General features: G+C 67.8%; 328 protein-coding genes, 2 tRNA genes, 3 rRNA genes, 3 pseudogenes and 2 riboswitches. Of the genes and pseudogenes, 156 read left to right on the top strand and 180 right to left on the bottom strand.

The features are described 5' to 3' along the window. Nucleotides 1-162: 162 nt before the first annotated feature. The 6 genes from rrf to tyrS all read right to left on the bottom strand — a co-directional run bounded on the left by rrf (nt 163) and on the right by tyrS (nt 6985). Nucleotides 163-277 (bottom strand): 5S ribosomal RNA (gene rrf, locus AC23D6_RS01680). Between the two features lie 126 nt (nt 278-403). Continuing rightward, a 23S ribosomal RNA gene (locus AC23D6_RS01675) occupies nt 404-3282 on the bottom strand. Nucleotides 3283-3535: 253 nt separating this feature from the next. Next, nucleotides 3536-3612, bottom strand: a tRNA-Ile gene (locus AC23D6_RS01670). Nucleotides 3613-3627: 15 nt separating this feature from the next. Beyond that, nucleotides 3628-3703: transfer RNA gene (locus AC23D6_RS01665), tRNA-Ala, on the bottom strand. Nucleotides 3704-3775: 72 nt separating this feature from the next. Next, nucleotides 3776-5320, bottom strand: a 16S ribosomal RNA gene (locus AC23D6_RS01660). Together the 16S, 23S and 5S rRNA genes with 2 tRNA genes alongside form the textbook arrangement of a ribosomal RNA operon. Nucleotides 5321-5776: 456 nt before the next feature. Then, nucleotides 5777-6985, bottom strand: a complete 1209-nt coding sequence (gene tyrS / locus AC23D6_RS01655) for a tyrosine--tRNA ligase (protein WP_487751117.1) — start codon at nt 6983-6985, stop codon at nt 5777-5779. A gap of 183 nt (nt 6986-7168) precedes the next feature. Between tyrS and AC23D6_RS01650 the strand changes: the two genes are divergently transcribed. Continuing rightward, nucleotides 7169-8632 (top strand): peptidoglycan DD-metalloendopeptidase family protein, encoded by a 1464-nt coding sequence (locus AC23D6_RS01650; RefSeq protein WP_487751116.1) that lies wholly within the window; start codon nt 7169-7171, stop codon nt 8630-8632. A 73-nt stretch (nt 8633-8705) separates the two neighbouring features. Further along, complete coding sequence (locus AC23D6_RS01645) at nt 8706-9836, top strand: anhydro-N-acetylmuramic acid kinase (RefSeq protein ID WP_487751115.1); 1131 nt, start codon at nt 8706-8708, stop codon at nt 9834-9836. On the opposite strand, the gene AC23D6_RS01640 is transcribed toward AC23D6_RS01645, so the two are convergent. From AC23D6_RS01640 to AC23D6_RS01630, 3 genes are read right to left on the bottom strand one after another with little or no spacing between them, the layout of a single operon-like run. After that, on the bottom strand, nt 9833-10060 hold the full coding sequence (locus AC23D6_RS01640; RefSeq protein ID WP_055937736.1) for a hypothetical protein: 228 nt from the start codon (nt 10058-10060) through the stop codon (nt 9833-9835). The genes AC23D6_RS01645 and AC23D6_RS01640 overlap by 4 nt on opposite strands. A gap of 46 nt (nt 10061-10106) precedes the next feature. Further along, the gene (locus tag AC23D6_RS01635) at nt 10107-11441 is read right to left on the bottom strand and encodes an AmpG family muropeptide MFS transporter (protein WP_487751114.1); all 1335 of its coding nucleotides are present in this window, start codon (nt 11439-11441) and stop codon (nt 10107-10109) included. Beyond that, nucleotides 11441-12211 (bottom strand): exodeoxyribonuclease III, encoded by a 771-nt coding sequence (locus AC23D6_RS01630; protein WP_487751113.1) that lies wholly within the window; start codon nt 12209-12211, stop codon nt 11441-11443. The genes AC23D6_RS01635 and AC23D6_RS01630 overlap by 1 nt, the downstream gene beginning before the upstream one ends. Before the next feature lie 131 nt (nt 12212-12342). On the opposite strand from AC23D6_RS01630, the gene pyrE reads away from it, so the two are divergent. Both pyrE and AC23D6_RS01620 read left to right on the top strand, forming a co-directional pair. Then, a complete protein-coding gene (gene pyrE / locus AC23D6_RS01625; protein ID WP_487751112.1) occupies nt 12343-13014 on the top strand; it encodes an orotate phosphoribosyltransferase in 672 nt (223 codons plus the stop codon). A gap of 17 nt (nt 13015-13031) precedes the next feature. Beyond that, nucleotides 13032-13736, top strand: coding sequence for a hypothetical protein (locus AC23D6_RS01620; RefSeq protein WP_487751111.1), 705 nt, complete (start codon nt 13032-13034; stop codon nt 13734-13736). A gap of 61 nt (nt 13737-13797) precedes the next feature. Here AC23D6_RS01620 and AC23D6_RS01615 read toward each other — a convergent pair whose 3' ends face one another. The 3 genes from AC23D6_RS01615 to coaBC are packed head-to-tail and all read right to left on the bottom strand — an operon-like array spanning nt 13798 to nt 17833. After that, complete coding sequence (locus AC23D6_RS01615) at nt 13798-16128, bottom strand: phosphomannomutase/phosphoglucomutase (RefSeq protein ID WP_487751110.1); 2331 nt, start codon at nt 16126-16128, stop codon at nt 13798-13800. A gap of 14 nt (nt 16129-16142) precedes the next feature. Then, nucleotides 16143-16607, bottom strand: coding sequence for a dUTP diphosphatase (dut, locus tag AC23D6_RS01610; protein ID WP_487751109.1), 465 nt, complete (start codon nt 16605-16607; stop codon nt 16143-16145). Continuing rightward, nucleotides 16604-17833, bottom strand: a complete 1230-nt coding sequence (coaBC, locus tag AC23D6_RS01605; RefSeq protein ID WP_487751108.1) for a bifunctional phosphopantothenoylcysteine decarboxylase/phosphopantothenate--cysteine ligase CoaBC — start codon at nt 17831-17833, stop codon at nt 16604-16606. The genes dut and coaBC overlap by 4 nt, the downstream gene beginning before the upstream one ends. 96 nt (nt 17834-17929) lie before the next feature. On the opposite strand from coaBC, the gene radC reads away from it, so the two are divergent. The 5 genes from radC (at nt 17930) to AC23D6_RS01580 (ending at nt 22393) form a co-directional block, all read left to right on the top strand. Next, nucleotides 17930-18604: a RadC family protein gene (radC, locus tag AC23D6_RS01600; protein ID WP_487751107.1), complete on the top strand. Its 675-nt coding sequence runs from the start codon at nt 17930-17932 to the stop codon at nt 18602-18604. Nucleotides 18605-18706: 102 nt separating this feature from the next. Further along, complete coding sequence (gene argS / locus AC23D6_RS01595; RefSeq protein WP_487751106.1) at nt 18707-20395, top strand: arginine--tRNA ligase; 1689 nt, start codon at nt 18707-18709, stop codon at nt 20393-20395. Nucleotides 20396-20410: 15 nt separating this feature from the next. After that, nucleotides 20411-21196 carry an SPOR domain-containing protein gene (locus AC23D6_RS01590; RefSeq protein WP_487751105.1) on the top strand — a complete coding sequence of 262 codons (786 nt, stop codon included), beginning with the start codon at nt 20411-20413 and terminating at the stop codon, nt 21194-21196. Then, entirely contained in the window at nt 21193-21609 is a 417-nt protein-coding gene (locus AC23D6_RS01585; RefSeq protein ID WP_487751104.1) for a hypothetical protein, read from the top strand. Before AC23D6_RS01590 ends, AC23D6_RS01585 begins: the two co-directional genes overlap by 4 nt. A gap of 34 nt (nt 21610-21643) precedes the next feature. Then, entirely contained in the window at nt 21644-22393 is a 750-nt protein-coding gene (locus AC23D6_RS01580; protein ID WP_487751103.1) for an SDR family NAD(P)-dependent oxidoreductase, read from the top strand. 20 nt (nt 22394-22413) lie between these two features. Here the strand turns inward: AC23D6_RS01580 and AC23D6_RS01575 are convergent, their stop codons facing one another. Continuing rightward, nucleotides 22414-22971, bottom strand: coding sequence for a hypothetical protein (locus tag AC23D6_RS01575; RefSeq protein WP_487751102.1), 558 nt, complete (start codon nt 22969-22971; stop codon nt 22414-22416). Nucleotides 22972-22988: 17 nt separating this feature from the next. Continuing rightward, nucleotides 22989-24878: an arginine decarboxylase gene (gene speA / locus AC23D6_RS01570; protein ID WP_487751101.1), complete on the bottom strand. Its 1890-nt coding sequence runs from the start codon at nt 24876-24878 to the stop codon at nt 22989-22991. A gap of 243 nt (nt 24879-25121) precedes the next feature. Here speA and speE point away from each other — a divergent pair, with 243 nt between their 5' ends. Further along, the gene (gene speE, locus AC23D6_RS01565; RefSeq protein ID WP_487751100.1) at nt 25122-25979 is read left to right on the top strand and encodes a polyamine aminopropyltransferase; all 858 of its coding nucleotides are present in this window, start codon (nt 25122-25124) and stop codon (nt 25977-25979) included. Nucleotides 25980-26043: 64 nt separating this feature from the next. On the opposite strand, the gene AC23D6_RS01560 is transcribed toward speE, so the two are convergent. Further along, a complete protein-coding gene (locus AC23D6_RS01560) occupies nt 26044-26412 on the bottom strand; it encodes a DUF6404 family protein (RefSeq protein ID WP_487751099.1) in 369 nt (122 codons plus the stop codon). A 16-nt stretch (nt 26413-26428) separates the two neighbouring features. Further along, nucleotides 26429-26767: a P-II family nitrogen regulator gene (locus AC23D6_RS01555; protein WP_192199869.1), complete on the bottom strand. Its 339-nt coding sequence runs from the start codon at nt 26765-26767 to the stop codon at nt 26429-26431. Nucleotides 26768-26953: 186 nt separating this feature from the next. Between AC23D6_RS01555 and ubiK the strand changes: the two genes are divergently transcribed. The 3 genes and pseudogenes from ubiK (at nt 26954) to AC23D6_RS01540 (ending at nt 30901) form a co-directional block, all read left to right on the top strand. Further along, entirely contained in the window at nt 26954-27217 is a 264-nt protein-coding gene (gene ubiK, locus AC23D6_RS01550; RefSeq protein WP_487751098.1) for a ubiquinone biosynthesis accessory factor UbiK, read from the top strand. Between the two features lie 11 nt (nt 27218-27228). Continuing rightward, on the top strand, nt 27229-28734 hold the full coding sequence (locus AC23D6_RS01545; RefSeq protein ID WP_487751097.1) for a YifB family Mg chelatase-like AAA ATPase: 1506 nt from the start codon (nt 27229-27231) through the stop codon (nt 28732-28734). A 106-nt stretch (nt 28735-28840) separates the two neighbouring features. Continuing rightward, nucleotides 28841-30901 (top strand): annotated as a pseudogene (locus tag AC23D6_RS01540) (S9 family peptidase). 85 nt (nt 30902-30986) lie between these two features. On the opposite strand, the gene aceA reads toward AC23D6_RS01540, so the two are convergent. Further along, nucleotides 30987-32321: an isocitrate lyase gene (gene aceA, locus AC23D6_RS01535; RefSeq protein ID WP_487751096.1), complete on the bottom strand. Its 1335-nt coding sequence runs from the start codon at nt 32319-32321 to the stop codon at nt 30987-30989. Between the two features lie 105 nt (nt 32322-32426). Beyond that, on the bottom strand, nt 32427-34058 hold the full coding sequence (gene aceB / locus AC23D6_RS01530; protein ID WP_487751095.1) for a malate synthase A: 1632 nt from the start codon (nt 34056-34058) through the stop codon (nt 32427-32429). A 109-nt stretch (nt 34059-34167) separates the two neighbouring features. Between aceB and AC23D6_RS01525 the strand changes: the two genes are divergently transcribed. Continuing rightward, a complete protein-coding gene (locus AC23D6_RS01525) occupies nt 34168-35136 on the top strand; it encodes a LysR family transcriptional regulator (protein WP_487751094.1) in 969 nt (322 codons plus the stop codon). 16 nt (nt 35137-35152) lie between these two features. Then, nucleotides 35153-35503, top strand: a complete 351-nt coding sequence (locus AC23D6_RS01520) for a VOC family protein (RefSeq protein ID WP_487751093.1) — start codon at nt 35153-35155, stop codon at nt 35501-35503. A gap of 1 nt (nt 35504) precedes the next feature. Here the strand turns inward: AC23D6_RS01520 and AC23D6_RS01515 are convergent, their stop codons facing one another. Both AC23D6_RS01515 and AC23D6_RS01510 read right to left on the bottom strand, forming a co-directional pair. Beyond that, nucleotides 35505-36500, bottom strand: coding sequence for an alpha/beta hydrolase family protein (locus AC23D6_RS01515; protein ID WP_487751092.1), 996 nt, complete (start codon nt 36498-36500; stop codon nt 35505-35507). A gap of 84 nt (nt 36501-36584) precedes the next feature. After that, the gene (locus tag AC23D6_RS01510) at nt 36585-36857 is read right to left on the bottom strand and encodes a hypothetical protein (RefSeq protein ID WP_487751091.1); all 273 of its coding nucleotides are present in this window, start codon (nt 36855-36857) and stop codon (nt 36585-36587) included. 154 nt (nt 36858-37011) lie between these two features. Between AC23D6_RS01510 and AC23D6_RS01505 the strand changes: the two genes are divergently transcribed. Together AC23D6_RS01505 and AC23D6_RS01500 are read left to right on the top strand one after the other, a co-directional pair. Continuing rightward, nucleotides 37012-37824, top strand: coding sequence for a CHAD domain-containing protein (locus AC23D6_RS01505; RefSeq protein WP_487751090.1), 813 nt, complete (start codon nt 37012-37014; stop codon nt 37822-37824). Between the two features lie 161 nt (nt 37825-37985). Beyond that, nucleotides 37986-40751 (top strand): bifunctional diguanylate cyclase/phosphodiesterase, encoded by a 2766-nt coding sequence (locus AC23D6_RS01500; protein ID WP_487751089.1) that lies wholly within the window; start codon nt 37986-37988, stop codon nt 40749-40751. 6 nt (nt 40752-40757) lie between these two features. On the opposite strand, the gene AC23D6_RS01495 is transcribed toward AC23D6_RS01500, so the two are convergent. Continuing rightward, entirely contained in the window at nt 40758-41150 is a 393-nt protein-coding gene (locus AC23D6_RS01495) for a hypothetical protein (RefSeq protein ID WP_487751088.1), read from the bottom strand. A gap of 203 nt (nt 41151-41353) precedes the next feature. Here AC23D6_RS01495 and AC23D6_RS01490 point away from each other — a divergent pair, with 203 nt between their 5' ends. Beyond that, entirely contained in the window at nt 41354-42460 is a 1107-nt protein-coding gene (locus tag AC23D6_RS01490; RefSeq protein ID WP_487751087.1) for a sensor histidine kinase, read from the top strand. Beyond that, on the top strand, nt 42457-43236 hold the full coding sequence (locus AC23D6_RS01485) for a LytR/AlgR family response regulator transcription factor (RefSeq protein WP_487751086.1): 780 nt from the start codon (nt 42457-42459) through the stop codon (nt 43234-43236). The genes AC23D6_RS01490 and AC23D6_RS01485 overlap by 4 nt, the downstream gene beginning before the upstream one ends. A gap of 10 nt (nt 43237-43246) precedes the next feature. Here AC23D6_RS01485 and AC23D6_RS01480 read toward each other — a convergent pair whose 3' ends face one another. The 3 genes from AC23D6_RS01480 to AC23D6_RS01470 form a co-directional block, all read right to left on the bottom strand. Then, entirely contained in the window at nt 43247-44962 is a 1716-nt protein-coding gene (locus AC23D6_RS01480; protein ID WP_487751085.1) for a sensor domain-containing diguanylate cyclase, read from the bottom strand. Between the two features lie 95 nt (nt 44963-45057). Continuing rightward, complete coding sequence (locus AC23D6_RS01475; RefSeq protein ID WP_487751084.1) at nt 45058-46185, bottom strand: alpha/beta fold hydrolase; 1128 nt, start codon at nt 46183-46185, stop codon at nt 45058-45060. 100 nt (nt 46186-46285) lie between these two features. Beyond that, nucleotides 46286-46681 carry a DUF1801 domain-containing protein gene (locus AC23D6_RS01470; RefSeq protein WP_487751083.1) on the bottom strand — a complete coding sequence of 132 codons (396 nt, stop codon included), beginning with the start codon at nt 46679-46681 and terminating at the stop codon, nt 46286-46288. 199 nt (nt 46682-46880) lie between these two features. Between AC23D6_RS01470 and adhP the strand changes: the two genes are divergently transcribed. Then, nucleotides 46881-47909, top strand: a complete 1029-nt coding sequence (adhP, locus tag AC23D6_RS01465) for an alcohol dehydrogenase AdhP (protein WP_487751082.1) — start codon at nt 46881-46883, stop codon at nt 47907-47909. 24 nt (nt 47910-47933) lie between these two features. Here adhP and AC23D6_RS01460 read toward each other — a convergent pair whose 3' ends face one another. Both AC23D6_RS01460 and AC23D6_RS01455 read right to left on the bottom strand, forming a co-directional pair. Continuing rightward, nucleotides 47934-48176 (bottom strand): hypothetical protein, encoded by a 243-nt coding sequence (locus AC23D6_RS01460; RefSeq protein WP_487751081.1) that lies wholly within the window; start codon nt 48174-48176, stop codon nt 47934-47936. 99 nt (nt 48177-48275) lie between these two features. Beyond that, a complete protein-coding gene (locus AC23D6_RS01455) occupies nt 48276-49253 on the bottom strand; it encodes a polysaccharide deacetylase family protein (protein ID WP_487751080.1) in 978 nt (325 codons plus the stop codon). Nucleotides 49254-49415: 162 nt separating this feature from the next. Here AC23D6_RS01455 and AC23D6_RS01450 point away from each other — a divergent pair, with 162 nt between their 5' ends. From AC23D6_RS01450 to yjjJ, 4 genes are all read left to right on the top strand, one after another. Further along, complete coding sequence (locus tag AC23D6_RS01450) at nt 49416-50441, top strand: DUF2272 domain-containing protein (RefSeq protein WP_487751079.1); 1026 nt, start codon at nt 49416-49418, stop codon at nt 50439-50441. 21 nt (nt 50442-50462) lie between these two features. After that, entirely contained in the window at nt 50463-50840 is a 378-nt protein-coding gene (locus AC23D6_RS01445; RefSeq protein ID WP_487751078.1) for a hypothetical protein, read from the top strand. Nucleotides 50841-50969: 129 nt separating this feature from the next. Further along, nucleotides 50970-54101, top strand: a complete 3132-nt coding sequence (locus tag AC23D6_RS01440; protein WP_487751077.1) for a discoidin domain-containing protein — start codon at nt 50970-50972, stop codon at nt 54099-54101. A 134-nt stretch (nt 54102-54235) separates the two neighbouring features. Continuing rightward, nucleotides 54236-55636, top strand: coding sequence for a type II toxin-antitoxin system HipA family toxin YjjJ (yjjJ, locus tag AC23D6_RS01435; RefSeq protein WP_487751076.1), 1401 nt, complete (start codon nt 54236-54238; stop codon nt 55634-55636). Here the strand turns inward: yjjJ and AC23D6_RS01430 are convergent. Next, complete coding sequence (locus tag AC23D6_RS01430) at nt 55633-56454, bottom strand: hypothetical protein (RefSeq protein ID WP_487751075.1); 822 nt, start codon at nt 56452-56454, stop codon at nt 55633-55635. The genes yjjJ and AC23D6_RS01430 overlap by 4 nt on opposite strands. A gap of 10 nt (nt 56455-56464) precedes the next feature. After that, nucleotides 56465-57412 (bottom strand): HPP family protein, encoded by a 948-nt coding sequence (locus tag AC23D6_RS01425; RefSeq protein WP_487751074.1) that lies wholly within the window; start codon nt 57410-57412, stop codon nt 56465-56467. Between the two features lie 284 nt (nt 57413-57696). On the opposite strand from AC23D6_RS01425, the gene AC23D6_RS01420 reads away from it, so the two are divergent. Continuing rightward, nucleotides 57697-58605: an HNH endonuclease gene (locus AC23D6_RS01420; protein WP_487751073.1), complete on the top strand. Its 909-nt coding sequence runs from the start codon at nt 57697-57699 to the stop codon at nt 58603-58605. Nucleotides 58606-58608: 3 nt separating this feature from the next. Here AC23D6_RS01420 and AC23D6_RS01415 read toward each other — a convergent pair whose 3' ends face one another. The 3 genes from AC23D6_RS01415 to aceE form a co-directional block, all read right to left on the bottom strand. Continuing rightward, nucleotides 58609-58989, bottom strand: coding sequence for an addiction module antidote protein (locus tag AC23D6_RS01415; protein WP_487751072.1), 381 nt, complete (start codon nt 58987-58989; stop codon nt 58609-58611). 1 nt (nt 58990) lies between these two features. Next, nucleotides 58991-59263, bottom strand: coding sequence for a type II toxin-antitoxin system RelE/ParE family toxin (locus AC23D6_RS01410; RefSeq protein ID WP_487751071.1), 273 nt, complete (start codon nt 59261-59263; stop codon nt 58991-58993). Between the two features lie 166 nt (nt 59264-59429). After that, complete coding sequence (aceE, locus tag AC23D6_RS01405) at nt 59430-62123, bottom strand: pyruvate dehydrogenase (acetyl-transferring), homodimeric type (protein ID WP_487751070.1); 2694 nt, start codon at nt 62121-62123, stop codon at nt 59430-59432. A gap of 249 nt (nt 62124-62372) precedes the next feature. Here aceE and AC23D6_RS01400 point away from each other — a divergent pair, with 249 nt between their 5' ends. The 4 genes from AC23D6_RS01400 (at nt 62373) to AC23D6_RS01385 (ending at nt 65650) form a co-directional block, all read left to right on the top strand. Further along, nucleotides 62373-64370, top strand: coding sequence for a SpoIIE family protein phosphatase (locus AC23D6_RS01400; RefSeq protein ID WP_487751069.1), 1998 nt, complete (start codon nt 62373-62375; stop codon nt 64368-64370). Next, nucleotides 64342-64779 (top strand): ATP-binding protein, encoded by a 438-nt coding sequence (locus AC23D6_RS01395; protein ID WP_487751068.1) that lies wholly within the window; start codon nt 64342-64344, stop codon nt 64777-64779. The genes AC23D6_RS01400 and AC23D6_RS01395 overlap by 29 nt, the downstream gene beginning before the upstream one ends. Then, nucleotides 64773-65162, top strand: a complete 390-nt coding sequence (locus tag AC23D6_RS01390; RefSeq protein WP_487752546.1) for an STAS domain-containing protein — start codon at nt 64773-64775, stop codon at nt 65160-65162. The genes AC23D6_RS01395 and AC23D6_RS01390 overlap by 7 nt, the downstream gene beginning before the upstream one ends. A gap of 104 nt (nt 65163-65266) precedes the next feature. Next, nucleotides 65267-65650 (top strand): STAS domain-containing protein, encoded by a 384-nt coding sequence (locus tag AC23D6_RS01385; protein WP_487751067.1) that lies wholly within the window; start codon nt 65267-65269, stop codon nt 65648-65650. A 158-nt stretch (nt 65651-65808) separates the two neighbouring features. Here AC23D6_RS01385 and AC23D6_RS01380 read toward each other — a convergent pair whose 3' ends face one another. From AC23D6_RS01380 to AC23D6_RS01365, 4 genes are all read right to left on the bottom strand, one after another. Next, complete coding sequence (locus AC23D6_RS01380; protein WP_487751066.1) at nt 65809-68106, bottom strand: NADP-dependent malic enzyme; 2298 nt, start codon at nt 68104-68106, stop codon at nt 65809-65811. A 115-nt stretch (nt 68107-68221) separates the two neighbouring features. Then, a complete protein-coding gene (locus tag AC23D6_RS01375; protein WP_487751065.1) occupies nt 68222-69517 on the bottom strand; it encodes an alpha/beta hydrolase in 1296 nt (431 codons plus the stop codon). 25 nt (nt 69518-69542) lie between these two features. Continuing rightward, nucleotides 69543-72623: a TonB-dependent receptor domain-containing protein gene (locus tag AC23D6_RS01370; RefSeq protein ID WP_487751064.1), complete on the bottom strand. Its 3081-nt coding sequence runs from the start codon at nt 72621-72623 to the stop codon at nt 69543-69545. A 38-nt stretch (nt 72624-72661) separates the two neighbouring features. Continuing rightward, nucleotides 72662-74017, bottom strand: coding sequence for a dicarboxylate/amino acid:cation symporter (locus AC23D6_RS01365; RefSeq protein WP_487751063.1), 1356 nt, complete (start codon nt 74015-74017; stop codon nt 72662-72664). A gap of 135 nt (nt 74018-74152) precedes the next feature. Here AC23D6_RS01365 and AC23D6_RS01360 point away from each other — a divergent pair, with 135 nt between their 5' ends. Continuing rightward, nucleotides 74153-76795, top strand: a complete 2643-nt coding sequence (locus AC23D6_RS01360) for a hybrid sensor histidine kinase/response regulator (protein WP_487752545.1) — start codon at nt 74153-74155, stop codon at nt 76793-76795. Nucleotides 76796-76805: 10 nt separating this feature from the next. Here the strand turns inward: AC23D6_RS01360 and AC23D6_RS01355 are convergent, their stop codons facing one another. Continuing rightward, nucleotides 76806-77450 (bottom strand): LuxR C-terminal-related transcriptional regulator, encoded by a 645-nt coding sequence (locus AC23D6_RS01355; RefSeq protein ID WP_487751062.1) that lies wholly within the window; start codon nt 77448-77450, stop codon nt 76806-76808. Nucleotides 77451-77498: 48 nt separating this feature from the next. Continuing rightward, a complete protein-coding gene (locus AC23D6_RS01350) occupies nt 77499-78734 on the bottom strand; it encodes a flavohemoglobin expression-modulating QEGLA motif protein (protein ID WP_487751061.1) in 1236 nt (411 codons plus the stop codon). 103 nt (nt 78735-78837) lie between these two features. On the opposite strand from AC23D6_RS01350, the gene gltS reads away from it, so the two are divergent. Beyond that, nucleotides 78838-80040, top strand: coding sequence for a sodium/glutamate symporter (gltS, locus tag AC23D6_RS01345; RefSeq protein ID WP_487751060.1), 1203 nt, complete (start codon nt 78838-78840; stop codon nt 80038-80040). 168 nt (nt 80041-80208) lie between these two features. Here gltS and rsgA read toward each other — a convergent pair whose 3' ends face one another. Then, nucleotides 80209-81333 carry a ribosome small subunit-dependent GTPase A gene (rsgA, locus tag AC23D6_RS01340; protein WP_487751059.1) on the bottom strand — a complete coding sequence of 375 codons (1125 nt, stop codon included), beginning with the start codon at nt 81331-81333 and terminating at the stop codon, nt 80209-80211. Between the two features lie 102 nt (nt 81334-81435). On the opposite strand from rsgA, the gene AC23D6_RS01335 reads away from it, so the two are divergent. Together AC23D6_RS01335 and AC23D6_RS01330 are read left to right on the top strand one after the other, a co-directional pair. After that, a complete protein-coding gene (locus AC23D6_RS01335; RefSeq protein ID WP_487751058.1) occupies nt 81436-82716 on the top strand; it encodes a pyridoxal phosphate-dependent aminotransferase in 1281 nt (426 codons plus the stop codon). Between the two features lie 101 nt (nt 82717-82817). Beyond that, nucleotides 82818-83465 (top strand): SGNH/GDSL hydrolase family protein, encoded by a 648-nt coding sequence (locus AC23D6_RS01330; RefSeq protein ID WP_487751057.1) that lies wholly within the window; start codon nt 82818-82820, stop codon nt 83463-83465. A 212-nt stretch (nt 83466-83677) separates the two neighbouring features. Here the strand turns inward: AC23D6_RS01330 and AC23D6_RS01325 are convergent, their stop codons facing one another. After that, a complete protein-coding gene (locus AC23D6_RS01325; RefSeq protein ID WP_487751056.1) occupies nt 83678-84505 on the bottom strand; it encodes a polysaccharide deacetylase family protein in 828 nt (275 codons plus the stop codon). A 50-nt stretch (nt 84506-84555) separates the two neighbouring features. Between AC23D6_RS01325 and grxD the strand changes: the two genes are divergently transcribed. Further along, nucleotides 84556-85485: a Grx4 family monothiol glutaredoxin gene (grxD, locus tag AC23D6_RS01320; protein ID WP_487751055.1), complete on the top strand. Its 930-nt coding sequence runs from the start codon at nt 84556-84558 to the stop codon at nt 85483-85485. 144 nt (nt 85486-85629) lie between these two features. Here the strand turns inward: grxD and AC23D6_RS01315 are convergent, their stop codons facing one another. Continuing rightward, the gene (locus AC23D6_RS01315) at nt 85630-86169 is read right to left on the bottom strand and encodes a DUF924 family protein (RefSeq protein ID WP_487751054.1); all 540 of its coding nucleotides are present in this window, start codon (nt 86167-86169) and stop codon (nt 85630-85632) included. A 538-nt stretch (nt 86170-86707) separates the two neighbouring features. After that, complete coding sequence (locus tag AC23D6_RS01310; protein ID WP_487751053.1) at nt 86708-87484, bottom strand: AMP nucleosidase; 777 nt, start codon at nt 87482-87484, stop codon at nt 86708-86710. A gap of 113 nt (nt 87485-87597) precedes the next feature. Here AC23D6_RS01310 and AC23D6_RS01305 point away from each other — a divergent pair, with 113 nt between their 5' ends. Then, nucleotides 87598-89019 carry an amidohydrolase gene (locus AC23D6_RS01305; RefSeq protein WP_487751052.1) on the top strand — a complete coding sequence of 474 codons (1422 nt, stop codon included), beginning with the start codon at nt 87598-87600 and terminating at the stop codon, nt 89017-89019. Between the two features lie 68 nt (nt 89020-89087). Beyond that, nucleotides 89088-90401, top strand: coding sequence for an amidohydrolase family protein (locus AC23D6_RS01300; RefSeq protein WP_487752544.1), 1314 nt, complete (start codon nt 89088-89090; stop codon nt 90399-90401). Nucleotides 90402-90414: 13 nt separating this feature from the next. On the opposite strand, the gene AC23D6_RS01295 is transcribed toward AC23D6_RS01300, so the two are convergent. After that, nucleotides 90415-92097, bottom strand: a complete 1683-nt coding sequence (locus AC23D6_RS01295; RefSeq protein WP_487751051.1) for a sensor domain-containing diguanylate cyclase — start codon at nt 92095-92097, stop codon at nt 90415-90417. 259 nt (nt 92098-92356) lie between these two features. Between AC23D6_RS01295 and AC23D6_RS01290 the strand changes: the two genes are divergently transcribed. From AC23D6_RS01290 to AC23D6_RS01280, 3 genes are read left to right on the top strand one after another with little or no spacing between them, the layout of a single operon-like run. Continuing rightward, nucleotides 92357-93304: a DegV family protein gene (locus AC23D6_RS01290; protein ID WP_487751050.1), complete on the top strand. Its 948-nt coding sequence runs from the start codon at nt 92357-92359 to the stop codon at nt 93302-93304. Between the two features lie 55 nt (nt 93305-93359). Then, nucleotides 93360-93704 (top strand): hypothetical protein, encoded by a 345-nt coding sequence (locus AC23D6_RS01285; protein ID WP_487751049.1) that lies wholly within the window; start codon nt 93360-93362, stop codon nt 93702-93704. A gap of 8 nt (nt 93705-93712) precedes the next feature. Beyond that, nucleotides 93713-94399, top strand: a complete 687-nt coding sequence (locus tag AC23D6_RS01280; RefSeq protein WP_487751048.1) for an ATP-binding protein — start codon at nt 93713-93715, stop codon at nt 94397-94399. Between the two features lie 8 nt (nt 94400-94407). On the opposite strand, the gene fghA is transcribed toward AC23D6_RS01280, so the two are convergent. From fghA to arsH, 4 genes are all read right to left on the bottom strand, one after another. Then, nucleotides 94408-95244, bottom strand: coding sequence for an S-formylglutathione hydrolase (fghA, locus tag AC23D6_RS01275; RefSeq protein ID WP_487751047.1), 837 nt, complete (start codon nt 95242-95244; stop codon nt 94408-94410). Nucleotides 95245-95424: 180 nt separating this feature from the next. Then, a complete protein-coding gene (locus tag AC23D6_RS01270; RefSeq protein WP_487751046.1) occupies nt 95425-96534 on the bottom strand; it encodes an S-(hydroxymethyl)glutathione dehydrogenase/class III alcohol dehydrogenase in 1110 nt (369 codons plus the stop codon). Between the two features lie 14 nt (nt 96535-96548). Continuing rightward, entirely contained in the window at nt 96549-96824 is a 276-nt protein-coding gene (gene frmR, locus AC23D6_RS01265) for a formaldehyde-responsive transcriptional repressor FrmR (protein ID WP_487751045.1), read from the bottom strand. A 68-nt stretch (nt 96825-96892) separates the two neighbouring features. Then, nucleotides 96893-97702: an arsenical resistance protein ArsH gene (gene arsH / locus AC23D6_RS01260; protein WP_487751044.1), complete on the bottom strand. Its 810-nt coding sequence runs from the start codon at nt 97700-97702 to the stop codon at nt 96893-96895. Nucleotides 97703-97743: 41 nt separating this feature from the next. Between arsH and AC23D6_RS01255 the strand changes: the two genes are divergently transcribed. From AC23D6_RS01255 to arsN2, 5 genes are read left to right on the top strand one after another with little or no spacing between them, the layout of a single operon-like run. Beyond that, nucleotides 97744-98073 (top strand): ArsR/SmtB family transcription factor, encoded by a 330-nt coding sequence (locus AC23D6_RS01255; protein WP_487752543.1) that lies wholly within the window; start codon nt 97744-97746, stop codon nt 98071-98073. A gap of 18 nt (nt 98074-98091) precedes the next feature. Beyond that, entirely contained in the window at nt 98092-98565 is a 474-nt protein-coding gene (locus tag AC23D6_RS01250; protein ID WP_487751043.1) for an arsenate reductase ArsC, read from the top strand. Between the two features lie 20 nt (nt 98566-98585). Next, nucleotides 98586-98975 (top strand): arsenate reductase ArsC, encoded by a 390-nt coding sequence (locus AC23D6_RS01245; protein WP_487751042.1) that lies wholly within the window; start codon nt 98586-98588, stop codon nt 98973-98975. Then, the gene (locus AC23D6_RS01240) at nt 98975-99649 is read left to right on the top strand and encodes an aquaporin (protein WP_487751041.1); all 675 of its coding nucleotides are present in this window, start codon (nt 98975-98977) and stop codon (nt 99647-99649) included. Before AC23D6_RS01245 ends, AC23D6_RS01240 begins: the two co-directional genes overlap by 1 nt. Then, nucleotides 99646-100077 carry an arsenic resistance N-acetyltransferase ArsN2 gene (arsN2, locus tag AC23D6_RS01235; RefSeq protein WP_487751040.1) on the top strand — a complete coding sequence of 144 codons (432 nt, stop codon included), beginning with the start codon at nt 99646-99648 and terminating at the stop codon, nt 100075-100077. Before AC23D6_RS01240 ends, arsN2 begins: the two co-directional genes overlap by 4 nt. Before the next feature lie 25 nt (nt 100078-100102). Here arsN2 and AC23D6_RS01230 read toward each other — a convergent pair whose 3' ends face one another. Together AC23D6_RS01230 and AC23D6_RS01225 are read right to left on the bottom strand one after the other, a co-directional pair. Then, the gene (locus AC23D6_RS01230) at nt 100103-101401 is read right to left on the bottom strand and encodes an amidohydrolase family protein (protein WP_487751039.1); all 1299 of its coding nucleotides are present in this window, start codon (nt 101399-101401) and stop codon (nt 100103-100105) included. An 89-nt stretch (nt 101402-101490) separates the two neighbouring features. Further along, nucleotides 101491-102855, bottom strand: coding sequence for a glutamate--cysteine ligase (locus AC23D6_RS01225; RefSeq protein WP_487751038.1), 1365 nt, complete (start codon nt 102853-102855; stop codon nt 101491-101493). Between the two features lie 184 nt (nt 102856-103039). On the opposite strand from AC23D6_RS01225, the gene AC23D6_RS01220 reads away from it, so the two are divergent. Beyond that, on the top strand, nt 103040-103756 hold the full coding sequence (locus AC23D6_RS01220; RefSeq protein WP_487751037.1) for a VIT1/CCC1 transporter family protein: 717 nt from the start codon (nt 103040-103042) through the stop codon (nt 103754-103756). 3 nt (nt 103757-103759) lie between these two features. On the opposite strand, the gene yihA is transcribed toward AC23D6_RS01220, so the two are convergent. After that, nucleotides 103760-104359, bottom strand: coding sequence for a ribosome biogenesis GTP-binding protein YihA/YsxC (gene yihA, locus AC23D6_RS01215; protein WP_093488650.1), 600 nt, complete (start codon nt 104357-104359; stop codon nt 103760-103762). 129 nt (nt 104360-104488) lie between these two features. Between yihA and AC23D6_RS01210 the strand changes: the two genes are divergently transcribed. The 4 genes from AC23D6_RS01210 (at nt 104489) to AC23D6_RS01195 (ending at nt 107783) form a co-directional block, all read left to right on the top strand. Beyond that, nucleotides 104489-105268, top strand: a complete 780-nt coding sequence (locus AC23D6_RS01210) for a c-type cytochrome (protein ID WP_487751036.1) — start codon at nt 104489-104491, stop codon at nt 105266-105268. Nucleotides 105269-105392: 124 nt separating this feature from the next. Then, nucleotides 105393-106049 (top strand): thiol:disulfide interchange protein DsbA/DsbL, encoded by a 657-nt coding sequence (locus AC23D6_RS01205; RefSeq protein ID WP_487752542.1) that lies wholly within the window; start codon nt 105393-105395, stop codon nt 106047-106049. A gap of 97 nt (nt 106050-106146) precedes the next feature. Further along, complete coding sequence (locus tag AC23D6_RS01200) at nt 106147-106983, top strand: thiol:disulfide interchange protein DsbA/DsbL (protein ID WP_487751035.1); 837 nt, start codon at nt 106147-106149, stop codon at nt 106981-106983. Between the two features lie 23 nt (nt 106984-107006). Continuing rightward, nucleotides 107007-107783, top strand: a complete 777-nt coding sequence (locus AC23D6_RS01195) for an endonuclease/exonuclease/phosphatase family protein (RefSeq protein WP_487751034.1) — start codon at nt 107007-107009, stop codon at nt 107781-107783. A gap of 60 nt (nt 107784-107843) precedes the next feature. Here AC23D6_RS01195 and AC23D6_RS01190 read toward each other — a convergent pair whose 3' ends face one another. Together AC23D6_RS01190 and AC23D6_RS01185 are read right to left on the bottom strand one after the other, a co-directional pair. Continuing rightward, nucleotides 107844-110735, bottom strand: coding sequence for a TonB-dependent receptor (locus AC23D6_RS01190; RefSeq protein ID WP_487751033.1), 2892 nt, complete (start codon nt 110733-110735; stop codon nt 107844-107846). Nucleotides 110736-110953: 218 nt separating this feature from the next. Beyond that, the gene (locus AC23D6_RS01185) at nt 110954-111751 is read right to left on the bottom strand and encodes a sulfite exporter TauE/SafE family protein (RefSeq protein ID WP_487751032.1); all 798 of its coding nucleotides are present in this window, start codon (nt 111749-111751) and stop codon (nt 110954-110956) included. A 64-nt stretch (nt 111752-111815) separates the two neighbouring features. Between AC23D6_RS01185 and AC23D6_RS01180 the strand changes: the two genes are divergently transcribed. From AC23D6_RS01180 to AC23D6_RS01170, 3 genes are all read left to right on the top strand, one after another. Further along, entirely contained in the window at nt 111816-113777 is a 1962-nt protein-coding gene (locus AC23D6_RS01180; protein ID WP_487751031.1) for a transglycosylase SLT domain-containing protein, read from the top strand. 23 nt (nt 113778-113800) lie between these two features. After that, nucleotides 113801-115027, top strand: coding sequence for a multifunctional CCA addition/repair protein (locus AC23D6_RS01175; protein WP_487751030.1), 1227 nt, complete (start codon nt 113801-113803; stop codon nt 115025-115027). 95 nt (nt 115028-115122) lie between these two features. Further along, a complete protein-coding gene (locus tag AC23D6_RS01170) occupies nt 115123-115791 on the top strand; it encodes a DUF3011 domain-containing protein (RefSeq protein ID WP_487751029.1) in 669 nt (222 codons plus the stop codon). Nucleotides 115792-115833: 42 nt separating this feature from the next. Here AC23D6_RS01170 and AC23D6_RS01165 read toward each other — a convergent pair whose 3' ends face one another. Genes AC23D6_RS01165 through AC23D6_RS01155 form a run of 3 tightly spaced genes read right to left on the bottom strand, consistent with a single transcriptional unit; the run spans nt 115834 to nt 118494 of the window. Next, complete coding sequence (locus AC23D6_RS01165) at nt 115834-116481, bottom strand: MliC family protein (protein WP_487751028.1); 648 nt, start codon at nt 116479-116481, stop codon at nt 115834-115836. A 55-nt stretch (nt 116482-116536) separates the two neighbouring features. After that, nucleotides 116537-117805, bottom strand: coding sequence for a sensor histidine kinase (locus AC23D6_RS01160; RefSeq protein ID WP_487751027.1), 1269 nt, complete (start codon nt 117803-117805; stop codon nt 116537-116539). Next, entirely contained in the window at nt 117802-118494 is a 693-nt protein-coding gene (locus AC23D6_RS01155) for a response regulator transcription factor (protein WP_487751026.1), read from the bottom strand. Before AC23D6_RS01155 ends, AC23D6_RS01160 begins: the two co-directional genes overlap by 4 nt. Nucleotides 118495-118628: 134 nt before the next feature. Between AC23D6_RS01155 and AC23D6_RS01150 the strand changes: the two genes are divergently transcribed. The 5 genes from AC23D6_RS01150 (at nt 118629) to AC23D6_RS01130 (ending at nt 123937) form a co-directional block, all read left to right on the top strand. After that, nucleotides 118629-120347: an ArnT family glycosyltransferase gene (locus tag AC23D6_RS01150; RefSeq protein ID WP_487751025.1), complete on the top strand. Its 1719-nt coding sequence runs from the start codon at nt 118629-118631 to the stop codon at nt 120345-120347. A gap of 130 nt (nt 120348-120477) precedes the next feature. Continuing rightward, the gene (locus AC23D6_RS01145; protein ID WP_487751024.1) at nt 120478-121179 is read left to right on the top strand and encodes a phosphatase PAP2 family protein; all 702 of its coding nucleotides are present in this window, start codon (nt 120478-120480) and stop codon (nt 121177-121179) included. A gap of 56 nt (nt 121180-121235) precedes the next feature. Then, on the top strand, nt 121236-122843 hold the full coding sequence (locus AC23D6_RS01140; RefSeq protein ID WP_487752541.1) for a phosphoethanolamine transferase: 1608 nt from the start codon (nt 121236-121238) through the stop codon (nt 122841-122843). 24 nt (nt 122844-122867) lie between these two features. After that, complete coding sequence (locus AC23D6_RS01135; RefSeq protein ID WP_487751023.1) at nt 122868-123602, top strand: glycosyltransferase family 2 protein; 735 nt, start codon at nt 122868-122870, stop codon at nt 123600-123602. Then, nucleotides 123599-123937, top strand: coding sequence for a lipid-A-disaccharide synthase N-terminal domain-containing protein (locus AC23D6_RS01130; RefSeq protein ID WP_487751022.1), 339 nt, complete (start codon nt 123599-123601; stop codon nt 123935-123937). The genes AC23D6_RS01135 and AC23D6_RS01130 overlap by 4 nt, the downstream gene beginning before the upstream one ends. Here AC23D6_RS01130 and AC23D6_RS01125 read toward each other — a convergent pair whose 3' ends face one another. From AC23D6_RS01125 to AC23D6_RS01100, 6 genes are all read right to left on the bottom strand, one after another. Further along, on the bottom strand, nt 123938-125008 hold the full coding sequence (locus AC23D6_RS01125; RefSeq protein WP_487752540.1) for a PQQ-dependent sugar dehydrogenase: 1071 nt from the start codon (nt 125006-125008) through the stop codon (nt 123938-123940). A 262-nt stretch (nt 125009-125270) separates the two neighbouring features. Next, entirely contained in the window at nt 125271-126341 is a 1071-nt protein-coding gene (locus AC23D6_RS01120) for an acyltransferase family protein (protein ID WP_487751021.1), read from the bottom strand. 10 nt (nt 126342-126351) lie between these two features. Further along, nucleotides 126352-127488, bottom strand: coding sequence for an N-acetylglucosamine-6-phosphate deacetylase (nagA, locus tag AC23D6_RS01115; protein WP_487752539.1), 1137 nt, complete (start codon nt 127486-127488; stop codon nt 126352-126354). A 5-nt stretch (nt 127489-127493) separates the two neighbouring features. Continuing rightward, the gene (locus AC23D6_RS01110) at nt 127494-128531 is read right to left on the bottom strand and encodes an SIS domain-containing protein (RefSeq protein ID WP_487751020.1); all 1038 of its coding nucleotides are present in this window, start codon (nt 128529-128531) and stop codon (nt 127494-127496) included. Next, entirely contained in the window at nt 128528-129595 is a 1068-nt protein-coding gene (locus tag AC23D6_RS01105) for a LacI family DNA-binding transcriptional regulator (protein WP_487751019.1), read from the bottom strand. Before AC23D6_RS01105 ends, AC23D6_RS01110 begins: the two co-directional genes overlap by 4 nt. Before the next feature lie 11 nt (nt 129596-129606). Next, the gene (locus tag AC23D6_RS01100) at nt 129607-130926 is read right to left on the bottom strand and encodes a sugar MFS transporter (protein WP_487751018.1); all 1320 of its coding nucleotides are present in this window, start codon (nt 130924-130926) and stop codon (nt 129607-129609) included. 395 nt (nt 130927-131321) lie between these two features. Here AC23D6_RS01100 and AC23D6_RS01095 point away from each other — a divergent pair, with 395 nt between their 5' ends. The 3 genes from AC23D6_RS01095 (at nt 131322) to AC23D6_RS01085 (ending at nt 137615) form a co-directional block, all read left to right on the top strand. After that, nucleotides 131322-132335 (top strand): glucokinase family protein, encoded by a 1014-nt coding sequence (locus AC23D6_RS01095; protein WP_487751017.1) that lies wholly within the window; start codon nt 131322-131324, stop codon nt 132333-132335. Between the two features lie 116 nt (nt 132336-132451). After that, the gene (locus AC23D6_RS01090; RefSeq protein WP_487751016.1) at nt 132452-135175 is read left to right on the top strand and encodes a TonB-dependent receptor; all 2724 of its coding nucleotides are present in this window, start codon (nt 132452-132454) and stop codon (nt 135173-135175) included. 103 nt (nt 135176-135278) lie between these two features. Further along, on the top strand, nt 135279-137615 hold the full coding sequence (locus AC23D6_RS01085; RefSeq protein WP_487751015.1) for a family 20 glycosylhydrolase: 2337 nt from the start codon (nt 135279-135281) through the stop codon (nt 137613-137615). A gap of 49 nt (nt 137616-137664) precedes the next feature. Here the strand turns inward: AC23D6_RS01085 and AC23D6_RS01080 are convergent, their stop codons facing one another. Both AC23D6_RS01080 and AC23D6_RS01075 read right to left on the bottom strand, forming a co-directional pair. Then, entirely contained in the window at nt 137665-138090 is a 426-nt protein-coding gene (locus AC23D6_RS01080) for a VanZ family protein (protein WP_487752538.1), read from the bottom strand. After that, entirely contained in the window at nt 138078-139262 is a 1185-nt protein-coding gene (locus AC23D6_RS01075; RefSeq protein WP_487751014.1) for a class I SAM-dependent methyltransferase, read from the bottom strand. Before AC23D6_RS01075 ends, AC23D6_RS01080 begins: the two co-directional genes overlap by 13 nt. Before the next feature lie 119 nt (nt 139263-139381). Between AC23D6_RS01075 and AC23D6_RS01070 the strand changes: the two genes are divergently transcribed. After that, nucleotides 139382-140215, top strand: coding sequence for a proteasome-type protease (locus tag AC23D6_RS01070; RefSeq protein ID WP_487751013.1), 834 nt, complete (start codon nt 139382-139384; stop codon nt 140213-140215). A 6-nt stretch (nt 140216-140221) separates the two neighbouring features. After that, nucleotides 140222-140413, top strand: a complete 192-nt coding sequence (locus AC23D6_RS01065) for a hypothetical protein (RefSeq protein WP_487751012.1) — start codon at nt 140222-140224, stop codon at nt 140411-140413. A 5-nt stretch (nt 140414-140418) separates the two neighbouring features. On the opposite strand, the gene AC23D6_RS01060 is transcribed toward AC23D6_RS01065, so the two are convergent. Continuing rightward, nucleotides 140419-141360 (bottom strand): alpha-E domain-containing protein, encoded by a 942-nt coding sequence (locus AC23D6_RS01060; RefSeq protein ID WP_487751011.1) that lies wholly within the window; start codon nt 141358-141360, stop codon nt 140419-140421. Then, nucleotides 141360-142817, bottom strand: coding sequence for a circularly permuted type 2 ATP-grasp protein (locus tag AC23D6_RS01055; protein ID WP_487751010.1), 1458 nt, complete (start codon nt 142815-142817; stop codon nt 141360-141362). Before AC23D6_RS01055 ends, AC23D6_RS01060 begins: the two co-directional genes overlap by 1 nt. A gap of 183 nt (nt 142818-143000) precedes the next feature. On the opposite strand from AC23D6_RS01055, the gene AC23D6_RS01050 reads away from it, so the two are divergent. Continuing rightward, nucleotides 143001-143741, top strand: coding sequence for a pteridine reductase (locus AC23D6_RS01050; RefSeq protein WP_487751009.1), 741 nt, complete (start codon nt 143001-143003; stop codon nt 143739-143741). Between the two features lie 122 nt (nt 143742-143863). Here AC23D6_RS01050 and folK read toward each other — a convergent pair whose 3' ends face one another. From folK to tsaD, 3 genes are all read right to left on the bottom strand, one after another. After that, nucleotides 143864-144349 (bottom strand): 2-amino-4-hydroxy-6-hydroxymethyldihydropteridine diphosphokinase, encoded by a 486-nt coding sequence (gene folK, locus AC23D6_RS01045; RefSeq protein ID WP_487751008.1) that lies wholly within the window; start codon nt 144347-144349, stop codon nt 143864-143866. A gap of 2 nt (nt 144350-144351) precedes the next feature. Next, complete coding sequence (gene folB, locus AC23D6_RS01040; RefSeq protein ID WP_487751007.1) at nt 144352-144711, bottom strand: dihydroneopterin aldolase; 360 nt, start codon at nt 144709-144711, stop codon at nt 144352-144354. 73 nt (nt 144712-144784) lie between these two features. Continuing rightward, nucleotides 144785-145822, bottom strand: coding sequence for a tRNA (adenosine(37)-N6)-threonylcarbamoyltransferase complex transferase subunit TsaD (gene tsaD, locus AC23D6_RS01035; RefSeq protein WP_487751006.1), 1038 nt, complete (start codon nt 145820-145822; stop codon nt 144785-144787). Nucleotides 145823-145957: 135 nt separating this feature from the next. Between tsaD and rpsU the strand changes: the two genes are divergently transcribed. The 4 genes from rpsU to AC23D6_RS01015 all read left to right on the top strand — a co-directional run bounded on the left by rpsU (nt 145958) and on the right by AC23D6_RS01015 (nt 148195). Beyond that, nucleotides 145958-146173, top strand: a complete 216-nt coding sequence (rpsU, locus tag AC23D6_RS01030) for a 30S ribosomal protein S21 (RefSeq protein WP_002808376.1) — start codon at nt 145958-145960, stop codon at nt 146171-146173. Nucleotides 146174-146272: 99 nt separating this feature from the next. Further along, nucleotides 146273-146719 carry a GatB/YqeY domain-containing protein gene (locus AC23D6_RS01025; protein WP_487751005.1) on the top strand — a complete coding sequence of 149 codons (447 nt, stop codon included), beginning with the start codon at nt 146273-146275 and terminating at the stop codon, nt 146717-146719. Between the two features lie 41 nt (nt 146720-146760). Continuing rightward, nucleotides 146761-147255, top strand: coding sequence for an N-acetyltransferase family protein (locus AC23D6_RS01020; protein WP_487751004.1), 495 nt, complete (start codon nt 146761-146763; stop codon nt 147253-147255). Between the two features lie 58 nt (nt 147256-147313). Beyond that, nucleotides 147314-148195 (top strand): YihY/virulence factor BrkB family protein, encoded by an 882-nt coding sequence (locus tag AC23D6_RS01015; RefSeq protein WP_487751003.1) that lies wholly within the window; start codon nt 147314-147316, stop codon nt 148193-148195. A 37-nt stretch (nt 148196-148232) separates the two neighbouring features. Here the strand turns inward: AC23D6_RS01015 and dld are convergent, their stop codons facing one another. After that, the gene (dld, locus tag AC23D6_RS01010) at nt 148233-149930 is read right to left on the bottom strand and encodes a D-lactate dehydrogenase (protein WP_487751002.1); all 1698 of its coding nucleotides are present in this window, start codon (nt 149928-149930) and stop codon (nt 148233-148235) included. 53 nt (nt 149931-149983) lie between these two features. Between dld and dnaG the strand changes: the two genes are divergently transcribed. The 3 genes from dnaG to AC23D6_RS00995 all read left to right on the top strand — a co-directional run bounded on the left by dnaG (nt 149984) and on the right by AC23D6_RS00995 (nt 154269). Further along, the gene (dnaG, locus tag AC23D6_RS01005; RefSeq protein WP_487751001.1) at nt 149984-151717 is read left to right on the top strand and encodes a DNA primase; all 1734 of its coding nucleotides are present in this window, start codon (nt 149984-149986) and stop codon (nt 151715-151717) included. Nucleotides 151718-151784: 67 nt separating this feature from the next. Continuing rightward, nucleotides 151785-153755 (top strand): S9 family peptidase, encoded by a 1971-nt coding sequence (locus AC23D6_RS01000; protein WP_487751000.1) that lies wholly within the window; start codon nt 151785-151787, stop codon nt 153753-153755. Between the two features lie 13 nt (nt 153756-153768). Further along, nucleotides 153769-154269, top strand: a complete 501-nt coding sequence (locus tag AC23D6_RS00995) for a protein tyrosine phosphatase family protein (protein WP_487750999.1) — start codon at nt 153769-153771, stop codon at nt 154267-154269. Nucleotides 154270-154411: 142 nt separating this feature from the next. Here AC23D6_RS00995 and cyoE read toward each other — a convergent pair whose 3' ends face one another. Genes cyoE through AC23D6_RS00975 form a run of 4 tightly spaced genes read right to left on the bottom strand, consistent with a single transcriptional unit; the run spans nt 154412 to nt 157884 of the window. After that, on the bottom strand, nt 154412-155350 hold the full coding sequence (gene cyoE, locus AC23D6_RS00990; RefSeq protein ID WP_487750998.1) for a heme o synthase: 939 nt from the start codon (nt 155348-155350) through the stop codon (nt 154412-154414). Further along, a complete protein-coding gene (locus AC23D6_RS00985) occupies nt 155350-156525 on the bottom strand; it encodes a COX15/CtaA family protein (RefSeq protein WP_487752537.1) in 1176 nt (391 codons plus the stop codon). Before AC23D6_RS00985 ends, cyoE begins: the two co-directional genes overlap by 1 nt. 25 nt (nt 156526-156550) lie before the next feature. Further along, entirely contained in the window at nt 156551-157123 is a 573-nt protein-coding gene (locus AC23D6_RS00980) for a hypothetical protein (RefSeq protein ID WP_487750997.1), read from the bottom strand. A 26-nt stretch (nt 157124-157149) separates the two neighbouring features. Next, nucleotides 157150-157884, bottom strand: a complete 735-nt coding sequence (locus AC23D6_RS00975; protein WP_487750996.1) for an SURF1 family protein — start codon at nt 157882-157884, stop codon at nt 157150-157152. Between the two features lie 90 nt (nt 157885-157974). Between AC23D6_RS00975 and AC23D6_RS00970 the strand changes: the two genes are divergently transcribed. Further along, nucleotides 157975-158196 carry a twin transmembrane helix small protein gene (locus AC23D6_RS00970; protein ID WP_487750995.1) on the top strand — a complete coding sequence of 74 codons (222 nt, stop codon included), beginning with the start codon at nt 157975-157977 and terminating at the stop codon, nt 158194-158196. Nucleotides 158197-158289: 93 nt separating this feature from the next. Here the strand turns inward: AC23D6_RS00970 and AC23D6_RS00965 are convergent, their stop codons facing one another. From AC23D6_RS00965 to AC23D6_RS00940, 6 genes are read right to left on the bottom strand one after another with little or no spacing between them, the layout of a single operon-like run. After that, nucleotides 158290-159168 carry a cytochrome c oxidase subunit 3 gene (locus AC23D6_RS00965; RefSeq protein WP_487750994.1) on the bottom strand — a complete coding sequence of 293 codons (879 nt, stop codon included), beginning with the start codon at nt 159166-159168 and terminating at the stop codon, nt 158290-158292. A 27-nt stretch (nt 159169-159195) separates the two neighbouring features. Continuing rightward, the gene (locus AC23D6_RS00960) at nt 159196-159774 is read right to left on the bottom strand and encodes a cytochrome c oxidase assembly protein (protein ID WP_487750993.1); all 579 of its coding nucleotides are present in this window, start codon (nt 159772-159774) and stop codon (nt 159196-159198) included. After that, complete coding sequence (locus AC23D6_RS00955; RefSeq protein WP_487750992.1) at nt 159771-159905, bottom strand: hypothetical protein; 135 nt, start codon at nt 159903-159905, stop codon at nt 159771-159773. Before AC23D6_RS00955 ends, AC23D6_RS00960 begins: the two co-directional genes overlap by 4 nt. 19 nt (nt 159906-159924) lie before the next feature. Beyond that, the gene (gene ctaD / locus AC23D6_RS00950; RefSeq protein WP_487750991.1) at nt 159925-161538 is read right to left on the bottom strand and encodes a cytochrome c oxidase subunit I; all 1614 of its coding nucleotides are present in this window, start codon (nt 161536-161538) and stop codon (nt 159925-159927) included. A 35-nt stretch (nt 161539-161573) separates the two neighbouring features. Beyond that, complete coding sequence (coxB, locus tag AC23D6_RS00945; protein ID WP_487750990.1) at nt 161574-162518, bottom strand: cytochrome c oxidase subunit II; 945 nt, start codon at nt 162516-162518, stop codon at nt 161574-161576. Between the two features lie 18 nt (nt 162519-162536). Further along, nucleotides 162537-163013, bottom strand: coding sequence for a DUF2244 domain-containing protein (locus AC23D6_RS00940; protein WP_487750989.1), 477 nt, complete (start codon nt 163011-163013; stop codon nt 162537-162539). Between the two features lie 252 nt (nt 163014-163265). Here AC23D6_RS00940 and putA point away from each other — a divergent pair, with 252 nt between their 5' ends. The 3 genes from putA to AC23D6_RS00925 all read left to right on the top strand — a co-directional run bounded on the left by putA (nt 163266) and on the right by AC23D6_RS00925 (nt 168849). After that, on the top strand, nt 163266-166481 hold the full coding sequence (putA, locus tag AC23D6_RS00935) for a bifunctional proline dehydrogenase/L-glutamate gamma-semialdehyde dehydrogenase PutA (protein WP_487750988.1): 3216 nt from the start codon (nt 163266-163268) through the stop codon (nt 166479-166481). Between the two features lie 240 nt (nt 166482-166721). Next, nucleotides 166722-167882, top strand: coding sequence for a GGDEF domain-containing protein (locus tag AC23D6_RS00930; protein ID WP_487750987.1), 1161 nt, complete (start codon nt 166722-166724; stop codon nt 167880-167882). A gap of 13 nt (nt 167883-167895) precedes the next feature. Then, a complete protein-coding gene (locus tag AC23D6_RS00925; RefSeq protein WP_487750986.1) occupies nt 167896-168849 on the top strand; it encodes an SMP-30/gluconolactonase/LRE family protein in 954 nt (317 codons plus the stop codon). 72 nt (nt 168850-168921) lie between these two features. Here AC23D6_RS00925 and AC23D6_RS00920 read toward each other — a convergent pair whose 3' ends face one another. Continuing rightward, on the bottom strand, nt 168922-170304 hold the full coding sequence (locus AC23D6_RS00920) for an OmpP1/FadL family transporter (protein ID WP_487750985.1): 1383 nt from the start codon (nt 170302-170304) through the stop codon (nt 168922-168924). 224 nt (nt 170305-170528) lie between these two features. On the opposite strand from AC23D6_RS00920, the gene AC23D6_RS00915 reads away from it, so the two are divergent. From AC23D6_RS00915 to AC23D6_RS00905, 3 genes are all read left to right on the top strand, one after another. Further along, entirely contained in the window at nt 170529-171221 is a 693-nt protein-coding gene (locus AC23D6_RS00915; protein WP_487750984.1) for a rhomboid family intramembrane serine protease, read from the top strand. A gap of 94 nt (nt 171222-171315) precedes the next feature. After that, entirely contained in the window at nt 171316-171636 is a 321-nt protein-coding gene (locus tag AC23D6_RS00910; RefSeq protein ID WP_487750983.1) for a DUF1820 family protein, read from the top strand. 84 nt (nt 171637-171720) lie between these two features. Beyond that, on the top strand, nt 171721-172986 hold the full coding sequence (locus AC23D6_RS00905; protein WP_487750982.1) for a cation:proton antiporter: 1266 nt from the start codon (nt 171721-171723) through the stop codon (nt 172984-172986). A 10-nt stretch (nt 172987-172996) separates the two neighbouring features. On the opposite strand, the pseudogene AC23D6_RS00900 reads toward AC23D6_RS00905, so the two are convergent. From AC23D6_RS00900 to gpmI, 3 genes and pseudogenes are all read right to left on the bottom strand, one after another. Then, nucleotides 172997-174340: pseudogene (locus AC23D6_RS00900) on the bottom strand (S41 family peptidase); the annotation flags it as partial. A gap of 117 nt (nt 174341-174457) precedes the next feature. Then, a complete protein-coding gene (locus AC23D6_RS00895; RefSeq protein ID WP_487750981.1) occupies nt 174458-175711 on the bottom strand; it encodes a murein hydrolase activator EnvC family protein in 1254 nt (417 codons plus the stop codon). Further along, nucleotides 175711-177258, bottom strand: coding sequence for a 2,3-bisphosphoglycerate-independent phosphoglycerate mutase (gpmI, locus tag AC23D6_RS00890; protein WP_487750980.1), 1548 nt, complete (start codon nt 177256-177258; stop codon nt 175711-175713). The genes AC23D6_RS00895 and gpmI overlap by 1 nt, the downstream gene beginning before the upstream one ends. 138 nt (nt 177259-177396) lie before the next feature. On the opposite strand from gpmI, the gene AC23D6_RS00885 reads away from it, so the two are divergent. The 3 genes from AC23D6_RS00885 (at nt 177397) to AC23D6_RS00875 (ending at nt 180563) form a co-directional block, all read left to right on the top strand. Next, nucleotides 177397-178053, top strand: a complete 657-nt coding sequence (locus AC23D6_RS00885; RefSeq protein WP_487752536.1) for a DUF4097 family beta strand repeat-containing protein — start codon at nt 177397-177399, stop codon at nt 178051-178053. 79 nt (nt 178054-178132) lie between these two features. After that, nucleotides 178133-179851 carry a M28 family metallopeptidase gene (locus AC23D6_RS00880; protein WP_487750979.1) on the top strand — a complete coding sequence of 573 codons (1719 nt, stop codon included), beginning with the start codon at nt 178133-178135 and terminating at the stop codon, nt 179849-179851. Between the two features lie 319 nt (nt 179852-180170). Then, nucleotides 180171-180563 (top strand): MAPEG family protein, encoded by a 393-nt coding sequence (locus AC23D6_RS00875; RefSeq protein WP_487750978.1) that lies wholly within the window; start codon nt 180171-180173, stop codon nt 180561-180563. A 123-nt stretch (nt 180564-180686) separates the two neighbouring features. On the opposite strand, the gene AC23D6_RS00870 is transcribed toward AC23D6_RS00875, so the two are convergent. Further along, entirely contained in the window at nt 180687-181415 is a 729-nt protein-coding gene (locus tag AC23D6_RS00870) for a pseudouridine synthase (protein ID WP_487750977.1), read from the bottom strand. 82 nt (nt 181416-181497) lie between these two features. Here AC23D6_RS00870 and AC23D6_RS00865 point away from each other — a divergent pair, with 82 nt between their 5' ends. Beyond that, the gene (locus tag AC23D6_RS00865; protein ID WP_487750976.1) at nt 181498-184281 is read left to right on the top strand and encodes a M16 family metallopeptidase; all 2784 of its coding nucleotides are present in this window, start codon (nt 181498-181500) and stop codon (nt 184279-184281) included. A 739-nt stretch (nt 184282-185020) separates the two neighbouring features. Here AC23D6_RS00865 and AC23D6_RS00860 read toward each other — a convergent pair. Then, entirely contained in the window at nt 185021-185818 is a 798-nt protein-coding gene (locus AC23D6_RS00860; protein ID WP_487752535.1) for an endonuclease/exonuclease/phosphatase family protein, read from the bottom strand. A gap of 184 nt (nt 185819-186002) precedes the next feature. On the opposite strand from AC23D6_RS00860, the gene AC23D6_RS00855 reads away from it, so the two are divergent. After that, complete coding sequence (locus AC23D6_RS00855; RefSeq protein ID WP_487750975.1) at nt 186003-186449, top strand: hypothetical protein; 447 nt, start codon at nt 186003-186005, stop codon at nt 186447-186449. A 13-nt stretch (nt 186450-186462) separates the two neighbouring features. Here the strand turns inward: AC23D6_RS00855 and AC23D6_RS00850 are convergent, their stop codons facing one another. Continuing rightward, nucleotides 186463-187029: a type 1 glutamine amidotransferase domain-containing protein gene (locus AC23D6_RS00850; RefSeq protein ID WP_487750974.1), complete on the bottom strand. Its 567-nt coding sequence runs from the start codon at nt 187027-187029 to the stop codon at nt 186463-186465. Between the two features lie 139 nt (nt 187030-187168). On the opposite strand from AC23D6_RS00850, the gene AC23D6_RS00845 reads away from it, so the two are divergent. Continuing rightward, entirely contained in the window at nt 187169-187561 is a 393-nt protein-coding gene (locus AC23D6_RS00845; protein WP_487750973.1) for a hypothetical protein, read from the top strand. Between the two features lie 76 nt (nt 187562-187637). Here the strand turns inward: AC23D6_RS00845 and ubiB are convergent, their stop codons facing one another. The 5 genes from ubiB to oleC form a co-directional block, all read right to left on the bottom strand. Next, entirely contained in the window at nt 187638-189290 is a 1653-nt protein-coding gene (gene ubiB / locus AC23D6_RS00840; protein WP_487750972.1) for a ubiquinone biosynthesis regulatory protein kinase UbiB, read from the bottom strand. After that, a complete protein-coding gene (locus tag AC23D6_RS00835) occupies nt 189287-189928 on the bottom strand; it encodes a ubiquinone biosynthesis accessory factor UbiJ (protein WP_487750971.1) in 642 nt (213 codons plus the stop codon). The genes ubiB and AC23D6_RS00835 overlap by 4 nt, the downstream gene beginning before the upstream one ends. Before the next feature lie 115 nt (nt 189929-190043). Further along, the gene (locus AC23D6_RS00830; RefSeq protein WP_487750970.1) at nt 190044-190202 is read right to left on the bottom strand and encodes a DUF1328 domain-containing protein; all 159 of its coding nucleotides are present in this window, start codon (nt 190200-190202) and stop codon (nt 190044-190046) included. A gap of 155 nt (nt 190203-190357) precedes the next feature. Beyond that, nucleotides 190358-191359: a 2-alkyl-3-oxoalkanoate reductase gene (oleD, locus tag AC23D6_RS00825; protein ID WP_487750969.1), complete on the bottom strand. Its 1002-nt coding sequence runs from the start codon at nt 191357-191359 to the stop codon at nt 190358-190360. Continuing rightward, nucleotides 191356-192999: an olefin beta-lactone synthetase gene (oleC, locus tag AC23D6_RS00820; RefSeq protein WP_487750968.1), complete on the bottom strand. Its 1644-nt coding sequence runs from the start codon at nt 192997-192999 to the stop codon at nt 191356-191358. The genes oleD and oleC overlap by 4 nt, the downstream gene beginning before the upstream one ends. 180 nt (nt 193000-193179) lie before the next feature. Here oleC and AC23D6_RS00815 point away from each other — a divergent pair, with 180 nt between their 5' ends. Further along, nucleotides 193180-193560 carry a YkgJ family cysteine cluster protein gene (locus tag AC23D6_RS00815; protein WP_487750967.1) on the top strand — a complete coding sequence of 127 codons (381 nt, stop codon included), beginning with the start codon at nt 193180-193182 and terminating at the stop codon, nt 193558-193560. A gap of 110 nt (nt 193561-193670) precedes the next feature. On the opposite strand, the gene AC23D6_RS00810 is transcribed toward AC23D6_RS00815, so the two are convergent. The 4 genes from AC23D6_RS00810 to AC23D6_RS00795 form a co-directional block, all read right to left on the bottom strand. Then, complete coding sequence (locus AC23D6_RS00810) at nt 193671-194576, bottom strand: alpha/beta fold hydrolase (protein WP_487750966.1); 906 nt, start codon at nt 194574-194576, stop codon at nt 193671-193673. 67 nt (nt 194577-194643) lie between these two features. Next, entirely contained in the window at nt 194644-195660 is a 1017-nt protein-coding gene (locus tag AC23D6_RS00805; protein WP_487750965.1) for a 3-oxoacyl-ACP synthase III, read from the bottom strand. A 133-nt stretch (nt 195661-195793) separates the two neighbouring features. Continuing rightward, nucleotides 195794-196111, bottom strand: a complete 318-nt coding sequence (locus AC23D6_RS00800; protein ID WP_487750964.1) for a DUF4156 domain-containing protein — start codon at nt 196109-196111, stop codon at nt 195794-195796. Between the two features lie 105 nt (nt 196112-196216). Beyond that, nucleotides 196217-199081, bottom strand: coding sequence for a M16 family metallopeptidase (locus tag AC23D6_RS00795; protein WP_487750963.1), 2865 nt, complete (start codon nt 199079-199081; stop codon nt 196217-196219). A 144-nt stretch (nt 199082-199225) separates the two neighbouring features. Here AC23D6_RS00795 and AC23D6_RS00790 point away from each other — a divergent pair, with 144 nt between their 5' ends. The 5 genes from AC23D6_RS00790 to AC23D6_RS00770 all read left to right on the top strand — a co-directional run bounded on the left by AC23D6_RS00790 (nt 199226) and on the right by AC23D6_RS00770 (nt 202397). Further along, the gene (locus tag AC23D6_RS00790) at nt 199226-199930 is read left to right on the top strand and encodes an SDR family oxidoreductase (protein ID WP_487750962.1); all 705 of its coding nucleotides are present in this window, start codon (nt 199226-199228) and stop codon (nt 199928-199930) included. A 400-nt stretch (nt 199931-200330) separates the two neighbouring features. After that, a complete protein-coding gene (locus tag AC23D6_RS00785) occupies nt 200331-200708 on the top strand; it encodes a hypothetical protein (RefSeq protein ID WP_487750961.1) in 378 nt (125 codons plus the stop codon). A 107-nt stretch (nt 200709-200815) separates the two neighbouring features. Then, a complete protein-coding gene (trmL, locus tag AC23D6_RS00780) occupies nt 200816-201295 on the top strand; it encodes a tRNA (uridine(34)/cytosine(34)/5-carboxymethylaminomethyluridine(34)-2'-O)-methyltransferase TrmL (protein WP_487750960.1) in 480 nt (159 codons plus the stop codon). Between the two features lie 19 nt (nt 201296-201314). Then, entirely contained in the window at nt 201315-202160 is an 846-nt protein-coding gene (locus tag AC23D6_RS00775; RefSeq protein ID WP_487750959.1) for a helix-turn-helix transcriptional regulator, read from the top strand. Nucleotides 202161-202256: 96 nt separating this feature from the next. Continuing rightward, a complete protein-coding gene (locus AC23D6_RS00770) occupies nt 202257-202397 on the top strand; it encodes a hypothetical protein (RefSeq protein ID WP_487750958.1) in 141 nt (46 codons plus the stop codon). A gap of 15 nt (nt 202398-202412) precedes the next feature. Here the strand turns inward: AC23D6_RS00770 and AC23D6_RS00765 are convergent, their stop codons facing one another. From AC23D6_RS00765 to AC23D6_RS00740, 6 genes are all read right to left on the bottom strand, one after another. Then, on the bottom strand, nt 202413-203678 hold the full coding sequence (locus tag AC23D6_RS00765) for an NAD(P)/FAD-dependent oxidoreductase (RefSeq protein WP_487750957.1): 1266 nt from the start codon (nt 203676-203678) through the stop codon (nt 202413-202415). Beyond that, nucleotides 203675-205855: a serine hydrolase gene (locus tag AC23D6_RS00760; RefSeq protein ID WP_487750956.1), complete on the bottom strand. Its 2181-nt coding sequence runs from the start codon at nt 205853-205855 to the stop codon at nt 203675-203677. The genes AC23D6_RS00765 and AC23D6_RS00760 overlap by 4 nt, the downstream gene beginning before the upstream one ends. Before the next feature lie 163 nt (nt 205856-206018). Next, the gene (locus AC23D6_RS00755; RefSeq protein WP_487750955.1) at nt 206019-208919 is read right to left on the bottom strand and encodes a TonB-dependent receptor domain-containing protein; all 2901 of its coding nucleotides are present in this window, start codon (nt 208917-208919) and stop codon (nt 206019-206021) included. A gap of 368 nt (nt 208920-209287) precedes the next feature. After that, nucleotides 209288-210064, bottom strand: a complete 777-nt coding sequence (locus tag AC23D6_RS00750) for an N-acetylmuramoyl-L-alanine amidase (protein ID WP_487750954.1) — start codon at nt 210062-210064, stop codon at nt 209288-209290. Between the two features lie 139 nt (nt 210065-210203). Further along, nucleotides 210204-213119 (bottom strand): TonB-dependent receptor, encoded by a 2916-nt coding sequence (locus AC23D6_RS00745; RefSeq protein WP_487750953.1) that lies wholly within the window; start codon nt 213117-213119, stop codon nt 210204-210206. A gap of 124 nt (nt 213120-213243) precedes the next feature. Next, a complete protein-coding gene (locus tag AC23D6_RS00740) occupies nt 213244-214665 on the bottom strand; it encodes a transglutaminase-like domain-containing protein (RefSeq protein WP_487750952.1) in 1422 nt (473 codons plus the stop codon). A gap of 265 nt (nt 214666-214930) precedes the next feature. On the opposite strand from AC23D6_RS00740, the gene AC23D6_RS00735 reads away from it, so the two are divergent. The 5 genes from AC23D6_RS00735 to AC23D6_RS00715 are packed head-to-tail and all read left to right on the top strand — an operon-like array spanning nt 214931 to nt 220445. Next, nucleotides 214931-216400 carry a C40 family peptidase gene (locus AC23D6_RS00735; RefSeq protein ID WP_487750951.1) on the top strand — a complete coding sequence of 490 codons (1470 nt, stop codon included), beginning with the start codon at nt 214931-214933 and terminating at the stop codon, nt 216398-216400. After that, nucleotides 216397-217494 (top strand): dipeptide epimerase, encoded by a 1098-nt coding sequence (locus AC23D6_RS00730; protein WP_487750950.1) that lies wholly within the window; start codon nt 216397-216399, stop codon nt 217492-217494. The genes AC23D6_RS00735 and AC23D6_RS00730 overlap by 4 nt, the downstream gene beginning before the upstream one ends. A gap of 55 nt (nt 217495-217549) precedes the next feature. Then, nucleotides 217550-218404, top strand: coding sequence for a MurR/RpiR family transcriptional regulator (locus AC23D6_RS00725; RefSeq protein ID WP_487750949.1), 855 nt, complete (start codon nt 217550-217552; stop codon nt 218402-218404). Beyond that, entirely contained in the window at nt 218404-219174 is a 771-nt protein-coding gene (locus tag AC23D6_RS00720) for a L,D-transpeptidase family protein (protein WP_487750948.1), read from the top strand. Before AC23D6_RS00725 ends, AC23D6_RS00720 begins: the two co-directional genes overlap by 1 nt. Next, nucleotides 219171-220445: a dicarboxylate/amino acid:cation symporter gene (locus AC23D6_RS00715; protein WP_487750947.1), complete on the top strand. Its 1275-nt coding sequence runs from the start codon at nt 219171-219173 to the stop codon at nt 220443-220445. Before AC23D6_RS00720 ends, AC23D6_RS00715 begins: the two co-directional genes overlap by 4 nt. Nucleotides 220446-220468: 23 nt before the next feature. Here the strand turns inward: AC23D6_RS00715 and AC23D6_RS00710 are convergent, their stop codons facing one another. The 3 genes from AC23D6_RS00710 to AC23D6_RS00700 form a co-directional block, all read right to left on the bottom strand. Continuing rightward, complete coding sequence (locus AC23D6_RS00710) at nt 220469-220870, bottom strand: transposase (protein WP_487750946.1); 402 nt, start codon at nt 220868-220870, stop codon at nt 220469-220471. A gap of 118 nt (nt 220871-220988) precedes the next feature. Next, complete coding sequence (mobA, locus tag AC23D6_RS00705) at nt 220989-221549, bottom strand: molybdenum cofactor guanylyltransferase (protein WP_487750945.1); 561 nt, start codon at nt 221547-221549, stop codon at nt 220989-220991. Continuing rightward, nucleotides 221549-222877, bottom strand: coding sequence for a molybdopterin molybdotransferase MoeA (locus AC23D6_RS00700; protein WP_487750944.1), 1329 nt, complete (start codon nt 222875-222877; stop codon nt 221549-221551). The genes mobA and AC23D6_RS00700 overlap by 1 nt, the downstream gene beginning before the upstream one ends. A 427-nt stretch (nt 222878-223304) precedes the next feature. Between AC23D6_RS00700 and AC23D6_RS00695 the strand changes: the two genes are divergently transcribed. The 7 genes from AC23D6_RS00695 to AC23D6_RS00665 all read left to right on the top strand — a co-directional run bounded on the left by AC23D6_RS00695 (nt 223305) and on the right by AC23D6_RS00665 (nt 226712). After that, nucleotides 223305-223550 (top strand): hypothetical protein, encoded by a 246-nt coding sequence (locus tag AC23D6_RS00695; RefSeq protein WP_487750943.1) that lies wholly within the window; start codon nt 223305-223307, stop codon nt 223548-223550. A 25-nt stretch (nt 223551-223575) separates the two neighbouring features. Then, a complete protein-coding gene (locus AC23D6_RS00690) occupies nt 223576-224016 on the top strand; it encodes a hypothetical protein (RefSeq protein ID WP_487750942.1) in 441 nt (146 codons plus the stop codon). 112 nt (nt 224017-224128) lie between these two features. Further along, nucleotides 224129-224401, top strand: a complete 273-nt coding sequence (locus AC23D6_RS00685) for a hypothetical protein (RefSeq protein WP_487750941.1) — start codon at nt 224129-224131, stop codon at nt 224399-224401. A 101-nt stretch (nt 224402-224502) separates the two neighbouring features. Then, complete coding sequence (locus AC23D6_RS00680) at nt 224503-224802, top strand: DUF705 domain-containing protein (RefSeq protein WP_487750940.1); 300 nt, start codon at nt 224503-224505, stop codon at nt 224800-224802. A gap of 150 nt (nt 224803-224952) precedes the next feature. Beyond that, a complete protein-coding gene (locus AC23D6_RS00675) occupies nt 224953-225285 on the top strand; it encodes a zinc-ribbon domain containing protein (RefSeq protein WP_487750939.1) in 333 nt (110 codons plus the stop codon). Between the two features lie 146 nt (nt 225286-225431). After that, the gene (gene azu / locus AC23D6_RS00670; protein ID WP_487750938.1) at nt 225432-225887 is read left to right on the top strand and encodes an azurin; all 456 of its coding nucleotides are present in this window, start codon (nt 225432-225434) and stop codon (nt 225885-225887) included. Between the two features lie 267 nt (nt 225888-226154). Further along, nucleotides 226155-226712 (top strand): outer membrane beta-barrel protein, encoded by a 558-nt coding sequence (locus AC23D6_RS00665; RefSeq protein WP_487750937.1) that lies wholly within the window; start codon nt 226155-226157, stop codon nt 226710-226712. Between the two features lie 138 nt (nt 226713-226850). On the opposite strand, the gene AC23D6_RS00660 is transcribed toward AC23D6_RS00665, so the two are convergent. The 5 genes from AC23D6_RS00660 to AC23D6_RS00640 form a co-directional block, all read right to left on the bottom strand. Beyond that, entirely contained in the window at nt 226851-227888 is a 1038-nt protein-coding gene (locus tag AC23D6_RS00660) for an NAD(P)H-dependent glycerol-3-phosphate dehydrogenase (RefSeq protein ID WP_487750936.1), read from the bottom strand. A 52-nt stretch (nt 227889-227940) separates the two neighbouring features. Then, the gene (gene secB, locus AC23D6_RS00655; protein WP_487750935.1) at nt 227941-228456 is read right to left on the bottom strand and encodes a protein-export chaperone SecB; all 516 of its coding nucleotides are present in this window, start codon (nt 228454-228456) and stop codon (nt 227941-227943) included. A 97-nt stretch (nt 228457-228553) separates the two neighbouring features. After that, nucleotides 228554-228997 (bottom strand): rhodanese-like domain-containing protein, encoded by a 444-nt coding sequence (locus tag AC23D6_RS00650; protein WP_487750934.1) that lies wholly within the window; start codon nt 228995-228997, stop codon nt 228554-228556. A 64-nt stretch (nt 228998-229061) separates the two neighbouring features. Beyond that, nucleotides 229062-229484 (bottom strand): hypothetical protein, encoded by a 423-nt coding sequence (locus AC23D6_RS00645; protein WP_487750933.1) that lies wholly within the window; start codon nt 229482-229484, stop codon nt 229062-229064. A 28-nt stretch (nt 229485-229512) separates the two neighbouring features. Then, nucleotides 229513-229971: a YiiD C-terminal domain-containing protein gene (locus AC23D6_RS00640; RefSeq protein ID WP_487750932.1), complete on the bottom strand. Its 459-nt coding sequence runs from the start codon at nt 229969-229971 to the stop codon at nt 229513-229515. Between the two features lie 16 nt (nt 229972-229987). Between AC23D6_RS00640 and AC23D6_RS00635 the strand changes: the two genes are divergently transcribed. Genes AC23D6_RS00635 through AC23D6_RS00625 form a run of 3 tightly spaced genes read left to right on the top strand, consistent with a single transcriptional unit; the run spans nt 229988 to nt 233101 of the window. Further along, complete coding sequence (locus AC23D6_RS00635) at nt 229988-230755, top strand: uroporphyrinogen-III synthase (RefSeq protein ID WP_487750931.1); 768 nt, start codon at nt 229988-229990, stop codon at nt 230753-230755. Between the two features lie 46 nt (nt 230756-230801). Then, nucleotides 230802-231845 carry a uroporphyrinogen-III C-methyltransferase gene (locus AC23D6_RS00630; protein WP_487750930.1) on the top strand — a complete coding sequence of 348 codons (1044 nt, stop codon included), beginning with the start codon at nt 230802-230804 and terminating at the stop codon, nt 231843-231845. Then, on the top strand, nt 231842-233101 hold the full coding sequence (locus tag AC23D6_RS00625) for a heme biosynthesis HemY N-terminal domain-containing protein (protein WP_487750929.1): 1260 nt from the start codon (nt 231842-231844) through the stop codon (nt 233099-233101). The genes AC23D6_RS00630 and AC23D6_RS00625 overlap by 4 nt, the downstream gene beginning before the upstream one ends. A gap of 6 nt (nt 233102-233107) precedes the next feature. Here the strand turns inward: AC23D6_RS00625 and AC23D6_RS00620 are convergent, their stop codons facing one another. Then, a complete protein-coding gene (locus AC23D6_RS00620; RefSeq protein WP_487750928.1) occupies nt 233108-234130 on the bottom strand; it encodes a DUF4349 domain-containing protein in 1023 nt (340 codons plus the stop codon). A 177-nt stretch (nt 234131-234307) separates the two neighbouring features. On the opposite strand from AC23D6_RS00620, the gene ggt reads away from it, so the two are divergent. After that, nucleotides 234308-236053, top strand: a complete 1746-nt coding sequence (gene ggt / locus AC23D6_RS00615; protein ID WP_487750927.1) for a gamma-glutamyltransferase — start codon at nt 234308-234310, stop codon at nt 236051-236053. 12 nt (nt 236054-236065) lie between these two features. Here ggt and AC23D6_RS00610 read toward each other — a convergent pair. Further along, a pseudogene (locus AC23D6_RS00610) lies at nt 236066-237345 on the bottom strand (acetyl-CoA C-acetyltransferase). Between the two features lie 107 nt (nt 237346-237452). Between AC23D6_RS00610 and AC23D6_RS00605 the strand changes: the two are divergent. After that, nucleotides 237453-238337, top strand: a complete 885-nt coding sequence (locus AC23D6_RS00605) for a hypothetical protein (RefSeq protein ID WP_487750926.1) — start codon at nt 237453-237455, stop codon at nt 238335-238337. A gap of 75 nt (nt 238338-238412) precedes the next feature. Here the strand turns inward: AC23D6_RS00605 and AC23D6_RS00600 are convergent, their stop codons facing one another. From AC23D6_RS00600 to glnA, 6 genes are all read right to left on the bottom strand, one after another. Continuing rightward, nucleotides 238413-238982 carry a superoxide dismutase family protein gene (locus AC23D6_RS00600; protein ID WP_487752534.1) on the bottom strand — a complete coding sequence of 190 codons (570 nt, stop codon included), beginning with the start codon at nt 238980-238982 and terminating at the stop codon, nt 238413-238415. A gap of 69 nt (nt 238983-239051) precedes the next feature. Continuing rightward, nucleotides 239052-240494, bottom strand: coding sequence for a nitrogen regulation protein NR(I) (gene ntrC / locus AC23D6_RS00595; RefSeq protein ID WP_487750925.1), 1443 nt, complete (start codon nt 240492-240494; stop codon nt 239052-239054). Next, nucleotides 240484-241536: a two-component system sensor histidine kinase NtrB gene (locus tag AC23D6_RS00590; protein WP_487750924.1), complete on the bottom strand. Its 1053-nt coding sequence runs from the start codon at nt 241534-241536 to the stop codon at nt 240484-240486. Before AC23D6_RS00590 ends, ntrC begins: the two co-directional genes overlap by 11 nt. 60 nt (nt 241537-241596) lie before the next feature. Further along, entirely contained in the window at nt 241597-243177 is a 1581-nt protein-coding gene (locus AC23D6_RS00585; RefSeq protein WP_487750923.1) for an ammonium transporter, read from the bottom strand. A gap of 14 nt (nt 243178-243191) precedes the next feature. After that, a complete protein-coding gene (locus AC23D6_RS00580) occupies nt 243192-243530 on the bottom strand; it encodes a P-II family nitrogen regulator (RefSeq protein WP_056880236.1) in 339 nt (112 codons plus the stop codon). A 432-nt stretch (nt 243531-243962) separates the two neighbouring features. Continuing rightward, the gene (gene glnA / locus AC23D6_RS00575; protein WP_487750922.1) at nt 243963-245372 is read right to left on the bottom strand and encodes a type I glutamate--ammonia ligase; all 1410 of its coding nucleotides are present in this window, start codon (nt 245370-245372) and stop codon (nt 243963-243965) included. A gap of 210 nt (nt 245373-245582) precedes the next feature. Between glnA and AC23D6_RS00570 the strand changes: the two genes are divergently transcribed. The 3 genes from AC23D6_RS00570 to AC23D6_RS00560 all read left to right on the top strand — a co-directional run bounded on the left by AC23D6_RS00570 (nt 245583) and on the right by AC23D6_RS00560 (nt 248735). After that, nucleotides 245583-246377 (top strand): undecaprenyl-diphosphate phosphatase, encoded by a 795-nt coding sequence (locus AC23D6_RS00570; protein WP_487750921.1) that lies wholly within the window; start codon nt 245583-245585, stop codon nt 246375-246377. Nucleotides 246378-246439: 62 nt separating this feature from the next. Then, nucleotides 246440-247255, top strand: coding sequence for a DUF4377 domain-containing protein (locus tag AC23D6_RS00565; protein ID WP_487750920.1), 816 nt, complete (start codon nt 246440-246442; stop codon nt 247253-247255). Nucleotides 247256-247316: 61 nt separating this feature from the next. Continuing rightward, nucleotides 247317-248735 carry a hypothetical protein gene (locus AC23D6_RS00560; RefSeq protein ID WP_487750919.1) on the top strand — a complete coding sequence of 473 codons (1419 nt, stop codon included), beginning with the start codon at nt 247317-247319 and terminating at the stop codon, nt 248733-248735. A gap of 45 nt (nt 248736-248780) precedes the next feature. Here the strand turns inward: AC23D6_RS00560 and AC23D6_RS00555 are convergent, their stop codons facing one another. The 9 genes from AC23D6_RS00555 to AC23D6_RS00515 form a co-directional block, all read right to left on the bottom strand. Next, nucleotides 248781-249395, bottom strand: coding sequence for a YbhB/YbcL family Raf kinase inhibitor-like protein (locus tag AC23D6_RS00555; protein ID WP_487750918.1), 615 nt, complete (start codon nt 249393-249395; stop codon nt 248781-248783). 25 nt (nt 249396-249420) lie between these two features. Further along, nucleotides 249421-251496 (bottom strand): tetratricopeptide repeat protein, encoded by a 2076-nt coding sequence (locus tag AC23D6_RS00550; RefSeq protein WP_487750917.1) that lies wholly within the window; start codon nt 251494-251496, stop codon nt 249421-249423. Nucleotides 251497-251545: 49 nt separating this feature from the next. Beyond that, on the bottom strand, nt 251546-252535 hold the full coding sequence (locus tag AC23D6_RS00545; RefSeq protein WP_487752533.1) for a YheT family hydrolase: 990 nt from the start codon (nt 252533-252535) through the stop codon (nt 251546-251548). A gap of 91 nt (nt 252536-252626) precedes the next feature. Next, a complete protein-coding gene (locus AC23D6_RS00540; RefSeq protein ID WP_487750916.1) occupies nt 252627-253424 on the bottom strand; it encodes a lysophospholipid acyltransferase family protein in 798 nt (265 codons plus the stop codon). 123 nt (nt 253425-253547) lie between these two features. Next, nucleotides 253548-253970, bottom strand: coding sequence for a hotdog fold thioesterase (locus AC23D6_RS00535; RefSeq protein WP_487750915.1), 423 nt, complete (start codon nt 253968-253970; stop codon nt 253548-253550). 112 nt (nt 253971-254082) lie between these two features. Then, a complete protein-coding gene (locus tag AC23D6_RS00530; protein ID WP_487750914.1) occupies nt 254083-256044 on the bottom strand; it encodes a phospholipase D family protein in 1962 nt (653 codons plus the stop codon). Beyond that, nucleotides 256041-256625, bottom strand: coding sequence for a YceI family protein (locus tag AC23D6_RS00525; RefSeq protein WP_487750913.1), 585 nt, complete (start codon nt 256623-256625; stop codon nt 256041-256043). Before AC23D6_RS00525 ends, AC23D6_RS00530 begins: the two co-directional genes overlap by 4 nt. Next, nucleotides 256622-257098 carry a SixA phosphatase family protein gene (locus AC23D6_RS00520; RefSeq protein ID WP_487750912.1) on the bottom strand — a complete coding sequence of 159 codons (477 nt, stop codon included), beginning with the start codon at nt 257096-257098 and terminating at the stop codon, nt 256622-256624. The genes AC23D6_RS00525 and AC23D6_RS00520 overlap by 4 nt, the downstream gene beginning before the upstream one ends. Before the next feature lie 21 nt (nt 257099-257119). Then, nucleotides 257120-257752 (bottom strand): ParA family protein, encoded by a 633-nt coding sequence (locus tag AC23D6_RS00515; protein WP_487750911.1) that lies wholly within the window; start codon nt 257750-257752, stop codon nt 257120-257122. Between the two features lie 177 nt (nt 257753-257929). On the opposite strand from AC23D6_RS00515, the gene AC23D6_RS00510 reads away from it, so the two are divergent. After that, on the top strand, nt 257930-259429 hold the full coding sequence (locus tag AC23D6_RS00510) for an AAA family ATPase (protein ID WP_487750910.1): 1500 nt from the start codon (nt 257930-257932) through the stop codon (nt 259427-259429). 23 nt (nt 259430-259452) lie between these two features. On the opposite strand, the gene AC23D6_RS00505 is transcribed toward AC23D6_RS00510, so the two are convergent. From AC23D6_RS00505 to yczE, 5 genes are all read right to left on the bottom strand, one after another. Further along, complete coding sequence (locus tag AC23D6_RS00505; protein ID WP_487750909.1) at nt 259453-259839, bottom strand: hypothetical protein; 387 nt, start codon at nt 259837-259839, stop codon at nt 259453-259455. A gap of 128 nt (nt 259840-259967) precedes the next feature. Then, nucleotides 259968-260543, bottom strand: a complete 576-nt coding sequence (locus tag AC23D6_RS00500; protein WP_487750908.1) for a hypothetical protein — start codon at nt 260541-260543, stop codon at nt 259968-259970. A 57-nt stretch (nt 260544-260600) separates the two neighbouring features. Then, nucleotides 260601-261122 (bottom strand): hypothetical protein, encoded by a 522-nt coding sequence (locus AC23D6_RS00495; protein ID WP_487750907.1) that lies wholly within the window; start codon nt 261120-261122, stop codon nt 260601-260603. A 102-nt stretch (nt 261123-261224) separates the two neighbouring features. Continuing rightward, a complete protein-coding gene (locus AC23D6_RS00490; RefSeq protein WP_487750906.1) occupies nt 261225-262067 on the bottom strand; it encodes a PhzF family phenazine biosynthesis protein in 843 nt (280 codons plus the stop codon). Then, entirely contained in the window at nt 262064-262744 is a 681-nt protein-coding gene (gene yczE / locus AC23D6_RS00485) for a membrane protein YczE (RefSeq protein WP_487750905.1), read from the bottom strand. Before yczE ends, AC23D6_RS00490 begins: the two co-directional genes overlap by 4 nt. Nucleotides 262745-262804: 60 nt before the next feature. On the opposite strand from yczE, the gene yczR reads away from it, so the two are divergent. Then, complete coding sequence (yczR, locus tag AC23D6_RS00480) at nt 262805-264256, top strand: MocR-like transcription factor YczR (protein ID WP_487750904.1); 1452 nt, start codon at nt 262805-262807, stop codon at nt 264254-264256. Nucleotides 264257-264260: 4 nt separating this feature from the next. On the opposite strand, the gene AC23D6_RS00475 is transcribed toward yczR, so the two are convergent. Further along, nucleotides 264261-264731: an MgtC/SapB family protein gene (locus AC23D6_RS00475; RefSeq protein ID WP_487750903.1), complete on the bottom strand. Its 471-nt coding sequence runs from the start codon at nt 264729-264731 to the stop codon at nt 264261-264263. A 60-nt stretch (nt 264732-264791) separates the two neighbouring features. Continuing rightward, entirely contained in the window at nt 264792-265706 is a 915-nt protein-coding gene (locus AC23D6_RS00470; protein WP_487750902.1) for an AEC family transporter, read from the bottom strand. Between the two features lie 139 nt (nt 265707-265845). On the opposite strand from AC23D6_RS00470, the gene AC23D6_RS00465 reads away from it, so the two are divergent. The 4 genes from AC23D6_RS00465 (at nt 265846) to AC23D6_RS00450 (ending at nt 269146) form a co-directional block, all read left to right on the top strand. Further along, nucleotides 265846-266505, top strand: a complete 660-nt coding sequence (locus tag AC23D6_RS00465) for an alpha/beta hydrolase (protein ID WP_487750901.1) — start codon at nt 265846-265848, stop codon at nt 266503-266505. After that, entirely contained in the window at nt 266505-267656 is a 1152-nt protein-coding gene (gene zapE / locus AC23D6_RS00460; protein ID WP_487750900.1) for a cell division protein ZapE, read from the top strand. The genes AC23D6_RS00465 and zapE overlap by 1 nt, the downstream gene beginning before the upstream one ends. Nucleotides 267657-267659: 3 nt before the next feature. Further along, a complete protein-coding gene (locus AC23D6_RS00455) occupies nt 267660-268412 on the top strand; it encodes an SIR2 family NAD-dependent protein deacylase (protein ID WP_487750899.1) in 753 nt (250 codons plus the stop codon). Nucleotides 268413-268474: 62 nt separating this feature from the next. After that, the gene (locus AC23D6_RS00450) at nt 268475-269146 is read left to right on the top strand and encodes a hypothetical protein (RefSeq protein WP_487750898.1); all 672 of its coding nucleotides are present in this window, start codon (nt 268475-268477) and stop codon (nt 269144-269146) included. Nucleotides 269147-269294: 148 nt separating this feature from the next. Here the strand turns inward: AC23D6_RS00450 and AC23D6_RS00445 are convergent, their stop codons facing one another. Genes AC23D6_RS00445 through ompR form a run of 3 tightly spaced genes read right to left on the bottom strand, consistent with a single transcriptional unit; the run spans nt 269295 to nt 272208 of the window. Then, the gene (locus AC23D6_RS00445; RefSeq protein ID WP_487750897.1) at nt 269295-270200 is read right to left on the bottom strand and encodes an alpha/beta hydrolase; all 906 of its coding nucleotides are present in this window, start codon (nt 270198-270200) and stop codon (nt 269295-269297) included. A 26-nt stretch (nt 270201-270226) separates the two neighbouring features. Next, on the bottom strand, nt 270227-271492 hold the full coding sequence (locus tag AC23D6_RS00440) for an ATP-binding protein (protein ID WP_487750896.1): 1266 nt from the start codon (nt 271490-271492) through the stop codon (nt 270227-270229). Next, a complete protein-coding gene (ompR, locus tag AC23D6_RS00435) occupies nt 271489-272208 on the bottom strand; it encodes an osmolarity response regulator transcription factor OmpR (protein WP_487750895.1) in 720 nt (239 codons plus the stop codon). The genes AC23D6_RS00440 and ompR overlap by 4 nt, the downstream gene beginning before the upstream one ends. Before the next feature lie 194 nt (nt 272209-272402). Between ompR and AC23D6_RS00430 the strand changes: the two genes are divergently transcribed. The 5 genes from AC23D6_RS00430 (at nt 272403) to AC23D6_RS00410 (ending at nt 278836) form a co-directional block, all read left to right on the top strand. Next, a complete protein-coding gene (locus AC23D6_RS00430) occupies nt 272403-272927 on the top strand; it encodes a hypothetical protein (protein WP_487750894.1) in 525 nt (174 codons plus the stop codon). 105 nt (nt 272928-273032) lie between these two features. Beyond that, nucleotides 273033-273326 (top strand): EF-hand domain-containing protein, encoded by a 294-nt coding sequence (locus AC23D6_RS00425; RefSeq protein WP_487750893.1) that lies wholly within the window; start codon nt 273033-273035, stop codon nt 273324-273326. A gap of 9 nt (nt 273327-273335) precedes the next feature. After that, nucleotides 273336-274199: a sterol desaturase family protein gene (locus AC23D6_RS00420; protein ID WP_487750892.1), complete on the top strand. Its 864-nt coding sequence runs from the start codon at nt 273336-273338 to the stop codon at nt 274197-274199. 74 nt (nt 274200-274273) lie between these two features. Further along, a complete protein-coding gene (hglS, locus tag AC23D6_RS00415) occupies nt 274274-275638 on the top strand; it encodes a 2-oxoadipate dioxygenase/decarboxylase HglS (protein WP_487750891.1) in 1365 nt (454 codons plus the stop codon). Between the two features lie 287 nt (nt 275639-275925). Further along, nucleotides 275926-276221: riboswitch (cobalamin riboswitch) on the top strand. Nucleotides 276222-276496: 275 nt separating this feature from the next. Further along, the gene (locus AC23D6_RS00410) at nt 276497-278836 is read left to right on the top strand and encodes a ribonucleoside-diphosphate reductase subunit alpha (RefSeq protein ID WP_487752532.1); all 2340 of its coding nucleotides are present in this window, start codon (nt 276497-276499) and stop codon (nt 278834-278836) included. 49 nt (nt 278837-278885) lie between these two features. Here the strand turns inward: AC23D6_RS00410 and AC23D6_RS00405 are convergent, their stop codons facing one another. After that, nucleotides 278886-279224: a four helix bundle protein gene (locus AC23D6_RS00405; protein ID WP_487750890.1), complete on the bottom strand. Its 339-nt coding sequence runs from the start codon at nt 279222-279224 to the stop codon at nt 278886-278888. Between the two features lie 201 nt (nt 279225-279425). Between AC23D6_RS00405 and AC23D6_RS00400 the strand changes: the two genes are divergently transcribed. Beyond that, nucleotides 279426-280385, top strand: coding sequence for a ribonucleotide-diphosphate reductase subunit beta (locus tag AC23D6_RS00400; RefSeq protein ID WP_487752531.1), 960 nt, complete (start codon nt 279426-279428; stop codon nt 280383-280385). Nucleotides 280386-280567: 182 nt separating this feature from the next. Beyond that, nucleotides 280568-280984, top strand: coding sequence for an acyl-CoA thioesterase (locus AC23D6_RS00395; protein WP_296278644.1), 417 nt, complete (start codon nt 280568-280570; stop codon nt 280982-280984). A gap of 44 nt (nt 280985-281028) precedes the next feature. On the opposite strand, the gene metE is transcribed toward AC23D6_RS00395, so the two are convergent. Together metE and AC23D6_RS00385 are read right to left on the bottom strand one after the other, a co-directional pair. Beyond that, entirely contained in the window at nt 281029-283320 is a 2292-nt protein-coding gene (metE, locus tag AC23D6_RS00390; protein ID WP_487750889.1) for a 5-methyltetrahydropteroyltriglutamate--homocysteine S-methyltransferase, read from the bottom strand. A gap of 200 nt (nt 283321-283520) precedes the next feature. Beyond that, nucleotides 283521-283754: riboswitch (cobalamin riboswitch) on the bottom strand. 42 nt (nt 283755-283796) lie between these two features. Continuing rightward, complete coding sequence (locus tag AC23D6_RS00385; RefSeq protein ID WP_487750888.1) at nt 283797-284339, bottom strand: hypothetical protein; 543 nt, start codon at nt 284337-284339, stop codon at nt 283797-283799. Nucleotides 284340-284510: 171 nt separating this feature from the next. On the opposite strand from AC23D6_RS00385, the gene AC23D6_RS00380 reads away from it, so the two are divergent. Continuing rightward, a complete protein-coding gene (locus AC23D6_RS00380) occupies nt 284511-285731 on the top strand; it encodes a serine hydrolase domain-containing protein (protein WP_487750887.1) in 1221 nt (406 codons plus the stop codon). Here the strand turns inward: AC23D6_RS00380 and AC23D6_RS00375 are convergent, their stop codons facing one another. Then, nucleotides 285732-286793, bottom strand: a complete 1062-nt coding sequence (locus tag AC23D6_RS00375) for a linear amide C-N hydrolase (protein WP_487750886.1) — start codon at nt 286791-286793, stop codon at nt 285732-285734. 106 nt (nt 286794-286899) lie between these two features. Between AC23D6_RS00375 and AC23D6_RS00370 the strand changes: the two genes are divergently transcribed. Next, complete coding sequence (locus AC23D6_RS00370) at nt 286900-287217, top strand: hypothetical protein (protein ID WP_487750885.1); 318 nt, start codon at nt 286900-286902, stop codon at nt 287215-287217. 18 nt (nt 287218-287235) lie between these two features. Continuing rightward, nucleotides 287236-288087, top strand: coding sequence for a formyltetrahydrofolate deformylase (purU, locus tag AC23D6_RS00365; protein ID WP_487750884.1), 852 nt, complete (start codon nt 287236-287238; stop codon nt 288085-288087). A gap of 123 nt (nt 288088-288210) precedes the next feature. On the opposite strand, the gene AC23D6_RS00360 is transcribed toward purU, so the two are convergent. After that, nucleotides 288211-289554: an APC family permease gene (locus AC23D6_RS00360; protein WP_487750883.1), complete on the bottom strand. Its 1344-nt coding sequence runs from the start codon at nt 289552-289554 to the stop codon at nt 288211-288213. A gap of 146 nt (nt 289555-289700) precedes the next feature. Between AC23D6_RS00360 and AC23D6_RS00355 the strand changes: the two genes are divergently transcribed. Next, nucleotides 289701-291005: an amidohydrolase gene (locus tag AC23D6_RS00355; RefSeq protein ID WP_487752691.1), complete on the top strand. Its 1305-nt coding sequence runs from the start codon at nt 289701-289703 to the stop codon at nt 291003-291005. A gap of 92 nt (nt 291006-291097) precedes the next feature. Here AC23D6_RS00355 and AC23D6_RS00350 read toward each other — a convergent pair whose 3' ends face one another. Then, on the bottom strand, nt 291098-291886 hold the full coding sequence (locus AC23D6_RS00350; RefSeq protein ID WP_487750882.1) for a TSUP family transporter: 789 nt from the start codon (nt 291884-291886) through the stop codon (nt 291098-291100). A 133-nt stretch (nt 291887-292019) separates the two neighbouring features. Between AC23D6_RS00350 and AC23D6_RS00345 the strand changes: the two genes are divergently transcribed. Beyond that, the gene (locus AC23D6_RS00345) at nt 292020-293351 is read left to right on the top strand and encodes a M20 family metallopeptidase (protein WP_487750881.1); all 1332 of its coding nucleotides are present in this window, start codon (nt 292020-292022) and stop codon (nt 293349-293351) included. Nucleotides 293352-293550: 199 nt separating this feature from the next. On the opposite strand, the gene AC23D6_RS00340 is transcribed toward AC23D6_RS00345, so the two are convergent. Further along, nucleotides 293551-293934, bottom strand: coding sequence for a YchJ family protein (locus AC23D6_RS00340; RefSeq protein ID WP_487750880.1), 384 nt, complete (start codon nt 293932-293934; stop codon nt 293551-293553). A 99-nt stretch (nt 293935-294033) separates the two neighbouring features. Further along, the gene (gene folE, locus AC23D6_RS00335) at nt 294034-294639 is read right to left on the bottom strand and encodes a GTP cyclohydrolase I FolE (RefSeq protein ID WP_487750879.1); all 606 of its coding nucleotides are present in this window, start codon (nt 294637-294639) and stop codon (nt 294034-294036) included. Nucleotides 294640-294812: 173 nt separating this feature from the next. Between folE and AC23D6_RS00330 the strand changes: the two genes are divergently transcribed. From AC23D6_RS00330 to AC23D6_RS00320, 3 genes are all read left to right on the top strand, one after another. Next, nucleotides 294813-295781: a S41 family peptidase gene (locus AC23D6_RS00330; protein WP_487750878.1), complete on the top strand. Its 969-nt coding sequence runs from the start codon at nt 294813-294815 to the stop codon at nt 295779-295781. A gap of 110 nt (nt 295782-295891) precedes the next feature. Further along, nucleotides 295892-296320, top strand: a complete 429-nt coding sequence (locus AC23D6_RS00325) for a hypothetical protein (protein WP_487750877.1) — start codon at nt 295892-295894, stop codon at nt 296318-296320. A 202-nt stretch (nt 296321-296522) separates the two neighbouring features. Next, on the top strand, nt 296523-297641 hold the full coding sequence (locus tag AC23D6_RS00320) for an alpha/beta hydrolase family protein (protein ID WP_487750876.1): 1119 nt from the start codon (nt 296523-296525) through the stop codon (nt 297639-297641). 42 nt (nt 297642-297683) lie between these two features. On the opposite strand, the gene AC23D6_RS00315 is transcribed toward AC23D6_RS00320, so the two are convergent. From AC23D6_RS00315 to recC, 10 genes are all read right to left on the bottom strand, one after another. Next, nucleotides 297684-297899 (bottom strand): hypothetical protein, encoded by a 216-nt coding sequence (locus tag AC23D6_RS00315; protein ID WP_487750875.1) that lies wholly within the window; start codon nt 297897-297899, stop codon nt 297684-297686. An 18-nt stretch (nt 297900-297917) separates the two neighbouring features. Then, entirely contained in the window at nt 297918-298178 is a 261-nt protein-coding gene (locus AC23D6_RS00310) for a hypothetical protein (RefSeq protein WP_487750874.1), read from the bottom strand. A gap of 10 nt (nt 298179-298188) precedes the next feature. Continuing rightward, a complete protein-coding gene (locus AC23D6_RS00305) occupies nt 298189-298509 on the bottom strand; it encodes a YkgJ family cysteine cluster protein (RefSeq protein WP_487750873.1) in 321 nt (106 codons plus the stop codon). Beyond that, the gene (locus AC23D6_RS00300) at nt 298506-299168 is read right to left on the bottom strand and encodes a class I SAM-dependent methyltransferase (protein ID WP_487750872.1); all 663 of its coding nucleotides are present in this window, start codon (nt 299166-299168) and stop codon (nt 298506-298508) included. The genes AC23D6_RS00305 and AC23D6_RS00300 overlap by 4 nt, the downstream gene beginning before the upstream one ends. A gap of 204 nt (nt 299169-299372) precedes the next feature. Next, nucleotides 299373-300173, bottom strand: coding sequence for a restriction endonuclease (locus tag AC23D6_RS00295; protein ID WP_487750871.1), 801 nt, complete (start codon nt 300171-300173; stop codon nt 299373-299375). Nucleotides 300174-300286: 113 nt separating this feature from the next. Beyond that, entirely contained in the window at nt 300287-300628 is a 342-nt protein-coding gene (locus AC23D6_RS00290; RefSeq protein ID WP_487750870.1) for a hypothetical protein, read from the bottom strand. A gap of 8 nt (nt 300629-300636) precedes the next feature. Further along, entirely contained in the window at nt 300637-300909 is a 273-nt protein-coding gene (locus AC23D6_RS00285) for a hypothetical protein (protein ID WP_487750869.1), read from the bottom strand. Between the two features lie 179 nt (nt 300910-301088). Further along, nucleotides 301089-302930, bottom strand: a complete 1842-nt coding sequence (gene recD, locus AC23D6_RS00280) for an exodeoxyribonuclease V subunit alpha (protein WP_487750868.1) — start codon at nt 302928-302930, stop codon at nt 301089-301091. Continuing rightward, nucleotides 302927-306586: a UvrD-helicase domain-containing protein gene (locus tag AC23D6_RS00275; protein WP_487750867.1), complete on the bottom strand. Its 3660-nt coding sequence runs from the start codon at nt 306584-306586 to the stop codon at nt 302927-302929. Before AC23D6_RS00275 ends, recD begins: the two co-directional genes overlap by 4 nt. Continuing rightward, a complete protein-coding gene (gene recC, locus AC23D6_RS00270) occupies nt 306583-309918 on the bottom strand; it encodes an exodeoxyribonuclease V subunit gamma (protein WP_487750866.1) in 3336 nt (1111 codons plus the stop codon). The genes AC23D6_RS00275 and recC overlap by 4 nt, the downstream gene beginning before the upstream one ends. A 287-nt stretch (nt 309919-310205) precedes the next feature. Here recC and AC23D6_RS00265 point away from each other — a divergent pair, with 287 nt between their 5' ends. From AC23D6_RS00265 to AC23D6_RS00240, 6 genes are read left to right on the top strand one after another with little or no spacing between them, the layout of a single operon-like run. Next, nucleotides 310206-310994 carry an ABC transporter ATP-binding protein gene (locus AC23D6_RS00265; protein WP_487750865.1) on the top strand — a complete coding sequence of 263 codons (789 nt, stop codon included), beginning with the start codon at nt 310206-310208 and terminating at the stop codon, nt 310992-310994. After that, nucleotides 310994-311746, top strand: coding sequence for an MlaE family lipid ABC transporter permease subunit (locus AC23D6_RS00260; RefSeq protein WP_093294035.1), 753 nt, complete (start codon nt 310994-310996; stop codon nt 311744-311746). The genes AC23D6_RS00265 and AC23D6_RS00260 overlap by 1 nt, the downstream gene beginning before the upstream one ends. A gap of 3 nt (nt 311747-311749) precedes the next feature. Continuing rightward, complete coding sequence (mlaD, locus tag AC23D6_RS00255) at nt 311750-312289, top strand: outer membrane lipid asymmetry maintenance protein MlaD (RefSeq protein ID WP_487750864.1); 540 nt, start codon at nt 311750-311752, stop codon at nt 312287-312289. Between the two features lie 8 nt (nt 312290-312297). Continuing rightward, a complete protein-coding gene (locus AC23D6_RS00250) occupies nt 312298-312960 on the top strand; it encodes an MlaC/ttg2D family ABC transporter substrate-binding protein (RefSeq protein WP_487752690.1) in 663 nt (220 codons plus the stop codon). After that, nucleotides 312944-313246, top strand: coding sequence for an STAS domain-containing protein (locus AC23D6_RS00245; RefSeq protein ID WP_487750863.1), 303 nt, complete (start codon nt 312944-312946; stop codon nt 313244-313246). The genes AC23D6_RS00250 and AC23D6_RS00245 overlap by 17 nt, the downstream gene beginning before the upstream one ends. 28 nt (nt 313247-313274) lie before the next feature. After that, complete coding sequence (locus tag AC23D6_RS00240; protein ID WP_487750862.1) at nt 313275-314285, top strand: MlaA family lipoprotein; 1011 nt, start codon at nt 313275-313277, stop codon at nt 314283-314285. A gap of 218 nt (nt 314286-314503) precedes the next feature. Here the strand turns inward: AC23D6_RS00240 and AC23D6_RS00235 are convergent, their stop codons facing one another. Continuing rightward, a complete protein-coding gene (locus AC23D6_RS00235; protein WP_487750861.1) occupies nt 314504-315853 on the bottom strand; it encodes a DNA recombination protein RmuC in 1350 nt (449 codons plus the stop codon). 162 nt (nt 315854-316015) lie between these two features. On the opposite strand from AC23D6_RS00235, the gene AC23D6_RS00230 reads away from it, so the two are divergent. From AC23D6_RS00230 to fabV, 3 genes are all read left to right on the top strand, one after another. Further along, nucleotides 316016-316666 (top strand): suppressor of fused domain protein, encoded by a 651-nt coding sequence (locus AC23D6_RS00230; RefSeq protein WP_487750860.1) that lies wholly within the window; start codon nt 316016-316018, stop codon nt 316664-316666. 167 nt (nt 316667-316833) lie between these two features. Further along, complete coding sequence (locus tag AC23D6_RS00225) at nt 316834-318270, top strand: amino acid permease (protein ID WP_487750859.1); 1437 nt, start codon at nt 316834-316836, stop codon at nt 318268-318270. Nucleotides 318271-318436: 166 nt separating this feature from the next. Then, nucleotides 318437-319654 carry an enoyl-ACP reductase FabV gene (fabV, locus tag AC23D6_RS00220; protein WP_487750858.1) on the top strand — a complete coding sequence of 406 codons (1218 nt, stop codon included), beginning with the start codon at nt 318437-318439 and terminating at the stop codon, nt 319652-319654. Between the two features lie 182 nt (nt 319655-319836). Here the strand turns inward: fabV and AC23D6_RS00215 are convergent, their stop codons facing one another. Continuing rightward, complete coding sequence (locus AC23D6_RS00215) at nt 319837-320517, bottom strand: 3-keto-disaccharide hydrolase (protein WP_487750857.1); 681 nt, start codon at nt 320515-320517, stop codon at nt 319837-319839. A 2-nt stretch (nt 320518-320519) separates the two neighbouring features. Then, nucleotides 320520-321689 carry a class I SAM-dependent rRNA methyltransferase gene (locus tag AC23D6_RS00210; RefSeq protein ID WP_487750856.1) on the bottom strand — a complete coding sequence of 390 codons (1170 nt, stop codon included), beginning with the start codon at nt 321687-321689 and terminating at the stop codon, nt 320520-320522. A 245-nt stretch (nt 321690-321934) separates the two neighbouring features. Here AC23D6_RS00210 and AC23D6_RS00205 point away from each other — a divergent pair, with 245 nt between their 5' ends. Together AC23D6_RS00205 and AC23D6_RS00200 are read left to right on the top strand one after the other, a co-directional pair. Further along, nucleotides 321935-322894, top strand: a complete 960-nt coding sequence (locus tag AC23D6_RS00205; protein WP_487750855.1) for a TerC family protein — start codon at nt 321935-321937, stop codon at nt 322892-322894. Between the two features lie 91 nt (nt 322895-322985). Then, nucleotides 322986-323795: a rhomboid family intramembrane serine protease gene (locus AC23D6_RS00200; protein WP_487750854.1), complete on the top strand. Its 810-nt coding sequence runs from the start codon at nt 322986-322988 to the stop codon at nt 323793-323795. Between the two features lie 81 nt (nt 323796-323876). On the opposite strand, the gene AC23D6_RS00195 is transcribed toward AC23D6_RS00200, so the two are convergent. After that, the gene (locus AC23D6_RS00195; RefSeq protein WP_487750853.1) at nt 323877-326180 is read right to left on the bottom strand and encodes a TonB-dependent receptor; all 2304 of its coding nucleotides are present in this window, start codon (nt 326178-326180) and stop codon (nt 323877-323879) included. A 263-nt stretch (nt 326181-326443) separates the two neighbouring features. Between AC23D6_RS00195 and AC23D6_RS00190 the strand changes: the two genes are divergently transcribed. Further along, nucleotides 326444-327463: a TIGR00266 family protein gene (locus AC23D6_RS00190; protein WP_487750852.1), complete on the top strand. Its 1020-nt coding sequence runs from the start codon at nt 326444-326446 to the stop codon at nt 327461-327463. A 39-nt stretch (nt 327464-327502) separates the two neighbouring features. Here AC23D6_RS00190 and AC23D6_RS00185 read toward each other — a convergent pair whose 3' ends face one another. From AC23D6_RS00185 to bufA2, 4 genes are read right to left on the bottom strand one after another with little or no spacing between them, the layout of a single operon-like run. Then, entirely contained in the window at nt 327503-327964 is a 462-nt protein-coding gene (locus AC23D6_RS00185; RefSeq protein ID WP_487750851.1) for a DoxX family protein, read from the bottom strand. A gap of 19 nt (nt 327965-327983) precedes the next feature. Then, a complete protein-coding gene (locus AC23D6_RS00180) occupies nt 327984-328748 on the bottom strand; it encodes an HvfC/BufC N-terminal domain-containing protein (RefSeq protein WP_487750850.1) in 765 nt (254 codons plus the stop codon). Further along, nucleotides 328745-329587 (bottom strand): MNIO family bufferin maturase, encoded by an 843-nt coding sequence (bufB, locus tag AC23D6_RS00175; protein ID WP_487750849.1) that lies wholly within the window; start codon nt 329585-329587, stop codon nt 328745-328747. The genes AC23D6_RS00180 and bufB overlap by 4 nt, the downstream gene beginning before the upstream one ends. 22 nt (nt 329588-329609) lie before the next feature. Next, entirely contained in the window at nt 329610-329912 is a 303-nt protein-coding gene (gene bufA2 / locus AC23D6_RS00170) for a BufA2 family periplasmic bufferin-type metallophore (protein ID WP_487750848.1), read from the bottom strand. Between the two features lie 206 nt (nt 329913-330118). Between bufA2 and AC23D6_RS00165 the strand changes: the two genes are divergently transcribed. Together AC23D6_RS00165 and AC23D6_RS00160 are read left to right on the top strand one after the other, a co-directional pair. Next, complete coding sequence (locus tag AC23D6_RS00165; protein WP_487750847.1) at nt 330119-331027, top strand: AraC family transcriptional regulator; 909 nt, start codon at nt 330119-330121, stop codon at nt 331025-331027. A gap of 73 nt (nt 331028-331100) precedes the next feature. Next, complete coding sequence (locus AC23D6_RS00160) at nt 331101-332138, top strand: patatin-like phospholipase family protein (protein WP_487750846.1); 1038 nt, start codon at nt 331101-331103, stop codon at nt 332136-332138. A gap of 6 nt (nt 332139-332144) precedes the next feature. Here AC23D6_RS00160 and AC23D6_RS00155 read toward each other — a convergent pair whose 3' ends face one another. From AC23D6_RS00155 to AC23D6_RS00140, 4 genes are all read right to left on the bottom strand, one after another. Continuing rightward, nucleotides 332145-332570: a hypothetical protein gene (locus tag AC23D6_RS00155; RefSeq protein ID WP_487750845.1), complete on the bottom strand. Its 426-nt coding sequence runs from the start codon at nt 332568-332570 to the stop codon at nt 332145-332147. Nucleotides 332571-332584: 14 nt separating this feature from the next. Next, nucleotides 332585-333196, bottom strand: a complete 612-nt coding sequence (locus tag AC23D6_RS00150; protein WP_487750844.1) for an HD domain-containing protein — start codon at nt 333194-333196, stop codon at nt 332585-332587. A 121-nt stretch (nt 333197-333317) separates the two neighbouring features. Continuing rightward, nucleotides 333318-333620, bottom strand: coding sequence for a putative quinol monooxygenase (locus AC23D6_RS00145; protein WP_487750843.1), 303 nt, complete (start codon nt 333618-333620; stop codon nt 333318-333320). A 61-nt stretch (nt 333621-333681) separates the two neighbouring features. Next, entirely contained in the window at nt 333682-334161 is a 480-nt protein-coding gene (locus tag AC23D6_RS00140) for an Lrp/AsnC family transcriptional regulator (RefSeq protein WP_487750842.1), read from the bottom strand. A gap of 129 nt (nt 334162-334290) precedes the next feature. Here AC23D6_RS00140 and phhA point away from each other — a divergent pair, with 129 nt between their 5' ends. From phhA to AC23D6_RS00120, 4 genes are all read left to right on the top strand, one after another. Then, nucleotides 334291-335175, top strand: a complete 885-nt coding sequence (gene phhA / locus AC23D6_RS00135; RefSeq protein ID WP_487750841.1) for a phenylalanine 4-monooxygenase — start codon at nt 334291-334293, stop codon at nt 335173-335175. 158 nt (nt 335176-335333) lie between these two features. Next, entirely contained in the window at nt 335334-335786 is a 453-nt protein-coding gene (gene azu, locus AC23D6_RS00130) for an azurin (protein WP_487750840.1), read from the top strand. A 151-nt stretch (nt 335787-335937) separates the two neighbouring features. Next, the gene (gene acnD, locus AC23D6_RS00125) at nt 335938-338553 is read left to right on the top strand and encodes a Fe/S-dependent 2-methylisocitrate dehydratase AcnD (protein WP_487750839.1); all 2616 of its coding nucleotides are present in this window, start codon (nt 335938-335940) and stop codon (nt 338551-338553) included. A 43-nt stretch (nt 338554-338596) separates the two neighbouring features. Further along, complete coding sequence (locus AC23D6_RS00120) at nt 338597-339061, top strand: SRPBCC family protein (protein ID WP_487750838.1); 465 nt, start codon at nt 338597-338599, stop codon at nt 339059-339061. 261 nt (nt 339062-339322) lie between these two features. Here the strand turns inward: AC23D6_RS00120 and AC23D6_RS00115 are convergent, their stop codons facing one another. Then, entirely contained in the window at nt 339323-339685 is a 363-nt protein-coding gene (locus AC23D6_RS00115; protein ID WP_487750837.1) for a hypothetical protein, read from the bottom strand. On the opposite strand from AC23D6_RS00115, the gene prpF reads away from it, so the two are divergent. The 3 genes from prpF (at nt 339684) to AC23D6_RS00100 (ending at nt 342687) form a co-directional block, all read left to right on the top strand. Further along, nucleotides 339684-340877, top strand: coding sequence for a 2-methylaconitate cis-trans isomerase PrpF (gene prpF, locus AC23D6_RS00110; RefSeq protein ID WP_487750836.1), 1194 nt, complete (start codon nt 339684-339686; stop codon nt 340875-340877). The two genes, AC23D6_RS00115 and prpF, sit on opposite strands and share 2 nt — an antisense overlap. A 77-nt stretch (nt 340878-340954) precedes the next feature. Continuing rightward, the gene (locus tag AC23D6_RS00105) at nt 340955-342061 is read left to right on the top strand and encodes a sensor histidine kinase (RefSeq protein WP_487750835.1); all 1107 of its coding nucleotides are present in this window, start codon (nt 340955-340957) and stop codon (nt 342059-342061) included. Next, nucleotides 342058-342687: a response regulator transcription factor gene (locus AC23D6_RS00100; protein ID WP_487750834.1), complete on the top strand. Its 630-nt coding sequence runs from the start codon at nt 342058-342060 to the stop codon at nt 342685-342687. The genes AC23D6_RS00105 and AC23D6_RS00100 overlap by 4 nt, the downstream gene beginning before the upstream one ends. A 105-nt stretch (nt 342688-342792) precedes the next feature. Here AC23D6_RS00100 and AC23D6_RS00095 read toward each other — a convergent pair whose 3' ends face one another. Next, complete coding sequence (locus tag AC23D6_RS00095; protein WP_487750833.1) at nt 342793-344028, bottom strand: MgtC/SapB family protein; 1236 nt, start codon at nt 344026-344028, stop codon at nt 342793-342795. Between the two features lie 97 nt (nt 344029-344125). On the opposite strand from AC23D6_RS00095, the gene AC23D6_RS00090 reads away from it, so the two are divergent. Both AC23D6_RS00090 and AC23D6_RS00085 read left to right on the top strand, forming a co-directional pair. Then, the gene (locus AC23D6_RS00090; RefSeq protein ID WP_487750832.1) at nt 344126-345157 is read left to right on the top strand and encodes a class 1 fructose-bisphosphatase; all 1032 of its coding nucleotides are present in this window, start codon (nt 344126-344128) and stop codon (nt 345155-345157) included. A gap of 28 nt (nt 345158-345185) precedes the next feature. Then, nucleotides 345186-345899 carry a 2OG-Fe(II) oxygenase gene (locus AC23D6_RS00085; protein WP_487750831.1) on the top strand — a complete coding sequence of 238 codons (714 nt, stop codon included), beginning with the start codon at nt 345186-345188 and terminating at the stop codon, nt 345897-345899. 105 nt (nt 345900-346004) lie between these two features. On the opposite strand, the gene AC23D6_RS00080 is transcribed toward AC23D6_RS00085, so the two are convergent. Then, nucleotides 346005-347093 (bottom strand): PA0069 family radical SAM protein, encoded by a 1089-nt coding sequence (locus AC23D6_RS00080; RefSeq protein WP_487750830.1) that lies wholly within the window; start codon nt 347091-347093, stop codon nt 346005-346007. A gap of 59 nt (nt 347094-347152) precedes the next feature. Between AC23D6_RS00080 and cls the strand changes: the two genes are divergently transcribed. The 3 genes from cls (at nt 347153) to AC23D6_RS00065 (ending at nt 349736) form a co-directional block, all read left to right on the top strand. Then, complete coding sequence (gene cls, locus AC23D6_RS00075; protein ID WP_487750829.1) at nt 347153-348607, top strand: cardiolipin synthase; 1455 nt, start codon at nt 347153-347155, stop codon at nt 348605-348607. Nucleotides 348608-348673: 66 nt separating this feature from the next. After that, nucleotides 348674-348937, top strand: a complete 264-nt coding sequence (locus AC23D6_RS00070; RefSeq protein ID WP_487750828.1) for a hypothetical protein — start codon at nt 348674-348676, stop codon at nt 348935-348937. 22 nt (nt 348938-348959) lie between these two features. Beyond that, complete coding sequence (locus AC23D6_RS00065; protein WP_487750827.1) at nt 348960-349736, top strand: pyridoxine 5'-phosphate synthase; 777 nt, start codon at nt 348960-348962, stop codon at nt 349734-349736. 15 nt (nt 349737-349751) lie between these two features. Here the strand turns inward: AC23D6_RS00065 and AC23D6_RS00060 are convergent, their stop codons facing one another. From AC23D6_RS00060 to dnaA, 12 genes are all read right to left on the bottom strand, one after another. After that, nucleotides 349752-350147 carry an ExbD/TolR family protein gene (locus AC23D6_RS00060; RefSeq protein ID WP_487750826.1) on the bottom strand — a complete coding sequence of 132 codons (396 nt, stop codon included), beginning with the start codon at nt 350145-350147 and terminating at the stop codon, nt 349752-349754. A 157-nt stretch (nt 350148-350304) separates the two neighbouring features. Further along, nucleotides 350305-350715 carry an ExbD/TolR family protein gene (locus AC23D6_RS00055; protein ID WP_093489061.1) on the bottom strand — a complete coding sequence of 137 codons (411 nt, stop codon included), beginning with the start codon at nt 350713-350715 and terminating at the stop codon, nt 350305-350307. A 3-nt stretch (nt 350716-350718) separates the two neighbouring features. Next, complete coding sequence (locus AC23D6_RS00050; RefSeq protein WP_487750825.1) at nt 350719-351144, bottom strand: ExbD/TolR family protein; 426 nt, start codon at nt 351142-351144, stop codon at nt 350719-350721. A 46-nt stretch (nt 351145-351190) separates the two neighbouring features. Then, nucleotides 351191-351940, bottom strand: a complete 750-nt coding sequence (gene exbB / locus AC23D6_RS00045; RefSeq protein ID WP_093293952.1) for a TonB-system energizer ExbB — start codon at nt 351938-351940, stop codon at nt 351191-351193. A 79-nt stretch (nt 351941-352019) separates the two neighbouring features. Next, on the bottom strand, nt 352020-352694 hold the full coding sequence (locus tag AC23D6_RS00040) for an energy transducer TonB (protein ID WP_487750824.1): 675 nt from the start codon (nt 352692-352694) through the stop codon (nt 352020-352022). 160 nt (nt 352695-352854) lie between these two features. Next, entirely contained in the window at nt 352855-354063 is a 1209-nt protein-coding gene (locus AC23D6_RS00035) for a tetratricopeptide repeat protein (RefSeq protein ID WP_487750823.1), read from the bottom strand. 129 nt (nt 354064-354192) lie between these two features. Continuing rightward, entirely contained in the window at nt 354193-354999 is an 807-nt protein-coding gene (locus tag AC23D6_RS00030; protein WP_487752689.1) for a M48 family metallopeptidase, read from the bottom strand. Nucleotides 355000-355068: 69 nt separating this feature from the next. After that, the gene (locus tag AC23D6_RS00025; RefSeq protein ID WP_487750822.1) at nt 355069-355830 is read right to left on the bottom strand and encodes a CPBP family intramembrane glutamic endopeptidase; all 762 of its coding nucleotides are present in this window, start codon (nt 355828-355830) and stop codon (nt 355069-355071) included. Between the two features lie 70 nt (nt 355831-355900). Then, nucleotides 355901-358366 (bottom strand): DNA topoisomerase (ATP-hydrolyzing) subunit B, encoded by a 2466-nt coding sequence (gene gyrB / locus AC23D6_RS00020; protein WP_487750821.1) that lies wholly within the window; start codon nt 358364-358366, stop codon nt 355901-355903. A 110-nt stretch (nt 358367-358476) separates the two neighbouring features. After that, nucleotides 358477-359583, bottom strand: coding sequence for a DNA replication/repair protein RecF (gene recF / locus AC23D6_RS00015; protein WP_487750820.1), 1107 nt, complete (start codon nt 359581-359583; stop codon nt 358477-358479). Nucleotides 359584-359755: 172 nt separating this feature from the next. Further along, nucleotides 359756-360856: a DNA polymerase III subunit beta gene (dnaN, locus tag AC23D6_RS00010; protein WP_487750819.1), complete on the bottom strand. Its 1101-nt coding sequence runs from the start codon at nt 360854-360856 to the stop codon at nt 359756-359758. Between the two features lie 309 nt (nt 360857-361165). Continuing rightward, nucleotides 361166-362500 carry a chromosomal replication initiator protein DnaA gene (dnaA, locus tag AC23D6_RS00005; protein WP_487750818.1) on the bottom strand — a complete coding sequence of 445 codons (1335 nt, stop codon included), beginning with the start codon at nt 362498-362500 and terminating at the stop codon, nt 361166-361168.

Genomic DNA, 362500 nt, shown 5'->3' with positions numbered 1-362500 from the left:
GAGGTGAGCCGCCTATTATGGCGGGTTTTTGCAGTCTGTCAACACCTTGTCAAAAGAATTTTTTGCCTTCCTTTGACTGACCCCGGCGGCGAACCGTCAGAAATCAGGGGCTTACACAAAAAGGAAACCCCCAGCCTTTAGGGCTGGGGGTTTGGGTAAAGCCCCTGGCGATGACCTACTCTTGCATGGCTTAAGCCACACTACCATCGGCGCGGCTGCGTTTCACTTCCGTGTTCGGGATGGGAACGGGTGGGACCACAGCGCTAATTTCACCAGGGAGAGGGTTGGAGCGTCGCCATCCAAGGAACGGATTAAGGCGCCAATCTCTCATAGGGTCTTGTGACGTAGCGGGCATTGGATTTTCTCTGACGATATCGTCGAGTCCAAGGCCACTTGAGGTTATATGGTCAAGCCGCACGGATCATTAGTATCAGTTAGCTCAATGGGTTGCCCCACTTACACACCTGACCTATCAACCACCTAGTCTTGATGGTTCCTTTAGGGGGCTTGTGCCCCGGGAAGTCTCATCTTGAGGCGCGCTTCCCGCTTAGATGCTTTCAGCGGTTATCGCTTCCGAACATAGCTACCCGGCAATGCCACTGGCGTGACAACCGGAACACCAGAGGTTCGTCCACTCCGGTCCTCTCGTACTAGGAGCAGCCCCTCTCAAACTTCCAACGCCCATGGCAGATAGGGACCGAACTGTCTCACGACGTTCTGAACCCAGCTCGCGTACCACTTTAAATGGCGAACAGCCATACCCTTGGGACCGACTACAGCCCCAGGATGTGATGAGCCGACATCGAGGTGCCAAACACCGCCGTCGATATGAACTCTTGGGCGGTATCAGCCTGTTATCCCCGGAGTACCTTTTATCCGTTGAGCGATGGCCCTTCCATACAGAACCACCGGATCACTAAGTCCTACTTTCGTACCTGCTTGATCCGTCGATCTCGCAGTCAAGCACGCTTATGCCTTTGCACACAGTGCGCGATGTCCGACCGCGCTGAGCGTACCTTCGAGCTCCTCCGTTACTCTTTGGGAGGAGACCGCCCCAGTCAAACTACCCACCATACATGGTCCCCGATCCGGATTACGGACCTAGGTTAGAACGTCAAGCACATCAGGGTGGTATTTCAAGGTTGGCTCCACCGAAGCTAGCGCCTCGGTTTCATAGCCTCCCACCTATCCTACACAGACGAACTCAACGTTCAATGTAAAGCTATAGTAAAGGTTCACGGGGTCTTTCCGTCTTGCCACGGGAACGCTGCATCTTCACAGCGATTTCAATTTCACTGAGTCTCGGGTGGAGACAGCGCCGCTGTCGTTACGCCATTCGTGCAGGTCGGAACTTACCCGACAAGGAATTTCGCTACCTTAGGACCGTTATAGTTACGGCCGCCGTTTACTGGGGCTTCGATCAAGAGCTTCGCCTTGCGGCTGACCCCATCAATTAACCTTCCAGCACCGGGCAGGCGTCACACCCTATACGTCCACTTTCGTGTTTGCAGAGTGCTGTGTTTTTGATAAACAGTCGCAGCGGCCTGGTTTCTGCGACCCCCCTCAGCTATAGCCCGCATGGGCCACCAAAGGGGGTGCACCTTCTCCCGAAGTTACGGTGCCATGTTGCCTAGTTCCTTCACCCGAGTTCTCTCAAGCGCCTGAGAATTCTCATCCTACCCACCTGTGTCGGTTTACGGTACGGTCTGCGTGAGCTGAAGCTTAGGAGCTTTTCCTGGAAGCGTGGTATCAGTGACTTCGTCCTAAAGGACTCGTCTCGGTGCTCGGTCTTAAAGGATCCCGGATTTGCCAAAGATCCAAACCTACCGCCTTTCCCCCGGACAACCAACGCCGGGTACACCTAACCTTCTCCGTCCCTCCATCGCACTCACGCGAGGTGCAGGAATATTAACCTGCTTCCCATCGACTACGGCTTTCGCCCTCGCCTTAGGGACCGACTAACCCTGCGTCGATTAACGTTGCGCAAGGAAACCTTGGGCTTTCGGCGTGCGGGCTTTTCACCCGCATTATCGTTACTCATGTCAGCATTCGCACTTCCGATACCTCCAGCAGCCTTCTCAAGCCACCTTCGCAGGCTTACGGAACGCTCCTCTACCGCGCATAACAAAGTTATGCACCCCAAGCTTCGGTTTCGTGCTTAGCCCCGTTAAATCTTCCGCGCAGACCGACTCGACCAGTGAGCTATTACGCTTTCTTTAAAGGGTGGCTGCTTCTAAGCCAACCTCCTGGCTGTCTGTGCCTTTCCACATCGTTTTCCACTTAGCACGAAATTTGGGACCTTAGCTGTGGGTCTGGGTTGTTTCCCTTTTCACGACGGACGTTAGCACCCGCCGTGTGTCTCCCGTACATTCTGTCTTGGTATTCGGAGTTTGCCATGGTTTGCTAAGACGCGATGTCCCGCTAGCCATAACAGTGCTCTACCCCCAAGAAGATTCATACGAGGCGCTACCTAAATAGCTTTCGAGGAGAACCAGCTATCTCCGGGTTCGATTAGCTTTTCACTCCTAATCACACCTCATCCCCTACCTTTGCAACGGGAGTGGGTTCGGGCCTCCAGTACCTGTTACGGCACCTTCACCCTGGGCATGACTAGATCACCCGGTTTCGGGTCTACTGCCCGCGACTATGCGCCCTTATCAGACTCGGTTTCCCTTCGCCTCCCCTATACGGTTAAGCTTGCCACGAACAGTAAGTCGCTGACCCATTATACAAAAGGTACGCAGTCACCCTTGCGGGCTCCTACTGCTTGTACGCACACGGTTTCAGGATCTATTTCACTCCCCTCTCCGGGGTTCTTTTCGCCTTTCCCTCACGGTACTGGTTCACTATCGGTCGGTCAGGAGTATTTAGCCTTGGAGGATGGTCCCCCCATGTTCAGACAGGGTTTCTCGTGCCCCGCCTTACTCGTCTTCACTGAAATGGCCTTTTCGAATACCGGGCTATCACCGTCTATGGCCAGTCTTTCCAGACTGTTCTTCTAAAACCAATCCAGCTTAAGGGCTGGTCCCCGTTCGCTCGTCACTACTCAGGGAATCTCGGTTGATTTCTTTTCCTCCGGTTACTTAGATATTTCAGTTCACCGGGTTTGCCTCCAGCAGCTATGTATTCACTGCAGGATACTGCCGAAGCAGTGGGTTTCCCCATTCGGACATTGCGGGATCAATGCTTGTTGCCAGCTCCCCCGCACTTTTCGCAGGCTGCCACGTCCTTCATCGCCTCTGACCGCCAAGGCATCCACCGTGTGCGCTTATTCGCTTGACCATATAACCCCAAGTCGCCTCGGAGTTACATGCCGTGTTAATGGGGTACAAAGCCATTAACGCGAACATACGACTCAATTTTTAGGGACTCGAAGTCCCCGCCTTAGCCTCAACGACACGTCTAGATGAAAATCTAAAACGCTCGCTACGTCACAAGTTGTTAAAGAACACGGAGCCGGCTTCAGCGCCGATCCGTTTCAAAATAATCTTTTAGTGTGCGTTTGCAGGTTTCAAAGTAATGGCCAGCCTGGTTTTGGTGGGTCTGGGAGGACTCGAACCACCGACCTCACCCTTATCAGGGGTGCGCTCTAACCACCTGAGCTACAGACCCAAAAGTCGTCCTCAGTGGTGGAGCCTGTCGGGATCGAACCGACGACCCCCTGCTTGCAAAGCAGGTGCTCTCCCAGCTGAGCTAAGGCCCCGTTGTACGGGCTTACTCTGAAAAATGCAGGTGTCTTGTGTGGGCGCCTGACAAGAAGCGCTTGTCATGCTCAAAAGGAGGTGATCCAGCCGCACCTTCCGATACGGCTACCTTGTTACGACTTCACCCCAGTCATCGGCCACACCGTGGCAAGCGCCCTCCCGAAGGTTAAGCTACCTGCTTCTGGTGCAACAAACTCCCATGGTGTGACGGGCGGTGTGTACAAGGCCCGGGAACGTATTCACCGCAGCAATGCTGATCTGCGATTACTAGCGATTCCGACTTCATGGAGTCGAGTTGCAGACTCCAATCCGGACTGAGATAGGGTTTCTGGGATTGGCTCACCCTCGCGGGTTTGCAGCCCTCTGTCCCTACCATTGTAGTACGTGTGTAGCCCTGGTCGTAAGGGCCATGATGACTTGACGTCATCCCCACCTTCCTCCGGTTTGTCACCGGCGGTCTCCTTAGAGTTCCCACCATTACGTGCTGGCAACTAAGGACAAGGGTTGCGCTCGTTGCGGGACTTAACCCAACATCTCACGACACGAGCTGACGACAGCCATGCAGCACCTGTCTCACGGTTCCCGAAGGCACCAATCCATCTCTGGAAAGTTCCGTGGATGTCAAGACCAGGTAAGGTTCTTCGCGTTGCATCGAATTAAACCACATACTCCACCGCTTGTGCGGGCCCCCGTCAATTCCTTTGAGTTTCAGTCTTGCGACCGTACTCCCCAGGCGGCGAACTTAACGCGTTAGCTTCGATACTGGGTGCCAAGTTGCACCCAACATCCAGTTCGCATCGTTTAGGGCGTGGACTACCAGGGTATCTAATCCTGTTTGCTCCCCACGCTTTCGTGCCTCAGTGTCAGTGTTGGCCCAGGATGCCGCCTTCGCCACGGATGTTCCTTCTGATCTCTACGCATTTCACTGCTACACCAGAAATTCCGCATCCCTCTACCACACTCTAGTGATCCAGTATCCACTGCAATTCCCAGGTTGAGCCCAGGGCTTTCACAACGGACTTAAACCACCACCTACGCACGCTTTACGCCCAGTAATTCCGAGTAACGCTTGCACCCTTCGTATTACCGCGGCTGCTGGCACGAAGTTAGCCGGTGCTTATTCTTTGGGTACCGTCATCCCCACCGGTTATTAACCGATAGGATTTCTTTCCCAACAAAAGGGCTTTACAACCCGAAGGCCTTCTTCACCCACGCGGTATGGCTGGATCAGGCTTGCGCCCATTGTCCAATATTCCCCACTGCTGCCTCCCGTAGGAGTCTGGACCGTGTCTCAGTTCCAGTGTGGCTGATCATCCTCTCAGACCAGCTACCGATCGTCGCCTTGGTGGGCCATTACCCCGCCAACTAGCTAATCGGACATCGGCTCATCTAATCGCGTGAGGCCTTGCGGTCCCCCACTTTCACCCGTAGGTCGTATGCGGTATTAGCGTAAGTTTCCCTACGTTATCCCCCACGAAAAGGTAGATTCCGATGTATTCCTCACCCGTCCGCCACTCGCCACCCAGAGAGCAAGCTCTCCTGTGCTGCCGTTCGACTTGCATGTGTTAGGCCTACCGCCAGCGTTCACTCTGAGCCAGGATCAAACTCTTCACTTAAAACTACTTAGCCCGAAGGCCAATGCTTTGAATGCAGATCGTCTGATCACAAGCCTTACGTATCGCTTGCATTTCTACAATTGACAAGATGCTCATGAATCGAACGTCTGCAAGATGGACAGCTAGTCCTTCCTGCAGGCGCCCACACAAGTCACCTGCGCACACTGTCAAAGAGCTTCGAAGTCGGCCTCAGCGCCTTCCTTCGTATCCCCAACGTTTCCGTCGAGGTGAGCCGCACATTATGGTGAGGCTTTTTCGTTTCGTCAACACCCAATTTCGAGGTTGTTGGCGATTCGTTTCCCTTCGTTCTGACGCCTTGCCGGTCCGGCAAGGCCCCGTGCGTCGGGGGAGGGAAAGTATGACCTGTTCTCCCACCCTTGGGAAGGGGGCTGGAAGAAAAATTTCACAGGATCGCGACACCTCTTCCCGACGCGATCTCGCCGACGGACGCTACCCTCAGCCGGCAACAAGACGGACGCGCGCGAAGTTCCGCTTGCCCACCTGCAGGACGCCTTCGAATCCCGGCGCGAGCACCAGGCCGGCGTCATCCACCACCTCGCCCGCCACCTTCACCGCCCGCTCTTTGAGCTTGCGGCTGGCTTCGGAGTTGCTCGGCGTGATGCCTGCCGCGGTCAGCAGCGCGGCGATGCGAATGCCCTCTGCCGGAACCGCCACATCCTTCAGCTCGAGCAGCGACGTGTCGCCCTGCCCGGTGACCACCGCGTGCCAGCCGGCAATCGCCCGTTCGGCCTCCGCCGCATCATGGAAGCGTGTCGCCAGTTCGCGCGCCAGCCGAAGCTTGATCTCGCGCGGATTCACCTCGCCTGCGGCCACCGCCTGCTTGAACTGCACCGCTTCAACAGCACCGATATCGAAGCTCAGCAGTTCGATCCAGTCCCACATCAGCTCATCGCCGACTTTCATGGTCTTGGTGACGATGTCGATCGCCGGCTCGGCTACGCCGATGTAGTTGCCCAGCGACTTGGACATCTTGTTGACGCCATCGAGGCCCACCAGCAGGGGCATGGTCAGCACGATCTGCGGCTTCTGGCCGTAGTGCTCCTGCAGGCCACGGCCCATCAGCAGGTTGAACTTCTGGTCGGTGCCGCCGAGCTCGACGTCGGCTTCCAGCGCCACCGAGTCGTAGCCCTGCACCAGCGGGTAGAGGAATTCATGGATCGCGATCGACTGCTGGGCGGCGTAGCGCTTGGCGAAGTCGTCGCGCTCGAGCATGCGGGCGACCGTGTGCTGGCCGGCCAAGCGGATCATGTCGGCGGCCGCCATCTTGCCGAACCATTCGGAATTGAAGCGGACTTCCGTGCGTTCGCGGTCCAGGACCTTGAACACCTGCTCCTCGTAGGTGCGGGCATTGGCCAGCACATCCTCGCGCGAGAGGGGCTTGCGGGTGACGTTCTTGCCGGACGGATCGCCGATCATCCCGGTGAAGTCGCCAATCAGGAAAATCACCTGGTGCCCCAGGTCCTGGAACTGCCGCAGCTTGTTCAGCAACACCGTATGGCCCAGATGCAGATCCGGAGCGGTCGGGTCGAAGCCCGCTTTCACGCGCAGCGGCCGGCCCAGCTTCAGGCGGGCCTCCAGGTCTTCGAGCTTGAGGATTTCGTCGGCGCCACGGCCGATCAGGGCGAGAGCTTCAGCAGAGGACACGAGGGAGCAGTTCCAGTCAGGGCGCCCGTGAAGGGCAAGTCAGTGAGGTGAAGTTACCGTTAAAAGAAAGTAAATAGTGATACCAATCAAAAAATCCAATTGACTCAATGGTTTGACGCGAAGTCTTCGCGTGTCTATGGTACGCCGATTGGGGCTTCGCCTTGGCCCCGGGGTTCAACCTTGATGCAAACTCATGGGGGCGGCAACAGCCGCAAGCAACTGTTCCGGGAGCGCCTTGGGGTGCTTCGCGATACCGCGCTCCACCAGCAGGTGAAGCGGCATCTTCCGGAAGGCCGCTGGACGCGCCGCCACTGGATCCACGCCAGCCTCTTCACGACGATCGGCGTGATGATGGCCACCATCGTGCCGGGCTTCTCAAGCGCAATCCAAGCGCCGGTGTCCCAGCCGCGCAATACGCTTCTGCTCGAATTGCCGGAACTGTCGGCGGCACGCCAGGCCGGCACGGCCGGCGACAGCTGGCAGGTGGTGCGAGTGAAGCCGGGGCAGACCCTGGGTGCGATCTTCGAAGAGCTGGGCATCCCGGCCGCCACCCTGCACCGCATCCTGGACAACGCCGATGCCAAGAAAGCGCTGACGCGCCTGAAGCCGGGCACCGAGATCGCTTTCGACCTGCCGGTGACCGGCGGACTGCGCACGCTGCGCTACGACCGCGACCCCAGCCATCGGGTGGAACTGATCGTCGGCGCGGACAAGATCACCGAACGCGTCATCGCCCGCGAGACCACCACGCGCACCGTGGTGCTGAGCGGCGAAGTGGGTCGTTCACTCAACCGCTCCGCGCGTAAGGCGGGACTGACATCGGCGAACATCAACTCGTTGACCGACGAGATCTTCAAGTACGACATCGATTTCAACTCCGATCTCGGACCGGACGACCGTTTCAGCGTGGTGGTTGAGCAGACCTGGCGCGAAGGCGAACTGATCAGCACCGGACCCGTGCAGGCTGCGACCTTCACCGTCGACGGCAAGCTGCATTCGGGCTTCCGTTTCACCCGCCCGGGCGGCAAGCCCGAGTACTTCACGGCCGCGGGCCGGCCGCTGAAGAAGAACTTCATCCGCATGCCGATCGCGTACGCGCGCATGAGTTCGAAGTTCGGCGCGCGCCGCCATCCGGTGCTCGGCACGATGCGCATGCACAAGGGCGTGGACTACGCCGCCTCGACGGGCACGCCCATCATGGCTGCCGGCGATGGCCGCGTGCAGTTCGCCGGCTGGCAGGGCGGCTACGGACGCACCGTCATTCTCGACCATGGCAAGGGCCACACCACGCTGTACGCGCACATGTCGCGCCTGGGCAAGGTCAAGCCGGGGCAACGCGTGGCGCAGGGCACGGTGATCGGCTACGTGGGTACGACCGGCCTGTCGACCGGGCCGCACCTGCACTACGAATTCCGCATCAACGGCGTGCACCGCAATCCATTGTCGGTGACGATGCCACCGCCGGAACCGCTGTCCGGCGCGCAGCTGGCGGCGTTCCGCACGTATACATCGAACGCGCTGGCACGCATCCGCACCGTCGAAGACATCATCTACGCCGATGTCGGTCCAGCGGAGGAGACGTCCAAGCCCGCGACGACCGTGGCCGCCGCCAAGCCGGCGGCCGGCAAGAAGAACGGCAAGGGCTGATCCGCGCACACATGGCGGCGAGCGGAAAAAGGCGGGACACTGTCCCGCCTTTTTTGTTGCCCGAAGACTTCGCATGACCACGCACGCCGCCACCGAGCTTTATCTCGGGCTGATTTCCGGCACCAGCGCCGATGGCATCGATGCCGCGCTGGTCCGGTTCGAGGATGCCGCGTCAGGGCTGCGGTGCGAACTTGTCCATGGCCGCACGTTCCCCTGGGATCCGGCATTGCGTGCGCAACTGGTCGCACTGGGCCAAGGCGCCGATACCGTCTCGCTGGATGCGCTGGGTTCGCTCGATGGCCGTACTGCGCGCGCCTTCGCCGACGCGGCGACGGCTTTGCTGGAAGACGCCGGCGTGCCGCGCGGTCGCGTGCGTGCGCTCGGCTCGCATGGCCAGACGATCCGCCACCGTCCGCAGGCCGATCCGCCCTTCACTTGGCAACTCGGCGACGGCAACGTGATCGCCGAACGCAGCGGCATCGATACCGTGGCCGACTTCCGTCGCCGCGACGTGGCGGCGGGCGGGCATGGCGCACCGCTGATGCCGGCCTTCCACGCGGCCCTGCTCGGTTCGCCGCACGAGGATCGTGCGGTCCTCAACCTGGGCGGCATCGGCAATTTCACCTTGCTGCCGGTCGCGGAGGACGTGCGCGGCTTCGATACGGGCCCGGCGAATGCGCTGATGGATGCTTGGTGCGAGCGTCACACCGGCCGACCCTACGACGCGGGTGGCGCGCTGGCGGCCAGTGGCCACGTGGATGCAGCACTGCTCGCACGCTTGCTGGCGGAACCCTGGTTCGCGCTACCACCGCCGAAGAGCACCGGCCGCGAGCAGTTCCACCTGGATTGGCTGCAGGCCCAGTTGGACGATGGGGTGCCCTCGCCGGCCGACGTGCAGGCCACGCTGCTGGAGTTGACCGCGCGCACCGTGGCTGATGCCCTGCAGATGACCCAGCCGGAGACGCGGCGCGTGCTGGTCTGCGGCGGCGGCGTGCATAACGCCGCACTGATGGCGCGATTGGCGGCCCACCTGCCGCAGGCCGTGGTGGAATCCACGGCCGCGCATGGCCTGGACCCGGATTATGTGGAAGCGATGGGCTTCGCTTGGCTGGCGCGCGAAACGCTCGCCGGGCGGCCCGGGAACCTGCCCGCGGTCACCGGCGCGGCGGGTCGTCGCATACTGGGTACGGTGTTCCCGGCCTAAAAGCCCTTGCCGGGCGGCACATCTTTCAAAGCGCTGATGGCTTCCGCCAGCGCGTTGACCTCGCGGTCGTCGAAGCCGCCACGCACTTCCGCTTCGCAGACGAACAGACCCTGTTCCAGCAGGTTGAAGATGGTGTCGTGGATCGGCCAGCCGCGCGCCTGCGATACGCGCCGGATGCGCTCGGCCAGGATCGGATCCACGTCCTTCAGCACGATGTCGGTCATTGCCCCGTCCCCTGCATGCCCCATGGCCTGACTGTAACGCAGACGCTCAGTCCTGCGCCGTGCCCGCCGGAGGCACGGCGCCGCTGGCCGGCTCGTGGTCGCCGCCGAAGCGGATGCGCGACACCAGCCAGAAGAACAGCAGCGCGGCGGGAACCGACGCGAGCGCCGTGAGCCAGAAGTACGGCGCATAGCCGGTCTGCTCCACGATGCTCCCGGAAACCGCGCTCAGCAGCTTGCCCGGCAACATCACCAGTGAGGAGAAGAGCGCATACTGGGTCGCGGTGAAGCGCTGATTCACAAGCGCGGACAGGAAGGCGACCAACGTCGTGCCCTGGAAACCTTGGGCCAGATTCTCGCCGGAAATGACCAGCGTCAGCTTCCACACATCGCCATCGGCACCGATCAGCCACACGTACAGCAGGTTGCTGATCGCGCCGAGTATCACGCCCACGAACAGCGGCCACTTCACGCCCCAGCGCGCGATCGCGATGCCCGCCAGGAAGACCCCGGCCAGGCCCACCCAGATCCCGTAGAACTTGGTGACGGCTGCGATCTCGGTCTTGGTGAAGCCCTCGCCCAGATAGAACGGGGCCATGATGCCGCCACCCAGCGACTGGTCGGAGACCTTCGCCAGCAAGATGAAGGCAAGTAGCGCCGCGGCCAGCGGTGCGCCGAAACGGCGGAAGAAATCCAGGAACGGTTCCACCACCCCTTCCTGCAAGCCTTCGGCCCACGTGGTCATCTTCACCCGGACCACGCCGGGCTCGGAGGCCAGCAGTACCGCCACCACGGGGATCAGCATGAAGAGCGCCATCACACGGTAGACCTGCGGCCACGGCACATGGTCGGCCAGCACCAGCGCCAGCATGCCGGTGATGATCAGCGCAATGCGATACCCCAGCGAATAGGTCGCCAGCAGCGCGCCCTGCGACTCCTGCGGGGCGATCTCGATGCGGTACGCGTCCACCGCGATATCCAGCGTGGCGCCGGCGAACGCCGTCATCAGTGTCACCCAGATGAAAGGGGCCAACTGGCCGGGCGTCAACAGCGCCATCATCAGCAGGCCGGCGATGACCACGACCAGCGCCAGCAGCAGCCAGCCACGCCGCTGCCCGAGTCTTCCCAGCAGCGGCAGTCGCCACCGGTCCACTAGCGGCGCCCACAGGAACTTCAGCGTATAGCTGAGGCCCGCACTGGCGATCAGGGTGATGTTCTTCAGCTCCAGGCCATTTTCGGTCAGCCAGTACGCCAGCGTGCCCGCGACCAGCAGGAACGGCATGCCCGAGGCGAAGCCGAAGAAGAACATCGTCCACGCCGAGGGCTGCGCGAACGCACGCCAGACGGAGGGTTTGCCGGGCCGTTCGGCGGCGGACGTCGTCATCAGGCGTAGTCCACCGTGAAAGGCGCGTGGTCGGAGAAGCGCTGCTCGCGGTAGATCGAACAGGCTTTCAGGCGATCGCGCAGCGAGGGCGTGACGAACTGGTAATCGATGCGCCACCCCACGTTGTTGGCGCGTGCGGCGCCGCGGTTGCTCCACCAGGTGTAGTCCTGGCCTTCCGGATGCAGCGCGCGGTAGGCGTCGACCCAGCCACCGTCGTCGACGCACACCCCGTTCAACCAGTCGCGTTCGGGCGGCAGGCAGCCGGAATTCTTCTGGTTGCTGGTCCAGTTCTTGATGTCCAGGCGGCTGCGCACGATGTTCCAGTCGCCGCAGAGCACGTAGTGCCGTCCGCTGCGGCGCCACTCGTCCAGCACGGGCGCCAGCCAGTCCATGACCTTGAACTTGAAGCCCTGGCGCTCGTCGCCCGAAGATCCCGAAGGGATGTAGAACGAGACCACGCTCAGGTCGCCGAAGCGCGCTTCGATGTACCGCCCTTCTTCATCGAAATCGGGCCAGCCCAACGCCGTGCGGATCTCGTCCGGCTCGCGCTTGGCGTAGATCGCCACGCCGCTGTAGCCCTTCTTCGTGGTGGCGTCGCGGAACCACGCCTTGTAGCCGTCAGGCAGGAATTCCGGCCCGGCCAACTGATGCTCCTGGGCCTTGGTCTCCTGCACGCACAGGACGTCGGCCTGCTGCGTGGTGAACCAGTCGAAGAAACCCTTGGTGGCCGCCGAGCGCAGGCCGTTGGCGTTGAAGCTTATGATGCGCATGGGGAGCTGGGATTGGAGATTCGGGATGACGGGATTGGCAAAAGCATAGCTTGTCCGGACGCATGCTTTTCGGCGCATGCGGTACGCTTTGCGAATCCCGACTCCCGAATCTCCACTCCCGGCGTTTCCCCATGTCCGACCACCGCGCCCGTTTCCTCCAGCTCGCACTGCACGCGCAGGCCCTGCGCTTCGGGCAGTTCACCCTGAAATCCGGCCGGCAGAGCCCCTATTTCTTCAATGCGGGCCGCTTCGACAGCGGCGCGCGCCTGGCCGGATTGGCTTCCTGCTATGCCGATGCGGTCGAGGACGCAGGCCTGGAGTTCGACCTGCTGTTCGGTCCTGCCTACAAGGGCATCCCGCTGGCGACCGCGTTGGCGTGCGAGTTCGCCCGCCGTGGCCGCGACCTGCCGGTGGCGTTCAACCGCAAGGAGGCGAAGGATCACGGCGAGGGCGGCCTGCTGATCGGTGCCCCGCTGGAGGACCGGCGCGTGCTGATCGTCGACGACGTGATCACCGCCGGCACCGCGATCCGCGAAGCGTTGGGCCTGATCCGTGCGGGCGGCGGACAGCCGGCCGGCATCGTGGTCGCGCTGGATCGTCAGGAAATGTTGGGCGATCCCGCCGCCGGCACTCCTCGCCGCTCGGCGGCGCAGTCGGTCGCCGAGGAAACCGGCGTGCCCGTGGTGGCGGTCGCCAGCCTGCATGACCTGCTTGCTTTTGCGGGTGAAAGCGCCGACCTTGTCCACCATCGCGACGACCTGCTGGCCTACCGGGCCCGCTACGGCAGCGCGACCCAGGACTGACGCAGCAGGGGGCTGCCATGATCGTCCGTACATCCTTGGTGGTTGCCAGCATGCTGCTCGTGGCGTCGCCCGTTGCCGTTGGCCAAGGCAAAGGCAAGCAAGGCGGGGCGCCCGTCAACAAGAAGCTGTTCTGCTGGGAAGAAAAAGGCCAGCGCGTATGCAGCGATGCGCTGCCCGCCGATGCCGTCAACGCGGCGCGCGAAGAGATCAGCGCGACCAGCGGCCTGCGGACCGGCGGCGTTGGGCGCGCCATGACGGACGAGGAGCGCGCGCAGGCCGCCATCGAATTCCAGCAGCGCCAGATGGATGCGGCCGCGGCCGAGACCCGCCGGCGCACCGATGCCGCGATGCTGCTTTCGTACCGCGACGAAAGCGACCTGCGACGCGTGTTCAACGAACGCATCGCCATCGTCGACAACAACGTGCGGACGGCACGCTACAACACGGTGAGCCTGCGCGAAGGGCTGGTCAGCCTGCTGCAGACCGCCGGCAACCAGGAACTGGCCGGCAGGCCCGTGGCGGCCGAGCTTGCCGCGAACATCCGCCAGCGCCATGCGGAACTGGTGCGTACGCGTCGGCTGCAGCAGAGCTTCGAAACCCAGCGCGCGGCGCTGGACGTCGAGATCACCGACACCCTGCAGCGCTACCGCGCGATGAAGGGCCTCGGCCCGGCGGCCGCAGAAGAAGCGGCGGAACAGGCCCCGGCGCCCGCGCCCAACTGAAGCCGAGAACGACGACGCCGGGACAAGCCCGGCGTCGTCGTTTAAAGCCCTACCGCACGCGTCAGAACGTCATCGTCAGTTCGGGCGCCAGCGCCTGCAGGCGTGTGCGGAAATCGGTCTTGATCCGCTCCAGCGCCTCCTTGTTGTCCGCTTCGAACCGCAGCACCAGGATCGGCGTGGTGTTGGACGCACGTACCAGGCCCCAGCCGTCGTCCCAGTCGGCGCGCAGGCCATCGATGGTGGACAGGCGCGCGCCCTCGAACTCCGCACCCTCGACGAAGCGCGCGACGATCTCGTGCGGCGTGCCGTCGACCACATCCACCTTGATCTCCGGCGTCGACACGCCGTCGGGCAACGTGGCGAGCACGTCGGACGGGGTCTCGGACCGGTTCGCCAGGATCTCGAGCAGGCGCGCCGCCGAATACAGGCCGTCGTCGAACCCATACCAGCGCTCCTGGAAGAAGAAGTGGCCGCTCATCTCGCCTGCCAGTTCCGCGCCGCTCTCGCGCATCTTGGCCTTGATCAGCGAATGCCCGGTCTTCCACATCATCGGCGTGCCGCCGTGGCGCAGCACCCAGCCTTGCAGCTTTCCGGTGCACTTCACGTCGTAGATGATCAGGGCGCCCGGGTTGCGCTCCAGCACGTCGGCCGCGAACAGCATCAGCAGCCGATCCGGGAAGATCACGGCCCCTTCCTTCGTCACCACGCCGAGGCGGTCGCCATCGCCGTCGAAGGCCAGGCCGATGTCGGCGTCGAACCGCTTCACAGTCTGGATCAGGTCCTCCAGGTTGTGCGGCTCGCTGGGGTCGGGGTGATGGTTCGGGAACGTGCCGTCGACCTCGCAGTAGAGCGGGATCACCTCGGCGCCGATCGCTTCCAGCAACTGTGGCGCGATGTCGCCCGCCACGCCGTTACCAGCGTCCACGACCACCTTCAGCGGGCGCTCCAGCTGCACGTCGTCGGCGATGCGCTGGATGTAGTCGGCCGAGATGTCGCGCTGCTGCAGGTCGCCCGGCACGTTGGCGATGTACAGCCGGTTGTCGCGGATGCGTTCGTAGAGGTCGGTGATCGCGTCGCCTGACAGGGTCTGCCCGCCCACCACGATCTTGAAGCCGTTGTAGTCCGGCGGGTTGTGGCTGCCGGTCAGGGCCACGCAACTGCCCGCCCGCAGGTGGTAGGCGCCGAAGTAGGCCACCGGCGTCGGCGCCAGCCCGATATCGATGACGTTGCGGCCGGCCTTGCGCAGACCACTGATAAGACCACCGACCAGGTCGGGCCCGGACAGCCGGCCATCGCGGCCGACCACGATGTCGGCCAGGTCCTCGTCGCGCATCACTGAGCCGATCGCCAGGCCGATCAACTCGGCCACTTCGATGCTCAGCGTCTTGCCGACGATGCCGCGGATGTCATAGGCGCGGAAGATACCGGGATCGACGTCCACCGCGGCGCGGGTGGATCGTGCACCCTCTTCGCGCTCGCCCGGCTCGCGCGCGGCCGCGGGCATCGGCGGGGGTTCGCGCAGGAGGGCCTCACCGAGCGTGGGCTCATCGCCTTCCGGGCCTTCCGTCTTCTTCCTGCCCAAGGCCGGCAGGCGGATGCCGCCGCGGGCCACCAGCAGCGCCACGATCGCAAGGACGGCGAGCAGGCCTGCGACGACCATGGCCGGAATCGCCCCAAGCCCGAGGGGGCCGGGCTCGCTATCGGGCACGGCCGTCGCCACGCGCAGTCCGGTCTTGCCGACGACGTGGGCCATGCGTTCCGCGCCACCCTGCAAACGGTTGTTGCCGCGCTCGCGCACGCTGAAACTGCCTTGGCGCAACGCCAGGTATCCGCCCTGAGGCGCCCTCACGGCATCGAAGCCCGCTGCCAGTTGCGACAACGGCAAGCGGACATACACCACACCTTGCGGCACGGCCGCCGCCAGGCCGAATACGGTCGCCTTGCCGTCCCTCAACACGCGGGCCGCCACTTGGTCGCTCTGCATCGCGGCTTCCAACAGGGCCAGCTTGCTGTAGCCGAAGGCCGACGCATCGTCGTAGGCGGCCTCCAGATTTGCATCGAGGATCTCGACCGTCTCGACACCGGTCCATCCTTCACGCAGCGCGGCCGTCGCTTTGGCCGTGTCGCCTGCGGCGAGGGCAGTCTTCACCGGCTCGGACGCCAGGCGTTGGGACAGTTCTTTGCTGTGCATGTCGTGGGCGCGCTGGACGGCCGACACGGCAGCATCGCGCGCGCGTTCCATGTCGCCCAGCAGCCGTGCCTCACGCCATTGGCGCAAGCCGCTCCAGCCCAGCAGGCCGGCCAACAGGATCAGCAGCAGGGCCAGCATCGGCAGCGCGCGCTGCAGGTCGCCCACGGGCATGCGCGCACGGCGCTCGTTCGTCGCGTTCATCGGCTCGTCCCCTGTCATCGCACGCCGGTGTGGCCGAAACCACCCGTCCCCCGCGCGCTGTCGGCGAAAGTATCCACCACCTGCAGTTCCACGCGCACCACGGGCAGCACCATGACCTGGGCGATGCGGTCGCCGGGCTGGATCGTGAAGGCCTCATGGCCCCGGTTCCATACGCTGATCAGCAACGGCCCCTGGTAATCGGCATCGATCAGGCCGGTGCCGTTGCCCAGCACGATGCCGTGGCGATGGCCCAGGCCGGAGCGCGGCAGCACCACGGCGCAGAGGTGAGGGTCGCCCAGGTGCAGGGCGATACCGCTGGGCACGAGGGCCGCGTCGCCCGGCTCCAGCACCAGCGGCGCGTCCAGCGCCGCGCGCAGGTCCATGCCGGCACTGGCTTCGGTCGCGTAGGCCGGCAGCGGCCATGCGTCGCCGAAGCGCGGGTCCAGCAGCTTCACTTCCACCGCGCGGGATGCGCTCATGCGTTCAGTCGCTCCACGATCAAATCGATCAGTTCGTCGGCCAGGCGGGTTTTGGGGGCGGTGGCGAAGCTGCGCTCGCCATCCTTCCAGTACGCCGTCATGGCGTTCTGGTCGCTCTCGAAGCCGCCGTCGGTGATGCCCACCCGGTTGGCCACGATCATGTCCAGCCGCTTGGCTTCCAGCTTCTTGCGCGCGTACTCGGCCACGTTGTTGGTTTCCGCGGCGAAGCCGACCACCAGCTTCAGCGACTGGGTCTGCGCGGCCACCTTGGCGAGGATGTCGGGTGTGCGCACCAGGTCCAGCGCCAGCGATTCGCTGGATTTCTTGATCTTGTTGGCGGCGGGCTCCCGCGGCGTATAGTCGGCCACGGCCGCGGCGCCGATATAGATGTCAGCGGGCAGGGCGGCGAACACGGCGTCGTGCATCTGTGCGGCCGAGCGGACGTCGAAGCGGGTGACGCCCGCCGGCGTCGGCAGGTGCACGGGACCGGCCACCAACGTGACGCGCGCACCGCGACGGGCCGCGCTGGCGGCGACCGCAAAGCCCATCTTGCCGCTGCTGCGATTGCCCAGGTAGCGCACCGGATCCAGGTCTTCGTAGGTCGGACCCGCGCTGACCACGACGCTCAAGCCTGCGAGATCCTGAGGGCCGGTATTCACGGGGCCCGCCACATCAGCAAGCGCAGCGACGATCTCCTCCGCCTCGGCCAAACGGCCGGGGCCGGATTCGCCCTCGGCCAGCGGACCATCGTTCGGCCCCACCACGTGCACACCGCGCCCGCGCAGCGTGGCCAGATTCGCCTGGGTGGCGGGGTGCTGCCACATCCGGTGGTTCATCGCCGGGGCCAGGGTCAGCGGAGCGGTGGTCGCGAGGCAGAGGGTCGTGACCAGGTCATCGGCCATGCCATGCGCCAGGCGGGCCATCAGGTCGGCAGTGGCGGGGGCGATGATCACCCGATCGGCCCAGCGCGCCAGTTCGATATGACCCATCGCCTGCTCGGCGGCGCTGTCCCACAGCGTGGTGCGGGTCGGGTGGCCCGACAGGGCCTGGAAACTCAACGGCGTGACGAACTGCTGGGCCCCCGACGTCATCGCGACTTGCACGTCGGCGCCGGCATCGCGCAGGCGGCGCACCAGTTCCAGCGCCTTGTAGGCCGCGATGCCGCCTCCCACGCACAGCAGCAGGCGTTGTCCCGCCAGCCCCGATGTCTTTTCCGCTCCGCTCACGTCGGCCCATTCCTACGTCGATTCAGGCGATTAGCTTAACCGAACACCCCGTGATGCCCGATGCATGCCCTGGGCCTCGCGCGAGATGCTGGACCCATGCAGATCCGCGACTGGCCCGCCGATGAACGTCCCCGCGAAAAGCTCCTGAGCCGGGGCGCCGCCGCCCTGAGCGACGCCGAGCTGCTCGCGCTCTTCCTCGGCTCAGGCCTGCGCGGTCGCGATGCGGTGGCGACAGCCCGCGAACTGCTTGCCGCCCACGGCCCCCTGCGCGCCCTGCTCGAGCGCTCGCCGGCGGAGCTACTCGCGCTGCCCGCGGTGGGCCCTGCGCGGGCCTGCGCACTGGCCGCCGCGCTCGAATTGGCCAACCGCCTGCTGATGGCCACGCTGGAGCGCGGCGAATCCATTGGGGACCCCGCCGCGGCCGGGCGTTATTTCGCCCAGCGCCTGCGCGGACGACACCATGAGGTGTTCGCCGCGCTCTTCCTCGACACCCGCCACCGCGTGCTGGCCTTCGAGGAACTGTTCCAGGGCTCCGTGGACAGCGCGGAAGTCCACCCGCGCGAAGTCGCCCGCCGTGCACTCGCCATGAATGCCTCGGCCCTGATCGTCGGACACAACCATCCCTCCGGCTGCAGCGAGCCCTCGGCCGCCGACCGGGCGGTGACCGCACGCCTCAAGCAAGCCCTGGCCCTGGTGGACGTACGCCTGCTGGACCATTTCATCGTGGGGGACGGGCCGCCCCAATCGATGGCGGCGCGCGGCTGGGTATGAGGCAGCTTGACCCGGCGAAGGGCCTAGCTGAACCTGCCGCAACCCACGCCTGCACCGGGAAAACCTAGAATAGGCGGTTCCCACGCAACACGACGGTTCTCCGTGAAAGCTTCCCTCCGCGCCTTGATCGCCCAGGGCATCGACGCCCTGCGCTCCGCCGGCACCCTGCCGGCCGACGCCGCCACGCCCGATTTTGTGGTCGAGCGTCCCAAGACCCGCGACCACGGCGACTTCGCCACCAACGCCGCGATGCTGCTGGCCAAGGCGGCACGCAGCAATCCGCGCGCGATCGCCACCGCGCTCGTCGAGGCCCTGCCGGCCAGTGACGATGTCGCCAAGGTCGAGATCGCCGGCCCGGGCTTCATCAACTTCCACCTGACCCCCGGCGCCTACCAGCACGAAGTGGCCACGGCGCTGGCACAAGGCGCCGCCTACGGCCGCAACGAGCGCGGCCAGGGCCGCACGGTGGGCGTGGAATACGTCTCGGCCAACCCGACCGGCCCGCTGCACGTCGGCCACGGCCGCGCCGGCGCCATCGGCGACTGCATCGCCCGCGTGCTGGCCGCCAACGGCTGGAATGCGAAGCGCGAGTTCTATTACAACGATGCCGGCGTGCAGATCGACAACCTGGCCAAATCCACGCAGGCACGTGCGCTCGGCCTCACGCCCGACAGCGAAGGCTGGCCCGAAGACGGCTATCGCGGCGACTACATCGCCGACGTGGCCCAGGCCTATCTTGCGGGCGACTCGGTCGAGGTCGAAGGCCACGTCGTCACCGGCGAGAAGGACCCGGACAACCTCGACGCCATCCGTCGCTTCGCCGTGGCCTACCTGCGCCGCGAGCAGAACCTCGACCTGGCCGCGTTCGGCGTGTCGTTCGACCGCTATTTCCTGGAGAGCTCGCTGTACGCCGACCAGAAGGTGGAGGAGACCGTGCGCAAGCTGGTCGCGTCCGGCCACACGTACGAAGAAGGCGGCGCGCTGTGGCTGAAGTCGACCGACTTCGGCGACGACAAGGACCGCGTGATGCGCAAGTCCGACGGCACCTATACCTACTTCGTGCCGGACGTGGCCTACCACCTGAGCAAGTGGCAACGCGGCTATGAGCGCGCGATCACCGAACTGGGTGCCGACCACCACGGCTCGCTGGCCCGCGTGAAAGCCGGCCTGCAGGCGCTGGGCGAAGGCATCCCGCAGGGCTATCCGGAGTACGTGCTGCACCAGATGGTCACCGTGATGCGCGGTGGCGAGGAAGTGAAGCTGTCCAAGCGCGCCGGCAGCTACTTCACCCTGCGCGACCTGATCGAGGAAACCAGCGCCGATGCCACGCGCTGGTTCCTGATCGCGCGCAAGCCCGATTCTCAGCTGACGTTCGACATCGACCTGGCCCGCCAGCAGAGCAACGACAACCCGGTGTTCTACGTGCAGTACGCGCATGCCCGCGTGTGCAGCCTGCTACGCCAGGCCGGCGAGAAGGGCTACGCCTACGACCAGGCCAATGGCCTGGCGAACCTGGCGCGACTGGACGACGAGACCTCGCAGTTGCTGATGGTGGAGTTGTCGCGTTACCCGGAAGTGGTCGAAGCCGCCGGCGACTCGCTGGAGCCGCACGTCGTGGCGCAATACCTGCGCGAGTTGGCCTATGCTTTCCACACGTGGTACGCCGGCACGCCGGTGCTGGTGGATGATGCCGCGGCGCGCGATGCGCGTCTGGTCCTGGCTCTGGCGGTGCGCCAGGCGCTGGCCAACGGACTGGACCTGTTGGGCGTGAGCGCGCCCGAAAAGATGTAAGCGGAGAAGCAGTACATGGCAGCAAGACGCGGCAAGAACCAAGCCACGCGCAATTCCGGTCACGCCACGCCCGCCTGGGTGTGGCTGGTCCTGGGCCTGTTGATCGGCCTGGCGGTGTATTTCATCGTGCCCGGCCTGGGCAAGAAGGACGGCGACGGCTTTTTCCGGCCGCAGCCCAATCCCGACGCGCAGCCCGCGCCGATCGACAGCGCGGACGTGGACGCCGTGGTGCCCGATGCGCCCGTCGCCGACACCGCGACGACGCCTGCCTCAGGCGATGCCGGCAAGGAAACGCAGTACGACTTCTACACGCTGCTGCCAGGCAAGGAAGTGCCGATGTCGGACGCCGAACTCGCCGCCAGCGCGCGCGAGGAGGAAGCCCGCAAGGCGCGCGCCGCCCTGAACGGCCAGTCGCCGGCCACCGTGCCGGCACCGGCCAGAAACGACGCCACCCAGCCCGCGCCGATCGACGAAACGCCGGCGCCCCGCGCGACGGCCGAGGCCCCGCGCGCCGCCGATGCCGCGCGGGCACCCAAGCCCGCCACGACCGTGGCGAGCGCAGACACCGATGCCCGCTACATCCTGCAGGCCGGTGCGTTCGGCGCGTCGGGCGATGCCGAGGCGACGAAGGCGAAGATCGCCATGCTCGGCCTGAGCGCCCGCGTGGAGTCGGCGCAGATCAACGGCAAGACCGTGTACCGCGTGCGCATGGGCCCGTACGGCACCGCGAGCGAACTGGCCGAAGCCAAGCAGAAGCTCGCCAGCGGTGGCCTGCCGGCGATGGCGGTGAAGGCGCAGTGAGCCGCCTTCGCCCCTGGCAGCGCATGGCGCTCGCCACGGTGACAGTGCTGGTGGCGCTGCTGACCGCGTCCTGGATCATCGCGGGGTGGCTGCCCCCGGCCTGGCAACAGGTCGTGCCCACGCCGCTGGGCTACCTCGCCCCGATCAGTTATCTGGTCACCGCCGCCTGCATGACGCTCGGCGGGGCCATCGCCGGGCGGCGCTTCCTGGTGGTCGCGCTCGGCCTGACGTTCGCGCTGTGGATCGCCACGTTCGTGCTGTTGGCGAACATCGCGTTGGCGACGGCCGATGGCGGGCACCCGCTCTTCGCCGTCTTCCGCACGAATGTCGCCAGCGCCGTGTTGTCGCTGGCCGCGGCCGCGCTGGGTACTCATCTGGGTACCCGCTGGCAGGCGCGTCGCGCGGCTGCCTGATCCGCTTTCTCTCCCCCTCCCAGCAGGATCGACCATGACCCGCACTGCCCTCATCACCGGCGCCACGTCAGGCTTCGGTGCCGCTGCCGTCCGTCGCTTCGTGGCCGCTGGCTGGCGCGTCATCGCCACCGGACGACGCGCCGACCGCCTGCAGGCGCTGGTCGACGAACTCGGCGCGACGCACGTCCATGCCGCCGTGTTCGACGTGCGCGACGAAGCGGCGTTGGAGGCGGCACTCGACGCGCTGCCGGACGCGTTCCGCGGCATCGATCTGCTGGTCAACAACGCAGGGCTGGCCCTGGGCACGGCGCCCGCGCAGCAGGCGTCGCTGGACGATTGGCGCACGATGATCGAAACCAACGTGCTGGCGCTGGTCACCGTCACCCGCCGACTACTGCCGCTGCTGGTCGAGCGCAAGGGCGCGGTCATCAACATCGGCTCGATCGCCGGCAGCTATCCGTATCCGGGCGGCAACACGTACGGCGGCACCAAAGCCTTCGTCCGCCAGTTCTCACTGGGCTTGCGCAGCGACCTGCACGGCACCGGCGTGCGCGTGACCGACATCGAGCCCGGCATGGCCGAAACCGAATTCACCCTGGTGCGCACCCACGGCGACCAGGCCGCGTCCGACAAGCTATATGCCGGCGCGCAGCCGATGACGGCCGAGGACATCGCCGAGCAGATCTTCTACGTCGCCACGCTGCCGCCGCACCTCAACATCAACCGGCTGGAGATCATGCCGGTGACGCAGTCGTTCGCGGGCTTCCAGGTCGCGCGCGCGTAAAACGGCATCCGCCCCACGCGTCAGCGTTGCGTTGCCGCGCGGGGCGGCGGCGGCGGCGGGGGGAAGGCGTCGGTCATGAAGCGGCGGTGCATGTCAGGCAACTCGGCTGGCAATGGCGCCCCATCTGACAAGTGTCGGCGTATGGAACGCAGCAATTGGCCCTCTCGCCGCTCCGGCGGAGCACTCTCGACGTATTCGTACTTCAGGTCGATAACCGAGCGGCCTTGCGCCAGCAAATCCAGCTCCGAACCCGACTCGCGCGTAGCAGCCAGAAAATAGTGGCCTGTGTCGAGACGAATAGCATCACAGCCTCCGGTACTGAAACGAACGCTGCGAAAGTCCCTCGCATCGCCCTTCAGCGACGATACGACACGGATACGTCCATGGATCCATTCCATGTGCGCCGAGGAGCCCAATTGCGTTCTTCTGACCTCAGTCGCCTCTAGCCGGAAGATGAAGACGGTACGGGCATCACTGACCTGCTGCCGAAACGACTTCCAGACGGGGTCCTGACATGCCCATACCGGCGTGGACGTCAGGAAAAAAAACAGTGCAAGCAGGCAAAACGTTCCGCGCATCGCCCCCCCTGATGGTCTCAGCCCAACGGCTCGTCAGACAGATAGGTGTAGCCGGTCATGCCCGCCTCAAGCGCATCCGCCAGCAGGTTCGATTCGTCGAGAGGGAGACCCGCTTCCTCGACGCGCTGGCGATACACCGCGCGCAGGTCGTCCAGCTTGTAGCCCACGTAATCGAGCATCACATCTGTGGTGTCGCCGCGGCGCTGTTGCGTGAGCAGGTAGCCGGTGCCGGCATCGGCGCTGACTTCCACCGCGTCGGTATCGCCGAACAGGTTGTGGATGTCGCCGAGGATCTCCTGGTAGGCACCGACCAGGAAAATGCCCAGGCGATAGCTCTCGCCAGGCTTCATCGCATGCAGCGGCAGCGAGGAATCCAGCCCCTCGTTCTCCACGTAGGTGTCGATCATGCCGTCCGAGTCGCAGGTCATGTCGGCGATCACGCCGCGACGCTGCGGCGCCTCGTCCAGGCGCTCGATCGGCACGATCGGGAATACCTGGTCGATCGCCCACACGTCCGGGATGGACTCGAACACGCTGAAGTTGACGAAGTACTTGTCGACCAGGCGCTCGTTCAGTTCGTCCAGCAGGTCGCGGTGGCTGCGCTCGTCGCTGCTCAGGCGGCCGCGCACCGCATGCGCGATGGCATAGAACAGGTCGTCGATGCGCGCGCGGTGGACCAGATCGATCTGGCCCAGCGCGTACAACGACAGGCCTTCGCTGTGGTGGTGCTGCGCTTCGTGGAAGAGCTCCACGGCCGGGCGCGTATCCAGCTCGCCGTGGATCTCGCGCAGGTGGCGGATCACCGCCGGCTCGTCGTCGTGCGCCGGCGGCACGCGCCCTTCCGGCGCCTGCTCGACTTCGGACACGTTGACCACCAGCACGGCATGGTGCGCGGTCATGGCGCGGCCGCACTCGGTGACGATGCGCGGCGGCACCAGGCCGTTCTGCTCGCAGGCTTCGGCCAGCGGCTGCACGATGTTGCTGGCGTACTGGCCGATGCCGTAGTTGATCGAGCAGTAGCTGCGCGAACGCGTGCCTTCGTAATCGATGCCCAGGCCGCCGCCGACGTCGACGTGGCTGATGATCGCGCCCAGCTTCGACAGCTCGACGAAATAGCGGGTCGCCTCGCGCATGCCGTTGGCGATGTCGCGCACGTTGCTGATCTGCGAGCCCATGTGGAAGTGCAGCAGGTTCAGCGTGTCCTGCAGGCCGGCCTCGCGCAGCTGCTTCCACAGGTCCAGCACCTGGCGCGGTGACAGGCCGAACTTGGCTTTGTCACCGCCGCTGTTCTGCCACTTGCCCGCGCCCAGCGTGGCCAGCCGCATGCGCACGCCCAGGCCGGGCTTCACAGCCAGCTTGCGGGACTCTTCGATGACCAGCGCCAGCTCCGACGGCTTCTCGATAACGATGAAGGTCTGCAAGCCCAGCTTGCGGCCGATCAGCGCCAGGCGGATGTACTCGCGATCCTTGTATCCGTTGCAGACGATCAGCCCGCCCGGGCGCGACAGCGCCAGCACGGCCATCAGCTCAGGCTTGCTGCCGGCCTCGAGGCCAAAGCCCTCGCCGGCGTGCGAAGCCAGCGTGCCGGCGACGCCGCGGTGCTGGTTGACCTTGATCGGGTAGACCGCGGTGTAACCGCCCGGGTAGTCCCACTCGGCCTGCGCCTGCGCGAACGCGGCCTGCAGCTTGCCGAGGCGGTCGCCCAGGATGTCCGGGAAGCGCACCAGCAGCGGCAGCTTGGCGCCCTGCGCCCGGGCGGCGTCGACGACTTCCGGCAGCGGCACGCGCGGCCCCTGCGCGCCCTTGGGTGAGACGACGATGCGGCCGGCGGCGTCCACGTCGAAATACCCTTCCGCCCAGTGCGGAATGGAGTAGGTCGTGCGGGCGCGGTCGGTAGACCAGGACATGGCGGTTTCCAGGGGGATGCGAACGGAGGCGCATTCTACAGGCTGCGGTCACACGGGTCCGTTACAATGCGCGCCCGCGCTCAAGCCCCTCTCCCGCCGGGAGAGGGGTTGGGGTGAGGGTTCGGCGAAGTCCAGATCACGCGGGCATCGCTGCACTCGCCACACCCTCATCCGGCGCTGCGCGCCACCTTCTCCCGAGGGGAGAAGGGAACAGACTCCATCCTTCATCCGCAGGACCGCCACATGACCGCCAACGACACCTGGTTCATCGAACACTTCGACCACACCGGCTCGGCCATCGGCTTCCGCACCACCGGCAAGCTGGACGAGGTGCAGTCGCCGTTCCAGAAGATCGAGATCTACGACAGCACCGATTGGGGCAAGTTGATGGTGATCGACGGCGCGATGATGCTGACCACGCGCGACAACTTCTTCTACCACGAGATGATCAGCCATCCGGTGTTGTTCACCCACGCCGCGCCGAAGCGCGTGGTGATCATCGGCGGTGGCGACTGCGGCACCCTGCGCGAGGTGCTGAAGCACCCGGGCGTGGAGAAGGCCACGCAGTGCGACATCGACGAACAGGTCACGCGCATGGCGGAGAAGTATTTCCCCGAGCTGTGCGAGTCCAACAACGACCCGCGCGCCGAACTCCTGTTCGACGACGGTGTGGCGTACATGGCCAACTGCGAGCCCGGAAGCGTCGACGTGGTCATCGTCGACTCGACCGATCCGGTCGGCCCGGCGGAAGGCCTGTTCAACAAGGCGTTTTTCGAGAGTTGCTATCGCGCGCTGAAGCCGGACGGCCTGCTGGTGCAGCAGTCCGAATCGCCGCTGGCACTCCTGGACCTGATCAAGGACATGCGCGCCGAGATGGGCAAGGCGGGCTTCCAGTCGTTCAAGACGCTGCCGTTCCCGCAGCCGTGCTACCCCACCGGCTGGTGGAGCGTGACGCTTGCCAGCAAGCACGCCGGTTTTGACTTCGCCTTCCGCCAGGCCGACGCCGCCGCCAAGCCGTTCGACACGCTGTATTACACCGCGCACCTGCATACGGGCGTGCTGGTGGCACCGCCGTTCGTGGCGAAGGCGCTGGGTGAGTAAGCGACCTGCCGCCAGAGAAGAAGAAAGCCCCGCGATGCGGGGCTTTTCTTTGGCCTCTACAGCTTCAGTCCGCAGTGAACGTTAGCCAGCGAGGCACTTGATAGTGGCGCGCCTGCGCCACCAGGTAGGCAGCCGTGATCAGGCCGAACAGTGTGCCCGCGCTCAGCGATGTGGCGACCACCGCAGCGAAAGGCTTGCCCTGCCACGACCAGAGCGCCAACCACATGATCAAGCCCCAGAAGGTGGCAAAGAACCCGCCCATCACGAAGGCATTCACGGCGAACCCATTCATGTGGGGTGGCGGCACCCGGACGCCCGCCTTCCACAACAACCGGAACATCGGCGGCGCATAAGTGCCGCGTCGGATGCCGGACTCCCCGAGCCAGACCAGTGCTTTTGCCAGGCGGCCGTCGAACTCGCGGAGCTGCGTCATCTCGGGGACTCCGTTTTCACAGCGCATCCGCATCCAGTTCGCCCGTCCGTATCCGCACAACCCGCTCCAGGTCGTAGACGAACACCTTGCCGTCGCCGATCTTGCCGGTGCCGGCGGCCTTCACGATGGCTTCGACCACCTGCTCCGCCTGGTCATCGGTGACGGCAACTTCCAGCTTCACCTTGGGCAGGAAATCCACGACGTACTCGGCGCCGCGATAGAGCTCGGTATGGCCCTTCTGTCGCCCGAAGCCCTTCACTTCGGTGACCGTGATGCCGGCGATCCCAGCGTCGGCCAGTGCTTCGCGCACATCGTCCAGCTTGAACGGCTTGATGATGGCCATGACCATTTTCATGCAGCTTCCTCCCGTCGGCGCTGCCTGCAGGATAACGCGACGCGCGCCCGCGCGGTTGCGGCACGGGGGCGTCTCGCGGTTCAATGGGGCCTCGCCGCTCGGATATTTCCGACAATGCCGCGCAGCGAACGCCGATGGCCTGCCGCCTGCGGTGCTCGCAAGCTCGGTGTACTGCCGGAGACCGCCATGATCGACCTCAACCACATCGACGACCTCGCCCGCCGCCTCAGCCAGCTCGTGCCGCCCGGACTGCGCGAGTCGCAGGAAGAGCTGCAGCAGACCTTCAAGTCGGCCCTGCAGGCCGGCCTTGCCAAGCTGGATTTGGTGACGCGCGAGGAGTTCGACGTACAGCAGGCCGTGCTGCTGCGTACCCGCGAGAAGTTGGAAACCCTGGAACGCACCGTCGCCACGCTGGAAGCCCAGCTAGCCGACAAGCCCGCCCAGTCCTGAGCCCCGCCGCCATGAGTTTGGCCCTGGTGCATAGCCGGGCACGGGCGGGTGTGTCCGCGCCTCCGGTACGGGTGGAAGTGCACCTGTCCGGTGGCCTGCCGTCCACCCAGATCGTCGGCCTGCCAGAAGCGGCCGTGCGCGAGGCGCGCGATCGCGTGCGCGCCGCCATCCTCTGCGCGCAGTTCGAGTTTCCGGCCCGCCGCATCACCGTCAATCTTGCGCCAGCCGACCTGCCCAAGGACGGCGGCCGGTTCGACCTGCCCATCGCACTGGGCATCCTGGCCGCCAGCGGACAGATCCGGCGCGAAGCCTTGGCCGAGTACGAATTTCTGGGCGAGCTAAGCCTCACCGGCGAGTTGCGCGCGGTGGATGGCGTTTTGCCGGCTGCGTTGGCCGTCGCCGCCAGCGGTCGCACCCTGGTCGTGCCCGATCCCAGTGGTGCCGAAGCCGCGCTCGCCCACCAAGGCAAGGCGCTCACCGCGCGCACGTTGCTGGAAGTCTGCGCCCTGCTCGAAGGCCGCAAGACCCTGCCCGCCGCCGTGGCGCCACCGGCCCTGCCGCCGACCATTCCCGACATGGCGGACGTGCGCGGCCAGGTCCATGCACGGCGTGCACTGGAGGTCGCCGCCGCCGGTGGGCACCACCTGCTGCTCATCGGCTCACCCGGGTGCGGCAAGACCTTGCTGGCATCGCGTCTGCCCGGCCTGCTGCCGGAGGCGACCGATACGGAAGCGATGGAGAGCGCCGCGATCGCATCGGTCAGCGGGCGCGGACTGGATCCTGCGCGCTGGCGACAACGCCCCTACCGTTCTCCGCATCACACGGCAAGCGCGGTGGCGTTGGTCGGTGGTGGTGCCCAGCCGCGCCCCGGTGAGATTTCGCTGGCCCACCACGGCGTGCTCTTCCTCGACGAACTGCCTGAGTGGAGCCGGGCTGCGCTGGAAGTGCTGCGCGAACCGCTGGAGTCCGGCACCGTCACGGTCTCCCGCGCCGCGCGCACGGCGGAATTTCCGGCGCGCTTCCAACTCGTGGCTGCCATGAACCCTTGCCCGTGCGGCTGGGCCGGGGACGCCAGCGGCCGTTGCCGCTGCGGCCCGGATCTGGTCCGTCGCTATCGCAGCCGCGTCTCGGGGCCGCTGCTGGATCGCATCGACCTGCATGTGCACGTGCCTCGCCTGCCGCCCGAGGACCTGCGGCCGGATGCGCCCGACGGCGAGCGCACGGCGGACGTGCAGGCACGCGTCGTCGCGGCACGCCTGCGCCAGCACGCGCGGTGCGGCAAACCGAATGCGCGGATGGGTCAGTCCGAGACGATGGCCCACTGCCGTCTTTCTGCGCGCGACCAGGCGTTGCTGGAGCGCGCCGTCGAGCGCCTGCAGCTGTCCGCACGCAGCCTGCACCGCATCCTGCGCGTGGCACGCACGATCGCCGACCTGGCCGGCGATGAGGCGATCGCCACGCCACACCTGACCGAAGCCCTGGGCTATCGGGGACTGGATCGCGGCAGCGCAGCATGACCTCCGGCCACGGCGACGGAAGGTGGGGTGTGGTCTACTCGGGTCACACATCTGGCCGGCAGACGTCCCGTCTGCCGCCCCTTCCTTGCCACCCTGGAGTCCGCCCATGCGCCACACCGCATTCCGCCTCACGCTGCTGGCCTCGACCGTCGCGGTCGCCCTCGCCGCGCAGGCTGCGCCATCCGCCGCCGATCGCATCGCCGGTACCGAGCTGATCGCGCGCGACGCGCTGTTCGGCAATCCCGAACGCGCCAACGTGCAGATCAGCCCCGACGGCAAGTACCTCAGCTGGGTCGCCGCCGTCGACGGCGTGCTCAACGTGTGGGTCGCTCCCGCGAACGATCCTGCGCAGGCCAAGGCCGTCACCCAGGATAAGGCGCGCGGGATCCGCAGCTATTTCTGGTCGTACAACCCCGACACGCTGCTGTACCTCCGCGACAGCGGCGGCGATGAGGACTTCCATCTGTATGCCGTGGACCTGAAGACGGGCCAGACGAAGGACCTGACGCCCTTCCCGAAGACCACCGCCCAGGTCGCCGGCCTGAGCCCCAAGCATCCCGGCACGATCCTGGTCGGCATGAACGACCGCGACGCGCAGTGGCACGACCTCTACAAGGTCGACCTCTCCACCGGCGCGCGCACGCTGTTGGAGAAGAACGACGCCAAGATCGCCGGCTACATCGCCGACGCCGACTACACCCTCAAGTACGCGCAGCGCTCGCGCCCCGATGGCGGTGCCGACGTGCTGAAGCGCGGCGCCAACGGGGCGTGGGAGAAGTTCGACGACATCCCGTTCGAGGACGTGCTGACCACCAGCCCCGGCGGCCTGACGCTCGACGGCAAGACGCTGTATTTCACCGACTCGCGCGGCCGCAACACGGCGGCGCTATTCGCCGTGGACGTGGCCAGCGGCAAGCGCTCGCTGGTGCTGGAAGACGCACGCGCCGACGTCGGCGGTACCCTCGCGGATCCGGCGACCGGCAAGGTGCAGGCGGTGTCGGTCGATTAGCTGCGCGACGAGTGGAAGATCGTGGATCCGTCGATCCGCGGCGACCTGGAGAAGCTGGAGGCGATCGGACCGGGCGATGTGTCGGTGAACACGCGCACGCTGGACGACAAGACTTGGATCGTCGCCTACTCCGCGGCCGAGGCACCGCTGGTCTATTACCGCTACGACCGCCCGGCCGGCACGTTGACCAAGCTGTTCTCCGCGCGTCCGAAGCTGGAAGGCAAGCCGCTGGTCCCGCAGTGGCCGGTGGAGATCGCCTCGCGCGACAACAAGACGCTGGTCAGCTACCTCACCCTGCCGCGCAGCGCCGATGCGAACAACGACGGCAAGGCCGACGCGCCGGTGCCGCTGGTGCTGCTGGTGCACGGCGGGCCGTGGGCGCGCGATTCCTACGGCTACGGCGGCTACAACCAGTGGCTGGCCAACCGCGGCTACGCAGTGCTGTCGGTCAACTTCCGCGGCTCCACCGGTTTCGGCAAGGACTTCACCAACGCCGGCAACGGCGAGTGGGCCGGCAAGATGCACGACGACCTGATCGATGCCGTGCAGTGGGCAGTCAAACAGGGCGTCACCACGCAGGACCAGGTGGCGATCATGGGCGGCAGCTACGGCGGCTACGCCACGCTGGCCGGCCTGACGTTCACGCCGGACGCGTTTGCCTGCGGCGTGGACATCGTTGGCCCGTCCAACCTCAACACCTTGCTGAGCACCGTGCCGCCGTACTGGGCCAGCTTCTTCGAACAGCTGGCCAAGCGCATGGGCGACCCGCGTACCGACGCCGGCAAGAAGTGGCTGACCGAACGCTCGCCGCTGACCCGCGCCGACCAAATCAAGAAGCCGCTGCTGATCGGCCAGGGCGCCAACGATCCGCGCGTGAAGCAGGACGAGAGCGACCAAATCGTCAAGGCGATGACGGCGAAGAACATCCCCGTCACCTACGTGCTGTTCCCCGACGAGGGTCATGGCTTCGCGCGGCCAGAGAACAACAAGGCGTTCAACGCGGTGACCGAGGGCTTCCTCGCCCAGTGCCTGGGCGGTCGCGCAGAGCCGATCGGCAAGGACTTCACCGGGTCGAGCATCAGCGTGCCGACGGGCGCCAACGGCGTGCCGGGCCTGGCCGAGGCGCTGAAGGGTCATACGCAGGAAGTAAAGAAGTAAGCGCGCGCTCATTGCCTGCACCACTGAAAAGAAGAAACGCCGGCTTTCGCCGGCGTTTCTGTTGGTGCATCCCTTCAAGCAGCGATCAGGCCGCCTTTTCCTTTTCGTAGAACTGCTCTTCCTCGGTCGAACCCTTCAGCGCGGTGACACTGGAGCTGCCGCCCTGGATGACCGTGGTGACGTCGTCGAAGTAGCCCGCACCCACTTCCTGCTGGTGGGACACGAAGGTGTAGCCCTTCTCGCGTGCAGCGAACTCGGCTTCCTGCACCTGCTCGACGTAGTGCTTCATGCCTTCACCGCGCGCGTAGTCGTGGGCGAACTTGAAGGTGTTGAACCAGTTGATGTGGATGCCGGCCAGGGTGATGAACTGGTACTTGTAGCCCAGCGCCGACAGCTCGTCCTGGAAGCGGGCGATCTGTGCATCGTCCAGGTTCTTCTTCCAGTTGAAGCTGGGCGAGCAGTTGTAGGACAGCAGCTTGCCCGGGTGCTTGGCATGCACCGCCTGCGCGAACTCGCGGGCGAAGCCGATGTCCGGCGTGCCGGTCTCGCACCACACCAGATCGGCGTACGGCGCGTAGGCGACGCCGCGGCTGATCGCCTGTTCCAGACCGTTCCTGACCCGGTAGAAGCCTTCGCTGGTGCGCTGGCCGGTGACGAACGGCTGGTCGTTGGCGTCGAAGTCCGAGGTCAGCAGGTTCGCGGCTTCGGCGTCGGTGCGTGCCAGCACGATGGTCGGCACGCCCAGCACGTCGGCGGCCAGGCGCGCGGCCTGCAACTTCTGCACGGCTTCCTGCGTGGGCACCAGCACCTTGCCACCCATGTGGCCGCACTTCTTCACCGCGGCCAACTGGTCTTCGAAGTGCACGCCCGCGGCACCGGCGACGATCATGTTCTTCATCAGCTCGTAGGCGTTCAGCACGCCGCCGAAGCCGGCCTCGCCATCGGCGACGATCGGCAGGAAGAAGTCGATCGCGTCCGCTTCGTTCGCCTTGCCATCGCAGATGTTCTTCCATTGGATCTCGTCGGCGCGCTGGAAGGTGTTGTTGATGCGGCGGACCATCGTCGGCACCGAGTCGTACGCGTACAGCGACTGGTCCGGATACATCGTCTCGGACGTGTTGCCGTCGGCGGCGACCTGCCAGCCGGACAGGTAGACGGCTTCCAGGCCAGCCTTGGCCTGCTGCATCGCCTGGCCGGCGCTGATCGCGCCGAACGCGTTGACGTAACCCTTCTTCGCTTCGCCGTTGACGAGCTTCCACAGCTTCTCGGCGCCGCGGCGGGCCAGGGTGTATTCCGGCTGCAGGCTGCCGCGCAGGCGGACGACGTCCGCGGCGGCGTAGTCGCGCTTCACGCCGGTCCAGCGCGGATTGCTGTCCCAGTCTTTCTGGATGGCGTCGATCTGCTGTTGCTTGGTGCTCATGGCGATACTCCGTGATGGGGGTACTTCAGTTCGATGCGAATGCGTGGGCGGACGTGACGGGGCGGGCTCTACGAATCCCGAATCCCCATTCCCGAATCCCGGCCTTCAATCGATGCGGTCGTAGGCGGGCAAGGTCAGGAAATCGACCAGTTCGTCGGCGCGGCTCAGGTGGTCGAGCAGGGCGATGGCTTCGGAAATGCGTTCACCGCCAGGCAGCCGCGCGTGATCGCCCAGCTTCGCCGGCAGCGCGGCCAGCGTGCGCTGCAGCAGCGCGTAGTCGATCTGGGTGCCGTCGCACAGGTGCACGTCGGCGGTGTGCAGCCACTGCCAGATCTGCGTGCGCGAAATCTCGGCGGTGGCGGCGTCTTCCATCAGCCAATGGATCGGCACGCAACCATTGCCATCCAGCCATGCGGCCAGGTAGCGCACGCAGACTTCCACGTTGCCTTCGAAGCCGGCGCGCGTGATGGTGCCGGTGGACGGACGGATCAGGTCATCGCGCGTCACCGCCACGTCCTCGCGTTGCACGCTGCGCTGGTTGGGCTGCGGCATGTGCTCGTCGAAGATCGTCTTCGCCACCGGGATCAGCGCCGGATGCGCGACCCACGTGCCGTCATGGCCGGCGGTGACTTCGCGCAGCTTGTCGGCGCGCACGCGGGCCAGTGCCTGTTCGTTGGCGGCCTCGTCGTTGCTGATCGGGATCTGCGCCGCCATGCCGCCCATCGCATGCGCGCCGCGGCGGTGGCAGGTCTGGATCAGCAGTTCCGAGTAGGCCTTCAGGAACGGCTGCGTCATCGTCACCTGGCCGCGCTCCGGCAGCACCTTGTCGGCGTGGCGGCGGAAGGTCTTCAGGTAGGAAAAAATGTAGTCCCAGCGGCCGCAGTTCAGACCGACGATGCGGTCGCGCAGCGCGTGCAGGATCTCGTGCATCTCGAACACGGCCGGCAGCGTCTCGATCAGCACGGTCACCTTCATCTGCCCGTGCGGCAGGCCCAGCGCGGCCTCCATGTGCGACAGCGCGGTCTCCCACAGTGCGGCCTCTTCCATGTTCTGCAGCTTGGGCAGGTAGAAGTACGGGCCGCGGTCGCGGGCCTGCAGCGCGCGGGCGTTGTGCCAGGCGAACACGGCCACGTCGAACAGCCCGCCGGCGATCGGCGCGCCGTCGATCAGCACGTGCTTCTCGTCCAGGTGCCAGCCGCGCGGGCGGACCAGCAGCACGGCCTGCTCGTTCTGCGGCTTCAGCGCGTAGTGCTTGCCGGCGTCGGAGGTGAAGGTCAAGTCGCCCTGCACGGCACCGATCAGCGCGCGCTGGCCGGTCAGCAGGTTCTGCCAGGTCGGCGAGGTGGAATCCTCGAAGTCGGCCATGAACACCTTCGCGCCCGAGTTCAGCGCGTTGATGACCATCTTCGGGTCGACCGGGCCGGTGATCTCGACGCGGCGGTCCTGCAGGGCGGCCGGCACCGGGGCGACGGCCCAGTCGCCCTCGCGGATCGCGCGGGTGTCGGCGCGGAAGTCGGGCAGTCCGCCGGCATCGAAGAAGGCCTGGCGTTCGCGACGCGCCGCCAGCCGGGCCTGGCGCTCCGGTTCGATCGCACGATGCAGCGAGACGAGCAGCGCCAAAACGCCCGGCGTCAGCAGGGCATCCTGGCCCGCCAGGTTGGCGGTCAGGGCGATGCCGGGGGTAGGACGGTCGGCGCGCGCATCCCGCGGCGGCAGGGCGAAAGCAGTGGCGGACATGGGGTCTCCTGGCGTCTTGCTGGAACCGCACAGTGCTCCCCCATCGAATTATTTGACAAAACAGTTTTGTCAATGCATTAAATAAGTTTAGCTTATATTTGAGTAGAACGTGGGCTCTAAAGAAGCGCCAACTCCTCGATTTCCTTACAAATCCGACCGGCTGAAGCCCCTCCGGGCCTTCTGCCAGACGGTGCGTTTGGGGTCGGTGTCGCGGGCCGCGGAGGCGCTTTTCGTCAGCCAGCCGGCCATCACCCTGCAGCTGCAGGCCCTGGAACGGGAGCTGGGGGTGACCCTCTTCGAGCGCAGCGGCCGCCGCTTGGCGCCCAGCCGCGAGGGCCAGCTGCTGTTCGAACTGGCCCAGCCGCTGGTGGCGGGCCTGGACGGGCTGGAGGCGACCTTCCGCGAGAAGGTCAGCGGGCTGGAAGCCGGCGAACTGAACGTGGCCGCCAACAGTTCCACCATCCTCTACCTGCTGCCGAAGATCGTGGAGCACTTCCGCCAGGAACATCCGGAGGTCCGGCTCACCCTGCACAACGCCGCGACCGCGGACGGTACCGACCTGCTGCGCTCGGACGCCGTGGACCTGGCGGTGGGCTCCGTGCTCGACGTGCCGGCCGACCTCAGCTACGCGCCGGTCTACCGCTTCGAGCCGATGCTGATCACCCCGCCGGACCATCCGCTGGCGAAGAAGCGCGACCTGCGGCTGGAAGACCTCTCGCCTTACGGCCTGATCCTGCCGCCGAAACGGCTGATCACCTACCGCCTGGTCGATCTGGTGTTCCAGCAGGCCCGCGTGCCGTACACCGTCGCGCTGGAGGTGGGTGGTTGGGAAGTGATCAAGCAGTACGTCAGCATGGGCATGGGCATCTCGATCATCGCGTCGATCTGCCTGACCGACGCCGACCGCGACCGGCTCGCCGCGCGCTCGCTGGCGCAATGGTTTCCGTCGCGCAGCTATGGCGTGGTGGTGCGCAAGGGCAAGTTCCTGTCGCCGCAGGCGCGCGCCTTCATCGAACTGATCCAGCCCCACCTGTTCGAGCGCCGCGATTACGATGAGAGCGGGCATTCCGAACGCTGAGACTTGCCAGACCATCATGAGCGCCGCCGAACACCACCACCGCATCGACTACATCGAGTTCAACGTCACCTCCATCGCCGGGTCGAAAGCCTTCTATGGCGATGCGTTCGGCTGGACCTTCCAGGACTATGGCCCGGACTACTGCGAATTCCGCGATGGTCGCTTGACCGGCGGTTTCGCCCACGGCACGCCACAACCCGGCGGCGCGCTGGTCGTGCTGTATTCGACGGCGCTGGAAGACAGCCTGGCGAAGGTCGAAGCCGCAGGGGGACGCATCATCCAACCGATCTTCGCCTTCCCTGGCGGCCGCCGTTTCCAGTTCACCGATCCCGACGGCTACGAATTGGCCGTGTGGTCGGCGAGCTGATTCAGCGCGCTTCGTAGCGCGTCAGCAGCGCGCGGTGGCCGGCCCGCCACTGCGCGAGTTCGGCCGGCGAGCGGCCGTACACGCTGTCGATGAAGGCGAGCGAGAGGGACTCGGTCGCCTGCTTGACCTGCTCGCTGACATCGCGCGAGTCGAAGTAGCGATGGTCGGTGAACACGTTGTGGGTGCCATGCCGATAGACCGCCAACACCTTGGCCGGGCCGCCGATGGCGTCGAATACCTTGAGCCGATCCTCCACGCCCGAGCCGAAGCCAGGGATGCGGATGATGTCGTCGGCGGTGGTGACGTGCAGCGTGGGGATGCGGATGCCGGACAGGATCGGCCGGAAGTCCTCGTCGCCGTAGAACGGCGGCGCAGAGATCACGATCGCCGCGCTGATGCGCGGATCGCGCAGCTGGATCGCGTGGCCGTGGCGCACCACGCGCGCGCCGGCCGACATCAGCGTGGTATTGGCGCCGTAGGAATGCCCGGCCGCGACGATGCGCGCGCGGTCGATGTGCGCGCCCCATTCGCCCGCCAGCACCCGATCCAGCGCGAAGCGCTGGTCGTGCACGCGCTCGAGGGCTTCGGCGTCGCCTGCCGCATGCTGGAAGCGCGACACCAGGCCGAAGGGATTGCCTTCCCACAGCGTGCGGTCGCTGCCCACATGCTGCACGTGGAGACTGGCGATGCCGTGCTTCGCCCAGTAGCGCCCGAGGTAGGTGTAACCGTCGCGTGCGCTGCCAATGCCGTGCGAGAACACCACCAACGGCACCTTCCCGGTGCGCGCCGACGCCGGCCAGAACAGTTTCACCGGCACCGCGCGCCCACGCGCCCGATCCACCCAGTCCAGATCCTGCACGCGGTAGTCCGCCGGCGCCTCGGCGACGGCATCGCCGCGCAGACGCACGTGCGACCAGGCCACCAGCATCGGCGCCAGCAACAGCAGGGACAACAGGATCGCCACGGGCGGGCGGCGGAAGACAGCGGCAACGTTCATCGGCGATATATCCGGGACGGGGAAACCGCACGCGCCACGGGCGCCTGCGTATAACGGTTCGGTTTCGCCGCGCAGGCGCGGCGTCTACTTCTTCTTCGGGCGTCCGGCCTTGACCGGCGCCAGCGCATCCAGTGCCCTGGCAAGGGCCTGCGGCGACAGCCCGGCCAGCGCGTGCAATCCCGCGCGCAGCAGTTCGCTTTTCTTCGCGGGACGCTGGGCCTGCAGCGCGCGCGCCTTCATCACCTCCACCAGCGCGAAATCGTCGGCCGGCATGGTGAAGCTGTCGCGGACCAGCTTCGCGGGTTTGCCGGCGGGCGCCATCGGTTCTGCCTCGCGGGACTTGCGCTGCTTTGCCATGTCGCCCCCAGAAATCGTATAAATCATTTATACCGTTTACGGGGGCCTGCGCCAAGCGCGCACGCTCCGACAAACGGCCGTCCGTTCAGCGATGTCGCCACGGTGCACGCGCCGGTACGCCGTAGACTCTCGATTCCTCTCCCCGGAGCGTGTCATGCCCGGAGCCTCCCCATCCCGCACCGGCAAGCGCGTCGCCGCACTCGCCGCCGACGAGATCCAGGTCCTGGCCGGGGCGCTCGGCGAGGCGCCGGCGATGCCGGCCGGCATCCACGAGGCCCGCAAGAGCATCCGCCGCCTCCGCTCGCTGCTCGCCCTCGTGCGCGCCCCGCTCGGCAAGGCCGAGGTACGGGCGATCGACGACGAACTGCAGGGGCTGGCGAAGGGCTTGTCGGCCCTGCGCGACGGGCAGGTGGTGCTGGAGACGGCGCAGGCATGCGCGCGTCATGCAGGCGACGCCGGCGAGACGGCGAGTTGGGAAACGCTGACGCCCCTGCTTGCCGACCAGCAGGCGCATCGGGTGGCGGCGGCGCTCGCCGACGATCCGGGCTTCGTGCGGCGGCAGGCCCAGGCGCACCGCCTGGCCGAGCAACTGAGGGCGTTGCCGTGGCATCGCCTCCATGCCAATGACCTGCGCCAGGGCGTTGACCGTTCGCTGCGCCGTCAGCAACGCGTCCAGGAGGTTGCGCTGGCAAGCGGCGACCTCGACACGCTCCACGACCTGCGGCGCAAGTCGCGGCGCCTGCGCATGCAGCTGAACGCGATGAAGCGGCTGCGCGTGGCCACGCGCGGCGCAACGCCCGCATCGCGCGACATCGCCACGCTGGTCGACCGACTCGGGGCTCTCCAGGACCTCGCGCTCTTGGAGCGAGCGCTGGGCACGCTGGAACCCGCGTCGCGCGGCCCTGCGCGAGCGGTGAGCACGCGGAGGCGCATGGCCCGCCCCTCGCCGATCCAGCCGCTCGCGTAAGCACGTTTACGCAAGCCCGCCACCGCGCTCGCCCGAGTCAAGTTGACGCAGGCAGGGCCGATAGTGACCCATACGGTCCATCCGACTTTCGTCCGGTGAAGGACCGGCTTCCCGGCAGGGCCCGGAAGTCCGTGCTTTCGACCGATCGGCGGATTGGCACGATGCCTGCATCCTTCCCGGGATCGGCATCGCCCTGGATGGCCGCCCCCTTCAACGCAGGAACGCTGCTGGTGGAAGCCACTGCCACGCCCCCCGGGCACGCCCATACGGCGGCACCGGGGACGACCGACCGCCGCCTCGGCCTGCCGCCGATGGCCTGGGCGGCGGCCGTGCTGTTGGCGGGGCTGCTGTGCACGGCATTCGTCGCGCATCGCGAATGGGACGACCTGCAGGACCGCGCCGAAGAACATCGCAGCGCGCTCGCCGATGCCGGGCTGGCCCGCCTGCGCGTGCCGCTGGAGCAGGCCGCGTCGATGCTGCGCGCGATGCAGACGGTGTTCCTCTCGAACGACCAGATGGACCAGGCGCGCTTCAGCCAATACCACACCAGCCTGCGCAGTCCGCTGCAACCGGGGTCGTACACGTCGATCGCGTTCGCCCGCCGCGAACCGGCCGGACAGCCGTTGGCTGACCATGTGTCCTACCGCTACGTCTACGTCGCGCCGTACGAACCGAACACCGCGCTGATCGGCTTCGACATGGTCACCCAGAAGGCGAACCTCACCGCCCTGCTTCAGGCGCGCGACACCGATACGGTCGTGGTCTCGGCGCCCTTCGCGCTGCGCCAGACCACGCCAGCCGGACACAACCCGTTGGGCGTGACGCTGCGCCTGCCGGTGTACTCGCACGGCCCCACGCCAACCACGCCCAACCAGCGCCGCGCGCGCGAACTTGGCGCGCTGGCCATCGGCATCCGCCTGCAACCAATGGTGGAGGGCGCGCTCGCCGGCCCGGTGCTGGACGGTTTCCGGGTGCGCATCAGCGATGCCACCGCGGATGCGCAACCGTTCTACGACTCGGGCACCGCTGCGGAACCGGGACGGCCCACGCAGGTGCGCCGCCTCGATTTCGGGGGCCGCCAGTGGCGGGTGGAACTGCTGCCGCGTCCACAGCCGCTGGATCTGGGACGCCTGCAGGCGATCCTCGTCGGCGGCGGCGTCATCAGCCTGCTGCTGTCCGCGCTGGTGTGGTCGCTGACCACCACCCGGCGCCGCGCCGTCGCCCTCGGTGCGCAGATGAGCGCGCGTTACCGCGAGAGCGAACTGCGTTTCCGCACGCTCAACGAACTGCTGCCCGCCCTGGTGCTGCTGGCCGATGCGCGCGACGGCCGCATCGTCTACGCCAATCAGGCCGCCCGCCTGCGCCTGGGCGACCCCACGGGGTTGCCGCTGTCAGCGCTGTTCTCCGACCCGCAGTTGCAGCACCGCGCACGCGACGCCGATGCCATCGGCAACGATTGGGGCAACCTGGAGGCGGTGCTGCTGAGTCCAGGCGGCGACGCGTTCTGGGCCAGCGCGTCGATCGCGCAGGTCGACATGGACGGGCAGGCGCACCTGCTGATGGTCGCCACCGACATCTCCGAGCAGCGCGAGCTGACCGAGCGCCTGAGTTACCAGGCCACCCACGATGCGCTCACCGAACTGTGCAACCGGCGCGAGTTCGAGCGGCGGGTCGAAGAGGCCCTGCACGAGCGCAAGGGCCGCGTGCAGACCGATCCTTGCGCGCTGCTCTATATCGACCTGGACCAGTTCAAGCTGATCAACGATGTGTCCGGCCATATGGCCGGCGACCAGTTGCTCGCGCAGCTCGCGCTGGCGATGCGCCAACAGCTGCGCGGCGGCGACGTGCTCGCACGCCTGGGCGGCGACGAGTTCGGCCTGATGGCCTTCCACGTGGATGCCGAGGGCGCGCAGGCGCTAGCCGAACGCCTGCGCGAGTGCATCGAGGCGCTGATGTTCGTCTGGCAGGACCGCACCTATACCGTCAGCGCCAGCATCGGCGTGGTGGTCGTGGACCAGCAGGAGCCGACGCTCAAGGACCTGTTGGCCTGGGCCGACACCGCCTGTTATCTCGCCAAGGAGAACGGCCGCAATCGCGTCCACGTCTATCGCCAGGACAACGAAACCACCCGCCGCCAGGGCGAGATGGAATGGGCCAGCCGGCTGCGCTGGGCGGTGGAACAGGACCGCCTGCTGCTGGACTACCAGGAAATCGTGCCGCTCGACGGCAGCGGTGCCGCACCGACCATCGAGCTGCTGTTGCGCCTGCGCGACGAGGACGGTGGCGTGGTGCTGCCCGGCGCCTTCCTTTCCGCCGCCGAGCGCTACGGTCTGATGCCCGCCATCGACCGCTGGGTGATCCGCAACGCGCTGGCGAACTTCGGCCGCCTGCATCATTCCGGCATGCGGCTCGGGACCTGCGCGATCAACCTGTCGGGCGCGAGCATCGAGGACGAGGGGCTGGCGGACTTCATCCTCGCCCGCATCACGGAGTATGCGGTGCCCGCGCACACGCTGTGCTTCGAGATCACCGAGACGGTCGCCGTGCGCAACCTGTTGAAGGTGGTCAACGTCATCGAGCGCCTGCGCCGCGCCGGGTGTCGCATCGCGCTGGACGATTTCGGCGCCGGCATGTCGTCCTTCGGCTACCTGAAGAACCTGCCGGTGGACCTGATCAAGATCGACGGCAGCTTCATCCGCGATCTCGAGACCGAACCGATGAGCCGCACCATCGTCAGCGCCATCGCCCAGATCGGCCACCAGCGCGGCTTGAAGGTCGTGGCCGAGTGGGTCAGCAGCCCGCAGCTGTGCGACGCGCTGCGCTCGCTGGGCGTGGACTACGGCCAGGGCTTCGCCCTGCACCGTCCCGAGCGCGTGCTGTTCCAGCGCGACGAGCATCCGCCGCGCCGGCTCAGCGTGGTGCGCTGACCGCGCTCAATCGCCGCGCGCGACGCGCTGCTGCTTCTCCAGTTCGGCCGCGCTCATGCGGCGCGCGTGGCCCGGCTGGATGGTGAGCCCGCGATGGGCGCAGACGTCCACCGCCGGATACAGCACCTGCTGGCCGTTGCGGAACTCCAGCCTCAGGTCCTGCACGCAGCCCTGCACCGGCAAGCGCACGGTGACGCCGTTGCCGCCGCCGTGCAGGTCTTCGCCGAGCACGACGGGCACCGGTGCGCCGCCGACCGGCGCGGCCGACATCGCGACCAGCCGTTCGTGGGCACGGTTGACGATGTCCAGGTAATGCACGCGCGCAGGCTCCGCGGCCCGGACGTGGGCGACCGGCGACAGTGCGGCAAGCAGAACGACACAGATCGACAGGAAGCGCATGGCGAATCTCCGTGGGGACGAGGATCCGCCGGAAGCCACGCGGGCCTGGCGGATGGCCGCATCACGCGCCACCCGCGCCATGCCGGGCAACGGATCCGGGATGAATCGTCGTTGCGCCGGGCCGAATCGTAGCCATGCGGGCGTAACGCTTCCCCCGCGCGGGACCCCGGCCTAGGATGCCCCCACTCTCCGGGACGCCACGCATGACGATTCGACTGGGCACCCTCGACATCGGCCTGTTCCGCTATCTGGGCCTTTGGACGGCCGTCGCGCTGCTGTTCACCCTGCAGGCGAAACTCAACAACGGACTGGACTCGCCCAGCTGGCCGCTGTGGGACCTGATCCGCTGGTCGCTGATCCAGTGGTACACGTGGGCCGCGCTGGCGCCGGTCGTGTTCCGTCTGGCCGAACGCTATCCGATACGCGACGCGACGCGCTTGAGCGGGCTGGGCAAGCAGCTGGTGGCCAGCCTGTGCACGACCTTCGTCGCGATGATGATCGGCGCCTTGGTCTCCACCTTGTTCGAACCCAGCGGCTTCGTCGAACAGCTGGGGTATTTCCTGGAGCAGCACTTCGCCATCGGCCTGCTGACGTACTGGCTGCTGTTCGCCATCCAGCAGGCCATCCAGTTCCACGCCGAGAAGGCCCGGCGCGAGCTGGAGGCCAGTCAGCTCGCCACCGAACTGGCGCAGTCGCGCCTTCAGGTGCTGAAGACCCAGCTGCAACCCCATTTCCTGTTCAACACGCTGCACGCTATCGTAACCCTGCTGGACGAAGACACGCTGTCGGCCGAGGACATGTTGCTGAAGCTCAGCGAGCTGCTGCGTGCATTCCTCGAGGACTACGACGGCCAGGAAATCTCGCTGCGACGCGAACTGGAACTGCTGGAGCTCTACCTCGGCATCCAGCGACGGCGTTTCAAGGATCGCCTGGAGACGCGCATCTACGTGGCGCCCGATGCGCTCGATGCCGCCGTACCCAGCCTGGTCTTGCAACCCCTCGTCGAGAACGCGATCCGCCACGGCATCGGCCGCAATGTCGGCGAAGACCGCATCGAGGTCGACTGCCGCCGCGAGGGCGGGCAACTGCGGATCGAAGTGCGCAACGGCAACAGCACGCTGGGCCAGCCCAGCGATGGCGGGCACGGTATCGGCATGGCCAACACGCGACTTCGTTTGCGCGAGCTGTATGGCGACAACGCCGACCTGCGCCTGGACGCGATGGTGCCGCGCGGCGTCGCCTGCCGCTTGCGCGTGCCGTTCCGCGAACTCGCGCAGGACGACGACGCGCCGGAGCACGTGCCGGCATGAGCCTGCGCGTGCTGGTGGTCGACGACGAGCCGATCGCGCGGCATGCGGTCGTCCGCCAGCTGCGCGACGCGGACGATCTAGAGATCGTTGGCGAGTGCGGCGACGGCGTGTCCGCCGTCGAGGCCATCCGCGCGCTGTCGCCGGACCTGGTGTTTCTCGACATCCAGATGCCGGCGATCACCGGCCTGGATGTCGTCGCCACGATCGGGGCCGCGCGCATGCCCGCCACCATCTTCGTCACGGCGTACGAGCAGTACGCCGTGCGCGCGTTCGAAGCGCATGCGGTGGATTACCTGGTGAAACCGTTCAGTCGTGAGCGCTTCCAGGAGACGCTGAGGCGTGCACGCCAGCGGCTGGCCATCCACGCGGGCGCCGATGCCGATGCCACCTCGCGCATCCTGCAAACGTTGGAAACGCTGCGCCAGCGCGACGACTACGCCACCCGCATCCCTGTGCGCGAAGACGAGAAGGTCGTGCTGGTGGACGTGGACGACATCGTCTGGGTCCGCGCCAACGGCAATACGGTGCTGCTGCACCTGGCCGGCCGCGTGCATGAGTTGCGCGAGACCATGGCCGGGCTGGCGGCGCGGCTGGATCCGCGCCACTTCGCCCGCGTGCACCGCTCGGCCATCGTCAACGTAAGGCGGATCCGCGACATCCAGCCGTGGTTCAACGGCCACCACGTCATCACGCTGGACACCGGCCAGCAACTCCGCATGAGCCGCTACCAGCACGAGGCCTTCCTGAAACTGGTAGGGCCGCGGCCGGCGACGTGAAACGCCCCGGCTAGGCCTCGGTTTCCACCCGGTTGCGACCGGCATGCTTGGCGCGGTACAGAGCTTCGTCGGCGATCAGGAACGCCTGGGCGTAGTCTTCGCCGGGCGCGGTGCGTATCCACCCGATGCTGACGGTCACCACGCCCCATGGCGAGTCTTCGTGCGGAATGCCCAGCGCATGCACGGCCGCGCGGACGCGCTCGGCCACGCGCGCGGACACCGCGGCATCGGCATCCGGCAACACCACCAGGAACTCCTCGCCGCCCATCCGCGCCACCGCGTCCTGCGGATGTCGGAGCAGGCCGCCCACCACGCCGGCGACGCGTCGCAACGCACTGTCGCCGGCTGCGTGGCCGTAGCGGTCGTTGTAGGCCTTGAAGTGGTCCACATCGATGGCGATGACGGTCATGTCCACGGTGAGCTGGCCGGCTTCGTCGCTCACCAGGGACAGCTTGTGCTGCAGGCCACGGCGGTTGAGGCAGCCGGTGAGCGGATCGGTGCGGTTGAGCCGGTCCAGTTCGGCATTGGCCTGGCGCAGTTCGGCGGTGCGGCGGTCGATCTCCTGCTCGCGCCGTTCCAGCGTGCGCTGCAAGGACAACGCCAGGGCGCTCTGGTCGCCGAGCGAACGTTGCAGGTCCTCGTGCGCGACTTCCAGCTGCGCGGCGAGTTCGCCGACGGCGCGGCCCACCGGTTCGAACTCCTCCGGCAGCGGCGCCGTCGCGCTGGGACGGCGGTGCACCGCCAGCGCATGCAGCGCGTCGGACAGCTGCGCGAGCGCGCTGTCCAGCCGTCGCATCTGCCAAGCGTAGGCGAACCATACGCCCGCAATGATCAGCACCAGCAGGCCTGCCGTGGCCAGCGCGCGGTTGCGCACCGTGCTCACCAGCATGTCGTCCGGCACCACCAGCACGAGCGTCCAGCCCGACGTGAGCTTCGCCTGCGAGACCCAGGCCGCGCGCCCGTCAGCCATCACGCCATGCAGCCTGCGCGACTCGGTCTCGCGCGCGCCTTGCCCGGCACCGGCCAGCAACGGCGTACCCGCCAACGGCTGCTGGAAGCGGTATTGAAGGCCCTCGGTCGCGCGGATCACGCGCATTTGGCGGTCGAGCAGCAGCATCTCCACGCCGCGGCGGCGCATGGCGCTGACACGCGGACCGGTGAAGGCATCGACGCGGATCGAGCCCTGGACCACCCCCGCGAAGGCGCCGTCGACCTGCCAAGGGGCCGATACGGCCACGAGCGGATCGCTGCTGAGGCGACGGCCGCGGAAGGCATCGGACACGAACGGCGAACCGGTATCGCGGGGCGCCCGGAAATACTCGCGGTCCGCCACGTTGATGGCCGGTGCACGGGGCGGCACCGGCTGGGACGCCTGCACATTACCCAGGGCGTCGGTCACCAGCACGCTGCTGAAGCTGGGATAGCGCCGGCGCAGTTCGCCCAACTGCGCCGGCCAGTCGGTGTCCTTGCCGCTCATCGAGGCCACCAGGGCGACGCCGGCCTGGTGCGTGTCGACGAAATCATTGACCGCCATGGCGCTGAGCATCGTGCTCACTTCCAGCCGCTCGCCCAGGTGGCGCTGCTCGGCCCGGTAGGAGCGCACCTGCTCGACGATGCCGAGCACCGCCGCCGGCAGCAGGGCCGCCAGCACCACTGCACGTGCGAACTGTCGTCTCAGCGAGGGGGGACGCGGGGCAGCGCCGGCAGGCGGGGCAGGATCGGTCATGCGGGTGCGGCAGCGGCGCGGTCCGGATACTGCGGCGCACTATCCACTATTTCGGCGCAGAATTCTGCGCCCCAGAGGCCATTACGCGCGCTGCTTCATGGGGTCGCCTTCCCCGCTTCGCGCGCCTCGGCGGCCACGACGCGCGGACGCACGTGCTCGAGCAGGCTGACCAGGGTCTTGCCCGGCTCTTCCCACGGCATCATGTGGGCCGAGTGCTCGAACCACACGCCGCGCTTGTACGGCGCCTGCACCTGCGCCAGCCACGCGGCCGTCGGCTCGGAGGGCGTGGTGTAGTCATGCCGGCCCATGAACATCACCACCGGGATCGGGAAGCGCTTCACGCCGGTAAAGTCGACCTGCAGGAATTCGTCCAGCAATCGTCCCAGGGTCAATACGCTTCCGGCGTTGATCGCGCAGCGTGCCGCGTCGTCGTAGTCCGGCGACAGGCGCGGGCCTTGGAAGAAGTAGGTCGAGCTGTCGCGGTACGCGGTCAGGCCGCCGTAGAACTGCGGCCACTTGCGTGCGATGACGATGCGCTCGCGGGTGATCGGCTGGTCGCCGGGGTACGGTGCGATCGACTCCATCTCGCGCACCGCATCGGTGTTGCCGCGCTCGCGCGCCACGCGCAGGCCATAGTCGAAGCTGACCTGCTCGTTGGTGCGCACATTGATCACCTGGCCGATGCCGACGTAGGCATGGAAGAGATCCGGTCGCTTCAGCGCCGCATGCATCGCCACCACGGTGCCCCAACTGTGCCCCATCAGCACCAGCTTGCGCTTGTGGTAGCGCGTGCGCAGGTACTCGGCGAGCGCGATCGCGTCCTCCACGTAGCGCTGGATGTGCAGCGTGTCGGCCACGGCGGCTTCGGGGTTCAGCGTCAGCGTCTTGCCCGCGCCGCGCTGGTCGTAGTTCACGACGGTGAAGTACTCCTCCAGCGGTCGCTGGAACTGCCACAGCGTCGGGATGACCGGCGACGCCGGGCCGCCATGCACGAACAGCACCATCGGGTTGTCGCGATCCTGGCCGCGCACGTTCACCCACTGGCGGATGCCGCCGATCTCGACCGCATAGTCTTCCTGCACGCCGTCGGGCGCGACGATCCGGCCGAGGTCGGCGATGATCTCGCGCGCCGGTGCATACGCCGAGCGATCGGGGCATTTCTCCTCCGCCTGTGCCGCCAGCGGCAGCAAGGCCAGCACGATGGCAATGATCGCGTGTTTCATCCGTCTCTCCCTCGGGACCCGGACGGCATTGTCGCCGGCGCCCAGGGGTGGCGCGTGTGTCGTTCGTCCCTGCCGGCCGATCGGGCAGGGAGGTTGCGGCTCAGACGTGCGTCATCCACTGGTTCAATACAGCCTGCAGTGCCTTCGCACGTGCGTCCACCTCTGCCGGGCCCGCGAAGGAGAGCGTTGCGCGATCGGCGCCCAGCCACGTCAGCAGTCCCTGCGGATCGTCGATCGCGTCTTTGGCCAGCGCGCGCTTGCCCGCGCCCAGGTGCAGCACCAGCAGCACGCTGTCCGCGCGCCGCAGCTGCATCGTGGCGAAGTGCCGGCCGTCGACGTGGAAGCTGGGCGCGTTCCACTTGATGTCCTCGCCGATGCGCGGATCGGCGGCCCGGATGGCGGCACGCAGGCGCCGGACGGTGGCGTCCTGCGGATGCGCGAGCGCAGCGAGGAATGCGTCCACGTCGGCGGGCGTGGCGGATTTTTTCTCAGGCATCGGGACTCCGGGGTTGGGCGCAGCGCCGAGGCGACGGTACCGCGTGCTGCCGCTGATGCCTACTCGCCCGCCGGCGTGGCCGGGTACCGGCGGTCCGACGGGCGGTGGCGTGGCCGGGTTTTGGATTGATCGGAATCAAGGTGTCCGCGTCGGCCTCGGCGTACGGTGGAGACTCGTCGGGCCTCTGCAGGAGCAGCGAATGGACAGCACCATGAAAGCCGCCGTCGTGCGGGCGTTCGGCAAGCCGCTGGTGATCGAGGAAGTCCCCGTGCCTCGGCCTGCGGCCGGCGACATCCTGGTCAAGATCGAAGCCTGCGGCGTTTGCCACACCGATCTGCACGCCGCCGAAGGCGACTGGCCGGTGAAGCCCAACCCACCGTTCATCCCCGGCCACGAGGGCGTCGGCCACGTCGTGGCGGTAGGCGCCGGCGTCAGCCACGTGAAGGAAGGCGACCGCGTGGGCGTCCCGTGGCTCTACTCGGCTTGCGGCTATTGCGAGCACTGCCTGGGCGGCTGGGAAACGCTGTGCGAGACGCAGCAGAACACGGGCTATTCGGTCAACGGCGGGTTCGCGGAATACGCGCTCGCCAATGCAGGTTACGTGGGCCACTTGCCCGACAACGTGGGCTTCGTCGACATCGCGCCCGTCCTCTGCGCCGGCGTGACCGTCTACAAGGGGTTGAAAGTCACCGACACGAAGCCTGGCGACTGGGTCGTGATCTCCGGTGTCGGCGGGCTCGGCCACATGGCCGTGCAGTACGCGAGGGCGATGGGTCTGAACGTGGCGGCCGTCGATGTGGACGATGGCAAGCTTGACCTCGCGCGCCGCCTGGGTGCGACCGTCGCCGTCAACGCCAAAACCACCGATCCGGTGGCGTACCTGAAGAACGAGATCGGAGGCGCGCACGGAGCGCTGGTGACCGCGGTCTCGCCGAAAGCGTTCGAGCAGGCCATCGGCATGGTCCGCCGCGGCGGCACGGTGTCGCTCAACGGCCTGCCGCCAGGGCAGTTTCCGCTGGACATCTTCGGCATGGTGCTCAACGGCATCACGGTGCGCGGCTCGATCGTCGGCACGCGGCTGGACCTGCAGGAGGCGTTGGCATTCGCCGCCATGGGCAAGGTGGCCGCGACGGTGGCGACAGATCGCCTGGAAAACATCAACGACGTGTTCGCGCGCATGCACGCCGGCCGGATCGAAGGCCGCATCGTGCTCGACTTCACCGCCTGACCATCGCCCGCTCGCCAAGCACCATCAACCGGGATCGGGCGCGTCCGCTACGCCGATCATCCGCACCGCTTGCCGCTTGCCCGCGGCCAACGCGTCATGGCAGGTGAAGTAGTGGTGTTCGCCATCGTGCCAAGGCGCGCTCCAGGCGCTGCCCTGCGCCTCGCGCACGCGCACCGCCAGCGACCAGGGCTGCTGCTCGTCGGGCCGTTCGATCACGACTTCCACCAGATGCCCCAGGCAGATCGAGAGGTCCACTTTCTTCTGCATGCACGCCTCCGGCTCGATCACGTCGTGCCCCTGCCTGGCATGCGGTCCGGCCTACCCTGTCCATAGCGGAGAACGGGAAAACCGCGCGCCGCGGGCCAGCTACTCCGCGTCCACGCCTGCCAACTGCAGCACCCAGCCTGGTACCACGGGCTCGCTGGCGTAGAAGTCTTTCGGCTTCTTCTCCGCCATCGCCCAGCGGTGCAGCCAGCTGGGGCCGTAGCGGCCGTTGTAGCCGTCCTCGCCGCGCGCGTAGGCCGGGTCGCGCATCGCCTCGTCCAGGGTGATCACGCGGTAGCCGCGGCGCTGTACGCAGGCGACCAGGTCGGCGTAAGCGACGGCGTTCAGCTCGTTCGCATGCAACAGCCAGACCTGGGGCAGCGCATAGCCGAGCAAGGCCTGCGATTGCCGTTCGTAGTAGTCGACCTTGTTGAGCATGTACGGAAGGTAGCCGCGGCGCAGGCGCTCGAGCGTGGCCGCGCGCTCGGGCGTGTCGGGCTGGCCGTCGAGCACGTTCGCATAGGCGAACGCCCAGACCCATTCGCCGTTGTCGACGGTGACCGGCGCGATGCGGTAGCCGTGTTCACCGAGGAACGCGGACAACGCAGCGCGGTCTTCCGGCGTGCGTCCGGCGCGCAGGTAGGGATGGCGGAACCAGCGCGGCACCTGTCCGCGCGTCGCGAGCAGCGGGCGCAGCACGCGCTCGCCATCGAGCACATCCTGCTGGAATGCGGGCAACCCCACGGCATGCAGGTCGACATGACCGCGCGTGTGGTTGCCGAGTTCGAAGCCACCGTCGAGCCAGTCGCGCAACATCGCCACGCGCGCGGACTGCACCCGGCCGTCGATCTCCAGCTTGCCCTCGTTGACGAAACCCACCACCGGCACGCCGGCCTGCTTCAGCTGCGCCATCAACTGCGCGTGGCGCACCGGCAGCTCGGCCGTCGGCGTCTTGTCCATGCGCTGCCAAGGCAGGTCATCGATGGTGATGGCGATGCGGCGGTCGGGTTCGGCCGCCTGCGCCGCCAGCGCCGATGCGAGCAGGAAGAGGGTGGACAACGTGTGCAGCAATGGCCGCATCGGCAGGAACGTCCGAAGGAAGAGCCGAGAGCTTATCCAGCATCCAGGACACCCGCCAGCGACCCAACTCAAGCCAGACCTTCAGGCCGCGTGATGAAAAGCTGTCCTGCCGATGCGGCATGATGCGTAAGTTAGAACTGCCGAACCCGGAGAACGTTGCTGATGCGCGCATGGTTGTTGCTGCCCCTGTTGCTGCTGTCGTCCTTCGCCGCCCGTGCGGCCGATGTCTGTCCGCAGTTGTCGCAACAGGCGCCGTCGGACGTCGCCACCCGCATCGCCGCGGTCGCCTGCCGCGAACACCTGATGTGGTATCGCCCCTTCATCGACCGGGAAGGCAAGCTGGCGAACGCGCCGATGAATGAAGCCGAGTCGTCGCTGTTGTCGATCGGCGACGACCGTGCCTGGCAGCGCGTCGCGCGCTACTGGCGCGACAGCGGCCTGCTCGCCGCGATCGGCCACCGTCGCGGTGCGACGGACTGCCTGTACGCGTCGGCGACCGGCCCGCAGGCCGAAGCCTGCCGCGGCTTCGTGGTCGACACGCCGTGGTCGGCCGCCTTCATTTCGTGGGTGATGCGCGAAGCCAGGGTGCCGGGCTTCCGCGGGTCCAGCCGTCACTTCACCTACGTGCAGGCGGCGTATCAGAACCCCTCGACCAATGCCTTCGACGTCATCGACGTGGCGAGGGCCAAGCCCGTGGTCGGCGACCTGATCTGCTACGTGCGGCAGGCCGGCCGCCTGTTCGGCCATGAAGGCCTGGTGCCGTTGCTGCGCAGCGGCAGCTCGCTCGACATGCACTGCGACATCGTGGTGGCGGTGAACCCGAACAACGACAGCACCGCCTACGCCATCGGCGGCAACGTGCAGCAGAGCGTGACGATGCGGATGCTGCCGTTGAATCGCAACGGCGAGTTCTGGGGCGGGCTGCCGCTGCGGATCGGCGACGGCACGCTGTGCGCGCCCGACAACGAAGCGGCCTGCAACATGAACCGCCAGGACTGGGCGGCGATCCTGCGGCTCAAATCGCCGGCGCAACTTGCGAAACTCCCGGGCGCCCTGCCGCCGGTGCAGGACGCGCCCGATGCGTCGCCGGAGAGGCAGGAGTGCTGCGTGAACTGCGTGGTCGGTTCGGGCGTGCCGCGGTGCCCGGCCGAGGCCGCCCGGGCCAACGAACCGCCCGCGAATCCCTGAGCCGCATGCCGGAGTCCTTCGATGACGTCACGCCCCACCGCATCGCCCGTCCGCCTCACCGCCATGCTCGCCGCATGCCTGTCGTTGGCCGCCTGCACCACCACGCCGACCGCGCCCGCCTGGGTGCCCGGCCAGCAAGCCACCGTGGAAGGTCAGGTCGCCACGGTCGACACCACGCCATGGACCTACGACGGCAGCGCGGTGGTCACCCTCGCCACGCCGACCGGCAACGTGGATGTCCATCTGCCGGCCCGCTGGAACCTGTGCAAGGCGCCACCGCCGGACGACGTTCAGGCCCTGAAGGCCGGCGACCGCGTGCGGGTCACCGGGACGGTCTCCGAACCCCACACCCTCGTGGTCTGCGAACAGTCCACGCACGGGCTGCAGCGCGCGCCCTGACGCCGTTGCCAAGGCCAGCGGCCGCCGGCAATCCGCCCCGCTCGTTGCGCTGCAACTAGCATGTAAACGTTTTCAACCCTAGTATCCGGCGCTCCCGTGGCCTGCCCGGCCCGTCCACAGGAGCCCCCCATGCCCCTGACCGCGCCCGCTGCGGCCCCGCGTTCGCCCCTCCTCCTCGCCCTGGTGGCGTATGGCCTGGTGACCAGCCCGCTCGGCCGGGCGGCCGACGCCCTGCCGCCCCGCGCCAGCTGGACGGCGACCAGTTCGGCCAGCACCACCGTGGAGATGGCCCCGCCCAAGGGCATCGATGGCGATCCGGCGACCAAGTGGGGCGGCGCGTTCTCGCCCGGCCACTGGTACCAGGTGGATTTCGGCGAGCGCGTGTCGGTGGGCGCGGTGGAGCTGCACTGGGAATGGGGCGGCGCGCGCGCCTATTCGATCCAGGCCTCCGATGACGGCGAACACTGGCGCACCGCGTTCGAGACACGCGATGGCGTGGGCGGCATCGAGTACGACGTGTTCCCTACCGTGCAGGCGCGCTACCTGCGCCTGACCGCACCCGAGCGCTCCGCGGACTGGGGCGTGTCGGTGTTTGAGTTCCGCCCCTATGCGGGCAGCGAGACGCCCCGCATCCGGGGCGTCGACGGCGATCCCGCCGCGCTGTGGTCCGATGCCGGCGAGGCGCACGCCATGACCGGCAAACCCGCGGCCGACGGCATGCGGCAGCTGCAGATCGACCTGCCCAAGCCGATGTCCGTCGCCGGCCTGGAAGTGGCGTGGAAGGACACACCGCGCGCCGCCCGGCTGGAAGGCCGTGAGGCCGGTTCGGATCGCTGGATAGTACTGGCCGAAGACCCGCGCGCCTTCGGCGACAGCGCCTTCCTCGCCGACAGCCAGGCGCGCACGCTGTCCGCGCTGCGCCTGAGCGTGCGCGGCGAGGGCACGCAGGCGCCGCGCCTTCAGCGGCTGCGCCTGATCGGGCCGAAGCGGGTCATGACGGCGATGAAGCGCTACGAACTCGCCGCCGCGCGCGAGCACCGTGCGCTCTTCCCCTCGTCGCTGCACCAGCAGCAGGTGTACTGGACGGCGGTGGGCATTCCCGCGGGCCGGCAGAAGTCGGTGCTCGACGAGTTCGGCCATGTCGAAGCCTTCAAGGGCGCGCCGCTGGTGCAGCCGGTATGGCGCGATGCCAGCGGCCGGGCGAGCGCGGCGAACGCCGATACGCCGATCACCCATGCGCTGCGCGACGGCTGGATGCCGATGCCCACCGTGCAGTGGTCGCCGCAGCCGGGCCTGGAACTTACCACCGCCGCGATCGCCCTCGAACAGCGCGGCGCGCCCGTCACGCTGGTGCGCTACCGCCTGCGCAACACCGGCACCACGCCGGTGTCCGGCAATTTCAATCTGCTGACGCGGCCGATGCAGGTCAGTCCGCCGTGGCAGAACGGCGGTCCCTCGCCGATCCGCGACATCACGGTCGGCCGCGGTGATGCCGCGCAGGTGACGGTCAACGGACGCACGCTGTTCCAGTCGCTGACGCCGGTGGCGCGCGCGTCCGCCTCCGCCTTCGGTGCCCATGGCGAAGGCGAGATCACCGGCCTGCTGATGGCCGATGCGCTGCCCGACGTGCAGCAGACGCACGACGACAGCGGCCTCGCTGCCGGCCAGCTGGGTTACGACGTGGCGCTGGCGCCCGACGCGACGCAGGACATCGTGATCGCCTTCGCCCTCGGCGATGCGCGTATCGATCCAGCCAAGCCGCTACCCGCCGCACCCGCACTCGACCTCGCCGGACTGACCGGCGAAGGCGCGTTCGACGCGCGTGCCGACGAGGTGGCCGCACAGTGGCAGAAACGCCTGGGCCGCATCGGCCTGTCGCTGCCGGATGCCTCGCTGGTCGACATGCTGCGCGCGCAGGCCGCGTACATGCTGATCAACCAGAGCGGCCACGCGATGCAACCGGGCCCGCGCAACTACAACCGCTCCTTCATCCGCGATGGCGCCGCCACCGCCGCGACGCTGGTGCGCATGGGCATGCCGAAGACCGCGCGCGACTACCTGCAGTGGTACGCCGGCCATGCGGTACACGAGAACGGCCTGGTGTCGCCGATCCTCAACGACGACGGATCGGTCAACACCGGCTTCGGCTCCGACATCGAGTACGACAGCCAAGGCCAGTTCATCTGGCTGGTCGCCGAGCTCGCGCGGCTGGACGGCGGTGCGCGCAGCGTGCGCGACTACCAGGACAAGGTGACGCGCGCGATGAAGTTCATGCAGGAGCTGCGCGAACGCACGATGGTGCCGGGCTACCTCGCCGACCAGCCATCGCCGGAGCGCTTCCACGGCATCCTGGCACCGTCGATCAGCCACGAAGGCTATCCGGTGCCCACGCACAGCTACTGGGACGACTACTGGGCGCTGAAGGGCTGGCACGACGGCGCCTGGCTGGCCGAGCAGTGGGGCGATGCGAAGACGGCCGCTTGGGCGCGCGAGCAGTACGCCGCGCTGCGCGCATCGATGGCCGCCTCGATTCGCGCGACGATGAAGTGGAAGGGCATCGATACCGTGCCCGCCGACGCCGACATGGGCGGCAGCGATCCCACCAGCCTGTCGATCGGGCTGGATCCGGCCGGGCAGCAGGACGTGATGCCGGCCGATGCGTTGAAGATCACGTTCGACCGTTACCTGGAAGACGTGCGCAAGCGCGACGTGCCCGGTGCGTTGTACGCGTACACGCCGTACGAGATCCGCAACGTGCTGACCTACGTGCACCTCAACCGGCCGCAGGAAGCGCACGAACTGCTGATGCGCTTCCTGGGCCACCGTCGTCCGGCGCCGTGGCAGGTGCTGGCCGAGGTGGTGTATTCGGATGCGCGCCATGCGATCTACCTGGGCGATATGCCGCACACGTGGATCGGTTCGGAATACGCGCGTGCGATCTTCGGCATGCTGATGCACGAAGGCGACGAGGCGCTGTCGCTGCTGCCGGGCACGCCACCTGCGTGGGTGGCCGGCGACGGCCTGCGCGTGGACGGCCTGCCGACGGCCTACGGCACGCTGGCCATGACCGCGCGCCAGCAAGGCCAGACCCTGCGCGTGACGCTCGGCCCGGGCCTGCGCAAGGACGCCGCGCTGAAGGTCAGTTGGCCGAACCGGACGAAGCCGTCGCGGGTGACGGTGGATGGCAAAGTGGTGACCGACTTCGACGATCAGGGTCTGCGGCTCGCCCACCCCTTCAGCCAGTTGGTGGCGATTTGGTAAGTCGCCCCCAAGGAATCGGCCAAGAATCGTAAGAAATGAGCGGCGGCCTTCCCGCCATAGTCTATATATATCAGTTGTTTACTGGATGAATTAGTTCGGGTATCGTCTGAGAATCGTAAGAATCAGGTGATCCCATGGCGCGCGCGCGCACAGCCACCGTGACCGACCTGCTGACACGGCTGGCGAGCGGCGACCCCGTGCCAGCGGCCCAGCTGGCGCAATCGCTGGGCGTGAACCGCCCCATGTTGGCCGTGCTGGTCGCCGAAGCCGGGCCCGCGGTGCTGCGGATCGGCAAGGCCCGCGCCACCGCCTACGTGGCGCGGATGCGCACCGATGCCGGCGACGCGTGGCCGCTGTGGCGGATGCGTCGAGATGCGACGTTGGAGGAACTCGGTACGCTGCATGCGCTGCGGGGAGACCGTTTCTACTTCGACACCTCGGGTGAGCGACCCGTGTTGGCGCGCCCTGTCGACCGCGTCGCCGGCTTCCATCCGGGGTTGCCATGGTTCCTCGACGACCTGCGACCGCAAGGGTTTCTCGGGCGCATGCTGGCGCACCGCCAGGGACGCACGCTGGGGGTACCGGACGACCTCAGCCGGTGGCAGGTCCGCGACACAGTCATGGCGATCACGCGGACCGGCGGCACCGGCATCGGCGACCTGATTTTGGGCCAGGAAGCACTGACGATCGCGATGGCCGAACGCGACGCACCGACCGATGTTGTCGCCTTCGCCGATCGCGCGCGACAGTACCCGGCGTGGGCGCGTGCCGCGCTGGCGGGCGAGGACATTGGCTCGTCGCCTGGCGGCGAGCAGCCGAAGTTCACCGCGACGGTCCAGCACGAGGACGGCGGGCGATACGCTGCGCTGGTGAAGTTCGCCGTTCCAGACGAAGGCCAGGCCGTTCGCCGCTGGGCCGACCTGCTGGTGTGCGAGCACCTGGCGGCCACGACCTTGCATGAGGCGGGGCTGCCTGCGTCGACATCGCACTGTCTGCATGCCGATGGCTACACCTTCCTGGAGGTCCGTCGTTTCGACCGGTCTGCCGACGCACTCGGGCGCCACGGTTTCGTTTCTCTGCAGGCGTTGGACGCTGCGTTCTACGGCGATGGCGCGCGCGACTGGGCCCGCTTCGGCGCGATGTTGGAGGCTGACGGCTGGATCACAGATGAGGACGCCGTACGGATGGCGCGCCTGCATTGGTTCGGTCGTTTCATCGACAACAGCGACATGCATGCCGGCAATCTGGCGTTCTATCTCGCCGACGAGCGCCCGCTGGCGCTGGCACCGGCGTACGACATGCTGCCGATGGCCTTAGCGCCCTCACGCACCGGCGCCGTGCGCCCCCTGGAGACCGTACGACTGGCCGCACCTGATCGCACCGGACAGGTCGGCCACCTCCGCTGGGCGGCGGACGCTGCCATCGCCTTCTGGCAGCGCGTGGCAGACAGCGACCTGATTGGATCGGATGAGCTGCGCACGCTCGCGCGCGTCAACATCGATGCGGTCGGAGACTTCGCACGCCAGTTCGCCTAGGGCGCGAGCACCCCGCTATTCGCCCCCGGTCGCGAACGTATTACTTCGCACTGGCGCTCCGCCTCGTACAGGGCGTCCCGGTTGAGCCGCTGCGCCAAGCCAGTGATCCCGTCGAGTCGCTGGTAGGCGTGCGAATCCGGCGGTAGCAATGCCCGAAGCGACGCACTCAATGGCGAGGACCAGTTCTGATCCGCTTCCGGCGGTGAGTTCATGGGTACACCCGGATTCCACGGCAGCATGCGCGCCTTCTGGGAGTTGGACCACAGCAAGGACGTCGGTCGGCCTTGCCACCGCATCTGCACGAGCATGTGCGGATAGTCGTCCGTCCAGCTGATGCCACGTCCGTAGTGTCGGTCGATGAGGGCCAACAGCTTGGTGCGGCCGAAGTACCGCTTCGCCAACTGCTGCAGCTCGTCTTCCGTGCAAGGTGAAGGTGGGACGCGCATGATCGGCTCGAACGTGCGCAAAGCGCGCTTGTCGATGTCCTGCGCCACCACCTGCAGGCCGCGATGGCGTGCCCAGCGGGGCAATGACGCCTGGCGTACGAACTCGGCTACGTCGCGGGACAAGATCGGCGTCTCGACGTCCACCTGCTGCCCTCCCTCGGTCTCGTAGCCACCGCGAAGCAAGAACATGCCCGGCTTACCTGCCGGCGTGATCGTGAAGTGCTCTTCGACGAAGACCCAGCCGCCGCGTTCGAAGTCGATCCGTATCTCCTGGAGACCGGAGAGGTCGACCGGCGCGACCTTCTCCTCTTTGGCGCAGCACGCGGACAGGCCAGCAACCAGCGCAACCGCATACACCCACAGGTGCTTCATGGCCTCCCCCTTAGCCGGCAATCACCCACCGCCCATTCTCCTGCAACACCACCTCGAAGCGCGCCCACTGACGAAACTCATCCGGGCTGGTCGTCCCCGTGCTGCCCGTCTGCTCGCCAGCAACGACGCGGTACTGCAACCCCGCACCCTCGCCTTCCAACACGTGCCGCACGCTCCACAAGCGACCGAGCTTGCCGTTGCTGTAGAAGCGTCCGCGCGCGATCACATCGGGATGGGTGATGTTGCGCTCGGCGTGCTGCTTGGCGAGTTCCAGCAGTTCGGTGAGGTTCTCGGTGGTGATGTCGACGTAGGAGTTGAGTTGCTCCATCGCGGCGGAGAAGTCTTCCTGGGTCAGTTCGAACTGGCGCTGCGCGGGCTGGGTGATCCGCGAGGCCTGGCGACGGCGATGCAGGTGGGCGGGGTAGCGGCGCCAGGCGAACAGCGCGTTGAAGGCGATGGCCATGGCGAGGATGGCCGCCACGTTGATCAGTACGGGCATCAGCAGGTAGTGGTAACCGAATGCATGGATGTCGGCGCCGCCGATCACCGCGGTCAGCGCCGTCGCGCCACCCGGTGGGTGGATGCAGCGCAAGTAATACATGACGCCGACGGCCAGTCCCACCGCCAGCGCCGCCGTCCATAGATGGCCGGGGAACAGTTGCTGACAGGTGACGCCGATCGCGGCGGAGATCAGATGCCCGCCGACCACGGCCCAGGGCTGCGACAGCGCGCCATGCGGCACGGCGAACAGCAGCACGGCCGATGCGCCCATCGAGCCGACCATCAACAGGCCACCCGGCGTGGTCACGTCGCCGAGCGACCATGTCGTCACCCATGCGACGGCGAGGATGCCCAGCGCGGCGCCGATGCCGGAGATCCACTTCTCGCCATGGCGGGTGGTGTTGCGCTCGATGCCCAGCAGCAGGCGGAGTTCAGTGAGGGCGGGATGGGGCTTCATCGTGGTGGGGCGCAGGCACGGGACGGAGAAGTCTATGCGAATCGTCTGGCGCGGCGGATTCGACCAAGCGCCTCGACTGGGTGATTGATCGTCCAGCGCGATGTCGTGTGCAATGGGCGCCGGTAGGGCGAGCTCCAAGCACGCCAACGAAAGCGTCCGGCAAAGCCGATGGGTATTTGCCCATCCGACGGTGACGATGCATTCCCATGCAGAGCGTGGCCACGGAGAGCACGACGGCCGGTAAAGACGGCTGATATCCTGGTCACGGCCATTCCGGGGACAACATGACCAACGCCGTACTTACGACGTCGGAGAGTTCCGCTTACGACGATCGGATCGAGGAGCGCTACCACTTTCCGCAGACCTATCTGCGGCAGGTGCGTGAAGCGGTTGGCGACTTCATCCTGTACTACGAACCTCGCCGGACCTCGGGCCCTAACAGCGCCACCGGGCGCCAAGCCTACTTTGCCTGTGCACGAGTCGCCTCCGTCGATGAAGACCCCAACGTTCCGGGCCACCACTACGCGCGGATTCGCGACTTCATCGAGTTTGATCGCGCGGTGCCCTTCAATGAAGGAGGTCACTACTACGAATCGATGCTGCGCAAGGCTGACGGCTCAACGAACAAGGGCGCATTTGGGCGAGCGGTGCGTGGCTTACCTGCTGACGAGTTCGCGGCCATCCTGCAGGCCGGCATGTCGGCGCCCCTGGAGGCATGGGACGTTGAATCGCTAGGGGATTCGACGGCACTTCCTGTCACGGAAGACGTACCGCCTGACTACGTGCCTCGCGTTATCGTCTCGCAACTCATCAACCGTCGGTACCGCGACGTCGCGTTTCGCCGCCATGTGCGCCAGGCTTATCAGAACACCTGCGCCGTGACCGGCCTTCGGCTGTTAAACGGCGGTGGTCGCCCTGAAGTGCAAGCAGCGCACATCCGGCCGGTGGAGGCGGATGGACCCGACACGGTACGCAATGGGATTGCGCTGACCGGAACTGCGCACTGGCTCTTTGATCGTGGACTTCTGAGCTTCGGAGACGATTACTCGATCCTGCTTTCGCCACACGGCGTGCCGGACGACCTGGACAAGCTGATTCGGCAGGAGCGTACGCTGATCCTTCCGGCGTCGTCTGCATCAAAACCACACACCACTTATTTGCGATGGCACCGGGAGAATCGCTTCAAGGCGTAGTCCTCATCTGTCCTGCGCGGCGATCCGCTTGACCGGGCGACCCGGTACTTTCCGTGCGACCGTCCGCTTGCCCGCACGGCCAGCCGTCTTGGCCTTCTTGCTGACGAGTGCAAACCGATAGCCCATCGCATCGGCCACCTTCAGCACCGTGCCGAAGCTGGGATTGCCGCTGCTGGACAGCGCCTTGTACAAGCCTTCGCGCGTCAGTCCGGTATCGCGCGCCAGCTGGCTCATGTTGCGCGCGCGCGCCGCCACACCCAACGCATGCACCAGGAACGCCGGATCATCGCCGGCCTCCTCGAAGCATGCATCCAGATAGGCGGTGATGTCCGCTTCGGTCTTCAGATATTCCGCCGAATCCCAGGGCGTTGTCTTCAATGCCATGTCAATTCTCCAACGCGTGCGCCAGTGCCAACGCCGTCTGGATGTCCGTACGTTGCGATGCCTTGTCGCCTCCGCACAGCAGCACGACCCAGGCGTCGCCGTGGCGTGTGAAGTAAACGCGATACCCCGGACCGCAATCGATCTTCATTTCGCACACCCTTCCCGTCAGTACGCGGTGGTGTCCCGGATTGCCGAAGGCGAGCCGATCGATCCGCGCCTGGATGCGCATCCTCGCCTGCCGGTCGCGCAGCGAAACAAGCCAGTCCTCGAACATCCGTGTCTTCCTGACCTCGATCATGCAGCGTCATCCATGACGTCGACCTAGCCCAGACTGTGAACCATGGTTAACGAACTGTCAATCGGTCGGCCGACAAAAAAGCGGCCATGGGCCGCTTCTTCGTCCGGTCATCCTCTCCGCGTACGGAGAGCAACGGCGTGCATCACACGGTGACAGGGTTCGCCTTCTCCACATCGATCTTGTACTGCTTGATCGCGCGGGATACGTCCTTGGCGGTCATCTTGCCTTCCTTCGCCAGGGCGGCGATGGCGGCGTGGGCGATGTAGTAGCGGTCCACTTCGAAGTGGCGGCGCAGGTTGGCGCGGGTGTCGCTGCGGCCGAAGCCATCCGTGCCCAGCACCGTGTACGCCATCGGCACGAACGCGCGGATCTGGTCCGCGTAGGCGCGCACGTAGTCGGTCGCGGCGATCGCCGGGCCCTGGCGGCCTTCCAGCAGCTCGGTCACATACGCCTTGCGCGGCGACTTGGCTTCCGGGTTCAGGCGGTTCCAGCGCTCGGCGTCGAAACCGTCACGACGCAGCTCGTTGAAGCTCGGGCACGACCAGATGTCGGCGGTGACGCCGAAATCCTTGTCCAGCAGCTCGGCCGCCGCAATCGCCTCGCGCAGAATGGTGCCGCTGCCCAGCAGCTGCACGCGCAGCTCGCCCTTCTTCGGCTTGCCCGCATCGGTGAGCAGGTACATGCCCTTGATGATGCCGTCGGCCGCGCCTTCCGGCATGTCCGGGTGGGTGTAGTTCTCGTTCATCAGGGTGACGTAGTAGTACTCGTCCACCTGCTCCTGCAGCATCTTCTGCATGCCGTGCTGCAGGACTACCGCGACTTCGAAACCGAAGGTCGGGTCGTAGCTGCGCACGTTGGGAATGCCGCCGGCGACGACGTGGCTGAAGCCGTCCTCGTGCTGCAGGCCTTCACCGTTCAACGTGGTGCGGCCCGCGGTGCCGCCCAGCAGAAAGCCGCGCGTGCGCATGTCGGCCGCCTGCCAGGCGATGTCGCCGATGCGCTGGAAGCCGAACATCGAGTAGTAGATATAGAACGGCAGCATCGGCACGTTGCTAACCGAATAGCTGGTGCCCGCCGCCATCCACGACGACATCGCGCCCGGCTCGCTGATGCCCTGCTGCAGCACCTGGCCGGACTGGTCCTCGCGGTAGTACATCAGCTGATCGGCGTCGACCGGCTTGTACTTCTGGCCGAACGGCGCGTAGATGCCGATCTGGCGGAACATGCCTTCCATGCCGAACGTGCGCGCCTCGTCGGCGACGATCGGCACCAGGCGCGGACCGACCTGCTTGTCGCGCAGCGCGATGTTCAGGCCCTGCACGAACGCCATCGTGGTGGAGATCTCGCGGTCGCCGGTGCTCTTCAGCAGGCGGTCGAAGGCTTCCAGCTTCGGCGTCTCGAACGATTCGCTGGCCTTGCGGCGGCGCTGCGGCAGGTAACCGCCCAGCGCGGCGCGGCGCGCCTTCAGGTACTGCACTTCCGGCGAATCCTCGCCCGGGTGGTAGAACGGCACCTGCGCCGACTCTTCCAGCTGCTTGTCGCTGACCGGGATGTTGAAGCGGTCGCGGAACGTGCGGATGGCCTCGTCGTCCAGCTTCTTGGTCTGGTGGGTCGGGTTGAGCGATTCGCCCGCCGAGCCCATGCCGTAGCCCTTCACCGTCTTGGCGAGGATCACCGTGGGCATGCCCTTGGTGTTGACCGCCTCGTGGTAGGCCGCATAGACCTTGTGCGGATCGTGGCCGCCGCGGTTGAGGCGCCAGATGTCGTCGTCGGACAGGTTGGCGACCATCGCCGCCGTCTCCGGGTACTTGCCGAAGAAGTTGTCGCGCGTGTACTTGCCGCCGAACGCCTTGCAGTTCTGGTATTCGCCGTCGACGGTTTCCATCATCAGCTTCTTCAGCACGCCGTCGGTGTCGCGCGCGAGGAGCGGATCCCAGTAGCTGCCCCACAGCAGCTTGATGACGTTCCAGCCACCACCGCGGAACACGCCTTCCAGCTCCTGGATGATCTTGCCGTTGCCGCGCACCGGACCGTCCAAGCGCTGCAGGTTGCAGTTGACGACGAAGATCAGGTTGTCGAGGCCTTCGCGGCCGGCCAGCGCGATGGCGCCGAGCGTTTCCGGCTCGTCGCTCTCGCCGTCGCCGATGAAGCACCACACCTTGCGGTCGGACTTCTCGATCAGGCCGCGATGCTCCAGGTACTTCATGAATTGCGCCTGGTAGATCGCCGCCAGCGGGCCCAGGCCCATCGAGACGGTCGGGGTCTGCCAGTAATCGGGCATCAGCCACGGATGCGGATAGGACGAGATGCCCTGGCCGTCGACTTCCATGCGGAAGTTGTCGAGTTGCTGCTCGCTGATGCGGCCTTCCAGGAACGAACGCGCATAGATGCCCGGCGCGCTGTGGCCCTGAATGAAGAGCAGGTCGCCCGGATGGCTGTCGCTGGGCGCGCGCCAAAAGTGGTTGAAGCCCACGTCATAGAGCGTGGCGCCGGAGGCGAAGCTGGCGATGTGGCCGCCAAGGTCGCCGGGCTTGCGGTTGGCGCGCACCACGGTGGCCATCGCGTTCCAGCGGATGATCGAACGGATGCGCCATTCCAGCGCGGCGTCGCCCGGGCTCTTGGCCTCGTTCTGCGGCGCGATGGTGTTGACGTACTCGGTGGTGGGCGAGAACGGCAGGTAGGCACCGGCGCGGCGGGTGACTTCCACCATGCCCTCGAGCAACTGGTGAGCACGCAGCGCGCCGTTCTTCTCGATCACCGCCTGCATGGAATCGATCCATTCGCGGGTCTCCTGCGGATCCGGATCGCTCTGCAACATGTCGTTCAACCAGTTCATTCCCACTCCTGTTGCGCCGCGCGTGGGGGCGTGGCGTTGCCGTTTCTTGTAGACCCTGAAGTGTAGCGCACGCACCCCGCGGGGCACCTGGCTACGCAGGCGTATGGAGGGGACACAACGTCGCTGTCCCGGGACAACGGAAACACCAAAATAAGACCTTTGCCGTATTGCAACATCCGCGATGCGCTTATGATCCGCGCAGGGGGAAGGCTCGGGGGCGGCATGCAAGACGCAGTGCCAGGGAACGTCGTGCCACGGGCTGCCGGTGCCTCGCACTGGCGCAGCAGCTTGCGCACGCGCATCGCCCTCTGGGCAGGTCTGGTCAACGTGGTGCTGCTGGTGCTGCTGGTGGTGGCCACGGCGTGGTTCGCGCGGCGCATGATCCTGGAGGATGCACGCCGCGATACCCAGGCGAGCGCGCAGGAAGCCGTGCAGCGGCTGGACAACGCGATGCGCGTGGTAACCATCACCACGCACGGCATCTCCGACCTGGTCGGTTCGGCCAACCTGGCGCCCGACGAACTCACCGCCACCCTGCGCGCCATGGTCAAGGCCACGCCCGGCTGCGCCGGCGGCCTGCTGGTGCTGGAACCCCGCACGCGCGCCGATGCGCCCTTCGCCCGCTACATCGCCGCCAACGGGCGCGACCGCGACCTCGTCGCCGACGGCTATCCCTATCGCGACCAGGGCTGGTACCAGCGCACGGTGGCCTCGCCGGCCGGCTGGTGGTCCGAGCCCTACCTCAACCAGACCGCGGGCGCCGTCTGGATGGTCACCTACAACATGCCCTTGCGCGAACCCGGCCGCGGCGCGCGCACCCGCGGCATGGTCAGCCTGGACCTGCCGCTGGCCAACCTCACCGACATGGTCGAATCGCTGGCGAACCTGCCCGGCTGGCGGGTGACGCTGGTGGCGCCGGGCGGCACGCTGGCGCTCAATCCGGAAGTCACCGTTGATCGCCTGGAGCGGCTGGACGACTACATCCGCCGCGCCGGCCGCACGGACCTGCAGGACGCCGCGCAGGCCGTCAGGCAGCGCCGCCCGCTGCAGCATGCGCATGTCGATGCGATCACCGGCGAGCGGCGATACACGGTGGTCGAGCCGGTCGGCGACAGCGGCTGGAGCCTGCTGGTGGCGCAGTCGTACGAGCTCATCACCCAGCGCCTCAACACCGCGCTATGGACGCTGGCCGCCGTGGGCGCGCTGCTGGCGCTGGTATGCATGCTGGTGGTGCGGAAGCTGGCGCGCCACATCAGCCAGCCGGTGGAACGGCTGTCGGCCTCGGCCACCCGCCTGGCCGAAGGCGACTACGCGATGCCGGTGCCCTATGTGGGCCGGCGCGACGAGGTCGGGCAGCTGGCCCGCACGCTGGAACATGCGCGCGGTTCGATCCGGCAGCAACTGCGCGAAATCGAGGACATGACCGCGGCCCGCCAGAAACTGGAGAGCGAACTGTCCATCGCCCGCGAGATCCAGCAGGCGATGCTGCCGCCGGGCCGGGTCATCGACCGTGAGCAGAGCCACCTGGAAGCCTACGCGCGCCTGGAACCGGCCAAGGCCGTCGGCGGCGACTTCTACAGCTTCATCGAAACCGGCACCGACGCGCTGTGGTTCGCCATCGGCGATGTCTCCGACAAGGGCGTACCGGCCGCGCTGTTCATGGCGCGCACCGTCACCGTGCTGGAAGTGGCGGCCAGCAGCCATGCCAGTCCCGAACGCGTGCTGGCCGAAGCCTCGCGCCGTCTGGTGCAGGGCAACGATGCGTGCATGTTCGCCACCGTGCTGTGCGGACGCGTGGATGTGCGTACCGGCGAATGCGTGCTGGCCAGCGCCGGCCACGATGCGCCGCTGCTGCTGCATGCCGACGGGCGCCACGACGAGCTGCCACTGCAACCGGGACCGCCGCTGGGCTTCGAGATCGGCGACGCGTTTCCGCTGTGGTCGGGCCGACTGCCGGCCGGCGCCACGCTGCTGGCCTGGACCGACGGCATCACCGAGGCCTTCGATGTCGACAACCAGGCGTACGGCCCGGAACGCATCCCCGAGGCGCTGCGGCCCGGCGCCAGCGCACGCGAGCAGTGCGAAGACCTGATCGCCGCCGTTCACGCATTTACCGGCAGTGCCCCGCAGTCGGACGACATCACCGTGCTGGCCATCCGTCGCCGGCTGGACAGCGACCCGGCTTCCCCCGAAGCTCCGCCATCACAGGAGACCGCGCATGCAGATGCGACTGTTCATTCCCCGTGAGCACGCCCGTGTCGACGACCTCAATGCGTCGCTCGAAGCCGTGCTGGCCAACAACGGCGTCAGCCGCGCGATCCAGTGCGACGTGCGCCTGATCGTCGAGGAACTGGCGAGCAACGCCATCGAACACGGCGGCCCCGGCCGCGTCGATGGCGACGACCACGAACTGTGCGTGGACATCGCCATCCGCGACCACCGGCTGACGCTGGAGTTCCGCGAGAGCGGCGCGGCGTTCAATCCCCTCGACCAGCCGCCGCCCGATCTGGACGCCGACATCCTCGACCGTCCCACCGGCGGCCTGGGCGTGCACCTCGTGCGCCAGGTCTCTGAGGAAGCGCATTACGAACGAATCGGAAATTACAACGTGCTTCGCCTGACACTGCGCATCCCCACCGAGGAGAACGGATCATGAGCCTGGGCATCGACATCCTGCCGCCGGGGAAGGGTAGCCAACGCGTGGCCGTCAGCGGCCGTCTGGACACCCACACTTACGAAGACCTCGACGAAGCGCTCGCACCCCTGCTCACGCGCCAGTTGCATTCGCTGGTGCTCGACCTGTCGGGGCTGGAGTACATCAGCAGCGCCGGCATCCGCTCCATCTTCAAGGCCCGCAAGACGCTCGCGCCGCACGGCGGCAAGGTACTGCTGGTGAATCCGCAACCGCAGATCCAGAAGGTGCTGGACATGGTGAAGGCAGTGCCGCTGAACGAGATCTTCTCGTCCACCGCGGAGGCCGATGCCTACCTGGACGTGATGCAGCGCAAGGTCCTGCAGGCCGACGAGGACGACGACTGACGGACGCAGGTCGCCTCGTCCCGCTTTTGCTTTACGATCCGACCTCCCTCCCCTCCATACCCGGGCCGCCCCCACCCGGCACATCCGTTGCACCGAGATGCCCGATGACATTGGAGATTGAGGTCTACCCGCCGGTGAACGGCAACCAGTACGTGCTGCTGAGCGGCCGGCTGGACACGCTGAGTCATGCGCAGCTCGACGAGGCGCTGGCCCCGATGCTGGCTGCGCGCCCGCAAGCGCTGGTGCTGGACCTGGCGCACCTGGACTACATCAGCAGCGCCGGCGTGCGCAGCATCCTGAAGGCACGCAAGGCGCTGGCCCCGCACGAAGGCCGCCTGCTAGTCGTGCACCCGCAGGAACAGATCCGCAAGGTGATCGAAATCGTCCAGGCGGTGCCGATGGACGAGATCTTCGAATCCACGGCCGATGCCGATGCCTATCTGGATGCGTTGCAGCGGCGGATTCTGGATGGGGAAGACGAGAACTGACAGGCAAGAAGGATGTGGGATGTGGGAGCGACGTAAGTCGCGATGAAGCTTTACCGGCTGCCCATCGCGACTTACGTCGCTCCCACACCTGAGGTCCTGGACACCGACCAAGAAAAAGCCCCGCATGCGGGGCTTTTTCTCTCCAGGACCCGGACCAATCAACCCGGCCCGCTGCGCTCCGCTTCGCGCTGCTGCCGGATCTGCGCATCCACCGCGGCGATGGCGGTCATGTTGATCACGCGGCGCGGGGTGGCGCTGGTGGTCAGGATATGCACCGGGCGCGAAATGCCCATCAGGATCGGGCCGATGGCCACGCCGTCGGTGACCACGCGCACCATGTTGTAGGCGATGTTGGCCGCGTCCAGGTTCGGCAGCACGAACAGGTTGGCGCGCCCGGTCAGCGTGCTGCCCGGCATGATCCGGTGGCGCAGCACTTCGTCCCATGCGGTATCGCCCTGCATCTCGCCGTCGACGTTGAGGTCGGGTTTGCGCTTCAACAGCAGCTCGCGGACCTTGCGCATCTTGATCGCGCCCGGCGTCTCGTGACTGCCGAAGTTCGAGTGCGACAGCAGCGCGATACGCGGTTCGATGCCGAACAGCTTCAGACGATAGGCCGCCTGCAGCGTCGCCTCGGTGATTTGCTCGGCGGTCGGGTCGTCCTGCACGTGCGTGTCCAGGAAGAAGTACGCACCCTGGTTGTTGATCACGCCGGTCATGGCCGAGGTCGACTGCACACCCGGGTCCAGCGGGATCACGCTGCGCACGTAGCCCAGCTTCTTGTGGAAGCGGCCGACCAGGCCGGTGATCATCGCGTCGGCTTCGCCACGGGCCACCATTACCGCCGCGATCAGGGTGGGACGCGAGCGCATCAGGTTCTTGGCCGCCGCCGGCGTCACGCCACGGCGTGCGGTCAGCGCGTGGTAGTGCTGCCAGTAGTCGTTGAAGCGCGGATCGTCGTCCTGGTTGGTCACTTCGAAATCGACGCCGGCGCGCATGCGCAGGCTCAGGCGCTGGATGCGCGCCTCGATCACGTCCGGGCGGCCGATCAGGATCGGGAACGCCAAGCCTTCATCGATCACCGTCTGCACCGCGCGCAGCACGGTCTCTTCCTCGCCTTCGGCGTAGACCACGCGCTTCTTGTCGGCGCGCGCACGGTCGTAGACCGGCTTCATCATCAGGCTGGTGCGGTAGACGAACTGGCCCAGCTTCTCGCGGTATGCCCACATGTCCGGGATCGGGCGCAGGGCCACGCCGGAGTCCATCGCCGCCTGCGCCACCGCTGCGGCCACCTCGACCAGCAGGCGCGGGTCGAACGGGCGCGGGATCAGGTATTCCGGACCGAAGCACGGCACGTCGTCGCCGTAGGCACTGCCCAGGTCGGAGGCCTCGCGCCGCGCCAGCTTGGCGATGGCATGCACGCAGGCGACCTTCATCTGCTCGTTGATGACCGTGGCGCCCACGTCGAGCGCGCCGCGGAAGATGTACGGGAAGCAGAGCGCGTTGTTGACCTGGTTCGGGTAGTCGCTGCGGCCGGTGCCGATGATGACGTCCGGGCGCACGGCCTTGGCCTCGGCCGGCGAGATCTCGGGGGTCGGGTTGGCCAGCGCCAGGATGACGGGCTTGTCCGCCATCGTCGCCACCATCTCCGGCTTCAGGATGCCGCCGGCCGACAGGCCCAGGAAGATGTCCGCCCCGTCCACGATCTCGGCCAGCGAGCGCTTGTCGGTATCGCGCGCATAGCGTGCCTTGTCCGGATCCAGGTGCGGGCGGCCGGTGTAGATCACGCCGTCGCGATCGAACGCCAGGATGTTCTCCGGCTTCAGGCCCAGCGCCACTAGCATGTCCAGGCAGGCGATGCCGGCCGCGCCGGCGCCGCTGGTGGCCAACTTCACGTCCTCGATCTTCTTGCCGATCACTTCCAGCGCATTGACCACCGCCGCGCCGACGATGATCGCGGTGCCGTGCTGGTCGTCGTGGAAGACCGGGATCTTCATCCGCTCGCGCAGCTTGCGCTCGACGATGAAGCACTCCGGCGCCTTGATGTCTTCCAGGTTGATGCCGCCGAAGGTCGGCTCGAGCGAGGCGATGATGTCGACCAGCTTGTCCGGGTCGGTCTCGTTGATCTCGATGTCGAACACGTCGATGCCGGCGAACTTCTGGAACAGCACGCCCTTGCCTTCCATCACCGGCTTGCCGGCCAGCGCGCCGATGTTGCCCAGGCCCAGCACCGCGGTGCCGTTGGTGACCACGGCCACCAGGTTGCCGCGCGCGGTGAGCTCGCTGGCCGCGTTCGGGTCTTCGACGATGGCCTCGCAGGCGTAGGCCACGCCCGGGGAATAGGCCAGGGCCAGGTCGCGCTGGGTCAGCATCGGCTTGGTCGGGGCGACCTTGATCTTGCCCGGCGGGGACTGCCGGTGGTACTCGAGCGCGGCCTGCTTGAAATCGTCGTTCGTCATCGCGGAAACGGTGCCTGTGGTCTAGGCGGGGGAACGGCAATTCTACCCGGTCCCCGCCAACGCCGGATTTCGCCGAATGCGGCGCTGCGTCACGCCGCGCGCGTGCAGGCGCGACTCAGAGCGTCATGAAGCGGCACGCCGCGTGCGCCTGCGAGGCGCGGCCGCAGGTTTCGCCGAAGGCCGTGGGTTCGGGCCGCGTGCCGGTATCCAGCCACTGTTCTAGCACCCGCAGAGCGGTCGCATAGGTCGCGTCCTGCAAGCGGCTGTGATCCTGCTCGTCGGTCAGCGCCTGCAGCAGCAGGTGGCTGCGTCCGGCGGCGGCGACGGTCGCGGCGTACGCCGCGTCGGCTTCGTACGACACGGTGGCGTCGTGGCGCGCATGCACGGTGACGGTCGGCAGCACGATCAGGCCGGACAGGTCCGCATCGTAGGCGAGCATGGCCAGTGCAGCAGGATCGGCATTGAAGCGTTCGACACCGGCATTGAGCGCGGCATCGTCGTGCGAGCCGCGGTACCGGGTCTTGGCGTTATCGAACGGGTTGCGGCCAGCGAGGCGCAGCTGCACCAGATCCTGAAAATGGAACGTGCCCCAGGCCAGGTGCGCCACCAACTGCTTCTCGGCCACGCCGGTCACCGCGAGGATGTCGCGCAGCTTCGACGCCTGCGTCGGCGTGCGCTTCGCCGCCGGCTGGTCGACGCCGGTGCAGGCGTCCACGCGCTTGCGCAACTCGTCGCGCGTCATCGTCGCGCCCGCCGGCAGGCCCTGCCACAGCGGGTACGGCGCTTCATCCGGCGCCGGATGGTTACGGCAGTAATACTGGTAGACCGCGCGCAGGTCGGCACGGAAGCCGTAACCGCGCGTGCCGCCGAACAGCAGGCCGTTGGTGGTCAGCACACCGTCGTAGTTCGCGCGGCCATCGATCTCCAGCGCGTACAACTCGGCCGCTTTCGCGGCCACGTTGCCGCCCCACGACTGACCATGCAGCAGCGTGCGTTCCGGCCGGCCCCAGCGCGCCCAGAACACCTGCCGGCTGTGATCCACATCGGCGGCGGCCATGCGCACGCCGTAGCCGCCGCGCCGGTAGGTGGTGCCGATCCACGCATAGCCATCGCGCACCATCACCGCGAAGCGGTCCAGGTCTTCCGCCGAATCTCCGGCCTTCGGCGCACCCAGGCGTGGACCGCCGTGCGCATGCACGACGAGCCGGCGGTTCCAGGCCTCGGGCATCGCCACCAGCAGCCACGCGCCATGCACATCGCGCCCTTCGTGGCAGGCGACGCGCGGCCCCACCGACGCCGGGCACGGGACGGACGCGAACGCCACCTCGGTGTCGGCGGGCGCGGCGGCGGCGCACGTGCCGCCCACCGCCAGCCACGCGGCCAGCGCGGGTCCCGTCCAACGACGGCTCATGCGACGCATGGTGCGTGGATCCTCCTCAGAACGACCGACTGATGTTGACGTAGAAGTAGCGACCCCACGGATTGTGCAGCGAACCGCGGTAGCCGCCTTCGGCCAGCGCCGGACCTTCGTCGGTCAGGTCGCGCACGCCGAGACGCAGGGCCGTGCCATCCGGGAAACGGTACTGCCCGTACAGGTTGTGGAACAGGCGATCTTCCACCACCCACGGGTCACCCGACACGCCGAGCAGCTGCGGCTGTTCGAACGAGCTCATGTATTGCGCCGAGTAGCCGACGCGCCACGGCCCCTTGTTCCAGGTGAGCGAACCGCTCGCGCGCCACTCCGGACGGCCGTTCTGGCCGATCAGCTGGCTGGGATCCGGCAGCGGCGTCAGCGGATCGATGGTGCCGGCGGCGCGCGCGGCGTACAGCGCATTGACGATGTCGCCCGGATCACGCGTGAACTCCAGCAGGCGCGTCGCACTGAGATTGACCGAGAACGAGCCGAAGCGCGTGCGCCGCAGCGACCAGTCCATGCCGAAGTCCAGGCCGCCGGCCGTCTGCGGCTGCAGGTTGATGAAGCGGTCGTTGATCGCGATGACCTGGCCGACCGGATCGATGCCGGTGCCGGCGAAGAAATCGATATCGTCCTGCGTGGGATCGGCGCGCACGACCAGTGGATTGCTGCCGCCTTCCACCCGGTTGAGGTAGTCCAGCGTCAGCGCGGTCTGCGCGCCCAGCAGGCCGACGATCTGCTCCTGCTTGATCTTCCAGCGGTCGACGGTGAAGGTGAAATTGCCGAAGCGCTCCGGGATGAAGGCCGGCTGGAACACCACGCCGTACGAGGTGTTGGTGCTCTCCTCCGGCTCGAGGTCCGGGTTGCCCGCCACCAGCAGCGATGCACCGGCGATGTTCTGGCCGCACTCGCTGAAGGACGCGATGCGCCCGGCACGCAGGTCGGCCTCGCAGCGGACGTGGTCCACGCCGCTGGCCAGGCGCGCGTACTGGGTCGCGTTGGTCTGCTCCAGGTTGGGGGCGCGGAAGCCTTCGGAGTACGAGCCGCGCAGGCGCACGCCTTCCACCACATCCCAGGCCAATGCGACCTTGGGCTTGGCGACCGAGCCGAAGTCGGAGTAGTGCTCGTAACGGCCGGCCAGCTGCATGTCCAGGCGGTGCACCAGCGGGATGTCCATGTCGGCCGACACCAGCGGCACCGCGAACTCCACGTACGCCGAGCCGACATTGCGCGAGCCGCGCGTGTCGGGGTTCGGGCTCACCGCAGCGACGTTGCTGGGGTTGGTGGCGCCGGTGACCATGTCGGTGAAGGTGTAGGTGCCGTCGAGGTTGGCGTCGCGGTCGTCTTCCTGCGTCTCACGACGCGCTTCGGCGCCGAAGGCGATGCCCACGTCGCCCGCCGGCAGGGCGAACAGGTCCGCGCGGCTCATCTTGAAGTCGGCCACGGTCAGCGTGGTGCGCGATTTGCGGACCAGGTCGAACACGATCGCGTCGATCGCCGCCTGCGAACTGGGCGAGCAGTCGCTGTGCGTCGGCGTGGCCACGCAGCCGCCGCTGAACGGGTTGTACGCATCCGGCGTGGCCAGCGCCAACTGCTGCTGCAGCGCGGTCATGTTGATGTTGGGCGAACGGTCCTCGGCTTCGGCCTCGGAGTAGAGCAACGCGGTCTCCCAGTTCCAGCCGTTCCACTCGCCGCGCAAACCGGCCAGGAAGCGCGCCTGGTAGTTCTCCACGCGCACCCGCTGGAAACCGGCATCGACGTAGCGGTAATTGCTCATCTGCACCGGCAGGCCGGCGGCGGGCACGTTGGTCAGGCCCGGCAGGCGGTTCGGGTTCGGCGAGCCGTCGGGCAGCGTGGTCGCGCCGAACGGATTCCAGTAGTTGCTCGCCGGGATCCACAGGCTGTTGAGGTTCACCACCGGCGGCTGCAGCGCTTCGCTGACGGCCTGGTAGTAGCCCACTTCGCCGAACGCTTCCACGCCGTTGTCGAGCGCGTAGTGACCGGTGAGGTAGGCGTTGAAGCGCTCCACCGACGGGCGCACCGTGGTGCCGTAGCGCGTGTCGTAGCGCATCTCGCGGTGGGTGGTGTTGAAGTTGTGGTTGCCGCTGGCCAGGCACAGGTCGTTGCCCAGGCTGACGCCGCAGCCGAAGCTCGACGGCTGCACGCGGAACGCCCCGGCGGTGTTCGTCACCGCGACACCGTTGGAGCGGATCACCGCGCGCGGACCCACGGTCAGGCGCGCCCACGGCGTATGCGAGGAGCGGCCATCCAGTGCGGCCAGGCCTGCGAAGTCCGGATAGTCGGCGAACAGCGCGCGCAGGTCGTCGGTGGACGTGTAGTCCTGGTCCGCCGCCATCAGTTCGGAGCGGTCGGTGTAGTTCAGGAACACCGAGACATTGCCGCGATCGAAGTTCTTGCCGGCGAAGACATTCGTCTCGAACTCGTTCATGCCGGTGCCTTCGGCGGTGCCGTAGCGCGCGCTGGCGCTGACGCCGTCGAAATCGGTCTGCAGCACGGTGTTGACCACGCCGGCCACGGCATCCGCGCCGTAGATGGCGGCCGCGCCGTCGAGCAGGATCTCCATGCGGTCCAGGCCGGAGACCGGGATGGCATTCGAGTTGAAGCTCTGCACCGGCACCGTGCCGGTGTCGGACGTGCCCTGGCTGGTCGGATGTTGCACCAGGCGGCGGCCGTTGAGCAGCACCAGCGTGTTGCCGACGCCGAGCGAGCGCAGGTTCACCGAATTGACGTCGCCGCGCGCGGCGTTGCTGGTCTGCGGATTGTTGGACGCATCGAACAGCACGTCGCCCATCTGCGGGATGGTGCGCATCAGTTCGTCGCCGGAAATCGCGCCGGCGGCATCGATCTGCTCCGCGCCGACCACCAGCACCGGCAGCGCATCGGTGGTGGATGCGCCCTGGATGTGCGAGCCCACCACGACCACTTTGTCCAGGGTCTTGGCGTCGTCGGCGGGCGCGGCTTCGGCCTGCGGCGCCGGGTCGGCCGGGGCCGATGCGTCCTGGGCTGCAGCGGCGTGGATCACGGCCAGCAAGGCCAGGGTAAGAGCGCTCCGCAATGGGGCGGCGCGTCGGTGGGTATGCATCGTTCAGTCCCTCCTCTGAAGACGTGGTGTGGCCGGCGTCAGTCGGCCGTGAGTCGTGTCGGGTCGCCCGGGCCCGCGGCCGGATCGGGCGCGGCGGCGATCGGTGCGGATGGCGCGCCCAGCGCGCGCGCCAGCGCGTCGCGGTCGAGCGCGTTCTCCCAGCGCGCGACCACCAGCGTGGCCACCGCGTTGCCGGTGAAATTGGTCAGCGAGCGGCACTCGCTCATGAAGCGGTCGATGCCCAGGATCAGCGCCATGCCGGCGACGGGCACCTCCGGCACCACCGCGAGCGTGGCGGCCAGCGTGATGAAGCCGGCACCGGTGACGCCCGCGGCGCCCTTCGAGCTCAGCATCGCCACCAGCAGCAGCATGATCTGGTGACCCAGGCTCAGCTCGGTGTTGGTGGCCTGGGCGATGAACAGCGCGGCCAGTGTCATGTAGATGTTGGTGCCGTCCAGGTTGAACGAATAGCCGGTGGGCACCACCAGGCCGACGACGGACTTGGACGCACCGGCGCGCTCCATCTTCTCCATCAGCGATGGCAGCGCGGATTCGGACGAGGACGTGCCCAGCACCAGCAGCAGTTCGGCCTTGAGGTAGCGGATCAGGCGGAAGATCGAGAACCCGCACCACCACGACACCAGCCCGAGGATGACGATCACGAACAGCAGCGAGGTCAGGTAGAACGAGCCCACCAGCCATGCCAGGTTCACCAGCATGCCCACGCCGTACTTGCCGATGGTGAAGGCGATGGCACCGAACGCGCCGATCGGCGCCGCGCGCATCAGCAGGTGGACCAGGCGGAACACCGGCGCGGTCAGCGCTTCCAGCAGGTTCAGCACCGGCCGACCCTTCTCGCCGACCAGCGCCAGTGACAGCCCGAACAGCACGGCGACGAACAGCACCTGCAGGATGTTGTCGCCCACGAACGGGCTGACCAGCGTCTTCGGGATGATGTCGAGCAGGAACCCGACCAGGGTCAGTTCGTGCGATTTCTGCACGTAGTCGTTGACCGCCGACTGGTCCAGGTCGGCCGGATTGATGTTCATGCCGGCGCCCGGCTGCACCACGTGCGCCACCACCATGCCGACGACGAGCGCCAGCGTGGAGAAGAACAGGAAGTACACCATCGCCTTGGCGAACACGCGGCCGACGGTGCGCAGCTGGGTCATGCCGGCGATGCCGGTGACGATGGTCAGGAAGATCACCGGCGCGATGATCATCTTCACCAGCTTGATGAAGGCGTCGCCCAGCGGCTTCATCGATTCGGCCAGCGCCGGCGCGTAGTGCCCCAGCACCGCGCCCAGCACGATGGCCACGATCACCTGGAAGTACAGCTGCTTGTACAGCGGCTGCTTCGGCGGCGGCAGGGCGGGGGCTTCAGCCAGGTGCATGGGAACTCCGGGACGGACGACGGCGCCGCCCGGATCGGCGGCCGGCATGTTGTACCCCCGCATCGCCGTGGCACCGATAACCTATTGGTACTAGCCCCGCCCCGGCGGCGGCCTCCGCTTAGACTGGCCGCCATGCTGCGCGCCCGCCGCCACCGCCAGACCCTGCTTGTCGTGCTGCTCACTCTGGGCGGCGCAGCATTAGCGATCGTGATGGCCTACCGCTGGGCCGGCGCACGCGCGCTGCGCGACGAAACCGTGCAGCTGCAGCGCCAGCTGGACCTGCATTCGCAGGCGCTGCAGCAACGCATCGACCGCTACCGCACGCTGCCGCAGGTGCTGGCGCAGGACCCGGAGCTGCGCCAGGCGCTGGTCTCGCCGGTCGACGATGCACGCCGCAATGCGCTGAACCAACGGTTGGAAGACGCCAACAGCGTCACCCGCTCGTCCACGCTGACCTTGATCGACCGCCATGGCATCGCCATCGCCGCCAGCAACTGGCGCGAACCGACCAGCAACGTCGGCGAGGACTACAGCTTCCGTCCCTACGTGCAGCAGGCATTGCGCGACGGCCGCGGCCAGTTCTACGGCATCGGCCTGACCACCGGCGAGCCGGGCTACTTCCTGTCGCAGGCGATCGAGGGGCAGGACGGGCAAGTCGCGGGCCTGGTCGTGATCAAGATCGAACTCGATGCGCTGGAACAGGAGTGGCTGCAGACGCCGGACATCGTCCTGGTCAGCGACGCGCATGACGTGATCTTCCTCGCCAGCCGCGACGCGTGGCGCTACCGCACGCTGCGCACGCTCACCGACAGCGACCGGCGCGAACTCGCGGCGACCCGACAGTACGCCCGCCAATCGCTTTCCCCGTTGCGCGTGCAGGCGCTGCCGTCGGCTACCGGCGACGCACGCCGTGTGCGCCTGCTGGACCCGCCGCTGACCGAGCCGGTGCTGTGGCAATCGATGGCGCTGCCCGAGGAAGGCTGGCACCTGCACCTGCTGCACGACGCGTCGGCCACCGTGGCCGCCGCGCGCACCGCCGCCATCGCGGCCGGCGGCGGTTGGCTGGCGTTGTCGTTCCTCGCGCTGTTCATGCAGCAACGCCGGCGCCTCGCCGTGCTGCGCCAGCGCAGCCGCGCCGAACTGGAAGCCGTGCTCCAACAGCACGCGCAGGAATTGCGTACCGCGCAGGACGGTATCGTCGAGGCCGCGCGCTCGGCCGATGCCGGCCTCAGCCGCAGCCTGGAGCACCTGCCGCAGGGCGTGGTCATCATCGATGCCGACTTGCGGTTGGTGGCGTGGAATTCGCGCTACCTGGACCTGTTCCGTTTCCCGCCCGACCTGATCCAGGTCGGGCGTCCGATCGAGGACGTATTCCGCTACAACGCCCGCCGCGGCCTGCTGGGCCCGGGCCCCGTCGAGGAGGCGATCCAGCGGCGCCTCGAGCATCTTCGCAGCGGCAAGCCGCACATGCGCGAGAGCGAGAAGGACGACGGCGTGGTGCTGGAAATCCGCGGGAACCCGCTGCCGGACGGTGGCTTCGTCACCAGCTACGCCGACATCACCACCTACAAGAACGCGGCGCGCGAACTTCGCTCGCTGGCCGACGCGCTGGAGCACCGCGTGGAAGAGCGCACGCGCGCCCTGGCCGACGCCACCCAGGCGGCGGAAAGCGCCAATCGCTACAAGACGCGCTTCGTCGCCTCCGCGGTGCACGACCTGCTGCAGCCACTCAACGCGGCGCGCATGTTCGTCTCGGCACTTCGCGGTCGGCTGCCCGACGACGATGCCCGCCGCATCGCCGACCACGTGGACAACGCCCTGATCGCGCAGGACGCCATCCTCAACAGCCTGCTGGACATCGCCCGCCTGGAATCCGGGGCGCTGCCCACGCGCGTGCGTGATTTCGCGCTGGCGCCGCTGCTTGAAACGCTGACGCGCGAGTTCGGCCTCGTCGCGGCGGAGCGCGGACTGGTGCTGGACAGCCTGCCGACGCGCGTGGTCGTGCGCAGCGACGAAGCGCTGCTGCGGCGCATCCTGCAGAACTTCCTCTCCAACGCGATCCGCTACACGCCGCGCGGGCGCGTGCTGCTGGGCGTGCGGCGCATCGCCGGTGGCCTGCGCATCGAAGTGCACGACCAGGGCCCGGGCATTCCTGAAAGCCTGCAGGCGGAGATCTTCGAGGAATTCCGCCGCCTCGACGACGGCGTGGCCAACGACCGCGGCGCCGGCCTGGGCCTGGCCATCGTGGAGCGCATCGGCCGCCTGCTCGGCCACCGCATCGGCCTGCACTCGCGCCTGGGACGCGGCAGCGTGTTCTGGGTGGAAGTACCACGCGGCTCGGCCGACGCTATGTCCACCGAGCCCGTCGTGGTCGCCAGCGAACCGGACGACGGTTCGCCGCTGCGCGGCCGCCGCGTGTGGTGCATCGACGACGATCCGCGCGTGTGCGAGGCCACGCGCGCCCTGCTGCGTCGATGGGAATGCGAAGTACCGCTGGCCGCTGGCCCGACCGATGCCTTGGCCGCGGCCACGCGGGGCCAGGCGCCGGACCTGCTGCTGCTCGACGTGCGGCTGGGCGACACCGACGGGCCGACGCTGTACGCCACCCTGTGCGAACGCTGGGCTGCCACGCCACCGGTGATCCTGGTCACCGCCGAGCGCGACGACGCGCTGCGCGCGCGGGCGCAAGCCTACGGCTGGGGTTTCCTCGCCAAGCCGGTGAAGCCGGCGGCCTTGCGCGCGCTGATGACCCAGCTGCACGTGCGGCGCACGCGCTGAGCGCGCCGCGTCAGTCGGCCGGTGGGCCTTCCGGCTCCAGCGACTTCACCAGCACCGCCGCCTGCGTGCGGCTATGGCATTCGAGCTTCTTCAGGATCGCGGTGACGTGCACCTTCACCGTGTTCTCGGCCAGGCCCAGCGCATGCGCGATCTGCTTGTTGAGCAGCCCGTCGGCCAGGCACAGCAGCACGCGGAACTGCTGCGGCGTCAGCTGGGCCAGCCGCGCCGCCAGCGTGGCGTCTTCTTCGGAACGCTCGGCGGTCAGCGGCGGGAACCACGTGCCGCCGTCCAGCACCACCGCCACGGCTTCGCCGATGGCCTCGGCCGGCGAAGACTTGGGAATGAAGCCGGCCGCGCCGAACTGCTGTGCGCGCCGGATCACGCGCGGGTGCTCGTTCGAAGAGATCACCACCACCGGCACTTCCGGGTGCTCGCCGCGCACGTGCAGCAGCGCCGAGAACCCGTGCGCGCCGGGCATCGTCAGGTCCAGCAGCACCAGGTCGGTATCCGGGCGCTGGTCCAATGCCTGGCCCAGCGCGGCGGCGCCAGCCGCTTCGGTCACGGTAGCGTCCGGCAACGCGCCGCGCAGCGCATGGATCACCGCATTGCGGAACAACGGGTGATCGTCGGCGACGAGGATGGCGGGCGTACTCATGCCTCCAGTGTGCCATCCGATGCGGACACGGCGGTTAGCACTTTGTGGCTAGTCCGCCGACAGGCGATCCAGGCGGATGCGGTTGGCGAACAGCGAGAACGCCAACATGCCGGCCAGTCCGCTGGCCCGGCTTACCCAACGCGGCAGCCACCGCGGCGGCGCCAGCACGCCGGATTCGAACAAGGGCTCGAAGCCCGCCACGTCCTCCAGCGTCATCTTGCCGGCGAACAGCCGCCTACACAGGCGCAGACGGTCCTGCTGCAGCGAATGGCGGAAGAACGTGTGCACGCCGACCAGGCCGCGCAGGTATACGGTGTCCTTGGTGAACGCCGCGCCGCCGGTCGTGGGCACGCCGCGGAATACGCGCTGCGCGGAAGAGAAACTCTCGGCCGGATTCTGTCCGGCCTCGGCGAAGTAGCGGTAGACCTCGACGAAATCCGCGCCGGCCAAGGCCATCGCCACCGCCTCGATGCGCAGGCTGATGCGTTTCATCCGCTCGATGTCGATGCTGCCGGTGATCTGCTCGGCGAACGTCGCCAGGCCCTCCTGAGTGGCGGTCACGCGCGGCGACGACAGCGCCAGGCTGGGCAGGTGGACCTGCTCGCGGCCGTTCAAGGCGGTGAGCGAGTGCACCAGCGCCTCGTGCTGCAACAGCTGGCGGCGGTCGTAGTCGCTGAAGGCCGCGCCGTGGCGCAGGCGGATGCGGGTGGCGCCCGCGGCCGCCTTCGCGATCAGCGTGGGATCGAGTTCGACGGTGATGACCCGGCCATCGAAGAAATCATCGAGGTCCGCCTGCAACTGCAGCTGCAGTGCCGTGGCGGAGACCGGGATCTGTTCTTCCGGCGCCAGCAGCTCGTGGTCCAGGTCGTTGGCGATGGTGATGAAGTGGCGCGCGGCGTCGCGCGTGGTGGGGCCCTCGCCCGGGAGACATTCCTCGGGCGTGCCGAACAGGGCAATGGAGTGCGCCGTGACCTGCGGGGAGCCGAGCGATTCCAGCAGTTGCGCGGCGATGTCCCAGCTGCGCGCGGATTCGCGCAGATAGTGGCCCAACGGGTGCGAGGCATCGGCCGCCGCCGACACGGCCGCCAACTCGCGGCGTGCATCGCCGAAGTCCAGCCGTGGGTACTCGATCACCGGCAGCACCGGTTGCCCGCGCGCCACGCCGGCGAGGAAGGGAGCCTGCGCGTCGGCGGGCCAACTGGCCAGGCTGAGCAGCTTGATGCCGCGCACGGCCTTGACCAGGCGCGCGTCGAGCGCGGCGTGATGGACGATGTCGGCCTGCATGGTGCCCTCCCGGCGGCCACTTTAGCCCAGCCCGCCGGCGCTACGTCACAAGTGGCCGCGCCTGCACTATGCTCGGCATTCTTCCATCGGTTGCGGGGGCAGCATGTTGGAACTCGACGCGGTACAGACGCTGGCGTTCGCCGGCCTCGCGCTTTTCCTCGGTTACGCCCTCTGCCGCTTCATTCCCGTACTGTCCCGCTACAACCTGCCCGCGCCGGTGATCGGTGGACTGGCCGTGGCCCTGGCCGTGCTGATCGCACGCAACCACGAGGTCACCCTGTTCTCGCTGGACACCAGCCTGCAGGCGCCGCTGATGATCGCCTTCTTCACCACCATCGGCGTCAACGCCAGCGTGTCGTTGCTGCGCATCAGCGGACGGCAAGTGGTGATCTTCCTGCTGCTGGCCACCGGCTTCGCGGTGGTGCAGAACCTGCTGGGCATGGCCGTGGCGATGGGCTTCGGCCTGCATCCGCTGTTCGGCGTGCTGGCCGGCTCCACGACCCTGACCGGCGGGCCCGCCACCGGCCTGGCCTTCGCCCCTTTGTTCGAACAGGCCGGCGTGACGGGTGCCGAATCCATTGCGGTCGCCTCGGCGATGGCCGGCATCATCTGCGGCGGCCTGCTGGGGGGCCCGGTGAGCACCGTGCTGATCCGTCGCCACAAGCTGTATGGCGGCGTGAAGCTGGGCGCGCCCGACGAATCCGCCGCCGAGCCCACCGGCGCACGCGATACGCCCGACTTCGCCACGCGCGAAACCGATGCGCTGAAGAGCGTCGTCGTCATCCTGGTGGCGATGTGGATCGGTGCCGGCGTCAGCGCCGGCTTGAGCGCCGCAGGACTGACGCTGCCCGCGTATGTCGGCGCGATGATGGTCGGCGCCCTGATCCGCTGGATCGACGACCGCACCGGTTGGCTGCGCCTGCCTGTGGCGACCACCGACCTCATCGGCAACGTGTGCTTGGCGCTGTTCCTGGCGGTGGCGCTGATGAACCTCAAGCTGTGGGAACTGGCCGGGCTCGCGGCCCCCCTGATGGTGAACCTGGCCCTTCAGGTCGTGCTGGTCGCGCTGTTCTGCGGCGTGGTGTTCCGGGTGATGGGGCGCGATTACGACGCCGCGGTGATGGGCGGCGGCTTCATCGGCTTCATGCTCGGCACCACGGCGAACGCGATGGCGGTGATGCGCACGCTGGTCGAACGCTACGGCATGGCGCCACGCGCGTTTCTCGTCGCCCCGCTGGTGGGCGCGTTCTTCATCGACTTCACCAATGCGCTGATCATCACCGGGTTCATCAATTTGTGGGATTGAAGCAGGACACCATCGGACTCAAAAAGGTATTTGCGCCTTCATGACGCAGCCCCCTTGGTAAGGGGGCGATTCGCGCCTGCGGCGCGAATGGGGGATCGGCAGCGTGGGCTGGGGCCCGCGCTTTGCGAAGCGAAGCGTGGGAGGTCCTTCGCGCGACGCGCGGAGGACCTAGCGCTTGCCGTACTTGTCGGCCAGGCGCTTGTTCAAGGCCTTGTTCTGCACTTTGGCGTTGGCCTTGTCAGCCAGGCGCGAGGCGAGCTTGTCGGCGGCGGCGGCGACTTCGTCGCGCAGCTTGAGGTAATTCAGGAAACGGCCTTCGTCCAGTTCCCCGCGCTCGATCGCCGCGCGCACCGCGCAGCCGGGCTCGCGGTCATGCGAGCAGTCGCGGAACTTGCACTGCTCGGCCAGCGCTTCGATGTCGGCGAAACCGCCGTCGGCCAGATCTTCTTCGCCGGTCGGCTTGAGTTCGCGCATGCCCGGCGTGTCGATCAGACACGCCCCCGCAGGCAGTGGAATCAGCGCGCGGAAGGTGGTGGTGTGGCGCCCGCGCGAATCGCTCTCGCGTACTTCGCCGGTCTTCATGCGCTCGTCGCCGAGCAGCGTGTTGGTCAGCGTGGACTTGCCGGCACCGGACGAACCGACCAGCACGACGGTGTGGCCCGGTTCGAGCCACGGCGCGAGTTGCGCGACGCTGGCGGCGTCCTTCGCGTTGACGGTGAAGACCGGCACGCCTTGTGCGGTGAGATCCGCCAGCACCTCGACTGCGTCGTCGGCGTACTTGGTGCGGTCGGCCTTGGTCAGCACCACCACCGGTTGCGCGCCACCGCCCCCGACCAGCAGCAGGTAGCGCTCGATCCGGCGCGGATTGAAGTCCGCATCCAGGCCGCAGACGATGAACACCGTATCGACGTTCGCCGCGATCACTTGCTGGTGGTAATGCTCGCCCGCAGCACCGCGCTTGATGCCGGTGTGGCGGGGCAGTAGCGCGACGATGCGCGGGCGCTTCGATGCGGCATCTTCCAGCAGCACCCAGTCGCCGACGGCGGGCCGCTCATGGGCGGGAAACCGCGGGCGCTGCCATTCCGGCAGCGATTCGGCCTTCACGCCCTCGCCGGGCGCATTGGCGACCACATACCCGGAGCGGTGCTGCTCGATCACCCGCGCCGGGCTGGCGGTCGGGTGCGCGGCCATGGCGTCCCGCCACGCGGTGTCCTCCGGTTCCCCCGCGTACGGCCAGCCGATGGACCGCAGAAGGGTGACGTCGGACACGCGGGAGAGGGGGGGTTCGGGCATGGCGCGCATTCTAGACGGGCCATGAAGGCCGCGGGGCCGGGCGGGCTAAATATCCGTTAAGCTGGCCCCCCTTCCTCATTTTGCCCCTGTGCGGTAGCCGCCATGTCCACCCCGCCCGTCAAACCGCTCGCCACGCGCGAACGCCTGTCCGAAGTCCGCTACGAAATCCGGGGCGAACTGGCACGGCGAGCCCGGGAGCTGGAAGCGCAGGGGCAGAAGCTGATCAAGCTCAACATCGGCAACCCGGGCGCCTTCGGCTTCCGCGCGCCCGAGCACCTGCAGCGCGCGATCGCCGACGACATGGGCCGCACCGATCCGTATACGCACCAGCAAGGCCTGCCGGCCGCGCGCGAGGCCATCGCCGCCGCGTACGCCCAGCGCGGCGCGCCGGATGCGCACGCGGATCGCGTGTTCGTCGGCAACGGCGTGTCGGAACTGATCGATCTGTCGCTGCGGGCACTGCTCAATCCCGGCGATGAAGTGCTGGTGCCCTCGCCCGACTACCCGCTGTGGTCGGCGGCCACCATCCTCAATGACGGGCGCCCGGTGTATTACCGCTGCGATCCAGAGAACGACTTCCAGCCCGATCCCAAGGAGATCGAGCAGCTGATCAGCTCGCGCACCCGCGCCATCGTGCTGATCAACCCGAATAACCCTACCGGCGCGACTTACTCGCGCGAGCTTCTGGAGCGCATCGTCGCCATCGCGGCGAAGCACCGCCTGCTGCTGATGGTCGACGAGATCTACGACCAGGTGCTGTACGACGGCGCGAGCTTCGTGCCGGTCGCCCCGCTCGCCGGCGACGTGCCGTGCATCACCTTCAGCGGCCTCAGCAAGGTGCACCGCGCCTGCGGCTGGCGCGTGGGCTGGGGCGTGGTGTCCGGCCACGGCGACGTGGTGCGCGATTTCCTGCATGCGATGGACCTGCTGAGCGCGCTGCGCCTGTGCGCGAACGTGCCGGGCCAGTACGCCATCGAGGCGGCAGTCAATGGTCCGGATACGATCAGCGCGCTGTGCGCGCCGGGCGGCCGCCTGTACGAAACCCGTCGTGCGGTGATCGAGGCCTGCGAGGCCAGCCCGCATCTGGAACTGGTGAATCCCGCCGGCGCGCTGTACGCGTTCCCGGCCGTGGTCGGCGACGCGGCCAAGGGCTTCGACGATCACGCGTTCGCACTGGAACTGATGGAAACCGAAGGCGTGCTGGTCGTGCCGGGCTCGAGCTTCAACGTGCCCTACCGCCACCACTTCCGCGTCACCCTGCTGCCGGAAGCGGCGACGATGCGCGAAGTCTTCGCCCGCATCGACCGCGCCCTGAAGCGCCGCGCAGAAGCGGCCACCAAGGTCGTGCCGATCAAGGGCAAGTCGCGGCCGGCGGCGGCGTAAGCCCGCGCGGCTGCCGTGGGTCTGTTGTGGGAGCGACGTGAGTCGCGAACGGATCTCCTCGTCGTCCATCGCGATTCACGTCGCTCCCACAGGCAGGTTCCATGACGACGATCTCCGCCCCGCACACCACCGCCCTCACCACCGAGCTGCGTTATCTCGCGCTCGGCGATTCCTACACCATCGGCGAGGCCGTCGATGAGGCAGGCCGCTGGCCGATGCAGCTGGCACGCCTGCTGCGCAGGGAGGGGGTGTTGATCGGCGATCCGCGCATCATCGCCACCACCGGCTGGACCACCGACGAACTCGATGCCGCCATCACCGCCGCCGAGCCACTGGGCGAACACGACTTCGTCACGCTGTTGATCGGCGTCAACAACCAGTACCGCGGCCGCGACGTGGAGGAGTATCGCGCCCAGTTCGCCGCACTGCTGTGGCGTGCCATCGGCTTCGCCGGCAATCGGCCCGGACGCGTGCTGGTGCTGTCGATCCCCGACTGGGGCGTGACCCCGTTCGGGGCCGCGTCGGGCCGAGATGCAGGCCAGATCGCACGCGAGCTGGATGCCTACAACCTCGCTGCCCGCACCGCCTGCGCGCAGCGCGACGTCGCCTTCGTCGACATCACCGCGGTCAGCCGCACGCGCGGCGCCGAACCGGCGATGGTGGCCGATGACGGCCTGCATCCGTCCGCCGCGATGTACACCGAATGGGCGCGGCTGGCCTTCCCCATCGCCCGCCACCTGCTCGCGTAGCGTGCGCCCTGCGCACGAAGCGCGATGACGTATTCATGCATCGTGCGCTCAGCGCGCCGCGGTTTGAGCCCCTCTCCCACCGGGAGAGGGGTTGGGGTGAGGTCCGGCGAAATCAACGGCGGTGAACTTTCCTGATGCCGCCACACCCTCCGGCGCTCCGCGCCACCCCGTATCGCGTACGGGGCAGGCTCTTCTCCCGGTGGGAGCAGGATTCAGGCCGCAACGTCTAGCCTGTCGCGTGCGCGCTCCTCATCCGGCACCACGGTGCGATATCCCTGCGCCTCCAGCCACGCCAGCAATCGCGCCAGGATCGCCACGTTGTGTCCGTGCGCCGCGCCTTCATGCAGCAGCACGATGGCACCAGGCGCGATGTCGCGCGTGATGCGCGCCACCACCTTGTCGGGCTCGCAATCGACACCGTCGAAGCCGCGTGCGCTCCAGGCCACGCGCGCCAGGCCATGCCGCTTCAGCGACAGGCCGACGAAGGGATTGGTCATGCCCACCACGCTGCGGAACCAGCGCGGCGTCTCACCGGTGATTGCGGTCAGGATGGACTGGCTGCGGCCGACCTGGTCTTCCATGGCGCCGGGCCCCAGCCGCCAGAAGCGCAGATCGGGATGATCGGCGCTGTGGTTGCCGATGCCGTGGCCACGGTCGCGGATGGCCTGCACCAGTGCCGGCCGCGCCTGTGCGCGCTCACCGACGATGAAGAAGGTGGCCTTGGCCCCATGCCGGTCCAGCAGGTCCAGCATGGCGGCAGTGTCGTCCGACGGGCCGTCGTCGATGGTCAGCCAGACCACGCGTTCGTCCGTGGGCAGTCGCGCCAGCGCCGGGCAGAACAGGGTGGCGCGTGGATGCAGGGTGGCCCAGACCACGGCCAGGTGGGTCGCCATCATCGCAGGCAGGCCCACGGTCCAGCCCCAGCGCCACCACAGCCAGGCCACGCCCACTTGCGACAGCGCCAGCAGGCCCAATATCAGTCCGGGATGGCGCGGCGGACGATGCAGTGTTCCTGTCGTGCTCATGCCCCATGATGCCACGGGGCGTAAAATCCCTTCTTCCACGCCCCTCACGCATTCCGGTATCCCACATGTCCCTCGACCCCGCCCTGCGCTCGCGCATCGAATCCCTCCTGCAGTCCAACCGCGTGGTGCTCTTCATGAAGGGCCAGCCGACCATGCCGCAGTGCGGCTTTTCGGCCAAGGCGGTGGGTGCGCTGTCGGCGCTCGGCGTGGACTACGCCCACGTCAACGTGCTGGCCGACCAGGAGATCCGCGAAGGCATCAAGGTGTACGGCGACTGGCCGACGATTCCGCAGCTGTACATCGACGGCGAACTGGTCGGCGGCAGCGACATCATCGAGCAGATGACCAACTCCGGCGAACTGGCCACACTGCTGGGCCTGGAAGCGCCCGACCGCACGCCGCCGGCGATCACCATCACCGCGGCCGCCGCCGAGATGCTGCAGAACGCCGTGGCCGACGCCGGCCCGGGCGCCGCGCTGGCGCTGTCGATCAACGCGCAGTTCCAGCCCAACTTCCAGCTGGCCCAGTTCGACGCCAACGCGATCGCCGCCGAATCCAACGGCGTGCGCGTGCAGTTCGACCTGGCCAGCGCGCGCCGCGCCGACGGCATTACCATCGACTGGGTGGACGACATCCGCGGCAAGGGCCTGGCCATCGACAACCCCAATGCGCCCAAGCCGGTGCAGGCGCTGTCGCCGATGGATGCCGACGCGAAGGTCCGCGCCAGCGAAGTGCTGCTGGTCGACGTGCGCCCGGCCGATGAACGCGCGATCGCGTCGGTGAAGCTGCCGTTCAAGACCTTCGACGGCAACGGCCGCGCCGAGCTGGAAGCGCTGCCGAAGGACACCGCCCTGGCCTTCCTGTGCCGCAGCGGCGGCCGCAGCCAGCAGGCGGCGGAAGAGTTCCGCGCGCTCGGCTTTTCCAACGTCTACAACATCACTGGCGGCATCATCGCCTGGGCCGACGACGTGGACGGCACGATCAGCAAGTACTGATCCGCGCTCGCGTCAGCCACGAAAAGGCGGGCCTCGGCTCGCCTTTTCTGTTTCCAAGGCTGTGGGAGCGACGTCAGTCGCGACCGAATACCTGTGCTTTCCCGTCGCGACTGACGTCGCTCCCACAGATGCACATCCAACCCGCTAACCGAGGAAACCGCCGCTGGCAAGGTAGTCGCGCTCTTCCTGCGTGGACGAGCGCCCCATCGCCTCATTCCGATGCGGGAACCGGCCGAAGCGGGTGATCAGGTCGTAGTGCAGCTGTGCGTACTTGATGTAGTTCTCGTCACCGGTGGCACGGAACAGGTCCAGCGAACGCTGCTGATCGTCCAATGCCTCGGAATGCTCGTACGGCATGTAGAAGAAGATCTTCAGCGCCGAATCGACCTGCGCATCGAAGCTCGCGTCGATGGCGCGCGTAGCGTAGTGCCTGGCCAGGCCGTCAGTAGCATACGAATGCGCGCTCTGCCGGAAGCAGTTACGCGGGAACTGGTCGAGCAAGAGGACCAGCGCCAGCGCGCCCTCGGCGTCGCCCATCCAGCCTTCCAGCTCGCGCCGTGCCGCGCGGAAGTGCAGTCCCCGGAATCGCTGGTCGAACTCGGTATCGAACGCATCGTCGTTGGCGAACCACTTGTCGTAGCCCGCGTTCTTCCAGAAGGTGATGATGTCGTTGGATTCGTTCATGGCGTTACCTCCTGCTTGCAGCGGATTAATAGGTGAAGCGAGGTCGACCTGGACGAGTTGCTAGGTCTTGAATCCGCGCTCCGTGTATAGCGCGGGGTAACGTGCGCGCAAAGCATGACGTACCGCATCGGTAGATCGTCGGAATCCAAGCGCAAGGGTCAGTGCTCGCTCATCGCGCCAGGTTAGCCGCACCTCATTGGCGGTGAAGAGCTGCCTGCGAACCTCGATCTTCTCCAACTCGTCAACCATCCAATGCTGCGAGGATCTACGCCTTGCGCGGGATGGTGGATTCTTGTCCGGTGCATATGCAACCTGAGCGATCACTTGACTGCCCGAAGCAGCCAGTGCTCCGCCTTTGATGGATGGCCAGATACCCAGCGGTTCGGCTTCGATGTGTGCCGGGTGCAAATGAAGCAGCCAGTTCTTGAATCCCCAATGGGAATAGAAGGGTCCTAGAACCGGCGCATCTAGAGGTGGCAAGGCTGACATAAGGATCAGAGTGGTGGCCCGTCTGGACTACCTGCAACGATGGACCGGGTCACTCATCAAACCGCAAATGCCGCACTGACTTTCCGTTGCGGCGAATCAGCCGCAGCGCTTCGATGCCGATGGTGATGTGGTTCTCGACGAACGAGGAGCTGACCTTGGCGTCGCTGGCTTCGGTCTTCACGCCTTCGGGGATCATCGGCTGGTCGCTGACCAGCAGCAACGCGCCGCAGGGGATGCGGTTGGCGAAGCCCGCGGCGAAGACGGTGGCGGTTTCCATGTCGATGGCCATGCAGCGCATCGCGCGCAGGCGTTCCTTGAAAGCGACGTCGTGTTCCCACACGCGGCGGTTGGTGGTGTAGACCGTGCCGGTCCAATAGTCGTGGCCCAGGTCGCGGATCATCGTGGACACCGCGCGCTGCAGGGCGAAGGCGGGCAGGGCCGGCACCTCCGGCAACAGGTAGTCGTTGCTGGTGCCTTCGCCGCGGATGGCGGCGATCGGCAGCACCAGGTCGCCCAACTGGTTCTTGCGCTTCAGGCCGCCGCACTTGCCGAGGAACAGCACTGCCTTGGGCATGATCGCCGACAGCAGATCCATCATCGTCGCGGCGTTGGGGCTGCCCATGCCGAAGTTGATCATGGTGATGCCGTCGGCGGTCGCGCTGGCCATCGGTCGGTCCAGGCCGACGATGGGCGCACCGGTCAGCTGCGAAAACACGTTGAGATAGCCGCCGAAATTGGTCAGCAGCACATGCTCGCCGAACTGGTCCAGGGGCACGCCGGTGTAGCGCGGCAGCCAGTTGTCGACGATTTCGCTCTTGTCCTTCATGGAAGCCTCTTTTTCTAGTTGTTGTGCGGCAATTCTGGCACGACTGCGATGCGTGCACTTGGCAGGACGCGCCGCGGCCGGTTAGGGTCGGCGTCTCTTCCAGGGGATACATCATGCGAACGACCTTGCTGGCCGGGCTGATCCTGGCCTCGCTGGGCGGCAGCGCGCTTGCCGCCACACCCGCCTCGCGCTTCACCCAGGACCCGTACCCGAGCACATACCGTGCGGTCCCGTCCGGCCCGGTGCTGCTGGCCAACGCGACAGTGCTCACCGGCACAGGCGAGCGCCTCGATGGCACCGACGTACTGCTGGCCGACGGCAAGATCGTGGCGGTGGGCCGGGGCTTGTCGGCGCCCGACGGCGCCACCCGCGTCGACGCGACCGGCAAGTGGGTGACGCCTGGCCTGATCGACGTGCATTCGCACTTGGGCGTGTACCCCAGCCCCGGCGTGAAGGCGCACAGCGACGGCAACGAAATGACCGCGCCGGTGACCGCGAACGTCTGGGCCGAGCATTCGATCTGGGCGCAGGATCCCGGCTTCCACACCGCGCTGGCCGGCGGCGTGACCTCGCTGCAGGTGCTGCCCGGTTCGGCGAACCTGGTCGGCGGTCGCGGGGTGACGCTGAAGAATGTGGCCTCCACCAGCTACCAAGGCATGAAGTTCCCGGGTGCCCCGTGGGGCCTGAAGATGGCCTGCGGCGAGAATCCCAAGCGCGTGTACGGCGGCAAGAGCGGCCCGGCCACGCGCATGGGCAACGTGGCGGGCTATCGCGCGGCCTTCATCGACGCCGCCGAGTACCTGAAGAAGAATGCCCCCAAGGCGCAGCAACCCAAGAAGAAGCGCTGGTGGGAGCGCGCCAGCGGTGGAGAGGGTACGGACAGCGGTGGCGATGCCGGCGGCAAGCGCGACCTGAAGCTGGACACGCTGGCCGGCGCGATCAACGGCGAGATCCTGGTGCACATCCATTGCTACCGCGCCGACGAGATGGCGACGATGCTGGACCTGGCCAAGGAGTTCGGCTTCAAGATCGCCGCGTTCCACCACGGCGTGGAGGCGTACAAGCTGGCCGACCGGCTGGCGCAGGAGAACGTCTGCGGCGCGCTGTGGGCCGACTGGTGGGGCTTCAAGATGGAAGCCTTCGACGGCATCCAGGAAAACATCGCGATCGTGGACCGTCCGGCCAACAGCTGCGCGATCGTGCATTCGGATTCTGACGAGGGCATCCAACGCCTCAACCAGGAAGCGGCGAAGGTGATGGCCAATGCGCATCGCGCCGGCATGGGCGACATCGCGCCGGAGCGCGCGATCCGCTGGGTGACCAGCAACGCCGCCAAGGCGCTGGGCATCGCCGACAAGACCGGCACGCTGGAAGCCGGCAAGATGGCCGACGTGGTGGTGTGGAACCAGAACCCCTTCAGCGTGTACGCGAAGGCGGAGCAGGTCTACATCGACGGCGCCCGCCTCTACGACCGCAACGACCGCAGCAGGCAACCCGTCTCCGACTTCATGCTCGGCCAGGAGGTGATGCCATGAGCCGCGCGCAGGATGTGTCCTTGCCGTCATCCCAGCGAATGCTGGGATCCACCTTGCTTTCGCTTTCGATGACGAACGCAGCGGAAAAGACAAAAGCCAAATGGGTCCCAGCGTTCGCTGGGACGACGGTGAGGGTGTTGGCGGTAGCTGTCGCACTGGCGTCGACCTCGTTCGCCGCCTTCGCGCAGGACGTCCTGATCCGCAACGCCACGGTGCACACCGCCGGCGCGCAGGGTACGTTGCAGAACGCGGACGTGCTGGTGCGCAATGGCGTGGTACAGGCGGTCGGTACCGACCTGGCAGCGCCGACGGCCGCCACCGTCGTGGAGGCCAACGGCCGTCCGCTGACGCCGGCCTTCTTCGGCGGCATCACCGAAATCGGCATCGAGGAAGTCTCCGGCGAATCGTCCACGGTGGACGCGGCCGTCACGCTGGAAGACCAGCCGATGCGTCCGGAGTTCGACGTGACGCTGGCCTACAACCCGGCCTCGATCGTGATCCCGGTGGCGCGCGTGGAAGGCATCGGCTTCACCCTGCTCGCCGCATCGACAGGCGGTTCCTTCATCGCGGGCCAGGGCGGCATCATGCGGCTGGACGGCAGCCCCGATCCGGTCGGTCCGCGCGCGCTGTTCGTGCGGCTGGGCAGTGGCACGGCGGAACTGGCGGGCAAGTCGCGCGCCGCGCACTGGATGCTGCTGGACCAGATGGTGGCCGAAGCGCGCGGCCGCGTGCCGGTGGATTCCCCGCACGCATTGTTGACGCCGGCAGGCCGTGCGACCCTGGCGCGCTACCTGGCGGGTAACGGTCGCATCGTGGTGCAGGTGCACCGCGCGGCCGACATCCGCCAGCTGTTGCGCTGGGCGCAGCGCGAGAACGTGCGCATCGCCATCGCCGGTGGCGCCGAAGCCTGGAAGCTGGCGCCGCAGTTGGCGCAGGCGAAGGTGCCGGTGTTCGTCGACGCGCTGGCCGACCTGCCGTCGGACTTCGACCAGATCGGCGCCACGCTGGAAAACGCGACGCGGCTGGATGCGGCCGGCGTGAGCGTCAGCTTCTCGCAGGCCGGCGACGCCTCGCACAACGCCCGCAAAGTCCGTCAGCTGGCGGGCAATGCGGTGGCCAATGGCCTGCCGTGGGAAGACGGTCTGGCCGGGCTGACCCGCGTGCCGGCAGAGACCTTTGGCGTGGGCGATCGCGTGGGCACCATCGCACCGGGCAAGTTGGCCGACCTGGTGCTCTGGAGCGGCGATCCGCTCGACGTGGCGAACACCGCGCAACAGGTGTGGTTGGGCGGCCGTGCGATGCCGATGCGCTCGCGGCAGACCGAGCTGCGCGACCGCTATCTGCAGCAGGCCGGTCCGCTGCCGCGCGCGTACTCGAAGTAACCGCGTGCGGTCGTCAGTCCACGGAGGCGCCTTCGGGCGCCTTCGTGCTTTCTGCGTCGGCGCACGACGTGTCTTCGGCCACCACCCGATCGCCACCGGCGCGCTTGGCCACGTACATGGCCTGGTCGGCGCGGGCGATCAGCGACGCCACCGAATCGCCGTCGCGCGCCTGGGCCGCACCGATGCTGGCGGTGAGCGCGACGGGCACGCCTTCCACGCGCGCGCAGTCGCGGCGGATGCGCGCGGCCACCTGGTCGGCGATGCGCATCGCGGCGGGGAGTTCGACGCCGGACAACACGAGCACGAATTCCTCGCCTCCCAGGCGGCCGAGTTGGTCGCCGTACTGGAACTGCTCGCTGACCGCGCGCGTCACCGCGCGCAGGCAGGCATCGCCCAGCGCATGGCCGTGGCGGTCGTTGATCTGCTTGAAGTGATCCAGGTCGATGAAGAGCAGCGAGGCCGGAATATGCTCGCGTTCGCGCTCGATCAGCGCCCAGTCGAGACGGTGTTCGATGCCGCCACGATTGAGCACACCGGTCAGCCCGTCGCGCTCGGCATGCTGCTTGGCGCTGTCGCGTTCGCGGCGGAAGGTCAGCATGCGGTCGGCCAGGCCCAGTGCCAGCACGACCGCGGTGAAGGCCAGCACCCAGGGCAGGCCGTACTCCAGCCAGGGTTCGGCACGTTCGCCTCCGCTGAAGCGCAGCGCACGCCACATGGTGAACACCAGCAACGGCACCCAGGCGATCAGCACATAGGCCGCATGCTTCTGGCCCCGCGCCCAGGCGACCACCAGGGTGACCAGCGCAACGGCATTGGTCAGCAGGAACAAGGCGTTGGCCAGGTCCGGAAACCACGCCTTGCTTGCCGGCCACGGCAATACAAGGAACAGCAACGTAGCCCCGCAGCCATACACGCCCACGCACTTCATCAGCAGGCTCAGCCGCGGCGCCACGCGGCGCAGGCTGGCGTAGTCCAGCCACAGGTAGACCAGCAGGATGGTCGCCAGCGTGCCGGACGCCCAGATACCCTGCGCGCCGAAGCGGGCCAGCGTGTCCAGACCCGGCCAAGCGTAGGCCTCGCCATAGGAACACAGCGCATAGAGCAACTGGAACAGCATCGCGCCGGCGTACAACAGGTAGACGCGTTCGCGCAGCATGGCCCAGAACAGCAACACCGCCAGCGAGACCCCGAGCACCGCGCCGATCGCCGGCATCACCAGCCGCAGGTGGCGCAGGTCCGCGGCGGCGTAATGCGGCCGCGATTCGACGGCGACATGCAACGGGTAGCGCGCGCCTTCCACGCGCACATACACCGGACCGTCGCCCGCCAGCGGGAACACCAGGGCGCGGCGGGTGTACTGCGGATCCAGATCGGCGCGGAACAGGTCCTGCGTGCGCGGCGCGCCGTCGGGGGTGTCGAGCACGGTCACGCGTGCGGTGTACGGGTGGTAGATCACCAGCAGTGGCTCGGCGACGCCGGGCCGTGGCTGCACGCGCCATTGCCCGTTGCCGATCACGCGCACGCCATCGTCGTCGCCTTCGAAGCGACGTTCCGAGAAGAGCCCGGCACGCTGTCCAGCCTGCTGTTCCAGCGCCAGTGGCTGGATCCGGTCGATCCGCGCGATGTTTTCCCCGAACGCGGCGGACGCGGGCAGCAGGGCCAGAAGCAGCAGTAATGACCACCACCCCTGTTTCATGTTGCCCCTTGCTTTCGCCGGAGTGTCGGACCCGGCTGCACGTCGGGCAAGCCCACGAGGCGCATTAATGTGATGAGCATCACATTAATAGCGGGATTGACTAAGCACCGTTCGCGGGACCTGCTGCGCGTTCAGACTGTGGCGCAAGTCGTGGAAAGGTGATTTATTTCACACTTCACGCGTTTACGCAGCGACGGCCTCGTGGTTGTCGGCTAGCGTGGCGGGCCGAGGGGATGCGACGGATGCCGGGAGGGGCAAGATGCGCATAGGGATTGTCGTGGATTCAGCGTGCGACCTGCCGCTGGACTACCTGCAGCAACACAACATCGTCATCCTGCCGATCACGGTGCGGATCGGCGAAGCCGTGCTCGCCGACCATCGCGACGAACAGGCCACGCTGAGCTTCCTGCACGCGCACGTGGCCGAGCGCGGCCACGAGGCCGAGACCACGCCGTTCACGGTCAACCAGATCCGGGATCTGTTCCTGGGCCAGCTGGTGATCGATTACGACCACGTGTTCTGCATGACGATCACGAAGACGCGTTCGCCGATCCACGACAACGCGATGCAGGCCAGCTTCGCCATCCTCAACGACTACAAGCCGGTGCGGCAGGCCGCAGGCCACAACTCGCCGTTCGCGCTGCGGGTGATCGACACGCAGAACCTGTTCGCCGCGCAGGGCATCACCGCTGTGGAAGCGGTGCGCATGCGCGACGCCGGCGCCAACGTGCAGCAGATCCGCGTGCGCCTGGAGGAACTGGCGCAGAACACGCACGGTTACATGATTCCGCGCGACCTGTACTACCTGCGCAACCGCGCCCGCACGAAGGGCGACCGCAGCGTCGGCCTGCTGAGCGCGGCGCTGGGCAGCGCGCTGGACATCAAGCCCGTGCTGTACGGTCATGCCGGGAACACGGAACCGGTGGCCAAGATCAAGGGCTTCGAGAACGCAGTGGAGCAGATGTTCAAGTTCACCGGCAACCGGGTGATGGCCGGGCTGCTGACACCCACCGTCTGTTTGAGTTACGGCGGCGAACTGTCGGAACTGCGCGCCCTTCCGGGCTACCAGCGCCTGCGCGACATCTGCGAGAACAACAAGGTCGAGGTGTTCGAGAGCGTCATGAGCCTGACCGGCATGGTCAACGTCGGCAAGGGCGCCGTCGTGGCCGGCTTCGCCGCACCGCCCGCGCCGTTCAAGGCGACATAACGGCGGCCTAACGCGGCGGGGCTACGCTATGCCCCTGGTTTGCACCGGGGGTGCCATGGCGGTCCGTTACTACATCAGCCTGCCCGATCCCGTCCGCGCGCGCGGCGGCGATCCGGCTTTCAGCTTCGACGCGCACGGCGCGGAAGAATTCGCCGCGCAACTGCAGCACGCACTGCGCACCAGCAGCCTGTTCGAGCGCTGGCGCTCCCATCAGGACGAACCGGACGAGGTCGACGCCAGCCTCGGCGCCGTCGACCCGGATGCGACCGTCGCCGGCAAGCAGGACGACCTCAGCATCATGCTGGTCGCCCGTTCCTCCATTCCCGGTCACGTACTGAAGCACCGCCTGCGGCTGCTGGCTGGCGGGGCCTGGGAACTGCGCGACGTGGCGGCCGCCTGACCGGACCGGTGCGCACACCTGTCCTGCTGGCCTGGAGCGGTGGCAAGGACGCAGCGTGGACGCTGCACGTGTTGAGGCAACGCGACGATATCCAGGTCGTCGGTCTGCTGACCACCGTCACGCGCGAATCCCAGCGCGTGTCGATGCAGGGCATCCGCCGCACCGTGCTGCATGCGCAAGCACGCGCGGCCGGCCTGCCGCTGATCGAAGCGATGATCCCCGCGCAGTGCGCCAACGCCGAGTACGAAACCGCGATGGCTGCCGCGCTGGCGGATGCCGCGGCGCGTTGGCCCGGCCTGCGCACGATGGCGTTCGGTGATCTGTTCCTCGAAGACATCCGTGCCTATCGTGTCGAAAACCTCGCTCGCGTTGGATGGGAGGTCGTCACGCCGCTGTTCGGGCGCGACACCGCCACGCTCGCGCGCGACATGGCCGCCGGCGGCCTGCGGGCCCGACTGTGCTGTGTGGATACGGAGCAGCTTGATGCGGCGTTCGCCGGACGCGCCTTCGACGCCGCCCTGCTCACCGCCCTGCCGCCCGACGTGGATCCCTGCGGCGAGAACGGCGAGTTCCATACCTGCGTGTCGGCGGGACCGATGTTCGATGCGCCGCTGTCGCTCGTGCAGGGTGCTACCGAGCTGCGCGACGCGCGTTTCGCGCTCACCGACTTCGAGATCGCGCCGCAGGCGGGCTAAAGCCCGCCCTACGCCTTCAACGCTGCCGCATGGTGCGCGATGTGATCGCCGATGAAGCTGGCGATGAAGTAGTAGCTGTGGTCGTAGCCCGGCTGCAGGCGCAGCGTCAGCGGATGGTCCGACTCGGCGGCAGCGGCCTGCAGCAGTTCCGGCTTCAGCTGCGCCTGCAGGAATTCGTCCGCATCGCCCTGGTCGACGAACAGCGGCAGCCGTTCTTTCGCATGGCGGAGCAGGTCAACGGTGTCGTACGCCTTCCAGGCCTCACGGTCCTCTCCCAGGTACGCAGCGAACGCCTTTTGCCCCCACGGCACCTGCGAGGGCGCAACGATCGGCGAGAACGCCGACACGCTGCGGTAGCGACCTGGATTCTTCAGCGCGATCGTCAGTGCGCCATGGCCGCCCATCGAGTGGCCGCTGATCGCGCGCGCATCGGTCGCCGGGAAATTCGCTTCGATGAGCGCAGGCAGTTCGTCGACGACGTAGTCGTACATCCGGTAGTGCGACGCCCACGGCGCCTGCGTCGCATTGACGTAGAACCCCGCGCCCTTGCCCAGGTCGTAACCCTCGGCGTCGGCCACGTCCTCGCCTCGCGGACTGGTATCCGGCGCGACGAGGATGATCCCGTGTTCGACGGCGTAACGCTGCGCCCCGGCCTTGGTGATGAAATTCTGCTCGGTGCAGGTCAGGCCGCTGAGCCAATACAGCACAGGGCACGGGCCTTGTTCGGCCTGCGGCGGGATGAAGACACCCACCGTCATGTCGCAGCCGAGCACCTCGGAGCGATGGCGGTAGACGTCCTGCCAGCCGCCGAAGCAGGCACGGTGTTCGATGCGTTCGAGTGTCATGGTGGTTCCCGTGTTCCCTTCTCCCTGCGGGAGAAGGTGGCGCGAAGCGCCGGATGAGGGTTGGACGGAGCGTAACGGGCGAACCGCAGTGGACGTTGCAAGAAGCGCGGCGTCCGACCATCAGGATGTCGCCGGACCCTCACCCCAACCCCTCTCCCGGCGGGAGAGGGGCTAGGCTATTCAGAAATGCACCACCGAGCGGATCGACTTGCCTTCATGCATCAGGTCGAAAGCTTCGTTGATGTCGTCCAGCGGCATGGTGTGGGTGACGAAGGGCGCAAGTTCGATGTCGCCCTTCATCGCATCCTCGACCATGCCTGGCAGCTGCGAGCGGCCCTTCACGCCACCGAACGCCGTGCCCATCCACTTGCGGCCCGTCACCAGCTGGAACGGACGCGTGCTGATCTCCTGCCCGGCACCGGCCACACCGATGATGACGCTCTGGCCCCAGCCGCGGTGCGCGCATTCCAGTGCCGCGCGCATCACGTTGACGTTGCCGATGCATTCGAACGAATGGTCCACGCCCCAGCCTGTCATTTCGACGATGACCTGCTGGATTGGCTTGTCGTGGTCCTTCGGATTGACGCAGTCGGTGGCGCCGAACTGCCGCGCCATCTCGAACTTCGACGGATTGGTGTCGATGGCGATGATGCGGCCGGCCTTCGCCTGGCGCGCGCCCTGGATCACCGCCAGGCCGATACCGCCCAGGCCGAACACGGCCACCGTATCGCCGGCCTGCACCTTGGCCGTGTTGTGCACGGCGCCGATGCCGGTGGTGACGCCGCAGCCGAGCAGGCAGACGTGCTCCGGGTTGGCGTCGGGGTTGATCTTCGCCAGCGAGACCTCGGCGACGACCGTGTATTCGCTGAAGGTCGAGCAACCCATGTAGTGGTACAGCGGCTGGCCTTCGTAGGAGAAACGCGAAGTGCCGTCCGGCATCACGCCCTTGCCCTGGGTGGCGCGCACGGAGGTGCACAGGTTGGTCTTGCCGCTCTTGCAGAACAGGCACTCGCCGCATTCGGCGGTGTAGAGCGGGATGACGTGGTCGCCCGGCTTGACGCTGGTGACGCCCTCGCCCACCTCGACGACGATGCCGGCGCCTTCATGGCCCAGCACGACCGGGAACAGGCCCTCTGGGTCATCGCCCGACAGCGTGAACGCGTCGGTGTGGCACACGCCGGTGTGGGTGATCTTCACCAGCACCTCGCCCTTCTGCGGCGGGGCGACATCGATCTCGACGATCTTCAGTGGTTCGCCCGCGGCGAAGGCGACGGCGGCACGGGATTTCATGACGGCACTCCTGCTTACTTGAGATAGGAACGAACCAGCGCGACGGCGGCATCGATGCCGGCCTCGCGCTGCGAGGGGGTGGACGCCGGGTGCGCGAACTCTTCGCGCAGGTGGCTCTCGAGCACTTCGGACATCAGGCCATTCACGGCCCCCCGGATCGCAGCGAGCTGCTGCAGCACCGGCGCGCACTCCGCCCCCTCCTCCAGCGCGCGTTCCAACGCGTCCAACTGGCCCCGCATGCGACGAACGCGGGTCAGAGCCTTCTTCTTGTCGGCGGGGGAATGGGGCATTTCGGCATCACGACGCCATATAGTGGGGGGGAGTATACACCCCCGATACCGATGCGGGCCGCGCAGCGCTAGGTGGAGGCGCAGCAGGACGGTCCGCAACAGGCCGCCCCAGGCGTCGGTTTTGCGCCGTCGTCGCCGGCCGTTGAGGGCAACGGCACTGCCTCCTCGACCACGCTTGCCGCGCTGGCCGCGGCGCGCGCGGCCAAGTCGCCCTTGCGCTCGCTGTATCGGCTGGTCAGGTAATCACTGCGCTCGCGCACCAGCAAGGTGAACTTAAGCAGTTCCTCCATCACGTCCACCACGCGGTCGTAGTACTGCGAGGGCTTCATGCGGCCGTCGTCATCGAATTCCTGCCAGGCCTTCGGCACTGACGACTGGTTGGGGATAGTGACCATGCGCATCCAGCGGCCCAACACGCGCAGCGCATTGACCACATTGAACGATTGCGAGCCGCCGCACACCTGCATGACCGCCAGGGTCCGCCCCTGGGTGGGACGCACACTGCCCTCGGACAGCGGCAGCCAGTCGATCTGGTTCTTGAACACCGCCGTCATCGTCCCGTGTCGCTCCGGGCTCACCCAGACCTGGCCCTCGGACCAGTTCGACCACTCCCGCAACTGCCGCACCGCCGGATGGTCCGCGCCCACGCTGTCGAGCAGGGGCAACGCGTGCGGATCGAACACCCGCGTCTCGGCACCGAAGTGTCGCAGCAGCCGTTCGGCTTCCAGCGCCAGCTTGCGACTGAAGGACTGCGGACGCAAAGACCCATACAGGATCAGGATGCGCGGTGGATGCCGCCAGCCCGCAGCGGCAAGCTTGTCGGTATCGGGAACATCCAAGGCGTCGGGGTCGATCTGCGTCGGCAACGGAAGTGTCATGTCGTCTTGTTAGGCTCTGATTGTTCGATTATTCTAGAATCATGGAAATAAATGCCGCAACCAGCGCCCTTGCCGCCCTGGGCCAATCGACCCGCCTGGCGGTCTTCCGCTTGTTGGTGGAGGCCGGGCCCTCCGGGCGCATGGCGGGCGAAATCGCCGAAACCCTGGCTCTGCCCGGCGCCACGCTGTCCTTTCACCTCAAGGAGCTGGTGGCGGCCGGCTTGGTGCAGAGCGAACCCCGGGGCCGCAACGTCTGTTACCGGGCCGATTTCGCCGCCATGAACGGACTGATCGAGTTCTTGACCCGCAACTGCTGCGCCGGTACGTCCGATCCCGCCTGTCTGCCCGCTGGCGATGCCTGCGCCTGCTGACCTCACGTCGAGAAGCCCATGAGCTACCGCGTCCTGTTCCTTTGCACCGGCAATTCCGCTCGCAGCCAAATGGCTGAGGCACTCCTCAATGTCCTCGGCAAGGGGCGGTTCTCTGCCCACAGCGCGGGCAGCCAGCCTTCGGGAAGCGTTCAACCCTTGGCCGCCCGCCTCATCTCTGAGCTGGGCTATACCGCGCCATTGCGCAGCAAGAGCTGGGACGAATTTGCGGCGCCCGGAGCGACGCCACCGTTCGATTTCATCATCACCGTCTGCGACAAGGCGGCCGGCGAGGCGTGCCCGGTGTGGCCCGGGCAACCGGTGCTGGCGCATTGGGGCGTGCCGGACCCCGCCATCTCCCCCAACGACATGGCGGGCTTCATGGACGCGTGGTCCACGCTGCGCCGACGCGTCGATCTGCTACTGGCCCTCCCGCTGGACACCATGGACGCCTTGGCGCGCGAGCAGAAGCTCCGCGCCATCGCCTCTGCCTGATACCTGACCGATACGAGCCCATGATCCCAAAGCGCATCCTCTTCGTCTGCGTCGAGAACTCCAACCGCAGCCAGATGGCCGAGGCCTTCGCCCATCTGCATGGCGGTGATCGTGTGGACGCCTTCAGCGCCGGCTCGCGCCCGTCGGGCCGCATCAATCCGAAAGCCATCCGCTTCATGGACGAACTGGGATACGACCTGTCCACGCATGCTTCGAAATCGCTGGACGAGGTGGAGGGCGAATTCGATGCGGTGATCACGATGGGCTGCGGCGACAACTGTCCCTGGGTCCCGGCGAAACGGCGCGAGGACTGGGGGCTGCCCGATCCGCGCGACATGGACGACGACGGCTACCGCGCCGTCCGCGACGACATCGGGCGCCGGGTGCAGGCGCTGCTGGCATCCCTGTGATGTCGCGTGCGCTGCTGGCCGAAGCGCTCGGCACGATGCTGCTGCTGGCGACCGTGGTCGGCTCGGGGATCATGGGCCAGACGCTGAGCGCCGGGAACGATGCGGTCGCCCTGCTTGCGAATGCGGGCGCGACGGCCGGCGCGCTGTACGTGCTGATCGCGCTGCTCGGACCGATCTCGGGCGCACACTTCAATCCCGTGGTCACGCTCGCCATGCGGCTGCGCGGCGACCTCGATACGCGCACCACCGCCGCCTACGTATTCGTGCAATGCATCGCGGCGATCGCCGGCGTCCTGCTCGCGCATGCGATGTTCGATCTGCCCTTGCTCCAACCCGGCACCCGCATGCGTACCGGGGCCGCGCAGTGGCTCAGCGAGGGCGTGGCCACGTTCGGCCTTCTGCTGACGATCCTGCTTGGCCTTCGCCATCGCGCGCAAGCCATCCCGGCGCTGGTGGCGAGCTACATCTTCGCGGCGTACTGGTTCACCGCCAGCACCTCGTTCGCCAACCCGGCGGTGACGCTGGCGCGCGCGTTGACGCAAACGTTCGCCGGCATTCGTCCAGCGGATGCACCGGCTTTCATCGGCGCGCAGTTGCTGGGTGCCGCCGTGGCGTTGGTCCTCGCCCGCGCGCTCATCGCCAGCACCCCAACACCTTCATCCGAAACAACATGAGCGCGATACGCCCTGCCGAGGCCGCGGACCTGCCCCGCATCGCCGCCCTGCTCGACGCGGAAGCGCTGCCGACCACGGATCTGGCGACCTCCCGGATCGCCTTCTGGGTCGCCGAAGACGCCACCGGACCGGTGGCCGCCATCGGCCTGGAGCCACACGCCGACGCCGGCCTGCTGCGCTCGCTGGTGGTCGCCCCGGCGCACCGCGGTGCCGGGCATGCGCGGAAGCTGGTCGCGGTACTGGAAGCCGAGGCGCGCGCACGCGGTCTCCGCGACCTGGTGTTGCTGACACAGACGGCGGCGCCGTTCTTCGCGCGCGCCGGCTACGTACAGATCATGCGTGCCGATGCACCGCGCGCCGTGCAGGACAGCGCCGAATTCCGTGCGCTGTGCCCGGCATCCGCCATCTGCATGCAAAAAGCTCTCTGAGCGCACCGACTGGCGCGCTCCGCGATCACTTCACCCGCTGGCCGTGCTTGATCACGATGTCGACCCGCTGCAGCAGCGCGACCTGCTTCAGCACATCGCCCTTCACCGCGATGATGTCCGCATACTTGCCTTCGGTGACCGTGCCGTAATCCTTGTCGGCCTTCATCGCCACGGCCGGCCAGTAGGTGGCCGCGCGGATCGCGTCGATCGCCGGCACGCCAAGCTTGTTGACCCACACGTCGAGCTCGTTCCAGGTGCTGCCGCTGTGGAACTTCATCGGGATGCCGGAGTCGGTGCCGATCAGCAGCAGCGCACCGCTCTCGCGCAGCTGTTGGAACTTGCGCTGCAGCGTGGGCCAACGCTGCGGCGTCTGCTGGAAGTAGCTGATGCGCTCCGGATGCTCGAGCGACTTCTTGATGTCCTCGATGATCGCGGGCGTCAGGCCGACATGCCAGTCGCTGCCATCGATGAACTCATGATTCTTCACCGTGTACGGGAAGTTGTAGAGCCCCTCGATGGTGGGCGTCCAGAACAACGGTCCGGAGGCCATGTTGCCGGTGCGCTCGCGCAATGCGGCAATGACGTCCGGCGGGTACTCCGGCGAGGCCGCCAGGCCGGTGTGTTCGAAGCAGTCCACGCCGAACTTCAGGCCGCGGCGGATCTCTTCCGGCCGGTGCGCGTGCGCGACGACGGGAAGCCCGTGCTTGTGGGCCTCGTCGACGATGGCCGCGAGTTCGGCATCGCTCATGCCATCCTGGTCGATCAGCTTCACCACGTCCACGCCGGCCTGCGCGATGCGCTTGATCTTGGCGCGCGCGTCGGCGGGCGAATCCACGCCCCAGCGGAACTGCTCGGTGCCTGGGTAAGGCTTCTTCTGGATGAAGGGTCCCGACACGAACAGGGTGGGCCCGGGGATGCGTCCGCTGTTGATCGCGTCGCGCACCGCGACGCTCTCCTCCAGCGGACCGCCCAAGTCGCGCGCGCCGGTCACGCCGGCCAGCAGCAGCTGCTTGGCCGAGGACGGCATGATCACGTCGCGGAACTGCGCGGGATAGGTCTTGTCCCAGTGCGCGTAGTCGGCGTGCCCGTTGATCATCAGGTGCACGTGCATGTCCCAGAGGCCGGGCAGCACCGTCATGCCTTCGGTGGAGATGACCGTCGCGTCCGCCGGCACGGGGAGCGTCTTCACCGTGCCGACCGCGACGATGCGTTGGCCGTCGATCAGGATGACGCTATCGCGGATCGGATCGCTGAGCGTGCCGTCCACCAAGGTGCCGCCCACCATCGCCACGCGTTGCGCCAACGCCAGCGGCGCCAACGTCATGCACGCCAGCACCGCACCTACCTTCCAGCCTATTGCTGCCCGCATCAGCCTTCCCCTGCATGGAAAGGCCCAGCCTAACCCGGGCGAGGTCAGTACGCGAATTCGCGGAACACGCGGTCGATGTCGCCCTGCCACGGGCCGTTGAACAGCGCCAGCTTGCGCTCGGCGGAGGTTTCGTTGGCCTCGACGATCTCGACCAGCGCATCGAGGAAGCCGGCTTCGTCCACGCCCTTGCTGTTGAGGCGCGCACGGCGCTGCAAGCCGCCGATGGCGATCTTCACCGCTTCGCGGGCCAGGTCGCGCACGGTACCGTCACGGAACGGCAGCTTCAGTGCGTGCTTCGGCACGCCATCGCGTAACGCGTGGCGTTCGGCCAGCGAGAAATCCTTGACCAGGTCCCACGCGGCGTCGAGCGCGGCATCGTCGTACAGCAGGCCCACCCAGAACGCGGGCAACGCGCAGATGCGGTTCCAGGGGCCGCTGTCGGCGCCGCGCATTTCCAGGAATTTCTTCATCCGCACTTCGGGGAAGGCGGTGGTCATGTGGTCGGACCAGTCGCGCAGCGTGGGCAGCGCGCCCGGCAGCACGTCCAGTTCTCCCCGCAGGAACTTGCGGAACGACTTGCCGCTGGCATCGTGGTAGATGCCGTCCCGGTAGGAGAAATACATCGGCACGTCGAGCAGGTAATCGACGTAGCGCTCATAGCCGAATCCGTCCTCGAACACGAAGTCGAGCATGCCGGTCCGGTCGCCGTCGGTGTCGGTCCAGATGTGCGAGCGATAGCTCTGGTAGCCGTTCGGCTTGCCCTCGGTGAACGGCGAGTCGGCGAACAGCGCGGTGGCCACCGGCTGCAGCGCCAGCGACACGCGGAACTTCTTCACCATGTCCGCTTCGCTGGCGTAGTCGAGGTTGACCTGCACGGTGCAGGTGCGCGTCATCATGTCCAGGCCCAGCTGGCCGACCTTGGGCATGTACGACTTCATGATCTGGTAACGGCCCTTGGGCATCCACGGCATCTCGTCGCGGCGCCACTTGGGCTGGAAGCCCATGCCGAGGAAGCCGAGCTGCAGTTCGTCGGCCACCTGCTTCACTTCCTTCAGGTGCGTGCCCACTTCCACGCAGGTTTCGTGGAGGGTTTCCAGCGCCGCACCCGACAGTTCCAGCTGGCCGGCGGGCTCCAGGGTGACGGAGGCGCCGTCTTTCGACAGCGCGATCACGCGACCCTTCTCTTCGATCGTCTCCCAACCGAAACGGGTCAGGCCCTTGAGCAGCGCTTCGATGCCACGGTCACCCTCGAAGGTCGGCGGACGCAGGTCGTCCAGGCGGAAGCCGAACTTCTCGTGCTCGGTGCCGATGCGCCAGTCGGCGCGCGGCTTCTCGCCGGACGCGATGTACGCCACCAGTTGCGCGCGGTCGGTGATGGGCGTGTCGGCGACGTGGCTGGGGCTGGACAAGGGTGACGCTCGCGCAAGGGGGAAGGCGCAATGTCGGGGCCAGGCCGTCCATTGCAAGGCCGGCACTATAACGTGACCGTGCGCACGCCATCATGGCCATGGGAACGCCGCAGCATCCCATCCATGGAGGCGAAGGCGATGCCCGTGCTCGACGCGGACCGAGGCCGTCGCCTAGGCTGCGCGCATGCCCCGCCACGCCCGCACGCCTTCGCCACGCCACCGCGAACTCCATCGCACCGACCGCGTCGGCTGGCTGCGCGCTGCGGTGCTCGGCGCCAATGACGGCATCGTCTCGGTCTCGGGCCTGATCGTTGGCGTGGCCGCCAGCGGTGCATCGCCTTCCACCCTCCTGCTGACCGGCGTCGCCGGACTGGTTGCCGGCGCCATGTCGATGGCCGCAGGCGAGTACGTGTCGGTGCAGTCGCAGGCCGACGCAGAGGCCGCCGATCTGGCCGTCGAGAAGCGCGAACTGCGCGAGATGCCCGATGGTGAGCTCGCCGAACTGACCCAGATCTATGTCGGGCGCGGCCTGGAGCCGGCACTCGCGCGGCAGGTGGCCGAACAGCTCACCGCACACGACGCCCTTGCGGCGCACATGCGCGACGAGCTGGGGATCACCGAAGCCCTGCGCGCGCGGCCGGTGCAGGCGGCGCTGGCGTCGGCCGCCGCCTTCACCGTGGGCGCCCTGCTGCCGATCGCCACCACCTTGCTGGCGCCCGCCGACAAGGTGGCCATCGTGACAACCGTCGCCACACTCGTGGGCCTGCTGTTGTCCGGGGGCCTGGCCGCACGCGTGGGCGGCGCGCCGGTGTTGCGCGGCGCGTGGCGTGTGGGTTTCTGGGGCGCGATGGCAATGGGGGCGGCCGCCTTGGTGGGCCGCCTGTTCCACGTCTCGGTCTGAGGGCTACAGCCCCAGCCAACCGCCCACGATCATGCGCGCTTCGTCCACGCCCTGCTTGGACTCGGCCGAGAACGTCTGCACGCTGACGGTGTCGCCGAAGGCCGAGAACAGCTCCTTCTTCACCGCCTGCAACGCGTTGCCCTGCTGGCCCCGGCCCAGCTTGTCGGCCTTGGTCAGCAGCGCATGCGCCGGCAGGCCCCGCTGGACCGCATACCCCAGCATCTGCCGGTCGTAGTCCTTCAGCGGGTGGCGGATGTCCATGACGACCACCAATCCCTTCAGCGCTTCACGGGTGCGGAAGTAGCGATCGATGAAGGCCTGCCAGTGGGCCTGCAGGTCCTGCGGCACCTTGGCGTATCCATAGCCCGGCAGATCGACCAGGTAGCGCTCGGGCTGGACCTGGAAGAACACCAACTGCTGGGTGCGGCCAGGGGTCTTGGAGACCCGCGCCAACCGGTTGTGGTTGACCAGCGCATTGAGGGCGCTGGACTTGCCGGCGTTGGAACGGCCGGCGAAGGCCACCTCGAACCCCCCATCCTCCGGCAACTGACGCGGCGTGTGGGCAGAGAGCAGGTAGGTGGCGGAATTCAGGGGGTTCGACATGGCGATAGGATCGCACGAGGGAGCGGCCGGTACTGCCTGAATTGACCGCAAGCGGCCGCCGCGACGATAATTCGCCGGTTTCGCGGCTGCCTCACGCGCCGCATCAGTCAAGGGTTTCGGAGCTTTAGCATGCGCCACGCTCGCGTTATGGGACTTGCCGGATTGGCCGTACTGGCCGTGGGCGCAGTCGCTTTTGCACAGACCACCGTGGTCCCGGTGCCGGACAATGCCCCGGTCGAGACCGCGCCGCTGGACATCAACCTCGCCAAGACCACCTGGGGCGACGCCAAGGCCGGCCAGACCAAGGCGGCCGCCTGTGCGGCCTGCCACGGCGCCGACGGCAACCCCAGCGACCCGCAATACCCGCGCCTTGCCGGCCAGAGCGAGCGCTACATCGCCCAGCAGCTGGCCCTGTTCGCCTCCGGCGAGCGCAACACCGGCATGGCGGCCGTGATGGTCCCGTTCGCCCAGACCCTCAACGCGCAGGACATGCGCGACGTGGGCGCCTACTTCGCCACCCAGAAATCCGGTGCCGGCCTGGCCGACGACAGCGTCATCGCCGATGGCGTCTACCAGGGCATGAAGTTCTACGAAGTGGGCCAGCAGCTGTACCGCAGCGGCGATGCCAAGCGCGGCGTGCCGGCCTGCATGGCGTGCCACGGTCCGACCGGCGCCGGCAACCCGGGCCCGGCCTACCCGCACATCGGTGGCCAGATGCAGGACTACACCGTGCGTCGCCTGACCGAGTACAAGGCCGGCACGACCACGCTGAAGGACCCGGCCCACTTCAACATCATGGCCCAGGTGGCGGGTCCGCTGACCGAGCAGGAAATCCAGGCGCTGGCCAGCTACCTGCAGGGCCTGCACGCCCGCGCCGACGACGTCGCCGCCGCCAAGACCGGCAAGTAACCTCGACTTCCGCCGCTCGCCGCGGCTGGAAGTGCAAGCTCCTGTTCATCGCGCCGGCCCCACCATGGCCGGCGTTTCTTTTTCCGCGCCCCGCACCGCGCCGGGGCCAGTACGAAGCTGGAGAATCCCGATGGCGTCCCGTCTGCTGCCCGTCCTGATCGCCTTGCTGGCCCTGGTGCCTGCCGTCGCCCTCGCGGCCCCGCCGGCTCCCGCGCCGCTGGTCGAGGGCGAAGACTATGTGGTGATCGAGAACGGCACGCCATACGCGCCACTCAAGGGAAAGGTCGAGGTGGTGGAAGTGTTCGGCTACACCTGCGTGCATTGCGCCCATTTCGAACCCACGCTGGCCGCCTGGAAGAAGACCCTGCCGCGCGACGTGCGCCTGACGCCCATCCCGGCCGCCTTCGGCGGCTACTGGATCCCGTACGCCCGCGCCTTCTTCGCCGCCCGCCAGCTTGGCGTGCAGGAGCGCACGCACCAGGCGGTGTTCGACGCCCTCCACAAGACCGGTGCGCTGCCCATCCAGAACGCCTCCGCCGACGAGATCGCCGGGTTCTACGCCACCCTGGGCGTGGACCGGGCCAAGTTTTCCGCCGCCCTGCGTGGCGACCAGGTCGATCAGCAGCTCGAACGCGCGCGCCAATGGGCCGCAGCCGCCGGCATCGAAGGCACGCCGACGATGATCGTCAACGGCAAGTACCGCGTGATCGGCGGGCGCACCTACAGCGACATGCTGAAGATCGTCGACCGCCTGGTCGCCCGCGAGCGCACCCGCAAGTGATGACGCCGTCATGGCAGCCCCGACGGGGCCCATGCAGAATGCGAAGTTTCCCGCCCTCCGTGGCAGCCCCTTTCCCCGATACGTTGGAGCCCGCGCGATGAAATCCCGCCACGTCCTGATGTTGTCCCTGTTGCTGCCGCTGCTGGCGGCCTGCGGACCCAAGCCTTCCACGGACACCACGCCGACCGACGCCGCGGCGCCTGCCGCGCCGGCCGCCGGGACTGCACCGACCACCGATGTGGCACCTGCGCCCGCACCGGCGGATGCGGCTGCGCCGGCCGGCGCGGCGGCGACCCCCGATGCCGCCGCCGCGGCGACCGCGCCGAACGCCAATCCGATCGTTCCCCCGCAAGGCCCGGCACCCGTGGCGGGCAAGGACTATGTCGAGATTCCCAACGGCCAACCCTATGCGCCGCTCAACGGCCAGATCGAAGTGGTCGAAGTGTTCGGCTACGTGTGCCCGGCCTGCGCCCGCTTCGCGCCCGAAGTGGCGTCGTGGAAAAAGCGGCAGCCCGCGGATGTGCGCGTGAGCTACGTGCCCGTCGTCTTCGGCGATGTGTGGGCGCCCTACGGCAAGGCGTTCTATGCCGCGCAGGCGAAGGGACTCGTGGACAAGACGCATGACGCGATGTTCGCCGCCATCCACCTGCAGCGCACGCTGCCGGGTGAAGGCAAGCCGCCGGCCGACCCCGCGCAGATCGCCCAGTGGTACGCCGGCTACGGAGTGGATGCGAAGGAGTTCGTGGCGCTGATGAACAGCTTCAGCACCAACGCGCAAATCGGCCGCGGCATGCAGTTCGCGAAGAACAGCGGCGTCGAAGGCACGCCGACCATCATCGTCAACGGCAAGTACCGGGTGACGGGCGGGCAGACATATGCCGACGTGCTGCGCATCGCCGACCACCTGGTCGCGATGGAGCGCGCCAAGCGTTGAACACCGCGGAAGCTCCCACGTCCATGAGCGAACCCGCGTCCGTCGCGGGGCGCCGGCTGCGCGTGCTGAGCGCCAACATCCAGGCCGGTTCCAGCACGCGCCGCTACAGCGATTACGTGACGCGCAGCTGGTCGCATGCACTGCCGGCGGGCAACAAGCGCGGCAGCCTGGATCTGATTGCGCAATTGGCCGGCGAGCACGACATCGTCGGCCTGCAGGAGGCCGACCCCGGCAGCCTGCGCTCGGGCTTCACCAATCAGACGCACTACCTGGCCGAGCGCGCCGGTTTCGACTACTGGACGCATCAGCCCAACCGCAACGTGGCCCGCGTGGCCGGCAGCGCCAACGGCCTGCTGAGCAAGCTGGAGCCGGTGGAAGTGAGCGATCACAGCCTGCCCGGCCGCATCAGCGGTCGTGGCGTGCTGGTCGCGCGCTTCGGGGAGGGCGACGAAGGCCTCACGGTCGCGGTAGCGCACCTGTCCCTCGGCGCCAACTCGCGGCGCTCGCAACTGGCCTTCATCGGTGAACTGCTGACCGATCATCCGCATGCGGTGCTGATGGGCGACTTCAACTGCATGCCCGACACGCCGGAAATGGAGCTGCTCTACAAGCGCACGCGCCTGCGTCCGCCGGCGCACTGCGTACCGACATTCCCCAGCTGGCGCCCGCTGCGTGCCATCGACCACATCCTGGTCAGCGATGGCTTGCGCGCGGACAACGCGCGTGCGATGCCGGCGGCGAATTCCGACCATCTGGCCCTGGCGATGGACATCGACGTGCCGGCCATCGCACTGCGCTGAAGGAACCGCCAAGAAAAAGCCGGCATGCGCCGGCTTTTTCTTTCCCATCGATCGCCGCGATCAGAAGCGGTAGTCGGCGCTCACGTACCAGAAGGCGCCCGGCAGGTCGTAGGTGCCGGCGTCATAGCCGTTGAGCGAGCACGTCACGCACACCGGCGGCTCCTTGCCGAACACGTTGTTCGCGCCCAGCGACAGCTTCAGGCCGGTCAGCGCGAACGCGTCCTTCCAGCCGAACTGCACGTCGTTGTACGTGGTGGAGCCCAGCGTGTTGACGCCTTCGTCGTTGAGGCAGCCTGGCACGGCGGAGATGACGGCGTTGCCGCAGTCTTCCTTCACCGCGCTGATGTACCGCACGTTCCAGGTCGCGTCGAAGTTGCCGCGCTTCCAGCCCAGCTGCAGGTTGCCCTGCCAGCGCGGGATGGCGCTGTCGGCGACCTCCCAACCCACCTGGCGCTGCGAGCGGTTGCCGTCGATATCCACCGCCTCGTAGTTGAAGACGGTCGTGGCTTGCAGCGCCGCGGTCAGCACGCCCCAGCCCCAGTCCGGGCTCGCCCAGTTGACCTTGACGTCCAGACCATCGGTTTCGATGGTGGCCAGGTTGTCGAGGAAGTTCTCGGGCGGATTGAGGTTGCCACTGCTGCCGCGCGTGAACGGCGAGCACAACGCGGGATCCTGGCCGCCGGCCGCAAGGCAGGCATTGAGCAGGGCCTGGATGTCGCGCGGCGCGATCGCGTCGTCGATCTCGTGGTGGTAGTAGCTCAGTTCGAAGTCCAGCTTGTCCGACCACGACAGGCCCTCCGCCCAGCCCGGGCTGTACACCAGGCCCACCGTGTAGCTGTCGGACTTCTCGGGCGAGAGATCCGGGTTGCCGCCGGTGAAGGTGGTGATCTGCGTGTTGGCCTGCTCGAAGTTGTTCGGCACGCCCTGCGCCACGCACGCGGCCTCAAGACCGGGCGAGATGCCGTCGGCGGTGTTCACCACCGGCGAGCCGGTCGGGCCGCACGGATCGACCAGCGTCGCGCCGAACTGCGTCAGGCCGTACAGCTCGCCCAGGTTGGGCGCGCGGAAGCCCTGTGAGTAGGTGCCGCGGAACACGAGGTCCTCGATCGGCTGGAAGCGGAAGCCCAGCTTGCCCGTGGTCTCGTTGCCGAACGTGGAGTAGTCCGAGAAGCGCACCGCGGCACTCAGGTCCAGCGTGGCCAGGACCGGGAAGTTGAACTCGGTGTAGACCTCGCTCACGTCGTAGTCGGCCGACACCGGCGCCGCGAAGGAGTCCTGCGACTCGCCGGTCTGGCGCAGCGGATCGGGATTGAACTCGCCCTTGTAGCGGCGATGCTCCACGCCGGCCGCGAACTGCGCGGTGCGGTCGCCGATGCCGAACAGGTCACCGGTCAGGTTGGCCGAGGCGATGTCCAGTACCTGCTTGCTGCTGTCGATCTGGCGCGTGCGGATCCAGTCGATCATCTCCTGCGTCATGGGACGGCCCTGGCCGCCGAACAGGTCCAGCGGCACGCAGCCGGGCACCGCCGCACAGACCGCGGGATCGCCCAGCGCCAACGCGATGTTGGCCATGTTGTAGCCGTTGAGGAACACCTGCTCGGCCTTGTTCTCGGCGTGCACGTAGTTCGCATCCCAGCTGAAGCTGCGGTCGCCCAGGTTGAACAGACCGTCCAGGCCGATGTTGAAGTAGGTGGTGTCGACGTCCTGGTTGAAGATGCGCGGACCCACTTCCACCGGGCGCTTGGTGATCCAGCCGAAGTTCTGGCCGGGAATCAGGTCGATGCCGAACGGGTTGTACGGATTCGCCGCGGAGATCGAGATGGTGTCGGCGATGCCGCCGGTACCGGCGTACGGGCCGACGAAGATCGGTTCCGGCGCCGCCTGGTTGGCGGACTGGCGGTTGTTGTAGAGCATCTTCGCGTGCAGGCGCACGTTGTCGGTCAGATCGAAGTTGACCGAACCGAACATCGACTTGCGCTTGCTCGGTGTCAGCAGCAGGTTGTACGGCGCGAAGTTGAAACGGTCGGCGCCGGTGAAATCATGGTACGTGCCGGCGGAGGGATCGGCGGGGTTCCAGACCGGCGTGGTGGTGCCGGTGTCGAGCGCCAGGTCGTAGAAGAATTCTTCACTGGCCGAGCACGAACCGTAGCTGCCCGCCGGCCGCGCCGGGTCGCAGAAGGTGAAGCGGCCCTGCGGGATCGCCGAGCTGCCCGCGGCGAGGCCCGCACCGGGCTCGGGAAACGCCGACTGGTCCCAGTCGCCGGCGCTGATGCGCTTCTGCTCGTAGTAGCTGGCGGAGAACACGCCGTTGAAGCGTTCGCCACCGCCGCCGAGGGTCAGCGAAGCCTCGGTGGTCTCGCCGCCGCGGCTGTACTCGCCGTAGTAGGTGTGGACTTCGACGCCATCGAACTTTTTGCGGGTGATGATGTTCACCACGCCCGCAATCGCGTCGGAGCCGTAGATGGCCGACGCACCGTCTTCCAGCACTTCAATGCGGTCGACGATGGCCAGCGGGATGGTATTGAGGTCGGCGCTGCCGCTGACGCCGGATGCGGAGGATTCATTGACCCAGCGGATGCCGTCCACCAGCACCAGGACGCGCTGGGAACCCAGGTGGCGCAGGTCGACCTGCGCGGAGCCGGCGCCGATGCCGCCGCCGTCGGACGGGTAGCCGAAGTTGCCCGAGGAATTGAACTTCGCGTTCAGCGCCTTGCCGCCCGCGGTGAGCTGCTGGAGGATTTCGCCGACGCTCTGCACGCCGGTCTGGGCGATCTTCTCGCGGTCCAGCACGAATACCGGCTGCGCCGTCACGGCGTTGGACTGCTTGATGCGGCTGCCGGTCACGGTGACCGTGTCGAGGGTGGTGGCCTCCTGGGCCACGGCGATCGCGGGAAAAGCACACAGCACCGCGAGCTGGATGGCCGAAGCCAGTTTTTGGCGACGCGCTTTCATGGGTTCTCTCTCCGGAAGGGGTTCAGCCGCGCGGCCAACGCCTAAAGCGGCTTGCCTTCCGTTGTAAAGAATCGTTAAGAACCTAACAACAGAAGAAAGTCACCGTTTCGAAGAAAGTAATCTCGATTTTGTTCGCGTAAATGGATTTACCCAAAGTTTCTACACGCCATTATCACGATGGTTAACAAGTAAATGGAAATACGTGCGGCATCGTGGGCTTAGCCGCTGGCGAGGATCGCGATGCCCATGACGACCATGAAAGCGGCGAACACGCGCTTGAGCGCCTTGCCGCCGATCCGGTGTGCGAGGCGCGTGCCCCAGGGCGCCGCGATCACCGACGCGATCGCCACACCGATGGCAGCCGGCAGATAGATGTAGCCCGCCGCGTGTTCCGGCAGCGCGCCCGGTGGCGCATGCAGCGCGTAGCCCGCCGCGCTTGCGATGCCGATGGCGACGCCGCAGGCGCTCGACGTACCCACGGCGCGTACCGGCTGCACACCGCGCCACACGAGCAAAGGCACGGTCATGCTGCCCCCGCCGATGCCCACCACGGCCGACACCGCACCGATCACCGAGCCGGCGGCGCTCATCGAGGGCCCGCGCGGAGCGGGCACGCCGCGGCCTTCCGGATGGGCGTTCCCGCCCAGGAGCATCTGCGCGCCGGCGATGAAGCAGTAGCCAGCGACGATCCAGCGCAGCACGTCGTCGTCGAGGTACACGGCCAGACCGCTGCCGAGCCAGCCGCCGAGCAACAGGCCCGGCACCATCCACGCGACCGTCGGCCATAACACGCTGCCGCGACGGTGATGCGCATAGGCCGACGACGTCGCCGTCAACACGATGCTCGCCAGCGAGCTGGCCAACGCGGCATGCATCGCCGCCTCTTTCGGCACGCCGTGCAGCGGCAGGATCCAGGCGAGTGCACCGACGAGCACCAGGCCACCGCCGATCCCCAGCAGGCCTGCCAAGACACCGGCCAGCACCCCCAACAAAGGAAACATCCATACGCCTTCCACGCGATCACACTCCTCGCCAAGCCTGTCTACAGAGACGTTCAGCCGGCATCGGTATAGTCCCGGCATGGTCCGTATTTCATATTTCATCCTACTCGCTGCCGCGCTTGGTACGGGCGTCGTGGGTAATGCGCGCGCGCAGGCCGCCGACCCACAACATGCCCAGGTGATGGCCGCTCTTGAGGCGGCGGACGCCGGTCGCCTCGATCCCGCGCAGTCGGCCGCGCTCGTGCGTCATCCGCTGTATGGCTGGATCGAATTCGCCGCGCTGCGCCGCGACCCGGATACGATCACCACGTCGCAGGCCCAGGAGTTCCTGCGCCGTTACGACGGGCAGGCGGTGGCCACGCAGTTGCGCGCCCTCTGGCTGGCCGCGCTGGCCCGTCGTCAGGACTGGCCCACCTTCCTCGCCGCGTGGAAGCCCACCGACAGCATCGCCCTGCAGTGCGCCCACCTGGCCGCGCGCCAGGCGACGGGCCGCACCGACGCGGCCTGGACCGAGCAGGCACAGGCGCTATGGCGCAAAGGCGCCAAGTCGCTGCCAGACGGCTGCGACCCGGTGTTCACCGTGCTGGCCAACCAAGGCGGGCTGCCGGCTCTCCTGCGCTGGAAGCGGATCGACGCCGCGGCGGCCGAGCGCCAGACCGGCGTCATGCGCACCGCGGCTCGTGGCCTGCCGGCGGACGAAGCCGCGCTCGCGAACGACTATGCGGCCTTCATCGATGCCGTGCATCCGCGCGCGCTGGCCTGGCCGAAAACCGAGCGTAGCCGCCGCATGGCCGCGCACGGGCTGGCCAAGCTCGCCCAGAACGATCCGGACACCGCCGAGCGCCTGTTGCCGCAGTACGCCGATGCGCTGGGCATGGGCGAGGCCGAACGCGGGCAGGTGCTGTACCAGATCGCGTTGTGGACGGTGGCCTCGTACGGCCCCGATTCGGCACGCCGTTTGGGCAACGTGCCCGAGTCCGCGTACGACGAACGCCTGCACGAATGGCGCGTCCGCGAAGCCCTGTCGCGCGGCGACTGGCCCGCCGCCCTGAGCGCCCTGCGGAAGATGCCGGCGTCCCAGCGCGCGGATTCGCGTTGGCGCTATTTCGAAGCGCGCATGGCGGAGAAGACCGGTGATGCCGCCACCGCGCAGCGCCTGTTCCGCGAGAACGCGGGCTCGCCCACCTTCCACGGCTTCCTCGCGGCCGATCGCGTCAACCAGCCATACGCGCTGTGCGTGTGGATCCCCAACGATCCGGTTTCCGCGAAGCAAACCATCGCCCGTGACCCGGCCATCGTGCGCGCGATGGCGTTGTGGCAACTCGATCGGCCGGGCTGGGCCACCGCGGAATGGAACGACGCGCTGTCGCGCTTCGACGACACCCAGCGCCGCATCGCGGTGGAGGTCGCGCAGGACAACGGCTGGTTCGACCGCGCGGTGTTCTCGCTCGGCAAGCAACCCGATGAGCAGCGGCTGTACGAACTGCGCTTCCCGCTTCACCACGGCGACACCATCCGGCGCGAAGCCGCCAAGCATGCGATCGATCCGGCCTGGGTCGCGGCCGAAATCCGCGCCGAGAGCATCTTCAATCCGAAGGCACGTTCCGGCGCCAACGCGATGGGCCTGATGCAGGTGTTGCCGGGCACGGGCGCCGGCGTGGCCCAGCGCCTGGGGATCCCGTATGCCGGGGCGTCCAGTCTCTACGACTCGGACACCAACATCGCCATCGGCACCGCCTACCTGCGCGAGATGGAGGACAAGTACGGCGTGCCCTATGTCGCCATCGCCGCCTACAACGCCGGACCGGCACCGACTGCCCGCTGGCAGTCGCAGCGCCCGGGCTTCGATCCCGATATCTGGATCGAGACCATCAGCTACAAGGAAACCCGCGAGTACGTGGCGCGGGTGCTGGCCTTCAGCGTGATCTACGACTGGCGGCTCAACGGCAACGCACTGCCGGTGACCGACCGGATGATGGGCCGCGTGCAGGCGAAGCGGAAAGCGTTCACCTGTCCCACCGCACAGATGCCGAAGAGCTGAGCCGGCGCCGCTATCATGGCGGCATGAAGACCTATCTCGTCGGCGGCGCGGTACGCGACCGGTTGCTGGGCCTGCCGCCCGGCGACCGCGACTGGGTGGTGGTCGGCGCGAGCCAGGCGGAGATGGAAGCGCGGGGCTTCAAGGCCGTGGGCCGCGACTTTCCGGTATTCCTGCACCCCGACACCGGCGAGGAGCATGCGCTGGCCCGCACCGAGCGCAAGAGCGGGCGCGGGTATCGCGGCTTCGTCGTCGATGCCGATCCCTCGGTGACCCTGGAGGAAGACCTCCAGCGGCGCGACTTCACGCTCAATGCGATCGCCCAGGCCGACGATGGCACGCTCATCGATCCGTACGGCGGCGCGCAGGATATCGACGCCCGCGTGCTGCGGCACGTGGGGCCGGCCTTCGTCGAGGACCCGCTGCGCGTGCTGCGTGCGGCGCGTTTCATGGCGCGGTTCGCGCCGCTGGGTTTCTCCATCGCACCGGACACGATGGCGCTGATGCGCACGATGGTCGACAGCGGCGAACTCGACGCACTCGTGCCCGAGCGCGTGTGGCAGGAGCTGCGTCGCGCATTGGCGTCGGCGCAGCCGTCGGCTTTCCTGTCCACGCTGCGCGACTGCGGCGCGCTGGCCGTGGTCCTGCCCGAAGTGGATGCGCTGTACGGCGTACCGCAGCGCGCGGAGTACCACCCTGAAGTGGATACCGGCGTGCACCAGCAGATGGTCAGCGACATGGCGGCACGGCTGGCGCCGGGCGATGCGCGGATCGGCTTCGCCGCGCTCGTGCATGACCTGGGCAAGGCGCTGACGCCGGCCGACGTGCTACCCAAGCACATCGGCCACGAGCACGCCGGCGTGAAGCCGGTGCTGGCGCTCTGCGAGCGCCTGAAGGTGCCGGTCGACCATCGCGAACTGGCGGTGATGGCGTGTCGTGAGCATCTCAACGTGCACCGGCTCGACGAGTTGCGCGATGCCACCGTCATCGAACTGCTGACCCGCTGCGATGCCTTCCGCCGGCCCGAACGCATCCCATGGCTGGCGACGGTCTGCGAGGCCGACAAGCGTGGCCGTGGCGGCAATGAAGACGCCGACTACCCGCAGGGCCGCACGCTGGTGCGGCTGCACGCCGCCGCACTGCAGGTCAGCGCGCGCGACGTGGCGCGCGAAGGCATGAGCGGTCCCGAGATCGGCGACGCCGTGCGCGAAGCGCGCGTGCGCGCGGTGCATGAGGCGCGCCGGGCCGGTTGACCCGCGGCGATTCGCATTTACCGGGCGGGAGTGAGAGGATCGCCGGCACGCGGAGGGGGCCGCGCGCACGCAACATTCACCCGCGAGGACCTGCCATGGAACGCACGCGCACGACCGCTGTCCTGCCTGCCTGTCTGGCGTTGGCCAGCCTCTGGGGCTTCGACGCCCTGGCCGACGACACCATCACCTGCGAAAGCCGCAACGACCGCTACCAGACCTGCCCTATCGCCCGCGCTGCGTACGTAACACTGGAGCGCCAACTGTCGAGCGCGTCGTGCAGCCAGGGACGTACCTGGGACTACAACCGGCGCGAAATCTGGGTCGACGACGGCTGCCGCGCGACTTTCCGCGTGCACACCGGTTCGTCCGGCCACGACGACGGCAACCACGATGCGAAGGTCGCCGCCGGCGTGCTGATCGGTGCCGCCATCCTCGGCGCCATCGCCCACAACGCCAACAAGAAGGACGACAAGTACGACGACGCGCGCTACCAGGGCGCGCGGCACAGCTCGTACGTGCCGTCGTGGATGATCGGCACCTTCGAGGGCTACAACACGCTCTACGACCGCGACGTCACCCTGACGATCACCGATGACGGCCGCGCCACCGCGCGCACCCGCGACCAGACCATCGAAGGCTGGATCAACGATGGCCGCCTGAACGTCGGCGACACGGTCTTCGACATCGACCAGTCGCGCGAAGGCCTGGTCACGTCGCAGGTCGGCGACCGACAGAACGAGGTGCGCTACCGACGCGTGCGCTGAGCCCCGCAGGGAGCGGACGCGCCACGTCCGTTCCCGCATTTCTCACAAGACGGGACGGCAACTCAGCTTGTTGCCGAAGAAGTCCACGCTGGCCTCTCCCTGGTGCTCCCAGTACTCGATGCCGCTGCGGCCGTACTTGGCGCCGCTGGCGGCCGGTTGTGGAAACACGATGGCCTGATCGTTGCCCCAGGTCATGACGGCCGCCCGTGGGTCGATGTCGTTGTAGAAGACCATCGTGAACGGATTGCGGTTGTCACTGCAACGATATTCCACCGCCTTGGGCACGACCATGCCGGGCGCATTGATCGCCAGTTCGACCAAGCGCGTGCGGTAGGCGTCCAGCACGCAGGTGCGCGGATCGTCCTCCTTCCAGCATTCGTCGCGACCCTTGATCCAACCGCGCTCGATCGCAGGGTCCTTCTTGCGCGACTGCGCGTACCGCTCGGCCAGTTGCCGGTCCAGCGCGGCCAGTTCGGCATCACCGCAGACCAGCTTCTCCGCCTCCGAGGCGGCTTTCGCGCAATCGAACGAAGGCGGTGCCGCGGCCGGCGTGGTCGTCGCGGTGGACGGTGTTTCCACCGACGCGGGAGCTGCGGCCGGCGGCGCTTTCGCCGGCGCGGCCGCGGGCGGCGCGGGTGCCGTGCAGGCGCCGAGCAGCAGGAAGGTCGAGCACAACGGCAGCCGTTTCATGGGACGCTCCGGCGGAAGGGTGGCGCCACGCTAACGCGCACGGCGTAGGACGGCGTCAACGCGACAGGCGCAGCCGACTGATGGTGCCGCGACCGGGCACGGACTGGATCGACAGGGTCCAGCCGAGGTGTTCGCACAGGCGCGCCAACAGGTCCAGGCCGATGCCACCGCCGTCGCGGCTGCCGCCACGGGCCATCTGCGCATAGATGCGGCTGATGTCTTCCGGCGCCATGCCATGGCCGGGGTCCTCCAGCGTCACGGTCGCATCTGCGTCGAGCCGCACGTGGATCTCGCCGCGGTCGCTGTTCTCGATCGCGTTGCGCAACAGGTTGCCGACGGCCGCCTGCACGATGTGCAGCGGTGCGGCCACGCTGCATGGCGCCAGCGCATCGACCACCACGGTCAGGTCCTTGCCCTGCATCAAGTGCTGGTGGTCCTCGACGATGTCCGGCAGCAGCTCGTGCAGCAGGACCACGTCGTTGCTGCGCGACAGTCGCGCGGGATCCTTGGCCAGCGTCAGCAGCAACGCGATCAGGCGCTCAACATCGCGCGCCGTGCGGTGGATGCGCAGCACCTGCTGGCGGGCGGGTGGGGGCAGGTCGGGTTGGTCGAGGGCAAGCTCGCTGGCGCCGGCGATGATGGCGATGGGCGTTCGAAGTTCGTGGCTGGTGGTATCGATGAAGACGCGCTCGCGCTCGACGAAGGCCTCATGGCGCCGCAGGTAATCGTTCAGCGCATTGGAGATGACGACCAGTTCGGTGGTGGCCTTCTCCGGTACCACGATGCGCTGGCCGGTGCGGTCGGGCGAGAGCGCGCCGATATCGGCCGCGAGCTCGGTCAGCGGGCGCAGCGAGCGCCGCAGCCCCCACGCCACGGACGCGCCCATCAGCACCACCAGCGTCACCGCCAGGCCGAACACGATCAGTGTGAGCGTGTCCTCCTGCGATTCCAGTTCGGTGATGTCCAGCACCAGCGTGTACTTCACCCCTTCGACGGTGCGCACGAGCACGAGCACCTCGCGGTCGCCCATCACCAGTTCGTCGTGGATGCCCTCCGGCAGGCCGGCCACCTCGCGCGGCAACGGCCGTCCGTCGATGGAGGTGTACAGCTGCAGGTCGTCGGTATCGCTCCAGCGGTAACGCGGATCGTCCACGCTGCGCTGCAGGTGGTGTTCGAGCTCGGTCTTCAACAGCGAATCCCAGACCAGCCGTTCGGCGATCTCGTTGACCAGGAACCCATGCAGCATCACCGCCACCGTCAGCAGCAAGGCGTAGCCGCCCAGCCACAGCAGGATGTGCGCACGCAGGCTGCGCCGCACGATCACAGCGATCCCGCTTCGTGCGGCACCGCGATCCGATAGCCCGTGCGCGGCAGCGTCTGGATGAGTTTCAGCGGGAACGGACCGTCCACGCTCCGGCGCAATTCATAGATGTGGGAACGCAGCATGTCGCCATCCGGCGGATGGTCGCCCCACAGCGCATGCTCGAGCTGCTGGCGGGTGACCGCGGCGGGACTGGCCTGCATCAATGTCTCCAGCAGCTTGCGGCATGCCGGATACAGGTGCAGCGGCTGTCCCGCACGGGTGGCCTCGAGCGTCGCCAGGTCCAGCTTGAGGTCGTGCACCTCCAGCACCTTGCGGCGTTGCCGGCCGTGCACGCGCGCCATCAGCGCCTCCAACCGCACTTCGAGTTCGGGTAGGGCGAAGGGCTTGGTCAGGTAGTCGTCGGCGCCGGCACGGAAGCCGGCGATCTTGTCGGGCAGTTCGTCGCGCGCGGTCAGCATGATCACCGGTACGGTCGAGGCATGCTCGTCGCGCAGGCGGCGCAGCACCTCCGGCCCCTCCAGCCGCGGCAGCATCCAGTCCAGCACGATGGCGTCGTAGACCTGCGTACTGGCCAGGTGCAGGCCGGTCACGCCGTCCGGCGCCGCGTCCAGGGTATGGCCGCGCGCCTCGAAGTAATCGAAGAGGTTCGCCACCAGGCTCCGGTTGTCTTCGATGACCAGCAACCGCATCGAGAGGGCTTCCACGTGCAGGGGGACCGGCAGGATCGCAGGCCGGATGTCGAAGCGCCGTCGGAGTTCCGACGATTCTCTTACGCGCCATGATCCACCATCATGCGCTCCGCTGCAGGCCACCGCGACCGCCGATGACCCCCATGCACCTCCGGAACGCCCCCCGCTGGCAGACCCCGCTGCTGCTCCTGCTGGTGGTCTGGGCGCTGCTGGCCGGGCTGGGCCTGCGCGAGCCGATGCCAGCCGACGAGCCGCGCTTCGTGCTGGCGGCGCGCACGATGATCGAGACCGGACAGTGGCTGTTCCCGCACCGCGGCAGCGAACTGTATGCGGAGAAGCCGCCCACCTTCATGTGGTTGCAGGCGTTGAGCTATCTCGTCGTGCGCAGCTGGCAGGTCGCGTTCCTGCTGCCGTCGCTGCTGGCCGCGCTGCTGACGCTGGGGTTGACCGGCGACCTGGCCCGCCGGCTGTGGGGACGCCGCGCCGTGCCGTATGCGGTGTTCGGCTTGTTCGTCTGCCTGCAGTTCGCCCTGCAGGCGAAACGTGCGCAGATCGACATGGTGCTGGTCGGCATGACCACGCTGTCGCTGTGGGCCCTGCTGCGCTACTTGCTGGAAAAACCCAGTCCCTGGTTGCTTGCACTGGGCACGTTCGCCGCTGGCCTGGGTACGGTGACGAAAGGCGTGGGCTTCCTGCCATTGCTGGTCTTCGTGCCCTGGCTGTGGGTGCGGGTGAAGTCGCGGCAGACGCTGCCTCCGCATCGCGGCGCGCATGTGCTGGCCGGCGTGGCGGGCTTCATCGCCGGCGCGGGCGTCTGGCTGGTGCCGATGCTGTCGGTCGCGCTGACCTCGACCGATCCCGCGCTGCACGCCTATGCGCGCGAGATGCTGTTCAAACAGACCGGCACGCGCTACGCCAACGCATGGCACCACGTGAAGCCGGCCTGGTACTACCTGCAGACGATGCTGACCCTGTGGCTGCCCGGCGTGCTGCTCGCCCCGTGGTTGTTGCCGGCCTGGTGGCGGCGACTGAAGCGTGCGGATGCGCGGTACACGCTGCTGCTGGGCTGGGCGCTGCTGGTGCTGGTGTTCTTCACTGCCAGCCCAGGCAAGCGCGAGGTCTACATCTTCCCGATGCTGCCGGCATTGGCGGTGGCCGCCGCGCCGCTGCTGCCTGCCCTGCTGCGCCGGCGCGCCGTGCGCGCGACGCTGTGGACCTACATGGTCGTGCTGGTCGTGGCGGCCGGTGCGCTCGGCGCGTGGCTGCTGGCCGCGCCGCCGGCGCGCCTGCAGTCGCTGGTCGAAGGCCGCGGCATGGACATGGATACCCTGGCCCAACTCGGACGCTGGCTCGTGGGCTTCGCCTCTGTCGCCCTGGTGGCGGTGCTGGGGCTGGCCCGCGCGTCGCGCCATCGTATCGTCGTCGCACTGGTGACGGTCACCGCGGCGCTGTGGACGGTGTACGGCATGGGCTTCATGCCGGCGTTGAGTCCCGACAGTTCCGCGAAGGCGCTGATGCAGCGCGTGGGCCAGCGCATTGGGCCCGACGCCGAACTGGCCATGCTCGGCTGGCGCGAGCAGCACCTGCTGCAGGCCGACCGTCCGGTCGCCGACTTCGGCTTCAAGCAGCCGTGGGTGGACCAATGGCAGCATGCGCATGCGTGGCTGCTGGAAGCCCCCAACCGACGCTGGCTATTCCTGCGCAAGGAGGCCATCGGTCCGTGCCTCGATCCGGCGAAGGTGATCGACATCGGTGCTTCGAACCGGCGCGACTGGATCCTCGCCCCGGGCGCAGCATGGATCGACGGCTGCGATGTGCCGGCGGACTGGTCCGCCGACGTCAGCGAAGACTGAATCGCGAGCAACAGCGCGCGCACGCAAGAATCATTCGCGCGCGCTTTAACGGGCCTCCGACGGAAGTCCTACCGCGCTACGACATCGCGCGCACCAGCATGCGCGGGTCGTCCTCCTGTGCCTCTCCTGCATGTCGGTCTCTCCCTCCTTGGCCCTTCCCGCGCCACGCAATGACGCGTCGCGGCTGCTCTTCATTTCGGTGCCGGTGCTGCTGCTCGCGTGGTGGCTCGCGCGACAGGTCGACCTGCACTGGGCGGGTGGGCTGTTCCACTGGGAAGGCGGTACCTGGGCACTCAAACAGAACGTGTGGCTGGAAGAGGTGCTGCACCGGGGTGGACGCCGACTGAGCCAGGTGGCATGGGCCGCGCTGCTGGTTGCCACGCTGCTGCGCTGGCGCTCACCCACCGCCTCATGGACGCGGCCGGCGGCGCGCCTGCTGCTGGCGGTCTTCGTCTCCATCGCCTGCGTGGCAGCACTGAAATCGCTGACGCACATGGACTGCCCGTGGGACCTTGCGGGCCTCGGCGGGCACCGTCCTTACGTGGGGCTGCTTGAGGCGCGCCCGGCGTCGATGGGGCCCGCGGCCTGTTTCCCGGCTGCGCATGCCGCAGGCGGTTACGCCTGGGTGGCGCTGTACTTCTTCTTCCTGCACGTGGCGCCGCGCTGGCGCCGCGTCGGCCTGGGCGTCGGCCTGCTGGCAGGCCTCCTGTTCGGGCTCGCACAGCAGTTGCGCGGTGCGCATTTCCTCTCGCATGACGTCGCCAGCCTGGCGGTGTGCTGGGTGATCGCATGCAGCGTCGAAATGCTCCACGTACGGGGCACGCGCGCATGAACACCACGACCCTGATCGAGAGCCCGCTCCTACGCCTGTGGCAGCGCGTGCGTCCCATGCTGCTGGCGAGGCCATTGGTGGGCACGGAAAGCCTGATCCTCGCCGTGTGCCTCTACTTCAGCGTGTTCGCAAACGCCGCGTTCTGGCGCGCGGCGGTGCCGCAACCGCTGACGCAGGCCCTGTGGGCGGTGTCGCTGTTCCTGTTGGTCACCGCCGTGCACGGCGTGTGGCTGTCGCTGCTGGTGTGGCGGCGCACGGCGCGCGTCGTCCTGTCGCTGCTGGTGGTCACGGCGGCGCTCGCCGGCCACTACATGGCGGCGTACGGCATCTACATCGACGCCGACATGGTGCGCAACGTCCTGCACACCGACTGGCGCGAAGCCAGCGAACTCGCCGGCGGCGACGCGCTGTTGCCGCTGCTCGCCGCACTGCCCGCGCTGGTCGTGATCTGGCGCGTGCGCCTGCGCGAGCGCACCTGGGCGCGCACGCTCGGCCTGCGTGCCGCGCTGCTCGCCGGCATGGCGGCCATCGCACTGGCCGGCATCCTGCCGGTCACCCAACCCCTCACCGCCTTCCTGCGTAACCAGCGCGAAGTGCGCTACCTGGTTACGCCCGCCAACGTGCTGGTGTCCTTGGCGAAGGTGGTCAGCGAAGAGCCGCCCGGACGCGCACGCGTACAGTTGCCGATCGGCGAGGACGCCGTGCGGGCGCCCGGCGCGACCATGCGCAAGCCGCGCCTGCTGGTGTTGGTGGTGGGTGAAACCGCGCGCGCCGCGAACTGGGGGCTCAACGGCTACGCGCGGCAAACCACGCCCGAACTGGCCCGCCGGAGCGTGCTGAATTTCCCCCACGTCACCGCCTGCGGCAGCAGCACCGAGGTGTCGCTGCCATGCATGTTCTCGCCCTACGGTCGCGCGCACTACGACGAGAAGGCGATCCGCGGCCACCAGTCGGTGTTGCATGTGTTGCAGCGCGCGGATGTGGCCACGCTGTGGCGGGACAACCAGTCCGGCTGCAAGGGCGTGTGCTCGGGCCTGCCGGTGGAGGACCTGCACGCACGCACCGATCCCGGCCTGTGCAACGGCACGCGCTGCCACGACGGCATCCTGTTGCAGGGACTCGCCGAGGCCGCACGCCGCCAGCGTGGCGACCAGGTGATCGTGCTGCACATGCTGGGCAACCATGGGCCCACGTATTTCGAACGCTATCCTCCGGCCTTCCAGCGGTTCGCACCGGTATGCGAGACCTCCGACCTCGGCCGCTGCAGCCGCGAACAGATCGTCAACGCGTACGACAACGCGCTCGGCTATACGGACCATGTGTTGGCCGGTGCCATCGACGTGCTGGCCCGACTTCCCGGCTACGACACCGCGCTGCTGTACGTCTCCGACCACGGCGAATCGCTGGGCGAGAAGGGCCTTTACCTGCATGGAATGCCCTATTCGATCGCCCCCCGCGAACAGTTGGAAGTCCCGATGGTGGCCTGGTTCTCCGAAGGCTGGCGCGCCTCGGCCGGGCTGGATGCCGCCTGCCTGCGCCGGGTGGCCGCCGCGCCGCACAGCCACGACGACCTGTTCCATACCCTGCTGGGGCTGGCCGACGTCAGGACCGCCCTCTACCGGCCGGACCACGACATTTTCCTGACTTGTCGGCCCGGACAATAATCCGCTGTCTCCGCGAGGTCTGCCATGACGGCCCTTTCCATCGTGATCCCGGTGTTCAACGAGCGCGGCAACATCGGTCCGCTCGTGCACGAAGTGGTACAGCACCTGCGCGGACGCGTGGCGTTCGATATCGTCTGTGTCGACGACCAATCCGAGGACGACACCCGCGATGTGCTGACCGCGCTGAAGGCCGAGATGCCGGAGTTGCGCGTGCTGGTGCACCAGCGCCGCAGCGGGCAGAGTACCGCCATCCGCACGGGCGTGAAGCATGCGCTCTCGCCCTGGATCGCCACCCTGGACGGCGACGGCCAGAACGACCCGGCCGACATTCCGAAACTGCTGGCCGCGCGCGACGCCGGCGATGCGCAGACCCGGCTGTATGCCGGCTGGCGCGTGGACCGCAAGGACAGCGCCAGCAAGCGGTGGGCGTCGCGCTGGGCGAACGGGATCCGCCAGCGCCTGCTGCGCGACGACACCCCCGACACCGGCTGCGGCATCAAATTATTCGAACGCGCCGCCTTCCTCGACCTGCCCTACTTCGACCATATGCACCGCTACCTGCCGGCGTTGATGCAGCGCGCGGGCTGGAAGACGGTCAGCGTGCCGGTATCGCACCGGCCGCGTGGCTCCGGCCAGTCCAAGTACACCAACCTCGGGCGCGCGCTGGTCGGCATCCGGGACCTGATGGGCGTGTCCTGGCTCATCCAGCGCAGCCACGTCACCGCCGTCAGCGAGATCGGCACGGGGCGCAAGCCATGAGCGTGATGAACCAGGAAATCGTCTGGCTGGGTTGGACCGGCCTGCACATGACGCCGTGGAAGCTGATAGGCCTGACCGGCGCAGCGATGTTCGGTGGGCGCTGGCTCGTGCAGTTCGTCGCCTCGCGGCGCGCACGCCGCCCGGTGATTCCGCGCCTGTTCTGGTACATGAGCCTGGTTGGCAGCCTGATGGCGTTGAGCTACTTCCTGTTCTCGTCCAAGCAGGACGCCGTCGGCGTATTGCAGAACCTGTTGCCCGCCTTCACTGCGGCGTACAGCCTCTATCTGGACATCCGCCACACGCGCCAGCAGCGCGCGGCCGAAGGCGCGCCCTGATCAGCTGCGGTTGGGCGTGAGCTTGAGCAGGCGCCCGCCGCCGCCATCCTCCAAGAGCCACAGCGCGCCATCGGGCCCTTGCTCGACTTCGCGGATGCGCTTGCCCATGGGATAGCGGCGCGCTTCGCGCGCCTGCGTGCCGTTGAACTCGATCTCGATCAACGCCTGCGACGCCAGGCCACCGATGAAGCCCTTCCCCCGGAACCACGGGAACAGGTTGCCCGAGTAGACGACGAAGCCCGCTGGTGCGATCACCGGGTTCCACCACGCCTCGGGCGCATTGAATTCCGGCCGCGTGGGATGGTCGGGAATCGGCGTGCCGTCGTAGTGATCGCCATTGGAGACGATCGGCCAGCCGTAGTTGGTGCCGCGCTCGATCAGGTTCAGTTCGTCGCCTCCCGCCGGCCCCATCTCGTGCGTCCACAAGCGTCCCGCGTTGTCGAACGCGATACCCAGCAGGTTGCGATGGCCGAGCGTCCACACCTGCGCGGCGATGCCGCCTTGCGCGGCGAAGGGGTTGTCCGGCGGCACGCTGCCGTCATCGTTGAGGCGGATCAGCTTACCCAGCGCGGATTGCAGGTCCTGCGCCGGCGTCATCGCCTGGCGATCGCTGGAGGTGATCCACAACTTGCCGTCGGCGCCGAACGCCAGACGGTGGCCGTAATGGCCTTCCCCGTTGACCTTGGGCAGCTGCCGCCAGATCACCTGGAGGTTGGAGAGGCTGCCGCCATTGCCGCTGGCATCGAGCGTCAGCGTCGCGCGCGCGACAGCGGCGCCACGTGTGCCCCCGCTGCCCGCTTCGGCATAGCTGAGGTAGACCAGACGGTTGTCGGCGAAGCGCGGATGCAGCAGAACGTCGCCCAGGCCCCCTTGTCCGCCATAGGCGACCGTCGGTACGCCGGTGATCTGGCCGACCTGGCCGGTGGCGACGTTGGCCAGCCGCAGCGTGCCGCCCTTCTCGGTCACCAACAGGCGTCCGTCCGGCAGGAAGGTCATCGCCCACGGCTCGTTGAAAGTCGCGACCGGCGCGCTGGTGAAAGGTGGATCCGGCACAACGCGCGGCGGCGACATGCCGCCGGCGGTGCGGGCCGTGCCAGGCAACGTGGCGGGCAATTCACGGGGTGACCCGGCGACTACGCCCGCGGCCACCGTCGCACGCGGCGTGGAGGCGACCACGATGCGTGCACCGTTCTCATCGACCGTCGCGCGTTGGCACGACGCCAGGCAGATCACACAGACCAGCAGCAACGGCAGCTTCATGCGGGCGGCTCCGGCGGGGGTGACGCCGTTGTACGCCGGCCGGGCGAAGAAAAGCGTGATGGCCGCCGGACCTTCAGACCTTCAGGTACCAGCCTCGCCGGTCCATCGCCCACACGACCAGCCACCACACCGCGACGAATGTCAGGGCGAAGATCAGCGAAGGCAGGTAAGGACCCACCTGCGGCGTCATCCAGTCGGCGAAGCCTTTCCGGTACAGCGGTTCCATCCAGCCGAGCCCGAGCAGCAGATAGGTCATGACCGCGGCGCCCACGTAGGCGGCGATGGCATTGGCCCCGAAACGGCGCCCCACGGCTGGCCATCCGCGCTGGTCCACGCCGACATGCACCAGCGCCAGCGCGAGCAGTGCGCAGCCCGCCGTGAACAGCGCAAAGGACGAGGTCCACAACGCCTTGTTCAACGGAAATACGCTCGCCCACGCCAAACCCACCACGACAGCGACGACGCCGGCCATCACCATCGGCCGCAGCGCATCGGCACGCAGCCACGCGCCCGCGCGCACGCCGAGCAGCGTGGTGGCGAGCGCCGGCAGCGTGCTGAGCAAGCCTTCGGGATCCTGGCCGCGCGCGAGCGTCGCATCCCACTGGTACAGCCACGGTGCGAACAGCCCGGTATCCACGCGTCCCGGCAGGTGGGTGTAAGGCGCATAGCCGAACGGTGCGAGCAGCGCCCAGTAGCCAAGCAGGACCGCGCCGATCAAGGCCCACTGCAGGCGGGGCTTCGCGTACAGCGCGACCAGTCCCGCGAGCGCGAAGCACAGCCCGATCCGTTGCAGCACGCCCCACGGCCGGAAGTGCGGCCGGTCGAGCATCAGATACGCCAGCAGGTGAAGTGCCAAGCCGAGGGCGACGATCTTCGCCGCGCGCCACAGCAGCGCGCGCACCAGCGTGTCGCGCGCCACGCCGGCCTCGGCGCGGGGAACGATGCCCAGCGAGATCGACACGCCGACGATGAAGAGGAAGAACGGGAACACCAGGTCGGTCGGCGTGACGCCATGCCAGTCCGCATGCAACAGCGGCGCGTAGACATGCGACCAGTCGCCCGGCGTGTTGACCAGCAGCATCGCCGCGACCGTCAGGCCACGCAGCGCATCGACGGACGCGAACCGGGCCGGACGGGCGCTCATGCGCCTGCGATCACGCGCCGCCGATCCAGGTGCCGACGACCTGCAGGTCGGCATCCAGCGCCACCAGGTCGGCCTGGTAACCGGGCGCGATACGACCGTGCGTCTCGGCCAAGCCAAGGAACTCCGCCGGATACGTGGAGGCCATGCGCGCGGCTTCTTCCAGCGGCAGACCGAGCAGGTGCACGCTGTTGCGGACCGCGGTGGCCATGTCCAGCGCCGAGCCGGCGAGGGCGCCGGCCGCGTTGCGCACCACGCCGTCGACGGCGGTGATGGTCTCGCCGTAGAGGTCGAACGAAGGATCGTCCGAACCGACCATCGGCATCGCGTCCGTCACCAGGAAGACCTTGCCGCGCGGCTTGGCCGCCAGCGCCACGCGCAGGCTGGCCGGATGCACGTGCACGCCATCGACGATCACGCCGCACCAGCAGCCAACGTCCTCCAGCGCGGCGCCCACCGCGCCGGGCTCGCGTCCCTGCAGCGGCGACATCGCGTTGTAGAGATGGGTGAAGCCGGAAATGCCCGCACCGATGCCCGCGCGGATCTGGTCGTAGCTGCCGGCCGTGTGGCCGGCGACGACGATCGCCCCACGCGCGACCATCGTGCGGATGATGTCGGACGGGACCTGTTCCGGCGCCAGTGTCAGCAGGGTCACGCCGTTGTCGAGCGAGGTCGCCATCGCGACTTCGTCCGCGCCCGGCACGCGGAATTTCGCCGCATCGTGCGTGCCCTTGCGTGCCGGCGCGATGTAGGGCCCTTCCAGGTGGATGCCCAGCACGCCCGGGACGCCCTGCGCGATGGCCTCGCGCGTGGCCGCGATCGCGCGCGCCATCACTTCGGCGTCGTCGCTGATCAGCGTCGGCAGCAGGCCGGTGGTGCCGAAGCGCCGATGCGCCTGCGCGATCGTGCGGATCGCGTCCACGGTGGTGTCGTTGTTGAACAACGTACCGCCGCCGCCGTTGACCTGCGCATCGATGAAACCGGGCAGCAGCGTGGCGCCGCGGAGATCGTGCCGCACTGCGTCTGCGGGAATGGCGTCGTCGGCGACGAGGTCGGCGATGCGCCCGTCCTGCATCAGCACCGCCAGGCCTTCGACGAAGCCGTCCGGCGTCAGCACGCGGGCGTTGCAGAGGGCCGTGGCGGCTGGCATCGCGTTCATACCGTTTCGGTGACCTTGTTGAGGTGCGGCGGGACATCGGGATTGTGACCGCGACGCAGCGCCAGCGCATTGATCGCCCGATAGAAGCTCTGGATGGTCAGCAGCGGCGCACAGGCCGGATGCGGCGCCTCGGCCAGCGGCAGGTCGCCCTGGCGCGAGGCCACCCACACCTGCGCACCGCGGCCGCGGAATTCTTCCGCCAGCGCCAGCGTCCCGGCTTCGGTCTCGTCCGGTTGGGCGAAGCAGAGCACCGGGAAGCCCGGGCCGACCAACGCCATCGGCCCGTGCTTCACTTCCGCCGAGCTGTAGGCCTCGGCGTGCAGGCCACAGGTTTCCTTGAACTTGAGTGCCGCCTCCTGGGCGGCAGCCAGCCCCAGGCCGCGACCGAGTACGAACAGGTTGTGCGCGCCCACCAGTCCGTCGGTCAGCGGCGACCAGTCGGCCTGCCACGCGCGCCGCAGCGCATCGGGCAGTGCCTCCGTCGCCGCATGCAGTGGCGCTTCGTCCTTCCAGTAGGCGGCCAACTGAAGGATCGCCGCGAGCGAGCCCAGGTAGCTCTTCGTCGCTGCCACGCTACGCTCGGGGCCAGCGCGCAACGGCAGCACGGTATCGGCCAGTTGCGCCAGCGGCGAATCCTCGACGTTCACCAGCGCAACCACGCGCGCGCCGACCTCCTTGGCCGCCGTCGCATTGCGCAGCAGGTCCGGGCTCTTGCCGGACTGGGAAATCACCACGTACAGCGCATCGGCCAGCCGCTGCTTCGCCTCGTACACCGAGCCCACCGACGGCGAGGCCGATGCGGTGACCACGCCGAGTTGCGTCTCGAACAGGTACTTCGCGTAGGTCGCTGCGTGATCCGAGCTGCCGCGCGCACAGGTCACGACGAAGGGCGGCGGACGACGGCGCAGGTCCTCCGCCAGCGCCTTCACCGTGGCGGCGTTGCGCGTGTACTGGTCGGCGACGATATCGGCGGTCTGGGCCGCCTCCTGGTGCATCAGGGTGTCGGCGGGAGCGGGCAGCGGCGTGTCGGTCATGGCGAAGGAGGTTCGGGTCGGTCCGCGCGCGGGCGGACCGGCGCAGTGGAACCGCGCACGACCAGTTGCGGCACGAAGCCCTGGTTGTGCACGGCGGTGGGATGGTCGTCGTAGGCATCGGTACGCAGGCCGGCGATCAACAGGCGCGCGGCCTGCTTCGCGATGTCCTGCGTGGCCTGCTTGGCCGTGGTCAGCGGCGGCCACGACTGCTTGGAGAACGGGCTGTCCTCGAAACCGGCGATGGACAGGTCGTAGGGGACATTCATGCCGGCGGATTTCGCCGCGGCCAGCACACCGGCGGCAATCTCGTCGTTGGAGCCGAAGATCGCGGTCGGCGGCTCGCGCAGTGCCAGCAGTCGCCGCGCGCCGCGAAAGCCGTCGTCGAACGTGTAATCGCCCGGCACGACGAGATGCTTGTCGAGGGTGATGCCGTAGTCCTTCAACGCTTTCTCGTAACCGGCATAGCGTTCGGTACTCGACCGGTGCGCCAGCCCGCCCCAGAGGAACCCGATGCGCTGGTGGCCCAGTTGGATCAGATGCTCGGTGATTTCGTAGGCGGCGTCGCGGTCGTCGACATAGACGCAAGGCAAGCCGTCTTCCGGATCTTCGGTGGCGGCGATGATGCGCACCAGCTTCACGCCACGTGCGGCGAGCGCGGTGACCAAGTCGGCGCGTTCGGACATCGGCGCAGTCAGCACCAGCCCGGCCAAGCGCGAACGCTGCACGAACTCGACCAACTCCTCCGCCAGCAGCGGCGACGTGGAATCCACCGGGTGGATCTGCAGGCCGAAGCCGGTTTCCTTGCACGCGGCCAGCACGCCGTTCTGCACGCCGATGATGTGGTACGGGTTGGGGTTGTCGTACACCAGCCCGATCACGAACGGCGTGCCGCTGCGCAAGTTGCGCGCGGACTGGTCCGGTTCGTAGTCCAGCTCGGCGATGGCATGCAGCACGCGCGCACGCGTGCCTTGCAGCACCGACGGCTCGTTGTTGATGACCCGGGACACGGTCTTCAGCGAGACCTTCGCGCGTTCGGCGACGTCCTTGATGGTGGGTCGGCGCATGGGCGTTTCCGTCATGGAGGCGAGTCCGTCATGATGCCGCGTTCCGGGACGGCCGTCGCCGGCCGCTTCACGCTGCCGACCCGGTGACCGGCCAGCGCGTAGTACAGGATGTACAGGTAGCCCGGCACCGCCAGCCCGGCGAACACCGCCTGGAAGTCGTAGTGCTGCTTCAGCACCGCGAACAGCTGCGGCAGGATCGCGCCGCCGGCGATGCCCATGATCAGCAGCGCCGATCCGGTCTCGGTATGCCGGCCTAGGCCCTTGATGGCCAGCGGGAAGATGGCCGGCCACATCATCGCGTTGGCAAAACCCAGGGCCGCGACGAAGCCCACCGACACGTAGCCGTGCGTCAGCAACGCGCCGAGGGCGAACAGCACGCCCAGCGTCGCGGAGAGCGCCAGGTAGCGCGCCTGCGATACAAAGCGCGGGATCGCAGCCAAGCCGACGAGATAACCCGCCAGCATCGCGAACAGCGTGTACGACGTGAACACCTTGGTCTGGTCCAGCGGCAGGCCGAAGCCACGGCCGTACGTGCCGATCGCATCGCCCGCCAACACTTCCACGCCCACGTAGAGGAACAGGCACAGCACGCCCAGCCACAGGTGCGGGAACTGCGACAGGCCGCGTTCGCCGTCGGCGGCGCCGGTCACCGGCGCGGCGTTGGCGTCGGAGGGCTTCACGTCCGGCAGCGGCGAGAACAGGATGCCGATGGCGACCACCACCAGGATCCCGGCCATCACCCGATACGGCAGAAGGATCTTCGCTGCGAACGCATCCAACAGCACGGCCTTGCCGGCCGCGTCGGCGGCTTCGACCTGCGCGGCCAGGTCGCCCACCCCATGCAGCACCAGCGTGCCGATCACGATCGGCGCCAGCATGCCGGCTATCTTGTTGCAGATGCCCATCAGCGCGATGCGCTGGGCGGCGCTTTCGAGGGGGCCGAGGATGCTGACGTACGGGTTCACCGCCGTCTGCAGCAATGCCAACCCGCCGCCGATCACGAACAGGCCGGCCAGCGCGCCGGGATACCAGCGCTGGGTGGAGAACTCCCCGAACATCGCGGCACCCACCGCCATCACGAACAAGCTGGCCGCCAGCCCCTTCTTCATGCCGGTGCGCTTGAGCAATGCGGCCGCGGGCAGGGCGAGGAAGAAGTACGACAGGTAGAACACCATCAGCACGAGGAAGGCGTTCACCTCGTCCAGGTCGAAGGCCAGCTGCACGAAGGTGATCAGCGGTCCGTTGATCCAGGTGAAGAACCCGATGATGAAGAACAGCACGCCGACGATGGCGAGCGAGCGGAACGGGGCGGAGCCGGCAGCAATGGTCATGGATTCCCCTTCTTCTTTCGGCGAAGGCGTGCGGGCGCCCCACCGGGAACAACGTTGTCAGAGCACCCTGTCGCCAAGGACCAAATGCCGATCACCGATGTCGTCACGCAGCACTTTTGTGAGTGCCCTGACTTCATGCGCCGCAACATGAAGTCTCGCGAGACTTGGCGCCTACCCCCTTGTCGCACCGCCAATTACGGCCACTTTCGCGCGCAATCGATTTCTGAATACGCCGATTGTTTCTTTTTCGACCCTCTGCCTGACCAACGAGGCGGCTATTTCATGACAGACTCTTGACAACGTTGTCAAACACTTTCCACACTCCGGCCATATCGGGATGCGGGAGTCCCGGCCGCGAACATGTGGGGAGACGTGTGGTCGCCATCGCCAATCCAATGCCGACGAAGGACGCCCGGGGGGCGCACGATGCGTTCATCGCGGCGGACGTCGGCGGCACCCATGTGCGCATCGGCCTGGTCCGAGGCAGCGGCGACCCGGGCGCACCGGTCAGCGTGCTGGAGTACCGCAAGTACGCGTGCGCCGACCATGCCGGCCTCGGCGACATCATCCAGGACTTCCTCGCCACCCTCGGCCACGGCCGGGTGTCGCGCGGGGTGATCGCCAGCGCCGGTTACGCGCTGGAAGACGGCACGGTCATCACCAACAACCTGCCCTGGCGCCTGTCGCTGGCCGATCTGCGCTCGCAGCTCGGCTTTGACGACGTCCGTCTGGTCAACGATTTCGAAGCCGTGGCGCACGCCGCCGCACAGGTGGACGCCAGCCAGGTGCTGCAGCTCACCGGCCCCGCCATCGCACCGACCCGCGGACCGACCCTGATCCTGGGGCCGGGCACCGGCCTGGGCGCGGCGGTGTGGATCCCGGCCGGCGCGCGCGCCGTGGTGCTGGCCACCGAAGCCGGCCAGGCGGCGCTCACCGCCGGCAACGCGCTCGAGATGGCGCTGCTGGCCGAGATGCTGAAGACCCGCACGCACGTGCCGGTCGAGCAGGCGCTGTCCGGCCCCGGGCTGCTCAACCTCCATGCGGCGCTGTGCGCCGTGCGCGGCGCGGCACCGTCCACGTATGCGCATCCCGGCGAGGTCACGGCAGCGGCGCTGTCGCGCGAGGACCCGCTGGCGCGCGAAAGCCTGGATGTGTTCTGCGGCCTGCTCGGCAGCGTGGTCGGCGACATGGCCCTGCTCTACGGCGTGCAGGGCGGCGTGTACCTCGCCGGCGGGATCCTGCCGAAGATCCGCGATTTCCTGATCCAGAGCAGCTTCGTGGCGCGCTTCCTCAACAAGGGATCGATGCGCGAGGCGCTCGAACGCATCCCCGTGAAGCTGGTGGAACACGGGCAGCTGGGGGTGGTGGGTGCCGCCAAGTGGTACCTGGAGCAACACCAGGACGATTGAAAAATGAAAGCGCCGGGACAGGCGTGGCGACGATTGCAGTAAAGGCTTCAGGCACGGCGGAGCAAGCGCGAGCAAGACCTGCCGAAACTCAAACAATGAATGATGGGAGAGACATCATGAATTACCGCAGATCCATCCTTTCCGCCGCCATCGTGACCTGTCTGGGCGTAGCGGTGCAGGCGCAGGCGCAGGACGCTCAACCGACCGAAACCCAGGCGACCGACCTCGACACCGTCGTCGTCACCGGCATCCGCGGCAGCATCGAGAAGGCGCTGGACGCCAAGCGCGATGCCGCCACGCACGTCGAAGTCGTCACCGCTGAGGACATCGGCAAGCTGCCGGCCAAGAACGTGGCCGATACCCTGCGCCAACTGCCCGGCGTCAACATCGCCTCGTCGAGCGCCAGCGAAGGCGGCTTCGACGAAGCCGATCGCGTCAGCCTGCGCGGCACCAACCCGAGCCTCACCCAGACCCTCGTCAACGGCCACACCATCGGCACCGGCGACTGGTTCGTGCTCAGCCAGGTGGGCAATGTCGGTCGCAGCGTGAGCTACTCGCTGTATCCGTCCGAGATCGTCGACCGTGTCGTGGTGCACAAGACCTCCGAAGCGAAGCTGGTCGAAGGCGGTACTGCCGGCTCGGTGAACATCATCACCCGCCGTCCGCTGCAGTTCGCCGAGCCGCTGACGATCCAGGGTTCGATCGGTGCGGTCCATTCCGACCTGCCGGGCGACACCAAGCCCCAGCTCGATGCGCTGCTGAACTGGCGCAACGACGAAGGGACCGCCGGCTTCCTGGTGCAGGTGTTCAACGAAGAACGCAGCCTGCGTCGCGACGGCCAGGAAGTCGTGGGCGGCTACGGCACGATCCCCGGGACTGCGAATGGCGCTCCCACGGAAGTTTCGATCAGCAACCCCGAACTGGTGGGCGTGCTGTATCCCAACCTGATCGGCGCGGCGCTCTTCGAGCAGGTGCGCAAGCGCAAGGGCGGCGTGGCCAACATCGAGGCCAAGGTCACCGACGACCTGACCCTGAACGTCAATGCGTTCTATTCGAGACTGGAAGCGGACAACTACAACCGCAACTACATGATGTGGGCCAGTCGCTTCGTGGACCGCACACCCAGCAGCTACACCGTCGAGAACGGCGTACTCACCAGTGCCACCTACGCACCGGTCACCGGCGGCACGACCGTCACGCCTTACGGCGTGTACGACATGATCTCGCGGCCGGGTGCCGAGTCCACCTCCAAGTACATCGCCCTCGATGCGGAGTGGAATGCCAGCGACGCACTGAAGTTCGTCTTCCAGCTGGGCTCCACCAAGGGCCGGGGCAGCAGCCCCACGCAGGACGTACTGGAAACCGGCATCGCCGGGAATGCGGGCGCGAGCTGGAGCATGAACGGTGTGGGCAGCCCGATCGATTGGTCGCTGGGCGGCACCAACACGGCCGCGAACCACCGGCCTCAGGATGGCTGGATCTTCGGCGCGCAGGGCATCGACGTGCTCGACAAGGAAGACTGGGCCTCGGCGGACGGCCAGTTCTTCTTCCAGTCAGACGTGCTGTCCTCGCTGGACTTCGGCTACCGCTTCGCCACGCATGAGCGCAGCAACGACTTCTCGCTCGCGCAGGGACCGAACTGGGCCAGCAACTGGACCGACATCAATGCCTATCCGGCGGCGGGCGGCGCGTACCCGAGTGACTTCGGTGTGGGCGGCAATGTGCCGTCGGGGATCTGGTACTACACGCCCGCGCAGCTGGCCGAAATCAATTCCCGCTTCGCCAACCGCAACAATCCGGAGCGCTTCTACTTCTCCGACGTCTACGGCGTGGAGGAGGACATCAACGCGGTTTACGCCCAGTTGAACTTCCAGGGCGACCGCTGGAGTGGTAATGCCGGCCTGCGCTACGTGCAGACCGAAACGGACGTGCATTACAACCAGGCGCTCGCGCCGAACTCCGGCATCCCCGGTGCGGTCGTGGGCTCTGCCTTCGGCGACTACCTGCCGGTCGTGGTGAACAACGACTACAACGAGCTCCTGCCCAGTGCGAACTTCAAGTTCGAGCTGACCGACACCCTGGTGGCGCGCGTGTCGGGCAGCAAGACCATGACCCGCCCGGACTTCTCCGCGCTGGCCGGCTCGCTGACGCTCAACGACCTGACACACGAAGGCAGCGGCGGCAACCCGAACCTCGACCCGCTGGTATCGACCAACTTCGATGCGTCGCTGGAGTGGTACTTCGCCCCGCGCGCCCTGCTGGCGGCCAGCGTGTTCTCGATGGACCTGGACGGCTACGTCGATTTCGCCAATGTTGTCGTCCAGTACAAGGACCAGCAGGCCAGCCAGGCGGCCGGCACGGATGTCTACAGCGATTACCTGGTGTCGATCCCGGTCAATTCGAACGGCAAGGCCCGCGGCGTTGAGCTGACCTACGAGCAGCCGATCGGGGAAAACTTCGGCATCAACGCCAACTACACCTACGTGGACGGCGAGGCCGACGGGGGCAAGCCGCTCAACGGCACCTCCGAGAATACCTACAACTTCTCCGCGTGGTACGAGAACGACCGCTTCAACGCTCGCGTGAACTACAGCTACCGCAGCTCGTTCTACGCCGGCGTCAGCCGCACCGACAACTTTTACCAGGATGACTTCGCTACCGTCTCGGCCTCGCTGGGCTTCAAGGCCACCGACTGGCTGACGATCAGCCTGGACGGCCTGAACCTCAACGATCCGAAGCTGAAGTACTACACGGAGAACGACGCGGTGCCCGGCTACCTGCCGCACGCGTTCTACAGCAACGGCCGCCAGTACTACCTGAACTTCCGCTTCAAGTTCTGATCGCGTCATCGATGTAAGGGAACGCTCTCCCTCTGCGGGCCTGGATTTGTCCGGGCCCGCTTTTTTTTGGCACGCTTCCGCTCGTTCGTCCACGAGGATTCCGATGAAACGACCCTTCGTCCGTCGCGCCCTGGCCGGCATGGCCCTCACCCTGCTGGTCCTGGCCGGCTGCGCCAAGTCAGGCGGGGATGCAGGCACCGCGTCCGCTTCGGCACCCATCACTCCCGCCCTGATTCCTGCGCCTGCCACGCTGCAGGTAGGCGAAGGAGCCTTCGTCATCAACGCCGACACCCGCGTGTTCGCCGCCGGCGACGCCGCAACGCGCGTCGCCCACCAGTTCACGGCCTATCTGACGTCGGCCGGTGGTCCGGCCCTGGCTGCCGCGGAAGCCGATGGCAAGGGCACGATCCGGTTTGTGCTGGACCCCGGCAACGCAAACGCGGCCTCGCCGGAAGCCTATTCTCTGGACATCACGCCCGACGGCGCCACGGTAAAGGCGCGCGACGAGCGCGGCCTGTTCTATGGCGCGGTGACGCTGTGGCAGCTCGCCACCCAGGGCGACAAGGACGGCGTCACGCTGCCGGCGTTGCATATCGAGGACACCCCGCGCTTCGGCTGGCGCGGCTTCATGCTGGATCCGGCGCGCCACTTCCAGACGGTCGATGAGGTCAAGAAGGTCATCGACGCGATGGCGCTGCACAAACTCAACAAGCTGCACTGGCACCTGACCGACGACCAGGGCTGGCGCATCGAGATCAAGCAGTACCCGAAGCTCACCGAGATCGGCGGCTGCCGCATTCCCGCTGGCGACGGCGGCAAGGATCCGAAGACCGGCGCACCGCGCCCGTACTGCGGCTTCTACACGCAGGACCAGATCCGCGACGTGGTGAAGTACGCGGCGGAGCGCCACATCACCGTGGTGCCCGAGGTCAACGTGCCGGGCCACGCGACGGCGGCGATCGCCGCCTATCCGGAACTCGGCTCGATCGACACGCCGCTGGTGCCGTCGAACGAGTGGGGCGTATTCCCCAACCTGGTCAACGTGGAAGAGCCGACGATCACCTTCCTCCAGAACGTGCTCGGCGAAGTGGTCCAGCTGTTCCCGGGCACCTACGTGCACATCGGCGGCGACGAAGCGGTCAAGGACCAGTGGGAAGCCTCCGCACGCGAGCAGGCCCGCATGCGCCAGGTGGGCGCGAAGACCGAGATGGATCTGCAGGGTTACCTGGTCGAGCGCCTGGAGAAGTACCTGGCCACGCACGGCAAGCGCCTGATCGGCTGGGACGAGATTCTCGAGGCCAAGCTGCCGCCGGAAGCCACCGTGATGTCGTGGCGTGGCATCGAGGGCGGCTTGCAGGCGGCGCGCCAAGGCCATGACGTGGTGATGTCGCCGTCGAACAAGACCTACCTGGACTACCTGCAGACGGCCTCGCCGAACGAGCCGCCGGGACGCCCCGCGCTGATCACGCTGCAGGATGTCTACGCGTTCGAGCCGGTGCCGCCGGACCTCGAGGAAAGCCAGCGCCACCACATCCTCGGCCTGCAGGCCAACCTGTGGACCGAGCACACGCGCACGTTCGCACGCCTCCAGCACAACGCTTTTCCGCGCCTGGCGGCCGTCGCTGAGACCGGTTGGACGCCGGCGGCGAAGAAGGATTTCGCCGATTTCACCCGACGCCTGCCCGCGCAGCTGAAGCGTTACGACGCCATCGGACTGGGCTACGCGAAGACCCCGTTCGAAGCGATGATCGCCACCGAGGACGACCGCAAGGCCGGCACCGCGAAGGTCACGCTGTCGAATCCCCTCGGCTATGCGGTGCACTACACCACCGACGGCAGCGAGCCGACGACGGCGTCCAAGACGTTCGCTTCGCCGCTCGACCTGAAGCTGCCGGTCACCGTACGTGCGGCAGCATTCGCCGATGGCCGTGCGCTGGCGCCCGCCACCACGTTCGAACTGACGCCGGCCTCCATGCTCACGCGCACCGACGAAGCCATGGCCGTGTGCCCGGATGCGGGCCGCCTGCTGCTGCGCCTGGAAGACGACGGCCCGGCCGAGGGTGAACGCGCGATCTTCAACGCTACCATCTTCTATCCGTGCTGGCAGTGGAACCAGGCGGACCTGGAAGGCATCGCGTCGATCAAGGTGCGCGCCGGTCGGATTCCTTACTACTTCCAGTTGGCGCACGACGAACCGCATCGCACGTTCGAGCCGGCGAAGTCGCCACTGGGCGAGCTGGAAATCCTGGGCGGCGGCTGCAAGGGCACGGTGCTGGCGACGGTCCCGCTGCCGGCGGCGCCGAATGCCGACGGGTTCATCGACCTGGATGCAGCGCTGCCTTCCGGCACCACGGGCACGCAGGACCTGTGCGTGCGCTTCACCGGCGACACGCGCCCGCAGATGTGGGTGCTGGACCGCATCACCCTGCAGCCGCGCTGAGCACGGCGGCGGTTGCAGGAAGAAAGCCGGGCTTGTCCCGGCTTTTTTCTTAGCCCGCTCGCGCGGGGCGCAGGCGGGCGTCGAGGGCGAGCAACAACCCGCGCATCGGTGTCAGCAGCGTCGCCAGGCCAGCCAGGACACCCACCGTATTGGCCAATGCGTCGCGCGGATCGGCCATTCGGGTGGTGGTCAGCGCGCCTTGTGCGAACTCCAGGGCCACGCCCGTCGCCACCAGCAACAGCGCGACCACGACGCAACCGCTGCGGCGGGCGAACAGCTGCATCGCCGACGCGGAGAGCAGCGCATAGGCGAGGAAATGCTCCACCTTGTCGCCGCCTTCAGGCACCGGCGGCAGGCGACTCAGGTTCGCCAGCGACAACACCACGACCGCGGCGACGGCGACCAGCCACAAGCCGAGCCACAGGCGCGGCCGGCGGAACGGTCGCAGCATGAACAGCCCGCTCACAGCCGCCAGCTCAGGTCGTTGAACAGGAACGCCGCACCGAACTCGACATCGCGCGAGAAACCCATCACCTGGAAGCGTTCGCCCATCTCGCTGGGCAGCGTGAGCCGCTTGGCCTCGTTGCGCAGGCGTAGCAGCGTCGTTTCGTCAGCGCGCTCCTGCGCTTCGTCCAGCCGCTCCTGCAGCCCATTGCCCAGCAGGAAGTTCGCCTGCGTCGTGTAGCCGGCCAGATCGAAGCCCGCATTCGTGCCGGCCTCGGCCAACGCCGTGAAATCGACCGAGGCCGTGATGTCCTGCAACCCCGGCCACAGGTAGGCATCGCCGTGCACGCGATGGCGGTAGTACGCGCGCAGCGTGCCCTCGTCGCGATCCGCCTGGTAGAACTCACGGCGCGGATAACCGTAGTCGGCGAACAGCATCGCACCGCGGTCCAGTCCGCCCATCACCGCCTGCACCCAGTACGGCAACTGCGGCAGCAGCTCGGAACGGTAGCCATCGGGGAACGGCTCGCCCAGGTAACGTTCGACGTGGCGTACCGCGGCGGCGAGCAACGCATCGGCCGGACGATCGGTGCGGATGAACCGGCCTTCGCCGTCCAATGCCACGCCTTCCTCGAACACCTCGCCATCGCGTAGGGTGAAGCGCGGCGTGGGCAAGGCGTCGACGACTTCATTGGCGAACAGCACGCCGTTCCAGGTTTCCGACGGCGGCGCATCGAGCCATTCCACCAGGTCGAACACTGGCGGAATCAGCCGACGCCCCAGACGCTCGCGCTGGCGCTCGCGCAGGTCCGCGCTGGGCTCGAGGATGGCGTAGCGCGCGGGCAGCGCGTCCAGGTCGAGTAGCCGCTTGAGCATGACCTCGGCGAACGCGCCGCTGCCGCCACCGATTTCGACGAACTCGGCCTGCGGCCCGATCTGCTGCAGCACCGGCGCCACCGCCTGCGCCACGCAACTGGCGAACAGCGGCCCAAGTTCCGGCGCGGTGGTGAAATCGCCCGCCTCGCCGAACTTGGTGCTGCCTGCGCTGTAATAGCCAAGCCCGGGCGCGTAGAGGCTGCGCTCCATGAAGCGCGAGAACGGAATGTTGCCGCCCTCGGCGGCGATCTCGTTGCGGATGAACGCCGCGAGGCGTTCGCTGTGCGCGCGCGCCTCGTCGTCGGGAAGGGGGAGATCGGCCTGCATGGCGCACCGGAAGCGGGAAACCCGGCCATTGTACGGGCCGTCTAACACTGGGATGGCGGCCCTAGCCAACCCCGGAGGTGGCGCATAGAATCGTGGTGCACAGCAGCAACGGACACGCCATGACCTATTGCGTCGGCATCGAAGTCAACGACGGCCTGGTCTTCGCCGCGGACACCCGCACCAGCGCCTCGTTCGACGACGTCCGCGTGTACCGCAAGATGCACGTGTTCGAGTGGCCCGGCGAGCGCGTGTTCGTGATCATGTCGGCCGGCAACCTGGCGACCACCCAGCTGACGATCTCGCGCCTGCAGCGCGATGCCGACGACCCGAGCGCCAAGCACAGCCTGAAGACGTTCTCGCACCTCTACGAAGTGGCGGAGTACGTCGGCGACACCCTCGTCGCGAGTCAGGTGAAGATGAAGGACGAGGCGCAGCAGAGCGGCGTCAACGTGCAGTCCACGCTGATCCTGGGCGGCCAGATCGCCGGCGAGCGGCCGGGCCTGTACATGGTCTACCCGCTGGGCAACTGCATCGCCACCTCGCCGGAGACGCCGTATCTGCAGATCGGCGAATCGAAGTACGGCAAACCCATCCTCGATCGCATCATCCGGCCCGAGACGCCGCTGGAGGACGCCGCACGCTGCGCGCTGGTCTCGCTGGATTCCACCATCCGCTCCAACCTGTCCGTCGGCATGCCGGTGGACATGGCGCTGCTGCGCGCGGGCGACCTGAAGATCAGCCAGAAGATGCGCCTGGAAGCGGATACGCCGCTGTACGCGGAGATCCACGACACCTGGTCGCGCAAGCTGGAAGCCGCCGTGCACAGCCTGCCGCGCTTCCCGTGGGAGCCGCAGGGCGAGCGCGAGCCCGCTCCCGCCAGCATCCCTGCCATGCCGCCGCGCCGCGCGCCCTCGCGGCAGGATCCCGGCGACGCGCAGGGACAACAGCAGTAGCCACCGATGGCCGCAGGTGGCCTGAAACCCTGGGTCGTCGCGGTGCTCGTGTTCTGCGCGGGTCTGGGCCTCACCGTCCTCGTCCTGGCCTCTTGGGTGGCGCCCGCATGGCGCGGCGTAGTGGGCGTGGCGGGTCTGGTGATCGTCAGCAAGCTCGCCGCGGTCTCCGCCGCTGCCTGGCGTACCCGCAACGACTGACGGCATCAACCGTGGAAGTACCCTTCCGCGATGGCGTCGTGCAAGGCGCCCAGATGCACCTGGAGCTGGTCCATGAACTGCGCGGGATTGCGCGTCGCCAGGACGGCGGGATCCGCGTTGCGGGTCATCCCGATCAGCCGGTTGAGGTGGCGATCCACGCCGGGTCGCGGCGGCATCGTCGGCAGCACGCTCTGTACGCGCGCCAGGCAGAACTGCACGCTGCGCGGAAACTCGGTGTTCTGCAGCAGGAACCGCAGCGCCAGTTCACCGGTGACGCGCTGGCGCACGTGCCGCCGGAACATCTGGTAGCCGGCCAGCGAGCGCAGCACGCTCATCCACTGCATGTTCTGGAACGCCTCGCGGTCGTCTTCGTTACGTGGCGTCACCAGCCCGGACGCACCGGCATCCATGATCCGCGTGGTCATATCGGCCTGCTCCAGGCCTGTGCCCAGGCGCAGGAATTGGTAACCGATGTCGCGGCTGACATTGGCGCTCAACAGGCCCGACACCTTCAGGCACCCGTCGACGATGCGTTGCAGGAACTCCAGGCGGTAGCGCCGGCTGAGGCTCCGTTCGCCCTGTGCATCGATGTACAGATGCAGGTCGTTGATCGCCTCCCACACGTCCTGCGGCAAGGTATCCCGGATGCTGCGCAGGATCTCGCGGGCCGAATCCACGGACGTGCGCAGTGACGATGGATTACGTTCGTCCAGCAGGAGGAAACGGATCACGTCCGCATCGCCGGCGGCTTCCGCCGTGCCCGGATAGCATTGCTCGAAGCACTCGCCTGCGCCGACCGTGTCGATCATCGGGCGCCAGGCGAAGCGGACCGAACGCGGCATGTCCAACTGCAGCTGGCTGCCCACACCCACCAGGCGCGCGGTGTTTTCCGCCCGCCGCACGTAGCGGCTGAACCAGTAGAGGTTGTCGGCGACGCGCGAGAGCATCAGGCGTTCTCCCCGTCGTCGTCGGCCAGATCCACCACCCAGGTGTCCTTGGCCCCGCCGCCCTGCGAGGAATTGACCACCAGCGACCCCTTCACCATCGCCACGCGCGTGAGCCCGCCGGTGGTCACGTAGGTGTCCTGGCGCGACAGCACGAACGGGCGCAGGTCGATGTGGCGCGGTGACGGCCCCTGCTTGGTGACGATGGGCGCCGTGGACAGCGCCAGCGTGGGCTGCGCCATGTAGTTGCGCGGGTTGGCCTCGATCAGCGCCTTGAATTTCTCGCGCTGCCGCTTGGTGGAACGCGGACCGATCAGCATGCCGTAGCCGCCGGATTCGTTGGCCGGCTTCACCACCAGCTTCTCGATGTTCTCCAGCACGTACTTGCGCTCCTTCGCGTTGTGGCAGAGGTAGCTCGGCACGTTGGGCAGGATGGGGTCCTCGTCCAGGTAGTACTTGATCATCTTCGGCACGTAGGCGAAGACCACCTTGTCGTCGGCCACGCCGGCGCCCGGCGCATTGGCCAGCGCCACCTTGCCCGCGCGCCAGCTACGGATCAGGCCGGGCACGCCGAGCACGGAGTCGGGATGGAACACCTCGGGATCGATGAACAAGTCGTCCACGCGCCGGTACACCACGTCCACGCGCTTGGGACCGTACACCGTGCGCATGTAGGTGCAGTCATCGTCGGCCACGAACAGGTCGGTGCCCTCGACCAGCTCGATGCCCATCGCCTGCGCGAGGTAGGCGTGCTCGAAGTAGGCGCTGTTGAACACGCCCGGCGTCAGCAAGGCGATCACCGGCGTGTCGCCGGGGCGCGGCGACAGCGCGGCGAGCGTGTCGTAGAGCTGGCTGGGATACTCGTCCACCGGGAGGATCGAACTGGTCTCGAACAACTCCGGGAACACGCGCTTGGCCACCATGCGGTTTTCCAGCATGTAGCTCACGCCGGAGGGGATGCGCAGGTTGTCCTCCAGTGCGTACAACGTGCCGTCGCCGTCGCGCACCAGATCCGAGCCGCAGATGTGCGCCCATACGCCCAGCGGCGGGGTGATGCCGACGCACTGTTCGCGGAAGTTCACCGAATCCTTCAGCAGCATCGCCGGGAACACCTTGTCCTTGACGATCTGCTGCTTGCCGTAGATGTCGCCGATGAACAGGTTCAGCGCGCGCATGCGCTGCTTCAGGCCAGCTTCGGTACGTTGCCACTCGCTCAGCGGAATGATGCGCGGGATCAGGTCGAACGGCAGTGTTCGGTCGACGTTGCGGCCGTCGGAGTAGACCGTGAAGGTGATGCCTTGCACGCGCGCCACCACGTCGGCGGCGAGTTGGCGTTCGGCGATCTCGCGGCCAGACAGCCCGGCCAGGTATTCGACCAGGCGGCGCGCGGCCGGTCGCGGCCGTCCATCGGCCTGGATCAGTTCGTCAAAGGTCGTGGTGCGGTACTTCGCCCAGTCCATTCGCCCTTTCCACGGTTCCCGGCCGGCACATCCGGCAAGGGGTGATGCGTCGCAACATGCACGGTCCGCGTGCACGCCGTCAAGCATGCGCTCGATTCGATGTTCGACTCACATCCGATGCGCAGCGCGTGCGCCATTCCGGTGCAAAGCGGGGACAATGGCGGCCCGTCACAGGAGCTCACCATGTCCGCCATGCGTCGCGTCGTCCTGATCACCGGTGCCGCCCGGCGCGTGGGCGCCGCCATCGCGCGTCGGCTGCATGCCGACGGTTACGACCTCGCCCTCCACTACCGTGGCTCATCTGCGGACATGCAGGCACTCGCCGACGAACTGGACGCCGCCCGTCCGGCCAGCACGCTGAAACTGCAAGCCGAGCTCGCCGATTTCGACCGGTTGCCCGAACTCGTCGCGCGGACCGTCGGCCACTTCGGCCGCCTCGATGGGCTGGTCAACAACGCCTCGGCGTTCTATCCCACGCCCGTCGGCACGACCACGCCGGCGCAATGGGATGACCTGTTTGCGGTGAACGCGCGCGCGCCGTTCTTCCTCGCCCAAGCGGCCGCGCCGCACCTGAAGGCGACTTGCGGAGCCATCGTCAACATTGCCGATGTCTATGCCGAGCGCCCCCGCTCGGACCTGGCGGTGTATGCGGCCTCGAAGGACGCGCTGCTGGCGGTGTCGCGCGGACTGGCGGTATCGCTGGCGCCGGAAGTACGCGTGAACGCGGTGTCGCCCGGCGCCATCCTGTGGCCCGATGGCGGGATCGATCCCGACGTTCAATCGCGCCTGCTGGCGCAAACGCCGCTGGGCCGCATCGGAAACCCGAACGATATCGCCGCCACCGTGGCCTGGCTGCTCGGCGACACCGCCGCCTACGTCACCGGCCAGGTGATCCACGTCGACGGCGGCCGCCACATAACGTAAGCGCCCGTAGCGTGCGCAATGCGCACGACCGCAAGATAGCCAACCCATGCGCGCCACCTGTCGCGCCGGGCCACGATCATGCGGCCGCGATTGACCCAATGGAATCGTGCGCGCAGCGCACGCTACGGAAACGACATCGCTTGCGGAGGTGCGCCTTGGTCGGGATGCTCGCGCCACAGCGCCGCCAGCGTGCGACCGCTGCGCGGATCGATCTTGTCGGGCGCGATGTCGACTAATGGCAGCAGGACGAACGCGTGCTTCAGCTCGTCGCGCGGCAGTCGCAGGTTGCCCGGGCCTTGCAGCATCAGGTCGTCGTAGAAGACGATGTCGATGTCCAGCGTACGATCGGAGAAGCGTGGGCCGCGACGGTCGCGTCCGTGCGCATCTTCCAGCGCATGCAGCCAGTCGTTCAGCGCGAACGGGTCCAGGTCGCTTTCGATCACGGCGGCGGCGTTGAGGAAATCGGTACCGTCGAAGCCGACCGAACGCGTGCGATAGACCGGCGACAGCACCACGTCGTGGAAGCGTTCGCGCAGTGCCGTGACGGCGGCGCGCAGGTGGCGCTCCGGCTCCACGTTGCTGCCGAGGCTGAGATAGGCCTTTCCCATGGTCAGCCCGGGCGCACGCCACGTTCGATCAGCACGCCGACGTTGCGTGCGCCGGTGACCGCGCCGGGCTTGCTCAGCTTCAACCGCACCCACGCCACGCCGAAGTCCTGGCGGATGATCTCCGCGCACCGCTCGGCGAGCGTTTCGACCAGTCCGAAGTTCGCTTCCTCGACGAACGAGATCAGCCGCTTGGAGACCGCCTTGTAATCCAGCGTGTGCGCGATGTCGTCGCTCGCGGCGGGCACGCGGTTGTCGAAGGCCATTTCCACGTCCAGCGCCACGGTCTGGCGGATGCCGCGCTCCCAGTCGTAGATGCCGATGACGGTCTCGATGCGCAGGTCTTCGATGAAAACGATGTCCATGAGGGGCCGGGATTAGGAATTCGGGAGTGAGGGATACGCAAAGGCTACGCGGCCACGGCGCACTTACCAATCCCTAATCCCGCATCTGCAATCCCGGCAGTTGAGCCATGTCCCAGCGCGGTGTGACCTTCACTTCCGGCGTCTCGTGCTGGCCCGCTTCCAGTCGCAGCGCACCGGCGAAGGCGATCATCGCGCCGTTGTCGGTGCACAGGGAAGGGCGGGGGAAGCAGGCACGGCCGCCGCGCTTGGCCGCCATCTCCTGCAGCTTGGCGCGCAGCCGCTTGTTGGCGCCCACGCCGCCCGCGATGACGATGACATCGCTGCCCGCCTCGTCCAGCGCGCGTTCGCACTTGATGGCCAGCGTGTCCACCACGGCATCCTCGAACCCGCGCGCGATGTCGGCCCGGGTCTGTTCCGACTGATCGCTGTCGCGCCAGGCCAGCAGCACCTGCGTCTTCAGGCCGGAGAAGCTGAAATCCAGGCCGGGTCGGTCGGTCATCGGCCGGGCGAACCGGAACCGGCCGGGCGTGCCCTGCTCAGCCAGCTTGGCCAGCTGGGGACCGCCGGGATACGGCAGGCCCATCAGCTTGGCCGTCTTGTCGAAGGCCTCCCCAGCGGCGTCGTCCAGGGTCTCGCCCAGCAGGCGGTAGCGGCCGATGGCGTCCACGGCCACCAGCTGGGTATGGCCGCCGGAGACCAACAGCGCCACGAAGGGCGGTTCAGGGGGGTCGTCTTCCATCAGCGGGGCCAGCAGGTGGCCCTCCATGTGGTGGACGGCCACCGCCGGCACGTCCAGGGCCCAGGCCAAGGACCGGGCCACGCCGGCGCCGACCAGCAGCGCCCCGACCAGTCCCGGGCCGGCCGTGTAGGCCACGCCGTCCAAGTCGCGGGTGTCGAGCCCGGCTTCGGCCAAGGTCTGCCGGATCAGGGGCAACAGCTTGCGCACGTGGTCGCGGCTGGCCAGTTCCGGAACCACGCCGCCGTATTCGGCGTGCAGGGCGATCTGGCTGTAGACCGCGTGGGCGCGCAGGCCGGCGGCGCCGGACAGACCCGTGTCGTAGACGGCCACGCCGGTTTCGTCGCAGCTGGTTTCGATGCCGAGGACTTTCATGGGGACGATGTGGGGTCCGGGGTCGGGAGGGGCAAGCCGGGCGGAGTGCCGGGGTGGGTTGCAGCGGCGGCTCCGGTCGCTATAATACGCGGCTCACCCGGCGTGGCCGGGCCGTTTACACCACCGAGATTACGTATGCCCAGCGTCAAAGTCCGCGAAAACGAGCCGTTTGAGTTTGCGCTGCGTCGCTTCAAGCGCACCTGCGAAAAGGCCGGCGTCCTGGCCGAAACCCGCAAGCGCGAGTTCTACGAGAAGCCGACCCAGGAGCGCAAGCGCAAGGCCGCCGCCGCGGTGAAGCGCCAGCTGCGCCGCAGCTCGCGCGACGTCACCAAGCGCCAGCGCCTGTACTGAGCCGCGTCGCTTCGCGAGAAGCCGGCACGCGCAAGCGTCGCCGGCTTTTTGTGTTTTTGGCGCCCGCGGGCGCCGTCCCACCCTCCGCAGGAGTCACCCATGTCCCTGAAACAGCAGCTCACCGATGACATGAAGGCCGCGATGAAGGCCGGCGAGAAGGATCGCCTGGGCGTCATCCGCCTGATCAACGCCGCGATCAAGCAGAAGGAAGTCGACGAGCGCGTGGAACTGGACGACGCCGCCGTGCTCGCCGTGCTGGAGAAGATGGTCAAGCAGCGCAAGGACTCGGTCAGCCAGTACGAAGCCGCCAACCGCGAGGACCTGGCGGCCATCGAGCGCGCCGAGCTGGCCGTGATCGATACCTACCTGCCGGCCAAGCTGGGTGAGGCCGAGATCCTCACCGCCATCGAGGCCGCCATTGCCGAAACCGGCGCCACGGGCCCGGCCGACATGGGCAAGCTGATGGGCGTGCTGAAGCCGCGCCTCGCCGGCCAGGCCGACATGGGCCAGGTCTCCGCGCTGATCAAGAAGAAGCTCGCGGGCTGAGCCAGACCCGTCCGGGAACGTCTCCATGGCATCCTGACGCCATGGAGACGCCGTCGATCACCCTGCGCCCGGCCACCCGTGCCGACATCCCGCAGATCCTCGATTTCATCCGCGGTCTGGCCGAGTACGAAAAGCTCGCCCACGAAGCCATCGCCACGCCGGCCCTGCTGGAGCGCCACCTGTTCGGCGATCGGCCCGCCGCGGAAGTGGTGATCGCCGAGGCCGATGGCGCGCCCGCGGGCTTCGCCCTGTTCTTCCACAGCTTCTCGACCTTCCTGGGGCAGCCCGGTCTGTATCTGGAAGACCTGTTCGTCCTGCCGTCCCACCGCGGCCTCGGCCTGGGCAAGCGGCTGATGGCGCATCTGGCGCGGCTGGCGGTGGAACGCGGTTGCGGACGCTTCGAATGGTCGGTCCTGGACTGGAACACGCCCGCGATCGATTTCTATCGCCGCCTCGGCGCGATCGGCCTGGAGGAATGGACCGTGCAGCGTGTCAGCGGCGAAGCCCTGCACGCGCTGGCGGCGTGGGACACCTGAACATCGTCGCCACGCAGCCGTAACGCAACGCTGACACGCGGCGGGCCACCCTCGGCCCATGCCCACGCCCGCACGCCTCCCCGCGATCCGCGCGCGCCTGCAGCATCTTGGCGAACGCGCGCAACGCAGCCTGCCCGTCGCGCTGCTGCAACGCTTCATCGACACCGACCTGATGACGCAGGCCGCATCGCTGTCCTTCTACGCCTTGCTGTCGCTGGCGCCGCTGCTCGTCCTGCTGCTGTGGCTGACCGCGTCGCTGTACCCGCCTGCCCAGCAGTCCCTGCTCGACCAGATCGTCCAACTCGCGGGCCCGGATGCGGCGGCGGTCGCCGAAACGGTGATCCGCAACGCCGACGCGCGCCCGGACATCGGGTCGCTGGCCGGCGTGTGGAGTACCGGGCTGCTACTGGTCGGCGCCACCGTGGTGTTCGCGCAGCTGCAGGGCGCATTGAACCTGATCTTCCGCACCGACGCGCAGCGCCTGAACGGCCTGGTCGCTTGGCTGAAGAAACGGGTGTTCTCGCTGGGCGTGGTGCTCGCGATCGGCTTCCTGCTGATCGTCTCGATGATCGCCACCACGGCCTTGCAGGTGGCCTTCGCACGCTTGCCGTCGCTGCTGCCGGTGCTCGGCTACACCAGCACGCTGGTGCTGTACGCACTCGCCTTCGCCTTCTTCTACCACTACTTGCCGGACCGCCGCGTCGCGTGGTCGCGGGCGTTCCTCGGCGGTGCAATCACGGCGCTGCTCTTCGCGGGTGGACGCTACCTGATCGGCTTCTACCTCGCCGAAGCCGCGCCGGGCAGCGCCTACGGCTCGATGGGCGCGCTGGTGTTGCTGCTGGTCTGGATCTACTACGCCAGCGTGGTGTTCTTCGCCGGCGCGCTGATCACGGCCGTGATCGATGAGCGGGGATTTCGAGGAGTGAGTGGAGAGGAGTGAGGAGTGAGCAAAAGCCGCTCTCCTCACCCCGCTCCACTCACTCCTTCCAATCAGCCCGCTTGCTGGTCTGGCCGATGCCGGGGTTGAAGGTGTTGGTGGGGTCCAGCACGCGATAGAACGCAGCCAGCGCCGGCTTGGCGCGATAGAGGTGGCCGACGTTGTGTTCGGCCGGATACTCGGCGCCGCGCGCATCCAGCAACTTCCAGAGCGCGTGCTCCACCGCAAGCGGATCCGCTCCCCGCCACACGATGTAGTCCTGGTGGAAGACGTGACAGAAGAAGTGCCCGTAGTAGAGCCGCGCGACCATCGTGTCGGCCAGCGTCGCCGGCAGGCTCTCCACCCATGCGCGATCGTCGCGGCGCAGGGCGACATCGAGCGCGACGATGTCTGCCACGGTATCGCGATGCACTTCGCGATATCGCACGGCCGCCCCGGCGACGGCGAACCGGTGCAGGAAGGCCTTGCGCCCTTCGTCGGCGTCGCAGGCGAAGAACGCGCCCTCGCGCTCCGTGAAGAACGTGTCGAGGAAGACGCGGGTGGCCTCGGCATCGCGCGCGGACACCTTCAGCAACAGGTGATGCTCGTAGCGTGCGCGGAAATCGCGCAGCCGCGGCGGCAAGTGATCGGGCAGCCATCCGGCGATCCGTTGCAGCACACGGTCGGTCAGGCCACGCAGGCCCCACCGTTCGCACCAGCCATCGATGCGGCTCTTCAGCGCGAACGCGGCCGGCACCTTGTCCGTGCCGAAGCGGTCGATCAGCAGGAACGTGTCCTTGCCGTAGCGGTCGCCGACATCGAAGGCATCGCGGTGGATGTATTCCCCCGAGATCGGCAGTCGCTCGAATGCGGTCAGCAGATGCCGACGCACGTCGGTGAGATCGTCCGGCGCATTGCTACCGATATAGAAGACGGATGCCTCGTCCTTCTCGAACGTGTCCAGCCGCACCGCGAATACCGCCAGCCGTCCCGCACAGCCGGACGCCTCGTGCAGGCGCGCGGGATCGGCGTTGTAGCGGGCGGGTGTCGCGGCGTCCACATCCCGTACGTGCGCCGCATAGTGCGTGTCCGATGCGGCACCGCTGTCGCCGGCGATGTCGACGGCCGTGTAGTCGCCGGCCTGCAGGCGCGTGAGGATCTCTTCCGGCGTGTCGCCCAAGGCAATACCCAGATGGTTGACCAGCCGCAGCGTGCCGTCCGCATCGCGCTGTGCGTACAACGCCAGCTCGGTATAAGCCGGCCCGCGCCGCACGAGCGCGCCACCGGAGTTGTTGCAGACGCCGCCGAGCACCGACGCACCGATGCACGAGGAGCCGATCACCGAGTGCGGTTCGCGCCCCAGCGGCGCCAGTGTCTTCTCCAGCACGTCCAGGGTGGCACCCGGCAGGCAGACCACCTGCCGGCCTTCCTCGATCACCTGCACGCCCGTCAGGCGCTGCGTGCTGACGAGCACGATGCGGCGATCGTAGCCGTCACCGTCGGGCGTGGAGCCGCCAGTCAGGCCGGTGTTCGCCGCCTGCATCAGCACGATCCCGTCCGCCTGCACCGTGGCCTCGAGCACGCGCCACAGCTCCAGCAGCGTGCCTGGCCGCACCACCGCCAGCACCGGGCCCTCGCCGAAACGGTACCCCTTGCGGTAGCGGCGGGTCGCGCGCGCGCCCGTCAGCACCTGCGCGGCGCCCGCCGCCTGGCGCAGCCGGGCCAGCAGGGCGTTGTCGGACAAAGCGTTGCGGGGCATGCCCGCATGGTAACGCGCGGCCGGCGGCGCCTGCGTGGCATCCTATGCGATCCATGGCCCGCATCCCCGACGCCTTCATCGACGAACTGCTCGCCCGGACGGATATCGTCGAGGTGGTGGGCGCGCGCGTGCCGCTGAAACGGCAGGGCAAGGAATATTCGGCCTGCTGCCCGTTCCACGACGAACGCTCGCCCTCATTCACGGTATCGCCGACCAAGCAGTTCTACCACTGCTTCGGCTGCGGCGCGCACGGCACGGCGCTGTCGTTCCTGATGAACTACGACCGCCTCGAATTCCTCGACGCGGTGGAAGAGCTGGCCCGCCGCAACGGCATGGAGGTGCCGCGCGAAACCCAGCAGCGCAACGAGAACAACGACACCCGCGACCTGTTCAATGCACTGGAAGCGGCGGCGCGATTCTTCCAGCGCAACCTGGAGGGCAGCGAGAAGGCGAAGGCCTACCTCGATGGCCGCGGCGTGGATGCGGCGATCCGCACGCAGTTCATGATCGGCTATGCACCGGACGGCTACTCGGCACTGAAGGACGCGCTGGGTACCGACGAGCGCCGGATGAAGCTGCTCGATCGCGCCGGCCTGTTCTCGAAGAACGACCGCGGCCACGTCTACGACAAGTTCCGCGACCGGGTGATGTTCCCCATCCACGACCGCCGCGGCCGCGTCATCGCGTTCGGCGGACGCGTGCTGCAGAAGGACGACGGCCCCAAGTACCTCAACTCGCCGGAGACGGCGCTGTTCCACAAGGGCCGCGAGCTGTACGGCCTTTGGCAGGTGAAGCAGGCCAACCAGAAGATCGCGCGGCTGGTCGTGGTCGAGGGCTACATGGACGTGGTCTCGCTGTTCCAGTTCGGCGTGAAGGAAGCCGTGGCCACGCTGGGCACTGCCACCACACCCGAACACGCTGAACTGCTGTTCCGCAACGCGCCCGATGTCTACTTTTGCTTCGACGGCGATGCCGCCGGCCAACGCGCCGCCTGGCGCGCGCTGGAATCGGTGCTGCCACGCATGAAGGACGGTCGGCAGGCGTTCTTCCTGTTCCTGCCCGATGGCGAAGACCCCGACACCATCGTGCGGCACGAAGGGGCTGCCGGTTTCGATGCGCGCCTGCAACAAGCGGTGCCGCTGTCGGAATTTTTCTTCCAGGAGCTGGGCAAGGACATCAAGCTGTCCACGCTCGACGGCAAGGCGCGGCTGGCAGAGCGCGCGCGCCCGCTGCTCGCACAGATTCCGGACGGCGCGTTCGGCGACCTGATGCGCCAGCAGCTGACCGTGGTCACCGGCGTGGGTGCCGGCAGCAGTGCGGCGCCGTCGGCCGCGCCCGCACCGGCCCGACGTCCGCCCACCTCGAGCCCGGGCCAGAAGCCCAGCCTGGTGCGCAGCATCATCGTGCGATTGCTGCACAAGCCGTCGCTCGCGCTGGCGATCGAATCCACGCATGGTTTCTCCGGCTTGCGCCTGGCCGGCATGGAGCTGCTGCTGGAGCTGATCGCGCTGGTGCATGCCCGCCCCGACATCACCACCGGCGTGCTGCTGGAGCATTTCGCGGAGCGCGACGAAGTGGCCGCGCTGCAGAAGCTCGCGATGCAGGACTTGCCTGGCGAGGAAGACGGTTGGCGGCAGGAGATCCTCGACGCCGCCGTGCAGTTGGAGAAGCAGATGCTTCAGCAACGCCTGGACGAATTGCAGGCCAAGCAGCGCAACATCGGTCTCGACGAGGCCGACAAGTACGAGTTGCGCACCCTGCTGCAGGCCCGCATCGGGCGCCACTGAGTGCGGGCGGTTTCCGTGGCGGACGCCGCGGTCTAGACTCCGGGCATCGACTCGCCACGGAGTTCCCATGCGCCTGATCGTCCTGACCGCGCTTTTCGTCCTCGCAGGCACCACGACGGCGGCGTCTGCCGCGACCGTCGAACGCAAGCACGTGGGCAACCGCGTCAGCGAAAACGTGCCGGACATCCCCGGCGATCTACTGGAGCGCCTCAATCGCTACCAGAACACGCGCGGTGCGGTGTTGGCGGGATGGACGAAGGAGGGCTGCCTGCTGATCGGTACGCGCTTCGCCGAGACCAACCAGGCACACCGCGTCTGCCAACCGCTCGGCATGCGCGAGCAGCTGACGTTCTACCCCGAACCGGTCGCCGGCCTCACGCCCGCGCCGCCGACAGCCTGGCGCGACGGTTTCGTGTTCGCCAAGGACAAGGGCGGCGACGAGTTCTCGCAGCTCTACTGGTTCGACGCGCTCACCCGCTCCACCACGCTGCTGACCGATGGCAAGCGCAGCCAGAACAACAACGCGGTGATCAACCGCGATGGTTCGCTGCTCGCCTATGCCAGCACCGCGCGCAATGGCACTGATCGCGACATCTGGTTGCGCGACACCCGCGCGGGAACGAGCCGGCTGCTGCTGTCCGTGGGCGGTTCGTGGACGCCGCTGGATTTCTCGCCCGACGGCAAGGAACTGCTGGTGTCGCGCTACGTGTCGGCCGCGGAGTCGTATCCCGGCGCGGTGGACCTGGCCACGGGCAAGCTCGAGACCTTCCCGGTGGACGGCGGCAAGGCCGCATTCGGTCGCTTCGCCTATGCGCCATCCGGCAACGGCGTCTATTTCATTTCCGACGAACCCGTCGCAGGGCAACCGAGCGAATTCAGTCGTCTGCGCTTCCACGATCCGGCCACGGGCAAGCTCGAAGTACTGACGGCCGACGTGCCGTGGGATGTCGAGGACTTCGCGCTATCGCACGACGGCAAGCACCTGGTGTACTTCACCAACGAGGACGGCATCGGCAAGGCGCACCTGCTGGCGTTGCCCAGCCATCGGCCCGTCGCCTTGCCGGACCTGCCGGTCGGCGTCGTCGACGGGGGCGAGTTCTCGCCGGACGGCACGCGCCTGGCGATCACGCTGAACACCTCCACCTCGCCGAGCGACGTCTACGTCATTGGCCTGGCCGACCGCTCGCTGGTGCGCTGGACGCAGAGCGAAGTCGGCGGCCTGGACACCTCCGCCTTCGTATCGCCCTCGCTGGTCCGCTACCCCACCTTCGATCAGGTCGACGGCAAGCCGCGCGCCATCCCGGCGTTCTACTACGCGCCGGCGAAGGTGCCGGCCGGGCGGCGGTTGCCCGTCATCATCAGCATCCACGGCGGGCCCGAAGGCCAATCCGTGCCTTCGTTCAGTGCAGGCACGCAGTTCCTCGTGAACGAACTCGGCGTGGCGGTACTCGTGCCGAACGTGCGCGGTTCCACCGGCTACGGCAAGACCTTCCTTTCGCTGGACAATGCCGACAAGCGCGAGGATTCGGTCAAGGACATCGGCGCGCTGCTGGACTGGATCGCGCAACAGCCGGAGCTGGACGCGTCGCGCGTGGGCGTGGTGGGTGGCAGCTACGGCGGCTACATGGTGCTCGCTTCGCTGACGCACTACAGCGACCGCATCCGCGCCGGCATCGACATCGTCGGCATCTCCGACTTCACCACCTTCCTGACCAACACCGAAAGCTACCGGCGCGACCTGCGCCGCGCCGAATACGGCGACGAGCGCGATCCGGCGATGAAGGCGGTGTTCGACCGTATCTCCCCGCTGCGCAACGCGGCGCGGATCAAGGCGCCGCTGTTCGTCGCCCAGGGCCGCAACGACCCGCGCGTGCCGTATACCGAAGCCGAGCAGATCGCCAAGGCCGTGCGCGCGAACGGCGAGCCGGTGTGGTTCCTGATGTTCGACGATGAGGGCCACGGCTTCCGCAAGAAGAGCAACGCGGACTACTTCGGCGCCGCGAGCATCCTGTTCTGGCAACAGCACCTGCTGGATTGAACGGAGACCCGTCATGACACCCTTTGCGCGCCTGTTTGCCCTCGCCGTCCTCGCCCTGGCCAGCGCAGCGGGATACGCCGGCGACTTCGCCCAACCGAAGGCCGGCCTGCACACGGGCGGGCAGCCGACGGCCGAGGACCTGCAGCGCCTGAAGGACGAAGGCGTACGCACCGTCATCGATCTCCGCGGGCCGACGGAAGACCGCGGGTATGACGAAGCCGCCGAAGCGCGTCGCCTCGGCCTGGCCTACATCGCGTTGCCGATCTCCGACAAGGACGACATCACATCGGCGAATGCGAAGGCACTGGGCGACCTGCTCGGAGCACACCAGGGCAACGTGCTGTTGCACTGTGCCTCGGGAAATCGCGTGGGCGCCCTGCTGGCGCTCGAAGCGGTGGCGCGGAACGTCCCGCGGGAGGACGCGCTAGAACTTGGCCGCAAAGCGGGACTGACATCGCTGGAGCCGGTGGTGGTGGAACAGCTCGGCAGGCTGGACACAACCAAGCCGTTGTAGGAGCGACGTCAGTCGCGACCGCGAAAGCAAGCTAAGCGGAGCCAAAACCCGACCGACGGACATTGCGAAACCATGCACGTCGCCGCCGCAGCGCTTGCCGGTGGCGTGCGGTCGCGACTGACGTCGCTCCTACAACGTGGCGTCACCCTGCCGGCACGAACTCCATGCCGGCGGCAGAGGCTGCCGGCCGCAGCAGCGGCATCACCCAGTGGTCGGCCAGCAGGAACGCGAACAACGCCATCAGATACACGATGGAGTAGTTGAACACGCGCATGGCGAAGAACTCGTCCGGTGGGTTCAACAGGCGCCAGGCGTACCAGAGGAATACCGAACCCAGCACGAGCGCGCCGCCCAGGTAGAAGAAGCCGCTCATGCCGAACACCACCGGCAGCACGGTCACTTCCACCAGCAGCACCGTGTAGAACAGGATCTGCCAGCGTGTGTAGGTCACGCCATGCGTCACCGGCAGCATCGGCACCAGCGCGCGCGCGTAGTCTTCGCGGCGGAAGATCGCCAGCGCCCAGAAGTGCGGCGGCGTCCAGACGAAGATGATGATCACCAGCAGCAACGCATGCGGCCAGTCCCACTCGCCCCGCATGCCGGTCATCGTGGCCCAGCCCAGCAGCGGCGGCGCCGCGCCGGCGATGCCGCCGATGACGATGTTCTGCGGCGTGGCGCGCTTCAGGAAGACCGTGTAGACCACGGCGTAGCCGATCAGCGAGGCGAAGGTCAGGATCGCGGTGATCGTGTTGACCCAGATCACCAGGATCGCCATCGACAGCGCCGCCAGCACCAGCGCGAACGCCAGCGCCTGCCATGGCTTCACCTGGCCCTGCACCAGCGGGCGCCACGAGGTGCGCGCCATCTTCGCGTCGATGCGCGCATCCAGCAGCTGGTTGATCGCCGCCGCGCTCGAAGCCGCCAACCAGATGCCCAGGAAGCCGAGCGCGCCGCGCAGGACCTGCCCACCGTCGGGCAGACCGTCGATCGCGAGGAACATGCCGACGAGCGCGGTGAACACGATCAGCGCCACCACGCGCGGCTTGGTCAGGTCCCAATACTGGCGGAACGTGGATGCCATCAGTCGGGCCTGCGCAGGCGGGCAACCAGCGACACCAGGGTGAACAACAGCAGCACCGCGCCGGCGTTGTGCGCCACGGCGACCGGCAGCGGCAGGTTGAGCTTGACGTTGAGGATGCCCAGCGTGACCTGCGCGCAGACCAGCACCGCCAGCGTCAGCGACCAGCTGCGCATGCCCGGCGTGCGGAACAGCCGCAACGCCAATGCCAGCACGTAGAGCGCGACGATCACCGCCATGATGCGGTGGGCCAGCTGGATGGCGATGCGCGAGGCGCCATCCAGCACGCCGCCTTCGTAATCGACGCCGATCCCACGCCACAGCACGAAACCCTCGCGGAAATCGGCCGGCGGCGCCCATTGGCCCACGCACTTCGGGAAATCCAGCCCGCAGGCCAGCGCGGCGTAGTTCGCACTCACCCAGCCGCCCAAGGCGATCTGGATGCCGAGCAGCAGCAGCCCGCCGATCAGCCAGCGCCGCAGCACGACCGAGTCGGCCAGCGTGATCGGGCGATCGGTGGCGCGCCACGCCATCCAGACCAGCAACGAGAACGTGGTCAAGCCACCGAGCAGGTGGCCCATCACGACGATGGGCTTCAACAGCCACGTCACCGTCCACATGCCGAGCAGGGCCTGGAAGATGATCACCGCCAGTGTCAGGGCGGCAGCACGCGCCAGATCGATGTTCGACCAGCGCAGTGCGGCGAATAGCAGGATCGCTTCGCCCAGGATCGCCAGCGCGGACGCGGCCCCGTGCTCACCGTGCATGTAAAGCGGAATCGCGGCGCCGACCAAGGCCGCGGCAACCAGGATCTGCGCGATGCCCCAGCGGCGGCGGCGTGCCGCCAGCAAGGCCAGCACCAGCACCAGCACGCCCAGCGACGCGGCAAGGTGGCGGTGGACCTGTTCGCGCCATGCCTTGTGCGTCTCGAACGGACGGATCTCGCTGGCGACGTGCGAGGCTGCTTCGTCCACGGCCTTCGGCCATGCGGCACGGCCATAGCAGGTCGGCCAGTCCGGGCAGCTCAGGCCGGCGTCGGACAGGCGGACAAAGGCGCCGAACACCACGACGCACAGCGTCAGCGCCACCGCCAGCCAGGCGATGCGGTGGAAGTGCTTGTAGACAGCGGGTCGATAAATCACGGGACGCGCGATCTCGGGACGGTCGGAGGAAGTCATCATGGTCGGGAAGCGTGCGTGCGGCTCAGATCAGCTTGAGCAGCTTGGAAACGTCGGTGCGCAGGTGGCCGGGATCGAAGCCGGGCGCGTAGCGCAGGATCACGAAGCCGTGCGGATCGATCACGTAGACCGGCACACCGGCCGGATCGTCCACCCGCGGCAACGCGCTACGCAGCGGATCGTCGGCGCGGACCAGATGCAGCGCCGCGTGCCGCGGCGCGCCTTCCGGGTAGGCACCAATCCACAGGATGTCCACTTCGTCGGCGTTGTGGCCGAACAACTGCCAGACCTTGTCCAGGTCCTTGGCCAGCGCCAGGCATGCCTGCGCACAGCTGGCCGGCGGCGCGACCACGATGCGCCAACCGCGTTCGGCCGGATTCCAGTCGTAGCGACGGCCGTCGGCCAGCACGGGCACGATGGCGCGCGCGTCGGCTGGCGGCTGCAACATCTGGCCGTGGTTCTTGTGGGCGGCCGGCTGCCAGCCGGCGAAGCGCAGCACGCCGGCACCGAACACGGTGCCGAAGAACAGGGCAAACAGGGCGACCAGCATCCAGCGCCCACGGCGCCGCTGGGCGGGATCGAACGAATTGGGGTCCATGTCGCTATTTTCTCACGCCAGGCCGCTCAATGCCTTTGCCCGGCTGTCCGCCGGGATCTCCAGGTAAGCAGCAGGGCGGTGACGAACACGGCCGCCGCCAGCCCGAACCACTGCACGGCATAGCCGACATGGCGCTCCGGCGGCAGGGTATTGGGCAGGATGTCGAGGTCGCGGGCATAGCCCAGCGGCAGGTCCGGATCCAGCTTGAGCAGGCGAGGCGCCAGCGCCGGCAGCGCGAGCGCGCCCTTCAGCGTGTCTGCCTGCAGTGCGATCACCAGCAGGTTGCCGTCGGGCTGGGGACTGGGCTCGGCATGAGCGATACCTTCCGAGGGCGGCGGCACCAGCAGACCCGCCACATGCAGCGGGCCCTGCGGCATCGCCACGGCCGGCATGCGGCGGTCGCCCGGCACCGGCAACCACCCCAGTTCCACCAGGAGCGGCGTGCCGCCATCGGCCGGGAGAAAGACCCGGTAGGCGCGCACGCCGGCCTGACGGTCGCGGGTCTGGTTGTCGAGCAGGATCGCCGGCCCCGGGGCGAAGCGGCCCTCGCCCGCAGTCCAGTCGTAGCGGTCCGCACGGGCCTCGTCCGCGGCGATGGCCAGCGGCTGGGCCTGGCGTTCGGACAGCACGCGTGCGGTGTCGGCCAGCATGGCCTCCTTCTGGTCGGCCCGCCCCCATTGCCAGGCCCCCAGGCTGCCGAACAGCGACATCGCCAGCACGGCCAGGCTCCAGCCCACCGGCAGCGGCATGCGTCGGCTCATCGGCTGCGTCCGAATGTCGCACCCACCGCCGGCTCACGCCGGCGGAGCGATAATGCGCGCCACGCCAACGCGGTTCCCCTCGAGGACGCCATGAACGATTCGCTGAAAACCCTGCTGATCATCGCCTTCCTCATCGTCATCGTGTGGAACCTCGGCGCAGGCCTGTACTACATGTTGGTGGACAAGGGCGAGAGCAAGCGCACCGTCAACGCGCTCACCCGCCGCATCGCGCTATCCGTGGCGCTGATCCTGCTGGTGATCCTGGCCATCAAGATGGGTTGGATCCAGCCGCACGGGATCAATCCCGGCTGAGGCCGCATTGTCCCGCGCACCGACGGCCGCGCCAACCGCAGAAAAGAAAAGGGCCGGCATTGCCGGCCCTTTCTTCGCGTGGATCGCCCGCGCTTACAGCACGTAGACAAACAGGAACAGGCCCAGCCACACCACGTCCACGAAGTGCCAATACCACGCCACGGCTTCGAAGCCGAAGTGGTTGTCCTTGCTGAAGTGGCCCTTGGCGCAGCGGAACCAGATGATCGCCAGCATGATGGTGCCCAGCGTCACGTGCAGGCCGTGGAAGCCGGTCAGCATGAAGAAGGTGGACCCGTAGATGCCGGAACCCAGCGTCAGGTTCAGCTCCTTGTAGGCGTGGATGTATTCCTCGGCCTGGAAGAACAGGAACAAGCAGCCCAGCAGTACGGTGGCGCCCAGCCAGATCAGCAACTGCGTGCGGTTGCCCGCCTTCAGCGCGTGGTGGGCGATGGTGATGGTGACGCCGGAGGTCAGCAGGATCAGCGTGTTAATTAGCGGCAGGCCCCAGGCCGGGATGGTCTGGAACTGGCCACCGACCTGGCCCGGACCGGCACTCGGCCACGCGGCGCTGAAACCTTCCCACAGCAGGCTGTTGGTCATCACGCCGTCACCTTCGCCGCCAAGCCACGGCAACGCCAGCGTGCGGGCGTAAAACAGCGCGCCGAAGAAGGCGGCGAAGAACATCACTTCCGAGAAGATGAACCAGACCATGCCCATGCGGAACGACACGTCCACCTGGCGGTTGTAGTGGCCGCTGACCGACTCGCGGATCACGTCGCCGAACCACATGAAGAGCGTGGCGCACAGCATCACGACGCCGGCGTAGAACGCCCACATGCCCCAAGCCGAATCATTGAGCCAGTTGGCCACGCCCACCATGGTGACGAACATGGCGATGGAGCCCACGAACGGCCACCTGGAGCTGTGCGGCACGAAGTAGATGTTGGCGTCTGGCGAATGGGCTTGTCCCATGGCGTGGCTTCCGGTTGCTAAGCGTGATCAGGGTGCCGCGAGCGGCGAGGGCGACGCATTGCCCGTGCCGATCTGCGCGGTCAGTGCGTCGTTCTTGAAGAAGGTATACGACAGGGTGATCGTCTTCACTTCTGCCGGCAGGTCCGGGTCCACGATGAAGCGGACCGGCATGTCGCGGCTTTCGCCGGCCTGCAGGGTCTGGGCGGTGAAGCAGAAGCACTCGGTCTTGGTGAAGTAGCCCGACGCGCGCGCCGGCGCCACCGACGGCACCGCGCTGCCCACGATCGGGCGCTCGCTGTCGTTGCGGGCGAAATACTTGGCCTCGTACAGCTCGCCGGGCACGACCTGCATGGTCAGCTGCTCGGGATGGAAGGCCCACGGCAGCTTGGAGTTCACGCCACCGTCGAACTGCACGGTGACCGTGCGCTCGGCCTTGGCGGCGGCGACCGCCGCGGCCTGGCCCGGGCCCTGCTCCAGACGGATGCCGAACACCTTCTCGCACGCGATGCGGTACAGCGGCACCAGCGAGAATGTCAGCACGAACACCGCCACCGCCACGCCCACCAGCTTGAACAGCCCGGCCGAGTTGGATTTCGCCGCGCTCATGCGCTGATCACCGCGCGGGCGATGAACGCCACGAAGATCGCGAACGCGATGCCACCCACCGCCCACGCGGTCCGCAGCACCGCCTTGCGGCGGCGCGCGAGTTCCTCAGGGGTCAGCGCAGGGGCGTTCATGCCGTACGACTCGACGGTCTCAGTGGGTCACGTCGCCGTGCGCCAGGTCGCCATCCTTGATGACCGGCGGGACGCTGAAGGTGTGGTGCGGCGCCGGCGACGGCACGGTCCACTCCAGGCCCTTGGCGTTTTCCCACGCGCGCGCCTCGGCCTTCTTGCCGTTGCGCAGCGAGGCCCACAGGATCGCGGCCATCATGAACGGCGTGAGGAACATGCCGAACGCGCCGATCGAGCTGATCAGGTTCCAGTCCGCGAACACCGGGTTGTAGTCCGGGATGCGGCGCGGCATGCCGGCCAGGCCTAGGAAGTGCTGCGGGAAGAACAGCAGGTTGACGAACACGATCGTCCACCAGAAATGGAACTTGCCCCAGAACTCGTTGTACATGCGGCCGGTCCACTTCGGCCACCAGTAGTACGTCGCGGCGATGATGGAGAACAGCGCGCCGGTCACCAGCACGTAGTGGAAATGCGCCACCACGAAGTAGGTGTCGTGGTACTGGAAGTCCGCCGGCACGATGGCCAGCATCAGGCCCGAGAAACCGCCGATGGTGAACAGGATGACGAAGCCCACGGCCCACAGCATCGGCGTTTCGAAGGACAGCGAGCCCCGCCACATCGTGCTGACCCAGTTGAACACCTTCACGCCGGTCGGGATCGCGATCAGCATGGTGGCGAACATGAAGTAGATCTCGCCACCCAGCGGCATGCCCACCGTGAACATGTGGTGCGCCCACACGATGAACGACAGGAACGCGATCGAGGCGGTCGCATACACCATGGCCTGATAGCCGAACAGCGGCTTGCGGCTGAAGGTCGGAATGATTTCCGACACCACGCCGAACGCCGGCAGGATCATGATGTAGACCTCGGGGTGACCGAAGAACCAGAAGATGTGCTGGTACATCACCGGATCGCCGCCACCGGCCGCATTGAAGAAGCTGGTGCCGAAGAACTTGTCGGTCAGCAGCATCGTCACCGCGCCGGCCAGGACCGGCATCACGGCGATCAGCAGGAACGCGGTGATCAGCCAGGTCCAGCAGAAGATCGGCATCTTCAGCAGGTCCAGGCCCGGGGCGCGCATGTTCAGCACCGTGGCGATGATGTTGATCGCGCCCATGATCGAGCTGACGCCCATCATGTGGATGGCGAAGATCGTGAAGGCCACGTTGGCGCCGCCCTGCAGCGACAGCGGCGGATACAGCGTCCAGCCGCCGGCGGGGGCGCCGCCCGGCAGGAACAGCGTGCCCAGCAGCAGGGTGAAGGCGAACGGCATGATCCAGAAGGACCAGTTGTTCATGCGCGGCAGCGCCATGTCCGGCGCGCCGACCTGCAGCGGGATCATCCAGTTCGCCAGGCCGACGAAGGCCGGCATCACGCCGCCGAAGATCATGACCAGCGCATGCACGGTGGTCATCTGGTTGAAGAATTCGGGCGTGACCAGCTGCAGGCCCGGCACCATCAGTTCGGCACGGATCACCACCGACATGCCTGCGCCGATGATGAACATGATGAAGCTGAAGATCAGGTAGAGAGTACCGATGTCCTTGTGGTTCGTGGAGAAGAACCACCGCTCGATGAAGCCCTGCTGGTGACCGTGGTGATCGTCATGATGGTCGACGGCGGAGTTGGCCATGTGCTTACTCTCTTGAAGCTAATGCGGACGGTCGATCAGCCCTGCGCCGACGGCGCGGGGGTCTCGGCGGCGGGGGCGGGCGCGGCGGCAGGCTCGGTCGCCGGCGCGGCGTCGACCGGCGTGGCCTCCACAGGCGCGGCGACCGGGGCAGGTTCGGCGGCCGGCGCCGGCTTCTTCGAAGCCAGCCACTGCTCGAACTCGGCCTTCGGCACGGCCCTCACCACGATCGGCATGAAGCCATGGTCCTTGCCGCACAGTTCGGCGCACTGGCCGCGGTAGATGCCGGGTTCCTTGATGTCGGTCCAGGCCTCGTTGACGATGCCGGGGATCGCGTCCTGCTTCCAGCCCAGCGCCGGCACCCACCACGCGTGGATGACGTCGTCGGCGGTGATCACGAAGCGGATCTTGGTATCGGTCGGCAACACCAGCTGGTTGTCGACGTCCAGCAGGTAGTGCGGATTCTTGGCCAGGTCGGGCTTCTCGCCGCTCTGGCGGATGCGGTCGGACTCACGGTCCAGGCGGCTGGTGAACGACACGTCCTCGCCGAGGTACTCGTACTTCCACATCCACTGGTAACCGGTGACCTTGACCGTCATCTCGGCATTGCGGGTGTCGTACATGGCGATCAGCTTGGCGGTCGCCGGCCAGGCCATGACCACCAGGATCAGCACCGGAATAACGGTCCAGATGATCTCGGCCGTGGTGTTGTGGCTGAACTGCGCGGCCACCGCACCCTTGGACTTGCGGAACTTGAACATCGCATAGCCCATCGCGCCGAAGACGATGATGCCGATGACGATGCACACCCACAGCGCCACCATGTGCGCGTCGTAAGCGTGCTGGGACGAGGTCGTGACGCCCTTGCCCATGTTCAGCTGCCACGGCTTCGGGTCCGCCGACTGCGCCCAGGCCAGCGCCGGCATTGCCAGCAGCGAGCACGCCGTCACCAACCGCTTCCAGATCCCATTCACTTGCGTCATTGCCTAGACCCCAATGCGTCATCGGTTGCGGCCACTCGCGGCCGCCAGTAAATCCTGCAACGTGTCCGCCAGCTCCCGGCGTTCGGCCGGCCCAAGGAAGTCGCCCACTTGGACCTGCCTGCCGCTGGACGCCAGCGAAATCCTTTCGCCTTCCCGCTCGATGCGCAGGCGTACCCAGTACGGGTGCGCCCGGAACACCGCCCCGGACCGGGAGGTGCTCACCTCCACGGCGTCCGGCCCGATATGGATCTCCTCGCTCCGTTCGCCGCTGCGCCACAACGCGCGCAGCGCCGTGGCCACGATGGCCGAATGGAGCAATGCAAAGGCTGGCGCGAAGGCATTGCCTCCCCACCAGCCCAGCATGGCGACGATCCACATCGCACCCGACAGCGCCGCGAACAACACCACGAATTGGCGGCGCGACAGCGCCCTCGGCGGCCGCAGCCTGAGCCACGCGCCGTGTCCGTCCCACGCTGACGGCACCACTTCGATCATGTCGTCCGCCACACGGTTGAGGCTGCGGAAAACCGTTAAATGGTAGCTCCCGCCACACTTTGCGGCAAGTTTCATTGATCCAGGACAAGGCGTGCGACCCCTTCGCGCACGCCTCGCCGCGCATCCACCGCGGCGTTCCGCGACCCGCGTCACCGCATGGCGCACGCCCACTGCGACGGAGCACGCCAGGACGTAGGCGGGCCGCGCGCGCGGCCCTAAACTAGTGGACTGCCTTTGGACTGCCCTGCCGTCATGTCGACCCCTTCACCGCTCCCGTCGCCCGCTACCGCCCCGGCCGGCGGCATCGTCGCTCCGGAACTCCCCGCGCCCCCGCCCGCCCTCCGGGCCGCCATCACGGCCGCCTGGCTGCGCGACGAGACCGAACACGTCCGCGAACTGCTCGAGCAGGCCCGCCTGCCCCCCGCCGAGCAGGCCCAGGCGCAGAAGCTCGCCGTGGACCTGGTGAAGCGGGTCCGCGCCCGCGCCCAGGACCAGGGCGCCATCGAGGCCTTCATGCGCCAGTACGACCTGGGCAGCGAGGAAGGCGTGCTGCTGATGTGCGTGGCCGAGGCGCTGCTGCGCATCCCGGACCAGGAGACCGCCGACAAGCTGATCCGCGACAAGCTGGGCGATGCGGACTGGGAAAAGCACTTGGGCCAGAGCGACTCGGTGCTGGTGAATGCCTCCACCTGGGGCCTGATGCTGACCGGCAAGCTGGTCAACCTGAACGACCTGACCCGCGCCGACGTGCCGGGCGCCTTCAAGCGCCTGGTCGGCCGCGTGGGCGAGCCCGTCATCCGTCTGGCCGTGCGCCAGGCCATGCGGATCATGGGCCACCAGTTCGTCATGGGCCGGACCATCGACGAGGCGCTGTCCCGCAGCCGCAAGGGCGACAACGCCGAGTACCGCTATTCGTTCGACATGCTGGGCGAGGGCGCGCTGACCACGAAGGACGCCGCCCGCTACCTGGAAGCCTACCGCCAGGCGATCCATGCGATCGGGCGGACCGGACCGTTCGCCGACGTGTTCGCCGCCCCCAGCATTTCGATCAAGCTCTCCGCCCTGCACCCGCGCTACGAGCACGCCAAGCGCGCCCGCGTGATGCGCGAACTGGCCCCGGCCATCCTGGAGCTGGCCCAGCTGGCCAAGTCCTACGGCATCGGCTTCACCATCGATGCCGAAGAGGCCGACCGCCTGGAACTGTCGCTGGACCTGATCGAGGCCACGTTTTCAGACCCGTCGCTGGACGGCTGGGAAGGCTATGGCCTGGCCGTGCAGGCTTACCAGAAGCGCACGCCGTACGTGATCGACTTCCTGGCCGACCTGGCTCGCCGCGTCGGCCGCCGCATGCCGGTGCGCCTGGTGAAGGGGGCCTACTGGGATGCGGAGATCAAGCGCGCCCAGATCGACGGCCACCCGGGCTACCCGGTCTTCACGCGCAAGCCCAACACCGACGTCTCGTACCTCGCCAATGCCCGTCGCATGCTCGACCACGGCCAAGCGCTGTACCCGATGTTCGCCACCCACAACGCGCAGACCATCGCCGCGATCCGCTTCATCGCCGCCGGCCGCCCGTACGAGCATCAGAAACTGCATGGCATGGGCGACGACCTGTATGCCGAAGTGGTGCCCAAGCACCGCCTGGACACGCCGTGCCGCGTGTACGCGCCGGTCGGCTCGCACGAGGACCTGCTGCCGTACCTGGTGCGCCGCCTGCTCGAGAACGGCGCCAACAGCAGCTTCGTCAACCGCATCACCGACGAGAACGTGGCCATCGAGGATCTCGTGCGCGATCCGGTGCAGACGGTGTCCGAGTTCGAATCCATCCCGCATCCGCGCATCCCGCTGCCGGTCGATCTTTTCCGGAGCCAGCCGGCTCCCATCGCCTCTTCTGACAGGACCAACTCCATGGGCGCCAACCTCGCCAACGACAACGACCTGCGCGCGCTGGCCGAGCGCATCAACGCGGCGGTCAAGCCGTGGCGCGCCGCGCCGCTGGTGCCGGGCGCGGTCGTGTCCTCCGGCGCGCTGCCGGTGACCAACCCGGCCGACCGCCGCCAGACCGTCGGCGAATGGCAGCCCGCCGACGGCGGCACGGTCGAGAAGGCGCTGGCAAACGCCGTCGCTGCGCAACCCGCGTGGGACCGCACGCCGGCCGCCAGCCGCGCCGCCATCCTCGAGCACGCCGCGAACCTGCTGGAACAGCGCCTGCCCGACTACATCGCGCTGTGCGTGAAGGAAGCCGGCAAGACCATCCCGGACAGCGTCGCCGAAGTGCGCGAAGCGGTGGACTTCCTGCGCTACTACGCCGCCCAGGCGCGCGCGCAGTTCGGCGCACCGGAACCGCTGCCCGGCCCGACCGGCGAATCCAACCAGCTGCAGCTGCAGGGCCGCGGCGTGTTCGTCTGCATCAGCCCGTGGAACTTCCCGCTGGCGATCTTCCTGGGCCAGGTCAGCGCCGCGCTCGCCGCCGGCAACAGCGTGATCGCCAAGCCCGCCGAGCAGACCAACCTGATTGGCCATGCGGCGGTGAAGCTGCTGCACGAAGCCGGCGTCCCCGAGGCCGTGCTGCAGTTCCTGCCCGGCGACGGCGCCACCGTCGGCGCCGCACTGACGAAGGATCCGCGCGTGGCGGGCGTGGCCTTCACCGGTTCCACCGAGACCGCGCGCGCGATCAACCGTGCGCTCGCCGGCCGCGAGAGCGGTCCGATCGCGACGCTGATTGCCGAAACCGGCGGCCAGAATGCCTTCATCGCCGACTCGTCCGCGTTGCCGGAACAGCTGGTCAAGGACGCGATGGGCTCGGCCTTCACCTCCGCCGGCCAGCGCTGCTCCGCTGCGCGCGTGCTATTCGTGCAGGACGACATCGCCGACAAGGTGATGACGATGCTGGCCGGCGCGATGGATGAGTTGAAGATCGGCGATCCCGGCCTGCTGTCCACCGACGTGGGTCCGGTGATCGATGCCGATGCGCTGAAGATCCTCGAGGACCACGCCGCCCGCATGGCCAACGAGGCACGCCTGATCAAGCAAGCAAAGGCGGGCGAGGACACCGCGCACGGTACGTTCTTCGCGCCACGCGCGTGGGAACTGAAGTCCCTCGATCAGCTGCACAAGGAGATCTTCGGGCCAGCCCTGCACGTGGTGCGTTGGAAGGCTGACCAACTGGACGCGGTGATCGACCAGATCAACGCCACCGGCTACGGCCTGACCCTGGGCGTGCACTCGCGCATCGACGAGACCATCGACCGTATCGCCGCGCGGGTGAAAGTCGGCAACGTCTACGTCAACCGCAACCAGATCGGCGCCGTGGTCGGCGTGCAGCCGTTCGGCGGCCAGGGCCTGTCGGGCACGGGCCCGAAGGCCGGCGGGCCGCACTACCTGCCGCGCTTCGCCACCGAGAAGACGGTCACCGTCAACACAACCGCGGCCGGCGGCAACGCCTCGCTGCTGACCCTGGGCGACTGACCGCTCAGCAGTCCGCCGTCGTCGATACAAGCCCCGCTCCGGCGGGGCTTTTTTTTGCGCGTCATGACCCACCGCACTGAATGCGGCGCACGCTTGGGTCCAAGCTGGGCCTGCGCCCGATGGTTTCCCTGAACCTTCACCCCGAACAGAACGGCGTCGGCGGCGGCGCGCTGCCGGTTGAAGGCAGATCCTGCGTTTAGTCGAAGACAAGGAGATTCACGGCCAGCACGGCCCCATCGCATGACGACCGATTTCTACAACCTGCTGCTGACCGACTGCGCGCTGGCGGCCGTGCTGCTGGCGCTGTTCCTCTACGTCGGCCGTGTCTCGCGCGGCGTGCGCGGCATCACGACCTGGGGCGTGGCCCACTTCCTCTATTCGTTGGGTGCGGCGATGCTCGACGGCACGGCGCAGGAACTCGTGCTCGCAGGCAACGACATGCTCGCGCACTGGACCGCCGGCATCGGCGGACTGCTCGCCTGCGCCGGCCTGGTCGGGCTGGCATGGTCGATCATCCAGTTCGTGCAGCAGCGGCCGCTGGCGCTGTGGGAGCGCGCCCTGCTGCCGGTCTGCATCGGCTTCTCACTGGCGGGCTGGGTACTGCGCGGCACGGTGGATGCGCAGGGCGCAGCCATGAGCGCCACCGAGGTCATCGTGCTGGCGGTGATGATCCGTCACCTGCTGGTGCTGCGCCGCGCGCCCGACCATGTGCCGGCGCGCCTGATGATCGCCGGCAGCCTGATCCTGCTGTGGCTGTACGGCAGCGACCTGCTGGCCGCGCTGACCGGGCGCTACGGCCCGAATCCGATCTGGGTGAATCTCGACCTGTCGATCTGGTACCTGCTCAATTTCTGCATGCTGATGCTGGCCAGTTTCCGCGCCGCCGAACCGTTGCGCCGCGGCGCGCTGTTCGACCCGCTGACCGGCGCGCTCAACCGCCGGGGCCTGGACAACGAACTGGAAGCACGCGGCGCCTGGCGCTCGGCCGCACACGGGCTGGCGGTGATCGCGCTGGACCTGGACCACTTCAAGGCGGTCAACGACGATCACGGGCACGAGGCCGGCGACCTGGTGCTGCAGCGCTTCTCCGACGTGGTGCGCGGCTGCATCCGCAATGAGGACCTGTTCGCGCGCCTGGGTGGCGAGGAATTCATGCTGGTGCTGCGCGACACCCATGCGGACACGGCGCATGCGCTGGCCGAACGCATCCGGCAACAGGTGATGGCCCTGGAGTTCTCGCCGATCGCCGCGGATTTCCGGGTCACCGTCAGCCTGGGGATGTCCTTCACCGCCGACCGCCACGCGCCCTACGACACATTGATGCGGCTGGCCGACGAAGCGCTGTACGCCGCCAAGCACAAGGGTCGCAACCGGATCGAGGTACGCTGTCACCCCGCCTGACCTGAGGATCGCCATGCCGCGCGCCCATCGCCTCGCCGTTGCCCTGCTTCTCTGTGCCGCCGCACCGCTCACCCACGCGTCCGCCTTTCGTTCCGTGTGCCCCGCCCAACCGGGCGAGGCGCCCGTGGGCGAACTGACCGCAACGCGCATCGCCGTCGCCAAGGTGGATGACGGCGAAGAGCGGCTCTACGAAGGCGCCGTGTGGAAGGACGGCGCGCTCTACCTGTCCGATTTCGTCCACAGCGGCACGTTCCCGTCGCGCATCCGCCGATTCACCCCGCCCACCCGCTGGGAAACCGTGGTCGAAGACAGCGGCAGCAACGGCCTGGCGCTGGATACGGAAGGCCGGCTCATCGCCGCCACCCACGACCGCAAACAAGTGGCGCGCGTGGACCTGACCGACGGGACGCGTACACCGCTGGTGTCCTCCTTCGACGGCGCGCCGTTCAATTCGCCCAACGATCTGGTGATGGCGGCCGACGGCACGCTGTACTTCACCGATCCGGACTACCAGCGCAAGGCGGCGCCCGGAGGCCAACCGTTGACTCGGGTGTATCGGCACCGCAACGCGGTCACCACCGTGGTGGACGACACGCTGCGCAATCCGAATGGCATCGCGCTGTCGCCGGATGGCGGCACCCTCTATGTGGCGGGAGGCACCGCCGACGGCGACGTCCTGCGCGCGTATCCGGTGACGGGCGATGGGGTCGGGGCCGGCCGCGACCTGGCCCGCATCTCCGGAGGCGATGGCCTGGCCGTGGATTGCCTCGGCAACGTGTATGTCACCGAACACGGCGAGCGCCGCGTGCGCGTGTTTTCGCCGGCGGGCGCCGTACTCGCCACGATCCGCGTCGACGCCAACATCACCAATGCCGCGTTCGGAGGCGACGATCGGCGCACGTTGTTCCTCACCGGCGCGGCCAGCCTGTGGTCGATCGATCTGGACGTCGCCGGGTTGCCGTACTGACGGGCATCGAGGCGCCGGCAAAGAAAAACCCCGCCGAGGCGGGGTTTTTCATGGGACTGATGCGCGGGGCGATCAGAACTTGTACTGCATCGAGACGCCGTACAGGTCGGCGCCTCCGTCGAACTCGCCGACCAGGCGCGCGCGCGTGCTGGTGGTCAGGTCCACTTCCGGCGTATCGACGATGTCGATCTTGACGTAGCTGGCGTTGATCTCGAAATGCTCGGACAGCGCCCAGGTCAGGCCCAGCGAGTACCACATGCGATCCTGGTCGGGCAGGCGCGGGGTGCGGTAAGGACGGCTCACCGGGGAGTCATCACGCGCCACGCCAGCACGGAAGGTGAACGCATCGCTGAACTTGTACTCACCGCCCACCGAGTAGAACCAGTTCTCGCCCCAGTTGTATTCCTCGGCAGAGTCCGGCTGACCGGCGTTGTCGAACTCGATACGGATTTCCTGCAGCGAGGTCCAGTCGGTACGGCTGGCTTCGGCCATGACGGTGAAACGGTCAGTGGCGTAGTAGGTCGCGCTGAAGGTGTCCACGGTGGGCGTGGTCAGCTTGGCCAGCGCGCCGCCGTCCCGGAACAGCGGACGGGTCAGCGGGTTGGCATCGAACGCGGTGCGGACGTTGGCCGGCACGGTGAAGTCGCCTTGGCCTTCCAGTTCATGGTCGATCTCGGAGCGGTGCGAGTAGCCCAGCGACAGCTTGTCCGTCGGGCGCCAGTTCACGCCGAAGATCCAGCCGATGCCGTTGTCGGTGCCATTGACGTGGGCCAGGCCGTCGTTGCGCTGCGGGCCGTAGGGCGAGCCGGGCGTGAGGCAGGCGGTCGGGTTCTGGCTGCAGATGATGGTGCCGAAGTCGACGGCCTGCGACAGGGTCACGTCGGCGTGTTCGTAGATCAGGCCGGCGCCGATCGAAAAGCGGTCGCCCAGTTCCAGCGAAGCCGCCAGGGTCAGGTCGATGATCTTCACGTCCGATTCCAGGGCGTGGTAACGACCCTTCCAGCCGTTGTCGTATTCGGTCTTCAGGCCGAACGGCGCGCTGATCATGGCACCCAGCGTCAGGTACTCGAAGTCGCCGCTCAACGGCAGGATGAAAGACGCGGCCGGCACGGCGGCCACGTCACCGGCGTCGCCACCGTTGCCGCCGGTCAGCGGCTGCTGGAACGGCGTGCCGGTCGCGGCGGTGCCGGTACCGGAGAACGTGTAGGACAGGTCGATCGCAGTGACGTCGGCCTGCAGGGTGCGCTCGGTGAAGGTCGACATGACGGCCGGGTTGTTGGCCACGACCGAGGCGTCGCCCTTGGCGGAGGCCGCACCGGCCATCGCACGGCCCTGGGCCTTGACGCTGTTTTCCTTCAGCTGGAAAGCGGCGGCGTGCACGTCGCCATAGGCCAGCGCGGCGGTGATGCCGAGGGCCAGCGCGGACACGCGGGTGAAGTTCTTAGCAAATTCCATCAGTGTTCTCTCCGGAGACGTGGGTAAAAGTCGTCTGCGTCGCCCAAGGCCGGGGTGTGTGGTCCACCTTTTCGGCCTGCCGGAAGCCCCTCCCGACATACGACGCCGTATGCAGTATACCTGCTAACCAAACACTAACAATCCACCGTAAGTCCTTGCCCCTATTCAGTTTCGTTGCGTCGCACCATGGGCAGCGGAAGGGGCACCGGGTACAGTGCCGGCGCATGTTCGTCTCCATTCCGTCCCGTCAGAAACCGTCGGTCCGCTGGGCCACACCCACGCTGGCCATCGTGTTGCTGGCCGCGTTTGTCTGGGCGTGGTTGCAGGGCGGTGCCGCGCAAGGCCACCTGCGGACCGAGTGGGGTGCGCTGACCGGGGGCATGGTCGCGCCGGAGGTCTGGTTGGCGTCGCTGCAGCGCGGCACAGTCCTGCGGTTCTTCACTGCCTTGTTCCTGCATGCCGACTGGGCCCATCTAGCGGGCAACCTGGTGTTCCTGCTGATCTTCGGCCTGCCGGCCGAGCGCGCGATGGGGGCGTGGCGCTTCCTGCTGCTGTTCCTGATCGGCGGCGCCGTCGCCAACGTGGCGGCGGTCCTGAGCATCGACGCGCCTGATCGGGTAGTGATCGGCGCCAGCGGGGCCGTCTCCGCGGTGATCGGCGCCTATCTCGCCCTCTTCCCGACCGCCCAGCTGGGCGTGGTCGTGCCGCTGGGGTTGTTCTGGGAAGTGGTCAAGGCGCCCGCCTCGGTGCTGATCGGCGTCTGGGCGTTGCTGCAGGTGGTGTTCGCCTACACCGGGCCGACGTTCGGCACGGTGGCATGGCCGGCGCATATCGCCGGCTTCCTGTTCGGCGTGGTGTTCGCGCTGTTCGTGCGCGCCGCCATCGCCCGGCGCATGCGCAAGCGCCAAGGATATTGAAGGCAGGAGTGAGGGGGGAGGAGTGAGGAGTGAGGAACGGCTGCCCGCTCTCGCTCACTCCTCACTCCTCTCCCCTCACTCCTATAATCGCCGCATGAAAAGCACGCTCTACAAGATCACCTTCCACAACCACACCAAGGTCTACGAGCTGTACGCGCGCAAGGTCGCGGCCAGCGGCCTGTGGGGCTTTACCGAAGTCTCGGATCTGGTGTTCGACGTCCACGAGGGCCTGGTGGTCGACCCCACCGAAGAGCGCCTGCGCGACGAGTTCGGCGGCACGCGCGTATTGCACCTGCCGATGCAGAGCATCATCCGGGTAGAGGAAGTGGAGCGGAAAGGCCAGTCGGCGATCCGCGACGCGGCCACCGGCGAGAAGGTGGTGACGCCGTTCCCGATGCCGGCCAAGCCGCGCTAGGCCGCGTTTCGCCGGCACGTTCCGCACGCGCTTCGTACGCGCGTGATCGCTTATATGATGGCGCTTCACGCACGGGGCACCGGGATGTCCACCTCACAGCTGTCGGTCTATTTCTTCCTGCAGGCGGGCCTGATCATCCTGGCGTGCCGTCTGGTCGGGAAGCTCGCCCAGCGCATCGGACAGCCGCAGGTCGTGGGCGAGATGATCGCCGGCGTGCTGCTAGGGCCGTCGCTGTTCGGCGCCGTGCTGCCCGACGCGCAGGCGGCGCTCTTCCCGAAGGCCACGCTCGACATGCTCTACGTGGGCGGCCAGGTGGGCGTGGGCATGTACATGTTCCTGGTCGGCACGGAATTCCAGGCGGCGCACATCCGCTCGCGCTATCGCAGTGCGATGGCGGTGTCGTGGGCCGGCATCGCAGTGCCCTTCGTGCTCGCCTTCGCCTTGGCGCCGTGGCTGCAGCATGTACCGGGGCTGTTCGCCGACAACGCACGCTTCCTCGAAGTCGCGCTCTTCCTCGGAGCGGCGATCGCGATCACCGCGTTCCCGATGCTGGCGCGGATCATCCAGGAGCGCGGCCTGGCCGGTACGCCGCTGGGCACGCTGGCGCTCACCGCCGGTGCGATGGACGACGCGGCGGCGTGGTGCATCCTGGCCATCGTGCTGGCCAGCTTCGGCGGCAGCTGGAACCAGGCGTGGCTGGCGATCGGCGGCGGCATCGCCTACCTGGCCTTCATGTTGCTGGCCGGGCGCCGGCTGCTCGCGCCGCTGGGCGCGCAGGTGCCCGCCGACGGGCCGTTGCCGACCTCGGTGTTCGCGTGGGTGATGGCGGCGTTCTTCCTGTGCGCGTGGGCGATGGACGCCATCGGCATCCACGCGGTGTTCGGCGGTTTCATTCTCGGCATCTGCCTGCCGCGCGGTGCGCTCACCGACCGCCTGCGCGAGCGCCTGCAAGGCATGGTCGTGTTGGTACTGCTGCCGCTGTTCTTCACCTATTCCGGTTTGAAGACCCAGCTGTCGGTGCTGCTCGACCCGGCCATCCTGGTACCCGCCATCGCGATCCTGCTCGCCTCGTTCGGCGGCAAGGCGATCGCATGCTGGGCGGCGGCGCGGCTGTCGGGCGAATCGCCGCGCGATGCGAAGGCGATCGGCGCGCTGATGAACGCGCGTGGCCTGATGGAACTCATCATCATCAACATCGGCCTGCAGGCGGGCCTCATCAAGCCCGGCCTCTTCACCATTCTGGTGATCATGGCGATCGTGACCACGCTGATGGCCACGCCACTGTTCAACCGGATCATGCGCGACCGCCACGCACCCGGTATGACGGCGACCGGCGCACCGCCGGCCTGATCCGCGCTCAGCGCGCGGTGGCGGCGGGTTTTGCGCGCGCGGTGGTGGCCAGCTTCTTCAGTTCCGCCAGCGCCGTCTTGATCGGTGCTTCGCCGTCGAGGACGTCGCCCGGCGTATAGCCGGCCTGGCCTTCGTCGTCGCCGCGCAGGTGGCCCGGCAGCGTCGCTTCGGTGATGTAGAGCTGGCCATCCTGGCCTACGACGGCATCGGGCGTACCGCCTTCCGGCTTGACCACCACGTCGGGCACGATACCGCTGGCCTGGATCGACTTGCCGCTGGGCGTGTAGTAGCGCGCCGTGGTGAGCTTGACCGAGTCGCCGTTGTCCAGCGGCAGCACAGTCTGCACCGAGCCCTTGCCGAACGTCCGGCTGCCGACGACACGCGCGCGGTCGTTGTCGCGCAGCGCGCCGGCAAGCACTTCCGACGCGCTTGCCGAACCGGCGTCCACCAGCACCACGACGGGTGCGCCACGCAGGCGGTCGCCCGGCGTGGCATCGAACTTGGAATCGCTGATCGACAGCCGCCCCCGCGTGCTGACGATGTTCCCCTTCTCGAGCAATTCGTCCGCCACCTGCACGGCCGCAAGCAGCAGGCCACCCGGATTGCTGCGCAGGTCGAGTACCAGGCCACGCAGCGGGCCCTTGGCCTGCAGCGCGTCGAGCTGCTTCTGGAAGTCGGCGGCGGTGTCGGTCTGGAACGCGCTGATGCGCACGTAGCCATAGCCGGGCTCCAGCACGCGGCCGCGCACGCTGGTCACGCGGATCGTGTCGCGCACCAGGGTGACGTCGAACGGCTTCGGGGTGCCTTCGCGCACGATGGTCAGGGTGATTTTGCTGCCGGGTGCGCCGCGCAGCGGTTCCATGCCGTCGTCGGCGCTGATCGGCTTGCCGTCGATGGCGGTGATGAGATCGCCGGACTTGATGCCCGCCTTGGCTGCGGGCGTGTCGTCGATCGGCGACACGACCAGCAGGGTGCGGTCGGGCTGCTGCTGCAGTTCCACGCCGATGCCTTCATAGGCGCCGCTGGCCTGCTCGTCGAATGCGTCGGAATCCTGCTTGTCGAAGTAGGTGCTGTGCGGATCCAGGTCCAGCAGCAGGCCACGGATGGCGGACTGCATCAGCTTCTTGTCCTCCACCGGCTCCACGTAGGCTTCCTTCACCGCATTGAACACGGCGACGTAGCGGCGGATCTCGTCCAGCGGCACTTTCGACGGCGCGTTCTCGGCGGCATCCGGATCGTCGCTGGGCGCGACCACTGGCGGTCCGTCCGGCGTCGTTGCCTGCTGTTGCGCCAACGCGGGCAGGGCCGCGAGCAGGGCGACGGTCAGGAGGGCCGAGGGAAGACGCTGCAGCATGCAAAGGCTCCGGGTGGGGCTTGGATGGACTCCGCGAACGACCGCGAAGTTCACCCGGATTATGCGTGAAGCCATGCAGGGCGGATGTTCAAGCCCGGTTACGGCCGCCCGCGTCGTTCATCGCCGCTGCAGCCACGAGGACGGATCGACCGGCTGGCCGTTGCGACGCAGTTCGAAGTACAGCGCGGCCTGTCCCTGCCCGCCCGAGGTGCCCACACGAGCCACCGCGTCGCCGCGCTTCACCCGGTCGCCGCTGTCCTTCAGCAGGCTGTCGTTGTGCGCGTACAGGCTCATGTAGCCGTTGCCGTGGTCGAGGATGAGGATCAGCCCGTAGCCGGTCATCCATTCGGAAAACACCACGGTCCCGTCCGCCACCGCGGTGACCGTCGTGCCTGCCGGCGCGCCGATCAGCACGCCGGTGCTGGCGCGGCCATCCGGCAGGCGACCGCCGTAGCGGGCCAGCAGGCTGCCCGACACCGGCCAGCCCAGGCCCCCGACCTTCAGCGCGGGCGCCGAGGCCACGATCGGACGCGGAGCGGCGTCGCGCGGGGCGCGGTTGCCGCCGCTGGTGCCTTCGCGCTTCTTCGCGGCCGCGGCTTCAGCGGCGGCTCGGCGTGCGGCGGCGCGGCGCTCGGCTTCGGCGCGCGCGGCGGCGGCACGCAGGTTGGCCAGCAGGCGCTCCAGCGTACGCGCGTCCTGGCCCAGCGCCTTCTCCTTCGCGGCGCGGTCCTGGTAACGCTCGTCCAGGTCGGCGACCAGGCTGGCACGCGTCTTCCGGTCCTTCTCCAGCTGCGCGACTTCATTCCGCTGGCGCAGGCGCGCGGCGTCGAGTTCGGCGCGTCGCGCGGCGATCTCGCGTTCCACGTCATCCAGCGCCGCCAGGTCCGTGGTCAACGTGTCGATCCGGCGCGCCTGGTCGCGTTGCACATAACGGTGGTACGCCAGCAAACGGTTGGCGTCGGCCACGCGGTCCTGCGACAGCAGCACCTTCAGCGGCGCGTCCTCGCCCTGCTGGTAGGCCGCGCGGACCAGCGCGGTCAGCTGTCCGCGCTGTCGCGCACGTTGCGCCGTCAGCATGTCGCGTCGCTGCTGCAGCTCGGCCAGGGCAGCGGTCTCCTTACGCATCGCCGCCTCCGTTTCGGCCAGCGAACGCGAGGTGCGGCCGACCTTCTCGTCGGCCTCGCGCAGCCGGCGCGAGGCGGCGCCGCGTTCGCCTTCCAGCTTGCGGCGTTCCTGTGCGATCGATTTCAGTTCGCCGCGCACGCGCTCGAGCTTACGCTCGGTCTCGCGCGAGGTCTGCGCCGGCGCGGAGGCAGCCGCGACCACCGCCAGCACAGCGGTGGCCAGCGCGATGCGCCAGCGCGGCGCCATCAGCCGGCGATCAGCGTGCGGCCGCTCATGTCGGCCGGTTGCGGCAGGCCGAGCAGGTCGAGCAGCGTCGGGGCGACGTCGCGCAAGGCGCCACCGCTGCGCAGCGTCGCGGTGCGTTCGCCCACGTAGACCAGCGGGACCGGACCCACGGTGTGCGCGGTGTGCGGTTGGCCGGTTGCGGGGTCCCGCATCATCTCCAGGTTGCCGTGGTCGGCGGTGATGATCAGCGCGCCGCCCGCGGCACGCACGGCGGCATCGACTTCGCCGATCGCCTTGTCCACCGCCTGCGCGGCCAGGATCGCCGCCTGCAGGTCGCCACTGTGGCCGACCATGTCGGGGTTGGCGATGTTGCAGATGATCGCGTCGAACCGGCCCGAGCCGATCGCCGCCACCAGCTTCTCGGTGAGTTCGGGACAGCTCATTTCCGGCTGCAGGTCGTAGGTGGCGACCTTCGGGCTCGGCACCAGGATGCGCTCCTCGCCGTCGAACACGTCCTCGCGGCCGCCGCTGAAGAAGAACGTCACGTGCGCGTACTTCTCGGTTTCGGCGATGCGCAGCTGGGTCAGGCCGTGCTCGGCCAACAGTTCGCCGAAGGTCTCGCGCAGGTCGTCCGGCGCGAACGCCACCGGCGCCGGCAGCTTGGCGTCGTATTCGGTCAGGCAGACGAAGCGCGCGAGTGCCGGCACGCGTGCCTGGAAGCCGTCGAACGCCGGCGACACGAACGCCGCCGTCAGCTGGCGCGCGCGGTCGGCGCGGAAGTTCATGAACACCACCGCATCGCCATCGGCCATCGGCTGCGCGCCGTCGATCACGGTCGGCAGCACGAACTCGTCGTTCTCGCCGCGCGCGTATGCCGCCTCCAGCGCGGCCACGCCGCTGGAGGCATGGTGCTCGCTCTTGGCTTCGACCATCGCGTCCCACGCCAGCCGCACGCGATCCCAGCGCTTGTCGCGGTCCATGGCGTAGTAGCGGCCGCTGACTGAGGCGATGTGCGCGTTGCCGAGCTTGGCGCAGAGGTCCTGCAGCGCACGCAGGCTGGGTTCGGCGGACTTCGGCGGCGTGTCGCGACCGTCGAGGAAGGCATGCACCGCCACCCGCGGCACGCCCTGGCGCTTGGCCAGGTCGAGCATCGCGAAGATATGCAGTTCATGGCTGTGCACGCCGCCCGGCGACAGCAGGCCGAGCACGTGCAGGGTCTTGCCGTCGGCCTTGGCGGCGTTGCACGCGGCCACCAGTTCGGCGTTGGCGAAGAAACTGCCGTCTTCGATGGCGGCGTCGATGCGGGTCAGGTCCTGGTAGACGATGCGACCCGCGCCCAGGTTCATGTGGCCCACTTCCGAATTGCCCATCTGCCCGTCCGGCAGGCCGACATGGCGGCCTTCGGTGTGGATCAGCGTATGCGGCGCGGTGGCCAGCAGGCGGCGCCAATTCGGCAGGTCGGCCTGCGCCAGCGCGTTGTCGGTGGGATCTTCACGGTGTCCCCAGCCATCCAGGATCAGCAGCACGACGGGCTTGGGACGCTTCACGGATGCGGCAGATGCGGACACGGCGGGATTCCAGTGACTTCAGGCAGGTGACGATTGTAGCGAAGCATGGTGCCATCCACTCCGGCACGGCGGCGTTTAAACCGTCCGCCACGCCGGTGCATCAGACCGATACGAGACCACCCAAGAGGCAACCCCATGATCCGTCCCCGCACCGCCCTGCTGCTGACCCTGGCCCTGGCCGCCACACCCGCGTTGGCCCAGCAGGAAATCTCCAAGGTCAACGGCAGCATCACCGCCGAAGCCGGCCAGGCCTATGGCGACCTCGACACCGTCAACGGCTCGATCCGCGTGGCCGACGGCGCCACCGCCGAGGACGCCAGCACCGTCAACGGCAGCATCAATGTGGGCGACAAGGCGCGCGTGGCGTCGCTGGAAACCGTCAACGGTTCCATCCGCGTCGGCAAGGATGTACAGGTCCGCAAGGACGTCGAGACCGTCAACGGCAGCATCTTCACCGACCGCGGCACGGTGGTGGGCGGCAACATCGACACCGTCAACGGCGCGATCGGCCTGGTGGAAACGCAGCTGGCCGGCGGCATCGAAACCGTCAACGGCGACGTCACCGTCGGCATCCGCTCGCACGTGAAGGGCGGCATCAGGGTGGAGAAGCCGCAGGGCTTCCGCCTGAACGTCAAGCGCGACCCGCGCATCATCGTCGGCCCCAACGCCATCGTCGAAGGCCCGCTGGTGTTCGAACGCCCGGTCACGCTGTATGTGCACACCAGCGCCAAGATCGGCCCGGTGACCGGCGCCACCGCCAAGTCGTTCAGCACCGACACTGCGCCGGCCGAGTAAGCGCGAACCGCGGGACACGGCACAGGCCGGCCCGCGGCCGTGACGCTAGAATCGGGATTCCTTTCGTTGAGGAATCCCGATGTCCCGCAAGTTGATGCTGGTGCTTGCCGCCACGGCCGCACTGGCCGCGTGCAAGCGCGAATCCGAAGCTCCGGCGCCCGCGCCCGAGGCCGCCACCCCGCCCGCCGCGGCGCACACCTTCACCGCCGACATCACCGAAGGCGACTTCGGCGATCTGGTGAAGACGCTGTCCTCGGATGAATTCGAAGGCCGCGGCCCGGGCTCCGTGGGCGAGGAGAAGACCGTCGCCTACCTCGAAGCGCAGATGAAGCGCATCGGCCTGCAGCCGGGCAACAACGGCAGCTACTTCCAGGACGTGCCGATGGTGGAGACCACCGCGGACGAATCCGCCACCACGCTGAAGCTGACCACGGCCAAGGGCGCGCGCGACCTGACCTTCGGCACCGACTACGTCATCGGCACCCGCACCGGCCAGACCGAGGTCAAGCTCGACGCCAGCGAGTTGGTGTTCGTCGGCTACGGCGTGGATGCACCGGAGCAGCAGTGGAACGACTACGCCGGCCAGGATTGGACCGGCAAGACCGTGGTGATGTTCGTCAACGACCCGGGCTTCCATAGCAAGGACGAGACGCTGTTCGGCGGCAACCGCATGACCTACTACGGCCGCTGGACGTACAAGTTCGAGGAAGCCGCGCGCAAGGGCGCCGCCGCCGCGCTGATCGTGCACGACACCGCCGGTGCGAGCTACGGCTGGGACGTGGTGAAGAACTCCTGGGCCGGCCCGCAGTACGACCTGCCGGCCAAGGACGACCCGGAGAAGCGCATCCCGCTGCAGGGCTGGCTGAGCGCCGAGGCCGCCAAGCAGCTGTTCGCCGATGCCGGACTGGATCTGGACGCGGCCTACGCCAATGCCGGCAAGCGCGGCTTCAAGCCGGTGCCGCTGAAGGCGCAGGTATCGGCGTCGCTGAAGAGCCGCATCACCGAGAAGACCTCGCGCAACGTCATCGGCGTGCTGCCGGGTGCCAGCAAGCCCGACGAAGCCGTGCTCTACATGGCGCACTGGGACCACCTGGGCAAGCACGAGGGCGATCATGCCGATAAGAGCGGGGGCGACAACATCTTCAACGGCGCGGTCGACAACGCGACCGGCGTGGCCGGCATCCTGGAGATCGCCGAGGCGTTCGCGCACCAGGATCCCAAGCCCGCGCGTTCGGTGGTGTTCGTGGCGGTGACGCTGGAAGAATCCGGCCTGCTGGGCTCCAAGTACTACGTCGCCCACCCGACCTTCCCGCTGGACAAGATCGCCGGCGTGATCAACCTCGACGCGATGAGCGTGGGCGGCAAGTCGCGCGACTTCGTCGTCACCGGCAAGGGCAACTCCGAGCTGGAGGACATGCTGAAGGTCTACGCCGACCAGCAGGGCCGCGTGCTCACCGAGGAAGGCAACCCGGCCGGCGGCTACTACTTCCGCAGCGACCACTTCAACTTCGCCAAGGCCGGCGTGCCGGCGCTGTACGCCAAGGGCGGCAACGACCTGCTGGACGGCGGCGTCGACGCCGGCAAGGCGGCGAGCGAGGAGTACGCCAAGCGCTACCACCAGGCCACCGACGAGATGCACGCCGGCTGGAAGCTGGATGGCGTGGTGCAGGACCTGCAGGCGCTGTACGGCGTCGGCAAGGATCTGGCCGTCGCGGACAAATGGCCGAACTGGTACGAGGGCAATCCGTTCAAGGCGGCGCGCGACAAGATGCGTCCGGCAGCGCCCGCGGCGAAGTAAGCCACGCGCTCAGCTGCAAACGAAGACGGCGCCGAAAGGCGCCGTTTTCTTTTGCGCGTGGCCCTGCGATCGACCGGCCATCTCTCCTGTGGGAGCGACGTAAGTCGCGATGAGGCGACCCGTCATCTCTCCTGTGGGAGCGAAGTAAGTCGCGATGAGGCCTTACCGATGACCCATCGCGACTCACGTCGCTCCCACACCCTCTTTCCATCGCCCCCTCACCCCCGCCCTCTCCCCGGCGCCGGGGGAAAGGGGGCAGAAGCATGGACGGCTACCCGGCGCCCGCACTACCCTGCCGCATCCTCGGGAGGGAAACGTCATGTCCATCGCTTACTGGTGCATCCTGGTCACCGCACTGCTGCCGTACCTGTGGGTCTTCATCGCCAAGCGCTCGGGCGAGCGCTACAACAACCGCAACCCGCGCGCATGGGTCGCCAAGCAGGAAGGCAACTACAAGCTGCAGCGCGCCAATGCCGCGCACCTCAACGGCTTCGAGGCGTTTCCCGCGTTCGTCGCCGGCGTGCTGATGGCGCAACTGGCCGGTGTGCCGGCGGACACCATCACCCCGCTGGCACTGGGTTTCGTCGCCGCGCGCATCCTGCACGGCGTGTTCTACCTGGCCGACAAGCACTCCCTGCGCAGCTTCGTCTGGCTGCTGGGCATGCTGTGCGCGGTCGCGCTAATCGTGCTCGCGGCGATGCGGGTCGCCTGAGTCCGGTGTTCCTGGTGTCGGTGTGGACCTGGGTGTGGGAGCGACGTAAGTCGCGATGAAGCTTTACCGGTGACCCATCGCGACTTACGTCGCTCCCACACCAACACCCCCATCCACCGATGGCTAGCGCAGATCTTCTTCCCACCCGAACAACGCGAACGCCTTGCGGAACTCCGCATCGAGCGGCGCCACCGCCTCGATGCGCTCGCCCGTCACCGGGTGCGGGAACGACAACCGCACCGCGTGCAGCAACATGCGGTGCACGCCCTGCATGCGGAAGTGGCGGTTGTGGCGGCCATCGCCGTGGCTGGTGTCGCCGATCAAATGATGGAAGGCGTGCTTCAGGTGGCGGCGGATCTGGCGAAAGCGGCCGGTCTCCGGCTGGCACCGCAGCAGCGCGTAGCGTGAAGTGTCGAACTCGCCCGACGGCAACGGCAGCTCGCCGGTCGCCAGCCGCACGAAGCGCGTCAGCGCGGGCTTCTTCTCGGGCTTGCCCGGGCCGCCGTCGATGGCGTGGTCGACGATGAAATCCGGCTCCGGCCAGCCGCGGCAGACGGCCAGGTAGTCCTTCTCCACCTCGCGCGACATCAGCACCTTGCCCAGCGTGGAGGCGCTTTCGCGGTCGAACGCCACCAGCAGGCAGCCGCTGGTGGCGCGGTCGAGCCGGTGGATCAGGAAGATCGGCTTGCCGAACTGCACGCGCAGGCGGTCAGCAACGAAGTCCGTCTCGCCGCGCGCCAGCTTGCTGTCGTGCGCCATCACGCCCGCCGGTTTGTTGACCACCGCGATCTGCGCGTCCACGTACAGCACCGGTAGTGCACCGTCGTCCGCCGTCATTTCACCGTAATCCATGAATCTTCGTGCCTGCCAAATCTGCGAAACTCGCCCTTCGCCGCACGCGATGGACGCACGCGGCCCCGATGGAGGATTGAGGATGAAGTCACCCCGTTTCATTGTCGCACTCGGCCTGGCCGTCACGCTCGCCCTGGGCCTGCCGGCCGGCGCCGGCGCCGCTGCCGCGCTGCCGAAGGGCGTCGCCGCCGGCCCCAGCATCGAGGGCATCAGCGAGTACACGCTGGCCAACGGCCTGCGCGTGCTGCTGTTCCCCGACGCCACCAAGCCCACCGTCACCGTCAACCTGGTGTATGGCGTCGGCTCGGTGCACGAGAACTACGGCGAGACCGGCATGGCCCACCTGCTGGAGCACCTGCTGTTCAAGGGCACGCCCACGCAGTCGGACATCAGCGGCGAGATGAAGAAGCGCGGCATCGACTTCAACGCCACCACCGGCCTGGACCGCACCAACTACTTCGCTTCCTTCCCCGCCAACACCGACACGCTGGAGTGGGTGCTGAAGATGGAAGCCGACCGCATGGTCCACTCGAACGTCGCCAAGAAGGACCTCGACAGCGAGATGACCGTGGTCCGCAACGAGCTGGAAGCCGGCGAGAACAATCCCGGTGGCGTGCTGTTCCAGCGCATCCGCTCCACCGCCTTCCTGTGGCACAACTACGGCAACACCACCATCGGCGCGCGCAGCGACGTGGAAGGCGTGCCGATCGACAAGCTGCAGGCGTTCTATCGCCAGTGGTACCAGCCGGACAACGCGACGCTGATCGTCGCCGGCCGCATCGACAGCGCCGACGTGCTCGCCCGCGTGGCGCGCCATTTCGGCCCGCTGAAGAAGCCCGCCCGCGTGCTGCCGCGCTTCTACACCGCCGAACCCGCGCAGGACGGCGAGCGCGAAGTGACCGTGCGCCGCGTCGGCAACCTGCAGCTGGTCGCCGCCGCTTATCACACCCCGGCGCTCGCGCACCCGGACAGCGCGCCGCTCAGCGTGCTGGCCAACGTGCTGGGCCACACGCCCGGCGGCCGCCTGCACAAGACCCTGGTCGAGGCCAAGCTGGCCGCGGCGGCCGGGGCCAACGGCGAATCCATGCGCGACCCGGGCCTGCTCACCGCGATTGCCGTCGTGCCCAACGACGGCGATGCCGCCAAGGCCGAGGCCGAACTGCTGAAGCAGGTCGAACAGATCGCCGCGCGCCCGATCACCCAGCAGGAAGTGGACGAAGCCAAGCAGCGCATCGGCAACGCGTATGAGCTGTACTTCACCGACGTGAACGCGGTGGGCATGGGCCTGGCGGAATTCCAGTCCGCCGGCGACTGGCGCCTGCTGTTCACCAGCCGCGACGCGGTCGAGAAGGTCACCGCCGCCGACGTCAACCGCGTCGCCGCGGCCTATCTGAAATCCAGCAACCGCACGCTGGGCCGCTTCGTGCCCACGCCCACGCCGGATCGCGTGGAGATCCCCACCGCGCCGGCCGTGGCCACCCTGGTGGACGGCTACACCGGCCGCGCCGCGTTGAGTGCGGGCGAAGTGTTTGATCCGTCGCCGAAGAACATCGACGCGCGCACCCAGACCTTCACCCTCGGCAACGGCCTGAAGGTCTCGCTGCTGCCGAAGAAGACGCGCGGCGGCACCGTCATCGTCGATGCGAACTTCCGCTTTGCCGACGAAGCTTCGCTGAAGGGCCGCGAAGGCGCGGCCGGCATTGCCGGCGCGATGCTGATGCGCGGCAGCAAGACGATGACGCGCGAACAGATCGACCAGCGCCTGGAACAGCTCAAGACCCAGGGCAGCGTGGGCGGCAGCCTGCAGGGCGCGAGCATCGGCCTGCAGACGCGGCGCGAGCACCTGGCCGACGCGCTGGCGCTGGCCGCCGACGTGCTGCGCCACCCGGCGTTCCCGGAGAGCGAGTTCGAGCAGCTGCGCACGCAGGCGGTCACCGGTATGGAGGCCTCGCGCTTCGAGCCCGGCGCCATCGCAGGCCGTGCGCTGGCGATGTACTTCGATCCGTGGCCGGTGGGCCACCCGCTGCATGCCCGCACGCTGGACGAATCGCTGGCCGAGCTGAAGGCGCTGACGCTGGCCGACGTGCGCGCGTTCCATCGCGACTTCTACGGCACCGCCAACGGCGAGATCGCCATCGTCGGCGACTTCGACCCCGCGGCCGTGCGCACGCAGCTGGAACAGCTGTTCGTGGGCTGGACCCCGGGCAAGCCCTATGCCTCGATCCCCACGCAGTACACCGACGTCGCGGCCAAGCAGGCGCGCTTCGAGACGCCGGACAAGCCCAACGCCGTGCTGCTGGCGCGCCACAACCTGCCGCTGAAGGTCACCGATGCGGATTATCCGGCGCTGGTCGTGGCCAACCGCATCTTCGGCGGCGGCGCGCTGAAGTCGCGCCTGGGCGACCGCATCCGCCAGCAGGAAGGCCTGAGCTACGGCGTGTCCAGCGGCGTGCGCGCCGACGACAGCCTGACCGGCAAGGACGACGCCGGCAGCTTCAGCATCCAGGCCATCGCCGCGCCTGAGAACATGGCGAAGGTGGAAGCGCTGGTGCGCGAGGAGCTGGCCAAGCTGGTCAAGGACGGCATCACCGCCGAGGAACTGAAGGACGCCGTGGCCGGCACGCTGACCGAGCGCCAGCAGGCGCGCGCCGAGGACGGCACCGTTGCCGGCATGCTGACCGACCAGCTGTTCTACGGCCGCACCATGCAGTTCACCGCCGACCTGGACGCGAAGTACGCCGCGCTGACGGTGGACCAGGTGAACGCCGCGATCCGCAAGCACCTGAAGCCGGACGCGCTGAGCGTGTTCCTGGCGGGCGACTTCGCCAAGAAGGCCGGTGCGCCGGCGGCGGCGCCCGCGAAGTAAACCCCACGACGTGACACGGAACGGCCCCGCAAGGGGCCGTTTTCGTTTTCGCGCTCGCAAAGATCCTTTCCCGCACAGATGTTCCCTCTCCCCGCGTGCGGGGAGAGGGTGCCGAAGGCGGGTGAGGGGCGAACGGAGTGGCGGCGCACAACGCGCCCGTCCTGTTGCCAGAAGCGGCCGCGACGACACATCCCGCGTGACCGACCATCGCGCCCGCCGCTCATCCGCCCCCGTATCAAGTACGGGGCAGGCGCTCCGGGCACCCTCTCCCCGCCGCGCGGGGAGAAGGGAACGCATTGCGAGCTCCCATCTGTCTCACATTGAGCGCCATCGGCAAGGCTCGGAAAGCCATCGATGGAGCCCGGAGTGTGATCGATGGCCTTCGGAGCACCATCGATGGAGCTCGGGAGCTCCATCTGTCTCACATTGAGCTCCATCCGCAAGGCTCGAGAAGCCATCGATGGAGCCCGGAGTGTGATCGATGGCCTTCGGAGCCCCATCGATGGAGCTCGGGAGCTCCATCTGTCTCACATTGAGCTCCATCCGCAAGGCTCGGAAAGCCATCGATGGGGCTCGGAACGTGATCGATGGCCTTCGGAGGCCCATCGATGGAGCTCGGGAGCTCCATCTGTCACACACTGAGCTCCATCCGCACGGCTCTGAAAGCCATCGATGAGGTTTGGCACTCCATCATGCTCACCTCGAGCCTCGCCTGCGAGCTTCAAGCGCCAGCGCGGATCTACGGCAGCCGCAGCGTCGCCAGCAGCGGGAAGTGATCGGACGGATAGCGTCCGCCCCACCGCGTGGTGATCGAGGTGATCGATTCCAGCTGCACGCCGCGCACGAAGATCCAGTCGATGCGGCGGTCCGCGGTGCCGGTGAACGCGTGGAAGGTGGCTTCGCTGCCCTCCACCCGCGGCGCGGTGGTCCACGCATCCTGCAGCGTTTGCGCAAGCACGGCGTGCACCTGGCTGTCCGGCGCCGTGTTGAAGTCGCCGGTCAGCACCACCGGCACGCCAGCGGGTAATGCGGCGAGACGGCGCGCGATCGCCTGTGCGCCCTTCACGCGTGCGGCTTCGTCCTGCTCCCGGTAGGGCAGGTGGGTGTTGAACAGGTAGAAGCGCTTGCCGTCGCTGCGTTGCTCGAACAACGCCCACGTCACCATGCGCGGGTAGAGATGGTTCCAGGTGATGCTGCCCGGCACGTCGGGCGTGTCGGACAGCCAGAAGTCGCCCGACTCGACCACCTTCAGCCGGTCCTTCCGGTAGAACACGCCCATGTGCTCGCCCCCGCCATCGGCATTGCGCCCACGGCCGAACCACGCGTACTCGGGCAATTCGCGCGCCAGGTAATCGGCCTGCGACTTCACCAGTTCCTGCAGGCCGATCACGTCGGGCTGCTGCTCGCGCAGCATGCGCACCGCCAGCGGCTTGCGCGTCTCCCAATAGTCCGCGCCATCGCTCTCGGCCGGCAGGCGGATGTTGAAACTCATGACGCGCAGCGGCGCGTCGGCGGCGAGTGCCTGCCATGGCAACATGCAGGCCAGCAGGAGGATGAGCAAGCGAGGGATCACGGGCATCTCCGCGGGTGGGGCCCGCATTGTCGCGCAGGATCGTGTCTGACGATGGGGCGCCTGTCGGTTGCGACGGCTGCCGGAAACACAGGCGACGCCACGGGCGCTATCCTGCGGATGAATCGGGGCCATGACACGGGGCGGAGCCATGCGGAAGACACGCGGGAGCCACTGGCTGCGCCGCCACACCACCGTGGATGACCTGCTGGACGATGGCGTCGAGAACGACAGCGACGTGAAGGCTTTCAGTGAGGGCGCGCCGCCCGAACCGGGGCCCGCGGCCGACATCGTCCAACGACAGCGCGCTGCCTACGCCAGCGGAGAGCGAGCTCACGCAGCATCCAACGCCCGCCGAGCCCTACGTCGATCAAGAAGTCTCTGGGGCGCCGGCACCGGCCTCGCATGCATCGTCGCGGGCACCTTGCTCATCCTGCATCCGGTGGCCATGTGGGTTTCGCACCCCGGCATGAAGCGCGCCTGGCCACTGATGGAGCGGGTGAGCGAGGAAGGCTCCATGCTTTATGGCGCCGTCCTCGTTCTTTTTGGCGCCGCATTGTTCGCGTTCTCGCTGTTCATGCCGCGCGGGCCCGACTGAAGACGCGCGCGGTTCAGGCGGAACGCCGCTGCCCCTCGTGCTCGCCTTCCGCGATCTCCTCGACCAGCTTGGCGCAGAACGCGGGCAGGTCGTCGGGCGTGCGGCTGGTGACGAGGCCTTTGTCGACGATGACTTCGTCATCCTTCCAGGTCGCGCCGGCATTCTCCAGATCCTTGCGGATGTTCGGCACGGACGTGACGGTGCGACCTTGGAGCACGTCGGCGTTGGCGAGGACCCAAGGGCCGTGGCAGATCGCGCCGACCGGCTTGCCGGCTTCGAAGAAGCCACGCGTGAACGCTAGCGCCTGCTCATCGACGCGCAGCGCATCCGGGTTGAACAGACCGCCGGGAATGACCAGCGCGTCGTAGTCCTGCGGCGAGACATCCGACAGCACGTGATCGACGTCGATCTGGTCGCCCTTGTCGAAGTGCTTGAAGCCCTGGATGCGGCCGCTTTCAAGCGAGACGATGTCGACCTCGGCCTGGTGCTCGCGCAGGGCGCGCAGCGGTTCGGTCAGTTCGGATTGCTCGAAGCCGTTCGTGGCGAGGATGGCGACGCGTTTTCCGGTCAGATGGCTCATGGCGTACTCCTGGGGGAAGAAGAGATCCCACCCTAGCCCCCACCATGCGCACGACGCGCGAAAGAATCGTTGCGAGCGTGTCAACGCGCCTGCACGCCATGCTTCAATGGCATACCTGTTCATCATCGGAAGACTGACGATGGGGATTCGCCCGAGCGTCGTGCTGCGCAGCCTGCTGGCGCTCGCGCTGGCCATTGTCGCCGTGCCGCTGGTGAACCTGGCCGGCGGCGAACTCTCGGCGCTGCTACAGCTCCCGCCCGGAGGCGATGCGCGGCTGGCCTACGACCTGCTGTGGGTGTGCCTGGCCGGTGTCGCGGGCAGTGCGCTGATGGTCGGCGTGGCGGCGGTGGCGAAGACCGCGCATGCGTGGGCGCTGTTCGTGCTCTACCTGGCGCTGGACCTGTACGTGACGGTGGTGGCGTGGGACGACTTCCCGCGCTGGTTCACCCTCGCCTGCCTGCTGACGCTGCCGCTGCAGGTGTGGCTGGGCTGGTGGCTGGTCGTGAAGCGAGGAACGAGTGCGGAGGAGTGAGGAGTGAGGAGTGACGAATGAGCGAAAGCGCGAGCGCCTTTACTCACTCCTCACTTCTCTTCACTCACTTCTCGCTTCACCGCCTGGGCCACGCCGCCAGCAGGGCCCACAGCCCGCCGATGCCGGCGATCCAGGCCGAGGCGGGCACCGACAGGATGCTCGGGCCGCCGGCTTCCAGGCCGTACAGCACGGCCGCCACGATCAGCAGGCCCACGCCGAGGATGGCGGCGACGACGCGGCGCTGCATGCCTTTCATCGTCTGCGCGAGATCGGTGAGGTCCTTCGAGCGCAGCGACAGCTCGTGCCGGCCGTCCACCTGCTGGCTGAGCCAGGCGTGCACCAGGCGTGGCATGTCCGGCGCGTGGGTCATGATTTCCGGCAGGCGCTTGCGGAATTCCTGCGCGGCGCGTTGCGGGCTGTAGCGCTCCAGCAGGATCCGCTCCAGCACCGGCTTGGCCACGGCCCAGATGTCGATCTGCGGATCCAGCTGCCGGCCCACGCCCTCGATGTTGAGCAGCGTCTTCTGCAGCAGGATCAGCTGCGGCTGCAGGGTCAGTTCGTAACGCTGCGCGGTGCGGAACAGCTTGGCCAGCACCTCGGCCAGCGAGATCTCGCTGAGCGGGCGCGTGAAGTAGGGCTCGCACACCGCGCGTGCAGCGGCTTCGAGTTCATCGATGCGGATGTGCGACGGCATCCAGCCGGCCTGCACGTGCAGTTCGGCGATGCGACGGTAGTCGCGGTTGAAGATCGCCATGAAGTTCTCGGCGAGCCAGTACTGATCGTCGCGCGAGAGCTGGCCCATGATGCCGAAGTCCAGCGCGATGAAGCGCGGATCGGTCTTCCGCTCCGGATCGACCCAGATGTTGCCGGCGTGCGCATCGGCGTGGAAGAAGTTGTCGCGGAACACCTGCTGGTAGAACACGCGCACGCCCTTGGCCGCGAGCGCCTTGCGGTCGATGCCGGCGGCGTCCAGCGCGGCGATGTCGTCGGACGGGATGCCGCGCACGCGCTCCATCGTCATCGCGCCCTGGGCGGTGTGCGACCAGATCACCTCCGGCACGTACAGGTCCGGCGACCCGTTCCAGTTGCGCCGGAGCACGCTGGCGTTGCCGGCCTCGCGCTGCAGGTCGAGTTCGGCGGCCAGCGTGTTCTCGATCTCGGCGACGATTTCGCGCGGACGGATCTTGTCGGCGGCCGGATGGGTACGCTCGACGACGGCGGCAATGCTCTCCAGCAGCGCGATATCGCCGGCGATCTGCTTGCCGATGTCGGGGCGCAGCACCTTGACCACCACCTCGCGCCCGCCGGGCAGCGTGGCGGCGTGCACCTGCGCGATGCTGGCCGAGGCCAGCGGCGTGGTGTCGAAGGTTTCGAACGCGTCGCGGACATCGCGCGCGAGCTCCTGCTCGACCCGCGCACGCGCGACCTCGCCGTCGAACGGCGCCACGCGGTCCTGCAGCAGCGTCAGTTCTTCGGCAATGTCGGGCGGGATCAGGTCGCGGCGCGTGGACAGGATCTGGCCGAACTTGACGAAGATCGGCCCGAGTTCCTGCAGCGCCAGGCGCAGGCGCGCGCCGCGCGGCTGGGCCGCGATCGCCGCCGAGGCGCGCGGCACGAACGGACGCGCGAGCCGCAGCCAGCGCTCCACCGGCGTGCCGTCCAGCAGGTCGTCCAGGCGGTACCGCAGCAGCACGCGACCGATGCGGCTGGCCCGCAGTACCGACTTCATGCGCGGTGCTCCACGCGGGCGGCCAGGCGGCCGACCCGCACAGCCAGGCGCTCGACATCGTCGCGCACGGCATCGACGTCGTCGTGGAAGGCGTTGAGTTCGGCGCGGCCGACCACGTCGCGCGATTCTTCGGTGACGTAGTCGGCGGCACTTTCGGCGAAGTTGCCGGCCATCACGCGCGCCTGCTGCAGGCCGGCGCGCACCGTGTTGGCCACCTGCACGCCGATGACGTCACCGAACACGCGTGTGAACGGCAGCGACCAGTCCGGATCGAAACGCGTGGCCAACGTCTGCAGTCGGCGCGCGAGGTCGGCGTCGCCGGAAACGTGCAGCTTGCCGACCGGTGCGGCGTCGTCGCGGCGAAAGAACGGCAGTTGCGAGAGCAGGCCACCCAGCGTGCTGCGCACGGCGAGGTCGGCGTCGAGCACCTCGCTGGCGGGCCCTACCTGCAACCGGCCACCGCCGACGATGATGTCCATTGCCAGCGCAGGTGCATCGATGCGCAGCTGGATACGACGACCTTCCAGCGGCAGGAGCGCCGCCTCGGTGTCCGGGTCCAGCGTGAGGGCGTGATTGAGCGCGGTTTCCAGCGCGCGGCCGGCCAGCGGCTTCAGGGCATCGAACGGGGACAGGTCCATGCCGTCATTCTAGCGGCAAAGCCCGTGCGCCCTGCCCGTCCATGCACCGGCATCCTGCCGGACTGGACGGGCGCGGCGGCCTCCTGCCGCCCCGGCGGAGAGAGATGGTGATGGGTCAGACGCGTCGACCGCGCAGCATCGACACGATGGCCAGAATGAGGAACACGACGAACAGCACCCACGCGATGTTGGTGGCGGCGCCGGCGATACCGCTGAAACCCAGGACGGCCGCGATGATCGCGACGACGAAGAAGATGACGGCGTAGTGCAGCATGGCGGAACTCCTGTTGGCGTGCGGCCGTAATGACCGGGGGTGGCGCCATGCTGGAATGCTGCAAGTCATTGCCGCGTGAGCATCACGCGGGCGCAGCAGGCAACGCTTAAGCGTCGTGATCCACGCGTGAAGGAGCGCCTCTTCAGCGACCTTCGTCAGACCGGATGGTCGCGCAACCACGCCTGCAGACGCGCGAACCCTTCGTCCATCGAAACACGCGGCACGTAACCGAAGTCGCGGCGCGCCGGCGCCATGTCGTACCAGTGCGCCGTACTCAGCTGCTCGGCGAGGAAACGCGTCATCGGCGGCTCGCCCTTCAGCGGCAGCACCGTCCACAGCGTTTCGCACACCGCGCCCACGCGGTAGGCTGCCTTGAACGAGAGGTGCTTGTCCACCCGCGGCGCGCCCGCCGTTTCCAGCAACGCGTTGAGCAGTTTGCGCATCGGCCACGGCTCGCCGTTGGAAATGAAATAGGCCTTGCCCGCGCAGGCGGCGCCCGGCGCGAGGTGGTCGAAGGCATCGAAATGCGCCTGCGCGGCGTTGTCGATGTAGGTGGTGTCGACGTGGTTCTCGCCACTGCCGACGATGCGCAGCCGCCCGGCGCGCGCGCGCGACACCAACCGCGGCAGGATCTGGTGGTCGCCGGGGCCCCAGATCAACCGCGGGCGCAGCGCCACCGTCGCGAGCGCGGCGTCGTTGGCGGCGAGCACGGCTTTCTCGGCGATCGTCTTGGTGGTCGCGTACGGCGCCTTGAAGCCTTCGCCGTACGGCACACTGTCGGCGGTGCCGCCTTCCACCGGATGGGTGGCGCGATGGGTCACGCTGGGCGTGGAGGTGTAGACCAGCCGGCCGATGCCGTGCGCGCGACAGGCATCGAGCACGTTCTGCGTACCGACCACGTTGGCGTCGTGGTAGCTGCGATAGCTGCCCCACGCACCGGCCTTGGCGGCGTTGTGGAAGATCGCATCCACGCCAGCGGCGGCGTGATGCACGGCGTGCGCATCGGCAAGATCGCCCTGCACCTGGCCCACGCCGAGTTCGCGCAGCACCGGGTAGTAGCGGCGGTTGAGACTGATGACCTCGTGCCCACGCTCGACCAGACCGCGGCACAGCGCCTGTCCCAGGAAGCCACCACCGCCGGTAACGAGGATCTTCATGCGTGCTGCTCCTTATCCGTGGCGGCCCACGCGGCCAGCGTCTCGCGGCCGATCTTGGCGTTGTGGCGGATGTCGACGGGAAAGCCGGGGTGCGGCAGGAACGTGCCGATGCGCGCGGTGTGGGGATGGCGTGCGCCGATCGCGCGCAGCTCTTCTTCGATGCGCGCACGGTCGACGACCGCGCCGGGCATCACTTCGTAGCAGAGCACCGGCCGCTGCCGGCCCGCTTCGCCAACGCCGACCAGCGCGGTGCGGCGGACCTGCGGATGCGTGTTGAACACGGGCTCGACCTGCTCGGTGTAGAGCGGACCGTCGGCGGTCTCGACGCGCTGCGTCTTGCGGCCGCAGAACCACAGCCGGCCTTCGTCGTCGAACCAGCCCACGTCGCCCATGCGATGCACGATGCGTTCGCCGCCGCCGGGCAGCGCTTCGCGGATCTTCGCGATGCGGGTGGCGGCATCGCGGCGGAAATAGGTGTCGGTGGCGGTCGGCCCGGCGACGGTGATCTCGCCGACTTCGCCATTGGGCACCACCTCGACGTCGCTCCAGTCGTCGATCGGCGCATCGACGATGCGGATGATGCGCACCTCGTTCGGCGGCACCGCGCGGCCCACGCAGGTGCCGGCACCGGCCTCGGTGGCGACACGTGTGGATTCCAGCTCGCGGCCTTCGATGACGGCGACCGGCAGGCATTCGGTGGCGCCGTACGGCGTCCAGAACTGGGCGCCCTCGGGCAGCAGCGTGCGGATCTTCGCCACCGTGTCCGGCGGCACCGGTGCGCCGGCCGAGGTCACGCGCTGCACAGTGGGCAGCGGCGCGCCGTGGTCGGCGAGCACCTTCATCAGCGCCGGCGAGCCGAACAGCTGGGTAACGCCGAAGCGCGCGATGGCCGCGTGCAGCTTGTTCGGATCGGCACTCGCGGGCCGGGTGGGATCCATGTCGGGGATCACCGAGGTCAGCCCGAGGGCTGGGTCGAACAGCGCGAAGGGCGGGAACGTCGGCAGGTCGACACCGCCGGGCTGCATGCCGAACGCGTTGCGCAGCAGGTCGATCTGGGCGACGAAGTGACGATGGCGGTACACCACGCCCTTCGGCACGCCGGTGGAGCCGCTGGTGAACAGGATGCCGGCGACATCGTCGGGCGCGGTGGCCGCGAGTTGCGGACCCGCGCCGCGGCCGCGCGCTTCGATCTTCGCCAGCGTGGTGCCGCCCCAGGCCCAGCGCGTGCCGACGGTGACGATCTTCTTCGCCGACGCCGCCCAGCCCAGCACACAGCGCGCGACCTGCGCCAGCGGAATGCCGATGAAGGCCTCGGGCTCGGCTTCGTCCAGGCACTGCTTCAGCGCGCGCCGGTCGATGCCGGGGTCCACCAGCACCGGCACGGCGCCGGCCTTGAACAACGCGAACATCAGCAGGAAGAACTCCGGCGTGGGTCGCACCATCACCACCGTGCGGCTGCCGCGGCCGATGCCGTAGGCGGCCAGGCCGGCGGCGATGGCGTCGCTGCGGGCGTCGAGCTGCGCATAGGTGAGCTCGCGGGTGTAGCGGCCGGCGCCATCAGGGCAGCGCATGGCCACGCGGTCGGGCTGCTCGCGGGCCAGCCTGGGCAGGCTGGCGGCGATGTTGCAGGGTTCGGACATGCCGCGATTATCGCCCAAGGCCGGCGCGAGGAACGAGGGAAAGGGGCGAGGAACGAGGAACGAGGAACGAGGAACGAGGAACGAGCCAGAGGATAGCCGTCCCGCTACCATGCGCTTCTCGCTTCCCTCCACTCGTTCCTCGTTCCTCTCCACTCGCTCCTCTTCACCCCGTACCCGCCCATGCATCCCTGCCTGACCTGCGGCGCCTGCTGCGCCCACTTCCGCGTCAGCTTCCACTGGAGTGAAGCGGACCCCGAGCAGGGCGGCGTGGTGCCGGTCGACCTGACCGAGCCGTTGCGCGTGCACGAGCGGGTGATGCGCGGCACTTCGCAGAAGGACCCGCGCTGCGTGGCCCTGGATGCCGACATCGGCCGCTACAGCCGCTGCACGATCCACGACCGGCGGCCGTCGGTCTGCGCGCTGGTGCCGGCGTCGCTGGAATTCGGCGAACGCAGCGCGCAGTGCGACAAGGCGCGGCTGGCGCATGGGTTGCCATTGCTTGTTGAGGCGGATTGGGTGGGCGTGGTGGACGCCGAGAAGAATCCGTTGCCGGAGCTTTGATGGCCGGCGTAGAGCCGAGCTTGCTCGGCTGCTTCTTGCAGGGTTGCGCGAAGAGCAGCGGAGCAAGCTCCGCTCTACAGCAAGAACGTGTCCAGCCTCGCTCCGAAGGATCAATCCAGAGGATGACGATCCAGGAAGTCGCGGATCAGCGGCACCAGGACCTCGTGCTTGTCTTCCAGCACGTAGTGGCCGGCGTCTTCGTATGCGTGCACTTCCGCGTTCGGCAGCGCGGCGCGGAAGCCGTCGAGGAAGTGCTTGTCGAACACGAAGTCCTTCAAGCCCCAACCCAGAAACGCGGGCCGGTCGGCGAACGACGGCAGCGCCTTGCCGGCGGCTTCGAGCAGCGGCCATGCCTTGTCCTTCGGACCCAGCGGGATGTCCTGCATGAAGCGGATGGTGGAGATGCGGTTGGCCCAGGTGTCGTACGGGGCCACGTAGGCACGGCGCACGTCGGCGGGCATGCGGCGCTCCACGCCGATCCACGAGGCACCGGCCGAGAACGCGTTGAAGCCGCGGATGATCCACTCGCCGATCGTCCAGTCGCGGCCGAGGGCGATCTGCCAGGGCATCGTCTTCGCGGCGGGCATCGGGAACGCGGCGGTGTTGGTGACCACCAGACGCTTGACCTGCGCGGCGTGCGAGAGCGCCCAGCCGAAGCCGATCATGCCGCCCCAGTCGTGCACGGCCAACGTCACCGGGCCGGTGATGCCGAGGTGCTCAAGCAGCGCGGCGACGTCGTCCACGCGCGACTGCAGCGTGTAGTCGTAGCGGCTGTCGTCGGGCTTGTCGGACAGGCCCATGCCGATGTGGTCCGGCACGATGCACCGGTAACGCTTGTCAGCAGCGGGGTCCGACAGCCCCGCCACCAGCGTGCGCCAGTAATAGCTCCACGACGGATTGCCGTGCAGCATCACCACCACCTCGCCGTCGCGCGGGCCTTCGTCGAGGTAGTTCATCGACAGGCCCGGGCGGACCTCGAAGCGCTGCGGATGGGAGGGATAGCCGGGAAGGTTCATCGTGCGTCGCCGCCGTCAAAGAAAAGGGCCGGCGAACCGGCCCCCTGGATACGAAACGTGGCCGGAATCACCAGACCACTTCGGCCATCGTGCAATTCAGGCCCGAGCCGATGCCGAGCAGGGCGATGCGGTCGCCCTTCTTCAGCTTGCCCAGCTCCTTCAGCTTGCTCAGCACGATCGGCACCGACGCCGGGCCGATGTTGCCGTGTTCGGTGAAGATGGTCATGACCTTCTGCGGATCGATGCCGAAGGACTTGATGAAGGCCTGCGTGTGCGGGCGGCTGACCTGGTGGATGACGAACTGGTCCAGCTCGTCCACCGCCCAGCCCAGCGCGATCTTGGCGGCGGCGAAGGTCTTGTTGGCCAGCTTCATGCCCTCGATCAGCAGCATGCGGGTGTCGGTGACCATGCGGTCGAGGTTGCCGCGGCACAGCTTGTTCCACTCGGTGGCCGAGCGGGTCACGCCGCCCTTGTAGCGGGGGGCGTCCGGGACCAGCGCGCTGCGCGCCATGACCATGGCGACCGCGCCGCAGCCCAGGGTGAGCGCGGCCAGTTCGTCGCGGAACTGCTGTTCGGTGATGTCGGGCCCGTTGAGGCGCTCGATGGTCTTTTCATAGACCAGGTTGGCGGTCTCGCCATCGACGACCAGCGCGTAGTCGATCTCGTCGCGCTCGAGCATCCGGGCGGCGATGTCCATGCCGTTGATGAAGGCCAGGCAGGCGTTGGCGACGTCGAAGGTCTGGCAATGCTCGGCCACGCCCAGGTTGCCGCAGACGATGCTGGCGGTGGACGGCTCCAGGTAGTCGCGGCTGACGGAGGTGTTCACCACCAGGCCGACCTTGTCGGCGGTGATGCCGGCGTCGGCCAGCGCCTTGCGCGCGGCCATCGTGGCGGCGTCGGAGGCCTGGGTGTCGGCGTCCCACAGGCGACGGGCATGCACGCCGGCGATGTCGTTGAGGACGTCCGTCTTGATGCCCAGGCGGTCGAGCGTGGGCTGAAGGCGGGCGTTGATCTCGTCGGACGTCAGCGTGTGGGGCGCATCGATATGCGCCAGTCCCGCGATGGAGACATTCTTGAAGAGCATCGAGGTTAGCGCCAAGGCTCAGGCGGAAGGGGGCGACAAGGGTAACGACTTCCCGTCTTCACCGCACCTTTACGCGTTTTCCCGGTCCGGCCACGGTCGGTGGCCCGGCCTTAAATGAGACTTTCATCACACTTTATCGCCCGCAGTGGAAGGCCGCGAACCGCTGCTCGCCGTTGGACGGGTCGCCCAGCGGCTGCAAGGTATCGGCCTGCAGGCCGGGGCCCTCGTTGCGGGCGAGCGTTTCCAGTTCGTCCCTGACCCGAAGACTGTTGCGCTCGTAGAAGGCCACGCTGTCCTTGACCGACACCGACACTTCGCCACGCTTCTCGCAGCCGGCGGGCGCCGCGCCGCCGGGGATGACCCGGACGTTCTTCGCCGATGGGGCAAGGTGCACCCAGGTGCAGGCGGACAACAGCACGGTGGAAGCGGCGGCAAGCAGGGCAAGACGCATCGGGGTCACCTTGGAATGTGAGTCGTGGCCATTCTGGCCGATGCCGGATGAATCGATCCGGGCCGACCGCCGCCCCTCGGAGGAGGAGCGGCGGCCGGGTCCGTCTTACTTCTTCGGCTTACCGTCCGCGTCCAGCTCGACCGCTTCGCCCAGCTGCAGCGCGCGCACCGAGGCGCCGACCTTGGACAGGTCGCCCACGACCACCCAGGTCAGCGCGGACGGCGACAGCGTCGCCGCAGCCTTGGCCACATCGGCCGCGCCGATGGCTTCGTTGCGGGCCTTGTACTGGACGATGTAGTCGTCCGGGCGACCGTAGCGCTGGTTGGACGCGATCTGGCTGAGCACGGCGGACGCGGTCTCGTAGGCGCCCGGCAGTTCCAGGGTGTTCGCGGCACGGATCTTGGCGATCTCGTCCGGCTTGGCCGGGGCCTGGCCGGTGGCGAACTGGCTGATCTCCTTCTGCAATTCCTTCATCGAGTCCGCCGTGCGGTCGCTCTGCACCGCCGCACTGGCCCACCACGGGCGCTGGCCCAGCGTGTTGCGCGCGCCGCTGTACGAGCCGTACGCCCAGTGCTTGTCCTCACGCAGGTTCATGTTGAGGCGCGAGCTGAACTGGCCGCCGAGCACGCCGTTGGCGAAATCGAAGTCGATCGTGCCGGCGTCGCCGGTGGGCGGCACAAGCTGCGCGGCATACACGTTGGACTGGATCGCGCCGGGCTGGTCGATCAGGAACACGCGCGGCTTCTTCGGATTGGCGACCGTCGGCACGGCGGCCAGCTTCGGCGCGTTGGGTGCGGCCTTCCAGTCGCCCAGGCGGGCTTCCAGCAGCGGCACGATCTGCGCCAGCGTGGTGTCGCCGACGATGGTGATGCGGGCCTGGTCGGGCTGCAGCCAGTCGCGGTGGAAGGCGACCAGATCCTCGCGGGTCAGCGACGCGATCGACGCTTCCGTGCCCGAGCCGGTGAACGGAATCGCATACGGATGGCCGGCGCCGTACAGCAGCGGCGGCAGCGTGCGCAGCGCGGCGGTCTGCGGGCGCGCCTTCTCCTGCTTGATGCCTGCGATCCAGGTGGCGCGCACGCGTTCGATCTCACCGGCGTCGAAGGTCGGACGACGCAGCACGTCGGCCAGCAGGTCCAGCGACGGCGCCAGCTTCTCGGTCAGCGCGGAGAGCCCGACCGAGGCCGAATCCAGCCCGCCACCGGTGCTCAGTTCGGCGCCCAGGGCTTCCTTGCGCGCGGCGAAGGCCAGTGCGCTGTAGTCGCCCGCGCCTTCGTCCATCATCTGCAGCGCGAAGCTCGCGGTGCCCAGCTTCTTGCCCACGTCGGCCGCGTAGCCGCCGGGGAACTCGACATTGATCTGCACCACCGGCGTCTCGTGGCGCTCGGCCAGGGCGACCTGCATGCCGTTGGACAGCGTGGCGCGCTGAACGGCGGGGAACTTCAGGTCGGGGAAGGTCGTGGTCTTCGGCACGCCGGTGCTGCGGTCGACGTCGGTCTTCACCGTCTTGAACTTCGGATCGACCTTGGGTGTGGCGGCCGGCGTGGTCGCCGGTGCGGCGAACACGGTTTCCGGCAGCGCGGACGCCGGGGTCTCGCTGGGCTGCACGAGAATGGTGTGCGACGCGCCCGCCAGCCACTTCTTCGCCGCCGCCTGCACCTCGGCCGCGGTGGCGTTGGCGAGGATGTCGAGCTCTTCCTTGTAGCAGTCGGGCGTGCCCTGGTAGACGGCGCACGACGCGAGCACGTCGGACTTGCCGCCGAACCCGCCGATGCGCTCGATGCCCCGCACGAACGAAGCGCGGCCGGCCACCTTGGCCCGCTCGAGCTCGTCGGCGGTCGGGCCGTCGGCGATCAGGCGCTTGAGTTCTTCGTCCAGCGCCTTCTCGACCTTCGCCGGATCCACGCCTTCCTTCACCGTCGAGACGAGGAAGAAGGTCCCGCTGATCTCGCTGCTCCACTGGTAAGCGCTGGCCTGGTCCGCGATCTTCTCGCCATGCACCAGGCGCGTGTCGAAGCGGGAGGCCGCGCTGCCGCCGAGCACCTGGGCGAACAGGTCCAGCAGCGCCGCGTCCTTCGAGCCCATCTCGGCCACCGGCCAGCCGCGGTACAGGCGCACCTGCGGCACGCGGTCAGGGATGGTCTCGCGCGTGTCCTTGGCGTGGGTGGGGATGTTCGCCTTCATGTCGGCCAGCGTGGCGCTGGCGGGGATGTCGCCGAAGTACCGGGTCACCTTCTCCTTCGCCGTGGCCACATCGATGTCGCCGGCGAGCACCAGCACGGCGTTGTTCGGGCCGTACCAGCTGCGGAACCAGGTCTTCACGTCGTCCAGGGTGGCGGCGTCCAGGTCGGCCATCGAACCGATGGTTTGCCAGCTGTAGGGGTGGCCGGCGGGATACAGGGCCTCGAACATGCGCGCCATGATGCGGCGGCCGTAGGGCTGGTTCTCGCCTTGGCGCTTCTCGTTCTGGACCACGCCGCGCTGTTCGTCCAGCGCCTTCTGGTCGATCGCCCCGAGCAGGTGGCCCATGCGGTCGGACTCCATCCACAGCGCCATGTCGAGCGCCGTGGTGGGCACGTTCTGGAAGTAGTTGGTGCGGTCCTGGTTGGTGGTGCCGTTCTGGTCGGTCGCGCCGACCAGCTCGAACGGAGTGAAGAACTCGCCGGCATGGTTCTCGCTGCCCTGGAACATCAGGTGCTCGAACAGGTGGGCGAAACCGGTGCGGCCCGGCGTCTCGTTCTTGCTGCCCACGTGGTACCAGATGTTCACCGCCACGATCGGCGCCTTGCGGTCGGTGTGCACGATCACGCGCAAGCCGTTGGGCAGGGTGAACTCTTCGTAGGGGATGACGACGTCGGCGCCGGCGGCCGGTTTCGCGTACGTGGGCACGGGCGCATAGGCCAGTCCCCCGAGCGCGGCGGACAGGGCGATGGCAAGCAGGGCGGCGCGGGGCCGGCGGGAAACGCGCATCGGACACTCCTTAGTCATGCTGAATGGGCAAGCAGAACATTCGATGCTAACCGTCGCCCCGGCTCATTACACTAGGCCACAAGCCATGACGGATGGCCTATGCGGCGCCTGCCGCCGGCGCTGCCATCCGCCCCCGGAGGTGCCATGGACCGCAAGCACTGCCTCGTCACCGGCGCCAACCGCGGGTTGGGCCTGGAACTCGTCCGTCAATTGCTGGGTCGGCATTGCCACGTGATCGCCACCTGCCGACAGCCCGGCAAGGCGACCGCGCTGAATCTCCTGGCAGGCGACCATCCTGGCCGCCTGCACGTGCTGCCGCTGGATGTCGCCGACGCCCGCAGCCGCGCCGAACTTGTCCGCGAACTGCTTCTGGTCACCGACGAGGAACCGCTACACCTGGTGATCAACAACGCGGGAATCCTGCGCGGGGGCGAGCGCTTCGGACAGATCGCGCCGGCCGACCTGGATGCCAGCTTCCACACCAACGCGGCCGGCCCGTTCCTGCTGACCCAGGCACTGGCGCCGCGGCTGGCCGAGGGTGGCGTGGTCGCCAACATCTCATCGGAAGTCGGCTCGATCGGCTTGCGGCAGGAGTTCCGCACGCCCAGCTATGCCATCGGCAAGGCGGCGCAGAACATGGCCACCTCACTGCTCTCGCAAGCGTTGGCCGCCCAGGGTGTCACGGTCGTGGCACTGCATCCCGGCTGGGTCCGCACCGACATGGGCGGACAGAATGCGGCGCTATCGGTGGAGGAGTCCGCTGCAGGCCTGCTGCATGTGATCGACAGGCTCACGCCCGAGGACAGCGGGCGTTTCCTGGATTGGCAAGGCGAGCCTTTGCCCTGGTGAACCTGAACGCCGAGCCCGGCGTCGCCGAGGAACTGCAACGGTTCCTACCTAAACGGCATCACAACCAGCACACCCCCACCTGACCGGCCCCCGACCGAAGCGGCGTGTTCGCAGTCACACCACGCACCTCCTGGCGTCTTGCTCATGCGGGACGGACACCCGGACGGACACCCAACTCGGACACCGGACAGCGAAGAAACACACTTAAGTTCAATTGGATCAATAACTTGTGGTTGGCACGGTTCCTGCAAAACCTATAACAAGACTCCCGCCGTTCCGAACCAAACCTGACTGAACCCTGAATCAACTCACCGAAACAGAAAGTTTCGCTTGACCGCTCTGTCTAGGTGTACTACTTTACTACCACACCACCCAACAACATCACTACAGAGGCATGACAATGAACGCCAAGAACCTCCTCCCGCTGACCGCCGCCGTCGTCTTCGCGCTGTGCGCCGGTTCCATGGTCATCTCGGCCACCCACGCCGACAACAACCACAACGTCGCCCAGACGGCCGCCATCGTCGACCTGCCGACCGTCACCGTGACGCCGGACGCCGCCGACCTGGCCCACTACAACACCTACAAGAACGCCAAGATCGTCGACCTGGCCACCGTCACCGTGACGCCGGCCGCCGAAGACCTGGCCTACTTCGTCGCCAGCCAGGCGGTGCGCGTGGTCGACATGCCGGTGGTCACCGTGCGTCCGTCGGCGGAAGACATGCAGCAGGTCGCTGCGCAGGCGGGTGTGCTGGCCAGCCAGCTGGCTTCGCGTTGATACGCAGGCAACACGTTCCAACCGCGTAACACGCAAGCCGGCTGCGGCCGGAGTTCCACCGCACCCCCTGCCCGCGAGGCCATGCAGCGCCGCGTAGAATGCGCGCCATGACCGACGCCCTGGACCTCGACGTCCTGCTGTACCAGCCGGAAATTCCCCCGAATACCGGCAATGCCATCCGCCTCTGTGCGAACACCGGCGCGCGACTGCACCTGATCGAACCCCTCGGGTTCACGTTGGAAGACAAGCAGCTCAAGCGCGCCGGTCTGGATTACCACGAATACGCCACGCTGCAGGTCCACGCATCGCTCGATGCGGCCCTGCAGCGCATCCGTCCTGCGCGCCTGTTCGCGCTCAGCACGCGCGGCACCGTGCGCTACGACCAGGTCGAGCACCGACCGGGCGATGCTTTTCTGTTTGGTCCGGAAACGCGCGGCCTGCCGCAGGATGTGCTCGACGGCCTGCCGCCGGAGCAGCGCCTGCGCCTGCCGATGCGGCCGGACAACCGCAGCCTGAATCTCTCCAACACCGTGGCCGTGGTCGTGTTCGAGGCATGGCGCCAGGCGGGGTTTCCCGGCGGCGCGTGATTGCGCGTAGGCTGGCGCCATGGCCTCCCCGGCGCGCCCGCCCTCCGCTTCGCAGTTCGATGTCGCGCGGTTGCTCGACACGGCCACCGTGTCGGTGCGCGACGTGCGTTGCCGCGGCGAATGCCGGCATCGCAGCGAAGAAGAATGCGTCGGCACCACGCATCTGGTGTTTCCGTATCGCGGTACCTATCTGCGCCACGTCGGCCAGGCCCAAGCGGTGGCCGATGCCAACCATGTGCTGCTGTTCAACGCCGGCGAGGGCTACCAGGTCAGCCATCCGTTCGACGGCGGCGACGCCAACCTGGTCCTGCAACTGGCCGACGTGCTGCTCGATGAGCTCGCGCCGGCCCCGCTGCGACGTAAGAGCGCCACCGTCGCCTTCCGCCACCAGGCGCTGCGCATCGATACGCGCACCCAGGCGCTGGTCGCGTTGCTGGGCCATGCGTTGCGGCGCGGCACGTGCGAACCGCTCGAAGCCGAGGGCTTGGCGCTGACGCTGGCTTCGCGCAGCCTCGGTGCGCGCACCGCGCATGTGCCAGGCGCGACGCGGGGGCGGCAGCGGCTGGTGGACCGGATCAAGCTGCTGCTCGCGAGCAATCCCGCGCGGCGCTGGACGCTGGCGGAGATCGCGCACGAGGTCGGCGGCTCGCCGGTGTACCTCACCCAGGTGTTCCGCCAGGTCGAAGGTCTTCCGCTGTACCGCTACCAGCTGCAGTTGCGGCTGGCGCGCGCACTGGACCTGCTCGCCACGGCCGACGATGTCTCCACGGTGGCGCACGACCTGGGCTTCTCCAGCCACAGCCATTTCGCATCCGCGTTCCGACAGGCCTACGGCCGTCCACCGAGCGCGTTCCGCGCCTCGTAAGCACGCGCGCAAACCGCTAAAGATTCCGACAGCGCCGTGCGACAGGGAGTGGTTTCCTGTCGCTGCCCAAGCCCGGGCTGCCTACTGGAACCTGTCATGTCCGAACACACCTGCGCCGCCTGCGATTACCCGCTGGACGGCAATGCGATCAAGGTCACCCTCGGCGGTCGCACCGTCGAAGTCTGCTGCGAGGAATGCGCCGAGAAACTGCGCGAAGCGAACGACGCCGCGGCCTGAGCCGCGTCGCGCTCCTCAGCCGAAGCGCGCGAGCGCGTACGGCGCCAGCGGGATGTCCGTCGCCGTGCCGGCCATCAGCTGGTCGAGCAAGCGACCGGTCACCGGTCCCTGGGTCAAGCCCAGGTGGCCGTGGCCGGTCGCGACGAAGATCTCTTCGCCCGGCACGCGGTCGATGATCGGCAGCGAATCCGGCGTGCAGGGCCGGTTGCCGGCCCACTCCGACACCGGCTTGCCGGTGATGGCGGGGAACAGCTTGCGTGCCTCCGGATCGAGGCGACGGATCAGGGCGTAGTGCGGGTCACGGCCGAGCGCTGTCAGCTCCTTGATGCTGGTCATGCGGATGCCGGCCTGCATCGGCGACACCACCATGTAGCGCTCGGCCCACAATGTCGGCCGGCGCACGACCGCCTCGGCCTGCGGATACATCAGGTGATAACCGCGTGCCGGGATCACCGGGACCTTCAGGCCGAACGGCTGCAGCAACGCGTTGCTCCACGCGCCGGCCGCCACCACCACGCGGCCGGCATGCACCGGACCGTGGTCGGTGTCGACCTGGTAGCCGCCATCACGACGCGCGATCGCCGACACGCTGGCGGTCAGCGGCACCGCGCCGCGGGCGCTGAGGTAGTTGAAGAGCCGTCGGCAGAAATCGCCCGGATCGCGCATCGCCAGCGAGTCGCGCTGGAAGACCGCGCGCTGGAACCCGTCTCCGATGCCCGGCTCCAGCTCGCGCAACTGCGCGGCATCGAGCACGTCGAACGCCACACCGCGGTCGCGCATCAACCCGCGTTCCCATTCGCCCTTCGTGAACGTCTCCAGCTGGGAGTACACGTGCAGATAACCAGTGTGCGCGATCAGGTCCTGCGCCTGGATGCGCTCGCCCAGGTCGAGCCAGGCCGCGCGCGAGGCGCGGTTGATCGCACTCAGCGCATCGATGATCGGCAGCACGTGCTGCATCCGGCCCTGGGCGAGGAACTGCAGAAGCCAGCGCGCATAGGACGGACTGACGCCCCAGTCGAGCTTCAGCGGTGCCAGCGGATTGGCCAACATGCGCAGCGCCTTGACCACGATGTCCGGCGTCGACTGCGGCATCACGTTGCCGACCGAGATCGAACCCGCGTTGCCGAACGACGTCTCGCCGGCCGGCCCCTTCGGATCGATCAGCATGCAGGACAAGCCGCGGTCGATCAGATGGTGGGCCGTCGACAAGCCGACGATGCCGCTGCCGATCACCGCGACATCGGTGGTCCGCGGTGGCCGGGAGGAGGGAGAAGAAGTCATTGGATCGGGACGTCGTACGCGGTCTGGGGGGAGGGCTCGGGCCGGAAGGTGAAGTGCCACCATTCCATCGGGTAATTATGGAAGCCGTGCCGCGCCATCGCGGCGACCAGGCGCGCGCGGTTGGCCTTCTGCTCAGGCAGCAGCTCGGCGTGCGCCGTGTTCGCGCGCGGGTCGAAGAAGTCGAACGGCGTGCCCATGTCCAGGTCGACGCAAACCCCACCTTCGCAGCGCGTGAGGGTCAGGTCGAGCGTGGCGCCACGGCTGTGGCCGGAGGTCTCGGCGATGTAGCCATCGAGCAGCGTCGCCTTCTCGAGGTTGGGGTAGTACGCCGCCTTGGTCCGCTGTTCGCCGATGTCGCGCGCCCAGGCGACGAAATGCTTCACCGATCGCACGGGTCGGTAGCAATCGAACAGCTTCAGCGACAGGCCCTCGCGCTGCACGTCGGCCTGCACGCGGGCCAATGCCTGCGCGACCGGCGACAGCAGCAGGCAGGTGTTCGCGCCGTAACCCGGCACGGGTGCCCCGGTGAAATTCTGGGAGCCGGCATAGCGCATCTCGCGCTGCAAGCCGGGCGCCAGCGGAGCGACATCCACCAGGCCAGCAGCGGCCGCGTCCTTCGCTGGCGACACGGTGACCTTCGCCGCAGGCGCGGCATCGCAGGCCGCCACGCGGCTGAAAGCGAGATCCTGATAGTCGTAGCTGAAATCCGCATCGGGGTCGACGTGCGATAGCGTCAGCGTGGTCGCACCGCCGTCGGTGGCGAAATGCAACCAGGGTTCGGCATCGACGCTGTCGTCGTCCCAGTCGACCAGCCAGCGCGTATCTACCCGCATCACCGTGCCGGTGAGCATCGGCGAGCGCGCGGAGGCGAAGCGCACGCGATCACCTTGCGTACAGAGGGTCACCTCGCCGAACCACGCATCGCGATAGCGTCCCGTCCATGGCGCCAATGCGCTTATCGGAGCCACCACGCGATGACGGGTGTCGGGCTTGGGTTTGGCCGCGCGCTCGCCCGCGCGTTCTTCGTCCAGCAATGCTGCGTAATGCGCCACGGTGTGCGTCTGGTTTGGCAGCGTGATCTGCTTGGTCAGGACTGTGCCCAATGCCGTGCGGGCCGCTTCGCCTTCGCCGTTGATCAGGATCACGATGCCCGTGCGCTGATCCGGCAGCAGGATCACCGAGGAGTACATGCCCGCCAGCGTGCCGGTATGCGCGACCTTCCACACCCCGTCCACGTCCGACAGCCGCCAACCATACCCATAGGCCGAGACGTGGCTGTTGTCCCATGCCCGCATGCGCGCGCTCACCGGCATGGGCATGTGCGCGGTCCAGACTGCCTTGCGCTGGGCCGGCGACAGCCAGGCGGGCTTCATGTCGGGCGACAGCCACATGCCCACCCATGTCAGCATGTCCTTCAGGCTGCAGCGGATGCCGCCGGCCGCCATCGAGGTGATGTCCGGCACCACCTCGCCGTCTTCGCGGATCACGCGGTTGCCTTCCGTCGTGCCCATGTGCGGCTGCGCCACGTTGCCGACCCGCACGCGGTTCCATTCGCCGACCTGGCAGCGATCCATGCCCAGCGGCGCGAACAGCTCGCGCTTGACCAGCGTTTCGTACGGCGCGCCGCCGGCCGCCGCGGCGACTTCGCCTGCCACCACGTACAGCAGATTGTCGTAGGCGTAGTTGGCGCGAAAGCTGTGCGTCGGCTTCAGGTGTTGCAGCCCCGCGATGATGTCGGCGCGGGTGAACGCATTCGGCTCCGGCCACAGCATCAGGTCGCCCGCGCCTAGGCCGAGGCCGCTGTTGTGGATCAGCAAATCCCGCACCTGCATCTGCTGCGTGACCCACGGGTCGTGCATGCGGAACTCCGGCAGGTGCTTCGTCACCGGGTCGTCCCACGCCAGTTTCCCGGCATCGACCAGGCGCGCCAGCACGCCTGCCGTCATCGCCTTGCTGTTGGAGGCGATCTTGAACAGCGTGTCGGCATCGATTTTCTCGCCGCTGCCGGCAACGCGTTCGCCGGCGGTGCGCAGGTAGACCACCTGCCCGTCGCGCACCACGCCCACCGCCAGGCCCGGCAGCTTGTAGCGTTCGAACGTGGCGTCGAAGGCGGCGTCGCGTTCCGCGCGCAGGGAGGCGGGCTCTGCCGCCCCCGCCACGCCGGCGATGGCAGCCATCACGCACGCCAGCACGACGCGCCACCGTCCACGGAGGCGCGCCTGGGGGATCGATTCAAACCATCGCACGCGTGTTCCTTCCTGCCTCTGGCCATCGGGGCATGCGATGCCCCACGACGCGCACGGGCGGCATCGCCGCCCGCGCCATGACACCTTCTCCCGCTCAGCGGAACTTGTATTCCATCAGCAGGCTGTAGGCGCGACCCCGCGGATCGGCGATGCGGGTTTCCCACGCGGCGCCGGCGGCGAAGTCGTTCTGATGGGCGGTGAACGGTGGATCTTCGTTGAACAGGTTCTTGACGCCGAAGGTCAGCTTCATCCGCTCGATGCCGGAGTACACCAGGCTGTAGTTGTAGGTGGTGTAGTTGGACACGCGCGGGTTCCAGTTCTCCGGGATGTAGCTGTTGTTACGCACGCTCACCGGCAGCTCGTCGTTGTAGCCGTCGCGGTAGATCTGGCTGATGTTGTGCGACCAGTCGCCCTTCTGCCAGGTGAAGGTCAGCGTGTGCTTCCACTTGATCGGCAGGTTGTAGTAGCGGACGTAGTCGCCGACCAGGTTGTCCGTGTACGGCAGCGTTTCCAGCGCCTTCGTCTTGAACGTGTTGATGTAGCTGCCGTTGAGGTTCAGGCGGAAGGTGCCCCCGGCCAGGTCGCCCATGACGTTGCCGTCGATCTCGATGCCGCGCATCAGGCTGCCGCCGGAGTTGATGTAGCGACGGTCGATGGCCACCACTTCACCGCTGGCGTCGCGGATCCAGTTTTCCGCGAACACGTCGTAATACTGGATCAGGATGTCGCGCGGCGCGGAACGGATGGTGTTCTCGCGCTCGATTTCCCACCAGTCCACGCTCACGTTCAGCCAGTCGACCGGCGCCAGTACCACGCCGAAGCTCTTCTGCGTGGACTCTTCCGGTTTCAGGTCTTCCTTGCCGCCGAACAGCTCCACCGGACGGATCGATTCGCAGCCTGTGACCGACGGATTGGCGATGCCGCTCGGGCAGGTGGCCGGGTCGGCCAGGTCCAGGCCGGTGTACTGGGTTTCGGTGACGCCGTTGAACAGCTGGTTGAAGGACGGCACCTTGAACCCCGTGCTGTACGCGCCGCGCAGCGCCACACCATCGAAAGGCTCGAACTTGAACGAGACCTTCGGATTGGTGGTGCTGCCGAAGCCGTCGTATTCGTCGTAACGGCCGGCCAGGGTGATGTCGAGGTTGTCGAGCAGCGGCAGGTACACTTCCGCGTAGACCGCCTTGATGTCGCGGCTGACGTCGTTGAGGATGTTCGACTCATCGAACGGCGCATTGAAGATCGGGCGCTTGTCCACGCGCGAATCGCCGTCGAACTTGAATTCCTCGCGGCGCAGGTCGATGCCCGTCGCCGCCAGCACTTCGCCGCCCGGCAGCGAGAAGCCCAGGCTGCCGGAGAACGTGGCATCCAGCGTGGTCAGGATCGACTCGCCGCCGTAAAGCATGACGCCGGCGGCCGACGCCGCGTCCAGCGCGGACATCGCGGCCGCGCTCTGCTCCTGGCCCGGCAGCAGGAACGGATTCAGCAGGCCGCTGCCCAGGGCGGTGCGCAGCGCATCGGTGTAGTGGTAGCCGCTGCCCAGCGTGGATTCGGACTTGCTCGAGGCGCGCGACAGGCCCACGTTGTAGTCCCACTTGCTGCCCAGCGCACCTTCGAAAGCGGCCAGGAAGCGGTAGGACTTGGTGGTGGTCTCGATCTGGCGCGGACCGCACGCGATGCAGCGCCAGCGGTAAGCGATCGGTGCGCCGTAGTTGAGATTGCCCGCGCCGAAGTACGCCGCCAGCGCGTTGTAGACCATGTCGTACGTGGCCTGCGTGGTCGCATTGAGCGGATACCACGTGCTCGGGCCTAGGGCGGTGGTCGCCGTCGACGTGCTGGAAGAGATCTGGTTCGGCTCGAACGTCTTCTCCACGTCGACCTGCGAACCCACCAGTTCCACGTAAGCCTGGTGGTTGTCGCTGATCTTGAAGGTGGCACGGCCGATGAAGTCCACGCTCTCCTGCGGCTGCTGGATGATCGCGGCAGCCGGATAGTCCCAGGCGCAGGCGTAGCGCGAGGCCGCGCTGCTCCAGAGGCGATGGTCGTACGGCCCCATCATGTCGCCACCGCTCTCGCAGCCCGCCGCGCCGGGCAGGTCGAGGATGTTGATCGCGGTCTGGCGTACGGCGGGATCCGCCGGGTCGAGCTGGCCGTTGCGCAGCAGGCTGGTGGCGCCCACGCCGGTGCTGCCCAGGCTGAAGACCGTGGCGAACGGCGTGCCGCGCGTGTCCGGCGACAGGCCACGGTCGGGCTGGAAGGTGTTGGAGAAATCGCGGTCGGTACCGCGCAGGATCTCGTTCTTCTTGTAGGTGACGGTACCGAAGACGTTCCAGCGGTCGGTGTCCAGGTCGCCCCATCCGCCCAGCAGGTTGGCGCGGAAGATGTTGCCGCCGCCGTCTTCGGTGACGTCGACGAAGGTGGAGGCTTCCAGCCCGGTGTAGTCGCTCTTGGTGATGAAGTTGATCACGCCGCCGATGGCGTCGGTGCCATACACCGCGGATGCGCCGTCGCGCAGCACTTCCACGCGGTCCAGTGCGGCGAAGGGAATCGAGTTCAAGTCCACCGCGCGGCCCTTGAGACCGTGGGTGGCGACGCGGCGTCCATTCAGCAGGACCAGCGTGGCATCCGCGCCCTGGCCACGCAGGTTGGCGCCGGACACGCCGTTGTTGCCGCGCTGCTCCTCGCTGACGATGCCGCCGTTGCTGGCGAGGTTGTCCGAGCCGTTACCCGCGATGTTGAGGAACATCAGCAGTTGTTCGGCCGAGGAGATGCCGAGTTCGTCGATGCGCTCCTTCTGCAGCACCGTGACCGGCAGCTGCGCCTCCACCTCGGTGCGCTTGATGCGCGAGCCGGTGACGGTGACCGTGTCCAGCGTACGGGCGCTGTTCCCGCTGGCGGGCGCGGATTCCTGCGCGAGGCTGACGCCCGGAATGGCCAAGCCCAGCACGATGGCGGCGGCGAGATGGCTCGGCGTGAGCGGGAGGGATCGAGCGGGCATGCGGAATCTCCTGGATGAAAAGAACGCTGCTATGTGCGGCCAGGACGATGTGCTGCGCGCGCGGCGCGGGTCGCTCGACGGGTCTTCCTTCGCGGCCCTGCCGCCCGGACGCGGACGCGCCTCGGGCACGTGCGCCGCGGGAGCTTCCGGATTCCCCATTCGTGCCAACCGACGCGCCCCATCCCGGGCACGCAACGCGGAACATCGCTGACGAACTGGTTATTGCACCGGCACCCCGCCGGATGGTGCCACCGGAACAAACATCACGTCCGGTGGAAAAAACCCCTGTACTTCGATGTAGCACGCCATGTGCGGCGAGTCAATAAATTATTCCTTGTGTTAGAAGAAATCGACTTGAATATTCCGACTCAAGGCGTTGCTGGCAGAGGCGTGTCCGGTGCGGTGCTGCGCGTCAGCGCGTACAGGATGCGCAGGTCTTCCGCGTCCAGTTCCGTGCCCTCCATGCCACGGAAGCGGTGGTGGAACGCGCGCACCGTGTCGCCGCGGTTGTCGACGGCATAACCGATCGCCTGCAGGGCCAGCCAGGGATCGAATCCGGGCGGGGGGTCCCCCGCATCGGCCGCCGGCCAAAGACCGAAGCCGGCCTCGTGCAGGCGCTTCCACGGAAACAGCGGGCCGGGATCGATCTTGCGCGTCGGCGCCAGATCCGAATGGCCGATGATCTGCGTCGGCGGAATGCGCAGGCGCGTGGTCAGATCGCGCAGCAGCACGATCAGGCTGTCGATCTGCGCATCCGGATACGGGGTCTTACCGTTGTTATCGATCTCGATGCCGATCGAGGCGTTGTTGACGTCGGTGATCGCACCCCACCGTCCGGCGCCCGCATGCCAGGCACGCTGCCCATCCTTCACCAACTGGTAGATCGTGCCGTCCTTGCCGACCAAGTAGTGCGAGCTGACGCGTCCACCACTGTTGCGACTGCGCAATGTATCCAGCGACTGCTCGACGGATTCCTGCTCCGTGTAATGCAACACGATGACCACGGGGCGACGCTCGTCGAAGTTCTTCGACGGCACCCAGGTAGCGAGAGGGTTGCGCGGCGCGGAATGCGCGCAGGCGCCGAGCAGCAGGACCAGCGCGGCGAAGGCGAGTAGCCGGAATGCGGACGGGACGGGCTTCGTCATGGGGGATACCTCGGACGGCACGCGGCCATAGGAATAGCACGGATCGCTACGCCGCATGGCGACGGCGCGGACAAAGAAAGGCCTGCCGCGAACGGCAGGCCACGGGAGAGACACGCATCCGACCGCATGCGCCGCGCGGTCAGAAGTTCCACGTCACCACGAGTTGGGCGTAGCGGGGCGACTGCCACACGGTCCCCTGGCCGAAGTGCGGCATCGCGGTTCCGGGCGTGCTTTCGTAGCGGGAGTGCACGTTGATGACCGTCTGTCGATTGAGCAGGTTGTATACAGAGAGCCGCGCCTTGAGGTCGATACCCTCAACCGGCAACGTCCAGGTCACGTTGGCACCCAGGTCGTAGACCCAAGGCATGCGGCCGAATGCACCGCGCTCTGAGTACACCAGCTCACGCGTCGCCCAATTGGAGCAGTTGGCCACACAGAGCCACCCCGACCCACCACCACTGAACTCGCCGGGACCACCTGCGGCGCGATTGTCGTTCGGCCAGACCACGCCGTAAGCCGTGATAGGACCGCCCGAACGGGCGGAGAACGTGCTGCCGAATGACCATTGCTCGCTGAGTTTGTAGCTGCCCCGCAACTTGATCTGATGCCGGGAATCGTTGAACAGCACGCCATAGCGTTCGTTGACGGCCGGATGATCGTAGTACTGCACCAGATTGGTATCGGCGTAGCCGGTGTCAGAGTTCACCGGGCCTTCCATGTTGCCTTCGGACTTGGACCAGAGATAGCTGGCGTTAAACGCCCACTTGTCGTCCCACGCACGATCCAACTGAAATTCGACGGCCTTGTAGGTTCGCTTGGGCTTCTTGTAGCCCATGATCGCGCCGCTACCGGACGCGATGTAACCATCCCGGGAGGAATCGAACGTCACCCAGTCGCTGGTGGTGGGGCACCACAAGGTGGTGGTCTCACCGGGATTGATGATGGGCCAGTCGCCTGAGTACCAAGGGCAGCCTTCCACATGATTGATGCGCGCGTCCTCGACCGCCCGCGTCATCCGGCGATACGTGGCATTGACACCGTACGACCAGGCTTGATTGATGGCCTGCTGGAAACCGAGGATGAACTCATCCTGGAACACCATTTTCAAGTCTTTCGCGACGGCGGTCCGGAAGTCTTCCGGTGCGGGCACGTTGTTGGAGGTGTTCACCGGACCGATTTGCTGGCCGAGGATGGGCAGCAGATAAGTTCCGGCGACCGGATGCTCCATCTGAGTCCAGCCATCGAGCACATAATAGGTGTGCTCATCGGTGCTGCCGGCGAAGTAGTCCGCGAGCTTGTTGGTCAGAGGCAGGTAGTAGCGACCGGCATTGCCGAAGAACTTGGTCGAGCCATCGCCCTTCATATCCCAGCTGAACCCGACGCGCGGCGCGATCATGTCGGAGAAGTCTGCTTTCGCGAACGTCACGCCGGAGGCGTACTTATTGTGGAACTTGTCGGCTCTCAGGCCGAGATTCAGCAACAGGTTCGGCGTCACGCTCCAATTATCTTCGATATAGAACGCCTGCGCCTCTGTCGTGACGGGCGTGCCGGTGATGTAACGGCGAGCGTCGACGATCGCAGTAGTGCCTGCGGGAACTATCGTGCCGTTCAGTGTGCTCCCTCCGTTCTGCGCCTGTACCTGATAGCTGACGCCATCATTCGGGTAGCGCACCGCGCTGTTGGAGTCCATCACTTCCTGGTCCACACCGAAGCGCAACAAGTGATCGCCGAGCGTCCATTCGAAGTCGAGACGCGCGGCCTCGCGCCTGTCCTCGCGGTCGCTGATGCCGACGTCGGTGGGGTGGCAACCTTCGAACACCGTTTCCTGGCCGAACCGGCTGGTGTAGCTTCCCGATCGCGTCACGATGCTGCAGTCCGGATCCTGGTTGCTGCTGTTGGACGCGCTGCGTTCGTTCACGCCGTACATCGCCTTGGCCGTGAAGTTGTCGCCGAAATGGCCGGTGTAGGTGAGCGACCAGTTATCGCCGCCGGACCCCGAGACGCTGTCGCCCTTTAGCCTGTCCTTCGTACCTGTGTTCCACGTGTACTGGTAGATGTCGGTCGTCGATTCGCTCTTGTCGGAGAAGGCCAGCAACTCGAGCGAATGGTCGTCGTTGATCCGCCAGTCGAGCTTGGCGCCCCAGAAGTCGTTGTCGCCCTGCGTGATGAAGGCAGCATTGCTGTCGTAGTCCTGCGGCTGGCTATCGCGCTTCTCGTACATGGCGAAGAAGAACAGCCTGTCCTGCACGATGGCGCCCGATGCCCAAACGTTCGCCTTGTAAAAGGCGCTGGTATCGCGGCTGGTGCGGTTGCGCTCGTCCAGGGTGCCGTCGCGATGGAAGTGATCTTCCTTCGATGCCTCCCAGGCCGATGGCTCCAGGGTCACTTCCGCGCCAGCGCGGAACTCGTTGCTGCCGGATCGGGTCACGGCATTGATGACGCCACCGGTGCTGCGGCCGAATTCGGCCGAATAGCCGCCCGTCTTGACCTGGAACTCCTCATAGAAGCCGAACGGCACCGAAGAAAAGCCCTGGCGACGATACGGATCGGTGACGTTGAGACCGTTGATGTACACCGCGTTTTCCGCGACGGACGAACCACCAAACGAAAGACCTCCGAACGTAGCGCCCGAGTTGATCACGCCAGGTGCCAATAGCGCGACGGAACTCAGGCTCTGATCGACCGGCAACCTCGCCAGCTCCTGCCGGTTGATGTTGGTCGCCGACTCCGTCGAACGCACGTCCACCCGGTTGATCACGCGCGAGCCGACCACCTGCACCGCATTGAGGTTCACCACGCCGCCGTCGCTGCCCAGGTTCACCGTGGTGGTGCCGCCGAGCGCCACGTTGACGGCCACGCTCTGGCCCACGTCTTCGCCGGCGCGCTTGACCTGCAACTGATAGTCGCCCACCGGCAACTGGCTCAGGCGGTAGCCGCCGTCGCCACCGACCGTCACCGAGCGCGTCGCGCCCGTGGCGGTGTTGGTGATCGTGATCTGGTCGCCCGCGCTCGCGCGGCCCGCGACCGCGCCGGTCGCGCTCTGCGCCATCGCCATCGGTGCCATCGACGCCAGGCAGGCGCCGAGCGCCATGCCCAGTGCCGCCTTCTTCAGAACCTTGCCTTTCATCCCCGCTCTCTCCTGCTAAAGATGGTGGTGCATCGTGTGGTGGTGTGTGTGCTCAGCCGCGCCCGTCCCGGGGCAGCACGGTCCATTCGAACCGGTAATCCCATTGGTCGAAGTAGAGGTTTCCGCCCCTCCACTCCACTTCGCCGCGCTGCAGGTCCACCGTCTCGGAGCGTTCGTGCTGCTTGGCGGGGATGAAGTCGCGCGCGTAGTCGTCGTTGACGGCGACGCGATAGGCGTCCAGGCCGCCGAGGTAGAACCAGCGCAGCGCCGGATCGTCCGAGGCCAGCTGGCCGGTGGTCACGTCCATCGGCACCCAGCCGTAGGGCGCCAGGTACAGCGCGCCCCAGTCGTGCATGGTGTCGTGGCCTTCGACGTCTTCGGAGTACGCCCAACCCGACTGCCAGCGCGCGGGAATCCCGTTCATCCGCAGCAGCGTGATCAGCAGCAGCGTCTGCTGTCCGCAATCGGCGTGTCCGGCGCGGAAGGCGTAGTCGCTGAGGTTGGTGATCGTGGAGTACTCGCGCGCACCTGCCCACGGGATGCGGTCCACCGCCGCGAACAGCTTCTGCGCGATGCGATAGGGATTCGTCTCCTCGCCGATCACCTGCGCGCTGAAGCGGCGCAGGTCGTCGCTGAAGACCACGTGCGGCGCGCGCTCGGCGACGAAGGGCGCGAGTTCCGGCGTGATCGTCGCCGGCACCACGCGATCGGGATCGATCGCGACATGGCGCGCATGCACGGTGACTTCATAGGTCAGCGAGAACGTCGTCGGCTGCCCCGCGACCGCGGGTTGCTCGAGGTAGGCGGTGCGCTGCAGCGCGCGCTCGGGCGCCACCTGCGGGCGCGCCGGCTGGCTCTCGACCAGCGCGATGGCTTCCTGCTGGCCGGCGATGGCGCGCGGATACGGGATCCATGCGCGCACCGTTTCGCCGGCGGGCACGGCATCGGGCTTCACCGCGATGCGGTGCGTGATGCGCACGCGGCGGGGCAGCGCGCTGGTGGAGGACGTCGCCTTCGCCACCTGCACCACGTCGCGGTGGTGGCGGTGAAGCGTTTCGTACGGGCCTTGCGTGAAGGGGCGCACCGGCGGCGCGCGCCGCGCGGCGGCCTCTGTGCTGAGGCGGAACAGGTTGGAGACGGACCGATTGAAGTAGCGCCGCTCGCCATCGATATCCAGGCGCTCGATCAGACCGGCGGCGTCCCAACGCTGGAACTCGTCCTCGCGCAGGTCCGGCACCTGGGCGCGGACGCGTTCACGCGCTGCAGCCGCGTCGAGACTGAAGTCTAGGCGGATCCGGCGCATGCGTTCACGCTGGAACTGCAGGGCCTGCGGGTCGGCGCCGCGGGTACCGCGCGTGGCGAGGGCCCGCCGGATGGCGGTCTCGGCCTCGAGGAAGCGGCCCTGGTCGATGTCGGCGACGATGGCCGCCAGCGGATCGCCGGCCACGGCCAGGCCCGGTGCCAGGAGTACCATCGGCCACCCGCCCGGGCACAGCCATGCGGCCAGCCGACGCTGTCGGCGCCCGCTGCGTACTGCAACCGTGTGCTGGCAAACGCTGGCATCCACGTCGAACAATCCCCCAAGCCGACCGGTCACGGTGATGTAACACGGCCTGAACATCAGGGTCAATAATTTATTCTTGATTTTTATTTTGGAAGAAATAAATATTCTTGCAGAACCGGCCCCGGCATGGCGTGATGTGCACGGGTGGACAGGGGCCATGAGGAAAGGGGCGCGGATGAACCAAGTGATGCAGCACAGGCCAGCCCGGCGGCCGGCCCGCCCAAGGGACCCTGTCCGCGCCCGGTCCGGCGCGTCCCTGCTGCTGGCCGCCTGGTTGCTGGCCGCGTGGCCCGCCTTCGCCCGCCCCGCCGATCTTCCGCGGCCGACGCATGCCGTCATCGGCGTTGAAGACCGCCACCTGCAGGCGACGTACTGGATCGACAAGCTGGTGCAGCCGCAGCACGCGATCCTCGACGCGGCCGGCGTCGCCGCGCAGAACCGGCAGATGGTCGAGGCCGACCGTCACGTCGACGACCTCGATGCTCTGCCCACCACGCTCACCGGCGATCAGGTCCGCGCATGGCTGGTGCCACTGTCGGCGCCGCCCACTCGCACGCTGTACGACGTGCAGGGCCGCGAGGTCTCGAAAGCCCAGCTCGCGTCCTTCGCCGACAACGCCGCCGTCGCGCGGGTCGCCGACACCGCGCAGGCCCGTTACGGCCTGGTCGTGCACCGCGCCGACCTGCGCACCTTCCCCACCCGTGAGCGCGTCTTCAGCAGCCGCGGCGACACCGATATCGACCGCTTCCAGGAGAGCGCGCTGTTCCCCGGCACGCCGGTCGTCATCGCGCACACCAGCGCCGACGGCGACTGGTACTTCGTGGTCAGCCCGCTGTATGCGGCATGGATCGAAAAGCGGTTCGTGGGCGAAGGCGCGCGCGACACCGTGCTCGGCTACGGCCGCGGCGGCCCGGCGCTGGTGGTGACCGGCGCCACCGCACGCACGGTCTACAACCCGGAAGAGCCCGGCCTGTCCGAACTGCAGCTGGACATGGGCGTGCGCGTACCGGTGCTTGCGGACTGGCCTGCCAACGCGCCGGTGAATGGCCAGCATCCGTACACCGCCTATGTGGTGCAGCTGCCGGTGCGCCGCGACAACGGCAGCCTGGCCCTGCTCCCCGCGCTGCTGCCGCGCACCGCCGATGTGGCCCCCGATTACCTGCCGCTGACCCCGGCCAACGTGCTGCGCCAGGGCTTCAAGTTCCTTGGCGAACGCTACGGCTGGGGCCACAGCTACAACAGCCGCGACTGCAGCGGCTTCGTGTCCGAGGTCTATCGCAGCATGGGCATCACCCTGCCGCGCAACACCAGCGCCCAGGCCGTGAGCCCGGCGCTGGAACGGGTAGGCTTCGACGCCTCGACCACCCACGAACAGCGGCTGGCCGTGCTGCGCACCCTGCAGGTGGGGGACTTGGTCTATATCCCCGGCCACGTGATGATGGTGATCGGCCACGACAACGGCACTACCTACACGATCCATGACACCACCGGCATCACCTACCGCGGCACCGACGGCACGCCCGTGCGCGTCCGGCTCAATGCCGTCGCTGTCACTCCGCTGGAGCCGTTGATGTTCAACAGCGAACAGTCCACGGTGGACCGCATCACCGCCATCCAGAGAATCCGTCCCCAAGGGGCTCCATGAAGATCACCGACATCCGGTTCGGCATGCTGCGCGTGCCGTTGAAGACGCCGTTCAAGACCGCGCTGCGCACCGTCGACACGGTGGAGGACATCGTGGTGATCGTGCACACCGACACCGGCCACGTCGGCTACGGCGAGGCGCCGGCCACGGCCGTCATCACCGGCGACACCCACGGCTCGATCATCGAGGCGATCGGCAAGTTCATCCGGCCGCGCCTGATCGGCCAGGACGTCGCCAACCTCAACCGCATCACCGACCTCATCCAGACCGCGCTGGAGCGCAACACCAGCGCCAAGGCCGCGGTGGAGATCGCGGTGTACGACCTGTGGGCGCAGCTCTACGACGCGCCGCTGTACAAGATGCTGGGCGGCGGCGACCCGGTGATCACCACCGACATCACCATCAGCGTGGACTACATCGACAAGATGGTGGCCGATTCGATCAGCGCGGTGGAACGCGGCTTCGAGTCGCTGAAGATCAAGGTGGGCAAGGACATCGGCCTGGACATCGAGCGCGTCAAGGCCATCTATTCGGCAGTGGAAGGACGCGCGCTGCTGCGCCTGGATGCCAACCAGGGCTGGACCGCCAAGCAGGCCGTATTCGCCATGCAGAATCTCGAGGACGCCGGCGTCGTGCTGGAGCTGCTGGAGCAGCCGGTAAGGGCACGCGACCTGGACGGCCTGAAGTACGTCACCGACCGCGTGCACACGCCGGTGATGGCCGACGAAAGCGTGTTCGGCCCCACCGAGGTGATCGACCTGATCAAGATGCGCGCGGCCGACATCATCAACATCAAGCTGATGAAGACCGGCGGCATCTCCAACGCCATCCGGATCGCCGACATCGCCTCGCTGTACGGCGTGGAGTGCATGATCGGCTGCATGATCGAGGCGGGCGTCAGCGTCGCCGCGGCCGTGCACGTGGCGGCGGCGAAGGCCAACGTGATCACCAAGATCGACCTGGATGGCCCGTCGCTCGGCCAGTTCAACCCGGTCGAGGGCGGCGTGATCTTCAACGAGTCGGAAATCACCATCACCGACGCGCCGGGCCTGGGCATCCGCGAGATCCGCGGACTCGAGCTGCTGCCCGGGTGACGGTGGCCGCCGGTCGCCGTTGTCAGGCCCACCCCGCCGCCTTCACACTGCCGCCATGACCACGCCCCTGGTGAAGATCCGTTCCGAGCGCGACCAGATGTCGGCCATCGAGCGCCGCATCGCCGACTTCATCCTCGACAACGCGCACCTGCTGCGCGACTACTCCTCGCAGCAGCTGGCCAGCGCCCTGGGCATCAGCCAATCGAGCGTGGTGAAGTTCGCGCAGAAGTTCGGCTTCAAGGGATACCCCGATCTCAAGTACTCCATCGGCGAGACCATTGCCCGCAACGGCAACGGGCAGACCGTGGCGCCCGTGGCGGCGATCGACGACGCCGGCGACGCCTACCTGCGGCTGCAGGAGCGGCTGCGCCTGAGCAAGGCGGCCGCGGAGGAGGAAACCCGCGCGCTGAACCCGCGCGCGCAGGTGGAAGCGATCGTCGGCCTGCTCGACGGCGCCGGCAAGGTCTTCGTCTGCGGGCTGGGAGACGATGGCCTGTTCGCGCGCGAGTTCGCCATGCGGCTCTCGCTGCTCGGCCTGCTGACCGTGCCGCATGCCGATCCCATCCTGATGATGGCCAACCTGTCGGCGGCACGGCCGGGGGATGTGCTGCTGGTGTTCTCCGAATTCGGCAAGCTGCCCGAGCTGTCGCAGGTCAGCCGCCAGTTCCAGGCGTGCGAAGGCAAGGTCGTGTCGATCACGCGGCACACCGCCAACCCGCTGCGCGCGCATGCCGACGCCGCGCTGGTGGTGTCCGCGCACGACCCCGAGCCGCACGTCGAACAGCTGCTGTACCGCTCGTCCCTGCAGTCGTTGCTGGATTTCCTGTTCGTGCTGCTGTGCCAGAACCCCGGCCGGCACCGCCAGCTAGCGATCAACCTCGAACGCATCCATCACCTGCTGGAGTCGTGATGCCCGTCCTGCCCCGCGTGTTCAGCCTCGTTCTGCTCGTCGTCCTGCTGGTTTCTTGCGTCAGCGCCTGCGCCACCCCAGCGCCGCTGCCGTGGCGCGACGCACGCCAGCTGGTGCTGGTGCTGACCGACGACTGGAACGCGACGCAGGGCACGCTGCAACGCTTCGAATGGAAGGATGACCAGTGGCGCGCCGCCGGTGATGCCGCACCGATTTCAGTGGGCCGCAACGGCGCCGCCTGGGGCCTGGGCCTGCATCCGGCGCAAGGCGACGGGCCGCAAAAGCAGGAGGGCGACGGCCGCGCACCGGCCGGCGTGTTTACCCTGGGCGAGGCCTTCGGCTACGCGGCGAAGGGCGAGACCGCGCTGCCCTATCGCGCCATGCAGGCCACCAGCTACTGCATCGACGTGCCGGACTCGCCGCTCTACAACCGCATCATCGACACGCGCGAAACCGGTGAGGCCGCCGCGAAGGGCTCCACCGAACCGATGCGCCTGGACCTGCACAACAATGGCGACCCGCGGTACCGCGAAGGCCTGGTGATCGGCCACAACGCCACCGCCACGCCGCGCGGCGGCAGCTGCATCTTCGCGCACCTGTGGCGCACGCCCGGCGAAGCGACCGCCGGCTGCACCGCGATGGCGGCCGAGACGATGGACGCGCTGTTCGCCTGGCTGAAACCTGCGGAACGGCCGGTGTTCGTCCTGTTGCCGCGCGCGGAGTACACGCGCCTGGCGCGCGACTGGCGGCTGCCGGAGACCGCACGATGAAGTGGCCCGGCGCCACCGCGCGCGTCCTGATCGGCCTGGCCGCGGGCGCCCTCGCCGGTCTCTCGCTGGCGCATTGGTGGCCCGCCTCCGCCGGCACCGCCGTCGCGATCGCCCAGCCGATCGGCAAGCTGTGGCTCAGTGGTTTGCAGATGACCGTCGTGCCGTTGGTGCTGTCGCTGGTGATCCTCGGCGTAGCCACGGCGAGCGATGCCGCCGCCTCCGGTCGCGTGGCGCGGCGCGCGATGGTGGTCTTCATCGCCGTGCTGTCGCTGTTCGCCGCGTACGCCGCCATCGTCGCCCCGCTGGTGCTGTCGGCGGTGCCGCCGAGCCCGGCGCTGACGGCGACGCTGCACGGCACGCTGCCCACCGCGGGCGCGATCGAGACGCCCGGCCTGGCGCAATGGATCGGCGCCATCGTGCCAAGCAACGCGATCATGGCGGCCGCGCAGGGCGCCATGCTGCCGGTGGTGGTGTTCGCGCTGTTCTTCGGCTTCGCGCTGACCCGCGTGGAGGCGGACCGGCGCGCGCAAATCATCACTTTCTGCCACGGCATCGCCGACACGATGATCGTCATCGTGCGCTGGATGCTGGTGGCCGCGCCGATCGGCGTGTTCGCGCTGGTGCTGGCGGTCTGCGCACAGGCCGGCATCGGCGTGATCGGTGCGCTGGCCGGCTATATCGCCCTGCAGTGCGGTATGTACCTCGGCGCCACGCTGATCTGCTATCTGCTTGTAGCGGTGTTCGCGCGGCAATCGCCGCTGGCGTTCGCCAAGGCGATCCTGCCCGCACAAGTGGTCGCGGCCAGCACGCAATCGTCGCTGGCCTCGCTGCCGGCGATGGTCGAAACCGCGCGGTTCCGCCTCGGCCATCCGCGTGCGGTGGCGGCATTGGTGCTGCCGATGGCGGTGACGCTGTTCCGCATCACCAGCCCCATCCAGTATGTGGTGGCCGCGTGCTTCGTCGCGTGGGCCTACGGCATCGACCTCAACGCGGTGACGCTGGCCGCCGGTGCGGCGCTGGCCGTGGTGATCAGCCTGGGATCGATCGGCCTGCCGGGCCAGGTCAGCTTCATGGCCACGGTGATGCCGGTGACGCAGTCGATGGGCCTGCCGATCGAACCGCTGGGCCTGCTGCTGGCGGTGGATACCATCCCCGACGTCTTCGCCACCACCGGCAATGTCACCGGCGACCTGACCGCGAGCAGCATCGTCGCGCGCCAGTCACCGGATGCGGTCGATGCGGATGTGGAAGGCCATCCGGGCGAGCCCTGACCCCGCGAAGGGTCGCTGACGCGTCACGCGTCGTGGTGTGCCTCCGGGGCGATGTCGCGCAGGCTGCGTGCGGGATAGCGCGTGGCACGGTAGCCCGCCAGTAGCCAGCGGATCGGTTCGGCCAGGTCGGGGTGCGGCGCCAGCGCTTTCAGCACGCCGTCCCAGATACCTTCGTGCACCCAGCGGGTGAAACGCACGTAGACGGTATGCCAGGCACCGTAGGCCGGGGGCAGGGAAACCCACGGTGCACGGCGCGTGGCCAGCCACAGGACCGCTTCGAGGAAGGCGCGCGTGCGTTCGCCGTTGCGGGCGCGGGCGCGTACCAGCGGGGGCAGGCAGTCGGCGACCAGCTGCCAGCGCGCGTCGTCCAACACGGGCGTCTCGCGCCCAGCCACTTTCTGCACGTGCATGTCGTCCATTGCCATCGCCGCCTCCATTGCGTGTGCGAATTCCCTTCGCTGCACAGATGAAGTCGTTCGCCGCCTAGTAATGAGGACATCGTCGACGCGAGGCGTCATTGCCGTTTCCGTCGGCGAGCGGGCGCTATCGCGAGGGCGCGGCGGCCTGCAGCGCGGCCCAGTCTTCCGGCGTGTTGCAGTTGCGGAGCACGGACTGCCAGGGCTGTGCCGGCAGCCGTGTCGCGTGCAGGCGTTCCTGCAATGCGCGCAGCGAACAGGCGCGGCCGCGGTGCTGCCCGATCTCGTCAACGATGGCGCGCAGGAGACCATCCACGCGCAGACACATCGGCAACGGATGGTCTTCCACATGGACGCAGCCGGCCTCGACGGCGCGCAACGCCGCCAGCAGGTCGGCGCTCAGCAGCGGCATGTCCACCGGCACCACGATCCACGTGCCGTCGCACAGGCGCGGCATCAGCTGCGCCAGCGCGCCCATCGGTCCGGTATCGGGGATGTCGTCGCGCACGCCGCCAACGTCGGGGCGATCTCCGCTGACGACGACCTCGTCCGCCCCCGCGTCGCGCAACAAGGTATGCATGTGGGTCAGCAAGGTGGCGTCGCCCCAGGGCAACAACGCCTTGTCGCGCCCCATCCGCGACGAGCGACCACCGGCCAGCACCACGGCGCGCCACGTCGACGGCGACATCACGCGCTGTCCCAGGGCAAAGGTTGCAGGTGCCCGTGGGCATGCACGTGCACGCGCGTGCCGGCCTCGACGCGCGCGGCGTCCGCCGGCAGGGTGATCCACACCGACGACTGCGAGAACGGCAGCACGCGGAACGAGGCCTGCGCCTCGCCGACGTGCGCACGCAGGCGCCCTTCCGCATCGCACCGCACGGTGCCGTGGAACGCCGCCATCAGGCCGGCGCGTTTGTCGCAGTCGGCCGCCAGCGGCAGGAGACGCGGTGTCTCGTCCGGCAGGCCCAGCCAGGCACGCAGCAGCGGTTCGACGAGGAAGCGCATCCCCACCGCCGTCGACAGCGGATTGCCCGGCAGGCCGACGAACATCGGGCCTTCCCGCAGGCGCACCGCCAATACCGGCTTGCCCGGGCGCATCGCCACGCCATGGAAGCGCACATCGGCGCCGCGCGCCTGCAGCGCGGCCGGGACGAAGTCGTAGCACCCCTTCGATACAGCGCCGGTGCTGAGTACCAGGTCCGCGCCGTCGGCCAGCGCGGCATCGAGCGCGGCCTGGAACACCGCCACGTCGTCGCCGACGCGGACGATGTGCGCCACCTCGGCTCCCGCCGCCATCAGCACCTGCGCGAGGTAGGGCGACGTCGCATCGTGGATGCCGCCGGCCGGGAGCGGTTCGCCCGCAGCGACGATCTCGCGCCCGGTCGCCAGCAACGCCACCCGCGGACGTCGCGCTACAGGGATGCGCTCGATCCCCAGGCCGGCAAGCAGCAACATCTGCGGCGGCTGGATCAGCGCGCCTTGGCGAAGAACGACCTGCCCGATCGCCACGTCTTCGCCGCGCCGGCGGATGTTGGCGCCCGAAGGCACGTCGGCCAGCAGGCGGACGTGCGCGCCTTCGGCGGCGATCTTCTCCACCGGCACGACCACGTCGGCGCGTTCCGGCAGTGGCGCGCCGGTCATGATCTCCCAGGCCGTGGCGTCGTCCTGCGGTGCAGGATCCCCAGCGCCGATGCGTGCCCCCACGGGCCAGACGCTGTCGGCCGGCGCGGTGCGGCCAACTGCGGCCAGGGCGACGCCGTCCAACGCGGCGTTGTCGAAGGGTGGCAACGCGACCCCGCTGGCCACGTCGTCGGCCAGCACGCGGCCGACGGCGCCGGCGGCGGCCACGATCTCCGTGCCCAGCCGGCCCGCCCCGTCCTTCAGTCTTGCCACCGCGTCGTGATACCCGATCAATCCCGCCTCCCGGTCCGCGGGTCCCGCGGCGGGCACCAGCCTAGTGCCGGCCCGCGCGGCTGCCAATTGCAGGCGCTCCGCGTACGGCCCGCGGAGCGCCATCGCCCGAGCTCCGGGCCTCGCCGATCGGGCTCGGAATGTCATGCGCAAGGCACTGCCATGCCATCGATGGCTTTCCGAGCCCGATCTTTCTCACATTGAGCCCGGCAGATCACACGCCGAATGCCATCGATGGGATTGGGAAAGCCAGCACCTCACTTTCCGAGCCCCATCCGCGAAGCTCCACGCCTTGCACATCGAGCTCCGCGTGCCATCGATGGCACGCGGAGAGCCATCGATCGCCCTCCAGAGCCCGACACCTCACATTCCGAGCCCCATCGTTGGGACTCGGCGCCTTGCGCATGGCGCTCGGAGCGCGATCGATGGGGCTTGGAGTCCCATGTCCTCACATTTACTCCGGACGGGTGGGGTGTTTCACCTTTAATATCGGGTGGGACGGCAGGGGGTGCCGGGAGAGTGCTGGCCAAGCATGGAGCTGTTTCGACTTCTCATCCTGATTCCCGTGGCCTTGATGTTCGGCCTCGCGGGCGCCGCGTTGCTGTTCCCGCCTCCCGGCACGCTCCTGAAATGGGATCGGAGGACCGGCTACTGGCTCTTCCACCGGGCCAGCTCGCCACAGCGCGGCCTGCTCGCGTCAGGCCCCTTCTACAAGGCCCTGGGGACGGTGCTCCTGGCGGTCGTGGTCCTGAAGGTGCTTCCGGATATTCTGAACTGACTTTGGCGCAATCAAAGGAGTTGTCATGGGCTACGAAGTCCACATCACCCGTAAGGCCGAATGGTCCGATGAAGAAGGCCCCGAGATCTCCCTGGAGGACTGGAAGGACTACATCGCGTCCGACCCGGAGATGCGACTGGATGGGTATGCGGAGGCGGCTACCTCGAACGGGGATATTGTCCGCATGGAGCTCGATGGCATCGCGGTCTGGACGGCGTATTCCGCACACGGCATCGACGGCAACATGGCATGGCTGTATCCGGGCGCCGGCGGCATCGTGGCCAAGAATCCCGACCCTGAAATCCTGGCGAAGATGTTCGAGATCGCCCAGGCATTGGGTGCGCGCGTAGTGGGTGATGAGGGCGAGGAGTACGGACCGGATGGCGATCCCGTCGTGCAGGACCTTGTCGAGGAACGTACACCGCGCAGCGGCGCCTCCAAGCGCCCTTGGTGGAAGATTTTCTGATGCGTCACGCGCTGCACCATGGCCGGTATCCACCGAAGGGGCCGAGAAAACTCTTCCCCATCCCTGGACCGGCTCAGGACATACCGTACGACGGTTCGATCTGCGCCACGCCATGAACACCTACCAACAATCCGACCTCATCGATGAACTCGTGAAGATGTTTCCCGAGTTCCATGATCAATGGGAAAAAGACAACGAAGACGAGGCGTTTCCTTGCGCCAGTCTCCACGGCGTCTACCAGTCCCTCTGCCCTTCCTCACGAGGCTCCAGCCGACGCAGAAGCAATGGCAGCGGTTGGCGGATCACCTCAGTGCGGCGGTGGAAGCGGGAGGCGATCGGGAGAACGCGGCTGATACCTGTGTGCTCGAGCATCTCCACCAAGTGAAGCTCAACCGGATTCTCCGTCCCCTGCTGAGCAAGGAAGCGCGGTTGTATGTGCGGCGCTGATCATTCGTTGAGTCCACGTCGCGAGCTACAGGACACGCCATGAAGCAGCAGGTCATTTTCATCGATGTCGACGACACCCTTGTCCGGACGGTCGGGACGAAGCGCATCCCGCTGCCCTCCGTCGTGCAGCGCGTCAGGGAGCTTCACGAAAAGGGGGCTTCCCTGTACCTCTGGAGCTCCGGAGGCGGCGACTACGCCCGGGCGTCGGCGGTAGAACTGAACATCGACGACTGCTTCGTCGCCTTCCTCCCGAAGCCGGACGTCTATCTGGACGATCAATCGGTCGAGGACTGGCGCTACTGCCGACATGTGCTTCCGGGAAATGCCAGTGATGTGTAGAACAAGAGGTTGGGCTGAGCAACGCGTAGCCCAACAGGTGCGCCAAGTCGGCGACGAGGCGAGAAGCCTTATGACAAACGAAGATTGTGCTGTTTGGGTTTGCAAGCTCACCCTAACCCATGAACTAGCCATGCACGGGAAGGAAGTTGCATGAAGCGCCGAAGTACTGGGCGCGACCCGACGACAGCGGAGCTGCAGGAAGCGGAACGGGTCCTAGGGCTGACCGAGACGCAGCAGGCAGATCATCCGTCCGCAGTGGCGGCGGACCCGCGCGCGCTGGCCCACATCAACACGTATGGCACGCTGCCACGCTATTTCCTGGATCGACCTTTCACGTGCCGCACTTGCGGCAAGCGGGAGATCTGGAGGGCCGTCGACCAGAAGTGGTACTACGAGACGGCGAAAGGCCACATCGATGCCAAGGCGGTGAAGTGCCATGCCTGCCGCATGAGCGCCCGGGAGGCGCGAGTAGACCCCCAGTGAGGCATCGAGAAACGCAGAGTCCACGGTGCGACAATGCGTCGCAGCGGGTAAGGGCCGCGGGCTGATCTGGATCAAGGCGCAGGCATCGGGCGCGTGATGACATGGGCACACCGACGCTTCCGTTCGATCTGCCCAAGGACCTCCCGATGACGCTTTCCCGCCCCTTCGTCACCATCGCCCTGCTCAGCGCCGCCGGCATGGCGCAGGCGGCCGGCCCCTGCACCGTCAGCCTCAAGGGCGACGATGCGATGAAGTTCGACGTCAAGGAAGCCACAGTCTCCGCCGGCTGCCCGACCATCACCGTCGAGCTGACGCACACCGGCAAGATGCCGATCACCGCGATGGGACACAACGTGGTGATCGCCAAGACCGCGGACATCGCCGCGATCGCGCGCGACGGCATGAAGGCCGGCGCGGCAGGCGCCTACGTGCAGGTCGGCGATGCGCGCGTGGTCGCGCATACCTCGCTGGTCGGCGGCGGACAGAAGACGAAGATCACCTTCCCCGGCAAGAAGCTCACCGTCGGCGGCGATTACAGCTTCTTCTGCAGCTTCCCCGGCCATGCCACGCTGATGAAGGGCAAGCTGGTCGTCACCAAGTAAGCCGGCCCGATGCGTCGGCCCAGACCGGCGCATCCGCTTCAGGCGCTTGCGGTGGAAGACGTCGCCCACGCACGCGGTCAGTCGACTTCGTCATGCCAGTGCGCCGATATCACGCCTGCACCTGCCGAAAGTTCCCCTGCCGACCGGTTAATTCATGTACTGGTCAGTTTGATATTCAGGGCTTGTTGTGAGGTGCGGCGGATACTGCGCCCACCGTCGCAATGCATCGCGACGGACACACAACAACAAAACAGAAAGGCGTTCCCCATGAAGAAGTCCTTGCTTGCCCTGACCCTGCTGGCTGCCGCTCCGTTCGCTGCTTCGGCTGCCGAAGGCGTGTCCTACAACTACGTCGAAGGTGGCTACACCGCGACCAATCTGAGCGACGGCCTGCCGGATGCCGACGGCTGGGGTGCGAAGGGTTCGGTCGCCATCGCTCCGAACTTCCACCTGTTCGGTGAATACACCACGCAGGAGTTCGACAACACCAACGTCGACCTCGACAACTACAAGTTCGGCGTGGGCTACAACCACGAGATCAGCCAGCGCATCGACCTGCTGACGCGCGTCGCCTATGAGCGGTACAAGGTGCCGGGCGACCACCTCAACGGCTACAGCGCCGAAGTGGGCATCCGCGGCGCGATTGCGCCGAAGTTCGAAGGCTATGCCACCGTCGGTTACGAAGACGGCAGCGACTTCGACGGCGACTACTACGGCCGTCTGGGCGCGCAGGTGAAGTTCAACCAGAACTGGGGCCTGAGCGGCGACGTGAAGTTCGCCGACAACGACACCCAGTGGTTCGTGGGCCCGCGCTTCACCTGGTAATCCGCAGGTCTGCTCCCCCGCGACGCGTCCCTCTCTCCCCGCGTCGCACCCAGCCCGGCCCTTGTGGCCGGGCTTTTTATTGGGCGCATGAAAAAGCCCGGCGGGTGAGGCCGGGCTTGTTCGTGGGGTCGCGTGGGATTACTTGAACAGGGTTTCCGGATACTCGGGCTTCTGTTCGCGCGACAACAGGTGCTGCAGGCCATCGCGTGGCGTGAGGTCGCCGTGCAGTACGGCGCGCACGGCGCTGGAGATCGGCAGATCGATGCCGTGGCGGTCCGCCTGGCGCATGACCTCGTCCGCCGTCTGCACCGATTCGACCACCTGGCCGATCTCACGCACCGCGTCCTGCAGCGACTGGCCGCGCCCCAGCGCCAATCCCAGGCGGCGGTTGCGCGACAGATCGCCGGTACACGTCAGCACCAGATCGCCCAGGCCAGCCAGGCCCATCAGCGTTTCCGGCTTGGCGCCGATGGCGGCGGACAGGCGCAGCATCTCGTTGAGGCCGCGGGTGATCAGCCCCGCGCGCGCGTTGAGGCCGAGCTGCATGCCATCGGCCACGCCGGTAGCTACGGCCAGCACGTTCTTCATCGCGCCGCCGAGTTCGGCACCCACCATGTCGTCGCCGGTATAGGCGCGGAAGGCCGGGCCATGCATCACGTCGGCCACGGCCTGTGCGAACACCGGGTCGGCGCCGTGCACGGTCACCGCCGTGGGCAGGCCCAGCGCGACCTCCTTGGCGAACGACGGGCCGGTGACCACGGCCAGCGGCACGTCCGGGCCGAGGATGTCTTCGGCCACTTCGTGCAGGAAACGGCCGGACCCGGTCTCGAAGCCCTTCGTCGCCCACGCCACGCCGGCATCGGCCGGGCGCAGCGGCGCCAGCTTGTGCAGTGTTTCGGTGAAGGCGTGCGAAGGCACCACGACCAGCACCTGGTCGGCCCCTACGAGCGAGGTCTCGAGATCGGTAGTCGCGCGCAGCGTGAGCGGCAGCGGAATGCCAGGCAGGTAACGGGTGTTTTCGTGCTGCGTGTCGATCGCCTCGGCGACGGCCGCGTCGCGGCCCCACAGGGTGACCGCGTGGCCATGCCGCGCCATCAGCGCGGCGAGCGCCGTACCCCAGGAACCGGCCCCGAGCACCGCGATCTTCAGCGGTGCGCCTGGTTGCAGATCAGTCATCTGTCACCCCTGCGCGAAGCGTCGCCGCCCTGACGGGCTTGTGGCGCACGGATCAGGCGTTGCCTGCGGGTTCCGAGTTGGCGAGGGCCGCGTCGCCACCCTGCGCAGCGCGCTGGCGCAGCGATTCGGCGTACAGCGCCTCGAAGTTGATCGGCTGCAGGAAGAACGGCGGGAAGCCGCCGGCCTGCACGAGGTCGCTGACCAGCTGGCGCACGTACGGGAACAGGATGTTCGGGCACTGCGTGCCGAGCAGCACGTCGACGGCCTGCGGGTCCAGGCCCACCAGACCGAAGATGCCGGCCTGCTGCACTTCCGCCACATAGGCGGTCTTGTCGCCGGCCTTGCAGGTCAGGGTCACGGCCAGGACGACTTCGTAAGCGTTCTCGCCCAGGCGCTGGACGCGCTGGTTGAGGTTGAGCTGCAGCTCGGGCTGCACGTTCTCGGTGTAGATCGCCGGGGCGCCGGGCACTTCGAAGGAAACGTCCTTGACGTAGATCTTCTCGACAGTGAAGGCAGGGCCAGCGGCTTCGGCGGACGCGATCGCGCCGTTGGTGGTCTCGTCGGACATTTCGAACTCCGGAATTTCGGGATTGATGCGGTGAATGGGAGATTATGGCATGGCGCCGGAAGCGGCCCGGTTCAAGGGGCCGTTCCGGCCACGCGGCTCAGCGGCCCTTGACCAGCGGCAGGTCGGCCTGCTGCCAGGCGGCGACGCCGCCATCGAGCCAGTAGACCTTCTCGAAGCCGGCCTTCTTCAGGCGCTTGGCCGCGCCGGCGGAGGCCTGACCGTTGCGGCAGACCAGCACCACGGGCTGGGACTTGGCGCCGGCCAGCAGCTTGTTGTCGGGGTCGAAGCTGCTCGGCACCAGGTTGCGGCTGCCGGCGATGTGGCCCTTCTCGAAATCGTTGCTCGCCGACAGGTCCACCACCAGGGCATTCTCGCTGTTGACCAGCTGGGTCAGCTCGGCCGGGCGCAGGGCCTTGTAGCCGCGGAACAGGCGCGAGATCTCGGTGTACACGATCGCGACCGTCAGGCCGACCAACGACAGCGACAGGATCTGGTTGAAGGACGAACGGGTGGCGAAGGCCAGGATTTCTTCGAAATTCACAGGGTTGGCGACCGTGGAGCGGGCGGCGATTGTCGCACAGGACGCCCCGCCGGGCGCCGGGCCGCTACTGGCCCTTCCAGAGATCCGGTAACCCCACCACCAGCCACCAGCGCTTGGCGTCGGGGTCCCAGCGCCAGCGCTCGATGTAGCGCTCGGTCCGCTCCGCCATCGTGTGCTTGTTGATGACACGCAGTTCGACGACGCGTTCGACCGTGCCGTCCGGCCCGCTGCGGGTGGACAGGTCGCGATAACCCGAAATCTGCACCTGCTTGTAACGCTCGAACTCGAGGTCGCTGATCGGGTTCGCTTCGCGGTACGCGGGATCGACGCCTTGCCAAGCGTTCTCGAAGTCTCCCCAGCGGATCGAGGCCGCGTACGCGTCCTGCACCTGCTGCAGCTTGCCGCGCTGCATGCGGCCCTGCGCGCTGGCCGACGCCATCACCGCCAGCAGCCCGGCGACCCACAGCATTCTCGCGATCATCCGCATGGCACCCCTCCCGTTCCTGGCCCGCATGCTACCGCTTCGCGATGGCCACGAAGCGCCCGCTGAGCGTGGTGGCCAGTCCGCCTTCAGGCAGCAGCACCTTGGCTTCCACCTGGATCCGGGCGCGGCCGCGCTGGACCAGCGTGTCGATGAAGGTGTCCCACGACTGCCCGTCGGCGAAGGCCGCCTCGGCAACGAGATCGCCGTACAACGGAGCGAGGTAGCGGATCTGGCTGTCGGCCACGTAGACCTCGGCCTTCAGGCCGGCCAGGCGCAGCTTCAGCGTGACCAAGCCCCACCCGGCGACGGTCATCAACGAGGTCAGGCTGCCGCCGAAGGCGTTGCCCTTATCGTTGACGTTCGCCGACAGCGGCGCGGTCAGGCGCAACGCCTCGCCTTCCATCCCCGCCACGTCCACCTGCATGGCCGCCACCGGCGGCATGCCACGGCAGTACTCACGCAATTCCTGCAGGGCTTCTTCCAGACTCATCGCTCATAATCCGCGCATGGGACATCCAACGCCGCCGGCATGGTACGTCATCTCGCTGCGGCCCCAGGGCGGTCACGCCGCGCTTCGCCGCGCAGCGCGACGGCACGGCGCAGGCCTGCTGGCGTTGTCGCCGTGGCGCATCCAGACCCGCGACGACCCGGCCACGCGGCAAGCGCTGCGCGACGCGCTGGCCTGCCCGCGCGTGCTGTTCACCAGTCCGGCGGCGGTCGCGGCCGCGCAGGCGCTGCAACCGCTGCACGCGCTGCCGGAGCAGCGCTGGCTCGCGGTCGGTGCCGGCACGGCGGCGGCCCTGCGGCGCGCAGGTGTTCCGGCTTCCGCGCCACGCCGCATGGACAGCGAAGGCTTGCTGGCGATGCCGGCGCTGCAGGACGTCGCAGGCGCGGACATCGGCTTCGTCACCGCCCCGGACGGCCGCAACCTGTTGCTGCCCACACTGCAGGCGCGCGGCGCCCGCTTGCATCGCGCCGAGGTCTACCGCCGCGAACCGGTCGCGCTTCCGCCGCGCGCGCTGGCCGCCCTCGCCGCGCTTGATCGACCCGCCTGCCTGCTGCTGAGCAGCGCCGGCGCGCTGGAACAGGTGCTCGCGCAGCTGCCTCCCGCCGCCGCCACGCGCTTCCGCGACGCAGGCGTGGTGGCCGCCAGCGCGCGCCTGGTCGACGCCGCCCGCGCGGCGGGCTTCCGCACGGTGGTGCAGGCGGAGGGTCCGCGTCCGGCGCAGTTGATGAAGAGCGCGTCGACCGTCATGGCCCCCCGCATCCGTTAGCATTTGCGGCAGCCATCACGGTTCTGCCTGCCCGAAGGACGCCTGCGTGAACGATGTGTCGCCCACTCCACCCCGTGCCGCCAGGACGCGTCGCCTGATCGTGGCGGTGCTCGTGCTGATCGTGGTCGGCATTGGCGCGTGGCGCGGCTGGGCGTGGTGGCAGGCCCGTTCGACGCAGGAACGCACCGCGGCCTCGGAGACGGCGCTGCGGCTGGAAGCGCTCGAATCGCGCGCCGACGCATTGCGCCGCGACCAGCGTGCGCAGGCGCAGCGCCTGCTCGATGCGGCGGCGACCAACCGCGTCCTGCGCGACGAAGTTTTGGGTCTCGGCCAGCGCGGTGCCTTGCTGGAAGAAAGCGTGGCCAAGCTGACCGACCCGAACCGCCACGGCGCGCAGGCGCTGCGGCTGGACGAAGTGGAGTTGCTGCTGTCGCAGGGCTCGCAGCGGCTGGAGATCGCGCGCGACCTTGACGGCGCGAAGCGCGCCTACGCGCTTGCTGCGGGCGCGCTGGACGGCATCGACGACCATCGCCTGCTGAACCTCAAACAGGCGCTCGCGCAGGAACGCGCCGCGCTGGATGCGCTGGGTCCCGGCACACAGGCCGAAGGCAATGCGCGCCTGGACGCGTTCGTGAAAACCCTGTCGGCCTTGCCGCGTGATGCGCATGCGGCGCAGGGCGGCGACATGCGCCATCGCCCGACCTGGCAGCGCCTCCTCGCCCCGTTGGTCGACGTGCGCCCGACCCGCGACACCACCTTGATCGCACCGGCGGAACGCACGGCGGCGGACGCGGCGCTGCAGATCGAAATCAGCCTCGCGCGTGCCGCCCTCGAGCGCGAGGACGATGCCGCCTATCGGGCTGCACTCGATCGCATCGGAACCTGGCTGCCCCGGCTGTGGCCGGCATCGCCCGCGCGGCAACAGGCGAGTGCGCAACTGCAGGCCTTGCGGCAGGCGCCTGCACCCGCCAAACCCGCCGTGTTCGGCACGACGCTGCAACAGTTGCGTGCGCTGCGCAACGCCGGCGTGCGCCTGCGCCTGCCCCCCGCGCCCGAGATGGCGCCGGAAGCTCCGGAGGTGACCCCATGAAATCGTTCCGCACCGTGATCCTGCTGCTGGCGCTCGTGCTGCTGGGTGCGCTCGCCGCGCAGTGGATGGCAGGCACCGACCGCGACCTGGGCGAGGTGTTCGTCCGCTTCGCCGGCTACGACGTGCATACCAACGTGCCGCGCGCTGCGCTCACATTGGTGCTGGTGGCGGCACTCGCATGGCTCGCGTGGCGGCTGCTCTCGCTGCCGTTCCGCGCCTGGAGTCGCCATCGCCGCAAGCAGGCGCGTGCACGCCTGATCGAAGGCCTGGACGCCTTGCACGGCGGACATTGGTCGAAGTCGGGCAAGTTGCTAGAGCGCGCCGCCGAAGACGATGAAGTCGGTACCATCGCCCGTGTCGGCGCCGTGCAGGCCGCCGCCGCGCAAGGCGACGACGCCACCATGCAACGCCACCTCGATGCACTGCGCGAACGTTCAGCGGTTGCGCACGCGTTGGCCGCCGCGCAGCTCGCCCTCGCCGCCGGGCGCGCACGCGACGCGCTCGACCTGCTGGATGCCCCGACCGTGCAGCCGCTGCCGCCGCGCGGCCTGGCCTTGCGCGCGCAGGCGCTCACCGACACCGCGCGTGCGTACGAGGCGTACGGTCTGCTGGGCGCGTTGAAGCAGCAACAGGCGATCGCACCGGCCGCGTTCGACGCGCTGGAGCAGCGACTCGCCGCACAGTCGTTGCAAGAAGCAGCCGATGCCAACGCATTGGCCGAGCGCTGGGAGACGTTGACGAAGGCGCTACGCGTACAGCCCGCCGTGGTCGCGGCGTACGCCGAGCGCGCGGCCGCATTGCGCTGGGAAGACGCGGCGACGCGCAGCATCGAACAGGCGCTCGAGGCGCGCTGGGACGAAGGCCTGGCAGCGCTCTATGGCCGCCTGCCCATCGGCAAGCTGGATTCGCGGCGCGCCAGCGCGCAGCACTGGCTGCAGGCGCATCCGGCCAGCCCGGCGCTGTTGCTGACGCTCGGTCGACTGGCTCGCCTCCAGGGCCAGTGGCCGCAGGCGCAGGAGTTCCTGCATCGCGCGATCGCGCAGGGAGCCGGCGCCGAGGCATGGGAAGAGCTGGGCGAAGGCTTCAACGCCGCCGGCGATACCGCGCAGGCGCAGCAGTGCTACGCCAATGCGTTGAAGGCCGCGCGGGCGGAGGCGCCGGTCGTGCTGCCCGGGCGCGACCTGCGGCAGACGATCCACGACGAGGCCGTCGTCGAGGATCGCGACGCGCACGGACTGCCCCGCCTGCGCGACTGACGCCCGTTATGACGCCGCGGGGCGCGGATGCGTCTTGCGCCAGCGGCGCCAGCCCACCACCGCCGCGACCACCCCCAGCCACAACGGCCACAGCGCGGCCAAGGCGATGACGATATCCAGCGCGGCACGCCAGCCGACCGCCAGCGACTCGCCGAGGCGGGAGAAGAAGCCCGGCCCGTTGTCGCGGAACACCGCATCGACATCGACCCGTTCCGCACGCCGCACCTGCGCATCCTGACGCAGCGACAGGGTGATCGTGCTGAAGGCGACGCGGTCCTCGAACTGCTTCTGCGCAATCAGCGCCTCGTCGCGGTTGGCGCGCGCCGCACCACGCGACTGGATCGCGTCGGTCTTGTCGGCAAGCTTGCCTCCCACCTGCACCGCGTCGCCCAGCTCGCGCTGCTCGTCCTGCGCGCGCTGGCTGGCCAGCTGCTGGCGCAGCAGGTCGAACTGCGCATCACGGGCCGAGAAGCTGCGCCGATCAAGGAATTCCATCTGCGCGGCGACCGCGCGCAGGAACGCCTGTGTGCGCTCGCTGGGCACGCGCACGGTCAGCTGGCCCTGCAGGCTGTATTCGGTCAGTTCCAGACGCTTGCCCGGCGCCAGCGGCCGGCTCAGCACGCGCTGGACTTGCGACGAGATCTCGTTGTCGACGACGAATCCGCCTTGCGCAGCGACTTCATCCTCGATCGCCAGCGCGGTGCGGTAGACATCCACCACCTGGAACTGCGCCTGCGCGGTGCGGATGAAACGGCGCTGCGGATCGATCTGGCTCGTCACGTCCGACGCCATCTGCGACGGATCGACTCCCGGCCCTTGCAGCGCCGGCGAGGCCGCGTTCTGCTGTCGAGCGGCGGCGGTGGCGGTGTCGGAAGGAGCTTCGGCCAACAACGGAGCGCCCGCGGCGTCAGCACTCGACTCGGCAGCGGCCGCGGCCTCCCGTTCGGCCATCTCGTGCTTGCTGCAGGAAGCGATGAGGACAGCAAGAGCCAACAGCGGAACAACGCGGTACATCCTGTGCAGGCGCATGGAAACTCCGAAGGCAGCGTGGCGATGGCCGGCGGTGCCGGCCCGACTACCAACGCCTGGCATGGCCCACCGGGGTTGGCCGCATCATTCCATGGCCGGATCGGTCCCCGCGAGGGGTGGCGCAGCGCGCGCAAGACCCGTGTGACAATCGGATCGCCTGCCCTTCGGTGATCCGCGATGACCCGATTCCTGCGCGCCGCATTCCTCCTCGCCCTGCTGGCCACCGCCGCCGTGCAGGCCAAGACGCCGGTAGCGACCGGCGCCGGCGGGGGCGCGGCGACGATCAGCGAACAGGCCACGCAATCGGCCATCGACATCCTGGACCGGGGCGGCAACGCGGTCGATGCCGCCGTCGCCGCGGCGGCCACGCTCGGGGTGACGGATCCCTTCAGCTGCGGGATCGGCGGCGGCGGTTTCATGCTGGTGTACCTGGCGAAAGAGCAACGCGTGGTCGCCCTCGACCATCGCGAGACCGCGCCGGCCGACGTGACGCCGGCGCTGTTCGTCGAAAACGGACGGGAAATGGATTTCGATACCGCGGTCGCCAGTGGCCTGTCCGTGGGCGTGCCCGGCACCGTGCGTGGCTGGGACGACGCGTTGCGACGCTACGGCACGATGTCCTTCGAACAGGTGCTGGCCCCTGCCATCGCCGTGGCGGAGCGGGGTTTCATTGTCGACGCGAATTTCTCGGGCCTGATCGCGCGCAACGAAGGCAAGTTCCGCCGCTTCCCGGCCACCGCGGCGCTGTACCTGCGCGACGGCAAGGCGTTGCCCGCCGGTACGCGCCTGCGCAACCCCGATCTCGCACGCACCTATCGCCTGCTCGCGCGCGAAGGCGTGAATGCGTTTTACGCGGGCCCGCTCGCGAACGCGATCGTCGATGCGGTCAACCGTCCGCCAACGGCGAGCGGCGTCTCCGTGCGTGGGGGCCGCATGACGCTGGCGGACCTGGCCGACTACCAGGCTCGCGTGCGTGCGCCATTGCGTTCTCGCTATCGTGGCTACGACCTCTATGGCATGCCGCTGCCGAGCAGTGGCGGCGTGACCGTGTTCGAAGCGCTCAACATCCTGGAAGGCTACGACTTGAAGGCGTTGCCGCGCGTGCAGGTGGAGCATCTCTATCTGGAAGCGAGCCGCCTCGCCTTCGCCGATCGCGATGCCTACCTGGCCGATCCGGAGTACGTGGATGCGCCCGTGGCCGGCCTGCTCAGCGAGGCCTACGCGGTGCAGCGGCGCGCGCTGATCGATCCCGCCCGTGCGGCGCCCGGTCCGGTCGCCGCGGGCGATCCGTTCGCCTTCCAGCAGGATGCGAGCTATCCCTTGCGCCCCGCGCCGCGCGTGCTGCAGCCGGAGAGCACGCACACTACGCACCTGACCGTATCCGACAAGGACGGCAACGTCGTCGCCTATACCTTCACCATCGAGGACTGGGGCGGCAGCGGCATCGTCGTGCCGGGTTACGGCTTCCTGCTCAACAACGAGCTGACCGATTTCGATTTCACCGCCCCGCACCCGAACGTGCCCGAAGGCGGCAAGCGCCCGCGCAGCAGCATGACGCCGACGCTGGGGTTCAAGGACGGCAAGCCCGCGTTCTCGATCGGCAGCCCGGGCGGCTCCACCATCATCACCACGGTGCTGCAGACCCTCGTCAACTACATCGACCTGGGCCTGCCGATGGACCAGGCCATCGACGCGCCGCGGCTATCGCAACGCAACGGCGCCGTCACCGATATCGAACCCGGCTTCGCCGGCAGCGCGCAGGCCAAAGAGCTTGTGCGCCTCGGGCAGCGTTGGTCCGACCAGGCCGAGGAAATCGGCGCCGCGAACGCGCTGGTGTTCCATCCGGATGGCACGGTGACGGCCGTCAGTGAAGGGCACCGCCATGGGATCGGCAGCGCGCAGGTGCAGGCGCCCGCGCGCTGATCCCGCGCAAGCTCAACGCTCGATGATCGCCACCACGCCCATGCCGCCGGCGGTGCAGATCGAGACCAGCGCGCGGCCACCGCCGCGCTGCTTCAGTTCCTTCGCCACGGTGGCAACGATGCGCGCACCGGTGGCGGCGAAGGGATGGCCCGTCGCCAGCGAGGAGCCGTTCGGATTCATCTTCGCCGGATCGATCTTGCCGAGCGGCGCATCCAGGCCAAGACGGTTGCGGCAGTAGTCCTCGCTCTCCCACGCGCGCAGCGTGCACAGCACCTGCGCGGCGAAGGCTTCGTGGATCTCGTAGATGTCGAAGTCCTGCAACGTCAGGCCGTGGCGCTTGAGCATCTCAGGCACGGCCACCGTGGGCGCCATCAGCAGGCCTTCGCCGTGCACGAAATCCACGGCCGCCACCTGGGCGTCCTTCAGATAGGCCAGCGGCTCGTGGCCGTGCGCCTTCGCCCATTCATCGCTGGATAGCAGCACGGCCGCGGCGCCATCGGTCAGCGGCGTGGAGTTGGCGGCGGTCAGCGTGCCGCGGCCGGAGGTCTTATCGAACGCGGGCTTCAGCGTGGCCAGTTTTTCCAGCGAGGTATCGGGACGCAGGATGTTGTCGCGCTCCAGGCCACGGAACGGCGCGATCAGATCATCGAAGAAACCGCGCTCGTACGCGGCGGCCAGTTTCTTGTGCGAAGCGACCGCGAGTTCGTCCTGCGAATCGCGCGAGATGTTCCATTCCTTCGCCATGTCCTCGCAGTGGTCGCCCATGCTCTTGCCGGTGCGCGGCTCGGCCACACCGGGGAACTCGGGCTTCAGTTCGCTGAACTTGAAGCCGCTGACCAGCGCCTTCAGCTTGTCCTGCGTGGTCTTGGCGCGGTTGGCGGCCAGCAGGCGCGCGCGCAGCTTCTTGCCGTAGACGATCGGCACTTCGGAGGTGGTGTCCGAACCGCCGCCGATGCCGGAGTCGATCTGGCCCAGCGCGATCTTGTTGCCGATGTGGATGATCGTGTCCAGGCTGGTGCCGCAGGCGCGCTGCAGGGTGATGCCAGGCGTCAGCGGTGACAGGCCGGAGGACAGCGCCGCTTCGCGGCCGAGGTCCAGTCCGACGAATGCTTGATCACGGCGCCCATCGCCACTTCGCCCAGCTGCTGGCCGTGCAGGCCGAAGCGCTCGACCAGCGCGCCCAGTGTGCGCACCGACATCCCCAGGTTCCCCACATCCGCGTAGGCCGTGTTCTGGCGGCAGAACGGAATGCGGACGCCGCCGAGGATGGCGACGGGGCGGGGTGCGGGCATGGGGACCTCTTTGCGGATGGCGACGACGGGAGGGTGAAGATGCGCCTGCGTACGGCAGGCATAATGGGGGAGTGTAATGCGCCCCTCCATCGCCTCCAACCGCTGACATGACTCGATCCCCAACCAGCCCTGTCGTCAGGGGCGTGATGGCCTTGGAACTGGCGGCCGGCAGCCTGCCGCAGCGCGCGGCACTGCCCGCCACGGACGCGAGCGCATTGGCGGAAAAGCTGGGCCGCGACCTGGCCACGCTTGCGCCCAAAGTCCGTAAACTGGACCTGGTCCTGGCGGCGGCGCATTTCGATCCTGCGGAAGCACTGCGGCCCGGCTGGTCGCTGCACCAGCGGCTGCACGAGCTGCACCAGCGTGCGCCGGGACTCAGTGAGGGCGCCCGGCTCATCGCGTTCGGCGCCGACGATACCGGTGACATCCCGATGCCGTTGCAAGCGGACGACGGCCTGCGCGGCGGCCTGTTGCGGGTGGTGCCGTTCCTGCTCAGCGGCGACGACCATACGGTCGAGGCCGTGGGCGAACGGTTGGAGAGCGTGCTGCTCGAAACCGGCATGGCCCAGGCCGATACCGCGCTGCTCGCGCAGAGCGCGTTCGGTGCGCAGATCGAGCACGCCCGCTACATGACGCTGCACGACCTCGCCGCGATGACGGCCATGCAGTACGAGCACGGTGGCCTGGGTGCGCTGTGGCCGGTGATCGAAACCGCCCTGATGGCGCCGGCCGACGAACAGTGGCTGGATGCGCCGCCGGAACCGCTGTTGCGGTACGCGCGGGGCGAGGTGCACATCGCCCTGTTCGAACCGATGGCCTGGCGGGCGCGCTATGCGCCGCAGGACGCCACCGACGAGCGGCTCGAGCGCGCCTACCAGCACTTCCAGGCGCGGCAGCAGCAGATCGCCGCCGTGCTCGAGGCCCATGGCATCCCGGTCACGTTCGCGCACTGCCCCGGCAAGGCCGACGCCAGGCAAACGCTGCAGTCGTAGCGTGCGCCATGCGCACGACCACGAGAAACACACATCGTTCGGTCGGGTGCGTGGCGCACGCTACGGTCTTGGGTGTTACTGGGTGACCTTGATGATGCCGCACGCCACGCGCGCGCCCGCGTTGCCGGCGGGTTGGCTGGCGTAGTCGTCCGCAGCCGCGTGCACGATCAGCGCGCGCCCGGCCACGTCGTTGATCGCACCGCCGCCCAGGGTGACGCCTTCCAGGTGCACGTTGATCTTCGCTACGCCTTCGGCATCGGCGCTGAGGTTGTTCATGTCGCCGGCATGGTGCGCGCCGCTGCCGGCCTTGCCGTGCGCGGCGTTGAACGGATTGAAGTGGGGACCTGCGCTGCTCGCGTCGGCGGCGCTGCAATCACCCTTCTCGTGGATGTGGAACGCGTGCGTGCTGTTGGCCGGCAGGCCGCCGACTTCGCCGGTCAGGTGCAGGCCCTTGCCCATCGGTACCAGGGTGACGCTGCCACTGACGCGGCTGGCGGACGCGGAAGCCAACACGGCGATGGCCTGCTTGGCGGTGCTGGTGGTGGGGATGTTTGGCGCCGAGGCGGTGGGCGTGGACGGCGTGGTGCTGCACGCGGCGAGCGCGAGGGCCGACGCGGCGGCCAGCAGGGCGATGCGCATGGGAATCTCCGGTGAAGGTCGTGGCCGACTAACGTAACGGCCGCTTCCTTCACGTTCAATGAAAGCGGACCGGCGCTATCCGCGTTTGCGGCCCGGCCCCAGTTTGCGCGTCACCGTGTTGCGACCCACGCCCAGCTTCACCGCCGCTTCCGCACGACGGCCGTGGGTCAGTTCCAGCGCGACTTCCAGCAGCGTGCGATCGAGGCGTTCACGCGCCTCGGCGTGCAGCGCTTCCGCGCCTTCCAGCAGGCGACGGCGCGCCCACTCGGCGAGGGCGTGGTCCCACTCGCCCCGCCCGCCGCCCACGACCGGCGCATGCGTCAGCGCGCCCTGCAGGTCGGTGGTGTTGATGACATCGGCCGGCGCCAGCGCGGCCAGGCGCCAGCACACGTTCTCGAGTTCTCGCACGTTGCCGGGCCAGTCGTGGGCCTGTAGCAGGTCGAGTGCGGCGTTGGCGAAGCGCTTGGGCGCGATATCGAGCTTGCGCGTGGCCATCGCCAGGAAATTCTCGGCCAGCTGCGGCACGTCGGCGCGACGCTCGCGCAGCGGCGGCAGTTGCAGGCGGACCACGTTGAGGCGATGCAGCAGGTCGGCGCGAAAGCGGCCTTCCGCGACCAGGCCGTCGAGGTCCTGGTGGGTCGCCGCGATCACGCGCACGTCGACGCGGATCAGCTCGCGACCGCCGACGCGGAAGAACTCGCCTTCGGCCAGCACGCGCAACAGGCGCGTCTGCAGCGGCAGAGGCATGTCGCCGATCTCGTCGAGGAAGAGCGTGCCGCCATCGGCCTGCTCGAAGCGACCGATGTGGCGCTTCTGCGCGCCGGTGAAGGCCCCGGCTTCATGGCCGAACAATTCGCTTTCCAGCAACTCCGCCGGAATCGCGGCGGTGTTGAGCGCGACGAAGGGTTTGCGCGACCGCGGCGATTCGTGGTGAAGCGCATGCGCCACCAGTTCCTTGCCGGTGCCGGTCTCGCCGGTGATCAGCACCGACAACGGCGCCTGCGCCAGGCGCCCGATCGCGCGGAACAGCGCGCGCATCGCCGGCGTATCGCCGATCAGCTGCGGCGTGGCCGACACCGCTTCGCCTTCCTGCGCATCGGCGTCGGCAACCTCGCCCACGTCCGGCAGGGTGCGGGCGGCCAGGGCGACCGCGTCGTCCAGATCGAACGGCTTGGACAGGAACTCATGCGCGCCGCCGCGAAACGCACCGGCCGTGCTCGCCACGTCGGTATACGCCGACATCACGATCACCGGCAGCTGCGGGTGCGTGGCCTTCAGCTTGTCGAGCAGCACCAGCCCGTCGTCGCCGGGCATGCGCACGTCGGTGAACAGCAGGTCCGGCGCGCCGCGTGCGCCCAGCGCATGCAGCGCGGCGGCGGCGCTGTCGAAGCCGTCCACGGAATAACCTGCATCGCGCAGCGCGGTGGCCAGTACGAAGCGCACGGAGCGGTCGTCGTCCACCACCCAGATGCGGCGCGCATCGGCAGTGGCGGCGGCCGCCAGTCGGTCAGTGGACATGACGTTCCTCGTCGGTGTCGTGCAGCGATTGCGGCAGCATCAGGGTGAAGACCGTATGACCGGGGCGGGAGCGGTAGGTCAGCGTGGCGCGATGTTCACGGGCGACCTGCTGGGACAGGGCCAGGCCCAGTCCGCTGCCTTCGGCACGGCCGCTCACCAGCGGGAGGAACAGGTGTTCGGCCAGTTCCTCCGGCACGCCGCGGCCGTCGTCGACGATCTCCACCCGCAGCGCCATCGCGTGCAGGTGATCGTGGATGCGCGAACCGTGTTCGACACGGGTGCGCAGGATGATGTTGGCCGCGCCCGCCTGGAGGGCGTTGCGGACCAGGTTCCAGACCGCCTGGGTCAGTCGGTCGGCGTCGCCGTCGAGCTCGGGCAGGCTGGGGTCATAGTCGCGTTGCAGGCGCACCGACCAGCCGCCCTCGTTCTCGGCCAGCCGCAGCACGCGTTCCAGCACGGCGTGGATGTTGAGCGGCGCGTGCGGTCGCTGGGGCACCGGCGAGAGCAGCTGTTCGAGCAGGCTGTTGAGGCGGTTGATCTCGGATTCGATCAGGCTGATCAGCTCGCGCTCGTCGTCGTTGTCCTCGCGCTGCACGGCGCGACGTGCCAGCAGCTGGGCGGCGCCCTTCAGGCCCGCCAGCGGGTTGCGCAGCTCATGGGCCAGGCCCTTCAGCGCGGCACTGAGGGCATTCGGCAGCGCCTGGGTCGGGTCCATGGCCGGGAATTCGTCCACCGGATGGGCCTCCAGCAGCCAGCCGCCGCCATCCAGCCGGGACAGCCAGCCTTCGGCGAAGCGGGGCGACTCGCCCGGCATGCCCAGCGCCAGCCGGTGCAGGCGCAGGACGTCACGGTCGGTGTTGTCCAGGAAGCGCGCCATGGCGTCGCCTTCGATCTCCAGAGCCGCCAGGGGTTGTCCCAACAGGCGGCGGGTGCTGACGCCCAGCCAGCGGGCGAAGGCAGGGTTCACGCCGCGGATCCGGCCGTCGGCATCCGCCCAGGCCACCGGCGTACTGAGGGCGTCGGTGGTGGGTTCGAATCGCATGCGGAAAACATCCGGGGACGGCATTGCACCAGTTTAGTGCAAAGCCATCCCCGGCAACGGTCAGGCCTCGTAGGCCGATTCGCCGTGGGACGTGATGTCCAGGCCCTCACGCTCGGCCTCTTCCGGCACCCGCAGGCCCACCGTGAACTTCACGATCAGGTAGGACAGCAGTGCCACCACGCCGGACAGCACGACGGTGATCAGCACGCCCTGCGCCTGGATCCAGACCTGGGAGCCGATCGAATACTCGGCCACGGCGGTCTCGGTGACGTAGTCCCAGATGCCCGCGCCGCCCAGCGAAGGCGCCGCGAACACGCCGGTCAGCAGCGCGCCGGTTATGCCGCCCACGCCGTGCACGCCGAACACATCCAGGCTGTCGTCCGCGCCCAGCAGCTTCTTCAGGCCGCTGACGCCCCACAGGCACAGCACGCCCGCGATCGCACCGATGGCCAGTGCGCCGTTCAGGCCCACCAGGCCAGCAGCCGGGGTGATGGCGACCAGGCCGGCCACCGCACCCGACGCCGCACCCAGCAGCGAGGGCTTGCCCTTGGTGATCCACTCCACCAGCAACCAGGCCACCACCGCCGCGGCCGTGGCCAGGAAGGTGTTGACGAAGGCGATCGCGGCGACGCCGCCGGCTTCCAGCGCCGAACCGGCGTTGAAGCCGAACCAGCCCACCCACAGGATCGACGCGCCGACCATCGTCAGCGTGAGGTTGTGCGGCTTGATCGCCTCGCGGCCATAGCCGGTGCGCTTGCCGATCACGTAGGCGCCCACCAGGCCTGCGATGGCGGCGTTGATGTGCACGACGGTGCCGCCGGCGAAATCCAGCGCGCCCTTGGCCCACAGGTAGCCGGACTTGGCCAGCACGCCGTCCACCGCATCGGTGCTGGTGAACGCATCGGGGCCGGGGAAGAACCACACCATGTGCGCCATCGGCAGGTACGCGAAGGTGAACCACAGCACGGTGAACAGCATCACGCCGGCGAACTTCACGCGCTCGGCGAACGCACCGACGATCAGCGCACAGGTGATGCACGCGAACGCACCCTGGAACACGAAGAACGCCAGTTCCGGGATGTAGACGCCCTTGGTGAACGTCGCACCGATCGAGGACGCATCCAGGCCCGCGGCGAACAACCGATCGGTGCCGCCGATGAAGGCATTGCCCTCGGTGAAGGCGAAGCTGTAGCCGTACAGCGCCCACAGCACCGCGACCAGCGAGAACACGGCCAGGTTCTGGATCAGGATGGACAGCACGTTCTTCGAACGCACCAGGCCGCCGTAGAACAGCGCCAGGCCAGGCAGCGTCATGAAGATCACCAGTGCCGCAGACACCAGCACCCACACGGTGTCGGGCTTGCTGATGGTCGGGGCAGGCGCTTCCTCGGCGGCGGCTTCTTCGGCGGGCGCTTCAGGCGGAGCCGCAGCGGCCTCCGCAGGCGCGGCCGCTTCGACCGGTGCAGGCGCGGCGTCGGCCGCAGCGGCGGCATCGGCAGCGGGGGCTTCGGTTGCGGGGACGGCGGTGTCCTGCGCGGCAAAGGCCGTCGAGGCCACGCCAACCGTCATCAGGCCGCACAGCGCGGCCAGGCACAACATCTGGGCACGGGTCTTCCACCCGGAGAACAGTCGAGTCTTCATAAGGGCTCCGAGTGTTAGAGCGCGTCCGCGCCGACTTCGCCGGTGCGGATGCGGATGACCTGGTCGATGGTGGTGACGAAGATCTTGCCGTCGCCGATCTTGCCGGTGCCGGCGGCCTGCTGGATCGCCTCGATGACGGCATCCAGTCGCTCGTCGGTGACGACGGTTTCGATCTTGATCTTCGGCAGGAAATCGACGACGTACTCGGCGCCGCGGTACAGCTCGGTGTGGCCCTTCTGCCGGCCGAAGCCCTTGACTTCGGTCACGGTGATGCCGGACACGCCCGCTTGCGACAAGGACTCTCGGACCTCGTCGAGCTTGAACGGCCGGATGATGGCGGTGATCAGTTTCATGCGCATACCCCGATGGTGGATGGAACCGGCCGACCGGAGCCGGCCGGCGGTTTCAAAGCACCCGTGCGCGCGACCCCCTGGCGGCGTGCACGTCGTCGGTGCGGAGTGATGCATGAACCGCACCCGTGCCCGCCGCGATCACATGCGACGGAAACGGATGACGTGGGAGGGAGCTGCGGTTCATGGACCTCTCCTGTGTTTCCCCAAGTACAGCGTTGGTGCGATCTCCAGGAATCGAAGACGGGTGTTGCCCCGGTTCCCCAACCGGGCGGACGCAGCGCGGCGCGTTGCGTCCGGTAAGGTGCGGCGATGGCGACGGGTGGGAGGGGAGATCCGTCGCCATCGCCGCGATAACTCAGTGCCCGCCCGCCGCGCCGCCGAGGACCGATGCACGGTCCCCGGCGAACTGGGCGATGACGGCATGCGCGTGCATCAGTTGGCGTAATACAGCTGGTATTCCAGCGGGTGCGTGGCCGCGCGGAACTTGGTCACTTCCTGCATCTTCAGCGCGATGTAGGCATCGATGAAGTCGTCCGACATCACGCCGCCGGCCTTCAGGAAGTCGCGGTCCTTGTCCAGCGCTTCCAGCGCCTGGTCCAGGCTGGAGCAGACCTGCGGGATGTTCTTCTCTTCTTCCGGCGGCAGGTCGTACAGGTCTTTGTCGCTCGGCGCGCCCGGGTCGATCTGGTTCTTGATGCCGTCCAGGCCGGCCATCATCAGCGCGGTGAAGGTCAGGTAGCCGGACTGCAGCGGATCGGGGAAGCGGATCTCGATGCGGCGCGCCTTCGGGTTGGCCACCCACGGGATGCGGCACGAGGCCGACCGGTTGCGCGCCGAGTACGCCAGCATCACCGGCGCTTCGAAGCCCGGCACCAGGCGCTTGTAGCTGTTGGTGCCGGAGTTGGAGAACGCGTTGATCGCCTTGGCGTGCTTGAAGATGCCGCCGATGTACCACAGCGCCAGCTGCGACAGGCCGCCGTAGCCGTCACCGGTGAACAGGTTGGTGCCGCCCTTGGCCAGCGACTGGTGCACGTGCATGCCGCTGCCGTTGTCGCCGACGATGGGCTTGGGCATGAAGGTGGCGGTCTTGCCGTTGCGGTGGGCCACGTTGCGGACCACGTACTTCATGCGCTGCAGTTCGTCGGCCTTCTGCACCAGCGTGTTGAACTTGGCGCCGATCTCGCACTGGCCGGCGGTGGCGACTTCGTGGTGGTGCACTTCGACTTCGATGCCGACCTGCTCCAGCGTCTTGCAGATCTCGGCACGCAGGTCGTGCAGCGAATCGGTCGGCGGCACCGGGAAGTAGCCGCCCTTGATGCCCGGACGGTAGCCGCTGTTGGCGCCGTCGTAGCTCTTGCCGCTGTTCCAGGCGCCTTCTTCGGAGTTGATCTTGAAGAACGCGTGGCCCATCTCGTTGGCGAACTGCACCGAGTCGAAGATGAAGAATTCGGGTTCCGGGCCGAAGAAGGCGACGTCGGCGATGCCGCTGGCCTTAAGGTGCGCTTCGGCGCGCTTGGCGATGCCGCGCGGGTCGCGCGAATAACCCTGCATGGTGGCCGGGTCCAGGATGTCGCAGATCAGCACCAGGGTCGGATCGGCGTAGAACGGATCCAGATAGGCGCTGCTCGGGTCGGGCAGCAGGACCATGTCGGACTCGTTGATGCCCTTCCAGCCCGAGATCGACGAGCCGTCGAACATCTTGCCGTCCTCGAACAGCGAAGCGTCGACGATGCTGACCGGGAAGGTGACGTGCTGTTCAACACCGCGCATGTCGACAAAGCGCAGGTCGACGAACTCGACCTTGTTGTCCTTGATCAGCTTTTCAACATTCTCCACAGACATCTCGGAACCTCGGGTTGGATAAGGATGTGCCGATGTACAGCAATCCCCATGCCAACCCGGAAACCGTCTCAAGCCATTGATTTCAAAGGACTAGATCGACGCTCTTTTCACGCCAAAGCCCCGCTTTGGTGCCCAATTTCCAGCTCATGCACTAAAACGGTGCAATAGCCTTTCCACTATCCTCTCCGCTTTCCGCCGTGCTCTGCGCCCATGACCGACCTGCTCGCCGCGCTGCTGCTCGGCATCCTCGAAGGCCTCACCGAATTTCTTCCCATCTCCAGCACGGGCCATCTGCTGATCGCCCAGCAGTGGCTGGGCCACCGCTCGGATTTCTTCAATATCGTTATCCAGGCGGGCGCGATCCTGGCCACCACACTGGTGTTCCGGCGCCGGATCTGGGAACTGGCCACCGGCTGGCGCAACGCCGAAACCCGCGACTACGCGCTGAAACTGGCCGCGGCCTTCCTGGTCACCGCGCTCGTCGGACTGCCGGTACGCCTGGCGGGCTGGGAGCTGCCGGAGACCGTCACCCCGATCGCCTGGGCTCTGATCCTGGGCGGCGTGTGGATGCTGGTGGCCGAGCATTTCGCCGAGAAGCGCGGCGACGTGGCGGCCATCACCTGGAAGGTGGCGGTGCTGGTCGGTCTGGCCCAGGTCGTGGCCGGCGTCTTCCCCGGCACCTCGCGCTCGGCCGCGGCGATCTTCATGGCGATGCTCGCCGGCACCAGCCGACGCTCGTCGGCGGCGGAGTTCGTGTTCCTCGTGGGCATCCCCACCATGTTCGCGGCCAGCGGTTATGCCTTCCTCGAACTGGTGAAGGACAACGCCCTGGGCAGCGAGAACTGGGGCGAGGTCGCCGTGGCCTTCGCGGCGGCGACGGCCACCGGCTTCGTGGTGGTGAAGTGGCTGCTGGGCTTCATCAAGGCGCACCGGTTCACCGGCTTCGCGATCTATCGCATCGTGCTGGGCGCGTTGCTGCTCCTGCTGATGCCGGCCGGGAGCTGAGCGCCCTTCACCCCGTTCCAACCGACCGCGCGTTTGCATAGGCCACCCCTGGAGATGACGCCATGAAACGACTGCTGCTGCTCGCCCTGCCCCTCGCCCTGGCCGGCTGCCCCAAGCCTGCCGATGACGCCGCGGCACCCACTGCGGCGCCGGTTGCCGCCCCCACGACCACGGCCCCTGTCGCAGACACTGCGCTGCTGCCGAAGTACCACTGGCGCCTCACCGCCGCGACCGATGCCCAAGGCCAGCGCCTCGATGCGCTGCTGGTGCAGCCCGACAAGCCCGTTACCCTGGATTTCCGCGACGGTCGGCTGGGCGTTTCCAACACCTGCAACCGCATGGGCGGCAGTTACACGCTGGCGGGTAGCTCGCTGACCGCCGGACCCCTCATGTCGACGAAGCGGGCCTGCGTCGAGCCTGCACTGATGGCCCTGGACGACGAGGTGGGCAAGCGGCTGGAAGGCACGCTGACACTGGCGACGGCAGCCGGCGATGCGCCCACGCTGACACTCACCACCGCCGCCGGCGACACGCTCACCTTCTCCGGCGAACCCACCGCGGAAACCCGCTACGGCGGCCCGGGCGAACGCGTGTTCCTGGAAGTGGCGTCGGAAACGAAGCCGTGCAGCCACCCGCTGATTCCGGACAAACAGTGCCTGCAGGTCCGCGAGATCCAGTACGACGGCAAGGGCCTGAAGGTCGGCACGCCCGGCGAGTTCCAGAACTTCTACGACCGCATCGAGGGGTACACCCACGAACCGGGCGTCCGCAACGTGCTGCGCGTGGACCGCTACACGGTGAAGGACCCGCCGGCCGATGCGTCCAACCGCGCCTACGTGCTCGACATGGTCGTGGAATCGGCCAACGAGAAGGAGTGAGCGCTTCGGTCGTGGCGCGTCGCCGGTATAGTGGCGCGCCACCGCCGCTTTCGCATCGTTGATGAAATCTTTCGCACGGAACGCGCCGTCCCATCCCTGGATCGCCGCCATGCTGCTGGCGGCCTCCTCCTTGCTGATGTGGTGGCCTGCACTGGACACCCCATTCTGGGGAGACGATTACGGGTTCCTGCACGCAGCGCATGCCACGAACGCCACTGGGGCGGCATGGTGGTCCGACTTCTGGCCGGCTTCGCCGCCGCGGTTCTGGCGACCCCTCTCGCAAGAAGGCTACTGGCGCTGGGTCGATGTCGCGCTCGGCGGCAATGCCCATGCCGCGCATGTGGTGAGCCTGGTGCTGCATGGATTGGCCAGCCTGGGCGTGGCGCTGCTCGGATCCTGCGTCGCGCGCGCATGCGGCTGGCCGCACGCGGGACGCATCGCCGCACTCGCAGGTTCTGTATATGCAGCCTTGGGGCTGCACCTGCTGCCGGTCCATTGGGCCTCGGCCGCCAACAACGCCATGTTGACCTTGTTCACCACGTTGCTGTTGGCTGCGTGGGTGAGTGCACCAGGGAGAGCCCGCGGCCTCCGCACCTTCCTGCTCTCGTTGATGCCGCTGTTGCTGGCGCTGGCCTTGCTCAGCAAGGAATCTGCGGCCCTGACACCGGCGCTGATGGTGGTCATGGCCGCATTCTGCGGCACGCGCCGGCCGAACCGCGACCAGATCGCGGCATGGTGCGCATGCGTCATCGTCGTGGCAGTGTGGTTGGTGCTGCGCGCACGGTTCACCGCCAACACCGACAAGGCCTACGACCTGACCCTCGGCAGCAACGTGATCCGCAATGCGGCTTCGCTCCTCGCGTGGCTGCTGAATGTGCCGCGCGAAGCGCTGCGTATGGCCGTGTTCGGTGAGCGGATGCCGGGGCTGGTCTGGGTCGCGGCCACCTCGCTGCCCATGCTCGCGGCGTGGAGCATCGCCGCTTGGCGCGGGCGCGCGCTGCTCACACCGCTGCAATGGAGCTGCGTGCCCGTCTTCGCCGTGCTGGCCTATGGCCCCTACTTCCTTTTCGCCTGGAACAGCTACGAGTACTACGCCGCGATCGCGGTGATCCTGCCGGTCATCGCGCTCGCGCGGAGCATCGCCGCCGATGGCATCGCGCTCGTGGTCGTCGCGCTGATCGCGCTGTCTTCATGGATCGCCGTGGAAGGCACCCGCCGCCTCGATCACCCCGGACTGATCGGACGGGCCCGCTGGGCGGAGGCGACGCTGCAGACGCTGGAGAAGCAGCCGGTGCCGGCCATGCCCCTGCACGTCAGCGTGACGGACGAACAGCGGTTCTACGCCATCGGTGGGTGGGGACTGGCGTGGCGCCTCGGCATTCCGGTGCAGGACATCAGCGTCGCACGCGAATGCCCTTCCATGGGAACCTGCCTCATCATCGATGACCAGGGCCGCGCGCGCTGGCGTGAAGCCCCCTGACGCGGGATCACGCGAACGCGCAAGCGGCTTCGACCTTCTCTTGATTCAACCGCGCAGCGACGAGTTCAACGTGTATGTGCCATGCACTGCGGCCTCAGCCAGCACATGGCCCTGCATCGCGCGTTCGACATCGGACGCCGTGAAACGCGCCGGCACGTCGAGCGAAGCCACATCCAGCGCGAACAGCCGGAAGAAGTAGCGGTGAACGCGCAGATCGTTGAACGGCGGATACGGACCGTCGTAGCCTAGGTAATCCCCGCCCATCTGCCCGTCGCCGGCGAACCAGCCGGTGTAGTCGTTCAGGCCCTGTCGCGCGCCAGCGGGGCCCGCCGGTTGCGCCTTGCCGCGCGCAGTGACGCCGTCGCTGCAGCTGCCTGCCGCGATCTCGCGCACATCGGGTGCGATGTCGACCATCGCCCAGTGGATGAAATGCGCGCGCGGTTGTTCGACCGGGATCTGCAGGTCGTCGCGACCGACCGTCTCGGGCACGGTCGGCACATCCGGATCGATGCAGAGCAGGGCGAAGGACGCGGTGCCCTCCGGCACGCAGTCCCACGCCAGGTGCGGATTGCGGTTGGGCGCGAAGCCGTCGGGCTGACCCATCGCGAACTCGGCCGGAATCGGACGGGTGTTTTCGAAACTGTCGCTCCAGATACGCATGCGCGGCTCCTGTGGGAGGGGTGGATCAGGCTTCGGGATATCCCAGGCGCACCGCGACCGGGGTGAGCATGGCGAACGGCCCGGCAAGCGCATCGGCGTACTTGCGCCAGTGGCCCGCTTCGAAACCTTCACTGCCGGGTTCCTGCGGAGGGGCCAAGCGCAGGCCACCGAGCGCCCGTCCCAGCACATCGGCAATCTCGGTCGGCGACCGCTCGATGCCGTCGAGGCGAACGACCGTCGCCGGGTACAGGTCCTGCTCCAGGATCGTCGCGACATGGTCCAGCACGGCGGCCAGCCACGCCGCCGCCGCATCCACCGACGTGATCGCATACATCGCCGGCGATCCGAACGCCAACCACTCCAGCAGCATGTCGCGAGGATCCCGCAACACCACCAGCAGGCGTCCTTCCGGCAGATGCGGGCGCAGGTCATGCAGTAGCGCGTTGTCCCACCAGACCAGCCAGTCGATCACATTGCCATCCGGAATCCCGCGCGCCGCCAGGCTGGCGCGCCAACCCGCGACCAGGCCGTTGCCCGGCTGCGTACCGCCAGCCAACTCCTGCACGGTGGCGTAGCGTTGCAAGCCGTCGCGCGGCGCACGCTGAGACAGACGATCACCACGCAGCGGGGCACCACTGGCGAAGAACACGGATGCGACGCGTTCCACCCCGGACCCCGGCGCGCCCCACAGGAGCAGCGGCCTCGACGGTGTTTCAGGAGTAATGGCGCCGCGCGCCGGCCATGCCTGCTGTGCAGCGCTCGGGGTATGCGGCGGCAGGTTGATCGCCAAATAGCCTTGCGCGCGCGTCACCCAGTTGCTCACGGCTTCAGCGCGCAACCCCGCGCGATCCTGCGCCAGCGCCAGCCATCCCAGCAGTGTCTGCCGAATTTCGTCCTGCTGCGCCTGCTGCAGCAGGTCCTGGACATGCGCCACGGCCGCTGCGGGGTCACGCGCGACCAGCGCGTTAACCCTGCGTGCCTGTGCGTCGCTATGACCCGGCACAAAGTCCAGGATGCGGTCCGCGACCGCGTCGGCCTCCTCGGTGCGCCCGGCATGGGCCAGCGCGGCCATATGTGCCTCAAGAGCCTGCACCGATTCCGGCGCCACGTGCACCCAACGTGCCGCCAGCGCGAGTGCGGCATCGCCGCCCAAGTCTTCCAGCGCCAAGCGCGCCAGCCAGAGGTCGGCCGTTCGCGGATGCAGGGCAAGGCATGCTTCGAGCAGCGCACGCCCCCGCTCCTGTTGGTCCTGCGCATGCCACAGTTGCAGCAGGGCGGACAGTGTGGCGCGGTCGTGGGCGCCGTTGCCCACGGCGTCTTCCAGCAACGGCTGCGCTTGCTCGAGCTGCCCTGCCCGCAGGCGCAGGTGGCCAGCCAAACGCTTCAGGCCCGGCGTAGCGCGCGTTGCGTCGGTGAACAGCGCGCCCAAGGCATCAGCGGCTTCATCGAAGCGGCCCTGACGACCGAGCAGATCCGCAATCAAGCCCCACAGGCTGGAGGCAGCGGGATTCTTTTCGACGATGGCGCGGAACGCCTGTTCTGCGAAAGCCAGATGGCCTTTGGCCATGTAGATGAAGCCCAACACGTAGCGCAACTGCGCATCCTCGGGTGCCGCCTCGATGGCCTGCGATACACGTTTGAGCGCAGTGTCCGCCTGGCCCCGCTGCAGTGCGACCATGCCTTCCACGACCGCAAGCTGCGGATGATTGGGCACCACGCGCTCGGCCAGGCGGTTCAACCGCTCGGCCTCGTCGAGGTCGCCGCGCGTCAACGCCAGCTGGGCCTGCGATAGATAGGCGCCGAACTGGTTGGGGTCCAGCCCGCTTGCCGTCGCCAGCGACGCTTGCGCCTCGTCCGTTCGGCGGCTGCCCACCAGCACGCCGGCGCGAGCCAGGTGAAGCTCGGCGTTCTCGGGCGAGAGGGCGATGGCCTGATCGATACTCGCCAGCGCCTCATCGACCTGACCGTTCTGAAGTTGGGCGGCAGACAGCCAGCGCAGCGCCTGAGGGTCGTCCGGACGCTCGGCCACCAGGGCTTCGGCAGCGGTCAGGGCATCGGCCACGGCGCCGCGGCGCAAGGCTTCGAGGATCGGGTCGTACATGGGACTACCAGCGTTCGGGCAAACGCCGATTGTAGCGGGGGTTACCGCCCTAGGCGGTGCTGCCGGCCAGCCGCTCGGCCACCCACCGCTCGGCGTAGCCATCGCCCGCGACGTTCTCGATGAAGGCGCAGTGCCCGCCCCAGGGCGCGATCTCCAGCGTCGCCTGGGCCGGCAACGCCCAGCCGCGGAAGGTGTCGAACGGGATGACCGGGTCGTCCTCGGCCATCAGGATATGCGCGGGCACGGACAGCCCGGCCAGGCGATCGCCGCCGATCGCGTAGCCATCGAAATAGGCGTCCAGCGTGCCGAACGCGGTATGCCGCTGGACCAGCCAGTCGGTCAGCGCGCGGATGTCGAGCGCCAGCACCGTGTCGTCGAAATCGTGGCGCTGCGGGAACAGATGGCGCTTGCGCTCCAGCGAACGCCGCCACTTGCGCGCGAAGTACCAGTCGTAGAGGGGCAGCCCGTTCTCGATACGGTCCATCGTGGTCGCCGGATCCAGCAACGGGCAGACCGCCGCCACGTGCGCCAGCGCCAGCCCGGCCTGTGGCGCACGCAAGGCCAGGCGCAGCGCGAAGTTGCCGCCCAGCGAATAGCCGGCCACCCGCATCGGCACGCCGCCAGCGAACCGCCGCGACACATCCACGGCCGCATGCACCACTTCATCGAGGCGGTTGGAGTGGAACAGGTCTTCGTTGAGGTGGTGGGTGTCACCGTGGTCGCGGAAATTCAGCCGGAACACGTCGAACCCACGCTTCAGCAACTGCGCGGCCGTGAGGCGCATGTAGCTGGAATCGGCACTGCCTTCCCAACCATGCAGCAGCAGCACCAGGCCACGGGGCTCGCGGCCGGGCATCTGGCTGAGGAAGCCTTGGAGCCTGACGCCATCGCCGCCGTCCACGATGTGCTCGGCGGTCACCGCGCCACTGATGGCCAGCGCACGCAGGCCGCGGCGGCGGCGCAGGGCGCTGGAGCCCAGCACCGATTGCAGGTGCGGATTGCGGAGCCAGCGCGGCGGGCGGTAGTCGGCGGCAGTGATCATGGGGTCATCGCGGCAGCGTCGGACCGAGCATGGCACCGCAGGACCGAGTATTCCTTCGATTCCGTCGGAAACCGGCCCATGGCATGGGTCAGGCGGCCGCCATGGCCTGCACGATCCGCTCGCGCGACAGGTCGGCGATGCGCCGGCGCCCGTCCACGTCCGCGATGCGGATCGGTTCGAGGAAGCAGATGTCCGCGGTCCGCGCCGGCTCGCCGAGCAGGCGCAGGAAATTGGCGAAGAAGCTTTCCTTAGGCCCGAACGCCACCACCGGCTGCGCGCTGCCGTGGGCGCCGTACCGCAACGCGACCGGCTGCACCGGCACGCCGGCTTCAACCGCAGCGAGGAAGATGCGGGCATGGAACGGGCCGACCTCGCGGCCGTCGCGCGTACGCCCCTCGGGGAACACGCCGACCGAACGCCCCTCGCGCAACCGCTGCATCATCGCCTGCAGCACGCCACCCAGCGATTCCTGGCTGCCGCGCTGGTGGAAGATGGTCTGGCCCTGCGCCGCCAGCCAGCCCACCACGGGCCAGCCGCGGATCTCGTGCTTGGCGACGAACCCCATCATGCGCTGGCTGTGCAGCGCCTCGATGTCGATCCAGCTCACGTGGTTGGCCACGAACATCGTCGGACCCGTCAGCGGCGTGCCGACCCGGCGCAGCCGGAAGCCGAAGATCCGCATCAGGCCGCTCGACCACCGGCGCACCGCGACGTCGCCCACGTTCTCCTCGCCCACGCGGATCCAGACCAGCAGCGGCGACAGGCACAGCAGGGTGATCGGCAGGAAGACCAGCAGGTGGACCAGCAACAGCGGCACGCGGTAGAGGTAGCGGAACGCCCGCGCCACGCCGCTGCCGCCGGCAACATGAACAGGGGGCGGCGTCATGCGTGCAAGATAGCAGGAGTGAGGGGGGGAGGGGCAGGAGTGAGCGCAGAGGAGTGAGGAGTGAGGAGTGAGCGAAGGCACAAGCGCCGGCCTCGCTCACTCCTCACTCCTCCGCGCTCCCCACTAGCTTCTCGGTACGACCGCCAACGTCAGGCGGGACACGCAGACCAGCTTGCTCTCGTCGTTTTCGATGCGGATCTCCCACAGCTGCGTGCTGCGACCCACATGCAGCGCGCGCGCCGTGCCGGTGACCACGCCGCCGCGCATCGCGCGCACGTGGTTGGCGTTGATCTCCAGGCCCACGACCGTCTCCTTCGTCGTGTCCACGCACAGGTTGCCGGCCATGCTGCCCAACGTCTCAGCCAACGCCACCGAAGCCCCGCCATGCAGGATGCCGAAGGGCTGCACGGTGCGCGCGTCCACCGGCATGGTGCCGCGCAACCAGTCGTCGCCGGCCGCGGTCATGACGATGCCCAGGTGAGAGACCAGCGTGTTCGCGGCGAAGGCGTTGAGGGCGGCGAGGTCGACGGGGGCGCGGAAAGCCATAGCGAGTCCTGGGAAGCGAGAAGTGAGTGGAGAGGAGTGAGGAGTGAGGAGTGAGGAGCAAGCGGGAGTGCCGCTTTCGCTCACTCCTCACTCCTCTCCGCTCACTCCTGCCCTACAGAATCGGCACCAACCCCGCACCGAACGCGGTCAGGATGCGCGTGTAGAGCCATTTCGGGCCTACGTTGACCTCGGGGAAATCGCCCACCGAGACATAGCAGCGGTGGAACGCCGGATCCTTCGGCGTCACCGGCAACGGGCAGTCGGGGCCGGGACGGAATTCGTAGCTGGTCGCATAGCGCCATGGCCAGAGGTCGAAGACCGGCAGAGCCTCGGAGACCTTGCCCAGGCTGTAATCCAGGCCGGAAAACACCACCGGTTTGGCGCGCGGTGCGATCACCCACGCGTTCTTCGGCGACATGTCGCGACGGATGCTATCAGCCAGTGCCTGGGCGAAGGCGGTGTCGTCGATCACCACCGCCGCCTCGGTGTTGTAATTCTCCGAACGTGGATCGAAGTTGTGCGTGCCGATCACCGCGGTCTGGCCGTCGATCACCATCGACTTCGCGTGCAGGCCCATGCGCACGCCGGCGCGCTTCAGCGGCAGCGGCTCGGCACCCGCGCCGCTGCTGAGGAACGAGGGCCGCGACTCGGTGCGCTGCAGGCGACGCGTGGTCTCGCCCTGCGAGCCGGACGACGGCCCGATCGATCCCGACGGGCCGCGCACGCCACCGCTGCCCGCGCCGCCGGTCTCACCCACCGCCAGCGGTGGCCCCTCCGGCATCAGAGCGGCGTAATCCACCGGCGCATCCTCCGGAAACGGCTTGAATTCGTGGATCTGGAAACCGAACTCGCGCAGGTAGCGACGCTTGTACTTGAACGACATCGAATAGACGACCGGGTTGTCGGTCGCGGCCAGGCTGTTGGTCGACACCACCACCTGCGGCGGCGGCTGGCGCAGCCGCATCTCGCGGAACATCGCCTGCGCCTGCTTGGACATCACCAGATAAGGCGTTTGCAGCAGGACCTCGGAGCGCGCCCCGCGGATCAGCGCCTCCAGCTCCGGCGCAGCGGGTGCGTCGTCGTCGCGTCGCTCGCGGCGATGCTTCTGCGGGCGGTCGGCGATGTAGCGCACCGCGCCGACGGGGTAAGCCGTGTCGACGAAGCGCTCGCGGATCACGGCAGCATCGCTGGCCTCCTCGCTGGCGGCCTGCACGCGTTCCGGCCGCAGGTAGCGCGGCGCCGGCATCGCTGGCACGCCCTCATTGAGCAGCGTGCGACCCACGTCGTTGAGCCGCTCCGCCGGCACGCTGCGCCGCGCGTCCCAGAACAGCTGGAAGTTGCGCGCCATCGCCTCGGCTTCAGGCCCAGCCACCAGCACGTCGCGGTCGCGGAAGTTGTATTCCGCGTCCCAGTCGTAATAGTCGTCCTGGTAGTTGCGGCCGCCACTGATGCCGACGCGGTCATCCACCAGCAGCAGCTTGGTGTGCATGCGCTGGTTGAAGCGGCGGAAGCAGCACAGCACGCTGCCCGCGTAATCGAGATAGTTGAGTTTGGCCTTGCCGAAGCTCGGGTTGTAGATCCGGATGGCGAAGTTTTCGTGCGCGCCGGACAACGCGGCCAGGATCTCCAGGTCGGCGATCGCCGACAGCTGGTCGATCAGCAAGCGCACCTGCACGCCGCGCCGCGCCGCGGCCAGCAGTTCGTCCAGCACCAGGCGGGCGCTGTCGTCCTTGTCGAAGATGTAGGTCTGCAGGTCGATGCGTTCGCGTGCGCTGCGGATCAGGTTCAGCCGCGCCAGCAGCGCGTCCGAGCCCTGGTCCAGGATCACCGCGTAATGCCGCGGCGCCTCGGGCGTGGAATCCGCCCGCGCCCGGTCGCCCAGGTCGTACAGCGGCGATCGCAGTGCACAGGCGTCGGCCTGCGTGCAGTCGACCACCTGCGAGCGCGCGGCAGCGGCGATGGCAGCGGCGCGGTCGCGCTGGCGGTCGGACAGGCTGGCGCAGGCGCTGCACAGCAGCGCGAGCCACAGGACCGCGCAGCGCGCGGCGATCACGGCGGCACTGCGGCGGTTCACGGCGTCTTCCCGCTCCGGATCCGCGCGCGCAGGACGAACACCACGCGGTCGCTGACCGCGAGCATCCAGTCATCCATGTCGTAGTCGCTGCGGCGCACCGCGCCGGTCGCCACCACGTCGCAGCCCACCGCGGGGTGCTGGCAGGTCGTCGGGGCGACGTCCAGGCTGCGCGGCCGGCTGATGCCCTTGATGCTCAGGTCGCCCTCGAGCTTGCCGCCGTCGTAAAGCAGCATCGGGTCGTAGGGCTTGGAGGTGAACGTGACCACCGGGTAGCGATCGGCATCGAAGAACTTCTCGCTGCGCGCCCAATCGCTATAGCGCGGATGGTCGATGATTTCCACGTCGCGCGTGTACATGCGCAGGCGAACCTGCTGGCGTCCGTCGGGCAAGTGCTCCACCGAGCCTTCGTAATGGCGGAACACGCCGTCCAGGACCTGGCCCCAGCGCGTGCGCAACTCGAACCCCAGCCGGGTATTGACCGGGTCGAAGTCGTTGCGCCCCTGCGCGAGCACCGGCGCGGCGAGCAGCGCGGTGACCGCCAGCGCGGCCAAGCGCAGGCCGACGGCGAAGATCGGCGTCATGGCCACCAGAAGGCGGAGAGCTGCGCCACGCCCGGTTCGATGCTCGCGTCCACCGGCAGCGTCAGCACCACCACGCCGGCCGGCGGCATGCCGCGGTACTCGCTGGTCACGCCGGAATACATCAGGGCGGCCAGCTGTTCGAAGCCGGGGTTGTGGCCCACCATCAGCAGGCGCTCGGCTTCGCGATGCTGGTCGGCGAGATCGGCCAGCGTGCCCGGCGTGGCCTCGTAGATGCGCTCTTCCAGCCGCTGCTCGACATAGCCGATCGCACCCAGCACGGCCTCCAGGGTCTCGCGCGCCCGGCGCGCCGGCGAGCACAGCACCCGGTCGGGCACCAGGCCCTTGTCCTTCAGCCAGGCCGCGACCGCCTCGGCTTCGGCCAGGCCCTGCGGCGACAGGGGACGGTCCAGGTCGGACTGGCCAGGGGTGGCCGGTTCGGCATGCGCGTGGCGCAGCAGGATCAGTTCACGCATGGGACGCTTGCTCCTTGGGCCTCAGGCCTTCTTGATCCACTTCAACAACGGTTCCCAGTCGGCCTGATGGTCGCGCACCTGGGCCGAACGGTAATCGAACAGGCTGCGCCCCAGGCCCGCCAGCACCACGTAGGCCTGGGTATCGCGCAGCTGGGTGACGACCGGGTAAGGCCAGGTCTTCAGCATCTCCACCGCCTGCTGGGACGCATTGGTCCAGGGCTTGGTGCGATTCACCACCAGGCCCACCGGCAGCTTGCGCTTGTGCACGCGCGGCACCTTGGCCAAGGTATTGAGGAAGCCGACCGTGGCCTCGATGTCCAGCGCCGACGGCAGCACCGGCACCACCACCGCATCGGCGTGCTCCAGGAAGCTGTCCAGGTCGTCGGCCATCGCGCCGGCGGGCGCATCGACCACCACGCGCTCGGCGTCGTCCGGCAACCAGGCGCGCCACGCGCGCTTGCCGCTGGCGTCGATCGGCAGGACGGCGCTCTCCAGTTCGGCGCGACGTTCGGCCCAGCGGGTGGAAGAGTGCTGCGGATCCACATCCACCAGCACCGTGCGTTTGCCATCCAGTGCGAAGTACGCGGCCAGATTGGTCGCCAGGGTGGTCTTGCCCGCGCCGCCCTTGGAGCTGGCGACCAGAATCGTCTTCATGCGCGCACCTCGTTGCCCGGGGAGCCCGCAGGGTACACCGGGGGCGGTGAAGCAGAAAGGCAGGAACGAGTGGGGAGGAACGAGAAACGAGCAAGGCGGGACGCGAGCGCCCTCGTTCCTCGTTCCTCCCCACTCGTTCCTGCTGTTATCGTGCGGTCCCCACGGACCGGATGCCCCATGAACGAGCTGCAGGACCTGACCGCGCTGATCCGCGCCAACACCCCGCTGATCGTCATCGAGACGCAGGACGAGACCCGCGTGGTGGAGCTGTTCCGACAGGCCTTGGGGCAGGTGTGGCGGGCGTTGTTCCGCTGGAGCATCACCGAGGGCCTGCGCCGGCTGGACATGGACCGTGAGGACGATGCGGTCGGCCCACCGGACGCCAGCGCCGCCTTGCAGGCCATCAAGCAGGCCGAGCAGCGCGGCATCTACCTGTTGTTCGACTTCCACCCCTACCTGGGCTACGCCAGCAGCCAGCGCCAGCTGCGCGACATCCTGCAGCGCCGCCACAGCCTGCCGCACGTGGTGGTGCTGGTGGGGACGAAGATCGAGCTGCCGGCCGAACTGGAAGCCCTGGCGGTGCGCTTCAGCCCGCGCCTGCCCGACGGCCACGCCCTGCTGAAGATGGTCCGCGAGGAAGCCGAGCATTACGCCCGCGAACACGGCGGCCGCCGGGTCGAGGCCGATGGCGAGGCGGTCAAGCAGATCGTGCGCAACCTGCAGGGCCTGAGCCTGGTGGATGCGCGCCGGATCGCCCGCCAGCTGATTTTCAACGACGGCGCGCTCAGCGCCAGCGATCTGCCCGCGTTGAACAAGCTCAAGTTCGAACTGCTGAACCGTAGCGGCCACCTGCACTACGAGTACGACACGGCGAAGTTCGCCGACGTCGCCGGCGCATCGCGGCTGAAGCGCTGGATCGAACAGCGCCGCGCGGTGTTCGTCTCCGGCAATCCGCCGCCGGGGCTGGACCTGCCCAAGGGCGTACTGCTGCTCGGCGTGCAGGGCTGCGGCAAGTCGATGCTGGCCAAGGCCACCGCGGCCGGCTTCGGTGTACCGCTGCTAAGGCTGGATTTCGGCACGCTGTACGACAAGTACCACGGCGAGACCGAGAAGAACCTGCGCGCCGCGCTCGCCTCGGCCGAGCAGCTGGCGCCGTGCGTACTGTGGATAGACGAAATCGAGAAGGGCTTGGCCAGCAGCGGCGACGAGGACGGCGGCGTCTCGCGCCGCGTGCTCGGCTACCTGCTCACCTGGATGGCCGAGCGCAAGGCCGGCGCCGGCAGTGGCCAGGTCTTTCTCGTCGCCACCGCCAACCAAGTACAGGACCTGCCGCCGGAACTGCTGCGCAAGGGCCGCTTCGACGAAATCTTCTTCGTCGACCTGCCCTCGCCCGACGCGCGCGTGGAAGTGCTGCGCGTGCACCTCTCGCGCCGGCAACTCGACCCGGAAGGCTTCAACCTGCCCGCTCTCGCCGCGGCGGCGAATGGGTTCTCCGGCGCGGAACTGGAACAGGCCATCGTCTCGGCGCTATACGCCGCGCACGCCGAACAGAAATCGCTCGACACCGACCTGGTCATGCACGAGATCCGCAGCACCCGGCCGCTGTCCGTGCTCATGGCCGAACAGGTACAGGCGCTGCGCGAGTGGGCGCGGGAGCGGACGGTACCGGCGGATTGATGCGGCCATAGCCGCGCAGCGAGTCAGAACGTCGTCGTATTCCGCAGATACAGATCGAGCGTGTAAGCGAATGCGTATTCGCGCAGCTTCGCCACCTGCTCCCTCTGGAAACCGTCCGGGTCCATGAAGGCCTTCGGATCCTTACTGGTTTCGGCACTCACCCGCGTCGCCCTCGAGAAGGCCTCGAACTCCCCAGCACACCCCGCGTAGGCAGCCGTTGCCACCTCGGTCGGCGTTCCCTTCACCGGCGTCAGCGTCTTGGCGAAGCGTCGTGCGTAGTCTGCGTGACAATCCAGCACCGCCTTGGCGTGCGGGTCGTCCCCGAACAGCGGATCGGGCTTCGATTGCGCCAACGCCAGCGGGACATGGAGCATCACGAAAGCGCAGAGCAGTAGCGTGTTCAGTCGCATGGCAATTCCCTTTGTTGTAGTGACGGCGCACGAGTGGGCGCCGGCGAGAGATATCGTCCCGATGTCGGTGCCCGAGGGACGATCAATGGATCGTCCGTCCAGCGGCCTGAGGGCGTCAAGACGCTGCGTCAGCGGGCCGCGGGGGAATCGCCCAGGAGGGCGCGCCATTCCGGGTTGTCGGGCCGCCAGCCGGCAGGCGGTTCCGCGGCAATGCCCTCGCGCGCGAGCTGGTAGCGCATGGCAGCCAGTTCGCCTTCCCGGAAGAGGCGGTTGAGATGATCCACCGGCAAGCGTCGTTCCTTCCCCGGACGCCCGTACTGGCGCAGCGAGTTTTCGTAGAGCCACGCGAAGCGACGCAGCCGCCCGCGGGCCTCGGTGCGCTCGACTTCCGTGTCCGCCCATTCGACCAGCCTCGGCAACGAAACAAGGGCGGGCAGCAGGGTCGATTCGTCGGCGCTCAGCAGCGCGTAGATGCGCCTGCAGGCTGCCCGCGTATCGGCGGGCAGGTGGCCGACCCGTGCGCTGCACCGCTGCTGGATCGGTTGCAGTGTCGGTATCACGATCGCCACATTGAGGGCCATCACCACGACGTCCGCCATATCCGACGCGGTAGCGCTGCGGCCCAAGCCAAGGTCTTCGCCAAGCGCCACCGCAAGCGCCGGGTCGAGCACCGGCGCTTGCGCCTGGCGCAGGACGGACGCCATCAGCGCACCGAGCTCGTTGATGCGGGGACGATAGTGCGTGCCCCGTGCAGCGGCCTGCTAGTATGACTCGGCGGCCGCCGAATCCTTGCGCTCGATGGCGTCTTGATAGGCGGTCAAGAGGATCTCGGCGTTGCCTGGATCCGCCGCCATCAGGCGCTGGAGCAACCGTCCTCTGTCGCAGGCTGCGTCTGTCATTGCGCAGGCATCCAGCAAGGCCCAGTCCACGAGCACATCGTCGCCGCGCGCGCGGTCGTAGGCCGTCTGGATCCATTCGCGCGCCTGCGGCCGCGAAAACACACCCCGCTCCGCGATGCTCGCTTCGTCGGTCTCCATCGGCCACAACCAGCCGGCGGCCAGCAGGTCGCGCGGTGTGCCACGCGCGGCGACACTGCGCAGATGCACTTCGACATTGCCCCGCCAGGCCTCGCGCCAAGCTTCGTCCGCTGCACTGAGGCGCGGATCGGATTCAACGCGACTTGCGGGAACGGACGGTGACGCCTCCTGTGCCCTTGTCCCTGCCGACGTCCACGATACGGCGATCAGCACCAGCCACACGCCCACCTGTCCCGCCTTGCGCATGCCCCGCTCCTGTCGGGAATCGAGTCGGCACGTTCGCACGGCCATGGTGACGCTTCAAGCGCTCGCGTTGTACGAGCTTCGTCGCGGCACGGCGAGGTTCACTCATTGCGGGCGCGTGATCTCCACCGCCGTCCCACTCACCCGCACACCTGTCGCCACGTCGACCGGCACGTCCACCTGCAGCAGGCTGGGCCGGCCGATGTCGTGGCCCTGGAGGATGCGGAAACGGCGCGTCGGCGGCAGTTCGCCCTGTGTGGCGAGGTAGGCGCCCAGCGCGGCGGCCGCCGCACCGGTCGCCGGATCTTCCACCACACCACCGGGCGGGAAGGGATTGCGCGCATGCAGCGTGTGCGGATCTTCGCGCCAGACCAGGTTCACCGTGGTCCAGCCGCGCGCCGCCATCAGCGCGGCAAGCGCATCGAAGTCGTAGTGCAGGTCGGCCAGTCGCGCGCGCGAGGCGGCCGCGATGACGGGATGCCAGGCGCCTGCATACGCGACGGCGGGCGGCAGGGCGGGATCGAGATCGTCGCGACGCCAATGCAAGGCCGCCAGCAAGCGATCGAGATCCGCCGGATTCAGTGCGTCGATGCGCGGCGCCACACTCGTCAGCGTCGCGGCGAAATCATCATCGACCGTGACGCGCACGCGCCCGGCCTGCGTGTGCAGGACGATGTCGCCCGGCCCGTGTTCGCGTGCGTGCGCGACCATCGCCGCGATCGTCGCGTGTCCGCAGAAGCTCACCTCGGCCAACGGGCTGAAGTAGCGCACGTCGAGCTCGCCGTCTTCGCGCGGCAACAGGAACGCGGTTTCCGAATAGCCCACGTCGGCGGCGATGTGCTGCATGGCCTCGTCGGACAGGCCGCGCGCGTCCAGGACGACGCCCGCCGGATTGCCACCGGCCGGATCGGTGGTGAACGCGCTGTAACGCAGGACCGCGGCGCTCATCGTGTTTCTCCTTCGAGGGCGACGGTCGCCGGCGTTTCCAGCCGCACGACCAGATAGCGCAGGAAGAATTGGGTCAGCGGCCCCACGCCGAAGGCGAACACCAGCGTGCCTACGCCGACCACCCCGCCGAGCAGCACGCCGACGATCAGGACCGTGACTTCGATCAGCGTGCGGATCGTCCGGATGGACCAGCCGGTGCGGCGCGCGAGGCCGGTCATCAGCCCATCGCGCGGACCGGGACCGAGTTGCGCACCGATGTACATCGCGGTGGCGATCGCGCAGAGCACCACGCCGGCCAGCAGGTAAGCCCAGCGCAGCGGCAGGCCTTCGGGCGTGGCCAGCAGCGCGAGGTTGAGGTCGGCGAACGGGCCCAGCAGCAGCGTGTTGGCCACCGTGCCCAGGCCTGGCATCTGCCGCAGCGGGATCCACGCGAGCAGCACGGCCACCGCGGTCACGATCATCACCGTACCGAACGACACCGGTACGTGGTGCGAGACGCCCAGGTGGAACACGTCCCACGGGGAGGCACCGACCGCGCCTTCGATCATCAGGGCGATGGCCAGGCCGTACAGCCACAGGCCGACGAGCAGGCGCACGACGCGTTCGGGCAGGCGGCCGGCGCGCAGCTGGGCGAGGGGGCCGAGGTTGGTCAGGCCGGGGGAAGAGGGTGCGGTCATGGGGCCACCTTCCCTCCGATTGGCCCTTTTGAATAGAGCCAATCATGCGATAGTGGCCCCATGAACCGTTCACTCGCCCCTGATCGACTCGCCGTCCTGGTCGGCGACTTCCCGCGCACGCCGGCGTATCGCGGCCTGCGCCAGGCCCTGCAGGAACTCATTGGCGATGGGCGCATCCCGTTGGGCACCCGCCTGCCCAGCGAACGCGCCGTCACCGAGGCGCTGGGCGTGTCGCGCAACACCGTCACGCGAGCGTATGCCGACCTCGTCGCTGCCGGGTTCGCCACCGCGCGGCAGGGAGCGGGCACGTTCGCCGCCGCGCCCGTCGATCGGCGGCGCGCCCACGACCATGCTCTGCACGCCGTCGGCACGGCGCCCTCGGTGGAAGGCGCGATCGACCTCAACTGCGCCGCCGGCGCCGCCACGCCCGGTGTCGCCGCAGCGTATGCACGGGCGCTGGAAGCGTTGCCCGCTTATCTGGCCAGCGACGGTTACCTGCCTTCGGGCCTGCCTGCGCTGCGCGCACGGATCGCGCAGTCGTATGCGGAGCGCGGCCTGCCGACGACGGCGGAGCAGATCGTGGTCACCTCGGGCGCGTTGTCGGCCATCGCGATCGTCGCGCGCACGCTGTCGCGCGCCGGCGACCGGCTGACAATCGAATCGCCGGTGTATTCGAACGCGATCGAAGCCTTGCGCCTCGGCGGCGGACGCCTGGTGCCCGCGCCGATGGCCGACCCGCTCGGCGACGAAGGCTGGGACCTGGCCGCGATCGAGGCGACGCTGCGGCAGACCTCGCCGCGCGCGGCGTACCTGATACCGGATTTCCAGAATCCCACCGGCTTCCTGATGAGCGAGGCGCAGCGCGAACGCTACGCGGCCGCACTGCAGGCGACACGCACGCTCGCCATCGTCGATGAGTCGCTGCAGGCGACCTGCCTGTCCGATGCACCGATGCCGGCACCGTTCGCCGCGCATGCGCCGGATGCCTTCACCATCGGCAGCACGTCGAAGCTGTGCTGGGGCGGCCTGCGCGTGGGCTGGATCCGCGCGCCGCGCGACGCCATCGACCGCCTGATCGCCACGCGCGTGCAGATGGACCTGGGCAGCTCGCTGTTCGACCAGCTCGTCGTCACCGAGATGCTCGGCGATGAAGGCGTCCTCGCCGCGCGCCGCGAACAACTGCGGCAGCGCCGCGACGCGCTCGCCGAGGCGTTGCGCGAACGGCTGCCGGCGTGGCAGTTCCGCCTGCCCGAGGGCGGGCTGTCGCTGTGGGTGCGCTTGCCCCGTGGCAGCGCGACGCAGCTCGCGGCGGACGTGGAGCGCAAGGGCGTCTACCTCGCACCCGGCCCAGTCTTCAGCGTGGAGGGTGGTTGCGACCAGTGGTTGCGCATTCCCTACGCCAAGCCCGAGGACACCCTGGTACAGGCGGTGCGGGTAATGGCCGATGTATGGAACGCCAATTCCCGCGAGACACGGCATCCACGCGATGGAGCGAAACGGCTGATCGCGTGATGCGTCAGCCGTCGTCGCCGCGCTTGCCGACGCGACGCTCCAGCCACGCCAGCACGAACAACACGGCGAACGTCAGCAAGGTGGCCAGCAGCGCCAGCCATCCGTGCCCGAAGCCGACCGCCACGCCGATCACCGCCACCATCAGCAACGACGCCGCCGTGGTGATCCCGGCCACAACGCGGCCGCGGTGGGCGATCATCGTACCCGCGCCGATGAAGGCCACGCCGGCGATCACCGCTTCCACGAGCCGAAACGGATCGATCTGCACGCGGCCGTCGTCGTCGTGCTGGGCCTGCGCCAGCATCATGTCGCCCATCCCGGTGAGCATCGCGGCGGCGCCGGCCACCAGCATGTGCGTGCGGAAGCCGGCCGGTCGGTCTTTCAGTTCCCGCTCCAAGCCAATGGCGCCGCCCAACAGCATCGCGAACGCGATCCTGCCGACGACCGGCGCCTGCACTTCCCATCCGTCGAACATGGCCTGACCTCCTGCGCGGATGCTTGCACCGCTCCGGTCAAAGGCGTGCGAAAGCCGCTATCAGCCCCACCGCCCGACCACCCACGCCCACATCGGCAGCGTCGCGAGCGACAGCAGGATGCCGTAGCCCACCATCGCGGCAGCCAGCCGCGGTGCCAACTGGTGGGAAATCGCCAGCGCGGCAGCGGTGATCATCGGCGGCATGGCCGACTCCAGCACGTTCGCCTGCAGCATCTCGCCGGACATGCCGAAAGCGAACGACAGCGGCAGCGCCAGGGCGGGCATCACCAGCAGGCGCAGCAGCAGGCCGACGGCGAGTGGCTTCACTTCGTCGCGCGGCAGTTTCAACTGGATGGTCAGGCCGACCGCCAGCATCACCAGCGGCAGCATCGCGTCGGCCAGGTGCTTCAACGCGGCGCCGATCCATGCCGGGGGTTGTTCCGGCATCAGCGTCAGCGCGAACAGCAGCGCCCACACCGGTGGGAACTTCACGATGCGCAGCCCGATCTCGCGCGTGGTGGGCGGCTTATCGCCGCCGTAGCGCGCCAGTACGTACAGCCCGAACGTGGAGAGCAGCACGAAGGTGCCGAATTGGTCGTACACGACGGCATAGGGCAGCGCGTGCTCACCCAGCAAGGCGCGCACCATCGGGTAACCGACGAAGCTGCTGTTGCACAGCGCCACGCACAGCAGCAGCACCGCATGCTCGTCGCGGCGGAAACCGAACACGCGCGTCGCCAGCGCCACCAGCGCCACCGTGGCGACCGTCAGGATCCATGGCGTCGCCACCACGCCAAGCAGGGATACGTCCAGCTGCAGGCGCGGCACGTAGATCAGGACGGCGGCGGGCAGGCAGAGGTACAGCACCACGCGGTTGAGCACGTCGGCGGCGTTCTCGGGGAACACGCGCAGGCGCGCGAACACCATGCCGAGGACGAGCAAGGCCAGGATCAGGGCGAAGGCATCGAATGCCATGCTGGAGCGGAGATCGGCGTGGGGCGACGTGGGACGGTCAGGATCGCATACCCCGCCGCGCAGCGCCGTTGGGCTTTCGTCGGGAGTGCGTTCCACCGCGGCGCAGGTCGCGTGGTGGCGCAGGGCTTATCATGGCGGCATGACGAATCCCGCTTTCCCCGCCGTGTCCGGCGCGATCACCCTGGACGGCCCCGAAGGTCCGCTGGAAGCCCATGTCGACTGGCCCGAGGAGGGCGAGCCGGTGGCGCCGATCACGGCGGTGGTCTGCCATCCGTTGCCTACCGAGGGCGGCACCATGCACAACAAGGTCGTGGTGATGGCGGCGCGCAGCCTGCGTGAACTCGGCGCGGTGACGGTGCGCTTCAACTTCCGCGGCACGGGCGCCTCGGCCGGGCTGTTCGATCACGGCGATGGCGAAATCGACGACCTGCGCGCGGTGGTGCGATGGGTGCGCGAACAGCGGCCGGGCACGCAGCTGTGGCTGGCCGGTTTCAGCTTCGGCGCGTACGTGTCGCTGCGGGCCAACGACAGCGTGCAACCGGATGCGCTGGTCTCGATCGCACCGCCCGCCGGCCGCTGGGATTTCGCCGCGATCGTGCCGCCGACCTGTCCGTGGCTGGTGGTCCAGGGCGAGGAGGACGAGATCGTCGACCCGCAGGCCGTGTACGACTGGATCGACTCGCTGAAGCAGCCGCCCGAGCTGATCCGCATGCCGGAGACCAGCCATTTCTTCCACCGCAAGCTGATGGACCTGCGCGGCGCCATCAAGCACGCGATGAAAGCCTACGTGCCGGCGTGATGGCGCTCGATCACGAGGAGACGGCCCCGACGCCGTCGCAGGTCTACGCGCGCGGCGCCGCGCAGGGCCAATGGCTGGACGATCCGGCGCAACATGCCGCGCTGGCTGAGCTGGACCGCATCCACGCCGCGCTGCTCGCCGATGACGGCACGCCGGGCCTGTTCGGTCGTCTGTTCGGCAAGGCGCCGGAGACGGTGAAGGGCCTGTACTACTGGGGCGAAGTGGGCCGCGGCAAGACCTTCCTGGTCGACCTGTTCTACGACAGCCTGCCGCTGCCGACGTATTCGGTCTCGCAGAACAAGGCGCATGGCGAAGGCGGCGGCAAGTACCGCACGCACTTCCACCGTTTCATGCGCGGTGTGCACGAGCGCCTTCGCCTGCACGCCGGCGAAAGCGATCCGCTGGCGAAGATCGTGCGCGAGGTGCGCGGCAAGCTGCGCGTGCTGGTGCTGGACGAGTTCTTCGTCACCGACATCGGCGATGCGATGCTGCTGGCGCGCCTGCTGGAGCGCATGTTCGCCGAGGGCATTACCCTGGTGACGACCTCCAACACGGCGCCGGGGAATCTTTACAAGGACGGCTTGCAGCGCGCGGGCTTCCTGCCGGCGATCGACCTGTTGCAGCAGTACTGCGTGGTGCTGCGCTCGGACGGGCAGGAGGACTACCGTCTGCGCGCGCTGACGCGCTCCCCGGTCTACCGCACGCCGCTGGACGGCGCAGCCGACGACTGGTTGGCGATGCGTTGGCGCGAACTCAGCGGCGGCGAAGCCGCGCACGCCGGCAACATCGAGATCGACAGCCGCAAGATCCCGGTACGCGGACGCGGCAAGAGCATCGCCTGGTTCGACTTCGCCGCCCTGTGCGAAGGTCCGCGCGGCACGACGGATTACATCGAGATCGCGCATGAGTTCAACACGGTGCTGCTGGGCGGCATCCCCTCGTTCGATGCGTCGAATGAGGATGCCGCACGCCGCTTCGTCAACCTGATCGACGAGCTCTACGACCGCCACGTCAACCTGGTCTGCACCGCCGCCACGGCGCCCACGGCGCTGTATGCGGGCACCCGGCTGCAGGGCGCGTTCGAGCGCACCGCCTCGCGCCTAATCGAGATGCAGAGCGCCGAGTACCTGGCCACGCCGCACAAGGCTTGAGCCATGAAGGCCGTGCCGACCGCGATCGCCGAGGCATTGCATTGCACGATCGTCGAGGGCGGCCGCGTCTGCGTACTGACCGGCGCGGGCATGTCGGCCGAGAGCGGCATCCCCACCTTCCGCGGCACGCACGACAGCCTGTGGTCGCGCTTCGACCCGATGCGGCTGGCGACCGCCGAGGCCTGGCGCGAGGATCCCGCGCTGGTCTGGGGCTGGTACCGCTGGCGCATGCAGCTCGTCCGGGCTGCGCAGCCGAATGCCGGTCATCGCGCCCTGGCCACGCTGGCGCAGCGCGTGCCGCTATCGCTGGTCACCCAGAACGTCGACGACCTGCATGAACGCGCCGGCAGCGCCGTCGATGCGCACGTGCACGGCAGCCTGTTCGCGCTGCGCTGCTTCGCTTGTGGCCACGCACACGTGGGTCCGCTCGACGACTACGTGGACGGCATGCAGCGCGTCGAACCGATGCACTGCGCGGCCTGCGGGGATCGCATCCGGCCGGGCGTGGTGTGGTTCGGCGAAGCGCTTCCCGACGACGCATGGAACACGGCCACCGACGCGGCGATGCGCTGCATGCTGATGCTGGTGGTGGGCACGTCGGGCCTGGTGTATCCGGCCGCCGGGCTACCTGCGCTGGCGCGACGCCACGGCGCCACCGTGGTGGAGATCAACCCCGAGCCCACCGCGCTTTCCGCCGAGGTCGATCACGCTTGGCGCGCGACCGCGGCACAGGCGTTGCCGCAACTACTGGTCTGATGCGCACGCACCGGCTTCACGCCGCGCTTGCCAGACTCCGGGCATCCGTCGAGGAGACCGTCATGAAGCCGATCACCTATGCACCGCTCTACGCCGCGCTCGCCGTTGCGGTGCTGGCCGGCTGCCAGCGCGCGCCCGACGCACAGGATGTCGATGCCGCCACGCAGACCGCCGCCGAGATCGCCGATCCCGCGCCCCCGGTGACCGGCCGCGAAGCGCCGCAGTTCCAGTTCGCCGACGACGAGATCGGCATTGCCCTGGCGCCGACGCCCGGACTCGAACTCCACCGCGACTTCACCCGCGACTACCTGTCCGCCGGTGCGTGGAAAGCCTTCGCCGCGCCGGATACGCGCGGTGAACCGCTGGTCGCGCTGGTGCTGGACGGATCGGACAAGATCACCGCCGCCGAATTGCGCATCGGCACCAGCACCGACAGCCATGCCCTCGTCACCTGCCTGGACCCGCCGGAAGGCGCGACCACCGAACCGCCCGATGAGGTACGCATCGACGGGCAAGCATTCCGTCACTTCCGTGCCGGCGACGCCGCGATGAGCCATTACCAGTCGGTCGATGCCTACCGGTCGGTGCGCAACGAGCGCTGCATCGCGATCGACCTGCTGGTCGCCGGCACCCGCCCGGAGGTCTACGACCCGCCGGCGACGCCGCCGTTCGATGAAGCGACGGCGCGTGCGCGGTTGCAGGAGGCGCTAGGTGCAGTGCGGATCATTCGCTAACGGCTTTGCCACCTCTCCACCACCACGGGAACGAGGACCGATGCGAGGGGGGGGGGAAGCGCGGCGTGAGGTTCTTGTGGGAGCGACGTAAGTCGCGATCGGCGATCGGTAAAGCCCATCGCGACTTAGGTCGCTCCCACGCCGGGCACTACTGCAGATGACGCTGTACGAATGCATTGACACTGTTCGTGTAGTCGGTCGGCAAACCGAGATCGCGATTCACCTCGCCATGCGAGAGATCCTCCGGCAGCACCTCCATCGGCACGCCGAGCGTTCTCGCCTTCTCCGCCATCGCGCGTCCCTGCGGACAGGCGTCCTGGCGCCGCGACGAGCAGACGAACAGCATCGGCACCGCGTCGCGCGTGAGCTGGTGGTAAGGCGAGGCAGCGATCCAGTCGGCCGGATTTCGGCCGAACGCCGCGTCGTAGATGCGCGGCAGCGGAGGCTTCTTCATCGTCTGCGGCACATCGAGCGCGCCGCTGTCGAGCGAGACCACGCCGCGCGGCCGCACGGCGCCCGCATCACGCCACAGGGCGGACGAGGCGCCCACCAGTGCGGCGAGGTGGGCGCCCGCGGAGTGACCCATCAGCAGCACGTTCGCCGGATCGGCCTGCCACGACGGTGCGCGCTTCTGCACGTCGGCCAGGGCGCGCGCGACGTCGCGGGCCTGGTCGATCGGCGCGGTGTCCGGACGCATGCGGTAGTTGATCGAGACCAGCACGTACCCCTTCGGCAGCCAGTACGCGGCCTTGTTCTCGACCACGCCCGGGTTGTCCTTGTTGCCGTTGGCCCATCCGCCGCCATGCACGAACAGGATGACCGGCGCGCGCCGCGGCTGCGCCGGCAGGTAGACGTCGTAGCGCTGGCGCGTGTCGTTGCCGTAGGACACGTCGCGTATCGCGCGCGCACCGGCGGGCAACGCGGGTGGGCGTGCAGCCGGCTGGCGCGAGGCTTCGCGCATCTCCTGCAGGCGCTCACGGAAGGTCTGCGCCGCCAGCGGCAGCACGGCGAACAGGGCGCAGGCCAGCAGGCCGGCACGGAACAGCGTCTTCATCGCATCACCTCGTGGGGACGTCCGGTTCAACCCGCGCGCAGCACCAGCTGGGCACGCAGGCCGTGGGGGGTATTCGGCAGCAGGCGCAGTTCGCCGCCGTGCTGGCGCGCCACACGGTCGACGATGGCCAAGCCCAGCCCGCTGCCGCCGCCCGCCTGGTCGTGGACGAAGGGCTGGCGTGCGCGCTCGGCCGCCTCGGCGGACAGGCCGGGGCCGCCGTCGGCGACTTCGACCACCCACGCCGCCCCTTCGGCCCACAGCTGCAACGACAACGGCAACGCGCCATGCCGCTCGGCGTTGACCAGCAGATTCTCCACCGCGCGCAACAACGCCATCGGCTTGCCGGGCAACAAGGCGTGCTCGGGCAGGTCGACGCGCCATCCTTTCGACGCCGCGGCGACCGCATGCCGGCAGATCGCGGCCAGGTCGACGGTCTCGCTGCCTTCGTCGCGACCATCGCGCGCGAAGGCGATGAACTGGCCCAGGATCGCGTCCATCTCGGCGATGTCGCGGTGCATGCTGCGGGTCAGCTCCGGATCGGTGTCGGGCACCATCTCCAGCGCGAACTGCAGGCGCGTGAGCGGCGTGCGCAAATCGTGCGAGATGCCGGCCAGCAACAGCGCGCGTTCTTCCGCCGCTGCACGCACGTCGCGACTGGCGTCGCCCAGCGCCTGCGCCAAGTCCGCCACCTCGCGTGGGCCCCGCGCATGCACCGGCGGCGGTGCGTCGCCACGCACGATGGCCGGTGCGGCGGCTGCGAGCTGGCGCAGCGGCTGCACCAGCCGGCGCGCGAAGTACGCGGCCGCCAGCCACACCAGCGCCACGCAGCCCACCAGCATGAACACCGAGAAACGGCGCATGCCGGTGCCGGGCCGGTCGTAAGCGAACGACACCCACAGGGGTTCGCGCGTGGCGGGTTTCAGCCAGATGACGCGCAAGCCGCGGCCGGTGTCCATCCGCAGTTCTCGACCCGCGCCCAGCGTGCCGGCGGCCCGTTCGCGCAGTTCGCGCAGCAAGGGGGCAAAGCGCGGCCGGGCGTCGGCAGGCGGTATGCTGCGTACCTCCAGCCCGGCTTCGCGCAGCTGCGCGACCGTGCGGGCATGAGGTTGGTGCTGGTCGAGTGCTTCCACCACTTCGGCGAAGCCCTGCATCGCGCGCAGCAGTTGGTCGGCCGCCGGCCGCGTGGCCAGTTCGCGCCCCAACAGGAGCGCCAGCACGGCGGCACCGACCAGCACCAGCGCGATGACCAGCGCCAGTTGACCGAACACGCTGCGCGGCAACGGCGCCCTCATGGTGTCGCCTCCGGCGGCACGAACACATAGCCCACGCCCCAGACCGTCTGGATCAGCCGCGGCTGACGCGGGTCCTCTTCAAGCAGGCGGCGCAGGCGCGCGATGGTCACGTCCATGCTGCGTTCGAAGGCCTCGTGTTCGCGGCCGCGCGCCAGGCTCATCAGACGATCGCGGCTGAGCGGCTGGCGCGGATGCCGCAGCAATACCGAGAGCACGGCGAATTCGCCGCTGGTGAGCCGCAGCAGCGCGCCGTCGCGGGTGAGCTCGCGTCGGCCGAGGTCCAGGCGGAACGGGCCGAAGGCGACATCGCCACCGTCGGGCTGCGGCGCGCCCGGCGCGGGGCGCGTGCGCCGCAACACCGATCGAATGCGCGCCAGCAGCTCGCGCGGGTTCACCGGCTTGGGCACGTAATCGTCCGCGCCGATCTCCAAGCCAACGATGCGGTCGATCTCATCGCCCTTGGCCGTCAGCATGACGATGGGCGTCGCGTCGCCCTGCCCGCGCAGGCGTCGGCAGATCTCCAGGCCGTTCTCGCCGGGCAGCATCAGGTCCAGCACGATCAGGTCGAAGTGGCCGCGATCCAGCGCCTGCCGCATCTGCCCGCCATCGCCCGCGCCACGCACCTCGAAACCCTGCGATTGCAGATAGCGCTGCAGCAGCTCGCGCAGGCGCACGTCGTCGTCGACCAGCAGGACACGGGGCAGGGCGTCTTCCATGGAGCCACTATCGCCCGCCGCCGCGACGGCCGGCAAACCCCGCCGACGGCCCGTTTGTAAGCAGATGTTTCCCGCGCGGCCGGCAGACACATCTGCTGTCAACCGCGACACACCTGCCCGCGTTGCCCGCCCTACCGTGGTCCTGCCGCCGCTTCCCCGTGCGGCCATCCCACATCCCCGACGAGGAATCCGCCATGAGCAAGACCCCGTTCCTGATCGCCACCGCCTTCGCCCTGTGCGCCACCACCCTGTTCGCCGACCACGCCGACGCCCGCGAGCGCAGCCGCGCCGTGCAGCGCAGCGCGCAAGGCGGCAACGTCGCGGTCGAGCGCAGCAATGCGCGCTTCGACAGCCAGCGCCAGCGCAACTGGCAGGCCGACGGCCAGGGCAATGCCACCGCCGCACGCAGCGGCGCCATCAGCGGTGCGAACGGCGGCAGTGCCGGCTACGACCGCAGCGCCTACCGCAACGCCGACGGCAGTGCCGGCCGCCAGGGTAGCGCCTACGCGAACGGCCCCAACGGCGGCACCGCCAGCACCAGTGGCGGCATCAGCCGCGATGCCGACGGCAACGTGACCGGCGCACGCAGCACCACCGCCACCGGCGCGAACGGCAACAGCTACAACGGCAGCACCACGGTGTCCGGCGGCACCGTCTCGCACACCGGCACCTGCACCAATGCCAGCGGCGAGACCATCGCCTGCCCGCGCGGCCACTGACGACCGCGTCTTTTCCGCAGGCGCGGCGGCATGGCACCCCCTATGCCGCATGGACGCCCTCCCACCCGTCGCGCCTGCACCTTCCTTTATTTCCTGGAGAACGCCATGTCCCGAACCATCCTGCTCCCCTTCGCCACCGCCCTGTCCGTGTTTTCGCTGGTGGCGCCCGCCTACGCGCAGCAGCGCACCCTGACCGACGAACAGAAAGCCACGCTGCAGGAACGCCTGAAGGCCGCCGACGCCAACGGCGATGGCCTGATCGACAAGGCCGAGGCCGACGCGAAGCTGCCGCGCATCGCCAAGCGCTTCGACACCCTGGATACGAACGACGACGGCAAGCTCTCGCCCGATGAAATGCGCGCCGCGGGCCAGAAGCTCGCCGAACGGCGCGCGCGGTAAGGCCGCGCCATGGACGGCCTGCGCGCCTTCGTCGGTCTGCCGCTGCTGGTGTTCGCGCTGATCGCGGCGATGGAAGCCGCGTGGCTCGCGCGGCGCGGCGTGCGCTACGACTGGAAGGGCTATTGGGCGTCCTTCGGCGACGCGGTGGGCCGCGCCCTGTCGGGCCTGCTGATCCAGGGCGGCATCGTCGGCGTGCTGCTGCTCGCGATCTGGGAGTTCCGCCTGACCACGATCGCGATGGACCAGGCCTGGCACTGGATCGCCCTCTTCCTCGGCCAGGAGCTCTGTTACTACGCGATGCACCGCGCCGACCACCGCGTGCGCTGGTTTTGGCTGAACCATTCGGTCCACCACTCGGCCACGCAGTACAACCTGTCCACCGCGTACCGGCTGGGGTGGACCGGCAAGCTGACCGGCGCGGCGGTGTTCTTCGGCCCCCTGGTCTGGCTGGGCTTCCCGGTGCCGTACGTGGTCGGCGCGTTGGCGCTGAACCTGCTGTACCAGTATTGGCTGCACACGGAACTGGTGCCGCGCCTGCCACGCGCCATCGAGTTCGTGTTCAACACACCGTCGCACCACCGCGTACACCACGCCAGCAATCCCGAGTACCTGGACTGCAACTACGGTGGCGTGTTGATCGTCTTCGACCGCCTGTTCGGCACCTGCCGCGGGGAGCGCCCGGACGTGCCGATCCGCTACGGCCTGGTAGACCCGGTGCGCAGCTACAACCCGGTGAAGATCGCCTTCCACGCCTGGGTGAAGCTGGGCCGCGACCTGCGCCGGGCACGCGGCCTGCGGCAGGTGGGCATGACCCTGTTCGGCCCGCCCGGGTTCGTCCCCGGCGGCGCGGACGAAGGCCGCCCGGGCCGCTGAGCGTGGCACGGGCCGGCGTGGCCGGCGACAATACGCGCCCCCGGCGGCCCCATGCCGCCCGCACGCCGAGCCCCATGACCGCCTTCGTTTCGCCCGACCGCATCCGCGGCCTGTTCGCCCAGGCCATGTCCGACATGTACCGCACCGAGGTGCCGTTGTACGGCGACCTGATCACGCTGGTCGGCGACATCAATGCCGAGACGCTGCAGCGCGATCCCGCCCTGGCCGAGCGCCTGCAGCGCACCGGCGAGACCGAACGCCTGGACCTGGAGCGCCATGGCGCCATCCGTGTCGGCACGCCGGCGGAGCTGGCGATGCTCGGCCGCGTGTTCGCGCTGATGGGCATGCACCCGGTGGGCTACTACGACCTCACCGTGGCCGGCGTGCCGGTGCACGCGACCGCGTTCCGCCCGCTCACCGAGGACGCGCTGGCCGCCAATCCGTTCCGCATCTTCACCTCGCTGCTTCGCCTGGAATTGATCGCCGACGCGACGCTGCGCGCGGAAGCCGAGGCCATCCTGGCCAAGCGCGACATCTTCACCGCCGGCGCGCGCGCGCTGGTGGACCAGGCCGAACGCGATGGCGGACTGGGCGATGTCGATGCGCAGCGCTTCGTCGCCGAGGCGCTCGAGACCTTCCGCTGGCACGGCGATGCGACCGTCTCGCTGGAGACCTACCGCGCGCTGCACGGTCTGCATCGGCTGGTCGCCGACGTGGTCAGCTTCCGCGGCCCGCACATCAACCACCTCACCCCGCGTACGCTGGACATCGACGCCGCGCAGGCGGCGATGCTCGAGCGCGGCATCCAGGCCAAGGCGCTGATCGAAGGTCCGCCGCGCCGCGCCGTGCCGATCCTGCTGCGGCAGACCAGCTTCAAGGCGCTGGAAGAGGAAGTCGCCTTCCCCGACGCCACCGGCACGCTGGTGCCCGGCAGCCACAGCGCGCGCTTCGGCGAGATCGAGCAGCGCGGCCTGGCTCTGACGCCCGCCGGGCGCGAGCTCTACGACCGCCTGCTCGCGCAGGTGCGCCAGGCCGGCGGCGCCGGCAACACGTCGGCGGACTATCCGCAGCGGCTGGCGGCGGCGTTCGCGGAATTCCCCGACGACGAGACCACGCTGCGTCGCGAAGGCCTGGGCTACTTCCGCTACCGCCTGACCGACTCCGGTGCCGCGTTGCCGGCGGCCGAGCGTGCGGCGATGACGCCCGACGCGCTGGTCGACGCCGGCCACGCCGTCGTGGACCCCATCGTGTACGAAGATTTCCTGCCGGTCAGCGCAGCGGGCATCTTCCAGTCCAACCTCGGCGGCGGCGAACAGCGCGCCTACGACGCGCATGCGAACCAGGAAGCGTTCGAAGCCGCGCTGGGCAAGACGATCCACGACCCGTTCGCGCTTTACCAACAGGCGCAGGACGCATCGGTCGCGGCGCTGCGCGGTTGATGGCTTTCCCCTCTCCCTGCGGCAGCGGGGAGAGGGTGCCGAAGGCGGGTGAGGGGCGAACGAAGTCCGGACACCAGATGCGTCCGCTCGAGACAACACGCTGGGTATCGAAGTACCTGACGTGCGCACCACTATTGCGCTCGCCCCTCATCCGCCCTTCGGGCACCTTCTCCCCGCCCAGCGGGGAGAAGGACTCAGCGGCGCAATGCGCCGAAACCGTGAAACCCGCTTCGTGCCGAGACTCGCTGTTCCACACAACATTTGGTGTTGACGCCTCCCGGACCCCCCACTATCTTGTGGCCGTCGGTTCCGGTGGCCGCAAGCCACGGGATTAAAACGGGAAGCCGGTGACGCGTTCGCGCCACTCCGGCACTGCCCCGCAGCGGTAATTGGGAACGAACCCGCCACACGCACTGAGGCGTCATGTCTTGGGAAGCGGCGGGGTAGGAGAGGCAGGAACGAGGGTGGAGGAACGAGGAACGAGAGAGACGCCTGCACGCGTTTACTCGTTCCTCGTTCCTCTCCACTCGTTCCTCGCCCCAAGCCCATAAGTCCGAAGACCTGCCGACAGCCGCGCGATGCACACCGCGCGGTGCCGGCCGCGGAATCTCCGGGGGGAGAGGGCTGGCGAAGCAGGGCACGCCGGTCTTCCGTCCGCGCGATCTCGCCCCCTGCGACGCCGCTTCCCCACTGTGATCCTCCATCCGGCCTTGCGCAGCCCCGCGAGGGACGGGCCGCCGCGTGCACCACGCATGGAGGATTCTCGTGACCCAGATCGACAGCGCCGTCGCCGACGCCGGCACCACCCCGTCCCAGAAGGACGCCTTTTCGCTGACCCCGCCGCCCACCGCCACCGCGATGAGCGTGACCAAGCGCAACGGCAGCCGTGAGCCGGTGGACCTCAACAAGATCGTGCGCGCGGTGCAGCGCAACTGCGAAGGCCTGCACGCCATCGACCCGATGCGCGTGGCCACCCGCACCATCTCCGGCCTGTACGACGGCGCCAGCACGCGCGAACTGGACGAACTGTCGATCCGCACCGCCGCGCTACTGACCGGCGAAGAACCCGAATACAGCCGCCTGGCCGCGCGCCTGCTCGCCGGCTACATCGTCAAGGAAGTCACCGGCCAGGAGATCCACGCATTCTCGCAGTCGGTCACCCGCGGCCACGAAGTCGGCCTGATCAACGACCGCCTGCTGAACTTCGTGCAGACCAACGCGCGCAAGCTCAACGACGCACTGGATGCCTCGCTCGACCTGCACTTCGACTACTTCGGCCTGCGCACTCTGTACGACCGCTACCTGCTGCGCCACCCTCATACGCGCAAGGTGATCGAGACGCCGCAGCAGTTCTTCCTGCGCATCGCCTGCGCGCTGAGCGAGGACGTGCCCGAAGCGTTGGCGCTGTATCGCCGCATGGGCAACCTGGACTACCTGCCCAGCTCGCCGACGCTGTTCAACAGCGGCACCACGCACGAGCAGCTGTCGTCGTGCTTCCTGCTTGATTCGCCGCAGGACACGCTGGAATCGATCTACGCCAAGTACGGCGATATCGCGCAGCTGAGCAAGTTCAGCGGCGGCATCGGCGTGAGCTACACGCGCGTGCGTTCGCGCGGCTCGCTGATCAAGTCCACCAACGGCCACAGCAACGGCATCGTGCCCTGGCTGAAGACGCTGGATTCCTCGGTTGCGGCGGTCAACCAGGGCGGCAAGCGCAAGGGCGCGGCCTGCGTGTACCTGGAAACGTGGCACGCCGACATCGAAGACTTCCTGGAACTGCGCGACAACACCGGCGACGAAGCGCGCCGCACGCATAACCTCAACCTGGCCAACTGGGTGCCGGATCTGTTCATGAAGCGCGTCGAAGCCGATCAGGAATGGTCGCTGTTCGATCCGCGCGTGGTGCCCGAGCTGACCGACCTGTACGGCGCCGCGTTCGAATTGGCGTACACACAGGCCGAACTGCAGGGCAAGGCGGTCAAGACGATCCCGGCCCGCAAGCTTTACGGCCGGATGATGCGTACGCTGGCCGAGACCGGCAATGGCTGGATGACCTTCAAGGACAAGTGCAACGCGGCGAGCAACCAGACGCTGCGCGCGGGCAACGTCATCCACCTGTCGAACCTGTGCACGGAAATCCTGGAAGTCACCTCGGCCGAAGAAACGGCGGTCTGCAACCTGGGCTCGATCAACCTCGGTCGCCATTTCGATGACGACGGTTGGTTCGACTTTGACAAGCTGGCCGAGACCGTCCGCCTGGCCGTGCGCCAGCTGGACCGCGTGATCGACCTGAACTTCTATCCGATCGAGACCGCGCGCCGCGGCAACCTGCGCTGGCGCCCGGTGGGCTTGGGCTGCATGGGCCTGCAGGACGTGTTCTTCAAGCTGCGCCTGCCGTTCGACAGCGCCGAGGCGCGCGCGCTGTCGGCGAAGATCGCCGAGACCATCTACTTCCATGCGCTGGAGACGTCGGTGGAACTGGCGCAGGAGCGCGGCCGGCACCCGTCCTTCGCCGATACCCGCGCCGCCAACGGCGAGCTGCAGTTCGATGCCTGGAACGTGGTTCCGGAGAACACGGAACGCTGGGACGCGCTGCGCGCGCGCATCAAGGAACACGGCCTGCGCAACTCGCTGCTGATCGCCATCGCGCCGACCGCCACGATCGCCTCGATCGCCGGCTGCTACGAATGCGTGGAGCCGCAGGTGTCCAACCTGTTCAAGCGCGAGACCCTGTCGGGCGACTTCCTGCAGGTCAACCGCTACTTGGTGGACGAGCTGAAGAAGCTGGGCCTGTGGACGCCGGAGACGCGCGATGCGATCAAGCTGGCGGAAGGCTCCATCCAGGGCATCGCGCAGATCCCGGAGACGCTGCAGCAGGTCTACCGCACCGCGTGGGAACTGCCGATGCGTTCGCTGATCGACATGGCCGCCGGCCGTGGCGCCTTCATCGACCAGTCGGCCTCGCTGAACCTGTTCATGGAGAGCCCGAACATCGGCGCGATGTCGTCCATGTACATGTACGCGTGGAAGCAGGGCATCAAGACCACCTACTACCTGCGTTCGCGCCCGGCGACCCGCATCGCCAAGACCACGGTCAGCAGCGCTGCGGTCACCGCCGAGCCCAAGCGGGAGTACACGCCGACGGAAGCCATTGCCTGCTCCTTGGAGAATCCGGAAGCGTGTGAGGCGTGTCAGTGAGGCGGGAACGAGTGGAGAGGAACGAGGAACGAGTGGAGGCTAGGGCGCGTCAAGCTTTGGCTGCTACCGGGATGGAGTTCCGTAGTTTCCGCCGCAGCGCCGTCAGGATTCGGCTTGTTTCATCGATAAGACCGTATGAAGAGTAAAGCTGTGCGGAGTCCATCCAGCCCAGGCGTTCGCACAAGAGCAATTGAGTGTGAAGTTCGGACAATGATCCTTGCGCGATGGCGAGGAATTGCGCCTTTTCCTTGCGAGACTCGCGAGACCAACCTTCTGCAACATTGCTCGGAACAGAAACCGCGGCGCGGGTGATCTGCGACCGCATGCCGAAGCGCTCTTCGGGCGGCAAATCCGTCGCGCATCGGCATGCGGTTTCCGCCAGCTCCATCGCCTTCCTCCATACCACCGCGTCCCGATAGTGCATTCCTACCTCCCTTTCGTTAGGCGAGCGTACTTCCACCCGGGCCGCGACCCCATCAGGAAACATCCCATGTCACCGCCGGAAAACCAGACGCTCTCTCTCGATACTCGTTCCTCCTCACTCGTTCCTCGCCTCCTCGATCCCGGTTTCGAACTGACGCTGCGCCCCATGCGCTACCCGCAGTTCTATGACATGTACCGCGACGCCATCAAGAACACGTGGACGGTGGAGGAGATCAATTTCCAGATCGACATCACCGACCTGCACTCGAAGATGACGCCGGCCGACCGCCACCTGATCCACCGGCTGGTGGCCTTCTTCGCCACCGGCGATTCGATCGTGTCGAACAACCTGGTGCTGAACCTGTACCAGCACCTCAACGCGCCGGAAGCGCGCATGTACCTGTCACGCCAGCTGTACGAGGAAGCGCTGCACGTGCAGTTCTATCTGACCCTGCTGGACAACTACCTGCCCGACCCGTCGGAGCGCTTCAAGGCGTTCGCCGCGGTGGAGAACATCCCGGCGATCAAGAAGAAGGCCGACTTCTGCTTCAAGTGGATCGACAGCATCCAGGACCTGAAGCGGATCGAGACGCGCGACCAGCGCCGGCAATTCCTGCTCAACCAGATCTGCTTCGCTGCGTGCATCGAAGGCCTGTTCTTCTTCGCCGCCTTCGCGTACGTCTACTTCTTCCGCTCGCGCGGCCTGCTGCCCGGCCTGGCCAGCGGCACCAATTGGGTGTTCCGCGACGAGAGCTGCCACATGGAGTTCGCGTTCGAGTGCGTGCGCACCGTGCGCGAGGAAGAGCCGGACCTGTTCGACGACGTGATGCAGCAGCAGGTCTACGACATGCTGGAGGAAGCCATCGAGTGCGAGGTGCAGTTCGCCGAGGACGTGCTGTCCGGTGGTGTGGCGGGCATCTCCACGCGCGACATGCGCCAGTACCTGCAGCATTGCGCCGACCAGCACTTCGTCAAGCTGGGCATGCCCAAACGCTACGACGTGCGCAACCCGCTGCCTTTCATGGAGTTGCAGGACGTGCAGGAGCTGACCAACTTCTTCGAACGCCGCGTCTCGGCCTACCAGCTGGGCGTGCAGGGCGAAGTCGGCTTCGATCACGCGTTCTGAGGCGCGGCGATGGCTGACGTGGGAGCGACGTAAGTCGCGATCTCCGCAATGACGCGTCGTCATGGCATCCGAAGAGCGGCCGCGCGCTTCTGGAGTCCTGTCGCGACTCACGTCGCTCCTACAGCAGCACAACATCCAGTCAGCTATGCTGCCGCCGGGAGCACGCGAACCGGAGTACCCCCATGACCGAACTGGCCAACGCCGAAGCGCGCCCGACCGAAGCGCGCCTGCTGCACATGGTCTTCCCCGACCACACCAACCACCTGGGCACGCTGTTCGGCGGTCAGGCGCTGGCGTGGATGGACATGTCGGCCTTCATCGCCGCCTCCCGCTACGCCCGCACGACCGTGGTGACCGCGCGATCGGAGCAGGTCGATTTCAACCAGCCGATCCACAAGGGCGACCTGGTGGAAGTGGTCGCGCGCGTGGTGAAAGTCGGCCGGAGCTCGATGAACGTGGACGTGGAGGTCATCACCGAGAACCTGCTGACCGGCGAGCGCAAGTTGTGCACGCGCGGCCACTTCGTGATGATCGCCCTCGACCCGCTGGGCCGGCCGACACAGGCGCCGCCGCTGCCGCCGGCAATAGCACAGGATTGAAGCGACGGTGGCGGGCCGAGGCCCGCCACCACGCCGCAGCACCGTCAGGCCGCCTGCGCTTGGCTGCGGCGCAGGGCGTGCGCCGCCTCCACCATCCGCTCCAGCGCCGTGCGGACCTCCGGCCAGCCACGCGTCTTCAGACCGCAGTCCGGATTGACCCAGAGCTGCTCGGGCGCGAGCACGGCGCGGGCGCGCTCCAGCAGATCGATCATCTCGCCCGTGGTCGGGATGCGCGGCGAATGGATGTCGTACACGCCGGGCCCGATCTCGTTGGGATAGCGGAACTTCACGAACGCCTCCAGCAGCTCCATCCGCGAACGCGAGGTTTCGATGGAGATGACATCGGCGTCCATCGCCGCGACGGCTTCGATGATGTCGTTGAACTCCGAGTAGCACATGTGGGTGTGGATCTGGGTGTCGTCCTTCACCCCGGACGCGCTGATCCGGAAACACTCCACCGCCCAGTCCAGGTAGGCCTGCCAGTCGGCGCGGCGTAGCGGCAGGCCTTCGCGCAAGGCGGGCTCGTCGATCTGGATCACCCCGATGCCGGCCGCCTCCAGGTCGAGCACTTCGTCCCGCAGGGCGAGCGCGATCTGCCGGCAGGTCTGCGCGCGCGCCTGATCGTCGCGCACGAACGACCACTGCAGCACCGTGACCGGCCCGGTCAGCATGCCCTTCATCGGCTTGTCGGTCAGCGATTGCGCGTAGCGCGACCAGCGCACCGTCATCGGCGCGGGGCGCGACACGTCGCCGTAGATGATCGGCGGTTTCACGCAGCGCGAGCCGTAGCTTTGCACCCAGCCGTTCTTGGTGAAGGCGAACCCGTCAAGCTGCTCGCCGAAGTACTCCACCATGTCGTTGCGCTCGAACTCGCCATGCACCAGCACATCGATCCCGATCTCTTCCTGGATGCGCACGCAGCGCGCGGTCTCGGCTTCGAGGAAGGCGTCGTAGTCCGCATCGGACAGCGTGCCGCTCTTGTGGCGCGCGCGCGCCTCGCGCACTTCGTGCGTCTGCGGGAACGAGCCGATCGTCGTGGTCGGGAACGCCGGCAGCGCCAGGCGCGCCTGCTGGGCGAGGCGCCGCTGCGGATAGGGTGCATCGCGATGGATGTCGGCGGCCTCGGGCGACGCCAGGCGCGCCGCAACGGCGGGACGGTGCACGCGTTCCGAGTGGCGGCGCGATTCGATGCGATCGCGCGCCACCGCCAGCGCGGGGTCCGCCGCACGCGGATCGCGCAACGCGTCGGCCAGCAGACGCAGCTCCTCGATCTTCTGCCGGGCGAAGGCGAGCCATGACTTCAGGTCGGATGGCAGCGCCTTTTCGCCGGTGACGTCCACCGGCACGTGCAGCAGCGAGCACGAGGGCGCCAGCCACAGCTGGCCGAGCTCCAGGTGGCCTTGCGCGTACTTGGCCAGGATCAGCGCGTTGTCCAGGTTCGTGCGCCAGACGTTGCGGCCATCCACCAGCCCCACCGACAGCACGCGGCCGCGCGGCCATTGTTTCAGCACGTCGTCCAGCTGTTCCTTGCCGCGTACCAGGTCCACGTGCAGGCCGTCGACCGGAAGCGCGCAGGCCAGCGGCAGCTGCGCATCGAGCCGGCCGAAGTAGGTCGCCAGCAGCAGGCGCGGACGGACGGTCTTCGCCAGCGTCGCGTACGCACGCAGGTAGGCCGAACGGGCGGCGTCATCGAGGTCGAGCACGAGGCAGGGCTCGTCCAGCTGCACCCAGTCCGCGCCCGCCGCATGCAGTTTCGTGAGCAGTTCCGCGTAGGCCGGCAGCAGGCGGTCGAGCAGCGCCAGCCGGTCGCTGCCGTCCACCGTTTTCGCCAGCAGCAGGAAGCTCACCGGCCCGAGCAGCACGGGGCGCGTCGCATGTCCCTGCGCGCGGGCTTCGAGGTACTCGGCCACCGGTTTGTCGCCACGCAGACGGAAGGTCTGCCCGGCGTGCAGCTCCGGCACGAGGTAGTGGTAGTTGGTGTCGAACCACTTCGTCATTTCCAGTGCGCGCAGGTCCACGCCATCCTTTTGCAGGCCGCGCGCGAGCGCGAAGTAGCCGGCCAACGGATCAGCATCGGCCAGTGCGCGGTAGGCGTCGGGCAGGGCGTCGAACAAGAACGCGGTGTCCAGCACATGGTCGTACAAGGAGAAGTCGTTGCTGGGCACGACGTCGGCGCCGGCATCGCGCTGCAGCTGCCAGTGGCGATGGCGCAGGTCGCGCGCGGTGTCCTGCAGCGCCTTGGCGCTGCTTTCGCCGCGCCAGTAGCGTTCGAGTGCGGTCTTCAGTTCGCGCTTCACGCCGATGCGCGGGAAGCCGAGGGTGGTAACGGTGGTCATGGTGCGTGTCCTCATGCAGGCAGTGATGAGGAACGAAGGAACCGTGCGCCGGGCACGCGCCCGCCACGCCAGCGACCTTCGCCCCCGCGGGCGAGCCGGAGTGCCGGGAGGAAGGCGCAGGAGGACGCGTCCGGGCAGGCGCGCACGGACGCGGGCTCCGGCCGCCTCCCCTCGGAAGCTCCAGGTCAGGCGGAAGACGGTCGTGTCTTCCGGCCAGGGCAGGTCTTCGGGCTCATGGACGGGCGCATGTGCGCTGGCCTACTTCCCATCGCTTCCCGGCCCGCGAGGACCAGTGCTGTTGACGGGGTTCGTTTCCAAATACCGCTGCGGGGCAGCGCCGGAATAGGCCCATGGAACAGGCCGCACCGGCTTCCCTTTTAATTCCATCGCTTTATTCGCATGAAGAGATGGAAACCTTGGCGGAGGGGAAGTTACGCGTTGGCTGATAGTGCGTCAAGCGATGGGACTGCGCGAACTCAATGCTCGGCGATCGAGTACACGGCAATGATCCGATAGGGACCGGGCTTTGCGTCCTTGAAATCCCCACTCTCGAGCACATGGACCGCCGCTTCGAACGTCGTAAGCAGGCAGTGCGCATTGGTGTGGATACGCCTGGCGAGGTAGTTGCAGGACAGCGGCGAGCATTCTGGGCCGGCTCCGGCCCAGAACGAGGTGATATCGAACCCTTCCAGCGTCGCGTGGGCCGGCGGTTGCACGTTGACCTCATCGTGGAAGGGACCGAACGGCCCCCATGTCCCGGCATCACCGTCGAACTGAAGGTCGTGCGCTTCGTAGTAGAAGAGCCGCATACCCGTCAACGAGATGGCGTGCTCATCCGCGAGCGAGCGCATGATCTCGGGGGAGTCGAACAGGAAATAGCCGTTGTGCTTCCAGAAGTCGATGTAATCGGCGAAGTCGTCGTTGACGCACGCGCCCAGCGAGTAGACGTCCGATATCCCGGGCAGATCAAACCCCTCAGGTGTCTCGACCCGCTTGTACATGTAGCCGATGGGTCGCATGAAGCACCTGTCATCCCTGGAAGACGGCAGAATACTTCGGATGCATCTCGTGTTTCCCGCGGCCGGGCGGGATCGACCTGACTTGTTCGTCCTGATGGATCAATGCTCCGTCGACGCAGGCCCATGATGACCCTCGTGACACCACCCCCGTCACCCTCGCGACGTCGTTGGATGACGACACTCGCCGCCGCGCCGCTTGCTGCTGGCGTATGGCCCCTCCGCGCCTCCGCCGCCGCCTGCGACGATGCGGCGGGCTGGATTCCGCCGGACGCTTTCCTCGACGATCTGCCACGGCTGATGCAGGCGCTGCGTGTGCCGGGCATCGGGTTGGCGGTGGTCGAGCGGGGCGAGGTGGTGTGGGCACGGGGGTTCGGCGTGACCCATGCGCTGACGCGCGCGCCGGTGGTGGCGAACACGCTGTTCGAGGACGCCTCGCTGAGCAAGCCGGTGTTCGCCTACCTGGTGCTGCAGCTGGTCGACCAGGGCGTCATCGACCTGGACGCGCCGCTGGTGCGCTATCGGCGGATGGACTACCTGGCCGATCATCCGTGGATCGACGCCATCACCGTGCGCGATGTGTTGCGCCACTCCACCGGCCTGCCGAACTGGCGCCAGGATCCGGCGAACGAAAGACTGGTGCCGGTCGTGAAGCCCGGCATGCGCATCGATTATTCGGGCGAGGCGATCTTCTGGCTGCAACTAGTGGTCGAAACGCTGACCGGCGAGAGCCTGGACGAATCGATGCAACGCCTGCTGTTCGGCCCGGCCGGCATGCAGGGCAGCAGCTACAGCTGGAACGCGGACCTGGCGGCGCGTTCGGTGTACGGGCATCGCGCCGTCGAGGACGACACGCCCGGTATGCCGCCGCAGATGCTGCGCGAGCAATGGAGCGCGGCGCAGGTCGTGGCAGATCGCTGGGGCAAGCCGCTGTCGGCGTGGCGCTACGAGGATGCCGCGCGCGCATTGCCCGACGTGCAGGCGATCACGCCCAAGGGCCTGGTGAACTGGCCCGGCGACATCCTCGCCAATGCCGCCGCCAGCCTGCGCACCACGCCGACCGCGTACGCGCGCTTCATGGCGCTGATGGTGCGCACGCCACGCGAACCGTGGCAGATCACCGAGGCCACGCGTCGCGCGATGCTGACCAAGCAGATCGACGTGCCCGGGCGCTGGACGGAGAAGGGCCTGGGCTGGAACCTGGAAGCCACGCCGCGCGGCCCGGTGTTCTACCACTCGGGCAGCAACGGCGGCATCTTCAAGAACTTCGCGCTCGGTGATGCCAGCGGCCAACGTGCGCTGGTGGCACTGACCAACGGCGGCAGCGGCAATGTGCTGTACCGGCGCGTGGTGCGCGCCGCCACCGGCCACGACCTGCTCGCGTTCGACCTGTAGCTACAGGCCCTGGAACACGAACGGTTCCGCGGGCCGGAAGTCCTTCACCGCGTTGCCGGCGAACACGTTACGCTGGTCCGCACCCAGGTCCAGGCGCAGCACCTTGCCGGTCTCCTTTGAGAAGTCCACGTCCTTCAGATCCACCCAGAACGTGTTCGGCGTCAGTGCGGATTCGAAGAAATAGAGCTTGCGCTTGTGGTCGGCGACGGTGCGCCAGCGGGTGGAGGAGATGTTGGGCTCTTCCGGCGTGTTGATGCCGAACGGCACCGAGGTGTTGCGGATCACGCTGAAGACGCTGGCCAGGGCCTTCACCGGATCCTCGGCCTTGGGGATCGCATTGACGTAGAACGAGGCGCGCGCGAAGCGGTCTGCGGCGCGGTTGGTACCCGGCAGCATCACCGTGCCACCGATCTGCTTCCAGTACGCGTTGAGCGCCAGCTGCTGGTCGAACACCGGCGAATTGGTCATCACCTGGTAGTCGCGGTTGTGGTGGATCACCTGCTTGCCGTTGATGTACTCGATGATGGCGCTGTCGCCGCTGGCATCGGACATCGACAGGTGCAGCGTGGTCAGCCGGTCCTCGCCGGGCACCTTGTCGGTCACCACGGTGAAGGGCTGCGTGCGCAGGGCCTCGACGGCCTCCTTCACGCTGCCGTAGTTGTCGAGCACGTACTGGGCCCACGCCGCGATGCTTAGGCCGGGACCGCGTCCGTCGTAGGCGGGATATTCGGATTCGACCAGCCAGAGCACGTTGGCGACCAGCCCGGCTTCGTTCATGCCATCGGTGGTGGAGATGTCGTAGCCGGTGGCGATGACGCTGCCGTACTTCGATGTCCATTTCACGGAGTTGGGTCCAGCCTGCCCGCTGCGGGCCATGCCGCGGGGGAAGATCCACAGGTTCGTCGCCACGTCGTTCTTCCAGTCCATCGAACGGGCGGTGATCACGTCGTCGTTGGCGCCGAGATAGACAACGCGGGTGCAGGCGTCGGCGGGCGGCGTGGCGGCAAGCGAGAACAGCAGGGTGGCGGCGAACGCAAGCGGCAGTACGAAGCGACGATCCATGACGGTCTCCGTGAAGGCGGGAACAGGCGGCACGCAACGACAACGCCCGCCCTTTATGCCAGCGGGTATGTTAAACAGCGATCCTCAGCCGCCCCGAGATGCTGCCATGGCCACGCCCCCGCCGACACACCGTTCGTCCACCCGCGCCTTGCTGGCCATCGCCGCCGCGATGGCCCTCACCGCCTGCGTCAGCACGCCGGGTCCGCAGGTCGCCGGCAGCGGTACCTGCCGCGATGCGTCGCTCGGCTGGGCGGTCGGCCAACCGGCCGACGAAGCCACCTTGCGCCGCCTGTCCAGCGAGAGCGGTGCGGGTCTGGTCAATCCGATCGGCCCCAGCACAGTGGTGAAGCACGACAGCCGCAGCGACCGCCTGCGCGTCTACATCGATGCCAACAACCACATCACCGCGGCCCGTTGCGAGTAATCCCACACGCCATTCGCCATGCGTCGCGACCACATCCTCACGCTGTCCTGCCCGGACACCACCGGCATCGTCTACCGGGTTACCGGACTGCTGTTCGACGCCGGCTGCAACATTCTCGATGCGCAGCAGTTCGGCGACGAGGAATCCGGCCGCTTCTTCCTGCGCGTGCACTTCGATCTGCCCGATGGCATCACCGCCGAGGCATTGCAGGCGCGGTTCCAGCCACTGGCCGACGCGTTCGCGATGGACTGGCAGTTGCACGATGCGCGCCGCAAGGCGCGGCTGATGGTGCTGGTCAGCAAGCAGGGGCACTGCCTCAACGATCTGCTGTTCCGCGTGCACAGCCGGCAGCTGCCGGTTGAGATCGCCTGTGTGGTCTCCAACCATCCCGACTTCGCGCCATTGGCGCAGTCGTACGGCGTGGCCTTCCACCACCTGCCGGTCACCGCCGACCATCGCGACGAACAGGAACAGCGGATCATCGACCTGGTGGAACGCGAGCGGATCGACCTGGTCGTGCTGGCCCGCTACATGCAGATCCTCTCGCCGGCGCTGTGCGATGCGCTGTCCGGACGCGCGATCAATATCCACCACAGCTTCCTGCCCAGCTTCAAGGGGGCCAAGCCCTACCACCAGGCGCACGCGCGTGGGGTCAAGATCATCGGGGCCACCGCGCACTACGTGACGCGCGACCTGGACGAAGGCCCGATCATCGAACAGGACGTCGCCCGCGTGGACCACGCGATGACGCCGAAGGAACTGGTACGCATGGGCAGCGACATCGAATCGCTGGTGTTGGCCCGCGCCGTGCGGCGCCATACCGAACACCGCATCCTGCTCAACGGCCACCGCACGGTGGTGTTCCGTTAGGCCTGGCCCACGTAGGGATAATCGGTGTGGGAGCGACGTAAGTCGCGAGCTTTTGGTGTTGCCAGAGGAAGAGCTCGCGACTTACGTCGCTCCCACAACCCGCCTCCCCATCTCGTCTGGAATTCAGCTGCCGACGCGCCGCCGCAGCCCCACCAGCACCGCATAGATCACCGCCAGCACCACCACCGCCACGCCGATCGCCGTCCATTCGCGCACGCTCAGCGTGGTCAGGATGGCCACCATGCCGACCACCGCGAGTCCCGGCACCAGCGGACCGCCGCGCAGCACGAAGGGCTCACCACGCTCGCGCAGATCGCTGCGCTGCGCGCGCCATGCCGCCGCACACACCATCACGTACACCAGGCAGACCGCGCCGCCCGAGATCAGCACCAGGGCTTCGAAATTGCCCACGACCGCCAGCAGGCAGGCGATGCCGGCATGCGTGGCCAGCGCGAGCAGCGGCACGCGGTGACGGGCGCTGACGCGGCCGAAGGCCTGCGGCAGGTAACCGTCGCGCCCGAGGGCGAACAGTAACCGCGACGAACCCAGCAGATTGCCCAGCAGGAAGCCGGCCATCGAAATGCACGCGGTGACGAGCAGCGCGATGCGCGCGGGATCCCACAACCGGCCCGCGGCCTCCGCGATCGGCACGCTGCTGCTCGCCAGCGCCGGGCCCAGCACGCCCTGGCAGACGATCTGCAGGCCCAGGTACAGCAGCACCACCAGCAGGATGGCGCTGAGCGCCGCGCGCGGCACGCTGCGCGACGGATCGCGTACTTCGCCGCCGGGAATCAGCGCCGTCTCTACGCCGGAGTACGCGAACACCACCATCACCATGGCCGCGCCCAACGCCGTCCATGAGGGCACGTCGCTGAAGGCGAAGCTCACCTGCGCCGGATCGACGAAGGCCAGCCCGACGATCACCAGCAGGAACAACGGAACCAGCTTCAGCGTCGCCAGCGCCATCACCGCGCGCGCACCCAACTTCACGCCGAAGGCATTGAGCACGTAGATCGCGGCATACACGCCCAGCAGCAGCAGCGCGCGCGGCAACGGCGCATCGAAAACGGGCCACAGGCTAGCGACCTGCAGCGACAGCGCGGCCGCCACACCGGCACTGGAGGCCACGTTGCAGATCCACATCAACGCCCCGGCCAGGAACCCCGGCAGCGTGCCGAACACCGCGCTGACATAGGTATACGGCCCGCCCGTGGCGGAAGCGCGGCTGCCGATGGCGGCGAAGCACAACGCCACCGGCACCATCACCACCGCACCGGCCAGCAACGCCAGCGGTGCAGCCGCCCCGACCTGCGACGACAGCGCCGCGGGCATCTTGAAGATGCCGCCGCCGACGATGATGTTGATGACGGCCGCTGCCAGCGCCAGGCTGCCCACCGCCCGCAGCAACGCAGCATCGCCCTGCAGCGGACGGGAGGAAGCAGGATCGGCGTCGCGGGTCATGGGCATGTGCGCTGTTCGGTGGGCTGCGAGCCTGCCATGCGCGCGCGTCGAATGCGAGCCGCATTGGCGCATGCGCTCATGGTGGTTCGCCATTGGACGCACGCGCCGCAGGGGCTAGCATCGGGCTCCCGCCTGTCCTGGATGCCGTCATGCTGCGCGCCCATCGCCTGTTCGCCGCCCTGCTCGTCGCCGCTGCCTCACTGACGTGCGTGGACGCCCGGGCGCAGGACGCCGCCGCCTTCGCCGCGCTGGAGCAGGCGCAACCGACGCTCGTGAAGTGGCGCCGCGACATCCACCAGCACCCCGAGCTGGGCGAGCAGGAAACGCGCACCGCGAAGCTCGTTGCCGACCACCTGCGCGCGCTCGGCCTGACGGTGCGTACCGGCGTCGGCAAGACCGGCGTGGTCGCGGTGCTGAAGGGCGCCAAGCCCGGCCCGCGGATCGCGCTGCGCGCCGACATGGACGCGTTGCCCGTCACCGAGCAGACCGGCCTGCCGTTCGCGTCGAAGGTGAAGGCCGAGTACCGCGGCCAGCCGGTCGACGTGATGCACGCCTGCGGCCACGATGCGCATGTGGCGATCCTGATGGGCGTGGCGCAGGCGCTGGTCGCCGCGAAGGACGAGCTCGCCGGCGAGGTGATGTTCGTCTTCCAGCCCGCCGAGGAAGGCCCGCCCGTCGCCGGCCAGACCTTCGGTGCGGCGCTGATGCTGCAGGAAGGCGTGTTCAAGGACTTCACCCCCGACGCCGTGTTCGGCCTGCACGTCTGGGCCGGCCTGCCGGTAGGCAGCGTGGGCTATCGCAGCGGACCGCTGCTCGCCGCGGCGGACGAATGGTCGCTGGTGGTGAAGGGCAAGCAGACGCACGGGTCGCGCCCGTGGGACGGCGTGGATCCGATCACCCTGGGTGCGCAGATCCTGCTGGGCACGCAGAGCATGATCGCGCGCCAGGTGAACATCGCCACCAGTCCGGTGGTGCTGACCGCGGGCCAGTTCCAGGCCGGCGTGCGCTTCAACATCATCCCCGACGAGGCCACGCTGGTCGGCACGCTGCGCACGTTCGACCCGGTGGTGCGCGAAGACGTGATCGCGCGCTTCCGCCGCATCGCCGACGACTACAGCCACGCCAGCGGCGGCAGCGCCGAGCTGAAGGTGGCCAACAATGCACCGGCCACCATCAACCAGCCCGCGCTCACCCAACGCGTGCGGCCCTCGCTGGACAAGGCCGTCGGTGCCGCGAACGTGGTCGAGATGCCCTTGGTGACGGTAGCCGAGGACTTTTCGCAGTTCGCCAACACAGTGCCGGGTTTCTACTTCTTCGTCGGATCGACATCGAAGGGCATCGATCCGGCCAGCGCGCCGATCAATCACTCGCCGCAGTTCCTGCTGGACGAACAGGCGCTGCAGGTCGGCAGCAAGGCGATGCTGCAGGTGGCGCTGGATTATCTGAGTACGCCTTGAGGGAGAATGGTTGTGGGAGCGACGTAAGTCGCGATGCTCTTCCCCGGGCCACACGAAAAGCTCGCGACTTACGTCGCTCCCACAACCGCGAATCAGAACGACGCCATCCACACCCGCAACGGATGCTGCGGGTCCGCCAGCAGGCGGATCGCCAGCGCGATCGACACGGTGACCAGCAGCGGCTTGATGATGCGTGCGCCCTGCTTCATCGCGAAGCGCGAGCCCAGCTGCGCGCCGATGAACTGGCCCACGCCCATCAGCAGACCGACCTTCCACAGCACCGCGCCGTGCAGCAGGAACACGCCGAACGCGCCGAGGTTGGAGCCGAAGTTGAGGAACTTGGTGTGCGCGGTCGCCTTGAGGATGCCGAAGCCGGCCAGCGCCACAAAACCGAGCATCAGGAATGAACCGGTACCCGGGCCGAACACGCCATCGTAGAAGCCGATCACCGGCACGAAGGTCAGCGCGAACACCTGTGGACGCATGCGCTGATGCCGGTCCACGTGTCCGATGTCGGGCTTCAGGCCGAAGTACACCGCAATGCCGACCAACAGGAACGGCAGCGCCCACTTCAACCAGTCCACCGGGATGACCGTGGCCAACAGCGCGCCGCCGACGGCGCCCAGCGCCGCAGTCAGCACCATCGGCAGCTGGCCCTTGAGGTCGACGTGACCGTGGCGCGCATACGCCCAACTGGCCGAGCCCGAGCCGAACAGCGATTGCAACTTGTTGGTGCCCAGCACCTGCAGCGGCGGGATGCCGGCCAGCAGCATGGCGGGAATCGTGATCATGCCGCCGCCGCCGGCGATGGCATCGATGAAGCCCGCCAGCATCGCGGCGAGAAACAGCAGCAGGAGCACCTGCAGGGCGAGGTCGGGCATGGGGATTCCGGCGGAGGGCGGAGGCGTCGCCAGCCGTGACCGGCCACACGGAACGCCCGCGCATTCTAAGGCGGCATGCGCGCGGCCGCGACGCAGGCGGTAGCATCGGGGCTTGCCTCCAGGAGCCGACACGATGCGCCATGCACGTCCCTTCGCCGTTTCCCTGCTGACCGTCGCGCTGGCGTGCGCGCTACCCGCCGCCGCGCAGGACAGCGCGCCCACGCAACGGCCTGAGGTCATCGCCGCCGGCAAGGCCGTGCAACAGCAGGTGATCGACTGGCGCCGGCACTTCCACCAGTACCCGGAGCTGTCCAACCGCGAGGAGCAGACCGCCAAGCGCGTGGCCGAGGAGCTGCGCAAGCTGGGCCTGCAGCCGCGCATCGGCATCGCGCGGCACGGCGTCACCGCGGTGATCAAGGGCGGCAAGCCCGGCCCGCGCGTCGCGCTGCGCGCCGACATGGACGCGTTGCCGGTCACCGAGCGCAACAACCTGCCGTTCGCGTCCAAGGCGACATCGACCTACCGCGGCGAGACCGTGGGCGTCATGCATGCCTGCGGCCACGACGCGCATACCGGCATCCTGCTGGGCGTGGCGAAGGCCCTGGTCGGCATGCAGGACACGTTGCCGGGCGAAGTGCTGCTGGTGTTCCAGCCCGCCGAGGAAGGCGCACCGGCCGGCGAAGAAGGCGGCGCCGAACTGATGCTGAAAGAGGGCCTGTTCAAGGACTTCAAGCCCGACGCGATGTTCGGCCTGCACGTGTTCTCGTCGATCCCGGTTGGCCAGATCGGCGTGCGTCAGGGTCCGCTGATGGCCGCGTCGGACAGCTTCACGCTGAAGGTCATCGGCCGGCAGACGCACGGCTCGCGGCCGTGGGGCGGCGTGGACCCGATTGTCGCGATGGCCGACGTGATCGGCACCACCCAGACCATCGTCAGCCGCCGCACCGACATCTCCAAGCTGCCGGCGGTGGTCAGCTTCGGCGCGATCAAGGGCGGCATCCGCTACAACATCATTCCCGACGACGTGGAGGTGGTCGGCACCATCCGTACCTTCGACGAAGGCATGCGGCAGAAGATTTTCGCCGACCTGAAGAACGTCGCCACCCACGTCAGCGCCGCGCACGGTGCGAAAGTGGAAGCCAGCGTGCCCGACAACGACGGCAACCCCGTCACCGTCAACAATCCGGACCTCACCGCCCGCATGCTGCCCAGTCTGCAGGCTGCGGTGGGCGCGGACAACGTCATCACGCCCGGCTTGCAGATGGGGGCGGAGGATTTTTCGTTCTACGCGCGCGAAGTGCCTTCGATGTTCTTCTTCGTCGGCAGCACGGCCAAGGGCATCGATCCGGTCACCGCGCCCAGCAACCACTCGCCCGAGTTCATGCTGGACGAAGCTTCGCTCGACATCGGCCTGCGCGCCCTGCTGCAGGTGACGCTGGATTACCTGGAGAAGCCGAAGGGCTGAGCGCTTTTTCCCTCTACCTGCGAAGCGGGGAGAGGGTGCCGAAGGCTGTGAGGGGCGAACGGAGACACGATGTTTGAACGTACGCGCTCCGGCAAGGGACGATCTCCCAAGCGCAGTGCGAGGCGCCGCACCGCCGCGCGCGCCCCTCATCCGGCCTCCGGCCACCTTCGCCCCGCCTCGCAGGGAGAAGGGCTCAGACTCACTGGTGCTCGCCATCCAGGTAAAGCCAGCGTCCGTCAATGCGCACGAAGCGGCTGCGCTCGTGCAAGCGTACCGCGCTACCGCCACCGACGCGGTAGCGGGCGACGAACTCGACCTCGGCCGTATCCGGCCCGGTGACGCGGTGCTGTTTCACCGTCAAGCCGAGCCACGTGGTTTTGGGCGCACCGGGTGCGTCCAGGCCCAGCTCGGCTGGGCGGGTATCGGGATGCCAGGTGGCGCGCAGGTAATCGGCATCGCCGGTGACGAAGGCGCTGTAGCGCGAGCGCATCAGCGCTTCCGCGTCCGGCGCGAGTTCACCCGCGTGATAGCGCCCGCAGCAGGCGGTGTAGTCGCGGTGGGTGCCGCAGGGACAGGCGTTCAAGCGCTGCCTCCTGTGGGAGCGACGTAAGTCGCGAAGGGGCCTCCGCGGCGGTTCATCGCGACTGACGTCGCTCCCACGACAGCATCGGACCGGCGTCGGTCACCGCTTCCCGTGGCCCGTCTCGATGAAGCGCAGGAACTCGGCGCGGGTGCGCGCGTCTTCGCGGAAGGTCCCCAGCATCTTGCTGGTCACCATGCTGACGCCGCGCTTGTGCACGCCGCGGGTGGTCATGCATTCGTGTGCGCCGTCGACGACGACCGCCACGCCGCGCGGCTGCAGCACGTCCTGGATGCACTGCGCGATCTGCGCGGTCATCTTCTCCTGCACCTGGAAACGGCGCGCGTACACGTCCACCACGCGCGCCAGCTTGCTGATGCCGACCACCTTGCCAGCGGGCAAATAGCCCACGTGCGCGCGACCGATGATCGGCGCCATGTGGTGTTCGCAATGGCTTTCGAACTCGATGTCGCGCAGCACGATCATCTCGTCGTAGCCGGCCACTTCCTCGAAGGTGCGCGCCAGGTACTCGCGCGGATCCATCTGGTACCCGCTGAACCAGTCGCGATACGCCTTGGCCACGCGCTTGGGCGTGTCCAGCAAACCTTCGCGCGAAGGGTCCTCGCCGGCCCACTCCAGCAGCACGCGCACGGCATCCTCGGCCTGGGCCTGGGTCACCTTGCCGGGTTTGTCGTCGGAATGGCTCATCGCATGGGCTCCTGCGGGGGGCGTGATGGTAACCCATCGGGATGTCGGCCAGTACGCGCGAGGGCGCGCGACGGATGCAGCATCGGCGCGTCAGCGCGGCTCGCATGGCGGCGCTCCATCGCGTAATGTCGTGCCTGCAAGGAATGCCACCCGCCACCCGCCAGGATGCCGCCATGACGCTCCGTCTTCTCCGTTTCGCTGCGCTCGCGTGCGCGTGTCTCGTCTTCGCTCCCTCGGCCCAGGCGGCCGATGCCGTGCTCGACAAGGTGATCGCGCTGGCACGAACCCAGGCGCTGAACGGCGACCAGCCCGATTGGCCCGCCGTGGAGCGCGAAGCCTATGCCCGCCTCGCGGCCATGCCGGGCGAGGAGGGCCGAACCTCCGCGATCCGTTTCGTGCTGGCGTCGCTGAAGGACCGCCATTCAGCGTATTACCCGCCGGCTCCCGCCAATCCAGTGGTTTCATCAATAGCGCCCATGGTGACGGCTCCCGCAGCCAGGCCTCCCATCGCCGAAGGTCATGTGCTCGAAGGGGGCATTGGCAAACTCACGATCAACCGTTGGAGCGGCAACGCCGCGGCCGTTTCCGCAGAGGCACGGAACGTCCGTGCGAAGCTCAATGATGTCCTCGCCTCATCACGCTGTGGACTGATCATCGACGTGGCCGCCAACACCGGTGGCAACATGTGGCCGATGATGAGCGGCATTGCGCCTTTGTATAGCGAAGGTGTGCTGGAGACATTTGAAACGCGGAGCCGAGCGCGGGAGCAAGTCCGCGTTGTGAACGGGAGATTGTTCATGGGCGACAGCCTGTACCCCTCGGTGGCACTCGACGCGATCCCGCGCGCTCCCTCCCACATCGCAGTGATCCTGGGGCCGAGGACGATGAGTTCCGGCGAGATCCTGGCGATCGGTTTCAAGGGTCAGCGGAACGTCCGCTTCTTCGGTCAACCGTCGGGCAATTACACAACGGCCAACCGCCCGTACGTACTGGATAACGGCGGCAGACTGCAGTTGACCACGGCGCGTATCTTGGACCGCAACGGCACGATCCAGCAGGGCCCCGTCCTGCCCGACGAAACCACCGACCAGCCGCTCGATGCGGCGCGGGCATGGCTGCAGGCGAACTGCGCCACGCACTGACGTTGCACGCGGGTTCCGTGTTGTGAACGGGATGCATGGGCCATCCTCACGCCGTGTTTCGGCGTGCCTGCCTAGAACAGAGGCGACCACGATGTCATTGAGGTGCCCCCATGCCCCAGATCCAGACCCAAGCCGACCTTCACCCGCGCGCGATCGACGTCGTGGCGGTGGACCCGGCCCTGCTGAACTTCGGCATCGACGTGTTCCAGGCGGTGATGACCGGCGCGCTGCCCTTGGCGGAATACGACGGTGAGGATCTCGCCTGCGTCGGCATGAACGTGATCGCGCGACAGGTCGGCGGACACGGACTGACGATTGAAGAAGAGGCCTCGCTGGTACTGCGCGTGGTGGCGTTCGGCGAGCTGGTGACGCGCGCGGAGACCGACAGTCGCATCGCGCCGCATGTGCATGTCGTGCGCGATGGCTACCAGATCACGCCGGCGTTCCTGCAGGCGGCCGCAAGCGCGGACATCGTGCGCCGCGTCGATGGTGGCTTCGCCTACGACCTCGACAGCATGGCGGCACGCCTGGTGCACTGACGCGGCGCGGCTGGACAGCGGAGGGTGGCGGTGGCATGGTCGCCCCCGCCGCCCTGGATGGAGTCGTCATGAAGACGTTGTTCGCTGCGTTGCTGGCCTCGACGGCGCCACGCTGATCGAAACCAAAGCTTTCTTAAGCAGGCGACGGCGTTCAAGCGCGTGCCTTGACCTGCGTCCACACTTGGAAACAAGGAGGTACCGCATGGCTGCGTTCCGCCTATTGATAGCCCTGCCACTCGCGCTGCTGCTGACGGTCTCCGCTCATGCTCGTGACGCGTCCACTGCCGTGGTGGCGCCGGTCGAAGATACTGGCACCATTGAAGGTGCGCCCTATCGCATCGACATCCCTGCCGACTGGAACGGGGAGCTGGTCGTACTCGCGCACGGGTTCGAGCCCGTCGGTGTACCGCGGGCGACGCCGTGGCCGGCGAACGATGCGACGCCCGTCTTCCTGTCGGCACGCTACGCGGTGGCACAGAGCGGATACCGCACCCAGGGCTGGGCCATCCGCGATGGCATCATGGATACGGAGGCGGTGCGATCGCATTTCGCCGCGCGCCACGGCCTACCTGCGCGTACTTGGCTGGTGGGCTTCTCGATGGGTGGCGGCATCGCCGTCGCCAGCCTTGAACGACATTCGGCCCAGTACGACGGTGCGCTGTCGCTGTGTGGAGCGAACGTGCCGGGTAACGTGCTGGCCGAAGATCTTTTCACCACGCTTGTCGCGGTGGATGCGCTGTTGCCGGGGGTCGCGCAGAACCTGGGTGGCCGGTTGTCCGATCCGCATACGCCAGCGAAAGGCCAGATGGACGTGATGAGCGCGGTGGCGGCTTCGCTGGATACCGCGCCGGACATCGCGTCGCATCTGGCCGGACGTCTGCAGGTGCCGGCGGCCGCGGTGCCCGGCATCGTAAGCTTGCATACCCTGGTGTTCCGCGATCTGACGCTGCGCTCAGGCGGTATGCCGGTGGACAATCGGCAAACCCGTTACGCGGGCTTCGGCGACGATGCGGCGTTCAACGCTGTCGCGCCGCGTTACGCCGGCGACGCCTCGGCGATGGCCTACGTGGCTAACGCTCCCGCACTAAGCGGCCACCTCGACAAGCCGTTGGTGCTGCAATACAACGCCGACGATCCCACCATCGCGCCTCGCTTCCAGTCTATGTATGCGGCTTTGGCCCAGCGCACGGATGGCGTCGCTCCTGTGGTGCTGCCCGATACTGGCGAAGGGCACTGCGGGTTCTCGCCAGAGCAGATCGCGCGGGCCTTCAATGTGCTTACGCGGTGGGCGACGACGGGACAGCGGCCGGCGGAGCTCTGAACCACCGCGCGCGCAGATGCGCGAAGCCGGGCTACACGGCCCTCAGGGCGAGCGCTTGCGATGGACGCGTGGCCCCTCCTTGGCGTCCTCCGGCGTCGCCGCGGACGCTATCGCCTCGTTGCCGACCGGCTCCGCCGGGGTGTTCTCGGGCGTGGAGCTTGCCGCATCGCGCTTGCGGGCTTTCTTTTCTTCCAGCTTCTTCTTCTTGGCCAGCTCGCGCTGGCGTTTCTCGAAGGCGTAGTTCGGCGAGACAGGCAAAGGGCGGCTCCCGTACGTTCAGCGGCGGTGTTTGCCCGCCGGCGGATCGGCGGGGGGAAGGGGTTTGCCGTCCTGGCCTACCTTGCGCCGGGCATAGGTCGTCCCGAGCACCTCGATGATGCCCCCCTCGCGATGGAATGCGGCCAGGTCGGCCGCGAGGGTTTCGTGCGTGAGCGGGCCGCGGTCGTTGCCCGGTCGACGTGCGAAGACGCGGCTGGCGTCGCGATGGATGTTCACTGCGACCGTCCCATCGGTCGCGTGTTTGCGGGGGCGGGCCATGCCACTCTCCTCAGGAGTAAAGCGCCAGGGGGATGCCGCGCGACATGCTGTCCCGATAGTCGGTCCGCACGGCGAGACAGTAAGGGCCCGACATCGTGAAGCGACGGCACACGTCGGGCCGCGTGTCGTAGATGGAGCAGCACATGCGGGCCGCATCGATGGCCACGCACCAGCCTTCCGCGTCGCGCGCCATCACCGTCAGCCCGGCCGCGGTGTGCGCAGTCAGATGCGCGGGGATGCGGTCTTCCGGCTGCACCACGACGGTCAGGCGGCAGCACACGGCATCGCAGCGGGCGCACAGCGGCGCCGGAGGATGACCATCGGCGCTCATGCGGCGATCCCCCGCCGGTAATGCAACAGTCGGCCCCGATGGGGCGGCAGGTCGCGGTCGTCCATCGGGCAGGGCGTGGCATCCACCGCGAACCCCTGCATCGCCAGCAGGCGGCTGAAGCGCGCACTGTTGCCGCGCCCGGGATCGGTGATGAGCACTTCGGCGCGGACTTCCGCGTGGCGTTCAATCACCGCACTGAGTACGTCCGCGCTCTCGCATTCGTAGAGCACGTCGCTGGCGACGATCGCATCGAAGCGGCCCAGCGACGGCAACGGCATGTCCCAGCGGAGTTGCCGGTAATGCAGCGCAGGCAATCCGTTCAGCGCGGCGTTGTAGGCGAGGAACACCTCCGCGAGCGGGTGGATGTCGGAAGCGACGATGTCGGCACCGCGCTTCTGCAGCACCAGGCTGGCCAGACCGATGCCGCATCCGATTTCCAGGATGCGCTTGCCGGTGATGTCGAAACGCTGCATGGCCTGGGCCAGCAGGCGGCCGGCCGGCCAGACCTGGCCGAACAGGCTCCACTGCGCCGATGAGATGCCGATGCGCGCACCGTGGCCATCCGGGTCGGCGAACTGCTGCTTGTCGCTCAACACGCGCAGGCGATACACATGGCCGCCGACTGCGTGGCGGGTCTCGCGGACCTGATAGCCCGTCATGGGCGCTCCCGGAGGTGTGTCAGCCAGCTTGGCGGTGACACGTGGAGGAAAGCGCAGCGAGCGACGGTAGCGGCGGTCGGACGGGACGCACGAATGTGGCGGTTCCATCCTACGCCATCGGAAGCTCCCCAACCTGAAGCCCGGCGGAAAGGACGGTGACGCGAAAATGTACAGGTCGCGCGCGATGAAACCGCCGGCCTCGGCTCAGCGGGCGCCCTTGCACGCGGGAAACGTGGAGCAACCCCAGAATCCTTCTCCCGTATGCCGGTTCGTCCTGCGTACCATCACCGCTTTGCACGCCGGGCAACTCGGGCTCGCAGGTCCAGGCGCTGTCCGATGCGGCGCGGGCTCGCCGTTGTTCGCGCGACTCGTGCCGTTCGCCTGCACACCCCGGATCATCCCCAGCAGCGTGGCTCCATCGATCAGTTCGATCGGCTTGCCCTCCGCGAACCGCGCCGCCTCCGGCGTGAAGCCGCCCAACGCCGCGATGCGGACCGCATCCGCGCGGTGGTGCGTCATCAGGCCGAACATCTCGCGCACAACGTTGACCGGCACCTTGTCGCGTCGCCATTGCTTGCACTGCACCAGCGTGCGCTTGCCGTCGCGATGCAGGACCAGGTCGATGCCGCCATCGGCGCCGCCCAGGCCGGTTTCCTCTACGGTGTAGCCGCGGCGGCGATACGCCTCGCCCACGAGCCGCTCGAAGTCGCGCCACCCCAGCGCCGCGATGCTCTCCAGGCCGCTGCGGGTGTCCAGCAAACGGCGCGTGCGGCGCGCATCGAAGAACGACATCGCCGCCGCGATCGTGCACAGGCCAAGAAAGACCCACGCCAGCGGCAGGAAGGGATTGAATGCCTGGAAGGCGCCGCCCAGCGCATTGCTGCGCGCGAACAGCCATGGAATGCCATGCGCGATGGCCAGATAACCCACGACGCCAAGGCATAGCCCGACGGGCCATGGCAGCGTGGCCAGGTTGTCGATGAAGCCGCGTCGACCACGTCCCATGTGGCTCCCCTTCTCGCCTTGGACGGACCTTAACGTGGCCGCTGCGGGGATGCACAGGGGGCACCCGCGCCGTTCGTCGGTTGTCAGAGGGCTCAGGATGGCGGCGATACGCCTCAGCGCCAGCTCGCCTTGCGCGACGGCGGCGGCTTGGCGTCGATGTCGATGGACGGCACCAGCAGCGACAGGCGCGCCCGCGCGAACTCGCCGCTGCCGTCCACGTCCAACTTGCCGGCGCTGTTGGCGTTGATGAGGCCGGTATCGAGGAAGACCTCTTCCCCTTCGGCCAGCCGATGGCGGGCACTGCAAAGTTTGGCGGGTACCTGCAGTACGCTGATGCCGTCGCGCTGCCAGCGCGTTTCCGGCATCAGCCGCCGGACGATCGAGCCGTCCGCCCAGACCTCCACCGCATCCGACGACACCGACCGGCACTTGCCGATCCCTACATCAAAAGCCATGCGCCCTCCTAAAGAGCGGTATGCGTGAGCGTGAAGAGATAGCCGCGCGCTTCCAGCATGGCGCGCAAGCGCTGTTCCGCGGGCACGCGGTGGAACTGGCGGCCCGCCCACAGGCCGAAACAGGGCCGGCCGGTGTTGTGGCCATGGCCCACGGGCCGGCGCGACACCGCGATGTCCAGCGATTCGCATGCCGTGGCCCAGAGGACCCGCAGGTCATCCGGGCCGATGGATTGCTGGGATCCCAGGTGCAGGATGAAGACCTGAACGTGCTGACTCGTCACACACACCTCCTCGGCACGCGCGGCGCGCGGAATGGGCCGATAGGGAGGAAGGTCGCCGGCCAGATGCGGCGGAAGGAACTGCCAGTCAGCAAGGACAGGTATACGCCGTTGGGGGGGTTATCGCAAACGCCGGGGGGCGCAACCTCCTCGCGTCATGGCCACGTTGCCCGACGGCGTATTCAGCGCGCGCCCAGCCGCCAGCCCAGGCCCGACCAGCGGCTCGCATGCCGCGAGAGTGCTTCGCGGATCACGGCGTCGCTGCCGGCGACATGCAGCTCGCGACGGGCGCGGGTAAGCCCGGTGTAGACCAGTTCGCGCGACAGCACGCGGTTGCCGCGTACGGGCAACTGCAGCCACACGGTGTCGAACTCGGAGCCCTGCGCCTTGTGCACCGTCATTGCGAAGGCGGACTCGTGCGCGGGCAGCGCGGCCGGATGGAAGCCGCGTGGCGCATCGGCCGTGTCGCCGGGGAACCAGGCGACCAGCGTACCCGTCGCATCGCGTAGGCAGATCCCGATGTCGCCGTTGAACAGGCGGTGGCGATAGCTGTTCTCGGTGACGATGAGCAACTGCCCGTGGAAGCGGCCCGGCGTGGCGCGCGCCGCGCCGCCGCCTTCGGCCAGCAGGCGCTCGATGCGTGCATTCAGGGTCCGCGCGCCTTGCGGGCCTTCGCGCACCGCCGTCAGCAGGCGCAGGCGGGTGGAGTGCGCCAGGGCCTCGGCGGGCGTGGCCGCCTGACCCAAAGCACGGAAGTGCGTGAGCAGGCGTTCGCGCTGCGCGTCCAGCGGATCGGTCAGGTCTTCATGGAAATGCACGCCGGCGAGCGCATCGCCCCGCAACTGCGACAGCGCAAGCTCGGCATCGCCCGCGCGCACGGCCGCCGCCAACGGTGCGAGTTGCAGCGCCTCGCTCTGCCGCCAGCCGCGATGCAGGTGGACGCGCACGCCGGCGAAGGAAGATGCCGGCGTGATGTCGGCATCGCGCGGTGGGCCCAGCAGCGGTTGCAACGCGTCCGCATCCACCACGTCGATGCGTTCGCCCTCGCCCGCCGCGCCGAGGATGGCCGCCAGCACGTCGCCGGCTTCCACCGACGGCAGCTGGTCCGGATCACCCAGCAGTACAAGCCGCGTACCTGGCGCGATCGCATCGACCAGTTTGGCCATCAGCGGCAGGTCGATCATTGACGCTTCGTCGACGACCACGACGTCGTAGGGCAGCGGATTGTCCCGGTCGTGGCGGAAGCGCGGCGAATCCGGGATCGTCCCGAGCAGGCGGTGCAGCGTGGCGCCGGTGGTGGGCAACGCGGCGAGCAGGTCGGCGTCGATGCCCTGCGCGGCCAGCGCCTGTGTCGCATGACGCACGCTCTCGGCCATGCGTTCGGCAGCGCGACCGGTGGGCGCGGCCAGCGCGATCCGCGGCATTCCCTGCCCCGACAACCCGGCTTGCGCAGACAGCAGCACCAGCAGGCGCGCCGTGGTGGTGGTCTTGCCGGTGCCGGGACCGCCGGTGACCAACAGCAGCGCGTGGCGCAGCGCGAGCGCCGCCGCGCGCGCCTGGCGGTCGTCGTGCGCGGCGTGCGGAAACAGCGTCGCGAACAGCGGCGCGAGGGGTTCGATTCCTATTTCCGGCACCGGCTGCGCGGCGACGCGCTGCAACCCCAGGGCGAGTGCGCGTTCGTACTCGCGATAGCGGCGCAGGTAGAGCAGGCCGCCTTCGAGCACCAACGGTGCGTTGGCGGGCGAGGGCGACGCGGCCTCGCGGGGCGTGGCGACCCAGGGTGAGGCCGCGAGTTGCTGCGCCCACGCAGTGGGATCGGGCCAGGGAAGCTCGGCGTCGACCAGTGCGCCCGCGGCGTCCAGATCCACGCCGGCGTGGCCCTTGGCCACGGCCAGCGACGCCAGCGCCGCGGCGGCGAGCACCGCATCGGGCGTGTCGCGGTCCAGCCGGCGCAGGCTCTGGGCGAGCGCATGGTCCAGCGTGCGCAGGTGGCCACCTTGATAGAGCGCGTCGAGCAGGCTCATGCGGCGGCCTCCGTCGCATGCCCCGCGAACAACGCATCGAGCGCATGCACCAGCTCCGGTGCGAAGCGTTGCGCGTGCACGCCGGGCGAGCGCGGCTGGGTGAGGTCGAGCCCGCGGCAGAAGAGATAGCGGATGCCGCCGAAGTCGCGCGCATAGTCGTACGCCTCGCCCAAGCGGAAGCGCAGCCAGCGGTGCAGGGCCAGCGTGTAGATCAGCGCCTGAAGGTCGTACTCGCTGTGCACCATCGCCTGCTGCATCGCCGCCGCGTCGTAGGCCGGCAGCTGGTTGGACTTGTAATCGAGCATGTACCAGCGGCCTTCGTGGCCATAGGTGAGATCGATCAGGCCGGTCATCAGGCCTTCCAGCCGCGCGCGTGCGCCGAAGGCGGTGCGATGGCGCAATAGGCCATGCCGGTGCAGCAAGGCGAGCAGGGCCGGCACGCCGGTGGGCTGCATGGCGAAGTGGAATTCGATTTCGGCACGGCGCGCATCCGGCGGCACGTCGGCCAGCCGCACGCCTTCCGGCAGCGGTGTGCATAGCGTCTGCCCCACCAGCGGCACAAGCACGGCGAGGCCGTCGTCGATATCGGCTTCGGCATAGCCGCCTTCGCGCAGCGCCTGAACGATGACCTCGGCCTGTGCATGGGGCGCGGGATCGCCGGGTTGCCAGTCGCGCCATGCGGCGAAGTCGGCATGTTCCAGCGCGGCATGCATCACCACGCCGAACCGGCTGCCGGCGAAGCGCGGATCGGCCTGCACCGCGGGCGTGGCGATCGCGTCGGGCAGCACGTCGGCATCGGACGCAGGCGTCTCGTCTTCGCCCCCGGGATCGGCCTGCGTGGCGGCCGCCAGCGGATCGGCGCCTTCGGCGTGGGCGAGCTGGGTGAAGCTGTAGACCCACCAGTCGGCGGCGACGCGATGCGCACTGGTGCGCGCCGACGCGATGGCGGCGGCATGCTCGACCGGCAGGCGCTCCGGCGGCGGCTCCGCGGGTCCTTCGACGATGCGGATGTCGCTACGCAGGCCCAGCGCGGCGATGTCGGCCAGCAACGGCGCGATGCGGCTCTCCTGGAACTGGGCCACGTCGCCCGCGGCGATCCACAGCGCGTGTTGTGCGCGGGTCAGGCCGACGTAGAGCAGGCGCGCGTCCTCGGCCTGCGCGTCCAGCTTCGCCGCCACGCCCGCGCCCTGCCAGGCGGCATCGTCCTTGTCGATGCGCCAGTGCAGCACGCGGTGCGCACCATCGTGCACGGTGCGATGGCGCGCGCTGTCCGCGCGGCCGGTGCCCAGACCGGCGAACGGCAGGTAGACCAGCGGATACTCCAGGCCTTTGCTCTTGTGCAGGGTGACGATCTGCACGCGGTGGGCGTCGGACTCCAGACGCAGCAACTGCGTTTCGTCGTTCGGATCGGCATCGGCGATGCGCGCCTGCAGCCAGTCAAGCAGCCCATGCAGGCCCAGCGTGCGGGCGGCGGCTTCCTGCAGGTGCTCGCCGAGCTGCAGGTAGTTGGTGATTCGGCGCTCGCCATCGAGCAGGCCGAGGAGGCGCTCGGCTTCGGCCGCGCACAGCTCGGACACCAACGCGAACGGACCGCTGCGCTGCCAGCGCTCGCGCCAGTGCAACAGGCGCGCCTGATGGCGGCGTTGCGCCTCGCCGTCGGCCTCCAGGGCGGCCAGCGCGGCGGCGTCCTCGCCCAGCAGCACGGTGGCCAACGCCGCGCGCAGGCGGCCGGCGTCGGCCGGATGCAACAGCGCGAGCAGCAGCGTGCGCAGGTCGGCGGCCTCGCGACTTTCGAACAGGCTCTGCTTGCCCGCGGCGACCGCCGGGATGCCGGCCCGCGCCAGCGCCTGCTGCATGCGGGTGGCGTCCTTGTGGTTGCGCACCAGCACGGCGATGTCGCCGGGCCGCACGGGCCGGCCATCGATCGACGCGCGGCCCAAGCGCGCATCGGACAGCACGCGGTGGATATCGGCCACGCAGGCGGCGGTGGCGGCATCGCGCGAGGCCTCCGCATCGAAGGCTTTGCCGCCCTCGTTGCGCAGCATGCGCAGGGTGAGCGCGGGCGCTGCAACGCCTTCGCGCAGGTAGTCCGCGTCGCCGCGTTTGTCGCCCGGCGAGACGGCCTCGAAGCGGATGTCGGGATGGACGAACGCCGCGCGGCCCGCAGCCTCCGCACCGTCGTAGAGCGCCTGCAGCGCGCGCAGCACGGCGGGGCGCGAGCGGAAGTTGTGCGTGAGCGGATCCGCATGGACGGTGGCCGGATGATGCTTGGCCGCGAGATAGGTGGCGACGTCGCCCCCACGGAACCCGTAGATGGCCTGCTTGGGATCGCCGATCAGGAACAGCGCCGGCGTTTCGCCCAGCACGCGCACGTCGTCGGAATCACCGAACACCCGGGCGAAGATCTGCCACTGGCGCTCGTCGGTATCCTGGAACTCGTCCACCAGCGCAATGCGGTACTGGGCGCGCAGCCGCGCCACCAACGCACGGCGCCGGCCGGCGTCCTGTTCGTCGCCCAACGCGTCCGCCACGCGGTCGATCAGGTCGTCGTAGGTCTGCACACGTCGCGTGCGCTTGAGCGTATCGAGGCGGCGGCGGGCCTCATCGCGGAGGCGGTGCAGCAAGGCCACGCGCAGACGGCGCTGCATCTGCTGCCAGACATCGTCGGCCTCGCACCAGGCGCGCAGTGCGTCGAACAAAGGCGATTCCGGGACACGCGCAGCCTCGCCGTCCTTGCAGAATCCGACCAGCGTTTCCGGCAGCAGCTTCTGCACATGCGTCTTGTCGGTACGCGGCCACTGCGCCGGCGCGATACCCGCCTCCAGTTCCGCGAAGGCCTTGTCGAAGCTCGGTCGCTTTGCGCGGCGGCCATCGAACACCTTGCCGTCGAATGCCGCCGCGATCGCGGTCCGCGCCTCCGCGCCGTACAGGCCGTACGCTTCGACCAGATGTGCAGCACGCCCGGCTCGCGTGGCCTCCACGGCGATGCGACGCCCGCCTTCTCCGTCGTCGTCCGCGGGTGCGGGCGGCAGTAGCGTCAACGGTCCGCACAGCGCCGGGAGGTCGGCGGCGAGCGCATCAGGACCGCTCCACAGGCCCGTCAGCGCGTCGACGGTACCGGCATCGGCCGCGTAGGCACGCCACAGATCAGCGGCGACTTCCTCGTACAGCGGCCGTGCGTTGCTGAGCAGTTCGCTGGCGTGCAGGCCTTCCCCGGTGTCCAGCGCATGCTCGCGGAGCACACGCGCGCAGAAGCCATGGATGGTGAAGATCGCGGCCAGGTCGGTCTCTTCGGCGGCCGTGCGCAGGCGACGCGCGAGCCTGACAGGCGGCTCGTCGCCATGCGCAAGGTGGCGGGCCAGGATGGCTCGCGTGAGCGCAGCCTCGTGCGTCTCGCCCTCGCCTGCCGCCGTGCCGACGAGATCGGCGGCCAGCGCCAGGCGTTCGCGGATACGCTTGCGCAGCTCCTGGGTCGCGGCCTCGGTGTAGGTCACCGCCAGCACCTCGCCGATGCGCAGGCCGCGCTCGACGATCAGGCGCGTGAACAGCGTGGCCAGGGTGTACGTCTTGCCGGTGCCGGCGCTGGCCTCGATCAGCTGCACGCCGTCGAGCGGCCGGTCGAGATAGGGCTCGCGGGCGGGATCGAAGCCGCTCATGCCGCGCCCTCCCCACTGTCGGTGCAATCACCGCGCAGCGCGGCGTAGATGCGCAGGCTGGTGTCGACGAACGCGGCCATCCCGTCCGCATCGGCCAGCGGATCACGGCCACGGAATGCCAGCTGGATGGCTTCGCCGGTGCTTTCGCCCCAGTTGAAATCGCCGGGATACCATTTTGCCCGCGCGGCGTCCGCGCGCTTGTCGGGATCGGCGCCGTGGATCTCCCAGCCGGTGTGCGGCGCGAACGGCAGCGGCGCGCGCAAGCCATCGCGACGCAGCGACCCCAGCAGGCGCAGCGCGTCACGCGCCTGTTCCGCCTCGATGCCCGGGGTGACGTGCGGGCCGACGCCGGCCTCGCCCGCGTCGTGGAACTCCACCAGCGGCACGCGCAACCCGCAGGCGTTGGCCAGCAGCCAGTCCAGGCCGTGGCGGATTGCGGCCGGGCCATTGAGCGCACCGATATGCACGCGCGCGAGGCCATGCACGTAAAGATCGTCGAGGCGGCCCCGCACACGCACACCATCGATCACGGCCTGCAGCAGGGGTGCATCGACCTGCGGACCCGCCCATTCGGCGAACGCGCGCGCATAAGGCGCGACGTCGGCAAACACGCGCTCGGCCGCCTGCACGCCCAGCGGACCGGTCGGCACCTGGCCGCGTGCGCGCAGGCGGCTGTAGAGCGCACCGGGCGTGCGGGAGTCAGGCGGCGACACGCGATCGAGCAGCCAGTCGAAGACCTCGCGCTGCATGCGCGCACGCTCGCGGCCGTGGGTGGGTGCGATGAGCGGCTCGGTGTCCTCGCCTTCCTCCAGCGCATCGGGCAGCCGCAAACCGAGCCGCTGCGCGAGGAACTGGCCGGCGGGATCGAGCAGGAAACGGCGCAACGCCTCCAGCGGCAGCGCGTCGCCTTCGTCTTCGAGTGGCGGCAAGGGCGCTGCCACCCAGGGCGGCAGCGCGCGACGCACGCTACCGAGGCGATGCGCGGCATCCCGCCATGCGGCGCGATAGCTGAAGTGGCGCGGATCGCCGTCGCCGCCGAACGCCGCCGGCGCGAACGGCTGCAAGGTGTGGCGGACGACGAGCGCATCCTTGGCCTTCGCGTCGGCGTGGTAACGCGACGCCACGTCGACCAGTTCGCTGACCAGCACGGATGGTTCGCGTGCGCTGCCGTCGCGCGGATCGGCGCCGAGGTAGCTGACGTAAAAGACATCCTGCGCCGCGGCGAACAGTTGCAGGAACAGGAAGCGGTCATCCTCGCGGGTCGAGCGGTCGCCCGGCAGGCGGCGGCCCGCATGCAGTTCGGCGGTCAGCTTGTTGAGACCGGCGGCGGGGTCGCGGCGCGGGAAGTCGCCGTCGTTCATGCCGAGCAGGCAGATCGCACGGAACGGCAGCAGGCGCATCGGCACCATGCGGCCGACGCTGATGCCGCCGGTGAGCAGCGGCGCGCGCGTGTCGGCCTGCGACAGCAGGTCGGCGAAATGCGCGCGCACGACCTCCGGCGGAACCACGCCGCCGTAACCGGCGGCTTCCGCATCGCGGGCGAAGCGGTCGACCAGCGTGCGCAGGCGATCCAGCGCGCGCTGCGCGCGCGGCGCGGCGGGTCGCTCGGGCAGCAATACGTCAAGCAGGTGCAGCAGGCGTTCGCGCCAATGCGCGGGCGACTGCGCCTCGCCGAGCGCGCGTCGCTGGCGGGCGAGTTCGCGCAAGAGGCGTACCAGCGTGTCGAGCGCGTCCAGGCTGCCGCCTTCCAGTTCCGGCCACGGCGCGACCCCGGCGATGTCGTCGTCGCTGCCACTCGCATGCCCCAGCAGCAGGCGGTCCAGCGCGAACTGCCAGGTGTAGGCATCGTCGGCCGGCGCATCGGCCGCGGCGCGGTGCGTGGCGTCCAGCCCCCAGCGCGCACCGGCCTCGCGCAGCCAGCCGCGCAGGCGATCGATCGCCTCGGTATCCAATCCGGAGGCTTCGGCGACGGGCGCGCTGGCCAGCAGGTCGAGCACTTCCTCGAGACCGAAGCGCGACACCGGCAGGTCCAGCAAACGCAGGAACACCTCCGCCAGCGGTTCGCTCGCCAGCGGGCTGGTATCGGCCAGCGCCCACGGCAGCGCGTCGTCGTGGCCGCTGCCGCCGAACACCGCGTCGAGGTAGGGCACGTACGGATCGATATCCGGCGCGAGCACCGCGATCTCACGCGGCTGCAGCGGCGGGTCGAAGCGCCGGCCCTCGGGGGACGCGGGGTCGAGCAGCGCGCGCAGCCGGTCGTGCAGCACCTGCAGTTCGCGCAGGCGCGTGTGGCAGGCATGCACCTGCAGGCTGGGATCGGCCAGGTCTAGCGACGCGCGCGGCGGCGGCACGGTCGGCGCACGGCGGTGGAACAGGTCCGACTGCAGAAGCCGTAGCAGCGTGTGGGGGCCCTCGGCGGCAAGCGGATCGGCATAGACGTCGATCTCCGCGCGCGGATGCACGACTTCGTAATCGCCCAACAGCGCCATGAAGTCGCGGCCGGCCGCGCCCCAGGCCTGCAGCAGCGGGTTTTCCTGCACGTCATCGGCGAACAGGTCGCTGTCGCCGCTGCGACGGCGCTCGCGCAATGTCTGCAGGTCGCCCCAATAACCGCGGGCCGGCGTCGGCAGGTAGAAGTGCAGCGTGCCTACGCGCGCCTGCGTGGCCAGCACGCGCAGCACGTCGGGCGAGACGTTGAGGGTGGCGAACACAAGGAGTCGCTTCGGCAGGCCCTGCGGAAGCGGCCCGTCCTCGCGGCCGAAACGCGTGAGGTAGTCGTGGATGCGCCGCGCGCGGTAATCGTGCCCGCTGGCGACCGCGCGCCACAGGCGCGCCTGGGCGTCGTCCTGTTCGGCCCCGGCCTCCCAGCGCAGCAGCCAATCGCGGCGCCAGGCCTGGTACTTCTCATAGACGCCGGCGAGTTCGCCCGCCAGCGCCCAGGGTTTCAGCGGGTCGCCGTCTCCCAGCCAGGCTGTGAGCGACGCCAGGGCAGGCGAGGCGCGTAACGCCGGGTCGCCCAGCGCGCCGTACAAGCGCCATTGCAGGGCGGCCATGTCAAGGTCGTCGGTGCTCGGGCCCAGGTTCGCGTCCAAGGCGCGGGCGACGAATTCGCCCGGGGTGAGGAATTCCAGGTTGGCAGCGACCCCGTACTTCGCCGCCAGCGTGGCCTGCAACCAGCGGCGCATCGCGACTTGCGGGATCAACACCACGTCCGGCGCCAAGGGCGACTGGCCCGCCACCGGCGTGCGCAGTTCCTCAGCCAACAAGGCCGCCAGCAGCTCCAGGACGTTGGACGGGTACAGGCGGAAGTCAGACGTGAAGTCGGCAGGCATCGCGCCATCTTGCCGCAGCGACGTCGCGAATGCCGAGACAGGGGCGGTCGTCTCTGCCGGTCGCTTAAGACCTTCTTAAAGCGCCGGGGCCAGCATGCCCCATGGCAAGGCCGTGGTTGGAGGTCCTATTCCGCTACGGCCCGCCGGATTCAAGCACGCTCATGCGCGAGGACGTCCGGCGATGCCACAATAATCAAACTGCGCGGTACGGTTTATGTTCAGCCGATGGCCGTGAAGCTACGCCGTTGTTTTTCCGTTAACCCTTTGCTGGTCCGCCGACGACGCCCATGACGCCTGCCGACGCCCCTGCCGTGCACCTGTCCGGCCTCCGCCTCGATCGCGGCGGCCGCACCATCCTGCGCGGGATCGACCTGACCGTGCCCCGCGGCAGCATCGCTGCCGTGCTCGGCCCGTCAGGCAGTGGCAAGTCGACGATGCTCGCGGCGCTGACCGGCGAGCTGCCGCCCGCCGCAGGCACCGTGGAAGTCTTCGGCCAGCCCGTCCCGCACCGCAGCCGCGCGCTGCTGGAAATGCGCAAGGGCGTGGGCGTGCTGCTGCAGGGCAACGGCCTGCTGACCGACCTGACGGTGGCCGAGAACGTGGCGCTGCCGTTGCGCACGCATACGAAGCTGCCGGACGCGCTGATCCGTCGGCTGGTGGACTTCAAGTTGAACGCGGTCGGCCTGCGCGCCGCCGCCGACGCCTACCCGCGCGAGCTGTCCGGCGGCATGGCGCGCCGCGTGGCGCTGGCCCGCGCGCTGGCACTGGACCCGCCGCTGATGATCTACGACGAACCGCTGACGGGCCTGGACCCGATCGCCTCGGGCGTGATCATGAGCCTGATCCAGCGCCTCAACGACACGCTCGGCCTGACCAGCATCATCGTGACCCACCACGTGCACGAGACGCTGCCGATCGCCGACCAGGCGGTGGTGATCGCCAACGGCGGGCTGGTCTTCTCCGGTACGCCGGCGGAACTGGACGCGAGCTCGGACCCGCTGGTGAAGCAGTTCCTGCGCGGCGAGCCGGACGGCCCGATCGCGTTCGATACGGTCAAGCGCGGGGAAGCCGCCTGATGCCCTTCGTCGCCGCCACCCGTTCGCTCGGCCGCGCCGGTCTGTTCTCGCTGTCGGTCTTTCGCGCCTCGACGCCGACCCGCGATTTCTTCGCCGAACTCACGCGCGAGATCTACAAGATCGGTGGCCGCTCGCTGCCGATCATCGCCGTGGGCGGCGCGTTCGTGGGCCTGGTGCTGACCCTGCAGGGCTACCGCACGCTGACCACGTTCGGCGCCAGCGATGCGCTGTCCACGCTGCTGGGGCTGTCGCTGTACCGCGAACTGGGCCCGGTGCTGACCGCGCTGCTGTTCATCGGCCGCGCCGGCAGCTCCATCGCCGCCGAACTGGGCCTGATGCGCGCCACCGACCAGATCAAGGCGCTGGAGCTGATGGCCATCGACCCGGTGGCCAAGGCTGTGGCGCCGCGCTTCTGGGCGGCGGTGCTGACGGTGCCGCTGCTGACCGGCTTCTTCTGCTCGCTGGCGATCAGCGCCAGCTATTTCGAGGCCGTGCACGTGCTCGGCCTGGATAACGGCACCTTCTGGTCCGCGCTGCAGAACAGCGTGGACTTCTGGGACGACTTCGGCGTGGCACTGCTGAAATCGGCCGTGTTCGGCGGTACCAGCGCGCTGGTCGCGGCCTACGTGGGCTTCCACGCCGAGCCCACCATCGAGGGCACCTCGGTAGCGACCACCCGCGCGGTGGTGAACGCCTCGCTGCTGGTGCTGATGTTCAATTTCGTCATGTCTGCATTGCTGTTCAGGAGCTGACCCATGTCCGTCCGTGGACCCCGCCTCGAATTCGCCGTCGGCGCCTTCCTCCTGCTGGCCCTGGCCTCGCTGTTGGTGCTGGCGCTGGCTTCCACCAACAAGCGCTTCGGCGTGGGCGGTGGCAGCTACGAGCTGACCGCGCGTTTCACCAACCTGGGCCAGCTGCGCAAGCAGGCGCCGGTAAAGATCGGCGGGGTCGTCATCGGGCAGGTGGCCGACATTCAGCTGGACCCGGTCAAGTTCGACTCCATCGTCACCCTGTCCATCGACAGCCAGTACAAGGACCTGCCGGCCGATACGGCGGCGGGCATCTTCACCAGCGGCCTGCTGGGCGAGAACTACATCGGCCTCTCCCCGGGCGGCGACCCGGAAGTGCTGAAGCCCGGCGAGGAAATCGCCTTCACCCAGCCGGCGGTGGACCTGCTCCAACTGGCCGGCAAGTACATGTTCAGCGGCGGCGCCAACAATGCCGCAGGTGCCGGGGAGACCCCGGCCAGCGGCGAAGCCGCCACGCCCCCCGTTACGGAAGAACCCACGCCATGAAGACCCTGATGAAGCCCTCGTTCCTGTCCATCGCCCTGTCGGCGGCCCTGCTGGCCTCCGCGCCGGCCGTCGTGTTCGCGCAGGCCCCGGCCCCGGCGGCTGCCGCGAAGCAGAACAGCGCAAGCCAGGTCGTGCTGAGCAGCAGCACGCGCATCCTGGCCACGCTCGACCAGCGTCGCGCCGAGTTCAAGGCCAACCCGGCCGCGCTGCGCCAGTACGTCACCAGCGAGTTCAACACGCTGTTCGACGGCGACTACTCCGCCCGCCTGGTACTGGGCGTGCACGGCCGTGGCGCCTCCGACGCCGACGTGAAGCTGTTCGGCCAAGCGCTGACCGAGCGCCTGCTGTCGGCCTACGGCGCGCGCCTGGCGGACTTCAACGCGCGCCTGAGGGTGCGGGTGAAATCGGAATCGCCGTTGCCCGGCGGTCGCGGCGTGAAGGTCGAGACCGAGTTCATGCAGCCCGACCAGACCGTCACCCCGATCACCTTCTACGCGCGCAACGTCGGCGGCCAGTGGAAGGTGTTCGACGTGCTGCCGGAGGGCGTGTCGTTCGTGCAGACCTTCAAGACCCAGTTCGACGCCCCGCTGCGGCAGAAGTCCATCGCCCAGGTGGCGGCGGACCTGAAGTCCGGCAAGCTGCAGGTCAACGGGAATGCCAGCGGCAACTGACGCCGGCATCAGCCGGGACGGCGACGCGCTCGTGTTCACGGGCGCGCTGGACCGCGCCGCGGCCGCCGCGCTGTGGGCCCGGGCCTCGGCGCAGTTGGCCGGCGCGCAACGCTTCGTCCTGACGAACGTCACTACCGTGGACAGCGCCGGGCTGGCACTGTTGGCGGAACTGGCCGCGCGCGTGCGCGCCACCGGCACCGCACCGCGTTTCGAAGGCCAGCCCGCTGGCCTGGCCGACCTGCAGGCCGCGTACCGACTGACGCCGGAACTGGATTTCCCGGCGTAACCCCACCCCCGCAGCTCCAGGAATCAGGATGAATCTGTTCCGCCTCAGCACCGTGGTCCTGCTGGCCGCCCTGGCGACGGCCTGCGCCTCGGCGCCCAAATCCTCCTCCGGCGCACCGCCCGAACCGGTCGTGGTCGACGGCAGCGCGACCGCGGCGGCCCCGCTGCCACCCGAGCCGCCGATCGACCCCGCGAGCATCGACCCACCCGCCCCTGCGGCGGCCAGCGCCACGGCGTCGGAAGGCGAGGACGACTTCGCCGCCATCTACGGCCAGGGCGCCTACGATCCGGTCGCCGATCCCTCGCTGCCCGCTCCCGCGCAGTCGCCGGTCGCCTACGACCCGTGGGAGAAGTTCAACCGCAAGGTGCATGCGTTCAACAACGCGGTGGACCGTGCGGTCGCCCGCCCGCTGGCGCGCGCCTACACCGCGGCCGTGCCGCGCCCGGTGCGTCTGGGCGTGAGCAACTTCTTCGACAACCTGCGCCAGCCGCTGACCATGGTGAACCAGCTGCTGCAGGGCCGTCCGCGCGACGCCACGCAGACCTTCGGCCGCTTCGTGCTGAATTCCACGCTGGGCATCGGGGGTCTGTTCGACCCCGCCAGCGACCTGAAGATGAAGCGGCGCAGCGAGGATTTCGGGCAGACGCTCGGCACGTGGGGCTGGAAGCGCTCGCGCTACGTGGAACTGCCGTTCTTCGGCCCGCGCACGGTGCGCGACGTGCTCGGCCTGGCCGGCGACATGCCGCTCAGCCCGGTCAGCAAGATCGAGGACGACAAGACGCGCATCTTCCTGCAGGGCCTGAACTTGGTAGATACGCGCGCCCAGCTGCTGTCGCTGGACAGCCTGCGCGAAGGTGCGGTGGACGATTACGCGCTCGTCCGCGACTCGTGGCTGCAGCGCCGCAACTACCAGATCGAAAGCCATCGTACCCAGCAGCAGCCGACCCAGGACGAACTGCCGGAGTACCTGCAGGACGAGAACAACCCCACCGTCCCGGTCGATGCGATGCCGATGCCGGAGATCAGCGGCGGCGGTTGAGGCAGCTGCGAAGTGATGTACGAAAACGGCGCCTCTCGGCGCCGTTTTCTTTCTGGCTGTTCCTCTCTTCCTGCGCAGCGGGGAGAGGGGCCGAAGGCGGATGAGGGGCGAACGGAGCGGGAAAGATTCAGCGCATGGATGAAGACCGCGCCCGCCCCTCATCCGCCCGTTGGGCACCTTCTCCCCGCAGGCGGGGAGAAGGAACAACACACGACGCCTCACTCCGCCTCGTCGCCACCCAGCAGCTTCTGGCCTTCCTCACCCGGCAAGGCTTCAACCTCGCGCAGTTGGCGCTCGATCGCGCGGGTGCGCACGCCGGCCTGCTTGATGCTGTTCTGCACGGTGTCCAGTTGGGTGTGCGCCTTCTCCAGCACGGTCGCGAACTTGCCGAACTCGGTCTTCACCGCGCCCAGCAACAGGCGGACCTCACTGGAACGTTTCTCGATAGCCAGCGTGCGGAACCCCATCTGCAGGCTGTTGAGCAACGCGGCCAGCGTGGTCGGCCCCGCAACGACGATGCGGTGGTCACGCTGCAGTGCATCCACCAGGCCCGGCCGGCGGATCGCTTCGGCGTACAGGCCCTCGGTGGCGAGGAACAGCACGGCGAAGTCGGTGGTGTGCGGCGGCACCACGTACTTCTCGTTGATCGACTTCGCCTGCACCTTGATCGCGCGCTCCAGCTGCGTCGCCGCAGTGCGCATGCCCTCGGTATCGCCACGCTCCTGCGCGTCCAGCAGACGCTCGTAGTCTTCGCGAGGAAACTTTGCGTCGATGGGCAGCCATACGGGCACGTCGTTGTCCTGGCGACCGGGCAGACGGATCGCGAAATCGACGGCTTCGCCGCTGTCCGGCCGCACTTTGACGCCGCGCGCGAACTGCTCGGCGGTCAACACCTGCTCGAGCAGGTTCTCCAGCTGCACTTCACCCCAGCCACCGCGATCCTTGACGTTCGTCAGCACACGCTTGAGGTCACCGACGCCGGTGGCCAGCTGCTGCATTTCGCCCAGTCCGCGTTGCACCTGCTCCAGCCGCTCGGACACCAGCTTGAAGGAGGCGCCCAGTCGCGCCTCCAGCGTGGTCTGCAGCTTCTCATCGACGGTCGCCCGCATCTGCTCCAGCTTCTGCGCGTTGTCGGCCTGCAGTTCCTTCAGGCGGCCTTCCAGCGTCTGCCGCATCTCGCCGATGCGCTGTTCGTTGCGCTGGGTGAGTTCATTGAGGCGCTGGCCCAGCGCGTCGGCGAAACGCTGCTGCGACTCGGCCGATTCCAGCCGGCCCTTGCGGGCGTCTTCGGTCAGCGTGTCGCGCAGCACGTCCAGGCGCTGGTCGGTGCGGGTGCTGAGGTCGGCGAGGCTGCGGCCGAACCCGTCGATGCGCACTTCCTGCGCGCGCGACAGGCCTTCCAGCTGGTCGCGCAGCTCGCTGCGGCCTTCGCGCTGCTCGTCGCGCAGCGCGCGTTCCAGCACGTCGCCGATGCGGGCCTCGGGACGGCGCAGCACCAGCACCGCGAGCAGGACGACGGCTACGGCGACGAGGATCAGCAGGAGGACGAGCAGGGTCTGGGAATCCATGCGGACAGTGTAGCTGCTGGCGTCTCACCGCCTGCGCCGGCGACATCGCGAACGGCCTCGCAGCCGAAGCGGGCGCGGCATCACGGATGCACACATGTGCCTTGACCCCCCGCCGCCGGGCGGCGCACAGTCGCGGCGCATCGACGCTTGGGGAAAGCCGTCTTGCTGCAACGCCTCCGCACCCTGATGGGCGCCGCGCCCGACCCCGTGCCCGCCCTCGCGGCGGCGCGCGAAGCTGCCCTGCGGGCGGTCCTCGGCGAACCCGAACGGATCGACCGCGACAACGACCGCCGGCACCGGGTCGACGTGCACGTGTATGCGCGCAACTTCGTCGAGGCGTGCGTGGAGGGCGACGACGAAGGCTATGTGCTGGTCACCAGCGGCATGAGCGACCGGCTGATGTCGATGCCCGACGGCTACGACGGCGACGAATCCGCCGCACGCGAGCTGTTCTGGTACGTGCGCGCGCCGCATCCGGCCTTCATCGCGCAGCTGCGCTGGCTGGCCAAGTTGCCGTTCATCGAAGGCAGCTGGCTGGGCTACGGCCATACCGTGCCGCTGCCGGAGCCGCCGCTGGCGGGTTCGCCGTTCTCCACTTTCCTGCTGCTGCCGCCGGTCGTGGCGACCGACCGCCACCTGTTCGACAACGTGCACCTGCACGGCCAGGGCGTCGAGCCGCTGGTCGTGCACCTGGTCTCCGATGCAGAGTACGACCTGGTCCGCTCTGACGAGGGGCTGGATGTCTTCCTCGACCTGCTCGACGTGCACCGCTACCCCTTGGTGTTCGACCCGGCGCGCCCGTCGTATCTCTGAACCGCCACGGCGCGCTGCGTGGTGCGTCGCCGATTGCCAGCCGCGCCGCGCCCGCATAGGCTGCTGGCGGCCCCGGGGCGGGGATGCGCCCGCGGGTCATGCCCCCTCACCTTTCCATGCCGGCCTGTCGCCGGCATGCCGCCCGACTGACGCATTCGAGGAAAACCATGACCTGGCTACGGCGCAAATCCATCGACCGGATCACCCAGCACGAGGAAGGACGCCGCTTGGTGCCCACGCTGAGCTGGCCGCACCTGGTCGCGCTGGGCATCGGCGCCATCGTCGGCACCGGCATCTACACGCTGATCGGTGTGGGTGCCGACAAGGCCGGCCCGGCGGTCCTGCTGTCCTTCGTCATCGCCGGCATCGTCTGCGCCTGCGCGGCGCTGGCCTATGCCGAGCTGTCGACGATGATGCCGGCCGCCGGCAGCGCGTACACCTACAGCTACGGCGTGCTGGGCGAATCGATCGCCTGGATCGTCGGCTGGAGCCTGATCCTGGAGTACTCGCTGGTGGTCAGCACCGTGGCGGTGGGCTGGTCGGGTTATTTCGTCGGCTTCCTGCAGTGGGTGCAACAGAATTTCGGCTGGAACGTCACCCTGCCCACCGCACTTGCCGCGGGTCCGCACGCCGGTGGCCTGATCAACCTGCCGGCCATCGTGATCACCTTCGCCGTCGCCGGCCTGCTGATGGCGGGCACGCGCGAAAGCGCCACGCTCAACGCGATCCTGGTGGTGTTCAAGCTGATCGCGCTGGCGGTGTTCATCGCGGTCGCGCTGCCGGCCTTCAACCCCGACAACCTGCAGCCGTTCATGCCGTACGGCTTCCCGAAGTCGGTGGATGCGGCGGGCGTGGAGCGCGGCGTGATGGCGGCCGCGGCTATCATCTTCTTCGCCTTCTACGGCTTCGACGCGATCTCCACCGCTGCCGAAGAAACCAAGAATCCCGGCCGCGACCTGTCGATCGGCATCGTCGGTTCCATGATCGGCTGCACGCTGATCTACCTGCTGGTCGCGGTCGCGGCCGTGGGCGCGATGAGCTTCACGGTGTTCGGCAAGAGCGCCGAGCCGCTCGCGCTGATCATGCGCGAGCTCGGCCACGGCACCGCCGCGCTGGTGATCGGCATCGTGGCCATCGTCGCCCTGCCCACGGTGCTGCTGGCGTTCTTCTACGGACAGAGCCGCATCTTCTTCGTGATGTCGCGCGACGGCCTGCTCCCGCGCGGCCTGTCGAAGGTCAACGCGCGCACCGGCACGCCGGTGGCGATCACCGTGTTCACCGCCATCCTGGTAGCAGCGCTGGCGGGCGTGGCGCGCCTGGACGAGATCGCCGCGCTGGCCAACGCCGGCACGCTGGCGGCCTTCGTCGCGGTCGGCGTGTGCCTGCTGGTGCTGCGCAGCCGCGAACCGAACCGTCCGCGCGTATTCCGCACGCCGCTGGCGTGGGTCGTCGGCCCCGTCGCGATCCTCGGCTGCCTTTACCTGTTCTGGAGCCTGCCGCAGCGGACGCAGCTGTGGTTCCTGGCATGGAACGCGGTGGGCATCGTGGTCTACCTGGCCTACAGCCGCCGCAACAGCGTGCTGGCGAAAGGCGGCGACGCATGATGACGTAGCGTGCGCCATGCGCACGACCCGGATCGAGTGAAGATCCCGGGGTCGTGCGCGCAGCGCACGCTACTCCATACGCCTGCGTCTGCATCACGGACGCTTCATTCCCGGCGGCTGCGGCACTAAGATGCCGCGCAGGCACACCATCCCCCGGGTTACGACGTTGATCATCCATCCCAAAGTCCGCGGCTTCATCTGCACCACCACCCATCCGCTCGGTTGCGAGCTCAACGTGCGTGACCAGATCGCCGCCACGCGCGCGCAGGGCGTGCGCAACGACGGACCAAAGAAGGTGCTGGTGATCGGCGCGTCCAGCGGCTACGGCCTGGCTGCCCGCATCAGCGCGGCGTTCGGCTTCGGTGCGGACACGCTGGGCGTGTTCTTCGAGAAACCGGGCAACGAGAAGAAGGCCGGCACCGCGGGCTGGTACAACTCGGCCGCGTTCGACAAGTTCGCCAAGGCCGAGGGCTTGTACAGCCGTTCGATCAACGGCGACGCGTTCTCCGATGAAGCGCGCGCCAAGGTCATCGAGCTGATCAAGAACGAGATGGGCGGCCAGGTCGACCTGGTGGTCTATTCGCTGGCCTCGCCGGTGCGCAAGCTGCCGTCGACCGGCGAAGTGAAGCGCTCGGCGCTGAAGCCGATCGGCGCGCCGTACACCTCCACCGCCATCGACACGAACAAGGACGCGATCGTCCAGGCCACCATCGAGCCAGCCACCGAGCAGGAGATCGCCGACACCGTCACCGTGATGGGTGGGCAGGACTGGGAGTTGTGGATCGATGCGCTCGACAAGGCCGGCGTGCTGGCCGACGGCGCGCGCACGGTCGCCTTCAGTTACATCGGCACCGACATCACCTGGCCGATCTACTGGCACGGCGCACTGGGCCGGGCGAAGGTGGACCTGGACGAGACCGCGCAGCGTCTGGACGCGCGCCTGCAGAAGACCGGCGGCACCGCGAACGTGGCGGTGTTGAAGTCGGTGGTGACGCAGGCCAGTTCGGCGATCCCGGTGATGCCGCTGTACATCAGCATCGTGTTCAAGGTGATGAAGCAACTGGGCCTGCACGAAGGCACCATCGAGCAGCTGGACCGCCTCTACCGCGACCGCATGTACCGCGCCGATGGCCAGCCGGCCGCGACCGACGACGAGAACCGCCTGCGCCTGGACGACTGGGAACTGAGGCCCGAGGTGCAGACGCAGGCCAAGGCGCTGTGGCCGCAGGTGACCACGGAGAACCTGTTCCAGCTGACCGATTACGCGAACTACAAGCACGAGTTCCTGAAGCTGTTCGGCTTCGAGCGCGACGACGTGGACTACGATGCCGACGTGAACCCGGACGTGCAGTTCGACTGCATCGAGCTGTCGCCGGAAAGCTGATCGTCTTGCGTAGCACATGAAAAAGGCGGGCTTCGACCCGCTTTTTTCTTTCTGTAGGAGCGACGTAAGTCGCGACCGCACGGCCGGACAGCATGTGGATCATCAGTAATCACGGATGCGCCGGGATGCATCATCCGGCGCCATCGACACCTGTCAGCGTGCGGTCGCGACTTACGTCGCTCCTACAGGGGCATCGTCGCGCACTCAGGGCCCAGCGCGCGGATACGCATGTCGCGCAGGTATACGGCATTGCCATGGTCCTGCAGGCCTAGATGCCCGCGGCGCGCCTTGGCGAAGTCCGCCTGGTCGGCGAACTTGCTGGCGGCGACCCGCTGTTTCCAGTCATCGCTGTCCAAGTCGTAGGTCGCGACACGCACACCATTGAGCCAATGCTCCACGCGCGGACCGCAGGCGACGATGCGCGCCTGGTTGTACTCCCCGAGGGGACGCAGCACATCGCGCGCAGGGGCGACGAGGTCGTAGACCGCCGCGGCACGGTGGCTCGGCACGATGCGATCTTCGGCTGCCCGATCATCGAGCAGCTGGTACTCCACCGCCCGCGCCCAGATCGGCGACGCGTCGACCGCGCGATAGAACAGGCCGCTGTTGCCACCCAGCGGCACGCGCCATTCCCATTCCAGTTCGAAGTCACCGTAGGTATCGACGCTGATGATGTCGCCGCCACCGGCAGCGGTCAGCACGAGTTCGCCATCGCGGACCTGCCAGCGCGCGTCCAGCGCGGAAGCGCCGACGCTGCGCCACTGGCCCGCCTCTGCCAGCGATTGCCAGGGCGCGTCGGGCGTCGATGCGCAACCCGCCATCAGCGCGACCAGCAGGACCGGAACGATCCGCAGGCCGCGCATGCTCAATCCACCACGCGGCAGAACACGGCCTTGAGGTAGCGCGATTCCTGCACGTGCGCCATGAACGGGTGGTCGGGGCCGGCGCCGGCGACCTTGAGGATCTGGATCGTGCGGCCGGAGAAGTACGCGGCGCGGCGCAGCATGTCGAGGAACTGCTCCTCACTGACCAGGCCGGTGCACGAGAATGTCGCGAACAGGCCGCCCGGCTTCACCACGCCGAGCGCCAGCTTGTTCATGTCGAGGTATTTCTTCAGCGCGGCGATCACTTGCTCGCGGTCGCGCGTCATCTTGGCCGGGTCCAGGATCACCACGTCGTACTGCTCGCCGCGGTTCGCCGCATCGCGCAGATACGGGAAGATGTCGGCCTGCACGAACTTCGGCCGCACGTTGTTGAGCTTGGCGTTGCCCTTGGCGATCTGGATGACATCCTGGTCGATGTCCACGCCCAGTACCTCGGTCGCACCACGCGCCGCGGCGTACACCGCGAAGCCGCCGGTGTTGCAGCACAGGTCCAGCACAGTCTTGCCTTCGACCTGCCGGCTCAGCCACTCGCGGTTCTCGCGCTGGTCGGCGAAGAAACCGGTCTTGTGCGCGCCCGCCGGATCGGCGCGGAACTTCACCCCGTACTCGGTGATGACGGCCGCTTCGGTCGTGGTGTTGCCGTGGAAATCGAAGCTCTCCTGCTTCTGCACGTGCTCGTCGGCGAAGCTGTGGAAGCGGCAGCCCGGGAACTGCTCGCGCAGCGCCTCGTAGATCCATTCGCGATGGCGGAACATGCCGGCGGCGAAGAACTCCACCACGATCAGGTCGCCGTAGCGGTCGACCACCAGGCCGGAGAGTCCGTCGCCTTCGCTGTGGACTACGCGCCAGGCATCGCTGATGGCATCCAGCTTCAGCACGTCGCGGCGCAGCGAGACCGCGTCGGCGATCTTGCGCGAGAACCAGCCGGCATCCACCGGGATGTCGGGGTGGGTTTCCAGGATGCGCACGGCGATGCGCGAGTGGCCGTTGTAGAAGCCGCGCCCGATCCATTCCCCGTCCACCCCGACGACCTCGACGAGGGTGCCGGACTTGGGTTTGGCGGCGGGCTTCTCGACCAGTTTCTGGAAGATCCACGGGTGGCTGGAACGCCAGGCATTCTTCAGGCGTACGGTCGGGTTCGGCGTGTTCATGAACGACATTTTACCTTCGCGGTTGACCCGGCCGCGCACCATCCGGACAATTCCCGCCTGAAGGGGAGTAGCTCCCAACGTGCCGGCCGTCATTTCGAGCAGCGATGCTCCGGTCCCACGGCAGTCCATCGGGCTGTGAGCGAGACCTTCGCCGCGATGGCGAAGGTATGTCCCTGGATCCCCGTTTCCCCGGCTCCCGAGACGTCCGCGCCTGCGGCCGTCCTCCACTTTTTTCGGGAATCTCGATGGAAACGATTGGCAACCCCTGGTTATGGGCCGGCTTCGGCGGCCTGGTGGTGATCGCCCTGCTCGTCGACCTGGTGCTGATGCGCCACGGCGGCGCGCACAAGGTGACGTTCAAGGAAGCGATGTGGTGGAGCCTGGGCTGGATCGCGCTGGCGATGGCGTTCAACGGCGGCCTGTGGTGGTACGTCAACGAGACCGCCGGCCTGGTGGAAGCCAACCGCGTGGGCCTGGAGTTCCTGACCGGCTACCTGGTCGAGAAGGCGCTGGCCGTCGACAACATCTTCGTCTTCCTGATGGTGATGACGTACTTCGCCGTGCCCGAGGAGCAGCGCCAGCGCGTGCTGGTGATCGGCATCCTGGGTGCCATCGTCCTGCGCAGCATCCTGATCTTCGCCGGCGCGGCGTTGCTGGCGAAGTTCCACTGGCTGCTCTACCTGTTCGGCGCGTTCCTGCTGCTGACCGGCATCAAGATGTGGTTCGCCGCCGGCAAGGAGCCGGACCTGGAGAAGAACCCGGCGCTGCGCTGGATGCGCAACCACCTGAAGCTGACCGACGGCTACCGCGGCGACAAGCTGAGCGTGCGCGAGAACGGCGTGCGCTGGTTCACCCCGCTGTTCGTGGTGCTGGTGCTGATCGGCGTGACCGACGTGATCTTCGCCGTCGACAGCATCCCGGCGATCTTCGCGATCACCTCCGACCCGTTCATCGTGCTGACCTCGAACGTGTTCGCGGTGCTGGGCCTGCGCGCGATGTTCTTCCTGCTGGCCGGCATGGCCGACCGCTTCCACCTGCTGCCCTATGGCCTGGCGGTGGTGCTGGGCTTCATCGGCATCAAGATGCTGCTGATCGATCTCTACAAGATCCCGGTGCCGTGGGCGTTGGGCACGGTGGCGGCGATCCTCGCCGTGACCGTGGCGCTGAGCCTGGCCCGGCCGCAGAAGGCCGACAGCGCGGCCTGATGCGGGTCCTGGCGGACCATCCCGTGCGCGGGATGGTCTGTCCAGCGCCGCCCGCCCTTGCATTCATGCACCGCGTCGCCAGAACTGGACCATGGACCTGCATCCCGACGATCCCGCGTTCGATCCGGAATCCCAGCAGCGCTACGACCGCCGCCGGCTGTTCCGCGCCCTCAACCTGAGCCTGGCCTTCGTGCTGTTGCTGGCCATCGTGTATTCGGCGCAGGGCAGTTTCGATGTGCGCGCCTTCACCATCGCGCCGCTGTCGACGGAGGGGCTGCTCGGCATCCTCACCGCACCGCTGCTCCACGGCTCGCTGGAACACATCGCCGCGAACGCGTCGGCATTGCTGATCCTCGGCACGTTGGCCGGCGCGGTCTATCCGCGCGCAACGCTGTGGGCGATCCCGCTGGTCTGGCTGGGCGCAGGGCTGGGGCCATGGCTGCTGGCCGAGCCCGGCACGCACACGCTCGGCGCAAGCGGCCTGACCCACGGCCTGATGTTCATGATCTTCATGCTCGGCCTGCTGCGTCGCGACCGGGCGGCGATCGCGGCGGGCATGATCGCGTTCCTGTTCTACGGCGGCATGGTGTTGACGGTGCTGCCGCGCGAGGCCGGTGTATCGTGGCAAGCGCACCTGGGTGGCGCGGTGGCGGGCCTGTTAGCCGCCTTCCTGTTCCGTCGCCTGGATCCCGAATTGCCGAAGAAGAAGTACAGCTGGGAAATCGAGGAAGAAGAGGCGGCTACCCGCGGCGATGACGAACTCGAACCGCCCGCGCCGCGCGAAGTCCCCGTGCTCTGGGTGCGCCCCGCGCCTTCCGAAGAGGAACAACGCGGCGTCGTGCTCCGCTTTACCCGCCATCCTCCGGTTGAAAGCCCGCCGCGCGAGCCGCCGACATCGTGATGTGCCGCCGCCCATCGCGGCCACAAAAAAAGGCAGGCCCTTGCAGGCCTGCCTTTTTCGTTTCCAGCGGACCGCCTGGACTTAGAACTTCGCGTTGAACTCCACACCCACCGTGCGCGGCTCGTTGAGGAAGCCGGTCAGGTTGTTGAAGTCGATGCCGCCGACGACGCGGGTCTGGTCGGTGATGTTGCGGCCGTACAGCGCCACTTCGTAGTTGCCGTAGTCCCAGCCGTAACCGATGCGCAGGCCGCCTTCCAGCGACGACTTGCCGGTGAACTCGATGGAGTCGTACAGGAAGAAGTTCACTTCGCTGCGGTAGGCCCAGTCGGTGTAGACATACAGTTCGCTGCCTTCGCCCAGGCCGATGCTGTAGCGCGCGGTCAGGTTGTGCACCCACTTCGGCGCCTGCGGCAGCTGATTGCCGTTGATCAGCGCCTTGCCGGTGGCATCCAGCGGATCGGTCACGGTGCACTGCGCGCAGACCGACACGGCGAGATCGGGGTCCTTGATCTCGGTGTCGTTGTAGCTGCTGCCCAGCGTCAACAGCAGGTTGTCCAGCACGTACGCCTGCATGTCCAGCTCGAAACCCTGACCCGTGCTCTTCTCGGCGTTGAGCAGGATGTTGGAGTTGTTGGCGCCGCCGACGGCGGTCAGCTGCTGGTCCTTCACTTCGTAGTAGAAGACGTTGGCACTCAGGCGCGCGCGCTTGTCCCAGAAGTCGGTCTTGACGCCGGCTTCGAACGCGGTGGAGGTTTCCGGACCCGCGACGGTCTTGTTGTTGAAGTCGCCGGCCGCCTGGATGCTGCTGCCGCGGTAGCCGGTGGCCACGCGCGCGAACAGGTTGGTGTCGTCGTTGAGCTTGTAGACGGCGGACAGGTCCCAGCTCAGCTTCTTGTCTTCCGGTGACGCAGTCAGGAACGGATCGGCGGCATCGCCCGCGGCGTAAGCCGCCTGTTGCGCGGCCAACAGGCCGGCGAGGTCGCCTTTGGTGCCGGTGTAGGCTTCGACCGTCAGCTCCTTCTTGTCGACGGTGTAACGCAGGCCGCCGCGCAGTTCCAGCTTGTCGGTCGCCTGCCACGTGGCGGCACCGAAGATCGCGTACGAGTCGTTGGTCTGGCGGATGCGTTCGTAGCCGCTCTGCGCGCCGTTGGTGAAGATCGAGTCGTAACTGAAGCTCTCGACCTTGTAGTCCTCGTCGAAGTAGAACAGGCCCGCCTGCCAGTTCCACGGACCCGCGTAGGCGGATTCGATGCGGAACTCCTGCGTCCACTGCGCGTGCTCGGGAATGCCGTCAGCGGTTTCGGACGAGAACGGGATGAAGCCCGGTCCGTACTGGCCACCCGGCGCGTACGGGGCGCCGAAGCCGCCGTCGATGTCGCCGCGGTTCATCGTCTCGACGCTCTCGTAGCCGGTGATCGAGTACAGCTTGTACTCGCCGATGTCCCAGCTCAGGCGCGCACTGGCACCCTGCGATTCCAGCTCGGAGTAGTTCAGGCCGTCCTGGGTGACCTCATCGCGGTCGAAACCCGGCACCAGGTTGTTGGTGCCCGGCTGGATGATGTTGGCGCGGAACAGGCGCGCGGTGCCGTTGAGCTTGCGCGCGTGCGCGTTGAGCAGCGCATCGAAGCCCTCGCCTTCGTACAGGAACTGCACGCGGCCGGCGGATTCGTCATAGCCCTCGTAGCCATCGCTCGGACCCGGGTAGGTGTTCTTCACCGAGTCGTCGCGGCGCTGGAACAGCACCGATGCGCGTGCCGACCAATTCGGGCTCAGTGCGCCGCCGACGGCGCCTTCCAGGTTCCACATATCGTCGGTGCCATAACCGACCTTGCCGTAGCCGCTGGTCTCCTGCGACGGCTTGGCCGATTCGAACTTCACCACACCGGCCGGGCTGTTGCGGCCGAACAGCGAACCCTGCGGACCACGCAGCACTTCGACCTGCTCCAGGTCGAACAGCGGGAAGCCCTTCAGGATCGGGTTTTCCTGGACCACATCGTCGTACACCAGCGAAACCGGCTGCGAGGTGTTGAGGCGGAAATCGGTGTTGCCGTAGCCGCGGATGTAGAAGCGCGGGAACGCGCGGCCGAACGAAGATTCGATGTTGAGGCTGGGCACGCGACCGGACAGGAAGCGCAGGTCGGTGCCGCCGGACGCCAGCACCCCGAGTTGTTCGCCACTGACAGTACTGATGGAGACCGGCACGTCCTGGATGTTCTCGACCTTTCGCTGCGCGGTCACTTCCACCGCGTCGAGCGTGGTCGCGCTCTGCGGTGCCGGCTCGGCGGCGGGGGTTTCCTGGGCGAAGGCGGTGCCGAACGGCAGCAGCGCGGCGATGGCAAAGGCGAGGCGTTGCGGCCGGACGGCGGCCGGGCGGAGTCGGGACATGGCGGTGGCTTTCCGAGTGGGTGGGTGTCGGGGCGCGCTGGCGGCGCTAGCACGCGAATGTTGCATTACAGCAACATGGGGGGCAATGGCTGGAAGTCCCGTTCCGGCAAAGGTAATGCCCGTTGTGGGCGCCGGACGGGCGAAGCCGTACGCCGGGGTGGCCATCGGTACGTTCAGGTCCCTGGCGTGACCGCTGGCAGGTGACGGCCGGCCAGGGCGGCGGGCTAGACTCGGCGCCCTTCCCTGCCCTCCGGATCGCCGCCATGACCCAGTGGTTCTTCCATACCCCGAACGACAACCAGCGCCACGGCCCTTTGGACGAGGCGGCAGCGCACGCCTTCGCCCAACGAACTCCCGGCGCGCTGGCGTGGCGCGAGGGCATGCGCGAGTGGAAGCCCGCGCGTGAGTTGTCGGAACTGGCGGGCGCGGCCGCCGCTCCGCCGCACCTGCCGCCGCTGCCCGGCGCCGGCGGTCGCCGCGGCGCGGACGAGATCGATTTCCGCATCGTGGGCCATGAGATGCAGTTCGTCGAAGTGGAACTGGACCCCGGCGAGAGCGCCATCGCCGAAGCCGGCGCGCTGATGTTCAAGGACAGCGCCGTGCAGATGGACACCGTGTTCGGCGACGGCTCGCACAGCGGCCAGGGCGGCGGCTTCATGGACAAGCTGCTCTCCGCCGGCAAGCGCGTGCTGACCGGCGAGAGCCTGTTCACCACGATGTACACCCACACGGGGCAGGGCAAGGCCAAGGTGGCCTTCGCCGCGCCCTACCCCGGTACCGTGCTGGCGATGAAGCTGGACGAGCACGGCGGCCGCCTGATCTGCCAGAAGGACAGCTTCCTGGCCGGCGCGCGCGGCGTGTCGGTCGGGATCCATCTGCAGCGCAAGATCCTCACCGGCCTGTTCGGCGGGGAGGGGTTCATCATGCAGAAGCTGGAAGGCGACGGCTGGGTGTTCGTGCACGCCGGCGGTTGCGTGGTGGAGCGCGAACTGAAGCCCGGCGAGCGTATCGACGTGGACACCGGCTGCGTGGTGGCCTACCACGCCAGCGTCAACATGGAGGTGCGTCCGGTCAGCGGCATCAAGAGCATGTTCTTCGGCGGCGAGGGTGTGTTCCTCGCCACGCTGACCGGCCCGGGCAAGGTGTGGCTGCAATCGCTGCCGTTTTCGCGCCTGGCCGGGCGCATGCTGCAGGCCGCACCGCAGGGCGGCGGGCAAGCCCGCGGCGAAGGCTCGGTGCTCGGTGGCCTGGGCCGTATCCTCGACGGCGACAACAGCTTCTGAGCAGGGGGCGGGACGCGCGATGCGTCCCGCCCCTTCGGTTCAAGCCGCGGCGAGACGCGGCGCCTGCGCGCGACGTGCGATCAGGTGATCCAGGCTGGCCCGGCCCGGGCCGGCGACCAGCAGCCAGACGAACACGGCGACGTACAGGACTTCGTCCAGTTCGACGAACTCGTCCAGCGTCGAGATGCCGGGCAACACCACCACCACCAGCGCCACCAGCATGTTGAAGATCATCGGCAACATGGTCAGACGCGTGGCCAGGCCCAGCATGATCAGCAGGCCACCGATCATTTCGGTGCCCGCGCACACCGTCGCGCTCAGGGCCGGCCACGGGATGCCCAATTCGACGAAGCGCTCGGTGAAGAACGCCAGGTTGTTCAACTTGGCCCAGCCGGTTTCCAGCCAGAAGTAGCCGAACACCAGCCGCAGCAGCAGCGGACCGATCCACGCGTGATCATTGAGGAACGCAAGCGCACGGGCATGTGCAGGTTGGGTTTGCATGAAAGATCTCCGGTAACGATCAGGAAGAGAAGGACAGGTCGGTGACCAGACCGTCGGCCAGCCAGCGCTTGAGCAGGCTCGCCGCGCGCAGGGCCGGTGCGGGTCCAGGCAGGCGTGCGCACCAGTCGGCGAATGCGTCGCCACGCGCGACGGCGGCGAGCGCCATCGCCTCGTCGCGGGGAAGACGGCGCCAGTGCACATCGAATGCCACGCGCCAAAGCAACCAGGCGGAGGCGGGTTGGGCTTGCAACACCGGCGCGCGTTGGCCACGTGCATGGGCATCGAGTATGGCAACGGCATTGCTGCGCAGGCGCAGGCGGCGCATGGCCGGATGCAGGGACAGACGAAGGCCCGCCCACGCATCCGCAGGCAGCGACGCCATATCGTCGATACCACAGACCGGGGCATCGGCCGCGTCGAACACCTCGCCCTGAAGCCACTCCAGTCGCGCGAGGTCGGCGGACACCGCATCGTGCGATGCCCACCAGCGCGGAAACCGCTCGCCCAAGTGGCGGACCGAGGGGTGCCGCGACGGATGTGCGGCGATATACGTCTCGGCCAGCGCGTCGAAGCGGTCGGCGCCCAGCGAGGCACGCAGCACCGGGAAGTCGTTGCCGAGCACGTCCACCAGCCGCCACCGGTAGCCGTCCGCATACACGCGCAGGCGCGCCGCGGACGATGCACCACCGGAGTCGGCAACGCTCGGCGTCATCGCCGGATTCCGCTGCAGCAGCCACGCGGCGAAGCCACGCTGCCGGTCGACGAGCGCCATCACGCCGTTCATGCGGCGCGATCCAGCCGATGGGCAGCCGCGATGCGACGTGCGATGTCCAGCTCGGCCAGCAACGCCTCCAGCGGCGGGATGTGGTCGTCGCGTTCGATCATCGCTGGCAGCTCGCCGAAGCGTTGCACCGCCTGCGCGTACAACGACCAGACCCCGTCGGGAACCGGCGCGTCATGGGTATCGATCAACAGCCCACTTCCGTGCGCGTCCTCGCTGTGTCCCGCCAGGTGGATCTGGCGCACCGCCTCGCGCGGCAGGCGATCGAGGAACGCCGCCGCATCGAAGCCGTGGTTGTGCGCGTTGACGAACACGTTGTTGACGTCCAGCAGCAGCCCGCACCCGCTCTCGGCCACGATCGCGGAAAGGAACTGCGCTTCGTCGAGCGTGTCATCCGCAAAACGCAGATAGCTGGAGACGTTCTCCAACAGCAGGGGCATGCCGAGCGCATCCTGCACCTGGCGCACGCGCGCGGCGACATGGCGCACCGTGTCGTCGTTCTGGGGCAACGGCAGTAGATCGTGGAACTGGACGCCGCCATGGCGCGTCCAGCACAGGTGGTCGGAGACGAGCCGGGGCCGCACGCGCCGGGCCAGACGGCCCAGCGCGCGCAGGTAGCCGCCATCGAGCGGATCACTGCCGCCGATGTTGAGCGACACGCCATGCAGGGCCACCGGCCAGCGCTCGGCCATCCGGTCGAGCATCCATAGCGGCCGGCCACCTTCGACCAGATAGTTCTCGCTGAGGATTTCCAGCCAGTCCACACGCACATCGCCCGCAAGCAGCGCGTCGTAATGCTGCGGGCGCAGGCCCAGGCCGAAGCCGTGCAGGGAGGTCGTCATGGCGATACCTCGACGGTGCCGGTCAGGTGGTGGCTTTCTTCGCTTCAGCCGCCTTCTTCTGCGGCTTGGGCGCCTCGAACTTGCCGCCGGCGGTCTTGCACGTTTCGGCAGTGGATTCGGTGAAGCCGTGGCCCTTGCACGCGTTCTGGCCCTTGCAGGCGTTGGACGCACTCTTGCAGGCGCCCTGCCCCTTGCAGGCATTGGCGCCGACGCAATGGCCAACCTTGGCGGAACCGGATTGGGCGGCCTGCGCCATCGGCGCACCGAGGAACAGGGCGGCGGCAGCGACCGCGACGGAAAGACCGGTGAGCTTGGTGGTGTTCATGGGAAGCCTCGTTGGGTTGGGATGGACGTCCCGACGGCACCCGCGGAACGCCCTGCCATTCCAGACGCATCCGGGGTGCGCAACCATTCCCGTGCGTTCCCGCGATATGCCCCATCGTCCGGAGGCCGGCGTGGGCGGACGCCCGCGCATGAACGGCCGGACGCACGGTCATGGTCCGCCCCTCCCACGTGGCCTAGGATGACCGCATGGATGCCTCGCCCGCCCTGCTCGAAGACGATGAACGCGACGCCGTGCTGGAAACGGTGCTCGGCGCCTACCGCATGCGCGTGGAGATCACGGCGGACGTGCGTTATTGCGGCACGTGGTACGACAGCGAACCCGCCACCCACCATGGCCAGTTCCACCTGGTGACGCAGGGCCAGTGCTGGATCAGCGGCGAAGCGCTGGATACGCCGGTGCTGCTCGAGCGGGGCGACCTGATCGTGTTTCCCGCCGGGGTACGCCATGTGCTGTCTTCGTCGGTCGATCCGCACCTGCCCGACGCGTCCGATGCCGGCGACACCAGCATGCTGTGCGGCGAACTGGAGTTCATCACCGGCTCGCACAACCCGATCTTCGCGGCGTTGCCGCGCTGGTTCGTGATCCGCGGGCACGACAGCAGTGCCGGTTTCCGCCAGTTGGCGCAGATGCTGGCCGACACCAGCCGCGAGCGCCGCTGGGGTCGCCAGTTGGTGCAGAACAAGCTCGCCGATTCGTTGTTCACCATGGCCGTGTGCGAATACGTGCGCCAGGCCGAACAACCGCGCGGCCTGCTCGCGGCGCTGACCGACGTGCGCCTGTCGCGCGCGTTATCGGCCATCCACGCGCGCCCCGGCGAGGACTGGACCATCCAGTCGATGGCGCAGGAAGCCGGCATGTCGCGCACGGCCTTTGCCGAACTGTTTGCCGCCACCGTCGGCACGCCGCCGATCCAGTACCTGGCGCAGTGGCGTGCCACCGAGGCGCGTCGCTTGCTGAAGAACCGGCGTTTCTCCGTGGCCGCCATCGCCGAGATGCTCGGCTACAGCAGCGAGGCGGCCTTCCGCCGATTCTTCAAGCGGGTTGAGGGCGTGGGCCCGGGTAGCGCGCGCCGTAGTTCCGGCGGATCCTCGTGACCCCGGCGCGGCGTTGGCCGCGGTTGCGTGAAGGAACGTTATCCTGCGCACCGGTCCCGTCTCGCCCCCGTCCATGCGCCCTGCCCTTCGCCTGCTGCCCGCCGTTCTGCTCGCTCCCCTGTTGCTGGCCGCGTGCGGCGGCGACAACGTCAAGCCTGCGCCGCCGCCGGCGGTGACGAAGCCGGCGCTGCCGGCGCCGAAGCTCAAGGTGGGCATCGCGCTCGGTGGCGGTGCGGCGAAGGGTTTCGCCCATATCGGCGTGATCAAGATGCTGGAAGCCAACGGCATCGAACCCGTCGTCGTCTCCGGTACCAGCGCCGGCAGCGTGGTCGGCGCGCTCTACGCCAGCGGCATGGATCCGTTCCAGATGCAGACCCAGGCGTTCGCGCTGGACGAAGCGAAGATCCGCGACGTGCGCCTGTTTTCCGGCGGCCTCGTGCAGGGACAGAAGCTCCAGGACTACGTCAACGACCTGGTCGGCAAGCGCACCATCCAGCAATTGAAGAAACCGTTCGCCGCGGTGTCCACCCAGCTGGAGAACGGCGAGCGCACGGTGTTCGTACGCGGCAACACCGGCCAGGCGGTGCGCGCCTCGAGCAGCATCCCGGGCGTGTTCGAACCGGTGGTGATCGGCAAGGCCAGCTACGTCGACGGCGGCGTGGTAAGCCCGGTGCCGGTGGACGCGGCGCGCCAGCTGGGCGCGGACTTCGTCATCGCGGTGGACATCTCCACCAAGGCGCCGGGCACGAAGCCGGGCAGCATGCTCGGCATCGTCAACCAGTCCATCAGCATCATGGGCCAGCGCCTGGGCGAGCAGGAACTGGCGCGCGCGGACATCGTCATCCGGCCCAAGGTCAACGACATCGGCCCGGCGGACTTCGAGCAGAAGAACACCGCGATCCTCGAAGGCGAGCGCGCCGCCCTGGCGGCGATGCCGCAGATCAAGGCCAAGCTGGCCGAATTGCAGCGCACCCGCAACGCGGCGCACGCGGCCAAGCACGCCCCGCCGAAGCCGGACCCGCGCTGCCTGGAAGAGCCCTCGCGGCTCGGCCGCCTGTTCGGCCGCGACGTGAAGTGCGATGCCGCCGGGCAGCCGGTGAAGTCGCGCTGATCCGTTTCAGCCGAGCGCCCGCAGCGCGCGCGGCATCGTCGGCAACAGCAGGACGGCAGCCAGGCCGAAACGCAGGCACGCGCCGATGAGCGAGGCGTCGCCCAAAAGCCAGAGCACGGCCGCTGCCGCGATCGCGGCGGCCAACAGTCCGCCTGCTGCGGCGAGCATGGTCACGAGGCCCACGGCACGCTCGCCACGCGTCGTCGGACCGGGATCGTTCCGCGGTTCGCGCATGCGCTGGACCAGCTGCACGGCGGCGACGGGCGCCAGGATCGTCATCGCGACAACGCGCGCAGCGGCATGGCCGCAGGCCACCGCCGCGAGCAGCAGGCAGGCGCCATAAACCGCCGCCCCTTCCAGCCCGGGCGCGGATGCATGCCCTGCCCAAGCCCCGAGCACCAGCGCCCCCGCGCCCTGCACCGCGAGGGCCATCCCATCGCCCCGCGTCATGCCGTCACCCGGTGCAGGTTGTTCCGCGCCCTGGCCTCCAGCGCGTCATGGAAATGCGGCGTGCTGTAGATCGCGGGCCGGTCGAGGAAGCCCTTCAATATCTCGCGCCGCTTGCGCCGGAACAGGAAGCCAGGCACGTACGCGTACTCCTTCCGGATCTGCTGTTCGTATTCATCGAAACGGGCCCGCTCCGCACCGAGGATGGACAGGTCGATATCGACCAGCAGTTGCTCGTCGCGACCCACGGGCACGGCGGTATGCCGCGTGGCCATCACCAGCGCATGCACGCGACCGGCGATGTCCGCCACAACGCCGGCGTCGACCAGCGCGGTGCGCGCCCAGTCGGCACTGCGCTGCTCGTTGTCATGTCCTTTGATGTCGTAGACCGCATCGTGGAACCACAACGCGAGTTCGACTTCGTCCGGACGCTCGGCCAGCGCCCGCGCCGCGTCGAACGCCGACAGGCATTCGCCGAGATGCTGCTGCGTGTGATAGTGGCGCTGCGGCTCTGCGTACGCCGCCATCAGCTGCGCGAACAATGCGTTGCCCTCGCCCACCGCGCCGATGCCGGTCCATGCGCGTTGCCAGGAAGGTGCGAAAACGTCCATGACGCAGTCTAGGACGAAAGGCGTGTGGGCGCAGAGTCTCTGTGGGAGCGACGTAAGTCGCGATGACGGCGCCGCGGCGCTTATCGCGACTTACGTCGCTCCCACATCAATGTTCCGTGGATCACCATACCGACGACAACCCCTGCCCACCCACCGGCACCGTCTCAATGTGGCTGTCGAACCCCGCGATCATCGGCCGTGCCTTCGCGATGGCCTGCTGCACCGACGGGAGCGAGAGCGAGGCCTTGTGGCTCGCGGCATCGGTCCAGACCTCGGTGATCCAGATCGCGTCGGCATCGGCAGGATCCTGCGCGATGACATAGCTCAGGCAGCCGGGCATGGCGTCGGTGCCTTCCAGCAGGATCGCCAGCAGCGCGTCGCGCTGGCCCGGGTTAGCGCGCATCTTGCCGATCAGTCCGTACATGCGGGGTCCTCGTGGAAGCTGCGCGCGTTGTAGCACGCGTCGCGGACAGTGGATGTCCTCGTCAGGCCTTCGGCAACGGCAGGCCGCCGTCGGTCTTGACCGCGCGCAGCACGAAGCTGGAGTTCACGTCCGCCACGCCGCTGGCATTGAGCAGGTTGTCCAGCAGGAACCGGGAGAAGTGCTCCAGGTCCTGCACCACGACGTGCAGCAGGTAGTCCATGTCGCCGGTGAGCGCATAGCAGGCGACCACCTCGTCCCAGGCCTGCACGCGGTCGCCGAACTGCTGGACGCTGGCCGGGTCGTGCCTTTCCAACTGCACGCGGACGAAGGCCTGCAGGCCTAGGCCCACCGCCTTCGGATCGACCCGGGCGGCGTAACCGGAGATCACGCCAGTCGCTTCCAGCCGCTGGATGCGGCGCAGGCAGGCCGAAGGCGACAGGTTCACCTGGGCGGCGATGTCGGCGTTCGTGGCTCGGCCTTCTCGCTGGAGCAGGGCCAACAGGCGCAGGTCGGTGCGGTCGAGGGCAATGGCTTCGGTCATTTCGTGCGTATCGTAACGTGTTCATGCAATTTCATTGCGCCATTGGTCGGCACAGACGCAATTTCGCAAGCCTGTTGCGCGGCTCTGCGGCTAGCATCGTCAAATCAGCCTGTTTTCCCGGGGAGTCCCATGAACGAGCCGCGCCGCGTCGAGCATCAGCAGACGGACAAGGGCTACGTGCCGGTCTACACCACCGCCGTGATCGACCAGCCGGCCGATTACCCGGCCGAAGACCACGCCACCTGGGGCACCCTGTACGAACGCCAGCGCGCCCTGCTGGTCGGCCGCGCCTGCGATGAGTTCCTGCAGGCGCAGGACGCCATGGGCATGGCGCCCGACCGCATTCCCCGCTTCGACGACCTCAACGAAGTGCTGCGCGCCACCACCGGCTGGACGCTGGTCGGCGTGGAAGGCCTGCTGCCGGAGCTGGAGTTCTTCGACCATCTGGCCAACCGGCGCTTCCCGGTGACGTGGTGGATCCGCCGGCCGGACCAGATCGACTACATCGCCGAACCGGACCTGTTCCACGACCTGTTCGGCCACGTGCCGCTGTTGATGAACCCGGTGTTCGCCGACTACATGGAGGCGTACGGCAAGGGCGGCGTGAAGGCGCACGGCATCGGCCCGGACGCGCTGCAGCACCTGACGCGCCTGTACTGGTACACGGTGGAATTCGGCCTGATCGACACCAAGGACGGCCTGCGTATTTACGGTGCCGGCATCGTCTCCTCGAAGGGCGAGTCGCTGTACTCGCTGGAATCGGACGCGCCCAACCGGATCGGCTTCGATCTGGAGCGCATCATGCGCACGCGCTACCGCATCGACACGTTCCAGAAGACCTACTTCGTGATCGACAGCTTCGAGCAGTTGATGAACGCCACGGCGCCGGACTTCACCCCGATCTATGCGCGGCTGGACGCGCAGGACGCGGTCCCGGCCGGCGACGTGCGCGATGGCGACCGCGTGTTCCACCGCGGCACGGGCGAAGGCTGGGCGGACGGCGGCGACGTCTGACGGGTGCGCCGTCGCGGAGCGGAGCTTGCTCCGCTGCTTCGGCCCCGATCGTCGAGCGCGCTCGCCTGCGGAAGGGATCCATCCCCATGAGCGGAGGCGGAAGAGCAGCCGAGCAAGCTCGGCTCTACAATCCGGCGTCCACCTTCGCTCGTACTCCGATGCCCCGACCGCTTGTCCTTTTCTCGTTGCTGCTGTTGTCCTTCGTGACCGTGCCGGCCTTCGCCCGCAACTGCGCAGTGACGATCGAAGCCACGGACATGATGACCTTCAACCTGAAGACCATTCGCGTGCCGGGCGACTGCGCCCAACTGCGGGTGACGCTGAAGCACGTCGGCCGCATGCCGGCGCAGGCGATGGGACACAACTGGGTGCTGACGGAAATGCGCCACCACCGCGACGTGGGCCTGGCGGGCGGTCGCATGAAACTGGCCGACGACTACCTGCCGCGCAACGACGCCCGGGTGATCGCGCATACGCCGGTCATCGGCGGCGGCCAGTCCGCCGAGGTGGTATTCCCGACCGCGCGGCTGCGCAAGGGTGGGGCGTACACGTTCTTCTGTTCGTTCCCGGGCCACTGGAACATGATGAAGGGCACGCTGGTCTTCGAATGACCGCGTAGGTTGATGGTCTCCGTCAACGCATCGCGGAAATCTTTCCGCCGACGCGCCGCCATCGCCGGTCGATAACAGGGCCCTCCGGTAGCATAGTGATCACGCGCCAGGCCCGCGCCGCGCGCGTTTCGTTCACAGCTGACGGCACGCCATGAATACCGATTTCCGCACCTCGCTCCCGGGCACCACGCTCGACTATTTCGACGCGCGCGCCGCGGTCGATGCCCTGCAGCCCGGTGCCTGGGCCACGCTGCCCTATACGGCGCGCGTCCACGCCGAGAACATCGTGCGCCGCGCCGAACCCGCGCGACGCGACGATTACCTGCGCCAGCTGATCGAGCGCCGCCGCGACCTGGATTTCCCGTGGTTCCCGGTGCGCGTGGTCTGCCACGACATCCTCGGGCAGACGGCATTGGTGGACCTGGCCGGCCTGCGCGACGCGATCGCCGACATGGGCGGCGATCCGGCGCAGGTGAACCCGGTGGTGCCGGTGCAGTTGATCGTCGACCACTCGCTGGCGGTGGAATGCGGCGGATACGATCCGGATGCGTTCGCGAAGAACCGCGCCATCGAGGATCGCCGCAACGAGGACCGCTTCCACTTCATCGACTGGACCAAGCAGGCGTTCAAGAACGTCGACGTGATCCCGCCCGGCAACGGGATCATGCACCAGATCAATCTGGAGAAGATGTCGCCGGTGGTGTACGTGCAGGACGGCGTCGCCTTTCCCGACACCTGCGTGGGCACCGACAGCCACACGCCGCATGTCGACGCGCTGGGCGTGATCGCGGTCGGCGTCGGCGGCCTGGAAGCGGAGAACGTCATGCTCGGCCGAGCCTCGTGGATGCGCACGCCGGACATCGTCGGCGTGGAGCTGCACGGCAAGCCGGCCGCCGGCATCACCGCGACCGACGTGGTGCTCGCGCTGACCGAATTCCTGCGCAAGGAAAAGGTCGTCGGCGCGTATCTGGAGTTCCGGGGCGAAGGCGCCGCGGCGCTGACCATCGGCGACCGCGCGACGATCTCCAACATGGCGCCCGAGTACGGCGCGACCGCGGCGATGTTCTTCATCGACGACAACACCCTGGACTACCTGCGTCTGACCGGCCGCAGCGACGAGCAGGTGGCGCTGGTCGAAACCTATGCAAAGACCGCGGGGTTGTGGGCGGACGACCTGCAGACCGCGCAGTACGAGCGCACGCTGCAGTTCGACCTGTCCACCGTGGTGCGCAACATGGCCGGCCCGTCCAACCCGCACAAGCGCCTGCCGACCAGCGCGCTGGCCGAGCGTGGCATCGCCGATGCCGCCAAGCTGGAAGCGGGCAGGGGAGAGGAAGCGCAGGGCCTGATGCCCGACGGCGCAGTGATCATCGCCGCCATCACCTCGTGCACCAACACCTCCAATCCGCACAATGTGATCGCCGCCGCGCTGCTGGCGCGCAATGCGAATGCGAAGGGGCTGGTGCGCAAGCCGTGGGTGAAGAGCTCGCTCGCGCCCGGCTCCAAGGCCGTGCAGCTGTACCTGGAAGAATCCGGCCTGTTGCCGGATCTCGAGCAACTCGGCTTCGGCATCGTCGCCTTCGCCTGCACCACCTGCAACGGCATGAGTGGCGCGCTGGACCCGGCCATCCAGCAGGAAATCATCGACCGCGACCTGTACGCGACCGCCGTGCTGTCGGGCAACCGCAATTTCGACGGCCGCATCCACCCGTATGCGAAGCAGGCGTTCTTGGCTTCGCCGCCGCTGGTGATCGCTTACGCCATCGCCGGCACGGTGCGCTTCGACATCGAGAAGGACGCGCTGGGTATCGATGCCAACGGTAACGCGATCACGCTGAAGGACATCTGGCCCAGCGATGCGGAGATCGACGCGGTGGTGAGGGCCAGCGTGAAGCCGGCGCAGTTCCGCAAGGTGTACGAGCCGATGTTCAATGTGCGCGTCGAGCACGGCGGCAAGGTCGATCCGCTGTACGCCTGGCGCCCGCAGAGCACCTACATCCGCCGCCCGCCGTACTGGGAAGGCGCGCTGGCCGGCGCGCGCACGCTGCGTGGCATGCGCCCGCTGGCGGTGCTCGGCGACAACATCACCACCGACCACCTGTCGCCGTCGAACGCGATCCTCGCCGCCAGCGCGGCGGGCGAGTATCTAGCCAAGATGGGCCTGCCGGAGGAGGACTTCAATTCCTACGCGACGCATCGCGGCGACCACCTGACCGCGCAGCGCGCGACCTTCGCCAACCCGCAGCTGGTCAATGAGATGGCGGTGGTCGACGGCGAGGTGAAGAAGGGCTCGCTGGCCCGCATCGAGCCAGACGGGCAGGTGGTGCGCATGTGGGAGGCCATCGAGACCTACATGGACCGCAAGCAGCCGCTGATCATCATCGCCGGCGCCGACTACGGCCAGGGCAGTTCGCGCGACTGGGCGGCCAAGGGCGTGCGCCTGGCAGGCGTGGAAGCGATCGTGGCCGAGGGTTTCGAGCGCATCCACCGCACCAACCTGATCGGCATGGGCGTGCTGCCGCTGGAGTTCAAGGCCGGCGAGACCCGCAAGACCTACGGCATCGACGGCAACGAGACCTTCGACGTGGTCGGCGAGCGCCAGCCGCGCGCGGACCTGACGTTGGTGATCCACCGCGCCAACGGCGAGACCGTGGAGGTCCCGGTGACCTGCCGGCTGGATTCGGACGAGGAAGTCTCGATCTACGAGGCGGGCGGTGTGCTGCAGCGGTTCGCCCAGGATTTCCTGGACGCGTCGAAAGCGGCCTGACCCGTTCGTCGTAACGGTACATCCAACGCACAGGAGTCCGATCATGTCCGAGAACACCACCCCCGGTACCGTCCGCCTGCACCGCGTGCTGCGCGCCCCGCCCGAGCGCGTCTATCGCGCGTTCCTCGATCCGGACGCGATGGTGAAGTGGCTGCCGCCGCACGGCTTCACCGGCAAGGTCCATTCAATGGATGCGCGGGTGGGCGGCGGGTACACGATGTCGTTCACCAACTTCGGCACCGGCTCCAGCCATTCGTTCGGCGGCACCTACGTGGAGCTGGTGGAGAACGAATTGCTGCGCTACACCGACCAGTTCGACAACCCGGGCCTGCCCGGCCAGATGCACGTGACGGTGACGCTGAAGAAGAGCATCGCCGGCACCGAACTCAACGTCGTGCAGGACGGCATTCCTGCCGCGATCCCGGTGGATTTTTGCTACCAAGGCTGGCAGGAATCGCTGGAGATGTTGGCGAAGCTGGTGGAGCCTGAGATTCCGGATGGGGCGTGAGGTGCCAGAGTGAGACTTGGACGCGCCCAGAGCGAAGAGGAGCAGGCCTGGTGGCCGGGCTACGGAAACCGGCTGCTCTTCATACTTCGGCCATCGTGCGAGGTCTGCGACTCGATCACGGCATCGATACGACACGCAGGACTTGGATCCCTGCTCGTCCCGAGCTGGCCACCGGAGTGCTGGCACCAGTCTGTCAGTGACCGATATGCGGACAAACCGTGGATCCGGGAGAGACTGATAGCCGCGGGTAATCAGGTGAGGTCAGCCAGTTTCGACCTCGAGCTGGACCGGGCGCGTGCCGAGGAACATGCCGAGATCCGTACGCGCGGCCGTTGCCTGGGCCTGGAACGACTGATCGACGCGATAGGTCATGCCACGCTGGTACATGGCCTGCCGCGAGGTGGAAATCACTCGCCCCATCTCACGCTTGACTACCGCTACGAGGGCCCGGAGATCTCCTCGCAGCCGCTGTTGACCGTTCCCTGGCGTGTTGAGACCTTCGAGCTCGTCAGCGCCGGCGGCAAACCCCACAGGTACCACACACTGGCACGCTGGCAACTTGATCCAGCCCCGGCCCGCGTTGTGCAGACCGACCTTTTCCCCCAATTTTGAAAGATCCGCCATGCCCCACGCTCCCCAGATCCGCATCCCCGCCACCTACATGCGTGGTGGCACGTCGAAAGGCGTGTTCTTCCGCCTGCAAGACCTGCCCGAGCGCGCACAGGTGCCGGGACCGGCGCGCGATGCGTTGCTGAGCCGCGTGATCGGTTCGCCCGATCCGTATGGCAAGCACACCGACGGCATGGGTGGGGCGACGTCGAGCACCAGCAAGGTGGTGATCATCTCGCCGAGTACCCAGCCGGACCATGACGTGGATTATCTGTACGGACAGGTGCCGATCAACGAGGCCTTCATCGACTGGAGCGGCAACTGCGGCAACCTGTCGTCGGCGGTCGGACCGTTCGCGATCGCGAACGGCATGGTCGATCCGTCGCGCGTACCGCGCGATGGCCTATGCAGCGTGCGCATCTGGCAGGCCAACATCCAGAAGACCATCGTGGCCCACGTGCAGGTGACGAACGGCGAGGTGCAGGAGACCGGCGATTTCGAACTGGACGGCGTGACGTTCCCGGCAGCCGAAGTGCAACTGGAGTTCATCGATCCGGCCGACGAGGGCGATGGCGACGGTGGCGGCGCGATGTTTCCCACCGGGAATCTCGTCGATGACCTGGATGTGCCCGGCGTGGGCGTGTTCAAGGTCACGATGATCAATGCCGGTGTGCCGGTGGTCTTCGTCGAGGCTGCGGCGCTGGGCTACGACGGCACCGAATTGCAGGGCGCGATCAACGAAGACCAGGATGCGCTGGCGAAGCTCGAGGCGATCCGCGCGCACGGCGCGGTGCGCATGGGCCTGGTCGCCGATGCCGCCGCCGCGGCGAAGCGACCGTTGACGCCGAAGATCGCCTTCGTCGCGCCGCCGAAGGACTACGTGTCGTCGAGCGGCAAGCCCGTGCACGCGCACGATATCGACCTGTTGGCGCGCGCCATGTCGATGGGCAAGCTGCACCACGCGATGATGGGCACGGCCTCGGTCGCCATCGCCACGGCGGCTGCGGTGCCCGGCACGCTGGTGAATACGGCCGCCGGTGGCGGCACGCGCGAGGTACTGGTGTTCGGGCATCCCTCGGGCACGCTGCGCGTCGGGGCCGACGTCAAACAGGTGGAGGGCGCCTGGGCGGTCACCAAGGCGGTGATGAGCCGCAGCGCGCGTGTGCTGATGGAAGGCGCCGTGCGTATCCCGGGCGACGCGTTCTAAGCGCAGACCACCTGCCGGAAGTCACCACTTTCGCCCAGGCCATTGCCTCGGCCGCGCCCGCGCGACAGCATGGGCGCATGTGGATGGCCCTGACCCGACTTCGCGAACCCATGACGCTTGCGGGCGTCTTCACGATCGGCGCCGTGTCCCTGGGCCTGCGCTTCCTGCCGCCGGACATCCTGCCGGCCGCGGCCGCCGCGCTGGGTGCGTATGCGCTGGGATTCCTGTTGTTTGCGCTGGCACCGGACACCTGGAAACGATCGCGCCGGATCGCGCTGGTAGCGATGGCCGGTCTTGCGTTGCTGCTGGCCTGGCTCACCCCGCGTATCGGCACCGCACAGGTGCTGCTGGTGGTGTGGGTCGCCTGCGCGGTCAATGTGCTGTCGCCGCGATGGGTGGTCGGTGCGTCACTGGTGTTGAACGCGGCGTTCTATGCGCTGCTGGTGCACCACGACTTCGGCGCGCCGGGCACGATGACGCTGATCAACATGGGCTTCCAGGCGCTCGCCGGCCTGTGCGTGCACTACGCGCGCCGGGCGGAGGATTCCCGTGATGCGTTGGCCCGCGTCAACGCCGACCTGCTGGCCACGCGCGCCTTGCTGGCCGACAGCGCGCGCGATGCCGAACGGCTGCGCGTGGCGCGCGAACTGCATGACGTGGCCGGGCACAAACTCACCGCGATGAAGCTCAACCTGCGGGCATTGGCCAGCGATCCTGCGTTCGCCGGGCGCGAAGAGGTGCGTATCGCGCAGCAACTTTCCACGGAGCTGTTGGACGATATCCGCAGCGTGGTGCAGGCGATGCGCGATTCACGCGGCCTGGACCTGCAGACCGCGATCCGCGCCCTGGCCGCGCCGTTCCCACGGCCCGCACTCGCCCTGTCCATCGCCGACAGCGTAAAGATCGGCGACCCCGTGGTCGCGGAGTCGCTGCTGCGCATCGTGCAGGAATGCCTGACCAACGCCGCGCGCCACGCGAACGCGGACACGCTGACGGTTTCACTGAAGAACGAGGACGCGGGGATGCACCTGCACATCGAAGACGACGGCAGGCTCAAGGGCCGGATAAGCGAAGGCAACGGCTTGTCGGGCATCCGCGAACGCGTGGCGGCGCTCGGTGGCGACCTGTGCCTGGGCAGCAGCGCCACCGGCGGACTGCGCGTGGACGTGAGGCTGCCCGCATGAGCGTGCGTGTTGCCCTGGCCGACGACCAGGCGCTGGTTCGCGCGGGCCTGCGCGCCCTGCTGAAGGCGCAGCAGGTGGACGTGGTGTTCGAGGCCGACGACGGCGCGGACCTGCTCGCCAAGCTGCAAGCGCAGCCGGTGGACGTGGTGCTGAGCGACATCCGCATGCCCGGCGTGGACGGCATCGATGCCTTGATCCGATTGCGCGAACGTGGCGACCGCACGCCGGTGCTGCTGCTGACCACGTTCGACGACAGCGACCTGCTGCTGCGCGCCACGGAGGCCGGTGCCCAAGGCTTCCTCTTGAAGGATGCCGCGCCCGAAGACCTGCATGATGCGATCCGCCGGGTCGCCGGGGGCGAGACGCTACTGCAGCCAGTCAGCACGGACCCGGTGCGCGCACGCTACCGCTTCCACGACGAAGCGGCGCCGACCGATACCTTCAGCGAACGCGAGGTGGCGATCCTGCGCCTGCTAGCCGGCGGTTATTCGAACAAGGAAATCGCGCGCACGCTGTTCCTGGCCGAGGGCACGGTGAAGAACTACGTCTCCACCATCCTCGACAAGCTGGGTACCCGCGACCGTACGCGCGCCGTGCTGAAGGCGATCACGCTGCGGATCATTTGATCGGCACCAACGCTGTTTCCTGTGGGAGCGACGTAAGTCGCGATGTGCCGCCAGGGGAAAAGCATCGCGACTCACGTCGCTCCCACACCGGGCATTGCGCGTGCGTCAGAACACCCACGCCATCGCCACACCCGACGCGAGCGCGGCCAGCAGGCCAGCCGATACGCGCAGGCCATACGCCGCACCGCCGCTGACCCAGGCGATGATGGACTTGGCGATCAGGCTGGCCGACAGCAGCGCCAGCATCCACCAGCGCGCTTCCGCGGCTTCCAGGCCGTCGCGCGCGAACTGGTTGGCCAGCGTGGCCACCGCCGCGTGGAGTTCCGCCACTGCCGACAACGCGGCCGCCGCCATCGCGCCGCGCGGACCGATCCATGCCGCCAGCGCCGCTGCGACGAAGGTCAGCGCCCCGACCAGCAGCGCGAATCCCAGCGCCTGGCCGAAGCGGAACATGCGGCTTTCCGACGTCGGCGGTTTCACCGCATCGTCGTCCCCGCGGCGCAGACCGAGCAGCCCGCCCGCCAGGAGTACCGCGCCGATCACGCCGAGCTCCGGCAGCAGGTCGCGGACCAGCGACGGCGATACCGCCCACAGGATCGGCACGCACAACGTCAGCGAGGCGAGATTGGACAGCAGCGCCGCCGCGACGGCCGAGCGCAGCAGCGCCGGCGTTTCCTTCGCCCGCTGGCCAAAGCCGATCGTCGCCGCGGTGGACGACACGTAGCCGGCGAAGAACCCGGCCGCTGCCAGGCCCCAGCGGTTGCCGACCACGCGCAACACCATATGGCCCAGCGCGCTGACCGCCATCACCAGCACCACCAGCTTCCAGATGGTCGCCAGGTTGATCGCATCGTACGGACCGATGGCGCGGTCGGGCAGGAGCGGCAGGATCACCAGCGCGGACGCCAGCAGCAGCAGGCCGTCGAAGACCTCGCGTTCGCTGAGCGTCTCGCGGGTCAGTTCGTGTAGGGGCTGCTTGGCGTACAGCAGCACCGCGACCACCACGGCCAGCCCGGCCGCCAGCGCCGGCTGGCGCATGGCCAGCGCGCCGAGCAGGAAGGTCAGGACCAGGGTGATCTCGCTGGTGAGTCCCGGGTCGTCCTGATGGGTCGCCCGGTAGGCCATCGCGGCCAGCACGCCGGTGATGCCCAAGGCCACCAACACGACGGGCAGGCCCAGCCAAGCGGCGATCGCCGCCGCCAGCGCCACCAGCGCATGGGTGCGCAGGCCGGCGATCCGGTGGCCGCGGCCCGGGCTGCGCTCGCGCACCAGGCCGATCAGCAGGCCCAGCCCCAGGGCTGAGGACAGGGCCAGCCAGGTCTGCGGGGTCGCTTCGTCCATCGCGTCCTTCCTCGTTCAGGTCTGCGAGCATAACGAATGGTCTTGCATTGGTCTCGTCAACCCGGACAATGCGCGCACCTTCGCCGTGGACCCCATCATGCCCGCTCCCGCTCCGTCCGCCGTCTCGCTGAGCCGCTACCTGATCGAAGAACAGCGCGCCGGCCGCATCAGCGCCGACCTGCGCCAGCTGATCGCCGTGGTGGCGCGCGCCTGCACTAGCATCTCCATCGCGGTCAGCAAGGGCGCGCTGGGCGGCGTGTTGGGCGACGCCGGCACCGGCAACGTGCAGGGCGAGGCGCAGAAGAAGCTGGACGTGCTGAGCAACGACATCCTGCTGGAAGCCAATGCCTGGGGCGGCCACTTGGCGGCGTGCGCATCGGAGGAAATGGACCACAGCCAGCCGATCCCGGACGCTTACCCACGCGGCGGCTTCCTGTTGCTGTTCGATCCGCTGGACGGCAGCTCGAACATCGACGTCAACGTCTCGGTCGGCACCATCTTCTCGGTGCTGCGCTGCCCGGACGGCGTGACCACGCCGGGCGACGAGCATTTCCTGCAGCCGGGCCGCGAGCAGGTGGCCGCCGGCTACTGCATTTACGGCCCCAGCACGATGCTGGTGCTCACCACCGGCAACGGCACCCATGCGTTCACGCTGGACCGCGAGCAGGGCGCCTTCGTGCTGACCCAGCGCGACATGCGCATTCCCGAGGAGACGAAGGAGTTCGCCATCAACATGTCGAACCAGCGCCATTGGGAAGCGCCGATGCAGGCCTACGTCGGCGACCTGCTCGCCGGCAAGGAAGGTCCGCGCGGCAAGGACTTCAACATGCGCTGGATCGCCAGCATGGTCGCCGATGTGCACCGCATCCTGACCCGCGGCGGCATCTTCATCTATCCGTGGGACCGCAAGGACCCGGGCAAGGCCGGCAAGCTGCGCCTGATGTACGAGGCCAACCCGATGGGCATGCTGGTCGAACAGGCCGGCGGCGCGGCCAGCACCGGCCGCGAGGACATCCTGTCGCTGCGCCCGACGCACCTGCACCAGCGGGTGCCCGTGTTCCTCGGTTCGAAGAAGGAAGTCGAAGCGGCGGTCGGCTATCACCTGGCCCACGACACGGCGGCCGCCTGACCCGCGGCGCGGCGGCTAGAATCCGGCCATGACGCCGAATCCGCACGCCGCCGACTTCATCGAGGTCTATCACGACGCCCTGGATGCGGCGACCTGCCGCGCCATCGTGGAACGCTTCGATGCCAGCCGGCAGGACCAGCCGGGGCAGGTCGGCGGCGGCCACCATCCCGAGCTCAAGCACAGCCGCGACATCAGCATCAGCGGGCTGGCCGACTGGCGCGACGTGGAACAGCGCCTCAACCTGGCCGTGCTCGCCGGCCTGAAGCAGTATCTGCGCACGTATCCCTTCAGCCTGATCGCGCCGCTGATGCTGCAACAGCCGGGCGCCGACGGGCAGTTGCACCGGCTCGGCTACGAAGATGTCGCCAGCATGGACGACGATGCGCTGATGCGGTTGATCATGGCGGTATTCGTGCCGGGCCGGATCAACCTGCAGCGCTATCCCGCCGGCGAAGGCGGTTATCCGTATTGGCACTGCGAGCTGTTTCCGAAGGGCGCGGATGCGGAGCCGCTGCATCGCCACGTGTTGTGGACGCTCTACCTCAACGACGGGTTCGACGAGGGGGAAACCGAGTTCTTCCACCAGCAGCGCAAGATAGCGCCGCGCACCGGCAGCCTGCTGATCGCACCCACCGCATTCACCCACACGCATCGCGGCAACCGCCCGGTGGGCGGGGACAAGTACATCGCGACCAGCTGGATCCTGTTCCAGCGCGCGGAGCGGCTGTACGGCGGACGTTGAGCCATCGGCTCAGGCGGTCCTCTGCTGCGCCTCGAGGTTGCGTCCCCCACCGTGATCTTCCAGCGCCTGCACCATGGCCTGTCGTCGCAACGCGCCGTTATCGCGTCAGAACAGCTCGCCCTGTGGCGACGCCACGCGCGGCGGAATGAAGCGCGTGCAGTCGAACGGCGGATGGCGACGCCCTTCGAAGCCGTAGCGCTTCAACGCCAGGCCGAAACGCCGCGCCAGCAGGTCGGCATACACGCCCTCGCCGCGCAGGCGCGTGCCGAACCGACTGTCGTAATCCTTGCCGCCGCGCAGCTGCTGTACGGTGCTCATCACGTGCGCGGCACGGTCGGGCAGGTGGGTCTGCAGCCAGTCGCGGAACAGCGGCGCGACTTCGTGCGGCAGGCGTAGCAGCACGTAGCCTGCCGCAGAGGCGCCGGCATCGCGTGCCGCTTCGAGCACCGCTTCCAGCTCGTGGTCGTTCACCCAGGGGATCACCGGCGCGAACATCACGCCGACCGGTACGCCCGCGTCGCTCAGCCGCCTCACCGCCCTTAGCCGGCTATGCGGTGCGGAGGCGCGCGGTTCCAGCCGCGAGGACAGGCCGTTGTCGAGCGTCGTGATGGAAAAATAGACGTGCACCAGACGCTCGCGCGCCATCGGTGCCAGCAGATCCAGATCGCGTTCGACCAGCGCGTTCTTGGTGATCAGCGAGACCGGGTGCTTCGTCTCCGCCAACACCTCCAGGATGCGGCGGGTCAGTTGCAGCTTCCGTTCCGAAGGCTGGTAGGCATCGGTGTTGATGCCCAGCGAAATCGGGCTGGGCTGGTAGCCGCGCTTGGACAGCTCCTTGCGCAGCACTTCCGGTGCGTTCGTCTTGGCGTAGATCTTGGTCTCAAAATCCAGCCCGGGCGACAGGTCGAGGTAGGCATGCGACGGGCGCGCGAAACAGTAACTGCAGCCGTGCTCGCAGCCGCGGTAGGGATTCAACGATTGCTCGAACGGGATGTCCGGCGACTGGTTGCGGGTGATGACGCTGCGCGCCATCTCCTCGCGCAGTTCGGTCCGGGGTGCCGAGGCAATGTCGCCTTCGGTATCGGCCTCGTGCCAGCCGTCGTCCACCGTCTCCGGCGTGGTCACGGCGAACCGTCCCGGCAGGTAGCCGGTGGAGCCTCGTCCCTTGATGCCGGGGTGCCGCGTCGTCGCCATGCGGCGAGCTTACGCCCACGTCGTCGCAGCCGCCGCGACGACGCATATAGAATCGCGGGATGCGCGAACACCTCACCGCCTTGTGGGACATGATGGCCTCGGTGCCGAACCTGCAGCTGTGGGTTACGGCGGCCTGGCTGCTCTACCTGGTGCCCTTGTGCGCCTGGATCATCCTGCAGAAGCGCGAACCCGTGGCCACGCTCAGCTGGGTGCTGTCTCTGGCGCTGCTGCCGTATGTGGGCTACGCGATCTACTTCCTGCTCGGACCCCAGCGGATCAAGCGCCACCAGCTGCGGCGCACGCGTTCACGCGAAGGCCTCGAAAGCTACGAGGTGTTCGCGCCAACCGATGGCAACAGTGCGGAACTGCCGATGCTGGCGCAGAAGACGACCGGTCTTCCGCCGTCCACCGCCACCTCGGTGCAACAGCTCGTCGATGGCTGCGACACCTACCAGGCGATCCTGGATGCGATCGCTCAAGCGGAGAACCACATCCACCTGGAGTACTACATCTTCAACGGTGACCGGACCGGCCGGCGCGTGCTGGAAGCGCTGACCGCCAAGGCGCGCGAAGGCGTGGCGGTGCGGCTGCTGCTGGATGCGGTGGGTTCCAACCGGCTACGCAAGCGCGCACTGGGGCCGCTGGTCGAAGCCGGCGGCGAGTATGCCTGGTTCCATCCGACCAGGTTCCGGCCCTTCACCCGACCGTGGCTCAACCTGCGCACGCATCGCAAGATCGTCGTCATCGACGGTCGCATCGCCTTCACCGGCGGCATCAACGTCACCGACGAAGAGGACGAATCCCTGCGCGATGACGCGTACCGGGACCTGCACCTGCGGCTGGAAGGCGAGATCGTCCGCAGCGTGCAGCAGGTATTCGTCGAAGACTGGGTCTATGCCACGGGCCAGCAGCGCAAGGATTTCCAGGGGACGCGGCTGTGGAGCGCGAGCGATGCGAACGTGCAAGGTGGCATCGCCGCGCAGGCGCTGGTGTCCGGCCCGGACTCGGCGTGGGAACCGATCCACCGCATCAAGGTCGCGGCGATCCATGAAGCAAGGAAGCGCGTCTGGCTGGTCACGCCGTACTTCGTGCCCGGCGAGGCCGCGCGGATGGCCCTGACATCGGCCGCGCTCGGCGGACTAGACGTGCGGTTGGTGGTGCCCAAGGTCAGCGACTCGCGCCTGGCGACGCTGGCGGCGCGGTCCTACTTCGACGAACTGATCGCCGCGGGCGTGAAGGTGTACGAGTACGGCCCGCGGATGATGCACAGCAAGGCGCTGCTCTGCGACGACGCACTGGCGATCATCGGCAGCGCCAACTTCGACCACCGCAGTTTCCGCCTGAACTTCGAGATTTCGATGATGTTCCGCGACCGCGGTGTGGCTGGCACGCTGGCGCAATGGCTCGAAACGGAGATCGCGGCCAGCGAGCCGGTGCGGGTACAGCGCGACCGTTCGCTCTGGCGCCATCGGCTGCCCGAGGCACTGGCGCGGCTGATGTCGCCGTTGCTGTGAAGCAGGGCGTTTTTTGGCCCGGGGTGGAGGCGGTAAGATGCGCCCACCAAGCCCCGGGGGTGGACGATGCACTGGCTTTTCCTGTTGATGGCGCTCGCGAGCATGGTCATCGCGATGCGCACGACATCGATGGCACTGATGGTGATCCTGATGCTGGCCTCGCTCGCCCTGTTCATCGCCTGGATCGTGGGCTGGTATGGCCGGCGCATCGGCGACAGCAGCCGCGACCAGTCGACGATGATCGATCCTGCCGAACTGCGCCGCCTGCGCGAGATGGCCGAAGCCCGCCGCAACGCCTCGGTGCCACCCGCCGAGCCGCCTGGCGTGTGAGCTGCGGACCAAGGACGGCGCCATGACCCTGCTGAGTGTCAACGTCAACAAGATCGCCGTGCTGCGCAACTCGCGCGGCGGCAGCGAGCCGGACGTCGTGCGCGCCGCGCGTACCTGCCTGTACGCGGGCGCCCATGGCATCACCGTGCATCCGCGCCCGGACCGGCGCCACATCCGCCCCGACGACGTGCTTGCGCTGGCCGCGCTGACCGACGAAAGCGGCGTCGAACTGAACATCGAAGGCAACCCGTTCGCCCCGCCGCGCGAGGGGTATCCCGGCTTCATCGCCCTGTGCGACGCCGCGCGCCCGGCCCAGGCCACGCTGGTTCCCGACGGCGACGGGCAGATCACCTCGGACCACGGGTTCGATTTCGCCCGCGACGGCGAGCGTCTAGCGCCGCTGATCGCGGAACTCAAGCGGCTCGGCTGCCGCGTCAGCCTGTTCGTCGATGCCGGTTGCGAAGGCCTGGAGACCGCGGCGCGGATCGGCGCCGACCGGATCGAAATCTATACGGGTCCGTTCGCGGAGGCGGCCGCGCGCGGCGATGCGTCCCTCGCGCTGGCCCGGTGCCTCCGGACCGCGCGCGAAGCGCAGGCGCTCGGTTTGGGCGTCAACGCGGGCCATGACCTGAGCCAAGGCAACCTGGAAGAGTTCCTCGAGCATGTGCCCGACGTGCTGGAGGTGTCCATCGGCCATGCGCTGATCGGCGAGGCCCTCTATGCGGGCCTGCAGCGCACCGTGCAGGCCTATCTGGCGATCCTCGACGACGCGACAGCGGCGGCCGCACACCGCCGCTGAGTGCGACGCCGCGCGTCAGTCGCGCATGACGATGTTGCGGATGCCGCTGGCCTCGGCCTGCGCCAGTGCGCGCACCAACTGCTGGTACTCGGCACCATCGACCGCTTCGACCTGCAGCACGGTCTTGGGATCCGAGATACGGGCGTCTTCCAGCTGGCGGCGCAATCCCTCCAGCGTCACCGGCCTGTCGTCCAGGGTGTAGGCGCCCGCCAGCCCGACTTTCAGGACGAGGTCGTTCGGCGGATTGGACGGCTCCCCATCGACGCGCTGGGGAAGGAGGGTTTCGATCGGCCGCGACAGGAGCGGGGCCGTGACCATGAAGATGACCAGCAGGACCAGCATCACATCCACCAGTGGCGTGATGTTGATCTCAGCCAGTTCCGTACGACCTGCAGGAGCGGAGAACGCCATCGCACACCTCCTTATCGTCGGGGATACGGCGCCGACGCTACGCCCGTCCCCGGCGGGCCGCAAGGGGCGGCGGCGCGCCGGCAGACGTAGCCGTTGTGTCGGCGCAAAGAAAAACGCCGCCCTGAAGGGCGGCGTTCAAAGGTATTGCGCGTCAGGGTTACTGCACGAAACCGATCTTCATCATCTGCGCGTTCTTGGCAGCGGCGAGGACCTTGGCCATCACGTCATAGTGCGCTTCCGACTTCGCTTCGATGCGCAGCTCCGGCTGGTTGGTCGGGTCGCGCTGGACCTCCTGTTCCATCCGCTGCTGCAGGTCGGCCACGCTCACCGGACTGTTGTTCCAGTAAATCGTGTTGTCGGCCTCGATGCGCAGGTCGATCGGCGGCGGCGGCTCGCGCAACTGCGGTGGCGGGTTGATCACGCGCTGCGGCAGGGCCACCTCGATCGGATACGTCATGATCGGTGCGGTCACGATGAAGATGATCAGCAGCACCAGCATCACGTCCACGAGGGGCGTGACGTTGATGTCGGCCATGGGGCCCTTGCTTCCACCACTACTGAATGCCATGGCTTACTGCCCCTTCTCTTTCGTGGCCACGTAGCCGATGTCCAGCATGCCCTGGCTCTGCGCAATCTTGGTGACGTCGGCGATGGTGCCCATCTTCGTCGTCTTGTCGCCACGCAGGTTGAGCTTGGGCTGCGGCTGCAGCTGGGCAGCACTGGACAGGCGGGACTCCAGGATTTCCTTGGAGACCGGCTCATCGCCCCAGAACAGATCCCCGTTCTCCTTCACCGAAATGGTGATGGGCGGGGTCTTCGGCGCTTCCTTCTCCTTGTCCTGGACAAGGTTCGCCTCGGGCAGTTCGATCTTCACCTTATGCGACATCAGCGGCGCCGTGATGATGAAGATGATCAGCAGCACCAACATCACGTCCACGAGGGGCGTGACGTTGATCTCGGCCATGGGGCCACCGCTATTACCACTACTGAAAGCCATGACGGGCTCCGTCTAGAACGTTGCGTTGACTACTTGTACCGCCGGCTCAGCGAACGCGCGAGCCGGTGGCGAAGAAGTCGTGCAGGTCGTGCGCGAACGTGTCGAACTTGGCGATGACGGCCGCGTTCGTCTTGCTGAAGAAGTTGTAGGCGAACACGGCCGGGATCGCGACGAACAGGCCGATGGCGGTCATGATCAGCGCTTCACCCACCGGGCCGGCAACGGCGTCGATCGAGGCCTGGCCGGTCGCACCGATGCGGATCAGGGCGCCGTAGATGCCCCACACCGTACCCAGCAGACCCACGAACGGCGCGGTCGCACCGACGGTGGCGAGCAACGTCATGCCGCCCTGCAGGTTGGTGCTCTCACGGGTGACGGCCTGGCGCAGGGCGCGGTCCACGAATTCCGAGCGGCTCAGGGTCTCGCCCGAACCTTCCGAACGCTGGTGGTGGGCGGCAGCCTGAGCGGCGTCCAGGGCGATCTTGGAGAACGGCTCGTTCTTCGGCTGTTCTTCCATCAGGCGGATGGCGTCCTGCGCGTTCGGGGTTTCCCAGAAGGCGCTGGTGACGCGGTCGGCCTGGCCCTTCAGGCGGGTGCTGCGCAGCACGTTGATGACCGTCCAGTACCAGGACATGGCGGACATGATGACCAGGGTGAGCAGCACGACCCAGGAGACGATGAACTCGCCGGGCTTGCTGAGCATTTCGCTGATCATGTGCTCGAAGCCCATTTGCGACAGGGCATTCGCGGCGTTGGTGCCCCCGGCGGCGGCGGCGAAAAGGGTTTCCTGCAGCATGACGCTTACCTTTATATAAGTGTTGATTGAGGGTGGTGCGGGTGACGAACGAAACTGGGGACGAGAGCGGCGACCGCCCTCAACCGCCCATGTTGAAATCGACCGGGACGCGGACGCGACCGGCGGCCTTCTGGCCATTGACGACCGACGCGTTGAAGCGCCACTTGCGGGCCGCTTCCATCGCCGCGCGATCCAGATCGCGGTTGCGGCTGGACTTCTCCACCGACACGTTGGTCACGTTGCCGTTGGCGTCCACGTCGATGATCAGGATCACCGTGCCTTCGATACCGGCGCGCGCGGCGGCGGGCGGGTAGCGGGGCGGATTCATGTTCTTGGACGAGATGTCCACGCTGGCGCCGATGTCCGGCGTCGGCGCCGGCGGGGCCGGGGGCGACGGCGGGCTGACGATGTCGGTCGGACGCGGCTCGGCGATATCGACCGGCGGCGCCTCAGGCGGCGGCGGCAGCGGGGTGGTCTTCGGCGGCGCCAGGTTCTTGACCGGCGGCGGCGGCGTGTCCTGCTTCGGCGGCGGCGGCGGCGGCGGCGGGGGAGGCGGCGGGGCGTCGACGATCACCACGGAGGTGCGGCGCTCCTGCTCCTTCTCCGCCGGCGGGGCGACGGCCGGAATCAGCAATGCGAGCAGCGCCGCTGCGTGCAATGCGATCACGAAGGCAATACCGATGATACGGGGCCAGTTGAGGCTGGTGTCCTCTTCTTCTTCCCGGTACCTGTTGATGACCAGTTGTTCAGCCATGCGCCAATTAACTCAAGGTTGATACGGGCACCGAGGCGCCTCGTTAGTTCTGGGCCCTGCCGGCGAGCTTTTCACCGGCGGAACCCCCAGCTTATACCAATCCGGCTGCCCGGTGCCATCACCCGTATGGATTTTTGGCCTTCGGTGTCACGAATTCCCGTTACGGGAGCGCGATGATCTTCTTCGCGTCTTCCGGCTTCTTCAGACCTTTCTCCAGCGCGGCCCGGGCAGCCACCTTGGCTTCCGGAATGCGTCCCTCCTGCCACAGGACTCGGGCGAGGTTGAGGTAGGTGTCGCCGTTGGTGCCCAGCGGCGCGGCCTTCTGCCAAGCCTCGATCGCCTGCGGGATCTGCTCGGAATAGTAGTAGGCCTGGGCCAGGGCGAGCTGGGTCTGGAAGTCCGGCTTCAGCAGGCCCTTCTGCAGGCCTTCGTTAACGACGGAGATGACCTCCTTCTCCTTGCCGTCCATGTTGGCATAGGTAATGAAGAGCTGCTTGTAGTCCTTCTCCTCGGTCATAAGGCCGGACGCGCGCATCTTCTCCAGCACGGCCGCCGCCTTGGCCTCCTGCTCGGAGTTCAGATAGATGGTGGCCAGGTTCATCTGGGCACGCTTGTCGTTGGGCGACTTGGCCGCCAGCGCTTCGGCGACCTTGAGGGCTTCAGCGGTTTGGCCGGCTTCCTGATAGCAGACCATCAGGATCTGGGTCCAGTTGTCGACCTTGTCGTCCGGGCTGGTCGAGGTTTCGATCGCCTGCTTCAGCGGCGGGATGCAGTCGGCATAACGCTCGGCCTGGTAGAGGTACTGACCCTTGAAGGCGAGGTCACCCGGGCGCTTGCTCTTGGATTCGGCGAGGTACTTGTCCAGCGTGGCGAAGCCATTGGTGTAGTCGTCCTTTTGCAACTGGAGCTGCGCCAGCTGCAACTGCAACTGGAAGTGCTGGTTGTTACCCAGTGCGTTGGAATCGATCGCTTGCTTGAGGTAGCGCTCCGCAGCGGCCTCGTCGTTGTCGTTCATCGCGACCTGCGATGCGATCTGGGCAGCGAGGGCCTTGTCGTATTCGTTGGCCGATTCGTTGGAGAGGATCTCGTCGGCCAAACCGCGCGCGGTCGCATACCCCTGTTGGGCCTTGGCCTCGTCGTCCTGTTCGAGAGCCTTGTTATAGGCTTCGATCAGCTTGTTGAGCTTGGTCTGGACCTTGGGAGAACCCTTGCCCTTCGGCTCTTCACGCGTGGCGTCCGGATAGAGCGCTTCTTCCTTCTTCTGCTCGCCGCGGCGAGCCGCTTCCGCATCGAACGATGCGACACCGCCGGCGAATGCGCCGAGCAACGCGAGGCTGAGCAGGGTGGTCTTGGGGGTCAGGAGCTTCATGTCAAACCTCGTGGGGCCTTGCGGGAGATTGCGGTTGCACCCGCCGCGTGCGGGGCCGGCAAAACTAACAGAAACCGAGGTGGGGCGGATACCGTTGCGTGTGCTGCTCCGCAGCAATACCAGACCGTATCAGCCGCATTTCGGTGTGTTTCCGGCCTTCCTGGCCGCCTCGTAGGTGGGAACGAGGGAAGGCGCGTCGCGATCAAGCTCACGGATGCGGTTCGCGGGGTCGGGATGTGTCGACAGCCATTGCGGCGATCGGCCACCGCTGGCAGCCATCATGTTCTGCCACAGACCGACGGCCTGGCGCGGGTCAAAGCCCGCCTGAGCCATCAGGCGCTGGCCAACGATGTCGGCTTCGCTTTCCTGTTCCCGCGACCCCGGCAGCAGGAACACGGTCTGCGCCGTCATGCCGCCGATTTGGTTGGCCGTGTTGGCGGCGTTCTGGCCATAGCGCGCACCCAGCAATGCGCTGATCACGCCGACACCTGTCTGCGCGCCCATCTGGCGGGTGATGCGCTCTTCATGGTGACGTGCGATGACATGGCCGATTTCGTGGCCTAGCACGGCCGCCAGCTGATCCTGGTTCTTCGCCACCTTGAAGATGCCGGTGTTCACGCCGACCTTCCCGCCCGGCAGTGCGAACGCATTGGGTTCGTTGTCAGTGAAAAGCGCGGTTTCCCATGCCACGCTGCGCTGGTCTGGCGGCAACTGGCGCACCAGAGCGTTGACCACGCAGGTGACATAGCTGTTCTGACGGGCGTCCTTGCTGAGGGTTTCCTTCGCCTTCGTCTCAGCGAAGGCCTGGGCGCCGAGTTGGTTGAGTTGCGCCTGGGAGACGCCGCCGACCATCTGCGTCCGCCCAGTGGGTGACGTGGTGGTCGCGCAGGCGGTTGCGCCGAGCGCGATCGCCAAAGCCAGGATATGAGGTTTCATGCGCGCCCCCTGCAACGGTGTAGACGGCAGGAGTCTGGAGAAGCACATCTTAAACTTTCGTCAATCACACTAACCCTGCGCACCGCCGTACACCTGCAGGACAGCGAGCGCTAGCGCGTTGTTCAGGATATGCGCCCCGATCGGCGCCCACAGCGTACCCGTCGTGCGGTAGACCGCCGCAAACACGGCCCCCATGCCGGCGTAGACCGCGATCAGGAAAAGCGTGCTGGCGGCCGGCTTGCCATTAAGGCCGGGCATCTCGTGCACCAGGGCGAAGATCACGCTGCTCAGAAGCAAGCCCAGCACCGGCCAGCCCGCCTGCCAAAGCCGGCCGAACAGGACGCGGCGAAACAGCAGTTCTTCGTACAACGGCGCCAGGACCACGGCGAAGAACGCCAGGAAGACCGGATACCGGGCGAACCCGGCTTCAATCAATTCCAGATTGCTTGGAGTGAGATCGAGCCCGAGTGCGCGTCCCGCAGCGGTCAGCAACGTGCTGAACAGGAACGTTGTCACGCCGGCCAACAGGACCAGCCACCAGGTTCGGAGACGTCGTGTCGCCGCGCGCGAACGGGACCGCTCGACAGGCGTCGCACCACGTCGCCAGAAATACAGCACCAGCGCGGTGCCCCCAGTGCTGACGAGCGTCAGCACGATCAGGAACAGCACGGGCGGCGTACCTATCTGAGCCTGCATCCGCGCGACGTCGAGCGCGCCGCCGCCTTGCGCGAGCTGCATGCCGCGCCAGGCGGACCATACAAACAGCCCCAGCATCATTGTGGAGAACGACAGGATGATCGCTAGCACGACATCGAGCGCGAACGCCGACAAGACGGCGCGCAGCGATGCGCTACCGCCGGCATGCGCCGGATCGTTCGGGCTGGTCGTCATCCGCGCGGCGTCACACGTCGAGGTTCGATACCTTGAGCGCGTTGTCCTCGATGAACTCGCGGCGCGGTTCCACCACATCGCCCATCAGCGTGCTGAAGATCTGGTCGGCAGCGACGGCGTCTTCGATGCGAACCTGCAGCAGGCGGCGCGTATCCGGATTGACTGTGGTGTCCCACAGCTGTTCCGGATTCATTTCGCCGAGGCCCTTGAAGCGCTGGATGCTGCGGCCCTTCTTGGCTTCTTCCAGCAACCATGCCTGCGCATCGGCGAACGTGGCCACCGGCTGCGCCTTGTTGCCGCGGACGACCTGCGCGCCCTCACGCACCAAGCCATGCAGCAGGGCGGCGGCTTCGCGCAGCGGGCGCAGTTCGCCGGTCTCGAACGCCGACAGCGACAACACCTGTACCAGCTCCTCACCCATGTGGCGGCGCGTGACCAGCAGCGCGGCAGGGCGTTGCTCAGTCGCCGGCTGCAGCGTCAGCGCATAGCGTGCGGTGCCGAGGCTGCCACGGTTGAGCTTGGCTTCGAGTGCGGCCAGTTCGTGCCGCTCGTCGATATTCTGCTGCAGGTGTTCGGCATCGAGCGGCGTGAAGTCGATCAGCGACTCCAGCAGCACCGGATCGTAGCGATGCGCGTTGCGCGCGATGGCGTCGCGCGCGGTGCTGAAGACCAGCAGCAGCTTCTCCAGCGCCTCGCCGGAAATCGGCGGTTCGCCGTTCGCCGGAATCAGTGACGCGCCTTCCACCGCGTTGTTCGCGAGGTAGACATTCAGCGCCGCGTCGTCCTTCAGGTAAAGCTCCTGCTTGCCCTGCTTCAGCTTGTAGAGCGGCGGCAGGCCGATGTACACGTGCCCTCGCTCGATCAACTCCGGCATCTGCCGGTAGAAGAACGTCAGCAGCAGCGTCCGGATGTGCGAACCGTCGACGTCGGCGTCGGTCATGATGATGATGCGGTGGTAGCGGAGCTTGTCCGGGTTGTACTCGTCCTTGCCGATGCCGGTACCGAGCGCAGTGATCAGCGTGCCCACTTCGGCGCTGGCGAGCATGCGGTCGAAGCGCGCGCGTTCCACGTTGAGGATCTTGCCGCGCAGCGGCAGCACGGCCTGGTTCTTGCGGTTGCGGCCCTGCTTGGCGGAACCACCTGCCGAGTCGCCCTCGACGATGAAGAGCTCCGACAGCGCCGGATCCTTCTCCTGGCAGTCGGCCAGCTTGCCGGGCAGGCCGGCGATGTCCAGCGCACCCTTGCGGCGGGTCAGGTCGCGCGCCTTGCGGGCCGCCTCGCGGGCGCGGGCGGCGTCGACGATCTTGCCGGCGATGGCGCGGGCTTCGTGGGGGTGCTCCTGCAGGAACTCCTCCAAACGTGCGCCGAATGTGCTCTCAACGACCGGCCTGACGTCGGAACTGACCAGCTTCTCCTTCGTTTGAGAGGAAAAGCTCGGATCAGGCACTTTCACCGACAGCACGGCGATCATGCCTTCGCGCATGTCGTCGCCGGACAGATTGACCTTGGCCTGTTTGGCGATGCCGTTCTGTTCGATGTAGTTCGTCAACGTGCGCGTGAGCGCCGCGCGAAAGCCGATCAGATGGGTGCCGCCATCCTTCTGCGGGATGTTGTTGGTGAAGCAGAACATCGTTTCCTGGTAGGCGTCGGTCCACTGCAGGGCGACCTCCACCGTGATGCCGTTCTGCTCACCGCTCACCGCGATCACATTCGGATGCAGCGGCGTCTTCAGGTGCGCCAGATGCTCCACGAAGCTGCGGATACCGCCTTCGTAGTGGAAGTCGTCGCGACGGCCTTCGCCGCGCTCGTCCACCAGCACGATCTTGACGCCCGAGTTCAGGAAGGACAGCTCGCGGAGGCGGCGGGCCAGAATGTCGTAGTGGAATTCCACGTTGCCGTGGAAGGCCGTCACCGACGGCCAGAAGCGCAGCGTGGTGCCGCGCTTGTTGGTGCTTTCGACCTGGGTCAACGGCACCAGGGCGGCGCCATTACTGTATTCCTGCCGATAGTGGAAACCGCCCTGGAAGATGTCCAGCTGCAACTTCTCGGACAGTGCGTTGACCACGCTAACGCCCACGCCGTGCAGACCGCCGGACACTTTGTAACTGTTGTCGTCAAACTTGCCGCCCGCATGCAGGACCGTCATGACTACTTCGGCCGCTGAAACCTCGCGTCCGAGCTTGGCGCTCATTTGTGCATGCTTGCCGACCGGAATGCCGCGACCGTTGTCGGAGACCGAGACCGACCCGTCCTCGTGGATCGTCACCGCCACATGGTCGGCGTGACCAGCCAAGGCTTCGTCGATCGAGTTGTCGACGACTTCGAACACCATGTGGTGCAGACCCGTGCCGTCGTGCACGTCACCGATGTACATGCCGGGGCGCTTGCGGACCGCCTCCAGACCCTCAAGAGCGGTAATGCTGTTGGCGTCGTACGTGTTGCCGTTCGGTGCAGAAGGGGTCGTTTCGTCGGTCATTCGCTTCGTGTCGGCTGCATGGCGGGCGCCGCGCCACCGGTCGGTGGGCGCATTGGGCACGCCAAGGGATCAAGGCGGAATTATAGCACTGGTGCGCACTTAGCCTTGTCTCAGGTGTTGACTTGACGCCCGATTGCGCCCTGTTCCACGTGGAACACCGCAGGCTGCACGCCGCTTTCGCTCAGACCCACAGGCGCTTCAGTACCCGTGATCAACACCTGGGCTCCACTGGCCAGCAGCCGCTCGAGGATCCGACGCTGATGGTGCCGGTCGAGCTCAGAAGCCAGATCGTCTAGCGCGATCACGGGCCACTCGCCGCGCCGACGGGCGAAATCCTGGGCCTGCGCGAACAGGCAGGACAGGGCCGTGAGCTTTGCCTGGCCCCGCGACAGGGTTTCGCGTTGGGGCAGGGCAGTGTAATCGATACGCCAATCGGCCCGGTGCGGCCCCACGGTGGTGTAGCCCGCCGCGCGGTCCCGCTCCCGGGCAAGCAGCAAGGCGTCGGACAACGACAGATCATGCCGTCGCCACCCGGGCTGGAACTGCAGGGAAGCCGCACCCAGCGAAGGTGCCAGCTCCTGAACGACGGAGACCACGTCGTTCTGGAGCGCGTCGAGATAGCCTTGACGGTGGGCGGTCAGCGGCTCGCCTGCTTCTGCCAACTCATGATCCCAGGCGTCCAGCTGGGCGCCCCCCACGCCGGCCTTGAGTAGGCTGTTCCGCTGCTTCAGCGCGCGGGCGTATCGTCGCCAGAGCGGGAGAAAGCCCCCCTCTCGACCCTGTTCCACGTGGAACAAGCCCCAATCCAGGAAACGACGACGCGGTTCGCCGCCGCCTGTGACCAGCGAATGGCTACCCGGTTCGAAGCTGATCACCGCCAAGGCTGCACATAGGTCGCCGAGCTGGGCCACATTCTCCCCATCGAGACGGCCGGTCCACGTCTGGCCGCTGTGCCGGAGGCCGGCACGACGCTGTCGACCCTGGGCGGCTTCCCGCCATTCGACGAAGACTTCGATCGCTTCCGTCCCGGTACGGATCAAGCCATCCCGTACGCGGCCCCGAAAGCTGCGTCCGTACGCCATCAGGTGCAGCGCCTCCAGCAGGCTGGTCTTGCCTGCCCCGTTGTCGCCGGTGATCAGGTTGATGCCCGGTGCGGGCGCCATCGAGACCTGGGAAAACCGCCGCAGGCCACTGGCTTCGAGGCGCGTCACCTCCACGAGGACGGCCTTGGATGAGCGATGAGGCTAGCGAATGAGGGGGCTCGGGCGTACAGCAGCGACATGTCGGCGATTCTAGCCTGCGAGGCCGTCCTGTCCGGCGGCTTGGAAGCCCTAAACGACATCGCCCGGCGCGGGCCGGGCGATCCGTTGTGTTCCACGTGGAACAAGGTCAGAGACGCAACGGCATCACGACGTGCCGGGACTTCTCGCTGCTGGCTTCGCGTACCAACGCCGACGAATTGGCATCACGCAGCTGCAGGACGATGTGCTCATCGCGCAGCGCCGACAAGGCATCCAGCAGATAGTTCACGTTGAAGCCAATCGCCAAGCCGTCGACCTTGGTGTCGGCCTCGATCTCTTCCTGTGCCTCTTCCTGTTCCGGATTGTGCGCACTGATTTTCAGTTGGCCCGGCGACACTTCGACCCGCACGCCGCGGTACTTCTCGTTCGAGAGGATCGCCGCACGCTGCAAGGCCGCGCGCAGGACTTCGCGATCCAGGCGCACTTCGCGGTCCGCACCGATCGGGATCACGGCGGCATAGTCCGGGAAACGGCCATCGATCAGCTTCGAGGTAAAGGTGACATCATCGCGCTTGACGCGAATGTGGCTGCGGCCGACCTCGAGCTCGAGGCTGCGGTCTCCACCTTCCAGCAGACGCTGAAGCTCCGTCACGCCCTTGCGGGGCACGATGATCTGGCGCTTGCCGACCGGTGCGCCCTCCAGCTGCGATTCGCAAAGTGCCAGCCGGTGGCCATCGGTCGCCACGCAACGCAGGGTGCGCTCACTGAGGTCGAACAACAGACCGTTGAGGTAGTACCGGACGTCCTGCTGCGCCATCGCGAATGAGGTGCGCTCGATCAGTTCCTTCAACGTCGCTTCCGGGACCTCGATCCGCTCGGTCGCTTCGACTTCGTCCACCGACGGGAAATCGTTGGCGGGGAGGGTGGCGAGCGTGAAACGGCTGCGACCGGCCTGCACGGTGACCTTGTCGCCGGTCTGGCTCACGGTGACCTTGCTGCCATCCGGGAGCGCGCGAATGATGTCGAACAGCTTGCGCGCGGGGATCGTGGTTTCGCCATCCTGCGCGTCATCGACGGCACTGCGGGAAATCATCTCCACTTCCAGGTCGGTACCCGTCAGCGAGAGCTGACCGTTCTGCACCTGCACCAGGAAATTTGCCAGGACCGGCAACGTCTGCCGGCGTTCGACCACGTTGACCACCTGGGCCAAGGGCTTGAGGAAAGCTTCGCGCTGCAGACTGAAACGCATGAGTGTTGGAGCCCCTTCGCTTTTGATTTTAGGACTAAAAACTTAAAAGCTGGTGGTGATGGTAGGGCCGAAATCGCGGGAGAACCCAACTAACACCTTGATTTTATTCGTCTTATACCACCCGAAACCCGGTGGACAGCATCCGGTGTAGCGGTGTGGGAACGTGTGGATAACTTTCGCTCGTGAAATCCTGCACATGTTGTCCACAACCGATCCTGCCGATTGTCCACGAAGTTATGCGTTGCGGCCGTCCCCGCCGTTCCCGACAATGGCGCCACGCCTCCACTGACCCGCTGCGGAGACGGGGCCTCACTCGCTGAGCTTGCGGATCAGCTTGTCCCAGTCCTCGCGCAGCTTGCCGTCCGCCTCCATGAGGGTGCGGATCTGGCGACAGGCGTGCAGCACGGTCGTGTGGTCACGGCCGGCGAACGCATCGCCGATCTCCGGCAGGCTGTGTTCGGTCAGTTCCTTCGCCAGGGCCATCGCCACCTGCCGCGGACGCGCCAGTGAACGCGTGCGCCGCTTCGACAATAGATCCTTGACTTGCAGACCGTAGTAGTCTGCCACGGTCTTCTGGATATTGGGGATGCTGATGGCTTGCTGCTGCGCGCGCAGCAAGTCGCGAAGGGTTTCCTGGGCGAAGTCCGTGGTGATCGCGCGCCCGGTGAAGTTGGCCCGCGCCGCCAGCGTGTTGAGTGCGCCTTCCAGGTCGCGCACGTTGCTGCGCATCTTCTTGGCCAGCAGGAACGCTACGTCGTCGGGAATCTGCGCCCCGCGCTCATGCGCCTTGGCCAGCACGATCGCCGCACGGGTCTCGAAATCCGGCGGATCGATCGCCACGCTCAGGCCCCAGGCCAGGCGCGACTTCAACCGCGGCTCCAAGCCCTCTACTTCGCGCGGATAACGGTCGCAGGTCAGGATGATCTGCTGGCGGCCGTCGAACAGCGCGTTGAAGGTGTGGAAGAACTCTTCCTGCGTACGGTCCTTGCCGGCGAAAAACTGGATGTCGTCGATCAGCAGCGCGTCGACCTGCTGGAAGCGGCGCTTGAACTGGTCCATCGACTTTTCGATCAGCGCCTTGGTCATCGCGCTGAAGAACTGCTCGCTGCGCAAGTACAGCACGCGCGCGGCCGGATTCTGGCGGCGCAGCTCGTTGCCGGCGGCGAACATCAGGTGGGTCTTGCCCAGACCGGTGCCGCCGTACAGCAGCAGCGGGTTGTGCGCGCGGTCGCCCGGCTTTTGCGCCGCCTGCCAAGCGGCGGCACGGCCAAGCTGGTTGCTGCGGCCTTCGACGAAGTTGTCGAAGGTGTAGTGGCTGTCCAGGTTGCCTTCAAACGGCTCCGTCGCAGCCACGACGCGCGCGCTGCCCGTACCCGCGGAGGTCGACGCCGCAGCCGGGTCGGCCGGTTTGTTGCGCGAACCGATTTCCAGGGAGACGTCGTCGTGTCCGGCAAAATGGTCGAGCAGTTCGCGGATGCGGCCGAGGTAACGCTCTCGGACCTGTTCCACGATGAAGGCGTTCGGTGCATACAACACCACAGCATTGCTGCGCTGTTCGGCCTGCAGGGGCTTCAGCCAGGTGTGTACGTCCTCGGCCGGCAATTCGGCTTCCAGGCGTTCGAGGCAACGGGGCCAGGCATCCAT

Source organism: Pseudoxanthomonas sp. G3 (assembly GCF_057654715.1).
This window is presented reverse-complemented; position numbering and strand designations above follow the sequence as displayed.

Coding starts and splice junctions, on each gene's coding strand:
- prpF (WP_487750836.1), top strand. CDS start 339,684: ATGCCCCACGCTCCCCAGATCCGCATCCCCGCCACCTACATGCGTGGT.
- AC23D6_RS00700 (WP_487750944.1), bottom strand. CDS start 222,877: ATGGCGCTCCGCGGGCCGTACGCGGAGCGCCTGCAATTGGCAGCCGCG.
- AC23D6_RS00080 (WP_487750830.1), bottom strand. CDS start 347,093: ATGGCGACGACGCGGCACCCCGGCATCAAGGGACGAGGCTCCACCGGC.
- adhP (WP_487751082.1), top strand. CDS start 46,881: ATGGACAGCACCATGAAAGCCGCCGTCGTGCGGGCGTTCGGCAAGCCG.
- AC23D6_RS01385 (WP_487751067.1), top strand. CDS start 65,267: ATGACATTGGAGATTGAGGTCTACCCGCCGGTGAACGGCAACCAGTAC.
- AC23D6_RS00665 (WP_487750937.1), top strand. CDS start 226,155: ATGAAGAAGTCCTTGCTTGCCCTGACCCTGCTGGCTGCCGCTCCGTTC.
- AC23D6_RS00785 (WP_487750961.1), top strand. CDS start 200,331: ATGAACGCCAAGAACCTCCTCCCGCTGACCGCCGCCGTCGTCTTCGCG.
- AC23D6_RS01150 (WP_487751025.1), top strand. CDS start 118,629: ATGACCCCCATGCACCTCCGGAACGCCCCCCGCTGGCAGACCCCGCTG.
- AC23D6_RS00985 (WP_487752537.1), bottom strand. CDS start 156,525: ATGACTTCCTCCGACCGTCCCGAGATCGCGCGTCCCGTGATTTATCGA.
- AC23D6_RS00100 (WP_487750834.1), top strand. CDS start 342,058: ATGAGCGTGCGTGTTGCCCTGGCCGACGACCAGGCGCTGGTTCGCGCG.
- cyoE (WP_487750998.1), bottom strand. CDS start 155,350: ATGGCATCCACGTTCCGCCAGTATTGGGACCTGACCAAGCCGCGCGTG.
- AC23D6_RS00675 (WP_487750939.1), top strand. CDS start 224,953: ATGAAGCGCCGAAGTACTGGGCGCGACCCGACGACAGCGGAGCTGCAG.
- AC23D6_RS00835 (WP_487750971.1), bottom strand. CDS start 189,928: ATGGACCTGTCCCCGTTCGATGCCCTGAAGCCGCTGGCCGGCCGCGCG.
- AC23D6_RS00640 (WP_487750932.1), bottom strand. CDS start 229,971: ATGAGTCTGGAAGAAGCCCTGCAGGAATTGCGTGAGTACTGCCGTGGC.
- AC23D6_RS00760 (WP_487750956.1), bottom strand. CDS start 205,855: ATGGCTGCCATCGCCGGCGTGGCGGGGGCGGCAGAGCCCGCCTCCCTG.
- AC23D6_RS01505 (WP_487751090.1), top strand. CDS start 37,012: ATGCCCGGAGCCTCCCCATCCCGCACCGGCAAGCGCGTCGCCGCACTC.
- AC23D6_RS00730 (WP_487750950.1), top strand. CDS start 216,397: ATGAAGATCACCGACATCCGGTTCGGCATGCTGCGCGTGCCGTTGAAG.
- AC23D6_RS00620 (WP_487750928.1), bottom strand. CDS start 234,130: ATGCGCCTGCACAGGATGTACCGCGTTGTTCCGCTGTTGGCTCTTGCT.
- AC23D6_RS00745 (WP_487750953.1), bottom strand. CDS start 213,119: ATGGCGATGGCGCAGAGCGCGACCGGCGCGGTCGCGGGCCGCGCGAGC.
- folK (WP_487751008.1), bottom strand. CDS start 144,349: ATGGGAAAGGCCTATCTCAGCCTCGGCAGCAACGTGGAGCCGGAGCGC.
- AC23D6_RS01485 (WP_487751086.1), top strand. CDS start 42,457: ATGAGCCTGCGCGTGCTGGTGGTCGACGACGAGCCGATCGCGCGGCAT.
- AC23D6_RS01380 (WP_487751066.1), bottom strand. CDS start 68,106: ATGACGAACGACGATTTCAAGCAGGCCGCGCTCGAGTACCACCGGCAG.
- AC23D6_RS01060 (WP_487751011.1), bottom strand. CDS start 141,360: ATGCTCTCGCGCGTCGCCGACAACCTCTACTGGTTCAGCCGCTACGTG.
- AC23D6_RS00115 (WP_487750837.1), bottom strand. CDS start 339,685: ATGGCGGATCTTTCAAAATTGGGGGAAAAGGTCGGTCTGCACAACGCG.
- AC23D6_RS01125 (WP_487752540.1), bottom strand. CDS start 125,008: ATGTCGCCGCCGCGCGTTGTGCCGGATCCACCTTTCACCAGCGCGCCG.
- ubiK (WP_487751098.1), top strand. CDS start 26,954: ATGATCGACCTCAACCACATCGACGACCTCGCCCGCCGCCTCAGCCAG.
- cls (WP_487750829.1), top strand. CDS start 347,153: ATGCGCGAACACCTCACCGCCTTGTGGGACATGATGGCCTCGGTGCCG.
- AC23D6_RS00740 (WP_487750952.1), bottom strand. CDS start 214,665: ATGGTACTCCTGGCACCGGGCCTGGCCGTGGCCGGCGATCCGCTGGCG.
- AC23D6_RS00150 (WP_487750844.1), bottom strand. CDS start 333,196: ATGGACGTTTTCGCACCTTCCTGGCAACGCGCATGGACCGGCATCGGC.
- AC23D6_RS00895 (WP_487750981.1), bottom strand. CDS start 175,711: ATGGCGCCGCGCTGGCGCATCGCGCTGGCCACCGCTGTGCTGGCGGTG.
- AC23D6_RS00520 (WP_487750912.1), bottom strand. CDS start 257,098: ATGCGTGAACTGATCCTGCTGCGCCACGCGCATGCCGAACCGGCCACC.
- bufB (WP_487750849.1), bottom strand. CDS start 329,587: ATGACGACCTCCCTGCACGGCTTCGGCCTGGGCCTGCGCCCGCAGCAT.
- AC23D6_RS01495 (WP_487751088.1), bottom strand. CDS start 41,150: ATGCGCTTCCTGTCGATCTGTGTCGTTCTGCTTGCCGCACTGTCGCCG.
- AC23D6_RS00515 (WP_487750911.1), bottom strand. CDS start 257,752: ATGAAGACGATTCTGGTCGCCAGCTCCAAGGGCGGCGCGGGCAAGACC.
- AC23D6_RS01000 (WP_487751000.1), top strand. CDS start 151,785: ATGCGCCTGATCGTCCTGACCGCGCTTTTCGTCCTCGCAGGCACCACG.
- AC23D6_RS01270 (WP_487751046.1), bottom strand. CDS start 96,534: ATGAAATCCCGTGCCGCCGTCGCCTTCGCCGCGGGCGAACCACTGAAG.
- AC23D6_RS00625 (WP_487750929.1), top strand. CDS start 231,842: ATGAAATCGTTCCGCACCGTGATCCTGCTGCTGGCGCTCGTGCTGCTG.
- AC23D6_RS01615 (WP_487751110.1), bottom strand. CDS start 16,128: ATGAACGCGACGAACGAGCGCCGTGCGCGCATGCCCGTGGGCGACCTG.
- oleC (WP_487750968.1), bottom strand. CDS start 192,999: ATGTCCGAACCCTGCAACATCGCCGCCAGCCTGCCCAGGCTGGCCCGC.
- AC23D6_RS00955 (WP_487750992.1), bottom strand. CDS start 159,905: ATGAACGCCCCTGCGCTGACCCCTGAGGAACTCGCGCGCCGCCGCAAG.
- AC23D6_RS00690 (WP_487750942.1), top strand. CDS start 223,576: ATGGGCTACGAAGTCCACATCACCCGTAAGGCCGAATGGTCCGATGAA.
- AC23D6_RS00295 (WP_487750871.1), bottom strand. CDS start 300,173: ATGGGACGTGGTCGACGCGGCTTCATCGACAACCTGGCCACGCTGCCA.
- AC23D6_RS00290 (WP_487750870.1), bottom strand. CDS start 300,628: ATGGCTTTTGATGTAGGGATCGGCAAGTGCCGGTCGGTGTCGTCGGAT.
- AC23D6_RS01065 (WP_487751012.1), top strand. CDS start 140,222: ATGGCCGCAGGTGGCCTGAAACCCTGGGTCGTCGCGGTGCTCGTGTTC.
- dnaA (WP_487750818.1), bottom strand. CDS start 362,500: ATGGATGCCTGGCCCCGTTGCCTCGAACGCCTGGAAGCCGAATTGCCG.
- AC23D6_RS01105 (WP_487751019.1), bottom strand. CDS start 129,595: ATGCGCCGACCCACCATCAAGGACGTCGCCGAACGCGCGAAGGTCTCG.
- AC23D6_RS00465 (WP_487750901.1), top strand. CDS start 265,846: ATGACGAATCCCGCTTTCCCCGCCGTGTCCGGCGCGATCACCCTGGAC.
- phhA (WP_487750841.1), top strand. CDS start 334,291: ATGAACGAGCCGCGCCGCGTCGAGCATCAGCAGACGGACAAGGGCTAC.
- AC23D6_RS01175 (WP_487751030.1), top strand. CDS start 113,801: ATGAAGACCTATCTCGTCGGCGGCGCGGTACGCGACCGGTTGCTGGGC.
- pyrE (WP_487751112.1), top strand. CDS start 12,343: ATGTCCGACCACCGCGCCCGTTTCCTCCAGCTCGCACTGCACGCGCAG.
- AC23D6_RS00755 (WP_487750955.1), bottom strand. CDS start 208,919: ATGCCCGCTCGATCCCTCCCGCTCACGCCGAGCCATCTCGCCGCCGCC.
- AC23D6_RS01545 (WP_487751097.1), top strand. CDS start 27,229: ATGAGTTTGGCCCTGGTGCATAGCCGGGCACGGGCGGGTGTGTCCGCG.
- gyrB (WP_487750821.1), bottom strand. CDS start 358,366: ATGACCGACGAAACGACCCCTTCTGCACCGAACGGCAACACGTACGAC.
- AC23D6_RS00155 (WP_487750845.1), bottom strand. CDS start 332,570: ATGGCCCTCGCGGTGCAGGGCGCGGGGGCGCTGGTGCTCGGGGCTTGG.
- AC23D6_RS00590 (WP_487750924.1), bottom strand. CDS start 241,536: ATGCGATTCGAACCCACCACCGACGCCCTCAGTACGCCGGTGGCCTGG.
- AC23D6_RS00930 (WP_487750987.1), top strand. CDS start 166,722: ATGACGACCGATTTCTACAACCTGCTGCTGACCGACTGCGCGCTGGCG.
- yczR (WP_487750904.1), top strand. CDS start 262,805: ATGAACCGTTCACTCGCCCCTGATCGACTCGCCGTCCTGGTCGGCGAC.
- AC23D6_RS00845 (WP_487750973.1), top strand. CDS start 187,169: ATGGGGATTCGCCCGAGCGTCGTGCTGCGCAGCCTGCTGGCGCTCGCG.
- AC23D6_RS00585 (WP_487750923.1), bottom strand. CDS start 243,177: ATGAAGACTCGACTGTTCTCCGGGTGGAAGACCCGTGCCCAGATGTTG.
- AC23D6_RS00865 (WP_487750976.1), top strand. CDS start 181,498: ATGAAGTCACCCCGTTTCATTGTCGCACTCGGCCTGGCCGTCACGCTC.
- AC23D6_RS00680 (WP_487750940.1), top strand. CDS start 224,503: ATGAAGCAGCAGGTCATTTTCATCGATGTCGACGACACCCTTGTCCGG.
- AC23D6_RS00540 (WP_487750916.1), bottom strand. CDS start 253,424: ATGACGCCGCCCCCTGTTCATGTTGCCGGCGGCAGCGGCGTGGCGCGG.
- AC23D6_RS00795 (WP_487750963.1), bottom strand. CDS start 199,081: ATGCGCGTTTCCCGCCGGCCCCGCGCCGCCCTGCTTGCCATCGCCCTG.
- ctaD (WP_487750991.1), bottom strand. CDS start 161,538: ATGGCCAACTCCGCCGTCGACCATCATGACGATCACCACGGTCACCAG.
- AC23D6_RS00505 (WP_487750909.1), bottom strand. CDS start 259,839: ATGCGACTGAACACGCTACTGCTCTGCGCTTTCGTGATGCTCCATGTC.
- AC23D6_RS01095 (WP_487751017.1), top strand. CDS start 131,322: ATGCCGACGAAGGACGCCCGGGGGGCGCACGATGCGTTCATCGCGGCG.
- AC23D6_RS01520 (WP_487751093.1), top strand. CDS start 35,153: ATGAGCGCCGCCGAACACCACCACCGCATCGACTACATCGAGTTCAAC.
- ompR (WP_487750895.1), bottom strand. CDS start 272,208: ATGGAAGACGCCCTGCCCCGTGTCCTGCTGGTCGACGACGACGTGCGC.
- ggt (WP_487750927.1), top strand. CDS start 234,308: ATGACCCGATTCCTGCGCGCCGCATTCCTCCTCGCCCTGCTGGCCACC.
- AC23D6_RS00925 (WP_487750986.1), top strand. CDS start 167,896: ATGCCGCGCGCCCATCGCCTCGCCGTTGCCCTGCTTCTCTGTGCCGCC.
- speE (WP_487751100.1), top strand. CDS start 25,122: ATGACCGCCAACGACACCTGGTTCATCGAACACTTCGACCACACCGGC.
- AC23D6_RS00860 (WP_487752535.1), bottom strand. CDS start 185,818: ATGTTGCCATGGCAGGCACTCGCCGCCGACGCGCCGCTGCGCGTCATG.
- recC (WP_487750866.1), bottom strand. CDS start 309,918: ATGCCTGCCGACTTCACGTCTGACTTCCGCCTGTACCCGTCCAACGTC.
- AC23D6_RS00965 (WP_487750994.1), bottom strand. CDS start 159,168: ATGGGACAAGCCCATTCGCCAGACGCCAACATCTACTTCGTGCCGCAC.
- AC23D6_RS00765 (WP_487750957.1), bottom strand. CDS start 203,678: ATGACTTCTTCTCCCTCCTCCCGGCCACCGCGGACCACCGATGTCGCG.
- putA (WP_487750988.1), top strand. CDS start 163,266: ATGTCGACCCCTTCACCGCTCCCGTCGCCCGCTACCGCCCCGGCCGGC.
- AC23D6_RS01375 (WP_487751065.1), bottom strand. CDS start 69,517: ATGAGCCGTCGTTGGACGGGACCCGCGCTGGCCGCGTGGCTGGCGGTG.
- AC23D6_RS01350 (WP_487751061.1), bottom strand. CDS start 78,734: ATGCAGGCCGACATCGTCCATCACGCCGCGCTCGACGCGCGCCTGGTC.
- AC23D6_RS00260 (WP_093294035.1), top strand. CDS start 310,994: ATGCCCTTCGTCGCCGCCACCCGTTCGCTCGGCCGCGCCGGTCTGTTC.
- AC23D6_RS01490 (WP_487751087.1), top strand. CDS start 41,354: ATGACGATTCGACTGGGCACCCTCGACATCGGCCTGTTCCGCTATCTG.
- exbB (WP_093293952.1), bottom strand. CDS start 351,940: ATGCTGCAGGAAACCCTTTTCGCCGCCGCCGCCGGGGGCACCAACGCC.
- AC23D6_RS00275 (WP_487750867.1), bottom strand. CDS start 306,586: ATGAGCGGCTTCGATCCCGCCCGCGAGCCCTATCTCGACCGGCCGCTC.
- dnaG (WP_487751001.1), top strand. CDS start 149,984: ATGGCCCGCATCCCCGACGCCTTCATCGACGAACTGCTCGCCCGGACG.
- AC23D6_RS01355 (WP_487751062.1), bottom strand. CDS start 77,450: ATGAGTACGCCCGCCATCCTCGTCGCCGACGATCACCCGTTGTTCCGC.
- AC23D6_RS00830 (WP_487750970.1), bottom strand. CDS start 190,202: ATGCTGCACTACGCCGTCATCTTCTTCGTCGTCGCGATCATCGCGGCC.
- yihA (WP_093488650.1), bottom strand. CDS start 104,359: ATGTCGAACCCCCTGAATTCCGCCACCTACCTGCTCTCTGCCCACACG.
- AC23D6_RS01630 (WP_487751113.1), bottom strand. CDS start 12,211: ATGCGCATCATAAGCTTCAACGCCAACGGCCTGCGCTCGGCGGCCACC.
- AC23D6_RS00345 (WP_487750881.1), top strand. CDS start 292,020: ATGCGCCATGCACGTCCCTTCGCCGTTTCCCTGCTGACCGTCGCGCTG.
- AC23D6_RS00995 (WP_487750999.1), top strand. CDS start 153,769: ATGACACCCTTTGCGCGCCTGTTTGCCCTCGCCGTCCTCGCCCTGGCC.
- AC23D6_RS00800 (WP_487750964.1), bottom strand. CDS start 196,111: ATGCGTCTTGCCCTGCTTGCCGCCGCTTCCACCGTGCTGTTGTCCGCC.
- metE (WP_487750889.1), bottom strand. CDS start 283,320: ATGACCACCGTTACCACCCTCGGCTTCCCGCGCATCGGCGTGAAGCGC.
- mobA (WP_487750945.1), bottom strand. CDS start 221,549: ATGTCGCCGTCGACGTGGCGCGCCGTGGTGCTGGCCGGTGGTCGCTCG.
- AC23D6_RS00060 (WP_487750826.1), bottom strand. CDS start 350,147: ATGGCGTTCTCCGCTCCTGCAGGTCGTACGGAACTGGCTGAGATCAAC.
- grxD (WP_487751055.1), top strand. CDS start 84,556: ATGTCCCTCGACCCCGCCCTGCGCTCGCGCATCGAATCCCTCCTGCAG.
- AC23D6_RS00815 (WP_487750967.1), top strand. CDS start 193,180: ATGCATCCCTGCCTGACCTGCGGCGCCTGCTGCGCCCACTTCCGCGTC.
- AC23D6_RS00710 (WP_487750946.1), bottom strand. CDS start 220,870: ATGGCAATGGACGACATGCACGTGCAGAAAGTGGCTGGGCGCGAGACG.
- AC23D6_RS00850 (WP_487750974.1), bottom strand. CDS start 187,029: ATGAGCCATCTGACCGGAAAACGCGTCGCCATCCTCGCCACGAACGGC.
- ntrC (WP_487750925.1), bottom strand. CDS start 240,494: ATGTCCACTGACCGACTGGCGGCCGCCGCCACTGCCGATGCGCGCCGC.
- AC23D6_RS00635 (WP_487750931.1), top strand. CDS start 229,988: ATGGGACATCCAACGCCGCCGGCATGGTACGTCATCTCGCTGCGGCCC.
- AC23D6_RS01480 (WP_487751085.1), bottom strand. CDS start 44,962: ATGACCGATCCTGCCCCGCCTGCCGGCGCTGCCCCGCGTCCCCCCTCG.
- AC23D6_RS01015 (WP_487751003.1), top strand. CDS start 147,314: ATGCCCACGCCCGCACGCCTCCCCGCGATCCGCGCGCGCCTGCAGCAT.
- AC23D6_RS00235 (WP_487750861.1), bottom strand. CDS start 315,853: ATGGATTCCCAGACCCTGCTCGTCCTCCTGCTGATCCTCGTCGCCGTA.
- AC23D6_RS00320 (WP_487750876.1), top strand. CDS start 296,523: ATGGCTGCGTTCCGCCTATTGATAGCCCTGCCACTCGCGCTGCTGCTG.
- zapE (WP_487750900.1), top strand. CDS start 266,505: ATGGCGCTCGATCACGAGGAGACGGCCCCGACGCCGTCGCAGGTCTAC.
- AC23D6_RS01580 (WP_487751103.1), top strand. CDS start 21,644: ATGACCCGCACTGCCCTCATCACCGGCGCCACGTCAGGCTTCGGTGCC.
- AC23D6_RS00580 (WP_056880236.1), bottom strand. CDS start 243,530: ATGAAACTGATCACCGCCATCATCCGGCCGTTCAAGCTCGACGAGGTC.
- AC23D6_RS00810 (WP_487750966.1), bottom strand. CDS start 194,576: ATGAACCTTCCCGGCTATCCCTCCCATCCGCAGCGCTTCGAGGTCCGC.
- AC23D6_RS00905 (WP_487750982.1), top strand. CDS start 171,721: ATGTCCACCTCACAGCTGTCGGTCTATTTCTTCCTGCAGGCGGGCCTG.
- AC23D6_RS00445 (WP_487750897.1), bottom strand. CDS start 270,200: ATGAAGACGCTGTTCCGTGCCGGCCTGCTGGCCTGCGCCCTGTTCGCC.
- AC23D6_RS00510 (WP_487750910.1), top strand. CDS start 257,930: ATGAACGAGCTGCAGGACCTGACCGCGCTGATCCGCGCCAACACCCCG.
- AC23D6_RS00225 (WP_487750859.1), top strand. CDS start 316,834: ATGACCTGGCTACGGCGCAAATCCATCGACCGGATCACCCAGCACGAG.
- AC23D6_RS01620 (WP_487751111.1), top strand. CDS start 13,032: ATGATCGTCCGTACATCCTTGGTGGTTGCCAGCATGCTGCTCGTGGCG.
- AC23D6_RS00040 (WP_487750824.1), bottom strand. CDS start 352,694: ATGGCTGAACAACTGGTCATCAACAGGTACCGGGAAGAAGAAGAGGAC.
- AC23D6_RS01290 (WP_487751050.1), top strand. CDS start 92,357: ATGCGCATAGGGATTGTCGTGGATTCAGCGTGCGACCTGCCGCTGGAC.
- AC23D6_RS00470 (WP_487750902.1), bottom strand. CDS start 265,706: ATGGCATTCGATGCCTTCGCCCTGATCCTGGCCTTGCTCGTCCTCGGC.
- radC (WP_487751107.1), top strand. CDS start 17,930: ATGCAGATCCGCGACTGGCCCGCCGATGAACGTCCCCGCGAAAAGCTC.
- AC23D6_RS01255 (WP_487752543.1), top strand. CDS start 97,744: ATGGAAATAAATGCCGCAACCAGCGCCCTTGCCGCCCTGGGCCAATCG.
- AC23D6_RS00940 (WP_487750989.1), bottom strand. CDS start 163,013: ATGATCGAAGTGGTGCCGTCAGCGTGGGACGGACACGGCGCGTGGCTC.
- AC23D6_RS00975 (WP_487750996.1), bottom strand. CDS start 157,884: ATGAGCCGACGCATGCCGCTGCCGGTGGGCTGGAGCCTGGCCGTGCTG.
- AC23D6_RS01050 (WP_487751009.1), top strand. CDS start 143,001: ATGTCCGCCATGCGTCGCGTCGTCCTGATCACCGGTGCCGCCCGGCGC.
- AC23D6_RS01365 (WP_487751063.1), bottom strand. CDS start 74,017: ATGCACCTGGCTGAAGCCCCCGCCCTGCCGCCGCCGAAGCAGCCGCTG.
- AC23D6_RS01645 (WP_487751115.1), top strand. CDS start 8,706: ATGACCACGCACGCCGCCACCGAGCTTTATCTCGGGCTGATTTCCGGC.
- AC23D6_RS01195 (WP_487751034.1), top strand. CDS start 107,007: ATGAGCGAACCCGCGTCCGTCGCGGGGCGCCGGCTGCGCGTGCTGAGC.
- AC23D6_RS00910 (WP_487750983.1), top strand. CDS start 171,316: ATGAAAAGCACGCTCTACAAGATCACCTTCCACAACCACACCAAGGTC.
- arsH (WP_487751044.1), bottom strand. CDS start 97,702: ATGACACTTCCGTTGCCGACGCAGATCGACCCCGACGCCTTGGATGTT.
- AC23D6_RS01455 (WP_487751080.1), bottom strand. CDS start 49,253: ATGCGGCCATTGCTGCACACGTTGTCCACCCTCTTCCTGCTCGCATCG.
- AC23D6_RS01165 (WP_487751028.1), bottom strand. CDS start 116,481: ATGAAACGGCTGCCGTTGTGCTCGACCTTCCTGCTGCTCGGCGCCTGC.
- AC23D6_RS01415 (WP_487751072.1), bottom strand. CDS start 58,989: ATGGCATTGAAGACAACGCCCTGGGATTCGGCGGAATATCTGAAGACC.
- AC23D6_RS00210 (WP_487750856.1), bottom strand. CDS start 321,689: ATGAACACGCCGAACCCGACCGTACGCCTGAAGAATGCCTGGCGTTCC.
- AC23D6_RS00870 (WP_487750977.1), bottom strand. CDS start 181,415: ATGGATTACGGTGAAATGACGGCGGACGACGGTGCACTACCGGTGCTG.
- AC23D6_RS00720 (WP_487750948.1), top strand. CDS start 218,404: ATGCCCGTCCTGCCCCGCGTGTTCAGCCTCGTTCTGCTCGTCGTCCTG.
- AC23D6_RS01305 (WP_487751052.1), top strand. CDS start 87,598: ATGCGAACGACCTTGCTGGCCGGGCTGATCCTGGCCTCGCTGGGCGGC.
- recD (WP_487750868.1), bottom strand. CDS start 302,930: ATGAGCCTGCTCGACGCGCTCTATCAAGGTGGCCACCTGCGCACGCTG.
- AC23D6_RS01300 (WP_487752544.1), top strand. CDS start 89,088: ATGACGAACGCAGCGGAAAAGACAAAAGCCAAATGGGTCCCAGCGTTC.
- AC23D6_RS01650 (WP_487751116.1), top strand. CDS start 7,169: ATGCAAACTCATGGGGGCGGCAACAGCCGCAAGCAACTGTTCCGGGAG.
- AC23D6_RS00695 (WP_487750943.1), top strand. CDS start 223,305: ATGGAGCTGTTTCGACTTCTCATCCTGATTCCCGTGGCCTTGATGTTC.
- AC23D6_RS00095 (WP_487750833.1), bottom strand. CDS start 344,028: ATGGACGAAGCGACCCCGCAGACCTGGCTGGCCCTGTCCTCAGCCCTG.
- AC23D6_RS00960 (WP_487750993.1), bottom strand. CDS start 159,774: ATGAGCGCGGCGAAATCCAACTCGGCCGGGCTGTTCAAGCTGGTGGGC.
- AC23D6_RS00555 (WP_487750918.1), bottom strand. CDS start 249,395: ATGCGTATCTGGAGCGACAGTTTCGAAAACACCCGTCCGATTCCGGCC.
- AC23D6_RS00385 (WP_487750888.1), bottom strand. CDS start 284,339: ATGCGACCCATCGGCTACATGTACAAGCGGGTCGAGACACCTGAGGGG.
- AC23D6_RS00400 (WP_487752531.1), top strand. CDS start 279,426: ATGCGCTACCCGCAGTTCTATGACATGTACCGCGACGCCATCAAGAAC.
- AC23D6_RS01075 (WP_487751014.1), bottom strand. CDS start 139,262: ATGCAGGCCGATCTCCCCCTTCCCGACGACGAGGCGCGCGCGCACAGC.
- glnA (WP_487750922.1), bottom strand. CDS start 245,372: ATGTCTGTGGAGAATGTTGAAAAGCTGATCAAGGACAACAAGGTCGAG.
- AC23D6_RS00770 (WP_487750958.1), top strand. CDS start 202,257: ATGTCCGAACACACCTGCGCCGCCTGCGATTACCCGCTGGACGGCAAT.
- AC23D6_RS00190 (WP_487750852.1), top strand. CDS start 326,444: ATGACCCAGTGGTTCTTCCATACCCCGAACGACAACCAGCGCCACGGC.
- AC23D6_RS01395 (WP_487751068.1), top strand. CDS start 64,342: ATGCAGATGCGACTGTTCATTCCCCGTGAGCACGCCCGTGTCGACGAC.
- AC23D6_RS01120 (WP_487751021.1), bottom strand. CDS start 126,341: ATGAGCGCCCGTCCGGCCCGGTTCGCGTCCGTCGATGCGCTGCGTGGC.
- AC23D6_RS00090 (WP_487750832.1), top strand. CDS start 344,126: ATGCCCGCTCCCGCTCCGTCCGCCGTCTCGCTGAGCCGCTACCTGATC.
- AC23D6_RS01450 (WP_487751079.1), top strand. CDS start 49,416: ATGCGCGCATGGTTGTTGCTGCCCCTGTTGCTGCTGTCGTCCTTCGCC.
- AC23D6_RS00915 (WP_487750984.1), top strand. CDS start 170,529: ATGTTCGTCTCCATTCCGTCCCGTCAGAAACCGTCGGTCCGCTGGGCC.
- AC23D6_RS01130 (WP_487751022.1), top strand. CDS start 123,599: ATGAGCGTGATGAACCAGGAAATCGTCTGGCTGGGTTGGACCGGCCTG.
- AC23D6_RS01430 (WP_487751075.1), bottom strand. CDS start 56,454: ATGAAGCACCTGTGGGTGTATGCGGTTGCGCTGGTTGCTGGCCTGTCC.
- AC23D6_RS00120 (WP_487750838.1), top strand. CDS start 338,597: ATGTCCGAGAACACCACCCCCGGTACCGTCCGCCTGCACCGCGTGCTG.
- AC23D6_RS00685 (WP_487750941.1), top strand. CDS start 224,129: ATGAACACCTACCAACAATCCGACCTCATCGATGAACTCGTGAAGATG.
- AC23D6_RS00395 (WP_296278644.1), top strand. CDS start 280,568: ATGACCGAACTGGCCAACGCCGAAGCGCGCCCGACCGAAGCGCGCCTG.
- AC23D6_RS01500 (WP_487751089.1), top strand. CDS start 37,986: ATGCCTGCATCCTTCCCGGGATCGGCATCGCCCTGGATGGCCGCCCCC.
- AC23D6_RS01145 (WP_487751024.1), top strand. CDS start 120,478: ATGTCGGTCTCTCCCTCCTTGGCCCTTCCCGCGCCACGCAATGACGCG.
- AC23D6_RS00070 (WP_487750828.1), top strand. CDS start 348,674: ATGCACTGGCTTTTCCTGTTGATGGCGCTCGCGAGCATGGTCATCGCG.
- AC23D6_RS00410 (WP_487752532.1), top strand. CDS start 276,497: ATGAGCGTGACCAAGCGCAACGGCAGCCGTGAGCCGGTGGACCTCAAC.
- AC23D6_RS00030 (WP_487752689.1), bottom strand. CDS start 354,999: ATGAAACCTCATATCCTGGCTTTGGCGATCGCGCTCGGCGCAACCGCC.
- oleD (WP_487750969.1), bottom strand. CDS start 191,359: ATGAAGATCCTCGTTACCGGCGGTGGTGGCTTCCTGGGACAGGCGCTG.
- AC23D6_RS01310 (WP_487751053.1), bottom strand. CDS start 87,484: ATGAAGGACAAGAGCGAAATCGTCGACAACTGGCTGCCGCGCTACACC.
- AC23D6_RS00880 (WP_487750979.1), top strand. CDS start 178,133: ATGTCCCGCAAGTTGATGCTGGTGCTTGCCGCCACGGCCGCACTGGCC.
- AC23D6_RS00180 (WP_487750850.1), bottom strand. CDS start 328,748: ATGAACGGCGTGATGGCGCTCGTCGACCGGCAGCGTGGCTTCGCCGCG.
- AC23D6_RS00980 (WP_487750997.1), bottom strand. CDS start 157,123: ATGGACCCCAATTCGTTCGATCCCGCCCAGCGGCGCCGTGGGCGCTGG.
- rpsU (WP_002808376.1), top strand. CDS start 145,958: ATGCCCAGCGTCAAAGTCCGCGAAAACGAGCCGTTTGAGTTTGCGCTG.
- AC23D6_RS00450 (WP_487750898.1), top strand. CDS start 268,475: ATGAAGCCGATCACCTATGCACCGCTCTACGCCGCGCTCGCCGTTGCG.
- AC23D6_RS00370 (WP_487750885.1), top strand. CDS start 286,900: ATGGCCACGCCCCCGCCGACACACCGTTCGTCCACCCGCGCCTTGCTG.
- acnD (WP_487750839.1), top strand. CDS start 335,938: ATGAATACCGATTTCCGCACCTCGCTCCCGGGCACCACGCTCGACTAT.
- arsN2 (WP_487751040.1), top strand. CDS start 99,646: ATGAGCGCGATACGCCCTGCCGAGGCCGCGGACCTGCCCCGCATCGCC.
- AC23D6_RS01220 (WP_487751037.1), top strand. CDS start 103,040: ATGCCCCGCCACGCCCGCACGCCTTCGCCACGCCACCGCGAACTCCAT.
- AC23D6_RS01295 (WP_487751051.1), bottom strand. CDS start 92,097: ATGAAACAGGGGTGGTGGTCATTACTGCTGCTTCTGGCCCTGCTGCCC.
- AC23D6_RS01055 (WP_487751010.1), bottom strand. CDS start 142,817: ATGGACTGGGCGAAGTACCGCACCACGACCTTTGACGAACTGATCCAG.
- dld (WP_487751002.1), bottom strand. CDS start 149,930: ATGCCCCGCAACGCTTTGTCCGACAACGCCCTGCTGGCCCGGCTGCGC.
- folB (WP_487751007.1), bottom strand. CDS start 144,711: ATGGACATCGTTTTCATCGAAGACCTGCGCATCGAGACCGTCATCGGC.
- AC23D6_RS00550 (WP_487750917.1), bottom strand. CDS start 251,496: ATGTACGACCCGATCCTCGAAGCCTTGCGCCGCGGCGCCGTGGCCGAT.
- AC23D6_RS00715 (WP_487750947.1), top strand. CDS start 219,171: ATGAAGTGGCCCGGCGCCACCGCGCGCGTCCTGATCGGCCTGGCCGCG.
- AC23D6_RS01635 (WP_487751114.1), bottom strand. CDS start 11,441: ATGACGACGTCCGCCGCCGAACGGCCCGGCAAACCCTCCGTCTGGCGT.
- AC23D6_RS01575 (WP_487751102.1), bottom strand. CDS start 22,971: ATGCGCGGAACGTTTTGCCTGCTTGCACTGTTTTTTTTCCTGACGTCC.
- rsgA (WP_487751059.1), bottom strand. CDS start 81,333: ATGCCCGAACCCCCCCTCTCCCGCGTGTCCGACGTCACCCTTCTGCGG.
- AC23D6_RS01640 (WP_055937736.1), bottom strand. CDS start 10,060: ATGACCGACATCGTGCTGAAGGACGTGGATCCGATCCTGGCCGAGCGC.
- AC23D6_RS01230 (WP_487751039.1), bottom strand. CDS start 101,401: ATGACGTTGGCGCCGCTGGCGTTGGCGCAACGCGTGGCGATGGTGGGC.
- AC23D6_RS00725 (WP_487750949.1), top strand. CDS start 217,550: ATGACCACGCCCCTGGTGAAGATCCGTTCCGAGCGCGACCAGATGTCG.
- secB (WP_487750935.1), bottom strand. CDS start 228,456: ATGTCCGACGAGACCACCAACGGCGCGATCGCGTCCGCCGAAGCCGCT.
- AC23D6_RS00455 (WP_487750899.1), top strand. CDS start 267,660: ATGAAGGCCGTGCCGACCGCGATCGCCGAGGCATTGCATTGCACGATC.
- AC23D6_RS00145 (WP_487750843.1), bottom strand. CDS start 333,620: ATGTACGGACTGATCGGCAAGATGCGCGCTAACCCGGGCCAGCGCGAC.
- AC23D6_RS01445 (WP_487751078.1), top strand. CDS start 50,463: ATGACGTCACGCCCCACCGCATCGCCCGTCCGCCTCACCGCCATGCTC.
- speA (WP_487751101.1), bottom strand. CDS start 24,878: ATGTCCTGGTCTACCGACCGCGCCCGCACGACCTACTCCATTCCGCAC.
- gltS (WP_487751060.1), top strand. CDS start 78,838: ATGTTGGAACTCGACGCGGTACAGACGCTGGCGTTCGCCGGCCTCGCG.
- AC23D6_RS01135 (WP_487751023.1), top strand. CDS start 122,868: ATGACGGCCCTTTCCATCGTGATCCCGGTGTTCAACGAGCGCGGCAAC.
- AC23D6_RS00360 (WP_487750883.1), bottom strand. CDS start 289,554: ATGCCCATGACCCGCGACGCCGATCCTGCTTCCTCCCGTCCGCTGCAG.
- AC23D6_RS00735 (WP_487750951.1), top strand. CDS start 214,931: ATGAACCAAGTGATGCAGCACAGGCCAGCCCGGCGGCCGGCCCGCCCA.
- AC23D6_RS00380 (WP_487750887.1), top strand. CDS start 284,511: ATGACGACACTCGCCGCCGCGCCGCTTGCTGCTGGCGTATGGCCCCTC.
- AC23D6_RS00055 (WP_093489061.1), bottom strand. CDS start 350,715: ATGGCATTCAGTAGTGGTGGAAGCAAGGGCCCCATGGCCGACATCAAC.
- AC23D6_RS00265 (WP_487750865.1), top strand. CDS start 310,206: ATGACGCCTGCCGACGCCCCTGCCGTGCACCTGTCCGGCCTCCGCCTC.
- AC23D6_RS00195 (WP_487750853.1), bottom strand. CDS start 326,180: ATGTCCCGACTCCGCCCGGCCGCCGTCCGGCCGCAACGCCTCGCCTTT.
- AC23D6_RS00920 (WP_487750985.1), bottom strand. CDS start 170,304: ATGGAATTTGCTAAGAACTTCACCCGCGTGTCCGCGCTGGCCCTCGGC.
- AC23D6_RS01245 (WP_487751042.1), top strand. CDS start 98,586: ATGATCCCAAAGCGCATCCTCTTCGTCTGCGTCGAGAACTCCAACCGC.
- AC23D6_RS01370 (WP_487751064.1), bottom strand. CDS start 72,623: ATGCATACCCACCGACGCGCCGCCCCATTGCGGAGCGCTCTTACCCTG.
- AC23D6_RS00645 (WP_487750933.1), bottom strand. CDS start 229,484: ATGCGGATGATCGCGAGAATGCTGTGGGTCGCCGGGCTGCTGGCGGTG.
- hglS (WP_487750891.1), top strand. CDS start 274,274: ATGACCGCCTTCGTTTCGCCCGACCGCATCCGCGGCCTGTTCGCCCAG.
- AC23D6_RS01090 (WP_487751016.1), top strand. CDS start 132,452: ATGAATTACCGCAGATCCATCCTTTCCGCCGCCATCGTGACCTGTCTG.
- AC23D6_RS00805 (WP_487750965.1), bottom strand. CDS start 195,660: ATGCTCTTCAAGAATGTCTCCATCGCGGGACTGGCGCATATCGATGCG.
- AC23D6_RS00105 (WP_487750835.1), top strand. CDS start 340,955: ATGTGGATGGCCCTGACCCGACTTCGCGAACCCATGACGCTTGCGGGC.
- AC23D6_RS00140 (WP_487750842.1), bottom strand. CDS start 334,161: ATGACCGAAGCCATTGCCCTCGACCGCACCGACCTGCGCCTGTTGGCC.
- aceE (WP_487751070.1), bottom strand. CDS start 62,123: ATGAACTGGTTGAACGACATGTTGCAGAGCGATCCGGATCCGCAGGAG.
- AC23D6_RS01470 (WP_487751083.1), bottom strand. CDS start 46,681: ATGCCTGAGAAAAAATCCGCCACGCCCGCCGACGTGGACGCATTCCTC.
- AC23D6_RS01330 (WP_487751057.1), top strand. CDS start 82,818: ATGACGACGATCTCCGCCCCGCACACCACCGCCCTCACCACCGAGCTG.
- AC23D6_RS00215 (WP_487750857.1), bottom strand. CDS start 320,517: ATGCGCGGCCTGCGGATCGTTCCGGTCCTGCTGGTCGCGCTGATGGCG.
- AC23D6_RS00420 (WP_487750892.1), top strand. CDS start 273,336: ATGGACGGCCTGCGCGCCTTCGTCGGTCTGCCGCTGCTGGTGTTCGCG.
- AC23D6_RS01210 (WP_487751036.1), top strand. CDS start 104,489: ATGCGCCACGCTCGCGTTATGGGACTTGCCGGATTGGCCGTACTGGCC.
- AC23D6_RS01590 (WP_487751105.1), top strand. CDS start 20,411: ATGGCAGCAAGACGCGGCAAGAACCAAGCCACGCGCAATTCCGGTCAC.
- AC23D6_RS00165 (WP_487750847.1), top strand. CDS start 330,119: ATGGATGCCTCGCCCGCCCTGCTCGAAGACGATGAACGCGACGCCGTG.
- AC23D6_RS01285 (WP_487751049.1), top strand. CDS start 93,360: ATGGCGGTCCGTTACTACATCAGCCTGCCCGATCCCGTCCGCGCGCGC.
- nagA (WP_487752539.1), bottom strand. CDS start 127,488: ATGCCAGCCGCCACGGCCCTCTGCAACGCCCGCGTGCTGACGCCGGAC.
- frmR (WP_487751045.1), bottom strand. CDS start 96,824: ATGCCCCATTCCCCCGCCGACAAGAAGAAGGCTCTGACCCGCGTTCGT.
- trmL (WP_487750960.1), top strand. CDS start 200,816: ATGACCGACGCCCTGGACCTCGACGTCCTGCTGTACCAGCCGGAAATT.
- AC23D6_RS00185 (WP_487750851.1), bottom strand. CDS start 327,964: ATGCAAACCCAACCTGCACATGCCCGTGCGCTTGCGTTCCTCAATGAT.
- dnaN (WP_487750819.1), bottom strand. CDS start 360,856: ATGCGTTTCAGTCTGCAGCGCGAAGCTTTCCTCAAGCCCTTGGCCCAG.
- AC23D6_RS01110 (WP_487751020.1), bottom strand. CDS start 128,531: ATGACCGACACGCCGCTGCCCGCTCCCGCCGACACCCTGATGCACCAG.
- azu (WP_487750840.1), top strand. CDS start 335,334: ATGCCCCGACCGCTTGTCCTTTTCTCGTTGCTGCTGTTGTCCTTCGTG.
- AC23D6_RS00405 (WP_487750890.1), bottom strand. CDS start 279,224: ATGGAGCTGGCGGAAACCGCATGCCGATGCGCGACGGATTTGCCGCCC.
- AC23D6_RS00495 (WP_487750907.1), bottom strand. CDS start 261,122: ATGCGCAAGGCGGGACAGGTGGGCGTGTGGCTGGTGCTGATCGCCGTA.
- AC23D6_RS00525 (WP_487750913.1), bottom strand. CDS start 256,625: ATGACGCCGATCTTCGCCGTCGGCCTGCGCTTGGCCGCGCTGGCGGTC.
- AC23D6_RS00065 (WP_487750827.1), top strand. CDS start 348,960: ATGACCCTGCTGAGTGTCAACGTCAACAAGATCGCCGTGCTGCGCAAC.
- AC23D6_RS01510 (WP_487751091.1), bottom strand. CDS start 36,857: ATGGCAAAGCAGCGCAAGTCCCGCGAGGCAGAACCGATGGCGCCCGCC.
- AC23D6_RS00375 (WP_487750886.1), bottom strand. CDS start 286,793: ATGGATCGTCGCTTCGTACTGCCGCTTGCGTTCGCCGCCACCCTGCTG.
- AC23D6_RS01190 (WP_487751033.1), bottom strand. CDS start 110,735: ATGAAAGCGCGTCGCCAAAAACTGGCTTCGGCCATCCAGCTCGCGGTG.
- AC23D6_RS00085 (WP_487750831.1), top strand. CDS start 345,186: ATGACGCCGAATCCGCACGCCGCCGACTTCATCGAGGTCTATCACGAC.
- AC23D6_RS01460 (WP_487751081.1), bottom strand. CDS start 48,176: ATGCAGAAGAAAGTGGACCTCTCGATCTGCCTGGGGCATCTGGTGGAA.
- AC23D6_RS01155 (WP_487751026.1), bottom strand. CDS start 118,494: ATGCGGTTGCTGGTCATCGAAGACAACCGGAGCCTGGTGGCGAACCTC.
- AC23D6_RS00245 (WP_487750863.1), top strand. CDS start 312,944: ATGCCAGCGGCAACTGACGCCGGCATCAGCCGGGACGGCGACGCGCTC.
- AC23D6_RS01200 (WP_487751035.1), top strand. CDS start 106,147: ATGAAATCCCGCCACGTCCTGATGTTGTCCCTGTTGCTGCCGCTGCTG.
- dut (WP_487751109.1), bottom strand. CDS start 16,607: ATGAGCGCATCCCGCGCGGTGGAAGTGAAGCTGCTGGACCCGCGCTTC.
- AC23D6_RS00790 (WP_487750962.1), top strand. CDS start 199,226: ATGGACCGCAAGCACTGCCTCGTCACCGGCGCCAACCGCGGGTTGGGC.
- bufA2 (WP_487750848.1), bottom strand. CDS start 329,912: ATGAACACCACCAAGCTCACCGGTCTTTCCGTCGCGGTCGCTGCCGCC.
- AC23D6_RS00350 (WP_487750882.1), bottom strand. CDS start 291,886: ATGCCCGACCTCGCCCTGCAGGTGCTCCTGCTGCTGTTTCTCGCCGCG.
- AC23D6_RS00330 (WP_487750878.1), top strand. CDS start 294,813: ATGACGCTCCGTCTTCTCCGTTTCGCTGCGCTCGCGTGCGCGTGTCTC.
- AC23D6_RS00475 (WP_487750903.1), bottom strand. CDS start 264,731: ATGTTCGACGGATGGGAAGTGCAGGCGCCGGTCGTCGGCAGGATCGCG.
- AC23D6_RS01180 (WP_487751031.1), top strand. CDS start 111,816: ATGGTCCGTATTTCATATTTCATCCTACTCGCTGCCGCGCTTGGTACG.
- folE (WP_487750879.1), bottom strand. CDS start 294,639: ATGAGCCATTCCGACGACAAACCCGGCAAGGTGACCCAGGCCCAGGCC.
- AC23D6_RS01070 (WP_487751013.1), top strand. CDS start 139,382: ATGACCTATTGCGTCGGCATCGAAGTCAACGACGGCCTGGTCTTCGCC.
- yjjJ (WP_487751076.1), top strand. CDS start 54,236: ATGGCGCGCGCGCGCACAGCCACCGTGACCGACCTGCTGACACGGCTG.
- AC23D6_RS01085 (WP_487751015.1), top strand. CDS start 135,279: ATGAAACGACCCTTCGTCCGTCGCGCCCTGGCCGGCATGGCCCTCACC.
- AC23D6_RS00535 (WP_487750915.1), bottom strand. CDS start 253,970: ATGGCTTTCCGCGCCCCCGTCGACCTCGCCGCCCTCAACGCCTTCGCC.
- ubiB (WP_487750972.1), bottom strand. CDS start 189,290: ATGAAGTCGGTACTGCGGGCCAGCCGCATCGGTCGCGTGCTGCTGCGG.
- AC23D6_RS01410 (WP_487751071.1), bottom strand. CDS start 59,263: ATGTTCGAGGACTGGCTTGTTTCGCTGCGCGACCGGCAGGCGAGGATG.
- AC23D6_RS00325 (WP_487750877.1), top strand. CDS start 295,892: ATGCCCCAGATCCAGACCCAAGCCGACCTTCACCCGCGCGCGATCGAC.
- AC23D6_RS00490 (WP_487750906.1), bottom strand. CDS start 262,067: ATGAGCGCCGCGGTCCTGCGTTACAGCGCGTTCACCACCGATCCGGCC.
- AC23D6_RS00970 (WP_487750995.1), top strand. CDS start 157,975: ATGAACGATTCGCTGAAAACCCTGCTGATCATCGCCTTCCTCATCGTC.
- AC23D6_RS00310 (WP_487750874.1), bottom strand. CDS start 298,178: ATGGCCCGCCCCCGCAAACACGCGACCGATGGGACGGTCGCAGTGAAC.
- AC23D6_RS01140 (WP_487752541.1), top strand. CDS start 121,236: ATGCTGCTGGCGAGGCCATTGGTGGGCACGGAAAGCCTGATCCTCGCC.
- AC23D6_RS01515 (WP_487751092.1), bottom strand. CDS start 36,500: ATGAACGTTGCCGCTGTCTTCCGCCGCCCGCCCGTGGCGATCCTGTTG.
- AC23D6_RS00750 (WP_487750954.1), bottom strand. CDS start 210,064: ATGACGAAGCCCGTCCCGTCCGCATTCCGGCTACTCGCCTTCGCCGCG.
- AC23D6_RS01555 (WP_192199869.1), bottom strand. CDS start 26,767: ATGAAAATGGTCATGGCCATCATCAAGCCGTTCAAGCTGGACGATGTG.
- AC23D6_RS00300 (WP_487750872.1), bottom strand. CDS start 299,168: ATGACGGGCTATCAGGTCCGCGAGACCCGCCACGCAGTCGGCGGCCAT.
- aceA (WP_487751096.1), bottom strand. CDS start 32,321: ATGAGCACCAAGCAACAGCAGATCGACGCCATCCAGAAAGACTGGGAC.
- AC23D6_RS00500 (WP_487750908.1), bottom strand. CDS start 260,543: ATGGCGTCCGTCCTGCGCCAGGCGCAAGCGCCGGTGCTCGACCCGGCG.
- aceB (WP_487751095.1), bottom strand. CDS start 34,058: ATGTCCGCCACTGCTTTCGCCCTGCCGCCGCGGGATGCGCGCGCCGAC.
- AC23D6_RS01240 (WP_487751041.1), top strand. CDS start 98,975: ATGTCGCGTGCGCTGCTGGCCGAAGCGCTCGGCACGATGCTGCTGCTG.
- AC23D6_RS00205 (WP_487750855.1), top strand. CDS start 321,935: ATGGAAACGATTGGCAACCCCTGGTTATGGGCCGGCTTCGGCGGCCTG.
- AC23D6_RS00565 (WP_487750920.1), top strand. CDS start 246,440: ATGAAACGACTGCTGCTGCTCGCCCTGCCCCTCGCCCTGGCCGGCTGC.
- AC23D6_RS00200 (WP_487750854.1), top strand. CDS start 322,986: ATGGACCTGCATCCCGACGATCCCGCGTTCGATCCGGAATCCCAGCAG.
- AC23D6_RS01020 (WP_487751004.1), top strand. CDS start 146,761: ATGGAGACGCCGTCGATCACCCTGCGCCCGGCCACCCGTGCCGACATC.
- AC23D6_RS00035 (WP_487750823.1), bottom strand. CDS start 354,063: ATGAAGCTCCTGACCCCCAAGACCACCCTGCTCAGCCTCGCGTTGCTC.
- tsaD (WP_487751006.1), bottom strand. CDS start 145,822: ATGAAAGTCCTCGGCATCGAAACCAGCTGCGACGAAACCGGCGTGGCC.
- AC23D6_RS01315 (WP_487751054.1), bottom strand. CDS start 86,169: ATGAACGAATCCAACGACATCATCACCTTCTGGAAGAACGCGGGCTAC.
- AC23D6_RS00775 (WP_487750959.1), top strand. CDS start 201,315: ATGGCCTCCCCGGCGCGCCCGCCCTCCGCTTCGCAGTTCGATGTCGCG.
- AC23D6_RS01425 (WP_487751074.1), bottom strand. CDS start 57,412: ATGAAGCCCCATCCCGCCCTCACTGAACTCCGCCTGCTGCTGGGCATC.
- AC23D6_RS00305 (WP_487750873.1), bottom strand. CDS start 298,509: ATGAGCGCCGATGGTCATCCTCCGGCGCCGCTGTGCGCCCGCTGCGAT.
- AC23D6_RS01420 (WP_487751073.1), top strand. CDS start 57,697: ATGACCAACGCCGTACTTACGACGTCGGAGAGTTCCGCTTACGACGAT.
- AC23D6_RS01250 (WP_487751043.1), top strand. CDS start 98,092: ATGAGCTACCGCGTCCTGTTCCTTTGCACCGGCAATTCCGCTCGCAGC.
- AC23D6_RS00875 (WP_487750978.1), top strand. CDS start 180,171: ATGTCCATCGCTTACTGGTGCATCCTGGTCACCGCACTGCTGCCGTAC.
- mlaD (WP_487750864.1), top strand. CDS start 311,750: ATGTCCGTCCGTGGACCCCGCCTCGAATTCGCCGTCGGCGCCTTCCTC.
- AC23D6_RS01025 (WP_487751005.1), top strand. CDS start 146,273: ATGTCCCTGAAACAGCAGCTCACCGATGACATGAAGGCCGCGATGAAG.
- AC23D6_RS01170 (WP_487751029.1), top strand. CDS start 115,123: ATGGAACGCACGCGCACGACCGCTGTCCTGCCTGCCTGTCTGGCGTTG.
- AC23D6_RS00560 (WP_487750919.1), top strand. CDS start 247,317: ATGAAATCTTTCGCACGGAACGCGCCGTCCCATCCCTGGATCGCCGCC.
- AC23D6_RS00440 (WP_487750896.1), bottom strand. CDS start 271,492: ATGAGGGCGCCGTTGCCGCGCAGCGTGTTCGGTCAACTGGCGCTGGTC.
- AC23D6_RS00570 (WP_487750921.1), top strand. CDS start 245,583: ATGACCGACCTGCTCGCCGCGCTGCTGCTCGGCATCCTCGAAGGCCTC.
- purU (WP_487750884.1), top strand. CDS start 287,236: ATGCGTCGCGACCACATCCTCACGCTGTCCTGCCCGGACACCACCGGC.
- AC23D6_RS00855 (WP_487750975.1), top strand. CDS start 186,003: ATGCGGAAGACACGCGGGAGCCACTGGCTGCGCCGCCACACCACCGTG.
- AC23D6_RS01440 (WP_487751077.1), top strand. CDS start 50,970: ATGCCCCTGACCGCGCCCGCTGCGGCCCCGCGTTCGCCCCTCCTCCTC.
- AC23D6_RS01335 (WP_487751058.1), top strand. CDS start 81,436: ATGTCCACCCCGCCCGTCAAACCGCTCGCCACGCGCGAACGCCTGTCC.
- fghA (WP_487751047.1), bottom strand. CDS start 95,244: ATGACACTCGAACGCATCGAACACCGTGCCTGCTTCGGCGGCTGGCAG.
- AC23D6_RS00425 (WP_487750893.1), top strand. CDS start 273,033: ATGTCCCGAACCATCCTGCTCCCCTTCGCCACCGCCCTGTCCGTGTTT.
- AC23D6_RS00160 (WP_487750846.1), top strand. CDS start 331,101: ATGCGCCCTGCCCTTCGCCTGCTGCCCGCCGTTCTGCTCGCTCCCCTG.
- AC23D6_RS00250 (WP_487752690.1), top strand. CDS start 312,298: ATGAAGCCCTCGTTCCTGTCCATCGCCCTGTCGGCGGCCCTGCTGGCC.
- AC23D6_RS00240 (WP_487750862.1), top strand. CDS start 313,275: ATGAATCTGTTCCGCCTCAGCACCGTGGTCCTGCTGGCCGCCCTGGCG.
- AC23D6_RS00605 (WP_487750926.1), top strand. CDS start 237,453: ATGACTCGATCCCCAACCAGCCCTGTCGTCAGGGGCGTGATGGCCTTG.
- AC23D6_RS00660 (WP_487750936.1), bottom strand. CDS start 227,888: ATGACTGATCTGCAACCAGGCGCACCGCTGAAGATCGCGGTGCTCGGG.
- AC23D6_RS01560 (WP_487751099.1), bottom strand. CDS start 26,412: ATGACGCAGCTCCGCGAGTTCGACGGCCGCCTGGCAAAAGCACTGGTC.
- azu (WP_487750938.1), top strand. CDS start 225,432: ATGACGCTTTCCCGCCCCTTCGTCACCATCGCCCTGCTCAGCGCCGCC.
- AC23D6_RS00430 (WP_487750894.1), top strand. CDS start 272,403: ATGAGCAAGACCCCGTTCCTGATCGCCACCGCCTTCGCCCTGTGCGCC.
- coxB (WP_487750990.1), bottom strand. CDS start 162,518: ATGACGCAAGTGAATGGGATCTGGAAGCGGTTGGTGACGGCGTGCTCG.
- AC23D6_RS01100 (WP_487751018.1), bottom strand. CDS start 130,926: ATGACCATTGCTGCCGGCTCCGCCCCGTTCCGCTCGCTCGCCATCGTC.
- AC23D6_RS01475 (WP_487751084.1), bottom strand. CDS start 46,185: ATGAAACACGCGATCATTGCCATCGTGCTGGCCTTGCTGCCGCTGGCG.
- yczE (WP_487750905.1), bottom strand. CDS start 262,744: ATGACCGCACCCTCTTCCCCCGGCCTGACCAACCTCGGCCCCCTCGCC.
- AC23D6_RS00050 (WP_487750825.1), bottom strand. CDS start 351,144: ATGGCTTTCAGTAGTGGTAATAGCGGTGGCCCCATGGCCGAGATCAAC.